This window comes from Halosimplex rubrum (assembly GCF_013415885.1).
Taxonomy (GTDB): Archaea; Halobacteriota; Halobacteria; order Halobacteriales; family Haloarculaceae; genus Halosimplex; species Halosimplex rubrum.
The window spans coordinates 2,120,643-2,566,022 of the sequence record NZ_CP058910.1; the positions used below are offsets into that span (position 1 = coordinate 2,120,643).

Below are 445,380 nucleotides of genomic sequence, written 5' to 3' on the forward strand. Positions count from 1 at the left end.
CCCCGTGATCGGCGTCCCCGTCCAGGAGAAGTCCGTCGACTCCGTCATCGGGATGCCCCAGGGCGCGCCCATCACCGCCGTCGACGCCGGCAAGTCGTTCAACGCCGCGCTCACGGCGGCCCAGATCCTCTCCCGGCAGCACCCCGAGATCCGCGAGCGCCTCGTGGAGTATCATCAGGGACTGCAGGAGGACGTGGGCGAGGTGTCCCGCGACCTCCACGAGATGGGGACGCCGGGGTTCAAAGACGAGTACTGGGACGCGGAGTAGCTCGAATCGCCGGCCCTACGCCGGCTTCCGCCCCGATATTACCCGCACTTCGTCGCCCTGTTCGAAGGGACCACCCAGCTCGGCGAGTCGCTCGCGCAACTCCGCCTCGAAGGCCGCTTTCTCGTCGCCGAACGTCGCCGGCGAGCAAAAGGAGAGCGAGAAGACGTAGCCGACGATCCCGTCGACGGACCACTCGCGGGTTCGCTCGAAGGTCGCCGTCTCCACGTCGGCAAATCCGTGGTCTGCGAGCAGTTCGTCGTAGGGGTTCTCGTAGGGTTCGGTGCGCGGGCCAGTGCGTTCGGGAAGGTCGTCGAGATACGACGCCGCGGCCGCGTACACCTCGTCCTGCCACGCGCGCTCGCCGCTCGTCAGCCACTCCGTGTCGCCGAAGATGGCGACGCCGCCGCCCGGAGCGGTCAGCTCGAAGATGCGGTCGAGCGTCGGGCCGCGGTCCATCCAGTGGAACGCTCGCCCCATCGTCGTCACGTCGACCGGCCCGAGGTCGCCACCGAGGTCCGCGTCGGAACCGACGACCCACTCGACGTTCTCGATCCTCCGGTCGCGCGCGCGACGCCGGGCCTGTTCGAGCATCGCCTTGTTGGGGTCCATCCCGACGGCGGTGCCGACGCGCGCGGCCAGGGGGAGGGTGATCTGGCCCGCGCCGCAGCCGAGGTCGAGCGCGCGCGAGGTCTCGACGTCGAGGGCGAACCGCTCGGTCAGGGACTCGAAGGGCGCTTCCCCGTACCCGGGGCGGTGGTCTGCGTAGTACGATTCGGCGCTCTCGAAGGGGTCTCCGGGGCCGTCTTCGGACATGGGGAGATCGCTCGGGTGTCGGAGGTGGACGGTCGGACGGTTCAACGTGTCGATGGACGCGACCAACAGCCGGAGCCCTCGGGCGCCCGTCGTTCGGTCGGGTCCAGTCGCCGTACCCGGATTTGACCCCTCTAGACGGCACGGAGACGGGCGCTCCGGGACGGTCTGGTGGGGGGATCGAAGGCACCGGCCTCGGGGACGCTACGGGACGCGAACGGGAGACCTGGCCGGCTCAGGCGCCGACGACAACAATCAACCCTTATATGGCCCCACACCAAACCGTCGAACGATAGAGAGTCATGAGTAACCCATGGATAGCCATCGGGGCGCTCGCCGTCGTCGCGCTCGCCATCCCCATCAGCATGATGGTGGTGTCGTCGCTGCTTCGGCCGAGCGTGCCGGAACAGGGGAAACGCGCCGTCTACGAGAGCGGCGAGATCCCGACGGGCGACACGCGCATCAAGTTCAACATTCAGTACTACATGGTCGCGCTGTTGTTCGTCGTCTTCGACATCGAGACCGTCCTCATCTTCCCGTGGACGGTCATCTACCGCGACGCGGTCGCCAACGTCGGACTCGCCGAGGCGCTGGTCCCGATGCTCGTCTTCATCGGTATCCTCGTCATCGGCCTCGGCTGGGCGTGGCGTAACGGCGCCGTCAAGTGGATCCGCAGCCCGCGCGCGCAAGCACAGCGGGTCGAACAGTAACCATGAGCAGCGACCACACACCAACGGCCGACGGCACAGAGACGCAATCGACCCAGGAGGCGCGGCTGGGTGAGGGAGCGGACGACCGGTTCAACTCGACGTTGCGGGAGGCGTTCGGCTCGACCCCGTTCATCCTCACGAAGTTCGACAAGTTCATGAACTGGGTGCGGGGCTCGTCGATGTTCATGCTGCAGTTCGGGATCGCCTGCTGCAGCATCGAGATGATGCACACCTACGCGGTCAAACACGACCTCGACCGCTTCGGCGCCGGCGTCCCGCGCGCCTCGCCGCGGCAGGCCGACGTGATCATCGTCCCGGGGACCATCGTCTCGAAGTTCGCCCCGCGGATGAAGCGCGTCTACGACCAGATGCCCGAGCCGAAGTTCGTCGTGTCGATGGGGTCGTGTACCATCTCCGGCGGCCCGTTCCAGGAGGGCTACAACGTCATCAAGGGCGCCGAGGAGGTCATCCCGGTCGACATCCACGTCCCGGGCTGTCCCCCGCGTCCCGAGGCGCTCGTCTACGGCGTCGCCAAGCTCCAGGAGCGCATCGCCAACGGCGAGTCCGCCCCGGTGACGGTCAAGCCCTACGAGCTGGAGCAGTTCGGCGACCTCGAACAGGACGAGCTCGTCGACAAGCTCGCCGACGACATCGACGAGGAGGACCTGGTCATGCGCTACAACTGGAGTGACTCGCCATGATTTCCGATAGACGGTCTCGGTCGCTTCGCTGCGCGAGCTGCGACTATCGACCTCACGCTCGACACCGGAGGTGTCTCGCATGAGCCTGGAGGAGCCCGAGAGCGACATCCTCGCCACGGAGGAGCAGGTCGGCGTCTCCGAGGGCGAGGTCGACTACGACGAGCTCGCCGCGCTGCTCGGCGACACGGTGATCGACCGCGAGCGCCACGTCAACGCCGAAGGCTTCGTCGTCCGCCCGGACGAGGTGCAGGACGCCCTCTTCGCGCTGCGCAACGAGGCCGGCTTCGACCACTGTTCCTGTGTCACGGCTCAGGAGTACGACGACCGCTACGAGTCGATCTACCACCTGAAGAAGTACGACGACCCCACCCAGGAGGTGTCGGTCGTCGTCCCCACGTCGAAAGACGACCCGGTCAGCCAGAGCGCCGAGCCGGTCTACCGGACGGCCGACTGGCACGAGCGTGAGGCGTACGACCTCGTCGGCATCGACTACGAGGGCCACCCGGACATGCGGCGGATCCTCCTGCCCGAGACCTGGCAGGGCCATCCGCTCTCCCAGGACTTCAGCGGCGAGGAGCCCCAGGTCGTCACGCTGCGCGAGCACGCGAACCCGCTTCAGGAGGACCACCGCGGCCAGGACGACACGGACACGATGTTCCTCAACATCGGTCCCCACCACCCGGCGACACACGGCGTCCTCCACATCGAGACGGTGCTCGACGGCGAGCAGGTCGCCGACCTCGACCCGGACATCGGCTACCTCCACCGCTGCGAGGAGCAGATGTGCCAGCAGGGCACCTACCGCCACCAGATCATGCCCTACCCCGACCGGTGGGACTACATCTCGGCCGGTATCCTCAACGAGTGGGCGTACGCCCGCGCGGCCGAGGACCTGGCCGACATCGAGGTGCCCGAGTACGCGCAGGTCGTCCGGACGATGTCGGCGGAGCTGTGCCGGATTGCGAGTCACATGCTCGCGGTGTCGACGTTCGCGCTGGACATCTACGGGGACTTCACGGCCCTGTTCATGTACGGCATCCGCGACCGCGAGGCGGTCCAGAACATCCTCGAGGACCTGACCGGTCAGCGGCTGATGTTCAACTACCTGCGGCTGGGCGGCGTGGCGTGGGACCTGCCCGAGCCCCGCGAGGAGTTCTTCGAGAAGATCCGCGACTTCGTCGACGAGCTCCCCGAGCGGCTCGCGGAGTACCACGACATGATGACCTCCAACGAGATCCTCCAGATGCGGACGGTCGACACGGGCGTCCTGCCCCCGGAGGAGGCCAAGTCCTACGGCGCGACCGGCCCGGTCGCCCGCGGGTCGGGCATCGACTACGACCTGCGGCGGGACGACCCCTACGGCTACTACGACCAGCTCGACTGGGACGTCGTCACCGAGGACGGCTGTGACAACTTCGCGCGCCTGCTCGTCCGCCTGCGCGAGGTCGAGGAGTCGGCCCGCATCATCGAGCAGTGCGTCGACCTGCTGGAGGACTGGCCGGAGGACGAGCGGGAGATCCAGTCGAACGTCCCGCGGACGCTGCGCCCGGACCCCGACACGGAGATCTACCGCGCGGTCGAGGGCGCCAAGGGCGAACTCGGTATCTACATGCGCTCGGACGGCACGGACAAGCCGGCGCGGTTCAAGATCCGGAGTCCGTGCTTCTCGAACCTCCAGACGCTGCCGGTCATGTCCGAGGGTGAGTACATCCCCGACATGATCGCCTCGCTCGGCAGCCTCGACATCGTCCTCGGGGAGGTCGACCGGTAATGGCGCCGCTGCAGTCCGCGACGCCGTTCCCGAAGATCATCGCCGACCTGCTCGGGCTCGACACCAACGAGACGTGGGTGATCGTCGTGACGAGCATCGCCGCCGCGGGCGTCATCGCGACGGTCCTGCTGTCGATGACGGCCGTGCTCGGCATCTGGGGCAAGCGGAAGATCACGGCGGCCTTTACCGACCGCATCGCCGTCAACCGTCACGGCCCCTACGGGCTGCTGATCATCCCCGCGGACGCCGTGCGCCTGCTCTCGAAGGAACTCATCGTTCCCGAGGGCGTCGACCGCCCCGCCTGGGACCTGGCACCGCTGATCATCGCCAGCTCCGCGCTGCTCGGCTTCGCGGTCATCCCGTTCGGCAACAACCTGCAGCTGGCCGACCCCGAGACGGGGCTGGCCTTCGTGTTCGCGGTCGCGTCGATCGCGTCGGCGGGCCTGCTGATGGCCGGCTACGCGTCGAACAACAAGTTCTCGTTCCTCGGCGGGCTGCGCGCGGTCGCGCAGAACCTCGCCTACGAGATCCCGCTGGTACTGACGGGCGCGTCGGTGGTCATCTTCGCCGGCTCGCTGCAGATGTCGACCATCGTCGAGATGCAGCGCCAGACGCTCGTCACCCTCGGCGGGATCCCGATCCCGTCGTGGTACGCCTTCGTCAACCCCTTCGCGTTCGTCCTCTTCCTGATCGCGAACCTGGCGGAGGTCGGGCGCAACCCGTTCGACATCCCGGAGGCGCCGACGGAGATCGTCGCCGGCTACCAGACGGAGTACTCGTCGGTGTACTTCGTGCTCATCTACCTCGGCGAGTTCATCCACATCTTCCTCGGCGGCGCGATCATCGCGACGATCTTCCTCGGCGGCGCCTCGGGGCCGGTGCTCCCGGGCGTCGTCTGGTTCTTCGTCAAGATGGTCTCCGTCTACCTGTTCACGCAGTGGGCGCGCTCTGCGGTCCCCCGGCTGCGTATCGACCAGCTGATCCAGGTCGGCTGGAAGGGCATGCTCGTCCTTTCCTTTGCCAACCTGGTCCTGACCGCCGTCATCGTCGGGGTGGTCAACGCGTGACCCCGACACCGACGGCGCGCGGAGGTGACTCCCAATGATAGGCATCCTCAAGTCGATGGCAACGACGATGAAACACGCGCTCGACGGCGAGACGTTCACCGTCGAGTATCCCGAGACCCCGCCGGAAGTGAGTCCGCGCTTCCGCGGCGTCCACAAGTTCAGCCAGGAGCGCTGCATCTGGTGTCGCCAGTGCGAGAACGTCTGCCCGAACGACACCATCCAGATCGTCACCGACGACCAGCGCAACGGCGAGCAGTACAACCTCCACATCGGCCAGTGCATCTACTGCCGCCTGTGCGAGGAGGTCTGCCCCGTCGACGCCATCCTGCTCACGCAGAACTTCGAGTGGACCGCCGACACCAAAGACGAGTTCGTCCTCGACAAGGAACAGCTCAAGAACGTTCCCTGGTACAAGGACATCGACCCGCTCGAATCCCGTGAGCCTGACCGGGGCGGCTGGATCGGCGAAGGCGACGGCGAAGTGGACTATCAGTAAGCGGCTGTCCGTTTCTACTGTCCGCGCGAACGGAGCGAGCGCGGTTCCCCGGACGCGAGCGAGCGAAGCGAGCGAGTCGTCCGGATTTTTCGCCCACGTTTTTCGAGTCGAGCGGGACCGGAGGTCCCGCTGACCGTGCGAGTGGGCGCCGAGCGCCCACGAGCAGAGAGCGGTTCCCGCAGGGAGCGTAGCGACCGAGGAAACCCGACGAGAAAAAGGTGGTGGCCGTCGACCCGCTCGAATCCCGTGAGCCGGACCGGGGCGGCTGGATCGGCGAAGGCGACGGCGAAGTCGACTACCAGTAGCCCGCCACTCGTTTTCTGTCCGCGCGAACGGAGCGAGCGCGGCGGTTTCTGCCCGCGAGCGCAAATGCGGCGTCGACCCAAATAGCGATAGGGCCTCGGCCCGAACACGACAGTAGATGAGTGCAGATTCGCTCGACCTGTACGAGACCCAGCGGCGGACGCTGACAGTGCTGGTGAACGAGTACCAACAGCGCGATTCGCCGGTGAACTCGACCGTCCTCGCCGAGCGGATGGACCGAACGCCGGGGACGATCAGGAACAAGATGCCCCAGCTGGAGTCGCTGGGTCTGGTCGAAGGCGTCGCGGGGCCCACCGGCGGATACGAACCGACGGAGAAGGCGTTTCAGGTCCTGAATCGGGATCCGGACACCGAGCGCGAGCCGGTGACGGTCGCCCACGACTTCGAGCGCGTCGACGCGACCGTCGAGAGCGTCTCGTTCACGAACGTGAACCACCCGACGGACTGCCGGGCCTGGGTGGAGTTCCAGACGGCCATGCCGTCGCTCGAAGTCGGCGACCCCGTCGCCATCGGTCCGACCGCTCGGGCGGGCCTCGTCGTGGCCGGCGAAGTTCACACCACCAACGACACCGGCAACCGGATCTCGCTGACGATCAGTCGGATGGAGGCGCCGGTCACCGACGAGTGAGACCGCGATCGCTCACCGGTGGCCGTCAAAAAACATGAACTTTTATTATGGATCGGTGCTTCGGAGGAGATAGACCGATGTCACGGACGCCGCTCGTCGTAGCTGTACGCTGATTCTCTCCCCAGACGGCGCCGTCCAGTTCGCCGACCGCCCTTCGACATCACACCGCAGATGAGCACACACGCGACCCCCGAGACCCGAGACGGATCGACAGCAGAGAGCACGTTCGGCGAGCCCGAGCCCAAGATCGAGGCCGACGCCGAGAGCGATTCGAGCGTCGACGAGCCGGCGCCGATGGACCCGTTCGACGCGCACGACGCGGCGGCGACGTTCGGGTCTTCGACCGAGCGGCTGCCCAACACGGTCGACGCGGAGAACGCGTATCTGGGCCAGTAGGAGAGGTATCGGTCCGGTCGGGGACCGAGAGCACCGTTCAGTTCGCGTTGTAAGCCCGATTTTCCGGCGGAGAGTCGCTCGCGGACCTCGCGTCACTGCATCGTGACGTAGGTGAGAAAGAGCAGCGCGAGGAACTGCAGGGCGCGGAGGACGACGACGGCCTGCTGGGCGACGGGGTCGGCGGCGTAGAGCATCTGCATGCTGAAGAAGTAGTAGATCGCGACGAGGTTCTCCAGCAGCATGACGCCGGCGAAGGCGAGCAGGCCGAGGATGAGGTTGGTGCCGAACGTTCGGTAGTTACGCAGCCAGACGACGCCGAGCGCCACCAGTAACAGGGCGTTCAGCCCCGCGAGGGCGGTCGCAACGGTGAGCCAGGTTCCCATCGCCATGATATCACTCGATTTGGTCGGTTATGGTCTCGAACTCCTCGCGGTGGCGGTCGAACCGGTCCGTGAGGAAGTACATCGCGCCGTAGTCGTCGCCGCCGCGCTCGACCACGTCGTGGTCCAACAGGACGTCGAGGTGGTGTCGCACGGTGTTGTAGTCCACGTCGAGTTCCTCGGCGAGCTGGTTGGCGTTGCGCGGCCGGTCGTCGATCAACCGGATGATCCGCGCCCGGTTCTCGCCGCCGCGCGTGCCGGCGAGCAGATACCAGAGTGCCTTCTCCATCGACGCTCGTACCGTCCTGTCCTCCGCCTGCGATTTAGGCGTGCTGGTTCCTCCCACGAGCCCCGCGCGGCCGTCCGCCACCTCACCCCACGCTCCCCGGGTCGACCGTCCGACTCACCCAGCCGGTCGCCCCGCTGGGGTAGGCGTCCCGCTCCGTCTCGGGCTGGACCGTCCCGGTGCCGTCCGTGGCGCGGACGACCACCTCGTGGCTGCCATCGGGCGGGTCGTAGGCGTAGCGCCACTGGCGCCAGGCGTCCGCGGCGTGTTCGGGCGGGTCGTCGACCGCGCCCGTCGGGCCGGGTAGCCGTTCGGTGAGCTCCGCGTCCGTCCAGGTGTCGCCGCCGTCGGTCGACACCTCGACGCGCTCGATGCCCCGGGTGCCCGCGTAGGCGTGGCCGCCGACCGCGAGTCGGCCGTCTTCGGTCCGGGCGGTCGCGTGGAGCTTGGCGACGGTCTCGACGGGACCGGTGCCGTGCCACCCCTTCCGTTCCCAGTAGCCGTCGGCCTCGCGTTCGAGGAACGCGATCTCGGTGATCCACTTGACGCTGATCTCCCCCCAGTGACCGGGGACGAGCAGGCGGACGGGCGCGCCGTGGCTCCGCGGGAGCGGCTCGCCGTTCATCCCCAGGGCGAGGAAGCCGGTCTCCAGCGCTTCGAGGGGGAACTCCTCGTAGTAGTCGTCCGCGGCCCGGACCATGACGCAGTCGCAGTCGGAATTCGGCTTCGCCTCCTCGATCAGCGGGGCGAGGGGGACGCCGCTCCAGACGGCGGTGTCCAGCTTCTTCCCGTTGAGCGACTCGCCGACGCAGCGGAGCGCGACGAACCGGTGCTGGAACTCACGCTCGGCCAGATCGTCGTAGTCGTACGACGGCTCTTCCTCGACCTCGCCGGTGACCGACAGCGACCAGTCGGCGGCGTCGGGCGTCGGCGAGACCGAGCTGTAGGAGACGTTGAAGAAGCGCTCGCTGACGAGCGGCTCCAGCCCGTCGAACTCGAAGGTCCGCTCCGCCGCGGCGGCGAGCTGGTCGTCCGCGTCGAACGTCGGGACCTCGACGTCCCCGTAGATCGCGGGGTCGCTGCGCCGGCGGTCGCCGTCGCCGGTGTCGCCGCCGTTCGGGTCGCCACCGGCCGCTGCGGTCCCGTCGCGGCCGACGACGTACCCCAGGGCGCTCGCCCCGACTGCGGCACCGACGGCGGTTAGCACGCGTCGGCGTCCGCCGGACGGAGTCCGGGCCGCGGGTCCGCGGGACGCGGAGACGTCGGTCACGGCGAGGACGACGCCGGCGCCGACCGCCGCGCCGAGCGAGAGGACGGGTCGGCCCGTCAGCGCGGCCGTCACCCCCCAGACGAGCGCCGGGCCGCCCAGCAGCGGGACGACGCGCTCGTCGAGCCGCCGGCCAGCCGTGACCGCGACGACGACCGCCTGCGCGTACAGTACCACGACGACCGCCCCCGCCATGGCGAGGTTGAGCTGCTGCCCGAGGTCGCCCAGCACCGTGATCGCGAAGGCGATCAGGAACCCGGGCATCACCCGCGAGAGCGTGCTCTCGACCGGTGCGACGACGAACCCCGGTGCGAAGCCGACCGCGGCGAACGAGCCGAGCAACGCGGCCGTGCCCGCGGCGACGGCGATGGCGACCGTGCCGGCTCCCGGCGGATACCGGTCGGCCAGCGGCGTGTCTCCTGTCATGGTTCCCACTGGCGACTACCCACGGATAGGCGTTGTTCGAAAACCGCTCGGACTCTCTCTAGAATTCGTTCGGGTTGACCGGGCCCGCGGTCGGGACCGGCGAGGCGGACCGCCGGAGAACAAGGCTCAAGCGCCGCCGGTCCGAGGCGAGGATATGAGCGACGCCGGCGGCCGACCCTGTCCGATCTGCGAGCGGCCGATGACTCACCGTCACTGCAAGTACGTCTGTCCGGAACACGGCGTCGTCTACGACTGCGCGGACACCTTCTACTGAGCGCCGGCCTCGGTCGCCTCCTACCGGACGTCGACGCCGAGGTCGTAGCGCTCGCGGACGACCCGGTAGGTCGGTCCGGCCAGCAGGAGCCCCGAGACGGCCGTCGCGGCGGCGACCAGGGCGATCCCCTGGTCGAGCCCCTCGACCGAGAGCGTGTGCATCGACGCGCCGGCGACGACGGCGCCGACGATCCAGGGCGTCTCGCCGACGAGCGTCCCAGCGAGGTACGTCCGCGGAGATATCCCGGAGAGCCCGGCCGCCGAGGAGATCACGTCCGACGGGATCGGGGCGAGTCGCGCGGCCACGAGCCCGCGGAAGCCGCCGGTCGCCGCGACCACGCGGTCGCCGACACCGGCCGTCCGTCCGAGGATCCCCTCGTCGGTCCGGAACCGGCGGGCGACCAGGAACGGCGTCGCCGTGGAGACGGCGAGCCCCGCGGCGGCGACCGGGACTCCGATCGCCACGCCGTAGACGTACCCGACCGTCAGCGAGAGCAGACTGACCGGCCACAGGACGAGCGGTCGGGCGACGTAGAGGACGGCGAGCACGGCGAGGAAGCGCCAGGGGTCGGCCGAGAGCGCGACGAGCGACTCGAGTACCGCGGCCGGCGAGAAGACCACCGCTCCGGCCGCGAGCGCCACGGCGACGGCCGCGAGGCCACCCACCTGCCGGCGCGTCGCTCGACTGACTGCCATCGTTTCCGGTCCAGTCCCCGCCGGCACAAGTCTTGTGGTCGCCGCCACGCTTCGGGGGGATCGCGGCCGGACCCGGAAACGCTTACTTCGCGGGCGACCCCACCGACGCACGTGGACGACCGCGTCGAACTCGGCGTCGAGCTGCTCGCCCACCTCGAACACGCCGAGCTGTCGCTGGCTGAGGCCGTCGACCGCATCGAGACCGTGACCAGCGACCCCGCGGTCACCCGCGAGATCTTAGAGACCGCCGAGCGTCGCGGGGTCATCGACCGCGAGGGCGACACCGTCGTCCCGACGACCGGCGACTACGTCAGTTTCGACGGTGGCGACGTGGTCAGCGAGGAGGGTGAGTTCACCTGCCAGCGCTGCGGCGCCGGCATCACGACGGGCTACTTCATCGAACTCGACGCCGGCGACCACGGGCCGTTCGGCTCCTCGTGTATCAGGAAAGTCACCGGTCGCGACGAGGACTGACCGCCGCTCCGGACCCGCCCCGTACCGACCGCTACTCCGAGTCGCGCCGCTGGACCAGTTGCTTGAGCGCGCGGTGTTGCCGTTTGAGCAGTTCGTTCTGGCGGTCGACCGCGTCGGTCAGCTCGTCCAGCCGCTCGGCCATCGCCTCGAACTCCTCGCGCGTGACCGGCGCGGGCTCCGTCCCGTCGGCCGCCGTCGCCGTCGAATCCGCCGCCGAGCGCGGTGTCGATGCGTCGTCGGACCCCTCGGCGGCGTCCGCGGTCGCGGTGCGGTCGGCCGAGGCGTCGCCAGCCCGACCCCGGGTCGAGCCACCCGCCTGGCCCGCCGCGTCGGCCCGCTGGGTGCTTGCCTGCCCGGAGTCCCCCCGCTGAGAGGGGGGACCCCCGCCCGCTTGCCGGGAGCCCGCCTGCTGGGCGTCGGGAGGCGAGGTGTCGGTCGCCGCGCTGTCGGCCTCGCTCCGCCGGGCGTCCGCACCCGCGTTCGACTCGGCGGTGTCGACCGGCTCCGGCTCGGGCGCCGATTCCGCGTTCGCCGGTTCGGCGCTCGAATCGGCTCGGTCGGGGGAGTCACCTCCCGCCGCTCTCCCGGCGCTCCCGTTCGGTCCCTGGCCGTCGTTCGGATCTGGGGACTCCGACGCGGTTCCTGCGTTCGCGTCCGACCCGCGAGTCGCCGGCTCGCTGGTCCCACCGGCGTCGGCATCGGCGGTCCGGCCGCCCGCTGTGTCGGGCGACCGACCGGCGGTCGGGTCGGAGGACTGCCCGCTCGGCCGCTCGTCCGGCTCCCGGGGCGACCGTTCGGCCGAGCGGTCGTCGTCGACGAGTCGCTCGTCGGCGTCGACGGACTCGGTCAGCTCGGCCTCGTCGCTGACGAGCGGGTCGAAGTCGTCGCCGAACGAGAAGTCGTCGCCGCCGGCTTCGGTCGCGGAGTCGACGCCGCCCGCGTCCGCGTCGTCGGCGCCGACGACGCGGTTGAGCTCGTCGATGTTGGCCACGTCGTAGTAGTTAAAGAGCGCCCCTTCGAGCGTCTGCCGGACGACCGGCGCCTTGTCGTTGGGCACCTTGATCCGCTGGGGGCGACCGCCGACCGAGAGAGCGATGCTGGTGGCGACGCTGGCGCGTTCGAACTCCAGCCCCGTCACGTCGTCGTAGGCGTAGACCTCGTAGTCCTCGGACCAGACCTGGCTGCCGATGTGTTTGATCAGCCGCCCCTCGGCGATGATGAGCGTGAGTTCGCTGAACCGATAGACGCCGGCGAGCGACTCGCGGGCCTCGATGACGCCGTCGAGCTTGAGGACGCCCTCGAGGAACAGTTCGAGCACCTTCTCGCCGCGGTTCGCGGGGACGGTGAACGACTGCGTGCCGTCGATGTACTGCATGGTGAACTTCGTCTTGCGGCGGCCCTCCGAGACCGCGAGCTGTTCGATGTCGTGGGAGTACTCCTCGACCGCCTCGTCGCTGAGCAGGCCTTCGCCGCGGTAGACGAGCGTTCGCGTCGGTGTGAGACAGACCGCGTCCTCGTCGCCGAGCGAGACGCCGGCCTGGATCTCCTCGCCGTCGAGTGCCCCCTTGACGAGGTCCGGGATGTCCATGCGTGAGGTGTACCCGTCCGAGTGCATAAATCCGGGGGTGGGAACCCGACGGCCGGCCCGCGAGCGGACGCGCCCCGCCCCGAACCGATCACCGAAACGACGGGACGGCGGGGCCGCGACGGCGGATCGTCGGCTGAGATGAGAAGGTTAAAGACCGACACCGCAGTATCCACGAGTGCGCCCGGGTGGCTTAGCTGGACATAGCGCCGCACTCATAGGGTTTCCTTGCGCGGCAGGCCGGCATGCCCCCACGAGGCCCGTCAGCCTCGGACCTGGGACATGCGGAGATCGAGGGTTCGGAGCCCTCCCCGGGCATTCTCTACCGTCGCGAACCTCGTGTGAGCGGCAGCTACGCAAAATGCCCGGGCGGACGAAGAACCCACAGGTTCTGCGCGAACGCGAGTGAGCGCAGAGCAGGAAAATCGAAGATTTTCCGTGGTTCGGAGCCCTCCCCGGGCATACTTTCCGTCGCTCGTATCCGAGAGTGACGACTACACGGCGAGGCGGTACGGAGAGTGGTAAAGCGATGCGGACGGGCGGCGCGCGGAACGCGGAGAAGTGTCGGATCGGGAGCGCGACCGTCGCTCAGGCGTCGCCGGGGAACTCCTGGAAGAGCGTCTCGAAGTCCTCGCTCTCGCTGAGGTCCGAGACCGTCCGGTCGGCCTCTTCCCGGAGGTCTTCGACCTCGGATTCGAGCCGTTCGTACTCCGCGCTGTCTTGGAGCTCCACGAAGTCCTTCTCGGCCTCGAGAGTCGCCTTCTTCGAGGCGAGCGAGAAGAACTCCTGCATGCGCTCGTCGTAACTCTCCCGGTCGAGCATCCGCTCGGCCGCGCCGTGGAGGTCGTCGAGCATCACCGGCTTGGTGAGGTAGTCGTCGAACGGCATCTCGACGATGTCGAAGTCGGGGTCGACGGCGGTCACCATCACGACCCGGCACTCGAGTCGGCGCTCGCGCAGCGTCTCGAGGACCTCGTCGCCGTTCATCTCCGGCATCTGCCGGTCGAGAAAGACGATGTCGACCGCCTCGTCGGCCTGGTCGAGCGCCTCGTGGGGCCCGTACGCTGTCCTGACCTCGTACTCCTCTGCCAGCCAGGTCGAGTACAGGTCGGCGATGTCGCGCTCGTCGTCCACGACGAGCACGGTTTCGTCTCCGGAGTTGCGGTTCGGCGTTGTCATCGTGAGTCCCGTGATTTGGACGGACGGATTATCGACTATCGGACGAACCAGTGCATAAAACCACCCCATCGATTATCGTGTGTGAAAACCGGATCGAGGGACCGGGCGCTTCGACCGGGTCGATCCGTCCCATCGACGGCGTTATGTCGGCGAACGCCTTGGTGTCCATCGATGGACGGAGCGTCGGACGACCCGCGGCGGATCCGGACGCTGGCGGTGACCGCCGAAGACGTGGTCGCCGCGCTGGAGGCCCGGGCTCAGCGCGACCGACCGGTCGTGTTGCGGGCGACGCCGCCGTTCAGCGGTCGGATGCGCGCTCGCTTGCACGTCGCGACGGGCGAGTACGACGGGTCGCCGGCGCCGCTTCACGTCGACCCCGAATCGTTGCTCGACGACGCGGCGCCGACTTACCCGCGGCCGGCCGACACCGAGGACGAACTCCGAGCGGAGCCCGACACCGAGTACACCGTCGAACGCCACCACGACCGCCACGCGGACGCCGTCGCGACCTGGCGGGAGACCGTCATCGACCACGTCCGCGACACCGCCACCGTCGAGACACCGTACGGCCCCCACGAGGTCGGGGTGTCGCTCCTCGGCTGAACCGACCGCACGAACGCGTACGTTCGCCAACCGATCACACAGTACTCGTCAACCGATCGACGAGATTGGATCTACTCGTTCGATAAAACGTCTCGCCGTTTCTCCGTCGGCGATGAAACGAAATACGGGGTTAGTAAAACGTCCATACGCGCCCGTCGTTCGTGTGAAACGTTGTGAAATAACCGGAAGACTCGGACGGTTATAAGGTAATACCGCGCTATCGTGGAAGTACGAGGTTCCCCCGCATGTCAAGTCGCTCGTCCGACCTCACGTCGTCGCTCGACCAGGCCGATGTCGGCGTCTCAGACGCCGGCAGAAGCATCGTCGCGCCGATCACCGGCGCCGCCTTCTGGGCGGCCGTCGCCCTTCCTTTCCTCCATCTGCCGCTGTTGCTGGCGACGGGCCTGTCCGCCGAGCCGTACACCGACGCGTTCGTCGCGCTGCTGGCGCTGAACGTCGTCGCACTGCTCGTCGGCCATCCGCACTACCGCGACTGACCCGCCGAGCGACCGCCCGGCCACCTCCAGCCGGACGGTCGCGCCCTCGGGACCGCCCTCCGGCGGAGCGACCCTCCTTCCCTGACCGCTACTCATCGGAGCCGGCGATCGCCGCTCGCAACCGCGGGATCTCCCGTCCGAGCGCCCGACGCTCGATCAGGACGAAGCCGCCGAAGAGACAGCAAAAGCCCGCCGCAGTCCAGCCGTCGACGACCTCCTCCAGGAACTGGAAGCCGGTGACGGCGGCGATCAGCGGGACCGCGCCGACGGCGACGGTCGCCCACTCGTCGCGGCCCCGCGGACACCAGCGGTCTGCCCGCAGGGCCGCGTACCCCAGCGTCACGACGCCGGCCACGTCGTAGCGCAGCGCCGCGAACAGGACCGGCGGGAACGCCGACAGCCCCGGCTTGATCGCCACGAACGCCGAGCCCCACAGCGCCGACAGCGCCAGGAACAGCCCGAGGTTGCGGTACGTGGACACGCGCCGCAGTTCGGGTGATCGGGCCTACCCTTTCGGCTTCGACTCTCCGACCGGTCGAAACCGGACGACTGGAACGGGACGGACCCCCCGAATGGCAGTGTTCAGATAAGCCGATTCCATGCGAACGCGAAAGAGCTAAGCCAGTCATCGGCGGTTGCTGGATCGACATGACTGAAACAGTTTGAGAACGAATTAGTTCGGCGTTTTACCTCGCGAAAGACACGTTCGACGCTGTTGCGATTTCCATGGCGTTCGTATCTGAAATCGAGGCCGTGTCGGTCGCAGGCTTCTTTCAGCGGAGTGGCGCCGTCGACGAGAAACACGGCATCGTCGACATCGTGTTTCTCGCGGAGTTCACCGAAGAACATCTCGGCGAGAGCGTTCGTTCTCGTCGGTTCAAGCTTCGTGTGGAGTAATTCGTTCGAATCGGGATCGACGGCGGCGTACAGCCAGTACTGCTCGCCGTCGATCCGGATCACGGTTTCGTCAACCGCAACGTGATCCGGTGACCGACCAGCCTCCGGCTGTAGATCGGCCTTGTGAACCCAGTTGTGAACGGTCGAACGAGCACGATTGACACCGAATACCTCTAGAAACGAAACAGTATTCGAAAGCGAAAGTCCAGCAAGATGCAGCTGAATACTGAGCTTCATCAGCAGCTTCGGTGTCGCCTCGCGTTCAACAAACGCTAAGTCAATCTCGTCCAAACATCCACCGAGGCGGTCGTTTTCGGGCATAGATCACTTTGAAAACGTACCGCCTCACTCTTCATCCTTATCTGAACACCGCCCCCTGTACGGGCGAAACTTGCTTGACAAGCTGATATCCAATCCGGACTGTTTTGAAAATTTGGTTCAAACACGATCGTCATGAATCGACTGAGGCCCTTGGGTAGATCCACGAAACCGCGCTAATCGAGTATTTCGAGTGCCTATACAGCACTCAACCCCACCACGGAGTTGTGCTGTTCGTCACGCTATCAACGACCAATTAATTGTACTGCCATGGATTAATGGCGGCCCTGTGCCGCTCTCGTTTCTCTATTTTTGATTCAGAATCGGGGATCGCCGTATTTCTGTATGACCTGCGGTCACACTCTAATATCGACGTTGCTTGCATCTAATGGGTGAGGACGGCACGTGTATCCACGGTTTCGGGACGCAAGAGAAGTTCGTCTTTCCGGGTGAGATGGTATGGACCCCGACGCCACACTTACACATATAGAACACCGAGAACAGATATGACCGCACAAAGAGTTCCAACGAGCGTCCCAGGATTAGACGATGTTCTCAGTGGCGGGTTGCGCGAAAATCATAATGCACTGATTCGGGGGCCACCAGGTGCGGGCAAAACCATCTTCGGCTTACATTTTCTCTCTGACGGCGTGGACAACGGGGAAACAGCGTTATATATCAATCTGGGTGAACCAGGCGATTACGTCAAAGAGACCGTCGAACATTTTGATCTCAACCCGGACGGAATCCATTTCCTCGACCTCTCTCCATCTCACGAGGATTTCGACGAGGGCGAAAACTATTCCGTGTTCTCCTCAGCTGAAGTCGAACAGCCCTCGTTTATCGAAGAACTCCGCAGCACCGTCGAGGACCTCAATCCGGATCGAGTACTGCTCGACCCGATTACCGAATTCCGCTACCTGACGACAGATGAACGCCAGTTCCGAAAACAGATTTTGAGTTTTCTTGATTTCCTCAGGGACAACGGCGCGACGGTGATATTCACGTCGCAGGCCTCCGACTCGCTGTCTGACGATGATCTCCAGTTCCTCACTGATGCGGTCATCAACCTGGAAACCGATATCGAGGGATCGACACTCCACATCTCGAAATTCCGTGGCTCCTCCTACCAACGGGGAAAGCACTCCTACGAAATCACGGATGACGGAGTCACCGTCTTCCCGAAACTCCAGCCGGGGAAGTGGGACCCCGAACAAATGGCTGAGACATCGGACAAACTCTCTTCGGGGATTCCCGAAGTGGACGAACTCCTCAAGGGCGGAATTGATGCCGGGACCGTGACGTTCGTCAGTGGCCCCACCGGGGCAGGCAAAACCACCACCGCGTTACAGTTCATCAAAGAGGCCGCCGGCCGCGGCGAGCGAAGTGTGATGTATTCGTTCGAAGAGTCACCAGAAACTATCCAAAAACGCTCCCGGTCGATCAATCTCCCCATCGAAGCGATGCTCGAACAGGGAACGCTCTCCATCGAAGAGATCGCCCCGAACGAGTACACGCCAAACGAGTTCACATCACAACTCAAGACCGCCGTCGAAGACGACGAGGTGCGTATCGTCCTGATCGATGGCCTCCAGGGGTTCAAACAGAACCTTCGTGGGTACACGACGGAGCCGGAAGACGTGCTGCTCCGAATCGTGCGGTATCTTCGGGCCGCCGGCGTCTCGACCATTATTACGAACGAGGTCAGCAACATCACTGGCGAGTTCCGCGTCACCGAAGAATCAGTGAGCAACCTCGCGGACAACATTCTCTACATCCGATACGTGGAAATGGAAAGCGAACTCGGCAAGGTCATCGGCGTGTTGAAGATGCGAACGGGAGATTTCGAGCGCAGTCTCCGGGAGTTCGAAATCACGGAGTATGGGATCCGCGTCGGCGACCCGCTCGAACACATGCAGGGCATTCTCACTGGAACGCCCAGTTTCCAAGAAGACCAAAACGACGAACGGTCCCGCGATGGAGACTGAATTCCCCCTCACCGAGGATATTCGCTCAAATCGGGATAGTAGAATTTCAACCGTTTTGGTTCGAACTGCAGACGAGGGAAATCGTCGCCAACTAACCAGATGGCTCACCGAGCAGGAATCGTATGATAGAGTGGAGACGGATATTCGGACCGGCGAATTCGATTGCTGTATTCTGGATTGGGCGACACTCCTCGACAATCAGGGTGCCATTCGAACTCGAAAACAAGCGGAGCGAATTCCGCTTCCGTTCGTGTTGCTCGTCCCGGAGCAACGGGCAGACGAGATAACCAAAGCGCTTCAGGACGATGCCCGTGACTTACATTCGCTAGTTGACGAACTACTTCGAATGCCGGTCTCGGAGCTTGAATTAGAACAACGACTCGAATCGGTTCTCAGAGCGCGTCATCAAGCGGTTGTCCTCGATGAAGAACACGAACAACTTCACGCGATCCGGGACAACCACCGCGGGCATGGAGTCATCCTCACGAACACGGATGGCATCATCGAGTACGTGAACCGTGGCTTCGAACAACAGTCGGGATATTCGAACGAGGAAGTGCTCGGAAAGACGCCGAACGTTCTCAACTCGGGCGAACACGACGAGTCCTTTTTCGCAGACCTCTGGGAAACGATCACCTCGGGAGAGAAGTGGCACGGGGAAGTGATCAACGACCGCAAAGATGGGGAGCAATATGTTGTCGATCAAGTAATAGTGCCGCTCACGGGGCCGGAGGGTGAAATCGAGCAGTTTGTGGCGGTGAATCACGAAATCACGGAATTGCGGGAGTTAGCGAACTCGCTGAACGAGCAGCGCGACCAACTCGAACTCCTCAATCGCGTGTTACGGCACGACATTCGTAACGATATGAGCGTAATACTGGGATGGATGGAAATACTGGATGCCCACGTGGATAGCGACGGCGAAGAGATGCTCGACCGGGTACTCACGTCAGGACGGCACGTCGTCGAACTCACGGACGTTGCCAAGACTATCGTCGAGGCGATCTTCGAAGAAGAAGATGTTTCGCTCGAATCGGTAGAGTTGGGATCGCTTCTCGAAACTGTCATCGAGACCCGAAAAGAGACGTTCGATCAAGCGACGATACGGATGGACGGCCGACCACCGGCCGTTACTGTTGAGGCCAACGAGATGCTGTCGGCCGTCTTCCGGAACCTGATCAACAACGCCGTTCAACACAACGACGCGGACGAACCGAAGGTCACGATTTCCTCGCAAGTAGACGATGGCTCGGTTCGTATCCGAGTTGCAGATAACGGGCCCGGAATCCCTGACGACCAACGAGACCAAATCTTCGATAGCGACGAGAAGGGACTGGACAGCACGGGGACGGGAATGGGGCTGTATCTCGTCACTAATCTGGTCGATATGTACGATGGCTCGGTCTGGATTGAGGACAACGACCCGCATGGGGCGGTGTTCGTCGTGGATCTCCCCACGAGTGACTCATCCAGTGGTGATGCCAGTGAGTGAGAATACAGCAGATCTGTTCGGAAACTCTAGCAGACGGTCTACACAAGTGCTACCGAACCTCTATGTCTTCGAAGAAAGAGGTGACGGGGACTAATGGAGCAACGCACGGACTCTGCGAATGAGATCGACTCTTGTGACCGGATTCTTCCGCTCCTGTCCGAGTCGGGGGACCGACGATTGGTCACCGAGTGGATCGAAGAGCATCCCTCCTACGAGCCGGCGGACCTGACAGGCAGTATTGAGGATACTGCCTTCGACGTGTGCATCATGGATACGGGGGCCTTTCAGGAACATCTCCCAGCCCTGCGCGCGAAGAAATCGGCTGCATCACCCGTGGTGCTCCCATATCTTCTGTTACTCAACGAATCCGATCCCAACATTACCGAGATTGATGGCGGTGACCTTGCGGAAAACGTGGTGACGGAATCGATTGATGAAATCGTCACGATGCCGATCCAGCAGGCCGAACTGCACTGGCGACTGGCAGCGTTGCTCCGCCTCCGAGAGCAGTCACTCACATTACGCCAGCGCGAGCGCGACCTCGAACGACAGGTAGATTTCCTTGAAAAAGCGCAGGACATCGCAGACGTGGGGGCCTGGGAGTACGACGTTCGTACAAACGAGAACACCCTGACCGAGGAAGTGTACCACATACACGACCTCCCGGAAGACCGTGAACTGACGCCTGAAGAGAGCATCGAGCACTACCACCCGGATGACCAGAATACGGTTCGAGAGGCCTTCTGGGGAGCTGTTGAGGAGGGCGAGTCCTATGATATCGAGGTACGGCTGATCACCGCCGAGGGCGACCAGCGGTGGGTCCGCACGCGCGGCGAGCCACAGCAGGAAAACGGCGAAGTCGTCCGCATCCGCGGGACGATCCAGGACATCACCGACCGCAAGGAGCGCGAGCGTGAACTCCGGCGTGTCAACCAGGCGGTTGAAGCTTCAGAGCACGCGATTTTCATCACTGATCCTGACGGGACGATCACGTACGCCAACCCGGCCTTTGAAGAGCTGACGGGGTTCACTCGGGAGGAAGCTATTGGTGAAACACCGGCCATCCTGGACTCCGGGGAAATGCCCGAGGGGTATTTCGAGGAGTTCTGGGAAACAATCCGCTCGGGCGAAACGTGGGAGGAAGAGGTGGTCAACCGTCGCAAGACTGGGGGGACGTACACTGCCCATCAGACCGTCGCTCCGGTCGCCGACGACGGCGACATTGAGGCATTCGTGGCGGTCCAGACCGATATCACGGAGCGCAAACAGCGAGAACAACGCCTCCAGCGACAATCACGAGCGATCGCGGACGCCCCAGTCGGCATTACCATCTCCGACCCGGAACAGGAGGACAACCCGCTGATCTACGTGAACGACGCCTTCGTGGAGATGACAGGGTATCCGCGTGAGGAGACCTTCGGGGAGAACTGTCGGTTCCTTCAGGGTGAGAACACGGATTCCGAGCGGGTGGCGCGGATTCGGGAAGCGATTGATAATGAGGAGCCGATTGCCATCGAGCTCCGTAATTACCGGAAGGATGGCACCGAGTTCTGGAATCACCTCGAAATCGCTCCCGTCAGGAACGACGAGGGAGAGGTGGTCAACTACGTCGGATTCCAACAGGACGTGACCGAGCGACGGCAACATCACCAGCAGTTAGAGACTCTCGACCGGGTCTTGCGTCACAATCTCCGTAATGAAATGAATGTGATTCGGGGGCGTGCTGAACTGATCCACTCCAAGACATCGGGCGAGGTTGCACAGTCTGCTGTAAATATTATAGATACGAGTGATGGACTGCTGGAGACAGCCGAGAAGGAACGAGCGATAACGGAAGTACTCCTGGAAGACCCGGTGGAAAAAGAACTCACTCTCAAGTCGGTACTCCAGGATATTGTTTCGACTGTTGAGTCCGTGTATCCTGAAGCGAGAGTTCAGGTCGAGTGCCCCGAAGGCGTGACTGTGAGAGCGACGGAGCGGTTTGAGGATGCACTCATTGAACTTGTTGAAAATGGGATCATTCACGACGACTCTGACTCTCCAGAAGTTACAATCACTGTTACCCGTAGTGACGGAATAATGCATATTGACATAGCCGATACTGGACCGCAGATACCCGAGGTCGAACAGAACATCGTAAAAGAGAATGCGGAGCGCACACCGGTGTATCACGAGAGCGGTCTTGGGTTGTGGCTCGTCAAATTGATCCTAACCCGTTCGGGGGGAACCATCACGGTGAACGAGAATACTCCAACCGGAAATATCGTCAGGATCACGTTCCAACAGTGAGACCAGTACCGCTCTACAGCAGTCCGTCACTGTGTACTGAGTTGTTGCCTTGTGGCGTCTTCTGGGCACTTACCAGATCGCTCCTCTTGTGAGCGTCTAGAACAGCAGTGGTACACGACGAATGCTGTGCTGACCGGTTCAGAATAACCTAACTTCGACGAACTCTATGCCAGTATGCACTCTCCATCTCGCTGGGAACTCTGAACAGCATCTGAAACGGATAGGAATGTCAGCGGTTAATTCGCGTATTCCATCTTGCACGGTTTTCGGAAGACATGCGAGATCTGTCAGAATTAATCAATCAATACGCAGTTCTCCCTGAGAGAGTGTTTCAAACTATAAAATGGATGAAAAATGAGGGTTTCAACAGAGCCGATGAGAATTAATTGACGAGATCGTCCCGCTACTGGACATCGCAGTAGTACTGCCTGTTAGAGGTTATTCAGGTAATCCCGTCGTTGCTCCATCTTTTCGCGCTTTGTCCGTCGGTCGTAGTGCTGTTCTAATACGACTTTCGAGACATTCGCTCCGTCTGAAACGGTGTTTTCGGGTATCTGGCTGTTGAGCGAGTGCGTGATGCTCCCACGACGAATCGCGTGCGGGCTCACACTCGACGGACAGCTGAACGCGGCGTCCCGATCAGTCGCTTCACAGTCTTCTGAATCGCGGTCGTGTGGACACTCGGCACCGTATTCGCATGGTCGAGTCGCCCGATAACAATACCCGCGTAGCGTCGTCCGGTGTGCTCGACCCTGGTGCGACGCGAGTAGCGGCTTTCGTCTCTGGTCATCCGTTACGTCCGGACGCTTGTCGACGATCCAGTCATTCAGGAGTTCACAGAGCTGATCAGACAGCGCCACGAGTCGCTCTCCGTCCTCCTTGTTCTTGATCGCTGTTCCCTGGTCTGGACGATGACGGACATCGAGGTACTGCTCGTCTGGGTCGTAGTCGTCGACGTCCAACGCGTGCGCGGCTCCGACACGCATCATCGTGTGCCACAGTACGGCGATTGTGACGTGCCCCAACGTCGCGTACTGGTACTTTTCGAGGTGAGCCAGTACGTTCGTAGCCTGATCCGAATCAAGCATGACGTCCCGAGTGTTCTGCTCCGGCGTCAGTGACGGGGATCGGACCTTGGTGCTCAAGTCCTGGTCAACTCCATCCACCTGCTCTAACCATCTGACGAAGACTCGCAGGGTGTCCATCTGCGTCTTCTCCGAGGCGAGTGAGAGGTCGCCTTCGTCGCGTCGCCACAGTCGGTAGCGGTGAAGTTGGCGACCGGTGAACTCGTCGAGATTCCCGATACTCTGTTCGTCGCACCAGCGAACGAAGTTCAGCGCCCATCCGAACCGCTTCGGCGTGTCGTTCATCGCCGGGGTGCTGGCGCTCACCGGCTGTAGCCTCGCACTGCTCTGGGTGTACGCCTCGCGCAAGCGCCTGCTCCAGACGGGGCTGGCCTCGCGCGCCGTGAGGTTTCAGGCGGCCCGGTTTCTCGTCGCGCCGCTGGTGTTCGGTCTCTCGATCGGTGTCGCCGCGCTGAACGCGAGGGCGGCGATGCTCACCTGGCTGTTGCTCGTCCCGATAAACGTCACCCTGCACTCGCGGCTGGCCGAGAGCGTCGAATCGGAGGCCCCGGAGAGCGGGTGACCCGCGGCCGGAACCACCCGATGTTTAACCCCGTTCGGACGAAGTATCGACCGATGAGTACGGGCAAGCAGTCGGCGCGGGTCCTCCTCGTCAACGACTCGTCGTCGGCGGCGGAGATCGGTGGTCGACTGGCCGAACGGGTCGAGACCGTCGAGACGGTAGCGACAGTGGACGAGGTGCAGGACTCGCTGACCGACGAGCGGTTCGACTGTGTGGTCTCGGAGTGGGAACTATTCGGACGAAACGGGATCGACCTGTTGACCGCCGTCAGGGAGACCCAGCCCGCAGTGCCGGTGGTCCTGTACGCACGAGCGGGGAGCGAGGCGACGGCGAGCGAGGTGGTCGCCGTCGGCGCGACCGGCTCCGCCCCGGAGGCGGACGGGACCGACCCCCGCGAGGGGCTCGCGGCTCGGATCGAGGGCGCGATCGACGCGTCCCGTTCGGGGCGTTCGGCGGCGGCCCGCGACGAGTTACACCTCTACGAACAGATCCTCGTGGGGATGCAGGAGGGGGCGTGTCTGTACGACCGGGACGGCCGGTTCAGGGTCGTCAACGACTACCTGGCCGAGCTCTACGGGACGACCCAGGAGGAGCTGAAGGGGCGACAGAGCGAACTGATCGAAGCGGTCCGTGAGGGAGGGTCAGGCGACCGGTATCGTGAGCTCCTCGACGGTGAGCGCGACGTGGTTCGGGGCGAGACGGAGATCGAGATGCCCGGAGCGGGTTGGATAGTCGTGGACTACCAGCTCAGTCCGTTGCGAGTCGAGGGACGGATCGAAGGGGTCGTCGGCGTCGCGGAGGATATCACGGGCCAGCGGGCGCGCGAGCGGCAACTGGAGCGCGCTCGCGAGGAACACCAGGAGCTGATCGACGGGATGAACGACACCGCGTGGGTCATCAGCATCGACGGGGAGTTCCTGGCGGTGAACGACACGGCCGTCGAGACGCTGGGATACTCGCGGGCGGAGCTGCTCGATATGCGGCCCCACGATATCGACGCGCACCTCGACGACGAGGAGATAACGGCGCTGATCGACGATATGCCCGACGACGAGCGACAGGTGTTCGAGACGGTCCACCGGACGAGAGACGGCGACGAAATCCCCGTCGAGATCAGCTCAAGCCTGATACCGTATCACGGCGACCCGGCGGTACTGAGCGTCGCGCGCGACATCACCGAACGCAAGCGCTACGAGCGGGAGCTACGCGAGCAGAACGACCTCCTCGAACAGCAGCGCGACGAGCTGGACGTGCTGAACCAGGTGCTCCGCCACGACTTCAGGAACGACCTGCAACTCGTGACCGCCTACACGGAGCTGCTGGCCGAGCGCGTCGAGGGGGAAGAGGCGGAGTACGTCGAGACGATCCGCGAACGGGCGAACAACGCGGTCGAGCTAACGCGGACGGCGCGGGACACGGCCGAGATGATGCAAACCCGTGAGGTCGACGACAAACGGGTCGCGCTTCGGCCCGTCCTCGAAGGCGAGATCGCCGACCTGCAGGAGATGTATCCCGGGGCGATCATCACCGTGGAATCCCCACCGCCCGCCGTCTCGGTCCGGGCCAACGAGATGCTCGGATCCGTGTTCAGGAACCTCCTGACGAACGCGATCCAGCACAACGACGCGGCCGTGCCCGAGGTGACCGTCTCCGCGACGGGCCGCGAGGGGTACGTGGCCGTCCGGGTGGCCGACAACGGGCCCGGCGTGGCCGACGAGCAGAAGTCGCAGATCTTCGGGAAGGGTGAGAAGGGACTCGACAGTCCCGGAACCGGGCTCGGGCTCCACCTCGTTCGGACGCTCGTCGAGAGCTACGGCGGACGCGTTCGCGTGGCGGACAACGACCCCGAGGGCGCCGTCTTCACCGTCGAACTCCCGAAGGCCGAGTAGTCGGCCGTGTCGGGAACCGCTCACGCCTCACGTCGCTCCCGGACCAGTTCGTCGGCCGTCCGGATGGCGTCGGCCACGCGCCGGGGTGAGGCGTCGACGGGCTCTAGGTCCATCCCGTGCTCGCAGGCGCGGTCACCGACGGCCCCGATATCGCCGTCTTCGACGCCCAGTTCGTCCAGTGTCACGTCGAGGCCGATGGCGAACAGACAGTCGAGGACCTCCGAGACGGTCGCGGGGTCGGCGTCGCGGGCGAGCAGCTCCGCGACGGTGCCGAAGCCGACGAGGAGGCCGTGGGGCTCGCGAACGCCGACGTTGGTGAGGCCGATCTGGACGGCGTGGGCGCCGGCGGTGCCGCCGCTCTCGAAGCCCAGTCCGGAGAGGAGGGTGTTGGCCTCGACGACGCGCTCGACGGCGGGGGTCACGGCGTCGCGGCGGACGGCGGCCAGCGCGTCGGGACCGTACTCGCGGACGCGGCGGTACGCCTCCTCGGCGAGCGCCCGGGCGGCGAAACTCGATTCCCCGTCTGCGTCGGTGAGACCGCCGGTGGCGGCGACGGCCTCGGCCTCGAATCGTGTGGCGACGGCGTCGCCCATGCCGTAGGCGAGGAAGCGAGCGGGCGCCGCGGCGACGACGGCGGTGTCGACGAGGACGAGTTCGGGGTTGCGGTCGCGGTAGCGGACCTCGCGGAAGTTTCCGGCGTCGTCGTAGACGACGGCGACGGTGCTCGTGGGCGCGTCGGTGCTGGCGATGGTGGGGACGACCGCCATGGTCGCGTCGATGCGGTCGGCGACGGCGGTCGCGACATCCATCGCGACGCCCCCGCCGACGCCGACGACCAGGTCCGCGCCGGCCGCCGCGGCGTCGTCGACGTGGTCGTCGAGGGCGGGATCGGTACAGCGATCGACGCCCGGGGCGGTGTGGACCACGTCGATCCCGGCGTCGGCGAGCCCCGTCGAGACGGCGTCGCCGGCGGTCGCGAGCGCGGTGTCGCCGCCGAGGACGAACGCGCGTTCGGCGTCGAGGCGGTCGAACTCGGCGCCCGCGTCGTCGAGGGCGCCGGCGCCCTGGACGTAGGCGCGGGGAGAGACGAAGCGTCGGTGCATGGGCGGCGGTGGGACGGGGAGGGGCTAAAGCGTTCGGTCGGGCCGTCGCGACCGGAACGAGTCGGGCGCGACGAGCCGGCGAGTTCCTCGGTCGCGCGAACGCTTATCGGGGTCACGGCCGACACGCAACCATGACCGAATCGGACCGGATCGTCGTGTTGAACCAGCCCGCACACGGGGTCCCGGCGAGCGAGTACGCCGCGGAGCTCCGGTCGCGGCTCCCGAGTTACCACGTCAAGCTCCCGCGGACGGAGGGTGAAACCCGCGAGACGATCGGCACGGCCCGGGTCGTCACCGGGATGCACATGGACGAGGAGCTGCTCGCGCGCGCCGACGACCTCGCACTGTTCGCCGGCGGCTCGGCGGGGGTCGGCCACCTGCCGCTCGACGCCTTCCGCGAGCGCGGCGTCGCCGTCACGAACGCCTCGGGCGTCCACGGCCCGAACATCGCAGAGCAGGTGATCGGGTGGCTGCTCGGCTTCGCCAGACGGCTCGACGAGGGGTGGCGCCGCGAACGGGAGCACACCTGGCAGCACTTCCGCGGCGGCGAGTTCCAGGGGTCGACGGTGACGGTCGTCGGCATGGGCGCCATCGGCGAGGCGGTCGTCGAGCGGTTGGCGGGGTTCAGCGTCGAGACGATCGGCGCCCGCTACAGCCCGGAGAAGGGCGGCCCGACCGACGAGGTCGTCGGGTTCACCGACCGGGAGGCGTTTCAGGGGGCGCTGTCGCGCTCGGAGTACGTCGTCGTCGCGGCGCCGCTGACCGACGAGACGCGGGGGCTCGTCGGCGACGGCGAGCTGTCGGCGATGCCGACCGAGGCCGTCCTCGTCAACGTCGGTCGGGGGCCGATCGTCGACACCGAGGCGCTGGTCGACGCGATCCGCGGGAACAAGCTGGGCGGCGCGGCGCTGGACGTGACCGACCCGGAGCCGCTGCCCGCGGACCATCCGCTCTGGGAGTTCGACAACGTCCGGATCACGCCGCACAACGCCGGCTCGACGCCGAAGTACTGGGAGCGCCTGGCGGACATCCTGACCGAGAACGTCGAGCGGATCGACGACGGACAGTCCGACGACCTCCGGAACCAGGTCGTCGTGCCGGGCGGGGAGTGACGGGGTGGTGGGCGCGATTCGCGTTCGCACGAGTCGCGCATACCACCAGCAGCATTTTTCCCGTACGGTCCCTGGCACGGGTATGACTGACGGCGACGAGTCGCGGCTGCATCCGAACCGCGAGCGGCGGGACGGCGGGGCCGGGGACGGTCGAGCCCCGGACCGGGAGCCGGGCGACGACCGGGCGAACGTCTCCCGCCGGGGGCTGCTCGCGGGCTCGGCGACCGCCGGCGCGGCGCTGGCGGGGTGTTCGAGCGGTCCCGGCGACGGAACCGACACCGGAACGGCAACCGGGAGCGAGCGCGCCGGCGGCGACACCGTCGTCGTCTTCAACACGGGCGACGCGACGGTGAGCCTGGTCGACCCCACGACCGACGAGGTGGTCGACACCCAGCACGTCGGGCTCTCCTCGTCGTTCCCGTCGAACCAGTACGCGCCCGACCTGACCACCGCTGCCGAGGACCCGCTGTGGCTCAACGTCGGGCGGGGCGTCCGCGCGGTCGCGGCGGGGTCGCTGTCAGAGGTGGCCCGCATCGAGACCGGCTCGGGGTCGAACTGGCAGGAGCTGACGCCCGACGGGGCGGGCGTCGTCGTCAGCGCCCGCGAACCCGCCCACCGGAACCTTCTGGTCGACGCCGACCGCGACTCGGGGACCTTCGGCGAGGTGGTCGCCGAGATCGACCGGACCGACGAGGGCGGTCGCGGCGACCGGGAGGGACCGGGGCCCTGCGACGTGACCGTTCACCCCGACGGTGCGTTCGCCTACGTTCCCGATCTCTTCGGGGACACCCTGACCGTCCTCCGGCTGGACCCGTTCGCGATCGAACGGCAGGTGGACGTGCCGGCTGCGACGGACGACGACGCCTCGGCGCCGTGGATGGGGACGGTCGCACCGAACGGCGACCGCCTGATCGTCGAGCATCGGACGGGTACCGAGAGCGTCTGGGACACAAGCGACCCGGCGAGCCCCGAACTGCTGGCGCAGTTGACGCCCGACGCCGACGGACTCGGGGAGGGCGCACTCACCAGCGAGGTCGGGCCGGAATCGCGTTACGGCTACGTGTTCACGCCGGGGACGGACGACGTGTCCGTCGTCGACATCGAGGGTCGGGAGGTGTCCGGCCGCATCGACCTCGGCGGGTCGGCGTTCGCGGGGACGTGGGATCCCGCTCGCGAGAAGTTGTACGTCCCGGTCCAGACGAACGACGAGGTGGCGGTGATCGACGCCGACTCGCGCGAACTGGTCGAGCGGATCCCCGTGGGCTCGTCGCCCTACGGCGCGACGGCGGCCCGCGTCCGCCCCGAACCCGACGGATCGGCGAGCCTGCTCGCGGCGATGGCCGCGGTCGGCCTGGACGTGGGCGAGGCAGACACCACCTACTGCATCGGCAACTGCGCCTGCGGCCACCGGCTCTGACCGCCGGGGGCCGAGCGGGTCGATCTCAGTGGACGGTGACCTCGCCGTCCTCGACGGTGATGTCGAGCAGGCTGGTCGCCTCGTAGTCGGTCCCGTCGAGGGCGCTCTCGCCGACCTTGTTGAGGACGACGACGATGTCGGCCACGTCGGCGCCGATGTCGTCGAGTGCTTCGGTGATCGCCGCGAGCGTGCCCCCGGTCGACAGCAGGTCGTCGACGATCAGGACCCGGTCGCCGTCCTCGATGTCGTTGATGTACATCTCCGAGGAGGAGTAGCCCGTCGACTTCTCCAGGGAGACCTCCTCGGGGAGCCCGTACTCGCGCTTTCTGATGACGACGAGCGGGATGTCGGTCTGCAGCGACAGCGCGGTGGCGACGTGGATCCCCATCGCCTCGGGCGCGACGATCTTGTCCACGTCCAGATCCGCGTTGCGGACGATGCCGACGACGACCTCGCGGAGGAGTGCGGGGTCTAACATCGGGACGCCGTTGCTGATGGGGTGGACGAGGTACTCGTAGCCGTCCTTGTCGATGATAGGTGCCTCGTGCAGCGACGCGCGGAGCCGTTCCATGCCTGGCGGTATCCGAGCGACGGGAAAAAGCTCCTCATTCGCCGGTCGCGGCCGTCGGTCGGTCGAGCCGCGAAACCGGGCGGGTCGAGCCGCGTTACTCCGGCACGGAGCCCTCGACGCCCTCGACGTAGCTGCCCATGTCCTGAAACAGCGTCGTGTCGTCGGCGTCGGCGAACTTGCTGTCGGCCCACACGTCCACGTCGCCGCTCTCGATGGCCGAGTGGGTCTCGTCGACGCTCGACTTCACGTCGTCGGGCACCTCCGGCCCCCACTCCGAGAGGCCGATGATGTCGGAATCGAGGCCCTCGAAGTAGAAGTCCGACTCCCACGACCCGTCGTGGACGGCTTCGAGGGTGGGGGCGTAGAACTCCTCCCAGTTCCAGATCGGGGAGGTGATGTAGTTATCGCCGCCCTGTTCGAGCATCGGCGCGTCGTAGCCGGTCGCCCAGATATCCGCGTCGGCGGCGGCCTGGACGGCCGCGGCGGAGTCCTGGTGCTGGGCCATCACGTCGACGCCCTGGTCGATGAGCGCGTTGGCCGCCTCCTGCTCCGTCGGCGGGTCGTACCACGTGTTCGTCCAGCGCACCTTCGTCGTCGCCTCGGGGTTGACCGAGCGCGCCCCGAGCGTGAAGGCGTTGATGCCGCGGACGACCTCGGAGATGGGCAGGGCCGCGACGTAGCCCAGCGAGTTCGCCTCGGTGAGCATCCCCGCGGCGATGCCGGCCAGATAACGCGCCTGGTACATCCGGCCGAAGTACCGGCCCATGTTCTCGCGGGTCTGGTACCCCGCGCAGTGCTCGAAGAGGGTGTCGGGGTTCTCCTCGGCGACCGACATCATCGTGTCCATGTAGCCGAAGGTGTTGCCGAAGACGATGTCGTAGCCGTCCTGGACGTACTGTTCGAAGACGGTCCGCGAGTCGGCCGGTGCGACGGCCTCGGTGTGGCCCGTCTCCAGCCAGTCGTACTGCTCGACGACGGCCTGACGGCCCTGGTCGTGCGCCCACGACCAGCCCTGGTCGCCCACTTCGGAGTTGTAGACGAACGCGGCGCGGACGGTGTCGCTCCCGTCCGTCCCGCTCCCGCCGTCACCGCTGGTGGCCGTGCCGTCGCCGCCCGACGAACAGCCCGCCAGTCCGGTCGCGCCCGCGAGTCCCAGTGCCTTGATCGCCCGTCGTCGTGTGATGTCTGTCGCCATTGTGTGTCCCGTGACTGTCGCCGCCGGCTCGCGACCCGCCGACCGAGCCCGGCCGACCGCTCCTGTCCGATACGGATCGGTCGGAATTGATAAGGTTGCCTATCGCGGACTGAGTACGCCTATTAGGACTACGGAGACCCTTTAGGGCCGGCCGCCTGCGAGTCCCTACCCCGCGAACTCCTCCCACGGCGGCCGCCGCGGAACGGTATATTCAAGGACGTTCGAAGCCGTCCGGTATCGTAATGGACGAGGACCCGTTCCTCCGGATGTCGGGCGTCCGAAAAGAGTTCCCGGGCGTCGTCGCCAACGACGACGTCGACTTCTCCGTCCGCCGCGGCGAGATCCACGGCCTCCTCGGCGAGAACGGCGCCGGCAAGAGCACCCTGATGAAGGTCCTCTACGGGCTGTACGACGCCGACGCCGGGAGCGTCCACCTCGGCGGCGAGCCCCTCGATCTCGACTCGCCCAAGGACGCGATCGACCGGGGCATCGGCATGGTCCACCAGCACTTCAAGCTCATTCCCCGGCTCTCTGTCGCCGAGAACGTCGTCCTCGGCGAGCGCGAGCCCGCCGGCCCCTTCCGCGAGCGGGGCGACACCCGGGACGCCGACGGCGACGGCGCTCCCGCCGACTCGAACGGTTGGCTCCCCGACGCGGTCCGCCGGAACCGAGTCGCCCGTGCCCTCGCCGAGCGGTTCACCATCGGCCTGGACGCCTCGGCGGCGGAGATCGAGGCGCTGGCCGACGACTACGGCTTCGACATCGACGTGCGTGCGCCGGTCGGCGAGCTCGACGTGGGCGAGCGCCAGCGCGTCGAGATCCTCAAGGCGCTGTATCGCGACGTGGACCTGCTCATCCTGGACGAGCCGACGGCCGTGCTGACGCCGGCCGAGGCCGAGCGGCTGTTCGAGACGCTGCGGACGCTGGCCGACAGCGGCATCTCGATCATCTTCATCACGCACAAGCTCGCCGAGGCGACGGCGATCACCGACCGGGTGACCGTCCTCCGCGAGGGCGAGACCGTGGGCACCGTCGAGACGGGGTCGGTCGACCAGTCCGAGCTCGCGCGGATGATGGTCGGCCGCGAGGTGCTGTTCTCGCTGGACAAAGAGTGCGTCGAGCCGGGCGAGCCGGTGCTCGACACCGCGGGGCTGCGCGCCGAGGACGACCGCGGGATCGAGGCGCTGTCGGGGATCGACCTGTCCGTTCGGGCGGGCGAGATCGTCGGCATCGCCGGCGTGAGCGGCAACGGCCAGCGCGAGTTGGCCGAGTCGCTCGCGGGCGTCCGCGACCCGACCGCCGGGACCATCGCGGTCGACGGCACCGACCTGACGGGCGAGCCGGCGCGGTCGTTCGTCGACGGCGGCGTCTCGTTCGTCCCCGAGGACCGCCACGAGTACGGCTGCGCCGAGGAGCTGTCGGTGATGCACAACGCGGCGCTGAAGGAGCTTCGCGACGACCGCTTCGACGACGGTCCGTTCCTCGACTACGACGAACTGGCCCGGTACGCCGAAGAGATCGTCGACGAGTTCGACGTGCGCGGCGTCCACGACGTGCGCGAGGTGCCCGCCGGCGACCTGTCGGGCGGCAACCTCCAGAAGCTCATCCTCGGCCGGGAACTCGTCCGGGACCCGGACCTGCTGGTCGCCCACCAGCCGACCCGCGGCGTCGACGTGGGCGCCATCGAGTTCCTCCGCGAGGCGATCCTCGACCAGCGCGCCGAGGGCACCGGCACCGTCCTCATCTCCGAGGACTTAGACGAGCTGTTCGACCTCTCGGACCGGCTGCTGGTCATCTACGAGGGCGAGATCGTCCACGAGACGACGCCCGAGGCGGCCGACCGCGAGCGCGTCGGCATGCGGATGACCGGCGGCGTCGCCGGCGACGGGACGGAGTCGGGCGCCGAAACGGGGACGGACGCCGCCGACCGCGCGATGACGGACGGCGGCGAGACCGGCGGTCGGACCGCCGGGGGCGATACCGGCCCGGACGAGTCCGACCGAGACGCGGCCACCCGGGGTGAGCGGCGGTGAACCTCTCGGTCGAGCTGGAGGCCCGCGAGGACGTGCCGGCGTGGCTGGTCTACGGGACGCCCGTGTTCACCGTGGTCGGCGCGCTCGCGCTGTCGGCGGTCGCGCTGGTCGCGCTGTCGGTCAACCCGGTCGCGGCCTACGGGACGATGTTCGTCGAGACGCTGACCAACCCCTTCGGACTGCGCCAGACCGCGACGCGGACCGTCCCGCTCGTGCTGACCGGCCTCGCCGTGTATCTCCCGCTGCGGGCGGGCCTGTGGAACGTCGGCGCGGAGGGACAGCTGTACATGGGCGCGGTCGTCGGCACGTGGATCGGCGTGAACGTCTCGCTCCCGATGGTCGCGCTCGTCCCGCTGGCGATCCTGGGTGCGGGGGTCGCCGGCGGCATCTGGGCCGGGATCCCCGGTTACCTGCGAGCGAAGTGGGACGTCAACGAGATCATCACGACGCTGCTGCTGACGTTCGTCGCCGTCCAGATCGCCAGCTACCTCGTCCGCGGGCCGATGCAGGGCGGCCTGGGCAACATCCCGGGGAGCGCGGAGCTGCTCGACGCGGCGAAGTACCCGACGATCCCCGTTCTGGAGGTCCACGCGGGCTTCCTGGTCGGCCTGCTGGCGGTCGCCGTCACGGCGGTGCTCGTCGCCCGGACACGGATGGGCTTCGAAGTGACCTTCGTGGGGTCGAACCCGCTCGCGGCCGCGCAGGCCGGGATGAGTACCGCCCGCGTCTACCTGTTCGTCTTCCTCGTCGGCGGCGCCTTCGCCGGGATCGGCGGCTTCAGCGAGATCTCGGGCGTCCAGGGGCGACTCCGGCCCGCGTTCTCGCCGGACTACGGGTTCACGGCGATCCCGATCGCCCTGCTCGGGCGGAACGGCGCCGTTCGCGTCCTGATCGCGGCGGTGTTCTTCGCTGTGCTGTTCGTCGGCGGGTCGCGCCTGGAGGTGTCCTACGGCGTCCCGGCGGCGCTCGTGGACGTGATCCAGGCGCTGGTCATCCTCTGTCTGATCACCGCGGAGTTCTTCAAGCGCTACAGCGTCGACGTGCAACTCGCCGAGGAACGGACGCCGACCGACGGCGAGCCCGGAGGTGCGGCCTGATGTCGTGCCGAGCGTCGCGGTCGGTCGACCGGCCGCCGCGACCGACGGGAGGTGGCGTCTGATGGTCGGGTTCGCCGCGGGACTGCTCGACGCCGCCGTCCGGGCGTCGACGGTCTTCATCTTCGCGGCGCTGGGTGAGATCATCAGCGAGCGCGGGGGCGTGCTCAACCTCGGCGTCGAGGGGATGATGCTCGTCGGCGCGCTCGGCGGGTTCGCGACGACGGTCGTCACCGGTAGCTACTGGCTCGGCTTCGCCGCCGGGATGGCGCTGGGCGCGGCGCTGGCGCTGATACACGCGTTCCTCTGTATCACGCTCAAGTCCAGCCAGGTCATCAGCGGCGTCATGTTGACGCTGCTCGGGACGGGGCTGACCACCTACTTCGGCACCGACTGGGTCAACGAATCGATCGACGGGTTCCCCCAGATGACGCTCCCGCTCGTCGGCGAGTACCTCGTCGGGATCCCGGTCATCGGCGAGGCGTTCTTCCGCTCGACGGCGCCCGACTTCATCGCGCTCGCGCTGGTCCCGACGGTGTGGTGGTTCCTCTTCCGGACGAACCTCGGGCTCGAAGTCATCTCGGTCGGGGAGGACCCAGAGACCGCCGACACCATGGGCGTCGACGTGTTCAAGATGCGCTACCTCTGTGTCCTCCTCGGTGGTGCGTTCGCCGGCGCGGCGGGCGCGCACCTCTCGCTGGCGTTCTCCCAGCTGTGGGCGACGGGGATGGTCGCCGGTCGCGGCTGGATCGCGGTCGCGCTGGTCATCTTCGCGCAGTGGCGGCCCGAGCGGGCGCTGGTCGGCGCGTACCTGTTCGGCCTGCTCGACGCGCTCCAGCTGCGCTCGCAGGGCATCGACCTGGCGCTCGATCCCGCAAGTCCGCTGGCGGGTGTCGTCAACCCCGCGCTGGAGCTGTTGATGCATCCGACGATCATGTCGACGTACCCCTACCTCGCCACCATCGTCGTGCTGGTCGTGACGGTCGTCCGCTTCGACGACTCGCGGCTCGGCGCGCCGTCGGCGTTGCTGGAACCGTACAGCCGCGAGACGGACTGAGCGGCCGGGCCGCCCCACCGGCGGTCTCAGGCGTTCTGGATCCGGTAGGGGTGGTCGACCTTGAACGCGCTGTAGGCCAGCACGCCGTGGGCGACGACCATGACGGCCAGGAAGCCGACGTTCCACAGCGGGTTGTTGTACCAGATCAGGTCGAGCCCCCACGAGCCGTCGACGAAGGGCCACAGCGGCTCGATCGGCGTCGAGATGTCCGGCGCCGAGAGCATGTCGGCGAAGACGTGGCTGAGATAGCCGACGAGGACGGCGCCGGTGGCGAACACGAACATGCTCGAGGCGTCGAACCGGTCGCCGTCGACCCACTCGTCGACGCGGTCGGTGAGTAGCCAGGCGGCCAGCGCGCCGATGACGAGCGCCGCCGCGACGGCGAAGACTATCGTGTGCGTGAGCCCGTGGTGGTGGAACGAGTCCGGGAACGCCATCGCGAGGTACTTGTCCGCGTCGGGTATCGGTGCCACGAAGACGGCGATGGCGACGAAGACGGCGCTGACGCGGTCGTGCCAGACGAACCACGCCGGGAGCGCCCACAACAGCGCCATCGCCAGATGTCCCATCACGTCGACCATTGCGCCCGCGTTTGGGGGTCGAACGGGATAGCCCGGCGGCCTGCAGGCGCAACTGGCCCGCCGGCCTCGACGGGGCGATTACTCGCGGGGGTCGCGCTCACGGAGCGCCGCCAGGTCCCCGCGCGTGTTGACGTTCGTCGTCGCCTCGGCCAGCGGCGCGTCGACGGCGTCGGCCGCGACCCGCTCGACGCTCAGTTCGTCGAGCAGTCCCATCAGCGCGTCGCCCGCCGCGAGGTCGCCCAGCGCGTCGTCGAGCGCGGCTCGGCGATAGAGCGCGTGCAGCGGCTGGTCGCAGCCGTCGACGACCGGCACGACGGCGTCGACCCGTTCGCCCCTCGTGTCCCCGGGCGCGGGCGCACCGCTCTCGGTGATCCGCGCTCGGAGCGCCTCGACGCTTTCGGGCGAGACCAGCGGCATATCGCAGGCGCAGGCGAACAGCCACGGCGCGCCGGTCGCCGCGACGGCGGCCGAAAGCCCCGCGAGCGGCCCCGACAGCGAGGGGTCGTCCCGGACCGGCTCGACGGGTCGATCACCGAGTACATCGCCCAGTCGCTCGGCCTGCGCGTCGGTCGCCACCGACAGCAGCGGCGGCCCCTCGGTCGCCGCGGCGACGGCGTCGACCGCGCGGACGACCAGCGGTCGCCCTTCGAAAGTCGCGAGCGCCTTGTCGGCGTCGCCGAAGCGGGTGCTCCGGCCGCCGGCGAGGACGACGCCGCGGACGCGCGGCCGGTCCCGATCGCTCATGCCCTCATCACGGACGGCCTCGGATTTGTGGCTGTTCATCGGGGACGGCCGTCCGACCGTCGTCCATCCTACCGGACGGGCAGTCCGCTCGGCGATAGCCGCCGACCGATCTCGGTGGCGCGCGCTGGAGCGCGCGTTCATGCGCGCGACGACACCGTGCGAGGGATGAGCGACGACAGGAGCGAATCGGCTGGGGAGGCTCGTGGCCGTCTGCGGTCGCTGTGCGGGGCGGTTGCCGGTGCAGTCGTGCTGTCGCGGTCCTGGCGGACTAAACGGGCGAGGCGCGCTCGCGTGCAGTTCAGTCGCCTGAGCGGGCCCTATCCGCGCGGGTGGTGCCGAGAGCGCGGATATCCCGGTCAGCGACCGCGAGCGCGGCGAGAGCTTTCATCGCTCACCGTCGACTGCGGTCGATCCGACAGCTTCGGCTGCGGTCGATCCGACGGCTAGCGAGCGGGTCGCAGTCACGCCCGACGAACGAGTCGAGGCTGTCGACACTCACGGGTGGCGACGAGCGACTCCCGAACCGGTGACGCGGAATTTACAAGCCGCCGGGCCGCCGAGTTCGGGTATGCAGGTCCTGGGGATCGTCGGGCCGTCGGACTCGGGCAAGACGGCGCTGGTCGAGCGCCTCGCGGCGCGCCTCGCCGACCGCGGGCGCGTCGCGACGGTCAAACACCTCAAAACGGAGCCGGCCGTCGACACCGAGGGGAAAGACACCGCCCGGCACCGCGCCGCCGGCGCCGCGGCGACCTACGGGATCACCGACGACGACGGCTGGTTCGCCACCGGCGCCGACCGGTCGCTCGAGGAGACGCTCGACGACCTGGCCGCCGACTTCGACTACTGCCTCGTCGAGGGCTACAGCTCGGTCGCGATGCCGACCGTCGCGCTCGGCGGGCGCGACCACGGCGGCGAGACCGTGGCGACGGCCGCCGAGGCCGACGCCGTCGACCTCGATTCGGTGCTCGCCGCCCTCGACGACCTCGAACCGTACGAGTCGCTGGCCTCGCTGGTCGCCGAGGTGAAGCGCTCGCCCGACGCCCGCTACGCCGGCGCCGTCGCGACGTTCACCGGTCGGGTGCGCACGCAGGAGAGTCCCGACGACGAGCCGACCGAACACCTGGAGTTCGAGAAGTACGACGGCGTCGCCGAGAAGCGGATGGCGACGATCCGCGCGGCGCTCGAATCGCGCGACGGCGTCCGCGAGGTCCGGATGCACCACCGCACCGGCGTCGTCGAGGCCGGCGAGGACATCGTCTTCGTCGTCGTCCTCGCGGGCCATCGCCGGGAGGCCTTCGAGACCGTCGAGGACGGCATCGACCGGCTGAAAGACGAGGTGCCGCTGTTCAAGAAGGAGGTCACCGTCGACGACGCCTTCTGGTCCCACGAGCGGCCCGAGTAGGCGGAAGCACCGAGTGAGGCTAGCTATTTAGGGTCGGAACCTTTGCCTGAGAGGGTGGTACGTCCGTTCGATGGAAAGCACTCGCTCGGCGACGGACGCGGATGCGTCGGTCTTCGAAGTGGAGTTCGACGTTCGGGACAGCAAGTATCCGTTCGTCGGCGCCTCCGAAGCGGAGGCGTGTACGTTCGACCTCGCGGAGATGGTACCGCGACAGGACGGGGAGTACGCGGAGTTTTTCAACGTGACCGGCACCGAGGTCGAGCGGGTCGCCGACCGGGCCGAGGAGTACGAGACGCTCGACGCGACCGTCCTGCGGGCGTGGGACGGCGGGGGCCTCGTCGAGTTCGCCGTCGCCGGCGACTGCCCCGCCATGTCGCTGGCCGAACACGGCGGGCTCCCGCGGCAGGTCCGGAGCGCCGACGGCGTCGGGCGGATCACCGCCGAGATACCGCCGCCGTACGAGGCATCGACGGTCATCGACTCGTTCCTCGACGACACGCCGGAAGCGGAACTCGCGTCGAAGCGCCGGGTCGACTCGGTGACGCCCCTCTTCTCGAACGTGGCCTTCGAGGAGGCGCTCCACATCTATCTCACCGACAGACAGCGCGAGGTCGTCGAGACGGCCTTCCGGGCGGGCTACTACGAGTGGCCCCGGGAAGCCACCGGCGAGGAGGTCGCCGCGGAACTCGGCATCACCTCGGCGACGTTCTCCGAACACGTCCACGCCGCCGAACGGCGCCTCTTCTCGGCGTTGCTGTCCGGACCGAACGCCGGGGGGTAGCCGGGGACTCGTGGACCGGGTGTGACTGCCGGGTCGCGGCCGTGTCAGGCCGTCCCGTCGGGGCGGAGCGACGCGGTCACGTCGCCGTCGGCCCGCACGGTCACGTCGCACGACTCGTATCGGAACCGGACCGGCGAGTCCGCGGCGGTCGACCCGACTTCTCGGCGGCGGTCGACGACGCGCGCGAGGGTGTCGGTGTCGAGAGCGTCGAAGACGGGTTCCATGTCGAGCGGGTCCAGATCCGTCTCCGCCGCGACGGCGCGGACCACGCACAGGAGGGCCTTCGATTCGTCCGTCGGCCCACGGTCGGTCGGCGTCTCGATATCGCGTTCTCTCCGGTCGGCGTCGGATAATCTATCGGTTCGAAACATTGTGGTAGGGGTTACCGTTGGTTCCACGAGCGGCTGTGTCCGCTAAACTTCGGTCCCTACAGTTCGAGGGTCGCCTCCGGGCCCGCCACAGACCGCCGCGCCGTCACCGGTCGATCTGGATGTCCTGCCGGAGGATCACCTCGTCGTCGGTGATCTCCTCGACGTACTCGTCGCGGAGCGGCCCCTCGCGGATGTCGGGGTCGTCGTCCCAGCCGACACGAGCCTCGATCCGGTCGGTCCAGCTCGGGTGAATGTCGACGTAGGCGGTGTTTCCCTCGAAGTCCTCGATCATCCCGACCTCGTCGCCGACCGGGTTGACGACGGTCTTTCCCACGCCGTCCTCGGTGTGCTCGAACATATCCGTGCTTCGCGCCGACGTAACTCCCCGGTCGGGCGCGCACTCGCAGGGGACGACCCGGCCGTCGGCGGCGCTCACCGCTCGGCGTCGTCTTCCCCTCAGCGTTCGACGAGCGGACGGGTCAACAGCCAGTGGGAGAGCGCGAACACGAGGAGTGCGGCGGCCGAGAGGGCGAGCGCCGGAACGGTGACCGTCCGGCCGGCGGCCGCGACCGGCACCGACCAGCCCAACAGCACGGGCATCAGCGCGGCCGTGAACCACACGGTCATGTTACAGAAGATACCCACCTGCCTTCGCATCACGCCGATATCCGAGGCGAAGGGATAGTCGTCGGGGGCGGCGCGGCCGCGCTCGGGCACGTACAACCACCACCCCGCGGCGGCGCTGAAGCCCAGGACCACGACGAGAGAGACGGCCGTCGCCACGGTGCCGAGCGCGAGCGATGCACGTACGCTCACCGCGAGCAGTGCGGCGAGCCCGGCGGCGGTCGCGACTTCGACGCTGGAGACGTCCCAGACGTCGTCCCACTCGGCGGCCGGGGAGTCGTCACCGGCCTCCACGTAGGTGTCGTCGTACGACGAGGTGTACACGTCGACGATCAGGGCGGCGACGGCCGCGAAGGCGGCCAGATACGTCCCGTAGAGCGCGACGAGTCCGACGAGGTCGGACGGGTCGAAGGCCGACCCGAGCGCGTATAGCACCACCACGAGTCCTGCCCCGACCATGAACACGAAGGTTCGGTCGCGGTCGTTCGCCCCGTCCGTTGCCATACCCCGCTCCAGCACGTCACCCCATCTAAATCGACCGATCGCTCGGTCACGGCAGCGCCGCCGGTCGTGTCAGTGGTGGCGCTCCCACCGCTGGACGGTGACCGACTCGCCGGCGGCGACGCCTTCGAGGCTCTCGGGGACGACGACCCAGCCGTCGGCGGCGGCGACCGAGGAGAGGGCGCCCGCGCCGCCTCGAACCGGTTCGACCGCTCCCTCGCTCGTCTCGCGTACCCGGACGAACGACCGGACGCCGACCTCGCTGGCGATCTTGCGGTCGAGCGTCGCCGCGAACTCGGGGAACGGCTCGGGCTCGAAGCCGCCGGCGGCGGCGACCGCGGGGCGCAACAGCTGGACGGCGGTCACGAGACAGGAGACGGGATACCCGGGCAGGGTCAGCACGGGCGTGTCGTCGACGACGCCGTAGCCGACGGGGTGGCCCGGTTTGAGCGCGACGCCGTGGCCGAGCACCTCGCCCAGGTCGGCCACCACGTCGGCGATCAGGTCGCGCTCGCCGACCGAGGACCCGCCGGTCGTGACGACGATATCGTGGTCCGTGTCGCGCTCGGTCGCCTCCCGCAAGGCGGCCTCGTCGTCGCCGACGATATCGCGGCCGGTGGCCGCCCCGCCCCAGCGCTCGACCAGCCGCGAGACGGTCAGGCCGTTGGTCTCGGTCGTCTCGCCGTAGCCGGGGTCGAAGTCGACCAGTTCCTCGCCGGTCGGGATCACGCTCACCGTCGGTCGCGAGCGGACGGCCACCGAGCGGTGGCCGCCGGCCTTCAGCAGTCCCAGGTCCGAGGGGCGCAGCCGACGGCCGGCCTCGAACAGCCGGTCGCCCGCCTCCACGTCCTCGCCGGCGGGCGCGACGTTCTCGCCGGGCGCGACGGCGGCGAACACCTCGACACGGTCCCCCCGTGTCTCCGTCTCCTCGACCTTCACGACGGCGTCGGCGCCGTCGGGCATCGGACTCCCGGTGTGGACGTAGCGCGCACGACCCGGCCCTACGTCCCCGTCCGTCCCGTCGAGGACGGCGGGCGAGCGGCCGCTCGCGTCGTGCGTGTCGGTCGCGCGGACGGCGTAGCCGTCCATCGCCGCGCGGTCGAACCCCGGTACGTCGCGGGTCGCGGCGACCGGTTCGGCGAGCGCCCGGCCGTCGGCCTCGGCGACGGGAACCGACTCGGTGCTCGCCGGCGGGTCGACGACCGACAGCAGTTCCTCGCGCGCGGCGGCCAGCCGCGTCACCTCCGTGAAGCCCTCGTGTCCCATCACCGGCGGTTCGGCGGCGGGGACCTAAAGGAGTCCGGGAGCGCGAGCCGGCGGTCGCCGCTCGACGCCGGTGTCGCGGCCGCCGAGTTCACCGCATCGACGCGGCGTCGACGACGAGGCTTCGGTCGACGGATATCCATGTCGACATGCGCTCGACCCCCGCCGCGTCGGGCGGGTGGACCGTACACCGGTCGGGCCGGTCGGCGTACTTGACGAGCGCGAGTTCCAGCGTCGGCGGGTCCGCCCGACCGGGCTGACCGGGGTCGATCGAGGGCGTTCGGGGCTCGGATGAGGAGTCGTCCGCTGACCGCGTGCGTCCCGACATCGTGTTACTCACTCGAAGGGTGGCCGCTGGCCCACAAGAGCGCTGCTATGAACTCACAATAGGCCAACGTAGCGGCCCGGAGCCGACGCGAACCGACCGGACGGTCCGTACCCGTCTCGCCGGCCGACTACGGTCGGACGGTCCGGAGCACCCAGGTCTCGGGATTCAGCCGTTCGACCTCGAAGGGGTCGAGGTCGCCGGGGTCGTCGGCTTCGGCCGACAGCGAGGCGATAAACGAGCGGACCGGCGCCGGGTCCCGATCGGAGACGAGGACGAACGCCTCGCCCCGCTCGGTCGCGTCGAACGCCTCGCGGACGCGGTCGTGGCGACCGTCGGCGTCGACGCCCCGCAGGTCGACCGCTTCGTCGGGCACGTCGACCGCCCACACGTCCTCGACGCGCTCGCGGGCATCCTCGCCCAGCCGCTGCATCTGTTCCGGGAGGTCGCCGGGTCGGGGCGTCGCCTGGACGCTCGGGTCGAAGTCCAGCTCGGCGAGAACCGGCGCGTCGAGCCCCTCGAGCGGCTCGCCGTGTTCGAACAGGTCGTGTTCGTCGCCGCAGGTGGGGCAGGTGAACCCGGCCATGTTGACGGCGACACCGAGGACGGGCACGTCGTTCTCCTCGAACAGGTCCAGCGAGCGAGCGGTGTCGGTCACGGCCGCGTGGAAGGGGGTGGTGACGAAGACGACGCCGTCGAGGTGGACCTCCTGGAGCGTGGTCAGCACCACGTCGCCGGTCCCCGGCGGGAGGTCGACGATCAGGGTGTCCAGATCGCCCCAGGCGGTGTCCTCGAACAGCTCCGAGAGGGCGTCGTGGGCCATCGCGCCCCGCCAGGCCAGCGGCGCGCCCGACTCCATGAGCCCGACGCTCATCACGTCCAACTCGCTGGCCTCGACGGGCAGGGGGTTGCCGTCGTCGTCGGAGTAGACCGGCCCGGAGACTTCCAGCACCTCCGGGACGTTCGGCCCGTGGATGTCGGCGTCGAACAGCCCCACGTCGCGGTCCGCGCCGGCCATCGCACAGGCGATATGCGTCGCAACCGTGGTCTTGCCGACGCCGCCCTTCGCGCTGGCGACGGCGATCACCCGGTCCACGTCGGCGAGGCCCGTCGAGCGGTCCTCGTCGCCGGCGTGGGCCGTTTCGCGCTCGATGTGGGCGTGGTCGACGCCCGCCACGTCGGAGACGGCCTGCAGCATCGCGCTCGTCACCTGCTCGCCCTCTTTGGGCCGGAAGTCGGTCAGGTCCGCGACGACCGTGACCGCGCCCTCGGAGACGGCGATATCGGAGACGAGACCGGCCTCGAACACGTCCTTGCCCGCGTCGGGGTCCCGGACCTGCCGGAGCGCGGCCTCTACGTCGTCCTGCAGCGTGTCGTCGTTCGATTCACGTTCGGTAGCATCCTCGTCGGCGGTCGCGTCTGGGTCGGTGTGTTCGGACATAGTGGGGGAGACAGCGAGTGTCGCGGTCAGAGGTCGGGCCGGCGGTTCAGGTGGTCCTCGCCGGGGAGCGTGGTGTCGCCGCGGTCGAGCGCCCCGGAGAACTGCCGGCGGAAGCGACCGGGGTCGGCCTCCAGCGCCCGCGCGGCCGTGCCGCGGACGATCCGCGGTTCCGACTCGTCGTCCGCCGTCTCGGCCAGGACCTCGCGGGCGCGGTCGTCGTCGACGCCCGCCAGCAGGTGGACGGCCCACTCGCGGACGCGCTCGCTCTCGTCGTCGGCGGCGTCCAGCAGCGGGTCGAGCGCGTCCTCGCCGCGGCGCTTGAACACCGAGACGAGGGCGTTGCGCCTGACCGCGTGGTGGTCGGCGTCCAGTGCTTGCTCGATGCGGTCGGCGTACGCCTCGCGGTCGATGCGGTCGAGCGCGACGACGGCCTCGGCGCGGACCCACGGGTCGTCGTCCTCGGCGATCTCGACGGCCGCGGGGCCGGCGCGTTCGCCGCCGAGCTTCGCGAGCGCCTCGACGGCGAACTGGCGCACGTCCGCGTCGTCGTCCCCCGTCCCGGCGGTGATCAGCGCCTCGACGATGGCGGGGTCGTGGTCCTCCTCGGCGAGGGCGAGCGCGGCCCGCTGGCGCTCGACGGCGTCGCCGGTCGCGAGCCGTTCGATCTTCTCCCGGGCGCTCTCGCTGGCGATGAGCGACGTGTCGGCCGCGGCGAGTTCCCGCGGGGTCGCCTCGCCGATCGTCACGTCCTCGCGGCTCACCTCGATGTCGTCCAGCCCGGCGTGGTCGACGTCGAACCCGGGGCTCTGCTCGGGGTGGACCCGAGGGTCCGTCGGCCCGTCGGTGGCCTCCTCGGGGTCACGCATCGGGACCACCTCCGGCGGTCGCGGCGCGGGCGCCGGCCGCGGGGTCGTCGCTCGTGGCCGCGACGACGGGCGTCCACTCGCGGACGAGCACGAGGAGCCCGAGCGCGAACGCGACGGCCCGGGGGAGCGTCCCCGGGACGCCGGCGACGAGTAGCAGCGCCGCGGCGATAGCCGGCCCGAACGACCGCCGGCGGGCGTCGGCGACGACCGTCGCGACCGCGCCGCCGATCCCGACCGCGAGCAGCGCGAGCGGGACCGCCCCCGCGCCGAACGCGACGAGGACGACCGCGCCGGCGACGAACGGCGCGCTCGCCGCGAGAACGACCACCGCGAACGCCGCGGCGGCCCACACCCCCAGATCGACGGCCCCGTCGAGTCGACGGGCCAGCGGGAGCGCGGCCAGCGTCGCGAAGGTGACGGCACCACCGGCCGGCCGGAGGGTCGTCGTCCCGAGACCGACGGAGGCCGCGAGCGACCACGCGAGCGCCAGCGCGCCAAGCGCCGCGACGGCGCCGGGGCGGGCGATCGGCGCCAGCGCGGCCCGGAGCGAGCCGGTGGCGCCGACGCGGGCGTGCGCTCGCTCGGCGAGTGCGACCGCGAGCGCGGCGACCGTCCCGACGAGGACGGCGGCGGCCGCCGGGAGCCACGCCGCGGCGTCGACCGCCCCGACGAGCCCGAAGACGCCAACGGCCGCGAGCGCGACCCGCTCGGCGCGGGCGTCGGTCTCTGCGGCAAGTCCCAGGGCCGCGAGCGCGGGGACGACCGCCGCGAACGCCGTCACGGTCGGGGCCGCGGCGCGCCCGGCCGGCGGTAGGCCACCGGGCGCGTTGCGGACGAGTCGCAGGGCCAGGACACCGGCGGTCGGGACGAGCGCGAGCGCGGCCAGGCCCGTCCCGAGCCACATCGGAAGTCCGCCAGCGAGGCGCTCGCGGGCGGCGGACCGAACGGTCCGGTCACCGGAGTCGGCGGCCGGGTTCCCGGCCCCGGCGGTCGAGTCGCCAGTGTTGGCGGCCGGTCGGCTCACGGGTCACTCCCCCTCCAGCCGGTCGGCCAGGTCGTCGGTGTCGGCGGCGACCAGATCGCGACAGAAGTCGGCGAGTTCGCCGTAGTAGCCCGTTCCCGGTTCGCCGTCGAGGGCGTCGGCGACCCCCTCCGAGAGGAGCGCCAGGTGGCGGTCGAGGAAGTCCAGCCGGGCGCGGGCGGCGTCGGCGTCGACGGCCGCCTCACGCCGACAGAGGTAGCCCGCGAACTCCAGTTCCAGCCGGTAGTGGTCGTGGTTCTCGCGGCGCTCGGTGTCGACCTCGACACCGAAGTAGTCGTACGCCCGCGCCAGGTCGAGGTTCACGTCGTTCCACGACGCCTCCGGCCGATATCCGGACTCGTACAGCGACACGCTCGGCCCCTCGGCGTCGATGGTGCCGTCGGTGCGGTCCTCGACGGTCGTGTGGCCGAGCACGAACAGGTCGTTGAACCGGGCACAGACCGTCTCGCGGTCGTCGTCGGTGGTCAGGTCCGGCGGCTCGACGTCGAGACTCGTCCGGTCGAGCAGGCGTCGGCACTCCCGGTCGAGCGCGCCAGAGGCCAGCGCCTCGTGGAGTTCGGAGTCCGGTTCGGTCGTCGCGCGGGCGGCCAGCGCGTACAGCCCGCCCCGGGCCGCGGCGTCGCGGTCGGCGTCCGTCGGCGGGTCGTCGGCCGGCGCCCGGCGGTCCGCGTCCCCGCCGGATCCCGGCTCGGCGTCGCTCACGCGGCCCCACCCCGCGTTCGGCGGACGCCCTCGATGGTCACGACGGCGACGAACAGGACCGCGAGCCCGGCGACCGTCCAGAGGATGGTCTCGTAGGGCGGCCCCTGCGGTCCGGGGCCCATGGCGAGGTACTGCCACTCGCTGACGGCCTTGCGGCCGGCCCGCTCGCCGTAGGAGCCGTTCCACAGCGCGACGGCCACGTCGACGTCCTGCTCGCCGGACAGATCGGTGCGGTTGCCGGCCATCGCGGCCTCCCGAACGAACGCGACGTGCCACTCGCCGTCCTCGTGGACCGCCTCGGCGTCGACGGCCGACCGGTCGAACGAGGTGGTCGTCCCGGCGCCGCCGGCGAGCAGCTCCTCGGTCGTCCCGCCGGCCCAGTACCAGACGTTCACCCGGTTGCTCGTGCCGCCCATCGCGATGGGCGGGCGGGCGCTCTCGTTTTCGGGCAACTGGACGGCGACGGCGTCGGCGAACGCCCGGAGGTCTGAGGCGTTGCGGTCGGCCGTCTCGTCGGGCCAGGAGACCCGGACGAACGCGTGGGAGCCGTTGGTCGCCGCGCGGACCTGCGCGTGCGTGGTCGAGACGTTGCTCGCCTCGGGTAGCCCGCTCGGCGCGCTCGCCAGCGCGAGTTCCACGCTCGGTACGGCGGTCCACGACTCGGCGGTCGGGTCCGTCGCGTTCGCGCCCACGTCGCCGACGGGCACCTCGTTGGCCGGCCGCGCGCTCGACAGCGTCGGCAACACGGCCGCGCCGACGACCGCGAGGACGACCAGCGCGGTCACGCCGAACCAGGAGGCGTCGGAGTCACACACCTCGCTCATTCGTCGAACACCTCCGGAGCGAGCTCCGGCGAACTCGACTTCGCTCCGTGCTGTCGCATCAGTCGAACACCCCCAGTCGGTACTGCTGTGCGGGGTTCTTGTCCTGGAGCATCTCCATCAGTTCGCTGTCCTCGCCGCGGCTCACCCGCTCGCGGTGGCGCTCGATCGTATCGAGGGCCTCGTTCACGCGGTCGCCGAACAGCTCCTCGAGGTAGTCGCGGGGGATGCGGTCGACGCCCTCGATGCTCTCGCCGTCCTCGGAGTGGCCGGGCGGCGCGTAGGGCGGGATGTAGTAGACGTTCGGCACCGTCTCGAACTCCGGGTGGAGCGGCAGCGCCACCTCGTACTCCTCGACGAGCTTGTAGATGGGGCCGTCCTCGTCGTCGAGGTAGCCCACCAGCCGCAGCTGGGGCGGACACTCCTCGGCGCAGGCGGTGGCGTGGATCTCGTCGTCCGGCCCCTCGCCCTCGATGCGCGGGTAGCAGAAGATGCACTTCTCCGATTTCTTCTTCGCCGCGTTGTAGTACACCTTCTTGTAGGGACAGCCCTCGACGCAGTAGCGGTAGCCGCGACAGCGCTCCTGGTCGACGAGGACGATGCCGTCCTCCTCGCGCTTGTACAGCGCCTGGCGCGGACAGGCCTCGACGCAGGAGGGGTGGGTGCAGTGGTTGCAGATCCGCGGGAGGTAGAAGTAGTAGCTGTTGGGGTACTCGCCGGCGCCCTGGTCCTCGTCCCAGTTGGGGCCCCACTCGGGATCGACGTTCTGCGGGCGCAGCGGTTCGTCGCTGCCGTCGTACATGATATCCGAGTGGTTGAACTCCCAGTCGCCGCCGTAGCGCTCCTTGGCGGGGATCTCGCCCGGCTGGCGCTCGCCGTGCTCGTCGGACTGCCAGCCGCCGCCCGAATCCTCCCAGCCCTTCGGGTAGCCCTCGCCGGGCTTGGTCTCGACGTTGTTCCAGTACATGTAGTCGCGGCCGCCGCCCTCCGTCCAGAGGGTCTTGCACGCGACCGTGCAGGTCTGACAGCCGATGCACTTGTTCAGGTCCATCACCATCGCGACCTGGTGGTCGACCCCGTCCGCGATGTCGATGTGCGTGTCCTCCTGCTGTGCGTCGTCGGTGCTCACGCGTCGTCACCCCCGTCGGCGGCGTCGATATCACTGCGGTCCGGCGGATCGCCGCCGTCGGACACGTCCGACGAGGGTCGCGCGCCGGAGGCGCGCTCCCCGCCGTCGGCCATTCGCAGGCTGGCCGCCTCGCCTTCGCTCTCGCTTTCGCCGTCGTCGGCCCCCTGGTCGGCCGGGCGCACGTCGACGCGCACGTCGGAGTTGACGCCGGTCGGTCCCCAGTAGTTGGGGAAGAAATAGAGGTGTTCGCCGGTGTCCTCGGGGTACTGGACGAGCTGGGTGGGCTTCATGTACATCGGGACGAGCGTGTTGAAGTTGTCCCGGCTCGGGTACTGGAACTTCTCCCAGGAGAAGAAGTGCCGGACCGTCCCGGGCTCGCTGGACGGGTAGATCTTCGCCTGCACCTCGACGCTGCCGAGGTCGTTGAACACCTCGACGGTGTCGCCGTCCTCGATGCCGCGCTCTTCGGCATCCTCGGGGTTGAGGAAGACCGTCGGTTCCCCCCGCTGGAGGTTGAGCATCGTCTCGTTGTCCCGCCAGGTCGAGTGGATCGACCAGCGGCTGTGGGGCGTGTTGTACGAGAGCGGGTAGCTCCCGCCGGTGTTCTGCGGTCCCTCCTTGTGCGTCGGCAGTTCCTCCCCCAGTTCGAGGAACCAGTCGTGGTCGACGTAGTACTGCTGGCGACCGGTGAAGGTGGGCCAGGGCTCCTTGTCCTGCACGTAGTTCTGCCAGGGTGCGTACGCCTCGCCGTCCTCGATATCGGAGGTCCAGTGGCTGCCCGCTTCGAGCAGCCGCTGGGGCTGGTCGATCGTGTCGTCGAGGGTGATCTGCTCGTCGGTCCCCTCCGGATTACTCTCCTCGGAGTTCTCGAGGATGTACTCGCAGGCCGCCCGGTCTTCGGCGAGCGCGCCCTCCTCGCCGCTCTCCCAGTCGCGCACGTAGTCGTCGTACACCGACTGCAGGTCGATCTCGCGGTCGAACGACCGGTCCTCGACGGGCTCGACGCCCCGTTCCGTGGCGACCGCCTGGATCTTCTCGGCCAGATCCCGGAAGATCTGCCAGTCGGTCTTCGCCTCGCCCAGCGGTTCGACCGCGGGCGTGAACGGGTGGACGTAGCTGTGCATGTCCGTCATCGAGAGGTCGTACTTCTCGTAGTGACTCGCCGCGGGGAGGACGATGTCCGAGTACAGCGCCGTCGAGTCCATCCGGAAGTTGATGTCGACGACCAGGTCGAGCTTGGGCCACAGCTCCTCCTCGACGGCGACGTTGCCCTTGGCCTGGTTGAAGTAGTTGCCCCGCCAGACGAACATCGTCGAGGGGTCCGGTCGGGAGCCGTCCTCGCGCTCGGCGGGATAGACCGGCATCCAGTCCCTCTCGATGGACTCGCGGATCTTCGCGGCGGTGTCCTCGTCGGTGTTGTCGAGGATGCCCGCGTGGAAGTACGTCCACAGCGTCGTCGGGACGCCCCGCACCGAGCCGGTCGGGAAGGATAGGGTCTGCCAGCCGTGGAACGTCCAGATCTTCTCCTGACCGACGTAGTGGTCCAGCCCGGTGCCCTGCTCGCCGAGGTTGCCCGTGAGGGTGACCAGCAACTGGATGGCGCGGTTCCCGAGGTCGTTGTGATACCAGTCGTTGACGCCCTTGCCGTGGATGATCTTCGCCTTGTCGGCCTCGGCGAACTCCCGGGCGACCCGCTGGTAGGTCTCCTCGCCGACGGTCGTCTCCTCGGTGACGAACTCCGGGGTGTACTCCGCGAGTTCGTCGCGGAGGTTGTCCCACACGGATCGGACGGCGACGCTGTCGCCGTCGGCCGACTCGGCCAACTCGACCGACCGCTCGACGGAGAGTTCGGGGTCGAAGTCGAGTTCGATCGACGACTCGGGGTCGTTCTGTCCGTCCCGGTCGCCCAGCGACCCCGGCGCCATCCGCAGGTTCCCGTCGGCGTCGACCATCACGAACGTCTTCTCCGGGCGGTCGACGCCGTCGCCGACCCCCGGCACCTCGCTGGCCCGCAGGAACTTCCCGGTGTCCTCCCGCACCAGCAGCGGCATATCGGTCTGCTCCTTGAGGTGGTCCTCGTCGTGCAGCCCCTCGTCGACGATGGTCCGGGCCATCCCGAGCGCGAGCGCGGTGTCGGTGCCGCCCTGCGGCGAGAGCCACTCGTCGGTGTGGATGGCCGTCTGTGAGTAGTCGGTGAACACGCCGACGCGTTTGGTGCCGTTGTACCCGGCGTCGAGGAAGAACTTCGCGTCGGGGATGCGCGTGACGTTGATGTTCGACCCCCACGCGATGATGTAGTCGGCGTTGTACCAGTCGGCGCTCTCGGCGTTGTCCGTCTGGGTGCCCCAGGTGATCGGCTGGCCCGGCGGCAGGTCCGAGTACCAGTCGTAGAAGCTGTGGGAGACACCCCCCAAGAGATTGATCAGCCGGCTTCCCGAGGCGAACGAGACGGGGCTCATCGCCGGGATCGGGGTGAACCCGGAGATGGCGTCGTAGCGGCCCGCCTGCACCTCGTCGACGACGTGTTCGGCGATCTCCGTCAGCGCCTCGTCCCAGGAGATGCGCTGCCACTTGCCCTCGCCGCGCTCGCCGGTGCGGCGCATCGGGTACTTGATGCGCTGGTCGGCGTTGACGTAGTCGGTGTAACAGGCCCCCTTCTGACAGCCCCGCGGGTTGGGGTCGGGGAGGCTCTCGTCGAAGTTCGGGTAGTCGCCGGCCTGCTCCTCGCGCCACACCTGGCCGTTCTTGACGTACACCTCCCACGAACAGGAGCCGGTGCAGTTGACCGAGTGCGTCGAGCGGTGTTTCGAGTCCCAGTCCCACTCCTCGCGGTAGAGGTCCTCCCACTCCCGGTAGGGGTAGTCACCGATCGGGTCGTTGACGACCTGCAGGCGAGTCATCTGGAGGAAGTCCTGGGCGAGACCGGTCCGGGAGGCCCCCGCGCCGGCGACGCCGGCCGCGCCGACGCCCTTCAGGAAGTCCCGGCGGGAGACGTCCACGTCGGCGCCGCCGTCCGTGGTCGCGGGGCCCTCCGCTGCGCCGTCGGCAGCGGCTCCCTCGGCGACCCCGTCGGTCCCTTCGCTGTCGGTGCTGTCGGTCGGCGGGTCGTCGGTTCGGTCGTGGTCGGTCGAGTAGTCGTCGGTCATTGTTTGGCAACGAAGATAGTCGCGAGTCCGCAGGCGACGCCGGTGGCCGCGAGGGCGATCCCCGCCGCGGTGTCGCCGCCGGTGTCGAGTCCGATCGCGATCAGCGCGACGCCAAGCAGCTTGCTCAGTCGGTCGATCCAGCGATAGGAGCGCTCGGTGACGGTCACGGCGCTCATTCCTCGCCCTCCGCGTCGGTCCGGTCGTCGGACGGTTCGTCGTCGGCCTGGTCGGTCGCTTCGGGTTCGTCGTCGCCGTTGCCGCGCAGCAGGCCGTAGGTGATAGCCGCACAGAGCGTCGGCCAGCCCAGCAGCGCCCACCAGAGCACGGCGTTGACGGCGCCGGTCCCGGTGTCGAGCGCGTCGGCGGCGATGTTGTTCATCCCCGCGATGGACGCGACCATGATGAACGTGACGCCGAAGACGCCGACGGCGGTCTGTTTCGGCCGGTCGAGCGGGTTCAGCGAGAAGTGTTCGGGGTCGCGGTAGTAGTCGACGAAGGGCCAGGCCGCGACGGCCCCGAACACGAGCCCCGGCATGAGGATGCCGCCGACGAACTCGGCGTTGACCTCGCCGACGAGGGGGACGTGGAACGCGAGCCACGACGGGAGCAGCTTCAGGAACCCGTAGACCCACATCAGGAACCAGTCGGGCATGATGAGCGCGGGCGTGCCCGCCGGGTCGTTGGGGCCGTACTCGGCGACGTTGTGGACCGGGAGGAACCCGGCCAGCAGCGACAGGGTCGCCAGCGTCAGGAAGAAGACGACGGCGCTCACCGCCGCCTGGTTCGGGAACGCGGGCAACCCGACGATGACGCTGTCGTCGTCGCGGTCGACCGCGCCGGCCACCTTCGCCCGGACCGTCCCGGCGACGCTACCGCCGTCGGTGGCGGCCCCGCTACCGGTGGCGGCCCCGTCGGTCGCGACGCCGTCACCGCCGTCGGCCGCTGCGGTTCCGCCGCTGGCGGCCCCGCCTTCGGCCGGCGGCGCTGGTCCGGGCACGTCGCCATCGCGCTCGGCCTCGGTGTGTTTCTGGCGCATCAGGATCAGCATGTGGACGCCGATCAGCCCCGCGATAGCCAGCGGTATCACGAGCACGTGCAGGAAGTAGAACCGCGGGATAGTGGCCGACGACGGGAACGACCCGCCGAAGACGAGCTTCGCGAACGCGTCGCCGACCAGCGGGATCGACTTCGCGAGGTTGTATCCGATCCCCGTCGCGGTGCTGGCGAACTCGTCGAACGGCAGCGCGTAGCCGGTGTAGGCGGCGCCCATCGAGAGGCCGGCCAGCCCCGTCCCGACGAGCCAGTTGGGCTCGCGGGGGTTGCGGTAGGCGCCGGTGAAGAAGACCCTGAGCATGTGCAGCGCCATCGAGGCGATGAACAGGTGGGCCGCCCAGTGGTGCATCCGGCGCAGGAGCATCCCGAACGGCACGTCGTAGGTGATGTTCAGGACGCTCGTGAACGCCTCGGGCACCTCCTCGCCCTGGAAGCGCTCGACGCTGCCCTCGTAGGTCACGTCGCTCGTGCTCGGTTCGAAGAAGAAGCCGAGGAACATCCCCGTCAACACGAGGACGAGGAAACAGAACAGGGCGACCTCGCCGAGCAGAAAGGAGTCCTCGGCGGGGAACGCCTTGCCGAGCACGTCCCTGTCCGAATCGAGGTCGAGACGGGCGTCGAGCCAGTCGTAAGCGCGGGCGAGGCGGCCGGTCCCGTCGCCGCCGTCGCTGGTCGCCATCACTCACCCCCCGGGCCGACGGGCCCTTCGAAGTCCCCGGTCGCGACGAGGTAGCCGTCGCTCGAGAGCGTCAGTGGGAGCTGTGGGAGCGCCCGCGGCGGCGGGCCGCCGACGACCGAAGCGCCGCTGGTGGGGTCGAACTTCCCGAAGTGACACGGGCAGACCAGCGTCTCGCCCTCGGTGTCCGAGACCATACAGCCCGCGTGCGTGCAGACCTTCGAGTAGGCGGCGTAGCCGCCGACCGTCGACTCCATGCTCGTCTCGCCGCCGTAGGCGTCCTCCGGGTAACGGACCAGCAGCGTCGGCGCGTCCGCGATGCCCGGCCTGGGTTCGGGGAAGACGGTCAGCTGCTCGCCCTCGGCGAGGGTGTCCTCGGTCACGCGGTCGCCCTCGCCGTCGACCAGCGCGACGCCGTCGGAGTACACCGGTCCGGAGTATCCCCGCTCGAAGACGCGGGTCAGGCCCATCAGCGGCGCCGCGAGGCTGCCGACGGCGGTCAGCCCGCCGACGGTCGCCAGCACCTTCGCGTAGTCCCGGCGCTCCATCTCGGCGCGGGCGTCGGTGTAGATGCTCGGCCGGGCCGGTTCCTCGTCGCCGCAACAGCCGTCGCAGGTGTCACAGTCGTCGCTCATCGGTGGCTCCCTCCGCGGACGGCGGTGATGTCGGTCGTGCGATACATCAGTGGTCCCTCCGTTCGGCGACTTCGATGTGGGGCATGAACCACGCGTAGTAGGCGACCGTCGAGCCGGCCAGCGAGAGGAACATCCCGGCGGCGTAGACGCCGAAGTACTGGGTACGCGCCAGCGTCAGGTACTCGCCGGTGAACAGCGCCGCGAAGACGATCGCGAGGACGGTCAGCCCGCCCATCACGACCAGCCCCTCGATGGCCTCGCTCGCGTCGTGGTACTCGACGACCCAGCGCTCCTCGGTCGAGAGCCACGGGAAACCGACGGTGCCGCCGTCGGACCGGGCGTCGGCCGGGCGCCCGTCGCTCCCGGTCGCGGCCCGCCCGCCGTCGGCGACGGGCGCCTCGTCGCTCGCGGCCCCGCGGGCGGCCGCCGGTTCGTCGGGCCTGACGGCGCGGTTCATGAACCGGTGGGCCGCCGAGAGGACGGCGACCAGCGCCAGCAGCGCCACCCAGACGATGACGCCCACCTGGCTCGGCGAGAGCTTGTTCGGCGTGTCGAGGAAGCCGTCGAGCGGCCGCAGCTCCGAGACGCTCTGGTCGATGGCGATCTCCTCGCTCGGCGGCTCGCCGTGCAGCCCGACGTACCACATCGGCAACAGCGTCATCACGACCAGCAGGGCGATCAGGTAGCCGGTGCGCCTCATCGGCGTCCCACCCCCTCCTGTCGCTCGGGACCCCGAGTTACCGCCTCGCGGACGCCCGAACCCCCCGGACGCCGCGGCCTCCGTCGGTCGGTCGGCAGACGGGACATCACACCGAATATGTACCGCCGTCGCGGATAGCAGTGTACCCCGAATATTTTGGCCGTACTTGTACTCCGGTCGAAAACCGCCCGACAGCGACGGAACCGACCGGTCGGTCTGCGAGCGCCCGGTCTGCGAGCGCCCGGTCTGCGAGCGCCCGGTCTGCGAGCGCCCGGTCGACGGGCGACCGACCGCCCGTCGTCGAGGGCCGTCACGCCGACCCCTCCAGCAGCGAGTCGAGCACCTTCGACTGGGCCGACGCGAGGTGTTCGGCGAACGTGGAGGGGGCGATGTCCAGCCGCTCGGCGACCTCGGTCGCGTTGGCCGAGCGGGGGCGCTCGAAGTAGCCCATCTCCATGGCCGTCTCCAGCACCTCCTGCTGGCGGTCGGTGAGCCGCCCCCGGTCGACGAGGACCATATCGTCGGCCTCGCCGTCGCCGGTGCGGGCCAGCCGGTCGATGCGGACCGACCCGAAGGCGGCGTCGAGGTCGTCGACGGCCGCCCGGACCGTCTCCACGTCCGTCGCGTGGAAGCTCAGCCGGAGCGTGCCTCGCGAGGCGCTCACGTCGGTGACGGGCGCGCCCAGGCGCTCGACGGCCTCGCAGATGCAGTCGCCGCCCTCGCGGGTGAACCGCACCCGTTCCGAGCGGTCGGTCTCGAAGACGACCGATGCCTCGTCGGGGAGGTCCGCCGCCTCGGCGTCGCCCACGAGGTCGAACTCCTCGACGACCTCACCCTCCCCGGCCGTGCTCCACGTGGCCGACCGGCCGATCGTGTCACCGCCGGTCGACGCCGCCACCGGGCAGGCCCCGGCCGCCTCGACCGCCAGCCTGACCTGGATGCCACCTGTCGATTCGACTCCCATGTGCGGCCGGTGGCACGCTCCCCAAAAGAACCCCGTTCGGCGCTCTCAGTGTCCGGGAACCCCCGACGAACACGTTCGTCTGGCTTATGTTGTCACTTCGAATCGAGAACCATCGAGAGGACCGTCCGCTGGGCGGTCGCGAGGTGCTCGCAGGCCGTCGACAGCGCCACGTCGAGTTCCTCGGCGACCTCGCCGGCGTTGGCGCGCTTGGGCGTCTCGAAGTAGCCCATCTCGAAGGCGGTCTCCAGCACCTCCCGCTGGCGGTCGGTCAGCTCGGCCCGGTCGACGGCCACCGGGTCGTGGTCGGCCAGGTCGCAGTCCCGTTCGAGGCCGACGACGGCGACGCCCCCGAACCGCGAGCGCAGCACCTCGACGACCGCCTCCAGCCGGTCGGCGTCGGGCGTGTAGAACGAGAGTCTGAGCCCGTCGTCCGTGGCGGATATATCGTCGAGCGGGTAGCCGTACTCCGAGAGGACGCCGCAGACGCAGGGCGACTCGTCGACGCCGCGCTCGCGGTAGCGGACGCCCTCGTCCCACTCGAAGACCACTTCGAGGTCGTCGTCCGGCGCCGCGCACTCGCGGACCTCCTCGGCGTCCCCCCTGAGGGTGAACTCCTGGACGAGCCGTCCGTCGTCGACGGTGCGCGAGACGGCGTCGACGCGCGCGCCAGCCGTCCGCGCCGCGCGAGCGGGCGTGCAGTGGCCGGGGTCGGTGACACGCATCTCCACCCGGAGCCCCTCGGTCGACATGGGCCCTCCTCCGAACGCCGACCACAAAAGCGTGTCTTCGGGGAAACATGTTCGGGCACCTTCCCCGGTCGGATAACGGCCACAGTGTCGGGAGCAGCGGGGCTGAACGCCCGTAGGCGCTGAAACGTGCGCTCGTGTCCGAACGATGTCGACCCCGAAGGACCGGATGCGGTCGGCTATCGGGCCCGGGACTCGGGGGTGAACGCTTTTACTGTCTGTTTCACTCCGAACCGAACGGAAACCACTGCTACAACTGGTACACGGACTGCTCGTCTCCATCGCGACCGGCACAGGGCATTTGCGGCTGGAGAGCGTACCTGACGGCGATGCCGACGAAAGTGAACTACGAGGACGTGGACGCCGTCGGTGGCGGGCTCCACTTCCTCCGCGACGAACTGGACTGCGAGAACCTCGGCGTCTCCGTGCTGGAGTGCGAGCCGGGCTGGACCGGCAAGCCCCACGACCACGCCGAAGACGGCCAGGAGGAGGTGTACGTCCTCGTCGAGGGCGGAGCCACCGTCACCGTCGGCGGCGAGGACGTGGCGATGGCGCCCGGCGACGCCCTCCGTATCGACCCCGACGAGCGCCGACGGATCGAGAACGGCGACGCCGAGAGCACGTTCGTCCTCGCCGGCGCCCCCTGAACACGTCCCGTCGCGGAACACCGACCCGGTTCGAGGATCGTACCGGATTTAGAGGATTAAAACGCGGAATACTGTAACCGAGCGACTGGTTCGGCAGAAAACCGCTTTCGGACCGAAAATTCCGAGTTGTTCCTCCTCTCGAACTCGAAATAAGATCTACGGAGTTGATCGCGGCTGAAACGCCTTCGAGGGCTTTTGAGGGCCTGACACGCGTCTTTGAACGAACTTTATTTTCTGTGAGAATTATATGTTCCCGTATGTGATATCGAACCCATCATATTTCAATGATTTCGGCGTCGTGCGTATCGGGGGGCGGAAACCGTCGCGGTAGGCGGGTGTTACCGACGCGGGGGTCGGGTGGAACGGTCGCAACGGTGGCGGGCCGGTGGCGGGACGGGGCTCCGGGTTTATTGTCGAAACTCGGTTAGAGGCAGGCGCCTCCCCCCTCGTTCACGGGTGGCGGAACGACACATGAGACGGAACTTTCAGGGCACCGACAGAGGGAAGCGAGTCGTGGCCGACGACGGGACGGCCGTCGGGACGATCGTGCGGACCGACGGCGACCGGGCGAGCGTCCTCCTGGACCCCGAGCGGTCCGAACCGGGCGACCCGACCGGCGAGACCGGGTCGCGGACGACGGTCGCGATCGACCGCAGGGGCGTCGCCGAGAGCACGAACGACCGCGTCCGGCTGGTCGAGGGTGCCGACCCGACCGACGCGCGGAGGCGCGCGTGACTGACGTGGAGACACACGCGACGGACGCGGAAGATGGTACGGGCGACGGCGACTCCGAGCCCGGATCCGGGGAGCGAGCGCCGCCTAGATTTCCGTGACGCGGTCGTGGGCCGTCCCGACGGCCGTCGCGTCGGCTTCGAGCAGTGCGACGACGAGGTACGTCGCGTAGTCGGCGAAGTAGTCGACCAGGTCGGCGATCCGCTCGGCGTCGATGGCCTCCAGCGAGTCCAGCAGGAGGAACGGGCACCGCTCGTGTACGTCGTGGACGAGGTAGCCGGCGAGCGCCAGGACGAGCCCGACGACCTCCCGCTCGCTCTCGCTGAGGTTCGCCGGGGAGTCCTCGAAGGCGCCCTCGTCGCCCTCGCGGACGACGCGGAGGTCGAACCGCCCCACGTCGGCGCCCGACCGGTCGGTGCCGGTGGTCCGCGTCAGGCGCACGCGGGCGACGTTGTCGTAGTCGAGGGCGTCGACCAGCGCGTCGGCGTGTTCGTTGAACGTCGCGACGGCCTCGGCCGCGGTCCGGTCGAGTCGCGTCCGGCACTCCACGAGGTCGGACTGCAGTTCCTCGCGGCGGGTCTCGAGTCGGTCCCGGTCGTCGAGGCGCTCGTCGAGGGCGTCCAGCTCCGACTCGACGGCGGCCAGGTCCGACCGCCGCTGTTCGAGCTCGACCTGGCGCTCGTTGGCCCGCCGGTGCAGGTCCAGGAGATCCGCGTAGTCCTCGGTCCGCAGGTCCTCGACCGTCGCCTCCAGGTTCTGCACGCGCTCGTTCAGCTCCCGACGCCGCCGTTCGAGGTCGCCGATGCGCTCCTCGCGGCGCGCGAGTTCGGACTCGACGCGGTCGCGCTCGGCCCGCAGGTCCGCCCGCCGCTCGCGCCGTCGCTCCAGCCGCTCGCGACGGGCGGCGAGCCTGTCGATCCGGGCGGTCAGGTCGCGACGCCGCCCGAGCGTCCGCTCCCTGAGGTCGCGCAACCGGTCGAGCGTCCCCTCGATCGCCGCGCGGTCGACGGTCGACCCGCACGTCCAGCAGGTGACCCGCTCGGTCCCCGACAGCCGGTCGGTCACGTGACCCTCCCCGTCGCTCGACGCGGATCCCGCGGCGCCGTCACCCGCGAAGCCGTCGTCACCGGCCAGATCCGCACCGTCCCGGCGGATCTCGCCGAGTTCGCCGAGGAGGCCCTCCTCGAGCTGGCTCTCGTTGAACCGGACGATCCCCTGGAGGGCGCTCACGTCGCCGTCGAGTCGACGCTTGCGTTCGCGTAGCGTCGCGATGTCGTCGGCCAGCGCGTCGAGTTCGGCCTCGTCGACGGGCGACACCGCCGTCAGGTCGCTCTCGATCTCGTCGCGCTCGCGCTCGACCGCCGCGATCGTGTCCCGCTCGGCGTCCAGGTCCTCGATCACCGATTCGAGGTCCGTCCGGGCGTCCCGAAGCTCGTCGAGCCGCTCCTCCAGGCGCTCGTCGCGCTCGATACCGTCGTCCAGCGAGGCGTCGGCCGCCTCGATCTCCGCCTCCAGGTCGGCGAGGTCCGATTCGAGCCCCTCGATCTCGCCCTCGAGACGGCGCCGCTCGGCGGACAGGTTCGCCCGCTCGTCGCCGACGCCCTCCAGGTCCGCCAGGTCGTCGTCGACCCGTCGCTTCTCGGCGGTCAGCCGCTCGATCTCCGCCTCGATCGCGTCGGTGTCGACCGGTCGCATGACCACGTTGGCGAGGTCGTCGCCCGCCCTGACCGCCCGTCGAACGTCGTTGTCCTCGAGCAACACGGCGTAGGTCTCGGCCGGGCCTGGGTCGGCGAGATACGGGTCACCCGTCGCGGCCACCCCGTCACCGGCCCGCTCGAACCGTCTGGTGTAGGTCTCTCCGTCGACGGTCAGCTCGACGCGGCCCGAGTCGGCGCCGCGCCGCAACGGCCTCGCCTCGCCGCCGAGTACCGCCCGGATCGCCCGCAGGAACGACGACCTGTTGGTCGCGTTGCGGCCGGCCAGCACCGTCACGCCCGGGCCGAGATCGACCGCCGTCGCCTCGATGCCACCGACGTTCCGGACCGAGAGCGACGCGGTTCCCGCTCCGGCGTCGGGCGCCGGCCGCGTCCGGTCGCCGTTCGACCCGTCCGGACCGGGATCGACGGCGTCGGCGGCGTCGGCGACCTCGGTGGTGTCGGCGATGTCGGAGGTATCGGCGGAATCGCGGTCCGCGCCGTCGGGGGTATCGGCGCTGTCGGGGCCGTCCGCCCCAGCGTCACCGTCCATGCCCGGTCCGGGGAGCGGCGCGCGTAAATGCGTTCATATCTCAGCGAGCGCCGTCGTCGTCGGGCTCGCACGCACAGCCGCCGTTGCGGAGCAGCGCGACGGCGTCGCGGTCGGCGCCGCAGTCGTGACAGAGGACCCGGACGTCGAGGAACACGTCGAACTCCCCGAGGGTCACCCGGTCGGCGTCGCGGTGTCGGGCGAGCGTCCCCTCGGCGACGGTGGCGGTCCGCCCGAGGAGCCGCTGGAGCGTCCCGATGTCGGTGTCGATCGGGTCCGTCGTCGACTCCGGTGGCGTGGCGTCCCTGACCTCCGTGAGGTAGGTGTGGACGGCCTGATGGGAGACGAAGTCCCCGACGAGCGCGTCCACATCGACGCCCGCGCGGGCGAGGTCGTTTCGCATCTCGGCCTTGCGCCCCTCGCTCACGTCGTCGCCGGTCAGCGTCTCGTAGGCGTCGGCGACCGCGTGTTCGGTCGGGTTGCGGTCGGCGCGGCGCATGGCCGACCGCAGGACGGCCCTGTTGAACTCGTCGGCCAGGTCCCTGAGACTCGTCCGCGACCCGTTCGAGCCCGTCCAGCTGTCGACGAGTCTGTCACCCATCTCCTCGAGCCCGTACGCCGCGACGAGCCGTTCGACCTTGCTCCGTCTGCCCGCTGGCGCGTCGTCCGACCCCATGGGCGGGGCTCTCGGGGCGCGACCGTATACCTATCGGTGGTCGTGAGAGTCGGTCGGCGAGAAACCGCGGTCGAACCGGACGCGGCGCCGGCCCGTCGGGTCACGGGCTGGGCGGACCGGCGCCGCGTCCGCGGACCGCTGGTAGACGCAGCCGTCTTCCCGCGTAGCGTCCCGGGCGGGGACGCCACACCGAAGGAGCGGCCGACCGGTGGGCTGGGAAGCCGACGGGAACGGGAGTCTCGTCGGCGATGCACAGGGGTTCGGGCGTGTCAGGTGGTGCCGGTCGATGGGTCGACGGCGATCGATGAGAGGGGGGTGAGACGGTTAAACGGAGTCAATCGTTCACGGGAGTACGCACCGCGTAAAGGGCCGAGAACGTCGGAGCGACGGGACCGTCGACCGCGTCGAACGGGTAGCGGTCGGCTTCCGACCGCCGACGCCCGACGACCGGTTCGTCCGCGCGGAGCGAACGGTACCCGCCCGGCACGTTCGACGCGGCCCGCGGGACCACGACCACGGTATCGAGCCCGAAACGGGTCGTACGCGGAGTATAACCAAGTGCGAGCCGTCGCTGGCCTCGGGCGGGGGGTCGGGGGAGGACCCACCGCCGTCCACACTGACGCCCGCCGCCGCCCGGGCACCGTCCCGGACGACGGCGGGCGCCGCCCTGATGCCCTGTTCCATTCTTTGGCGGTCGACCGACGACAGCGGTCGCGTTCGGCGTGACCGCGTTCGACGACCGCCCCGCCCGACACCGCGACCGCGCCGGCCGCTTAGTCGACCCATTACTATCCGTATCGGTCCACTGACGGACGGACGATGAGCGAACGGACCGAACGTCTGGTCGTCGAGGGCGGGACCGTGGTCACCCCCGAAGCCGCGTTCGACGGCGGCCGCGTCGTCGTCGAAGGCGACCGGATCGTCGCTGTCGAGTCGACCGAACGCACCGACGGGGACGACCGAGCGACGACCGACGGCGAGCGCGACGGCGGGCCGACCGTGCGACACCTCGACGCCACCGGCGAGGTCGTCCTCCCGGGGCTGGTCGACCTCCACGGCGACGAGGTGGAGCGCTACCGCTTCCCGCGGTCGGGCGAACGCGTCGACGCGGCGACCGCGCTGGCGACGGCCGACCGGCTGGCGCTGGCGGCCGGCGTCACCACCAAGTTCGACGCCATCGCCTTCGAGGACGCCCCGGAGAAAAACAGGTCGATCGAGGGCGCGACCGAGCTCCTGGAGGCCGTCGCGACGGGGGCGGATCTCGTGGCCGACCACCGCGTCCACGCCCGCTGTGAGGTCACCGACCCGGCCTCGGTCGCGGTCGTCGGCGACCTGGTCGAGCGGCCGGCCGTCGACATCGCGTCGCTGATGGCGCACGCGCCGGGCCGCGGCCAGTTCGAGGACGAGACGGCGTTCGCCAGCCGCTACGCCGACGGCCGCGGCGCCGCCGCCGACGAGGCCGCCCGGGCCGGTGCGGAGCGGCGCGCCGTCCCGGAGACGACCGTCAGAGAGCGGGTCGCCGACCTGGCCGAGGAGCTGTCGGCGGCGGACGTGCTGGTCGCCTCCCACGACGACGCCGACCCCGCGGCCGTCGAGCACGCGCTCGACCACGGCGTCGACCTGTGTGAGTACCCGGTGTCGCTCGCCGCCGCCGGCCGGGCGAGCGAGCGCGGCGCCGCGACCGCGATGGGCGCGCCGAACCTCGTCCGCGGCGGGAGCCTCTGGGGCAACCTCGACGCGCGCGCGGCGATCGACGCCGGCGTCGTCGATCTGCTGTGTTCCGACTACCGCCCCCAGGCGCTCCTGGCCTCGGTGTTCGTCGACACCGGCGAGCCCCTCGCCCGCCGCGCGGCCCGGGTCACGAGCGAACCCGCCCGCGTCGCCGGCCTCGACGACCGGGGCGAGCTCGCGCCGGGCGCGCGCGCCGACCTGGTCGCCGTCGACCCCGACCCGGTGCCGACCGTGACCCGCGCCGTCGTCGCCGGTCGGGAAGTGTATCGCTGCGGGCGATGACCGGCGGGCGGCGACCGCCGGAGGGCGGAGCCGTCATCGAACGTGACAGTTTCGACAGTTTTCCCAATTCAGCCGTTTTAACTGCCCTATACGCGAAATTATCGCGCTGTAGACGACCAATTACAATGAGTCGACGGCACCTCCGGTGAGGTATGTCGACGGACACGACGCGGCAGACCGGGGGCGAACGCGAGGCGCCGACGTGGGAGTTGCGAGCGGTCGTCGAACGCTACGACGACGCACCCGACGAGTGTACGATCTACCCCGCGGGGGTCGACGAGCACAAGCGGATGGCGACCTGGATCTCGGCGACGGAGCCGTCGTTCGTCGAACTCGGCGCGGTCCGCTGAGTCGCGACGCGGCCTCGGTCTTCTGACTCACGCTTCGACGGCCGACTGCCGAACCCGATAGCCGTCGCTGACCGACTGAGAAAGAACGGAGAGAAGACGGAGACGCTACTCGTCGTCGCGGTCGTCGAGGGTCTGGGCGGCGGAGACGCCGACGAGGCCGACGAGCACGACCGTCGCGACGACGGTCGGCGTCAGGCCGACGGCGGCGGCGCCGAGCTGGCTCGCGAGCAGTCCGAGGACGCCGGCGCCCGTGAGCGACCCGTAGTAGAGCGGCCACGGTCGGTCGACGCCGTCGGACTCCTCGAGATACTCGTAGAGCTGGACCGCGTTCGGGCCCAGCGAGATCCGCCCGCGGTTCTGGTTGAACTCGACGATGTCCATGTCGTCCATCTTCGGCAGGTGACACTGGTAGAGTCCGACGTAGACGCACTTGCGCTCGTTGGACGTCACCTGCGCGACGGTCGTTCCGTTCTCGACGGCGGCGACGTGCTCCGCGAGTTCCCCCAGCGAGACCGTTCCCCCGTGGTCCTGCAGGTAGTGGAGCACCGTGCGGCGCCGTTCGTTCTTGAGGATCTCGAAGACGTGGTCGAGCGGCAGGTCGGCGGCCTGCTCCGAGTCGGCCTCCTCCTCCGGGACGGATTCGGTCTCCGCGACCTCCTCCGGCTCGGACTCGTCGGCCTCCTCGGCGAGGATGTCGGTATCGCTCGCGCGCTGAGATGTCGACGACATCAGGCCGTCACCTCCCGATAGTTGCAGCTCCGATCTCCGGGCACGCTTCGGGCGAAACGCGCTCGCGAGCGGTCACTCATGAGTCGCCCGCCGGAACGTGTCCGTGACAGTTAGCGTTCGATTCGCGGTCGGTTCGTGGGATGTGTCGGCATTCATGTGTCCGTACCCCCGGCGCTGGAGACCCCTCCACAGAGTGTATCGCGCCGTCTGTCCGTGATGGCGCATTACCACTTAATCTTTCTTGATTGAACAATCAGCAACGGGAGCATAACGCGGAGGTTACCCTCCCCCATCTCCTGGGTTCGCGAGTAAGGACGTCGTTACCGACGAGCCGACTGCGGTATGGGCCCCGTTCGCATCGTAATGGAGAGGTTTCTCGCCGCGTCGGCCGGCGAGCCGTCCCAGGCGGATCCGCGCTTCGGATCGGCACGCGGGCCGCACCGTCGGTCCCGGCGGCGCCGGCCGCGGCGGTCGCGGTCCCGCAATCTCGCCTTACCGCCGACGGGCCCACCCCCTCCGCGATCGTATTCGATAACCGAGTTGTTTTCCGCCGGTGGGCGCGGGATCCGGTCGGGACGGTCGAAGTCGTGCGGCCGAACGCGCCGGTCGGCGGCCGGCGGCCGACACGTCGTGATCCCGAAGGTTCTTTGTGAGTGGGTCGGATGCGTGTGTTGTACTAGAATGGTGTCAGAGACGATCACTGGAGCACACTGGGTGGAGTGACGATGGCGGAACGAACGACGAACGGTGACGACCGCGCGACGGTTCGGGAGGGCGGACCGCGCGTGGTCCACTCGTCGGCGGCCGACCGGGAGGAGGGGGCGGACCTGAGCATCGCCGTGGTCGAAGCGATCGCCGAGGCGAAGGGGGTCGAACCGACGGAGATGGGGTCGACGCTGTACGACGCCGTCGACCCGGACGCGCTCGACCGGCTGTTCCCCGGTCAGGAGTCCGACGGCGTCACCGGGCGCGTCGTGTTCGAACTCGGCGCCCACGAGGTCACGGTGCAGTCCAACGGCGACGTACTGGTCCGACAGACCGACCCGCGCTAGTTCTCTCCCGACCCGTCACCGAGCCGAACCAGCGGATGTCCGACGGCGTCGCCGTCGAACTGGCGGCGCCCGTCGAGGACGACCACGTCGTCGAACGCTTTCCAGGGGATCGACTCGAACGCCTCGTGCGCCGTCGTGACCACGGCCAGGTCCAGCTCGCGGGCCTCGATGTCGTCCAGCGAGACGCGCTCGACACCCGCCGGCGGCGAGTCCGTGGTGACGGGGTCGACCGCGTACACCGTCTCGGCGCGGTCGGCGAGCAGTTCGGCGACGTCGACGCCGGGCGAGGCGCGCGTCTCGTCGACGCCGGGCCGGTAGGCGAGTCCGAACACCGCCGCGGTGACCTCGGCCAGGTCGCGACCCCGGTCGGCGAGCGCCTCGGTCGCCCGCTCGACCGTGTACTCGGGCATGTACTCGTTGACGTGGCGCGCCGTCTCCAGCAGCGGCGTCGCGCCCTCGAACTCCGAGATGACGAAGTAGGGGTAGTAGGGGATGCAGTGGCCCCCGACGCCCGGCCCGGGGTCGTGGATGTCGCAGAACGGCTGGGTGTTGGCCACTTCGATGGCCTCGGGCACGTCGACGCCGAACTCCCCGGCCAGCGTCGCCAGCTCGTTGGCCAGCGCGATGTTCACGTCGCGGTACAGCCCCTCGAACACCTTCACGCACTCGGCGGTCGTGGGGTCGCTGACCGCGTAGACCTCCGCGTCGGTGATCCCCCCGTAGATCAGCTCCGCGACCCGCGTGCTCTCGTCGTCGGCGCCGCCGACGACCTTCGGATGGGCACCGCGGATGTCCTCCAGCGCCCGCCCGCTCATCGTCCGTTCGGGACAGAAGGCGAGCCCGAACTCGCCGAGTCCGAGGCCGCTCTCGGCTTCGAGCCACGGGGCCACGCGGTCGCGACAGGTCCGCGGCGGGACCGTCGACTCGATTATCACGGTGTCGCCGGCGTCGAGTCCCTCGCCGACCGAGCGGACCGCGGCCTCGAGCGCCGACAGGTCCGGACGGTCGTCGGAGACGAGCGTCGGGACGATGACGACGTGGACGCTCGCCTCGCTCGCGGCGTCGACCGCGTCGGTCGTCGCCGACAGCGACCCGTCGGCGGCCAGCCGCTCGACCGCCTCGGGGAGGCCGGGCTCGCCCTCGACGGGGCACTCGCCGGCGTCGACGGCCTCGGCCACGTCGGGATCGATGTCGACGCCGGTGACCGCCCCGGACGCCTCGGCGTAGACGGCGGCCAGCGGCAGCCCCATCTTCCCGAGGCCGTACACCGCGACCGGGACGGCGCCGCCGGCGAACGCGCGTCGCTGGGCAGGTTCGTCGGCGTCGGCGCCGTAGAGCCCCGTCGGTTCCGAACGCTGGCTGCTCATGGGCGAGGTACCTCCGCGGGCGTCACGTCGGTGTCGCGCTCGGCCGCGGCCTCGATCCGCTCGGCGAGTTCGACCGCTCGGATGCCGTCCTCGCCGGTCGTCTCGGGTTCGACCCGCTCGCGGACCGACTCGGCGAACGACGAGAGCTCGTTTTTCAGCGGCTCGCCGGTCTCGACGGTCGGTCGCTCGATGACGCTCTCGTGGCGGTAGCGCACGTCGCCGTCGGTGGCGACGTACTCCGGCAGCGAGTGGCGGTGGATCTCGACGGACTGGTCCACGTAGTCGACCTCGACGTGGCAGTCCTCGGCGGTCACCGCGAGGTCGCGGACCCGCTCCTGGGTGACGCGGCTGGCGGTCAGCGACGCGACGCGACCGTCCGCGAACTCGAGCTGGGCGACGACGTGACCCCCGCTCGCCGCGCCGACGGCGGACACGTCCGTGACGGGCTCGTCGGTCAGCGAGCAGATGACGTCGATGTCGTGGATCATGAGGTCGAAGACGACGCTGTCGACGGTGTCGCGGTCGACCGGCGGACCCTGGCGGCGCGCGGCGAAGGCGATCGGGTCGGCGTCGACCATCACGTCCCCCAGAGCGCGGACCGCGGGGTTGTACCGCTCGATGTGGCCGACCTGGACGAGACAGTCCGCCCCGCGGGCGGCCGCGAGGAGGTCCCGCCCCACCGCTGGGTCGGCGACGAACGGTTTCTCGACGAGGATATCCGTCCCGGCGTCGATGGCCGCCCGCGCGACCGCCTCGTGGAACCGCGTCGGCACGACCACGGAGACGGCGTCCGCCCGGGCGAGGAGCTCGTCGCGGTCGCGGGCGGTCGTGTCGAACTCCGCGGCGACCTCGACTGCGCGGCCGGCGTCGGCGTCGGCGACGCCGACCAGGTCGACCTCGGGGAGTTCGCTGTAGACGCGAGCGTGGTGGCGACCCATGTTCCCGACGCCGACGACGCCGGTACTGACCTGGTCGCTCACGACTGTCCGCCTCCGGTGCCACCGCGGCGACGGCGCGCGCTGACCGACCTGACCCATCGTTCGACCCGTCCGAGTGCGCCGTTCGAGGCGTTCCGGGCGCAGTTCCGCAACGGGAACGTGACCGCCGGTGTCGACCGTCCGTGCTTCATGAATCACCCGGGGGTAGCGCCGAGCGTCGGCTTTGTTATGCGTTTCCTTTGACTGGTAGCCGGTCGATACGGCCCCTTCCGGCCAGCGCGGGGGTCCCGGCCTCAGTGGATAGGACGCCAGAGCGTCCATCTCGGACGATCCGTGGCACCCGGGCGATCGGGGTCAGGGTAACCGGTTCGTAACAAAGTGAGACCCACTAAACTCCCTGGTTGTGTCGAGATACGACAATGGGGTGGCTGCCAGTAGTGACAGTCCACCGACAGACCGACGCGAGGGCTGATAGGGGATGTCGACAGACGAGGAGACGCTCACGCAGGACGTCGTCTTCGACATCCTCAGTAGCGCCAGACGACGCTACGTGCTCTATCTGCTCCGCACCGAGGACGCGCCGGTCGAACTGACGGAGCTCGCCGAGGACGTGGCGGCCTGGGAGAACGACACGACTGTCGAAGATCTGACGAAACAACAGCGCAAACGCGTCTACGTCTCGCTGTATCAGACGCACGTCCCCAAACTCGAGGACGCCGGGCTGGTCCGGTACGACCAAGACACCGGCGAGGTCGAGCTGACGCAGGCGGCCAACGACGTTGACCAGTACCTGAACCCGGGCGAGCGGGAGGTGCCCTGGCAGTACCTGTATCTCCCGCTCGCGCTCCTCGGGGTCGCCCTGGTCGCCCTGTCGAACCTGAACGTGTGGATCTTCGCGGACATGACCGAGGTCACGCTCGGCGTCATCATCTTCTCCGGCTTCCTCCTCACGGTCGGCGCACACATCGTCGTGTGGACCATGAACCGCCGTCAGGTCCCCGACGACCTCCGCCGACACTCCTGACCGTCTCGTCCCGGGAGCCGCCTCGTCGAGGCGCTCTCGAACCGTCAGTACCCTCCTGAAGTCTTCCGAGACGAGCCGGCCGTTCGTCGCGACCGGCCCCGTCGGGTCGCGCCTCGATCGCTCTCGGTCGCGCGAGCGCACGCGCTCGCGACAGGGCGACGACGGCGCGTGTCAGCGGCGATGTCGGCCCGTGTGGACAGACGGCGCCGACCGGCGACGGCGCTGGTCGAACGGAGCGAGGCCGCCAGAACGCGGCGGCAGACCGAGAGTGACAGGAACCCGGGTCGGCGGTGCCGGCGGCTACTCCTCTTCGACGTCTTCCGGTAGCAGCTGCTCGGGTTCGCGCTCGTAGGCCGGCGTGTCGACGAACTGGGCGATCCGCTCCAGGTCGCTGTCGGAGATGTGTTCCGTCATCGGCTGTGATCCCGTCCCGTCGACCGATAGTAATCCGGCCCCTAAAGCCGCTTCGCGCCGCGAGACCGTCAGGTAGCGTCTCGGCACGCGACCCGCAGGTACTCGCTAGCCACCGGGTCGGAACGAGGAGACGCCGCGGAACCGAGCCGCAGCGTGGCCGCCCCCAACCCGCAGGGACTCGACACGCGGCGCGACGCGCCCGCGCTCGACGCCACCGATCCGCCGGTCGACCGCTCTCCCGAGAGCCGCGAACCGACGACGCGTCGGTGCGTGATGTCGGGAATAGCCGGCATTCCGGACCGGGGTGCCCGGTAATGCCGACCTTACTCGTCGGGTACCCATTACAAACCTATGTCTGTAAAGTTAGCCGCGGCTCGGTGGACGAGCGGACGCGAGAAACGACGGGTCGGCGCGGACGGCCGCGGAGTAAGGGAACCGTACTCGGTCGTCGAACGGGCGGACCCGGTCGTCACGGGGGGTTCGGGGAGGTCGGGTCGTGGCGGGGCGTGGCGGGGCGTCGACGACCGGCAGCTGCGCCGGGCGCCGCGAGCGGTCGAGGACGCCGCGGGGTCGCTCACACCATGTTCTCGGCTTCGATCTTGTCCCACACGTCCCGGCCCTGTTCCGTGAGGCCGTAGACGCGGCCTTTCTTGCGGTCGTCGGAGACGAGGAGGTCCACGAGCGACCGTTCCCGGAGGCGCTGGAGCGCCCGCGAGACGTGCGCGATGCCCACGTCCTCGTCGGAAGCGATCTGCGACGGCGTCGAGGGGCCGTCTGCGAGTCGCTTGAGAACTGCGACGCGATACCGCGAACTGATGACGAAGCTGACGTCGTCCCAATCTGTGCTCATTGTTGCGATGTAGTGTCGGACGGGTGCATCCTGCTACCGGTCGGTGACCGGGAATTCACGCGGACATTGTCGTCGGGACCCGCTTGCGTCCCACTTTCCGCTGTACTCACACCGAGTCGGCTACCACGTAAAGAGGTTTCGACGCTCCAGAAATTTCGCTCCGCGTACCGCGATTACGACGGTCTGAACCGCCGCCCCGAACCGGCCGCCGAGCGCGTAGCCTCGACATAACAATCCCCCTGGCTCGCGCGGAGCCGCGCATGGACGTAGCGGCCCTCCGCGACGGACTCGCCCCCCGCGACGGACTCGCCCCCCACGACGGACTCGCCGACCGTCGTCCGCCGGCGGACCGCACGGGACCCGACCGACGCCCGCCCGACGACCGCACTCGACCGACAGGCGGGCGGCCGTAGCATGTGGCCGTGGGAACACCTCGCCGTCGGCTACCTCGCCTACGCCGTCGTCGGCCGGCTCGTCTGGCGCGAACCGCCGACGGGGACGACCGCCGCCGCCGTCGCCGTGGGGACGCAGTTCCCCGACCTCGTCGACAAGCCGCTGGGCTGGTGGCTCGGCGTGCTCCCCGGCGGGACGACGCTGGCCCACTCGCTGCTGACCGCGGTCCCGCTGAGCCTCGCCGTCCTGGCCCTCGGCGCCGCGGCCGGTCGCGAGCGCCCCGCCCTCGCGTTCGTCGTCGGCTACCTGAGTCACCTCCCCGGGGACGTGCTCTACCCGGTCGTCCTCGGGGGCGACGCGAAGCTGTGGTTCCTCCTGTGGCCGCTCCGGGCCGCTCCCGGGGACGGCCCCGACCACACGATCACGCACGTGCTGGCGCTGGCCGAGCAGTTCCTCGGGTTTCTCGCCACCCCCCTCGGCGCCGCCTACCTGACGGCCGAACTGCTCCTGCTGGCGCTGGCCGGCTGGGTCTGGACGCTCGACGGCCGCCCGGGGCTCGCCTGGGTGCTCCCGCGGCCGGACCGCGCCGAGAACTTCTGATCGGGACGGGCGGTTCCGGGGCGCCCGGGACCGCCCGCGGCTCGTGAACACGAGGCGAGCATATATAACAGTCGAGTGAGAAGTGGGGGTATGGGGTCAGAGCAGCCACCGGAGAGCCGGTCGAGTGACGACGACCGGCGACGAGCCGGGGATCCGCACGGAGCCCGAGGGGAGAGCGACGCGTCCGCCGAGGACGCGACGAGCACGTCGACCACCGAACGGGGGAGTCGCGACGCCGCCAGCGAGCGGCCGGTGTCGGTCGACGACCTCTTCGAGTTGCTGGCTCGCCCCGGCAACAGGTTCACGCTGGCGTACCTGAGCCGGGCGGACGGGCCGGTCCCCTACGAGGACCTCGTCGAGAACGTCGTCGACGGGGCGGAGACCCCCGGCGACCTCTCGAGGGACGACTTCCGCGACCAGGTCGCGACCAGACTCGTCCACTCGAACCTCCCGAAGCTCGACGACGCCGGGCTCGTCGAGTACGACCGCGAGCGGCGGACCGTCCGGGCGACCGAGGCGACCGCGGTCGCGGTCCCGTACCTCGAACTCGCGATGGACCAGTTCCCCGCGGAGTGACGCCCTCGCGGCGGACCGGTCGCCCGCGGCGCGAGCGGCCGGCGACGCGCGTCGACCGGCGCCGTGTCGCGACGGCGGGGCCCGCAAGCGCTCCATAACAAAGGTCGACCCGTGCCGAGCGTCGACCGTCACATGAGCGAGCACGACCTCTCGACCGTCCGGACCGGCGACGGCTGCGACATCGCCGAGACGGCGGTCGTCGGCGAGCCCGGGGGCTCGGGCGACGCGTACACCCGAATCGGCGACGACGCCACCGTCCGCGGCGGCACCATCGTCTACACCGACGTCGAGATCGGCGACGGCTTCTCGACGGGGCACCACGCGCTGGTCCGGAGCGGTACCACCGTCGGCGACGACGTCCTCGTCGGGAGCCAGGCGGTCCTCGACGGCGACGTGACCCTCGGGTCGCGCGTCAGCTGCCAGACCGGCGTCTACCTCCCGCCGAAGACGACCGTCGGCGACGACGTGTTCCTCGGTCCCCACGCCGTCGTCACGAACGACCCGTACCCGGTGCGGGCGCGGAGCGAACTCGTCGGCGCCACCCTCGAATCGAACGTCTCCGTGGGCGCGAACGCGACGATCCTCCCCGACGTGACCGTCGGCGAGGGGTCGTTCGTCGCCGCGGGCTCGGTCGTCACCGAGGACGTGCCGCCCGGGACGCTGGCGATGGGCAACCCGGCGCGCCACGAACCGCTGCCCGACGAGCTCGACGGGGGGAACGAGCTGTGAGCCTCGAAGACCACCGACAGATCCCCGTCGCCGAGCCCGCCCTGGGCAGCGAGGAGCGCGAGCGCGTCCGGGAAGTGCTCGACAGCGGGATGATAGCCGACGGCGAGGAGGTCCGCGCCTTCGAGCGGGAGTTCGCCACCACCTGCCACGTCGACCGCGGCGTCGCCACCTCCAACGGGACGACGGCGCTGCACACCGCCCTGCGAGCCTGCGGGATCGGCGAGGGCGACACCGTCGTCACGACGCCGTTTTCCTTCGTCGCGACCGCCAACGCCGTCCGCTTCTGCGGCGCCGAACCCGTCTTCGCCGACATCGACCCCGACACCTACAACCTCGACCCGACCGCGGTCCGCGAGGCCATCGAGATCCGCGGCGGCGACGTGGACGCGGTCCTCCCGGTCCACCTCTACGGGCTGCCCGCGCCGATGGACGAGATCGCCGCGATCGCCGAGGAGTACGACGCCGCCGTCGTCGAGGACGCGGCCCAGGCCCACGGCGCCCGCTACCGCGACGAGCCGGTGGGGTCGCTGGGCGACGCCGCCGCCTTCTCCTTTTACCCGACGAAGAACATGACCACCGGCGAGGGCGGGATGGTCGTCACCGACGACGAGGCGGTCGCCGACCGCGCCGAGCGGTTCGTCAACCACGGCCGGAACGAGCGGTACGACCACGTCGAACTCGGGCACAACTTCCGGATGACGAACATCGCCGCCGCCATCGGTCGCGTCCAGCTCAAGCGGCTCTCGCGGTTCGTCCGCGCGCGCCGGGACAACGCCGCCGCGCTCACCGAGGCGCTCGCCGAGGCGCCCGTCGACCCGCCGACGGTCCCCGACGGCGTCGACCACGCCTTCCACCAGTACACCGTCCGGGCGCCCGACCGCGAGCGGCTGGTCGCCCACCTCGACGACCACGGGATCGACACCGGCGTCTACTACCCCACGCCGATCCACGAGCAGCCGGCCTACGAGGGCGTCGACGAGCGGTTCCCCGTCGCCGAGCGGGCCGCGGCGGAAGTCGTCTCGCTGCCGGTCCACCCCGGCGTCTCGGAGGGGGACCGCGGAGCGATCGCCGACGCGCTCGCGCTGTACCAGCCGCAGTAGGAAAGAGTCGCAGTCGGTTTCCTCTCAGACTTCGACCGCGGACCGCCCGCGAGCCGCGGCGCCGTCGTCCAGGTGTCGACGCGCCCAGAGCTCCAGCCCCGTCAGCGCCGCGACCGGCGCGAACGTCGACAGCTCGCCCTCGGCGAGGCGGTCCCGCAGTGCCGACACGGCGTCGGCGTCGAGGGGATCGCGCCGGGCGACGCCGTCGAGGAGGTCGTCGACGAACCGCCGGAAGCGGTCGTCGGTCGCGTACCGGCGGGCGTAGGCGTCGCCGCCCGCCGCTCCGCGCTCGCCGTCCGGCTCCTCGTCCCGAGACGCGGTCGGGTCGCCGGCCGGTCCCGTCGGGATCCCCGCCAGGTCGGAGCCGAGCCGGTCGGCAATCGCCCGGCGGATCGGTGGGGAACCCGCGCCGACCGGCGCCGAGATGGGCCGCGTCCCGGTCCGGTAGGCGGCGGGCATGCGGGCGGCGGTGTCTAGGAGCGGCCCGCTCGCGAGCGTCCTGGTACCGACCTGCCGGCGCTGGACCGCGCGACTCCGCAACTCGGTGGCGGCGCGCACCTGCCCGGCCGCGTCGACGGCCGTCCGCTCGGTCGGTCCGTCGACGCCGGCCGCGACGACCGCGTCGACCGAGTCCAGCGGGTCCGCGTCGACCGCGAGCAGGTCCCGGACCGACTCCGCGGGGAGGACGCGCTCGTGTTCGTAGAGCGCGCTCGCCGCCGAATCGTCCGCGCCGATGGCGCCCGCCCACGTCGCCGCGTCGAGGGCGGCGTCGCCGTGGACGAGCACGTCCGCGTCTTCGTGGAGCCCGTCGGTCACGTAGGGGAGCGCGTCGACGGCCGACCACGCCACCATCGCGTCGGTCGCCGCCACGGCGTCGGCGACGGCGTCGACGAGGTGGTGGTCCGGGTCTCCGTGGGCCTGCGTGTTCGGTCCCCCGAGGTGGGCGGCGACCCGCGCCGCCGTCTCCCTGTCACCGCCTCCCGGGCGTCCGCACGTGAGCGTCCGGACCGGGGGCGACTGGTCGGCGAGCACCGCCGCGGCGATCCGGCTGTCGGCGTCAGCCGGGAACCAGAGCGTCCAGTCGCCCGCCGTCGTCGCCACGTCCGCGAGCGCGCGCCGGTAGTCGGCGAGCCACCGGTCGGGGTACCCCGACGGCGCCAGCCCCTCGGCGGCCGGCTCCCAGTAGCGTTCGGTCGACACCTCGCCGTCGACGGTCAGTCGCGTCGCCGGCGGGAGGCTCCCGACCGCCTCGACGAGCGTCCGGTCGCCGACGACGCCACCGAACAGCAGCAGGTCACCCACCGCCCGGGCGTCGAGAGTCGGGTCGTCGCGCTCGGCGACCAGCGGACCGAGTTCCGACGCGAAGGCGACGTCGTCGATCCCGTCGTCTCCCGCCGCGCCGGCGTCGGCCGTCGCGTAGTAGAGCGGGCGACTCCCCGCCTTGTCGGTCACCAGGTGGACCGCGCCCGCGCGGGTGTCGACGCAGGCCAGCGCGAACGGCCCGTCGAGCCGCGCCAGCGTGTCCCGCGAGTCGTCGGCGACCCCCCGGAAGAGGTCGCCCCACGACAGCGCCAGCCGGTCGCGGTTCGAGACGACGCCGTAGACGACGCCGAGGAGGCCGTCGCCCCGCCAGACGACGTTCGCGTCCGGGTCGCGCGTCCCGTGTTCGAGCACGCCAACGGCGGCCGCCCCGTCGCTCGCGCTCTCCAGTTCGTACCAGTCCTCGTCGACCATCGCCCCGGCCATCTCGTCCAGCCGCCCGCCGCCCGCAGATCGTCCGATCAGTCCCGTCATGGCCCGGACGTGACTGCAGCCGGGTATTGTTATAGGGACCCTGCGGCGGCCCGTCCGCGATATCGATCCCGATACCGCCGCCTCGCTCCGCTCCACGCAGCCTCCCGGTTCGCCGTCCGCCGATATCTACTGCCGAAATCGAATAACAGTATCAAAACTATACATCCGAAACAGCAGTTATCGATCATATCTGGCCGATCGATACCTAAATCGCCTATCGAGCCACCCTTATCTGTCTAGAGCGACGTTCGATCGTACAGCAGTCGTCTGATTCGGTTACGGTGAACCACCCCGTCCATCAGACAGTCGCAGATCGATATCTCGATATCTCGTTTATGAGCGCGGATGCCCGGGATACTGTCACGGGAGAACTTCGTCTCCCACACCACCCTCTCGATTTTCATAAATATTCATAGATAACATTAGAAGTGGTAGTACTGTGCAGTCTATATTTCCCAAGTCGTCCGACCCCGGCTGTAGGCGCCGTGACGGCCGAGGAGGCGAGGACGGGTAGTCGCGCCATAACAATCCGTGCGTGCGGCCTGGACTACCCCATGACGAGGTATCGAGACGCGTGGGATCGGTAGTCCTCTCCGTCGACGCGGAGCTGGCCTGGGGGTTCGTCGATCACGGCGAGCCGCCGAGCGACCGGGTCGAAAGCGGTCGCGAGGGGTGGCGACGGCTCCGGCGGCTCTGCGAGGCGTACGACGTGCCGGCGACCTGGGCGGTCGTCGCCCATCTGCTACACGACGAGTGCGACGGTCGCCACGACGACCACCCGATCGGCCCCGGGTGGTTCGCGCGCGAGCGAGGGGAGTGGGCCGAGCGGCCCGACCTGACGCGGGGCCCCGAACTCGTCGAAGAGCTGCGAGCGTCGCCCGTCGCCCACGATATCGGCTGTCACACGTACAGCCACGTCGAGTTCGGCGCGCCGGGGACGACCCGGGCGATGGCGGCCGCCGAGCTGGAGCGCAGTCGGGCGCTCATGGACGAGTGGGGGATCGACGGCCGATCGTTCGTCTTCCCCCGCAACAACGTGGGGCACGTCGACCTGCTGGCCGACTACGGCTTCGAGGTGTACCGCGGGCGCCGCCCCGTCGAACGGCGGTCGCTCCCGGAGAAACTCCGGACCGTCGCAGTCGGTGACGGCCGTCCTCCGCTCGTCCGCCCGACGGTCGACGACGACGGCCTCGTGAACCTGCCGGCGTCGCTGTTCCTCTACAGCTACGAGGGGCTGCCGTTGCGGGCGACGAAGCCGTTCGTCGGCGACCCCGTCGTCGAACTCGTCGAGCGCGGGCTGGACGCAGCGGCCGAGGGCGAGGGCGTCCTCCACCTCTGGCTGCACCCGAACAACCTGGTCGACGACGCCGCGGTCGAACGGATCGAGGCGGTCCTCCGGGCCGTCGACGAGCGCCGCGACGCGGTCCCCGTCGAGACGATGGCGGAGGTCGCGGCCCGGCGGCGCCCCCAGCGGGTGCGGTCGGAGACTCGCGACTGAAGCGAGCGCGCCCTCGAACCCCCCGTTTCAACGATCGATTCTCGCAAAACCGGGAGCCGCGCGGCTCTCAGGCGACGTATAACTATCAGTACGGTGTCCCAACTCGGGGGCAATGCGTGTCGACCAGCGAACGGACGAATCGCGCGTCCCCGCCAGTGATCGCGGCGAGCGGCGCCGAACCGGCGTATCGACCGAGCGGACGGCTCCCGTGGGGGTGAGCCGTCGTGACGAGTGACCCGGCGAGCGGGCTCGACGGGGAGTCGGTCCTCGTGACCGGCGGGGCGGGCTTCGTCGGGAGCCACCTCGCGGCCGCGCTGGCCGACCGCTGCGAGGTCACCGTGCTGGACGACTGTTCGACGGGCGACCCCGCGAACGTCCCCGACGGTGCGACCCTGGTGAGGGGCGACGTGCGCGACCCGACCGACCTCGGGCCAGCGATGCGGGGGGTCGACGTCGTCTTCCACCAGGCGGCGCTGGCCGACGTGCGCGCCTCGATCCGGTCGCCGGTCGAGGGGCACCGTCGGACCGCGTCGGGGACGGTGAAGGTCCTCGACGCGGCCCGCCGGGAAGACGCCCGGGTCGTCACCGCCTCCAGCGCCGCGGTCTACGGCCAACCGGACACGCTCCCGATCCGCGAGTCCGACCGGAAGACGCCCCTCACTCCCTACGGGATCGACAAGCTCGCGGCCGACCAGTACACGCGGCGGTTCGCCGATCGCTACGGCATGGAGACGGTCGCGTTGCGGTACTTCAACGTGTACGGTCCGGGGGAGCGGAGCGACCGGACCGGCACCGACGACGTGGTCGGCGCCTTCCTCGACCGAGCGCGCTCCGACAGCGTGCTCCCGATCGACGGCGACGGGACCCAGACCCGCGATTTCGTCCACGTCGACGACGTGGTGCAGGCGAACCTCCGCGCGGCGACGACCGACGCGACCGGGCGGGCCTACAACGTCGGCAGCGGCACCGGCGTCTCCGTGCGGGAGGTCGCCGAGCGAGTCACTCGGCTGGTCGGTTCGGACAGCGAGGTCGTCCACGGGAACCCCCGCGAAGGGGACATCAAACACAGTCGGGCGGCGCTCGGACGCGCGCGCAGTCGGCTCGGGTACGAGCCGACCTACGACTTCGAGGAGGGGCTGGCGACGCTGGTCGACCGGGCGACCGTTCCGAGCTGAAGCGCCGTTCGGAACCGGCCTACACCGCCGTATGAGATCCATAACAAAACCCGCGCTTCGCCTAGGACCGACCGGCGACCACAACGCACATGTATCAGGACACGACAATCGGCGTCGTCGTGCCGGCGTACAACGAAGCGGGCTTCGTCGGCGACGTCATCGACTCGATCCCGGCGTTCGTCGACCGTATCTACCCCGTCGACGACGCCTCCACGGACGGCACCTGGGACGAGATCCGCGAGCACGCACAGCGACAGAACACGCCGACACCGGAACTCGTCGGCGACGGCGGGACCCAGCGGCGGGTCGTCCCGATCCAGCACAGCGAGAACAGGGGCGTCGGCGGCGCCATCAAGACCGGCTACCAGCGCGCGGTGGCCGACGGCGTCGAGGTCGTCACCGTCATGGGCGGCGACGGCCAGATGGACCCCGACATCATCGAGCGCATCATCGACCCGGTCGTCGACGGCCGGGCCGACTACGCCAAGGGCAACCGCCTCCTCCTGGGCGACCACTACGACTCGATGCCCCGCTTTCGCTACGTCGGTAACGTCACGCTCACCTACCTCACACGCATCGCGAGCGGCTACTGGGAGATCGGCGACCCCCAGAACGGCTACACCGCCATCTCCGCCGAGGCCATCGAGGCCGCGGACCTCGACGAGATGTACGAGTTCTACGGCTACTGCAACGATCTGCTCGTCCGACTGAACGTCGCCAACATGCGCGTCGTCGACGTGCCGACCCCCGCCGTCTACGGCGACGAGGAGAGCCACATCGACTACTCGACGTACATCCCCCGAGTCTCCGGCATGCTGCTCGGGAACTTCCTGTGGCGCCTCCGCGCCAAGTACGTCGCCGACCACCCCCACCCGGTCGCCCTGTGTTACCTGCTCGGCGCCGGCGGGTTCGCGACCGGGCTCGCCGGCGTCCTGCTCGCCCTCCTGAACGGGACGGCCGGCCCCGCCCTGGCCGCCGTCGGGTTCGGGCTGTGCTTTCTCCTCCTGGCAATGGTTCTGGACAAGCGATCGAACGACCACCTCACGACTGTCGCCTCGGCGACACCGACCTGAACTCGACCCGAGTTCCCGCCCGGGTAAGCGGTTCCTACGCCGCGTACAACGCGGTCTGAGCGCACCTGGCTCTCTCGATATCGGCAGCGACCGGTCGTTCGAACGGCCTGTGCTACCGGTTCCCACTGCAAGTACCCGGATAGTATCCCGATACCGTCCCGCAACCGTCTATCGGACAAGTCATTTCATACGGACAGTAGCGTTATACGAGTAGGTGGGCATTACCGGAAACGTGACCCCCGAGTCGTGGCGGGCCGCGGCCGCCACGCGGGACGAGCCACGGAGTAAGCATGACCGAAGACAACGAGAACGCCGACGTGTGGACGGATAGACAGACGAAGTCGCGGGGAGCGCAGGCCCTCCCGACGGACTGGCGCGACCAGCCCGTCGACCCCGACTTAGAAGAGAACCTCGGCTACGAGCTGATCGCGTGGGAGAAGATCAACGTCGTCGACGACCCGGACCAGGTCATCTTCCTGCCGGACTCCGAAGAGCAGCTGCGGGACGACGCCTTCATCGTCTCCTCCGAGAGCGCGGTGTGTGACCTGACGGACAAGCGATGAGCCGCCGGGCGAGGACGGCTCGCGGCTTCGGTCACGGACGCGACGAGTAGCGACGGGTCACTCCACCGTGACGCTCTTGGCCAGGTTGCGCGGTTTGTCGACGGGTCGGTCCAGCAACGTCGCGGTGTGATAGGACAGCAGCTGGAGCTGGACGTTCGCCAGGACGCCGACGAGCTCGGGATGGCTTTCTGGCACCCACAGCACGTCGTCGGCGACCTCGGCCACTTCTCTCTCCGAGCGCGGGGCGACCGCCACGACCGGCGCCCCCCGCGCGCTCACTTCCTCGATGCTCCCGACGAGCTTCTCGGTGTGCTGACCCGTGCAGATGGCGAACACCGGGGTCGAGGGGGTCACGAGCGCCAGCGGTCCGTGTTTGAGCTCGCCGGCGGGGAACCCCTCGGCGTGCTCGTAGGAGATCTCCTTGAGCTTCAGCGCCCCCTCCAGCGCGACGGGGTGACCCGTCCCGCGGCCGATGAAGAAGTACGCGTCGCTGTCGTCGTAGCGGGTCGCCAGCGCGCTCGCCGAGGAGTCGGCCAGGATGGTCTCGACGGCGTCGGGCACGTCGTCGAGCGCGGCCGGCAGTCCCTCGGTCGCCGAGCCCGTACCGCCCGCCTCGCGGGCGATCCGCTCGGCGAGCAGGCCGAGCGTCGCCACCTGCGAGGAGAACGTCTTCGTCGCGGCGACGCCGATCTCCGGCCCGGCCCGGATCAGGACGGTGTCGTCGCACTCGCGGGCGGCCGTCGATCCGACGACGTTCGTCACCGCCAGCGTCCGCAGCCCCTCGGAGGCGCCCCGTCGGAGCGCCGCGAGCGTGTCGGCGGTCTCGCCGCTCTGGGTGACCCCCACGAGGACGGTCCCGTCCTCCGTCGGCGGGGCCGTCACCGCGTACTCGCTGGCGAGGTACGCGCGGGCCGGGACGCCCCGTTCGCGCAGCAGTTGCGCCCCGTACAGCGCGGCGTGATAGGAGGTGCCACAGGCGACGAAGTGGACGCGGTCCGCGTCGGCGAAGGCGCCGGCCGACAGCGACTCGAAGGCGACCCCGTCGCCGTCGGCCCGACCGCGCACGGCCTGAGCGATCGCCGTCGGCTGTTCGTCGATCTCCTTGCGCATGTAGTGGTCGAAGGCCCCTTTCTCCACGTCCTCGGAGGTCCAGTCGACCGTCTCGACGCTCCGGTCGACGGGCGCGCCACCGGTGTCGGTGATGTCGTAGCCTCCGGGCGTGACCCGGACCACGTCGCCGTCTTCGAGGTAGACCACGTCGTCGGTGAACTCCAGGAACGCCGGCACGTCGCTGGCGAGGTAGTACGAGTCGTCGCTGACGCCGAAGACGAGCGGCGACCCCTGGCGGGCGGCGTAGACGACCTCCTCGTCCTCGTGGACCATGGCGATCGCGTAGCTGCCCGACAGGTCGTCGACCGCGCGCCGGAAGGCGGCCTCGACGCCCGCGCCCTCGTCGACGTAGGCCTCGACGAGATGCGGGACGACTTCGGTGTCCGTGTCGCTGGAGAAGGTGTGTCCCATCTCGGAGAGCCGCTCGCGGAGTTCGCCGTGGTTCTCGATGATCCCGTTGTGGACGACGGCCAGGTCACCGTAGCAGTCCGTGTGCGGGTGGGCGTTCGCGTTCGTCGGCGGGCCGTGCGTGCTCCAGCGGGTGTGACCGAGCCCGACGCGACCGGCCATCGAGCTCCGCGAGAGCAGGTCGGCGAGCTCGTCGACCTTCCCCTCGCGCTTGACGACCTCGACGCCGCTGCCGTCGACGACGGCGACCCCCGCCGAGTCGTAGCCGCGGTACTCGAGGTTCTGGAGTCCGGTCAGCAGCGTCGACACCGCGTCGTCGTCGCCGACCGCGGCGGTGATGCCGCACATCACCGCCACCTCCGGGCGGCCGGCGCTGCTCCGTCGGTTTCGGTCCGGTCGGTTCGGTCGACAGGCGACTCTGTCATGCTTCCGCGTAACCGAGAACGTGACATTGTTATGTATCGACTTGCCCGGACGAGCGCGGGGTAGGCGGTCGGTACGTTCGACGGCCGGTCGCGCCGAACCCGGCTACGGCTCGACGACGAGCCGCCGCTCGGCGCAGAAGTGCTCGAGCGCGTCCGCGAAGTCCGCGACCGCGTACTCGCGTCCGCCGATCCGGCAGGGGAACACGCCGGCGAGCGCGTCGTCGCAGTAGAGCGCGGCGGTCACGCGCGGCGGGACGAGCGCCCGGGCGGTCTCCTCGGCCATCGCGGAGTCGAGTTCCCGCCGCTCGAAGAACGGGCTCGCGGTGGCGTCGTGGTCCTCGCCCCACTCGTCGAGTTCGGCGATACGGTCGAGGAGCGACCGTTCGGCGTCGGTTCCAGCGCAGGTCTCGCACAGACAGAGCCGGTTCCCGGTGACCGTCACGGAGACGCCGTCGATCGACGACCCCGCCGCCAGCTCGTCGAGTCGCGCGATCAGCGCCTCCTGGCTCGACTTGGCGCCCAGCGGCGGCAGCATCGAGCGGACGAACACGTCGACGCGTCGTTCGTCGGCCGACTCGAAGCGGTCGGCGGTCGCGTCCATCCACGCCCGAAACCCGGGGTCGGCGGTCGGCTCCGAGTGCGAGATATCCGTCGAATCCGAGCGGTCTCGTGTCACGGTTGGGTCGGACAAGCTCCGGGACGCTCTTGAATCGCCCGACCGTTTACCGCGAGAGCGCCGAGTAGGGCGCTCGAACACAGCGGTAACGCGCTTCGGACGGTTGGTAACGCCCTCCGGAACTGCCGGCGGCCGCTCCGTTTCGGTCGTCCGGACCGTCCCGCGTCGGCCCGATCCCGTTCGGACCAACCGCGCCGATCCGGTCGGACGGACCGGCTCCCGCTCGGAACCCACCGATCCCCGGCCAGAACCCACCGTCCCCAGTTAGAACCCGTCGATCGCCACCGGTCTCGGCCGCGCATTCGCCGGTACCGATCACGTACTCGCCGGTAGCCGGGTCCTTCCGGTGGCCCCACCTTTTTGCTCGCCGCGGCCGACACGAACGCATGCCACTGACCAGCCGACTCAAGGAGAGTTTCGTGGCCGGGCTCATCCTCGTCGCGCCGCTGGCGATCACGCTCTATATCTTCCGGATACTGGTCTCGTTCTCGCTGCAGTTCATCAATCCGATGGTCGACAGGTTCGGTCTGGTCGAGACGGCCGCCAGCGGCGAACTCGCGGCGCAGGTGCTCGCGGTCGTCCTGATCGTCTCGGTGATAACCGTCCTCGGGCTGGTCGCCCAGTGGTCGATCGGGCGACACCTGTTTGGCAACCTCGGGCGGACGGTCAACATCGTCCCGCTCGTCAGCACGATCTACGGCGGCGTCCGGCAGGTGGCGACCTCGCTGGTCGACACCGGGTCGCAGTTCGAGCGGACGGTCCTGATCGAGTACCCCCGCGAGGACGTCTACTCGATCGGCTTCGTCACCGGCGAGGGGACGGCCAGCTTCGACGAGGCCACCGGCGACCGGGCCCACTCCGTGTTCCTCCCCAACAGCCCCAACCCGACCGCCGGCCGCCTCGTGATGGTGTCCGAGTCCGAGATCCACGAGACGGACATGAGCGTCCGCGAGGGGATGCGCATGATCGTCACCACCGGTATCGGCAGCGAGGCCGACGAGCTCGACGCCTACGACGACTACGCCGTGCCCGAGCCCGAACGAGCCGACTGACTCGGGCCAACCGGCCGTCCTGTCGCCCGCTACTCCGGTAGCACGTCCCCCAGCGACGCGCCGACGCCCATCACGACCGCGGTCACGAGACACTGCGCCGCGGCGACCTCCGGCTGGCTCCAGTCGACCCGCCGCCACAGCGTCATGAGCCCGACGGCCATCCCCCCGGAGACGGCGAGGATACCGATCAGCCGCCGCGGGACGACGCCGGCGAGCAGGTCCGCCTCGACCGCCTCGAACCGGGCGGCGTGGAGGATCCCGAGGACGAAGACCAGCCCGATCGCGCCGGTCAGCGCGACGGCCACCGGCGAACCCGCGATGGCCAGCCCGATCTCCGTGGTGCCGCCCTCGACCACCATCGGGATCCCGAAGAGGAAGGCGCCGACGGCCGCTTCGCCCGCGTCCCGCAGGTCGAAGGCGTCGCGGATGCGCCCGACGACCCGCCGTCTGTCGGCCCGCCGGGCCGTCTGCATCGCCTCGCGGACCCGCTCGCGTTCCTCGGGCCGGTCGACCAGCTCTTCCAGCGCCTCCAGGTCCTCGATCACGTCGTCGATGTCCGGCTCCGGTTCGGCGCCCGCGCGCCCGTCCCGCTCGGTCATGTCACCGCCATCGGCGGACCGCGGCAAAAACGTGTGGCCGCCGCTGGCGGTCGCGGCGACGACGAGAGGAACGACCCGTCCGCGGTTACGCGGCGGCTTCGAAGGCGTCGGTGAAGTCGTTGGACTTCTCGACGACCCGCTCTGCGCCGGCCTCCAGCGCGTCGAGCGCGTCGGTCCGCTCGTCGGTCTTGATCGTCAGCACGGGGTCGGTCTGGCCCCCGGACTGCTCGGGGTTCACGTCGTAGGTCGCCGCCGTGATCCCCTCCGTCTCCAGTAGCGCGCCCTTCAGCACGTTCATGAACGTGTGACTCTCGCCGGCGATCTCGATAGAGATCATCGTCGGCTCTTTCTCGATGACCCGCAGTTCCATACGGGTACACTACCCCTTCGCGCGCATGAAACTTACGTTCCGGGCGTCCGAGCGTCCCGTTCGCCCCGCCGTGGTCCGAGCGGTCAGACCACCGCGTACACCATCAGCAACCCGAAGTACAGCAGCACCAGCGCCGCCAACGCCTTCAGTCGGAACCGCTGTAACTGGCCGGACTCGGCCTCGTAGGTCTCCTCGTAGGCCGTCCGCTCGCCCTCGGTGATCGCCGAGCCGTGAGCGCGCCCGCGGTGGAGCGCGAGCAGCCCCGCCGACTCGAAGGGCCGCGCGCAGTACTCGCACTCGGAGACCGGCGCGTCGGGCGGCACGTCGTAGGCGGTGTCGTCGGCGACGGACGGGCCGTCACCGGCCGCGCTCGGCTCGGCGGGCGCCTCGCTCTCGTCGGACGGGTCGGTGGGTGGTGGCTCGGTCATTGGAGGTAGGGGAGGGGCACGTCCGGTCTGGTGACGATCCAGAGGCTCGCCATCGTGTAGAAGACCATGACGGCGATGAAGGGGTACTGGCTGCGGATGGCCTGCAGTCGTCCCGGGAACATGTCGAAGGCGGTGACGTGGGCGGCGAAGATGGCCAGGAGGTGCCCGCCGAGCACGCCGGCGATGGCGACGCCGCCGAACCAGCCCGGGACGACGATCAGCCCCGGGTTCACCGTCGCCAGCGGCGCGGTCACCGCCGCCACGAGCGCCGGGACGAGCGAGAGGAAGTAGCCCAGGAAGTGTGCGACGTGGTAGCCGGCCGCGATAGCCAGGAGCGGCGGGGCGAACCGCCGTGCGAGCGTCTCGCTCGCGACGTAGGTCGGCGCCGTCCGGCGGGCGAGCCGGGACGCCAGCAGGTAGACGCCGAGGAAGAGCGCGAAGCCGACGACCATCGCGCCGGGGTACAGCAGTGCGATCGGATACCCCAGGTTCACCAGCGAGCGGGCGAGCCACTGCCATGCCGGCGTCGCGACGAACCCGTCGAAGGTGGTCACCCAGAGGATCGCGACGACGAACGCCGCCTCGTCGACGCCGTCCAGGCGGTCGCTCGTGAGCGCCGCGCCCGGGAACCGCAGGGAGAGCGACCCGTCGTCGTCGCGGCCGACCGGCGCGACCGCGCCGTAGTAGCGGAACACCCGCGAGACGGGGTCGGCCTCGCGGAACCACGTCTCGGTGCCGTAGACGACCGCGCCGGCCAGCGTCACGACGGAGTAGGCGACGACCGTGACCGCGAGGACCCGCGGGTCGTCGGCCAGCGGACTGACCACCTCGATCCAGACGAGCGCGAGCAGGCCGGCGACGCTCGGCCAGGCGCCGAGCGTCCAGCGGTACTCCCGGCCGAGGTCCGGCAGCGCCTCGGCGATCGCCCGCCAGGGGTTGACGGCCGGCCACGAGTTCCCGACGAGGTACGTGCTCATCGCGAACCCGGCCCACCAGCCCGCCCAGACGATCACGACCGCGGGATTCGAGAGCGGGTCCGTCGGCCCGACGAACCCGGTGACGACGATGCCGACGAGCGCAGCCACGCCGAGAGCGCCCGCGGCCCACCGGAGCGCGGTCGGTGCCGGGGGCGCGAGCCGCCTCCGGGAGTCGACCAGCCAGTCCAGCGCCGACCGGTCGGTCGCGAACGTCGCCAGCAGGAACGAGGCGCCGACGACGGCGCCGCCGGTCGCCAGCATCAGCCACGTCGGCACGCTCAGCGACTCGCGGGCCGACCCGCCCAGCGACCCGCCGTGGGCGAGCACGGGCCGCGCGGCGACGGCGGCGGCGAGCGCGACTGCGGCCGCCGTCACCCCGCGGGCGGCCGCGACCGTCGGAGTCCGTCGTCGGTCCATCTGTCGGCGTTTGGACTCCCCCCCCGATCAAAGTATCGAAGCCCGACCGGACGGCGGCCCCCGTCTCCGACGGCCGGCGACCCCAGCCGCGACGGCCGGCGAACGCGTTCGGAGAACCGCGGGAGTGGTCGGCCGCCGACGCCCGGGCGCGGACGGTTTGGGAGGCTTTTTAGTGTTGCTGGCGCAAGTCCGGGGTATGAGTCTCGCGGACGATACGTCAGAGGACCACGGGGACCACGGTGGTCACCACCTGCCGGCGGTCGAGGACTGGCCGCGCGGGTTCGGCGAGGCCAGCTGGTGGCCGTTCATCACCGCCGTCGGCGCGGCGGGCATCTACGTCGCCGCCGCGCTGTTCGTGCTCGGCCGTGGTCAGGAACCGCTCGTCGACCCGATGTACGGCCCGGCCGCGACCGTCGCCAGCGTCGGCCTGTTCCTCGCCGGCCTCTACGGCTGGCTGTACCACGCGTTCGTCGTCAACTTCTGGGAAGGGGGCACGGACGAACACGGCAGCGGTACCCTCCGGCTGGCGATGATACTGTTCCTCGGCTCCGAGATCGCCACCTTCGGCGCCGGGTTCGTCTACTACTTCTTCATCCGCGCGGGTACCTGGCCCCCCGGCGAGCTCCCGCACCTGCTGAGCAGTCTCGTCCTCATCAACACCGGTATCCTGGTCGTCAGCAGTTTCACGCTGCACTTCGCACACACCGCACTCCGGAAGAACAACCGGACTCGATTTCTCCAGTTGCTCGGGTTCACGCTCCTGCTCGGGGTCGTCTTCATCGGCGGCCAGGTGTACGAGTACTACGTGTTCATCGTCGAGGAGGGGTTCACCCTCACCGGCGGCGCCTTCGCGTCGGGCTTCTACGGCCTGACCGGCCTCCACGGCCTCCACGTCAGCCTCGGCGCCGTGCTCCTCGGGATCGTGTTCGTCCGGGCCCTCAAAGGGCAGTACTCCGCCGAGAAACACACCTCCGTCAGCACGGCCTCGATGTACTGGCACTTCGTCGACGTCGTCTGGGTGTTCCTCGTCGTCGTCCTCTACGTCGGCGCCGAAGCGAACATCTGAGCGGGAGTTTCAAGACGACGTCTCCCCGTTCTGGGGGTATGCAACCGCTCGACGTCGAGGGCTCGTTCGACGTACACGAGTACCGCCACGGCCTGAAACTGATGAGTCAGGACCGGGCGACGATGCACCTCGAAAACAGGAACGACTTCGCCTGCCCGGCCTGCGGCGACGCGTTCGACGATCTGTTCGTCTCGGAGAAACGCGAGAACACCTTCGGGAACCCCGGCGGTCCCTTCTGCGTCGTCCGCACCGACGACCAAGTGCTCCTGCTCACCCACTGACGGCGGTCCGTCCGGCTTCTCGGTCACTCCGCGTTGCGCTTCCGTCACTCGGAGGTCCCACCCCAGACGCCCGCGAGCAGCAGCGCGAGCAAGACGAAGTACGTCGCCAGGCCCCAGCAGGCAGCCGCGACGACCCACGGACCGAGGGCCCACGTCGCGAGACCGGCGCCCGCGAGGAGCGCGGCCGCACTCCCGACCTGCACGCTCGGCCGCACCCACAGCTCCGCGACCGGGGTGTCCGCGACGAACAGCGCCTCGACGGCCAGCGCCGCGCCGACGCCCGCCACGGCGACCGCGGGCCGACCGAGCGGCGACAGCGACTCCGTGACCGCGAGAACCGCGAGCAGCGCACCGCCGCTCACGGTCGCGAGCAGCGCGTCGCGAGTCGTCGACTGCACGGGGAGATAGCGGAGGGCAGCGAAAATAGGGGTTCCGACGCTCAGGTCGTGAACCCGGACTCGGCCTCGTGTTCTTCGAGCACCCACTCCAGTTCCTCGATGGCCCGGAGGATCGCGACCTCCGCCTCGTCCTCCAGCTCCGAGGTCGGCGGGTCCGTTCTGTCGTACGCGTCCTCGAGTTCGGCGATCCGTTCCCGGATGTCGTCCTCTGACCGCATACGCGTACCGACCGTCCCTACCTGCTTGATGCTACCGGTCGCGAGGACAGAGACGCCGCTCACGGGTCGGGAGTCACAAAGAGAGCCGGTGAAGGGATTTGAACCCTTGGCCTAATCCTTACGAAGGATTCGCTCTACCAGTCTGAGCTACACCGGCGCGCCACGTCGCTCCGTTTCATCCTACCGCCGATAACCACAATAAGGATTGCGAATCGGACTTCGCCTGTGGCGGTTTGCCGTGGAACACGGCGGCTCCGCGCGGTCGGGCTCCATCACGCTATCGCAAGCCCGCCCCACAAGCGCGTCCCCTCCTAACTCGCGCTGTGAAACGACGCACGTATCTCGCCACCGTCGGATCGACAGTCGCTGCCCTCCCGGTCGCACTCGCCGGCTGTAGCGGGGCCCCCGGTGCCGGCGCGGACGACGAGACCCCGACCGACGAGGACGATGTCTCAGGAAAGACAACCGAGACAGACGACGGCGGAGCCACCGACGACGAAGACGGGGACTCCGAGAACGGCAGTGGGACGGTCACGGCCGGGCCCAGCGAGGTAGACATGGTGACCGATGGCGACCAGTACTACTTCGACCCCATCGGGCTGTTCGTCGAGCCCGGCACGACCGCCACGTGGGTCAACGTCTCGGGCGCACACTCGACCGTCGCCTACGCCGAGTCCAACGACCAGGCTGAGACCACCCGAATCCCCTCCGACGCCGAGCCGTGGAGCAGCGAGGTCCTGAGCGAAGCGGACGCGACCTTCGAGCACACGCTCGAGACGACAGGCACGTACGACTACTTCTGTGGCCCGCACAAGTCCCTCGGGATGATCGGGCGACTCGTCGTCGGCGAGCCCGGCGGGCCGGCCACCGAGGGCCAGCCCCCGGACGGCGAGCTCCCCGATAGCCAGACCATCGTCGACCAGGGCGCCGTCAGCTACGGCGACTTCGCCGGGTGATCACCCCGCCCGCGTCAGCCGCACGTCGAGACAGACGTTCAACTCGTGGGGCGCGTACGACCGCACGGTGTGGCGCCGCTCGACGGACACGTCGTACTCCGGTTCGGCCGCCGCGCGGATCGCCCGCTCGCCCGGACCGTAGGGGTCGTCCTCGTGCTGGATGTCGTAGTAGTGGACGACGCAGTCGTCGCCGGCCAGCGCGACGGCGGTGTCGAGGAACTCGTCGGCGCTGTGGGGGAGGTTCATCACGAGTCGGTCGGCCCACCCCTCGTACTCCGCGGCGACCTCGCGCACGTCGCCGGTGATCGCCGTCACGCGCTCCTCGACGCCGTTGCGGCGGGCGTTCTCCCGCAGGTACTCGATCGCGTCCTCGTTGATGTCGACGCCCACTGCGGTCGCACCGCGTTTCGCGAAGGGGACGACGAAGGGGCCGACGCCCGCGAACATGTCGAACGCGTGCTCGCCGGACGCGACCTGTTCGGCGACGCGGTGGCGCTCGGTGGCCAGCCGCGGCGAGAAGTACACCGTCGCCAGGTCGAGGGCGAACTCGCAGCCGTACTCGCGGTGGACCGCCTCCGTGCTCTCGCCGGCCAGGACCTCCCAGTCGCGCACTCGCTCGGTCCCCTTGACCTTCGACGCGCGGTTCACGACCGTCTTCACGGGCAGCGCGGACTCGACGATGGCGTCGGCCAGCGCCCGCGCGCGGTCGGGGTCGTCCTCGTCGACGATGACCACGTCGCCCAGTCGCTCGTACGACGGGTCGAACTCGACGAGGTCCGCCGGCATCGTCTGGGTCTCCCGCGCGTCAGCGTCCCGGACGACGACGTCGAACTCCTCGGGGACGGCCGACGGGTCCGTGACCGGCACGTAGAGGGAGCCGTCGGCGACCGCGATCTCGTAGTCCTCGTCGACCAGGTCGGCGTCGGCCAGCCGGCGACGCGTCGCCTCCCCGTCCTCGCGGGGCACCCGAACGCAGGAGACCTCCATAGCACCGATAGGTCGCCGTCGCGCGGTAAGCCTGACGCTTCGCTGGCGATCGCGCGGCCGCCGCTCCCCACTCGGCTCGCGGGCGCTTCGCGGGGCTTAATCCGTTCGGCGACGGAGTCGGCGTATGCTCACCTTCGTCGGACTCGGCCTCTACGACGAGCGCTCGGTCACCGTCGCGGGCCGCGACGCCATCCGCGCCGCCGACCGCGTCGTCGCCGAGTTCTACACGAGCAAGCTCGCCGGCGCGACGCTCGCCGACCTCGAATCGTACCACGACACCGAGATCGAAGTCCGCGACCGCGCCGGCGTCGAGCAGTCGCCCGACGACGTCCTCGACGACGCCGCCGACGCCGAGGTGGTCTTCTGCACGGCCGGCGACACGATGATCTCGACGACCCACACCGACCTGCGACTGCGCGCTCACGACCGGGGTATCGAGACCCGCGTCGTCCACGGGACGACCGCACAGGCCGCCGCGAGTTCGCTCACCGGCCTCCAGAACTACCGCTTCGGCAAGGCGACGACGCTGCCCTTCGAGCGTTCCCACGCTGGCGACACCCTCCCCGAGAGCGTCGTCGACACCGTCGACGCGAACCGGGAACGGGGTCTCCACACGCTCGTCTTCCTCGACATCGACGCCGAACACGACGACTACATGCGCGCCGACCGGGCGGCCGCGCGCCTCGCCGACGCCTACGAGGACGCGCTCGGCGTCGTCGTCGCCCGCGCGGGCAGCCCCGATCCGACCGTCCGCGCGGATCGACTCTCGGCGCTCGCCGAGGCGTCGTTCGGTGAACCGCTGCATCTGCTCGTTATCCCCGGCGACCTCCACCTCATGGAACGGGACGCGCTCGCCGCCCTCGGCGACGCCCCGACCGACCTCCTCGAGGAGCTAGTCGTCTGAGCGGGTGCTCGCGCCCTCGCTCGCCTCCGTCCCCACTTCCGGATCCCCGTCGACAGCCGCCGAAGGCACGTCCAGCGCGGCTCGCAGGTCGTACTCCGTCCCCGTCACGACGAACAGTAGGTCCTCGACGATGGTCAACACCTCCGGGAGTTCCCGGACGACGAGGTACGTGATCCCGACGAGCGCGACCACCGAGAGGCTCTGGGCGACGATCCGGTCGATGACGATGTAGGAGACCTGCCGCGGGTCCGACAGCCCGAACACCGACGTGATCAGCCCCGGGAACAGGTGGAAGCGCTGTTCGCCGAACCCGACGGCGATCATGACGTTCCGCCCCAGGTTCAGGGCGTAGATGACCGGGATCGACACCGCGAGCGCGCGGAGTTTCCGGCGGAGCGGCGCTTCGACGGCCGCGATAAGCCCGGCGAAGATTGCCATGCTCCCGATCCCCGTACAGGCGATGATGATCGTGTAGAAGATCGGGCTCTCCCCGTCCGCGAACACGAACGTGTTGTGGTAGAGGTGTTCCTTCTCGCCGACGATGTAGCCGTCGTATGCGACGACCGACTGTCCGTCGACGACCGCCTCGTACCCCGTGACGAGTTGGGGGTCCGAACCGACCAGGGAGATCAACAGCGCGGTCTGATCCGTCACCGTCTCGACCAGGAACTGCCGCAACGCGGGAACGGATTCGAACGGGAAGAACACGACGCCCATCAGGAGAACGGCCCGCGAGAGGACGAACAGCGAGTCTCGACCCGACCACAGCAGGTAGCCGACGTAGAACGAGGCGGGCACGGCGACCAGCGTCCCGGCGCCCTCGATGACGCTCTTCTGGACGAAGGCGAAGTGATAGATGAGGGTGAACCAGAAGACGCCGAACAGCCCCCACGCTGCGACGCCCGCCTTGCGGGCCCGTTCGCGTCGGTCGGTCAGCTCCAGCGCCGTCGTCGCGAGAAACGCCGCGAGGACGAGCCACGCGAGCGGGTCCGAGAACCGAGTGGCCCAGTCGAGCCCGGCGAGAACGGTGTCGAGCATCGGTACTGCCTCAACGTAACGGGATCGGGAGTATATGCTTTGTCGTTGCGTGCCTGGCGCGCGCACGAACGGCCGGAGTACGGAAACGACACACAGCAGCCGCTGTCCGGGTAGCGTCGAAAAAATGTCGAGCGGTTAGGGATCGGGCGTCAGCCCGATTCTGCTACCTTAGTCGCGACGGCGCGCCGTGAGGAGCGCAGCCGCGAGCAGGGCGATGAGGGAGACAGCGACACCGAAGCCAGGACCGTCGCCGGTCGTGGTCGGGGACGGCGTCGTGTCGCCACCGTCGTCACCGTCGGACGGTGCCTCGGTCGGCGTCGCGGTCGGCGTCGCGGTCGGCGTCGGCGTCGGCGACGGGGTTGCCGTCGCGGTCGGCGTCGGCGTCGCGGTCGGCGTCGCGGTCGGCGTCGGCGTCGGCGACGGGGTTGCCGTCGCGCTGTCCAGCGAGACGGACGCGCTGGCGGTCACTGCGCTACCGTCGGCAGTGTACGGCGCGTCAGCCTCGGGGAAGTCGTACAGGTTGTTGGAGTTGTCGTCGAGGTGCGGCATGGCGACCAGCGTGGTGGTCCCGTTGACCGGAGTGTCGAGGTCGACACGCACGTTCTGGTGCGTGCCAGCCCCGAGGAAGCGGCTGGTGCCGATGACGTCGCCGCTGGCACTACCCTCGTGGATGGCGACGAAGCCACCGTCGGAGAGCGTGGCGGAGTCGACGACGACTTCCTGGTTGCTCTCGGAGACTGCCTGGTCACTGAACGTGACAGTGGCAGTCGCCTCGGCCAGGATCTGGCCGTTGTAGGTACCGTCGCTGATACGCTCGCCACCGCGACGGACCGCAACGGTGAAGTTGATACCTGCACCGCGCTGGCTGAAGTCACCGGTCGCCGCGAACGTGCGGTCCTCGGTGACGTGGGTGTTCAGCGTGGTCAGGAACGGACTCGTGTCCGACTGACTGTTGATGCGGAGGCCGAGCTTCGTACCCGGAGCGACGTTGGTGTCGCCGCGGATAGTCTGGCCTTCCTGGTTGCGGATGATGACTTCGTCCTCCGAGTTCGTGTCCAGGGACGCGTCCGCGTCGTAGTAAGTCCACAGCGAGTTGATGGTGCCGCCACCGTCACCGCCGAGGACCGGGCCGATCGAATCGTACTCGGCGAACTGGAAGCTCGCGTTCCAGGTGTCGCCGTCGACCAGCTTGTCTTCGTCAACGCCGCCGAGCTTCACGGCCACGTAGTAGGTGTCATTCTCGTAGTCCGGAATGACAACCGTGTTCGTCGTGTCGAGGTCGAACTGTCGGGCGTCGCGGTTCGGCCCGACGTCTTCCTCGGTGAACGAGGCGTTGAACGCAGCGAAGTCGCTGCCGCCGAAGTCAGTGTCCTCCGCGAGGAACGCGGCCGTATCGTTGGCGCCCGCGTCCGTGCGGTTGCGGAGGATACCTTCGAGACCAGAGGCGGAGATCTGGTGAACGACGAGCTCACCGTTGGTCGCCTGGTCGGACTGCGTGAGGTTCCCGTCGATCGGGTCCTCGTTGTTGTCGGTGTTCTCGTCGATGAACTCGAAGTCGACGTCACCAGTCTTGTCGGACGGAACGACCCACACGTCGCTGCTCTCGGTCGAGCGCGAGTTGATGGAGACCGCACCGACGCCCTCTGCGTCGACACCGGTCAGGTTGAACTGGTAGTCAACGAGGTTGTCGTCCTCGTCGTTGGCGACAACTGCGAGGTCGTAGGAGGCCGGGTCGATCGTCGCGACCTCGGCGTAGTTGATGTTCTGGCTGGCGGAGAGGTTGGATGCAGTGTAGTAGGACTGATCTGCATCGTTGTCGTATCCGCCCTCATTCGGCTGGTAAAGGTCCCAGTTGTCGGTGTCGACATCGTTCGGGATCTCACCAACTTCCGCGAAGCCGTCGCCGTCTCCACCGTTGTCGGGGTTGTCGAACCGACCGAGGTAGCTCCGGCGGAGGTCGGTGACGAAGTCACCGGACTCGCCACCGAACGAGGAGATGTTGTCCGCACCCTGAGCCGTGAAGATACGGTCAGAGATGTTCGTACCGGACATGTACGTGTTCCACTCGAGGACGACCTCGCCGTCGCCGTCCTCGTCAGCGACCGTCACGTTCGTGACGTAGTTGGTCTCGCTGAGGCTACCGATGGAGACCGTCGCCAGAGCGCCCTCCGAGCTGTCGCTCAGCTCGATGGGGATCTCGACGACGTCACCGCGTTCCTCCTCGAAGACGCCGCCACCGAAGGAGGCGGAGTCAGCGGTCGGGAACCCGTCAACGGTGAACTCGCCGGCGGTGACGTCGATGCCGGTCTGAACGTCCGTGACCGTCACCGTGTAGTCGTCCGCGTTGAGTTCGCCGGGGTCGTAGGTGTAGTCGGCGTCGACGATTTCGCCGCCGTTGTCGAGGCTGGCGGACTCGTACTGCGTCGAGTTGCCGTCGACGGTGACGGCCAGTCGCGAGTTACCGCGGATGGCGTCACCGCTGATGTCGAGGTTGACCTCTTCGTTGTGCTCGAAGAGATCTCCGTCCTGGTCGAGCGAGGCCGAGAGCTCGAGCGAGTCGACCGTGATGTACGCGACCTCACGGGCGCCCGTCGTGGGGACGTTCTGTGCCTGGCTCGCCGGGTTGAAGACCAGACGGTAGGTCGTGCCGGAGGACAGGCGGTCCGTGTTGAACACGTACCGCGCGGAGTCCTCGCCGGTCGACCCTTCCAGGAGCGTCTGGTTGGTGTCGGCGTTCTGGAAGAGGAACGGCGTGTTGTCGGCGTAGTGCGACGCGTCGATCGAGATCGGCGTACCGGCGTAGACACGCTGCGCCGTGTCGATGTCGTCGTCCTGGCCGTCCGCCGCTACGACAGCAGCGGAGACGTCGACCGTGACGTTACCGGTGTTGTACTCGCCGTTCGGGTTGTTCTGACTGGTGAGGTTCTGGAAGCGGACCTTCACCTCGTCAGCCGGGCTGAGGTCGTTCCACGCGTTCGCGGCGCCGAGAGTGACTTCGGTGGTCGGGCCAGCGTCGTCGTACTGGACGTTGCCCAAGCCGAAGTCAGCGGACGCGTTCGTGCTGTAGTTGACGAACTCGCCGCTGTCTGCGGCGCGGACGAAGACCTCGATGTCTTCATCCCGAATGTCGTTGGCCTGTGCGACCGATTCAACTCCACTACGGTTGAATTCAACCGTTATGTCGTCATCGGACTCTGTGGCATCTGCGATGCCGGGGTCCGTGTTAGCCGCAGCAGCTGCACCCGAGAATGCGACGGTCCCTCCGAAGACGGAGACGACCATCAGCACCGTCAGGAACAAGCTACGCAGCTTGTCGTTGGTTCCTGTCATAGTTTGTTGGATCTTCTATCAGCGGCCACAGCAGCTTTCCGACCACGCGGACACGCGACCGTTAGACGGCCGCGCCGAACCGACAGTGGTGTACTCAATACTGCAGCCATGGGTAGGGGTACGGTACGATCCACCAGCGGATGTAATAAATGCTTTGTGGTCATACCCGAGGGATGAACGGCCACCTTCCGGCACAGATCGGCCCACAGAACCCGTTTGTGAGTGTTTCACGCACTCGCGATACGTGTCAGACACCTGTCCCACAGACCGCTGACGGGGGATGTATTAAATACCGGAGATCGCGAGTATGCGACGCCTACCACGGCGCAGAACGAACGTTCTCGACTGCGGCGTGGTACATCGACATCGCGGGCGGACAGCCGCCGTTTACGACGTGACGACTTCGACTTCGTGGCCGTCCGGGTCCTCCCCGACCACCTTTTTCCGCGTCGGGTATCCTCGGGCCTCCGGCCCTGCGGGTACCGCTCGCGCAAAAAGATGGGGCAAAAAGCGGCCGCTCGCTTCGCTCGCGTCCGAACACAAACCTCGATTACGACGTAACGACTTCGATTTCGTGACCGTCCGGATCCTTCGTGAACGCGTAGTTGTCGTCGCAGCTCTCGGGGTCGCGGTAGTCCTCGGCCTCGCGAGTCATCAACTGGTCCCAGCCCTCGTCGAGGTCGTCGACGCGGACGGCGAGGTGGCCCCAGGCGTCGCCCAGTTCGTAGCTGCGGCCGTCGTAGTTGTAGGTCAGCTCGACCGACATCGCCTCCTCGGCGGCGCCCTCGGGCTTGAGGAAGTAGTTGGCGAAGCCGTCGGCCTCCCAGCGACCGGTGTGTTCGTACTCGAACTTGCGGGTCCACCAGCCGAGGTGTTCGTCCGCGTCCTCGACGCGGACCATCGTGTGGTCGATGCTCCAGCGGGCGCCGTGGTCGCGTTCGACGATCTCGATCTCGTGGCCGTCCGGGTCCTTGACGAAGGCGTAGCCGGGGTTGTCCTCCGGACGGCGGTAGTCCTCGACGCCCTCGTCCATCAGCTCGTAGTAGGCGTCGTTCACGTCCTCGACGCGGACGGCGATGTGGCCCCAGCCGTCGCCCATCGTGTACGAGCGGCCGTCGTGGTTGTAGGTGAGTTCCAGCAGCGCGCCCTCGTCGTGAACGTCCTCCGGGCCGAGGAAGACGTTGGTGAAGGTGTCGGCCTCCCAGCGACCCTTCTCCTCGTAGTCGAGGTGTGTGGTGTACCAGTCGAGCGACTCGTCGAGGTCCTCGACGCGCATCATCACGTGATCGAGCGTGGCGTCCATACGCGATCGGAGGGTAGCCAGTTCGAAAAGGATACCGAACGCGGAACGTCAGGGACGGCTCGTCCACGCCGCGAGGGCGAGGAAGACGGCACCGAGCGGGTAGGCGATGGTGCCCGCTCGGAACGACGAGAATCCGAGGACGGCGTAGCACACGTCGAACGCCGCCAGCGCGAACAGTCCGGCGGTGACGCGGCGGTCCTCGCGGTCGACCCGCGAGAGCGCGGCGCTCGCGACCCCTGCGCCGTACAGCAGTGTCGCCGTCGGCCACGCCAGCAGCTCGGTCGGCAGCCCGCGCGTGTACACGAAGACGTAATCGTAGACCGAAGTGAGCGCGAGCGTCTCCGTGTTCGCGAGTGCCACCGAGAAGACCAGCCCGACGGCGTCCTCGTAGGGGATGACGAGCCACGGGACGAGCCCGGCGGCCAGGACCGCGAGGGCACGTCGACGGCGGGAGAACGCCCCAGTGGAGAGCGACCCGGCGGCCGTCTCGCGGTCGGTCATCGCGTCGTCAGGATGCGGAGCACGTCCTCGTCGGCGAGTTGGTGGTCCATGCCGACCTGCTGTTCGTCGTGTTTGGCGCTCGGACCGGAGACGCGGGCGAAGCGGAACCGCTCCTCGAACTCGCCGCCGAGCTTCTCGCAGGCGTCCTCGATGGTGTCGCCCTCCCGCAGGACCAGCGGCTCGTCGTAGTCGACGCCGCGGCCGGGTTTGTCCATGTAGACCCGGATGAGCCCGAGCTCCTCCCAGATGGCCTGCTTGAGGGCGTCGAGTCCTTTCTCCTCCACGGCGCTGATGAAGATGGTCTCGTCGGGGTCGATGTCGTGGTCGCGCAGCTGCTCGTGGACGGTGTCGAGGTAGTCGGGCTCGATGAGGTCGGCCTTGTTGACCGAGACCAGCGAGGGGAGGTACTCGCGGTTGTCCAGCACGCCGTCGAGGAGGCGGTCGATGTCGACCTGTTCGCCGATGTTCACGTTGGCGTTGACGTACCCGCGCTCGCGCAGGACGCTCTTGATGGTCTGCTCGTCGAGCTCCAGGTCGACGCTGGAGGTGACGCTGATGCCGTCTTTGTGTTTCTTCCGGATGGAGACGTTGGGGGGTTCGGTGTCGAGGCGAACCTTGTTGTTGTACAGTTCGTCGTAGAGGCGCCGGTACTGGTCGATCTCGAACACCGAGAGGACGAACACGACCAGATCGGCGGTCCGGACGACCGAGAGAACGGCCTGGCCGCCGCCGCGGCCCTCGGCGGCGCCCTCGATGAGCCCGGGCACGTCGAGGATCTGGATGTTGGCGTCGTTGTATTTGAGCATGCCGGGGTTCACGTCGAGCGTGGTGAACTCGTAGGACCCGACTTCGCTCTCGGCGTTAGTGAGGGCGTTCAGCAGCGTCGACTTGCCGACGCTGGGGAAGCCGACCAGGGCGACGGTGGCGTCGCCGGTCTTCTCGACGGCGTAGCCCCCGCCGCCGCCGGCCGAGGACTGGTTCTCCAGCTTCTCCTTCTTGTCCGCGAGTTTGGCCTTCAGCCGACCGATGTGCTCCTCGGTCGACTTGTTGTAGGGCGTCTCGGCGATCTCCTCTTCGATCTCGCGGATCTCCTCTTCGAGCCCCATTACGATGGAGTCGGCAACCGGTACCGAAAAAGGTGTTCCTCCGCCCCGGTCGCGACCGCGGCGGTGGACCCCTCGGTCGCCGCCCGACGCGATCGCGATCTATCGTGCCACGCGTAAATGTTCTCTCCTCGAAATGAATCGCGTTCCGACACACTAATACGACGAGCGCCGATGAGGATCGATCATGTCCGATCCGGCCCGCCTCCGTGACAGCACGGAGATCCTCCTGCCAGCGGACGCCATCGAGGGGCTGCGCGAGGACCTCGAACGGCGGTTCACGCTCACGATCCGCCGGGAGGACTGTCGGGTGCGGATCATCGGCAGTCCCGTCGAGATAAAGAGCGCGAGCGACTTCCTCGCGCGCAACGGCATCTCCGTCGCCTGATTCGGGGTCGGGGACCCCGGTCGATTCTCGAGCGTTACGCCGGCCCGTGAGCGGGGGATCCGGAGCGGATCGCCTCGGCGAGCAGCGGTCGCATCAACCCGACGAGCGGCGCGCGCTCGTCGTCGGTCCAGACGGCGCTGTGACGGTCGATCCCGGGCAGATCCGTCTCCAGGTCGGAACTGACGATCAGCTCGCGGCCGTCGGCCATGAGGATAGCGCTGATCTCGCCGGCCCGGATGGGGTGGGACTCCCACCACGTCCAGGTCTCGACGACCGACGCGGCGGGGACAGTCTCCGCGACGGCCTCGCGGATAGCGGGGCTCGGCGACGCGACGGTTATCTCGACGCCGCGTTCGTCGGCGGCCGCGAGCGCGTCGCGGACCTCGTCGGTCAGCAGGCTCTCGACGGCGAGGACGACGAGCAGTTCGTCGCCGGCGTCGTCGGCCAGCGCGGCCAGGCGGTCGCTGACGGCGTCGTCGCCCTCGACGACCCAGACGCCGGCCCGCTCCTCGCGGGGTTCGGGCGACTGGAGCCGGGGGAGCAGCCCCTCGAGCCGGTCGAGGCGCTCGCCGTACTCGCGGCGGACGGTCTCGACGGCGTCCCGGGGTTCGGGGGCGCGAAAGCGCCGGGGCTGTGCGTCCTGCACGTCGGCGAGTCCGCGGTCGGCGAGCGACTCGACGCTGTCGTAGACGCGCGGGCGGGGCACGTCGGCGACTTCCGCGATCTCGCGGGCGGTGCCGTGGCCGATGCGGGTCAGTGCGACGAAACACTTCGCCTCGTAGCTCGTCAGTCCGAAGGTCTCCAGCAGCGACGCGGTCTCGGCGACCAGATCGTCGTCGTCGGGACCGACGGCTGACTCGTCGTGTGACATGCGGGTTCTCTCAGAGGACATTGCACGGTCGGCGGTATAACGGTGGTCGTTCGCGACACCGGGAGCGAGCGGCGCGGTCGCGGGGTCTGCGACGGCGCCGGACGGCGTCGACGCGGGCGCCTGTCGGCACGCTCGTCACCTCAGGCGGCCCGGTCGTCGGCGTCGAGCAGTTCGGTGTAGCGGTCGCGGATAGTCACGGCGGACACGTCGGCGGCGTCGGCGACCTCGTGCTGGGTCACCTCGACGTTAGTGAGTCGACCGGCCGCGTAGATGGCCGCCGCGGCGAGCCCGACCGGGTTCTTCCCGGAGTGGACCGCCTCGCGCTTGCCCGCTTCCAGCAGCTCGACCGCCCGCTGTTTGGTCTCCTCGGGCAGGTCCAGGTCCGAGACCAGCCGCGGGACGTACTGGGCGGGGTCGGTGGGCTCCATCGCGAGTTCGAGTTCGCGGGCGATGTACCTGTACGCGCGCGCGAACTCCTTGCGGTCGACGCGGCTCACGGTTTCGAGTTCGTCGAGCGTGCGCGGGACGCCCGCCTGGCGGGCGCCGGCGTACAGCGACCCGGTGGCCATCGCCTCGATGGACCGGCCGGGGATGAGTTCCTCGTCGAGCGCGCGGCGGTAGATGACGCTGGCCGTCTCGCGGGCGTCCTTCGGGATACCCAGCGCGCTCGCCATGCGGTCGATCTCCCCCAGCGCCTGCTTGAGGTTTCTGTCCTGTGCGCTCTGGGAACGGAACCGCTCGTCCCAGGTGCGCAGCCGGGACATCTGTTCGCGCTTCTTCGCCGAGAGCGTCTGGCCGTTGGCGTCCTTGTTCTGCCAGTCGATGACCGACGACAGCCCCTTGTCGTGGAGCATCTCGGTCGTCGGCGACCCGACGCGGCTCTTCTGGGCCTTGTCGCGGGCGTCGAACGACCGCCACTCGGGACCGCGGTCGACCACGTCCTCCTCCAGCACGACGCCGCACTCCCGGCAGACCGTCTCGCCGCGCTTCTCGTCGGTGATCCCAGCCGCACCGCACTCCGGGCACTCGTCGCGCTCGCGCTCCGACTTGGACTCCCGGTCGGTCTCCTCGTCCGTGTGTTCGATGGGCTGGACGTGACGGCCCGTCACTCGCTGGTTCGTGCTTGTCATTGTGTGTCCGGCCCGGCGGCGTGTCGCCACCGGCCCGTTGTTCGCACTCGATAGTATGTCCTACTCACGTAAATAGTTACTGTAGAGTTGTTATGGTAGTAGTTACAGTACAATCAGCGCCGCTAACGGTCGATACGGAACGGGGCGGTCGACGGTCGCCGAGCGGTTCCGGCTGGTCACCGAATCGGTCTTGCGGGGCAGTGGTATTGATTGTCGTACCCAACATGTGTCCTTCTCCGGGCGTCGTCCGCGAAAAGCAATTCTTAAACCCGCCCCGCCGGTTTCGTCGTGTATGGCTGGAACTATCGAAGTGCTCGTCCCGGGCGGGCAGGCCAATCCGGGCCCGCCGCTTGGGCCGGAACTCGGTCCGACGCCCGTGGACGTGCAGGCAGTCGTCCAGGATATCAACGACCAGACCGAAGCGTTCGACGGCACCGAGGTCCCCGTCACCGTCGAGTACGACGACGACGGGAGCTTCGAGATCGAGGTCGGCGTCCCGCCGACGGCCGAACTCATCAAGGACGAGGCCGGCTTCGACACGGGCAGCGGCGAACCCCAGGAGACCTTCGTCGCCGACCTCTCGGTCGACCAGGTCACACAGATCGCCGAGCAGAAACAGACGGACCTGCTCGCCTACGACACGAAAAACGCCGCGAAAGAAGTCGTCGGGACCTGCACCTCGCTGGGCGTGACCATCGAGGGCAACGACCCCCGCGAGTTCAAAGAGCGCATCGACGACGGCGAGTACGACGACCACTTCGCCGACGAAGCGGCCGCGTAGACGGTTCCGACGGACCGTCGACGGATCCGCGCGTTTTCCGGGATTCCGACCCCGCAGCCCCGCGTGCGCGCCTCCGATCGGGTCGGAACTCCGCAGACGACCCGCCGGCCACAACGTTATACGCCCCACAGCCGTCTCTTCGGTCGGTGCTAACTCATGACACGAACGCCCGAGGAGGTCGCGGGGCGAATCCAGCACACGGAGGTGGGCCCCACGGCCGACCAGAACCGCATCGAGGAGCTGTGCGAGGAGTGTATCGAGTACGGCTTCGACGGGGCGATGGTGCAGGCGTGCTGGGCCCCGCTGGCGAGTGACAGACTCGCGGACACCGACGTGACGGTGTGCAGCGCCGTCGGCTTCCCGATGGGGGGCGACCGACCCGTCTCGAAGGCGGCGGCCATCCGGGACGCCGTCGCCGCCGGCGCCGAGGAGGTCGACGTGATGCCCAACGTCGGATTCGTCAAGTCCGGCCGCTTCGAGGACGTTCGCCGCGAGATGGAGCTGGTCGTCGACGCCAGCGGCGACGCGACGGTCAAGGCGATGCTCGAGCTGGGCGCGCTCGACGACGACGAGGCCGAGCGGATCGTCGACCTGGCCGTCGACGCGGGTTTCGATTACGTGAAAAACTCCAGCGGCTGGGGCGAGGGCGGGACGGCGACCGTCGAACGGGTCGAGTTCCTCCGCGAGCGCGCGCCCGAGGACGTGAAGGTGAAAGCCAGCGGCGGGATCAAGACCCTGGCGGGCGCCGACGAACTGCTCGACGCGGGCGCGGACCTGCTCGGGGCGTCCAGCGGCGTCGAGATCGTCACCGGGGCCGTCGGCGATGGCGAGTACTGACCCCGTCGTCGCCGTCGTCGGCAGCTACAACGTCGGCCTGACGATGCAGGTGCCGGCGTTCCCGACGCCCGGCGAGACGGTCGTCGGCCGCGGGTTCGCGGAGGGGCCCGGCGGCAAGGGGTCGAACCAGGCTATCGCCGCCGCCAGGCTCGGCGCCGAGTCGCGCTTCGTCGGCCGCGTCGGCGCGGACCGTTACGGCGACGACGCGGTCGCGCTCTGGGAGCGAGAGGGCGTCGACGCCGACGCGGTGACCCGGGACGGCGCGGCCCACACCGGCGTCGGCTTCGTCGTCGTCGACGAGGACGGCGAAAACGAGATAACCGTCGCGCCCGGGGCCAACGACCGCCTCTCGGCGGCCGCCGTGCGCGACGAGGCCCCGGCTATCGAGACCGCCGACACGCTGCTCGTCCAGCTGGAGATCGGCGACGAGCCGGTCCGGGCGGCGGTCGAGACGGCCGCCGAGGCCGACACGACGGTCGTCTGCAACCCCGCGCCCGCCCGTGAACTCCCGTCTGAGGTGCTGGAACGCGTCGACTACCTCACGCCGAACGAGCACGAAGCCCGGACGCTGGCCGGCGGCGGCGACGGTAGCGCGGGAGCGGGCGGTGAAGGTGGAGGCGGAGGCGAGGGCGAAAGCGAGATCACCGACGAAGCGGTCGCCCGCGAGCTGCTCGACCTCGGCGTCGGGACCGTCGTGCTGACGCGCGGCGACGCGGGCGCGCTGCTGGTCTCCGGGGACGGCGTCGAGCGCGTCGCAGCACCGTCCGTCGACGCGGTCGACACGACCGGCGCCGGCGACGCGTTCAACGGCGCGCTGGCCGTCGCGCTCGCGGAAGGGCTGGACGACCGAGCAGCCGTGCGGTTCGGCTGTGGGGCCGGCGCGCTCGCGGTGACCGCGTCGGAGGTGATCCCCGGTCTCCCCGAGCGGGGCGCCGTCGACGACCTGCTCGCCGAGCCGTGGTGAGCGGTGGAGTCGCGGGCGATCGGGCGGGCCGGCCGGGTCGTCGCCGTCTCAGGGCGACTCGCCGTACATCTCCTCGTAGCGCTCGCGGTAGGCCTCGGGCATCGTGACGTTCTCGCCGTCGAACCAGGGTTTCGGGTCGGTGCCGCACTGGATCACGACGTTGCCCCAGGGCAGGAACTCGCCCGTCCGGACGATCGCCTTCGCCTCCGTGCCCTGGTCGAGGACCGCCTCGTGGGGGACGGTCTCGAGTTCGGCGCCCGACCCGTCGTAGAGTTCCCGCAGGAACGCGTCGAAGTCGGGGTTCATCTCCGGCACGTCCTCGGCGTACAGTACTCGCTCGGGGATCAGTTCGTCGTGGACCGCTTCGAGAACCGTGGAAACCTCGGGGACGCCGCGGGTCAGGGCGAGGTCGATCCGCCGGGCGTCCGCGGGGATCGGGAACCCCGCGTCGACGACCATGAGGCGGTCGGTGTGGCCCGCGTCCGCGACGGCGCGGCTCAGTTCGGCGTTGAGGATGCTGTCGGGGTCGCGCTTCATGTTCACGAGTACCACACCCGGGAGCAAAAAGGGGCGGTCACGAGCGGGGAAGCGAACGAACGGCAGTCACCGGCGGATGACGATGTCGAGGAGGACGGCGACGATGATGACGACGCCGGTGAGGAACTCCTGTAGCTCGACGGGCATCCCGTTCAGCACGAGCAGGACGGGGATGACGCCGATGACCAGCGAGCCGAGGAACATGCCGAGCAGGGTCCCCTCGCCGCCGAAGAGGTTGGTCCCGCCGATGACGACCGCGGCGATGACGAGCAGTTCGAAGCCGATGCCGGCCGAGCCGAACATCGACCCGAAGTAGGAGATGGCGACGACGCCGGCAAAGGACGCCAGCACCGCCGTCAGCACGAAGTTGAGTATCTTGACGCGGTCGGTGTCGATACCGGCCATCTCGGCGGCGTCCTGGTCGTCGCCGGTGGCGTAGACGTGGTAGCCAAAGCGGGTCTTCTGGAGCAGGAACCCGAAGACGACCGTCAGCCCAATCGCCCAGAAGATCTGGTTCTGGATCTCCAGGCCGGCGACCGTGATGCTCCCGCCGAAGACGTCGATCAGCCCCAGGTCCGGCGTCTGTCTGGACCCGGCGGGCGTGAAGTAGTAGGCGATCCCGCGGAGGACGCTCATCATGCCGATGGTCGTGATCAGCGAGGGGACGCCGGCCTTCGTGACGATGACGCCGTTGGTCAGCCCGACGACGCCGCCGACCACGAGCACCGCGGCCAGCGCGGCGAGGACGGTGAGGTTGAAATCGTTCAGCAGCATCGCGAAGGTGATGCCGCCGACGGCGTACATCGACCCGACCGACAGGTCGAACTCCCCGCCGATGATGAGGTAGGTCATCCCGATGCCGATGATGATGTAGGGCGCGACCGACCGGAACAGCCGCGAGGTGATACCGGACATCGAGCCCCAGTTGAAGAAGATGTCCGGTCGCGTGACCCCTATCAACCCGAAGAGGACCAGAAACCCGAAGAACACGCCGACCTCGCGGCGAGATATCAGGCGTTGGAGCAGCGAGTCACCGGACCGGCTCACCGCTCGGGCGTCGCCGGTGTCGGCGGTCCCGCCGTCGGTGCGGAGCGGCGGGTCGTCCGCGTCGCTCATGCGGAGGTCTCCTCCGACTCGGCGGTCCGCGAGAGGTCGAACTCCTCGAACTCGGACTCGTCCTCGGCGCCCATCATCAGCGCGATGACCTCGTTCCGGGTGACCTCGTCGGCCTCGCGGACGCCCATCAGTCGACCCTGCGCCAGGACCGAGACCCGGTCGGCGATGCCGAGGACGTGGCGGATGTTGTGGCTGATGAGGACGATCGTCAGTCCCTGGTCGCGCAGGTCGTCGATCACCCGGAGGACGTTGCGCGCCCCCTCGATCGACAGCGCGCTCGTCGGCTCGTCCATGATGAGGATGTCGGGGTTCGACTGGAGCGCGCGGGCGATGGCGACGGCCTGCTGCTGGCCGCCGGAGGTGTTTTTGACCTTCGCTTCGGGGTCGACGGGGATCTTCACCCGGTCGAGGTTCGTCTTCGCCTCCTCGACCATCCGCTCCTCGTCGACGAGGTTGAGCAGGCTGCCGAGCCGTCCCATCCTGGTCGGCTCGTGGCCGAGGAAGACGTTCGCGGCGACGGTCTGGTTGGGCGCCAGCGCCAGCTCCTGGTAGACGGTCTCGATGCCCTTCGCGCGGGCGTCGTTGTAGTCGTCGAACGACACCTCCTCTCCCTGGACGAAGATGTTCCCGCTGGTCGGCTCGTGGACGCCACAGAGCATCTTGATGAGCGTGGACTTGCCGGCGCCGTTGTCGCCGACCAGCGCCATGACCTCGCCGTCCCGGACCTCGAAGTCCACGTCCTCGACGGCGTGGATGTTCCCGAACCGTTTCGTGAGCCGTTCCGTGTAGAGTATCGGATCCTGTTGGGACATAGCTGAAAAATGCCGTGTTCGGCCGGCAGCCGGCGGTCAGGCGCCGTGGTACTCGCGGAGCTGGCCCCAGCCGCCCGAGCGGGTCTGGGCGAACTCGATGTTCGACTGGTCGATGACCTCCGCGCCGGTCGGGTAGTCCTTGGGGGGCATCCCACGGTCCATGTAGGCGAACATCTGCATCGTCGGGAAGTACCCCTGGCTGTAGGGGTCCTGCCCGGTGGTGTACTTGAGGTTGCCGCTGTTGATGTGTTCGAGCGTCTCGCCGGTCAGGTCGAACCCGCCGCCGACGACGGAGTCGGCCATATCCTGGTTCGCGATGGCGTTGCCGATGAACCAGGTGAACGCGTCGGCGCCCATGATGCCGTCCAGGTCGGGGTTCGCGGTGAGGTGGTTCTCGATCCGCGAAACGCCCTCGTTGGAGTCGCCGGTGTAGTTGAGCCGGTCGGTCACCTCGATGTCGGAGTTCTGCCGGACGGCCATCTCCATCCCCTCCGCGCGAGCCGACAGCGCGCTGTGGCCGGGGTCCGAGAGGCCGGGCGTCACCGTCGACGCGTCGTCCGGGAGCTTCTCGAGCATGGACAGTCCGCAGACGTAGCCCGCGGCGACCTGGTCCTGGCCGGTGTAGGCCAGCGCCCGGCCGTACTTCTCGCGCATCTGCTCGCGGTCGAGCGCCAGCGTGTTGTAGGTCACCACCGGGATGTCGTTCTCCAGCGCCCGGTTGATCACGTCGTCGTAGGCCGCCGGGTCGGCGATCGTCGTCGCGATGACGTCCGGGCCGGAGTCGACGACGGAGTCGAGGATGTTGACCTGCTCCTGAACGCTGAACCCGCTGGAGGGGCCGGTGAACGTGGCCTCCCACCCGAGCTGGCTCGCCGCGTCGTGGAGTCCGCCGATCGTCGGGTCGAAGAAGGACGTGCTGGCGTCGTGAGTCACCATCGTGATCTGGCGCGCCCCGGGCTCCGACGAGAAGTCCAGCGACGTCGGCGGCGGATTCAGTTCGACGAGCTGGTAGTCGGGCGCACCGCCGGACCCCCCGCCGTCGCCCCCGTCGTCCGTTCCGGTGCTCCCACCACCCCCCGGCGTGTCCGTGGAATCGTCGCCCTGGGTACACCCGGCGAGCCCGCCGAGCCCGCCGACCGCAGCGACCGCACCGAGCTGCTTCATGACCTGGCGACGCGATACACCCTTGCCCACTCGGATCTCAGTGACATCCGTGTTATCACGGGGCATGAATCACGTTACCCCGCACCGATATTTAGACCTATCGATCGTTATATTTTCGGACAGTAGGTATCCGACAAACGTCTCGTTTCGATTTGATAACTATATCTTAATATAAAAGTTCGGACGATATTCGTCGGCGGGGTCGGCGCGAACGCGGTTCGGGCACGCCACCATGCAGACGAAGCAGGTCGACGGCCTCGACGCCGGCGCGGGCGAGTGGCAACGCGTGACGCTGCAGGGCGCGTTCGACGGCTTTAAGTGTCGCATCGGCGTTCGCCGAAACGAGACAGGCTTCGCCTGTTTCACTGACCCGTAGGAGCCGCTGGCGTACTACGGAGGTGAACAATGGCAGATCAGGAAATAGAGAACGCAGTTTCTCGCGCACTCGAGGACAGTCCGCCCCGGAACTTCCGGGAGACGGTCGACCTCGCGATCAACTTGCGCGACATCGATCTAGACGATCCGTCGAACCGCGTCGACCAGGACGTGGTCCTCCCGTCCGGTACCGGACAGGAGACCCAGATCGTCGTGTTCGCGGAGGGCGAGACCGCCCTGCGCGCCGAGGACGCAGCAGAGGAAGTCCTCAGTAGCGACGATCTCGCCGACCTGGGAGACAACGACAACGAGGCCAAGGACCTGGCCGACGACACCGACTTCTTCCTCGCCGAAGAGTCGCTGATGCAGGACATCGGTCGCTATCTCGGGACCGTCCTCGGTCCGCGAGGGAAGATGCCCGACCCCATCGCGCCGGACGACGACGTGGTGGAGATGGTCGAGCGACTGAAAAACTCCGTCACCATCCGGAGCGGCGACCGACGCACCTTCCACACCCGCGTCGGTGCCGAGGACATGGACGCCGAGGATATCGGCGACAACATCGACGTCATCCTCCGCCGCCTGCACGCAGACCTCGAGAAGGGGCCGCTCAACATCGACACCATCTACGTGAAGACGACGATGGGTCCGGCCGTGGAGGTCGCCTGATATGAGCGCCGAACGCAAGACCGAGACCATCCCGCAGTGGAAGCAGGAGGAGGTCGCCGACGTCGTCGAGATGATCGAATCGTACGACAGCGTCGGCATCGTCGACATCACCGGCATCCCCTCCCGACAGCTCCAGGACATGCGCCGGGACCTGTACGGGACCGCCGAACTCCGCGTCTCGCGCAACACGCTCATGGAGCGCGCGCTGGAGGAGGTCGACGACGGCCTCGAAGACCTGACCGGCTACGTGTCGGGACAGGTCGGCCTCATCGGCACCGACGAGAACCCCTTCGGGCTCTACCAGCAGCTGGAAGCCTCGAAGACGCCGGCCCCGATCAACGCCGGCGAGATCGCCCCCAACGACATCGTCATCCCGGAGGGCGACACGGGTATCGACCCCGGACCGTTCGTCGGCGACCTCCAGCAGGTCGGCGCGGACGCCCGCATCCAGGAAGGGTCGATCCAGGTGCTCTCGGACTCGACGGTGCTCGACACCGGCGAGGAGGTCTCGAACGACCTCGCGAACGTCCTGAACGAACTCGGCATCGAGCCCAAGGAAGTCGGGCTGGACCTGCGCGCCGTCTACGCGGACGGCGTGCTGTTCGAGCCCGCGGAACTCGAACTGGACGTCGAGGAGTACCGGGCGGACATCGAGGCGGCGGCCGCGCGCGGTCGCAACCTCTCCGTCAACGCCGTGTTCCCGACGGACCGCACCGCCGCGACGCTGCTGCAGAAGGCCCGCGGCGACGCCAAGAGCCTCGCCCTGCAGGGCGCCATCGAGAGTCCCGGGGTCATGGACGACCTCGTCTCGAAGGCCGACGGACAGGTGCGAGCGCTGGCGGCGCAGGTCGACGACCCCGAGGCCCTGCCGGAGGAGCTTCAGGACGTCGACGAGCCCGCCGCGACCGAATCGACTGACGACCAGACCGACGCCGACGACGGCGCCGACGAGTCCGACGACGACACCGAAGCCGAGGCCGAGGAGGCCGAGGACGACGATGACGACGACGAGGACGTCGGCGACGCCATGGGAGCCATGTTCTAACAACAATGGAATACGTTTACGCAGCACTCATCCTGAACGAGACGGGCGAAGAGATCAACGAATCCAACCTGACCGACGTGCTCGAGGCCGCGGGCGTCGACGTGGAGGAGTCCCGCGTCAAGGCGCTCGTCGCGGCGCTCGAAGACGTCGACATCGACGACGCCGTCGAGCAGGCCGCCGCAGTCCCCGCCGCGACCGGCGGGTCCGCGGGCGGCGCCGGCGGCGACGACGAGGCCGCCGACGAGGGCGGCGACGACGACGAGGCCGAGGAAGCCGAGGCCGACGAAGGCGGCGACGACGACGACGACGAGGACGACGAGGCCAGCGGCGAGGGCCTCGGCGAGCTGTTCGGCTAACTTCGGACTCCCGAACCGCCGACACACCTTCCTTCGATTTATTCCGCCGGCGAGCCGCGGTGCCCGTGTTCGTGTGAACGAGGGAAACCGGGAGGGCGTCGACGGGGACCGCTCAGGGCCGCCGGCGACCGAGGACCGCGACGGCCAGACAGCCGACCGCGAGCGCGGCGTAGGCGGCCGTCCGCGCGGGCGCGGCGGAGGTGGCGCCGACGAAGTCCAGCGGCGCGACGGCCTGAAGCGGGCCGAGGTACCACGCCAGCAGGTAGGCGGTGTCGAACGCGCGTGCGCTGCCGAGCCACGCCCCGGCGGCCAGGGCCAACGCGGGTGCGGCCGCGAGCCCGGCGAGGAGCGCACCGAGCGCAGCGGTCTCGCCGGCGATCCCGAGCCGGGCGACGTAGCCGGCGACGGCGAGGAGGCCGACGGCGACGCCGCCCAGCCAGACGGCGACGGTCTGGCCCGCCGGCCGTGGCGCGGTGAACACGAGCGCCTCGGTGCGGTGGCGTCGTTCGCGGACACCGAGCCCGGACCAGATGGCGAGCGGGAGCAGCAGGGCCAGCGGGGCGACCAGCCCGCGGACGGTACCCAACGGCGCGGCGATCTGGGCACCGAGAGCGGCGACGACGGCGACGTACCACAGTCTGCGGTGACCGCGGAGGCCGAGTCGGAGTTCCGCGAGGACGACCCGCGGGTCGAGGAGCCGTGGCGTCCCGGGGTCGAGTCGGTCGAGTCGGTCGACCGTCGTCGTGGCCGGGTCGTCGGCGCCGTCCGGTCGGTCGGTAGCGACGGCGTCGGTGGCTTCGGTCGGAGCGTCGTCGCGGTCGCGAGCGAGCGGGTTCGGGACTCGACTCACCGGTCCCGACAGCCCGGGGGCGGCGCCCAGGCGGTCGAACGCGAGCGTCGCGACGCCGAGCGAGAGCGCCGCCGCGGCGAGGATCGGGAGTCGCGACCCGAGTTCGACGACCCCCCAGTCGATGCCGTGGTAGGTGAACCGGGCGGCCTCCGTCGGGGGTGCGATCCGGAAGGTGAGTCGGTCCAGCCCGGACACGTCGACGGGGAGGTCGGCGAGCATGCTGTCGCGGACGACCGCGATCCCCAGGAGGTCGAAGACGGGGACCGGCGCGACCGAGACGAGCGAGACGACCAGCAGCGCGCCGAAGACGTAGACCGCGGTGCCGAGCGTCCGCGCGAGCGGCGCGACCGCCTCGAAGCAGACGGCGACGGCCGCCACGAGCGCCATCGTCGGCAGGGTGAGCAGCGCGAACGGGCCGACCAGGTCCCAGAGGGAGAGCGGCCCCGTCCCGTGGAGGGCGAATCCCGCGACGGTCGCGAGCGCCAGCGCGGCGGTGACGGCCGCGAGGACGGCAACGTAGCCGAGCCAGCGGCCGACGAGGTAGGTCGCGTCGCCGACGGGCGAGGTGGCGACGAGCGGTGCGATCCCCTCCGCGCGGTCGCGGGCGAGCGGCCCGCGGACGAGCGAGAAGCCGCCGAGGACCAGCAGCGTCGTCGCGACGACGGCCGCGAAGCCGCCGAACCACTCGGCGGTCGGGACGCCCGTGTAGTCGCCGGCGACGAACAGCTGCACGTCCCCCGCCGTGACGCTCTGGGCGAGGTAGGCCACGAGCAGCGCGACGGCGAGGTACTTCGGCGAGCGCGACCGCTGGCGCAGGTCCGACAGGGCGATGGCGACGACCGCGTCGAGTCGGGAGCCGTCGGCCGCGACCCGTGCGGTCGCGTCGGCGGTCGAACCGGCGCTCGAGCGCCGAGGGTCGGTTTCGGCGGGTCGCTCGCTCACGGGCGGCCACCGCCGTTCGGGTCGCGGCCGTCCAGGAGCGCGAGGTAGGCGTCTTCGAGCGTCGGATCGACGGGCGTTGCGTCGTCGGTCGGCGGGTCGCCGGCGACGACCCGAACGCGGCGACCGTCCCCGCGCCGGGCCGTGCTCGTGACGAGGTGGGCCGGATCGATCGCGCCGCGGTCGTCGACGACGCACTCCCAGACGCGGCCGTCGACGGACTCGACGAGCGTCTCGGGGTCGGTGTGGGTCCGGAGCCGACCGTCGACGAGGACGGCCACGTCGCTCGCGGTCGCCTCCACGTCGGAGACGATGTGCGTCGAGAGGACGACGACGCGGTCGCGCGCGAGGTCGGCGAGCACGTTCCGACAGCGCGCCCGCTCGGTCGGGTCGAGGCCCACGGTGGGCTCGTCGACGACGAGCACGTCGGGGTCGGCGAGCAGCGCCTGCGCGATGCCGACCCGCTGGGTCATCCCGCCGGAGAAGGTGTCGAGCCGCCGGTCGGCGGCGTCGGCGAGGTTCACGACCGAGAGCAGGTCGACCGCGCGCTCGCGGGCGGTCGCGCGGTCGAGCCCGCGGAGCGCGCCGAGGTACTCGAGGAACTCCCGGGCCGTGAGATCGGGGTAGACGCCGAACTCCTGGGGGAGATACCCCAGCCGCGAGCGGACGGCGGTCGGGTCTTCGCTCACGTCGACGCCGTCGACGGTGACGGTGCCCTCGGTGGGCGCCGTGAACGTCGTGAGTATGCCCATCAGCGTCGACTTGCCGGCGCCGTTGGGGCCGAGCAGTCCCACGACGCCCGCATCGAGGTCGAGAGTCACGTCCCGGAGCGCCCACTGGTCGCCGTATCGCTTGCCGACGCCGTCGATGCGGACGCGCGGGTCGTCGTCCGGTTCGGAACCTCGGTCGGCGGCGTCGGTCGCGGCCGAACGGCCGGCGCGCCCCAGATCGCTCCGGAAGATGGCGTCGCCGGCCCGGCGCCCCGTCGATCGGTCGTCGCCTGTCGAGCGGTCGTCGCCTGTCGAGCCGTCGGTCGTCGATTCGTCGGTCGCCGGTTCGTCGGTTGCCGGTTCGTCGGTTGCCGGTTCGTCCGCGGTCGATCCGTCTGTCGGTCCGTCGCGCGTGGAGGGGCTCATCGGTATCTCGACCGACGGCCCGCGCTCAAAAGGCCACCCGCCCAGGTGTGCCCGGCCGGAAACTCGCCGAAAGGCATTAGTATCGGTTCGACGACCGGCCGGAACCGACCGCCGGACGCTGCTCAACGGCGGCCCACAGCCGGGCGCTCGCCGAGGGTTTATGCGCCATCGCGGGACCACTCCGGCGCGATGGAACCACTGGGCCTCGGGCTGGCCGTCGACCCGTCGGCGACGCTGCTGTTCTGCGGGTTCGTCGCCGGCGGCGTCGCGCTCGGGACCGTCAGCGGGCTGACGCCGGGGATCCACGCCAACACGTTCGCGCTGCTGCTGGCCGGCGTCGCGCCCGCGATCCCGGGGCCGGTCCGGTACGTCGGCGCGGCGATGCTGGCCGCCGGGGTCGTCCACACCTTCCTCGACGTGGTGCCGGCGCTCGCGCTGGGCGTGCCCGACCCGGCGATGGCCAGCTCGGCGTTGCCCGGGCATCGACTGGTCCTGGCCGGCCGGGGGCGCGAGGCGCTTCGGCTGTCGGCGCTGGGGAGCGCCGGCGCCGTGGTGTTGGCGGTGCCGCTCGCGGTCCCGATGACCCGGGCGATGACGGCCGTCTATCCGACGTTGCGGGCGCATCTGCCGCTCCTGCTGGGCGGCGTCGTCGTCGTCCTCGTCGCCACGGAGTCGACGAACGCGGGGCGGGTTGGTGCCGTGCTGTCGGTCGCGGCCAGCGGCGGCCTGGGCGCGGTCGCGCTGGACCTCCCACCGGGCGGACTCGTCGACTCGGGGGGGATGCTCGCGCCCATCTTCACCGGGCTGTTCGGCGCGCCGGTCCTGCTGGACGCGCTGACCGGCGAGGGCGTGCCGCCGCAGGACGACGCGAGCGTGACGACCCCCCGGCGCACCGTCGCGGGGTTCGCGCTCGCGGGGACGCTCTCGGGCGCGGTCGTGGGGTACGTCCCCGGCGTGTCGAGCGCCATCGCCGCGACGGTCGCGTTGCTCGCCGTCCCGGGCGGCGGCGGAGCCGGCGCCGAACGCGAGCCCGACGGCGCCCGCGGATTCGTCGTCACGACCAGCGGCGTGAACACCGCCAACACGATCTTCGCCCTCCTGGCGTTGATCGCGCTCGGGACGCCTCGGACCGGCGTAATGGTCGCGATGGACGACGCCGGCGTGCCGCTCGACCTCCCGCTGTTGCTCGGGAGCGTCCTCGTCGCCGCGGCCTGCGGGTTCGTGCTCGTGGTGTCCCTCGGCGACGGCTACCTGCGGCTGGTGGGGCAGGCCGACTACACGCGGCTGTCCGTCGGCGTGCTGTGTCTCGTCGTCGTCGTGATCGCCGCGTTGACCGGCGCGCTGGGCGTCGGCGTGTTCGCTGTCTCGACCGTCGTCGGGCTCGTGCCCGTGACGTTCGGCGCTCGTCGAGCGTCGTTGATGGGCGTGTTGCTCGTTCCGCTGATCCTCGGTCTGTGACCGTCGTACGCGAGCGTGTCGGCGAAGGCGGGTCGCTCGATCCCGGGCTACCGTTCTCGCGGGGCCGCCTCGATCGGCTGCTGTGGCTGGAGGGTGATCTGCATCGAGAGGTCGAGCGGCGGTTCGGTGACCGGGTCGAACGCGAACCGCGCGGCCAGCGTCGCGAGCACGAGCTTCGCCTCCATGAGCGCGAAGCGCATGCCGATACAGTGGCGCGGGCCGCCCCCGAACGGGAAGTACGCGTAGTCGGGTAGCGACTCGCGGAACTCGTCGGTCCAGCGCTCCGGGCGGAAGGTGTCGGGGTCGTCGTACCACCGGTCGTCGCGGTGGACGACCCACTGGGGCATCGAGACGGTCGACCCCGCCGGGATCCGGTAGCCGCCGAGTTCCACGTCGCGCGTGGGCTCGCGGAAGACGGTGTAGGCGGGCGGGTATAGCCGCAGCGCCTCGTCGACGACCCTGTCCAGATAGTCGAGTTCGAACAGGTCGGTCGCGCCCGGTCGCTCGGCGTCGGCGGCACTGCCCTCGCTCCCGTCGCCCAGCACCGAATCGAGTTCGTCGTGGAGGCGAGCCTGTCGCTCGGGGTCGTTCGCGAGGAGCATCACGGCGTACGAGAGCGTGAGCGCCGTCGTTTCGTGGCCGGCGAACAGGAACGTAAAGAGGTGGTCGCGGATCTGCCGCTCGGAGAGCCCGCCGCCCTCGCCGGACTCGCCGGTCCCGTCGTCCGGTTCGATGGACAGCAGGATCGACAGCAGGTCGTCGAACGCCTCGTCGCTGGCGCGGCGCTCGGCGACGATGTCGGCGATGGCGTCGTCGAACTGCGCGACGGCGCGGCGACAGCGGCGATTGGCAGGAGTGGGGACCCACAGCGGGAGGAGCGCGGAGAGCGACCCGGCGTCGAACCGGTCGGAGATGACCGCGGCGGCGTCGCGGATGGCCGACTCCCGGCCGCGGATGTCCACGTCGAGCAGCGTCTTCGCCAGGATCTCCAGCGTGAGCGTGCGCATCTCCTCGCTGACGGCGAGCGGACCGGCGTCCGCGTCGCGGTCGGCCCACTCGGCGGCGCGCTCGTCGGCGAAGCGGGCCATCATGTCGGCGTAGGTCCCGACGCGGTCACGGTAGAAGGAGGGCTGGAGTGCCGTGCGGTGGGCGCTCCAGGCCTCGCCCTCCAGCAGGAACAGGCCGCCGTCGGCGATCTGGCCGAGGGCGTTGCGGATGATCGAGGCGCGGCGGTAGTCGGCGTCGTCGGTGACGAGTACCTGCTCGATATCCGCGGGGTGTGTGAGCATGACGCCGTCGCTGGTGGCGACGCGGTAGGTGACCACGTCGTCGTCGTAGGCGGCGCAACGGGCGTAGAAGGCGACGGGGTCCCGCACGAACTGGAGCGTGTTGCCGATCACCGGAACGCCGTCGGGACCGGGCGGCCGGTCGCCGGGCGTGGACTCCCGGCGCGCCTCGGCGCTCGCCCCCTCGCTCCCGTCGGCGGCGTCGTGTGTTGCCATCGAGTGGACCTACGGACTCCAGCGGTATCGTCCTTCGGCCGAGTACGCGCGACCGTTTACATGCGCGCCGCCGACCGGGCGCGACCACGGCCGACAACGCAGTCCTTATGCGGGCCGTTCCAGTACATCCGGCGATGACAGTCATCGGGATCGTCGGACTGCCCGGGAGCGGGAAGAGCGAGGCGGCCGCGGTCGCGCGGGAGGCGGGCGTCCCCGTCGTCACGATGGGCGACGTGATCCGCCAGGCCTGCCGCGACCGCGGGTTCGACCCCGCGACCCACCACGGCGAGATGGCGAAGACCCTCCGCGAGGAAGGGGGTCCCGACGCCATCGCTCGGGAGTCGCTCCCGCTCATCGAGGACCGCCTCGCCGACGCCGACACCGTCGTCGTCGACGGTATCCGCTCGGACGTGGAGGTCGAGCGGTTCGTCGAGGCCTTCGGCGACGACTTCGCGCTCGTCGAGGTCCACGCGCCCGACGAACTGCGCGCCGAACGGCTCGACCTGCGCGGCCGCGACGCCGGCGCCGAGGAGGGCGGCGAATCGATCGCCGAGCGCGACGAGCGCGAACTCGGCTTCGGCATGGGCGCGGCGATGGAGCGGGCCGACGTGACGATCGTCAACGACGCCAGTCTCGACGCGTTCCGGGCGGACATCGAGCGCCTGCTCGCCGACGGTCCCGACGCGGTCGCGGACGACACGGCGGAGGGCGACACCGACGAATGACCACACGGGAGACACAGCTATGAGCACCGTCTACAGCGTCGACGTACAGATCACCGCACCGGTCAACGACACCGAGGTCACCGACAGGGTCGCCGACGCCGTCACGAACCTCTTCCCCGGCGCCGAGGTCGAGCAGGGCCACGGCGAGATCGTCGCCACCGCCCACGAGATGGAGACGCTGTCGGAGTCGCTGCACCGTCAGGAGATCCTCGACACCGCCCGCGGGTCCTTCTTCGAGGACCTGCGCGGGGACACCTTCTCGTTCGACCTGAAGAAGCAGGCGGCCTTCCAGGGCGTCGTCAACTTCGCCGTCGGCGACCCGAGCGAACTCGGCGACATCCACGTCCGCGTGCGCGTCAACGACCCCGACGCCGAGTCCTACATCGACCACGTCTCCCCGCCCACGAGAGACGGCAGACCGATCGACCCCGACGAGTAGTGACCGATGGCGGCGGTATTCTTCGACGTGGACGGGACGATCGTCCGCTGGCGCGGCGACTACGCCGACGTGCTGGCCGACGCCTTCGATCGAGCGGCGGGCACCCACCGCGAGGCGTGGCTCGAACGCTACGACGAACGCTTCTTCGCCCACTTCGGCGCGTTCGCCGACGACCCCTACCGCCGAGCCTTCGCCGACGTGTGCGACGAACACGCAGTCGACGCCGACCCCGAGACCCTCGCCGAGACGCTCGTCGCCGCGGAGTTCGACGCGGTCGAACCGGTCCCCGGCGTCGAGGCGGCGGTCGACGCGCTCGCCGACCGCCACACGCTCGGAATCTTGACCAACGGCGTTCCGGACGTGCAGTTCGGCAAAGTCGCCGAGGTCGGCCTGCTCGACCGCTTCGACGCTCGCGTCGCCTCCCACGACCCCGCGGTCGAGGCGACCAAACCCGACGCGGACATCTACGAGGCGGCCAAATCGCGTGTCGACGCCGAGCGGTACGTGATGGTCGGCGACGACCGCGAGCCGGACATCGACGGCGCGCGCGAGCACGGCTTCGAGACGGTCCACGTCGACGCGACCGCCGCGGATCTCTCGGCGCCGGACTTCCGGACGCTCGCTGTGCTGTTGTAATCCGGCCGGTCGCGGTCAGCCGTCGAGGCCGCTGACGAAGACGGCGATCCACTCGCCGAGTCCGCGCCGGCGGGTCACCCGAACCGACTCCACCCACTTGACCCACTGGAAGCCGCGGCGGCCGGGCGCGACCAGTCGTATCGGCGCGCCGTGGCCGTGGCTGAGCCGCTCGCCGTCGACGTGAGTCGCCAGCAGCGCGTCGCCGGCCTCCTCGACCGGGAGGCTCCAGCGGTAGCCGGTCACAGAGCGGAACTGCACCCAGGCCGCCCCCTCGTCGGGGTCGGCGGCGTCGAGCAGGTCGCCGACGCGGACGCCCCGCCAGTCGTGCTCGGAGTACCAGCCGCTCGTGCAATCGAGGAGGGCGCGCTGGTCGGCGGGGGAGACTCCCGTGTCCGGGTCGCGCTCGGCCGCGCCACCATCGCCGCCGGTCACCTCGTCGTAGGACAGCGCCAGCGGCTCGCCCACCCGTCCGTCGACGGTCAGCGACCACGCCTCGCGGTCGACGGGGTCGGGGTCGTCGGCGACCCAGGAGGTGACCGGGAAGCCGTTGCCCGAGTCGCTGCCCCGCTCGCGCGAGCCGGTGAACCGGCGCTCGGCCCCGGCGGTGTCGAAGACGCGATTGGCGACCTCCTGAGCCTGCCACGCGACGGCGCCCGACCCGACCAGCGCCGCGTAGCGCAAGGCGTTGCGCCGGTCGGCGGTCGCCTCCCGGGTCGGCAGCGCGAACCGCTGACGCAGGTGGACGAGCAGGAGGACGGGAACGACGAGTCCGAGCCCGATGTGGAGGTTGAGCAGGCCCCACGGGCCGAGGTCGAGCTGCCCGCCGAGTACCCACCAGATGCCGGTCGCCAGCGCCGCGGTCGCGACGACGCCCAGCAGCGCCGACAGCAGCCGCGTCGCGTCGAGGGCGCCCGGCCGGAGTCGGTGGCGCACCCGCCGGAGCTTCCAGGCCAGCAGGACCACCGTCGCCAGCCCCGCGACCGCGTGTACGTCGAACACCCAGGCGCCCGCGGGGCGGCCGGAGACGAGGCTCACCGCGCCGGTCGCGAGCAGGAGAACCACCGCGCCCAGCAGCGACGCGTCGACGACGCGAGGCGGGGGCTCGATCCGCGGGAGCCGGTCCATCGGTCGCGGTTAGGACTCGACGGGCTTGACTGTCGGGGTCGACCCGGTCGAGTCGACGTGGACACGCGGCCCTCGCCCCGGGCCCGACGACCGACGGCGTCCTATTCCTCGAAGGCGGACTCGGCGCCGGGCGGCAGGTCCTCGGGGCGCATCACGACGTTGCCCCGGCCCACGTCGACCTTGACGATGGTGTCGTCGTCCTCCATCGCCGAGAGGACGCGGCTCACCTTCGATTTGGACCAGTCGGTCTCCTCGACGAGGGCGGCCTGGCGCATGCGGCCGTCGTGGTCGTCGAGCAGCGTGAACACGACCTCCTCGTCGGAGAGGAACTCGGTCGGCACCTCCTCGGTCGCGGCCGCCCCCTCGTCGGGGGCTCCGGCGCCGTCGCCGGTGACGCCGGCCGCGCTCGCCGCGCCGGGCGCGTCGGGGCCGTCACCGTCGTCGGGGTCGCCGGACGCGCCGGTCGCGAACGCGCCCCGGAGCCGTGCGAGCGGCGCGCGGCCGGACCACGCGAGCAACGCGAGCACCGCGACCGCGGCGACGCCGACGCCGACGAGGCCGGCCAGGGCGATCGACAGACGGTCGCCGACGGTGTCGACCTCTCTGGGGTCGGGGACGCCGTCGCCGTCGGTGTCGGGGTCGGTCGGATCCGTCTCGTAGCGGTTGACCTCCGGGCCGTCTTCGAGGCCGTCGCCGTCCGTGTCCGGGTTCGTCGGGTTGGTGTCGTAGGTGTGTACCTCGGCGCCGTCTTCGAGGCCGTCGTCGTCGGTGTCGGCCTCGGTCGGGTCCGTCTCGTAGCGCTCGACCTCGGCGCCGTCTTCGAGGCCGTCGCCGTCCGTGTCGACCTGGTTGGGGTCGGTCCCGTAGGTGTTGACTTCGAGGTTGTCGTCGAGGCCGTCCCCGTCCGTGTCGGCCTCCAGGGGGTTGGTCTCGTACTCGTTGATCTCGGCGCCGTCGTCGAGGCCGTCCCCGTCCGTGTCGGCCTCGGTCGGATCCGTGTCGTAGGTGTTGACTTCGAGCCCGTCGGGGACGCCGTCGCCGTCCGTGTCGGCCTTGTTCGGGTTCGTCCCGAGTTCGAGCTCGCGGGGGTCGGCGAGGCCGTCGCCGTCCGTGTCGACCATCGTCGGGTCGGTCTGGTAGCGCTCGATCTCCTCGTGGTCGTCGAGTCCGTCGTCGTCCGTGTCGGGGTTCTTCGGCGAGGTCTCGTAGGTGTTCACCTCGGCGCCGTCGGCGAGGCCGTCGCCGTCCGTGTCGTTCGACCGGAGCGAGGTGCCGAGCGACGCCTCGCGCTCGTTGGTGAGGCCGTCGCCGTCGAGGTCGCCGCCGCGCGTGAGGACCGTGACTGGGTACGTCTCGGTGTCCAGCGGCTCCGACGCGTTGGCCGCGGTCACCGAGGCGCGGAGCCGCTGCTCGCCGGTGAGGTTGGCCGGCCAGGAGCCGGCCCCGACGGTGACCGTCCGATTGGCGCCGGTCGGGACCGAGACGGGCTGACAGCCCAGCTCGCGGTCGACGCCGGCGATAGCGACGCAGGCCGAACCGTTGGCGAGGCCGGCGTCGCTGGCGACGGTGACGGCGAAACGGTGGGCGCCGGACCGCCAGAGCCCGAGGTCGTCGCCGAGGCCGTCGATAGCGGCGTCGCCCTGGTAGCTCGCGTCCGTGATCCGCGCGTCCTGTTGGGAGAGAGTCCCCGTGCCGTCGACGGCCGTCGGGACGGCGGGTGCGGCGGTACCGGCCAGTACGAGCACCGCGAAGATCCAGACGTGGACGTTCCGTACCATGGGGTCGTGGACTGCGTGCCGCCGCCGCCGCGGCCGGACGCTCCCGGCTGTGCCACCGCACGCGCGGGTGCGGGAGTGTCACCCTTGTTGGGTTGCAGGCGTTAGGAACCTTACGCCCCCGTCTGAAGGGTATGGTGACCTTTCCGCGGTCAATCTCCGCCTTCCGGACGGGCCGCCCGACGACCGCGGCGGTAAGCTGTCGTTAGGAGAGCCGCCCGGCTCCCGCCGCGGGGTCCGCGTCGCCGCCCGACGGCCCGTCGATCTCCCGGTCCTCCGCTCCGGGTCCGTCGGTGAGGCCCGCGAGGACCCGCGCCGCGGACTCGCCCCCGCCGTGGTCGGTCCACGGCTCGCTGACGGAGAGTTTCATCTCCTCGGAGAGGCGGACGGTCCCCGAGCGCGGGTCGTACGCGAGGACGCCGAAGTCGTCGAGCTTCGCCAGGTGCGCACAGCCGAGGCGCCGGCGAACGCTGTCGACGAGGTCGTCGCCGGCCGCAGCCGGTCGCTCGCGACCGCGCCACCACCCGACGAGGTGCGCCGCCACCGCCTCGACCGACGACCGGCCGCCGACCTCCTGCAGGTGATAGAGGATCGCCCGCCGCTCCCAGTCCGAGAAGATGTCGTGCATGGTCTGGATACCCGTCGAGTCGAGCCGTCTGCGGTCCCGTGGTGCGTCCGCGCATGAGTGCGTGTCTGACATGGTTCGTGACAGGGGCTCCGGGCCGGCGCCGCCGACGCCGGTCGCCCACCGCGCCCCGTGTCAGGTCGGACACTCGACAGTGCCAAAGAACCGCAAACACGTCCCGTCAGTTGCCGCGGTTCGGCCCCGTTCCGTCGCTCCGAATCGGCTGAAATCCCACTACAGGGGTCGTTTCGAGCGTGTCGCCGGGCGAGTCGAAACGGTCGCAACGGACGACCGAACGGCCGAAACGACCGAAACGGTCCGACTGCCGACCGTTTCGAGACGGGGGCCACACGCCGCGCGAGTCCGGCGGCTCGGCGGGCGGAGGGAGTGACCCGCTGCGCAGTGGCGCGGGCGGCCGTCACTCGACGAGCGCGGCGATCAGGTCGGCGGCCAGGTCCTTCTCGAGGGGGTCGTTGGCGTTGCCGCAGTGGGGCGACTGGACGCAGGCCGGACAGCCCGATTCGCAGGGGCAGTCCCGGAGCATCCCGAGCGTGCGGTCCAGCAGGTCAACGACCGTCTCGTAGGCCCGCTCGGTCAGCCCGACGCCGCCGGGGTAGCCGTCGTAGACGAAGATCGTCGCGCGGTCGGTGTGGGGATGCAGCGGCGTCGACAGCCCGCCCACGTCCCGGCGATCACAGAGGAAAGACAGGGGGAACAGCGAGATCATCCCGTGTTCGGCGGCGTGGATCGCCCCCGGGAACGCGTCGGGCCCGTCGCCGGCGACCCGGATGTCGGTCTCCACCGCCTCGGGGACCGTGAAGTAGAGCGCCTCCGTTTCGAGGGTCGTCTCGGGCAGGTCCAGCGCCTCCTGCCCGATCGGTTCCCCGCTCTGTCGGTCGTAACGCTCGAACCCGGTGATCTGCTTGCGCATGCTCACGTCGGCGAAGCGCACGGTCACGCCGTCGTGGGTCGGGAGGGGCTGCTCGCGCCGGTCCGCCTCGACGGTGATCGTCTTGTCGTGGAGCACCTGCGTGTAGTAGTCCGGTCGCACGGGCGCCAGCTCGGCCACGTCCGAACGCAGGTCGAGGTCGACGACCTCGTAGTCCTGTCCCTGGTGGTGGTAGACGGCGCCGGGGTGGGCATCGCGGAGCGCGTCGGCGAACGACAGGGTCGCGATCCGGTTCCCGTTCCGGCGGTCGCGCAGCTGGACCTCCCGGTCGCCGACGGTCCGCAGGCTCATCTCGTGCTGGGGGCTCCCCTCGCCGGCGTAGAGCCAGCGCAGCCCCGCGTCGGTGTTCCGGCGGTCGAGGTCGCCCGCGTCGGTCAGGTCGGCCACGATATCCGGGAACGGTTCGCCGAAGTGGCGGTCGTCGTCCGGTTGCAGCCACGTCTCCCGGGCGCCGGCGAGGACGTGGTCGGGCATGAGGTGTTCGTTCTCGGGGTCGGAGATGGCCTCCTCCGGTTCCTCGTCGAAGAAGTCGCGGGGGTGGGCCATCAGGTACTGGTCGAGCTGGTCCTCGCCGGCGACCATCGCCACGAGCGAGGGGTCGGTCCCCCGCCCGGCCCGGCCGCCCTGCTGGAAGGCGGCCATGCGCGTCCCGGGGTAGCCGTCGAGCAGGACCGCGTCGAGGCCACCGATGTCGACGCCGAGTTCGAGCGCGTTCGTCGACCAGACGCCGCGGGTCTCGCCGGAGTCGAGACCGTCCTCGATCTCGCCGCGGCGCTCGTCGGTGAGCGCGGCCTGGTAGGCCTCGACCGACCGGGCGATCTCGTGTTCGCCGCGGTCGCGCAGGTCGCTCGCGCTGTCGGTCGCGTAGCGCTCGGCGACCTGCCGCGACTGGGTGAAGACGACGGTCTGGTGACCCTTCGTCACCAGGTCGACGAACAGCCGCTTGGTCTCGACGTGGTTCGACCGGCGGCGACCGCTCCCGAACCCCTCGCCCGCCCCGTACTCCGGCGGGTTCCAGCAGATCCAGTGGGTCGGCCCCGTCGCGCTGGTGTCCTCGGTCACCAGATCGAACGACTCGGCCGGCTGGCCGGTCACCGTCGCCGCGTGGTCGACGGGGTTACCGGTCGTCGCCGAGCAACACACCCAGTCGGGGTCGGCGTCGAAGCGCTCGCAGAGCCGCTGGAGACGGCGGAAGACCAGCGAGACGTGACTGCCGAAGACGCCGCGGTACTCGTGGACCTCGTCGACCACCACCGTCTCCAGACGCTCGAAGAACCAGTCCCACAGCCGGTGGCCGTGGGGGGCAATCCCGTAGTGCAGCATGTCCGGCGTCGTCAGCAACACCGTCGGCTGGCGGTCGCGGATGGCCTCCTTCTCCTTCCTATCCTGCCGACCGGTGTACTGTGCCACGGAGACGCCGGAGGCGAAGCCCAGGCCGTGGGCCAGCTCCGAAAGCGTCTCCTCCTGGTCGTTGATCAGCGCGACCTGCGGTGCGATATAGAGGGTCGTCGCCCGGTCGTCCAGCGCCCGCTCGAAGGCGGGGACGGTGTATCCGATCGACTTCCCGCTGGCCGTCGGCGTCGCGAGGACGACGTTGTCGCCGTCCCGAACGGCCGAGACGGCTCGGGCCTGGTGGTCGTACAGTCGCTCGATCCCCGCCGATTCGAGCGCGCTCGCCAGTCGCGAATCGAGGTCCACGTCGGCGAAGGTGGCCTCGCGGCCGGGCGTCGTCCGCCGCTCGGTGATCTGGCCCTCGTAGTAGGGGCGGCCCTGCAGCCAGCGGATCGTCTCGTCCACGTTACCTCTCTCTCGGCGGCGGTGCGGCAAGTCGGTTGCGTCTCACACGTTCCCGGCGGCGATACGCGGTCCGGCGCGAGTGAAGATAGCGCGGGGGAGGGCTCCCGCTACCGCCCGGTCACTCCTCCGTTCGGAGCTTGTTGCTCGCGAGGACGACCATCGAGAAGCCCATCATCGCGAAGAAGGGGACGGGGAACAGCGGCGACCGGGACATCGTCTCCAGCGCGGTGGCGTCGCCGGCGGGCGCGTTGCCCGCGCCGCCGTCGCCGGGCGTCGCGGTCGGCGTGGGCGTCTCCACGTCGGCGTTGTCGGGGAACGCCTTGGCGGCGCCGTCGTCGAGTTCGCCGGCGGTGAACCGCAGTTCCGTCTGGCCCGCGGCGCAGGGCTCGCTCGCCGAGCGCTCGCCGGTCACTTCGCTCCCCTCACCGGCCTCGACCTCCCCGGGGCTCCCGGAGACCTCGTAGAGGCCGCCGCCGGCCTGGTGGACGACCGAGACCGGAGCGGGGCCGCTCCCGCCCTCGTCGTACTCGGCCGCGACCGGCTCACCGGCGTCGTTCTCGGTGATGTCCGAGAAGATGATCACCCGCCGCTCGGTCTGGTCCGAGTCGAAACAGAACGCGAGGAAGTCGATCGTCTCCTCGGCGGGCTCCGGCGTCTGGGTCGGCGTCGGAGTCGCCGTAGGCGTCGGCGTCTCGGTGTCGTTCGGCGCCTCAGTTCCCGGCGGCGTCTCGGTGTCGTTCGGCGCCTCAGTTCCCGGCGGCGTCTCGGTGTCGTTCGGCGCCTCAGTCTCGTTCGGCGCCTCGGTGTCGTCCGGTGCTTCGGTGTCGTTTGGCGCCTCAGTTCCCGGCGGCGACTCGGTGTCGTTCGGCGCTTCGGTGTCGTTCGGCGCCTCAGTTCCCGGCGGCACCTCGGTGCCGTTCGGCGCTTCGGTGTCGTCCGGCGCGTCCGTCGACGTTTCCGTCCCGGGCGGTGCTTCCGTGGGAGTGGCGGTCGGAGTCGTGGTTTCGTCGGCCGTCTCGGTGGCGGTCGTCGTGGCCGTCGCAGTCGGCGTCTCGGTGGGCGTGGCCGTTGCCGTCGGCGTCTCGGTCGGCTCGACGGCTTCGCAACCGCTGATGGCGACGTAGGCGGCGCCGGCGTCGGTGCGGTTCAGCGAGTCGTTCAGCGGCGCGCCGACCAGCACGTCGGCGAAGCCGTCGCCGTCGAAGTCGCCCGATCCGACTGCGTATCCGGCGTAGTCCCCCGCGGCCGCGCCGGCGAACGTCGCCGACGCCGCCGAGAGGTTCGCCTCGCTCGGGAGCGATTCGTTACCGGCGACCAGATACGCGGCGCCGGCGTTCGAGGCCGTCGAGTCGTTCAGCGGCGCGCCGACCAGCACGTCGGCGACGCCGTCGCAGGTCACGCCGTCGTCGCCGGTGTCGGCGACCGACCAGCCGGCCCGGTCGAAGGCCTCGGCGCCCGCCAGCCGCACGTCCGCGTCGGCGAGCGACGACTCGCCGTTGAGGCCGTCGCCCCCGTAGACGACGTAGGCGGCGCCCGCGTTCGTCCGGTTCAGCGAGTCGTTGTACGGCGCGCCGACGACCACGTCGGCGACGCCGTCGTCGTTCACGTCACCGGCGGCCGAGACGGCGTACCCCGCGCGGTCCCGCTCCGATTCGCCGACGAAGGTCGCGGTCGCGTCGGCGAGCGAGACCGTCCCCTCGCTGGAGCCGTTCGCGACGTACGCCGCGCCGGCGAAGGCGCGCCGCTCGTCGTCCTCGTCGGCGGCGCTGGCGTTGTACAGCGGCGCGCCGACGACAACCTCGGCGACGCCGTCGTCGTTCACGTCGCCGGCCGGTGCGACCGACCAGCCGGCGTTGCTGCCGGTGCGCTCGCCGACGAACGTCGCCGTCGCGTCCGAGAGGTTCACGTCGCCGTCGGCGACGGACTCGCCGTCGACGACGTGCGCCGCGCCGGTGTCGTTCCCGTCGTCGGTGTCGACCCCCGGCGCACCGACGAGCACGGCGCTCGCGTTCGCGGCGTCGCTGTCGTCGGCGGCGTCGCTGTCGTCGTCGTCGTCGCTCGTGTTCGTTCGTTCGAGCGCCGACACGTCGTAGCCGGCCAAGGCGTTGGCCTCGGCGCCGGTCAGCACCGCGTCGGCCTCGGAGAGGTTCATCGTCGCCGGCATCGACTCGTTGCCGTAGACGACGTAGGCGGCGCCCGCGTTGACCGCGGTGCTGTCGTTGTACGGCGCGCCGACGACCACGTCGGCGTACCCGTCGTCGTTCACGTCGCCGGCTGTCGACACGGACCACCCCGCCAGGTCGTTGTTGTCGGCACCGCGAAGTACCACGTCGGCCTGGCTGAGGTTCACCGACGACTTGTTGGCGGGGCCGTAGACGATGTAGGCCGCGCCCGTGTTCGGACCGGCCGAACCGTTGCGCGGCGCCCCGACGATCAGGTCGTCGACGCCGTCGCCGTTCACGTCGCCGGCCGACGCGACCGACCAGCCGGCCGTGTCGTTGGCCCCCTCGCCGCGGAGGGTCGCGTTCGCGGCAGAGAGGTTCTCCGTCGCCGCGAAGGCGTCGGTCGATTCCTGGGCCGCAACGGCGGCCGGGTCACCGTCCGACTGACCGGGAACGAGCGCCGCCGCGCCGACGGCGACGGTGCTCGCGAGCAACACCACGACGACGGCGACCACGAGGGGTCCCCCCCGTGTCGATTCGGAACCGAGTACTGAGTCGAGCATACCACCGGAGGCACGGACACGGTAGTCGTTGTTATTCAGGACCCATCGGGAGTAACCCCGTCCCGTCTTCCGCGCAACGCCGCGTTACCGCCGCCGCGAGCGAGCGCGACGACCGCGCTCGCGTCGACGGTCGTCGGAGACCGAGCCGGCGACCGGCGAGGGACGGGCGCGGTCGCCCGACGCGACGGTAGGCCGCCCCAGTGTTCGGAAAGCCGGTATTTGTCGGTGCCGTCCGGCGGTTTCGGAACCGGCGACCGCCGGTCGGCCGCCGTCGATCGCGTCCGACAACCTCGGCTTTGTCCCGGGCCGCGCGGAGACGTGTCAGCCCTATCGAGTGCGGTCACGGCCCGGACGGCCGGCGGGAGCGCGCCACGACTCGGTCGGCGACGGGGGACACTTACCTTCCGTCCGTCCGACGGGTCGGACGTGGGGTATCACGTCGTCGACCCCGACGAACTGGAACCGGAACCCGACCGGCCGTCCGAGATGCGGTACGTTAGCGAGGCCGCGGGGATGGAACGCCTGGGGCTGCGGACCTACACCGTCGAGCCGGGCGAGGAGATCCCACTCTCGGGCATGCACTACCACGACGAACAGGAGGAGGTTTTCTACGTGATATCGGGGATGCTCGCCGTCGAGACGCCCGAGGAGACCTATCGCGTCGAGACCGACCAGTTCTTCGTCGCCGAACCGGAGAGCCCGCATCGAGCCCACGTGGGCGACGACGCGGACGGCCCGGTTCGGGTGATCGGTGTCGGCGCCCCGCCGGTCAGCGACGGCCACAGCTACGAGGGGGAGTAGAGCGGGGCTTCGCGGACGGCAACGGAACCGTCTTGCCCGCCGGACACCGAGCCCGCCCATGCCCAGCGTCAGGCAGATCTGGACCGCGCCGGAGGGCGGTGCGCCGATGGAGACCAGAGAGACGGTCCGCGCCGTCGCCGACGGCGGACTGGCCGGCGACCGCTACTGTCACGGCCGCGGCTACTACTCGCCGTACGACGTGTGTCAGGTCACGCTCGTCGACGGCGGGGCGCTCGAGACGGTCCGCGAACGGTACGGTATCGACCTCTCGGACGGGCGCCACCGCCGGAATCTCGTGGTCGACTACGACGTGGTCGACCTGCTCGACACTCGATTCTCGATCGGCGACGCGGTCTTCGAGGGGACCCGGCGGCGCCCGCCCTGCGCGCACGTCGAGGAGGTCGCCGGCGAAGAGGACCTCGCGGCGGCGCTCTCCGAGGAACGCGGCGGGATCTGTGCCGACGTCGTCGAGGGCGGCGAGGTGGCCGTCGGCGACGAACTGCGGGTGGTCGAGCGGCTCGACGACCCGGATTCGATCGCCGACGCGATCCGCGAGCGACGCGAAGAGTGAGGCGAGCGACTCGCTACTCCGCCAGTTCGTCGGTCGCGTCGCGGAGCAGTCCGTCGAGGATCTCGGGCGTCGTCGGGTGGTAGGCCCGATCCGGCACCTCCCGCACGTCCAGCCCCATCTCGACGACGACCTGCATGGTCTTGGCCATCACGTCGGCGTGGTAGTGCAGCCCCTGCCAGCCCAGCACCGTCGCCGTCTCGCGGTCGACGACGAGCTTCGCGACGCCTTCGGGGGCGTCCTTGGCCTCGAACACGCCGTCGTCGCTGGCCCGCCGTTTCGCGACGGCGACGTCGTGGCCGGCGTCGCGGGCCTCGCGTTCGGTCACGCCGACGCGGGCGTAGGGGTAGACGCCGAGCCCCGAGAAGATGACGTGGTGGGTAACGTTCTCGTAGGCCTCCAGCGGCACGCCGCGCTCGCGCCGGAGGATGTTCTCGGCGGCGGTAAAGCCCTGCTCCTTGGCGACGTGGAGGATCGGCTCCTTGCCGTTGACGTCGCCGACGACGAACACCCGGTCGTCGTCGCGAGCCTGCATCGTGTCGAGCACCCAGTCCGGGCCGTGCTCCAGCGCCGAGTTTTTCAGCCCGAGTCGGCCCACGCACGGTCGCCGACCGGTGAACAGGTACAGCTCCTCGGCCTCGACCACCTCGTCGTCGCCGCCGACGTGTTCGAGATAGAGGCGGACGCCGCCGTTGTCGGTCGGCTCGACGCGCTTCTCGTAGCACTCCGTGGGGATCGTCACGTCGAAGGCCTCGCGGTAGAGGTCGAGGACCGCGTCGCCGAAGTCCGGGTCGGCCTCGTCGATGGGCCGCTCGTCGTGTTCGACGACGGTCACGTCGGTGCCGCCCACTTCGCTCAGGTAGGGAACCATCTCCAGACCGATGTAGCCCAACCCCATCACGACCGCCGAGTCCGGGAGGTCGGTGGCGTCGAGGAGGTCCGCGCTCGTCTGGTGGGGCACGTCCTCGATCCCGGGGAGGTCGGGGACGTTGACCGCCGAGCCAGTCGCGATCACCACGTAGTCGCCGGTGATCTCGCGGCCGCCCGCGACGACCGTGTGGTCGTCGACGAAGCGGGCGGTGTCGTGGACGAACTCCACGTCCGACCGCTCGGCGATCTCGTGGATCGACTCGCGGCGATGCTCGGCCCACCCCAGTGTGTGGTCGTCCTTGCGTTCGATGGTGCGGTCGAGGTCGACCTCGTGGGGGTCACCGACCAGCCGCTCGTCGTGGCGGGCGCGGAACCGGTGAGCGCCGGCCGACAGCACCTCTTTCGAGGGCATACAGCCCCGCAGGATGCAGAGCCCGCCGCCGGGGTCGCCGTCGTCGATCAGCGTCAGCTCGACGTTCGGCTCCTCGGCGAGCGAGTTCGCGACCGCCGCGCCGGCGCTGCCGTAGGCGCCGACGATGACCACGTGAACCATAGCCTCGATTTCGCGGACCAGCCCTAAAGCGTTCAGGGGGTGTGCGCGGGAGACGGGAGCGCGACGGCGACCGCCGACGCGGTCACTCCTCGACCCGTGTCTCCGGAGTGGGGTTGCTGCCGCGCCCGTAGAGCAACTTGGCCGCCCGCGAGCGATTGAAGACCCGGTCCCACAGCACCAGCGTCGACGGGAGGACGACGATGGATGCGATGTAGGCGTAGACGACCGACAGCGCGGTCAGCACGCCGAACGCGCCGATCGCGGGGTTGAGCGCGAAGACGAGCATGCCCATGCCGGCGACGGTGGTGAGCATGCTGCCGGTGAGCGCGCCGCCGGTCCCGCGGATGGCCCGGTCCAGCGCCGTCTCGAGGTCGGCGTTCTCGAACTCGTCGGCGAACCGGTGGACGACGTGGACCGAGTAGTCGATGCCGAGGCCGATCGTCAGCGAGAGGATCACCCCGTTGATCGCGTTGAAGTCGATGCCGAGATAGCGCATCGACGCGACGACGAACGTCACCGTCAGCGCGATGGGGACGACGTTGGCGACGCCCAGCGACGCGCGCCCCTCGAGGACGTGGTAGACGACGATCAGGAACGCGGAGGCGCCGACGAGCGTGATGAGCAGGCTGGTGAGCACCGTGCTGAGGATGAGTTCGGAGGCCTCCTCGAAGATGATCGCGTTGCCGGTCGGCGTGGCGTCCAGCGAGGTCTCGGCGGCGATCGTCTCGGCGTCGGCCGCGACCTCGCGGTTGGTCGCGTCGGGGTCCACCGAGTAGGTGACGAGCGTGCTCCGGCGGTCGTCGGCGAGGACGCCCCCGACACCGCTGGCCGGTGCCGACTCGAGCGAGTCGTACACCTCCCGGAGGTTCTGCTCGGGGATCCCGTCGTCGTCGGGGTCGTTGCGCGCCACCAGGTCGGCGAACTGCGGGTCCCGGTCGGCGTACGAGCGGACGACCGTGACGACCGACTGACTCTCGGCGTGGCGCCCCTCGCGGAGGACGGTCGGCGGCGGGTCGTTACCCGCCCGGTAGACCTGGTCGAGCGCCGCGTCGCGGTGCATCCGCGTCTCGACGAACAGCAGGACCGAGCTGCTCCCCGGGAAGTTGTCCTCGATGTAGTTGCTCTTCGAGATGGTGCTGTACTCCGGCGGGGCGAACGGCCCCGGAAGCTGCTTCTGCCACTCGGGGATCTCCTCGTACTCCGGCGGCAGGAAGTCGTCCTGGCTGAAGCCGGTGCCGACGCCGGTGGCGTAGACGCCCGCGGCGCCGCTCCCGACCAGGATCACGAGCATGAACAGCGCCGGCGCGCGCTGGGCGATAGCGACGCCGCCGCCGAGCGCGCGGCCGAGCAGCGACCCCTCGGACCCCAGCGGCCGCTCGCTCATCGTCGGGATCGGGTACTTCGCGCGCAGGCGGTCGGTCTTGACCTTCGCGGCCGGGAGGAAGATCCCGAAGATGAGGAAGGTGAAACAGATGCCGATGGCGGCGACGAGGCCGAAGTCGCGGATGGGCGCGAGCGCGCTCGGCAGGTTCGACAGGAAGCCGATGACGGTCGTCCCCATCACGATGAAGAAGGCGACGAGCAGCTGCGCGGTCGTGATGTCCATCGCCGTCCCGACGGGCTGGCCGCGCTCGCGCTCCTCGCGGTAGCGGTTGACCGCGTGGATCCCGAAGTCGATACCGACCGCGATCAACAGCGGCGGCACCGCGACCAGCAACGGGTTGAAGGCGATATCGGCCAGTCCGAGGAACCCGAACGTCCACAGCAGCGTCATCAGGATGGCGACGACGCCGAGCAACAGGTCGACCAGGTCGCGGTAGGCGACGATCAGGAAGCCGACGATGAGGATGAACGCCGCCGGGAGCACGAGCGCGAGCGACGACCCGATGGTGTTCGGGGCGCTCCCGACGATGTCGATGTCGCCGCCGACGGTCCCGACCACCCGCTCGACGCGCTCCTCGCGCGAATCCACGTCGCGGTCGTGCGTGACCGACGCCTGCGCCGCGCGTGCGGCCGCGCTCTCGGTGTCGAAGTCCTCGCTGACCTGCGAGGTGAAACCGGGCGTCTCCGCCGCCCGGCGGACCGCGCGGTCGATCTCGGTCGCCGTCGCCCGCTCGACGGCGTCGATCTGCGTCTCGACCGTCGCCGCCTCCGGGTCGAGCTGCTGGGCGACCGTCCGCGCCGGGCTGGAGACGCCGGTCACCCGCAACCCGCCGTGGTCTTGCAGCCGCTCCTGGGCTCGCAACATCCGCAGCATGCTCGTCCGCGAGAGGACGTTCCGCTCGCGCTGGAGCAGCTGCGTGCTCGTCGAGCCCCCGCCGAAGCCGGTGCTGAACTCCCGCTGGATGTCCTCGAACGCCTCGAACGATTCGAGGTCCTCGACGAACTGGTTGCTCCCGCCCTCGGTCTCGACGTTGCCGAGACCGGCGACGAAGACGGCGGTCAACAGGAGGAATGCGAGGCTGATCCGCCCCGGATAGGAGGCGATGGCGTCGCCGACCTCGTCGGTGAACCACTCGAAGACCATCTTACCTGCCGTACCGCAGGTAGCCGACGACGAGGAGGGCGAGGACGACGAGCGCCCCGACGATGACGGGTACCGGCAGGCCGCCGCCGCTGTCCTCGGGTTCGGTCACGTCGACGGCGAAGGTGTAGCCGCTGGAGAGGGTCGTATCGCCGTCGGCGTCGTCGTACTGGAAGTCCATCTCGACGGGGTAGGACTTCGTCAGTGCGCCCGAGCCGGTGCTGATATCGAAGGCGAGCGTCTCCGACTCGCCGGCCGGGATCTCGTCGGCGTAGGCCTCGCTGTCGTCGACGCTGATCGGGTCGTCGGCGTACATCGCCGCGGACACGTCGCTGACGGGTTCCTCGCCGACGTTCGTGACCGTCACTTCGAGGACGCGGCCGGCGCCGCGCTCGACGGTCCCGTTGACGACCGACACGTCGAAGGCGTCGCGCTGCTCGCGGACGCGCAGGCGGGTGTCGAAGCTCTCGGCCTCGCGCCGTTCGTCGTCGGCGTTCCGGTAGGTCGGCCGCAGCGTGAACTGCTTCGGGCCGGCCTCGCCGGCCTCGCTTACCTCCACGTCGAAGGCGAACTCCTTCGACTGGTTGACCCGGAGGTTGCCGACCGAGTACTCGCGTTCGAGCGGCGAGACGCTCTGGCTCTCGGATTCGAAGACGATCACGACGCTGTCGGCCCGCGCGTCGCCGACGTTGGTGATCGTGCCCGAGAGGGTCCCCTCCTCGCCGACCCGGAGCGTCGAACTCAGGTTGCTCGCGTCGAACTCGTACTCGACTTCGGGGTCGGGGCGGACGCCGAACTGGAGCGTCCCGGACTGGCCGACATCGCCCTCGGTGTCCTCGTAGTCGACCGAGGCCTGCAGGGAGTAGGTGCGGCTCTCGGTCTCGGGGGTCGCCGTGGCCTCGACGGCGATTTCGCGGGTCTCGTTTTCGGCCCAGGTGCCGACGTACTCGCTGGCGGTGGTCGACCCGCCGAAGGTGAGCGCGGGGCTCCCGGAGGTGACCGACACCGATGCGTCGCGCACGTCGACCGGCCCGTCGTTGCGGACGGTGATAGTCACGGGCCCGTCGTCGTCGACGGCCACGTCGCTCTCGCTGTCGACGATCGTGAACGTCTGTTCGCGCGCGGGCTCGACGCCCAGCGAGAGGCTGTTGGACTGCATCGGCGTGCTGTCCTCGTCCTCGTAGTCGACAGTGGCGCCGAAGGCGTACTGCTGTCGGCTCGCGGACTGAGCGGCGCTGACGCGATAGGAGACGGTCCGCGTCTCACCGGGCGCCCAGGCGCCGCCGACGTAGCGGGTCGACGAGGTCGACGCGCCGAAGGTCAGGTCGGCGTTCTGGGAGGTGAGCGCGACCGAGGCGTTGCGCGCGACCGCCGTCCCGGTGTTGCGCATCGTCACGTCGACCGTGCCGGTGGCGCCGATCCGGGCCGTCGACTCGACGTCCGTCACGCGGAACTGCGCGGCCTCCTCGATCGTCACGTCGACCGTGAAGTTCCGCGTCGTGCTCGTGCGGTTGTACTCGCTCGTCTGCGGGTCTATCGACTGGGTGTAGTTGTACGAGACGTTGATCGGGAGCCGGTAGGTGCCCGGCTGGGCCGAGCGGTCGACCTCCATCCGGAACTCGACGGGCGTCGATGAGCCGTCGGGCAGGCGCGCGACGGCGCGCTCGTTGGTGTTGACCGTCAGCGGCGCGTCGTGGTCGCCGATGCTGACCCGGAGCGCGCGGGCGGTGGTCACCTGCTGTTCGAGCTGCGGGTTCGACAGCGACCCGTTGGTGACGTTGCCGTCGTTCAGCACGACGAGCTGCAGCGCGGTCTGTGCGCCGGGGACGAAGTCGGTGTCCGGTACCGACACGTCGATCCCCGGATTGCCCGTGACGTTGTCCTGCTGTTGTTGCTGCTGGGCCGCCGCGGCCGACGCCTCCGCCGGACCGGGCGCGCCCGACGAGGCGCCCGTCTCGACGGGGTCGGTGACCGCGCCGGCGACCGGCGACGCGGCGAGCAGCAGTGCGACTGACGCGACTACGAAGAGCTGTGTCCGTTGCATACGTGGATTCTCGTTTGTCACCCACCGTGCCGCGGGGACCAACGACGGCCGCGCAGGTGTCGTTCCCCGATTTTCCGCCCGAGCCCCGTCAATCATTGTAAACAGGAAGGAACTTTCTGAGCGTTTATTCCGGCTCACCGCCGCGCCGTCACCGGTCGGGGGTCGGCACCCCCACCATGGTAACATTTAACAAGGCATAGGGCGTAGCTACCGATAGCGTCGAACCGACAGACAGCGACGGAACGTAGACCACAACAATGGCAACCAACGAAACTCGCTCCGAGACGAGCCGCTACGACGAACTCGAGATCGCGAACGGTGACATCGTCATCTACGATGTCGACAACCACCGCGCGTGGATCCAGTCGGACGAAACAGTAACCGGTGACGAGATAGCCTGACCGAACCTCGGAGCGACCTCGTCCCCGCGGGAGCGGCCGTAGCGCCCTCGCGTACGACCTCCCTCTCTTCAGCACCGACCGCTCGGTCGCGCCGTCGTCCCGCGACTCCGCCCGCCACCCGTCGCAGGGGGACCCTACCCGTCGTCGCGGTCGGGATCGGGGCGGTCGTCGCGGTCGGGATCGGGGCGGTCGTCGCGGTCGGGATCGGGGCGGTCGTCGCGGTCGGGATCGGGGCGGTCGTCGCGGTCGGGATCGGGGCGGTCGTCGCGGTCGGGATCGGGGCCGCCGTCGGTCGGATGGTCGGCGTCGTCGGGCGGGGTGTCGGTACCGTCGGAGTCGGTGAACTCGTCGGCGGTGGCCCCGCCGTCGTCGCCGACTTGCGCGTGGAGTCGGGCGATCTCCGTCTCCAGCTGCCGGATGCGTTCGTCGTGGTCGTCGTCCGACCGCAGCCACAGCGCGCCGAGGACGGCGACGAGGACCAGCGGGAGACCGAACATCAGCAGGCCCATCACGAGGACGACGAGCAGTTCGAGACCGCCGGGCATCCCCAACTGGAGGAGCATACCGACGGCTACGAACGGTCGCGCGAAAACCCTTCCGCCGAGACACGTCCCGCGACCGCGTCGGACGCCGCCCCGGCGGTGGCGCCTCGCGACCGCCCCGGGGAACCGGCGCTCAGAAGTCGGTGATCGAGGTCTGGAGGCCGGCGACGAGGTTGGACTTCCGGCGGAGCCGGCCCAGCGGGACCGGGACCTGCGGAAGCACCCCACGGAGCGCGCCGCGGAAGCTCTCGGCGACGCCGTGTTCGCCGTCGAAGGCGTGGCGGACGCCCTCGCGGACCTGCCAGACGCCCACCGGCGCCCAGTAGTCGTCGGTGACCTCCCGCAACACGAGCGCCTTGGCCTGCCGGTCGCGCTCCTGCAGGTGTTCGAGCACCGCCAGCCGGGAGGCGTAGTAGGCGCCGGCGGTCTCCTCGACGTACCCCGTCCGGCCCTCCCAGCCCTCGTGGGCGCTGGAGAGGTAGTAGTCGCCCGCTGCGGGGTTCCAGACGCTCTCGGGCGCCTTCATCTCGACGAGCTCGAACTCCCAGTTGCCGGGCGCGAGGATCACCCAGTAGCGGTTGCCCATGTACTCGTTTGTCCACACCGACACCTCGTCGACGGTGTCGCTGTGTTGGAGCCCGCCGCGCAGGAACTTGCCGACGGTGTCGTCGACGGCGGTGATCGACCACCGCGTCGGCACGAGCTTGCGGTTGTGACCCTGGCCCAGCGCGCCCGCCGAGAGGATCGTGTTGATGTCGTACACGTCGAACCCGCGCCGATACAGGTAGGTCATCGCCCCCTCGGCGGCCCAGTCGTCGTCCTCCAGGGTCTTCTCGACCGGGCGCGGCACGTGGGGGTTCTCCGCCAGGTCGGCGTTCGTCGCCCTGGCGCGCGGGCCGGTCGGCGTCGAGATGTCGTCGAGCGAGATGTCGATATCGGGCGTCCCGTCGAGGCCGACCTCCACGTCGACGGGGTGGTCGGCGATGGCGACCTCCCGCTGGGTGCCGACGAAGCCGTCCCACACGTCCGACACGTCGACCTTCGCCGACCGCGTCGAGTTGAGCATCCCCGTCCGCCGCTGGAGCACGTCGTCGATCTGGTATCCTTGCTGGTACCAGTCGCCGCTGGTCGCGAAGTCCGCGGCGTCGGCGTCGCCGCCCATCGGCGAGAGCACGCCCGTCGACACGTCCGGGTAGCCCGACCGGCCGACGAACACTTCCGGTGCCGTCGAGCCGAACATCGAGTCGCCCTGGACGGCCTGCTGGAACTCCCGCTCCACGTCGTCGAGGTACTCCGTGATCTCGTAGGACTTCTCCTCGGCCAGCCGGCGCTTCTCGGCGGCCTCGTCGCGCTGGAAGTCCTCGATGAAGTCGTCGAGGCGCATGCCCGCCATTCGACCGACCCTACCGGCCCCACGGGCTTCAATGAGTCGGTGCGGGAGCCCGCCGGCACTCGTCCGGAGAACCGCGGCCCGGGCCGCGGTCGCTCGGGCGACGGCCGCGTCCTCAGTCGTCCGCCGGCCGCTCCACCCCCGCGCCCTCGGCAACCTCGTCGGGGACGTGCCCGTACCGGGCCAGCCGCGACTCGATCGACGGGTGTTCGGCCGTCAACCGCTCCAGCCGCGTCCGGCGCGCACCGAAGGGGCTGCCGCCGGCGACGGCGTCGTCGGCGTCGCCGAGCGCGCCGACGGCGTAGAGCCCGGTGCAGAAGTCGGTCGCGCTCGTCGCGGCGACGGCCACGTCGTCGGCGTGACACTCCTCCAGCCGGCTCGCCCGGGCCGCCAGCGCCTGCACGAGGACCACGACGCCGGCGCTGGCGAGGACGTACAGCAGGAAGTTGATGTCGTTCGACCGGGCGACGCCGGCGACGAGGAAGACCCCGCCCGCGACGGCGGCGACCTGCGGCGGGAGGTGCCGAAGCGCGACGAGCCAGAACGCCGCCAGCCCGACCGTGTGGGTGACGGCCGCCCGGAGCGGAACCCGGTGGAGGTGGCCGAGCGAGCGGTGGGCGAGCTCGTGGGCGACGACCGCCCGGAGCGCGGCGTCGGCGAGGCGCTCGGCGAGCGGGGCGGCGGCGACGAGGACCGTGCGGTCGCCGTCGCCGAGGACGTTCATCCCGCCGGCGCTCTCGCGGTCGACGACCACCGAGGGCTCGGCGACGCCCAACTCGGCGGCCATCTCGGCCGCGATCCGCCGGAGCCGCGGCGGCGCCTCGTCGGCCAGTTCGAGCCCGCGGAGGAGGCCGTCGGTGACGACGCGGCTCACCCCGAACTCCAGCCCGAAGGCCGCCAGCGCGACCGCCGCCACGCCGGTCGGCGCCATGCCGGTGGCGTAGCAGACCGCCAGCGCGGCGACCAGCAGCCCCACGAGCGCCGCGTCGACCAGCCGGTAGGCCGCCGGCAGGCCGACAGCGCGGTCGAGTCGTCGGGTCAGCGACACGGCTACCGACCGGCCGTTCGGTCCGGTCGTGCAAAAGGGGCCGGTGCGAGGCCCGGGGTCGGCCGCCGGCGGTCCGGGCGGATCCGAACCCATATGACCGGCGGCGGGCGACGTGTGAACGATGCCGACAGTCGAGTGCGACGTAGCGGCGGCCCGCCAGCGGCTCGAAGAGGCGGGCGTCGAGGTCGAGTCGGGGAACACGGACCACGAGCGCTGGCGCGCCAGCCGCGGCGACGCGACCGCCGTCGCCTACGACGACAAGGTCGTGATCCAGGGCGCCAACCCGGCGGATCTGGAAGGACTGGTCCGCGAGGGCGGCGGCCGGGCGCACGTCTACTTCGACGGCGCCTGCCGCGGCAACCCCGGCCCGTCGTCGGTGGGCTGGGTGATCGTCGGCGGCGACGGGATCGTCGCCGAGGGCGGCCACACCATCGGCCGGGCGACGAACAACCAGGCCGAGTACGAGGCGCTCATCGAGGGCGTCAGCGTCGCCCGCGACTACGGCCTCGACGAGGTCGACGTGCGCGGCGACTCCGAACTCATCGTCAAGCAGGTCCGCGGCGAGTGGGACACGAACGACCCGGAGCTCCGGGAGTACCGCGTCACCGTTCGCGAGCTGCTGACCGACTTCGAGTCGTGGTCGCTCGAACACGTTCCGCGGGAGATAAACGACCGCGCGGACGAACTCGCCAACGAGGCGCTCGACCAGGCCTGACCGCAGCGAGACACACGACACACCATGCCCGACGAGACACCGGACCCCAGCGAAGCGCCCGACGTACTGACCGACGACGAGGGCGAGCCCGACGACCTCCCGCCCGAGACCGTCGTCGACGAGGCCGAGCGACTGACGAAACTGGCCAGGGAGGCGGTCGTCGACGAGGAGGCCGCCGCCTACCGCGTCGACCGCGACGAGCGACTCGCCGACCACGACTACACCGCCCGCGTCCGCGAGGACGACACTCGCGACGTGCTCGTGCTCCACCCCGAGGAGTGGGTCGAGGACGGCGAGATCAGGACCGAACGGATCGAGGCGGTCGACCGCGGGATCGAGATCCCGCTGTCGGGACCCGGCGAGGGCGACGACTGGCAGGAGATCGACGACTACAACCGCGACGTCGTCGCCGACGTGCGCGAGACCCACGGCGAGGACCACGCCGCGAACGTCGGGGCGCTCGCCGACTTCGTGGGCAACCACTACGCCAAACCCATCCACGACGCGACGGCCGATGAGCTCTCGGAGTTCCTGACGGAGTACTACCCGCGCAACGCCTGGCCGACGGCTGCCCAGCGCGATATCGTCGAAAAATCCGTTCGGGTCGCCTTTTCGGTCGCGGACGAGCGGTGTCCGCTGGGCGAGTGAGTTACTCCTGGGCGGCGTCGACGAGCTCGCGCAGGTCGTCGGCGCGGTCGCCGCTCGTGACGAGCTTCGAGAACTCCCAGGAGAGCTGGTCGAGCACCGTCTCGTAGCCCTCGTCGGTCAGGGCGTACTGGTTGGTGCGCTTGTCGAGTTCGCTCTTCTCGACCAGGCCCATCTCGACGAGGTCGTCGAGGTTGGGGTAGAGTCGGCCGTGGTTGACCTCGTCGTCGTAGTAGTCTTCGAGTTCACGTTTGATAGCGAGCCCGTATCGGGGCTCTTCGCCGAGGATGACGAGGATGTTCTGCTGGAACGCGGTTAGCTCGCGTGCGATTCCGGGAGTGTCAGTCACCGATTGTGCCTCTGACATGGTTAGTGGAATGTCATCTGGCTATTTAACACTTGTTAACTTTCTTCCGTTATCCGTGAGGATACCCCCCCTCTTCGGCCGCTTATCCGAGTGATATCACAGAATGATAATCCTACCGCTACCCGGTAGTTCCGCCGGTTGTGCGGCGGGGTGGCGGACGAAACGGAAAGGCCTTTGCCGGCGCCAGGCGGACTCGCGGGTGATGTCGAACCTCTGGGAAGACCTCGAGACGGGACCGAACCCGCCCGAGGAGATCTACGCAGTAGTCGAGTGCCTGAAAGGCGAGCGCAACAAGTACGAGTACGACAAGGACATCCCCGGCGTCGTCCTCGACCGCGTGCTCCACTCGAACGTCCACTACCCCTCCGACTACGGGTTCATCCCGCAGTCGTACTACGACGACGAGGACCCCTTCGACGTGCTCGTCCTCGTCGAGGACCAGACGTTCCCCGGCTGCGTCATCGAGGCCCGCCCGGTCGCCCTGATGAAGATGGACGACGACGGCGAGCAGGACGACAAGGTCATCGCCGTCCCCAGCGAGGACCCGCGCTACGACCACATCGAGGACCTCGACGACATCCCCCAGCAGCAACTCGACGAGATCGACGAGTTCTTCGCGACCTACAAGAACCTCGAAGAGGGCAAGGAAGTCGAGACCCTGGGCTGGGAGGACAAGCAGTCCGCCTACGACGCCATCGAACACGCCCAGGACCTCTACGAGGAAGCGTTCCAGTAGGGCCGCCCGCGCGATCGCTCCCGCCGCGATTTTTTCACGGCCGTCCCGCCCGACCAGCCCGACCGCCGATCCACGGAACCGACCGCCGATCCACGGAACCGACCGACCGCCGAGCGCGACCGATCCGCGAACCCGCGCGGACCGGCACGGGTAAACGGTTCACGCGAGTTTACGCGCCGGTTGAACGGTTAAATCGCCGGACTGGGGGCCGTCGTGAACGGTTCTGAAATCGCGCAAACTCACGTACGAGGTCGGCCCCCTATATCATCCGTCGGTCCCAAGTCGTACTCGTCCGAGGTGACCCCGATGCAGAACACCGACCCTCCCTCCGCCGAAGCACTGCGCGAACAAGTGTCCGCCGTCTCCGAACGGTACGTCGCCGTCGACTGCGACGACGAGACGGTCGTCTTCGACACCAGCGAACCCGACGGCTGGATCGTCTCCGACAGCGCCGTCGACCGCGAGTCGATGCGGTGAGTCGGCCCGCGACGTACCGTCGACGCGGCGAGTCCGTCCGCCCTCGCCGGCGGTCGACGCCGCCAACTACCCCGTCCCGTCGGTATGTCTCCCGCGCATCCGCGCCCGTCTCGCGGATGAATTATGAGCATGGGTAATTACTTGGGGCGCGCGTGCGTACGTCGACGCGTATGGCGACCAGAACACCGACGGCCGGGATGGCGCACCTGACGGTCGTGCCCGAGAACTTCGGTGAAGCGGCCGACGAGGACGAGCCCGGCGACGACGAGCCCGGCGACGCGGTGGTCGACGGGTCGGCCGGGATCGGTTCACGGGACTGACGGCGGTCAGCGGCGGCTGCACCGTCACCGACGCCCCCCGAGCCTGTCCGCGAAAAGAAGCTTCTTGTGCCCCACCGCGGTAATCCGGGGTATGGGACTGTTCGACCGTATCCGCGGCGGCGACGACGAGCCGCGGGTCGCTTTCTTCGGCATCGACGGCGTACCTTATAGCCTCATCGCCGACAACCGGGAGGAGTTCCCGAACCTCTCCCGGCTCGTCGACGAGGGGTCGGCCGGCGCCATCGACAGCATCGTGCCGCCCGAGTCCTCGGCCTGTTGGCCGGCGCTGACCTCCGGCAAGAACCCCGGCGAGACCGGCGTCTACGGCTTCCAGGACCGCGAGGTCGGCTCCTACGAGACGTACGTGCCGATGCGCCGGGACGTCCAGACCAAGCGCGTCTGGGACCGCGTCCAGGAGGCCGGCCGCGACGCCACGGTGATGAACGTCGTCACCACGTTCCCGCCCCAGCGCGACGTCCAGCGGATGGTGTCGGGCTTCCTCTCGCCCGGCGTCGAGAAGTCCGCCTACCCCGACGACTTTCGCGACTACCTCCAGTCGATCGACTACCGCATCGACACCAACGCAAGCCTCGGCCACACCGACAAGGGCGAGTTCATGGAGGACGCCCACGCGACGCTGGACGCCCGCCAGGAGTCGTTCAAACACTACATCGAAGAGGACGACTGGGACCTCTTTTTCGGCGTCTTCATGGCGACCGACCGCGTCAACCACTTCCTGTTCCGCGACTACGAGGAGGACGGCGAGTACAAAGAGGAGTTCGTGGAGTTCTACCGGACGCTCGACGAGTACCTCGGCGAGCTCCGCGAGCTACTGCCCGACGACGTGACCATGATGGTCGCCTCCGACCACGGGTTCACCTCGCTGGACTACGAGGTCAACTGCAACGCCTGGCTCCGCGAGAACGGCTGGCTCTCCTACGAACAGGGCGACGACTACACGTTCCAGCTGGGCGCCTGGCTGCGCGAGGGCGGCCACGTCGAGGTCGATCCCGACTACGCCGGCGACGTCGACGAACTCGTCGACATCTCGACGCTGGACGTGGACTTCGACGGCGAGGCGCTGGTGGCCGACTCCGAGGACGCCCGTGACGAGGCCGTCGCCGCCGTCGAGGAGACCGGCCCCGCGGTCGTCGAGGACGAGGGCGACTCGGTCGCGGTCGTCGACGCCGCCGACGTCGAGACCGCGTCGACCGGCGAGGCGTCGTTCCGCATCGAGGTCGACCTCGTCCGCGCGGAGGGCGAGGCCTACGTCGACGGCGACGCCGTCGTCGCGCTCACCGAGGCGGTCCGCGACCGTATCGTCGACGACCTGGCGGCGGTCACGCCCAAGTCGATGGGCGTCGACAAGGCCGACACCACCGAACTGGTCGACAGTGTCGACGTCGCGGACGACGAGGGCGGCTTCGAGATCGCGATCACGCCGGCCGACGGCGTCGCACTCGGCACCGATCTGAACGAGGACGCCGACGCCCTGGAGTACACCCACACCGAGCTCCCCGACATCGCCGACGAGGCCGACGCCTACTCGCTCATCCCCGGTCGCTTCTACCTCAACCTCGAGGGCCGCGAACCGCGCGGGAGCGTCCCCGAGGAGGAGTACGAGCAGGTGCGCTCGGAGCTGAAGGAGGAACTGGAGGCCATGGAGGGACCCGACGGCGAGCCCGTCGCCGACCGCGTCGTCACCAAGGAGGACGCCTTCCGCGGCGACCACGACGACATCGCGCCGGACCTGACTATCGTCCCGAACCACGGCTTCGACCTGAAGGCCGGCTTCAAGGGCCGCAAGAACCCCTTCGTCGAGTTCTCCGCCCGCAACGGCATGCACAGCTTCGACAACGCGACGCTGCTGATCGACGACGAGGAGGCCCGCGTCTCCGACGTGGATCTGTTCGACATCGCGCCGACCATCCTCGACCTGATGGACGTCGACTACGAGCGCGGCGAGTTCGACGGCACCTCGCTGGTGTAGGCGGCCGACCGCTCGCGTCTCGCGTTCGCGCGCTGCGCGCTCTCCGTTTCGCTCCACCCCAGAGCCGACAGCGACTGCTCCGCGCCACTCGTCGCGCTCGCAGTCCCCGTTCGATGGGCCCTTTATCAGTGACTCCCCGAAATCCCGACGCGATCTTGCGATTTTTACTTTCCGGGAACGCGCGCCTCTTTATATGCACACTCGCCCGCAAGCTGCACATGTGAGGTGACGACCATGGCAACCAACACGGCGAACCCACTGGCCGACGAGTTCGCGTTCGACATCGGCGGCCCGGTCGCGACGTACTGGGTCGCGCTGCTCCGCGTGATCACCGGGTGGTACTTCTTCCACGCCGGCGTGACGAAGATCATCGAGAGCGGGCTCAGCTACGGCGGCGCGACGGGCTACCTGCAGGGTATGACCGGCACGGCGCTGGGGCCGATCCCGGTGTGGATGGCCGAGAACCTGGCCTGGCTGGTCGAGCCCGGCGTTCCGCTGTTCGAGACGCTCATCGGCCTGGGGATCATGTTCGGCGCCCTGACGCGGCTGGCCGCGTTCGGCGGGGCCATCTTCATGACCCTGTTCTGGGTCGGCAACGGCGGCTTCGGGCACGGACTCGTGACGGGGGACTTCCAGACCCTGCTCATCTTCGTGACCCTCGCGGCGCTGGCCGCCGGCCGGTACTACGGCCTGGACGCCATCCTCGAGCAGACCAAGCTCGTCGAACGGCACCCGAAACTCAAATACCTGCTCGGCTGAGGCGGTGACCACCAATGAAAGACACCATCACGACCACGATCGACAGGGCGGCGATGGCGCTGGGCGGCGGCCTCATCCTGCTGGGGGTCGTCGGCCTGGGCATCGTCGAAGTGCTCGCGGGCCCGCCCTACGGCGCGGCCCCCACGACCAACGACGCCGGTGAAGTCGTCGCGACGCCGATGGTCGACGCCAACCTCAGGGTCCTCCTCGTCATCGCGGGCCTGGTCGTCCTGCTCGCCTGGCAGGGCTACCGCATGGCCGCGACGGCCGGCGGTGAGGACACCACCCAGCGCGTCGAGATGACCGCCGACTGACCGCGCAGTTCCTCCCGTTTCGTTTCGCTCCCCGCTTCGACACGCACCGACCAGCGGCCGCGCCGCGGCGTCGGACGCGCGTCTGACGGGTCGTTATGGTCTCTCACGGAGAAGGTCGCGTATGGCAAGCCTGACCCAAGTGTACGAGGGGCACCTGCGGACGGTGACGACCTCTCGTCGGTTCTACGCGGGGGCGGCGCTCTTCGGGGCGGGCGCGGCGATGGTCGTCGCGAGCATCGTCGTCTCGACGACGGATGTCGGGGCATCGCTCGGGTTCGACCGCATCGCGGCGCGGACGCTCGCCGGCACGCTGGCCGGCCTCGGCCTCCCGGCCACGTTCCTCGGGGTGTTCGCCGTCCTCCCGGCGGGGCGGACCACCCGCGCCGCCTCGGTCATCGGCGCCAGCGTCGCCGTCCTCGGCGTCGCGCTCTTCCGGGTCGCATACCCCGACCAGTGGTTCGGCGCCGGCGACCCGCTCGGGGCCGCGGCCGTCGTCGTCTACTTCTTCGGCGCGATGGTCACTCTGACCTGCCTGTTCGCCGGCCTCGCGACGTTCAAGACCCGCAACGACCCCGGCGGCACCGCTCGCATGGAGATCACCGAGGAGGGCAACCTCCGCCTCGTCGAGGACGCCGAGCCCGCCGGCGGCTTCGGCTCCGTCGGGCTGTTCGGCAAGGAGCCCCAGGGCGAGGTCCGAACGCAGACCAACCGCGACGAGCCGCCGAGTTCCGAGCCGACGAACCACGGCCGGGACGCCGAGATCCTGGCCGACGCCGCCGGTGGCCGGTCGAGTCCTCCCGATCCCTCCGGCGCCGCCGCGGACGGCGGCTCCGCGACGGTCGAGAACGGCGGCGGTGACGCCGGTCCGCAGAACGGCGAGTTCACCGACGCCGAGTTCGTCGAGGCCGCAAGCGAGCGCGGCCGTCCCGACGCCTACTGCGGCAACTGCGCCCACTTCGAGTACGTCAAGGTCGACGAGAAGATCACGCCCTACTGCGGGCTCCACGAGGAACTCATGGAGGACATGGACGCCTGCGACGAGTGGTCCGAGGCGAACTAGCGGCGTAGGGCCGGCACGCGGATCCCGCGACGAGTCGCCGATTCTCCGTCTCCCGTTCGTCCGACGACGACCCGGGAGCTACCCGGCCGCGACGACCGAGACGATGCCGACGGCGAGCGTCACGAGTCCGACCGCGACCGCGAGGACCGCGCCGCCCCGGTTGCCGAGGCGGTACGCCAGCGAGTGGTCGCGGTCGAGGTCCTCTCGGTCGAAGGCGTCGCCGAAGTCGAGGACGAAGACGAACGTCGCCCCTCGCGTCGGCCGCGCCGGACGGTCGACACCGCGAACCCGGACATTTTTCAACCGGTGGCCCGCTACGGCGGGTATGAAGTTCTGCGACGAATGCGGTTCGATGATGAAAACCGAGGGGGACGACTGGGTCTGTGGCAGTTGCGGCTACGAGGAGTCGCGTAACGAGGCCGAGGAGGCCAAGACCGCCGTCACGACACAGGGACAGGAAGAGACCGAGGTCATCGACACTTCCGACGTGAGCGCCGAGGACATGGGGCCGACGACCGAGGCCCGCTGCCCGGAGTGTGGCAACGACCAGGCGTTCTGGGAGATGAAACAGATCCGCGCGGCCGACGAGAGCGAGACGCGCTTTTTCACCTGCACCGAGTGCGAGCACAAGTGGCGCGAGGACGACCACTGAAGTAGTATCGGCCCCGAGTGGCCGACGTGCCGCGCGCTCCCGACGACGGCGATGTGCCCGCGCCGCCCGTTCCCGTCGACCGGCTCGACGGAGCCTGGGAGCGCGTCGAAGACGCGACGGAGACGCTGTTCGGCGTCGAGGGCGCCGACGTGCGCGGCCACACGGTCGTCTACGAGAACACCGCGCTCCGGGCGGCCGTCCGCGAGGCGACCGACGACGCAGTCGACCAGTCCCGGCGTTTCTTCTTCGCCACGAGGCTCGCCTTCCGCCCGCCGCTGGCCCCCGGTATCGGATCCGCGATGGTGCTCCCCTCGGTGAAAACCGAGGCGCTCCGGCGGTTCGCCGACGACCTGACCGAGCGCGGCGTCGACGCCGTCGAACGCGGTCGCCGCGAGCGGATCCGGACCGAGGACCGCTCGCGAATCACGCTGCGGCAGGTGACCGGCGAGGTGGCGCTCCCCGAGGGGGCCCCCGTCCCGGTCGAGGGGTGGGTCGGCGCCTGGGCCGACGGCGACATCCGCCTCGCCGGCGGCGCCTACCCCCGTTCGTCGCTGGCTGACCGGTTCCCGGACCTCGACGACCCGGCGCTCGACGGTTCGAGCGACGACTACCGCGAGGAGCTGTTCGACCTCGTGCGAGCAACGGGCTAACCGGTCCTCTCCCGGTCGAGAGACGAGCCGCCGGCTGACCGACGAGTCGAAACGGAAAACCGCCCCATCGAGGGGGTCGCTACACTCGGCGCGCGAAGGTGAGGTAGCCGGTGTGGCCGACGCCCGCCGTCGACGGCCGGGAGCCGCGGTCGTCGAAGTCCATCTCGCGCTGGATCGTCTCCAGCGTCTCGACCTCGGCGAGCCCGACCTCGTGAGCGGCGGCGACGGCGTCGCGCGTCCCCTCGACGAACGGCGAGTACACCGCGACGTAGCCGCCGTCGCGGAGCAGGTTGGGGGTCCGCTCGACCATCGTCGGCGCGTCCTCGGTGTCGAGCGTCACCACGTCGTACCGGTCCAGGTCGCCCAGTTGGTCGGTCACGTCGCCCGTGCGAACGTCCACGCGGTCGGCCACGCCGGCCAGTTCCATGTTCTCGCGCGCCACCTCGGCGAACTCGGGGTCGCGCTCGAAGGTCGTCACCGACGCGCCACAGCGGGCGAGGTACGCGGACAGCACGCCCGTCCCGGTGCCGGCGTCGAGGATCTCGTCCTCGCCCGAGACGCCGGTGTGGCCGACGATGAGACCGATGTCGCGGGGCATCATCGGCGCGCCGGTCCGCTCGAAGTGGTTGAACAGGTCCGGCCCGCGGAGCTTCCGCGCGGTGAACGGCTCGCCGATGTGACTCTCGACGATCTCGCCCGGTTCCACGTCCTCGGGCACCTCCAGCACGCCCAGGTCGCATTCGAGCGTCTCGCCCGGCGTCAGCAGGTACTCGCGGCTCTCGGCCTCGTGGACGAACAGCAGGCTCACTCTAACCGCTCGATGGCCGCCGCCAGGTCGCCGTTCGTCCCCTCCAGCGCCTCGCGCGCGTCGCCCTCGCTCGCGCCCGCTCGCGTCGCGACCAGCTCCACGTCCTCGTCGGGGATCTCGGCCGGACCGCCGTCGTCGTCGCTCTCCTCGATGACCGGGTCGTCGCTCCCGCTCGCGCCCTCACCGCGCTCGTGGGACTCGGGCTCGCCGACGATGGTGTAGGTCTGCTGGCCCTGGGCGTCCATCCGCTGGACGTCCGCGTCGGTGAAGACGAGCTCTTCGTCGGGCGTCCGGATGACGACTTCCTCGGCGTCGAGGTCGGTCATGTCGATGCCCATCTGCTTCATCATCTGCTGCATCTTGCGGTCGTTCATGCCGCCGCCTCCTGGGAACATACCCCCACGTCCGGCGCCCGGCGCAAAAAGCCTTAACAACCGCCCGTTTCCCGGAGTCGAGTGATCGGACCCGTCCCCTCCTCGCGTCAGTCTGCCCGACGGCTGCGTCGAAGCCCGACCACAGGTCCGCGAACGACCGCGCACTACCACGCTACGACCGCTCGTCGACGAACGCCAGGAACGCCTCGGCGGGCACGTCACAGCGGACGGCCGGCTTGAACCCGCCGAGGTGGGTCCCGCGGTCGGTCGCCGACGCCGGCGCCAGCGCGGCTGCGGCCGCCTCGCTCATGTAGTAGTTCGGCCCCCGTCGCCGGTCGCTCAGCCGTATCGCCCGGTCGAGGACGCCGCCGGGCGCCTCGCCGGGGACGATCACGACCGGTCGCGGTCGGTCGGTGAACGCCGGGTCGTGGTAGTACAGGTCGCCGTGGCGGGCGAAGCGCTTGGCGTGGGCGTTGTCGGGGTGCTCGGCCAGGGTGGCCTCCACATCCGCCCGGTCCGTCTCCGGGTCGAGCACCACCGGCGGCTCGGCGACCGTGAAGTAGCCGAACAGGTACCGGTGTTTGTACTCGCTGTCGGGGCCCGGGAAGCCGCCGTAGAACGCGACGACGTCGCCAGGGTCCAGTTCGCGTAGCTTCGCCACGTAGCCCGGCCGGTGTTCGCCGTAGGTGAGCGCCTCGAAATTGGGGTCGCGATGGACCGAACAGTCCCGGATCGCCGCCGGCTCGGTGACCCACTCGCCGTCGCTGCCCGGCCGGACCCCGTCGAGCAGGTCCGCGAGCGTCCCTTCCCCGTGACGACAGTCGAGCGAGCCGTACGTGGCCGTCTCGGCCGTCGCACCCTTCTCCGGGATTGGGACGTACTCGAAGCGGCCCTCGGCGTCGACGCCCGGAACCGGGCGGACGTTGCCGGTGTCGGCGCCGACTCCGCAGAGGACGACTGTCACGCGACTCGCTTGGCGCGCGCCGACCAAAACGTTCCCGTGTCGCCCGTCGTCAGCGGCGCCGCTCGCTTCGAGTGCTCGCCCTCCCCACACCGGTGACGCCCCCCACGAGTCGGCGGCGTGAGCCGGAGAATCGGAGCGCTGGCGGCCGTCCGGTCCACTCCGGGGAAACGGTGGGTGAGAAAGCCGTCGGCACCGGCCGACGGACTACGATGGGGGGAACGCGTGTGACAGCGTCCGTCGCGGTGCCGAGAGCCGACATGCGACTGCCGACCGACGGCCCCGAAGGGACCGGCTCCACAGCAGAAGGGCACGTCGACAGGGCGGTTGTCGGCACTCGAAGGTAGCGACCGGAGTGAAAAATCGCTACCGGAGGGTTCAATGCTCCCTTGAGTCACCCGTCGCTCGCGGCCGCGAGCCGCGCACCGACGGCGCGCGGACATCACTCCCGCAGCGCGTCCTCGCGTTCGGTCGCCTCTAAGGTCTCCTCCTCGACGCTCGTGGCGACGACGGCGGGTTTGTAGGCGCCGCCGTCGATGAGGTCGTGGTCCGACACGGAGGATTCGACGAACCGGGTAAAGGCGCGCCGTTCCGGCGGGAGTTCGCCGTAGAGAACCTCCTCCTCGACGAGGTCGTAGACGGGGATGCGCGGCGTGAGCAGGGTGTTCTCGCCGACGATAGAGTTCTCGCCGACGACGAACCCGGAGGTGACCCGACAGCCCGCGCCCAGCGAGACGCCGTCCTCGACGATGACCGGCGCGTCCTCGACCGGTTCGAGGACGCCGCCGATGAGCGTGTTCGCGCCCAGTTTGACGTTGTCGCCGATCTGCGCGCAGGAACCGACGGTGTCGCAGGAGTCGACGAGCGTGCCGTCGCCCACGTGGGCGCCGATGTTGACGAACGCCGGCGACATCAGGATGGCGTCGCTGCCGACGTAGGCGCCCCGGCGGATGACCGTGCCGTCGGGCGTGTTGCGCGTGCCGCGCTCGGCCAGGTCGGCGGTCTCCCGAAGCGGGAGCACGTCGTGATAGGCCACGTCGCCGTACTCTCGCGCTTCCGTCTCCCGGAGGCCGAAGTTGAGGAGGATACCCTGCTTGACCCACTCGTTGGCCTCCCACTCGTCGCCGGACTTCTCGGCGGCACAGACCTCGCCGGCTTCGAGCGCGGCGAGGAAGTCGTCGAGGGTCGCGAGGTGGTCGTCGGTCGCGTCGGCGGCGGTCAGCCCGTCCTGCTTTCTGGTCCAGAGGTCCTCGATGTCGGCTTGTAGACTCATTGGTCGGCCCTTTACGTGCCGGAATAATAGCGCTGTGGTCTCGGCCCGGGCGCGATCCTCACTCGGCGTCGATCACTTCGTCGAACTCGTGCCAACCGTCGCCGCGGTCGGCGAGCCAGACCGCGGCGTCGAGGGCGCCCGCCGCGAACACCCCGCGGTCCTCCGCGCGGTGGGAGAGGTTCAGCACCTCGTCGTTGCCGGCGAGGACGAGCTCGTGTTCGCCGCGGACATCGCCGGCGCGCCGCGCGAACACGCCGATCTCGTCGTCGTCGCGCGGGGCGTGCCCCTCACGACCGTAGACGGGTTCCACGTCGCGCTCCTCCTGGATCGTCTCGAGGATCGTGTTGGCGGTGCCCGAAGGGGCGTCGACCTTCTCGTTGTGATGGGTCTCCATCAGTTCCAGGTCGTAGCCGTCGAGCGCGCCGACGGCCTCCCGGACGGTGCGCAGCAGCACCTGGATGCCCCGCGAGAAGTTGGTGGCCTTGAGCAGTGGGATCTCGTCGCTGGCCGCTTCGAGCGCGTCGAAGCTGTCGCCGTCGAAGCCGGTGGTCCCGACGACCAGGGGGACTTCGGCCTCGACGCAGGCGTCGGCGACCGACAGGGCCGCCTCGGGGACGGAGAAGTCGACGACAGCGTCGACCTCGTACTCCGCCAGCGCATCGGCCGCTTCGCCACTGCCGACGACCGGGACGCCACCGATCTCGCCGGCGTCGGTCGCGTGGAAGCCGACGACGACCTCGACGCCGTCGCGCTCGGCGGCCGTCTCGATCACCGTTCGACCCATGCGTCCGGCGGCACCGTTGACCGCGATTGCCGTCGTCATCGCTCTATCTCGGCGTACTCGTCCTCGTAATCGAAGGTTTCGGATTCGAGGTCGTCGAGCACCGCCTGCAGGCCGTCGCGGTACTCTTCGGAGAGCCGCGTGAGCGGCGAGCGCATCCACGCCGAGCTGTATCCGCGGATCTGCATGGCCTCCTTGACGGGGATCGGGTTGGTCTCGACGAACAGTTCGCGGAACAGGGGGCCGAGGCGGTGGTGGATCTCCCGTGCGCGCTCGTAGTCACCGGCCAGCGCGGCGCCGACCATGGCACAGGTCCGCTCGGGTTCGACGTTGGCGGCCACGCTGATGGCGCCGCTCGCGCCGACCGAGAGCATCGGGAGCGTCATCCCGTCGTCGCCCGAGAGCACGTCGAGGTCGGTGTCGCGGGTCCGCTCGATTATCTCGCTGATCTGCCCCATATCGCCGCTTGCGGCCTTGTAGCCCTGGATATTCGGGTGGTCCGCGAGCTCCTCGACCGTCTCGGGTTCGATGTTCTGTCCGGTGCGCGAGGGGACGTTGTAGACGATCTGCGGCAGGTCGACCTCGTCGGCGATCCGCTCGTAGTGGTCGACGAAGCCGCGCTGTTCGGGCTTGTTGTAGTACGGCGAGATGAGGAGGAGGGCGTCGGCACCGGCGTCGGCGGCGCGCCGGGAGAGCGACAGCGCCTCGCGGGTGTTGTTCGAGCCGGAGCCGGCGATCACGGGCACGTCGTCGACGGCGTCGATGACCGCCTCGACGACCTCGATGTGTTCGTCGTGGGTGAGCGTCGCCGACTCGCCCGTGGAGCCGCAGGGGACGAGGCCGTCGACGCCCGCGCGTTCGAGTCGCTGGGCGTCGGTTCGGAGTGTCTCGAAGTCGATGCTGCCGTCGTCGTCGAACGGCGTACACATGGCGGGGTACACGCCGCGGAGCTGGAACGATGTCATTGGTCGGTGTTCGCGTGGGTGGGTGATAGGCTGCGTGGGTCGCGGGCGATGCGGACGGGAATGGCCCGCGACGAGTGCGCTACGCTCGCCGAGAGCCGCTCACGACCGTTTGCGTTTCGGAGAAGCGGCGGGGACACCCGGCTCGGCGGCGTCGACCGCGAGCGCTGGGTGAGTCATACCTGAGACAGGCGCGCGGAGCGACTTATCGGTTGCGGAGACGGTTCCGCCCTCGACGAGCGCGACCGGGGCGGTCCGGCTCAGCTCTCCATGAACGCCCGCAGCACGTCCAGTTCCTCGTCTTCGGTCACCCGGTCGGACTCCATGCAGGCGTGGACGACCTTGTGAGCGAGTTCGGGCGAGAGCGCGGGCGCTGCGTCGGCCTCGACTGCGTCGTCGACGTCGTCGGATCGGCCAGCGTCGCCGGATCCGTCGGCGTCGTCCGACTCGCCGACCCGAGACTCGACCGCGTCGAGCCGCGCAGCCAGATCCGTCAGCGCCCCTTCGAGCGCGGCGACTGCCTTCGGGTCGACCGACTCCCGACCGTCGTGCTGGCCTCCGTCGGTCGTCGGGTCGCCCGCGGCCACCTCGTCGTCCGCGTCGTCGGATTCGCCGCCGGCCGCCTCGTCGGATTCGCCGTCTGTCGCCTCGTCGAAGACCGACTCGGCGAACGCGCGGCGGTCGGTCCACTCGAAGCCCGGGATGGCGTTGAGGCGCCGGCTCACCGTCGCCCGGGTCACGTCCAAGTCCTCGGCCAGGTCGCCCTGGGAGGCGCCGGGGCGCTCGTACAGCGCCCGGAGCGTCCGCCGCTGTTTCTCGGACAGCTCGGCCGCCGTCGGCGTCTGGACGGCGGGTTCAGCGGCAGAATCGTCCGTCTCGGCCGACGGATCGTTCGGTTCGGTCGCTGACTCGTCCTGTTCGGTCTCGGGGTCCGTCTCCGGGGCAGAGGCGTTCGGGGCGTTCATGGATGTCTCGTCGTCCGGTTCGGGGTCGCGGCCGGGGTCGCCGTACTCGTCGAGGACGCGATCGACGAGGTCCGGCGACGCGCCACTGACTTCCTCGGCGATCGCCGTCATCGACGCGTCGGGGTTCGATTCGGCCACGTCGAGGATCCGCCGGTGGATCATCGCTCGCGGCTGGTCGGCTCCGCGGTCCGCTCGGCTCATTGGCAGATCCACAACCAGTGGACGAATATAGGCCTTCCGCTCCGAGCGATAACCGCGGGACTATACGGGTATTGCCACGCAGTTCGGCCGCAACTCACGCGCCAGCGCCCCCGCTCGGTCGCACGGTGTCGGTGAGGAGCGACGGTCGCTCGCGGTCGAAACGGCGCCGAGACGGCCGTCAGTCGTCGGCCTGGCCGTGACTGGCGGCGCCGGACTCGGATGCGGGCGCGGCGGGGTCGGGGAGCTCGGTGCGCACGTCGGCGCGCTCGCGCTCGGCGATGACCTCGGCGTAGGCGTCGGGCATCACCTTCGTGAAGTCGTCGAGCACGTCGTCCCAGTCGGCGAGCAGCTCCGCCGCTCGGTCGGAGTCGGTGTAGGCGGCGTGGTTCTCGACCAGCCGCGTGATCATCGCCCGGTCGAGTTCGTCCGGCGTCGGGTCGATCGAGACCATGCCCGTGTTGGCCTTCCGAGCGAACTCCCCGTCGGGGTCGTAGACGTAGGCGACGCCGCCGGACATGCCGGCCGCGAAGTTCTTGCCCGTCTCGCCCAGCACGACGATGGCGCCGCCGGTCATGTACTCGCAGCCGTGGTCGCCGACGCCCTCGACGACGCCTTTCACGCCGGAGTTGCGGACGGCGAACCGCTCGCCGGCGACGCCGTTGACGTAGGCCTCGCCCTGGGTCGCGCCGTACAGCGCGACGTTCCCGATGACGACGTTGTCGGCGGCCGCGTAGTTGGCGTTCTCGGGGGTTCTGACGACGAGTTTCCCGCCCGAGAGCCCCTTGCCGACGTAGTCGTTGGCGGTGCCGACGAGATCCATCGTGACTCCCCGCTGGAGGAAGGCGCCGAAGCTCTGGCCGGCGGTGCCTTCCAGCCGACACTCCACGGTGTCGTCGGGTAGCCCCTCGCCGCCGTACTCGCTGGAGATCTCGTTCGAGAGCGTCGCGCCGACGGCGCGGTTGGTGTTGTTCACGTCCGTCGAGATGGCGACGGGTTCGCCCGACTCGATGGCGGGCTCGGCCGCCTCGATGAGCTCCCAGTCGAGCGACTCGCTCACCTCGTGGGTCTGCTCGCGGGTCTTGTAGCGGTCGTCGTCACCGGCGGGCTCGGCGATGACGCCCTGGAGGTTCACCTTCTTGGCCTTCGGCTGGCTCACGTCGGTCCGCTGGGCGAGCACGCTCGGGCGCCCGACCATCTCGTCGACGGTCCGGAAGCCGAGTTCGGCCATGATCTCCCGGAACTCCTGGGCGACGAAGGTCATGTAGTTGATGACGTGCTGGGGTTCGCCCGGGAAGCGGTCGCGGAGCTTCTCGTTCTGGGTGGCGACGCCGACCGGACAGGTGTTCTCGTGGCACTGTCGGGCCATCACGCAGCCGGAGGTGACCATCGACGCGGTGCCGAAGGCGTACCCCTCGGCGCCCAGCAGGGTCGCGACGGCCACGTCGCGGCCGGTCTTCATCCCGCCGTCGCTCGTCACTTCGATGCGCGAGCGCAGTCCCGTCGCGCGGAGCATCTGGTTGGCCTCGGCGAGGCCGAGCTCCCACGGGAGGCCCGCGTTCTTGATGCTCGTCTTCGGCGAGGCACCGGTGCCGCCGTCGTGGCCGGAGATGTGGACCTTGTCGGCGTTGGCCTTGGCGACGCCGGCGGCGATGGTGCCGATGCCGTCCTCGGCGACGAGCTTGACGTTCACGTCGGCGTCGGGGTTGCTCGCCTTGAGGTCGTGGATGAGCTGTTTGAGGTCCTCGATGGAGTAGATGTCGTGCAGCGGCGGCGGCGAGATGAGCCCGACGCCGGGGGTCGCGTAGCGGATCTGGGCGATCATCTCGTTGACCTTCTTGCCGGGGAGGTGGCCGCCCTCGCCGGGCTTGGAGCCCTGGGCCATCTTGATCTGCAGTTCGTCGGCCGAGGCGAGGTAGTGGCTGGTGACGCCGAAGCGACCGGAAGCGACCTGCTTGGTCTTGCAGTTCTTCTCGGTGTCGAACCGTTCCGGAGGTTCGCCGCCCTCGCCGGTGTTGGCGTGGGCGCCCAGCCGGTTCATCGCGATGGCGTTGTTCTCGTGCATCTCCGGGGAGAGGCTCCCCAGGCTCATCGCCGCGGTCTCGAAGCGCTCGACGATCTCCGCGACCGGTTCGACCTCCTCGATCGGGACCGGGTCGCGGTCGGAGTCGAACTCCAGCAGGCCCCGAAGGGTCTGGAGCTGCTCGTTCTGGTCGTTGATCTCGGCGGCGAACTCCTTGTAGCGCTCGTAGTCGCCCGTGCGGACCGCCTGCTGGACCTTCCCGACGGTCGAGGGGTTCCACTGGTGGTGGATGCCGCCCGAGCGGTTCTCGAACTCGCCCTGCCGTTCGAGGTCGGGGTCGTCGCCCCAGGCGACCTCGTGGCGGTCGAGCAGGTCCTCCTCGATCTCCTCTAACCCGATGCCTTCCGTCCTGTTGGCGGTGCCCTCGAAGTACTCGGCGACGAAGTCCGAGGAGAGGCCCACGGCCTCGAAGATCTGGGCGCCCTGGTAGCTCTCGACGGTGGAGATGCCCATCTTGGCCATCGTCTTCAGGAGCCCGTCCTCCAGGGCGTTGACGTAGGCGTCGATGGCGATCGAGAGTTCCGCGCCGTCCGGGCCGGCGACGAGGTCCTCGATGGTCTGGTAGGCGAGGTACGGGTTGACCGCGCCCGCACCGTAACCGACGAGCGTCGCCATGTGGTGGACGGTTCGGGGATCGCCGGATTCGACGACGAGCCCGACGTGGTTGCGCAGGCCGTTGCGGACGAGGTGGTGGTGGACGCCGCCCACGGCCAGGAGGCTCGGGACGGCGACGCGGCCCTCGCCGGCCGCTCGGTCCGAGAGGACCAGCACGTCGTACTCGGTCGCGGCCTCGGTCGCCGCCTCGCGAGCGCCCTCGACGGCCTCGCGGAGGTCGGTCTCGTCGGGGTCGTAGGTGATGTCGACCACCTTCGAGGACATGCCGTTCTCGTCGAGCTCGCGGATCGCTTCGGTCTGCTGGTCGGTGAGGACCGGCGAGTCGAGGACGAGCTGGCGGGCGTGCGCGGACGATTCGTCCAGCAGGTTGCGCTGGTGGCCCAGCCGGGATTCGAGGGACGTGACGAGTTCCTCGCGGATGTAGTCCAGCGGCGGGTTGGTGACCTGCGCGAACAGCTGCTTGAAGTAGGTGAACAGGGGGCGGTTGAACTGCGACAGCACCGAGAGGGGGGTGTCGTCGCCCATCGAGCCGACGGGGTCCTTGCCCTTCTCTGCCATCGGTTCGAGGAGGTGGTCGACCTCGTCGTAGGTGTAGCCGTACTGGGCCTGGTAGGCCCGGAGCTGGTCGATCTCCCGCTGGGGGAGGTTGTCGGGCGCGTCGACCACGTCGTCGAGGCCGACCTGCTCGTCGGCGACCCACTCGCCGTACCGCTCGTCGGTGAGGTCGTCGAAGACCTCCTCGTCGGGGATGACCCGGCCCTCCTCGGGGTCGGCGAGGAACAGCTGGCCGGGCTGGAGCCGGCCGCGCTCCTCGATGTCGGCGGGGTCGGTGTCCAGGGCGCCCGCCTCGCTCGCCATGACCAGCGTGTTGTCGGTGGTCACGTCGTAGCGACAGGGCCGCAGCCCGTTGCGGTCGAGGACGGCGCCAACGCGCTCGCCGTCGGTGGCGGCCACCAGGGCGGGGCCGTCCCAGGGCTCGACCACGGAGGCGTGGTAGTCGTACCAGTCGCGGCGGGCGCCGCTCACGTCGTTGGCCTCGCCGCGCCACGCCTCGGGGATGAGCATCCGCAGGGCGTGGGGCAGGTCGCGACCTTCGAGCATGAGGAGTTCGAGCGCGTTGTCGACGCTCGCGGTGTCCGACTGCTCGGGGTCGTCGATGATCGGCTTCAGTTTGTCCACGTCGTCGAAGGCGTCCGAATCGAGGTCCGTCTCCCGCGCGCGCATCCAGTTGATGTTGCCCTGGATGGTGTTGAATTCGCCGTTGTGGATGATGCCGCGGTAGGGGTGAGCGAGGTGCCACGCGCCGAGCGTGTTCGTCGAGAAGCGGGCGTGGACCATCGCGAAGGTGGTGTCGACGCGCTCGTCGGTCAGGTCCGGGTAGTAGTCGGCGACCTGTTCGCCCTTCAGCAGGCCCTTGTAGACGACCCTGTCGGTGGCCAGCGAGACGACGTAGAAGCGTTCGTGGCCGGCCGGCTCGGCCTCCTCGACGTGCGTTTCGAGCGCGCGGCGGGCGGTGTACAGTCGCCGGTCGAAGTCGTCGCCCGTCAGCCCGTCGGCGGACTCGACGAACACCTGCGCCATCTCGGGTTCCGAGTCGAGCGCCGTCCGTCCCAGGTCGGCGTTGTCCGTCGGGACGGTTCGCCAGGCGACCACGTCCAGGCCCTCCGCGGCGAACCGGTCCTCGACGACGCCCTTCAGCTCCGCCCGGGCCTCGTCGTCGTCCTTCGGGAGGAACAGCGAGCCGACGGCGTACTCGCCGGGTGTCAGGTCGGCGTCGACTTCCTCGGCGAAGAAGTCGTGGGGCGTCTGGATCATGACGCCGGCGCCGTCACCGGTCGACTCCTCGGCGCCCGTGGTACCGCGGTGTTCGAGGTTTTCGAGCAGTTCCAATCCGTCCGCGAGGACCCAGTGCCCACCGTCGCCGTCGAGGTCCATCACGACCCCCACGCCGCAGTTGGACCGCGCGTCGGCCGGATCCGCCAGCCGGTGGTCCCCGTCGTCGCGAGAGAACGAACTCATGTGTCCAGAAGCTATCCGGTACCCCGGTAAAACGCTTTGCCTGATAGACTATATGACCGTTATATCCACACTTAGGAGTATAAGGACCTTTCCACTCGTACTATGTACGGATCGTTCGCAACAGACTGTTTCAGTGATCGAACGTACTTCTAGAGACGCGACTACAAGGTAAAAACCCACCGCAACTGCCGAATAGGTGACCGATCCGGAACGAGACTGTGCGAAAACGAAAAGATACCCACCGTGAGAGGCGAGTCGTGTGTCGGGGCCCGTCCGGAGTCGGCCGGGCGGGTCCGAGCCGACGCACGAGTGCCGTTCAGGGCCAGGTACCGGCCTGCTCGGCGGCGTCGAGGACGCGCTGGATCGCGACGACGTAGGCGGCGACGCGCATGCTCGGCAGGTCGCGTTCCTCGTAGGCGTCGACGAGCGTGTCGAACTGCTCGACGACGATGTCTTCGAGCTCCTCGTTGACGCGCTGTTCCGACCAGTAGAACCGCTGGCGGTTCTGCACCCACTCGAAATAGGAGACCGTGACGCCGCCGGCGTTGGCGAGGATGTCCGGGACGATGATGACGTCCTTGTCCTCGAGGACGTCGTCGCCCTTGGGCGTGATCGGGCCGTTGGCGGCCTCGGAGATCACGTCGGCCTGGACGCCCTCGGCGATCTCCTCGTCGATGGCGTTCTCCAGCGCCGCGGGGATCAGGAGGTCCACGTCGAGCTGGAGCAGCTCGTCGTTGGTGACCGATTCGTCGGCGCCGTGGAAGCCGGCGACGCTGCCGGTCTCGCGCTTGTGGTCCTTGGCGGCGACCGGGTCGATGCCGTCCGCGCTGTAGACGCCGCCGCTGGAGTCGGAGACGGCGACCACGTCGGCGCCCATCTCGTCGACGAGCTTCGCGGAGATCCAGCCGGCGTTCCCGTAGCCCTGGACGGCGACGGTCGCGTCGGCGACGTCCCCGCCGAGGTAGTCGAACGCCTCACGGGCGGCGATGACCGTCGAGCGACCGGTCGCCTCGACGCGTCCCTCGCTGCCGCCGCTGGAGATGTCCTTGCCGGTGATGACGCCCGGCTCGGTCGTGTTCTCCAGGGTCTCGTAGGTGTCCTTGATCCAGTTCATCTCGCGCTGGCCCGTGTTCACGTCGGGAGCGGGCACGTCGCGGTCCTCGCCGATGATCGGCGTGAGTTCCGTCGCGAAGGCGCGCGTGATGCGTTCGAGTTCGGCCTCGGAGTAGTCGTCGGGGTCGATGATGATCCCGCCTTTCCCGCCGCCGAGGGGGACGCCGACCGTCGCGGTCTTGTAGGCCATCCAGCCCGACAGCGCCTTGACCTCGGCGCGGGAGACCTCCGGGTGATAGCGGATGCCGCCCTTGTACGGGCCGCGGTCGCCGTTGAACTGCGAGCGGTAGGCGCGGAACACCTCGGTCGAGCCGTCGTCCATCTCGACGGCGAGGTTCGTCTCCAAGATCCGCTCGGGATTTTTCAGTCGCTCTAGTGTCCCCTCGTCCACGTCGAGGTACTGCGCTGCCTCGTCGATCTGTTCCTGCAGGCTCTCGAAGGGGTTTACGTCGGAACCCATGTGTGGACGGTCGTCGACTTCTGGTAAAAATAAATCGGAATCATCCAGTAACCTGGGCTACTGGAGTTAGATTATTATCCAGAAAGGGCATACAGATAATAATAGGTATATAACCACACAAAAGGGCGCCACTCCATCGGAAGCGAGCCGCCGGTCGCGCTCACTCGGACGGGGGCGATCACCGGGGCGGAGGGGCGCCGGCGGGTGCCGCGTCGAGGCGGTCCGATCGTTGCGCCTCACTGCGATTTCGCCCCGAAATCGGCCGGTGTCTGCCGGTCGTCAGCCCGAAGTCTGACGGCCCTTTATGCCCCGCGACGAGTCACCTGCACATGCCGGGGGCGCGGCACGGTCACACGCTCCCGTTCCCCGCCAACGGCGACGATCCCATCCCATCCTATCCTTCCGCGGTCCATCGCTCGCGAGATTCGCGACCGAAACCGGCGGGAGCGGTCACGCTGTTTGCGGTCGCTGTCGAGTTCGCCTGCGACAGAAGATGGCGGGTCGAGCGCGCCGCTTCGACCGACCGGACGGAAGACGCCGCCCTCAGGGAAGACGCCGCCCTCAGATCACACCGGTCACGTTCGCGGCCTCACGCGCGGCGGCTTCGCTCATACCGTCGCCGAGGATCGTGTAGCGGTCGCGGATCTCGTGGGCCGTGGTCAGCGCTTCGATGATGACTTCGTCGCCGATCCCCAGCTCGTCGGCGGTCGTCGGCGCGTCGATGCTGGCGAGCGCGTCGCGGATGTCCTGCCACTGGCCCTTCGGGCCCGAGTGGAGGTACTCGGTCATGATCGACGCGACGCCGACCTGGTGGCCGTGCAGCGCGGGGTCGGGGGCGATGCGGTCGAGCTGGTGAGAGATCAGGTGTTCGGCGCCCGACGCGGGCCGCGAGGAGCCGGCGATGGACATCGCGACGCCCGAGGAGACCAGCGCCTTCGTCACGATCCAGGCCGACTCCTCCAGTTCCGGGCGGATGGAGTCGGCGTTCTCGACGAGCATCTCGGCGGTCATCCGCGAGAGGGCGCCGGCGTACTCGTGGTACTCGACGTTCTTCAGCCGGTGAGCCAGCTCCCAGTCCCGGACCGCGGTGAAATTCGAGATGATGTCGGCACAGCCCGCGGTGGTCAGCTCCCAGGGCGCGTCGGCGAGGATCTCGGTGTCGGCGACGACCGCGAGGGGGGGTTCGGCGGCGACGCTGTGGCGGGTGTCGCCCTCGGGGATCGAGGCGCGACCGGAGACGATACCGTCGTGGCTGGCGGCCGTGGGGACCGAGACGAACCCCTTGCCGACGTCTTCGCCGGCCATCTTCGCCACGTCGATGACCTTGCCGCCGCCGACGCCGACGAGGTAGCCCACGTCGTCGCTGGCGGCGACGTCGATGACCGCCTCGACGGCGGCGAAGGTCGCCTCCTCGATGCGGACCACCCGGGGGTCGAACCCGGCGTCGGAAAACCCCTCGACGACCCGGTCGCCGGCCACTTCGGCGGGCGTCGGGCTGGTGACGACCAGCGGGTCGCCGTGGAGCCGGAGTTCCTCGACGGCCGCCGCGGCGTCGTCGAGCACGCCGTGACCGACCACGACGTTGCGCGGCAGCCGGATCCACGTCGACTTGTCGAACATGCCGAGGTATGCGCGGTCGGTCGGGAAAACGCTTGCCGTCGCTGTCACTCGCGCTCGCGGATCCCGGAGGGTGGCGACCGCCGGTCGATCCGGTGGGCCGACACATTTACTATCCACGTGCCCGCGGGTTCGTACCGGATGGACCTCGCACAGTTGCGCGCACCGTTCGACGGGCGACCGCTCGCACGCGAGACGACGGTCGCGGTGGTCGCGTTCGGTGCGTTCACCCTCTGGATTCAGGCGCTGTGGTGGGTCGCGTACCGCGCCACCTCGGCGCTTGGGCCGACCGCGTTCGTGTCGGGTGACCTGGCCGAGCTGGCGGCGACGGCCCTGTCCAACCGCGCCGTGCTTCTGGTCGGTATCGCCGCGTTCGCGCTCGTTCACGGCAGGCTCCGCGGACAGCCGGTCGGCGTGTCGCTCCCCGGCCGGTCGGACGTTCCGACGGTCGCGACCGCCGCGCTCGTCCCGGTCGCGGGGGTCGCCGCAATCACCGTTCTCGCGAGCACGCAAGGGACCACCCTCGCCGTACTGGAGGGGACGTACTACGCCCAGAACACCGGTCCGCTGTTGCCGGCGACGCTCACGCTGTTGACGGTGCTCGTCGGACTGCCGGCGTACGTGCTGGTCGCCCACGAGATCGTTCAGCGACCGCTCAGCGCCGCCGGACGCCCGTGGGCCGCGGTCGCGGTCACGACGCTGTTCGTCGGGACGATCGGGCCGCGAGAACTCGTCGGCACCGGACTCCCGATGCGGGCCGTCGTCGTGTTTCTGGTGCTCGCCGCGAGCGTCGCCCTCCCGGCCGTCGCCGCCCACACCTTCGAGTACGAGTGGCTCCCGCTGCTCTGTGGGATCCCGCTGGCGCTGTTCGTCGGCGGTGTCCTCGTCGGCTTCGCCGGACAGACCGACGGAGTCGCGGACGGCGCGCTCGCCCTCGTCGGACTCGCGGTCGTTGCGGTCGCCGCCTACGGGTACGAGCGAACCGGATCGGTGGTCGTGCCCGCCGTCGCCTACGTCGCCTTCGTCGTCAGCAGCGACGCGGTCGCGTTCGCCCTCGGTATCGGTGCGACGCCGTGACTTATCGGCGTCGTCGCCGCGAAGGGGCCGGCGGGTGCCCGGTCACATCGTCTCCAGCACGCCCAGCACCCGTTCCTCCGCTTCCCGGTCCGGTCCTTCCTGCGCATCGTCGGCATCGCGCTCGGGCGTCGCCTCGACCGTCTCTGCGACCGCTTCTGACGGCGCTTGGGGCTCCCACCCGAGCGACCGCAGTTTGTTCGTGTCGAGGACGTGGGGCGGGTCGCGATACAGCGGGAAGTCGCTCCGTTCCAGTCCGCCGGCGGCGAGTTCGCGCGATCCGGCGGTGACGACCTCCACGTCGGTGTCCAGCGCGTCGGCGACCGTCTCGACGGTCTCCCGGAGCGTCTGCAGCGTCCAGTCGCCGACGTTGTAGGCCTCGCCCGGGTCGCCGTCCTCGGCGACGACGCGGAGCGCGCGGGCGACGTTCTCGACGCTCACGCGGTGCCAGAGGTTGGTGCCGTCGCCGGGGACCAAGACCCGGTCGTGGTTCGCGACCCGCTGGACCCAGTAGTCGAACCGTCGGGTGTAGTCGTGAGGGCCGTAGACGACGCAGGGCCGGACGCTCATCGCGTTCACGCCCTCGTCGGCGGCGGCGAAGACCGCGCGGTCGCCCTCGGCTTTGCGCGCGCCGTAGGTCGCCCCGGAGTCGTCTGTGGCCTGCTCGTCGCTGCAGGGTTCGAGTTCGGTCTCGCCTTCCCGCTTGGGCACGGCCTCTTCGCCGTAGGCGGCGCCGCTGGAGACGTAGACGTACGCGTCGATGTCGTCGAAGACGCGGGTCGCGGTGCGGACCTCGCGGGGCTGGTACGCGACGAGGTCGACGACCACGTCGGGGTCGAGAGCGGCCGCATCGGCGAGGTCGCCGTCGTCGGTGCGGTCGCCACTGACGTGGTCGACCGCCTCGTCGTCGGCGAACGGGCTGTCGTGCTCGCCGCGGTGGAAGACGGTCACGTCGTAGCCGGCGTCGCGGAACTCGCGGACGGCGCGACGGCCGATGAAGCGGGTGCCGCCGACGAACAGCGCGTGTCTGGTCATATCCCGGGTTCGTCGCTGACCCGCTTAAACCCGGTGACCCGCGAGCGGTCCCCGTGTCCGTCTGCCGTCAGTCCCCGTCCCGTTCTTGTCGGATCGGGAGACCGCGATACTCCGCTATCGCGCTCGGGACCGGTCCCAGCGGGGCGGACATTTCGGCCGCGTCAGCGCTGTTAGACGGTGAATAACAACGGTGGTTCGAGTGCTATCGGTTCCCATGAAGTGTGCAAACTGTCGGGCGGAGGGGCAACCAGCGTACACGCTTCGGGCACACGTCGACGGCGACGACGGCGGCGGTGAGGACGACGCGGACGCCCGGACCGACGGAGGCGCGAGCGCGACCGTGGACCTGCCCTTCTGCTCGCTGGAGTGTCTCACGGCCTGGACCTGAACAGAGCCAAAGAGCTATCCGAGCGGGCGCGCCACCAACCGGCATGGAAAACGTCCATCCCGGACAGCGCGTCGCGGTGCTCGCGGACGCGCAGAACCTCTATCACAGCGCACGGAGTCTCTACACGCGCAACATCGACTACGCCGCTTTGCTGGACGCCGCCGTCGCCGACCGCCAGCTGACACGCGCCGTCGCCTACGTCATCCGCGCCGACGCCCCCGAGGAGGAGTCCTTCTTCGACGCCCTCGTCGACATCGGCTTCGAGACCCGCATCAAGGACATCAAGACCTTCGGCGACGGCTCGAAGAAGGCCGACTGGGACGTGGGCATGAGCTTGGACGCCGTCACGCTCGCCAACCACGTCGACACCGTCGTCCTCGCCACCGGCGACGGCGACTTCTCCCGGCTCTGCTCGCACCTGCGCCACGAGGGCGTCCGCACCGAAGTCGTGGCCTTCCAGGAGTCGACCGCGGAGGAGCTGGTCGACGCGGCCGACGACTTCACCGACATGAGCGAGGACGTCGAGCGGTTCCTCCTCTGAGCGCGCCGGCGCGGTCGCTCGAAGCCCGGCGCACCCCGAAAAGACCGACCGTGCGGCCTACTCCTCGTCGCCGTCCGCGTCGCCGTCGGCCGTGTCCGCGTCGTCGCCCGCGTCCAGATCGTCTAGCTCGGCGTTGGGCGCGTTGCGCTTGACGCTCCGGAGGCCGTCGATGGCGCCGGTCCGGGAGGCGTAGCCCTCGCCGCTGTCGCCGAGGATCTGGCCGTTCTGGTGGCGGAGCCGCCAGCGGTACTCCCCGGCGTTGTCTTCGAAGACTTCGAAGGCAGCGTCTCGATAGTCCAGCGCGCCGGCCTCGTCGGCGTACTCGCGGACCCGTCCGACCGAATCGCGGGCGCCGCGCTCGGAGGCGAAGCCCTGGCCGCCGTCGGCGAGGATCTCACCGTTGCGGTGGATGAGCCGCCAGCGCCACTCGTCGGCGGCGTCGCGGTACACCTCGAAGGCCGTCGGGTCGATGCGCAGGTAGTCGGCGGGACCGACGTACTCCCGGACGCGCTCGACGGCGTCGTCGACCGCGTCGCGGTCGTCGTAGCCCTCGCCGCCGTCGGCGACGATGTTGCCGTTGCGGTGGACGAGCCGCCAGCGGTACTCGCCGGCGGCGTCCTCGTACACCTCGAAGGTTCCCTGGCTCTCGCCCGGCGGGTACGGCGCGTCCGCGGGCTCCTCCTCGGGTTCGACCTCGATCTCCTCGCGGACCGCGGCCGCGCCGGGCGCGTTCGTGCGGACGCTCTCAAGTCCCTGTTCGGCCTTCTGGCGGGAACTGTAGCCCTGCGCGCTGTCGGCGATGATGTTGCCGTTGCGGTGGCGCAGCCGCCAGCGCCACTTGCCGCCCCGATCCGCGAAGACCTCGAAGCGCGCCTTGCTCTCGGGAGGCTCCGCGACCGGTTCGGCGTCCGGTTCCTCTGCCGTCGCGGCGGCGCCCTTCGGATCTTCCGCGGTCTCGACCGCCGGGTCGGACTCGGTGGGTTCAGCGACGGAGGCGTCGGCCTCGGGCGCTCGTCGGGACCCGCCGATGACGGGGATCAGCGCCGCGCCGACGGCGATCAGCACGAGACCGAACGCGAACAGCGAGATGACGGGGACGGCCAGCCCGGACGCGCGCCAGCCCGGGTAGGCGACCAGGAATCCGACCACGCCGAGCAGGGCGACGGCCCCCCCGGCGTAGGAGATCAGGTTGGCCGTCCGCTGGAGCGGCAAGCGGATCACCGGCCCGATCATCAGCAGTACGAGCGAGATCGCGGCCAGCGCGATCCCGGCCTTGCCGGGCGTCGTCGCCGTCGTCACGTCGCTCGTCAGGAACAACAGGATGCCCAGTATCCCAAGCAGGATACCGAACACGAACACCCAGTACCCGTACACCTCGTCGCTCGTCGTCGGTTCCGCGATCCGGTCTCGGTACCACTGGACCATCGCGTCCGGACTCGATCGCTCGCTGGACATGTTACAAATCAAATAATCGGTTCCTGAACGGATAAAGATGTACTACGTTTTAACTGCGTACGCACCGCTCCCGGACGGCGAAAACGGGGAAAAGACCGGCGGGGTCGGGTCAGCGCGCTGTCGTGAGCGTCGTTCAGACCGGGCGACCCGGGTCCGAAGTGCCGACGAGCAGCGCACCCGCGGCGAGGCCGAGCGACCCGGCGGCGATGGCGACGACCGGGACGGCGACGTCGAGCGCCCCCGGCCCGAAGATGAGAACCGTGCTGATCGCCAGCAGCACGACCCCGAACGCGACTTTCCGTGTATCGGTCTCTGTCATAGTGAGCGTAGTTTGGTAATCGATCCGTATAAATTCTCCTGAAACCGCGCCATTCAACCATGATCGATCGTGATCGAATCGAGGTACATCGGTGTATGGTAGCACTGATCGTGGGTCTCGATCCCATCCGGTTCGGGGGCGCGACGCGCGGGCTCGGGGAGTGAGACAGATACAAGACGCGGTGGGACGAACGGAGGGGCGATGGACGACGAGGATCGGTCGATGCTGACGCGGGTGGCGGACTACCAGTGGGGTCGCGGCGCCGGGCGCGCGCTGTTCGGCGGCGACCCGGAGGTGACCCACACCAGTTCCGGGCGGCCGCGGCAGGTGATCGCCGACGAGGGGCGACTGGTCACCTACGCGACCGACGGGCGGTTCACCCTCGGCGTAGCCGGCGGGCGGCGGCTGAACGACGGCCTCGCCGACGGGCGCTACCGCGTCGTCGTCGGCGACGAGAGCGAGCCGTTCGTCCGCGACGAGCGCAACGTCTTCGCCAAGTTCGTCGCCGCGGCCGACCCCGAGATCCGACCGGGCGACGAGCTGGTGGTGACCCACGAGCGCGGCGAGGTGCTCGCCGTCGGCCGCGCCGAGCTGAGCGGTGAAGGGATGGCCGACTTCGAGACCGGGATGGCCGTGTTCGTCCGCGACGGCGCCCAAGCGGACGGTGACGACTGAGTTTCCGTCTCGCCCAGTCTGGCGTGCGGGTTGATCACCGGTATCCGCGCCGAGCGGAGCGAGGCGCGGTTCACTGAACCCGAACGAAGTGAGGGTTCAGCCTTTTTCACCCATGTTTTTCGAGGAGCCCTCCCGCAGCGAGCGCAGCGAGCGAGGAAGGGCGACGATGAAAAAGATGGCTGTACTGAGCATCCGCGCCCCGCAGGCGCACGGTTCACGCGGACGAGGCCAGCGAGGCGCGAACGAAGTGAGTGCCTCGAAGCGAACGGCAAAGCCGTGAGCGAAGGCCGAGTCCGCGCCTTTTTCACCCATGTTTTTGGTGGAGGGGTGCCCGGAGCGCCCGAAGGGCGCGAGGACACCCCTCCGCGAAAAAGATAGTTCGCAACGCTTGTATCGCGGCGGCCGCTGTGTATCGCCAATGAGCCGTTTCTCGCCCCTCGTCCGCCGCGTCGCGGACTGGGACTACGACCAGTTGTCCTCGCTGGCGGCCGAACACGGGACGCCGCTGTACGTCGTCGACCTCGACCGCGTGGCCGAGAACTACGAGCGGTTCTCGTCGGCGTTCCCGGACGCCCACGTCATGTACGCCGCGAAGGCCCACACCGGTCGCGCGGTGCTGTCGACGCTGCTGGACGCCGGCGCCGACATCGAGTGCGCGGCTCGCGGGGAACTCCAGCGGGCCATCCAGGCGGGTGCCGATCCCGACACGCTGCAGTACACGGCGGTCAACCCGCCCGAGGCCGACCTCGACTACGCCGCCGAGCTGGGCGCCGACCACCCCGGGCTGACGGTCACGGGCGGCGCACGCGACACGTTCGACCGACTGGAAGAACGGGGCTACGACGGCCGCGTCGCCATCCGCGTCAACCCCGGCATCGGCACCGGCCATCACGAGAAGGTCGCGACCGGCAAGGACGCCAAGTTCGGCATCCCCTACGACGAAGTTGTCGGGCTGGCCGACGAGTTGCGCGAGCGGTTCGACCTCGTCGGCCTGCACGCCCACGCGGGCTCAGGAGTGCTGCACGACGACCTCGACGACCACTGCCGAGCCATCGCGAAGGTGGCCGACCTGGTCCGCGAGGTGGGGGATTCGGACCTGGAGTTCGTCGACTTCGGCGGCGGCTTCGGCGTCCCCTACCGCGAGGACGAGGAGCCGCTGGACATGGACGTCGTCGGGGAGAAGGTTCGGGAGGCCGTCGGCGACCTGGACGCGCGGATCAAGCTCGAACCGGGCCGGTACGTCGTCGCCGACGGCGAGGTGATCCTGACCGAGGTCAACACGGTCAAGGAGACGCCGGAGGCGACCGTGGTGGGCGTCGACGCGTCGCTGGCGACGCTGATCCGCCCGGCGATGTTCGACTCCTATCACCCCATCGCGAACGTCTCGGCGCCCGAGCGAGCGGCCGAACCCGTCGCGGTCGGCGGGCCGTGTTGCACGAGCGCGGACGTGTTCTGTACGGACCGTCCCGTGGCGCGACCCGAGCGCGAGGACCTGCTCGCGATCGGCAACGCGGGCGCCTACGGCTACGAACTCGCCAACCAGTTCCACTCCCAGCCCCGACCCGCCGAGGTCGCCGTCGAGGGCGGCGAAGTCCGGGTCGTCCGCCGGCGGGAGACGATGGACGACGTGACCAGAGTCGAACGCGAGGCCGGCGAGACGGCCGCGACCGACGGCGTCTCCGGTGACCGATGATCTTCGACGTGCTCGAGTTCCACGAGCGGGCGGTCCGGACCGAGTCCCACGAGTCGGTCGAAGAGATGCGCGGACTCCTGGTCGAGACGCTCGAAGGCGCCGGTGCGGACCCCGTCGTCGACGACGCGGGCAACACGCTCGCGACGCGGACGGGCGACGGGTACGAGCCCGGTGACGAGGCGGAAAGCGGTTCCGACGCCGGCACCCACCTCGTCCTGAACACGCACATCGACACGGTGCCGCCCCACGTCCCCTTCGCCGAGCGCGAGGGCGGGGCCGTCGTCGAGGGGCGCGGGGCCTGCGACGCGAAGGGGCCCCTCGCCGCGCTCGTCGACGCGTTCCTCAGCGCCGGCGTCGGCGAGGGCAACCGGCTGACGCTGGCGATCACGCCCGACGAGGAGACGGTCCAGACCGGGGCCGCTCACCTCGCGGGCACCCTCGACGCCGACGGGTTCGTCGTCGGCGAGCCCACGGGACTCGACGTGTGCAACGCCGCCCGCGGGCAGTACGAGGGGACGATCACCCTCACGGGCGCCGCGGCCCACGCGGCCACGCCCGAGAGCGGGGCGAACGCGATCCGCGCCGTCGCGCCGCTGTTGCAGGCGATGGAGAGCTACGACGAGCGCGAGGCGCGAAGCGCCTCGGACGGAGCGAGCGGCGACGACGAGGAGCCGCGAGCGCGCGGGCCTGACGCCCACGAGTCGCTCGGTCGCCCGACGCTCACGCCGACCGTGATCGACGGGGGCGAGGCCTCGAACCAGGTGCCCGAGGAGTGCGTCATCACCTTCGACCGGCGGCCGGTCCCGCCCGAGACCCCCGAGGAGTTCGAGGCCGGGCTGGAGACCCACCTCTCGGAGTGGGTCCCCTCGGGGATAGACCTCGACGTGGCGCTCTCGCCGCGGGAGACGCCCTTTTTAGCCGCCTTCGCGACCGCTCCGGACGAGCCGCTCGTCGAGGCGCTGGCGGCCGCGAGCGGCGGCGAGGTGCGACCGTTCGGCGCGGCGACGGAGGCGTCGTACTTCGCCGAGCACGCCCCGACGGTCGTGTTCGGTCCCGGCGACCTCGCGGACGACGAGGGAGCCGTCGCCCACAGCGAACGCGAGTACGTCCGCCGCGAGGAGGTCCGGGCGGCCGCGCGAGCCGTTCGCGACGCCGTCGACGCGCTGCTGTAGAGCGGCGGGAGCGAGTTCGCCGGTCGGACTCACTCGACCAGCGGCGCGACGATCCCGAACAGAAGCGGCGAGAACAATCCGAGCGCGATACCCAGAACTTCCATGTCGAACAGTAGCGTCTGCTCCCAGCCCGGCAGTCCGCCGAAGACCACGGAGCCGACGATCTCGCCCAGCCCACCGACGGCGAACAGCGCGACCCCGAGGAAGAAACCGGTCTTCGCGAGCGTCGGGTAATCCGTACTTGCGGTGTGTGACATGCCACCCGATTCCCCACGGCGGAGCAAAAAGCCACTGTGAGTGTTCGTCACGGTGTCTCACGGAAACCATATGGTCCGGTGTCGCATACGCCGTGCCAATGCGCGAACTCCTGCTCGGACCGGTCGCCGAAGCGCTCGGCGTGGTCCTGTACGTCGCGATCGCCGGCACGCTGGCGGTCGTCGGAACGCTCGCCGAACGGGCCGGACTGGGCGACCTCTCCGCCGGACAGACGACGCTGGGGCTCTGGGAGGCCGCCGTCGGCCTCGTCCTCATCTACGCGGCGCTGAACGTCGCCTACCACATCGTGCTGCCGCGGCTGCGCGGCGCCGAACCGACCGCCTGAGCGGGGCGAAGCGGACGGCCGACGCGCCGTTCACGCCAGGTACGACATCGCTTCTTCGTCGCTGACCTGGTCGAAGTTCCGGTAGTGAGCGCCGACCGCCCGGAAGTTCCGCGGGCGCTCCACGGCGACCACCTCGTCGGCCAGCTCGGCGAGTTCGTCGAGCGTGTCAGGCGGTCCGACGGGGACGGCGACGACCAGCGATGCCGGGTTCTCCTCGCGGACTAGCCTGAGACAGGCCCGCATCGTCGCGCCGGTCGCGACGCCGTCGTCGACGACCACGACCCGCTTTTCGGCGAGGGGCGGCCGACCGCCCTCCCGGTAGGCCGCGGCCTTCTCGGCGGCCACCTCGCGCTCGCGCTCCCGTTCGCTGGCGAGGTAGCTGTCGCTCACGGACAGCCGGTCGAGGGCGTCCTCGTTGAGCCACGCCGCGCCGTCCTCGGCGACCGCACCGATCGCGTACTCCTCGTTGCGCGGCGCGCCGATCTTCGAGGCGACCACCACGTCCAGCGGCGCGTCGAGACGGTCTGCGACCGCCCGTCCCAGCGGCAGGCCGCCGCGCGGGATCGCGAGGACGATATCGGCCGTCACACCCCGCTCTACCAGCGCGTCGGCGAGCCGCTCGCCCGCGGCCGTCCGGTCGCGGAACATGGTTGCGAATAGGTCACACACTGTCAAAGGTCTGTGGCCGTCGGTCGCCGGACCCCTACGCTGTTAGGTATCGAATCGATAGTCCCGTCACCCGTCTCTGGAGGTATGGCACAGGCGAACGCGGACTGGCGGCTGTACGTGGAGGAGAACGTGATCGTGGCGGACTTCCCGGCAGGGATGGAGACGACCGAATCGGTGTTCGCGGCGGTCAACGAGGAGTTCGAGCGACTGGCTTCGCAGGAATCGGTCGATACACACGTCTCGGTGATGGGCATGGACGCGCCGCTCAACAGCGACGTGTTCGAAAAGGCCCAGGCGGCCGCGGCCGCCGGGACGGAGTTCGGGATCACGACGTGGGTCCTCGTCTCCGACGGGATCAAAAATCGCGCGCTCCAGAGCAAGGTCGGTAACATCGAGGGCGTCGAGACCGAACTCGCGTCGTCGGTCGACGAGGCGATGGACCTGGCCGGTCGGTAACCGACTCCGCGACGGTCGCGTCCGATCCCGGAACGGACCCCGGTCTACTCCCGAACGTCGTCGACGAGGTCGCTCGCGACGCCGGTGTAGCCCGCCGGCGTCAGCGCGTGCAGTTCCGCGCGCACGTCCTCGCCCACGTCCAGGTCGTCGATCATCGCCTCGAAGTCGGCCATCGTCACGTCGCGGCCGCGGGTGGCCTCCTTGACGTGCTCGTAGGCGTCGTCGAAGCCCTCCCGGCGGAGGACCGTCTGGACGGCCTCGCCGACGACCTCGGGGGTCGCTTCGAGGTCGTCGACCATCACCTGTTCGTTCGGGACGACCTTCGCCAGGCCGTTTTCGAGCTTGGAGTACCCGATGAGACAGTGGGCCAGCGCGGCGCCGATGTTGCGCTTGACCGTCGAGTCCGACAGATCGCGCTGGAGGCGCGAGGTCGTGACGTAGTCGCCGAGGAAGACCAGGTCGGAGTTGGCCTTCGAGAGGTTGCCCTCGCTGTTCTCGAAGTCGATCGGGTTGACCTTGTGGGGCATCGTCGACGAGCCGGTCTCGCCCTCTGTGGCCTCCTGGCCGAGATAGCGGTCGGAGACGTAGAGCCACACGTCGAGGTCCAGATCGAGGAGGACGTTGTTCGCGCCGCGCAGCGCGTCGAAGACGGCGGCGAAGTCGTCGCAGGGGTTGACCTGGGTCGTCAACGGCTCGTGGTCGAGGCCCAGATCGCGGACGAACGATTCGGAGAAGGCCCGCCAGTCCACGTCGGGGTACGCCGCGTCGTGGGCGGCGTAGGTCCCCGACGCGCCGGCGAGCTTGCCCGAGACCTCGTCGGTCGCCCGCTCGATGCGGCCGAGCGCCCGCCCCAGCCGCGAGGCGTAGACGGCCAGTTCCTTGCCGTACGTGGTGGGTGTGGCGGGCTGGCCGTGGGTGCGGGCGAGCATCGGCAGGTCGCGGTACTCGCGGGCCTCCGCGACGAGGGCGTCGCGCACGTCGCGCAGTTGCGGGACGAGCACCTCCTCGACGGCCGGCTTGACGAGCAGTCGGTGGGCGAGGTTGTTCACGTCCTCGCTGGTGAGTCCGAAGTGGATCCAGTGGGCGGCGTCGAGGTCCTCGGGCAGGCCCTCGCGGACGAAGTACTCGATCGCCTTCACGTCGTGGTTGGTCGCCGCGTACTCGCCGTATCCCTCCGTCTCGATGCGCTTGACGAGTGCGGCGTCGTCGTCGTCGAACGCCTCGTAGAGCCCGCGGAGCTGTCCGCGCTGTTCGGCGTCGATCTCTAGCGGCGTCTCGGACAGGTCCGCCAGCGCGATCAGGTACTCGACCTCGACGCGGGTGCGCGCCCGCATGAGCGCCGCCTCGCTGGCGTAGTCGACGAGCGGTTCCGTGTACCGCGCGTAGCGTCCGTCGAGCGGCGAGACGGCCCGGAGCGGCGATCGGTCGGTCATGGTCGCTCGTGCGGTGAGTCGGCCAAAGAGCGTGTCGGTCGGCGGTCGCCGTCGCCCGCGGCAGACCGGTCCGTCGGCCCGAGGGCCGAGCGACCGTGTCGAAAGTGTCGACTATGTCCCCGCCGATTCGCAACTACTTTGCGCGGCCGCGGCGGCCCTTCGGACATGAAACTCGCAGGGATGGCGAGCAACCGCGGGCGGAACCTGTTGAACATCGCGGACCGCGCCCCCGGGGGCGCCGAATTTTCGGTTATCCTCACGAACGACGCCGACGCGCCCGTCCTCGACGCGGCGGCCGAGCGCGGGATCCCGACGGAGGTCGTCGAGCGCGACGAGGGCGAGGACCGCCGCGACCACGAGGCGCGCGTCCTCGACGCCCTCTCGGGCTACGACTTCGAGTTGGTGACCCTGGACGGCTACATGCGCCTGCTGTCCGAGCGGTTCCTCGACGAGGCGCCGACGACGCTGAACGTCCACCCCTCGCTGCTCCCCGCGTTCCCCGGCATGGACGCCTGGGGCGACGCGCTGGACTACGGCGCGGACGTGGTCGGCTGTACCGTCCACGTCGTCACCGACGCCATCGACGACGACGGCGAGATCGTCGAGGAAGAAGTCGACGGCGGCCCCGTCGTCACGCAGGAGCCGATCCCCGTCTACGAGGGCGACGACGAGGACGACCTCAAGGACCGCGTCCTCTACGAGGGCGAGTTCAAGGCCTACCCGCGCGCCGTGAAGTACTTCGCCGAGGACCGCGTGAGCGTCGACTTCGACGCGAACCGGGCGTCGGTCGAGGGGACGAGCGGCGGCGACCTCCCCGCGCGGCTGTTCAGCTCCGAGGACCGCGCCGCGGACCTGCGCTACGGGGAGAACCCCCATCAGGACGCCGCGGTCTACGCCGACAGCACGGTCGAGGAGGCCAGCGTCGTCGGCGCCGACCAGCGCAACGAGGGCGCGAAAGCGCTGTCGTACAACAACTACAACGACGCCGACGGCGCGCTGAATCTCATCAAGGAGTTCGACGAGCCCGCCGCCGCCGTCATCAAGCACACCAACCCCGCTGGCTGTGCGACCGCCGACACGCTGGCCGACGCCTACGCCGACGCGCTCGCGACCGACCCCAAGAGCGCCTTCGGCGGCATCGTCGCGCTCAACCGCGAGTGCGACGAGGCGACCGCCGCACAGATCATCGACTCGTTCAAGGAGGTCGTCATCGCGCCCGGCTACACCGACGCCGCTCTGGAGACGCTGTTCGAGAAGGACAACCTCCGCGTGCTGGACGTGAGCGACGAGATCGGCCGGACCGGCTCGTCCGGCCGCCCTGACTCCTACGACGTGACCGAGACGCTCACCGAGAAGAAGCTCGTCGGCGGCCGGCTCGTCCAGGAGCGCGACACCCAGTCGCTCACCGCCGACGACCTCGAAGTGGTCACCGAGCGCGAGCCGACCGACGAGCAGGTCGAGGCGATGCTGTTCGCCTGGCAGACCATCAAACACGTCAAGTCGAACGCCATCGTCTTCGCGAAGGGGACCGAGACCGTCGGTGTGGGGGCCGGCCAGGTCTCCCGCGTCGACGCGGTGGAGATTGCCGATATGAAGGCCGAGAAGGACGCCGAGGGCAAGGACGCCGAGGGCGCCGTCATGGCCTCGGACGCCTTCTTCCCGTTCCCGGACGGCATCGAGAAGGCCGCCGAGGCCGGCATCGAGGCGGTCATCCAGCCCGGCGGCTCGAAGAACGACGATATCGTCACCGAGGCCGCCGACGAACACGACATCGCGATGGTCATGACCGGCCAGCGCGCTTTCAGGCACGATTGAGCGCCAGCGAGTGAGGGCCTAAAGCTCGTCAGAGCTTGCTCTGACGGTGCTTCCGCCACGACTGATCCCCCTCGTCGCGGCCGTCGCTCTCTGGGAACGTCCGAACCGGTTCGCCGGCGTCTAGCGAGCGTGAAACGACGCGATGGTTTGAACTGTCGGGAGTCCAGTGAGTCCGACGTGTACAGTCGACGGGCGCGTCGTGGCCTCTCGCCGGTGATCGGGACGGTGTTGCTGGTCGCGATAGTCGTCCTGCTGTCGTCGGTCGCCGCCTACGTCGCCTTCGGTGCGACCGAGGAGCGCGAGCCGGCGCCCGAGGTGACGCTGGAACTCGAACCGGTCGAGCGGCCGGGCGCCTACGACCTCGAACTCACCAACGGCGAGCGGCTGAACGGCGAGCAGGTTCGCCTCCGTGGCGCCGCGGACGAGCGGGCGCTGGCGAACCGGGACCTGCTGGCCGGCGACTCGGTGACGGTCTTCCCGACCGACGAGCGGCTTCAGCTGGTCTGGTTCGGCGAACACGACGCGAGTTACGTCCTCCGGGAGTTCGAGGTGGAGTCGGAGCTCCCCGAGGCCGACGAAGGCTGTGCGTGGCTGGAAGGGGAGAGAGCGGCGGGCGTGTCGACAGTCGTGATCGACTTCGTACTCGAATGCGACGTGGTCGCGCAGGTGGACATCACGCTCGAAACCGGTGGGGTCGTGATCGGCTCCATCGACAGCCGGAACGGGAACGTCGACATCGACAACGGACAGTTGACCGTCTACGGGCCGGTCGCGGCCGACCAGTCCGTCGATATCGACGACGCGAACGTCGTCGGGTCGGTCAGCGCGGACGACGATATCGCCGTCGACGGCGCGGAGATCTGGGGCGACGTACGCGGCCCCGACGTGGACGTCGACACGGCGACTATCCACGGGTCGGTCGAGAGCGCCAATCAGGTCGATCTCGACGGGGTGACGGTCACCGGCCACGTCTACGCACCGAGCGTCTCGTGTTCCGACAGCCCGACGATCGACGGCGAGCCCTGTTCGAGTTACTCTCCGAAGGACCCGAGCGACTACTGAGACGTCGGGAGGGCGACGCGGTCGGAATCGGAAGCGGTCGCGACTGACCCGGCCGGACTCTCCCCGACCGGGCGATTTACGGTCCGACGGGGCGGCCGATACGCCATGACCTACCGAGCCATACAGGTCGGGACCGGCGGCCAGGGCGGCCGCTGGTGCGACACGTTCCTACCGCCGAACGTCGAGAAGGGGCTGGTCGACGTCGTCGCCGCCGTCGACGTGAACGAGGCGGCCCACGAGAACGCCGTCGAACACCTCGGCGTCGACCCCGCCGACTGTTACACCGACGCCGAGACCGCGTTCGCCGAGCACGACGCCGACTTCTGTACGGTCGTCACGCCCCCGTGGACCCACGAGGAGGTCGTCGACGCCGCCGTCGACCACGACCTCGATATCCTCTCGGAGAAGCCCATCGCCGACACCCTGGAGGCGTCCGTGCGCATCGCCGAGAAGGTCGAGCGAGCGGGCCTGAAGATGGGCGTGACCATGAGCCACCGCTTCGACCGGGACAAGACGACGATGCGCCGGCGCCTGCGCTCGGGCGAGCCCGGCCCGCTGGACTACCTCGTCGGCCGATTCACCTGCAACGCCCGCACCTACGGCGCCTGGGGCGCGTTCCGCCACGACATGGAGCACCCGCTGCTCGTCGAGGGCGCGGTCCACCAGCTCGACTTCCTCGCGGACATGGCCGGCGCGAACTGCGAGCGGCTCTACGCCGACACCTGGTTGCCCGAGTGGGCCGAGTACGAGGACGACGTGCAGGCCACCGTCCAGATGCGCTTCGAGAACGGCGTGCGGGCGACCTGGGAGGGCGCGAAGGCCAACGCGACGACGCTCAACGGCTGGGGGAGCGACGCCCTCCGCGCCGAGTGTCGCGACGAGACGCTCGTCCTCGACGACCGCGAGATCGTCCGGTATCCCTACGAGCAGGAGCGCGAGACGGTCGTCGGGGTCGACGACGCCGACCCCGAACCGGTCCCGCTGGACGAACAGGACGCCTGGGGAAACACCTGGCTGGTCGAGCAGTTCGTCGAGTGGCTCGACGGTGGCGAGCCGATGGCGACCGACGTGGAGTCGAACCTCCAGTCGGTCGCGCTGGTCGAGGCGGCCATCGAGAGCAGCGAGCGCGACGAGGCCGTCGACCCGCAGGCGTTGCTCGCCGAGACACGCGAGTCCGTCGAGCTGTAAGCGGGCGCGGCCCCGCGTTTCGGTCGACCCGGACGACGACCGTCGGACGACGCACTCGCCGTGAGCCTTAGGTGTGCCCGCGACCTGCACGGGGTATGGGACTGACGCAACTGGCCCGCAACCACGTCCCGGCCGCGGCGGTGCTGGCGCTCGCGTTCGCCGCGCTGTCGACCGTCTCGGTCGCCGGCGCGACCGGGTGGCTGGTCCTCGCCGCGCTGGAGGTCGGCGCGGCGTCGACGCTCGCGACTCTCCTCCCGCTGTTCGCGCTCGGAACCGTCCTCGGCGTCCCGCTGACCGTCGCCGCCGCGGTCGTCGCGGCGGTCGGTACGGCCGCGCGCGTCTCGGCCGCCGCGGCGGCGAAGCGCCGCGCCGCGAGCACGCGACTCGGACTGGCCGCCTCCCGAGTCGAGCGCCATCCACTCGCGCGACTGCTGGGGATCGCCACCCTCGTCGAAGATCTGGACAGCCGCTCGCCCGAACGCCGCGCCGACGACCGCATCGAGCGCCTGAAAGCGCGCTACGTCGACGGCGCGTTCTCGGAGTGGGAACTCGAAGAGCGGACGCGGATCGTCCTCGACGAGGAGGGCGTCCCGCGCGAGCGCGCCTCCACGATCGACGACGAACTCCGCGCGGCCGAACGGAACTGACTCCGGTGGGGGTGACCCGCGTCGGCAGCGCGTCGGGCCCGCGTCGTGAGTCGACCGCCTCGAACTAGCTTCGACCGCTCGCGGAGTCACCCGACACGGGTCTCCGCAGGCACCTGCGGGACCCGCGGGAGATCGACCGACCGCGGTTCGAATCGATACGTGAACCCGTATCTCCGCTCGTTCCCGTCGACCCGAGAGACGACGCGCTCCGTGGCCGAGCGGATCAGTCCGTCGGTCGTGATCCGAACGGTCGCGTCGTACGACGCGACGTTCTCGGCGTCGTACAGCTGCCCGCCCGCGTACCGGTCGGCCCGCAGCGTCACGACCGTGGCGTCGTCCCGTTCGTCGACATCGGCGACGGAGAAGTTGCCCCGACGGAGCGTCCCCCGGAGCGGGTTCGCGGCCGTCGAGAGGCCGCGGAGCGCCCGGTCGAACAGCTCGGTCCGGTTCCGCGTGTTGTCGAGCGAGACGTTCCCACCGGCGACGGTGTACTGCCTGACGGCGGTCCCGTTGGCGGCGATGACCGACGTTCTGTTCCGCCGCTCGCCGTCGACGACACGGTGCGAGCGGGACACGTACCGAACCCGCGTGAGATTCGGCTCGGCCGCCGCTCGCACCGTCGCGACGAGCGCGCCGTCGCGGAGTGTCGAGTTCGTCGTATGAGTCACGACACCCGCCGTCTCGATCACGTTCGCCTGATGCGTGTGGACCAGCCGCGTGACGTTACGGACGCCGCTGTCGGCCAACCCTGCCGGAAGCCGGTCGGGCGAAGGCGACGCGGTCGGTGTCGGAGTTGTCGTCGACATCGGTGAGGGCGACGCGGTCGGTGCCGGTGTCGGAGTCGAGGTCGCCGTCGGCGAGGGTGAAGGGGACGCTGTCGGCGTCGCCGTCGGCGAGGGTGACGCGGTCGGAGTCTGTGTCGCTGGCTGCGTCGGGACCGGGGATTCGGTCACCGAGGGGGTCGGCGATCCGGTCCCGGATAGATTCCCGCAACCGGACAGCGCGACGAGCAGGAGCAGTCCAACCGCTACGACCGTTCGTTGCAGCCGTCTGGTGGAGGGCATGCGGCGTGTGATATCGAGGTCGGAAACAAAAACCCCGCGGTCCGGCGTTTTCGACGGCGCGGACGGTGTCCCGGGCGTCCGGTGGCGCCGGTATCCGTTCGTCGAACTCCCCGGTGCCCGGAGGCGGCCCCGAGCAGGGAGATGGCTCAGTTATTTCCGGGGGCTGGCCCAACGGGAAGGTATGGGACGAACGCTGCTGGGGATCGACCTCGACGAGTCGCCCGTCGGTGGGCTCATCGAGGGGCTCCTCTCCGACGAGGACCTGGAGAAGCTCACCGACGGCGGCCGGGACGTGGACGACGAGCGAGCGGCCGACGGCGGCGACGAACCGCCTCGCGAGGCCGACGACGACGATCCGGCCGGTGACGCGACCGACGACGCGACGGCGGTCGGCACCGACCTGGTCGACGACGCGGTGGGCGCCGAGGACACCGACGAGTCCGACGCCGGCGAGTCCGCCGCCTCGTCGGACGCCGAGTCGATCCCCGTGGGGACGAGCGCGACCGGCGAGAGCGACGGGTGGGACACGCCGAACCCCGACGGGCCGGCCCCGGTCCCCTCGCCCGGCGAGGAGAACGTCGACGACGAGGACGGGGGCTGGAAGGCCAAGCTCCGCCCGATCCTGCTGAAGGCGACCGCGGCGCTGCTCGTCCTCGCGGTGGTCGGGTTCCTCGCCTATCGCTACCTCGGGAAGGCCACGTCCGTCGCGAGCGACACACTCGGGAGCGACGAGGACGAGCCCGACTCGCCGCCGACGACCGACGCGGCCGACGGCGACGCCCCCGAGGCGCGCCGCCGGGCGAAGGCCCCGGAGCGCGACGACCGCGAGGAGTTCGCCGACCGCCCCGTCGACGAGACGGTCGGCCACGCCGAGCGCGCGGAGGCGGCAGGCGAGTCCGGAGCGGCCGACGACGACGGAACGGACGGAACGGACGGCGAGGCCGACGACGGCGATGCGGCGCCCGAGACCGTCGGGCGTCCGACGGCCGATTCGGACGTGGGCGCGCTGGTCGGGCTGGCCGCGCTCGCGCTGGTCGCCGCGGTCGTCCGGAAGTTCGGCGAGGACCGCGAGTACGACCCGCTCGTGGACGGGCCGACCGGCGACGGCGACGATGAGTGAGGGCGGCGAGAGCGACCGCGGTTCGGACGACGACGGCGGCCGGGACGACGGCGACCGGGACGACGGCGCGGAGGGCGGCGACGCCCTCGCCGGCCTGGCCGACCGCGAGGGCTGGCGCGTCGAGGGGACGGCCGCCCGCGTCCACTACGAGGGCGAGGGCGACCGCTACAGCGTCGAATACTACGCCCCGAGCGACTGCGTGGTCTACTGGAAGGTCCCCCCGGAGTCGGGCGGCGAGACGGCGGTTCCGGTGGGCCGCGAGACGGTGCCGACGCCGCTGCGCGAGCGCATCCGGATGGACCTCGACGCCGCGGGGGTCGACCCCGAGGTCGAGCGGCGATCGCTGTAGCGGGCCGACCCGCGGCGGTCGGAGCCCGGCCGGTCGGCGTTCCGTGACGACCGTGTCGTCGGTCGCGACCCAGTGGTTGGGGACTCCGACAGGCCTAAGCGCGCCCATCCGGAATCGCACGTGCATGGAGTTTCACGAGGCGGCGGACTTTCTCTTCGATCTGCGACGGTTCGCGCCGCGGCCGGGGCTGGACCCGACGCGGGAGTTGCTCGACCACGTCGGCGACCCCCACGAGCGACTCGCCTGCGTCCAGGTCGCGGGGTCGAACGGCAAGGGCAGCACTGCCCGCATGGTCGAGCGGGCGCTGCGCGAGGCCGGCCTCTCGGTCGGACTGTACACCTCGCCCCATCTCGACGACGTGCGCGAGCGGGTCCGCGTCGACGGCCGGCCGATGACCGAGTCGGCGGTGACCGACTTCGTCGGATCGTTCCGCGAGTACGCGACCGAGCGGGCGACCGACGGCGACTCGCCGACCTTCTTCGAGACGCTGACGGCGATGGCGCTGTGGGAGTTCGATCGGCAGGACGTGGACGTGGCCGTCCTCGAAGTCGGCATCGGCGGGACGCTGGACGCCACGAGCGTCGTCGACCCGATCGCCAGCGCCGTCACCGCGGTCACGCTCGAACACACGGACCTGCTCGGCGACACCGTCGGGGAGATCGCTCGCGACAAATCGGGCGTCGCGCCCGACGACGCGCCGCTCGTGACCGCGACGACCGGCGACGCGCTCGCGGCCATCCGCGAGGAGGTCGACGACGTGCTCACGGTCGCCGACGCCGACTGGAGCGAGCCCGAGGACCCGGACGTGACCGTCGCGTACGGCGGTCGCGAGGGACTGGAGGGGGCCGTCTCGGTCGAGGGGACCGGCTCGCTCGACGGCGGGGACGAGGAGGGCGGCGACGGCGGGTGGGCCGTCGACACGCGCCTCCCGCTGCTGGGCGCTCACCAGGCGCGCAACGCGGGCGTCGCGGCGGCGCTCGTCGGGCAGGTGGCCGGCCGCCTGGGTGTCGACGCGGCGACGGCGGCCGTCGAGCGCGGCTTCCGCAACGCCCACTGGCCGGGGCGGTTCGAGGTGATGGACCGCGAGCCGCTGGTCGTCCTCGACGGCGCGCACAACCCCGGCGGCTGCGAGACGACCGCCGAGGTGCTTTCCACCTTCGACTACGGCGAGGCCCACCTCGTCGTCGGCGCGATGACCGACAAGGACCACCGCGGGGTCGCAGCGGCGTTCGCCGACGCGGATCTGGGCCGCGTCGTCGCCTGCCGCCCCGACCACGACCGCGCCGAGTCCGCCGAGGTGGTCGCCCGCGCGTTCGCGACCGAGACCGACGCCGACGTGTCGACACACGAGCCGGTCGCCGGCGCACTCGCCCGGGCGCTCGACGCCGCCGGACCCGACGACGCCGTCGTCGTCTCGGGCTCGCTGTACGCCGTCGCCGAGGCGCGCACCCGCTGGTCGCGGCCCACCGTCCCGCTCGACGTGGACTCGGTGACCGACGCCGAGGCGGCGCTGGACCGGGCGCACGTCGGCGAGGCGAACGCGGCGGCAGCAGCCGGCGACGCCGTCCACCGCGTCTTGCGGATGCGGCTCCGTCCGCGCCGCGCTCGCCGCCTGCAGTCCGAGTTGCGAGCGCTGGGCGGGGAGGTCGCCCTCTCGGCGCTGGCCGACCAGGACGAGGAGCGCGTCGACGCCGTAGCGATGGCGACCCGGGCGCAGTTCGACCGCCTCGCCGACGCGCTCGCCGACCGCGAGGACGACCTCGCGCCGCTGGCCGACGAGATCCGGGCCGGCCTCGGCGCGTCGCCGACCCCGAACGCGGCGACGCCGACGCCCGACGCCGAGCGGAGCGCGACCGATCGGGACTACCCGTGGGCCGACGGCACGGCGGTGATGGGCATCCTCAACATCACGCCCGACAGCTTCCACGACGGCGGCGAGTACAACACCGTCGCCGACGCCCGCGAGCGCGCCGAGCGGATGGTCGACGCCGGCGTCGAGATCCTCGACATCGGCGGCGAATCGACCCGGCCCGGCGGCGAGGTCGTCCCCGCCGAGGAGGAGAGAGCGCGCGTCGTCCCCGTGATCGAGGAAATTTCGGACCTCGACGCGATGATTTCGATCGACACGCGCAAGGCCGAAGTAGCCCGCGCCGCCCTGGACGCCGGGGCGGACCTGTTAAACGACGTGTCCGGGCTGGAAGACCCGGAGATGCGGCTCGTCGCCGCCGAGTACGACGTGCCTGTGGTCGTCATGCACAGTATCGAGGCACCGGTCGACCCGACCACGAGCGTCGAGTACGACGACGTGGTCGACGACGTGATCGACTACCTCGCCGAGCGCGTCCTCCTCGCCGAGAAGGCCGGGCTCGACCGCTCGCAGATCCTCGTCGACCCCGGGCTCGGGTTCGGCAAATCGGCCGCCGAGAGCTTCGAACTCCTGGGTCGGCTGGACGAACTCGCGGCGCTGGGCTGCCCGGTTCTGGTCGGCCACTCCCGCAAGTCCATGTTCGAACTCACCGAGGGCGGCCGCGAGGGCGCGCTGGACGAGACGGTCGCGGGCACGGCGCTGGCGGCCGAGCGCGGCGCCGACGTGATCAGAGTCCACGACGCCGACGAGAACGTCGCCGCCGTCCGCGTCGCCCGGGCCGCGGCCGACCCCGACCGCTTCGACGAGGAGTGAACGCGGCGGTCGCCGATCCGCGACTCGCGAGACGGCGCGACCCTCGGTCAGTTCAGCGTCGACCGGTCGACGACCCGGAATCGGTGGCCGCAACGCGGACACGCGACGCGGTGCTCCCCGTTGGTGTCGACCGTCTCGAACGAGCGAGCGAGGCCGGTCTTCCCGCAGTCGGGACAGCGCCGGAGGAACGGGGGGATCATCGGCGGTCGCCGATCGGTAGGCGCCCGAGTGGCAAGGGTTCGTCCCCGCGCGACGCGACTCACAGCAGCCCGTGGTCGGCCTGCAAGTCCCGATACGTCTGCAGATAGCGTTCGAGGACGGCGTCGTGGTCGTAGTCCGCGTAGTCCTCGTCGACGGTCAACCGCTCGAACTCGCCGGCGTCGACGATGGCGTCGGCGATCTGCTGGGGGTCGGTCGCGCGGAAGCTGCGCTCTTCCTCCTCGATGAGCTCGTGGGCGCTGGACTCGGCCTGGTACTCGACGATGCCGACGCAGCCGCAGGCCAGCGCCCACAGCAGTTCGCTCGCGAAGTACTCCCGGTGGGCCGTCTGGACGAACGCGTGAGCGCCCTTGTAGTAGGCCACCCGCTCGGCTCGGTCGCAGGCGCCGGCGAAGGTGACCCGATCCTCGATCCGGAGGTCCCGGACCTGCCGTTCGTAGCCCTCGCGTTCGGGGCCGTCGCCGACGATCGTCGCCGACCAGTCGCGGTCGCGCAGCTCGGCGAGGCCCAGCAGGAAGCTCTCCAGGTTGGCGCTCTCGTCGAGCGGGTGGGCGTAAACGACATCGATCGCCTCGGCGGGCTCGGTCTCCCTGACCGTCTCCATGTCGACGCTCTCGGGGACGACCTGGGTGGTGTCGGCGGTCGCGCCGCGCTCGCGGACGCGCGTGCGAACCATCTCGGAGGGCGTGTCGACCATGTCGGGGAGCGTGGCGGCGCGGTCGGCGAACCGCGAGTCGTCGACCGACTCGTCGCCGAACCACTCGATCACCAGCGGCGCGCGGGCGACCGTTCCGCCGAGGCTGGCGGCGACGACGCCGACGGGCGGGTCGGGCCGGGCGTGGACGATATCGGGGTCGAACAGGGCGAGCAGCGCGGGGAGGCGGACGGAAAAGGAGGTGAGGGCGGGGGAGATGGTGACCCCGCGGTAGGTGACGCCGTCGCGCTCGACGGTCTCGTCGGTCCCCTCCCAGAACTGGGTGCAGAAGACGGTCACGTCGTGGCCGCGGGCGGCGAGGTGGCGTGCGACGCGTTCGAACCGGCGGGCGCCTTCGGTGTCGCGATAGTGAGTCGTCTCCATCGAGACGAACGCGACGCGCATACGCCGGAGGACGGGGTGGGATGTCAAAAATCCCCGCCATCCCGGCGGCGGCCGGTAAGGCGACCGTACCGCGGTGGTCCGGCGGAGTCGTCGCCGAAGTAAGTCGCACCTACCACGCAGGAACGTTTATTACCGGCTACAGGGATCGGGGCGGTAGTGAATCGACGGGCGTTCCTCGGGGGCGCCGGTGTGGCGCTGTCGCTGGGAGTCGCCGGGCGCCGCGCCGCGAGCCCGCCGGACCCGGTCGTCGTCCGCGTCTGGTTCAGCGAGTCCGCGGCCACGCACGACGCGCTCGCCGGCAGGGTCGAAGGCTACCTCGGCGCGGCCCTCGGCGAGGCGGTCGGCGCCGTCGAGGTCGAGTTCGCGCCGTCGTCGGTCCCGCTGGCCCACGAGGGCGGGAAGACGTCGCTCGGGTTCGACTGGCCGACGACGGTCGTCGAGGGGCTGGTCGGGCTCGACGAGATCGACCCCGTCGGGGACGTGAACCTGCTCGTCACCGACGGCGACCCGCGGCGCCAGCCCGCCGGGTACGCTCGTCCGCGGATCGCCGCCACCACCGGCGGGGCCTACATCGCCAGGATGGCGCCCGCCGAGAGGACGCCGCCGGTCGTCCCCTACTCGCTCCCGGCCGCGGCGACGCAGCTGCTGCTCCACGAGGTCGGCCACGCGCTCGGAGCTACCCACGGGCACGGGGCGGCGCGCCGCGAGGGCGACGCCCTCGTCGCGAGTCCGATGGTCGGGAGCTACCTCTGGGCGTCCGAGCGCGTCCGCGAGCGACACCTCGACGACGCGAGCGCCTGCGGCGGCGCGTACCCGAACGCCGACGACGCGACGGAGCGGCGGCTCGGACTACGGTACACCGACTGCGCCGCTCGCGCGCTGCGGTGACGGCGAAAAATGTCCGAACGGTCGTCGACCGGAAGCGTCAGCTCGCGGCGTCCGTCTCGGTGTCCGTCTCGGTATCACCGATGACACCGCCCTCGTCCGTCTCGGTCTCGGTACCCATGCCGTCATCGGTGGCCGTCTCCGTCTCGGTACCCATCGTATCGTCTCCCTCTGTCTCCGTCGTGTCGTCCCCTTCGGTTTCGGTCGCGGGTTCCATCACGTCGTCCCCTTCGGTTTCGGTCGCGGGTTCCATCACGTCGTCACCTTCCGTCTCGGTTTCGTCGCCGACGGCGGGCGAGGTGTCTTCCCCGTCTTCGCCGATGGCTGCTGTGTCGGTTCCGGCGCCCGGGCCGGGACCGCCGCAGCCGGCGAGGGCGACCAGAGCGACGATACAGACTGTCGCGAGTGCGCGGTACATGCGTTTCCCCACAGGAGCGTCAGCGGTTTCGTTATTGGCGGGCATTCGGGGGAGGGACGCAACGTTTTCCCCGTTGTGCCCGTCCCACCGGCGTCAAACGTCCACTTACTGCCGAAGTCTGTCACGCCTACCGCCGCGGCCGTCCGTCACGCTCGTCGGGGGGTCGCGAGTCCGCCCGGCTCGCACGCCCGGAAGGACTTTCTCCGCCCCGCCGCTTGCCCGGAGTATGTACGACCTCGACCGATATCTCAACGTGCGGAGCGCCTACGGCGCTTCGTTCGGTCCCGACGGAACGCTGTCCCTTCTGCTCGACGCCACGGGCACCCCTCAGCTCTGGACGCTCGACGAACCCCGAACGTGGCCCGTCCAGCGCACCTTCTTCGAGGACCGGGTCACCTTCGCCTCGTGGTCGCCCGAGCGACGGGAACTCGCCTTCGGCATGGACGAGGGCGGCAACGAGCGCGCCCAGCTCTACCGCCTCGACGCCGACGACGGGACGATCGCGAACCTCACCGCGCGTCCCGACGCCAAACACCGCTGGGGCGGGTGGTCACACGACGGCGACCGCTTCGCGTTCGCCTCCAACCGCCGCGACGAGTCCGTCTTCGACGTGTACGTCCAGGGACGAGCGGAGACCGGCGAGGACGCGACGCTCGTCCACGAGGGCGACGGCTGGCTCTCCGTCGGCGGCTGGGCGCCCGCCGACGACCGCCTGCTCGTCTCGCAGGCTCACTGGAACTTCGACCAGGATCTCTTCGTCCTCGACGCCGAGTCGGGCGAACGGCGCCACCTCACGCCCCACGACGGCGACGTGCGCTTCACGAGCGCCCAGTGGAGCCCCGACGGCGACGCCCTCTACCTGACCACCGACTACGAGTCCGACACGAAGTTCCTCGCCCGGCTCGATCTGACGGCGATCGGCGACGACCCCGACGAGGCCGACCTCGCGGCGGCGCTCGACACCGTGGCCGACGGGGGCGAGTGGAACGTGGGGGGCGTGGCCGTCGACGACGAGACCGGCCGGCTCGTCTACTCCCGGAACGTCGACGGCTACACCGACCTGACCGTCGGCGAACTCGCCGGCCCAACCGAGATCGACGAGTTCCCAGCGCCGGACCTGCCGGGCGGGATCGCCGGCGGCGTCGCCTTCGACGAGCGCGCCGAGCGGTTCGCACTCTCGGCGACCGGCCGGACCGAGAACACGAACGTCTACGTCGTCGACGTGGAGTCGGGCGAGTTCGAGCGCTGGACCGACGCCTCCACGGCGGGGATCCCGAAGTCCTCGTTCGTCGAGCCCGAACTCGTCCGCTACCCGACCTTCGACGACCGGTCGATCCCGGGCTACTTCTCGCTGCCCGACGACCCGGAAGCGGGCGAGACGCCCGTGATCGTCGACATCCACGGCGGGCCCGAGAGCCAGCGCCGGCCCTCCTTCGCGGGACTCACCCAGTACTTCCTGTCGCGGGGGTACGCCGTCTTCGAACCCAACGTCCGCGGGTCGACCGGCTACGGCCGCGAGTACACCCACCTCGACGACGTGGAGAAGCGGATGGACTCGGTGGCCGATATCGAGGCCGCGGTCGAGTGGCTGACCGACCGCGAGGCGGTCGACCCCGACCGCGTGGTGGCGATGGGCGGCTCCTACGGCGGGTTCATGGTGCTGGCGGCGCTGACGGAGTACCCCGACCTGTGGGCCGCCGGCGTCGATATCGTGGGGATCGCCAACTTCGTCACGTTTCTGGAGAACACCGGCTCGTGGCGCCGCGAGCTGCGCGAGGCCGAGTACGGTTCGCTGGACGACGACCGCGAGTTCCTCGAATCGGTCTCGCCGATCAACAACGTCGAGTCGATCGCGGCGCCGCTGTTCGTCCTCCACGGCGCCAACGACCCCCGCGTCCCGCTCGGCGAGGCCGAGCAGATCGCCGAGCGGGCGGCCGAGCAGGGCGTCCCCGTCGAGAAGCTCGTCTTCGACGACGAGGGCCACGGGATCACCAAGCGCGAGAACCGGATCGAGGCCTACACGGCCGTCGTCGACTTCCTCGACGAGCACGTCTGACCGATGGTCGACGACGACCTCGCGACCCGCTCACGCGAGCGCGTCGCCGACTGGCTGGCCGACCTGCGCCGGCGGTACGACGACTTCGAGCGCGTCGAGAAGCGGTGGGAACTGTCGCCCGAGGCCTACGAGCGCGACCGCGAGCGGATCGCGGCCGGTGCGAACGGCGGCGCGGGCGTCTGGATCACCGACGACGCGGGCCGAGTCCTGCTCGTCCGCAACGAGGGCGACGACGGCTGGGCCGACCCCGGCGGCAAGCGCGAGGCCGACGAGTCCTTCGAGGCGGCCGCGCGCCGCGAGGTCCGTGAGGAGGCGGCCGTCGAGGCGACGATCACGGGCCTCCGTGAGGCGCACGTCCTCGAACTCGTCGACGAGAGCGACCCCGACCGGCCCGCGCTGGCCAGCCTCATCGCGGTCTTCGACGGCGAGTACGCGAGCGGCGACCTGCGTCCGCGGGAGGGGGAGATCGCCGCGGCGGAGTGGTTCGCGTCGCGACCGGCGACCGTACTGTACCCCGAAGTTGCCGACCGACCGTATCCGGCCAGCGAGTGACCGCGAGCGGTCGGCGACCCGCTCGCAAGTGCGAACGTCCGGGGTCCGACCCCGGGGCGAGCGGTCCGTCCGTGGCCTGAACGAAGGGACGGGTTTATGCCGATCCCGACGCAGATGCGGACGATGTCCGTGGCCGAGGTCTCCCGCGACAGGGTGGAGGAGCGGCTGGTCGCGCTGGAGGACGAGTACAGCGGGTTCCCGATCAACCAGACGACGCTCACCGTGCCCAGCGACGCCTACGAGCGGGCCGGGGGGCGCTGCGAGCGCGGTATCGTCGACGCGTACGTCCAGCTGTACAACGACAGCGAGGACGTGCTGCTGGTCGAACGCGACGGCGAGTGGGTCGTCCCCCACGGCGAACCGGCGACCGACGAGCGCGTCGTCCCCGGGACCGAGGCCGCGATCCGGGAGACCACCGGCGTCGACTGCTCGCTGACCGACCTCATCCGCGTGACGATCCTCGGCGTCCGCGACGAGGACGACCCCGACCGCCCGCCGGTCTACCGGCTGATCGCCGTCTTCGTCGCCGAGACCGACGGGTCGGACGCGACCGTCGCCGCGCCGGTGTCCGGTGGCGGCCGGGCGGCCGACGCGGCGGGCGACGGCGACGCGGCCGAAGCGACCGACGACGGCGACGCGACGGGCGACACCGACGACCAGACACCGGCGGGCGTGCGCTGGCACCCGACGCTCCCGGAGTCGGCGGTGCCCTCGCACTGACGCCGTCCGCTCGGGACGAGACCCCTGATCCACCGGAACACTTACCGCGGCGCTGTCCCCTACACCCGGCAGTGGCAGCCATCGAGACCGACGGGCTCACGAAGCGCTACGGGTCGGTCGCCGCCGTCGAGGGGCTGGACCTGACCGTCGAGAGCGGGACCATCTACGGCTTTCTCGGCCCCAACGGCGCCGGCAAGACGACCACCATGCGGCTGCTGACCGGACTCACCCGTCCCAGCGACGGGTCGGCGACCGTCGCCGGCGTCGACGTGCGCGACCGCGACCGGCTGGGCGAGCGGATCGGCTACGTCCCCGACACGCCGCCGCTGTACGAGAAGCTCACCGCCCGCGAGCAGCTGTCGGCGGTCGCCGACGTGCGCGGGCTCGACCCGGAGCGCGCCCGCGAGCGGGTCGGTGCCCTGCTCGACCGGTTCGGCCTGGCGGCCGCCGACGACCGCATCGAGAGCTACTCGAAGGGCATGAAACAGAAGACCAGCGTGATCCAGGCCATCGTCCACGAGCCCGCGGTGCTGTTCCTCGACGAACCGACCAGCGGGCTCGACCCTAACGCCGCGCGGACGCTCAAGGAGGTCCTCACGGAGCTGCGCGACGCGGGCACCGCCGTCTTCCTCTCGACGCACGTGCTCTCGGTGGTCGACGAGCTGGCCGACACCGTCGGGCTGCTCTCGGACGGGCGACTGCTGGCCGAGGACGACCCCGAGCGGCTGGTCGCCGACCGCGACGGCGACACGCTGGAGGACGCCTTCGTCGAGCTGACGAGCGACACCGACCTCTCGGCGCGGCTGCGCGAGTCGCCATGACGAGCCCGGCCGTCGTCGTCACGCGGACCGCCCTCCGCCAGACCTACCGGCGAGTCCGCGAGTCCAAGCGGATGACCGCCTTCTTCCTGTTGATACCCGGCTTCTTCGCGCTGCAGGTCTCCGGCCTGGTCGGACCGGGCGCCTACGACCTGGGCCGGCGATTCGCCGCCGGCGAGGTCGCGCCGGTCGTCGCCCGCGTCCGCGGGACGGTGCTGTCGGGCGTCGTCCTGCTCGCCCTGATGGGGACGCTCGGCGCCGCGGGGGGCAACAGCGAGTTCAAGGACCGCTACGTGACCTTCCTGACGGCGACGAGCACCCGCGCGGTCGCCGTCGGGAGCGTCGCCCGCCAGACGGCCGTCTGGACGGCGCTGTTCTGGCCGGTCGCGCTCGCCGGCGCGGTCGCGTTCGCCGTCGGCGCCGAGGCGCCGGTCGCCGCGGTCTCGCTGGTCGCGGGCAGCCTCTGGCTGTTCGTCGTCGCCGGCGTCGCGACGGCCCCGATCGGCTTCGGCGCCCGCTGGCTGCTCGACGGCTACGGGCTCTCGAAGAACGCCCGGTTCGGCCTCGGGGTCGGGATGCTCGGGCTGTTCTACCTCGTCCTGTTCACCCGCCGGACCGTCGGCGCCGCGCTGGGCGCGACGCCGCTGTCGTGGGCCGGCGACCTGCTGTTGTTGACCGTCCGGGACGCCGGCGCTTCGCCCGCCCGCGCGGGCGGGTTCCTCCTCGCCACGGTCGGGCTCGTGCTCGGCTCGCTCGCCGCGTCGGTCCGGCTCGCCGAGGCCGTCTGGTACGACGACCGCGCGCTCGGCGACGACGACGAGGAGGCCGGCGACGACCCGGCGACGGCGACGCCCGTCAGGGACGTGCTCGCGTCGGTCGTCCCGCGGCCGACCGCCGCGCTCGTCGAGACGACCTGGCGCCGCACCAAGCGCACGCCGAAGACGCTGTGGTACGTCTACCCCGCCGTCTTCGTCGGCCTCGTCATGGCCGAACAGCTCGTCTACAGCGGCCCGTTCGACGCGGCGATGTACGCGCCGGTCGTCGCCTTCACCGGCGCGCTGGCCGCCGGGAGCGGCTTCACGCTCAATCCGCTGGGCACCGAGGGCGACGCGCTGCCCGCCCTGCTCACCGCCGGCGTCTCGAGCGAGACGTTCGTCCGCGCGAAGGCCTACGCCGTCGTCCTCCCGGTGATGCCGCTGCTGGTCGGCGCCGCGCTGGGCACCGCTATCGGCGTCGGCGTCTCCTCGCCGCTGGTCGTCGCCGCCATCGGCGTCTTCGCGGTCGCCCTCGCGGTGGTCGCGCCGCTGTGTTCGCTGGCGCTCGGCGTCCACTACCCGCCCGGCGACGAGGGGCTGCTCGGCGAGGACGTGCAGATCCCGAACAAGTCCGCCTCCGCGGCCTACACCCTCGGCATGGTCACCGTCGGCGCACCGGGGCTCGGGGCGCTCGGCGCCTACGCCCGGCCGAGTCCGGTCGACCCGGCGACCGTCGCGGTCGGCGTCGGCGCGACGGCCATCCTCGCCGCCCTCGTCGCCTGGGGAGGCTACCGCCACGCGGTCGCGAAGCTGGACGCGTACTCCGTCGAGTGACGGGCGACCGCTGGACGCGAATCGAAACCGACTCCCGTCGAGCACGGGCTCTTGGAACCATGACGGACAACGCAGACGGAATCAGCGTCGAGGGACAGACCGCGGTCGTCATCGGCGGCACGAGCGGCATCGGGCTGGAGATCGCCCGGGCGTTCGCCCGCGACGGCGCCGACGTGGTCGCGACCAGCCGCTCGGAGGACTCCGTCGCCGAGGCCGCCGCGGAACTGCGCGATCTCGGCGCCGAGACGGTCGAGGTCACCTGCAACGTTCGCGACCCCGACTCCGTCCGGAACCTCCGGGAGACCACCGAGGCGGCCCTGGGCACCGTCGACACGCTCGTCACCTCCCAGGGCTCGGTCGCGACGACGCCGGTCACGGAGATGACCGAGGAGGAGTGGGGCCAGGACATCGACGTGCTGCTGACCGGCGCCTTCCGCGCGATCAAGGAGTTCGGCGCCGCCATGGACGAGGGGTCCATTATCAACGTCTCCTCGATGTCCGCCGAGCAGTCCCGCGAGGCGCGCCCGAGCTACGTCTCGGCGAAGGCCGGCCTCAACGGTCTCACCCGCGCGACCGCGGCGGATCTGGGGCCCGAGGTCCGGGTCAACGCCGTCGCGCCCGGCTTCGTCAAGACCGAGCTCGCCGGTCCGAAACTGGAGGACGGCTCGGAGTTCCGCGAAGGCGTCGACGAGCGCACGCCGATGGAGCGGGTCGCCACGCCCGACGAGATCAGCGGCGCCGCGCTGTACCTCGCCAGCGACGCCGCCTCCTTCACCACCGGCGAGATCATCACCATCGACGGCGGCTACGACCGAAGTTCGGTCTGATTCGCCGTCCGGCCCGAATCGACGGTCGGTCCGAGCCGGCTCCCGACGCTCCGATCCGAGCGGTCGGAGCCCGCGACCCGCCGCGCGTATTCAGGCACCGCCGTCAAGCCCGTCGTTCCCCTCCCGGTAGACGATGCTTCTCCCGCCCAGCGGCGAACTCCGAGAACGCGGCGACCACGAGGGCCACGTCGCCGAACGGAGCCTCTACACCCGCGCCGCGACGAGCGGGGCCCGCGGAAAGGCGCTCGTCGCACTCGGTGTCGCCGCCCTCGGCTACGGTGTCTATCGGGCGATGCGCGGGAACGGGGCGGACGTGGAGGCCGTCTCCAGCGCGGAACTCGACGGCGCCGACCGCTCGCTTCTCGCCGGAACCGTGCGTGGTGCGTATCAGGTGCGTTCGACGCTATCTGTTTAGGCGTAGCCCCTATACTCGGACGTGGCCGAGGGGGTGGTATGAGTCCCATGGACGGGAAGGCACGGTACGGCAACAGATCGCTCGTGTACGACGCGCTGGCCGACGAACGACGGCGACACGCCGTCCGGCTGCTGGACGACGCCGACGCGGCGCTGACCATCGAGAAACTCGCCGAACGGATGGTCGAGAGCGACGGCGGGAGGACGGACGGCTCCGCGGACGAGGCGGCGATCACCCGCCTCCGCACGTCGCTGTATCACGTCCACGTTCCGAAACTCTCCGACGCCGGCATCGTCAGGTTCTCCCCCGAGCGACGGCGCGTCCGACTCACCGACTCCGTCTCGCTCGACGCCCTCGACGCCATCGGGTCGTAGGCGGGCTCCGAGCGGTTCGGCGCACTGGGGACCGGAAAACAGGGCCTCAGTAGCTCTTCGCCCAGTAAGCGGTCACCCGGGCGTCCTCGCCGCAGATGGCGCAGTCGTCGTGGACGGGGTCCTCGTCGCGGTCGAGGGGGACCATCACGATCTCGGCTGCGAGGGCGTCCTTGATCGGCTCCTCGCAATCCTCGTCGCCGCACCAGCCGGTCTTGACGTAGCCGCCGTGCTGGCCGATCGTGCCGAGGATCTCCTCGCGGGAGTCGGCCTCGCGGATCTCCCCCTCCAGCGTCTCTTCGGCGCTGGCGTACAGTTTGGCGTAGACCGTGTCGAGGTGGTCCTCGACGGTGTCGCCGATGTCGGCGCGGTCTTCGACGCTGTTCTCACCGTCGGGGCGGTGGACGAGCGTGAGCTCGTCGTCGTCGACCTCGTTGGGGCCGACCTCGATGCGGAGGGGGACCCCTTTCAGCTCCCACTCGTTGTACTTGAACCCGGGGTTGCGGTTGTCGCGGTCGTCGAGGTTCACGCGGATACCGGCCTCGTCGAGTTCCGCTGCGGCGTCGGCGGCGTACTCGACGACTTCCTCCTTGTTGTCCTCCTGCCAGATCGGGACGATGACGACCTGGGTAGGGGCGAGCGTGGGCGGGAGCACGAGCCCCTGGTCGTCCGAATGGAGCATGATGAGCGCGCCCATCGAGCGCCACGAGAGCCCCCACGAGGTAGTGTGGGCGGTCTGGTCCTCCTCGTCCTCGTCGGCGTAGGTGATGTCGAACGCCTCGGCGAAAGAGGTGCCCAGATAGTGGGAGGTGGCGGCCTGGACGGACTTGCCGTCGGGCATCAGCGTCTCGATGGTCGTCGTCGTGTGGGCGCCGGGGAACTTGTCGTGTTCGGGCTTGCGGCCCTTCAGCGCGGGCATGGCCATCACGTCCTCGTAGAGGCGCTCGTACTGGTCGAGGCGGGTCATCGTCTCGTCCCAGGCGCCGTCCTCGTCGCGGTGGGCGGTGTGGCCCTCCTGCCAGAGGAACTCCTTGGTGCGGAAGAACGGCTTGGTCTCGGTGGCCTCCCAGCGCACGACGGAACACCACTGGTTGAGCCGCATGGGCAGGTCGCGATGGCTGCGCACCCAGTCGGCGATGAAGGGGGTGATGATCGACTCGCTGGTCGGGCGGACGGCGAGGCGCTCCTCGAGTTCGTCGTAGCCGCCGTGGGTCACCCACGCGACCTCGGGGTCGAAGCCCTCGACGACGTCCTTCTCCCGTTCGAGGTAGCTCTCGGGGATGAACATCGGGAAGTAGGCGTTGTCGACGCCGGTCTCTTTGAACCAGCCGTCGAGGTGGTCCTGGATGCGCTCCCAGATCGCGTAGCCGCGGGGGCGGGTGACGATGAACCCGCCCATCGGCGCGTAGTCGGCCAGTTCGGCCTTCTGGACGACTTCCGCGTACCACTCGCCCGTCGAATGCTCCTTGCTCTCGGTGATGCCGAGTTCCTGCTCGCCACTCATTACAGGAGCGTCGCCGAGCGCGTTCTTGAACCTGACGAAGCCCCGGTTCTCACTCGCACGCCACCGACGCGGCCGACCGGTCCCGACGACGAGCGATCGGATCCGTCGCTCCACGTGCGGATCCGCCGATACCCGGCCGCTACCGGCGCCACCCGATCGGACCTGTCGACTCGGGGGCCGGCCGAAGACGGTCGAGTATCCGGACGTTCGTACGGTATGGTGCGATATACCACACAATGATTAAGTATAAATCGCACCTTCCTCCACGTATGTCCTCCGCCAGCCCGGTGCGGACGGCGTCCCTTTCGCTGGGTGATCGACGCGACGCGGTAGCCCGACGCATCCCGACACCGCTGGCGGAGCCTTTCGCGACAGGCTAGTTCGATCCGACGGCGTCCCCAGCGGCGTCGTCGCCGGTCACCGCCGCACAACTTCGACAGCACGCACTGCGGACGACTGCGGCCCACACACCCATGAGCACGATACGAGGCACGGATCTGGTACGGACGAACGACTACGCCGACGACAGCGGGGAGGTACGGGTCCTCGACCCCGAGGGCCGGCTCCTCCCGGGCGCGACCGAGCCCGACCTGTCGGACGAGGCGCTGGTGACGATGTACGAGGCGATGGTGACGGCCCGCCGGTTCGACGAGCGGGCGGTCAGCTGGCAGCGCCAGGGCCGGCTGGCCACCTACGCGCCGATGAGCGGGCAGGAGGCCGGCCAGGTCGCGAGCACGCTCGCGCTCGCCGACGACGACTGGGTGTTCCCGACCTACCGCGAGCACGCCGTCCGACTCGTGGCGGGGTTCGATCTCCCGGCGATCCTCCGCGGGCTGATGGGCGCGGAGCTGCCCGTCGGTTCGGCGGGCGGGCCGACGGTCGCGCCCGAAGCGATCCCCATCGCGACCCAGCTCCCCCACGCGACGGGCGCGGCGATGGCCGCCCGCCACCGCGGCGACGAGTCGGTCGCGCTGACCCACTTCGGCGACGGCGCCACCAGCGAGGGGGACTTCCACGAGGCGCTGAACTTCGCCGGCGTCTTCGACGCGCCGGCCGTCTACCTCTGTCACAACAACCAGTGGGCCATCTCCGTGCCGCGCCACCGTCAGACCGCCAGCGCCACGCTGGCGCAGAAGGCCGACGCCTACGGGTTCGAGGGGATCCGCGTCGACGGGATGGACCCGCTGGCGGTGTATTCGGTCGTCCGCTACGCCCGCGAGAAGGCGCTGGACCCGGACGCCGCGGACCTACGGCCGACGCTGATCGAGTCCGTCGAGTACCGGTACGGCGCCCACACCACCGCCGACGACCCCGACGTGTATCGCGACGGCGAGGAGGTGGAGTACTGGCGCGACCGCGACCCCATCGACCGCCTGGAGACGTTCCTCGTCGAGACCGGGCGACTCGACGAGGCCGAAGTCGAGACCGTCGAGTCCCGGGTCGACGAGCGCGTCGGGGCGGCCATCGAGGCGGCGGAATCGCGGGCCGCGCCCGACCCCGAAGACCTGTTCGAGGACGTGTACGACGAGGTTCCGGACCACCTCGCCCGCCAGCGCGGGGACCTCCGACGATTGCGCGAGCGCCACGGCGACGCGCTCCTGCGGGACTGAGCCGGAGCCGATCACCCGGAGTCACCGGTCCCGACCGCGAACGGGCTCTCCCTCTCGCGCCACTCCCACCCCGGGAGACGAGTCTGGAAGCCGGCCGCGAGCGCCGCGTCGAGGTCGTCGAGGCCGGCGGGGTCGTCGCCGCCGACACCGGCGGACCCCTCCGCGTCCTCGATCGCCACGTCCGCGTAGTGGAAGGTGGCTTCGCCGAGCAGTCGCAGGGGCTGGTCTCCTGCGACCGTCCCCGCGAGCTCGCGGCCGAGGAGTTCGTCGACGACGAAGCCCGGGTAGTCGCCCTGCACGTCGAGGTCGCGGAGGATCCGGACCAGCGCGGCGACGTTGACGGCGCGGTCGCCGTCGGCGAACACCGCGTCGACCGCGCGGCGATACTGTTCGGCGGTCACCTCGTCGACGCGCTCGTCGAACCGCTCGCTCAGGTCGGCGCGCGTCTCGTTTATCAGCGCGACGACGACGGGCGCCCGCTCGCGGACCCACTCGCGCTCCTCGGCGACGACCGCTGGCGTGACTCGCATACCGGCCACTCACGTCGGACCGCCTACTGTTTTGCGAAGGCTTTTATAACGCCGGGAGGTTAGGAGCAAGTAAGCCGGTTTTCCGGACACTTCCGTCTAGGGTCCGGAGTGGATTCCGCCAGTAGGAAAACCGACCTATGAATATTGCTTCCAGACTCCGGCAGGCACGCCGCGACGTGCGGGACGGCGAGCGGACAGACGCTCCCGACATCCGGCGACCGGCCGGCCCGACCCTGTTTTCGCAGCTATGAGTCAAGTAGACAAGCAACTCGACGATATCAGAGCAGAGATCGAACAGGAAGTTCCGAACGAGATCTCCATCACGGAGGTCGCCTACGAGGGGCCCGAACTGGTCGTGTACACCCGCGACCCGAAGACATTCGCGAGCAACGGCGACCTGATCCGCAAGCTCGCCTCGAAGCTCCGCAAGCGCATCACCGTCCGGCCCGACCCCTCGGAGCTCTCCGAACCCAGCGACGCGAGGGCGACCATCGAGAGCATCATCCCCGAGGACGCCGGCGTCACCGACCTCGACTTCCACCACGACACCGGCGAGGTCGTCGTCGAGGCGCAGAAACCCGGGATGGTCATCGGCCGCCACGGCTCGACGCTCCGGGAGATCACCCAGGAGGTCGGCTGGACCCCCGAGGTCGTCCGCACGCCGCCCATCGAGTCCTCGACGGTCAAGAACGTCCGCAACTTCCTCAAGCAGGAACGCGACGACCGCCGGGACATCCTCGAACGGATCGGCCGCCAGATCCACCGCGAGGAGATGTCCGACGACGAGTGGGTCCGCATCACCACGCTGGGCTGTTGCCGCGAGGTCGGGCGGGCGGCTTTCATCCTCTCGACGCCGGAGACCCGCGTCCTGATCGACTGCGGCGACAAGCCCGGTGCCGAGGACGAGGTCCCCTATCTGCAGGTGCCCGAGGCGCTCGGGTCGGGTCCGAGTTCGCTCGACGCCGTCGTGCTCACCCACGCCCACCTCGACCACTCGGCGCTCATCCCCCTCCTCTTCAAGTACGGCTACGACGGCCCCATCTACTGCACGGAGCCGACGCGGGACCTGATGGGCCTGCTCACGCTGGACTACCTCGACGTGGCCTCGAAGGAGGGGCGGACGCCGCCCTACGAGTCCGAGATGGTCCGCGAGGCGATCAAACACACCATCCCCCTCGAATACGGCGACGTGACCGACATCGCGCCGGACATCAAGCTCACGCTGCACAACTCCGGGCACATCCTCGGGTCGGCCATCTCTCACTTCCACATCGGCGACGGTCTCTACAACGTCGCCTTCTCGGGTGACATCCACTACGACGACACGCGCCTGTTCAACGGCGCCGTCAACGAGTTCCCCCGCGTGGAGACCCTGGTACTGGAGTCGACCTACGGCGGGCGCAACGACTACCAGACCGACCAGGCCGACTCCGAGCGCAAGCTCAAGGAGGTCATCCGGAACACCATCGAGCGCGACGGCAAGGTGCTCATCCCCGCCTTCGCCGTCGGGCGCTCTCAGGAGATCATGCTCGTCCTCGAGGAGGCGATGCGGGAGGGCGACATCCCCGAGGTGCCGGTCCACCTCGACGGGATGATCTGGGAGGCGACGGCCATCCACACGACCTATCCCGAGTACCTCCGGGACGACCTGCGCGACCGGATCTTCCACGAGGACCAGAACCCCTTCCTCGCCGACCAGTTCAACCACATCGACGGCGGCGAGGAGGAACGCCAGGAGGTGGCCGACGGCGGCCCCTGCATCGTCCTCTCGACCTCCGGGATGGTCGAGGGCGGCCCCATCATGTCCTGGCTGCGCCACGTCGGCGGCCAGGACGACGGCACGATGATCTTCGTCGGCTACCAGGCCCAGGGGACGCTCGGCCGCCGCATTCAGAACGGCTGGGACGAGATCCCGATCAACGACGGCGGCGGCCGCGCCGACACCCTCTCGCTGAACATGGACGTCGAGACCGTCGACGGCTTCTCCGGCCACGCCGACCGGCAGGGCCTGGAGAACTTCGTCCGCACGATGAACCCTCGCCCCGAGAAGGTCCTCTGCGTCCACGGCGACGAGTCCTCCACTCAGGACCTCTCGTCGGCGCTGTACCACGAGTTCAACATGCGCACCTTCGCGCCGAAGAACCTCGAGACGTTCCGCTTCGTCTGAGACCGCCGCCTCGGCGACCGACGCCGCCGCACCCGCCGAACCGAACCGCATTTTGCGCTGCCACGCACACCCGTCCACCGTGAGCGCACGCCTCGACCGTCTCGACGCCAGGTTCCCGCTCGCCGCCGGCGCCCTCGTCGCCCTCGTCGCGACCGCGGGGAGCCTCTACTTCTCCGAGGGGATGGGACTGGTCCCCTGCGAGCTGTGCTGGGTCCAGCGGGTTCTGATGTACCCGCTGGTCGTCGTCTTCGGCGTCGCGCTGGTCGAGCGCCGTCCCGGCGTCTACCGCACCGTCCTCCCGCTGTCGACGCTCGGGGCGACCGCGGCGGCGTACCACTCCTGGCTGCAGATCTCGGCGGGCGGCCGCTGCGCGTTCGGCGGCTGTGCGGCGGTGCAACTGCGCGTGGCCGGGTTGACGATCCCGAACCTCTCGCTGGTCGCGTTCGTTCTGATCACGACGACGGCCGCCGCGCTTTTCGTCGGCAACCGGTGACGGTCAACCGGGACCCCCGGGGGGTCAGCTCGGGTCCTCGTAACCGAGTTGCTCGTCGAACTCCGATTCGAGCTCGTCGAGTTCGGCCTCCAGTTCGTCGATCCGGTTCTGGAGGCGGCGGAACTCGACGCTGTCTTCGAGCGCCGAGGGGTGTTTCTCGACCTCGAGGACGTTGCGTTTGACCCGGAGCGTGCTGAGTTCGCGCCGGGCCTCGTCGTACTCGTCGAGCAGTTCGAGGCGCTCGACGGTCTCGACCAGGTCGTCGCGGTCGACCGGCTTGACGAGGTAGTCGTCGCAGTCGATCGTGACGATGTCGAAGTCGGGGTCGACCGCCGTGACCAGGGCGATCTGACAGTCGACGTTTCGGCCGCGGATCTCCTCCAGCACTTCGTCGCCGGAGCGGTCGGGCATCCGACGGTCCAGCAGGACGACGTCGACATCGTCGTCGACGGCCGCCAGCGCGGCCTCGCCGCTGCCGACCGTCCGGACCGCGTAGCCGAGCGGTTCGAGGTACAGCGCGAACGACTCGCGGACCACCTCCTCGTCGTCGACGACGAGGATCGTGGTTCGGTCGCCGTCCGAGGACCCGTCGACTGACTCCGTCTCCCCACCGTTCGCCATTGGCCGTCGGTACGCCGCTGTGATAGAAAAATGTATTCGTCTCGGGATCCCGTCCCGGCGTCGCCCCGGGGGCGTCGAGACACCCTCGTCTCCGGGCGCGTCCGCCGGAAGCCGCTTCCGGTACCCGACTCGTTAACCGGTGACCGTCCGTTCGGACGCACATGGAGTACGTCCGACTCGGCTCGACGGGACTGCAAGTATCGCCCATCTGCCTCGGAACCTGGCGGTTCGGCCTGGAACACGAGGACAGCGGCGTGATGGAGACCGACCGCGAGGAGGCACACGAACTGCTCGACGCGCTCGAGGAGCGCGGCGGCAACTTCATCGACACCGCCAACGGCTACGGCGGGGGCCGCTCCGAGAAGTGGATCGGCGAGTGGCTCGACGACCGCGACCGCGAGGACTACGTCGTCGCCTCGAAGTGCTACTGGTCCGACCGCTCGCGCTTTCAGGAGAACCTCTCGAAGAAGAACGTCAAAGCGGAGGTCGAGGGCTCGCTGGAGAAGCTCGGCACGGACTACCTCGACCTGCTCTACCTCCACCGCTTCGACGACGACACGCCCATCGAGCGCACGCTCCGGGCGGTCGACGACCTCGTTTCGGAGGGCAAGGTCCACTACGTCGGCATCTCGACCTGTGACGCCTGGAAGCTCACGAAGGGACTCTGGAAAGCCGACGTGAACAACTACGAGGCCTTCAGCGTCACCCAGCCACAGTACTCGGCGACGTACCGCGATCCGGTCTCGGAGTATCTGGATGTCTGTGCCGACCAGGACATCGCGGTGTGTCCGTACTCGCCGCTGCACGGGGGCTTCCTCACCGGCAAGTACGAACGGGTCGGCGACGACGAGGTGGAGACGCCGGACGGCTCGCGGGGGGACCTCGACGAGCACTTCACCGACTGGTACCTCGACGACCAGGCCTGGGCGGTGTTAGACGAGATCCGCGCGGTCGCCGACGAGGTCGACGCCACGCCCGCGCAGGTGTCGCTGCGCTGGCTCATGGACCACGAGCGGTTCACCTGCGTCCCGATCGTCGGCGCCCGAACCGTCGACCAGCTCGACGAGAACCTCGACGCCATCGAAGTCTCACTCTCGGACGACCAGTGGGCGCGCATCGACGACGCGACCGAGGCCTGAGGCGGGCGCTCCGTGGCAAGGGCGGACGACAGCGGTCGGCACTCGGCGCGGTCCGGGCCCGCCGTTCGGCGGCGTTAAGCACCCATTTCTCGCCGTCCGGCGGTGAATACTAACGGGACGGTGCGGCCAACGGACTGGCAGATGAGCATCGACCCAGCCGACGAGCCCGCCGCGGTCGTCGTCCCGGCGATCGACGCACCGAGCAGCACCGCCTGCGTCCGTTCGCTCGGGAAGCGCGGGATCCACACCGTCGTCGTCTCCGAAGACGAGGACGCCGCCGCCTTCCGGTCGCGCTACGCCGGCGAGACGGTCGTCGTCCCCGACCCTCACGAGGATCTGGTCGCCTACAAGGACGCCCTCCTGTCGCTCGCGATGCGGCCGGACGTACTGACGATACTGCCCGTCCGCGAGGAGGACGTGTACGTCCTCGCGCAGTACCGCGAGGCGTTCGAGCCCCACGTCGAGACGCTCTGGCCGACCGCCGAGGGCCTGCGTCGGGCCCAGGACCGCGTCGAGCTGTTCGACGCGGCCGAACGGGCCGGCGTCGCCGTGCCCGACACCAACCTGCTCGACGAGGTCGCCGACTGGGACCGCGAGTGGATCGTCAAGGGTCGGTACACCCTGCTCGCCGACGCCTACGTCGACGACCTGTCGCCCGAGCAGTCCCGCGACCCGCCCTCGACGCAGTACCTCAACGGCGACAGGCCCGACGTGGAGACGATCCGCAGCCGGAACGGCCACACGCCGATCGTCCAGGAGTTCCTCCCCTCCACCGACGAGTACGCCTTCTTCGCCCTGTACGACGAGGGCGAGGCCGTCAGGACCTTCCAGCACCGGCAAGTCCGCGCGTACAACTACGCCGGCGGACCCAGCTCCTTCCGCGAGTCCGTCTCGATCCCCCAACTGGACGAGGCCGGCCGGGCGCTGCTGGACGAACTGGAGTGGCACGGGGTGGCGATGGTGGAGTTCCTGCGCGACGACGAGACCGGCGAGTTCGAGCTGATGGAGATCAACCCGCGGCTGTGGTCGTCGCTCCCCTTCTCGGTCCGCGCGGGCGCGGACTTCCCTCACGACTACTGGCTGCTCGCCCGCGGCGAGCGCGACCGGGTTGTCGACGACTACGAGGTCGGCACCGCCGGCCACCTCATCCGCGGCGAGATCTCCTATCTCCACAGCGTCCTGTTCGACGCGGAGGAGCTGGTCGAGCGGCCGGTCCGTCGGGAGGCGTTCTCGGCGGTCGCCGAGTCGCTCCGGGAGTACCCCCGCTTCGACTACCTTCGTCTGGACGACCCGCGACCGTTCGTCCGCGACGCGCTGAACGCGCTTCGGTGAGGAACGTCTACGCCGGTCGGCCGACCGGCGCGGTCAGTTGCGCCGTCTCTCCGGGCGGTCGGTCGCGGGCTTCGTCGGCTCGGCGGTGGCTTCGTACGTGCTCCGCACGTCGTCGACGGTGGCGCAGTCGTGCTCGGCGGCGAAGACGAGGAGGTCGACGAACGACGCGTCGTACTCCGCGGCGAGCGCTCGCAGCTGGTCGGAGAACGACGAGTGGAAATCGGCGAGGCCGTAGAGCACGTCGTCGACGGCGACGCCCGAGGCGTCGGGGTAGACGTCCTCCAGAAGCCCCTCGATCTCCCGGAGTCGCCGCCAGTCGGCACGGGACACGTCCGAGAGATAGCGGCCGGCGAGCAGTTCGGTCTGGGTGTTGCCGGCGCTGCGACCGAGCCCCTGGAGCGACACGTCGACGTAGCTGGCCCCGCAGTCGATGGCGCGCTGGGCGTTGGCGAGGCCGAAGCCGATGTTGTCGTGGCCGTGATAGCCGACGGCGGCGTCCACGTCGGCCATCGCGCCCACGTAGGACTCCACGTCAGCGGGGGTGAACCCGCCGGCGGAGTCGACAACGTAGACGGTATCGGCCCCGTGTTCGATCCCGACGCGGGCGGCGTCGGCCGCCTCCGTCGGGGAGACGAGATACGTCTTCAGCAGGTTGAGGCTCACCCGCACGTCCAGGTCGGCCAGCTCGCGGAGCAGCGGGCGCGCGGCGAGGGGGTCGTCAGCGTCGACGCCGACCCGAACGAGGTCGAACGACGACTCGTAGGCGGCGACGAGGTCGACCTCCCCGGGACCGGCGACACCGGGGAGCATCAGCGTCGTCAGCCCGGTGTCCGAGACGGCCTTCGAGACGATACGGAGATGCTCGCCGTCGGGGGGGTGGGGGTCCGGGTTCGTCGTCCCGAACCCCGTGCCCGGTCCGACGTCGAGGAGGTCGACGAACGACAGGTCGTCGATCCGGTCGACCAGCGCGGCCAGTTTCGGGGGGTCGAACTGGAAATCGCTGACGTAGGACCCGTCACGGACGACCTCCTCGACGACGGTGGCGCCGGCGAGCGTCATCGTCCCTCCGTCGGTCGTTCGGTGGGACGCGGGGCCGCGGTCCCGCAAGGCGACGGGGCGGAATGGTTCGCGAGCGACAGCCCGTGAGGGCAACACAGTCGGTTACGAGTTGGGACACTCATTGTAGTGAGGACGCCGCCCGCGACGGGCGGCAGTTCGACAACGTCTACCACGGACAGCCCGATTGTTATGGCCCGCTTTTACGCCGGTACAGACTATCTACGGACCGATCTTCTGGAGTCGAGAATTCGGCTCATCGGCCGTCAACGCAGCCGTTCCCGAACGGAGCCGTACAGCGGGGACACGCGCTCGTAGACCGGGTAGGGCGTGTGTCGGGCCGCCGTCCGGAGCAGTCGGTCGCGGGCGGGGCGCCCGGCCATGGACTCGAAGTCGGCCTGGCGGAGCCACGCGAGAAAATCGTCGGCCCCATCCATCGGCAGGGCGGCGTCGTCGGGGATCCGCTTCTGGAAGGTCTGCCAGTGGTAGGGGGCGTGCTGGTCGTTCAGCCACGCGCCGGCCTCGAAGCGCTCGACGGCGTGTTCGAAGGACGCGCGGTCGACGTGGAAGCCGTGGTCGCTGGGGTCGAGCCCCGCGAGCGCCAGCCCCAGCGCCGTTCGGACGCACTTCTCGCAGCGGTTGCAGTTGTCGGCGACTTCCGAGGCCGAACAGGAGTACACCGGTAGGTCCGCGTCGTGGGTCTCGACGTAGTCGACGAGGGTCTCGATGCGCTCCTGGCGCTCGAGTTCGAACAGGTCGTGGACGCCCTGGGTCCCGGCCCAGGCGACCCGGTCGTCGATGTCGGGATGGGACCCCCACGGCATCGCGCGGCCGTCCCAGTCGTCCACGACCGGCGGCGTCTCCATGCCCTGCCAGACGGAGGCGGCGACGTATATCTCGCCCATCCCGTCGGCGACGGCCAGCGGCGCGCAGAGTCCGAGCAAGCCGAGCCCGCAGCCGACCGCGCTGTACCACGCGCCGTCGTGGTCGGTCTGGTAGCGGGCGTCGAGCATCGCCGTGTCGAGGAACTCCAGCGCGTTCGACCGGACGAACCGCGCGTCGACGCCGAAGCGGTCGGCGAACGACTCCGTGCGGGCGCGCAACCGCCGCCACCGCTCTGGCTCGTCGACGCTCACGACCCAGCCCTGGATCGTGATCAGCGTCGGCGTCTCCTCGCGGTGACGGACGTACGTCGCCAGCGAGTCCACGCCGCCCGTGAACAACAGTCCGGTCCCGTCGGCCGTCCCGGTGCCGTACGGCGGCGCCACGTCGTCCCACTCGGGGGCTCGCTCGACGACGACCCGACCGCCCTGGATGAACGGGTACATCTCGTAGAGCGCGCTCCCGACGGTCTCGAGCGCGTCGAGGAAGCGGCGGTCGACGGCCGGCGCTCGCACGTCGGCGCCGACGGCCCAGGCCACCGGACAGACCTGTGCGAGGACCGGGATCGTCAGGATCGATTCGGGGAGGGCGGACACGTCGACGTCGTACTCGGCGTAGAACGGCGAGTCGTCGAAGAACCGGCGCAGGTCGTCGCTGTAGGAGACCGTCGACTCGACGCGGCGGCCGTCGGCGCTGACCGACTCGACGGTGACGACTGGCGAACCGCCGTCGGGACCGCCGCCCGCCGTTTCGCCGGCCTCGCCCACCGCGGCGAGGATACGGGATGCAGCAGTTCGGAACACGCACCCGACCAGTGGCGCAGCGATGTAAAGTATACGTCCGTTACGGCCGTTCTCGGTGGGTAAGCGACCGTTCCCGGGGTCGGGCTCGGCGCGTCGCGGTCTCGGTCGGCGGGACCGACCGCGTCAGGGTCGGGGCGCGCGTTCGCGCACGGCGTCGTAGGCCGGCGACAGGCGGGCGTACACCGAGGCGGGCACCGAGCGAGCGGCGGCTCGGACGACGCGGTGTGAGACCGGCGGACCGGACCTGGCCGCTACCGCGCGGAGGTCGGCCGTCCGGAGCCAGTCGGCGAACGCGTCGACGCCCGCGACCGGGTACGACGCGTCGGGGTCGACCGACGCCTGCAGGTCGAGCCAGTAGGCGAGGATGTGGAAGTCGACCAGCCAGTTGCCGGCCTCGATCTCCCGGCGGGCGCGCTCGAAGGTCGCCGCGCTCACGTCGAAGCCGTGGTCGTTCGGGTCGCGACCGGCGAGCGCGAGTCCCAGCGCCGTCCGCGCGCACTTCTCGCAGCGGTCGCAGTTGCTCCCGGTCGCCGAGGCCTCGCAGGCCCGGATCGGCAGGTCGATCGGCCGCTCGCGGAGGAACTCGGCGATGGTCTCGACGCGCTCCTGGCGGGTGATCTCGAAGGCGTCGTGGGCGACTTCCGTCCCGGCCCAGGCGATCTCGTCGTCGATGGCCGGGTCGGACCCCCAGGGGATCGCCCCGCCGTCCCAGCTCTCGAACCGGTCCGCCGTCGGGAACCCCGCCCAGTGGGTCGCCGCGAGGTACAGGCGGTCCATCCCCTCCGCGACGGCCAGCGGCGCGCAGAGCCCGGTCAGCCCGAGACCGCAGCCGACTGCGCTGTACCACGCCCCGTCGTGGCGGGGCTTGTAGTGGGCGTCGAGCATCGCGGTGTCGAGGAACTCCAGCATGTTCGACTCGACGAACTGCGCGTCGGTACCGAAGCGGTCGGCGTAGTCGGCGATCCGTCTCCTGGTGTGGGCCCACCGCTCGTCGTCGTCGACACCCACGAGCCACCCCCTGACGTTGATCAGCGTCGGCTCGGCCTCGTGGTGGCGGACGTACGTCGCCAGCGAGTCCACCCCGCCCGTGAACAGCATCACGGTGTCGCCGGTGCCGCCCGCGCCAGCGGGGTCGCCCACCGCGACGGAGTCGTCCGCACCGTCGGTCCCGGACTGCCCCGGTTCGTTCCACTCGGGCGCGCGTTCGACGAGGACGCGCCCGCCCTCGACGAAGGGATACATCGCGCAGAGGGTGTTGCCGACGGTCTCGAGGGAGTCGAGGAAGCGGCGGTCGGCGACGGGGACGCGGACGTCGGCGCCGGCGGCCCACGCGACCGGGCAGACGTGGGCCAGTACCGGGATCGTCAGGATCGACTCGGGGAGGTCGGACACGTCGACGCCGTACTCGACGTAGAAGGGCGATTCGTCGAAGAACGGTCGCAGGGCGTCGCTGTAGGAGACGGTCGCCTCGACGCGACAGCCGTCGACGGTGACGCTGTCGACCGAGACAACCGGGGACCGACCGCCGTCGGACCCGCTCGCGCTTCGACCGACCACAGACAGGAAGGGATTGCCACTCGGTATCACGGACGAACCCACTCGCACTACCCGATAAAGTATTTATGTGATATCAGATATACCGGTCGACCTACGCTCGGGTGCCGAACGATAACCTGGACTACCAGACGAGTTGGGGTGACTTACGCCGGGACCGGCGCCGAGCGCGGGCGCCGAACGGTCCGGTCGAACAGCACCGTCTCGTGTTCGGCGACGACCGCGTCCCAGTCGTGGGCCTCCGCGGTGGTGCGGGCCGCTCGTCCGAGTACACGGGCGTCGGCCTCGCCGTCGATCACGCCGTCGAGCGTGTCGACGAGTCCCTCGGCGGTCCCGTCGTACAACAGGCCGTTCTCACCGTCGTCGATCAGCCGGCGGTGCGCGGGGATGTCGGTGGCGACCACCGGGGTCCCGGAGGCCATGTACTCCAGGAGCTTCGCGGGGAAGCTGATCCGGTAGGACTCGATGTCGGCCAGCGAGGAGACGGCGACGTCGGAGTCGGCGAGCACGTCCGGGATCTCCTCGTGGGGGACGATCCCGAGCCAGGTGACCCGGTCGTCGATCCCGAGCTCGCGGGCCCGCTCGCGCAGGGAGGCCATGTAGTCGTCGTCGCCGCCGCCGGCGACGCGGAACTCGACGTCGCGGTCGGTCGCCGCGACGGCGTCGAGGACGTGTTCGAGCCCCCGCGGCGGCCCGATCGAGCCGACGTAGGTGACCACCCACGTGTCGTCGGGGCCGCGGGCGGGCTCGCGGGTCGAGTCGACCGCGAAGCGGTCGGTGTCGACGCCCATCCCGATGACGGCGGCCTCCGAGAGGTCGACGCCGTACTCCAGTTCCGTCGTCTCGCGGATCCCGTCGGTCAGGCAGACCACCTCCGTCGTCCGGTCGAGCAGCCGGCCCACCGCCCAGGCGTAGTTGGCCTTGACCGCGATCCGGGCCCGCTTGCGGATCGACAGCCGCTCGTGGGCGGCGTTCGAGAGGTCCCGTTTCTGCCGGACGGGGACCGACTGGAGGCCGACGACGAACCGCGAGCCGCCGGCGCGGGCCGCCAGCCACCCCTGGATGATCGTCTGCTGGAAGGCGTAGACGGCGTCGAAGCGGTAGCGGGCGCCCAGCGCGACGGCGTACAGCGTCGACGCGACGAGGAAGAGCAGCCCCGAGATGATGGGCACCTCGCCGGTCGAGAGCTCGTGGTGGGCCACGTCGTCGGGGAACTCCCCGTCCTCGTCGCGGTCCGAGAAGCGCCGGCTGAGGACGTGGACGGTGTGGGACGCCGAGAGCTTCCGCGAGAGGTAGTGGGGAACGGTCGCGCTGTAGGGGGAGGAGATCTCGCGGTGGTGGACGAGCAACACGGAGTCGCGGTCGCCGCCCCCTCCTGACCGGCTCATGGCCGCGCCCCGGGCGGTTCGCGGTACGGTCGAGGCGGTTCGCGATACGGTCGACTGACTGTCCGGCGGGCACCGCCGGCGGCCGCCGCGAGCGACGGGCCGGCCGCGGACGACCGCCCGGCGGCGACGCGAGTCGCGATACCTGTCATCGAGCGACTCGACCGACCGACGCCCAATAAGTAAGAGCCGGATAACCGCCGTCGTCGCCCGCCACTCGCCCGCGACCACCGACCGGAGCGACCGGAAATCGGCCGCCCAGGCCGCGACTGCGCCGCGAGCGGCTCCGCCTGCGGTTCGTTCGCACGCGGAGCCAGCCCGCCGAGCGCGGCCGCGACGCTAGAGGCGCTATACCGCTCCGCTCCGATCAGTCGACGCCGCGTAATCGTCCGTAAGCTGATAATAACATTCCCGACCGGTCCGGTGGGGTGGCGTATGAGCATCGGCATCTACGGCGTCGGATTCGTCGGCAAGGAGGTCGCGGAACTGGCCGTCGAACGCGGGCGCTCGGTCGCCTGCGTCGACGTGGACCCCGAGGTCGTCGAGCGGATCGAGGCCGAGGAGTACCTGGCGGTCGACGACCACGACCGCGTCTCGGCGACCACGGACGGCGCGGCGGTCGCGGCCGCGGCCGACACCTGTCTGGTCACGGTCCCGACACCGGTCGACGGGGCCGAACGGGTCGACCTCGGGCCGCTCCGGGCGGCCAGCGAGACCATCGGCGAGGGCCTGCGGAGCCGCGACGCCGCCGAGCCCTGTCTCGTCGTCGTCGAGTCGACCATCCCGCCGGGGACCGCCCGCCGGGAGATCGCCGAGGTCTTCGACACCTACGGCCTGGAGCTGGGCACCGACTACTACCTCGCGGCCGTGCCCGAGCGGGTCGACCCCGGCAACGAGGCGTGGCCGCTCGAAGCCATCCCCCGGGTCGTCGGCGCCCTCTCGGACGACGGGCTGGAGCGGGCGACCGCCTTCTACGACCGCCTGCTTGACGCCGAGGCCCACCCGGTCGACAGCGTCGAGATCGCCGAGGTCTCGAAGATCGTCGAGAACGCCTTCCGCGACATCAACATCGCCTTCGCCAACGAGATCGCCGTCTCGCTGGACTCGCTGGACGTGGACGCCCGCTCGGCCATCGAGGCCGCGGGGACCAAACCGTTCGGATTCATGGGGTTCGAGCCGGGCGCCGGCGTTGGCGGCCACTGCATCCCGGTCGACCCGCACCTGCTCATCGGCGAGGCCGAGGACGCCGGGTTCACCCACGAGCTGCTGAGCGTCGCCCGCACGATCAACAATCAGATGCCCGAGTACGTGGCCGACATGACCGTCGACGCGCTCACGCGCGAGCGGGTCCTCCCGCAGGACGCCACGGCGCTGTTGCTCGGCCGCGCGTTCAAACCCGACCTCGCGGACGACCGCAACAGCCCGTACTTCGAAGTTCGGGAGGGGCTGACCGAGTACGACGTGACCGTCGAGACCTACGACCCCGTCCTCGCCGCGGAGTCGTCGGTCGACTCGCCGTACCAGCCGGTCGACGCGGTCGTCGTCGTCACCGACCACGAGGCGTTCGCGGACCTGGACCCCGAACGGTTCGCCGACCTGGGCGTCTCGACGGTCGTCGACGGCCGCGACGTCTTCGACGCCGAGGCCGTCGAGGCCGCTGGACTCCGCTACGACGCAGTCGGGGAGGTCTGAGCCGATGCGGGTCTTCGTGACCATCCAGCACCCGGCCCACGTCCACTTCTTCCGCGAGGCCATCGCGGAGCTGGAGGCCGCGGGCCACGAGGTCTCCGTGTTCATGCGCGACGTGGAGATCGCCGCCGACCTGCTGGAGAGCTACGGCATCGACTACGAGGTGCTCGCGCCGACCAGCGACTCGCTGCCCTCGCTGGCGCGCTCGCAGGCGCGCTACGAGCTCGCCCTGCTCCGGCGGGCCCGCCGGGAGGAGCCGGACGTGCTCACCGCGATCGCCGAGCCGGCGGTCGCGCACCTCTCGACGCTGCTTTCCTGCCGGTCGGTCGTGTTCACCGACACCGAGCACGCGACCCTGGGGAACGCCCTCACCTTCCCGTTCGCCGACCGGGTCTGTACCCCCGAGGCGTACATGGACGACCTGGGCGACAAGCAGGTCACCTACCCCGGGTTCCACGAGCTCGCCTACCTCCACCCCGACCGGTTCGAACCGGACCCCTCGGTCGTCGCCGAGGCCGGTGTCGACCCCGACGAGCGGCTCGTCGTCCTGCGGCTGATCGCCTGGGAGGCGCTGCACGACGTGGGCGGCGGCGGCTTCGCCGACGCGCGCGAGGTCGTCGACGAACTCGAGCGCCACGGCGCGCGAGTGGTGATCACCGCCGAGGCCGACCTCCCGCCGGATCTCGCCGACCGGCGGGCGACCGTCGCGCCGGAGGACATGCACCACCTGCTGGCCCACGCGGATCTCTTCGTCGGCGAGAGCGCGACGATGGCCGCCGAGTCGGCGGTGTTGGGCACGCCCGCAGTGTACGCCTCGACGCTCGAACTCGGGTATCTGGAGGCGCTGGAGTCGGAGTACGGCCTCGTGGTCAACACGACCGGCGAGGACCGCCAGGCCGAGGCGCTCCACCGCGCCAGCTCGATCCTCGCGAGCCACGAGGAGACCGACTGGGCGGGTCGGCGCGAGCGGTTGCTCGCCGACTGCGTCGACACGACCGACGTGATCCTGTCGCAGGTGGCCGACGGCCTCGCTCGACGGCCGACCGCCGAGATCGACGCCCCCCGGCCGGTCGCCGAGCGGCGATGACGGCGAGGTACCGCTTCCGACGGTCGGCGCCGATGTCGGCGAGTAAAGGGCTCCTACGGAAATTATAGCCGACATAACAAATGCGTCGAAGTGCAACCAACAAGCAAATGGCGCCCGATCGGTTGTCACGACGGAGATTCCTCAAAGGGACAGTAGCGGCCGCGCTGGGGGTCGGCGCGGCGGGGTGCGGGTCGAACGAGAGCGACCCGACCGACCGGGAGGACGCGGGGACGCTGGTCGACCCGACCACGCCCACCGGCACGCCGACCGCGACGGCCGAGCCGACGCCGACCGGCACGCCCACCGGCACGCCGATCCCGGAGGTCGTCGCCGAGTACGGCGACCAGTTCGACTCGATCGTCAACGTGGTCGACGCCGGCGCCGACCCCGAGGGGTCCGAGCCGATCAACGACGTGCTCACCGACGCGATCGCCGAGGACACGCTCGTGTACTTCCCCGCCGGCCGCTACGCGCTCGACTACATGGAGATCGAGGACGTCTCCGGCTTCGGGCTCGTCTCGATCCCCCACGAGCGGACGCTCCTCGTCCCGAACGGGACGGTCGAGGAGGTCGGCAACCACTTCATCGACTTCAGGCGCGTGGGGGACATCCTCCTCGACGGCCTGGAGTTCGACTTCACCGAGTCCGGCGTCGGCGGCGCCGTCAGGACAATCTCCGAGGGGAACGTCGTCGCCCGGAACCTCCGGACCCACGGGAAGCTACCCGACCGGAACAAGGAGCGCAAACACGTCGCCTACCGGTTCGAGGTGCAAGACCCCGAGGGCAAAGGGCTCGTCGAGCGGGTCGTCGCCCGCGGCGGCGGCCACGAGGGCGGCAACGGCGTCGGCATCTACGTCGGCAAGGACCACGCGGGTTCGCTGACGTTCCGCGACTGCGAGATTGCGAACTTCCCGAACAACGGCCTGTACGCCTCGGCGCCGGGCCAGACCCTCGACGGCTACACCGGGAACAACGGCGACATCCACGTCCGGGGCGGCCGCTACGAGAACAACAACATCGCCAACGTCCGGATCGGCTCGACCGGCTCGACCGTCAAGGACGTGACGGTCGTCGTGGACAAGGTCCCGCCGAGCCCCTCGCGGAGCCACCTGAACGTCCGCGGGATCAGACTCCGGGCCCGCAGCGACCAGCTGGTCGAGAACTGCGAGGTCCGGATCGGCGCGGACGCGGGCCGCGGGTTCGGCGCCATCTCCTACCACCCCGAACACGAGAGTTCGACGGTCCGGAACACGACGGTCAAGGTCGACCGCGACGACTTCAGCGCGATCGACGCGACCGACTCCAGCAACGGGGGGTCCGAGGCGCCGCTGACCTTCGAGAACGTGACCGTCACCGGGAACGCCGGCGGCGGGGCGGCCGTCGACATCGCCGACCGCCCCGAGACGACGCTACGGAACTGCCGGATCGAACAGTCCGGCGCCGACCGACGGGGGATCGTGTTCACCGACTCCGAGAACTGCGCCGTCATCGACTCGACGATCCGGGTGACCGGCCTCCCGATCGAGACCGAGAACGCCTCGGTCGACCGTCGGAACCTCTCCATCGAGAACCTGCGACCCGGACAGGCCACCGTGACACCCGTCGCCGACGACGGGTGACGGCACGCCGACGACCGACGCCGCGCCGGTGGCCGCCGGATCGTCGGTAGCCGGTCGGTAACGACCGCTTACTCCGTCGGCGACGCCTCGAAACAGCACCTTACCGCTCATCACCGCCCCGTCGAGTCGGGGGGCACGAGCGCGTCGCGGTTCGTTCCTGAGCCGCGTTCGGAGGTACGTATGCCTCGCGATCCGGTACGTACCTCGCAATCGATCGGTACGGAACCGAACGCAACGGTCGAAGATCCGGCCGTATCGGGTAGTTTACCCGCAGGTACCCTTTTCTCGGTAGATAGGGCTTAACCGCGATATGGTGAACGGTAACCAGAACGAACCGGATAGTACGAGTGAGCAAACTCGTCGCAATCGGCTACCACCGGGCGACGAGTTCGGACGGCGCTCCTTCCTGAAGCTCGGCGCCGGGGCCGCGGCCGCCGGCGCGCTGTTCGCCGGCGAGGCCGCCGCCGCGCCGACGACGCGCCACCTCGAGATCGTCTCGACGGGCGAGACGACCGAGACGGGCGACCTCGCGGTCGACTACGAGTTCACGGCCACCGGCGAGATCGCTCCCGACACCGACAACGGCCGCAACTCCGCGGAGGGCAACGACTCGATCGTCCAGAACGACGACGGCACCTGGACCGCTACGGGCACGACCGGCAACGGCTTCGGCGACGCCTACGCCGTCACGGGCCGCGTCGTCGCGTTCTCCGCGACGGGCGCGTACGACCTCTACCTCGACGGCGAGGCCGTCACCGTCGACGACCTCGTCGCCGAGTACGAGCACACGATCGAGGTGTTGACGACCGAGGACCCCTCGGAACTGGACTACACCTTCACGACCACCGGCGAGATCGAACCGAACTACGACAACGGCGACAACTCCGCCAGCGGCAACGACTCCGTGACGGAGAACGACGACGGCACGTGGACCGCCGACGGCTACACCGGCAACGGCTACGGCGACGCCTACTACTTCGACGGCGACCTCACCGGTTTCGGCCCCGTCGAGGAGTTCGTCGAGGTCCGGGTCGACGGCAGCGCCGTCGACCTGAGCCGGTTCGAGTCCGAATCCGAGGCCGAGTCCGAGCGACACACGATCGAGGTGCTGACGACCGAGGACCCCTCGGAGCTGGACTACGCCTTCACGACCACCGGCGAGATCCAGAAGGTCACCGACGTCGCGGAGAACGCCGCCAGCGGCAACGACTCCGTGACGGAGAACGACGACGGCACGTGGACCGCCGACGGCTACACCGGCAACGGCTACGGCGACACCTACACCTTCGAAGGGGAGCTGACGGACTTCGGCCCCGTCGAGGAGTTCGTCGAGGTCCGGGTCGACGGCACCGCCGTCGATCTGGCCCGGTTCCGCCCGAAAGAACACACGATCGAGGTACTGACGACCGAGGACCCCTCGGAGCTGGACTACGCCTTCACGACCACCGGCGAAATCCAGAAGGTCACCGACGTCGCGGAGAACGCCGCCAGCGGCAACGACTCCGTGACGGAGACCGACGACGGCATCTGGCGCGCCGACGGCTACACCGGCAACGGCTACGGCGACACCTACACGTTCCGCGGCGAGCTGCTGACGTTCGGACCGGACGTCGACCACGCCGAGGTGCGGATCGACGGGACCGCCGTCGACCTGAGCGGGTACGAGGCCCCCCCGGACCCGGCCGTGGTCGTGGGCGGCGGCGACGGCTACTCGGGTACCGTGCCCGAATCCGAGGCCGACGTGGTCGTCTCCACCCGCGGCGAGCTCGAGCAGGCGCTGAACGGCGCGTCGAGCGGCGACGTGGTGTACGTCGACCCCGACGCGAGCATCAACGTCCCGGACCGCGAGCTGACGATCCCCTCGGGCGTGACGCTCGCCTCGAACCGCGGCATCGACGGCTCCGACGGCGGGGAGATCCGCGCCGACGAGGTCTACGGCGAGGGGCCGCTCCAGACCGGCGACGACGTGCGCGTCACGGGCCTGCGTATCACCGGCTCGATCGACGAGTACGTCGACTTCAACCGTCCGGTCCACAGCGGTGTGGCCGTCAAGGGAACCGGCTGCGAGATCGACAACGTCGAGATCTCCGGGTTCAGCTACGGCGGCGTCAAGCTCCAGGAGCCCGCCTACGTCCACCACTCGTACATCCACACCAACGCGATGGACGGTCTGGGCTACGGGATCGTCTGCAACCAGGAGGGCGGTGACACCCTGATCGAGTACAACGAGTTCAACCTCAACCGCCACTCCGTCGCCAGCCGCGGCTACGCGGGCTACGAGGTCCGCTACAACCACTTCGGCGAGGACGCGATCGCCTACCAGGTCGGGACCCACCGGCCGGGCGGTACGACGCTCGAGGTCCACCACAACACGTTCGTCCCCACCCTGCACCTCAACTCCGGGGAGGACCCCGAGTCGCACGTCAGCATCCGCGGCGTCCCGGACGACGTCGCGGACATCCACCACAACTGGTTCCACAACCCGAGACAGCCCGCCCCCGGGCGGGGAAGGGAATCGATCATCCAGCCCCACGTCGAGGAGTTCACGAACCTCGACTACCGGAACAACCACTACGGGGCCGACGAGCCGACCGACGACGACATCGGCTGTCCCTGACCGCCGGACTCTTCTCGGCTTTTTCGTCTCGCGCGCACGCGAGAGCGGCCCGTCTCGCGGGGGTAATCGCACGTTTCTCCCGACGCATCGCGAGCCCGAGCGAGCCGGCCGGAGGTGCGCGCTCCCCGCTCGCCGGCCGTCTCGGGTAAGCCGCTCCTACGCAAAGACTCGGGAAGCCGCAACCAACCACACGGATCCGGTACGGAAGCGGCGCGCAAGCGCGGGTGCCTCGCACCGCTACTGCAGGTAGCCTTATCCCAGAAGCGGTGACTTACCGCGATATGGTGTTCGGAAACCAGAGCGAAACGATGGGCGACGAAACACGAGACGATCGTAACGCGGGCTTACCGGGCGGTTCGGGCGGGTTCGGGCGACGGTCGTTTCTGACGGCGGCGGCCGCGGCGGCGGCCGCTCCGCTGGTCACGGGGGGCGGACGGGCCGCGCAGGGGTCGGGCGGTCGGCGACGGATCGAGATCGACAGCACCGGTTCGAAGGCGGTGAACTACGAGTTCACGGCGACGGGCGCGGTCGAACCCGTCCGCGGCGACGCCGAGGGCAACGACTCCGTCACGGAGAACGGCGACGGCACCCGGACCGCGACCGGGTCGGTCGGCTCGTGGGGCCGCGATACCTACACGTTCGAGGGACGCATCACCGCCTTCTCGCCGACGAAGGGCGACTTCGAGCTCCGCGTCGACGGGACGCGCGTCGACCCCTCGGCGGTCGCGAACGAGAAGACGCTGAACTCGCTGCCGGCGGCCAGCGGCGTGCTCGGCGGCGGGAAGGGCTACCCGGACGCGGTCCCGAAGTCGGCGGCCACCACGGTCGTCTCGACGATCGACGGGCTCGAGCAGGCGCTGAACGGGGCCTCCAGCGGCGACGTGGTCTACGTCGACGGCTCGGCGACGATCCAGGCCGGTAAGCGCGAGCTGACCGTCCCCTCGGGCGTGACGCTCGCCTCGAACCGCGGCATCGACGGCGCGAAGGGCGGGGAGATCCACGCCGGCGAGGTCCACGGCGAGGGCCCCATCCACACCGAGAACCAGGTCCGGATCACGGGCGTGCGGATCACCGCGCCGAACGACGAGTACATGGAGTACACCCGCCCGGTCCACAGCGGCGTGGTCGTCGGGGGCAGGGGCTGTGAGATCGACAACGTCGAGATCGCCGGGTTCACCTACTCGGGCGTGAAGCTGCTGCGCTCGGCGCGGATCCACCACTCGCACATCCACTCCAACCCGATGGACGGCCTCGGCTACGGGATCGTCTGCATCGGCGGCGGCAGCACCCTGATCGAGTACAACCGCTTCAACTACAACCGCCACTCCGTCGCGAACCAGGGCACCGCCGGCTACGAGGTCCGCTACAACCACTTCGGCGACAAGGCCGTCGCCTATCAGGTCGGGACCCACCGGCCGGGCGCGACCACGCTGAAGATCCACCACAACACGTTCGTCCCGACCAAACACATCAACTCCGGGGAGGACCCCGAGTCGCACGTCAGCATCCGCGGCGTCCCGGACGACGTCGCGGACATCCACCACAACTGGTTCCACAACCCGAAGCAGCCGGCGCCGGGCCGCGGCACGGAGTCGATCATCCAGCCCCACTCGAACCAGTTCCGGAACGTGAACTTCGACGCCAACCACTACGGCGCGAAGAAGCCGTCCGACCCGACGATCGGCTGCCCGCGGTAACCGCCCGGAACGCCCGGGTCACGCTGTCGGAGACGCCACCGCTGGGCTCGTCTCGGCCCTCCGCGGATCCATCCCCCTTCGTCGAGGATCCTGCTCCCCGCCACCGGGACGCACCGGTTCGACGCGACCCGACCGGACGACCGCGGCGCCGCCCGCTACAGGTATCCCAGGTCTTCGAGTCGGCTGGTCATCCGCTGTTCGGCGCCCTCGGAGACCGAGGCCGTCTCGAGCTGGCGCTCGCGGGCGACGTGTTCGTCGACGATCCCGCGGAGCCGTTCGACCACCGCCGGGTTGTCGTCGGCGACGTTCTCCAGCTCCTTCGGGTCAGATTCGAGGTCGAACAGCTGGCACAGCTCCCGGTCGCGGCCCTGGACGTACTTCCAGCCCTCGTAGCGGACGCCGTCGAGCCACCGCTCGCGCTCGCCGGAGGCGCCCACGGCGCGGACGTGGGCCGGTCGGTGGTCGATCGCGCCCGAGAGGACGTCCTGACCGGACACCTCGTCGGGCCGGTCGACCCCGGCCGCGTCGAGCAGCGTCGGGAAGACGTCGACCGACCGGACCTGGTCGGTCACGCGGCCGCCGCTCGGGACGCCCGGACCGGCGACGGCGAACGGGACTCTGGTGAGGAAGTCGTAGACGTGGTAGCCGTGGCCGATGCGGTGGAAGGCGTTGGGGAACTCGGTGGCGCTGGCCCGCCGCAGGGAGTTGTACCACTCCTCGGTCTCGATGCCCCGCGGCCGGAGGTACTGGTCGTACACGTCGCTGCGGACGTTGCGCGTGCGCTTGTCGGTGAACGGGATGGGGACCTGGTTGAACCCGATGATCGACGCGCGGTGGCGCCAGGTGCCGTCGCGGAACGCCTCGCCGTGGTCGCCCGTGACCGCGACGATCGTCTCCGAGAGGTCGACGACCTCCAGGAGGCGCTGGAGCTTCTCGAAGACGCCGCGGACGGCGGCGTCGTAGTCGATCTCCTCGTCGTCGGCGTCCGGCGGGAGGTCCTTGTGGACGTGGGCCTCCCAGAGGTGGAGGTAGTTGAACCACGGCCCCTCGGCCTCGTCGAGTTCCGCCCGGTATTCGTCGAACCAGTCGGTGTAGACGGTGGTGTCGCGCTCGCGGTAGTCGTAGCGGTCGAAGCCGGCGTCGAGGTCGGTGTCCTCGGTGATCGGCCCGGTGACCGACGCCGAGGTGTCGTAGCCGGCGGCGCCGAACGCCTCGGCGAGCGTCGTCGCGTCGTCGGCGAGCGAGAAGTCCCGCAGCGAGAGGACGCCGTGGTCGGGCGGGTAGGTACCGGTCATGTAGCTGGCGACGCAGGGCGTCGTCGACGACGCCGCGGCGACCATCGTGTCGAAGGCCGTGCCCTCGCGTTCGAGGAACTCGAAGAGGGGTTTGTCCGCCCCGTAGTCCCCGAACGCGAAGTCACTCCGCAGCGCGTCGACACAGACGAACAGCACGTTGGGGCGCGCTCGATCCATACGCGGTCCGACCGGGCTCTCGCCATTAGCTATGATGGCCGTAACGCCCCGATACGGAGCGCTTACTCGCGGGTAACGACCGTTTAACAAGGGGGAGCGCTCGCGGACGGGCGAGACGAATGACCTGCATCCGCGCGAGTCGGCCGGCGCCCTCCCGTCGGCTCGGTCCCGTCGGTCGGCCGTCCGGTGAGGACGGTCGACGCGCACGCGAGTTCGGTCGGAGAGCGTCGAGCGGACCCCCCGCCCGTCGGACGGCGCCGAGGGACGGCCACCGAGTGTACGGAACGGGCCGACGGCCCGGCGCGGCGGCCGGATCGTAGCCCATGGACCTGCGAGACTCCATCCTGAAGCTGTTCTCCGGCAGTATCGTCCTCGCGCTGGTCGAGTTCGCCGCGATCGCCTGGTTCACCCAGACGCTCGGCACCGGCCCCATGGGGTCGTTTTTCGTCTTCCAGGCGGTCGTCGGGATGCTCGGTATCCCGATCGACCTGGGCATCTCCAAGGCCGCGGAGAAGCAGCTCTCCTCGACGGGGGCGACCGGCGAGATCCTCACGACCGGCGCCCTCACGAAAGGCGTGCTGATGCTGCCGTGGATCGGCGCGCTCGTGCTGTTGACGCCCCGCGTCGAGTCGTACGTCGGCGTGGCCGGCGTCGTGCCGCTGGTGGTCCTCGGACTGGTGGCGGCCCAGAGCCGCGGGCTGACCCTGCGGCTGCTCGCCGGGCAGATGCGCGTCGACAAGAACGCCGCGCTGAAGGTCGTCGGCAAGCTCACGTGGGTGGCCGTCGGCGTCGCGCTGGTCGAGTACGGGTGGGGCGCGAAGGCGCTCATCGTCGCCTACATCGCCGGGCGGTTCGCGACGGCGCTGGGCGCGCTCGTCCGGATGGACCTCTCGGTCGGGCTGCCGAGCCTCTCGCGGGCGCGGAGCCTCGTCGACTTCGGCCGGTACGTGTTCATCGGGAACGTCGGCGGGTTCGTCTACCAGTGGATGGACGTGGCGATCCTCCGGCTGTTCGTCGGGGTCGACCTCGTCGGCGCCTACGAGATCGCCTGGCGCGTCGCCAGCGTCGCGATGATGCTCACCGAGGCGATCCGCACGTCCCTGTTCCCGCAGATCTCCCAGTGGCACGCCGAGGACCGCATCGACCGGATCGAGTCGGCCTTCGAGCAGTGGCTGCAGATCCCGCTGTACCTGACGATCCCGGCGTTCGCCGGCGCGGTCGTCCTCGGCCGGGAGGTGCTGGGAACGCTGTTCGGCGCCGAGACCGTCGTCGCCTATCCGGTCCTGATCGTCTTCATGACCGAGAAGATCCTGCGGTCGGTCCAGCTGGTGTTGGGCCCGTCGCTGTTCGCGATGGACAAGCCCAGCCTGGGCTACCGGGGGAGCATGGCGGCCATCGTGACGAACCTCGTCCTCAACCTCGCGCTGGTGCCCCAGTTCGGCATCCTCGGTGCGGCCGTCGCGACGACGTGCTCGGCGGCGACCGCCGCGGTCGTCTCGGTCACCTACGTCACCCGCTTCGTCGACGTGGTCGTCCCGTGGGGGCGGATCGCCTGGAGTGTCGCGGCGGCGGCGATCATGGGGCTGTCCGTCTACGCGCTCCGACCGTATCTCCCGACCGGCTGGCAGCGCGTCGCCCTCGGCGTCGCGGCGGGCGTCGCCGTCTACGCGCTCCTGTTGCTCGCCCACGAGGGGATCCGCCTGGAGATGCGCACCGCGATCGAAGACGTGACCGGCTCGTGGTCCTGACCGCGTCGTCGCCCGTCGCTCCGCGAGGTCGCCGGTGAAGTCGGCGTTATACGCTCTATTCGACGCCGTCGGGAACGCCTGCGAGCGCACGCGTACGGTGTTAGTCCCGACGATCGGGGGCGTAGTCTCATCATTACAATGGACGAACCGTAGAACGATAGGGGTGTGAACGGGCTCGACAGCACAGTACAGCCGAGGGGTTCGAACCAGCCGGCCGACCGGGACGACGCCGTCCGGTCGCCGGCCGCATCGGCATCCGCGTCGCGAGGGTCGCGACGGACGGTGGTCCGATAGATGGTCCGAACGCTTCAGCTGGTCACGTCGCGCAGACCGTTTTTCGAACAGCAGGTCGAGGTACTGGAGCGAAACGGCGTCACCTGTACCGTCGTCCCGGTCCCCGGCGGGTCCCGCGAGCGGTCGCTGGCGGAGTACGCTCGCTTCTACGCCCGCGTGCTCGGGGCCGCCCGCGGCTCGGACATCGACCTGGTCCACGCCAACTACGGCCTGACCGCACCGGCGGCGCTGGCCCAGCCGGTGCGGCCGGTCGTCCTCTCGCTGTGGGGGTCGGACCTGCTCGGCCGCTACGGGACCGTCAGCGAGCAGTGCGCCCGCTTCGCCGACGAAGTGGTCGTCATGTCCGCGGAGATGGCGGCCGCGTTAGACCGCGACTCGACGGTCGTCCCCCACGGGATCGACACCGACCGGTTCGCCCCCGAACCCCACGAGGCGGCCCTCGACGCCGTCGGCTGGGACGGCGACGCCACGCACGTCCTCTTTCCGTACGACACCGGGCGAGCCGAGAAGAACTACCCCCGCGCCGAGCGGGTCGTCGAGCGAGCGCGGGACGCGGTCGAGGGGGCGCTCGAACTCCACGCGGTCTCGGGCGTCCCCCACGAGGAGGTGCCGACGTACATGAACGCGGCGGACGCCATGCTGTTGACCTCCGACCGCGAGGGGTCGCCCAACGCCGTCAAGGAGGCCCTGTCGTGTAACCTGCCGGTCGTCGCGACGCCGGTCGGCGACGTGCCCGACCTGCTCGACGGCGTCGACTGCTCGGCCGTCGCCGACACCGACGCGGCGCTGGCCGAGGCGCTGGCCGCGGCGCTCGCGCCGACGACCGAGCCGAACGGTCGCCAGCGAGCCCGCGAGTTCGGCCTCGAACGCATGGGCGAGGGCCTGCTCGGCGTCTACGAGCGGGCCCTCGACGGGGAGGTGAGCGCCGCGTGAACCGACATCCGACGACCTGGCTGCCGGACACCCGCTTCGACGTCGCGGTCGCCGCCGTCGGCCTCGTCCTCGCGTTGGGCCTGCTCCCGCTGGCCGTGCTGACCTCGTCGCTGTACGTCCGGACGGTGCCGGTCGTCATCGGCGCGGCCTGCGGTCTCTATCTGTTCTCGGTGCGGCGGGAAGGCTCCGCCGAGCGGCGACAGCCGACGCTCGACGCCAGCGGCGTCGCGGCGGCCGAACTGACCGGGATCGCGCTGATCGGGATCGCGACCTGGGCCGCGCTGGCCGGGACGCGAACGCTCGGTATCCTGGTCGCGAGCGGCGCCGTCGGCGCGTTCGTCCTGCTGCAGACCGTCTTCCTGGCGGACGACGCGCTCGACCGGCGACTCGTGCTCGCGCAGGTGCTGGCCCACGCGTTCGTCGTCAGGTTCACCGGCCTGTTCACGACGCCGGGCTTCGTCGGCGTCGACAGCTGGGAACACGTCACCCAGTACGCCGCGGCCGTCCAGGCCGCCGACTCGCTCGGCCCGCTGGCCGGTGCGAAGTACCTCTTCGCCCCGTTCCACCACCTGATCACGGTCGTCGGGTCGGATCTGCTGGGCGTCTCGCTGCGGCTCTCGCTGTATCTCGTCGTCGGGAGCACGGTCGCCCTCTCGGTGTTGCTCGTCTACGGGACCGCCCGTTACTTCGTGGACGCCCGCTGGGCGCTGTTCGCGACCGGCGCGTTCGCGATGACCGACCAGGCGATCCGCTGGGGGATGCACATCATCCCGACGAGCCTCGGGCTCGTCTTCTTCCTCGGCGTCGTCTTCGCGGTCGCGCGCCTGCTCCACGCCGAGACCGGCGCAGCCGACTGGGCGCTCCTGGCCGGGTCGATCGTCGCGGTCACGCTCACCCACCAGGTGTCGGCGTTCGTCTCGCTGGTGTTCGTCGGGTCGGCCGTGGTCGCCCAGATCGTCGTCGGCCACGTCGGCTGGGCGACCCCCGCCGGCGGGCTCACGGGCTCGGTGAGCCTCGGCGCCGAGTCGGGCGACCCGATCACCGACGGCGCCTCGCGGACCTCGCCGGGGGTCGTCGGCCTCCACTGGGCGTTCGCCTTCCACCTCCTGTTCACGGGGGCGGTCTGGGCGATCACGCCCTGGGGCGGCGAACCGTTCCTCACGCGGATGGTCGGACTGCTCGCGCTGACGCTGCGGACCTCCGCCGGGTTCCTGAACCTCGCCGGGAGCGGGGGCGGCGACGCCGCCGCCACGGCAGCGACCGCCGGCAGCGCGACGGCCTCGCCGCTGATGACTCGTCTGGCGACCTACGTCGACGCCGTCGGCTTCCTCGTGTTGCTGTTCGCGGCGGTGCTGGGCGGGCTCGTGTTGGTCCGACGCCACCGCTCGCCGCAGGCTTCGCACACGCTCGTCGTGGCCATCGGCGCGATGCTCTTTTTCTCGCTGGGCCTGCCGCTGTTCGGGATCCGCACCTTCCTCCCCGGCCGGTGGTTCGCGTTCGCCTACGTGCTGATGGCCGTCGTCGGCGCCGCCGGCCTGCGTTACCTCGGGACGCAGTTCTCGGCCCGCGCGGCGGCCGCCGCCCTGGTCGTGCTCCTGCTGGTCTTCCCGTTCGCGATGGTCGCCGGCGAGAAGGCGACGCTCGACGACCCGACCTTCGACGAGCAGTGGTCCCAGTACGCCTACTCCGAGTCGGAGATCGCCGCCATGGGGACCATCGGCGAGACGACGCCCGCCAGCGTCGACGCGGTCTTCACCGACCACCCCTGGCGGACCGCGTTCAAGAGCAGCGGCGCGCACTTCAGCGACACGATCAACCTCACCCGCGTCGACGGGACCGACCCACCCTACGACAGGGTGGTGTACCGCGACTACCAGTCGACGGGCGCACCGATGTTCACCGCCGCCGGCGGCGCCGTGGTGACCCGTCAGGTCGACCACGACCAGATCTGCCCCGCCGGGAGCAACCGGGTCTACGAGAACCAGGACGCGGAGCTGTGTACCCGACCGGGGGCCTGACACCATGAGCTACGAGTCATCACCACGTCTCGGCGGGTTCGCCGACCTCGCGCTGGTCGTCGTCCTCGTCGCCGTCTTCGACGCCGTCGTCGCGCTGTCGATCGATATCGCCGCCCTGCGCGTCGCGCTGGGGCTCCCCGTCGTCCTGCTGGCGCCGGGGTACGCGGTCGTCACCGCGCTGTACCCCCGCGGCGAGGGCCGGACAGATCCCCAGCGCCCGCGGGCGACCGCCTCGCCCGCGGGCGACACGTCCGTCGACGCGATCAGTCCCTTCGTCCGCGCCGGTCTGACGGTCGCCGCGAGCGTCGCCGTCGTCGCGACCGTCGCGCTGGCCGTCAACGCGGGCCCGTGGGCCATCCGACCGCTTCCGACCCTCGCGGCGCTCACCGTCGCGACGCTGGCCGCCGTCGCCGCCGCGGCCTCCCGGCGGAGTCGGGTTCCCGCGCACCTGCGCTACGCCCCGTCGACGGGGCTGGGGTCGGCCGCTCGGGTCTTCCGCCCGCGCCTCTCGGCTACCTTTGTGCTCGCGCTCCTGCTGGTCGCCAGCGCCGTCGGCGCGACGGCCGTCCTCGCGACGACCGACACGAACGCCGCCGGCACCGACGAGCAGTTCACCGAGTTCGCCGCGCTGACCCAGAACGCAACCGGCGAGTACGTCACCGCCAACTACACCGGCGCCGTCGCCGCCGACCGCCCGATCTACGTCGAGGTCATCAACGGCGAGGGCGAACGCACCGACTACACCGTCGTCCTCGTCCGCGAGACGGTCGACCGCGAGAACAACGTGACCGTCGTCCGCTCGGCCACCGAGCGGGTCCGCGAGGACCTCTCACTGCGCGACGGCGGGATCCGCTACCTGGAGTTCGACCCCGAACCGACCGCCGGCGACGCGCCGAATCGCCTGCGCGCGTACCTCTACCGCGGCGACGCGCCCGACGTGCCCTCCCGCGCGTCGGCCTACCGCTCGCTGCAGGTCTGGTACACCGACGACCCGATCGCCGAAGCGACCGCCGCCGCCAACGCCACCGCGGCGGGTAACGCCACCGCCGGCAACGCGACCGCTGGCAACGCAACCGCCGCACTCGCCGCCGGCGGCTGACCCGCCGTTCGCCCCAGTCACACACCCGCCCTCGGACCCCGCTGACTGGTTCCGTTCTGTTTCCGACGACCGATCCCGTTCCTCAGTCCCCGGCGGCTTCGGCCGGGTCGACCACCTCGCCCGTCGCCGGCGAGACGCCCACCTGGTCGCACAGGTCCGCGAGCGGGCAGGCCTCGGGGTCGTCGAGACACGCCGGCTTGCGGGCCGAGCAGTACTCGCGGCCGAACTGGATCGTCGCGGTATGGCCGAAGCCGCACTTCTCGTCGGAGACCGCGGCCTCCAGCGCCTCGCGGACGCCCTCGTGGTCGGCGCCGGCGGGCGCGAGCCCCATCCGCCGGGCGATCCGGTGGACGTGCGTGTCCACGGGAAAGACGCCGCCGCGACCGCCGGAGAACAGCAGGACGCAGTCGGCGGTCTTCGGGCCGACGCCGTTCATGTCCAGCAGCGTCTCGCGGACGTCGCTCGGGTCGCCCGTCTCGACGAACTCGTCGAAGCCGTCGCTCCCGCCGTACTCCTCGCACACCCGCTCGGCGAGCGCGATTATCCGCTCGGACTTCTGGTTGTAGAGCCCCGCCGAAGAGATGGTCTTGGCCAGTCGCTGCTGGTCGGCCGCGGCGAGCGACTCGGCGAGGTCGGCGCCGCCGGCTTCACCGTCCCTGCCATATCGATCCATCAAGGCGTCGTGGGCCGGTTGACTCGCCACGTCGGAGGTGTTCTGACTCAGGACCGTGCGGACGAGACACTCGAAGCCGTCGCGGCCGCCGTAGGCCTTCTGCCAGTAGATATCGCCGAGGCGGTCGACGACGGCCTCGGCGCGGGTGTCGGCGTCGCCGGGCTCGAAGGCCGCGGCCTCGCCCCCGCCGGCCGCGCCGCCGCTGATGTTCTCCGCGGGTTCCGGGTCGCGGTCCGTCCCGTCCGCGTCCGCCGCTCCGTCGCTCATGGGGGTATCTCGGGACTCGACCCCCATAACCGCCCCGCGTCCCGCGTTCGGTCGAACCGGTCAGGCCGGCTCGACTTCGAGGGTGAGCGTCGCGTCGGCGCCGTCGGCCAGCGCGGCGACCAGTTCGCGGTCCACGTCGGCCGCGGCGCCAGAGGCGCCGACTATCACCGTGCGGTCGTCGACGTAGTCGCTCGTCCGGATCACGTGGCTGCGCTCGTTCTCGAAGGAGAAGTCGGGGTGGCCCCGACCCGTCACCTCGTGGGTGTGGCCCGCCGCTTCGATCGTCGCCGTGATCGTCGCGCCGTGGGCCCGGCAGGCGTCGACGAACGCGTCGTCGAAGTCGGCGGGGACGCGGTCGGCCTCGATCGCGAGGATGCAGTCACCGGCGGGGGTGAGGAAGTCGTCGCTGGTGAACTCCAGCGTGCTGACGTGTTCGGCGGAGACGTTCTCGTGCCCGCGGGCGCGGACGACCTCGACGAGTTCCGCGCCGTCGGTGGATCCCTCGGTCGTGGGCGCGTCGGTCGCGGCGTCGTCGCTCATGTGGGTGGGTTCGGACGCCGCTACTTCAGGGAGTCGAAGTCGCTCCGCTCGGGAGACGGCTCACTCGCTGAGCGCGGCGACCGTGACCGTGACGTGGCCGCACGCGCACTCGTAGGCGCGGCGCTCGCCGCCCTCGGTCCGGAAGACGAGCATGCAGTCGCCGTCGGTGAGCTTCCGCGAGCAGTTCGCCGCCTCGCACCGGCAGGCTATCTCGCTCAACATATCCCGAGGTAGGACCCGGGGACATATCAACCCGAGCCGTACCCTGAGTGAAAGTGTAATCGACAGACTGCGGAGGGGTACCCCGTCCCGTACGGCGGTCGTGAGAGCGAAAGTGAAGCGGGCCGGCGCGGCGGCGGCGGGGGCGTCGCAGGCGCGACCGCGGCGACGGCTCGTCCGTCCGACGTAACTGATATACCACCGGGGGACGCGGACGTTGGTATGCCGAGCAAGTGGAGCGGTGCGGCGGTCGACCCCGGCGGCGGCAAGCCGACGCCCGGGGCGTGGCAGTCGGTCGAGGTCCCCGGCCGCCCGGCCGCGTTCGCCGGCGAGGACCGGGTCGCCTACCGGACCGTCTTCGACGACCCGCGCGACCCCGACGACGACCTGGGGCTGCTGGAGCTACGCGGGTGCTACGCCGCCGCCGAGGTGTGGCTCAACGACGAGCTGGTCGCCGAGTCCGACGCCGTCTTCGAGCCCGTCCGCGTGCCTTTCGAGCCCGACGCCGAGAACGAACTCGTCGTCGAGTGCCGGGCGCCCGAGGGTCGGTTCGGCGGGATCCACGACACCGACCGGGTCCCCGCCGAGCGGTCCGTGCCGGGGATCTGGTGGGGCGTCGACGTGACCGGGCAACCCGACCCGTTCGTCGTTGACGTGGACCTGCAGCCGCGGCGGACCGACGATGGAGCGGCCATCGACGCCGCCGTCGAGGTGTACGCCGGCGAACCGCTGGACGACCGGCTGACGCTCACTACGAAGCCCGCCGGCGACCGTCGCGGGCGCGGGATGATGGACCGCGCGAGCGTCTCGGCGGCGGCCGGCGAGCGCGCTGTCGTCGAGAAGTCGATCGATGTCCGGGACCCGTCGCTGTGGTGGCCCCGCGGGATGGGGCGCCAGCACCGCTACGAGGTTCGCGCGAAGCTCGACGACGCCGCCCGGACGAGTGCGACCGGCATCGCGACCGTCGAGGGGACCGACGAGGGCGGGCTGCGCGTCAACGGCGAGGACGTGCCCGTCCGCGGCGTCGCGCTGGCGGACGCGGCGGTCGCGGACGCCGAACGGGCGGTCGAGGTGAACGCGAACCTCGTCCGGGCGCACGCCCACGCGTTGCCCGAGGCGGTCTACGACGCCTGCGACGAGGCGGGCCTGCTCGTCTGGCAGGACCTGCCGCTGACCGGCCCCGGCGTGTTCGACATCGCGCGCGGCAAAGAGGTGGCGGGGCGGCTCGTCGACACGTACGCCCACCACCCGAGCCTCGCGGCGGTGGGCGTCCACGACGAGCCCACCGACACGTTCGCCGAGCGCGTCGGCTCCGGGCTGGTCGACCGGCTGCGCTTCCGCTATCGCGTCTGGCGGAGCGACTACGACCGCGGCGCCGCCGAGGAAGTCGCCGAGGCCGTCCCCGACGGCGTCGCGGTGTATCCGGTGGTCGGCGAGCCCGGTACCGGCCCCGACGCGGCGGCACTCTATCCGGGGTGGGACTACGGCGGCGTCGACGACCTCGACTGGGTGCGCGAGCGCTACGACCTCGGCGGCGCGGTCGGTGAGTTCGGCGCGGGGTCGCTCCCCGAGGGCGTCGACCCGGCCGAGGCGGACGACGACGGCGGTCCCGACCTCGCGGGCTTCGACCGGGCGAAACACGACGCCGTCGTCGGCAGCGACGACCCAGCGGCCTCGCAGGCCTACCAGGCCGAACTGGTCCGGGGGATCGCCGAGCGGCTACGGACCGACGGTGCGCCGGTCGTCGTCGCGAACGCGCTCCGGGACGCCGGCGACGCCGGGATGGGCGTCTACGCCCGCGACGGGACGCCGAAGGAAGCGGTCGACAGCCTCGCGGCGGCGTTCGAGCCGGTCCGGGCGTTCCTCGTGGGCGCCTCGGCCGGCGAGTGCGACGTGGTCGTCGCCAACGACGCCCCAGAGGCCATCTCGGGGACGGTCCGCTGGACGGCCGGCGAGGAGACCGGCGAGGTCGAAGCCACCGTCGACGCGGGCGCACGGTCCGTCGTCGAGACCGTCTCCGTCCCGAAGTCCGCCTCGTCGGTCGACCTCGCGCTCCGGGTCGGCGACGCCAGCGTCGAAAACATCTATCGTTTCTGAGGCCCTCCTCGATCTTTATAAGTCCCGGCTACCGCGTGGTAAGCCCTGACGTGGAGATATCGGGGCCGTGGGAGTGTGAAACAGGAACACGGCCCACCGGAATATTTAAATCAGGGGAGACGCAACAACAAAGTACCAGAACGTCTCCGGCGTTCCGGCTGTATCGCACTTCGACCAGCATGACAGGACACCCTTGTTGTCGGCGTCAGCCACTTCGTAGCGGTGGCCCTGTCTCTCGCCGGAGCGGGTATGGCATAGAGGTACAATTATGGCAGACTCGATAGACGAATCCAAGAACGTATCGGTGACAGACGACGACCTCGAGAACAAATCCAAGGGCGAGCTCATCAAGCTCGCCGGGCAGCTTCGGGATCGACGCAACGATCTCAACCAGATGGCCTCCGAGCGCGCCTCCGACCGCGACGACCTGAACGCGAAGACTCGCGAGAAGGTCGACGAGGCTCAGGAGCACCGCGAGCAGCGCGACGAGCTCAACCAGCAGGTCCAAGAGCACAAGGAGAAGCGCAACGAGCTCAACGCCGAGGCCAACGAGCTGTTCGACGAGGTCGAGGACCAGCGCGACGAGCTCGAGCTCGACGAGGGCAAGGACATCGAGCAGCTCGAAGACGAGATCGAGGACCTCGAGTTCAAACAGCAGACGGAGGTCCTCTCGGCCGAGGACGAGCGCGAACTCATCGAGAAGATCGAGGAGAAGCGCGAGAAGCTCGCCGAGAAGAAGGAGAAGCTCAACCAGGGGGGCGACCTCGAGGAGATCAAGGAGGAAGCCGAGGAGATCCGCTCTGAGGCCTCCAAGCACCACCAGAAGGTGACCGAGCTGGCCGACGAGGCTCAGGAGCACCACAACCAGATGATCGAGGCCTACCGCGAGGCCGACGACATCCGCGACGAGGCCGACGAGATGCACGAGAAGTTCGTGGAGGCCCAGGAAGCGGCCGACCAGCACCACGAGGACTTCGTGCGCGTCCAGAAGCGCCTACGCGAGCTCGACAAGAAAGAAGAGGAAGAGGAGCGCGAGGCCCGCCAGGAGAAAGAGGAGGCCGCCCGCGAGGAGGCCGAGGAGATCTACCAGAAGTTCAAGGAAGGCGAGACTCTCGACACCGAGGACCTGATGAAGCTCCAGAAGACGGGGCTGCTCTAACGCCGCGACGCGATCTTTCTGCGGTTTTCGCCGCCGCGTAGCCGCCGCTCCGCACGGGGACGGTCGGCGTCGCGCCGGTGCGGCGCGCCCGGCGGCGGCCGAGCCCGTACTGCGCCCCGCGACTTTTTCCCCGCGGCCCGCGAGAACGTCCACATGGTTCGGGGTGCGGACGACGACGGGGGCGGTCCCGAGCGGTCGCGCCGGCGAGTGCTCCGACAGGGGCTCGCGGTCGGTGCGGGCGCGCTGAGCGGCTGTTCCCTCTTCGGAGACGCGCCCGACGACGGGGCGAGCGTCACGCCCGCTCCGGCCGACGACGCGGCGACCGACGCTCCCGTCGAGACGACAACGGGGCGAAGCGGTCCGCGGGACGCGACCGAGCGGACACCGACGGGGGCGACGCCGACGGAGACGCGAACGGTGACGCCCGCGCCGGCGGGCGGGTGGCCGGTGGTCCAGGCCGACGACGCACACACGGGATGGCTGCCCGACGGGGCAGGCACCGACTTCGGAGTGGGAACGCCGGTCGAGCCCGCGTGGTCGGCCGATCTCGACGGCGCGGTCCGGGGGTCGGTCACGGTGGTCGGGGCGAGCGTGTACGTCGGGAGCGAAGCGGGGACGGTGACCGCGCTGTCCGTATCGGGGCCCGGATCGTCGGGGGGCGGCGACCCGCGCTCACCGGCCGAGGGGACCGCGGTGCGCTGGACCCACGAGGCCGGGGCCGCGGTGCGCGCGACCCCGACGGTCGCCGACGGCGTCGTCTACTGCGGCGACGAGAGCGGGGCGCTGACGGCGCTGGAGGCGAGCGACGGGCGCGAGCGGTGGTCGTTCGCGGTCGCGGGCGACCGCGCCGGCCCCTCGGCGGTGCGGAGCGGGCCGGTCGTCGCGGACGGGGTCGCCTACGTCGGCGCGACGGACGGCCGGGTCTACGCCGTCGACGCCGCCGACGGGAGCGAGCGCTGGCGGTACGACGCGGGCGGCTTCCTCGGCGTCGTCGCGCCGGTCGCGCTGGCGGACGGACGGGTGTTCGCCGGGAGTTACGCCGGGCGTCTCCACGCCGTGGACGCCGACACCGGGCGGGAGGCGTGGCACTACGTCGGACCGGAGGGGATCCGGACGTGGTCCGGGCCGACCGTCGCCCGCGGCGTCGTCTACGCGGGGGCCAGCCCGGGCGGTATCGCCGCCGTCGACGCGTTCGACGGAACCGAGCGCTGGTACCGGGAGACCGACGGCCCCGTCTTCTCCTCGCCCGCCGTCGCGGACGGCCGCGTCTACGTCGGGTCCGACGGTGGATCGGTGCTGGCGCTCGACACCGCCGACGGGAGCGAGCGCTGGCGTCACGAAGCCGACGGCCCCGTGAAGTCCTCGCCGGTGGTCGTCGACGGCCGCGTCCACGTCGGGTCCGACGGTGGATCGGTGCTGGCACTCGACGCGGACGACGGGAGCGAGCGCTGGCGAGTCGCCCTCGACGGTCGCGTGACGTGCTCGCCGGCGGTCGTCGACGGCCGCGTCTTCGTCGGCGACGCGGCGGGGACCGTCTACGCCCTCGGCGCGGCCGAGCGCTGAGGTGTCCCGAGCACGACCGACCAGCGAGGTGTCCCGAGCACGACCGGCTAACCGGGTCGGAACCGTTCCAGCACCGGAATCTCGTTGACCCGGTCGTCGTCGAGCGCCGTCCAGTCGATGCCGTCCGGCCGCTCGAACGGCGAATCGGTCCGGATCGTCCGCTCGGGGGTGACGACGACGTCGACGGGCACGTCGTGGGCGTCGGGGTCGATCCCCTCGCGGACCTGCGACTCGTGGACGGTCGTGACGACGGTGGTCTCGGCGTCGACGAGGCCCAGTTCGGAGAGGACGGCGAACTCGAGGTCGCTGTAGCCCTCCCCCTTGCCGACGCGGGCGCCCGACGGCGAGACGGCGACGCTCCCGACGAGGACGAGGTCGATCCGTCCGACTGCGTCGGGCCCGACCTGCTGGGCGTGGTCGGCGACGCCGGAGACGGTGGCGGCGGCGTCCGGCTCGGCGAGTTCGGCGGGGTCGAGGCGATAGAAACAGCGTTCGTCGCGCAGGCGCGGGACCGCCATGAAGACGGTCTTGCCGGCGGCGAGGGCGGCCCGGCGGGCCGGCAGCTGGGGAGCGTCGGGGTTGGCCTTGAGCCGCGCGGCCTCGGTCCACTCGGGCAGGCCGGCCAGTCGTTCGGCGGCCCGGTCGGCGCCGGCGAAGTTGGGGATGCGGCCGTGGGGCGGGAAGGGGAAGCGGGCTTCGCCGCTGTCTTCGAGGTGGTCCCAGACGGTCCGGCGGAGCGACTCCTTGTCGGGGCTCATGCTTCTCGGTCAGAGCACGTCGGACGCGGCGGTGTCGGTGTCGACATCGGTGGACACGTCGATGCGCTGGATCAGCCGGACCAGGTCGGCCAGCTGCGGGAACGTGTAGACGGTGACCTCCACGTCGGCGTCGCTGGCGACGATGTGCGAATCGACGACGAAGGCGATCTCCTCGTCGGGCCAGCCGCCCATCTCGTCGACGATGTCGCTGGCGGGACCGAAGATGAAGGAGGGCGTCGACATGTCGATGGTCGTGTCGAGGACGTTCGCCCAGCCGTCGATGAACCCGCTCGTCATGATGTTGCCGATCTCCTGCATCGCCGACCGTTCGAGGTCGGTGAACAGGCCGTCGGTGGCCTCGCCGCCGCCCATGTCGCCGACCATCCCCTGGGCGAGGCGCTTGCTTCCCTCGGGTTCGAGCATGAACAGGATGTAGCCGTAGGGCGCTTCGGTGAGTTCGACGTAGATCCCGACCTGCTCGCGTTCGCCGAGATGAGTGCGCACGTCGGCCATGTCGAGGAAGTTGATCTTCGAGACCTCGATCTCGGTGTGGAGGCCCGAAAGCTGGTTGAGGTGCTCGGAGACGGTCGTGGCTCCCTCCTTGGCCATATCGTTGAAAAGCTCCAGTTTCCGCACGTCGACCTCGTAATCCATACGCCCCGGTTGGACTGGACCACCGTAAACGTGCTGGCGGCCGGACCGCCCGACGAGCGGCGTTCGGGGGTTTCCGTCGGGATTCGGAGGCTACCGGTGGGGTTCCGGGCGAACCCTGCCGGGGTTGGGACGGGGCAGGTGCTTCGGGGCCCGACGGACCGCTTCGGCGGCGGTTTCGATACGGTAGTTCCTCGGTACCGGGAGACGGGGCGCATAAGCGACGTATACTCTTGGGCGTGTCGGCCGCGGTAGCAAACGGCGGGTGGGAGGTTCGATCCGCCCCCGGTGACCGACCAACCCGTCGCAACTCCACACATGCCGCTCGTCACGACCGATCCGACCGCCATCGACTCGTCGGCCCTCGACGAGTACCTCGGCACCGTCCCGGGTTCCGTGTCCGACCTGGAACTGCTGCTGTGGGTACTCGTCTGCTGGGCGCTGGTGCTCGATATCGTCCTCACCGCGTACGGCCTCTCGATCGGTCTCGTCGAGCGCAACCCGCTCATGCGACAGGCGCTCGAGACGTTCGGCCTGGCGGCGCTCGGTTTCGCGAAGGCCGGCGCCGTCGCCGTCGCGCTCGTCTTCCGCTTTCTCTGGCCCGAATACGCCATCGTCGCGCCGCTGGGCCTCGCCGTTCCCTGGGTGCTCGCCGTGCTCGCCAACGCCGCGCTCCTGGCGTCGCTGTGACGCCGTCACGACCGCGCCGGTGCCGTCACCGCGGCCGCCGGCGCTGTCGCGACCGTCATCGCCGATACGAGTGTCGTCCGAAACGATCCTTTTTTGACAGCCTGCGACGACGTGGCGAACGCACGATCCACCCCTCTGGGTGGGGGGTGGCGTGCGGTGGGTACGATGCGCGGCACACCACTGACGAGTGTAGACAGATCGCGGGGGATCGGCGACCGGCTCGGCCTCGCGGCCGACGACCGGGTCGTCGAGGGAGCGCTGTGGGCAGTCGTCGTCGCGTCGGTGACACTCGACGTGTACACCACGTGGCTTGGGCTGTCGATCGGGCTCTCCGAGGGCAACCCGGTGATGCGCTGGGCCATCGGCGGCCTGGGGATCGCCGCGCTCGGCGCGGCGAAGCTCCTGGTCGTCTGCGGCGCCGGCGCGCTCCGGACGCTCCGCCCCCGATACGGGACGACCATCGCACTGGGGCTCGCGCTCCCGTGGACGGTGACCGTCCTCGTCAACGCGGTCGCACTCGCGACCGTCTGACCGCCGGCGAGCGTGTCCGAACGCCCGGGACGGCCGTGGGATCCGTCCCGGCGGCTCCCCCAACTCTCCACAGAGGGGCACGCTCCTCGTACGGTCGTCGTGTCACTCCCCGGGTCGCTTCTCCGCCAGCACCGTCCGGTCGAACGCACAGACCAGCGTGTCCGCGCCGTCCTCGACGCGGTAGGCCTCGACGTGCATCGTCACGACGCCGCGCTCGCCGTCGCTCGTCTCGCGCTTGTCGGTCACCGTCGATTCGGCCCGGATCGTGTCCCCGTGGAACACCGGCGCCGGGTGCTCCACGTCGTCGTACGAGAGGTTCGCGACGACGGTCCCGTCGGTCGTCTCCGGGATCGACAGCCCGACCGCGAGGCTCATCGTGTAGAGGCCGTTGACGACGCGCTCGCCGAACTGCGTGTCCGCGGCGAACGCGGCGTCTAGGTGCAGCGGCTGCTGGTTCATCGTCAGGTCGCAAAAGCGCTGGTTGTCCGCCTCCGATATCGTGCGGCGCTTGTCGTGGCCGATCGTCTCGCCCACGTCGAACGCCTCGTAGTAGCGCCCGGGCATGCCTCGACGGTCGGTTCGGCCGCGGTTAACGGTTGGGTGCGCGGCGGCCGCGCCGTCCGGCCGTGGTTTCAAGCGTCCGCCGCCCGGAGCCGGAGTATGGCACGCCGGAGCGTCCTGTTCGCACCGGGCGACCGCCCCGAGCTGCTACGCAAGGCACCGACGACCGGCGCCGACACCGCCGTCTTCGACCTCGAAGACGCGGTCGCGCCGGAACGGAAGACGGAGGCCGGCGCGGCCGTGAGGGAGGCCCTCGCGGACCTCGACGCCGACTGCGAGGTGTGCGTTCGCGTCCGACCCCCGGGGCGGGGCGCGGCCGCCGACCTCGATGCGGTACTCGACAGCGGGGGACGGAGTCCCCCGAGCAGTGCGGCGAAGCCGCACGACGGGGACGCGCGGACCGGGCTCGACGGGCTCGTCCTCCCGAAGGCCGAGTCGGCCGACGACGTGACCGATCTGGCCGACCTGGCGGCCGAGCGCGACGCCGACCTGCCGGTCCTGGCGCTGGTCGAGACGGCCGCCGGAGTCCTGCACGCCGAGGCGATCGCTGCGGCCGAGCCGACGGCCGCGCTGATATTCGGCGCCGAGGACCTGGCGGCCGACATCGGGGCGACCCGGACCGAGGAGGGGACGGAAGTCCTTCACGCGCGCGAGCACGTCGTCCTCGCGGCGGCCGCCGCGGGCGTCGACGCCGTCGACACGCTCTACACCGACTTCGAGGACGAGGCCGGCCTGCGCGCGGACACCGAGTTCGCGCTCGAACTCGGCTACGACGGGAAGCTGGCGATCCACCCCTCGCAGGTCGGGCCGATCAACGAGACGTTCACGCCGGACCCCGACCGGGTCGAGTGGGCCGAGCGGGTACTGGCGGCCCGCGACGAGGGCGGCGCGGAGGGGCGGGGCGTGTTCGCCGTCGACGGCGAGATGGTCGACGCGCCGCTGGTCGCGCAGGCCGAACGGGTGATGGAACGGGCGCGAGCGGCCGGGAGCGCCGAGGACGCGGTCGATCGGGACGGGTGACCGTCGGCCGAATCCTTATCCCCGCGCTGACCTATATCCGACACATGTCAGAGGATATCAATCCCTTCGAGAGCCTTCGGGAGCAGGTCGACGACGCGGCCGCACACCTCGACGTCGACGCCGGCACGCTCGAACGGATCAAGCGCCCCGAGCGGGTCCTGGAGACGAACCTCGCCGTCGAGCTGGGCGACGGCTCGACCGAGGTGTTCCGCGCCTACCGCTCGCAGTTCAACGGCGCCCGCGGTCCCTACAAGGGCGGCATCCGCTATCACCCGGAAGTCTCCCGCGCCGAGGTCAAGGCGCTGTCGGGCTGGATGGCCTACAAGTGCGCCGTCGTCGACATCCCCTACGGCGGCGGCAAGGGCGGGATCGTCGTCGACCCCGACGACTACTCCGAGGCCGAACTCGAACGGCTCACGCGTGCGTTCGCTACCGAACTGCGCCCGATCGTCGGCGAGGACAGGGACATCCCCGCACCGGACGTGAACACGGGCCAGCGCGAGATGAACTGGATCAAGGACACCTACGAGACCCTGGAGAACACGACCGAGCCGGGCGTCGTCACCGGCAAGGCTCCCGACAGCGGTGGGTCGGCGGGCCGCGTCGAGGCGACCGGCCGGTCGGTGATGCTCACGGCGCGGGAGGCGTTCGACTACCTCGACAGAGATGTCGATGGCGCGACCGTCGCCGTCCAGGGCTACGGCAACGCGGGGTCGGTGGCGGCGAAACTGCTGGCTGATCTGGGCGCGAGCGTCGTCGCCGTCTCGGACTCCTCCGGTGCGGCGTACGACCCCGACGGCCTCGACACGCGGGCGGTCAAAGAGCGCAAGGACGAGACCGGCGACATGGTCGACTACGACGCCCCCGAGATCATCACCAACGAGGAGCTGCTGACGCTGGACGTGGACCTGCTCGTGCCGGCGGCCCTGGAGAACGCCGTCGACGGCGACCTGGCCGCGGACGTGCAGGCCGACGTGATCGTCGAGGCCGCCAACGGGCCGCTGACGCCCGACGCCGACGACGTGCTGACCGAGCGTGACGTACACGTCTTCCCCGACATCCTCGCCAACGCCGGCGGCGTCACGGTCTCGTATTTCGAGTGGGTGCAGAACCGCCAGCGGTTCTACTGGTCGGAACAGCGCGTCAACGACGAACTGGAGACGGTGATCGTCGACGCCTTCGACCGGCTCGCGTCGACCTACGAGGACCGCGAACTGCCGAACTTCCGCACGGCCGCCTACGTCGTCGCCATCGAGCGCGTGCTGCGCGCCAGCGAACAGGGCGGTATCTGGCCCTGAATCCGCGGTCGGCCCCTCGGTCGCCCGGCGGACCACACTCGTTGGACACGCCGGTTTTACGGCCCGAGACCCAACCGGAGTGTATGCCGGTCTACGAGCGCGAAGTCGTCGTCGACGCGCCGTTCGACGAGGTATGGGAGTTTCACTCGGGGGCGTCGGGACTCGAAGCGTTGACCCCCGACTGGATGAACCTCCGGATCGAGTCGTCGGTCGGTCCCGACGGCGAGCCCGACCCGGACGTGCTGGAAGCGGGGTCGAGAGTCGAGTCGACGGTCGCCCCGTTCGGCGTCGCGCCGCGCCAGCGGTGGGTCTCGGCCATCGTCGCCCGCGCGGAGGGCGACGGGGAGGCATTCTTCCGCGACGAGATGCGACAGGGACCGTTCCCGGAGTGGGTCCACACCCACTCCTTCGAGGCGGTCGACGGCGGTCCCGAGAGCGAAACGAGCGGGACCTCGTCGGAGCGGCGCTCCGACGGCGGCACCCGCGTCCACGACCACGTCGAGTACGAACTCCCCGTCGTCCGCGGGCTGTTCGGCCCGCTCGGGTGGGTCGGCTTCGAGCCGATGTTCCGGTATCGCCACCGGAAGACGAAGGAACTGCTCGAATAGCCGCCGGCCTCACCGCGAGCGGGACTCCCGGAAATCGATCCGGGGGAGGCCAACGACTTTCACGCTGCCCGTACAGTGTTCACGCATGACAGATGTAGCTGTCGTCGGCGGCGGTCCCGCCGGCCTGAGCGCCGCACTGTTCACCGCGAAGAACGGCCTCGACACCGTCGTCTTCGACACGGACAAGACGTGGATGCACAAGGCCCACCTGTTCAACTACCTCGGTATCGAGAGCGAGGACGGGACGGCGTTCCTCGAAGACGCCCGCGATCAGGTCGATAGCTTCGGCGTCGACCGCCGGCAGGGCGAGGAGGTCGAAACCGTCGAGCAGGACGGCGACGGCTTCCGCGTCGTCACCGGCGAGGACGACCTGACCGCCGACTACCTCGTCCTCGCCACGGGCGCGAACCGCGGCCTGGCCGAGGGTCTGGGCTGCGAGTTCACCGACGAGGACGTCGTCGACGTGGGCGTCGCGATGGAGACGTCGATCGAGGACGCCTACGCTACCGGCGCGATGGTCCGCGCCGAGGAGTGGCAGGCCGTCATCTCGGCCGGCGACGGCGCCGCCGCAGCGCTGAACATCCTCAGCAAGGAGAAAGGCGAACACTTCCACGACTTCGACGTGCCCGCCGACGCGGAGTAGTTCCGCTGTCGAGGCAGCCCGCGGCGACGGTGCCGTCGGTCAGTGAGACGGTTCGGTCGTCGGTCGGCCGAGCCGAGCCCTGAGCGCGACCGCGACGGACAGGAGCGTGACCGCGACCGTGGTGAGCGCGAGCACCGGCGCTACGGTGGGATCCGGGCTGGGAGTGACGTGAGACAGCGCCCAGAGAGTGAGCGCTCCCGCCGCCGCGCCGACCAGCAGACACCAGTACATCGCGAACTCCGCGATCGATCGCCGCGTGCCCATATCGTCGGCGAGTGCGCACTGCCACGAGTGTCTTTTCGGTGACTTCTATCGCAGTCGGTGGCGAAGTCGCGGCGGCGCATGGTCACCGCAACAGGAAAGGGGTCGCTGCCGAAAGAGTCGCCAATGGCCGGCGAGACGCTGTCGCGGCGGCTCGAAGCGCGCGTCCCGCCGGCGGCGGCGCTGGCCGTCGCCATCCTCGCGGTGTCGACCAGCGCCATCCTGATCCGCTGGAGTTCGGCGCCGTCGACGGTGGCCGCGTTCTACCGGGTGCTCTTTACCGCCGGGTTGCTGGCGCCGCTGGCCGCCTCCCGCCACGGCGAGACCCTGCGGTCGCTGGGGCGAGGGGACGCGCTGGCGGCGGGGGCGACGGGCGTCGCGCTGGCGGTCCACTTCGCGGCGTGGTTCCAGTCGGTCGAGTGGACCAGCGTCGCCGCGTCGGTGACGCTCGTGCAGGCCCAGCCGCTGTTCGTCGCCGTCGGCGCCGCCCTCCTGCTCGACGAGCGGCTGACGCTCCCGAAGGTCGCGGGGATGGCGGTCGCGGTCGCCGGCGCGGCGGTCATGTCGGTCGGGGAGTTCCTCGCGGGGACCGCGGTCGGCCCGCACCCGCTGGCGGGCAACGCGCTGGCCCTCGTCGGCGCGGTGATGATGGCCGTCTACGTCCTCGCGGGCCGGTCGTTGCGCGCGCGGGTCGCACTCGTCCCGTACGTCACCGTCGTCTACGCCGTCTGCGCGGCTGTCCTCGGCGCCATCGTCGTCGCGCAGGGCGACCCGCTGGCGGGCTACGCCGCGGAGGAGTGGCTGCTGTTCCTCGCGATGGCCGTCGGGCCCGGTATCTTCGGCCACACGGTGATCAACTGGGCGCTCGAACACGTCGAGTCGTCGGTGGTGAGCGTCTCGCTGCTGGGCGAGCCGGTCGGGAGCACCGTGCTCGCGATGCTCCTGTTGACCGAGATCCCCGGGTCGTGGACGGTCGCCGGCGGCCTGGTGGTGCTCGCCGGCATCTCCGTGACGGCGCGAGCACGGGAGGAGTGAGCGCTCACGCGGCGTGTTTCTCGATCTCGCCTTTGACGGCGGCCCCGTCGAAGTCGTGCTCGGGGCGGATGTTGACGAAGTCGAGGAACTCGCGGGCGGCCATCAGTTCGCCCGGGTCGTGGACCTCCAGCGCGGCGGCGACGGCGTCGCGGCCGCCGATCAGCGGTTCGAGCGCGCCGAGCGCGCAGGCGGTGTCGTAGGCGCGGGCGTCCTCGATGGCCTCTTCGTCGACCTTCGTCGCGTCGATGAAGTACAGCTCGCCGCCGGAGACGAGGACGTTCTCCCGCTGGAGGTCGCCGTGGGCGAGGTTGTTGTCGTGCATCCGCTCTAGGTTCCTGAACAGGTCGACGGCGTGGCTCCGCACCTCTTCGGGCGGCAACTCGTCGAGCGCCCGGAAGTCGGGAAGGTATTCGAGGACCATCACCGCCACGTCGTCGTACTCGAAGGCCTCCTTGGGTTCGGGCGCGTTGACCCCGATCTCGCGCATCCGCTCGTTGGCCTCCAGTTCGTGCTCGGCCATCTCGATGGGCGCGTCGAAGCGCTCGAAAAAGCCCTCCGTCCCCGACGAGAAGGCGCCGAGGTTGCGCCCCGCCGTCAGCAGCGCGTGGACCAGCGAGTTCTGCTCGGTGACGACCTTGACGAACAGCTCGTCGTTGACGACGCAGGGCGTCGACAGCCAGTTGTCCGCGTCGAGGAAGACGACTCTGGCCGTCTCCAGGTCGTAGCGGTCCATCACCTCCCGGACCGCTCCTTCGAGCGTCGGCCAGGGGACCGTCCCCCTGAGAAATCGCCGGAACGCCATCTGTTCGCCGAGTCGCGTCCCACGGGTTTATTGGTTCGGTCCCGTTCCCGAACCGCGGTCGGTCGATGTGGAATCGAGGGCCCGCGCGATTCCGTCGCGCCGCCGCAACCGCCCGCCGACCCCCGCGCCCGTTCCTCTCGACGCCCACCTTTTTCAGCGAGCGGATCGTGACCTCGCGTATGGGACTCGTCACGGGGCTGATCACGTTCGTCGTCGGTGTACTGGTCGGCGGAATCGGCATCTACGTCGGCGCCGAACTGGTCGGCGGCGGCAGCAGCTACGAGAAGGCCGTCACGACGGCGATCTTCGGCTCGCTCGTCTGGGCGCTCGTGGGGACGTTCTTCGGATGGGTCCCGCTGCTGGGGCCGATTCTGACGTTCGTCGCCTACCTTGGCGTCCTGAACGTGATGTACGACGGCGGCTGGGTCGAGGCCGCGGCCATCGCGGTGGTCGCCTGGCTGACGCTCGTCGTCGTGTTCACGGTGCTCGGGCCGCTCGGACTCGGGGTCTTCTCCGGCGTCGGCGTCCCCGGCGTGTAGCTGTCGGCGTCCCCGGCCCGTCGGGGCCTCCGAGGAAGTTTCGGCTCGCTATCACGACCGAGGACGGACGGGAACGCTCTTTAGCGGCTGGACGAATCGTCGGCCGTGTTCGGGCTCGAACCGGGACTGGCCTACGCGGTCGCGGCCTCGCTGATCCTCGGCGTCTACCTGTTCTGCATCAAACGCTACTTCGACGACTACCCCTCGACGGTGTACGTCACGGTCACGTTCGCCGCGTCGCTGCTGTGGTACCTGCCGATCGCGGCGGTCGCGAGCGACGGCAGCCTCCTCCCCGCGGGCTTCGGTGCCCCGGGCGTCGGGATGTTCGTCCTCACGGTCGGCGGGTCGATACTCGCGTTCCTGGCGTCGTTCCGGGCGATCGCTGTCGGCGACGTGTCCTACGTCGCGCCGATCAGCAAGATCGTCGCGGTGTTCGTCCTCCCCATCGAACTCGTCTTCCTGAACGAGCGGCTGTCGGCGGTTCAGGCCGCCGGCGTCGTCGTCGCGACGGCGGCCGTGTACGTCGCCAACTACGAACCCGGAAAACTGCTGGACCCGTTCGTCCGGGCGGTCCACTCTCGGCCGGCCCAGTTGGCGCTGGCCAGTGCGGCGATATTCGGCGTCGTCGACGTGGGCAAGCGCGTGTTGACCCAGGAGCTCCGAGTGCCCCCGGAGACGTACAACCTCGTCATGTTCGCGGCGGTGCCGCTGGCGCTGGCGCCGCTGGCGGCGCGGCGCTGGCCCGCGTGGGAAGACGGCGGGGTGCGCTCGGACCTGCCCCGCTTCGCCGCAGTCGGACTGTTGCTGGCCGTCGCGGAACACTTCGTGATGCTGGCGTTCTCGACGCTGTCGGCGAGCCTGGCGTCGCCGGTGGTCAACACGCAGGCCGTCGTCGCGGTGCTGCTCGGCGGGGTCGTCCTCGGCGAGGAGAACTTCCGCGTCCGGCTGGTCGCCGCGGCGTTCGCTATCGGCGGCGTGACGATGATCACCGTCGGGTGAGAAGGGGTCGGCCGGCTGCGAAGGGAGTTACTCGGCCGGTCCGGTGGCGCGCACGTCCTCGAAGTCGATCGCGTAGCTGGCCTGGATCCAGGCGTTGGCGTTCTCCCGGTCGTAGAGCACCAGGTCGCCGTCGATGGTCTCGAAGGTCCCGCACTGTTCCGCCCCGCGCTCGGTTGGCCGCTGCGTCTCGGACATCGCTCGCTTCGATAGCAGTCGTTCGGGGAGTTAAACCTTGCCGTGGGTATGGTATCCATCCTCAATATAGTATAAGGGAACCTAGTATCGGCCGAAGCCGCGCCACCGATCGGTCCCCGGCGGGTCGTGGCCGGACTCGCCGGTTGACGAGGGGTTACGGGCCCCGCGGTCCTGTCGAGCCGCATGGAGCTGCACACGACGCAGGGGGCGCTGACCCGCGAGGAGGTCGGATTGATACTCCCGCACGAGCACGTCTTCGTCGACCTCGGGCCGATGGCGGCGGGCAACTGGCGCGACGCCGACCCCGACGACGTGGTCGCGGTGATGGCGCCGGAGATCGAGCGCGCCCGCGAGTCGGGCGTCACGGCGCTCGTCGAGGCCACGCCGGAGGGCGTCGGCCGTCGCGTCGACATCGATCTGGCGGTCTCCGAGGCGACCGACTTTCCGATCGTCGTCCCGACCGGGATCTACCAGGAGCCGTCGATCCCAGAGTGGGCCCGCGAGGCGAGCGAGGACGAACTGACCGAGTGGCTCGTCGAGGACCTCACCGAAGGCGTCGACGACACGGGCGTCCGCGCGGCGTGGATCAAGGTCAGCACCGACGACGACGACCCGACCGGCCTCTCGGCCGACGAGGCGAAGATTCTGCGAGCCGCGGCCCGCGCCGGCGAGCGCACCGGTGCGGCCATCGGCAGCCACACTCTCCACGGTGACGTGGTCCACGAACAGCTCGACGTGATCGAGGACTGCGGCTACACCGCGGATCGGTTCATCTGGATCCACGCCCAGGCCGACGACGAGCGCTACCACCGTGAAGTAGCCGAGCGCGGCGCGTACGTCGAGTTCGACTGGATCGGCGGTGACGACCAGGCCGACGCCGAGTACGTCGACCGGGTCCGGGCGCTGGTCGAAGCCGGCTACACCGACCGGGTCCTCCTGAGTCAGGACCGGGGCTGGTACGACCCCTCCGAGCCCGACGGGGGCGAGCAGAAGCCGTACACGTATCTCACGGAGACGTTTCTGCCGAAACTCCGCGAGGCGGGCGTCGACGAGGCGACGGTCCGACGGATCGCCCGCGACAACCCCTTCGAAGCGTACGCTCGCTGAGGCCCGTTCGACGACTGCGGGGCGACGCGAACGCGGATCCCCGCCGGTCGCGTCAGTCGCCCTCGCCCTCGGACTGGTAGGGTTCGCCGACGGCCTCGCGCGGCAGGTCGTTCTGGACGGCGGTGTAGGCGTCGTCGGCCGACTCGAAGCGGTCCGCGCTCGCGTCGGCCAGCAGCCCCCCGAGGTTCCGGTCGCCCTCCGCCAGTTCGACCTCGACGTCCTCGCAGGCGGACGCCAACTCCTCGCGGTCGACGGGGTAGTCGAACTGCTCGAGGTACTCCCCCAGTTCGGCCAGGTCCAGTTCCATGGTCGAGTCCACGACCGGCGGGCGTTAGTGTGTAGTTGCCAGGCGCCTGCGGGGAGCGTTCGCCGTCGCGACCCGACGGACGCCACTCGACGGCCGCGGCCCGACCGTCACCGCTCACCGGCGTCGTCTCTCGTCAGCCATTTGGTGTCGGCAGGGTAACACCCGGACATGACACGACGGGAAGCGCCGGTCTCGCCGCCGGTCGTCCTGGCCATCGCGGGCAGCGACTCCGGCGGCGGCGCCGGTATCCAGGCCGACCTGAAGACGATCGAGGCCGGCGGCGCCTTCGGGACGACCGCGATCACCAGCGTCACCGCCCAGAACACGACGGGCGTCGAGCGCACCCACGTCCTCCCGACCGGAGAGATCGACGCCCAGTGCGAGGCCGTCCGCTCGGATTTCGACGTGGCCGCGGTCAAGACCGGAATGCTCGCCACCGCAGACGTGGTCGAACTCGTCACCGACCGCCTCCGGGAGACCGCGGCGCCCGCGGTCGTCGACCCGGTGATGGTCGCCGCCTCGGGCGACCGCCTGCTCGCCAGCGAGGCCGAGAGCGCCTACGAGGACCTGATCGCCGAGGCGACGCTCGTGACGCCCAACGCCGACGAGGCGGCCGTCCTCACCGGGGTCGATCCCGAGAGCGAGGCCGAGGCGCGCGAGGCCGGTGAGCGGCTGATCGAGACGGGCGCCGACGCCGCGCTCGTCAAAGGGGGCCACATCTCCGGGGACGACTCGACGGACGTGGTCGACGTGCTCGTCACGGGCGACAGGGTCGAGCGGTTCCGACACCCCCGAGTCGACACCGACGCCACCCACGGCTCCGGTTGCACGCTCTCGTCGGCGATCGCCACCCGGTTGGCCCACGGCGACGACCTCGCCGACGCCGTCGCGTCGGGTATCGACCTGCTCGCCCGTGCCGTCCGGTACAACCTCGACGTGGGCGAGGGTCCGGGTTCGGTCCACCACGCGGTCGAACTGCGCGACCGCGCGGCCCGCGACGACACCGCCGAGGCCGTCGAGGGGGTCGTCCGCGCGTTCGTCGACAGGGATATCGGCCCGCTGGTCCCCGAGGTCGGGACGAACGTCGCCGGCGCGACCCCCTACGCCGAACGGCCGGGCGAGACGGCCGCCGTCGAGGGGCGGATCACCCGGACGCGCTCGGGGGTCGAACCGACGCGGGGCGTCCGGTTCGGCGCGTCGACCCACGTCGCGCGACTCCTGCTGGCCGCCCGCGAGCACGACCCCGACCTCCGGTACGCGGTGAACCTCCGTCACGACGACGCGGTCGCCGACGCCCTCGCGGCCCTCGACGGCCCCGTCGCCGAGTTCGACCCGGCCGACGACCGTGCCGACTCCGTCGAGTGGGGCGTCGAGACGGCCTTCGACGCCGTCGACGGGACGCCCGTCGCCGTCGTCGACCGCGGGAGCTACGGCAACGAGCCGATCGCCTTCGTCCTCGCGCGGACGCCCGACGCGCTCGTCGACCGGACGCTGGCGACGCTCGACGCCGTCGAGGCCGCCGACGAATAGGGAAGCGCCGGGCGCCGCGCTGGCCCGGTCACCCGCGCCGGCCCGGTCACCCGCGCCGGCCCGGTCACCCGCGCCGACGGCCGAGCAGCGCCAGCGCCGCGAGGAGTCCGGCGAGTCCCGTTACCGGGCCGAAGCCGGGACCGAACCCGGAGGTTCCGCCGTCGTCCCCGTTCCCGCCTCCGCCGCCGTCGCCGTCGCCCACGTCGCCGACGGTCACGACCAGCGGGTCGGCGCTCCCGAGCGTGAACTCGTACTCGCCGCGGTCGAGGCGGGCGACGCCGCTCAGGCTCCGGTTCTCGCCGGCGCCGAGCGCGACCCGGCGGTCGATGATCGGGCCGTCGGGGCCGCGGAGGGAGACGTTCCCGCGCGCCGGCACGCCGTGCGTGTTGGAGACCGTCGCGGTGAACGCCACCGCGCCCGGCCCGGACAACTCCGTCCGGTTGGCCGTGAGGTGGGTCACGGTCGCCCGAGGGGGTTCGTACACCTCGACGGTCACGCGGTCGCCGCCGACGGCGAGGGTGTAGTCGCCGGCCTCGTCGAACGTCCGCTCGAACCGGTAGGTCACTCGCTCGCCGGGAGCGACGGTCCCGCTCTCGGACGCTTCGACCGCGCCGTCGACGACGAACCGCGCCTCGTACCCGCCGGCCGAGCCCCCGGCGTTGGTCACCGCCCCGGTCATCGTCAGCGTCTCGCCGGTGTAGAGGGTCAACTCCGACCCCGAGCGGGTCACGTTGCGGTAGGGGCCGCTCACCGCGAGGGCGCCCGGTTCGGTCGCGACCGCGACCTCGACGAGCGCGGGCGTCGACGCGAACGCCTCGGCGTGGGTGCGGGCCGACCACAGATCCGGCGTCCGCTCGGTGCCCGCGTAGGTGACCGCGGCCCGGCGGACCTCCGGCCCGGCGACCGTCCCCACGGACTCGAAGACGGCACGCGCGTCGACGGGACCCGAGTGGGCGTTCATCGCCGAGAAGACCGTCTGGAGCGAGCGCGTCCCGTCGGTCGCCAGCCGGATCCGCAGGTCGGTGTCGCCGGCGACGAGGCTCCCCTTCAGGTAGTTGGCGGCGTTGACCCACGAGCGCGGTTCGGTCATGACCGCGTCGGACTGCGGGCGGACGGTCCCCGGTCGCAGCGCCTCGCGGAACGCCGCGAAGTCGACGCGGCCCTGTTCGAGCGCGAGCAGGGCGGCGTAGTAGGTGGCGAAGGCCTCGTTCGTCCACTTCGCGGAGGACGCCGCCTCGTAGCCCTGGCGGGTGTGGACGTACTCGTGGAGCCAGGTGTTCTCGGCTGTCGAAAGCGGCTCGGCGTCGCGGACCCACATGTCGCGGTCGCCGTACTGCAGGCCGCGCACGCCCCACCGGACGGTCGTCGTCGGCGCGGCGAAGACGTTCACCACGGGGTCGCGGTCGCCGACGCGCATGCGGTCGCCGGCCGCCGCGAGCGAGTCGAGGACGGCGTCGGGCGACTCGGTCAGCGACGCCCGCTCGGGGATCACCAGTTCGAACCGCTGACCGTGGGCCGTTCGCTCGCGCGTCGCGACCTCGCCGAGGTAGGCCATCCACTCGCCGACGTACCCCTCGCCCGCGGTCCGCGTCTCGCGCGTGATGCCGACCGGCGCCGCGCCGCTCCAGGACCAGCTCGTCGGCACCGACGGGTGGCGGACGAGCGCCCACTCGCCGGCGTCGACGAAGAGATACCGCCCCTGGGCCCCCTCCGGCCCCGAGAGGTCGACCGTCTCGTTGACCGCCATCGCGAACGTGATCGACGGGCTCGACGCGTTGCCGTCCCACTCGTAGGCGGTCCCGTTGGCGCGCGAGAAGCCCGTCGTCGCGGTGACGGTCACGTTCTCGGGCAGTTGGGGCTTCAGCGAGGACACCCGGTCGGGTACTCGGTACCGCTGGACGACGGTGATCTCACCGGGCTCGTCCGGCGTCAGCCGCAGCTCCTGGACCGCCGTGACGTTCGCCGGCGCGCTCGCGAACACCGCGTCCGTGCCCGCGGCCGACGCCGACCCGCCCGACGCGGTGACGGACTTCGTCACCCGCTCGGCGGGCTCGCCGGAAGCGCCACGTTCCCCGGAGAGAGCGGTATCGGCGGCGAATTGTCGTGGTTCGGACGCGGTCGCGTTCCCGGTCGAGTCGGCGACCGTCTCCGCGGTCGGGGAGGCGGCCGCGAGGCCGCCCCCGGCGACCGCGCTCGTGAGAAGCAACACCGCGACCGTCGCGGCGACGACTCGACGACCGCCAGCCCGTGACATACCCTCGGTTGGGAAACGCCCGACTTAATGGTTCGCCGTCGGTCGGATCGCGGGCCCGCCCGGCGGCGGTCCGCGGTCGCCCGGCCCCGGCGCTCGCCTACAGTTCGGCGAGGAACTCGGCGCCGGTGTCGATGGAGGCGGCCGGGTCCGCCGGCTCGTCGTGTTCGTAGACGAGCCACTCGGCGTCGACCTCGCGTGCGGCGTCTGCACAGGCCTGCATGTCGACGTCGCCGTCGCCGATCTCGCAGAACTCGCCGTCGGCCATGTCCTTCATGTGGACGATCTCGACGCTGTCGCCGTAGCGTTCGACGATCTCGACGGGGTCGTGGCCCGCCGTCTCGATCCAGCCCACGTCGGGCTCCAGCAGGGCGTCGGTGCGGTCGGCGAACACCTCGAAGCCCGTCGTGTCGTCGAAGTCGACGAACTCGTGGTCGTGGTTGTGGTAGTGCAGGTCGAAGCCGCGGTCGAGGAGGTCCGCGGCGATGGCGTCGACGCGGTCGGCCGTCTCCAGCGTCGCCTCGCGGGACTCGAAGTGCTCGGGACCGAGCCACGGGACGACCGCGCCGTCGGCGCCGACGGTCTCGTGGAACTCGACCACTTCGGCGGGGTCCGACTCCATCTCGCCCACGTCGACGTGGGCCGCCGTCACGTCCAGACCCAGGTCGTCGAGGTGGTCGGCGAGTTCGTCGGCGGAGAGGCCGCCGAAGCCGCCGGAGAACTGCACGCCGTCGTAGCCGGCCGCCGCGCAGCGGTCGAGGATCTCGGCCATCGGCAGGTCCAGGTCGCGAACCGAGTAGAGGTTGATCGCGGTGCGTACCATGGTGGCCGATCGTCCGGGCGGGCTTTCAGTCCACGGGTCGGGGCGCGACTCTCCGGCTGCGAGCCGTCGACCCCGTCTCTTGCCGGGGCGTCGGCGAGAGCCCACCGGCGAAAGAGACGGTTCTCAGTCGTCGCCGTGGACCTGGTCGCGGATATCCTCGGGGACGGAGGGGTCGCGCAGCGTGGTGGTGTTCCCGAGTTCGTCGCCGTTGGAGATGTTCTCCAGCAGGCGGCGCATGATCTTGCCCGAGCGGGTCTTCGGGAGGTCCTCGACGAAGACGACGCGGTCGGGGCGGGCGAACTTACCGATCTCGTCCTCGACCGCCTCGATGATGCGGTCGCGGACCTCCTCGTTGCTGGCGGAGACGCCCTCGCGGACGACGACGTACACGTCGGGCACCTCGCCCTTCTCGTCGTGGTCGCGGGCGGCGACCGCGGCCTCGGCCACGTCCTGAACCTCGGAGACCGCGGATTCGAGTTCCATCGTCCCGAGGCGGTGCCCGGCGACGTTCATCACGTCGTCGAGGCGGCCCAGCACGCGGAAGTAGCCGTCGTCCTCGTGGACGGCGCCGTCGCCGGCCTTGTACACCCAGTCCTCGGGGTCGTCGCTGTCGGTGTCGGAGAAGTCCTGCCAGTACTCCTCGATGAACCGCTCGTCGTTGCCGTAGACGGTCTGGAGCATCCCCGGCCAGGGCTTCTCGATGACGAGGTTCCCCGCCTTGCCGGTGGCGGGTTCCATGGGTTCGCCGCCGTCGTCGTACAGAGCCGGCTGGATCCCCGGCGCCGGCAGACCGGCCGACCCGGGCTTCATGTCCTTGAGCGCGGGGAGGTTCGTGATGAGGTGGCCGCCGGTCTCGGTCTGCCACCACGTGTCGACGATGACGGCGTCCTCGTCGCCGATGTGCTTGTAGTACCACAGCCACGCCTCGGGCTGGATTGGTTCCCCGACGGTGGTCATGTGGCGGAAGTCGAAGTCGTACTCGTCGACGTGCTCGGCGCCCCACTTCATGAACATGCGGACGGCGGTCGGGGAGGTGTGGAAGATGTCCACGTCGTAGCGCTCGGCGATCTCCCAGATGCGGCCCTTGTGTGGGTGGTCGGGCGTGTCCTCGTACATCACCGACGTGGTCCCGAGCGCGAGCGGGCCGTAGACGATGTAGGAGTGGCCGGTGATCCACCCGATGTCGGCGGCACACCAGTAGGTGTCCTCGGGCTCGATGTCGAGGACGTACTTGCTGGTGGCGGTGACGTAGGACATGTAGCCGCCGGTGCGGTGCTGGCAGCCCTTGGGCTGGCCGGTCGTCCCGGAGGTGTACATGAGGAACAGGGGGTCCTCGGCGTCGCGGGAGACGGGGTCGACGCGGGCGCGCTCGTTGTCGGCCAGCAGGTCGTCCGCGAGGACGTAGGGGTCGTCGCCGTCGATCTCGACGTCCTCGTGGAGTTCGTCGTGGCGGGTCCAGAGGACGACGCTGTCCACGTCGGACTCGGCGAGTTCGAGCGCCTCGTCGCATTTTTCCTTGTGGTTGAGGAACTCGCCGCGGCGGTAGTAGCCGTCGCAGGTGACGACCACGTCGGAGTCGGCGTCGTCGATGCGGTCGGCCAGCGCCTGGGCGGAGAAGCCGGCGAACACCTCCGAGTGGGGCGCGCCGATGCGGGCGCAGGCCAGCATCGTGACCGGCAGCGCCGGCAGCATCGGGAGGTGACAGGTGACGACATCGTCCTCCTCGACGCCCACGTCGCGCAGCGACGCGGCGGCCGCGTTGACGCGGTTGTACAGGTCCTGGTAGGTGATCGTCTCGCGTTCCTCGCTGTCGGTGCCTTCCCAGATGAACGCCGCCTGATTCTTGCGCTCGTCGAGGTGGCGGTCGATGCAGTTGTACGAGGCGTTGAGTTGGCCGCCGGAGAACCACTCGTAGAACGGTGGGTTCGAGTCGTCGAGCACCTCGTCCCAGTGTTCGTCCCAGTCGAGGAGTTCGGCGTACTCCTCGAAGGCCTCGGGGTAGTTCTCGTCGAAGCGGTCGTAGATGTCGGGGTCGCTGACGTTGGCCTGGCCGACGAACTCCGTCGGCGGCCGGAAGTACTCCTGTTCGGTCAGCCGCGATTCGAGGGGGGAACCCTCCTCGGACATGGTTATCGACCCCTCCGTGTGACCCGTCGCGACCGGTGGCAGTCACGCTGTGACATGGTTCACTTTCGATATCACCCAGGAGACTCTTAAGCCAACCGTCTAACTGTCTATGACGACCCGTGACACGGGGCCAGCGGACCGCCCGACGGGTCGGTGACGTTCGCGGCCCGTGTCGTCCGGCCGACCTGTCACTCGTCGTCGAAGAAGGCGGTGAGCAGTTTCTGCTGGGCCTTCCGGAGGTGGTTGTGGAGCGTCGGCGAGGAGACGCCGATGGAGTCGGCGAGTTCCTCGGCGGTCGACCCGCGGGGCCACTCGAAATAGCCCGCCAGATACGCGGCCCGCAGGACCGACTGCTGTTTGTCGGTCAGGTCGTCCTCCAGCGAGCGGCGGAAGCCGTCGGTCGTCTGGACGGGCCGCTCGACCTCGTGTTTCGAGAACAGCGTCGACTCGGAGAAGGCCGACTGGAAGCCGTTGAAGACGGTCCGAACGTCCGTCTCGGTGGTGAACTCGGCGGTGACGCGCTGGGCGCCGTCCTCGACAGTGAACTCGGTGACGTGACCGCCCAGTTCCGTCAGCGTCGTCGCGGGCTCCTCGCCGGCGACGACGAACTCGACGAGGTAGCGCTCGCCGTAGTCGCGGATCAGCCGGGCGTTCTCGATGCCGTCGGCGTCGGCCGCGAAGTCGACGACCGCCTCGGGAGAGGCGCCACGCATCGTCACGAAGTACAGCAGGCTCCCGCCCTCGCCGGGGACGAGCCCCTGGAGCTCGAACGCCGCGTCGAGGGCCCGGCTGGCCCCGACGAAGAAGGCGCGGTCGCTCTCGACGCGGAACTCCAGCTCGGTGACGCTGTCGGCCAGCAGGAGGTTCCGCCGCTTGATGTCGGTGATCGCCTGGCCGACCTGCCAGCCGACGCTGCCCAGCAGCTCGCGCTCGTCGCTCCCGAAGGCGTCCTCGTCGGTCGCGCCCAGCGCGAGCAGCCCGTGGGTCGTGTCGCCGTAGGTGATCGGGACGACGGCGACGGCGTCGACGCTCGGCCCGTCGCCGTCCGTCTCGATCGGGCGAAGCGGCGCCTCGCGTTCGCCGGTCGGGAGCGTGCGGACTTCGCCCGGCTGGTCGGCGGCGACGCCGTGGACGTCCACGTCGTCGGTCGCGGTCTCGGCCAGCGTCTCCGCGGTCGCCTCGTCGATCCCGGTCCAGGCCGTCGAGACGACGCCCCGGTCGCCGGTCGCCGAGCCGACCCACGCGAACTCGTAGCTGTCGGTCGCGGCCAGCCGGTCGCAGACCCGCGAGGCGACCTCCGTCCGCTTCGAGGCCGCCGCGAGCACCGCCGCGACCGCTCCGAGCGCCCCGATCGTGTCCGCCACGCGGGCGGGGACCGACCCACCGGCCGGTGTCGTCCCGGTCCCGTCGGCGCCCGCGGGAGCGGACCCGTCCGCACCGTCGTCCACGGCGAGGTCGCCGCGCCCGTTCGAACCCGCCGACGCGTTCGGACCGTCGGAGGTCGGGCGCCGGCCGTTCGCGTCCGCGCGTTCGGCCGGTTCACCGACGCGCTCGGCGCTCGCCTCGCGCTCGACGAAGACGGCGATGCGGCGGCCTCGCCGCGCCGAGTCGCCGTTCAGCGGCGCCGCGACCCGGACGACCGGTACCGGGTCGCCGTCCGGACCGGCCAACCGAACTCGCGTCGGACCGCTCGACCCCGCCGGGGGGTGAGCGTCGCCGTGATAGAGCGCGGTGGCGGGGCCGCCGACCAGGTCGTCGCCCGACCGCTCGGTCAGCGCCGCGAGGCCGTCGTTGGCGAACGCGACGGCGCCGTCGGCGTCGGTGACGACGACGGGGAGGTCGGCGCTCGCGAGCGCGCGTCCGAGGTCCGCCGGCGCCCACTCGGCGGTCGGGCCACCCAGCCCCGCCCGTTCGAACGCGTCCAGGACGGTCTCGATCCCGACCGGGTCGAGGTGCCGGCAGAGCGCGTCCAGCCCGTCCCAGGGACCGATCGCGAGGACGACCCGCGGGTCGAGGCCCGCCTCGTGGACGAGCCGGCGGGCGTAGTACCCCCGGAGGTCGGTCGAGGAGACGGTCCGCAGCCGGTCGTCGCCGCTCCGCTCGGCCGCCCGCTCGCCGACCTCCCCGACGACCATCTGGATCCGCCGCGGCGTCACGGCGACGACCCGCTCGTCGCCGCCGATCCCCCGCTCGTTCACGTACCGCTCGACGGCCGAGCGCACGTCCGCCGGGACGTAGGCGTCCCTGACGGCGTCGCCCTCGTCGTCCACGACCGTCAGGAGGTGGTGGGTCCCCGCGCGCGTCGACACCGCCCGGAAGTCGTCGGGGCGGACCCGCGCCACTTCCGTCGGGCTGAGGCCGACCTCGCCGCAGAGACGGACCACGACCGACTCCCGGTAGGTCGTCGCCGCCCGCCGCAGCCGCTCGTAGGCCGCGGTCGGCAGCGGTTCGGCGGCGGCGTCGGTTTCCCTGGCACGCTGTCCCATGATGTGCGTTTCGCGGAAACGGCCGCTTGCGAAATAAAAGTTCGCCAGTGTGGCGGTTCAGTATCGGATTCGATAGCAAACAGTCGCCAGTCAGCGCCTTCGGAGCGTTGAGCGGTTTCGCGGACGATACGTGCGGCGAAACAGACGGGGATCGGCGGGGCGCTCACTCGCGGTCGAGCGCGGAGCGGATCTCGCCGACGATCTCGGGGTTGCGGAGCGCGCTGGTGTCGCCGAGTTCGTCGTCGTCGGCGATGTCCTTGAGCAGGCGGCGCATCAGCTTGCCCGAGCGGGTCTTCGGGAGTTCGGGGGTAAACACGAACGTCTCGGGGACTGCGAAGGCCCCGATCGAGCGCTCGACGTTGTCGGTGATGCGCTCGCGCAGGTCCCGTTCGGCCTCGTGGCTGTCGTCGGTGCTGACGAACGCGAAGATGGAGCTGTCGCTGCCGTCGCGCACGTCGACGATTGCCGCCTCGGCGACGCCGGGCACGTCGGCGATGGCGCGTTCGAGTTCGGTCGTCCCGAGGCGGTGGTTGCCGACGGTGACGGTGTCGTCGATGCGGCCGAGGACGGTGACGTAGCCGTCGTCGTCGATGCGAGCGATGTCCTCGGTGGCGTAGCGCCACTCGTCGGCCCGGTCGTCGCCGTCCAGGCTCAGGGGCATGCCGGGCCAGGGCTTCGTGACGGCGAGGCGTCCGCCCTCCGCCGCCGTCGTCTCCTCGCCGTTCGGGCCGACCACCGCCACGTCGATGCCCGGCAGCGGCGGTCCGGTCGAACCCGGCTTCATCCGGTCGACCCCGGGAAGCGTCGACAGCAGGATGGCCCCGGTCTCGGTCTGCCACCACGTGTCGACGATGGGGCACTCCCCGCCGCCGACGTGTTCGTAGTACCACCACCAGGCGCTGGGGTTGAGCGGTTCGCCGACCGACCCGAGCAGGCGCAGGCTCGACAGGTCGTGCGAGTCGGGGTGCTCGGCGCCCCACTTCATGAACGCGCGGATGGCCGTCGGCGCCGTGTAGAACACGTCGACGGCGTTGCGCTCGATGAGCTCCCACACGCGGTCCTTCTCGGGGTGGTCGGGCGTCCCCTCGTAGAGCATCGTCGTCGTCCCCAGCGAGAGGGGGCCGTACACGAGATAGGTGTGGCCGGTGATCCACCCGATGTCGGCCGAACACCAGTAGGTGTCCGCGGGTTCGAGGTCGAGCACGGCGTGGCTCGTCCACGTCGCGTGGGCGAGATAGCCGCCCGTCGTGTGGCGCACCTCCGTCGGCTCGCCGGTCGTCCCCGAGGTGTAGATGAGAAAGAGCGGGTCGTTGGCGGCCCGGGGGACGGGCTCGACCTCGGCGCCGCGGTGGGCGGCCAGCAGGTCGTCGTAGGCGCGGTCCGCCTCGCCCAGCTGGACGCTCTCGTCGTCCAGTCGCTCGACGACGACGGTCTCGGTCACCTCGTGGGGGACCGACAGGCAGGCGTTGTCGGCCTTGTTCTTCTGGTGGATGGCGTTGCCCCGCCGGTAGTAGCCGTCGCAGGTGACCAGATACTCGGAGTCGGCCCGCTCCATGCGCTCGGCCAGCGCCGCCGCGGAGAAGCCGGCGAACACGACGTTGTGCGGCGCGCCGATGCGGGCGCAGGCCAGCATCGCGATCGGCAACTCGGGGATCGCCGGCATGTACAGCGTCACCACGTCGCCCTCGCCGATACCCAGCGACCGGAGGGCGGCGGCGAACTCGTTGACCTCGTGATAGAGGTCGAGGTAGGTGTAGGTCCGTCGCTCGCCGCGCTTGCCGATCCACTTGATCGCCGCCTGGGTCTTGCGGTCGTCGAGGTGGCGGTCGACGCAGTCGACCGAGGCGTTCAGCTCCCCGCCCGGGAACCACCGGCGGTCGCCGCCCGCCGCCTCGAACGTCGTCTCCGGCGGCTCGCTCCAGTCGAGCATCTCGCCGGCCCGCGCCCAGCAGTCGGGCCATTCGCCCTCCAACGCCGCCGCGTCCGCCGCCGAGACGTTGGCCTGCTCGGCGAACGCCGCCGACGGGTCGACCCCGTCCCGGTCGCGCGGGTTGGTCTCGACGACCGACTCGTCGTCCATCCCGTGTGACTGGCGCGGGCAACGACATAAATGATCCGTGCGCTCTCGCCGGACCGCCCGTTCTCGGCCTCGCCGCCGTCGCTCGACCGGTGCGAGCCGCCGGCCCGGTCGCACCTCTACGGTCCGCGTTCGTCCCGGCTCGTCCGCCGCGAGTCGCGGGGGTCCCACGCCTGGCTCCCGCCGTCCACCGGGTTTTCGCGGCCGGAACAAAGACCCGATCTTCCCGTTCAGATGGCCGAGAGAGGGGGATTCCGTTATTCGAATCGATAATTCATGCCGTATATTTATGTAGGAAATCGTCGTTGGCACGGACAGATGACCGAGCGCTCACAGGAGTCGATACTCCGTCGCCTCCGGGACCGGGTCGGCGGCGGGAGCGACGAGCCGCGGGCCGAGCCGGACGGCGGAGCGACGCTCGAGGGCGACGGAGACGGGTCGCTCGGACGGCGATACGACCCCGACCTCGACGCCCTCGACGAGGTGTACGGCGGGACCGGACCGACCGCGGTCGGCCACCGTCACGTCCGCGACCTCTTCGAGGTGGATGGCGACGCCGTCGACGAACTCGTCGGCGAGTACCGGACCGCCGGTATCGACGCGCGGTCGTTCGGGGAGAGCCAGCGCGTCGTGACGGACGCGCTCGTCGACGCCGTCTTCGACCGGCTCCGGGCGGACCTCGACGGGGACGCGGCGGCCGCCGTCGACGACGCCCGCGAGGAACTGCGGGACGGCCTCGACCGGGCGACGGACGTGTTCGCCGCCGGTGCCGGGGCCTACGAGCGGCGGGCGGCGGAGGGAGCCGACGCGACCGAGTCGGGGTCGGATCCGGGCCCCGCGCCCGACGGGGCGCCCGGCGCGGACTCGCTGGACTACCACGACGTGCTCCACCACGTCGGGACGCCGCTCTTTGTCCTCGACGCCGAGGGGGAGATCCTGACGTGGAACGCCCAGCTCGAACGGTTGACCGGCGTGCCCGAGGCCGAGGCCCAGTCGATGGAGATGGCGAGCGTGGCCTTCTACCCGGACGGTCGACGGGGGAAGACGCTGGCCGACAAGGTGATCGACGCGCCCGAGCGGACCGACGAGGTCTACGACGTGCCGAGGGTCGACGAGGCCTCCTTTACCCTCTACCGGGACACGAGCGTGATGCAGGACCAGCACGGCGAGGAGGTCCACATCTCCTTCTCGGCGGCGCCGATCTACGAGGACGGCGAGCTGATCGCGGTCGTGGAGATGGTCCAGGACCGCACCGCCGACGTGCTCCGCCACGAGCGCACCTCCGATCTGGTGGGCGAGCTGGAGGAGACGATGCGGGCCATCCAGGACGGGAACCTGGACGCCCGCGCGTCGTTCGACAACGCCGAGGGTCACGTCGACGCGTCGCTGCTGAACGTCGTCGACGAGCTCAACGAGATGGCGAGCGCGCTCGCGGACCTGATCGAGCGGGTCGACGGCAACGCCGGGGACCTGGCGGCGGCCACCGACGAGTCCGCCGCCGCGGCCGACGAGATCGAGTCGGCCGTCACCGAGCAGAACCGGATCCTCGCCGAGGCGGCCGAGGACGTGCAGGACGTCAGCGCGACGATGGAGGAGATCGCGGCCACCTCCAACCAGGTGTCGGCGGCCGCCGACCGCGCCCGCGACTCCGTCGAGGCGGGCGAGCGGGCCGGCGAGACGGCCAGGGCCGTCACGGACGACCTCACCGACAGCAGCGACGATCTGGTCGACAGCGTCACCGAGCTCGAACAGCGCATGGACGAGGTCAACGAGGTCATCGAGATCATCGCCGACGTGGCCGAACAGACGAACATGCTCGCCCTGAACGCCAACATCGAGGCGGCTCGGGCCGGCGAGTCCGGCGAGGGCTTCGCCGTCGTCGCCGACGAGGTGAAGACGCTCGCCGCCGAGACGGGCGAGTACGCCGACGAGATCTCCCGCACCGTCGCGGAGATCCAGTCCCAGGCGACCGAGACCGTCGAGAGCGTCCGGGCGTCGAACGCCCAGATCCGGGAAGCCGAACGGGGGATCGCCGAGGCGCTCGACGCGCTCGACGAGATCGCCGACGCCGTCGACGAGACCGCCGACGGCATCGAGGAGGTCGCCGACGCCAACGACAGCCAGGCCGACGCCATCGAGGGCGTCACGACCACCATCGAGGAGGCCCGCAGCCACGCCGAGGACGCCGAGGCCGCGGCCCGCCGCATCGTCGAGACGACCGACTCCCAGACCCGGTCGGTCCGGGAACTCGTCGACAGCGTCGACCGGCTCCACAGCGCCGACGACCGCCGCTGAGGCGCCCGCTCGACCCGATTCTCCGGCGACTCTCCGGTCACGTCGGCAAAAAGTGATGTTCAGTCCGTGCTGTGACGACCGCTCAGTCTCCGCCGTACAGCGCCGCGGCGCGCTCGCCGAGCGGTCCCGGTCGCTGTCGTCCGGTCACGGCGTCCAGCAGTTCGCCGTCGGCGAAGAAGGCGACCGCGGGCGCGGCGTTGACCTCGTTCTCGCGGCAGAACTCCGGACAGGCCTCGCCGTCGAGTCCGGCGACGGCGGCGTCGTCGGGCAGCGCCGCGAGTATCCCGTCGAGCTCCGACTTCGTCGCCTCGCAGGGCTCGCAGCGGCGCTTCCAGACGGTCACGACCGCGCGGTCGTGCTCGGCGACGAACTCGCGCCAGGTGTCGTCGTCGAGTTCGTCGAGCGCCTCCGGTACCGGCGACTCCGGCCCGACTTCGACGACGATCCCGGCCATCTCGGTGCGCTCGGCGACGCCGTAGCCGTCGAGGTGGGCCGACAGCGCGAGGTAGGTCGCGAACTCCTCGCGACTGATCCCGAGGTCGTCGACGCGGTCGGCGGCCGCCTCGGCCGAGGGGAGGTCGAACGCGTCGGCGACCGACTCGTGGAACTCCGCCTCGCTCAGGTCCAGGTACGTGTCGAGGTAGACGTGCCGGCGGTGCTCGAAGTCCTCCGTGGTGGTTATCCCGTCGGTCGATTCGTCGTGGTCGAGGACGCCCTCGGCGACGAGTCGGTCGATGTGGGCGTCGACGGTCGACTCGTCCATCGCGGGCGCGTCGGTCGACTCGTCGGGTGCTCCTGCCATCGTTAGACCCCCAGGTACCGCTCGCGCGTCTCGTCGTCCTCGCGCAGTTCGTCGGCGGTGCCCTCGAAGACGACGCCGCCCTGGTCGACGACGTAACACCGGTCGGCGATCTTCATCGCCGCGACGGCGTTCTGCTCGACCAGCAGGACGGTCGTCCCCTCCTCGCGGATCCGCTCGATGGCGCCCTCGACGGTCTCGATGATCTGCGGGGCCAACCCCTCGTAGGGCTCGTCGAGCATCAGCAGGTCGGTGCTCTGCTTGAGCGCCCGCGCGATGGCGAGCATCTGCTGTTCGCCGCCCGAGAGGGTGCCGGCGAGCTGGTTCTGGCGCTCGGCCAGCCGGGGGAAGTCCTCCAGGATCTGCTCGATAGACTGGCCCTCGTGTTCGAACTGCAGGTCGCGGCCGACCGTGTTCGAGCGGTTCTGGACCACGTCGGCCAGATGGAGGTTCTCCTCGACGGTGAGGTTGCCGAACACCCGCCGCTCCTCGGGAACGTGCGAGATACCGAGCACGGAGATGTCTTCGGTCTCCATGTCGGTGATATCTCGACCCTTGTACGTGACCGTCCCCTCGCGGACTTCCGGGGGGCGGGCGCCGGCGATGCTGCGGAGCGTCGTCGTCTTGCCGGCGCCGTTGCGGCCCAGCAGCGCGCAGATCTCGCCCTCCTCGACGCGCATGGACACGTCGCGGAGGATGTGAGACTGGCCGTAGTAGCTCTCGACGCCGTCGATTTCGAGCAGGCTCACAGCTCGACACCTCCCAGATACGCCTCCTGGACGCTCGGGTCGCCCTGCACCTCGTCGGGTGTCCCCTCGGCGATGATCGACCCGCGATTCAGCACGGCGATGCGGTCGGAGACGCTGAAGACGATCTCCATGTCGTGTTCGACCAGCAGGATGGTCAGGTCGAGCTCCTCCTGGAGGTCCTCTATCAGTTCGACGGTCGCCTGGGTCTCCTCGGGGGACATCCCCGCCGTGGGTTCGTCCATCAGGAGTAGGGAGGGCTCGCTCGCCAGGGCGATGCCGATCTCCAGGCGCCGCTTGTCCCCGTAGGGCAGGTCCGCCGCGCGGGTGTCGCGCTGGTCGCGCAGGCCGACGGCTTCGAGGGTGTCGAGGGTCCGTTGCTCGACCTCCGGGTAGCTGTTCCGGTGGACGAGGAAGTTCAAGCGGAACGAGCCGTGTTCGGCGCCCAACGAAGCGATGTTGGCGTTCTCCTCGACGGAGAGTTCGGGGAAGATAGAGGCCGTCTGGAAGGACTTGCCGATCCCCCGCTGGACGACCTCGTGGGGTTCCAGGTCGACGATGGACTCGCCCTCGAAGCGGATGTCCCCCTCGGTCTCCTCGAGCATCCGGGTGATGAGGTTGATCAGCGTCGACTTGCCGGCGCCGTTGGGGCCGATGAGCGAGACCAGTTCGCCGCGCTCGATGGAGAGGTTCACGTCGTCGGTGGCCGTGAGGCCGCCGAACTCCTTGACGAGCCCGTCGGTCTCGAGGATAGCGCTCATCGGTCGTCACCCCCCAGCGCATCGGCGACGCGCTCGCGGATCCACCCGAGCCCGCCCCAGATGCCGTCGGGCAATACGACGACGACGGCGACGAACACGAGCCCGAGGATCATGTGCCAGAAGTCGCCGATCCCCGGCATCCCGCTGACGATGTTCGCGACGTACATGTAGACGCCGGCGCCGAGCAGCGGGCCGAACAGCGAGCCGACGCCGCCCAGCACCGTCATGATGACGACCTCGCCGCTGATCGTCCAGTTGAGCGTGTTCTCGATCGGGACGAACGACCGCTGGACGACGTAGAGGCTGCCGGCGACGCCGGCGAACGCCCCCGAGATGACGAAGGCCATCAGCTTGTAGCGCCAGACGTTCAGGCCGACGAACTCCGCGCGCTGTTCGTTCTCGCGGATCGCCCGCAGGACGACGCCGTACGGGGAGTTGAGGATGCGGTTGGCGACGACGACCGCCAGGACCGTGGCGAGGCCGACGAAGACGTACATCCAGGTCCCGACCAGCGCGTCGGGGACGACCGCGACCTCCGCACCGAGGGGCAGAAAGCCCAGCAGCGGGTCGACCGCGACCTCGTTGAACCCGTTCTCGCCGCCGGTGAGCCACCCGAGCGGCGACAGGAAGACGTAGTAGATCATCTGTCCGAACGCCAGCGTGAGGATGGCGAAGTAGATGCCGCCCCTGCGCAGGGAGATCCAGCCGATGACCCACGCGAACAGGACCGCCGTGGTCGTCCCCACGAGGATCATCGCGATGGGACTGCCGGTCACGTTCGCGCTGAGGATGCCCGCCGCGTAGGCGGCCGTCCCCCAGAAGATCGCGTGGCCGAACGACAGCAGGCCCGTAAAGCCCAGCAGGAGGTCGTAGCCGACCGCGAAGATCCCCCAGATGAGCGCCAGCGTGACCAGGCTCCGGTACCAGATGTACTGGGTCGGTACCCCGAGCATCTCGGGGACGACGACCAGGGCCAGCGGCGCGAGGAAGACGGCGAGGAACGTGATGACGGCCGTCGTCACCTCGCGCTCGCGGACGGCGTTCCAGCGGTCGTACAGCGAGGGCGAGCGGTCGACGTCGGCCGGTTCGCCCGCCTCGGCGGAGTTGACCTCGTCGCTCATGCCGACACCTCCTCGGATCCGAGCAGCCCCTGGGGCCGCGTGAGCAGGACGACGACCGCGAGCGCGTAGATACCCACCTGCGCCCAGGGGGTGAAGTTGACCTGGAACCCGCCGACCCCGAGCGTCCCGAGCGAGATGAGCGTCACCTGTACCATGCCGATGAGCGTCCCGCCCAGCACGGCGCCGCGGATCGAGCCGACGCCGCCGATGACGACGGTGAGAAAGGCGGGGACGAGGATCGTCATCCCGATCTCCGGGTTGATGTTCTGCAGCGGGCCGCCGACGACGCCGGCGATGCCGGCCAGCGCCGCGCCGATGCCGAACATCACGAGGTACGGGCGCGTGATCTTGATACCGAGCAGGCGGACCATCTCGGGGTCGCGCGTCCCGGCCTTGACGACGAGGCCGAAGTCGGTGTACTCGACGATGGCGTAGACGGCGATCACCAGTGCCGCCGTGATGGCGATGACCCAGAGCCGCCAGACGTTGATCGTCACGTCCGACAGCGGGACGCCGATCGGCCCCGTCATCGGCAGGAGGCCGAACGCGGAGGTCGGCACCTCGTAGCCGTAGGTCCGGGGGCCGATCAGCGCGTGGATGACCTCCTGGACGACGATGGCCAGCCCGAAGGTGACGAGGATCTGGTCGGTGTCGGGCCGGTCGTAGAACGGTCGCGCGACGAACCGCTCCATGGCGAGGCCGACGACGAAGACGAACACGGGGACGATGACGAGCGCGGCGAAAAAGCCCCACTCCAGTCCCAGCGTGGGATACCCCCACTCGGCGAGCTTCCCGTTCGATATCGAGATCTCCTGTGTGATGAGCAAGCCGGCGTAGGCGCCGACGACGAACAGGGCGCCGTGGGCGAAGTTGACGAACTTGAGCGTCCCGAGGATGATCGACAGCCCGATCGCCAGCAGGACGTAGATGGCGCCGGTCTGGAGGCCGTTGACGAGCAAGACGATCAGGTCGCCGACGACGCTCACTCGCCGGTCACCTCGGTTGGGACCGGCCGTTCGGGGCGCCGTTGGTCTCCGCTCGGCGCCCGACGGCGGTGGCGGTCGGTGTTTTGGGTGTGATTGTCACTCATTCTGTGTAGAGGGTCCGGGAATCACGTACATAACTGTAGGGCCTAGTCGCGCGGGGGCTCACTCCTCGTCGCCGTAGTCGCCGAGTTCGCACTCCGCGGCGGGGCCCTCGTCGCAGCCGTAGCCCACGTCCTCGCGCGGGGTGATGTCGACGATCTCGAAGAACTGGCCGTCGCCCTGTTCGGACTCGGGGAGTCCGCGGACGACCGGGATCGCCCGCTGGGCCTGGTGGTCGCAGGCGCGCATCGTCTCCTCGTTCATGCCGATGTTGTCGTACTCGTACCCTTCGAGCTCGCGGATGACCTCCGGCGGGTAGAACGTGCCCGCCCGTTCGACGGCGGCGGCGTACTGGAGCGTCCCGGAGTAGGCGAGCTGTGCCGGTCCCGAGGGGACCCGGCCGTCGTACTCCTCGCCGAAGAACTCCGTGAAGGTGTTCGAGGGCTCGTTGTCGATCTGGGAGTCCCACGCGATGGTCCCGAAGATCCCGCCGATCGCGTTGCTCGCGGCCTCGGCCATCGGCCGGTTGTACAGCGGCATCACGATCTCCATGTCCTCGTCGATACCGGCGTCGATGGCGTCGGTCAGCGAGTTCGCCCCGTCGAGGCCGTAGTGGTCGAGGAACAGCACGTCCGCCCCGGAACTCTGGGCCTCCGAGAGGTACGACGAGAAGTCGCTGGTGTCCAGCGGCGTCGCGACGCTGTCGACCTCCTCCCAGCCGGCGTCCTCGAGGAACATCCGCATCGACGACTGGACCGTCTGGCCCCACGAGTAGTCCGCGTACAGCTGGTAGAACGTCAGGTCGTCGCCGTACTCGTCGGTGAGGACCGGCGTCAGCGCCTGGCCGGTCATGTAGGCGTTGAACATCTCCCGGAAGCTGTAGCGGACGCAGTCCCCGCCGGTCGTGTCGTCCGAGTGGGTGAGACAGCAGGTGAACATCACCTTCTCGCGCTGGGCGAGCCCCTGCTGGGCGATGGCGACCGCCGAGGAGGAGCCGCCCGCGAACATGATAACGCCGTCGCGGTCGATCATCCGGGAGGCCGACTGCTCGGCGGTCGAGGCGTCGGTCGCGGTGTCGCCCTCGACGTAGTCGATCTCGTAGCCGAGGACGCCGTCGCCCGACAGGTCGTCCCACTCGTCGACCCAGCCGCCGCCGTTGTTGAGGTGGTCGACCGCGAGCTCGTAGGCGCGCAGTTCGTCCTCCCCTTCCGAGGAGTACGGTCCCGACGTGGGGACGTTGAACCCGAACGTCGCGGTGTCGCCCTCGATCGGGAAGTTCCCGAGCGAGGGGTAGTCGGTACCGTCACCGCCACCGCCGTCGCCGCCGTCGCCGCCTTCGGTACACCCCGCCAGCCCGGTGAGACCGACGGCACCCGCCGCGCCCGCTCGTTTCATCAACCCACGCCGCGACACTGTACTGTCATCGTGTGACATGCTCTATCAGGGGATGACCTCCCTCATAATAGTTGTGCATAATTATAAAAAGTGACAGGCGAACGGCGTTCGGTTCGCCGTGTTCGGACCGATCGATACCTTCGTGGGAAAGTGTACCGACGGCGCCGCTGGCCGGTGTCTCGAACCGGATCCGTCGCCGCCGAGGAAGGCGTCCCGGGGTCGTCCCGCCCGGTCCGTCGCGGGTGCAGACGGCGAGCCGGGCGGTACGTTTATCAGTCGCCCGCCGGAGCCACCGGTAGGACGCGGTTCCCGCCGTCCACCCTCCACGCATGTCCGCCATCGAGATATCGAACCTGACCAAGCGATTCGGTGACGTGACCGCCCTCGACGACCTGTCCTTCTCGGTCCCGGAGGGCGAGATATTCGGCTTTCTCGGCCCGAACGGCGCCGGCAAGTCGACGACGATCAACATCCTGCTCGGGTTCACCCAGCCCTCCGCCGGGTCGACCCGCGTGTTCGGCCACGACGCCCGGGCCGAGAGCAAGGCGATCCGCCAGCGCACCGGCGCCCTGCTGGAGGGCTACGGCGTCTACGAGCGGATCACCGCCCGCGAACACGTCGAGCGGGCCATCCGCGCGAAGGGCGCCGACGACGACCCCGACGCGGTCCTCGAACGCGTCGGCATCCCCGAGGCCGCCGACCGGAAGGCCGGCGGCTTCTCGAAGGGGATGCGCCAGCGGATGGCCATCGGCATGGCGCTGGTCGGCGACCCCGACCTGCTCGTGCTCGACGAGCCGTCGACGGGACTGGACCCCAACGGCACCCGCGAGCTGCGCGACGTGATCCGCGAGGAGAACAGACGGGGCGCGACCGTCTTCTTCTCCAGCCACCTCATCGACCAGGTCGAGGCCGTCTGCGACCGCGTCGGCATCCTCAAGGACGGGAAGATGGTCACCGAGGGCAGCGTCGCCGACCTCCGAGCGCAACTGGACGCCGCGACCGTCACCGTCACCGTCGAGCGGGCGGCCCCCGAGTCGCTGCTCTCCGAGATCCGCGGGATCGACGGCGTCGAGGAGGTCGAGGCGACCGACAACCAGGTCCTCGTCTCGGCCCGGGGCGGCGACGCGAAGCTCCGGGCGCTCAACGCGGTAGAGCGGGCCGGCGTCGGCTTCGCGGACTTCACCACCGACGACCCCTCGCTGGAGGAGATATTCGAGGTGGCGACGCTCGGCCCGCGGGAGGGCCGGGGGGACGGAAACCGGGACAGGGCCGAGGCGCCCGCGGAGGGAGAGGCATGACCTGGCGAACCGTCATGAACGACGACCTGCTGGGCGTCCGCCGGTCGCGGTTGGGCCAGGGCGTCGCGGCGACGATGTTCGCGTTCACCGCCGGTATCGCCATCCTCGTCGCGCTGGCGCACGTCTCGTCGCCGGGCGGCCAGGCGCCGACGTTCGACACCATCATGCTACTCGTCGGCAGCATCCTCTCGGTGATCCTCCCGTTCATCGCGATGCTCGGCAGCTACGGGGCGATCATCCAGGAACGCGAGAGCGGGTCGGTCCGCTTTCTCCTCGGCCTGCCGAACTCCCGGTTCGACGCCTACCTGGGGAAGTACCTGAGTCGGTCGGTGCTGCTCTCGGCCGCGACGGCGCTCGGCCTCCTCGTCGTCGGCGCCGTCGGCTTCGGGGTCCTCCGCGAACCCGACGCCGTCGCCTTCCTCCTGTTCGTCGTCGCGACGCTGGCCTTTGGACTGCTGTTCGTCGGCGTCGGCCTCGCGCTCTCGGCGGTGCTGGACTCCGAGACGCAGGTCACGACCGGGATCATCAGCACCTACGTCCTCTTCCGCGGCCTGTGGCCCGTCATGCAGTGGGGCGGTCTCTACCTCACCCGCCCCGACGGCGAGCTGGGCCTTCGGCCGTACCCCGAGTGGTACTTCTACCTCGGCCGGCTCGACCCGCTGAACGCCTACGTGAAGGTCGTGAACGTGCTGTTCAACGAGAACCTGTTCCACCCGCTGATCACCAACCCGCAGGGCGCCGAGGTCGACTACCTCGCCGTCTCGGAGTGGTACGCCGTCGCCGCGCTGGCCGTCTGGCTGGTCGTCGTCCCCGTCGTCGGCTATCTGCTGTTCGTGAACAAGGACGTGCTGTAGGGGACCCGACCACCCGATCGCCGCCCGAGCGGTCCGGTCAGGCGACGCCGATCGACTCCCGGTAGCTCCCGTGGTGGCGCTCGAAGCGATCCATGATCTCGCCCATCGTCGCGTAGACCTCGACCGCGTCGACGAGAGCGGGCATGACGTTCTCGTCGCTCTCGATGGCGTCGTCCAGCGCCGCGAGCGCGTCCTCGACCGCTTCGTCGTCGCGCTCGGCTTTCACTTCGGCGAGCCGCTCGCGCTGTCGCTCCTGGACTTCCTCGTCGACCCTGAGGGTCTCCGGTTCGGTGTCCTCCGCGACCGTGTAGGCGTTGACGCCGACGACGACCTCCGCCTCGGTCTCGACGCGCTCCTGGTACTCGTAGGCCGCGTCCCCGATCTCCCGGTGGAAGTACCCCTCGTCGATACCCGTCAGGACGCCCTCCCGCATCGACCCGTCGCCCATCTCCCTGATCGCCTCGATGTACTCCATGGCCTCGGCCTCGACCTCGTCGGTCAGCGCCTCGACGGCGAAGCTGCCGCCCAGCGGGTCGACGATGTCGGCGGCGCCCGACTCCTCGGCGATGATCTGCTGGGTGCGCAGGGCGACCCGCACCGCGTCCTCGCTGGGCAGCGCCAGCGCCTCGTCGAAGCTGTTGGTGTGGAGGCTCTGGGTCCCGCCCAGCACGCCCGCCAGCGCCTGGATCGTCACCCGGACGACGTTGTTCAGCGGCTGCTGGGCGGTCAGCGACTGCCCCGCCGTCTGGGTGTGGAACTTCATCGCCTTGCTGGCGTCGGCCTCGGCGCCGTACCACTCCGCCAGCAGGTTCGCCCAGATCCGTCGGCCGGCGCGGAACTTCGCGACCTCCTCGAAGATGGAGTTGTGGGAGTTGAAGAAAAAGGAGAGCTGGGGGGCGAACTCGTCGACGGCCAGCCCGCGCTCGCGGCAGGCCTCGACGTAGGCCAGCCCGTCGGCCAGCGTGAAGGCCAGTTCCTGAATCGCCGTCGATCCGGCCTCGCGGATGTGATAGCCCGAGACCGAGATCGGTTTGAACTTCGGCGTCTCCTCGACGGCGAACTCGACGGTGTCGACGACGATATCCAGCGAGGGACGGGGCGGGACGACCCACTCCTTCTGGGCGATGAACTCCTTGAGCATGTCGTTCTGGAGGGTGCCGCGGATCTCCTCGCGGGGGACGCCCTGCTGGTCGGCGATGGCGACGTACATCGCGTAGATCACCGGTGCGCTGGGGTTGATCGTGAACGAGGTGGAGACCTCCCCCACGTCGATGCCGTCGAAGATGATCTCCATGTCCCGCAGCGTGTCGACGGCGACGCCCTCCCGGCCGACCTCGCCGTCGCTCATCGGGTCGTCCGAGTCGAGCCCCATCAGCGACGGCATGTCGAAGGCCGTCGACAGGCCGGTCTGGCCCTCCTCGATGAGATAGTGAAACCGCTCGTTGGTCTCGCTCGGCGTCCCGAAGCCGGCGAACTGCCGCATCGTCCACGTGCGCCCGCGGTACATCGTCGGGTAGACGCCGCGAGTGTAGGGCGGCTCGCCCGGGAACCCCAGGTCCGCCTCGTAGTCCAGGTCCGCCACGTCCTCGGGGGTGTAGAGGCGGTCGACCTCGTGGTTCGACACCGTCGCGAACCGCTCGGCGCGCTCGCCGTAGCCGTCGAGGGCGGGTTCGAGTCGCTCGGCTTCCCACTCCTCGCGGGACTCTCGGATCGCGGCGAGGTCCTCGTCGTCGAACATGCTCGCAAATATTGCCGGAGTGCGCATAAGGGTTCGGGCGACGGCGACCCCGCGGTCGTGCGCTCGAATCGTCGGCGGCGCTCAGTAGTGACCCATCAGCCCCTGCTGGCGGGCGCGCGGCGGAGTGACGACGGCGCGAAAACGGCGCCGACCCGCTCAGTCCTGCAGTCGCTTGGTCTTCTGGACGAGCGGGTGGTGGGCGTAGTCGACGACCTCGATGTCGTCGATCGAGTACAGATCCTCTTTCTCGGCGGTCTTGGCCATCCCCAGGTCCACCGGTTCGGAGAGGACGATGACGTAGGCGTCCATCTCCTCGATGCCGAGGCGCGCGGCGGCCTTGACGCGGTGGTGGCCGTCGGCCAGCAGCAGGTCGCCGTCGTTGTCGATGACGACGAGCGGTTCGGCCAGTCCGCGGTCGAGTTCGTACCGCCGCCCCTCCAGTTCGTCGGCGTACACCTTCGATTGGGTCGGCGTCAACTCGGCGAGCGCCACGTCACGACGTTCCTGGGAGACGGCGACGCCGTGGATGTTCTCCAGGGTCTGCATCAGGTTGTCGACCTTCCCCGGGGTCGCCCGCTCGATCTGCGAGCGGATCACGTCGGCGTTGGAGATGATGCCGACGAGGTTGCCCGCGTCGTCGACGACGGGGAGCTTCTGGATGCCCGACCGGAGGATGACGCGGGCGGCGTCGTCGATGTCCATCTCGGGGTGAGCCACCAGCAGGTCGTCGCTCATCACCTTGAAGATGGGCTCGTGGTCCGGCTGTTGCAGCAGGTCCCGGGCGCTGACGAACCCCTCGACGTGGCGACCGTCGGTGACCGGGAACCCGCTGTGTTCCGTGCTCCCGGCGATGCGCGCGGCCACGTCGCCGACCGTATCGTCCGGCGACACGGTTTCGACTTCGCGAGTCATGTAGTCTTTCACCGTCAGTGCTCCCTCCTCGACCATTGCACGGGAATCGGCGTCCGTCGCTCAAAAACACACCGGCTCCGGCCCGGTGTCGGCGCCGCCAGCCGTCGGCGCTCGACCCGCCCTCAGCGCCGGCCGTCGTCGCCGGTCGTACCCTCGTCGGTCGCGTCCCCGTCGTCCGGGCCGCCGTCCTCGGGGTCTCCGACCCGGTCGTCCCGGGCCGCGGCGCCGGCGATGCGGTCGAGCGACAGCGGCTCGTCCGGACTGGTGCCGTGGTAGTCGTCGGGGTAGACGCCCGTCAGGACCCGGTGACTCCGCGAGCCCATGGCGTCGAGGAAGCGGTCGGTGACGATCGCCGAGAGGATCTCCGACAGCGACTCGTCGTCGGCGTCGATAGCGTCCAGCAACCCCAGCGAGATCTGCGCGCCAGCCATGTCGGCGTGGCCGCCGGCGCTGCCGATCTGCCCGAAGGCGTCCCGGAGCGTCTCGCCCAGGTCGAGGTCGGTCCCTCGCGCCCGCGCCGAGACGTAGATGGTGCCGTCCATGATCCCGTAGACGAGCGTCGTCGTCACGTCCTCGAGGTCGAGCAGGCGGTCGGCCGCCTGCGCGAGCGCGTCGCGGTCCGTCAGCTCCCCGACGCCCGACAGCAGCGCCGGCCCGTGGCGTTCCCGGTCGCGGATCGCCCGTGCGATGGTGTCCAGCGTGTCCGCGCTCATGCTCGGCGACTCGATGCGGTCGAGCGTCCCCGCGTCGGCGTGAGGGACCAGATACGCCGTCGCCTCGAAGTCCGCGACGCTCACCTCGCGCGTGTACTCGTCGGTGTCGACCCGGATCCCGAACAGCAGCCCCGTCGCCACCTCTCGGCTGGGCGTGATGTCGAGTTTGCGGAGGTAGTCGACCAGCAGCGTGCTCGTCGCACCCACCTCGCTGCGCAGGTCGACGAACCGCGCCTCGACGGGGTATCGGGGCGGGTGGTGGTCGATCACGACATCGACCGGCGTGTCCTCGGCCAGCCCGTCGTTGACGCCCGGCCGCGAGTGGTCGACCAGCGCGACGCCGCCGTACTCCGACAGCTCCGCGCCCGGTTCGAGTCGCCGCAGGTCGAACTCCAGCAGGTTGACGAACGCGCGGTTCTCCTGGTGGGTGATACTCCCGAAGTAACACACGTCGGCTTCGACGCCGGTCGCCGCCGCGACCCGCGCCAGCGCGACCGCGCTGGCGATGGCGTCCGGGTCGGGGTTGTCGTGCGTGACGATCGCGAGCCGTCCCTCGACATCACGGAGCGTCGCCGTCAGCTTCCGCGTCCGGAGGCCGTCGTCGCCGATCCGTTCGTCCAGCCAGTCGGTCGCGGCGGCCCGCGCGTCGACCAGTTCGTCGGCGGCCGCCGCCAGCGCCGCCCGCTGGTCGTCGGTCGACTCGGCGGGCGCGTACGCCAGCACGAACGCCCCGGGGTAGACCGACGCCACCGCCTCCGCGGCCGCCAGGTTCGTCGCGGCGTCGGCCGTCGCCACGGCGACCGTGTCCGGCCTCTCGCGTTCTCGAAGCGTGGCCTCGTCGGTCGGGTCGCCCACCTCGGCGACGACGCCCTCCTCGCGCAGCGTCCGGACCGCGTTCTCGTCGTCGGCCAGCACCGCCAGCCGGCCGCACCGCTCGCGCAGCTCCGTGACGAGCGACCCCGCCAGCGATCCGGTCCCCAGCACCAGGCGGGCGGTCATACCGTCTCCTCGGGGAACGGCGCGTAAAAATCCACCCCTACTGTCCGTTCGTTCGCCGGTCACCTCGTGGCCCCGCGACGCGCGGGCACTACCGGACGGCCGAACCGATCGGAACGGTCGCGATCAGTCCTGTGCCCACTCGATCGCCGTCTCGAGGTCGCTGAATGCGTCGACTTCCGCACCGGGCACGTCCACGTTCGCCGTCACCGCCATGGCCGTGGTGCCCCCGGAGACGAACCCGATCCGGTCGACGCCGGTGTACTCGCCGTTGGTCGACCACTCCCGACCCATGTACTCCTGTGTATCTCCTGCGAGGTTCGTCTCGTCGCCGAAGACCGCGATCGTCGCGTCGATGTCCGCGCGCGCGCCGCGTTCGCGGTAGTGTGTGCTTGCGGCTTCGAGGTCCTCGTCCGCGAATCCGCGCCAGCCGTCCATGAACCAGATTCCGACGCTGTCGACCTGTTCGAACTCCCACTCGTAGTCGGTCGGGTCCGGAACCGAATCAGTTGTGTTCGACATATCTCACCCGACGGACGGTGTAAAAATAGCAGGTGTCCCTAACTGCGTAGGTGTCGGTCGCGACTGGCCAGCCACCGACTTACTTCAGACGTTCCTGGAGAAAGGAGGGATGGGCGGCGGTGACGCCCTCGATGTCCTTGATCGTCGACTCGATCACGTCGCCGACGGCGTCGCCGTCCGGGGCGCGCACCTCGGCCATCAGCATGTGGTCGCCGCTGGAGGTGTACAGCTTCTCGATCTCCGGGATCCCCTTCAACTCGCGGACGGCCTCGACGTAGCGACCGCTGTCGACGTCCATGCCGACGAGAGCGATCGACTGGCCGGGCAGCTTCTTCGGGTCCACGTCGGCGGAGTAACCGACGATGACCTCCTCGTCCTCGAGGCGCTGGATGTACTTGCGGACGGTCGGCTTGGACACCTCGACCCGGTCCGCGATCTCGGCGTAGGAGGCCTGGGCGTCCTCCTCCAGCACGGAGAGGATGCGTTCCTCCGTCGATTCGGCGCTCATACTCCGTAATTTGCTACCGCGCGAAAAATATCTTCCGAAACCACAAACGCGTCGCGAACGGGTCGGAACGGCCGCCGCGCGCCCCTAGAGACCGGCTACCGGCGCGGTGAGCCGGTACTTACGTGTGTTTGTCGATGAGCTGCTCGGCGCAGCGCTCCCACTCGGCGTCCTCGTCGTAGTAGCGCTCGGCGAGCGGTTCCTCGGGCATCTCGCCGGTCGAGCGCTTCTCCTGGCCGTAGGAGGGACGGTCGTCCTTGTAGAAGCGACCGGTCAGCACCTCGCCCTCGTAGAGCTTCGACTCGACCTCGTACATCATCTCCCCGGCCTCCTGGCGGTTCGTCACGTCGAAGTCGTAGTCGTCGGAGTCCTGCACGTCCGTGTAGGGGACGTACTGGCGCGCGTCCTTGTTCCAGGTCGGACACTGCGTGAGGAAGTCGATGTGGGCGAACCCGTCGTGTTCGACCGCCTCGGCGATAATTTCGGCGGCCTGATTGGGGTTGACCGCCGCCGTGCGGGCGACGTAGGACGCGCCCGACGCCAGCGACAGCGAGAGCGGCCGGACGGGGTCCTTGGCCGACCCGCTGGGCTGGGTCTTGGACTTGTGACCTTTCGGGCTCGTCGGCGAGGTCTGGCCCTTCGTGAGGCCGAAGATCTCGTTGTTGAACACGATGTAGGTCATGTCGTGGTTCTCGCGGGCGGTGTGCATGAAGTGGTTCCCGCCGATCCCGTAGCCGTCGCCGTCGCCGCCCGCCGCGACGACCTCGACGCCCGGGTTGGCGAGCTTGGCCGCCCGCGCCACGGGCAGCGAGCGCCCGTGGATGGTGTGGAAGCCGTAGCTCTCGAAGTAGCTGTTCAGCTTGCCCGAACAGCCGATGCCGGTACACAGCAGGACCTCGTCGGGGTTCTTCCCGAGGTTGGCCATCGCCTTCTTGAGGGCGTTGTTCACCGCGAAGTCGCCACAGCCCGGACACCACGTCGGCTGGGGCTCGATCCCGGGTGTGAACTCGTCTTCCTCCGCTTCTTCCGGATCGCCGATCGCGCTGAATGCACTCATTGGTTAGTCACCTGCCGCTGGGACGTACTTCATGTTGTTCACGGCCAGCTCCTCGCCGTCGATGCTGGACTCGAAGCCCTCGACGATCTCGGCCGGTTCGAACGGGTTCCCGTTGTACTTCAGCAGGCTGGAGAGCTTCGGCCCGAAGCGACCGAGTTCCTTCTGGGTGAGCCCGCGGAACTGCGCGGTCGCGTTCATCTCGACGACGAGACACTCCTCGACGGATTCGAGGAACTCGCTGACCTCGGCCTCGGGGTAGGGCATCAGGTCGCTGACGCCGATGGCCTTGACCGAGCGGCCCGCGTCGTTGAGCCGGTCGACGGCCTCGAAGACCGTCCCCTGGTGGCTCCCCCAGCACATGATCCCGTACTCGGCCTCGTCGGGACCGTGGTGGGTCTGGTTGCCCTTCGCGTCCAGTTCCTCGCGGATGCTCTCGAGCTTGCCGAGCCGCCGGTCCATCTGCAGGACGCGATTCGTGGGGTCCTCGCTGATGTGGCCGGCCTCGTTGTGCTCGTTGCCGGTCGCGAGGAAACGGCCGCCCTTCTGGCCGGGCACCGAGCGGGGGCTGACGCCCTCCTTGCCGTCGTCGGCGTCGTACTGGAAGCGCTTGAACTTGCCCGCGTGGTGTTCGGCGGCCTCGGCGATCTCCTCCTCGGAGACGACCGAGCCGGGGTCGCCGTCGGCCTCGCGGTCGAAGAAGCTCGCGTCGACGTTCCGGAGCTCGCCCTGGAGCTTCTGGTCGTAGACGAGGATCGCCGGGATCTGGTAGTCGTAGGCCAGCTCGAAGGCGGTCCGGATCTGCTCGTAACACTCCTGCTGGTCGCCCGGCGCGAAGACGACGCGACTGGAGTCGCCCTGGCTCGTGTAGAGGACGTGTTCGAGGTCGGCCTGCTCGGGCTTGGTCGGCATCCCGGTCGAGGGGCCGGCGCGCATCGCCTCGACGAGCACGACCGGCGTCTCGGACATCTCCGCGAGCCCGAGCGGTTCGCTCATCAGGGCGAAGCCGCCGCCCGACGACCCGGACATCGACTTGACGCCAGCGTGACTGGCGCCGAGCGCCAGCGACGCGGCTGCGATCTCGTCCTCGACCTGCTCGGAGATCCCGCCGAACTTCGGCAGGTTCTGGGACATGATCGTGAACACGTCCGTCCACGGGGTCATCGGGTAGCCGGCGATGAACCGACAGCCGGCGTCGAGCGCCCCGTAGGCGATGGCGTCGCTACCCGAGACCAGCGCCTGGGCCTCCTCGGGCTCGCCGTGGTCGGGCATCTCCAGGTCGTGGGTCTGGTCGAACTCCTGGGCCCGCTCGAAGCCGTCCTGGATGACCGCGAGGTTGGCTTCGAGGATGTCGTCGTTCCACATCTCGTCCATGATCCCCTCGTACTCGGAGGTGTCCATGTCGAGCAGCGCGGCGGTGACGCCGATCCCGGCGTTGTTGCGCATGATCTCGCGGCCGTGTTCCTTCGCGATGCCGCGCAGATCGACCGGGTAGACGTGCCAGCCGTTCTCCTCGGCGCGCTCCTCCAGATTGATCTCCGCGACCTGCTCGTCGTCGATGAGCCCCGAGTCGTAGACGATGATGCCGCCCTCGCGGAGGTCGTCCAGGTTCTCCGAGAGCGGTTTCAGTTCCTCGTTGCCGTAGTAGGCCTCTTCCGAGGGGTTCCGCGCGAAACTGTCGCCGAGCGCGAGGAGGAAGTTGTACCCGTCCCCGCGCGAGGCCGCCCCGTCGGGCGCCGCTCGTACCTCCACGTACGTGTGGCCGCCCCGAATCCGGGACGGGTAGTGTCGGTGTGTGAATACGTCGAGCCCCGATCGCATGAGGGCCTTGGCGAAGTACCGACTGTTGCTGTCGATACCGTCGCCGGAACCACCCGCGATCCGCCATATTAGTTCCTGATCTGTCATGGATACATCGATCGGCCCCGATTCGGGTGCCGTGAACGAAACGAGGACTGGACCCGACTAAAGCGTTTTCACTCCGTCACCGCTTAATAATCGTGAAGGTTGGATACGGGCCGTCTCGCGCCTGAACTCGGCCGGGGGTGACAACGGCATGCATAGCGCGTCTCCCTCGTATGTCTGCCTCCGAACCGATTTGAGGAGAACTCCGTTCTCTATATCCGAACCGGCGGCATATGTCGACACCTCGTCATTCGGTGGCGCTTTCAGCGTCGATTCTCGGGCGACCAGACTTTTGTAACGGTCGACCAACCGACGTGTATGATTCGACGAACGCTCGCGGTCGGAAGCGTCGCGCTGACCGGTGTGGCGCTGGTCGTCGGGGCGGTGTCGAACGCCGCCGGGGCGGAGGGAAACGGCGTCGCGCTCGCGCTGGTGGCGCTCGGGGCGGTGCTGGGCGTCGCCATCCTCGCCGGCGCGGCGTACCTCTACCGCAGCGACGTGGCCACCGCGCACACGGCGCGGATCGCCGGGTGGAACCTCCTCGGAGTCGCGCTGCTGGGCGTGATCCTCGCGCTCGCCCGCGCGGCGCCCGGGGTCTCGATCCCGGCCTACGTCGTCGTCGACGTGCTCGGCGTGAGTTCTGTCGCGCACCTGCTCATCGGGTACAACGACGTGCGCCGCATCCGGGCGGAGGAACTCGCCCGCCAGCGCCGTACGCTCGCGGTCGTCAACCGGCTCACGCGCCACAACCTCCGCAACCGGACCCAGATCCTCACCGGCCACGCCGTGGCGCTCGCCGAGGAACTGGACGACCCCGCCCACCGGCGAGCCGCCGAGACCATCCGCGACACCGCCCGCGACCTCGCGGAGATGGACGGGGAACTGGAGACCATCCAGACCGCGCTCAACGGCGACTCGCCGGACCGATCGGTCGGCCTCTCCGCCATCGTCGAGGACGTGCTCGGCCCCTACCGCGAGTCCCACCCCGACGGCACTTTCCAGGCCGACGTGCCCGACGGGTTTACCGTCTACGGCGACGAGCAGCTGCGGACCGCGGTCGAACACCTCGTCGAGAACGCGGTCGAACACGGCGGGTCGGACCGGCCGTACGTCCGCGTCGCCGCCGAGACCGACGGCGACAGCGCCGAGATCCGCGTCTCGGACCGCGGTCCCGGGGTCCCCGACGACGAGGTCGCCGTCCTCGACGGCGACCGCGAGATCTCCCAGCTCGAACACGGGTCCGGGCTGGGCCTGTGGGTCGCGAAAACGGTCGCCGAACGCCACGGTGGCGACCTCACCATCGAGAACGGCGACCGCGGCGCGACCGTCTCGCTCAGCGTCCGGGCCGCGTGACTGGGCGTCCGGGTGTCGCGCCCCACCGTTCGTGCGGGCGGCAGAAACGTTCGGTATCGGGAAAGGCGCTACTTCGGCGCCTGGTTGTACACGAGGTTGCGCTGGATGTCGTTGGCTCCCTCGTAGATGACCGGCACGCGCACGTCGCGGTAGACTCGCGCCACCCGGCGTTCGGTGAGCACGGACCGACCGCCGTGGAGCTGCATCGCCTTCTGGGCGCAGTCGTTGGCCGTCTCCGTCGCCTTGAGCTTCGCCATCGCCGCCCAGAAGCCGGCGTCGTCGCTCCCGGCCACCTGGTCGGCGGCCCGCCAGGTCAGCGCCCGAGCGGCCTCGAACTCCGTCCGCATGTCCGCGAGCTTGTGCTGGACGGCCTGGAACTCGTCGACCGAGCGGCCGAACGCCTCGCGGTCGTGGACGAACTCCCACGCCTCCTCGATGGCCGCCGCCGCCATGCCGATACCGTGGCCGCCGACGATCACGCGACCGTGGTTGAAGAACTCCGCGAGCATGTAGAAGCCCGCGCCCTCGACGCCGATCAGGTACTCCTCGGGGACCCGACAGTCCTCCAGCGTGAGATGGGCCTGCTTCGACGCCCGGAAGGCCATCTTCTCGGGGATGTGCTCGGCGTTGTATCCGTCGGTGTCGGTCGGGACGACGAACAGCGAGTAGTTGCCGTACCGGTTGTCCTCGTCGTCACCGGTCTTCGCGTAGACGGTCACCCAGTCGGCCTCGACGCCGTTGCCGATCCAGTACTTCTCGCCGTTCAAGACGTACTCGTCGCCGTCTCTCTCGGCGGTCGTCGCCATCCCGGCGAGGTCGCTGCCCGTCTCGGGCTCGGAGACGGCGAGACCGGTGATCTCCTCGTTCTCGGCGACGGGCCGGAGGAACTCCTCCTTGAGGTCGTCGTCGCCGTGCTCCTCGAGGATCTCGGCGCCGAAACTCGCCAGCTGGAGCGTCAGCGCGATGCCGGCGTCGGCGCGGTAGAACTCTTCGGCGATGGCCAGCACCTGCTCCAGCGAGAAGCCCTTCCCGCCGTACTCCTCGCCGATGTCCTGGGCGACCAGCCCGGCGTCCATCCCCGCCTCCAGTACCTCCGTCGGGTACTCGCCGGACTCGAAGTACGCCTGGGCGTTCGGTGCGATGTGCTCGGCCGCGAACTCCCGGGCCTGCCGTTTCACGTCGTGCGCTTCCTCGGGGACCGGCCGTTCGTCAAGCAGTTCCATACCCGCGTCACGGACCGCGAACGCATATACCCAGTGGCACGACGATAAACGAGTTGAGAGTTTCTCCCCCGGTCGGACCGCGGACCCGCGTCCACGGGGACTTTTGCCGAGGGACCACAACGGGCGGGCGTGACTCCGTCGCTCGGTCCCGTCGTCGGTAGTCGTCGGGCGATACGGCCGGTCGAAGTCGTGGTGGTGGGGCAGTCGCGAGGCGTCGGCGACTGGTTCGCGACGATGTTCAGCCAGCCCCTGGAGGTCCACGCATTCGTGCTCGGGGCGTTCGTCGGCGGCATCCTCGCGACGGTGTCGACCAGCGGGCGCCCGCGGACGGCGCTGGTGGCGACGCTGGGGGTGTTGCTGTTCACCTTCGGCGCCTTCGAGACGGTGTTGTGCCGGGGGACGTTCGCCGCCTGTCGCCACGTCCGGTTCAAGCCGTGGTACTTCCTGGCCGGCGTCTTCCTCGCGCAGTCCGTGGGGCTCGGCGTCCTGCGACGAGCGGTCGCGGAGCGACCCGACCTGCGGACCGAGCGGGGCGCGACGACGCTCGCGGGCGCGATCGTCGCCGTCTTGCTCGTGCTCGCGACCACCTCGCTCGCGGCCGGCCGACCCGCCCACCCGGTCACCGGGCTCGCGACGGTCGGCGGGTTCGCGGGGTCGGTCCTCGGGTTCAGCGCCTACCAGTGGAGCCGCCCGGGGGGCGGGACGGGCGGCTACGTCGCGGCGGTCCGGCGAGTGGTCGGTCGCGACGTCGAGGCGTCGGCACTGTTCGTCGCCGCGGGGACCGTCTTCGGGTTCGGCTACCCTCGGCTGTTCTGGGAGGTCGGCCGGGCGTTCGGCCCCGGCGGCTTCCCGCTCGGCCCGGTCACCTGGGTCCGGTCCGGCGTGGCCTCGGTCGCGCTGTACGTCCTCCCCGCGCTCGCGGCGACGGTCGCCGCCGCCTGGCTCCGCGACCGCCGCGACGAGCGGCTCGACGGCGGGCTGGTCGCGGCCGTCGTCTTCGGCTACGCGACCTACGCGGCGTGTCTCGCCCTCGCGACCGGGCTGGCGGCGACCGTCTGGTTCCGGGTCGTCCCGGTCTGGTAAGCGCCCGCGAGCGCCGCGAGGGAGGGCAGCCGCTCGACCGGCCGAACCGGTCGGACGACCGGGCGGGTCAGACCTCGATCTGCTGCATCAACTCGACGAGTTCGTCGAGTTCGGGGAAGGTGTACACCTTCACGTCGACGTTGGAGTCGGGCGCCTGGACGTGCGAGTCGAACATCAGGGCCATGTCGCTCTCGCGGTCGCCGACGAGGTCGTCGACCATCCCGGACCCGGGACCGAAGATGAACGAGGGCGGACCGATGTCGATAGTGGTGTCGAGGACGTTCGCCCAGCCGTCGATGAAGCCGCTGGTCATGATGTTGCCGATCTCCTGGATCGCCGACCGCTCCATGTCGGTGAACCCGCTCGCGTTCGGGTCCGTCTCGCCCATGTCGCCGATCATCCCGTGGGAGAGTTCCTTCGCGCTCCCGGCTTCGAGCAGAAAGAGGATGTGGCCGTGGGGCGGTTCGACCATCTCGATGCTGATGCCGATCTGCTCGGCGTGGCCCACGTGGGTCTTGATGTCCGGGATGTCGATGAAGTTGATCTTGGTGATCTCCATCTCCGTCTCCATCCCCGTCATCTGGCTGAGGTGGTCCGCGACCGTGTTCCCGCCCTCCTTGGCCATCTTGTTGAACAACCCGAGTTTCCGGATATCTATCTTCAGACTCATTGGCGACCCTGCGAGGTGGGCAGGCGTTTCGACCCGACCCACATAAGCGGTCCCCCCCGATTTTCGCGAGCGAGACTCGGCGGCCGTCGCCGATGGACGAACGGCCGATACGGCGTCCCGGCCGCGTCGGTTCAGTGCTCGCGCTGGCTGACCGCGACGCCCTCGCCGAGCGGCAACAGCGTCGTCTCGAAGGCGTCGTCGTCGGCGACCGTATCGAGGTAGTCCGCGATCCCCTCCGTCATGCCGTCCATCGCCGACCGGTCCGCCCCATCCGCGGCCCCGCCGTCCTCGAAGTACGCTCGCAGGTCGCCGGCGTCGATCGAGCCGCCGGCGACGGCGTTGTCGGCGGCGACGATCCCGCCCGGCGCCACCTTCTCGCGGACGGCCTCGAACGCCTCGGCGTAGCGCTCCTTCTGGCAGTCGATCAGCACCACGTCGAACGGGCCGTCGTACGCATCGACCGTCTCGATGGCGTCGCCGTGTTCGAAGGCCGCGCGGTCGGCGAGGCCACCGCGGTCGAGGTACTCCCGGGCTTGGTCGAGCTCGTCTTCGTCGATCTCGGTGAGGACGACCTCGCCGTCGGCGGGCAGTTCGCGCGCGAACCAGTACGCCGAGTAGCCGAAGCCCGAGCCGAACTCGAAGACCCGCTCGGCGTCGGCGAAGCGGGCCAGCATCGCCAGCCAGCCGCCGACGGCCGGCCCGACGTAGGGGAACCCCTCGTCGCGGGCCTGCGCGCCCATCTCGTCGAGTGTCTCGTCGGACTCCGGACCCAGCGCGGTCGCGTACGATTCGAGGAACTCCGATATCACGTAATCGGCCATAGTTCGGCTTCGACCGCCGCTCGGATAAAGCGCCGCCGCCGCGGCCAGACGTTCCGGGATCGCCCGTCGGGCGCCTCGCCTCCGCCGCGGGACCGGCACGGTCCCTCGGTCGTCGAGAGATTCATACCGATCCGACCGTAACCTCGGACATGTCAGACACTCCGCCGGGACCCAAGGGCGAGCCGCTGTTCGGGAGCAGTCGGCGCTACGCCCGGGACCCGTTCTCGTTCATCTCCGCGCTCGAGGAGACCTACGACGACGTGGTCAACTTCGATATGGGGCCGATGGAGACGTACATGGTCACCGACCCCACAGACGTCGAGCGGATCCTCGTCTCCGAGGCCGATTCCTACCGCAAGCCGGACTTCCAGAACGACGCGCTGGGCGACCTGCTCGGCGACGGACTCCTCCTGAGCGAGGGCGAGACCTGGGAACGCCAGCGCGAACTCGCGAATCCGGCGTTCCGGATGTCACGACTGATGGGGATGGCCGACCGCGTCACGAACCACGCCGAGTCGATGGTCGACGCGTGGGAGCCGGGCGACACCGTCGACGCCGAGACGGAGATGGCCCGCGTGACCCTGAACGTCATCCTCGATCTGATGATGGGCGTCGAGCTCTCCGCGTCGCGGGTCGACACCGTCCAGAACCAGCTCGACCCGCTCGGGCGGCGCTTCGAGCCCGACCCGCTCAGATTCGCGATGCCCGACTGGGTGCCGATGCCCGGCGACGAGGAGTTCGAGACGGCGGTCGCCGAACTCGATTCGGTGCTCGACGACATCGTCGCGGCGCGGCGGGGCGACGGCGGGGTCCGCGGCGTCTCGACGGTGGTCGACTCGCCAGCGGCGGACGACGGCCCGCCGATGGACTTCCTGTCGGTCCTCCTGCGCGCGCAGGACCGCGGCGAGCAGTCCGCCGAGCTGCTCCGCGACGAGATGATGACGATGCTGCTCGCGGGCCACGACACCACCGCGCTGACGCTCACCTACACGTGGTTCCTGCTCTCGGAACACCCCGAGGCCGAACGCCGCGTCCAGGCGGAAGTCGACGAGGTCCTCGACGGGGACCGTCCGAGCATGGACCACGTCCGGGAGTTCGAGTACCTTGACTGGGTGATCAACGAGGCGATGCGGCTGTACCCGCCCGTGTTTACGATCTTCCGTGAGCCCACCGAGCCCGTGGAACTCGGCGGCTACCGCGTCGACGCGGGGTCGACGCTCATGCTCCCCCAGTGGGGCGTCCACCGTTCGGGCCGGTACTGGGACGACCCGGAGGCGTTCGACCCCGGGCGGTTCAGTCCCGAGCGCCGCGACGATCGGCCGCGGTTCGCCTTCTTCCCGTTCGGCGGCGGCCCGCGCCACTGCATCGGCAAGCACCTCTCGCTGCTGGAGGCCAAACTCATCGTCGCCACCGTCGTCTCCGAGTACGAACTCGACTTTCAGGGGGAGACGCCGCTGGAACTGATGCCGTCGCTGACGATGCATCCCCGGCAGACGATGGAGATGGAACTCGTCGAGCGCTGACGCGGTCCGCCGAGCCGCACCGGGCGCCTACTCCGTGCGGTCGAGCGCAGGTCGCCTACTCCGTGCGGTCGAGCGCCGCCCGCCCCTCCTCGACCCACCACTCCGGACGCTTGTACGACTCCGGCCAACTGGTCAGCAACCGGTCGTCGGCCGCCGCGAGTTCGGCGGGCGTCCAGAAGCGGGCTTCGGCCACCTCGTCGTCCGCCTCGGGGGTCCCGGACACGTCTCCGTCGTCGACGGCGTAGCAGAGATACGTCTTCTGCACGTCGCCGAACTTCGCGAACGTCCGCGCGTCGAACAGCACGAGGTCCCCGGGGTCGACAGTCAGCGTCGTCTCCTCCGCCAGTTCGCGAGCCCCAGCCACGTCGGGGTCTTCGCCCGCTTCGACCATCCCGCCGGGCGTTCCCCACAGGTCCCGGTCGGCCGCGTCGACCTTCACGAGGAGGAGGCTCGCGCGTTCCCCCTCGCTCGCGCCGTCGAGGACCGCGACCCGCGCGGTCGGGATCGGGTTGTAGAACTCGTACTCGCCGCAGTCGCCGCAGTGCTGGACCGCCGGCGGGTCGACCGGCTCCAGTCGCCCGCCGCAGTTCGGGCAGTAGTCGGGCGGCGTGTTCGGCACAGGGGGATCTCCGGCGGCCGTCCACCTAACGCTACGGGGTCGGGCGCGCGGGCGGCGACCGCCCCGGTTCACCGGTTGCGGCTCACCGGGAACTTCACGCGGTCGGGATGCTCGTTGAACTCGGCGAGGATCCGCTCGTAGAGCTCGTTTTTCGTCCGCTGGCCCCGCCGCGGGTGGACGATGTACCGCAGGCGGAGTTTCACCCACGACCCCTCCTGGGAGACGTTGACCGTCGGCTGGGACTGGACTTCGAGTTCCACGGGCGTCTCGGCCAGTCGCTCGCGGTAGCGTTCGACGCTGCGGGCCATCCCCTCGCCGACCACGTCCTCGGCGACCGCGACCATCCGCTCGCGGGCAAAGGCGAGGTCGGTCTCGTAGGCCACCTCGACGGCCACCTCGTTCCAGACGAACGGGAACTCCTCGCGGGTGAAGTTCGTCACGTGCGCCGAGAGGACGACGGAGTTCGGGACGGTGATCGTCCGGCCCGACGGCTGGTTCGAGGAGACCAGATCGCCGTTTATCTCCCACAGCGTCGTCACGAGGAAGTTCACCTCGACCACGTCGCCCTTCGAGTCCTCGATGGCGACCCGGTCGCCGACCTGGTAGGGGCGGTTGACCATGATGTACACCCAGCCGATCAGCGAGAAGAGCGGCTGCTGGAGCGCGAAGGTGACCGCGAACCCGACGACGCCCAGCGAGAAGAGGACGCCGACCCACTGTTCGGTGACGACGCCGGCCAGTCCGACGGTCCCGATCAGCCCGAAGGCCAACCGGAGGACGTTGCGCAGGTCGTGGCGGCGGCGTTTGCTCTCCGCCCGATCGGTGAGCCAGCCGCCGACCACGCGGTAGGCGCCGTAGGTCGCGAGGACGACCGCGGCCGCCAGCAACCCGGTGACCGCCGCCCGCTCGACCGAGACGCCCCAGACGCTGCCGAACTCGACCGTCGCGGCCGCCACGAACCGACTCGCCACCCCTGCGACCGCCGCAGCGGCCAGCGAGGCCTGCCCGACCCGTCGCATCTGCCAGTCCGCTCGCGGCCCCGTCACTAAGTTCCCAGGGGTCGGCCGCGTCGCCGCGCGCTCGCGGCAGTGCCCGGCTCGCTCCGTCGCGCCGTCGTCGGTAACCCGTTCGGTACGCCTTTTATTCCGCCGGCGTTCCAACCGTCGAGCGATGGTTTCCACTGGCGAATCCGCACCCACGTTCACCGCGACGCTCGGCACGAGCGACCACGAGGACTTCGATCTCGCCGACCACCTCGGCGACGGCCCGGTCGTCCTCGCCTTCTTCCCCGGCGCGTTCACGCCGCCGTGTACCAACGAGATGGTCGCCTTCCAGGAGCGACTCGACGACTTCCGGGGCGCCGGCGCGAAGCTCTTCGGCGTCAGCGCCGACTCGCCGTTCTCCTAGGGCGCGTTCCGCGAGGAGCACGGCATCGAGTTCGACCTCGTCAGCGACATGGACGGCGACACCATCGAGGCCTACGGCCTGACGATGGACATCCCCGACCTGGGCCTGTACGGCAACGCCAACCGCGCCGTCTTCGTGATCGACGACGGGGGGACCGTCGTCTACGACTGGGTCGCCGACGACCCGACCGACGAGCCCGACTACGACGCCGTCCTCGACGCCGTCGAATCGGCCTGAGAACCGCCAAACCCTTTCTCGTCGCCGCCCCGATCGCCGGTCACACCCGCTCGCGCGCCGCCGGCCCGACCACCGGGAACTCGAACGCCGTCCCGTTGTACGCCGTCAGCATCGCCACCACCCAGACGACCGGCACCACGTCGAAGTACAGGAACGGGACGAACAGCGCTGTCGGGAACAGCGCGACAAGCGCGATTCCCAGATAGATGCTCTGGAGCGTGTGGAACGGATCGCGCTCGGCCGGGTCGGTGACGTATCGGATCACGAGCCCGCTCACCGGCATCGCGAGATACGACAGCGCCGCCAGCGTGCGCCTGCTCCGCGCCCGCTGGTCGGCCGCCTCACTCATCGGTCGTCACCTCGGCGCTGGCCAGTTCTGTCACTGGAGAGATCGTTTCGTCCGAAATCGGAAAATTGCTCGGGTTCGGCGGTCGGCGAACGGCGGAGAAGTCGATTGGGAGCCGTCGACCGACGCGCGCGGCGGTCAGCCGAACAGGACGCTCGCGGCGTCGAAGGCGCTCGGCGAGAGGAGGCCGAACGCGGGCAGCAGCGCGAACGTGACGAACGCGGCGATGACGACGGCGGCGTACAGCGAACTCGGGTAGCCGCCCAGGTCGAACTCGCCGTCGGGCTCCTCGATCCACATCGCCTTGACGACCCGGCTGTAGTAGTACAGCGACAGGGCGCTGTTGACGATGAGCGAGGCGGCCAGCAGCCAGGCGCCGCCGTTGACCGTTCCCAGCAGCAGGTAGAGCTTCGAGATGAAGCCGCCGCCGACCGGCAGGCCGGCGAGGCTGAACAGGAAGATGGTCATCGCGGCGCAGGCCAGCGGCGCCTGCTTCGAGAGGCCGTTGAAGTCCTGGAAGGTGCGGCCGACGCCCCAGTACTCGGTGAGCGCGAGGAACAGGAACGCGCCGGTGTTCATGAACCCGTAGACGAGCAGGTGCATCATGCTCGCGCCGAGGACGAGTCCGTTGTCGACGCCCGGCGTGAGCGCGGCCAGTCCGATGAGGACGTAGCCGGCGTGGCCGATCGAGGAGTAGGCGAGCATCCGCTTGACCTTCTCCTGGGTGGCGGCGGCGAAGTTCCCGACGGTCATCGTGACGACCGCGAGGACGGTGACGGCGGTGACCCAGTCGACCATGGGGTCGCCGCCCGCCAGCCCGCCGACCTCGGGGAACGCGGTGAGGAACACGCGGAAGGCGACGACGAACCCGGCGGCCTTCGAGGCCGACGAGAGGAACGCCGACACCGGCGCCGGCGCGCCCTCGTACGCCTCGGGCGCCCAGAAGTGGAACGGCACGCTCGCGGTCTTGTAGGCGAACCCGAGCAGCATCATGATGACGCCGACGCCGAGGATGCCGGTCGGAATCGACGAGCCCGCGGCCAGTGCCTCTGCGACGGCGTCGAGCTGGAGGCTCCCCGTCGCGGCGTAGACGAGGCTGATCCCGTAGGCGAGCACCGACGACGACAGCGCGCCGACGAGGAAGTACTTCAGGCCGCCCTCGACGCTGCCGCGGTCCGTCTTGAGGAACGCGACCAGCGCGAACGACGGCAGGCTGGCGAGTTCGAGGCTGACGAACACCGTCGCGAGGCTGTTGGCCGAGGCCATCAGCGACATGCCCGTCGCGGCCATGATGACCAGCCCGTAGTACTCGGCCTGGTACTCCTGGCCGTCGAGGTAGTCGTAGCTTGCCAGCGTCACCAGCGCGGTCACGCTGCCGACGATGACGACGAAGAACAGGCTCATCCCGTCGACGATCAGCGCGCCGCCGTACAGGTCGATCGCGCCCGAGCCCCGCGGTTGACCGACGCCGAGCACGAGGAAGTACCCGGCGACGAGGAACGACGCGAGCGCGCCGACCGTCGACACGCCCGCGAGGACGGCGTTGGAACTCGTCCCCGGCTGGGGATCGATGCTGTCCACGATGAACAGCAGCATGGCGGTCGCGCCGAAGAGGATCGCCGGCGTCAGCGCGACCCAGTCGGCCACCTGAAAGCCCGCGATGTCGACTACCATAGCCCGACACCTCCCTGGAACAGCGCGCCCGCAGCGTCACCGACCGCCCCGTACGGGACCGCGATGGTAGCCGCTCCGGGCGGGAGGATCGGGTTGACGGCGTCCTGGATCATCTGGTACACCAGCCCGGGGTCCACGCCCAGGGCGATGACCAGCGCCAGGAGCACGACGAGCGGCGCCACGTCGTGGACCGGCGCCCGCGACACGTCGTAGTCCGTGGCGAGGCTGTACTCGCCGAACAGCGTCCGCTGCATCGCCCACAGCAGGTAGCCCGCCACGATGACGATGCCGAACATGCCGGCGGCTGTCACCAGCGGCGCCGCGGGGATGTACGGCGAGGCGAACGCGCCCTGGAAGATGAGGTACTCGGCGGCGAAGCCGGCCATCAGCGGCAGGCCCATGTAGCCGAACGCGGCGGCGACGAGGATGCCGACCGTCCAGGGCATCCGGTCGGCGATCCCGGAGATGTCGCCCACCATCCGGGTGTGGGTCTCGTTGTAGATGACGCCGACCGTCATGAACATCAGCCCCGAGATGAGGCCGTGGGCGACCATCTGGAAGGTCGCGCCGCCGAAGCCGTGCGGCGTGAACGCGACCAGACCCAGGATGACGTAGCCCATCGACGAGATAGAGGAGTAGGCGACGATGCGCTTGAGGTCCTGTTGGGCCAGCGCGAGCATCGCGCCGTAGACGATGCTGAGAACGCCGAAGGCGACGATGATCGCCGCGTACTCGCGCGCGATGTCCTGGAGCATCGTGAAGTTGAACCGCAGCAGGGCGTAGGTCCCCATCTTCAGGAGGACGCCCGCCAGCATGACCGACACCGGCGTCGGCGCCTCGACGTGGGCGTCGGGCAGCCACGTGTGGACGGGGAAGACGGGCACCTTCACCGCGAACCCGGCGAACATCAGCGCGAACGCGACCACCCGGAGCGTCCCGGGCGCGATGCCGGCGACGCTCCCGAGGGCGCCGTCGGTGCGGAGCGCCTGCGCGATGGCGGGCATGTCGAACGTCGAGATGGAGTCGCCCAGCCCGAACACGAGCGCCATGAAGCCGACGAACATGACCAGCGTCGCCACGTTCGTGTAGACGAAGAACTTGATGGCGGCGTACTTCCGGCGCGGGCCGCCCCAGACGCCGATGAGGAAGTACATCGGGACGAGCACGGCCTCCCAGAACACCAGCCACAGCAGGAAGTCCAGCGCGGTGAACACGCCGATGAGACTGGCCTCCATCAGCAGCATCAGCCCGTAGAACTGCGACTGGCGCTCGTCGATGGGCGTCCACGAGCTGACGAGCGCGAGCGTCGTCAGCACGGTCGCCAGCACGAGCAGCGGCAGACTGATGCCGTCCAGGCCGACGTGCCATGCGAGGTCGTAGCGGCCGAGACTCAGCCAGCCGATCGTCGACTCGAAGGCGATATCGCCGTCGGCCATCAGCGCGTTGCCGACGCCGTCGAAGGCCGTGTACATCCACAGCGAGATGCCGACGGGGACGAGGCTCACCGCGGCGGCGAGCTTGCCCGCCCACTCGTCGGGCGAGAGGAAGACCACCAGTGCGCCCAGCAGCGTGGCGCCCAGCAGAGCCTCGACAGGTCCGGCGATGGGCATCAGACACCACCTCCGAGCACGACGAAGACGACCAGCAACAGTGCGAGCGACAGCGTCATCAGCGCCGCGTAGTTCGAGACGACGCCCGACTGGATGCGGCGGAAGCGCGAGCCGGTGAAGAGGCTCACGCTACTGACGCCGTTGACGACGCCGTCGACGACGCCCTGGTCGAACTTGTCCGCGGCCCGCGCGATCGGGACCGTCACGCCCTGTGCCAGCCACACCTGATACTCGTCCTGGTAGTAGTTGTGCATGAGCAGCGTCTTCGCGCCTCCCAGCTTGTCCGTGTGCTCGACCGGCTCGTCGACGCCGTAGAGGCTGCGCGCGAAGAGCACGCCGGCCAGTGCCAGCCCCAGCGAGACAGCCGCCGAAGCGAGCAACGTCGTCGTCTCGCCCAGCGGGTAGCCCGCGGTGACGTGGGCCACGTCGTGCAGCAGTCCCTCGTAGTGGTGCAGCCCCGTCGACAGCGCTTCCGGCCAGCCGCCCTCCTCCGGCCCGTTGACCCACTTGTGGAGGAAGTCGATGTGCAGTCCGGTCAGCTCCGCGACCGGCTTCATGTTGATGAACCCGACCGTCGCGGCGCCGATACCGAGCACGGCCAGCGGCGCCTTGACGTTCCAGCGCACCGGCTCGGGGTCCCGAGCCGTCTCGGAGCGGGCGTCCCCGTGGAAGGTCAGGTAGACCATCCGGAACGTGTAGAAGCCCGTGAAGAACACGGCGAGCAGCCCCATCGCGTACGCGAGGAGATACATCGTCCCGAGCATCCCCTGGCTCCCGAAGCCGTGGATGAGCGCCTCGTAGAGCACCTCGTCTTTGGACCAGAAGCCCGCGAACGGGACGATCCCGGCCAGCGCGAGCGAGCCCGAGAGGAACGTCCAGTAGGTGACGGGCATCTTGTCCTTGAGCCCGCCCATGTCCCACATGTTCTCGTTGTGGTGCATCGCGATGATGACCGACCCGGCGCCGAGGAACAGCAGCGCCTTGAAGATCGCGTGGGTGGTCAGGTGGAAGACCGCCGCGACGTACCCGCCGGAGCCCAGCGCGAGCATCATGTAGCCGTACTGGGAGATGGTCGAGTACGCGAGCACCTGCTTGAGTTCCTGCTTGACGACGCCCATCGTCGCCGCGAACAGCGCGGTGAACCCGCCGATGAGCGCGATGATCGCGAGTGCGGTCGGCGAGAGCAGGTAGAAGCCGTACATGCGTGCGACGAGGTAGACGCCGGCCGCGACCATCGTCGCCGCGTGGATGAGCGCCGAAACCGGCGTCGGGCCCTCCATCGCGTCGGGCAGCCACGTGTGCAGCGGGAACTGGGCGGACTTGCCCACCACGCCGCCGAGCACGAGCAGTCCGAGGATCGTCATCCAGGTCTGGGCGCCGTAGCCGGCGGTGAAGATGTCGGCCTCGCCGTTGAGCGCCATCTCGGCGATCTGCGGGAAGCTCTGCATCGTGCCCGAGGCGGTCTCGACGGGGGCGAACAGGCCCGTGCCGAACGTGGCGAAGATGCCGACCACGCCGACGAGGAAGAAGTAGTCACCGAAGCGGGTGACCAGGAACGCCTTCTTCGCGGCCGACGGCGGGCCGTCCTCGCGGAACCAGAAGCCGATCAGGAGATACGAACAGAGCCCGACCAGCTCGAAGAACATGAACGCCATCAGGATGTTGTTCGAGAAGACAAAGGCGAGCATGCTCGCCGTGAACAGGCCGAGCCCGGCGTAGTAGCGGGGCAGGCCGGTCTCGCCCTCGTCGTTCATGTAGCCCAGCGAGAAGACGTGGACCAGCAGGGCGATGAGCGAGACGATGACGAGCATGAGCGCCGTCAGCGGGTCGACCAGGATACCGAACCGCAGCGTGAGCGCGCCGTCGGCGACGCCGGCGACCCACGTGTAGAGGTTCTCGTTGTAGTACGTCGCCGTGCCGGTGATCCCGGCGACGGTCAGCGCCGTCCAGATCGAGAGGACGAGCGAGCCGGCGGTCGCGAGGATACCGGCCTCGGCGCCGCGCTTCGGCATGTACTGCCCGGCGAACAACGAGACGACGAACGCCAGGAACGGGAGCGCTGCGATCGCGGGAACGAAGTCGAATGCACCTGCCATCTTACCACCTCATCGTAGCCGCTTTGGTCACGTCGACGCCCTCGAAGTTGCGATACAGCACGAGGATGATACCGATACCGACCGCCACTTCGGCGGCCGCCAGCGCCATCACGAACAGCGAGAACACCTGCCCCGTGAGGTTCCCGTAGTGGAACGAGAACGCGACGAGGTTGATGTTCGCCGCGTTGAGCATCAGCTCGACGGACATCAGGAATATCAGGGCGTTGCGCCGCGTCAGGATGCCGTAGACGCCGATGCAGAACACCGCCGCCGACAGCAGGAGGTAGTACTGGGTCGCGATCGCCATCAGTCGTCACCTCCGTCGGTCGTCGCCCGGTCGTCGCCGGTCGCCTCGTCGGTCCGGTCGTCGCCCGTCCGACCGGGGATCCGACGCCCGCCGTCCGTGAGCGCGGTGACGACGCTCTCGTCGTCCTCGCGGCGGGCGAGCATCACGGCCCCGTCCAGCGCCGCGTCGAGCACCAGGGCGATGAGGATAAAGGCGACCAGGAAGCTCTCCGCCGGGATCGCGGCCTGGTCGACCATGTTGAACATCGCGTAGCCGATGCTCGCGACGATGCTACCGTCGGCGAACCCTTCCGGCCGGCCCAGCTCCGCCATGAAGAACACGTAGGCCATGACGGCGAACAGGGCCAGCGCGGCCAGCCCGTTGACGTAGTTCACGTCGGTCGCCAGCCGCGGACGGGAGGTCATGTCGCCACCTCGTCGGGCTGGGTGTCTTTGTCCGTGAGCATGATGGCGAACGTGATGAGGATGAGTACCCCACCGACGTACACCAGTATCTGCATCGCGGCGATGAACTCGGCGCGGAGCATGACGTAGTACACTGCCACCGACAGCAGCGAGACGCCGAGCATCAGCGCCGAGTGCCAGACGTCGCGCACTAACACGACGCCCAGGCTGCTCCCCAGTGTGACTATGGCGAACAGCGCAAACGCGATTGACTCGAGCAATGCCATCGTTGTCTCGAATCTCCTACCGGACGCCCTTTGAAGATTTCTGTATCGTCCCGCGCGTGGCCGCTCACGCGCCCGAAATCGTTAACGATTCGACGCAAACCCCCGGACGACCCCTGTCGAGCCCCCTATCGACGCCCGACGTGTTCGGGTCGCGCCGCTCTCGGCCCCGTTCGGTCGTCCGAGTCGCGCGCCGCGTCGCTCGCGCGCGCTCGAACCCCGTCCGGAGCCGCGTTCGGTCGGCCTGGGTACGCGGCCCGCGCCGGCCTACTCGATCCGGCTCTCGTCGTACCGGGAGACGTACTGGACCGCCAGCAGTAGCACGCCCAGCCCGACGCCGACGGTGGCGACGCCGAACGTCGCCATCCCGAGCGGCGACGCCGGCAGGTCGACGACGAAGAACAGGGTCGGGTCCATGCCCTCGGGGTTGACGTAGCCCAGCAGGGCGCCCATCGTGCCCGCCACGCCCAGCACGGCCAGATACACCGCCAAGACGACGCGCGAGCCCGCGACCCGCCCGCCGAGCGCCAGTCGATCGGTGTTGGCTGTCACGACCGGCGGTTGGGACCGCGGGTGGTTAGCCTTTTCACATCGCGGCCGCTAGGTCGGGTATGAGCGATTTCGACGACGACTCCGGCTTCTCGGAGAAGGAACTCCTCCTGTTCGTCCTCACCGCCATCGCGCTGCTGATGGGCGCCTCGACGTTCGTCCTCGTCATGGGCGGGTAGACGACTCCCCGGCGTCCCCGCCTCCCGGTTCGCGGCGCCCGCGCTCGGTAGTGACCGTGTACTTTTCGTCCGAGTGACCCTATCTGGGCCGATGAAACCCGAGAGAACGCTGGTGACGCTCGGCGTCGACGATATCGACGAATCGATCCGGTTCTATCGGGACGGACTCGGGTTCCCGATTCGGGACCGGGAGGCGGACGGCGACGCGGCTTTCTTCGAACTCGACGGCGCGTGGCTCTCGCTGTACCCGCGGGACGCGCTCGCGGGAGACGCCGCCGTCCCCGACGACGGAAGCGGCTTCTCCGGGGTCACGCTCGCCCACAACGTCCCGAACGAAGCCGAGGTCGACGGGGTCCTCACGGAGGCGGACGCCGCGGGTGGCCGGGTCGTCAAGCCGGCTGGAGAGACGTTCTGGGGCGGATACTCGGGGGACTTCGAGATCCCGACGGCCACCTGTGGGAGGTCGCGTCCCCGGAGCTCACCGACGAGTAAGGGGCTCGGTCGCGTTCGAAACGCTCCGGAAAACGGTCGTTCGGTCGCGGTCGCGCTCAGTTCTCGGCGCCGGTGGAGCCGTCCTCGTCGACGACCTCGCCGCCGCCGGAGCGAGGCTCCGACGAGGTGTCGTTCGCGTCACTCACGACGCCGCCGTCGGTGACGGCTTCCTCCGCCTCACCGCCGTCGGCCAGCGCAGTCGTGATGCGCCGTTCGTGCCACTGGAACTCGCGGCCGTGCTGGTCGGTCTCCTTGAGGTCCCACGGGTCGGGGTCCTCGAGCTTGGGGCCTTCCAGCCAGGACTGCAGCAGGTTCCAGACGAAGATGATCTGGCCGAGCAGCAGGATGATGGCGCCGACGGAGGCGGCCTGGTGCATCAGCGTCACCATGTCCAGCGGCGCGATGGCGTTGTTGAAGTCGTAGGTCGCGTACCGGCGGGGCATGCCGAGGTAGCCGAGGAACAGCATCGCGAAGAACGTGATGTTGGTCCCGATCATCGACAGCCAGAAGTGGGCCTTGCCGAGCGTGCGCTGGTACATCCGGCCCGTGAAGATGGGGAACCAGTAGTAGATGCCGGCGAACCCGGCAAACGCGATGGCGCCCATCACGACGTAGTGGAAGTGACCGACCACGTAGTAGGTGTCGTGGAGGATCTGGTCGACGGGGACCGAGGCGAGGAAGACGCCGGTCACGCCGCCGATGATGAAGTTCGCGACGAAGCCGATACAGAACAGCATCGGCGTCGTCAGTCGGATGCGGCCGTTCCACATCGTCGTGATCCAGTTGAACGTCTTGACCGCGGAGGGTATCGCGATCGCGAGCGAGACGGCCATGAACGAGGCCCGGAGACGCGGGTCGATCCCCGTCGTGAACATGTGGTGGGCCCAGACGCCGAAGGAGAGGACCCCGATGGCCAGCGTCGAGTAGACGACGAACTTGAACCCGAACAGCTTCCGACCGGAGAACTTCGGGATGACGTAGCTGACGATCCCCATCGGCGGGAGGACGAGGATGTACACCTCGGGGTGGCCGAAGAACCAGAAGAGATGTTGCCAGAGGATGGGGCCGCCGCCCTCGCCGACCGCGTAGAACGTCGTCGCGAGGTTGCGGTCGAGCAGCAGCATGACGATGGCGCTCCCCAGCAGCGGGAACGCGAAGAGGATGAGCGCCGACTGGGTGAGGATGGTCCACGAGAAGATGTCGAGGTTCGCCCAGTTGACGTCGTCGTCGCGCTCGGTGAAGATGGTCGCGATGAAGTTGATGGCGCCCATCGTCGCCGAGACCCCCGTCAGATGCAGCCCGAGCAGCATGAGGTCGACGCCGGGGTTGGCCTGTTCGACCGACAGCGGCGTGTACATCGTCCAGGCGGTCTGGGCGCCGGTCATTCCGGGGAGGAAGAAGCCGGCCCAGATGAGGAGGGCGCCCGGCGGGAGCAGCCAGAAGGCGATGGCGTTGATCCGCGGGAACGCCATGTCGTCGGCGCCGATCAGCAGCGGGATGAAGTAGTTCGAGAACGCCGCGATGATGGGCGTCCCGAACAGGAACAGCATCGTGATCCCGTGACTCGTCAGGATAGCGTTGTAGAACCCGTTCTCGAAGACCGCGCCGGTCGGCGCGATGAGCTGCATCCGGATGCCGAACGCCATCAGGCCGCCGACGGCGAACGCGATGACGGCGTAGGTGCCGTAGAGGATGCCGATGTCCTTGTGGTCGACCGTCGTCAGCCAGCGAGTGATACCGGCCGGCTTCTCGCGGTGGACGGTGGCACCGGCGTCGCCGTAGCCGCCGCCACCACCGCTCACCAGCGGCGTATACGAGCGCCAGTCCTCGACCCGTGAGAGAAACGCCGCGACGCCGACGAGGAAAACCCCCATCAACACCGTCAGCGTGAGCTGCGCTGATACCATGCAGGGAACTCGGGACTGGTGCCATATGAATGGTTAGGAAACCCTTCCGCCGAACCTGTTCGCGTGTCCGGATATCGCGTGGAGAATCGTGACGTTCCGTTCGACCGGGTCGGGCGGATTCGCCCGGATGAACGCGGTGGTTCGGGAGCGTACCGAGCGCGAGAACGGACCGTACTCGACGGGAAGGGACCGTACTCGACGGGAAGCGGAGAGCGGTCGGACGACGGTCGGGCGGGGCCGATGCAGCGCGGCCGACGCCGGCTTCACTCGTGGTCGACGTCCATCTCGTTCTCGGCGGTGGAGATGGCCTTGCCGGCGTAGTAGGTGAGGATCACGAGCAGGATCGCCGTGACGCCGACGATGGCGAACTGCAGTCCGGTGACGAGCGGGTCGACGCCCCAGGTCGGGAACAGAACGAACGCGCCGATGAAGAACACGAGGATGCCGAGCGGGATGAAGTTGACCGTCAGGTCCAAGAGCGTCTCGCGGTCGAAGACCTTCTCTGTCATACCACGGGGTTCGGTCAGGCGGCTAAATATACTGTCGGTTCGCGCCGGCGAGCGCGCGATTGTACGGCGAATCCGTTCGGCCCGGTCGGCGACGGCGAACTGGGCCCGGTGGCCGTCCGTTCAGACGCCCTGCTGGGTCCGTCCGACGGCCTGGCTGACGACGCCCGCGGCGACGAGCATCACGCCGGCGACGGCGATCGCGAGGCCGCGGCCGACGACGCCGTTGGGGTCGGTGACGACTTCGAGGAGGCTCACGGACGAGCCGGGGACCTGCGTCGCGACGAGGACGCCGCCGAGCGCCGCGAACCCGACCCCGAGCAGCGCGAGCGTCCGCCAGGGGCGGCGGGCGTAGCCCGACTCGCCGAGGATGCCCGCGACGCTGCCGCCGAGCAGGAGGACCCCGCCGACCGCGAGCGGGAAGATGCCGAGGAAGACGCCCACCTCCGCGAGGGCGAACCCCACCGCCACGAGGAGCGGCCACGGACTGGCCGTCCGATACTGGTCCGACAGTCCCGGTTGCTCTTCCATACCCGCGCTTTGGCCCCGGTCCGTCATAGGTACACCGAACTCCCGCGCACCCGTGCCCGAATATGGTCGGCCGCCCCTCCAGAGGATGCAGTCGGTCGCCGTCCGGAGGGGCGCAATCGGTCGCCGTCCGGAGAGGTGCAATCGGTCGCGCCGGGGGGTCGACGCGCCGGCCGTGGGCGCAAAGTATTTGGTCCGCATGGGGCTTGTCAAACACAATGACCACGCGCGCTGTGGAGCAGTTCGACGAGTGGGAGTCGTCGCCGTTCCGCGACGGCTATCGCGGCCTGCACGACCTGGCCGATTCGGATTTCTCCGGCATCGTGGAGGTCGGCGGCGCCAAGCTCTGTATGCTCAACGGGACGGCGGTCGGCATCCTCGGGGGCGACATCGACGACTTCGAGGGGGCGTCGGGGACCGCCTACGAGGCGCCCTCGCCCGCGCTCCCCCTGCTCGCGCTCATGCAGGAGCGCTCCGAGGAGGTCCGGGGGAAGTACTACTCGGAGGACACGCCGCTCTCCGAGGTCGACGACACGCTCTCCGACGGGGGGTTCACCGGCTTCGTCGAACTCTCGGAGAACGTCCTCAGCGGCGACTACTACGTCGTCTACCACCGCGGCCGCTCGATGGCCGTCGCCTGGGTCGGCAACAGCGGCCAGCTGCTCACCGACGACGAGGCCTTCGAGCGCGCCGACGACGAGGTCGGCATCTTCGCGGTCCACCCCGCGGAGATCGACCCCGTCGAGATCCCCGCGGTCGACGACGGCGACGACGCCGCGGTCGACGACGGTGACACCGCGGCCGCCGCGGGGGGCACTGCCGCAGGAGGCGCGGCCGCGGCCGACGAACCCGAACCCGAAGCCGGCGACGCCGCCGCCTCCGAGGAGCCAGCGACCGGAGCGGAGCCGGGCGGATCGGCGCCGACCACGGGGACAGAACCCGCCGAGACCGACCCCGTCGACACGGATCCGACCCCGGAACCCGGTTCGACCGGCTCCGAACCCGCCTCGGACGGGACGACGGCGGACGCCCCGGACGCGGGGGACGAACGCGCCCGAGACACGGACGGCGTGACGGACGACGAGTCCGGCGGGGGCGCCGCGAACCCGACCGGCGCCGACGGGGACGCGGGCGTCGACGCCGCGGCGACCGACACGGGGGGCGAACCCGCCGAGGGGTCGACGGATCGACGCGAGGCGACCGACCGACGGGACCGGACCGGACGGTCCGACGATCGGGATCGCGCGGGAGAGTCGGCCGGCTCCGACCGCCCACGCGAGAGTGGGCGGTCGGGAGCGACCGACGCGGACCGCGCGGGCGGGACCGACGGGCACGCGACCGACCGGGAGGAGGAGGGTCGTACCTCGTCCGACCGGGAGGCCGACCGACGAGAGCGGACCGGCCGATCCGAGGAACGGCGGGACCGGACCGACCGGACGAGGGACCGAAACGGCGCCGGCGACGGCCGGGCCTCCGAACGTGACTCCTCCGCGCGCAGCGCCGACGCGCGGACGGACCGCGAACCGGACCGCGAGTCGGGCGGCCGCGCGACCCGTGAACCGGACGCCGCGGCGGACCGCGAGGCCGAGGCGAGTTCCGGCCGCGAGGAGTCACCGGACCGCCGGCAACGCGACTCGACGGAGGCGCGGACGGGCGACGCGCGGTCGGGCGCGACCGGTCGGGACCGTGTTCGCGACCGGTCCGGCGGCGCGGCCGATTCGGGCGGTCGGCCGGAGGAGTCGCGCGCGGTCGGCCGGAGCGCCGATTCCGGCGGCTCGGCGGGGGCCGCCGGTAGCCCCGACCAGCTGGAGACCCACTCGATCCCGTCGCTCGACCCCTCGCGGACGACGACGCGCGAGTCCGACGACGGGGGCGCCGCGGCGGCGTCGCCATCGGACGGCTCGCCGGAGACCGCCGCGGCGTCGGCGGTTGAGGACCGCGCGGACGGGTCCGCTTCGCCCGGTCGCGAGCCCGACGACCGGGGGAGCGGTCGAGCCGAGAGCCGGAACCAGGGGGCTTCGACGGGCTCGCCGGAGACCCGCTCGGAGTCCGCGCCGGCCGAACCGCGGACGACGGAGGCGGCGCCGACCGAGTCGCGAGCGAGCGAGCCCGATCCCGGCCGGACCGACGAGCGGGTGGCCGACCTCGAAGACGAGCTCGCCGAACGCGAGAGCGAGATCGACCGCCTGGAGGCGGACCTGGCCGCGGCCGAGTCAGAGCGCGACGACCTGCGCTCGCAGCTGGAGGAGGTGCGCGCCGAGCGCGACGACCTGCAGTCGCGCATCGAGCGCGTCGAGTCCGAGCGCGACGAGCTGGAACGCGAGCGCGACGGGCTGGAGTCGGAGGTCGCGGACCTGCAGTCCGAGGTCGAGCGGCTGGAGACCCAGCTCGCCGACATCGAGGAGGAGTTCGGGGCCGCGGTCGACGCCGAACAGCGGCTCAGCCCGGGCGAGGCGCTCGACCAGACCAACCTCTTCGTCCGCTACGAGTCCAAGGGCAAGCCGACCCTGGAGACGGCCCACGCCGGCGAGGCGAGCCGCCAGGAGGTCGGCGAGAACCTCGGCCTGGAGTACCACACCCAGTTCGACAGCGCGACGGCCTCGGTCGGCGGCCGACCGTTCGACGAGTTCCTCCGCGACACGATGCAGTTCCGCTTCGTCACCTGGGTGATCAACGACCTGCTCTACGAGATCCGCGACACCGGCAAGGTGTCGGCGCTGCAGGATCTGTACGACGCGATCCCGAAGATCGACCGCGCCGAACTCAACGGCTCGGTCAGCACCGAGTACACCGAGGACGGTCAGGAGCGCCGGAGTCAGGAGTCGTTCGACGTGGTGATGCGCGACCGGATGGGCAACGCTCTGCTGGCCGCGAACATGAACGACTCCCGGCAGGCCGCCAGCGAGAGCATGATGTCCGCGCTCGTGACGGCCTCCTCGCACGTCGGCGAGTCCACGGAATCGCTCGGCGCTTCCTTCCTCGTCACGTCGAGTTTCTTCGAGCCGGAGGCGCTGGAGACGGCCGCCGAGGCGACCAGCGGCGGGCTGCTCAGCCGCGACAAACGCGAGAGCTTCGTGAAACTGACCCGCAAACAGGGGTATCACCTCTGTCTCGTCGAGGCGCGAGAGGAGAAGTTCCACCTGGCCGTTCCCGAACTCTAGAACGGCGGATCCGAAAGAATCAGTTCTCGACTTCGGCCGCTTCCTCGATTTTCATCCCTTCGAGCTTCTCGATGATGTGGTCGATCTTGCCGTCCAGGTCCTCGACGAACTCACCTGTCTGTTCGGTCGTGATGGCGCCCTGGCTCGACGGCTCGATGAGGTTCTCCTCCTCGAGGACGCGCAGCGAGTAGCGGACCTTGTGGTGGGGGTAGCCCGTCTCGTTGGACATCTTGACGATCCCGATCGGTTCGTTCTGGATCACCATCCGCAGAACCTGCAGATGACGCTCCAGCATGTCTACTTCCTTCTCAAGTCTGTCTATCATGGCAATTGTTAACTTGTGTTTGAGGGTTTTAAAGGTTGCTGTCGGACCGGGAATCGAAGGAGGGCGGACCGGCTTCGGGTGCCGCGGTATCGTCGAGCGGCCGCGCGACGAGCCACCAGTTTCGAGCTTTACCGTGGTAGCAGTTAACGATTCCGGTCACCGGGGCGGTCGGTCACCGGCGCGAGGTCGGGCGTGCGTCGCAACGACGTACGCGTTCGGTGTCGTCGCCCCCTGCGGCCGGGGCGAGCGCCGGACCGTAATCTGTTTACACCGGCCCACGGAATCTCGGGTGTATGACCGTCACCATCGTCGGTTCGCAGCTCGGCGACGAGGGGAAGGGTGGCATCGTCGACGTGTACGGCGCCGAGGCCGACGTCGTCGTTCGCTACCAGGGCGGCGACAACGCCGGCCACACCGTCGTCCACGAGGGCGAGGAGTACAAGCTCTCGCTCGTGCCGAGCGGCGCGATCCGCGGCAAGGTCAACGTGCTCGGCAACGGCTGCGTCGTCAACCCCCGCACGCTGTTCGACGAACTCGACGCCCTCCGCGAGCGCGGTCTCGACCCCGACGTGCGCGTCGCGGAACGCGCCCACGTCATCCTGCCGTACCACCGCCTGCTCGACGGCATCGAGGAGGAAGTCAAGAGCGAGGACGACGACGAGATCGGGACCACCGGCCGCGGCATCGGCCCGACCTACGAGGACAAGGCCGGCCGCCGCGGCGTCCGCGTCGGCGACCTGCTCGACCCCGAGGTGCTCCGCGACCGCCTGGAGTACGCCGTCCCGCAGAAGCGGGCCTTAGTCGAGGACGTGTACGGCCTCGACGTCGAGGACATCGAGGACCCCGAGGCGCTAAATCTGGAGGCGCTGTACGATGAGTTCGCCGGCCACGGCGAGCGCCTCGCCGAGGAGGACATGACCGTCAACGCCGGCGACTTCCTCGCCGACCGGCGGGCCGACGGCGACAACATCATGTTCGAGGGCGCGCAGGGCACCGTCCTCGACATCGACCACGGTAACTACCCGTTCGTCACCTCCTCGAACCCGACCGCGGGCGGCGCCGCCGTCGGCTCCGGCGTCGCCCCGAGCGTCGTCGGCGACGGCGAGGTCGTCGGCATCGTCAAGGCCTACCTCTCGCGGGTCGGCAGCGGCCCGATGCCGACCGAACTCGGCGGCGTCCCCGGGGACACCCCCGGCTACGACGGCGACCCCGACGACCCCGAGACCGAGCGCGAGGAACTGGCGACCTACATCCGCGAGGCCGGCGGCGAGTACGGTACCGTCACCGGCCGTCCGCGCCGCGTGGGCTGGCTCGACGTGCCGATGCTGCGCCACGCCGCCCGCGTCAACGGCTTCACCGGTCTGGCCGTCAACCACGTCGACACCCTCGCCGGACTCGACGAGGTGAAGGTCGGCCACACCTACCGACTCGACGGCGAGGAGCTCGACACGATGCCTCCGACCACGGAGCGGTGGGCCGACTGCGAGGCCGAGTTCCGCACGTTCGACGGCTGGGAAGAGTGCGACTGGACCGCCGTGGCCGACGAGGGCTACGGCGCGCTGCCCGAGAACGCGAAGACCTACCTGGAGTACCTCGAAGCCGAACTCGACGCCGACGTGTACGCCGTCGGTGTCGGCCCCGGTCGCGAGGAGACCGTCGTCCGCGAACACCCCTTCTGAGTCGGTTCGGCTCCGGACTCCTCGGTCGGTCGGGGCCGGGCTGGACCCGTGCAATATTTTCCGCTCCGCGAAAGCTACTTGTTCCGTCGCGCCGGCGTGCGTATGTGTAGCAAAGGCACACGGAGTCCCGCCGGAGTACCGGACGCCAGAGCACCGACCGGTCGGGCAGTGGTGGGCCGCGACCGGAGTCACGCGAGGATACAGTGTCAGCACACGACTCACCGATACGGCGGAGCGTCGAGGTCGAGTACTGGGTGATAGACGAGGCGGGCCGGCTGACGACGCCGGGGTCGCTCGTCGAGGCGACACCGGGTGCCGAACGCGAGTTCGTCGAGCCGCTGCTGGAGATCAAGACGACGCCCTGCGAGACGACGGCGGCGCTGCGCGACGAGCTCCGCGAGCGCGTGACCGCGGTCCTCGACCGCGCCGACGAGGTCGGGAAGGGGCTCGTCCCGCTCGCGACGCCGGTCCACGCCGAGGAGATCGCGGAGATCCCGTCCGACCGCACGCGCGTCCAGAACCGGGTCGTCGGCTCGGACTTCGAGTACGTCCGCCACTGCGCCGGCACGCACGTCCACGTCGAGCAGCAGCCGGGACTCGCGGTCGACCAGCACAACGCCTTCGTCGCGCTCGACCCCGCGCTGGCGCTGGTCAACTCCTCGCCGTACTTCCGGGGCCAGCGCCTCGCCGCGGGCGCCCGGTCGAAGCTCTACCGCTGGATGGCCTACGACGACCTGCCCCACCAGGGGCGGCTGTGGCCGTACGTCGACGACCGCGAGGAGTACACCCGCCGGCTGGAGCGGCGCTACGAGGACTTCGAGACGGCGGCCATCGACGCGGGCGTCGAACGCCGCGCGGTCGCCCGGCACTTCGACCCCGAGAGCGCCGTCTGGACGCCCGTCCAGTTCCGCGAGGCGTTCTCGACCGTCGAGTGGCGCTCGCCCGACGCCGCGCTCCCCAGCGACGTGGTCCGCCTGGCCGACAGGCTCGCCGCGCTCGTCGGCCGCCTCGACGAGGTCGACGTGCGGATCGAGGGCGACCGCGGCCGGGTCGGTCACGACGAGATCGTCCTGCCGGAGTTCGACGCCGTCATCGGCTACGTCAACGACGCGATCCGGGACGGGATGGCCTCGGAGTCGGTCCGGGCGTACCTCGCCCGGATGGGCTTCGACGTCTCCGCCTACGACCCGGTGGCCCACGAGATAGACGGCCGGGCGACGGTCTCGCGGGACGCGACCCGTGATATCAGGCTCGAACACGCCGACCGACTCGCGGCCGACGTTCGCCGGGTCGGACCGCTCGTCGGCGACTGACCGGGCTGCCGCGGACGACCGACCGCACTGCCGCGGGCGACTGACCGCACTGCCGCGGGCGACTGACCGCACTGCCGCGGACGACCGCGCCGTTCGACCGGCGGACGCCCGCCTACGCGTGGTGGTGGACCCAGTCGGTGAACTCGACGAACGACGAGCCGCCGCAGCCGCCGCAGGACGCCGGCGGCTCGAAGCTGTGGTCGCCGCCGGACTCGTGGATCGGGGTTCCGGCGTGGACGACCTGACACCGCTCGCAGACGTATCGTCTCGGTTCCTCGGGGACGTGTACCATACGAGACCTACCGACGTGAGTGCGATAGCGTTGTTGCCGGCACCTCCCGGTCGGTCGAACGCGACGGGTTCGGGGCCGCTCGCCGTCCGTCCGGCACGCTTTTTTGCTCCCGTTCCGGAGAGACGTGCATGAAAGGGGACCTGCTGGACATCGTCTGCTGCCCGCTGGACAAACACGACCTCGAACTCGACGCGACCGAGCGCGAGGACGGCGAGATCGTCACGGGGACGCTCACCTGCACCGAGTGCGGCGAGGTCTACCCGATCGAGGACGGCATCCCGAACCTGCTGCCGCCGGACATGCGCGACGAGGCGCCGGCCTGAGCGCGCGACGGCCCTGAACCTTTTTCTACCGGCCGCGCCGACTGACGGACGTGCCAGGGGATACGCTGCCCGTCCACGTCAACCGGGACTCGCTCCACGCGGTTGAGGTGCCCGACGCCTTCGAGACGGACGGGTCGTTCGACATCGGCGTGGTCAACCACGGCGGGTCGGTCCACGTCCACCTCCACCTCGACGACGACCTCTCCGAGATCGCGTCGGTCGAGGCCAGTAACCACTTCGTCGACAGCGAGAGCCAGCGGACGGTCCACGTCAGCGTTCGGGGCGCGGGCGAAGCGACCGGAACCCTGAAGATCGCCTCCGCCTACGGCGCCGAGACCCGCTACGTCACCGTCCGGATCACCGAACCCGACGAGGAGGAGTCCACCGTCGAGGTCGACGAGTCCCTCTCACAGCCCCAGCCCCGCGAGCCCGACTCCGGCGGCGACGGCGCCGCGGGCGCCGCGCTCGCCGCCAGCCCGCAGCTGGTCGTCCTCGCGCTCGGCGTCGTCGCGCTGGGCGTCGCCGCGGCCGTGGCCCTGCTCGTGGACGAGATCGTCGTCGTCGCCGGCGCGCTCGCGGTGCTGGTCGGCGTCGTCGTCGCCGTCTACATCGCGCTCGCCGGCGACTAACTACCGGAGTCGGCCGAGCGCGCGGCTATCCGCTCGCTTCCTCGTCCGCTTCGTCCTCGTCGGCCGACCGCTCCTCGGCCCCGCCGGCGTCCGCACTCCCGGCGTCGTCGTCCGGCTCGGTCGGGACGCCCGAGAGGTTCCCCTCGTCGTCGAAGCGCTTGGCGCGCAGGAATCGCGCGCGGTAGCGGTTGGCGTCGTCTTTCACGTCGGCCTCGCGGATATCGTCGCTCCGCCCGTCGGCGACGGCGCCGACGATCTCCTCGATCTGTTCCTTCTCGCTCGGCGTGAGTTCGAACTCGTACGTCCGGGACTCCTCGCCCTCCAGTTTCGTCCAGCGGCGGGCCGCGGAGATGACGACCGAACAGGGCTCGCGGCAGGGGAACTCGCCGTCGCCGCCGTCGACGTCGAGGTCGGTCTCCTCGTCGTACTGCCACTCCCGACGCTTGAGACACTGGGAGTCGTCACAGCAGGCCTCGGCGACCCAGTCGACGTGTTCGTGGCCCTCGCCGCGGTCCCAGGTCCTGACGACGCCGTAGATGCCGCTCTGCCGGTCGACGGTGTCGCGCCAGTGGGAGACATCGAGCGCGCCTTCCCGCTCGCGGTGCCAGTTGGCGACCGTCGCCGGGTAGACGTACTCGACGGCGGTGACCAGATCGGCCGGCCCCAGACCGGAGAAACGCCACCCGGTCTGCAGGGTCGGCGCGGTCTTGAGCGGGCGGTAGCGGCCCCGGTCGTCGTGTTTGGTGATCTCCCGGGCGTCCAGCGGGTCGTCGTGGTCGTCGAGGTCGGCAGGGTCGGCGTCCGCGTCGTCGACGTGTCGGAGGTCGTAGCGGCGACTCCCGGTGTCGTCGGCGGTCGCGGTGATCCGCAGCTGGCCCCACTCGCGGGTGACGCCCGCCGCCAGCGCGTCGTAGCGGTCGGGGACGCGCTCGTCGTCGGCGCGTTCGAGCCAGCGGAGAAAGGCCCACCGCTCGGCCGCCTGGGGCGCCTCGGCGTGCCAGAAGTACCAGTTGGTGACGTGGGCGGCGTAGTCGGCGGCGGCGTCGTCGATGTCGTCGCCGTGGACGACCCGCTTCGACCCCTCGTCGGTGGCGAGGACGTACCCCTCGCCCTCCGTCTCGGCCGCGAACCCGTCGAACTCGATGCCGTCCGCGGCGGCCTCGGCGACCGCCGACACCTGTGCCGGGTCCACCTGCGCGTTCATACGCGAAGCGAGGGACCGGCTCGGAATAAAGCCCTCCGTCTGCGACGATCGGTGCCGGGTCCGATCGCGGGCTTCGGTGCGGTCGGCGCGCGGTCGGAGTCGGGTGCGGTCGGGACCGGTCACCGACGCGGCACCCACAGCCCGTAGAGGATACAACAGAGGCCGACGATCGTCGCCAGATCGGCGGCCAGCGCCAGCGCGGTCCGGACGGTCGACCGCAGGCCGGGCGCGAACGTCGCGACCGCGTCGAGGGCGGCGAAGCCGCCGAACAGGACGCCCGGCGTCCAGAACGCGACGAGGAAGCCCGCGGCGACGAACAGCATCGGAAGGCTCTCGTTGCGGCGATATCCGCGGTAGGCGACGTAGCCGACGGCGAACCCGAGGACGGCGATGACGGCGGTCGTGACTCCCGGAACCAGCCCGTCCGCGGTCGCCGCGAAGTGTAGTGGTGCGGTCATCTCAGGTCCTCCACGAACTCGGTGAAGCGGTCGGCCATCCGCCCGCGGCGGGTGAGCCGTATCTCGAAGCCCTCGTCGGTGAGGTCGACGACGGCGCGGTCGAGCGTCGCGGTGTACACCTTGTAGTGGTGGCCCTCGGCGTCGGCGCGGGTCTGCTCGGCGACCAGGTCGGCCTCGCGCAGCGTCTCCAGCCGGCGGTAGACCGTCGGGCCGGACACCGAACAGCGCTCGGCGAGGTCCTCCGCCGAGAGCGCCTCGGCGGCCGTGGCTTCGAGGATCGTCCGCGCGCAGTCGTCGCCGAGCAGCGACGCCACGGTGTCGACGTCGGTGTCCTCATCCACACGTATCCACCGTCCCCTCGGAGTGTCAAGCCAGTGGCTCGACTTCACTCGATGAAGCCGCGGCTACCCCCTTAACTGGTTCGGCCCGGTAGGTGAGAGCGCAATGGTCGCAATCGACGAAACCACCCTCGGCCTCGCGTTCGCCGTCCTCGGCGTCGTGTTCTCGATCGCGTGGCTCGCGCTCGGGCTGTACGGCATCAACTCCCTCCGGGAGATCCGGTCGGCGCTCGCCGACGACGACGCGGACGGTAACGGCTCGTAGTCCGTCCGCTCAGTCGTCCGCGGGCTCCGCGCTCCCGGTCTCGTTCCGCACGCGCTCGACGGCGTCGGCCACGTCGGCGCCGGCGTCGGCGGCCCGTTCGAGCACCACGTCGGCCATCAGCGGTTCGGTCCCCACGGCCCCGGAGTACCAGATCCGGTGGCCGTCGACCTCGGCCGGAGTCGACCAGCCCTCGCGGTAGTCGTCGGTCAGCCCCATGTCCTCGGGGATGTCCTCCTGGGTGTGGTAGCCGTCGGCGATGAAGAGCGGAACGACGACCACGTCCTCGCTCTCGAAGAAATCGGTCACGTCGTCGACCTCCGGGTCTTCATCCATGAACAGCGCCTTCACCTCGTCGAACCGGTCCATCTCGCGGATGCGGTCGGCGTGGTACTCGATTGCCTTCGCGGAGTTCTCGTTGCGCTCGGTGCCGTGGCCGACGACGGCCAGGCCGAACCCGTCGCCCACGCCGGGGTCGCCGGTCACCGACTCCGCGCGGCGGACGATCACGTCGCTCATCGCCTCGTGCGTGCCGACCGGGCCGCAGTAGTGGACCGTCTTGTCCACGTCGGTCGGCCGGAGCGTCGCGTGGGTGGCGCTGGTGCCGTCGGAGTCCCACGCCTCGGGGTCCCACTCGTCGAGGCGCAGCTCCCGGGGGATGACCTCCTCGGTGAAGTAGCCCTCCGAGACGAACAGGGGGACGACGTACACCTCGTCGCTCTCGACGGTCCGGAGGACTTCGCGGAAGGAGGGCTCCTCCTTCCAGAACCCTTCCCGTACCTCGTCGAAGGCGGCGGTCGCGCGGATGGTGTCTGCGTGGTCGAACGTCGGCGCGCTCGACCCCGCGTTGAGGTGCGAGCCGTGTGCGACGATGACGAGCGCTTCCATACCCGCGCGTACGGACGAATCCCCCAAAGGGGTGTCGTTGGCTCGCTCCGAGAGGCAGCCCCGGACGCCGCTCGCCCGGGGGATTTTTCGCGGCCGGCGTCCATCCGGCGGGTATGACACTCGCCGCGGACACCCGCGAGGCCGTCCGGCGCCACCCGTTCCTCTACGACGCGCTCCGTGCGCGCGTGGTCAACTACACCGCCGTCGCCCGCTTTCTCGATGTCGAGGGCGAGACCGACGCGGTCGTCGCCGCGCTCCGCCGGTTCGCCGAGGACCTGCCCGACTACGAGCGGCCCGGCGACTCCCCGCCGGTGAGCATGCGGAGCGGCCTCGGCGAGGGCGACCCCGCCGACGCCGTCCTCGCGGTGGGCGACCTCGCGCTCGTCCCCGACGGGGGGTCGCTCACGGCGATCACCGCCGGCGGCGAGGCCGACGCCGCGGGGCTCCGGCAGGTGCTCGGCCGGCTGGAGACCGCCGAGGTGTCCGTCGAAGCGGCCGCGGCGGGCGGCGGGTCGCTCGTGGTCGTGGTCGGTCGACGGGACGGTGCCGACGCGGTGCGCGCGGTGGAGGACGCGCTCGCGGCGTAGGCCGCCGCTCGAACGCCATCCGTAGATTTAACACGGATATTCGGTATTGTGAGTGACGTGTCGACGACGACGATCAGGGGCACGGTGGGCGGCCTCGGACGACGGGCGAACCCCGCGTTCGCGGTCGCGGTCGTCTTCCTGCCGCTCGCCGCCCTCGGGTACGCGCTCACGGTCGCATCGGTCCAGAACCACACCTACGTCCACGTCATGGCGGGCGTGCTGTGGACAGGTACCGATATCTTCATCGGCGCCGTCCTCGGCCCGGTCGTCGGCGGCCTCGACGACGAGCAGAGCGCCGCCGTCTTCCGGCGGCTGACCCCCAAGACCGCCTTCTTCCTCCCGTCGCTCGCCACCGTCACCATCGCCTCCGGGCTGGCGCTCGCCCAGCGGATCGGCGTGTTCACCCACGCCGAGCCCTGGCTCGCGCTCTTTACCGCCGCGAACCTGATCCCGACGCTGCTGTTGATCGGCACGCGACTCGACTGCTACCGCGACCGCCGCTGGCAGGCCGTCTTCGCCGTCGCGACCGTCGGGTCGCTGGCCTGGGTCGCGACCACCATCGGCGAGTTTCAGATGACTCGGCCCACCGTCGTGATCGCGCTGGTCATCGTCACGATCCTGACCGTTCAGGGCTTTGGCTTCCTGATGCCCGGCGAAGTCCGGATGTACATGGAGATGATCTCCGCAGACCCCGACGCCTCGGTCATCGCTTCGATCGGCAAGCAGAACGCCATGCTCGGCGCCGTTCAGGGCGCCTTCCAGTTGCTGCTCATCCTCGACATGGTGTACATGACACAGGGCACCATCCCCTGGGTCCCGTTCCTCGGGTGAGCGGGCGTCGGGAGCCGACGACCCACCGCGCGAGGCCGCTTCACGGCGCTTCGCGCCGGCTCCCGGTTCGCATCGAGGTCCCGCCGGCCGCGCCTCGCACCGCCCGACAGCGCGCGCCGCACTGCGACGACCCCGCCGGGAGACGAACCACCGCTCACCGCCGACACAGCCTTTATTCTCGCCGCCGGCAATATTTGCGTATGGACTTCACCCTCCCCGAGGAACACCGGATGATCCGCGAGACGGTGCGGGAGTTTTGCGACGCGGAGATCGAGCCGATCGCCCAGGAGATCGAGGACGAACACCGCTTCCCCGCGGAGGTGTTCGACGAACTCGCGAAGCTGGACGTGATGGGCGTCCCGGTGTCCGAGGAGCACGGCGGTCTCGGCGGCGACCAGCTGATGTACGCGCTCGTGACGGAGGAACTGGGCCGGGTGTCCGGGTCGATCGGGCTCTCCTACGCCGCACACGTCTCGCTGGCGAGCAAGCCCATCGAACTGTTCGGCACGGCGGCCCAGAAGGAGCGGTGGCTCGAACCGCTCGCGACCGGCGAGCGGCTGGGGTCGTGGGCGCTCACGGAGCCGGGGTCGGGCTCGGACGCCTCGGACATGGACACGACTGCCGAACGGGACGGCGACGAGTGGGTGATCGACGGGACGAAGCAGTTCATCACGAACGCGAACGTCGCGGGCTCGGTGCTCGTGAAGGCCGTGACCGAGCCCGAGGCGGGCTACGACGGGATCTCGACCTTTATCGTCGACCCCGAGGACGACGGCTTCGAGGTGACGACGGTGTGGGACAAGATGGGCCTGAACGCCTCGCCGACCTGCGAGATCCGGCTCTCGAACGTGCGACTCCCCGAGGACCGCCTGCTCGGCGAGCCCGGGGAGGGGTGGGACCAGACGAAGCAGACGCTCGACGGCGGTCGGATCTCGATCGCCGCGCTGTCGGTCGGGCTCGCTCAGGGCGCCTTCGAGGCCGCGCTCGAATACGCCAAGGAACGCGAGCAGTTCGGCCAGCCCATCGGCGAGTTCGACGCGGTGCGGGACATGCTCGTCGCGATGGACCGGAAGATCGAGCGGGCGCGCCTGCTGACTCACAAGGCCGCCGTGGCCTACGACAACGGGGAGGACGTGACGCGGCTGTCCGCGATGGCGAAACTCGACGCCTCGGAGGTCTCGCGGGAGGTCGCCGAGGACGCCGTGCAGGTGCTGGGCGGCTACGGCTACACGACCGACTTCGCGCCCCAGCGCTTCTTCCGCGACGCGAAGCTCATGGAGATCGGCGAGGGGACCAGCGAGATCCAGCGGCTCGTCCTCGGCCGGGAACTCGGGCTGTAGCGGCGAGCGGCGGTCGTCTCGGCGACTACCACTCGCTCGCGAGGACGCCGTACCGCTCCAGGTCGACGCGCTCGCCGCGGGCGAACCCCTGGCCGGGCAGCGTGGCCTCGTGGTCGAAGCCGGCCTTCTCCAGCACGCGCGCCGAAGCGTCGTTGAACGCGAACACGCGGGCCCAGACCTTGCCGAGGCGGCGCTCCTCGAAGCCGTACGCGACCATCCGCCGGACGGCCTCGGTGGCGTACCCCTCTCCCCAGTGGTCGGGGTGGAAGAAGTACGCGAGTTCGGTCGTCCCCCACTCCTCGCTGAACTGCCGGAAGCTGACGGTCCCGACGCGCTCGCCGTCGACTCGCAGGCAGAACTGGACGCCGTCCTCGCCGAGGGACTCGAACCACTCGCGCTCGTCGGCCATGTTGACCGGCTCGGTCGCCGCCAGCCCCTCGCGCACCTCGGGGTGGTTGATCAGGTCGCGGAAGAACTCCAGATCGTCCTCCTCGATCGGGTGAAAGGTCACCCGCTCGGCCTCCATGAACACCGGTCCGCTCATGCTCGCCGCGACGCCGGCGAAGGCCTTCAGCGTTCCTCCGCCGTGGTATCCTGTCGCACCAGCGGAGCGACGGACTCCTACGGTAACTCGCGCACGCGGGCGAGCATCTCGTCTAAGTCGGTCGGACAGGCCGCCAGCGAGTAGCCGTCGATGCGGGCGAGTTCGCCGGCGTGTTGCCAGACGCTCTCGTCGTCCAGTCCCTGGAGGACGACGGCGTTGGGCGTCGGGTTCAGCACGCGCAGGGCGACCATCGCGCCCTCGCCGCTGGTGACGTTGGTGAACACGAGGGCGCGGTTGGTCGACTGGCCGTACAGGCGGTAGAACTCCTCGGACGACAGCCTGGAGATGGCCTGGATGCTGTCGATGACGGTGTGGCCGGCGACGGTCTCCTGGGCGCCGGAGACGATCTCGGTGGCGCCGATGGCGTCGTAGAAGTCGCCGACCGGGACGGCCGTGGGGTACTCGCGGAGGTCGTGGACGATGTCGGCGTCGAACCCCGCCGAGAGGACGCGGGCGTGCTGGCGGATGTGGCTGCCCCCGCGGCGCTCGTCGATGGTCAACAGCGCCTCGACGGTGCGTTTGACGACGCCGATGCCCGGGCTCTCGCGGCGGCCGCTCTCGTAGTCCGAGACGACCGAGGGCGAGACGCCGAGCTGGTCGGCCAGCTCCGTCTGGGCGACTTCGAAGTCGGTGCGCCACTTCCGGAGGGTCCCGCCGGGGTCGTCGCTCAGGGCGATCTCGCCCGCGATCTTCTCGGCCAACTCGCGGCGCTCTCCCATTTGCCCGAGCATCGACGACTGACGATAAAAGCGTGTCGAACCGCCGAGAGCGGCCCGTCTCCCCCGACTCCGCCGCTTTAGTCCGCCGAGAGGTGGCCGCCCGCCAGCCCGCCGACCGCGCCGAACACCAGCGGATACGCGAGCCCCGCCAGCAGGACGGCGGTCACGAGCGCGGGACCGGCCGAGGGGCCGTCGCCGCTCCCGATCGCGAACACGACGGCGCCCGCCAGCGACAGCGGGAGATACCCCAGCGCGACGGCGGCGCCGTTGCGGGCGGCCGTCGCCGGCTCGCCGGCGGTGTTCCAGGCCGCGACCGCGCCCGCGAGGACCAGCAGGACCGGCGGGAGGGCGAACAGCGCGGTCAGCGCCGCCTCCTCGGCGCCGGCGACGAGGTTCACCGACCGCTGGCCGAGCAGCGATATCTGGACGGCGACGTTGTGCGCGTTGTAGAACAGCCACCCGACGAGCTTCCAGGCGACCGGATCGCCGGTGAACACCTCCAGCACGCCCGAGCCGAACGAGTTCTGGATCGAGCTCCCGTGCAAGAGATACACGACGAGATAGCCGAGTATCCACGCGGCGATTCCCCCTGCCAGCCCGCGACCGGCCGCTCGTTTCGCATCCGTGTCTACCATACACCCCACCGTGCGAGGCCTGCGGAAAATGCTTTCTGGCGTGGCGACGCCGACTCGCTCGCCGGTCGGTCGCCCGCGCTGGCCGCGCTCCGGCCGGTCGAACCGCGGTACGCGGTGGCTACCTTTGGGCGTGGCGCCCGGGTCGCCGCCATGGTCGCGCCCGCCGCGCCCGTTCCGCTCCAGACCGAGACGGGGACGCCGGGGAACGGGACAGCCACGCCCGGCGTCGGCCCGGCGGAACTGGTCGAGTTCGCACCGGTGGTCGTCCGCGGCGCGTGGTTCCTCCTGACGGCGACCGTCGTCCTCGTCGTCGGCCTGTTCGTCGTCGAGCCGCTGATCGCCCGCGTGGTCCGGAGACGGAACCGCGGCAACCCCACGATACAGGACGCCATCACCCGCTACGTCCGCCTGCTCGTCTTCGCCGTCGCGGCCGTCGTCGGCGCGGGCGTGGCCGGTCTCGCGAACGTCCTCACGAGTTCGGCGCTGGTCGTCGCCGCGGCGACGCTCGCGGTCGGCGTCGCCGCGCAAACCGTCGTCGGCTCGCTCGTCGGCGGGCTCGTCCTCGTGTTCGACCCGGAGTTCAGCGTCGGCGACTACATCGAGTGGGACGACGGCGAGGGCACCGTCGAGGCGATCACCCTCCGGGTCACCCGCGTCGAGAGCCCCGACGGCGCGCTGGTGACCGTCCCTAACACCGTCCTGACGAGCCAGGCGATCACCCGCCCGTTCGGCCGCGGCCGCTGCCGCGTCGTCGAGCGGGTCGACATCGACTACGCCGACGACCCCGACCGCGCGACCGAGATCCTCGAATCCGTCGCTCGCGGGCTCGACGGCGCCGCCGACCGGCCGGAACCGGTGGCGTTCGTCGACGAACTCGGCGACGGGGTGGTCCGCCTCCGAACCCACTTCTGGCTCGAAGACGCCCGCCAGCCGGCGGTGTTCGAAGCCAGGTCCGCGTTCGCCCAGGGAGTCAGACGACGGTTCGACGAGGCCGGCATCACCGTCAGCCCCGCGTCGGAACACGAACTCCGCGGGCGGATAGCCGTCGACGACGAACGGTGAGCGCCGGGACGACACCGCACCACCGCACCACCGCACCACCGCACCACCGCGACACCGCAGCGCCGGCTCGACGGCGACCGCGGCTCAGTCGTCGGCCCCGTCCGGGCGACCGCCGGGCCGGTCGTCGCCGGCCCCGGTGCCGCTCGGCGCGCTCCAGCTCAGCTCGACCGTCCACCGGCGCTCGTCACCGTCGCCCGCCGCGTACTCAACGAGGTCGACGTCGCCGGCCGGTTTCGGCCGCCCCTCGCGGTCGGGGTCGGCCCTCGCGGCTTCGTAGCGGGCGGTGAGCTGTTCGTCCAGTCCACGGAGGTACGCGTCGAGTTCCGCGAGGACTCGCTTTCCCCACCGGAACCCGCGAAGTGACGATGGCCGTCCTGACGGACGAACACGTCCCGAGTGTGTTTATCACGACGCTCCGGTCGAACGGCCACGAGGTCGTCCACGCGGGACTCGTGGTGTACACCGACGCGAACTATCTCCGAGATGATCCGGAGGACGCCGTTCGAACGCTCGAACGCGTCTTCGCTCACTATCCGCCCGAGGAACTGCACGGCGGGCTCGTCTGGCTGGACCAGTGGCGGTAGCTCCGAAACCACTAACCCCCTCACACGCTTCTCTCCCGCCAATGGACTGGACGGAGAAATACCGGCCGTCGTCGCTCGACGAGATCCGCGGGAACGACAAGGCCCGCGACGCCCTCCAGGAGTGGGCGGACACCTGGGACGACCACCGGGAAGCGGTCGTGCTCCACGGCTCGCCGGGGATCGGCAAGACCTCCGCGGCGCACGCGCTGGCCGGCGACGAGGGGTGGGCGACCATCGAACTCAACGCCTCGGACTCGCGGACGAAGGACGTGATCGAGCGGGTCGCCGGCGAGGCCGCCAAATCGGGGACGCTCACCGCCGGCGAGGCCGGCCGCCGCGTCGTCATCCTCGACGAGGCCGACAACCTCCACGGCAACGTCGACCGCGGCGGGTCGGCGGCGATCACCTCGCTGGTCAAGGAGGCCAGCCAGCCGATGATCCTCATCGCCAACGACTTCTACGAGATGTCTTCGGGCCTCCGCAACGCCTGCCGGGAGATCGAGTTCCGCGACGTGTCCAAGCGGTCGATCGTGCCCGTCCTCCGGGACCTCTGCCGGAAGGAGGGCGTCGAGTACGACGACGCCGCGCTCGACCAGATCGCCGAGATGAACAGCGGCGACCTGCGGGGTGCGATCAAGGACCTCCAAGCGATGGCCGAGGGTCGCGACCGCATCGGCGCCGACGACGTGGTGACGGGCGAGCGCGACAAGACACAGGGGGTGTTCGACTACCTCGACACGGTGATCAAGGAGGCCGGCGCGGAGGAGGCGCTGAAGGCCTCCTACGACGTGGACGAGACGCCCGACGACCTGATCAACTGGATCGAGGACAACATGCCCAAGGACTACGAGGGCGAGGAGCTGGCGGTCGCCTACGACTTCCTCTCGAACGCGGACCGCTGGCTCGGTCGCGTGCGCGCGACGCAGAACTACACGTTCTGGCGCTACGCCGGCGACAACATGACCGCCGGCGTGGCCGCCGCGCGCCGCGAACCCAAGGGCGGGTGGACCCGCTACGGCCCCCCCAGTTACTGGTCGAAGCTCGGCCGCTCGCGGGGGACCCGGAACAAACGGGACTACGTCGCACGGCGGATCGCCGAGGCCGGCGGCGTCAGCATGTCGACGGCTCGTCGGGAGATCCTGCCCCATCTGTCGGTGATGACCCACCACTGCAAGAACCGCGAGCTGACCGTCGCGATGGCGGCGAAGTACGAACTGGAAGCCAAGCACGTCTCCTTTATCACCGGCAGCGGCGAGGACACTAACAAGGTCCAGTCGATCGTCGAGGACGCCGAGCGCCTGCGCGAGGAGCGAGCCGTCGAGAACGCCGGCGGCGCCTTCGAGAACGCCCGATCGGGCGAGACCGACGAGGGCGATGGCAGCGACGCCGAAGCGGCCGACGAGGGGGACGCCGAGGGCCAGCCCCCCCAGGCGTCGCTCGACGGGTCGGGGAGTGCGAGCGAGACGGCAGCGGAGGAGGTCGGCGACGAGCCCGACGAGCCGGCCGACGAGGACGACTCTCAGTCGGGGCTCTCAGATTTCATGTAGGCGTCACCCTGGGCGGACCCGTCGAACTGCCGACGCAGGGTCACTGGCGTGGTCCGTCGAGGACCCCGGGCGTGATAAGCAGGTTGTCGAAGGCCGCCCACCCGGAGTAGTGGTAGCCGACCAGCCGGAAGGTGAAGCCCGACAGCTCGGTATCGGTGATAATCGCCTGTTCCCCGGTGGAGTCGACGGTCGCGGTGATCCGCCCGTCGGCGTCCCAGGTCACGCGCAGGGGCTGCCACGACCCCCGCTCGAAGGCACCGTCGCTGTTGCGCTGGACGACAGGCTTGCTCGAGTCGGCGGACGAGAACTTGTCGTGATGTCGGCTGACTTCGACGAACTCGCCCTTGAAGTTGCTCCTGGCCTTGATCTCGTACCCGCGGTCGGTCTCCGGGTCGTACTGGAGGAAGACGTCGAGCCCGGACATCCCGGAGACGTACAGGTCGACCGTGAGCGTCAGCGGCGGTTCGAGCGAGACCGCCTGGACGGGCTCGAGATACCGCGATTCCGTCCGGTGTTTGACGGCGTACTCGCCGCGGCTCGGGTCCGAGACGACGTGGTACGACTCCGTGTCGTCGTCCCCGCTGGGAAACTGTGTCACCGAGAAGTCGTCGAGCGTCCCGTCCTCGAAGTCGCTCTCCCAGAGCGGGGCCGACGCCGTGGCAGTCGCGGGTTCGGACGGTGCCGGTGCCGGTGTCGGCGTGGGCGTCCCGGTCGTGGACGGTGTCGAGGTCGCGGTCGGCGTCGATGTCGGCGGCACGAACGTCTCCAGCGTCGTCACCGACTCCTCGCTTGGGACGTACAGCACGCGGATCGTCACCGCCGGTCCGACCGACCGCTCCCAGTTGACGGTCGCCGGCCCAACCTCGGCGGCGCTCCCCTCCTCGACCGACTGGTCGGCCGTTTCGCTCGTGGAACCCAGTTCGCTCCACGTGGCGCGCGTCCCGTCGACCGTCTCGATCACCAGATCGCTCGCGGGGATCCCGTCTCCGCCGGCGTGCGTCGCGGTGAGAGACCCGTTCGCGGAGTCGTACTCGAACTCGAACCTGGCCGAACGAGCCGTCTCGGGCCCTCCGAACAGGTCGGCACATCCGCCCAGTCCCGTCGCGAAACCTACGATCCCCGTCCCCACGAATCGCCGTCGACCGAATCCGTCAGCCGTCATTCCGCGTACCTGTGTCGTATCCGCTAATAATGTTTTCCGTTCGTAACGTCGGCGTGTGGTCCGTCGGTCGGTCACCGGCGGGGTCGAACCAGTGAACCGTCAGGGTTCGCCCGGCGCAGCGCGGTCCGCGCTCCCGGGCTCGTACCGCCAGCCGCGGTACATGAAGTAGAGCCCGACGACGAGCGAGAGAAGCGAGAGCGCGTCGAGGCCGTAGTTCAGCGCCGTGCCGGTCGGGAGCGGTCCGTCCTGCGTGACCTGCAGGAGTCCGTAGGCGAGCCAGGTGAGACACGCACCGACGTAGATCCGCAGTTTCCGGCCGGATAGCTCGCCGCGCCGGTACCGGACCGCGATCAGGCCGAGCAGGAGGAGATACGCGGCGACCAGCCCGTAGTCGACGATGTCGGGGACCATGTGGGGGCGTTGCGCGGCAGTCGGTAAGTGTCTGTGGGATGACCGAACGGGGTCGGCGGCGCGTCAGTCGGCGCGTTGGGCGCCGAAGCCGCCGGTGTCGACGATCACGCGGTTGGTGAGGACCGCGAGCCCGGCGACGGCGGCAGCGAGCAGTACCGTCGTGGCGTCGCCGTAGAGGTCGGGGAGGCCCCACTTCTGACGGCTCAACACCATGGCGACGTACAACAGCGCCGCTGCGACGGCGGTGACCGCGCGGAAACGCAGCAGGTTCGCGGGTTCGACGGCGTCCTCACTCCAGACGAGCAGCGCGACGAACGCGGCCAGGAGGGTGAACGAGACGGCGTAGTAGACGACCTGGTTGGTCGGCGGGTGGTCGAAGACGGCGAGGAACTCGAAGACGGCGACTAGCGCGACGAGGCCGCCGCCGAGGCCGACGACGGTCCGAACGACGTGGGTTCCCGGGGTATCGAACATCCGGACGGTCGCGTAGACGAGCAGCGCGAAGATCAGCGTCGCGGTCGTGAAGTGGGCGATCATGATGGCGGGATTGAACCCGCGAGGGAACATGCCGCCGGCGGTCGTCGTGATTCCGCCGAGGACGATCTGGACGGGGAGGATCGCGATGGCGGCGGTGACGGCGTAGCGGATCCGGCGGTCGTCCTGCCAGCGCCAGACGCCGTAGAGCCACCCCAGCAGCAGGAAGCCGACGACCATCGCGACGAAGCGGTGGAACCACTCGAAGAAGCTCGCCCAGTTGGCCGGGAACAGCCCCATCCAGCCGTTGCACAGCGGCCACCGCGTCCCGCAGGAGAGTCCGCCACCGGTCGATCCGGTGTGCAGCCCCAGCAGGATGAGGACGAAGGTGAGCGCCGTCGTGACGCCCGCGAGAGTCCGGAAGCGGCGGGTCATGTGCGGCGGTTGGACGCCCACGGACTTTACTCCCCTCATTTCGTCGCCGCTCGTCCGGCGAGCGGACGCCGTCCACCGAGAGCCGGAAGCGTGCGACCGATCCGCACCGATGAACGCCGTCCCGACACCGTTCCCGGCCGCGGAACGCGTTCCCGAGCGGACAGGCCGCTTTCACGGTCGCTCGACGGTAGCGATCACCGTCTCACGACTTCGACGAACGACGTTCTTCCGGTCGTCATTTGGCCCAACGCGAAAGTTTTTGCCGGTCCCGTCCGCGGATCGGATATGGGACTCGACGAGGACGCACTGGAGTATCATCGCACAGAGCCGCCCGGGAAACTGGAGATCGCGACGACCAAGCCGACGAACACCCAGCGGGACCTGCAGCTGGCGTACTCGCCGGGTGTCGCCGCGCCGTGTCTGGCGATCGACGAGAACTCGGCCGACGCCTACGAGTACACGGCGAAGGGCAACATGGTCGGGGTCGTCTCCAACGGGACGGCCGTCCTGGGACTGGGCGACATCGGCGCACAGGCATCCAAGCCCGTCATGGAGGGCAAGGGCGTGCTGTTCAAACGGTTCGCCGACATCGACGTGTTCGACGTGGAGATGGACGAACACGACACGCAGGCGTTCATCGACGCCGTCGCGGCGATGGAGCCGACCTTCGGCGGGATCAACTTAGAGGACATCAGCGCCCCGGAGTGTTTCGTCATGGAGGAGCAGCTCCGCGAGCGGATGGACATCCCCGTCTTCCACGACGACCAGCACGGCACTGCCATCATTTCCGGCGCCGCGCTGATCAACGCCGCCGAGATATCGGGCAAGAGCCTCGAAGACATGCGGATCGTCTTCTCGGGCGCCGGCGCCAGCGCCATCGCGACCGCCCGCTTCTACGTCTCGCTGGGCGCGAAGAAGGAGAACATCCTGATGTGTGACTCCTCGGGCATCATCACCGAGGAGCGCGCCGAGGCCGGCGACCTCAACGAGTACAAACGGCAGTTCGCCCGCGACGTGCCCGAGGGCGACCTGGCCGACGCGATGGACGACGCCGACGTGTTCGTCGGCCTGTCGATCGGCGGCATCGTCTCCCAGGAGATGGTCCGGTCGATGAACGAGAACCCGGTCATCTTCGCGATGGCCAACCCCGACCCCGAGATCACCTACGAGGACGCCAAGGACGCCCGCGACGACACCGTCATCATGGGCACCGGCCGCTCCGATTACCCCAACCAGGTCAACAACGTGCTCGGGTTCCCCTTCATCTTCCGCGGCGCGCTCGACGTGCGCGCGACGGACATCAACGAGGACATGAAGCGGGCCGCCGCCGAGGCGCTGGCGGAACTCGCTCGCAAGGACGTGCCCGACGAGGTCGTCAAGGCCTACGGCGACCAGCCGCTGCAGTTCGGCCCGGAGTACATCATCCCCAAGCCCGTCGACCCGCGGGTGCTGTTCGAGGTCGCGCCCGCCGTCGCCGAGGCCGCGATGGAGAGCGGCGCCGCCCGGACCGAGCTCGACACCGACGAGTACGTCGAACGGCTCGAAGCGCGGCTGGGCAAGTCCCGCGAGATGATGCGGGTCGTCCTCAACAAGGCCCAGAGCGACCCCAAGCGGCTCGCGCTGGCCGAGGGCGCCAACGAGAAGATGATCCGCGCCGCGTTCCAGCTGCAGGAACAGGGCATCGCCGAGCCCGTCCTCATCGGCGAGCGCGACGAGATCGAGGCCACCCGTGACGACCTCGGCCTGGAGTTCGAACCGGAGGTCGTCGACCCCGAGAACGGCGACTACGAGGAGTACGCCGAACGGCTCCACGAGCTCCGCCAGCGCAAGGGGATCACCCGCAGCGAGGCCTCCGAACTCGTCGAGAACGACACCAACTACCTCGCCAGCGTGATGGTCGAACAGGACGACGCCGACGCGATGCTGACAGGCCTGACCCACCACTACCCCTCGGCGCTGCGCCCGCCCCTGGAGGTCATCGGCACCGCACCGGACGCCGACTACGCGGCCGGCGTCTACATGCTGACGTTCAAGAATCAGGTCGTCTTCTGCGCGGACACGACGGTCAATCTGGACCCCGACTCCGACGTGCTCTCGGAGGTCACGAAACACACCGCGAGCCTCGCCCGGGACTTCAACATCGAGCCCCGCGCCGCCCTGCTGTCCTATTCGAACTTCGGCAGCGTCGAGAACGAGGGCACCGCGAAGCTCCGCGGCGCCGTGAGCGACCTCCACGACGACCCCGAGGTCGACTTCCCGGTCGACGGCGAGATGCAGGCCGACACCGCCGTCGTCGAGGACATCCTCAACGGCACCTACGACTTCGCCGACCTGGAGGACCCGGCGAACGTCCTCGTGTTCCCGAACCTCGAAGCCGGCAACATCGGCTACAAGCTGCTCCAGCGTCTGGGCGGCGCCGACGCCATCGGCCCGATGCTGGTCGGCATGGACAAACCCGTCCACGTCCTCCAGCGCGGCGACGAGGTCAAAGACATCGTGAATCTGGGCGCCGCTGCCGTCGTCGACGCCCAACAGCAGGAAGACGAGGAGTAGCGTAGCGTCCGGCGAGCGGAGAGCCGGGCCGCGATTCGTTCACGTCACAAGACATTTACTGCGCGTCCGCGTCTGTTCGGACAGGAGATGGAGAAGACCGTCGACGTTTCGGGCTGGCCGATGCGCGCGCTCCGGTACGCGCTGACCGGGTGCTACGCGTTCGGGACGCTGTTCGTCCTGTCGTTTTTCCTCTCGAGCGGCCTCACCGCGCTCGACGTGGCGATCCCGTACCGCGACGGACCGGTCTGGCCAGCGGCGTTCGCCGTGTTCTGGGCCGTCCTGACGGTCGAATGTGTCCGGCTCTTCGAGCGGGCGGACGGCGACTGGTGGGGCCCGATCCCCCGCGAGCAGTACCTCGGACGGTTCGCCGAAGCCGGCGGGCTCGCTCGGTACAGCTGGGAGAAAGCGATCGACGAGCTGCCCGAGGGTGAGGGAACCGACGGTGAGGACACGGGCCGCGAGCGGTGATCAGTCGCTCGCGCTGCCGCGGTCGGCCCGAGAGGGCGGCGGGTAGCGGTCGTCGCCGGCGGTCGCGGGTTCGTCGGGCAGCAGACAGCGGTCGGGTTCGCCGTTGACGTGGGCGTACTCGTCGGGGGCGTTGGCGAGCGGATGGGCCGGGTTGTACCCGCTGTCGATGCGGGCGGCGCGGATCTCCGCGAAGTCGCGCAGACGGGAGCTGATGCCCCGCCAGTGGAGGCCGATGGCGGGCGGGTGGGTCACCGAGTGTGTCGGCTCCAGTTCGGGGTCGCGGTCGGTCAGCACCGCGGCGTTGACGTTCTCGGCGAGGACGTCGTGGTCGATGAGGACGCCGACGCTCGCGTCCGCGGGCGAGCGGGCGGCGAGCACGTCGAGGCCGAGGTGCAGCGCCCGGTACTCGGCGACGTTGTTGTCGGGGGCGCGGTTGGGGACGGACAGCCGCGCGACGCGCTCGCCGTCGCGGGTCTCGATGACGACGCCCAGTCCGCCGGTGAACTCGCGGGCGTCCCCGCCGGGCGCGGTGCCGCCGTGCTCCCGGTAGGAGCCGTCGGTGGCGAGGTAGAAGTCCCGGTGGTGCGTACGAGGCGGGTGGGCGATGTGCGGCGTCGGTGCCTCGTCGAACAGGTCGCGAAGGGTCGGCCGGCCGTATGCGGCCATACGACCCTTTGGTGACACGGTAATTTAAACGTACGGGGGATTCGGGGGGCGGTGTTCAGATAAGGATGAAGAGTGAGGCGGTACGTTTTCAAAGTGATCTATGCCCGAAAACGACCGCCTCGGTGGATGTTTGGACGAGATTGACTTAGCGTTTGTTGAACGCGAGGCGACACCGAAGCTGCTGATGAAGCTCAGTATTCAGCTGCATCTTGCTGGACTTTCGCTTTCGAATACTGTTTCGTTTCTAGAGGTATTCGGTGTCAATCGTGCTCGTTCGACCGTTCACAACTGGGTTCACAAGGCCGATCTACAGCCGGAGGCTGGTCGGTCACCGGATCACGTTGCGGTTGACGAAACCGTGATCCGGATCGACGGCGAGCAGTACTGGCTGTACGCCGCCGTCGATCCCGATTCGAACGAATTACTCCACACGAAGCTTGAACCGACGAGAACGAACGCTCTCGCCGAGATGTTCTTCGGTGAACTCCGCGAGAAACACGATGTCGACGATGCCGTGTTTCTCGTCGACGGCGCCACTCCGCTGAAAGAAGCCTGCGACCGACACGGCCTCGATTTCAGATACGAACGCCATGGAAATCGCAACAGCGTCGAACGTGTCTTTCGCGAGGTAAAACGCCGAACTAATTCGTTCTCAAACTGTTTCAGTCATGTCGATCCAGCAACCGCCGATGACTGGCTTAGCTCTTTCGCGTTCGCATGGAATCGGCTTATCTGAACACTGCCGTACAGGGTGCCGAGTTATACACTGGCCAGTCTGTATGCGGTCGCTGGGTGATCCATCGAAAGACGGCTCGACGAGGTACTGGTGTCGAAATTCTACCACAAATTGAACCCAGCACTGCCAAGAGCCCCAATTCATTCGGTATACAGCAAGCAAATTTCGGCCGCCCAGTGTGGTACTTGTCCTGGCCTCGCGTGAATCGATTTGATGACCCCTATTGGTATTTTGGGACTCTTTTTGTATGTACTGGTCATATTAGGATCAATGGAAGACGGTACGACCCCCGGAGAGGATGATACACACGGGGCTGACTGGTATCGAACGCTCGTTGAAGAAGTGAACGATCTTGCAACAGTCGTCGATACCGACGGGACGATAACCTACGTCAGTCCAGCCGTCACACGTATTCTTGGCTACGAACCTGACGAGTTGATTGGCCACGAGGGATACGAATTCGTCCATCCCGACGACCAAGAGCGAAACGCCGCGGCGGTCGAGACCGTTCTATCGAACCCGTCTGAACCTCAGACTGTCGAAGTCCGGTTCCAGCATGCTGACGGATCGTGGCGCTGGATCGAAGCCACGCTGCGGAATCGACTTGACGACGGCCTCATCAATGGGATTCTCCTTAGCAGTCGAGACATCACTCAGCGAAAAGAGTACGAGATCGAAGTTCGGGAACTCGCCGAAGAGTACGAAGCCCTTTTGAACAACGTGGAGGACGCGATCTTTCTCGTCGATGTCATAGAGACCGGTGATGATGTGAGATTCGAATTCGAACGGCTCAGCCCGTCCTACGAGCGACAAACCAGTCTCACGACCGAAGAAGTGCAGGGCCGGACGCCACGAGACGTATTCGGAGACGAATCGGGGGCCGACCTCGAAGCAAACTACCACCGCTGTGTCAACGCTGGTGAGCCAATTTCGTACGAAGAGAAGCTACGGGTCAACGAGGAGGCGGTTTTCTGGCAGACTAAGCTTGCGCCGGTCGTCACCGATAATGAGATAACCCGCCTCATCGGGGTCACTCGGAATGTGACCGATCGTGTCGAACGGGAGCGACAGTTACGTCAGAAGAACGAGCGGCTCGACGAGTTTGCAAGTGTTATTTCGCACGACCTACGTAACCCGCTCAACGTCGCACAGGGTCGTGCGGCGCTCCTTGCCGAGCAAGCAGAAAGTGAACATATCGACCCAATCTTGCGATCGCTCGATCGGATGGAAGCAATCGTTGAGGACACGTTGACGCTCGCTCGCCAAGGCGAGGCGATTGACGAGACGGAGTCAATTGAGTTGACTGATCTCGTCGGGAAGTGCTGGGCGACAGTAGACACGGAAAACGCGAACATCGAAATCGTTGACGAGATGACTTTCCAAGGCGACCCCGACCGGTTACAGCACGTGTTCGAGAACCTGTTCCGGAACGCTGTCGAACACGGTGGGTCTGAGGTGACCGTTCGTGTCGGATGTTACGGCGAACAGGGGATCTACGTCGAAGATGATGGGCCAGGAATTCCAGCAGACAAGCGGCAAGAAGTTCTCGAACCGGGCCATTCGTCGGCTAGTGGTGGCACTGGTTTCGGATTGACCATCGTAAAACGAATTGTGGAAGCTCACGGCTGGGAACTGTCCGTGGCCGAGGGAACAGATGGTGGAGCACGGTTCGAGTTCGAGATAGCGGAATAGGGTGAACTAGGGCGTGTTTAGACGCTAGTAAGAGCGGATAAATGTCTAACTTACTAGGAAGTGAAGCGGCAAGACGGGTTTGTGTCCACCAAACTCGCCCGCTTCACTGATCGGGTTGTCTCGCTTGCTCAAAAAGCCGTCGTCGGCGAGCCAGATCCAGCGTTCCAAGAAGAAGATGGCTACGCAGACTGAGTGATCGTGGCGATCCACGGTCTCCGCGAGTACTTAGATCACACGTATCGGCGGCTGCTGGACGTTCTTCACGAGATGCACGGGATTGTCGCGGAACTCGACCTAACAGTGGCTGATTTGCCCGATTTTACGACCGTGTGTACGCGCAAGCAGGATCTCGAAATGCGAATCTGGCGCGTCCTGCTGCGACTGTCGTCGGAGTTGCACGATTTCGGCGATGTTCAGACGATCGACGCAACCGGCATGGATCGGATAGCTGCCAGCCAACACTACGCAAAACGGACGAACTACACGTTCGAAGCGGTGAAAACGACGCTTCTCAGTGATTGCAAGACTGGTGCGATCCTCGACATACATTGCTCGATGAAACAACCGCACGATTCCAAGATCGGCTGGCAGATGGTCAAACGCAATCTCGACAAACTGAACATTCTTACTGCTGACAAAGGATACGACTGGTGGTTACTTCGCCAAAGACTGCGTACAGAAGGCGTTAAACAAGTGATCAAGTACCGCGAATTTGGCTGGCACGGCATCGCCAACAATGTATTTCAAGATGATACGATCTATCATCAACGCTCGAACGCCGAATCCACATTTTTCGCGCTCCGACGCAAATACGGCGAGATTGTTCGTGCGCGAACCTGGCTTGGTCAGTTCCGCGAACTCGTTCTGAAATGCGCCGTCAGAAACATCGGACTCAGCGTCAGCCACTCACGACCGTGAATTTTCGCGTCTAAACAAGCCCCTCTCCTAGATAGTTTCTAATTCGTCTCCTCTAGAAGGAGAACCGGTCTCTGGCTGACTGGAACGCGAGCCGGCCGAGCAACTGAGCAGGCCCTCGCTTGGGCAGGTCGCGCGCGATATCTATTGAGCTCGGTGGCTCACTCCCCCCGATGCCGAGTTCCCACTCCGTCTCGGTCTCGAAGTGCTCGACAGCGGACTCGACGCGTTCCTGAATCGCGTCGGTGTTCATCGTCTTCACGTCACCGTCCGCCATCAGCACGTCGCCGTCGACGATGACCGTCTCCACATCAGCGGACGTCGCGTTGTTGGCGATTTGTGCCGGAATGTTGGTCAGGGGCGTGAACTTCGGCTTGTCCACGTTGAGCAGGATAATGTCGGCGCGCTTGCCGGATTCGAGACTGCCGATCTCGTCGCCGACGCCGAGTGCCTTCGCCCCCTCGATAGTGAGCATCCGCACGAGTTCCATCGAGTGGTACTGCCCGGCCGACCGCTTGAGGTTGGCCGCGAGCCGCGCCTGTCGGGCCTCGCCGAACATGTTGTAGGAGTCGTGCCAGTAGTGGTCGTCGATACCGAGACCGACGTCAACACCGGCTGCACGGAGTTCCGGTACCGGCGTCCACTGTACGTCGCTGCCCGTGTTCCAGTACGAGAAGATCGACGGGCAATGCGCGACGGACGCGTCCGCATCAGCCGTGCGCCGAATGTCTTCGTCGTCCGCTAGGCGGAAGTGCGCGGCTACTAGCCGATCATCGAGGAGGCCGACGTCGTCGAGCAGGTCGAGTGAGTCTTTCGCACCGTTCGAGCGCGCCATCGTGTTGCTCTCTTCGAGTTCGAGCAGATGCGTATGAACGAGCAAGTCGGGGTGATCCGCGGCGAGGTCAGCGGTGCGCTCCCAGAGTTCGCGCGTACACGACCAGTCGTCGTGGGGGTTGATCGTCGCGCGGATGCGACCGTCGTAGGCATCGTGGTACTCGTCGATGAACTCGTGGGCGCGGGTGAACTGCTCGTCGACGGAGACATCCCAGAAGAGGTCGGAGAGTGCCGGGCCGAAGAACCCACGGAGGCCTGCCTCGCCGAAGGTCTTGGCACCGGCGCTCGGACGGACGTCTTGCGAGTTGACGGTGGTGACGCCGCCCGCAAGGAAATTGAGTGCAGCGAGTTCGTACCCCGCCTCGGTTAGGTAGTCGAACTCGCCGTCCGCAATCTGCCCGTAGATAGCGGTCATACTCCCCATCATCTCAAGCAGGTCGACGTCGCTGAACGCGCCGAGCAACGGCGTCAGTTCGAGGTGAGTGTGCGCGTTGACCAGCCCCGGCATCACGAGTTTTCCTTCGCCGTCGATGACGCGGTCAGCCGCGATGTCCGCATCGGCGTCCTGCGACGACCGTACCTCCGTGATGCGGCCATCCTCGACGAGCACCGTGCCCCTCTCGTAGAGCCGATTCCTGTCGTCGACTGTGAGAACGAAGGCATCGTGGATCGCGATGTCGGCAGCCATCTGTTTCGATTTCTGACTGATTGCTCTTCAGGATTAGTGTTGTCGTCTCCATCGGGACAGTACGAGGGGGCAACCTAATCGGGTCGAACGTCATTAATCGCAGGAATGAGGTGGGGGTAACCCGTTACGGGTTGAAATCCACTCTCGGTTTACTGATACTATTTATAAATGGCCCTACGCAGTACTGTGATTCTGAATCAACCCGAAGAAGGATGGGCGCTGCAGGATTTTCCCACCTACAGCCCCGATACGGCCAGAATTCAGCCAGATAGGGCTACCTGTTCGACCATGACACTAGCTGTTATACCATCTCCTGATTCCAGGCAGGCTAACCATGGAATCACTACAGCCAGAGAAAGCGGTCGAAATGTACCTTCAGGAGCGTAGTAACGAAGTATCGGAGTGGACGTACTATTCACACCAGAGTAGACTCGGCCACTTTCTGGATTGGTGTGAGCAGAAAGGAGTAGACAACCTGAACGAACTAACAGGGCGGGACATGCATGAATACAAGCTGTGGCGTCGTGAAAGCGGTATCTCGAAGGTTACGGAAAAGACGCAGATGGACACCCTTCGAGTGTTTATTCGCTACTGTGAAAGAATCGAGGCGGTCCAAGAGAACTTGAGTGAAGCTGTCCAGAGTCCAGACCTCGATAAAGATGAGAACGTACGAGACGAGATCTTGGAGGGAGAGCGAGCAATCCAGATATTGGAGCATCTGGAGAAATACGAGTATGCCAGCTTTCGCCACACTCTCCTTTTGCTCATGTTCAAGTGCGGGATGAGGTTGGGTGGACTCCATTCTCTAGACCTTTCTGACTACGACGAATCGAATATGAGTCTCCACATTGAACATCGACCTGAAACCGAGACTCCGCTGAAGAATAAAGAAGATGGAAGTCGGCTTATCGCACTCTCAAGCTCTCAATGTAGGGTTTTATCTGACTATATCGATGAAAACCGGCACGATGTAGAGGATGACTTCGGAAGGAAACCTTTGCTAACTCGTTCTTCAGGACGACCTCACAAGAATACCATCAGGAACTACGTCTATCAAATAACACGCCCGTGCATGATTGGCGACTGCCCGCACGGACGAGATCCCGACGAATGTGATGATAATAGTTGGTCCGGTGCGAGCAGCTGTCCGGCAACTGTATCTCCACACTCGGTGCGACGTGGCTCAATCACGTATCACCTGTTAGAGGATGTTCCCGATGGAGTGGTGAGTGACCGCATGAACGTGGGGCAAGATACTCTCGACAAGCACTACGATAAGCGAAGTCTGGAAGAAAAGATGGAACAGAGGCGAGACCACTTGCAAGGAATTTAGTCGTCCAAGCTTTCTACAACGGTTCACATATCCGTTCTTCGCTCTCATGACTCGATTGGTATTGGCGAATCACGTTGAATCACTAATTGCCTATCAAGAGCGCTGTGAAAGATTAAGAAGATGGGTGTAGCAACCGTACCAATTCAGGTCACCCATTGAATTTTCACGCAGCATCCTCTGGATCGCCCTGGTGGAGTAGATTCTGAGGTGAGCCAGCGAAACAGTATTACTGACGGGCTTTGAAGATATGACAATGCCAGGGTCCTCTCCCAAACCAGACTGTGACGGCTCTGAGAATAACGGAGGGAGATTTTCTCTTGAGGAATTCTTTGTTGCCCCTTGGGGATTAGCAAACGAAGAACGCCCATTCCATTTGCTTTGGGATGGTGATATTGATAGATTGGAGTTACGGATAGCTGACCCAGTAGAATTAGTTGATGGGTACAATATTCAAGGCGATATTTCAGATTTTGTTAAGGAGTTGCCAGACGATGAAGAGGGATATTGTCTACTGCGGATTTCTGAATCTGATCTCTTAGTCCCGGGATATTTCAATGCGAAATTCAGGATACCCGAGATTTTTGAGAACGCTATGACTGGGCAACCAATACAAGCACAGTTCTCGTTAGAAAATGATGAGGTGAGACGATATAATTCTCAAACATTCACAATTCGCCCGCAGTTGAAATTGCTAGATAGCCCAAAAGAGATCGAGCTAACAGAGGGTGACGAGTCGGTTACGCTTCCAGTTCATATGCAGTATATCGGGTTTGGAATGGCAGAAGTCGAGATGGATGTGGAAGGGGAGGGAGACTTGATTTCGAAGGGCGAGAGCATTCACCACGATATCCTTCGAGCTATGGCAGAGTCTGGTATTCCCACTAAGGAAAGTGAAGAGTTGGGACCAATTCCTGAGGAATGGAAACAGGAACATGGGGTGGAGATCCCCGATGAGGAGATCAAGGAAATTGGCGATGAAGTTCGAGAGTTAGCCCGTGAAGATAAACTAAGGGAGGAATTTGACGAGACCACGCTGGAAAGAATCGTAGATGCGTTAGAGGAAGGAGAAGAACATGAAGCAGAAATCTACGACCATATTGAAGTTATGCTTCTAAACTCAATTCTAAATGCGGTGGACAGGCACCCTGCAGAGAACATCAGAATGGCGAACCCAAACGCACACTTAGAGATAGAAAGTAGGGTACGAGAGTTTGTGTTAAATTACGATCTAAAAGATAAAATCGGGAATGAATATAAATCAATAGAAGTGCCAATAAAGATTGATGATAAACGTCCTGATGGAGGAATACTTGAAGTAGAAGTGGAAACAGAGTGGGACAACCACGAGTTAGATCCAGATGAAATCCTTGACCAACTGGAGGAAGAAATATGACTGAACCCACTACCAATGCCACGGCAGGGGTCTCTGGAGTAATTGAGGCAATAGACCGTCTGAAAGGCTACCTGACCGGTTATAAACCAGACACACGTTCTGTCACCTACGATTATCGGAGCGGAACCAGTGAGATGACAATGAAAATCACGGTTCCTGATAACCGTGGGAGAAAAGTCGGTAAGATCAAAATCCCACGAGAAGAAGGGTACGAAATTCGTGAGATGTTCTCATCTGGAGATTTCACACCAGTTGGTGCTAAATGGAATCAGAATTCGGACTATTGGATTCTAGATCCAGCCAATCTTCCTGCAGGTGAGAATTTCATGCTGCGGTTGAATAATGAGAACGTGAATGAAGCTGTGTTTGAGGAGATAATTGATCTCAATGTTCCTGAGGACCCGATGAGTAAGAGTGGTGTAGATCAGTACTGGGTACAATCATCCATCCGTGATCCGAAGACACTGCAAGATATTTACAAAGACTTCAAAGTCAACAATGTTGACCTAAATATTCGTGTTGGGGTTCAGCCCTGCTTCTCTACCGGTATTCCAGATGATGTTATCGATCGTATTGAGCGAACTCGTGAACTCATAGAAGCTAGTAATGAAGGAGATCGGAATGCTGTCAATACGGCTCATATTCGCCGTCGTGAAGCTAGGAAGCAAGGGAGTGTGACGGAGCAAAGGATTGCGAGCATGATACGAAGCTTAGCTAACCCAAGTAAGTTTGGGGAATTTATTTCGATAGAGTCACCCTTCCGTCAGGAGAATATTGAATCAGACACGTTATCTAATGAAGTCTTCCCGGAGGAGATCAGTGTGGAAGTAGCTACAAATCTGGATTTAGAACAGCAGGCTGCCAAAGGAACTCTCAAGTTCGAAAAAGAGAACTACACAGAACACATCGAAGAAGAGACCGCAGACTTACTCTGAACCGCTTAGCACCTGTTCGCTCTTGTGAGGCACATTGTTGATGGAGAGCTGTCCTGCTATACTAAAAGCCAGAAGTCTCTGAGCCACATCTTGATACAATACCCGCTCCAGTGACTCCAAAGCTGAGTTCTCTGAGAGAATATTCGATTACTTCTGGCATCCAGTATAGGGTGACATAGAGCGGTTCACAAGGAGGTTGATTTCAGAACTACGGAAGATGAATCCTCTGCTCAGTGGGTATGCGTATTGGTCAGGTGTCCTCTCTGAGAACACAAGAGAGACTGGATGAGATACGCTAGGGCCACGGCACTTCTGATGAAAGGGGTCCGGAGGTACGGACGAGGGAGAATAGAACGTGCGTGGTCCTCACGCAAGCCCACTCCCCTCTATCAGAGTTTAGTTACCAAGCCAATTGTAATGTTGCAGCTATCCTCTGTAAGAGTACCGTATTGTGACCCTCTATGACGCTATTCTCGGTCCAGCGGGTGATACGCAAATGCTACTAAGGAAATTCGATACCCGGTCTTCTCGTGCACTGATTTCAAACTTGATTGAATCGGAGGCTTTGTCGGGACGCTGTACTGAACATTTCGAAGATTGGGTCTACCAGTTTTTCTATGACCCCCTGGTTCAGGCAGGGTGTCATAGAACAGTTGCTATGCCTACCCACTGTTCAGTACAGGGGAAGTAGGTACCACAGCAAAGGTGGGTCGTTGGTACCGACGAGTGACTCCCGTTATCGATTCACCGATTGCTCATGGCTATCAGTGCGTGTCTCGGTGAGGCATGGTTCGATGGCGCTACAAAGGACCAGAATCGCTTCGTGGTGGTTCTGTTTCGGTTTATGAATGCTTGATGGACCCGTTCCAAGGGCGTCGTATTCAGAAAGCCTCTCGACCGACATAGCTTCGTCCTCGATTAACTGTCGTTTGACTTCTGCGAGCAGAGCGTGGACGTAGATGTGTTCTTTTTTGCGCATGATTGTATCTCAGTCGAGAGAGGCGTTTGGACATCTATGGTGATACATTCGAATTATGCCTCGTTTGTGATTGAAATAAGAACGAATCGGGAGACGATGGATGTGGGGTGTGGAGTGGTGGGTGGTGGGGGTAAACAACAGAACACTGTCGTCGCCTCCCGTGTCAACCATGGACATGGAAGGGGATTAATCCACACAGTATTCCAGTTAATCAATAGTGAATGGTTCAGTGAAAGAACGCATTTAACAGGCACCAATAAGAATTGTAATGGAGATAATTTCTTTGAGTGTTCATAGACAAGTTACGAGCATGGCAGAATCACAGCATTTCTCCTACAAAGCAGATGCGAATGAACCATTGAGTACAGAAGTTGTAGCAGCGATTGCAAAGGCTCACGACGAGGACGTACTCGACCAGATGTGGCGCATTAGTGACGACATCAACACAGACGCACTCGATGGCCTCTTCCAAGACCACAATCTCGACACAACTCTGCAGTTCGACGCAGATACAACGACGGTTACTATCATAGCGGACAAAAACGGGGACCCCATCATCGAAATCGAATCACATCGATAAGTACGCAGATACACTGAGCAGGCGATCCAGTACCGGCAGTCTTGAAATCAACCCACGTTGCGAACTGTTCTATGGTACCCTAATCTAAGGCCTCTTGCAAACACTCCGGAATCGGCAACGTTTCAAGAGAATCACTCTGTCTCAGGTTATGATTTAATTGGTATTGGACTATCTCAGCAGCATGCTCTGCATGTTCGCAACGACAACTAGGCTCTTCCATTACAGTCCGATTTGGATATTCAAACGTGTCACAGTTGCAGCGTACGTCTGCTACCACATCTTCCTGAGTATCTACATAGACCTGTACAAAGAATATTGAGTCAGCAGCAAACCCTCTCACGTCATCATAGAAGACCTGAGAATTCCAAAATTCAAAGTCGTCAGAATCTGGTTTAGAATTCCCCCCCAGCATCAGTTTATCCTCCTAACCTCGTTCTCAATTTGGTCCGAAAATTCCGAGTAGATAGTTACGACCGCCTCAGCAGAGTGACGACAGAACTGGTCTCGTTCCATTCCTTTACTGTAGATATCTTCGATGAATTCTGTCTCGGAGGAGTCGCAGTCGCATTCGACCTCGGTCACATACCCAGATTCTGTTTTCACAATCACTGTGAAAATATCCACTTCAAAAATGTGCGTTTGAGTCATGCTCGACCCGCTCCCGGGAAGTCCCACCTGCCGCATGAAGGACACTTGACCCAATTCTGGACATTTTCTGGACGTTGATTTCTACAAGAAAGACAGAGTGTTGTATGGCAGTGATAGCACGATGCAACAGTAGCCGTACTCCGACACTTATCACACATTCATTGAAAAATACGGACTGAATTCTTGATTAACCTAGTATCATTCTAGAAACACTTTTGGACCGAAATATATATTATTCATGTATGCGAGAGAAAACCACTGAAGAATGGATAGAATGCCCGGTTTGCGGAGAGTCGATCTACAATAGTGAAGAGAACAAGATGGATGCCTATCGTCACGACCAGCGTTGTTCTTACTCATTGCTTGAAGAAGTGGCTGAAGAGATGTGATAAGAAGTGGTGTCAGAAAAACTCAGTCACCAACTCCCCCGTTTATGTATTATTTATACTGCTTTATATATTTTACCTCAAACCGGACAAGTCAGAACGGCGGTAATTATATAAACCACCATTTAAAATAATGGTATAGAGTCTAACATGGCTCAGGCAAACAACTCCCCCACCCTAGGAGATGGTGGCACAATACGAGATGAACAGACAGACAACTATCTTGACAAGCTGAAGGACAGAGAGACATGGATATGCTGGAGAGTTGAAAAACGAGACGGAGAAGAAACCAAAGCTCCGATCTCTCCTGTTGAATCCGGATACGCTTCTACAACAGATTCAGAAACATGGAGCAGCTTCGAGGAAGCTGTAGAATACCACGAATCACATGACACCGACGGGATTGGTTTCGTCTTCGACACAGACGATATCATTGTGGGAATTGACCTAGATGACTGTCGAGACCGTGAAACTGGAGAACTTACTGAATGGGCCGATAAAATCATTGAAGACGTAGACACGTATTGGGAAGTTAGCCCTTCAGGAACAGGATTACACGCCTACTGTGTGGGCTTCAAACCAGGGGACAAAACCCGTTCAGATATCCCAGAGTCTGAAGGTCATATCGAGATGTATGACGAGAAGCGGTTTTTCACCGTGTCCTTCAACCATTTAGAGGACTCCCGAGAAGACGTTTTCCGTACGAATTCAGCAGTTTCAGAAGTATACGAGGAGTACATTGCAGACAACGAAGAAGATGAGAATGACGATTCAAATACTCCAGAACGTTCTAAAGACCTTTCACTCACAAATGAACAGCTCATCAATAAAGCGAAGAATGCTGAAAATGGAGAGGACTTCGCTGCACTCTGGGATGGTCACACAGTTGGGTACGAAAGTCAGTCAGAAGCAGACCTAGCCCTATGCTCACACCTTGCTTTTTGGACTCAATGTGACCAGAATCAGATGGATTCCTTATTCAGAAAGTCGGGTCTGATGCGAAAGAAGTGGGACGAAGACCGTGGTGACCAGACGTATGGAGAAATCACACTGTTGAAAGCAATTGACGGATGTGACGAAGTATATGACCCTGCATCAGATTCCCCGACTGAATCAGACCTACCTGAATCAGTAGAATTGATTGAAAGAAAGGGAGGATATTACTCAATCGAAAACACTGCTGATGGGAAGCGATTCGTACAAATCACTAATTTCCAAATCGAGGTTAAATCTTATCTAGAAGATGAACATGAAGATGAAGACCGCATTGTCATCGACGTAGTTCCAGCTACTCCTGAGGAAACATACGAGGTAGTAGCTCAGCCATCTGATTTTGCAGATACTCGCAAGTTCCGTAACAATGTCTGCACTGGCCGCACTACCATATTCAGTGGTGGTCAGAACGAACTCAATGACCTGAAGATTATCGCTGGGATGCAGGACGCTCCCTCTCGTGAGAGAGTTACTACGATTGGGATCCATGATGCCGAAGTAGTTACTCCTCGTGGAGTCTACGACGAAGGTGGAGAAGTCGAAGAGCCAAGTCACGAGTACGAACGAGTGGGGAATTCAGTTGAACAAGATTGGACTGTGGAGAGCATCGGAGAATTCGATAATGACGAAGTAGCGAAGATATTGAAATTACTTCCACAGATAAGAAACAAGGAACGATGGTTACCTGTTATAGGATACTACTACGCATCTGTTCACTCCGCCGAGATAAGAGATATAGAGGGTGAATTCCCTCTACTCAACATTACTGGTGAAACCGGTTCTGGGAAGACCACAAGTACAGAGACTTGTTCACAATGCTTCGGACTAAGGAGTGTTCATAAAATCGATTCGACAGATTACGTTCTGATGCGAGAAATGAGTGCTACTAACTGCGTCCCCATCCCGTTTGACGAATACAAACCATCTGATTACAGCGACGGAGATATGAGCCAGTTCCATCGACGTTTGCGGAATGTAACTCGTGGAGCAATCGAAGCTCGTGGGAATGCAAGCGGCTCTGACGATGTTTACCAACACAGTTCGCCTGTTACCGTTATCGGAGAGAGCGAAATCCAAGGAAATGCTGAGAGACGAAGGTCTATCAGAACTACGTTTAAGAAAGACGTGAGGGAGGACCCTGAGGTTCAAGAGAGCTTCACAAAAATTCAGCAGTACGATTTAGAGGAACATGCACGAGCGGTATACGCTTATGCAGTACGAGATGGCGTGATAGATGAAATTGAACAGTCTTGGCGTGTATGCGACAACCGGATAGCCCAACTAGTGGATACTGCAGAAATTGATGGTCTTGAATTTACTGCCCTCCAAGCTACTTGGTATGGTCTCGGTCTTTACGAAATGCTCTGTGATGAATTCGGGATCCAACCATCAATTACTCAGAGCGAGAAGGAAGAAGCAATTCAGTACATTGCTGGGAAAATGGGTGATGAGGAAAGAACCAGTCACGTTGACCAGTGGTTCAGTATTGCATCCACACTGGCACGTCGGGGGATGTTAGACCACGAGAAGGATTACATCTTCCAAGATGACAAGAATGAATTACGTATTAAATTAACTGAAGTCCATCACAAGATACGGAAGTACGTCAGAGACCACGACTTGGACTACGATGTGTTATCGTCCGAGAAGGACTATCAGAAGCGAATTAAGGAAATGTCCGAAAGTAATGAATCATACATCAAGGAATACAGTTACCCTGACGGCCGTATCAATCGCTGCATTGTACTGGACTATGAGCAAGCACAGGCGGAGATAGATGGGTTCGACCATAGGGACTTTGACCTGGCGTAAGAATTTACATCATACATACAACTTTTCCACAGACAGATCGCAACACCAGGGCTGTTTTGCGAATTTTACGCAAAATCTGGCCTGTATGCTTCTCCTTCTGGAATAAATAGCCCTTCTATAACACAGAAGGAGGTAGATATAAGCGTAAAATTCGTAAAACAAGATTCAATTCTTATATATTATCGAGATAGACGAACTGAAACCAGATTTATCAGAAACCTCAGAAAGTGTAAAATTGGCGTAGAATCTCAACGATTTTTACGCTCGGTTATTTTCTTTGCAGAGTTATTTATATATGGATCGATAACGATAATATTTCATTAGCTACAAATGTGTAATCATATGGCTGCTAAAACGAGCACAATCCCAGAACGCTATTAACCGATATCAAGGTAGGCTACGGAAAATTGAAAGAGAAAAAATTTGAGAAGAGTATGGAAAACGAGTGGAGGTTAGTCGGTGTATCCGATGTGGGTTCCAGCTACGAGTACTCGTTACAGAAGACAATGTGAGTCTGGAAGAGTGGTCTGAGACACACGACGAGAGAGACAGAGAGTTAAATTAAGATAGTGCGGCTGTACGTGATGCGTACGTGGATGCGTCTGCTTGGTAGTTTTTCAATATTTCTATTATAATTTTAATCATCATAAGAATATGCGATTAGAGTTAAAAGGATCTTTCTAAAACTTCCTGTTGCTGATGAAGTACGAAATTCAACTAACAGACGAGATCCGGAATAGAGCAGTTGAACGAGCAGCCGGTCGAGACCTCGGAGAATATGGTGGGGAGGACATTGGAAGAACTGAACAGGAACAGACAAAAGATACTGTTGTTGGGTATGTTGGTGAGGAACTTGTGTTTAAACTTCTCTCTGAATTCCCTAAGATTCGTAGAATTGAGATAGTTGATGAAAAAGAAGACACAGAATCAGATATTCGAGTGTTTCTTGAGGAAGTTGACGAACCTTTCCTCATTGATGTGAAAGCGAGAAAGATGTGGGAGCTGAAAACACCGTCAGACCCTGATATTTTGCATAGAGTCAAGGAATCGAAACCATACCTCGGCTCAGATATTTTCGTACAGGTCCAGCTGTTTGAAGACGAAAACGGGAATGTGAACCGTGGTATCGTGATTGGGTTCGTTACTGCTTCAGACTTCAAGAATGCGGATGAATTCTTCTTTGGTTCTGGTTTTAAACTCCTTCGTGAATTCTCTGATTTACGACCAATGAGAGACATTCTGAAAGCAGGGTACAAGGAGATGAAATATAGAGACGAAATTGGAAATCGCTGCATGATGGGAGAAATGATTACGTCTGAATTTTCTGGACTGAGCATCCGTGAGCTTGACTCCAATCATGACCCTTCTCAGTGTGATTGTAATTTAACTGAAGAAGGCTACAAGAATAACTGAACTTCAGTCTTCGTACCGTTCTTTCTTGTATTTTTTCAGTGTTTGTGGTAGGTCATCCCCTTGTAGTGCTTCGTCTGCTACTTGCTCTATCATAGAATATATACTATATTTTCCTTCGAGTATGGTTTTGAATGTCCGGATCCAAAGCTGGATGACTCCAACTGTTATTAAAAGATAATTTTGGTTCTGCTGAAAATCTCGAATCTGCTCTCTCTGAGCTTGAGTCTTGTTCTCCAGTTTCTCGATCCTCTCAACTACGTTTTCAAATTCTGCTCTGGAAAGGGTGATATCGACGCCCCCCGTGTCTTCTTCTCTCAGAAGTTCTCTACCGAAGTCACCTTTCTGAATTGCTGTCCTTCCTTTGTCAGTAAGAGTGGCTACTCGGCGGTCTCGCTCATCATACTCTTTTTCGATTAGTCCATCATCCACAACTCGTGGAAACCAGTAGTCTATCTGATTCCTTGAAAAACCGGTTTCAGACCGGATTTGAGTAACGTTTGCTTTGTTTCCGTTCTGTACAACTGCTTGCAAGAATTCTTTCTTCCGCTTTTTATTCACACTCATACATTAGTGTGAGAAAGGTTATACTAAAGGGCTTACCCCCACTTCCTCCCGCTTGAAATGGGGCGTAAATTCAGTGGGTAGTAAGTGGGTTCCAGTGGGGTTTAGGACCGCTACCGACAATCTTCTTTGGAAGTACCCGTTCTATTGTGTTTCAGCAGAGCCACAAGTCTACATGTGAGTGTTCTTCGTTTGGGCTCAGAACATGATCTACAGTAGAGTGCAAAATTTCGATTTCCCGAAACTGCCTACAAGTATTAGAGATTCCCAACATTCACTCTGACTTTAGCTACATCTCCGATATTATTTCACTTTCACCTTGGCAAATTCCGAGGGTTTAATGCAAGTGACTTTTAAATATTATATCGTAGTTGACTGGTCGGCGCCTTGATGAAGCGGATCAAGGCTGAGAGGCTGGATGGCGACAAAATCGATAGAAACTGTGAAAATGAGCAGAAACATCTACAGGACTGGAATGTCCATCGAAGAGGGTACCGCAAATCAGATAATCAATGAGCTTAACGAGGAGCGAGTAACGACAATCGAGTTCCTTGGCGCCATGTCAAAAGAAGATAAGGCAATAACAAGGATTGGCGCACTCGGTGATGATTACGTCGTATTGCTCTCAACTGTTGAAGAACCTGAAGTCGGTTTAGAACCAGTTTCTATGATTGTTCCTCTGGAAATTGGTTTCGAGGCCGTTGCTACCTCGTTAATTGAAACCGGAAAGATTGCAAAGTTGCATAACGATGTGATAACTGTCAAAATTCAGGATGGACCACTCGCTAATAATCTCCGACGTGCTTTAAACCACGCCCAGTCGGTCAACGTAGAGGAGTAGCACATTAGTGTAACAAATTCACGGACGCACCTGCCTGCCCGCTATTTAGGTGAGTTGTAGAGGGTCGGCAGGTTAGCAGATTTGATGGAATTGGAATTGGTACTGTCGTGTCTCAGATAACTTGTTTGGGACAAACTTCCAACGCAACTGTGACTGTCTCAATATCTCCTTCGGGCATGATTCAGGGGATCGTAAAAGCTCACCTCTGTCAAGGCTCTATTATCGGGTTCTCTCACTAACCACAGCTTTATGCATTAGGCCTTGAAGAGCTGTTTTATAATCTATATGGCCCGTCACGACACTGATCTTCCATTTGGGGATGCGTTCTCTCCAGCGCAACTCCACACGGATGATGACCGGCCAGAGCTTGCTGCCGTTCTGGAGATGGCGAAAGAGTACGAAGGTCGAGAAGACGCATTCGACGAAGCCATTCGAGAGGCCTTCTTCCCCGACGATGATGATACGACTCGTGCGAAAAACGTCCGACTAGGAATGAAGGACAGAGGGTACAAAATCACGGATGACGAGTTCTACTTCACCGAACTGGGTGACGAACTCTATGATCTCCGTGACGACCCAGATGCCCTCTATGACCGATTTGCTCAGTACATCCTACGTGACCTCCATGGGCTGAAGGGAATTGAGGTCGTTGAGGACCTGGAGGCAGAAGGGAGAAAGACGGTCAACGATAATATCAAAGAGGAATTCAAGAAGCAGTATGACTTCCACATCGATGAAACGAGCAATCACTGGAGTCAGATGCGGGCGTGGATGTCCGAAGCGGGCGTTGTAAATAAAGGAACGCACCGCTACGATATTGACCGTACTCGGATTGAGGAGCTGATTGGCGTCGATTCAGAGGATATTGTAGAGCTTGATGGACTCAACGAGCAACAACAAGCATTCCTCCGTTCATTAGCCTTGATCGACCCACCGGGAGAGGTCAAGAGCCGGACAGTCAAACGAATCGCTGAACATGCCTATGGAGTTAACATCAGCCAATCTAATATCAGTCGGAGAACGCTTGACCCGTTGGAAGAAGCAGGGTATATCCAATGGGAACATGTCTCTGGGAAGCCAAACCTAATCGAGACAACCGACAAGTTCGACGCAGAGGTACTGAAGCCCGTTCTTGATGATCTCTCAGAGCGTGTTGGTGTTCCTCGCCATGTCCTCAGGCTTTCGTTCGAAGAAATAATGGAGGAATTGGATTCGGATTCGACCCATGAGAAAGGTATTGCACTTGAAACGCTCACCGTGAAAACAGGGAGGTTACTGGGACTCGACTTCGTTGGTTGGAGAGTTCGGGGTAGAAAGACAGGTGGCTCCGAAGTGGACATAGTGATGGACGAGATCGATACCACGTTCAATCGCTGGCAAATCCAGTGTAAAAACACTAAGAGCCAGTTGGGGGCGAAACAAGTCTCACGTGAGGTCGGAATCTCCCGAATCATACAGACAAATACCATCCTCATGATCGCCCGAGGAGGCGTCTCGCAGGATGCAAGGCAGTACGCTAATCAAGTAATGCGACACGAGAATCTGGCCATCATGTTTCTCGAAGGCGACGATATTGAGGAGCTTGACGAGAACACCGACCATCTACTCACCGTCCTGAGGGGCGAAGCCCGTAGGATTCACAACATCAAGCGACTCGATAGGCGAGAGGTAGAACAGGAAGATGGAATGGATCTCATCGACCGAGAAGACGAAGCACTGGAAGAATTCGAAGACGAACTGGATTTCGAGCAAGAACAGCCGTCTCTAAACGATTTCACTCCTGATGAAGACGAAAGCTCAAAGAATTAGTCGTCTCCAATCTCAGCGAAATCCCCGAAATCAGACTGGTCTTCATCTAATCGCTTTTTGATCTCGTCTTCGGTGAGGAAACGAAACTGAGAAGTCTCCAGGTATTTTTCCTCCTGTTCGAACGCCATCCAGTAGCGTCCTTTCTGCTGAGCAATGCTACCCGTCAGATTGCTACCTCCGAAGATATCTAACACAACAGGTCTGTCGAGACGACCCTCATCCCATTCATCATAAGGAGGATTCGGCGTCAAGTAATCAATGAAGAATTCAGGGATCTGGCGAGGGAAGCGAGCGGGGTGAGAATCGAATCCGAACTCTCGGCACATCGAGAGATAGTGCGTATTGCTCGCTGTGTTCGATGCCTCAATCACGTTGTCTGCCGTTCGACCACCCATACCAAGCCTTCGGAGCAGATCGCCAGCAGAAGCATCCTCAAGTTCTTCCGACCCCATGACCCACTTCAAGAATTCCTCAGCAGAAACTTCGTCAAGTCTATTGAGAATGGCTTCAGCTTCGGCTCCTTCGAGGAAATTGTCAGGTATCGACCCCTCGTTTTCATTTGCAAAGGATTCAGAGTCGATGTTCCATCCTGAGGAACGCTTGCCGTCGTTATACTCCCCAGTCTCCATCAACTCCTTCTGGGAGTCACTATACTCCTGTAGGACACGCTGGTTGTTCGCCTCAGGATGTGGATGTTCTCCTTCCTCAACGGCGGAATCCTTGTTTATTTCCGGAGTCAGCCACCAGATGTGAGTCACTGCGTCCGTTACCCTAATTTTTCGGACGTTAACCCATTCAATCGGATTCGGAAGTTTAGCGGGATTGTACCAGTAAAAGTCCTGAGCGAGGTGCATCTGACCCTCGTCTTCATCGACAAGACGATTCAGTAGCTCAAACTGATACGGAGATCTTTCAGGCCATCCACGTTTGAATGCGCCTCCAATCTCTACGACGAATGAACCGTGAGGCTGGAGTACACGACGAACTTCGGGAATGAACTCCATGAACCAGTCGTTGTACCCTTCTTGGTCCTCGTTCCCGTACTCCTTCTGGTGCTGTAGGGCGAAAGGAGGCGACGTAACGATCAGGTCTATGCTGTTGTCAGGCAGTTCTTCTAGCAGTTCTCGGCTATCGCCGTGAAATGCCGACCCTCCTTCAGCACTGTAATAGGGAGACTTATCCATCAGTTCGGTAACGGCAGAATCCTCAGTCATTCTATCACGTGCAGGTGCGCTCGTTGTGAGTTTCATTGGTGGGGGTGTTGATTACTCTGTTGCTCTCTCGGCCCCGGGCTGCTAATCGGATGACCGTTTCCATCCTACACAACGTAGTATGGATACTAAATATTTGCCATCTGAGCTGTTTTTATCGGTCTCGGTCGTGGATTATATTGTATCTGAGAGTGAAAACAGAACTAGTGCCTCGAAGACGGAACGATGAATCAGGACGATATCAGGAAGTCTACTCAGCCGAGGAGATTCTATCTCTGCTGGAGGATACTCGCCTATCTACGAGTGAGGTTGCTGAGCAGTTGGATTGTCACCGGACAACTGCCCATAATCGTCTAAGCAAACTTGAAGATGTAGGAAAGGTCACGTCAAAACAGGTAGGTAACACGCTGATTTGGGAAATAGAGATGGCGCTTGATTGACCGGAGTTCCTGGTTGCCACAATTCACCCATAAAAACAAGTGGCGGTGAGGCACACAAGGCAGTATGTCGGATGAACTGGTCAGTTCTGTCTCAGAATCGAACATCAGCGGCGTACTGGATCAAAAAGTACTGTTTTCAGTTCCGGACTACCAGCGGTTGTACTCATGGGGAGAAGATCAGTGGGATGAATTCTGGAGAGACCTTACTGGACTGGAGGAAGAGGAAAGTCATTTTCTCGGGTCAATTGTTGTCATAGAGCGAACCGGGGGATTCGGAAAGTTAGATGAATACGAGTTGGTAGACGGTCAACAGCGATTAACTACGATTTCTCTACTCCTAAAGGCCATACAGACCCATTTCAAAGAGAGTGATGACCCAAATAATATCAGTAATATGATTCGTACTGATTATCTATATGAATCTGATCCAGATAATATTGAGCATGTAAAATTGAGTCTGAGTCAGTTTGAGGACGGAGACTACCAAAATATAATCGAAGAGAATATTTCTAGCGTCAACGAAGACAGTCAGCTCCTCAAGGCCTACAGGCACTTCCAAGAACTGTTAGAGGACCTTGACAGTGATGAAATCAACAATAGACGGAAACGGTTAGTCCTCTCTATGAATATGGTTGTGATCCAATGTAGCGGAACTGCGTCTGCATTCCGTCTATTTGAGACTCTGAATGACCGAGGGTTAGAACTCTCCGCCGTTGACCTAATGAAAAACTCTCTGCTGCAAGTCGCATCAACAAAATTTGGAACTCAACAGTATGAGTCAATTCGAAGTAAGTGGGAAACAGTCCTTGAAAAAGTCGTTTACGAGATCGACAACCCGGATCGCTTCTTCAGACACTATATTATGTCCCGCCCCGAACCAGACATTTCAGGAAGTGTTACATCTCGGCGTCTATATGAGGAATTCAACGATATAATCAAAAATAAACTCCCGTCGAATGGCGTAGACCTCATTGACTACGTAGATGGGATGGTCCAAGAAGCGGATCTATACGTGGGACTCACACAGGCGAAAGTTGACGAATTCCAAGGTAGACAACAACAGAAAATCAATAATCGCCTACAGAATTTAAATGATATCGGGTCGTCCCACTCTCGAACACTACTGTTGCGAGCCTTCGACGAATTCGATGAATACGATGATATCTCTCAGACCCTAAAGTATGTAGAAGTTTTCATGATACGCTGGAAGCTGGCAAACTATCAGAGCGGAACAGGACTCGACAAAATCTTCTCCGAGCTTTGTTCTAATGCGTTCAGTAGTGACGAGCCATTACCTCAGGACCCGCTCGAAGCAATCAAAGAAAAGCTAAGCGAAGAAGCTCCGAGCGATGAGGAAGTCTACGCTGGTTTGGCAAACGATGACTTCAGTCGCACTGCTCAGACGAAATATATTCTGGATATGATTGAAAGACATCACTATATGCCCGCTGAAGGGAGTGGTGCAAAATCTTACAACAGAGCAACCGTCGATATTGAACATATAGCTCCCAGAGCGACCTTCTCGGCCAAGAAGTACAGTCCATGGAGAGATGTTCTGGGCGTCGATGAAGACGGATTCAGCCAATATAAAAATCGTCTGGGTAACCTGACACTCCTCGAAGATCGTCTGAATGAGGCTGCATCAGATAACCCGTTCCAGCAGAAAAAAGACCAGTATAAGCTCTCAGACTTTGAGATGACCCAAGAAATCCGAGAGAAGTACGATATCTGGACCCATAATGAGATACAAAAACGGTCTGAGGACTTAGCAGAAATCGGGGTAGAAATCTGGAACTTCAACACGTTCTAATACTTTAAAATCGTTCGTACTCAGGTTCAGCAGGTGATTTTATCAAATCTCGATTCAAAATAGAGCCTGATAGTCATCTATAGGTATTCGAAGAATGGTAGACAAGCAACTCGTTATGATCGCTGGTTCTGTGGCAGGAGCATTAGCAGTTAGTGTGACTCTCATTGGTAGGGTCTATGGAATATTTCTCGACAGTATCGGTGCAACTGGTGCAATAGTCGTCTCTATTATGGCATTATCTCTCTTCGCACTACTCGTCCTCTCTATCGACAACCGGATCAAAATCAATCAAATGAACGGGGGTGACGACGAATGAACCCTGATGACGTGGTGGAGGCGTTCGTTTCAACCATCATCATAGTCGTAATGTTGGTCGTCGCAATTACGATTTGGAATCAGGACATTGGTATGGTCTTAGTCAATCTATTACCGAATTTCGTAGAGATATTAGTCTGGTTGTTTGTCGGTGCGATCATAGCGGCACTACTGGTTCAGCTCGTAGAAGAGTTCTAAAACAGACAAGCTCGGTGATGCAATCAATGAAATAACCACAGGTCTCGAAGACCTTGAAAGAGAATCACAGAGGAAGCTGGTGATACAAATGAATCTTGACCGAGACTGCCATATCCGATGTGACTGCGGCATGGTTGTGACGGTAGCCATCAACAATATAGCCGATTGTCCTGATTGTCCTCGTCCTCATTTAGTACCTGCCGAACATTGGGTTACTGAACATCGAGAGGGGTGAATGAAGGTTTACTCACTAATTCATCTTCGATAATACTTCCGGGACCTCGATTCTCAATGGTATTTCCTTCACGAGAAGGAAGCGACCACATCACGACCGAGACCGTGAGGAACGTAGTTGAAGACTTAGCAGTGGAAGCAGATGTTTGTCCTCGAAGGACTGACGGAGAGTCAGCAGAACCGGAAGAATTGCACCCGCACGCACTACGTCACAGCCTAGCTTCCTACATGCTCAAGGACGAAACCACCCGACTGATAGACGTTAGAAACAGGCTCCGACACCGCTCAATTCAAACGAGCGAACGGGTTTATGAGCACTTCCAGCGTCGATAGTCATTTCAAACTACTTCTCCTTCGATCTGCCATGACTCTCGCCGGACAGATTTGGGGCTGGCTAGGAGCTATAGTCTCAGTTCTCTTGTTCGTAATGATTCTGGGAGCAATCTTCGGTCAGTTTCCGGCCGTTGCTACATACTTCAGACAATCCATCTTGAGGACCTTGTTCGGATTATTAATCCCAACAGGCATTGGAGTGGTTCTGTACGCTCTCTGGACTGACTACTACTAACGGATTTTGTAGTTTGTATTTTCGGTATTAAATACCCAGTCTAAAAATAGTTAGACAGAAGCTTTTATTTTTGAAAATTCTGGGAGAAAGTATATTAAACAACCTCACTTTTTCACGGATGCGTATGACGAATGAAGACAAATTCACGGAAGAATACGACGTACAGATACCCGACCACTTCGATGACGGTATCGGACAAATCATCAAACTAGCACTGAACGAAGCTCAAGATGCCAAAATTGTTGAGCAGAACGAAGTCCGGACTATTGTCTACGTCATAATAAACACTAATCCTGGTGGAAATATACCAGCAGTATTCGTCCGAAACGAGGACGGGATTTACGAAATACGAACTGGTGAAGTCACACCAGATATGCGGTTCATAGTGACTATTGATAATCTAGCAATCCACGAAAACCCAGAGAAGGCTGTGGATGACGTTCGTAATAGAATCAACTAATCAATTTCCAATCAAGGAGTTTAGCTATGCACGAATCTGTTGAAAAGGTAGGTCGCATCATCATTTCAGAAGGAGATAGAGTAAAGAACAACCGGATTCCCTGGAACGAAGGACAAGAATTCAACGGCTGGGTTGTACAAGCCCGTGAGTTCGGTGTGCTGTCGATGATAAAAATAGACGGTGAACAACTCTATCTAATCTTGGTCTTTGACCAAGGTGAGACTTACAAGATATTCGGTACGGTCTCAATTGACGAGACAAAGGTAATACACGAAGATGATTACTTAGCCGCTAGAGGATTGAGAAAACCATTACTAAACGTAATGGAAGAGATCACCGGAGACGGGTAGACAGAAATGATATAAGTTATTTACAACATTATAATACATTAAATAATGTGAGAGAAGTAGAGTTCATGCAATGGTATAAAATGTATAGCTTGTCAAGAAGATTTCCGACGGTCACCGGGAGAGAGATGCCCAGAGTGTGGTGGTCCAGTTGAGTACCGCTCAGAACATCTCTTCTGAGACCACTTGTAACTAGAATAATACTAGTGTTAAACTCCGCCCGCACTTTGGATTTAACGAATCAGGAGATGGCGAACGAGTCAGTAGTAAACACGCAGGTAGCATGTTGGGATGCACTTGCCCACAGCCACGATGATGGTCTAATACCCATGACTGGTGGGTTCTACCGGCAGATTCCCTTAGCTACGGGTCAACACCAAAGGAAGTGGGCGCTGCAGGATTTGAACCCGCGACAGCTTGGTCCGAAGCCAAGCACTCTGTCCAAACTGAGCTAAGCGCCCTCACAAACTTCTACACGAGCATCGGTGTTTAAACGTCCCGATCCGTGATGGGGGAGCGACGATAACGACCCGGCCCGAGGGCCGGCGGTGAATCGGTTCGGTCGTGCGAGCGGTCCCGGGCGTCGGGGCCATAATAAAGATTTTAACGACCGCCGAGACTAATCGACATGTATCGAGCGGACCGGTCGCGGTTCGTGACGGAACGGTGGTGACTCCCGTAGGAATGTACGACCTCGGATCGACGTTCGGGAACGCGACGGTTGCCCCGGGTACGAACCTGCTGGTCTCCGGGCCGCCGCTGTCGGGCAAGCGTCGCATGGCGCTCGACGTGCTGGCCCACGGTTCCGAACACGGCGAGGGGGTCATCGTCGTCACCACCCGCGACAGCGCGAGTCGGGTCCTCAACGACTACGAGGCGCTGGTCTCGGACCCGGGCTCGGTCAACATCGGCATCGTCGACTGCGTGACGAAACATCAGGGACGGAGCGCCCGCGACACGGACATCGTCAAGTACGCCTCCTCGCCGGAGGACATGACGGGCATTGGGATCAAGTTCTCCGAGTTCGTCGAGGAGTTCCGCCAGGAGCGCGGCGTCGAGAACGTCCGCGTGCTGGTCGACTCGCTGTCGACGCTGTTGATGTACTCGGACGTGCAGACCGTCTTCCGGTTCATGCACGTGTTCACGAGCCGCATCGAGAACGCCGACGCGATGGGCGTTCACATCATCGAGTCGACGGCCCACGACGGCGAGACGCTGAACACGCTCCAGCAGCTGTTCGACCACGCCGTCACCGTCGATGCGGATGGCTCGGTGTCGACGACGATTCCCGAGGCGACGCCGGATCCTCTGGAGCGGTAGCCGGCAGTCTTTTGCGCGTCTCGGCCCACTGTTCGGGTATGCCAGTCGACTCCGACGACACGCTCAGAGAGATCCTCGAAGGGGACACGATCGCCGTCGTCGGCCTATCGAGCACGCCGGGGAAGGCCGCCCACGACATCCCGGCGTACATGCGCGAACAGGGCTACGAGGTGATCCCGATCAACCCCTACGCGGACGAGATCTTCGGGCGGGAGCCGTACGACTCGCTGGCCGAGGTCGACGAGGAAATCGACATCGTGGACGTGTTCCGGCCGACCGACGAGGTGCCGGAGATCGTCGACGGGGCGCTGGACCGCGACGACGCCGGGACGGTCTGGCTCCAGTTGGGTATCACTCACGACGAGGCCGGCGAGCGCGTCGAAGCCGTCGGCCGGAACTTCGTGCAGGACCGCTGTCTCAAAGTCGAACACGAGCGGCTGTTCGAGTAGTCGCCCAGCGGCGAGAACGACACCGCGCGGCGGGTTTCGGTCAGTCGTTCGTCGCGGCGGAGTCGGTCGAATCGGAGGCGTCGGCGCTGTTCGCGGCGTCCGCCGCGGTCGAGCCGGCGCTCGATCCCGTCTCGTCGTCGCTCTCGTCGCCGCTCCCGTCGGCGTCGGTCCCGTCCGACTCGCCCTCGCCCTCGGCGTCGGGGTCGGGGAGCCGTTCGGCGACGACGGCGTCGGGGTCGACGCCCTGCTGTTCGGCGAGCGCCTCGACGATGGCGCGCTGTTCGGCCAGTTCTCGGTCCATCGAGTCGAGCTGGTCGCTGGTGGACTCCACCCGCTCTTTGAGGTCCTGCACCTGCTCGACCACCTGGTTGAGCCGCTCGTAGAGCTTCTCCGCGATGTCGGTCACGCGCTGGATCTTCTTCGCGGTGTCACCGAATCCCATACCCGGCGGTTCGGCCTCCCCTGTTGTCCGTGTTTCGGCTCGGCGACCGGGCGCTGGGCCGTCTCGGAGCGGCCGAGCCGATGCCCTCGGCGCGAGACCGGGGTCGTTAAAACCGGAGCGTGCGGAGTCGGGGACATGAAGCAGACGCGGCTCGCGCCGCTGGTCGGCGTCGTCGGGTGCCTGCTCGTGCTCGTGTCGCTGGGTCTCCCCTACGTGCTGGTCAGGACCGCGGTCGGCTCGGCCGTGGGGACCTACTACGGCGAGGGCGCGTTGAACCCGCTGGTCGGCGGGATCTTCGCGCTCGTGGCCGCGATCGTGCTCGCCGCGGGCCGCGACGAGCGCACCGACCCGCCGCTGGCGGCCGGCGTCGGCATCGCGCTGGGCTTTTTCATCGTCGTCGTCCTCGCCGTCTGGGCGGCGACCGTCCCCGTCGAGGTCGTGGTCGGGATGGACGCGCCGACGGTGATGAGTTCCCACCGGTGGGCGACGATAGCGGCCGCCGCGCTGGTCCCGGTCGCCAGTCTCTGGTGGTCGCGGACCCTCGGCCTGCTCTGAGCGCCGTCGCGGTCGGCCGATCTCGGGACCGTATCGTCGGAGTGACCCGAAAGGTCCTTATGATGGACGGGGGTACGTTGAGGTGGACTAGGCCGGGCAGCTAGGCCCTGCTCGTCACCTGCGGTATGGCCTTTAGCAGGGGCCGAACACCGGGGGCGTCCGGTCCGACGGGCGTGGGCCCCGCAAGCCAACATAGAAGCCTCGTCCTACGGGGACGGCGGTCCGCGGCTTCGCGTCTGCAGGGACGCGCGGCCGCGGTTGATCGAGGGCACTCCGTCAGGCGCGGAAGCGAGCAGCGGACCCTCGGACACCCGTCGCTCGCAGGGTCGCGGGGTGGAGGAGGCAAGCGGGATTCCCCGCGCTCGAACGACCGGGCAACCCCGGGAGTCCGTCCATTCATAACCACTTTTTGTGCCGGAGAGCTCCTCGCGCGCCTTCGGCGCGCTGCGGGCGCGTGGCGGCGGAGCCGCCACGGTTTGCGGTCGCGGGCCAACGGCCCGCGACCCATCCTCCGCCACAAAAACGTGGGGAAAAAGCCGGACGACTCAGTCGCTTCGCTCCCTCGCGTCCGGTGAACCGGCGCTCCGCGCCGGATACTCGGTGCAGCCCAGCCTGTCCCCGGGTCGGCCGACGGGACGGCCTCCCGGCCACCGCCCCGCATAGCAACGCTCTCGCTCTGCACAGCACCGCTACCCCCGGCGCAGTACCACTCCGCCCCCACGCCGCTGACGACCTTATCCCCGCCGAGCGCGTACTGACTCCCATGCCCACCGTCAGCACGAACGACATCGAAACGTACTACGAGCGCCGCGGCGAGAGGCCGCCGGTCGTGTTCGTCCACGGCGCCGTCGTCGACCACTCCCAGTGGGACCCGCAACTGACGGCGTTGAGCGACGAGTACACCACCGTCGGCTACGACGTGCGCGGCCACGGCCGCACCGGCGGGTCCCGGCGCGGCCGCTACTCCGTCGACCTGTTCGCCGACGACCTCGACGCCCTGCTCGACGCGCTCGAGATCGACCGAGCGGTGCTCTGCGGGCTCTCGACCGGCGGCTGTATCGCCCAGGTGTACGCCGCGCGCCACCCCGACCGGGTGGCCGGGCTGGTACTGGCCGACACCTTCGCGCCGGAGATCCTCTCCGTCGGCGAGCGGATCCAGCGGTCGCTGCTGCTCCGCGCGACCGTCCCGCCCGTGCGACTGGTCGGCTACGAGCGCGTCGAGAAGGCGATGGTCTGGCTGCAGGAGAAGATCTCCGGCGAGGGGGTCAGCGGCGACTACGAGCAGATCGAGCGGATCCGCGAGACCGGCCCGAAGATGGCCACCGACGAGTTCGCCAAGGTCATCGGCGCGGTGGCGGGGTTCCACCACACCGAGCTTCGGTTCCCCGCGATCTCCGCGCCGACGCTCGTCCTCTACGGCGAGCACGAGGCGCCGTTCATGCGTCGGCAGGCCCGCCACCTGGCCACCGAGATCGGCGGTGCGACACTCCGCGCCGTCCCCGGCGGCGGCCACGCCTCGAACCTGGACAACCCCGAGTTCGTCACCGACGCCGTCCGCGAACTGCTGGCGGAGGTGTACCCGGCAGAGACGACGGAGGTAGCGGAAACGAGCGGAGCGTAGCGGCGGTCTGGAGCGGTAGCGGGACGGTCGCGGTAGCAGGGCGGTAGCGGGGCGGTCGCGGTGGCCGGGAGGCCGTCTCGTCGGCCGACCCGGGGAAAGGCTGGCCTGCACCGAGCATCCGGCGCCGCAGGCGCCGGTTCACCGGACGCGAGCGAACGGTGCGAGGTGCGACCAACGGGAGCACCTCGTTGTGAACGGGGAGCGGAGCGACCCGTGAACGCAGTGAGCGAGTCGTCCGGTCCTTTTTCCCCAAGTTTTTGCGGGCGGGGGTTCCCGCAGGTCGCCGAAGGCGACCGAGGAAACCCCCGCCCGCAAAAAGTGGGTGCCGGTTGCTAGTCGTCGCCCGTCGTCGGTTCGACGATCCCCTCGACGTTCGAGAGTTCGATGCCGCCGCCGATGGTGCGGTTGGGGTAGGGGATGTTGATCCCCTCCTCGTCGAACCGTTCCTTGACGGCGGTGACGTACTCGCCGCGGGTCTTGACGAAGTCCGCGCGACTCGGGTTCGCGATCCAGATCCGCGATTGGAGACCGACCGAGGAGTCGCCCAGTTCCGTCAGCCGCACGGACGGCGCCGGGTCGTCGAGGATGTCCGGGTGGTCGTCGGCCTCCTCGACGATGATCTCGGTCGCTTTGTCGATGTCGTCCTCGTAGCCGATGCCGAACAGGAACTTCAGGCGCAGCTCCTCTTTGGCGACGGGGTTCTTGATGACGCCGTCGGTGAGCTGGGAGTTGGGAACGGTGAGCAGTTCGTTGTCGAAGGTACGCACGCGGGAGACGCGCAGGCTGATGTCCTCGACGACGCCGGCGTAGCCGTCCCACTCGATCCAGTCGCCGATGCGGAACGGCTTGTCCGTGTAGATGAAGATACCGGCGACGAAGTTCTTCAGCACGTCCTGGAGCGCGAAGCCGATGGCGAGCGTGGCCGCGGCGGCGACGGTCGCGATGGAGGTGAGGATGTTGCCGTAGCCGGCGAAGGCGAAGGCGACGCCGAGCGCGCCGAACGCGATGAAGAAGTTGGTGAGCTTCCGGAGCGGCTTGCGCGCGTGTTCGTCGAGCTCGCGGGCGGAGAGGAAGCGACCGACGACGGGGCTGATGACGACCCGTCCGAGGATGTACAGCGCGACGAAGGCGACGAAGAAGGTGACCGCCGAGCCGACGGCGTTGGCGAGCGGGGCCTCGAGCCCGAACGAGTCGGCGAGGAAGCTCGCGACGGCGCCGTCCGGTTCGACTGCGGTCTCCGCCTGGAGCGGCCCGAGGCCGCCGCCTATCATCGCTCGAACACCGCTGTGTGCCCGCGAGTCCGGACCACCTCCGCGTTGACCCGGTCGGCGAGGTCGTCGGCGAGCTCCTCCGTGGTAGTCCCCCCTCTGGCCGCCCGATGGAACTTCGTCTTGACGAACTCCCTGTCCTGTAGCTGGTCGTTGAGTTCGTCCTCGACGGGGTCGAGGCCGTTCTTGCCGACCCAGACCGTCACGTCGAGCTCGTGGATCCGCTGTGCCCGTGTGGAATCACTCATGTCTCTACCAGTAGGAGTGAAGCCGTTCAAAGGTTACGGGTGGTGACGGGCCGGAAATTCGCGGTCGAGAGCGTTCGCAGGCGGTCGCGAGCGGTCAGTCGTAGGGGTAGCGGGCCTGTGCGCCGCAGTCGCAGGTGACGACGACGTGGCCGTCCCCCAGGCGGACGCGGGCGTTCGCGCCGGGGCGGAGGTAGGCGTCGCAGCGGTCGCAGGTGAAGCGGGTGAACTCGCGGGGGAGCGCGAGACGGTTGCGCTCGGCGATGCGGCGGGCGCGGCGGACGTAGCGGCGGGCGCGCTCGGCGTCGCCGTCGACGGTCGCCTCCCTGGCGAACTCGCGCAGGCGGTCGATGCGCTCGCGAGCGATGGCCTCGGTGTCCACGTTCCGAGATGTCGCCGAGCGGCAGGTATACTTTGCGTTCGGTCGGCGCCGGTCTCGGCGGGGCAGTCCGGAACGCGACGAGGACGCGCGGAGATGGCAACGCATTAAGTCCCGCTCGGCATACGGTGGTCCCATGGACCTGCCGAGGGTGGCCGCGTTCACCGATTCCTACCTGCCGACTCACAACGGCGTCACCTACACGATCCAGACCTGGCGCGACCGCTGGCACCGCCGCGGCGGTCGCATGGACGTGGTCTACCCCGGCAGCGACCACGACCCGGTAGAGGGGGAGTATCCGGTCAGCAGTCTCCCGTTCCCCTTCTACGAGGGCTTTCGCGTCGGCGTCCCCGGCGTCCCCGAAGCCGTCGACAGCGCCGAGGTCGTCCACGCTCACTCACCCTTCAGCCTCGGCCTCGCCGGGCTGCGCCTCGCCCGGAAACACGACCTGCCGATGGTGGCCTCCTACCACACGCCGACCAGCGAGTACGCGGAGTATCTGGCCTTCACCCGGCCGATCGAGCGGGCGGTCGAGCGCAGCGCCGAGGAGTACGAACGGCGCTTTCTCGACCGGACGGACGTGGTCGTCGCGCCAAGCGAGCGGACCGCCGACCACGTCCGCGACACCCTGGGCACGACGACGACGGTCGAGGTCGTCTCCAACGGCGTCGACGTGGACTTCTTCCGCCCAGTCGAGACCGAGCGATTCCGCGACCGCCACGGCCTCCCCGAGGGGCCGCTCGTCGGCTACACCGGCCGCCACGGCTACGAGAAGAACCTGCCGGCGATCGTCGAGGCGGCCGGCGGCCTCGACGTGACCCTGGTGTTCAGCGGCGACGGGCCCGCCCGCGAGGACATCGAGCGGGCCGCGGCCGAGGCGGACGCCGAGGCGCACTTCCTGGGGTGGCTCGACCGCGAGGAGCTGCCCTCCTTCTACACCGCGCTGGACGTGTTCGCGTTCCCGAGCCCGGTCGAGACCCAGGGAATCGCGGCGCTGGAGGCCAACGCCTGCGGGACGCCCGTCGCCGGCGTCGCCAGCGCCGCCCTCGCGGACACCATCGACCAGGGCGAGACCGGCTACAAGGCGCCGCCCGACGACGTGGCCGCATTCCGCGACGTGATCGCGCGGACGCTCGCCGAGCGCGACCGGTTGAGCGAGGAGTGTCTCGCCCGCCGCGACGCCATCAGCGTCGAACACTCCGTCGACCGGCTCGCCGACGTCTACGAGGGGCTGCGCTGAGTCACGACTCGCCGAGGTCGGACCCCTCGAACGCGGCGCCGATGGCGACGCCGACGCCGATTCCGATGGCGATGCCGAGCGCGAGGTCGTCCATCGCCGTCCCCAGCGCCACACCGATCCCCGAGCCGATCGCGATCCCTACTCCCATCCCAGCCCCGTCGGTCTCGTCGCTGTCGACTCCGTCGACCTCGCTTTCGTCCCGTCCGGTCCCGTCGCCGCCGTTCGCGTCGTCGGCCATGGAGACACGACGACCACTATCGAGATAACTGTCGCTGTCGGACGGAGCACCGACCGGGAGAACCAGCGAGGCGATCAGGTCCTGTCGGCTTCGGGATTGTTCGCGCGGCGGTAGGCGCCGACCATCTTCCAGAGCGCCGTGTCGATGTCGCCGTCCGCCGATTCGGTCTCGATCTGGCGGTACAGGTCTTCGGAAACCTCGATCTGGGGCATCACCCCATCCTACACGGTAGATGCTGAAAAACCTCTTGTGAGTCGCGAACGAGTAAACGTTTCCGCGGGACCGCGCGGTCCCGGTCGAAGTCTATCGGAGGACGGCCGGGGTCAGTTCTCGGGGCGGGGGAAGGCGGTGACGACCTTCGAGACCACGTCGAAGGGATCGTAGACGGACTGGTGGCACTGGCAGTAGACGGCGTTCTCGGCGCCGTCGACGGTGGCCGACTGCTTGAACCCGGAGGGGACACAGCAGAGGTGCGTACACTTGTTGAGCCAGGCGATGAAGCCCTGCTCGGTGCTCGCGGCGAGCCACTCGTCGTCCTCGGCGAGGCGTTCGATCTCGGGGCTGCGGATGACCTGTACCGGGAGCGTCGAGTCGGTCTCGACCGAGCGCCAGGTCGCCGCGGCGGGCTTGCCGAGCCCGGCGTCGCCGACGCCGTTGCCCCACTCCTCGTAGTCGTCGAACATCTCGACGGCGAGTTTCGTCCCCGGCTCCATCTCGGCCTCCCAGTCGTAGCGGCCGCCCGGGTCCGCGCGGATGAAGTTGTCCGCCTCGCTGTCGGGGACGAGTTTCGGGTGGGTCTGGATGCCGCAGTACTGGAACCACTTGCTGGAGTAGGTCGTCCCGCCCAGTGTCGTCTTGGCAGCGCCGTCGGCGACCTCGCCACCGTCCGTCGCCGTCGGCCAGACGCCTTTGAGATAGCCGTCCTCGACGGTCACCGGTATCTGGGACATCCCGCGCGGCGCCGGCCCGTCCGTGTTCCTGATGACTTTCGCCTCGACGTTCCCGCCGCCGACCCCGGTCCGGTTGGTCGGTACCGTCGTCAGTCCGGACCCCGCGACGCCGAGCGACCCCAGCGCCGCGCTGCCGACCATCCCCTTGACGAACCGACGGCGACTCGACGGCGCGGGATACTTGTCCTCGTCCATGTCACCGGGTGGCGCGGCCAGAAGTATAAATTATATTAAATTTCGTGTGGAATCGCGGACGGTCGCTGGACGGTTCCACGAGTCGTGTAACGTACTACGGCGTGTGAAGGCTCGAGCAGTGGGAAATCGGGGGCCACCCGACCATCTGTCCGTGAACGAACCGCATCCATTAAAACCGACCCACCCTCAGTTTTGTGGGTATGAACGGTGATTCCCTGGTCACCTACGTGGCGCGTTCGGAGCTGCGCTCGGCCCTGCTCCGCGCGGTCGAGCGCGACCCCCGCGCGACGGCCGCCCTCCACGCCGACCTGGACGTGAGTCAGTCGGGCGTCTACAAGACGCTGGACGAACTCGCCGACCGCGGTCTCGTCCGCGAGTCCGCCCGGTGGGAGCTGACCGCTCGCGGGCGGTTGGTCGCGGACGAACTGGACCGGCAGGACGCGGTCGAGGACCTGCTCGACGACGAGTTCTGGGACGACCACGACGTGTCGGCGCTCCCGCGGCGGTTCAGGCAGCGCCTGGCCGGCGCGGGCGAGTGGGAGCTGTACCGCAACCCCGCCCGGAACCCCCAGTACCTCGAACGCTGGGCGATCGAGCTGTTCCGCGAGGCCGACTGGCTGCGCGTCGGCGCGCAGGTGTACTACCCCCGCTTCGCCCGGATGGTCGACGAACTCGCCGACCGCGGCGTCCTCGACGCCGAAGTCGTCGTCGACGACCGCCTGGTCGACGAGGCCATCGAGCGCTACGCCGACGGTGCGCCCGCCTGCATCGACGAGCGCGTCGCCGACCTGCCCTTCTCCTTTACCGTCACGGCCGACCTGGTCGCGCTCTCGCTGCCGACACGCGACGGCGTCTCCGATCTCGACGCCGTCCTCGTCGGCTCCGGCGAGGGCGCCGTCGAACTCGGCCGCGACGTACACGCCCACTTCTGGGGCCGCGCGGTCCCCGTCGAGGACTACCTCGCGACGGTCTGAGACGGCGGCCGCTCACTCGACCCGCTCGTGGTCGACGACCGTCAGGTCCCCGTCGACGAGAAGTTCCATTCGGGCGTCGTCGACGCCGATCGACACCTCGATCCGGAGCGGGTCCTCGCCGGTTACCCGCACGTCGCGGTCGAGCCGGGTGAACACGCCCCACACGGGGAACTCGCGGGCGTCGATCCCCGCCTCGTACAGCATCGCGACGACGGCCGGGTGGTCGAGGACGCCCGCGGCCACGCTCCACCGGAAGGTCCGGTCGCAGGCCCGACAGGACAGTTCGACCACCGGGTCCGAGTCGTCGTCGGCGTCGACGAGGGGTTCGACGACCGAGTCGAGCGGGCCGTCGCAGTAGACGCAGAAGCCGCGGTTCATCCGCTGGAAGGCCGCCGTCGCGTGGCGGACCAGCGCGTCCACGACTTCCCCGTCGTCGCACTCGGCGACCAGCACCGGCGGCGTCGACATGTCGAACACGCCCCGCCCGCAGTCGCCGCACTCGACGAGGACGTACCCGTCCTCGTACCGGAGTTCGAGTTCGCCGCCGCAACCGGGACACTCCCCCACCGGTTCGGGCCCGACGGTCACGTCGCGGTCCGTGTAGACGCCGGAGACGGCCGCGCCGACGACCCGTCGGCCCGCCTCCGTCAGCCGGTACCCCTCGTCGACCTCGCGGACGAACTCCGGCGTGAGCCTGTCGAGGTGGTAGTTGAACTGCCCCGAGTCACGGACGCCCGCCTCCGAGCGGACCGCCCCGAACGACGCCGCCCGCTCGCGCCGCTCCGACAGGTCCCACAGCGCCCGCAGGATCGAAAACCGCGTCTCGTTGGCGACCAGCCCGAACGCCTCGCTCGGGTCGGTCGCCCGGTCGTCCTCGTCGCTCATGCCCGGTTGTCGTCCCACAGCGGCTTGAAAATTCGTGTCCCGCGGCGTCGATCCCCACCGTTCGCCCGGGCTCAGGCCAGCGCGCTGCCGGCGCGAATAATCGCCTTCTCGCCGAACGCCGGCCCGACCAGCTGGAGCCCGACGGGCAGCCCGCCGTCGGTCTCGCCGGCGGGCACGGAGATTGCCGGCACGTTCGCCAGGTTGACCGGCGTCGTGTTCGCGTCGGCGAGATACATCGTCAGCGGGTCGTCGAGGCTCTCGCCCATCTCCATCGGCGGGACGGGCATGGTCGGCGAGGCGAGCACGTCCGCGCCCTCCAGCGCGTCGTTGATGTCCCGCTTGATCCAGGCGCGGGCGTCCTGCGCCTTCTTGTAGTACTTGTCGTGATACCCCGCCGAGAGGGCGTACGTGCCCAGCAGGACCCGCGATTTGACTTCCTCGCCGAAGCCCTCCTCGCGAGCGCGGGCGAACGTCTCGTTCCAGTTGCCGTCGTAGCCGCCGGACTGCCCGTAGCGGACGCCGTCGAAGCGGGCGAGGTTGGAGGAGGCCTCGCTCATCGCGATGACGTAGTAGGCCTCGACCGCGCGGCGCAGGCTCTCCAGGTCGACCTCGTGGTAGCTGGCGCCCCGCGATTCGAGCTCGTCGATGGCGTCCCAGAACACCGCGGTGACGCGCTCGTCGGCGCCGTCGAGGAGTTCGGTGGGGACGCCGATGTCTAGCCCGTCCACGTCGCCGTCGGCGGCGGCCGCGTAGTCGTAGGCGCCCTCGCCGTTCTCTTCGGTGGCGTCCCGAGTAGTCGCGTCGCGCTCGTCGGGACCGGCGATCACTTCCAGCAGTTCCGCGGCCTCCTCGACGGTCGGCGCGATGGGGCCCACCTGCTCCAGGGAGTTGGCGTAGGCGACAATCCCGTACCGCGAGACCAGGCCGTAGGTGGGCTTGATGCCGACGACGCCGCAGAAGGCGGCGGGCGCGCGGACCGACCCGCCGGTGTCGGTACCCAGCGCCACGTCCGCGTCCCCGGCGGCGACGACCGCGGCCGACCCGCCCGAGGAGCCGCCCGGGACGTGGCCCTCGGCGACGGGGTTCTCCGTCGGGCCGAACGCCGAAGTCTCGGTGGTCGTGCCCATCCCGAACTCGTCCATGTTGGTCTTGCCGGGGATGGTGGCGCCCGCGTCCTTCAGGCGCTCGACGACCGTCGCGTCGAAGGGGGGGACGTAGTCGTCGAGCATCGCCGACCCGCAGGTCGTGCGGACGCCCTCGGTGGAGATGTTGTCCTTGACGGCGACGGTCTTCCCGGCGAGGGGACCGTCCGATGCGCCGTCGATTCGCTCCGTCGTGATGTAGCCGTTGTACTCCGTGCTCATGTGTAACTATCGCTGGCGGTCGGTCCTCACGAGACGTTCGGGCCCTTGAAGTAGCCGTCCTCGGACTCGGGGGCGTTGTCGAGCGCTTCCTCCTGGGGGAGCGAGTCGCGCACCTCGTCGGGGCGCATGACGTTGGCCAACTCCTCCTCCTCGTCGACCTCGGGCACCTCGTCGAGCGTCTCGAAGTACCCCAGGATGTCGGCGAACTTGTCGGTGAAGCGGTCGACCTCCTCGTCGTCGAGGTCGATGCGCGCCAGTTGCGCGACGTGGCGCACCTCCTCGGGCTCGACCGCGTTCTCCGTGTCGCTCATGGCCGACGCGAGGCGTGGCCCGGCGGTAAGGGTTTCGATGCCCGCCCTCGGCCGGCCGCGGCCGGGCCGGACCGCCCGCTCGCGACCCCCGGTCGACCTCCGCTGCACGGCCGTCTCCGCCGCGCGCGCCAGCGTCGAAATCCCGGCTTTCGCCCCGAATCGCGCCTCTCGACCGACGCATCCCTCTCGTCGACGGTCGAATCCGGCCGCTGACGGCCGAACGTGCTCGGTCCGAGTATCCCACCCTCGGCGACGCTATCGACCGATATCGGCGCGCTCGTTCGCTCGAATCTGTCGGGGAGGAACGATCGGATCGATAGATTAAGTATGGTCGAGCGTAGAGGTGTGATCTTGGGCTGATTTTGGGAAAGATTTAAGTCGCCTGGTCCACAACACATAATCCGGTGAGGCGGTTTTGGCGGGGTCATCCCCGCACAGTTTGCAACCAATGACCGACACCACTATCAGACGCCACACGAGCGAGCGCGAAGAGGCCCGCGAGCGAGACGAGGGGGAGTCCGAGACGCTCGTCTGTCCGGAATGTGGGGGCAACCTCGCGTCGGACGCGGAGCACGGCGAGACGGTCTGCGAGGAGTGCGGCCTCGTCGTCGAGGAGGACGAGATCGACCCCGGTCCGGAGTGGCGCGCCTTCGACGCCAACGAGAAAGACGAGAAATCGCGCGTCGGCGCGCCGACGACGAACATGATGCACGACAAGGGTCTCTCGACCAACATCGGCTGGCAGGACAAGGACGCCTACGGTAACTCCCTGTCCTCGCGCCAGCGCGAGAAGATGCAGCGGCTGCGCACATGGAACGAGCGGTTCCGCACACGCGACTCCAAGGAGCGCAACCTCAAGCAGGCGCTGGGCGAGATCGACCGCATGGCTTCGGCCCTGGGGCTGCCCGAGAACGTCCGCGAGACCGCCTCCGTGATCTACCGCCGCGCGCTCGACGAGGACCTGCTCCCAGGTCGCTCCATCGAGGGCGTGGCCACGTCGGCGCTGTACGCCGCCGCCCGCCAGGCCGGCACCCCGCGCAGCCTCGACGAGATCGCGGCGGTCTCCCGGGTCGACAAGGACGAGATCGCACGCACCTACCGCTACGTGGTTCGCGAGCTGTCGCTGGAGATCCAGCCCGCCGACCCCGAGAGCTACGTGCCCCGGTTCGTCTCCGACCTGGACCTGCCCGACGAGGTCGAGCGCCGGGCGCGCCAGCTACTGAACACGGCCAAAGAGCAGGGGGTCCACTCCGGGAAGTCCCCGGTCGGCCTCGCCGCCGCCGCGGTGTACGCCGCCTCCCTGCTCGCCAACGAGAAGGTCACCCAGAGCGAGGTCAGCGAAGTCGCCAACATCTCCGAAGTGACCATCCGAAACCGCTACCACGAGCTCCTCGAAGCCGAAGAGGAGTTCACCGCTCCCTGAGGACGTTTCTCGCGCCGGATACGTTTCCCAACACCGAAGCCCCGCGTAGCCCTCGGGCCGCTATGGAGACGACCCGACACGACACCGCGACCGTCTACGTCGTCGGCGACGGCGCCGTCGCGCTCCACGAACACGAGGGGCTCGGCAAGTGGCTCCCGCCCGGCGGTCACGTCGACCGCGACGAACTCCCCCACGAGGCGGGCCTGCGCGAGGTCCGCGAGGAGACCGGCCTCGACGCCGAACTCGTGGCCGAACGCGACGACATCGGCTCGGCGACCGTCGAGGCGCTCCCCAAACCCCGGCACGTCCAACTGGCCGACGTGAACGTCCACGACGGCTTCGTCGGCCACCAGCACGTCGACCTCGTCTACTACGCCCGCGCCGACTCCCGGGAGATCGACCCCGCAGCGGGCGAACAGCCCGCCGACGCCTGGCGCTGGTTCACCGCCGAAGACCTCGAAGCGACCGACGCGCTCGACCCCGACGTGGCCGAGATCGGGCGGCGAGCGATCGAGACGGTCCCCGAGTAACCTCCCGCGTCGCTCACTCCACGACGTCGATCCGCTCCCTGGCGAGTCGCGTCTCCGACTCGGTGTGGCGGAGCGTGACCGTCACGGTCTGGCCGGGTTCGAGGTCGACGCGCCGCTGTTCGATCTGAAAGGCGACCTCGTCGCTGGCCTCCAGTTGCGCGTCGTTGCCGTCGGCGGCCGCGATGGCGCCGTCGATGCCGGCCCGGCCCCGCGTGAAGACGTGGTTGCCGCTGTAGTCGTCCTGCGTGAGCCGCTCGGTGGGGAGGGCGTGCAACCGCGCGCGCTTGTCGTGGTCGGGCAGGCTCACGACGATGTCCACGTCCGCCACGTCGACGGTGTCACCGCTCTCGTGGGCGATGCGGACCCAGCCGCTGTCCGGCCCGGTCGCGTGGACCGGGTCGGAGCTGGTCGAGAGGATCGGTCCGCCGTCGGACAGCGAGTCGCCGGACTGCATCAACAGCCCGCCGGCGACGGCGATCATCAACACCGTGAGGCCGAACCCGAGCGCGGCCATCCCTTCCTGGGAGACGGCGCGGTCGGCGGCCCCGAGTACGCGTCCTGTCATCGCCGATTCGTCGTCCTGTCGCTACCGCGTCGACCGCCTTAGCTCCTGTCGTTACTCGGCCGACAGGTCACTCCCCGTTTCGCTCCGTCGGCCGACACAGCGAATCGACGTACCGCCCGACGTGGTCGTCCATCCGGCGTTTGAACCCGGCCTGGCGGGCCAGCCGGTCGAGTTCCCGCGAGACGAGGCTGCCGTACTGGACGGCCTTCTTCTCGCGGAAGGCCACCGGGTCGGGCACCCACTCGCGGACGGCGAGCCGGAGCGCCCACTTGCGCTCGCCGCGCTCGGTCACGAGCAGGTCGCCGGGCAGGTCGAGCGCGGCGGCGACGACTCGGTCGTCGAGCAGCGGCGCGACCGGCTCGACGCCGGCCGCCCGGAGCGCCAGCACGTCCCGTTCGAGCTGGTCGGGGAGCGTCCCGACGACCTCGCGGCGCGCGCCGCGGACCGTCTCGGCCGCGACGCGCTCGTCTTCGGGCGCGCGAGCGACCTTCGCGTAGCCGCCGAACAGCTCGTCGGCGCCCTGGCCGACCGCGAGGCGGTCGTAGCCGTCGACCGCTGCCCGCTCGGCGACGAGATACAGCGGGAGCGCGATGCTCACGTCCATCGCGTTGGTCAGGCCCGTCGCCGCGGCGACTTCGGGGACCGCCCGTTCGATATCCCCGTGGGCGATCTCGACCACTTCGAGCGGGCGGTCGAGCTTCGCGGCGGCGCTCCGGGCCGCTTCCACGTCGTGACTGTCCGGGAAGCCGGCGACGTACAGCGGCGCCGACAGCCGCGCGGCCAGCGCCGCCGAGTCGACGCCGCCGGAGAAGGCGACGGCCAGCCCCTCGGTCGCGGTGTCGTCGACCGCTCCCCGGACCGCCGACCGGACCGCCCGGACGGCCGCCCGGTCGTCGCTCACCGGCTCGGGGTCCGGGAGCGACCAGACCCGTTCGTCGTCGGTCCGCTCGTCACTGCCACGTTCGTCCTCGCCCGGACCGCGAGCGTGACCTGCCGGGACCGGGTCGGGGTCCGAGAGAGCCGCGGGGTCGAAGCTCCAGGCGGTCGGGTCCTCGGCCTCGGTGAACACGGGTTGGCGACCGAGTACGTCGCGGACGACCCGGCCGTCGACGCTCCCCGCGAACCCGGCGGTCCCGGGCAGCGGGTCGCCGTCGGCTAGCGCGCGGCGGACGCGCCCGGGCGAAGCGCCGCGGAGGCGGTCGCCGTCGGCGTCGAACGCGCGGGCGTCGCTCACGAGAACAGCCCGTCGAGCGCGAGGCGGATGCGCCGCCGCGTGTTGCCGTACGCCTGCCGCGCGCTGACGAGCCACGGCGTCCGCCGGGTCTTGAGCGTCGTCCGGCCGTCGACGACCGCCTCGCAGATCGACTCGGCGGTCGGCTCCTCGGCGTCGACGAGCGTCACCGCGCGGCCGACCATGTCGCTGACGTGGGCGTCGCTGCCGGCGGTGATCGGCAGGTCGTAGCGCTCGGCGAACCGGCGGGCCTGTCGGTTCGAGTAGCCGGTGACCAGCCGCGAGTTGTACACCTCGACGGCGTCGGCGTCGCGGAGCTCCGACTTCCCGATGTTCGCGAGGACGCCGCTGCGCATCTCTTGGAAGGGGTGGGGGACGACGGCGATGCCCCCCTGGTCGCGGACCCGGTCGAGCGTCTCCGAGAAGGGCAGCCCCGGCTCGACGGCCTCACGGACGTTCAGCCCGAGGACGTGGCCGGCGGCGCTGGAGATCTCGATGCCCGGGATGCCGACGAGGCCGTACTCCGGAGCGCGCTCGACCAGCGTGTCGTTCGCCGACACCTCGTCGTGGTCGGTGACCGCGAGCGCGTCGAGGCCGACCGCGGCCGCGCGCTCCAGCAGCATGTCGACGGAGTCGCGCCCGTCGTAGGAGGCCGCCGAGTGCGCGTGGAGTTCGACCGAAAGCACGAGCGACGATTGCGCCGGTGTCGGCAAAAGCGACTCGGTCCCGGCCACGCTGGCCGATCGGGCCCGGCGTGTCGACGCCGGGCTCCGGCCCGCTCAGTCGCTCGCGGACGCGACGCCGTCGACCAGGTCCAGCGGGTCGCCGAAGACGACGCCGCGCTCGTCGAGCAGTTTCAGGTAGTGCTCGAACTGCTCGGGGTCGTTGCCGCCGTCGTGAAAGAGGAGGATGTCCCGCGAGTCCGATCCGAGTCGGTCGGCGGCGTCGGCGACGTTCTCGGCCAGCCCCGCCTTCGTGTCGACGTCGTAGTCCGCCACGTCGACGGTCCAGAACCAGTCGCGGTCGCCCGCGTGGTCGGCCCAGAAGTCGTAGCCGATCAGGTCGGCGTTCGGCGGACGGAACCCCCGATCGGCGAGGACGGTTTGAAACTCGCCGGCGCGGTCGCCGCCCTTGTCGCCGAAGGGGAAGCGGAAGAGCGTCGCCGGCCGCTCGATGCCGGCCGCCTCGTACACCTCGTCGATGGCCGCCTCGGTGCGGTCGACCTCCTCGGCGAAGTCCTCGACGGCGATGTCGGAGGCGTGGTTGTGGTCGAAGGCGTGGTTGCCCAGCAGGTGTCCGGCTTCGACGGCCCGCCGGGCGTGGTCGGCGTGCTCGGCGAGCCGCCGGCCCTCGCAGAAGAAGAGGGCCGTCACGCCGTAGTCCTCGAGCGCGGCGAGCTTCTCCGGGAGCGTCGCCGACGGGGCGTCGTCGACGGTGAGGTAGGCTGTCGCCATCGACCTACCGTCGCCCGAGCAGCCACGAAAAACTATCGGGCGATCCGGCGACGCCCCCTCGACTCGCCGGGCGAGCGCGCCCCCGTGGCTTCCGTCGGAGCGCCCCGTGGCGCCCGCCGGTGCGTGCCCCCGTCTCTTTTGGGGGTTCACTCCGTCCCTGGGACCGATGCGAGATTTTACTGTCGGGTCCGTCTGGGGGATCCCCATCCGGATCAACGTCTCTCTGGTCGTCTTCCTCCCCATCCTCGCGTGGATCATCGGGAGCGGAACCCAGATCGACGTGTACGCCGGAATCGTCAATACCTTCTCGCCGACGCAGTTCGACGCGGCGACGCTCACCGCGGGGTCGACGCCGTGGGTGATCGGCGCCGGCGCCGCGGTCGGCCTGTTCGCCAGCGTCGGCGTCCACGAACTCGGTCACGCCTGGGCCGCCCGCCGCTACGGTATCGGCACGCAGTCGATCACGCTCTGGCTGCTCGGCGGCATCGCCGCCCTCGATGAGATGCCCCGCGAGTGGAACCGCGAGTTCTGGATCGCCATCGCCGGACCGATCACGAGCGTCCTCACCGGCGTGGCCTGCTACGTCGTCCTGCTCGCCGTCCCCGCCTCGGCCCCGGTCGTCGGCTTCGTCTTCGGCTGGCTCGTCGTCACGAACGTCCTGCTGGCCGTGTTCAACCTCCTGCCCGCCTTCCCGATGGACGGCGGGCGGGTCCTCCGCGCGCTGCTGGCCCGCTCGCGACCGTACGAGTCGGCGACGGCGGCGGCCGCCCGCTTCGGCACCGGCTTCGCCGTGCTGTTCGCCGTCGTCGGCGTCCTCAACTCCGCGCCCATGCTGATCCTGCTCGCCCTGTTCATCTACGGCGCGGCCTCGACGGAGTCGCGAACGGTGATGCTCCAGGGCCTGCTCACGGGGCTGACCCTGCGCGACGTGGCCCGGCTCGACGCCGAGTCGATCGACGCCGACGAGTCGGTCTCGGCGTTCACCGACCGGATGATCCGCGACCGACGGACCGTCTACCCCGTCGTCGACGCCGGCGAGACCGTCGGCGTCGTCACCCTCGACGCCGTCCGCCGCACGGACGCGGCCGACCACGACACCACGCGAGTCCGGGAGATCATGGTCGACGACCTGCCGCGCGTCCCGATCGAGTCCGACGCCTTCGAGGCGTTCGTCGAACTGAGCGCCCACCCTTCGGGATACGCGTTCGTCGCGGACGGCGGCGCGGTCGTCGGGCTCGTCTCTCCCGAGGACTTCGCGCACGTGTTGCAGTTCCGCCGCGACGGCGTCGAGGTCGGACCGCGAGAGGCGTTCTGACCGGTCGCCGCCCGCCGCCGGCTCACTCGTCGAGCAGATTCTCCTCGATCCCCCGGTCGCCGCCGACGAGCGCCGTCAGTCGTCGGGTGCTCGCGTCGAAGAGAACGACCACCGGCCCGAGCGCGCGCTCGACCAGGGCGAGCGGGCGAGCGACGCGGCGGCTCCACGTCCGGGCGTGGCCGAGCCCGTACGACTTCGGGACGATCTCGCCGAAGACGAGGATGAGCGCGCTCGCGCCGGCCGTCGCGACGACGACCGCTGCTCCGGGCGAGAAGACCTCCGACACCAGCAGCGTGACGATGCTGGAGATTGCCATGTTGACCACGTTGTTCCCGACGAGGATGGTCACGAGCAGCCGATGGGGGTCCGACCGGAGTTCGCCCAGCGTGGCGCCATCGGCCGACCCGTCGGCGGCCGCCTCGCGGACCCACTCCTCGGGCAGCGAGAAGATCGCCGACTCGCTGCTGGAGAAGAAGGCGCTCAGCGCGACGAGACCGACGACGGCGACGACCGACGTGACGAGAAGCGAGAGGGTGACCATGGCCCGATCTCACCTACCGCGCACATGAATCCCCGGCCGTCGGTCGGACCGCTCGACCGCCGCCGGCGCTACTCCCGGGCGCCCGACTCGGTCGCGGCCTCGGCGCCGGTGGGCAGCGTCGCCGCGAGCCGCTCGGCGACCGTCGGGCTGACCAGCCCGGCCAGCTCCATCGCCTCCGTCTCGTACTCGTCGAGGTCGAGGACGCCCCGGAAGAACCACGAGACGGTCACGTACGTCTCGTGCAACTGCGCGGCGCGCTCGCGTCCGGAATCCGTCAGCGTCACGCCTTCGTAGGCCTCGTAGGACACGAGCCCGTCCTCGGCGAGCCGCTGGCACATCTCCGTCGCCGCCGCCGGCGACCTGTCGAGCATCTCCGCGACGACCCCCGGCGGGACCGGCGGACTGCGCCGGTGTTCCGCGATGTAGACCGCCAGGAGGTACTGTGGCACCCCGCTCATCGGTGCGCCGAGCGTTCCCGGTCTCCCCCGTCGCTCGATACGGTCGACTCCTGCGCCATGCATTTAGGCTAGCCTAAACTACATAAATGCGTTCCGAATTTTAGGCCGGCCGAAACGGTGCGGCGGGGTCGGGGGCGGGAGCGGCGGCTCTCCGCGGGCTATCGCCGGCGCGTGCCGGATTCGATATCGCGGATAACGGTGTATGGAGACGGGGCCGGCGCCGACCGTCGGTGGGCAGGAGTCAGTCCGCAGCGTCCGGAACGGCCGGCTCGCCGTCGATCCCGCGCTCTTCGGGGGTGAGATAACACTGCGGGTCCGGGCCGAAGGGGTCGTCGCCGGTCGAGAGCGCCCGCAGGCGGGAGCCGCCGCGGCAGATATCCTGATACCGGCACTCGGCGCAGCGGCCGGTGAGGCGAGCCTCCCGGTCGCGCAGCGCACCGAGCAGCGGGTTGGACTCGTCGGTCCAGATGTCGCCGAACGGGCGGTCGCGGACGTTGCCCAGCGAGTAGCCCTGCCAGAACTGCGTGAGGTGGACGTTGCCCTGGTAGTCCACGTCCGCGATGCGCTCGCCGGTCGGGTCGCCGCCGTTGGTGAGGAGATACCCCCGGATCCGGTCGGCCATCGCCTCGCCCAGCTCCCGGCGGGCGTACTCAACGAGGTAGGCGGCGTCGGCGTAGTTGCCCACCAGCAGCGTCTCGATCTCGTGGCCCGCGTCGTGGTACTCGCGGGTCAGCTCGCAGACTCTCCGGACCGCCTCCCGGCGCTCGTCGGGGGTCAGATCCACATCCTGGATCTCCGCGCCGCGGCCGCCGTAGTCGAGGTGGTAGAAACAGAAGCGGTCGACGCCGCGGTCGGCCAGAAGCTCGACCACGTCCTCCAGGTCGTCGGCGTTGTGTCGGGTGATCGTGTAGCGGAGCCCGGTCTTCAGCCCCGCGGCCTGGGAGGCCTCGATCCCTTCCAGTGCGCGCTCGAAGGCGCCCTCCTGACCGCGGAAGGCGTCGTTGCGCTCGGGCATCCCGTCGACGGAGACGCCGACGTACTGCAGCCCCGCCTCGCGGAGCCGTTCGGCCCGCTCCTCGGTCAGCAACGTGCCGTTGGTCGAGAGGACGGGGCGCAGTCCGGCGTCGCTGGCGTGGGCGACCAGCTCGACCAGGTCCTCGCGGGCCAGCGGCTCGCCCCCGGAGAACAGGACGACCGGCGCCCCGAACTCCGAGAGCTCGTCGAGGAACCGCTTGCCCTCGGCGGTCGTCATCTCGCCGGGGGCGGGCTCGGTCTCGGCGGCCGCGTAGCAGTGGTCGCAGTAGAGGTTGCACTGCTTCGTGCAGTTCCAGACGACGACCGGTCGGCGCTGCTTGCGCTCGCGGATCTGGGCCTTCTCGGACTCGTCGGCGGCGTCGTAGCGGAGCCCGTCGCCCTCCGCGTCCAGGTCACAGAGGAGTTTGCTGACCGATATCACGCGTCCTCACCTCCAGCGGCGGTCGCCTCGGCCGTTTCGTCGGTCCCTCGGTCGCCCGCGCGGTCGGAGAGGGCGACGCCGTCGGCGGCGAACCGCCGCGTCTCGTCGGCGGGACAGAGCCACATCGTCTCGGCGCTCCAGGCGAACAGCTGCGCGGCCTGTTCCCGTGCGATCTCCGCCGAAGGGGCGCTGACGCTGCCGGCGTGGGTCAGGGGGTCACCGGTCGCCTCGCGGACGAACAGCTCCCACTCCCGGGTCACGTCGCCGCGGGGCGCGTCGACGGTCGCGTCGAGGGGCGCCTCACCCGGCTCGGGGTCGCCGGACTCGCGGTCGTCGGGGTCGGACATATCGGACGAGACGGCTTCGCCCTTCATACTCACCGCCCCGGATTTTCATTCCCTGGGAACGCGGCGGCCCGCTTAGATGGAGCGGGCCGAACTCCACGGCGATGACCGAGACCCGAACGAGTCCGACGGGAGCCGCCGACGGGTTGCCGAACTCGGACCGCGAACGCCCGAGCGCTCGCCGGCGGAGGTGGCGCTGATGCGGCCGCCCGTCGACACCGCCGAGCGGCCGCTCGTGCTCATCTGGGAGGTGACCCAGGCCTGCGAGCTGACCTGCGACCACTGCCGGGCCGACGCACAGCCGGCCCGTCATCCCGACGAGCTCTCGACGGCCGAAGGGAAGGAACTGCTCGACCAGGCGGCCGACTTCGGCGACCGCCAGCTGGTCGTCCTCTCGGGCGGCGACCCGATGAAGCGGCCGGATCTCGTCGATCTGGTCGACTACGGGACCGACAGGGGGCTCACGGTCTCGCTGACTCCGAGCGGGACGGACGAACTCGACGCCGGCTCGATCGGGGCGCTGGCCGACGCGGGGCTCAAGCGGATGGCGCTCTCGCTCGACGGGGCGACCCCCGAGCGCCACGACGCCTTCCGCGGCGAAGCGGGGAGCTTCGAGGCGACGATGCGGGCCGCGAGACAGGCTCAGGAGGCCGGGATCCCGCTGCAGATAAACACCACCGTCTGCGCCGACACCGTCGAGGACCTGCCGGCGATCCGCGACGCCGTGGCGGACCTCGGCGCGGTGCTGTGGAGCGTGTTCTTCCTCGTCCCGGTCGGTTGCGGGCGAGTGCTCGACCCCGTCCCGCCCGAGCGCGCCGAGCGCGTCATGGAGTGGCTGGCCGAGGTGGCCGACGAGGCGCCGTTCGGCCTGAAGACGACGGAGGCGCCCCACTACCGGCGGGTCCGCCGACAGGCGGCCGCCGAATCTGCGGGGTCGGGGTCGGGGGAGGCGGGCGACGCCCCCACCAGCGACGAGAACCGGCGAGCGAGCGTCCTCGCGGGCGACGGGTTCGCGTTCGTGAGCCACACCGGCGAGGTGTACCCCTCCGGGTTCCTGCCGCGGTCGGCGGGCACGGTACCGAACGACCACGTCGCCGAGGTGTACCGCGAGTCGGAGCTGTTCACGGCGCTGCGGGACCGCGACGAACTGCGCGGGAAGTGCGGTGCCTGCCCGTTCAGGGGGGTCTGTGGCGGGAGCCGGTCGCGAGCCTACGCCCACACGGGTGACCCCCTGGCGAGCGACCCGCTCTGTGGGTTCGTCCCGCCGAACTACGACGGGGCGCTCCCGTGGGACGACGCGGGCGAGGCGGTCCGGGCCGACGGGCGCCCCTGACTCGCGAGACGGCCCTCCGCGCGGCCGCGGCAAACATGTTCGATTCGTGTGACGTGTCCGAGGCGTCGGGTGCGGTCGCTCTCGGCGGGTCGCGGCCGATCGCGCCGGCCGTGTGTCGGTGCGATTATAACCGTCGTCCGGTAAGTGGCCGCTAGAATGGTCCGTGACCCGTTCGCGGACGACGAGGCGCCCGACCTCCAGGAGGTGCTCGACGCGCTGGACGACCCGGACTGTCGGGCGATCGTCAGCGCGCTGGAGGAACCGATGACCGCCAGCGAAATCTCCGAGGAGAGCGACATCCCCCTGTCGACGACCTATCGCAAGCTCGACCGACTGGAGGAGGCCCAGCTGCTGTTCGAGGGCACCGAGATCCGCGCGGACGGCCAGCACGCGAGCATCTACGAGGTCGACTTCGAGGAAGTCGTCATCGCTTTGACCGAGGAGCGCGAGTTCGAAACCGAGATCGCTCGCCAGCCCCGGACGCCGGACCAGCGCCTCGAATCGCTCTGGTCGGAGGTGCGCAAGGAAACATGAGCCCACACGCTACACCCGGTACCATCGTACTCGTCGCGTTGAAGACGATCACGCTCATCCTCGGCGGGATGATCACCTACTTCTCCTACAAGGCCTACCGCCGGAGCGGTGCGCAACCGCTGTGGTATCTCGCGGTCGGGTTCGGGGTCGTCACAGCGGGCACCTTCCTCGCGGGCGCCATCGACCAGGCGATACGCTTCTCGCTGTTCGGCGTGAACGTCCCTCTCTTCGGCGGGAACGTCGACAACCAGACGGTCGCCGACTTCGCGCTCGCTATCGAAAGCGCGCTGACTGCCACCGGCTTCGCCGTCATCGTCTACTCGCTGTACTCGGAGTAGGTCCGTCCCGACCCTTCGGTCCTCGTTCTCACGTCGTCTGCCGTTTCACCAGACACGAACCGCGCGGTCCGACACTGTCGGCTAGAAGACGACGAACGCACTCGAGACAGTCTCTCAACAGTGATACGGCCGACCGCCCGATCCGTGAGCGCGCCCCCTCGCGGGTCGTCCCGACGTGTCTGCCGTCGAGCCGCCGCCCGAACGAGATAAATCGTAGAGCGCTATATCGAAACCGGTCGGGCTCCGGGGCCGTCAGCCGGTCTGGTCGTCGATGAGACCGGCGAGGATCGTCGCGAAGCCGGTCCCTTCGCTCCAGAGCGCCGCTTCCGTCTCGACGTGGGGGAGTCCTGCCGTCGGCAGGACGCTCAGCGCAATCGTGTCGTCGTCGGCGACGAGGACTCGGCCGACGTCGATCGCGGGCGCCGACTCGTCGACGACCCGGGTGACGTCGAGGCCGGTCTCGGCGGCGGCTTCGAGCGTCGCCGCGTCGGCGCTGGCGACCGTCACGGAGACCCCGTCGGCGTCGGCCTCTTTCAGGGCCGTCGCGACGGGTCCCTCGACGAACCGGCGCTGGCCGGTGACGAACAGGACCCGGTCGTCGGCGCGGGAGACGAGGTCGGTTATCCGGGCGGTGATGTTCGTCCGGCCCTCGGTCGTCCAGATGGCCTCCTGGGTGTCGTCGCGGTGTTCGCACTCGCCGCGAACCGCTTCGAGGTGGTCGGCGGCGTCGTCGGCGGTCGAGCGCAGTCGCTCGTACAGCAGGTCGCGCGCGGCGTCGACCGAGACCGGCCGGTAGCGTCGGGGCGAGCCCTGCTGGGTGTCGACGAGACCGATCGCCTCGAGTTCGTCCGTGGCGCCGTAGACCTGCGAGCGCGGGACTTCGGTCACGTCGGCGACCTCGCTCGCGGTCGCGACCCCCAGCTTCTGGAGGCCGACGAACGTCCGCGCGGCGTACGTCGAGAGGCCCAGCTCGCCGAGTGCGGCGGCGGCCGCCTCGTCGTCGACGTCAGTCATCCGCCGGGCGTTCGACCGTCACCTCGCCGTCCCTGAGCCAGGCGCGGTTGACCCGTTCGAGCTGCGACCGGGAGAGGGCCCCGGCTTCGAACCGGTCGTAGGCGGCGCGCAGGTCGCTCTGCGAGACCGACCCCGACGCGGTGATGCGCTCGAACACGTTGGTGACGACTTCGACGGCCGCGTCGCCCTCGACCGGGGAGGACTCGCCCGCCAGCAGCGCCTCGCCCTCGAGCCCGAGGCGTTCGCCGTCGCGGGCGTCCGCCGGAACGGCGACCTCGTAGGTGATCGCGGGTTCGCCGCCGTCCCACGCGACGTAGACGGATCCGCCGTTGACGCTCACGTCGACTGGGTCGGGCGACCGCTCGACGACGGTCGCGTCACCGCCGGTCTCCTCCCGGAGGACGACGCGGTCGTCGACGCCGCGCAACCGGACCGTTGCGGTCACGGTCTCACCGGGACCGGCGACCGTCCGACTGAGTTCGCGGGTGGCTACGGGGGCGTCGGTCACCGACGCGGTGGGCGCCGTCGCGCCGTCGGACGGGTCGTCCCCGTCGGACAGCCCGATACCGTCCGGTTCGACGAACCGGGTCCAGACGACCAGCAGGCTCGGGAGGACGAGCACGCTCGCAAGGAACGCGTAGACGATCGTGAGACCGGTGATCGTCCCGAACTGCTGGAGCGGCGGGAGGATGGCGAACACGAGCGTCCCGAACCCGCCGACGGTCGTCGCCGCCGACCCCAGCAGCGCGCCGCCGGTGCCGGTGACGGCGCGGTCCATCGCGGTCCACACGTCCCGCGTGCGGGTGAGTTCCTGGTTGTAGCGCTCGGAGAGGTGGATGCTGTAGGCGACGCCCAGCCCGACCGTCAGGCTCGTGATCATCCCCGTCAGGACGTTGAACGGGATGTCGAGCAGGTACATCGTCCCGAGGATCCACATCACGCTGAACGCGACCGGCAACAGCGTGACGACGCCCAGCGTCGCGCTCCCCTCCGTGATCCGGTAGGTGATCATCAGGAAGACGAACGTCGCCACGAGCGTGATGACCAGGCTCTGGACGACGGTGTTGAGCAGTTCGTCCTGGACGATTTTGTTGAGGATCGCGCTCCCGGTGGCGGTCGCTTCCAGACCGGACCCGTCGACCTGCGCCGCCACGTCGCGCATCTGGGTCGTGATCGCGTCGCCGTCGGCGCCGCCCTCGATGGCGACGACCAGGCGCGCGGCCTCGTACCGTCCGTCGGTCTGAGAGAGGACGCCGGCCGCCTCGTCCGGGGCGGTCTCGTAGAGCGCGTCGTAGACGGCCGCCACGTCCCGGTCGGGGACGCCGTCACCGTCGGTGTCGGCCGCGGCCAGGGTCGCGTTGAACGACTCGTTGCTCGCGGCGACCGACCGCATCACCGTCAGCGGGCTCGTGATCCTCGCGTCGCCGTTGGAGAGGGTCTGGGTCACCCCCTTCTCGGCGGCCAGCGCCTGCGCGTCGGCGAGCGCGTCGAGCGTCTCAGCCCGCGCTATCTCGCCTTCCACGAGCACCTGTGCCTGGGAGTCCTGCCGGACGAAGTTGTCGTTGACGTACTGGAGGTTCTGCTTCGCGGAGTAGTCGCTGGGCGCGAACGGCTCGGGGAGCTCGTCCATCCAGCCGGGCGGGTCCTCCGCGAGGAAGTCCTCCTGGCTGAACGCGGTGTCGACCTGCGTCGCGCCGTATGCACCGCCGGCGCTGACCAGCACGGCCAGGAGGATGACGAGATACGGGGCCTTCCGGGCGCCGGTCGCGCCGACCGACAGCACGGAGGAGAACGCGCCGCCGCCGGTCCCGAAGGCGCGTTTGGTCCGGTCGATCCCGCGGGATTCCAGCAGCTCGTCGAGTTCGACCTTGATCGCCGGGATCAGAAGGCCGAAGACGGCCAGCGCCGCGACGATGCCGACGGAGCTGACGACGCCGAAGTCGCGGATCGGCGGGACCGGGCTCGTCAGGTTCGAGAGGAAGCCGATGACTGTGGTCGCGGTGACGTACACCAGCGCGATCCCGACCCCGGTCAGGGCCGTCCGCATCGACCCGCGGGGGGCGAGCGCGTCGTCGTCACCGTCACCGTTCGTGCGCTCCTCCCTGTGGCGCATGAAGATGTGGATCGCGTAGTCGATAGAGAGCCCGATCAGCAGGACCGGTACGGCGATGAATATCTGGTTGAACGCGATGTCCGCCCACCCCATGAAGCCGAACGTCCACAGGAGGACGGCGCCGATCCCGACCAGCCCGAGGACGATGTCGAGCAGGTCGCGGTAGGCGACCGCGAGGGCGACGAGGACGAACAGCAGCGCCAGCGGCCCGACGATGAGCAGGCTGTCGGTCATCGAGTTGGTTATCTCCTCGGCGATGACGCCCGAACCGAAGACGAGATACGAGCTGCCGCCCGCGTCGCCGGCGAGCGCCTGCATCGCGAGTTGCGCGTCGGTCACGGCGTCGGAGGCCGACCCGGTGTTGACCGCCGACCCGTGGCTGGACTGCGTGACGATCAGCATCGTGGCCTCGGCTGTCGTCGACCCCGGCTCGTAGTCGGTCGGCATGAGCGCGAAGACGCCGGCACCGCTACCGCCGCCACCGCCGCTGCTACCGGCGCCGAGCACCGTGGCGACGATCGCGTCGACCTCCGAGGCGTTCATCGACTCCAGCTGCGCGCGCTGCTCCGCCAGCGTCGCGTTGCTGGCGTTCGCCAGCTCCGCGCGCTCGGTCGACAGCTCCTCGGCGAGCGCCTCCAGACGCTCGCCCTGGGACTGGAGCCGTTCGGAGCGCTCCTGGAGCGCCTGGTACTCCGCGGCGAGGACGCCCTCGGTCCCGAGTCGGTAGGCCTCCTCGGCGGCCGACTCCGAGGTCGCGTCGCGGAGCCGCTGGGCGGCCGTCCGGAACGTCGCGGCGTCGGACTCGTTCAGGTCGACGGACGTGTTCGCGCGCACGTCGGCGAACGCCGCCGAGACACTCGCGTTCGGGTTCTGTCGGAGGACCGTCAGCTGTCGTTCGAGCGACCCCGCCGTCGCCGAGAGCGTCCGGTTGCGCGCTTCGATCGCGCGGCGCTCCTCGGTGACGGTCCGGTTGAGCGCCCGTAGCTCGGCGGCGACGGACTGCACGTCGCGACCCGCCTCCTGCTGGATGGCCGCCGTCGCGAGTGCGTTCGCGATGCTCGCCGTCGACGAACCCTCCGCGAGGGTCCCGTTGACCGTCTCGTTGGCGCGCAGGGTTTGCTGATACTCGATCAGGCCCACGAGCGACTCGCGGTCGAGGACGTTGTCGTCCCGAACGATGACCTGCGCCGTGGTCGTGTTCTCCGACCCGGTCGAGAAGTTCTCACCGATGTAATCGAGCGTCTCGGCCTCCGGCGAGTCCGTCTGGAACTGGTCGAGCGACGAGCTCTGCTCGACCATCGACGCCCCGGTCCCCACGACGAGCGTGAGCACGAGCATGACGACGATGACCGCCCGGCTGTGGTCGATCAACCCGTCGACGGCGCGTTCGATCCCTCTCATCCGTTCGATTCCTCGGTCGAGTTCGGTCGATCGCTGTCCATTCGGTGTCTGTACTTCGATACTGACAAGGTCGACATAAGCCTTCTGAAGTCTACCGAACGTTCGGTCAGTTCAGGTCATTCGGACGATGTTTCGGAACGCGTATGGCCTGAATCGCAACTTTAGACTAGATCGGGCGGCAGGAGTCTGAACGATCGGTATGTTGGCGTGAGGCGCGAGACTCGTACTGCGGTCGATGGAGCCATCCGACGGGTCACTGTCGGACGATCGGGCGACGATCTCGTCGACACCCCGCAGTCGTAGTTCGGTCCGTAGCCGATCGGGCCGAATCGCGGCGGTATCGGGCCGATACGTTTATAATTGACCGAACGTTCAGTCGGAACATGACGGACGGGTGCGACGGCGAGGTGACGGACGACGCGACGGACGACGCGAAGGCCGACGGAGGCTGGACCGACGCCGAAGAGGAGATCATGCTGGCGACGTATCGGGCGCTTCTCGAACACGGGTACGCCGGGCTGTCGATCTCCCGGATCGCCGACGAACTCGACAAGTCGAAGGCCTCGATCTACTACCACTACGACTCGAAGGACGACCTGCTCGGCGCGTTCCTGGCGTACGCGGCCGACCGGTTCCAGTCGTCGATACTGACCGAGAGCGGTGACGACCCCCGGGAGGACCTCGAACGCGTGATCGAGAAACTGCTCCCGCTCCGGCCCGACGAGGAGGAGCGCCAGATCCAGGCGGTCTTCCTCGGACTGCGCGGCCAGGCCGTGACCAACGCCACGTTCCGCGAGCAGTTCACCGAGCTCGACGAGCAGCTCGCCGCGACGATCCGGGAGGTCGTCGAACGGGGGATCGACGAGGGTGCGTTCCGCGACGTCGACGCCGACCGCGTCGCCGAGCACGTCCTCGCGACGATCAACGGCGCGATGTACGGCCGCGCCACGAGCGACCGCGAGACGGCCGTCGCCGCGGTTCGCGTCTCGCTGTCCTCGTATCTCGACGCCGAACTGCGCCGGTCCTGAGCGGCCGCGGCGACGGGGTCCGAAGGGCCCTCGGGGCCCCCATCGGTGCGGTCAGAGCTCGTAGACGACGGCCTCGAACGGGCGGACGGTCGCACCGACGGGGTCGGCCGGGGCGTCGTCGCAGTTGCTCACGATGATCTCGGCGCCGTCCGCGGTGAAGCCCTCGGGGTCGAAGGTCGCCGGCTCGTCGGACCAGTTGCAGACGACGAGTCGGCGCTCGCCGTCGAGCTGGCGGGTGAACGCGTAGAACTGGTCGTCGTCGGGGAGGAGGGGGTCGTAGTCGCCGTAGACGAAGACGGGGTCGTCGTCGCGCAACTCGATCAGCCGGCGGTAGTGGTGGAAGACCGACCCCTCGTCGGCGCGGGCGGCCGCGGCGTTGACCTCGGTGTAGTTGTCGTTGAGTGCCAGCCACGGGTCGCCGTCGGTGAAGCCGGCGCCGTCGTCGTCGCTCCAGTGCATCGGCGTGCGGGCGTGGTCGCGGCTGCGGTAGTTGACCGCCTCGCGCACGTCGTCGAACGAGTCGACGGTGCCGGCCGAGAGCATGTCCTCGACGAGCCCGACCGTCATCGCGTCGTCGATCTCCGACAGGCTCTCGAACTCGCTGTTGGTCATCCCGAGTTCCTGACCCTGGTAGAGGTAGGGCGTGCCCCGCATCGTCAGCAGGAAGGTGGCGATGCACGTCGCCGAGCGCCGACGGTACGAGTCGTCGCCGAACCGCGAGACGATCCGCGGATGGTCGTGGTTACCGAGGAAGAGCGCTTCCCAGGCCGGCTCGGCGACCGCCCGCTGGTTGCGGGTCATCAGCTCCTTGAACTCGGGGAGGCTCCACTCGCCCCAGTTGTCGTCGGTCCAGTCGTCGGCCTGGTCCACGTCGAGGTGGTCGAAGTGGAACACCATGTCCAGGCAGTCGCCCCGCCGGACGAACTCGCGGGCGTCGTCGGCGTCGGCGCCGCCCATCTCCCCGGCCGACATCGCCTCCTCCGGGACGACCGCACCGAGTTCGTCGAGGTACTCGCCCAGCCGCGGGCCGAAGGTGTAGTGCTCCGAGCCCAGCGGTCCGGGTTCCTCGGGGTCGCCGTCGGGGTACCCTTCCGTCTTCGAGAGGTGGCTGATGGCGTCCATGCGGAAGCCGTCGATACCCCGGTCGACCCACCAGGTGACGATCTCTTTGACCGCCTCGCGCACGTCGGGATTGCGCCAGTTCAGGTCGGGCTGGTTCTCGTTGAAGACGTGGAGGTACCACGCCTCGCGCTCGTCGTCGTAGGACCACGCCGAGCCGCCGAACAGCGACTGCCAGTTGTTCGGGGGGTCGTCGGGTTCGCCCTCGACCCAGTGGTAGTAGTCGGCGTACTCGCCCTCCCCGCGCCGGGAGCGCCGGAACCACTCGTGCTCGTTGGAGGTGTGGTTGACGACCAGGTCCATGATGAGCTTCATGTCCCGGTCGTGGAGCGCGTCGCGTAGCCGCTCCCAGTCGGCCATGTCGCCGAACTCCTCGTTGATGGCCCGGTAGTCGCGGATGTCGTAGCCGTTGTCGTGGTTCGGCGAGTCGTAGACGGGCGAGAGCCACACCACGTCGACGCCCAGCTCGTCGAGGTAGTCGACGCGCTCGGTGATACCGGGGATGTCGCCGATCCCGTCGCCGTCGCTGTCGTTGAAGCTCCGCGGGTAGACCTGATAGACGACGGCCTCTTTCCACCACTCGCGGTCGATACGACTGTCCTGTGTCTGTCGTGGCTGTGTCATCGTTCGGTGTCGAGAGCCTGCTGTTCGGGGGCGGGCGTCAGGTAGACCCGCGCCTCCCACGGGCCGAGGTCGAGGGTCCGGCCGGGGACCGCGGGAGCGTCGTCGTTGGCGAGCGCCAGTTCGAGGCCGTCGACGGTCACGTCGGCGGGCACCTCGAAGGTCGTCGGCTCGTCGTCGACGTTCAGGACGACCAGCGCGCGCTCGGTGGGTTCGTCGTCTGCACCCGCGAGCGAGCGGGTGTAGGCGAACAGGGAGGGGTGGTCGGGCGCGAGCAGCTCGAAGTCGCCGTAGACGAGCAGGTCGCGCTCGCGGAGGGCGACCAGGTCGCGGTAGTAGTGAAAGACCGAGTCGGGGTCGGCGCGGGCGCGGGAGACGTTGACCTCGGCGTAGTTGGGGTTGGCGTCGATCCACGGGTCGCCGTCGGTGAAGCCGGCGGCCTCGCCGTCGTCCCACTGCATCGGGGTGCGGGCGTTGTCGCGGCTCATCGCCTCGACGGCCTCGCGCACGTCTTCGTAGCTGTCGGCGTGGCCGTCCTCGTCGTCGACGGCCGACTCGACGTAGTTACGGACTTCCACGTCCCGCAGGGCCTCGCGGCTCCCGAACTCGCTGTTGGTCATCCCGATCTCCTCGCCTTGGTAGACGAACGGCGTGCCGCCCAGCGTGTGCGTGAGCGTCCCGAGGAGTTTGGCGGACTTGCGGCGGTACTCGTCGTCGTCGCCGAACCGCGAGACCATCCGTGGCTGGTCGTGGTTGTTGAGGTACAGCGAGTTCCAGCCGTCGTCGGCCAGCCCCTCCTGCCACTTGGCGAGGATCTCCTTGAACTCGACCAGGTCGGGCTCGTCGGCGTCGAACTTGTGCTCGCCGTGGTCGAAGGTGACGTGCTCGAACTGGAACAGCATCGAGAGCCCGTCGCCGTCTTCGCCGACGTACTCGCGGGCGTCGTCGACGGAGACGCCGGGGGTCTCGCCGACGGCCAGGACCTCCTCGTCGTCGAGGACCTCCTCGACCATCTCGCCGACGTACTCGTGGACGCGCGGGCCGTTCATGAAGTGCTCCGCGCCGCCCGAATCGCCGCCGTCGGGGTACCCTTCGGCCTTCGAGACGAGGTTGATAACGTCCATCCGGAAGCCGTCGATGCCCTTTCCGAGCCACCACTCCATCATGTCGTAGACCGCCTCGCGCACGTCCGGATCGGCCCAGTTCAGGTCGGGCTGTTTCTCGTCGAACAGATGGAGGTACCACGCCTCGCGCTCGTCGTCGTAGGTCCACGCGGGGCCGCCGAACACCGACTCCCAGTCGTTGGGCGGTTCGTCGGGTTCGCCCTCGACCCAGTGGTAGTAGTCGGCGTACCCGCCCTCTTCACGCCGGGAGCGCCGGAACCACTCGTGTTCGTCGGAGGTGTGGTTGACGACGAGATCCATGATCAGACGAATCCCTCGTTCGTGGAGTTCGTCGCGCAACCGCTCCCAGTCGCTCATGTCGCCGTAGGCGTCGTCGATCGCCCGGTAGTCGGCGATGTCGTAGCCGTTGTCGGCCTGGGGCGACTCGTAGACGGGGTTGAGCCAGACGGCGTCGACGCCCAGCTCGTCGAGGTAGTCGACGCGGCCGACCAGCCCCGACAGGTCGCCGACGCCGTCGCCGTCGCTGTCGTCGAAACTCTTCGGGTAGACCTGGTAGACGACCGCCTCCTTCCACCAGGCGCGCTCGTCGTCGGTGACGCCGCTCATCGCCGGTCACCGCCCGCCTCCGGCCTCGTCGACGCGACCGACGACCGGGAGTAGCCGATGGTCTCGTCCCGCTCGGGACCGGCGATTCGCGCGTCGCTTGGGGTGGCTCGCTCGCGTTTCATAGGTGGTGTCCGGAAGTCCGCGGCGGACTTCGCTCGTCAAATACTGACTGGAACGACCCACTTAATTCTGGCGAGGATGTTGAAGAACGGATTCAACCAAAGTTTTATTGGGTAGTCTGTCATGGTCTTGAACGAGCGATGTCTGACAACCAGAACCACGGGTCGAACGGGACGCCCATGTCGCGCCGCCGGGTGATGCAGCTGCTCGGTGCGACGGGCGTCGCCGGCGGCCTCGCGGGCTGCGGTGGACAGTCGGCAGTGGAAACGGATACACAGGGCGACGGTGGCTCCGACGGGAGCGACGGCTCGGACGGCGGCGACGGCGGCTCCGACACTCCCGAGTCGACCGCCACGCCGGAAGGGTTCGAGAGCACGTCGATGGCGTCGATCCAGGAGCTCGCCTACGTCACCAACCAGACGCTGCCGGTGTTGCCGATCATGGAGAAGCTGGCACAGTCGTTCCAGGCGACCGACGACTGGTCGGTTCCGTCGGCCGACAGCGAGAAGATGCAGGTGTACTGGCCGACCAGTTGGCTCCCGCGGACCGGCGACTGGACGCTGAAGGAGGGCGCCGACGACGAGCGACTGACCCTCGCCCAGTGGGCCGTCCCCGCCGACTCGCAGTACAACGTCTGGAACGGCACGAACGACGGGGAGGCCCGGCGGATGATCTTCGACCGGTTCATGCGGTACAACGTGGCCACCCGCGAGTACCACCCCTACGTGATCAGCGACTGGTCGGTCGAGGAGTCGACGCTGACGCTGTCGGTCCGCGAGGGCCAGACGTGGCACGACGGCGAGCCCGTCACCGGGACGGACGTGGCCAACCACATCAAACTCGACCTGTACAACAGCGCTGGCGGCGGCGGGATCGGCCCGTACGTCCTGCCGGAGGGCGACATGAACGCGGTGCCCGACCGCGTGCAGGCGACCGGCGAGAAGACCGTCGAGATAACGCTCGAACAACCGGTCAACGAGGACATCCTCCTCTCGTTGCTGGCGCCGACGCGGCTGCGCGCGTACGACGAGGTGTACGGCGAGTACGTGACGGCGCTCGACGAGGCCGAGAGCGAGGAGGAGCGCTCGACCGCGCTGGGCGAGCTGACGGAGTTCACCGACGCCGAGCCGGTCGGCAACGGTCCCTTCCAGTGGGAGGACGCCGACAGCCAGCGGACGCTCGTCACGAAGTACGAGGACCACCCCGACGCGGACAACATCAACTTCTCCGAGGCGGAGTACCTGTACAAACCGCAGAACTCCGGCCGGTGGAGCTCGCTCATCAACGGCGAGACCGACGGGTCGGCGACGCTGTTCATGCCCCAGAACCAGACCCGGCGGCTCCCCGACCACATGCAGACCGCGCTGGTCTCCCGCCACTGGGGGATGGGGATCGTCTTCAACCACGACCGCGAGCCGGTGGACGACGTGCGCGTCCGGAAGGCGATCGCTAACGTCATCAACCGCGAGGCCGCCGCGGGCAACTCCGCGGCCGGCACGGGGTCGAAGGTCGCCGTCACCTACCCGAGCGGCCTGACCGGCGAGTTCAACGACCAGATCGAGGGTCACTGGCTCGACGGCGTCGCCGACGAGTTCGACACGTACGGCCGCGCCGAGCGCCGCACCGAGGAGGCCGCGGAACTGCTCCGCGACGCCGGCTACGAGAAACAGAACGGCACCTGGCAGAAGGACGGCGAGCCCCTCGAACTCCCGATCAAGGGGCCCGCGGGCTTCTCCGACTGGGTGTCGGGCGTCCAGACCATCGTCTCGCACCTCCAGGACTTCGGCATCGAGTCCGAGCCGATCATGCAGGACTCGGCGACCTACTGGGGCGGCGACTACGTGGAGGGCGACTTCAAGCTCGCGCTCCAGGGGTGGGCGTCGTACGACCACACCCACCCGTACTTCCACTTCGACTGGATCTACCGGAGCGGGGACGCCACGGACTACTGGAACGTCCCGACGGAGTACGAGGCACCGATCCTGCACGAGGAGCTGCGCGACTCGGAGACCATCGCCCCGGACGGCTACATCTCCGACCTGGCGACGCCGCAGGAATGACCCCCGCTCGACCGACGGCCACACCGGTCACGCAGCGGTGGAGCTAACGGGCGGCACCGCACACGCTTTCACACATGAAATACTTCGTCAAACGCCTCGGACAGTCGGTGTTCACCGTCTTCGCGGTGGTGTCGTTCAGCTTCGCCCTCATCAGACTCCTGCCGGGAGGACCGATGGACTACCTCCGGGCGCAGATCATGGAGCAGGGGGGCAGTAGCCTCTCGCCCGAGGCCATCAACAGGCGCATCGAGGCCCAGTCGGGGATCAACCCGGACGAGCCCGTTTACCTCCAGTACGTCGACTACATGGTCGGTCTCGCGCAGGGCGAGTTCGGCCAGTCGGTCTGGTACGGCGACCCCGTCGCGAGCATCATCGGCCCGGCGATCCCGTGGACGGTCTTTCTGACCGCCTCGGCGCTGTTCATCGCCTTCACGGTCGGCGTCTCGCTGGGCGCGGTCATGGCCTACAAGGAGGGGTCGCGGTTCGACGTCGGGGCCACCGGCGTCGGCCTCGTGCTCAACTCGACGCCGGGCTACGTCGTCGCGCTGTTGCTCGTCGCGTACATGGGGTATCGCTACCAGATCTTCCCGACCGGCGGGCGCTACAACTCCGCGCTGGACCCCGCGCTCACCAACCCCGAGTTCCTGCTGAGCGTCCTCTATCACGGGGCGATGCCGATCGCCTCGATGGCCGTCGTCGGCTTCGGCGGCTGGGCGCTGTCGATGCGGGGCAACGCCATCCGCGTCCTCGGCGAGGACTACCTCCGCGTGGCGCGGCTGCGCGGGCTCTCGACCCGGCGGATCGCCCTGCGGTACGTCGCGCGCAACGCCATCCTGCCGATGTACACCGGCCTGATGATCGCCATCGGGACCGTCTTCGGCGGCGCGGTCATCATCGAGAACATCTTCGCGTACCCGGGCGTGGGGTTCTACCTCATCCAGGCCATCAGCGCCCGCGACTACCCGCTGATGATGGGCGGGTTCATCCTCATCACCGTCGCGATGGTCATCGGCATCACGATCGCCGACCTGACCTACGGCTGGCTCGACCCGCGCGCCCGAGGAGGTGCCTCTCGTGAGTCCTACTGATAGCGAGCCGCGAAGCGGCTCGGAGACGCGAGCGGAGAGCGGAGCGAGCCGCGAGCGGGGCGACGACCCGCGGTCGGACGATTCCGACGCCGACCCCGCCTTCGACGCGATCGCGGGCAACGACGACGCCATCGATCCGGAGACGGTCACCGGGACCGACGACGACCCCGGGCCGTCGCGGCCGGCCATCTCCGGGCACGCCTGGAAGGGCCGGCTCCCTGCTACCGGCGACCCGGACGATTCGTCGGCCGAACTCCGCGCCGACGGCGGTGAGGCCGGCGGCGCCGGTCGCCCCTCCGCCGGTCGGGGACCCGGCGGCGTCTCCGAGTTCGAGCAGATGGCGGACGTGACGCTCAGCGAGAGCGAGCGCCGCCGGCAGTGGTTCGACGAGAAGATACTCGCGCCGGCCCGGATCGTCTGGGACGACTGGCGGGCCCGCTTCGGCGTCGTCGTCGTCACGCTGTACCTGTTCATGGGAATCGTCGGGCCGCACATCGTCGCCGAGCCCTCGCCCAACCAGGGCGGGCGACTGATCGGGGCGTTCCGGACGCTGGAGCATCCCTTCGGGACGACCGACATGGGTATCGACATCCTCTCGCAAACCGTCTACGCGACGCCCGCGATGCTGTTGATGATCACCGCTGGCGCGGTGTTCACGGTCGTCCTCGGGACGGCTATCGGCACGCTCGCCGGCTACAAGGGCGGGCGCGTCGACAGCGTCCTGATGACGATCACCGACGTGATGATGACCATCCCGGGCCTGCCGCTGACGATCGTCCTCGCGGCGGTGCTGCAGATCGAGGGCCACCCGATCGTCATCGGCGTCCTCATCACTATCAACGCCTGGGCGGGGCTCGCACGCGCGATCCGCTCGCAGGTGCTGACGCTGCGGGACGCCGAGTACGTCGAGGCCTCGCGGATCATGGGCATCGGGACGCCGAAGATCATCGGCAGCGACATCGTCCCGAACCTGATGCCGTACATCTCGATGAACTTCGTCCGGCAGGCCCGCGCGGTCATCTTCGGGGCGGTCGGGCTGTACTTCCTCGGCGTCCTGCCGTACAACAGCAACAACTGGGGCGTCATGATGAACGCGGCCGTCAACCGCGCGGGAGCGACATCCTCGGCGGCGGCGTTCCACTGGCTGCTCGTGCCGATGGTGACGATCATCGTCCTCGCGCTCGGCTTGACCCTGCTCGCGCAGGGGGCCGACCGCGTGTTCAACCCGCGAGTGCGGGCTCGCCACGCCAAGACCGTCGAAGACGGCGGCGAGGAGGACGACGACGGCGACGCCGGCGGCCCCGGCGGCGCCACCAGCGCGGCCACGGGAGGTATCTGATATGGCCAGCACACGCGACGACACGACCGGTACCGACACCGACGGCCCCTCGCGGGGCCGCGACGAGACCGCCGCGGCGACCGACGACCCCATCGTCGAGGTGCGCAACGTCAGCGTCACCTACGACCTGCAGGCCCGCGACGCGATGGTGTTAGACGACGTGAGCCTCGACCTGCGCCGCGGGGAGATCCTCGGCTGCGTCGGCGAGTCGGGGTCGGGCAAGTCCATGCTCGCCAACGCGATGATGGACGCCGTCGAGGAGCCGGGGATCACCACCGGCGACGTGCGCTACTACCCCTCGGCGAACGCCGACCCGGTCCACGTCCTCGACCTGGAGGGCGACGACCTCAAGCAGTTCCGCTGGGAGGAGATCTCGATGGTCTTCCAGGGCGCCCTCTCCTCGTTCAACCCCACGATGACCATCGGCGGGCACTTCGAGGAGACGCTGAAGGCCCACGACTACGACGTCGACGAGGGCATGGAGCGGGCCCATCAGCTGCTGTCGGACCTGTATCTCGACCCCGAGCGGGTCCTGAACGCCTACGCTCACGAGCTGTCGGGCGGGATGAGCCAGCGGGCGCTGATCGCCCTGTCGCTCATCCTCGAACCGGACGTGCTGCTGATGGACGAGCCGACCGCGGCGCTCGACCTGCTGATGCAGCGGTCGATCCTCTCGCTGCTCGACGACATCAAGGACAAATACGAGCTGTCGATCCTCTTCATCACGCACGACCTGCCGCTGGTCGCGGGGCTGGCCGACCGGCTGGCCATCCTCTACGCGTTCGAACTCGCGGAGGTCGGCCCGAGCGAGCGGATCGTCCGCGATTCGAGCCACCCCTACACCAGGGCGCTGCTGAAGGCGGTGCCGAACCTCGACGCGCCGCTGGACACGATGCAACCCATCGAGGGGACGGCGCCGAACCCCGCGCACGTTCCGAACGGCTGTCACTACGCGCCGCGCTGTCCGCTGGCCGACCAGCGCTGTCACGAGGAGAAACCCGAGTGGTACGACGCCGGCCCGGACCAGCGCTCGGCCTGCTTCCACCACGAGCGGGCCGAGGAGGCCGTCCCGTTCGACGCCGAGGAGATCGCGGGCGCGATCGACGAGACGGCCGAGGAGGCCGCGACCGAGGCCGACGCCGAAGGGTTCGGCTCGGAGACCGCGACCGGCGCCGGCGACGCGCTCGCCGCGCCCGACGAGGAGACGGTCGTCTCGCTGGACGACGTGTCGATCCACTTCGAGGAGGAGCAGGGGCTGCTCGACTCGCTGACCGGCGAGCCCGAGACGGTCCACGCCGTCGACGACGTGAGCATCGACATCCCGGAGAACGACGTGCTGGCGCTGGTCGGCGAGTCGGGCTGCGGGAAGACGACGCTGGGCAAGGCGATCATCGGCGTCCAGCGGCCCACCGAGGGCACCGTCGCCTACCGCGGCCAGGACGTCTGGGACGCCAAGGACCGCGTCGGCGACCCGGATATCGAGTTCGGCGACATCCGCCAGGCGCTGCAGATCATCCACCAGGACCCCGGCGCGTCGCTCAACCCCAACCAGAAGGTCGTCACCTCGCTGGAGGCGCCGCTGAAGCGCTGGGACCCGGATCTGTCGACGGAAGACCGGCGGGCGCGCATCTACGCGCTGCTCGACCGGGTCGGGATGCAGCCGCCGGAGGACTACGCCAACCGCTTCCCCCACCAGCTCTCCGGCGGAGAGCAACAGCGGGTGGCGCTCGTGCGGGCGCTGCTGATGAACCCGGACGTGATCCTCGCCGACGAGGCCGTCTCGGCGCTTGACGTGTCCCTGCGCGTGGAGACGATGGACCTGCTGCTGGAGTTGCAGGAGCAGTTCAACACCTCCTTCGTGTTCATCTCGCACACGCTGTCGAACGCCCGCTACCTCGCGGAGAAGGCCGACGGCCGCATCGGGATCATGTACCTCGGCGAACTCGTCGAGGTCGGCCCGCCCGACGAGGTGCTGAACGACCCCCAGCACCCCTACACGAAGGTGCTGCGCTGGGCGACGGCGAACCTGGACCCGAGCGACCAGGAGATGACCGACCCGCCGGTCCGGTCGATCGACATCCCGGACCCGGTCGACCCGCCGACGGGCTGTCGGTTCCACACCCGCTGTCCCGAGGCCCGCGAGGCCTGCGTGAGCGAGGCGCCGGAACTGGGCGAGACCGAGTCGACGCCCGGCACCCGGGCCGTCGCGTGCCACCGGGCGGACTCGAACCACGAGTACTGGTCGAGTCAGCCGCTCGAGGGCGTCGACACGGCGGAGTCGCCGAGCGCCGGGGACTGACGATGACGGTCCCGCCCGCTCGACGCCGGTTCACACCGACGTGCGGCAGTCCGGTCGGTCGACGCCGCGGCGGGACCATGAAGTTCCCCCCCGTCGATCACCGTGTACGGAGGACGAGGGTGTGACGACAGTCTGGCGCGCGTTCCTGACCGCGAGCGCCGTGTTGCTGGGATTTCTGATCCTGGCGATCCCGTTCGTCGAGCGGGGGACCGCGACGTTCGCGGTCACGGTCGTGAGCTTCGCGATGCTGGCGATCATCTTCGTCGCGTCGGCGGCGTTCATCCGCGCCGATTGGGACCCCTTCGAGGAGCTGTGGTGAGCGACCGAGGCGCGACGGGACCGGGCCGAGCGAACATGCAAGAGGAACTACCATACGTGATAGCGTTCAACGGACCGATATCATGACCGACGAGCAGATAGACGACGGGACGCTCAGGGACGAGCTGAACGTGTTCGGCTTCTCGGACACGGAGATCGACACCTACCTGGCGATCCTCGAACAGGGCGAGACGACCGTCCGGACGGTCGCGGAAGCGGCCGACGTGACCCAGCGCGCAGTCTACAACATCGCCGAGCGCCTGGAAGACCGGGACCTCGTCCGGGTCAACGACCACGCCTCGCCGACGACCATCCGTGCGCTGGCGCCCGAGGAGGCCATCGACGCGCTGTCGAATCGGCTGGAGTCGATCACGCCGACGCTGGAGCGCCGGTTCAACGAGACCGAACCGAAGACGCCGGAGATCCAGATCATCAAGGCTCGTGAGACGGCGCTCAAGCGACTCCGAAAGGGCATCACCGAGGCCGAAAACGAAGCGCTCGTGGCGGTTCCCGGCCACTCTTACGAGGACATCGAGCCGGAGCTGCGGGACGCCGTCGACCGCGGCGTGCTCGTCTTCCTGCTGATCGGCGGGATGGCGGACCTGGAAGTCGACGAGTCCCGGCTGGAGGAGACGGCCGCGGTCGTCCGGTCGTGGTCCGAGCGGCTGCCGTTCATGTACGCCGCCGACGACGAGGCGGCGATGATCGGCCACTCGGGCATCCTCTCGGGCACCCACGTCGACGAGGAGGCCGTCGCCGTGACGGAGGACAACCTGGCCGGCTCGATCGTCGGCCTGTACTTCGGCGCGTACTGGCCGACGGCGTCGGAGATGCACGTCCGCGAGCCGGGGGAGCTCCCGCGGACCTTCGACTGGTTCCGAAACTCGGTGCTGGAGGCCGTCCTCCACCGCCGCGAGGGCACGGACCTGGAGGCCGTCGTCCGGACCGACGAGGGCCCCGAGGTCACCGGCCGGGTCAGCCAGGTCCGCCAGGCGTTCGTCGAGCCGTCGACCAACGACTACACGCTGGAGACCAGCCTCTACCTGGAGACCGACGGCGGCGAGGTCAGTATCGGCGGCCCCGGGTCGTTCATCGAGGAGTACGAGGGCGACGTCGTGACGCTGCGCCCGATCGAGGAGTAGTCGGCGTCGCGTCTCTGCCTCGTTTCCCCGCCGCCCGCACCGATCTCCGACTCCCCGTCCCGAACACGTTCGGCGCAACCCCTGGGAGCGTCGGCGTCGTAGCTTCGCCCATGTCCACCGGAGTGAACGCCGAGGCCGTCGTCGCCGAGACCGACGCCCCGTCGGAGGCCCCCAGGGAGACGCTGGACGTGCGCGAGCTGGGGCCGCCGAAACCGCTGGCGAACACGCTCGAACGGCTGGTCGAACTGGACGACGAGGCGGTACTCGTCCAGCTGAACGACCGCGCACCCCAGCATCTCTACCCCAAACTCGACGACCGCGGCTACGACTACGCGACCGTCGAGCGCGGCGATATCACCGTCACGACGATCTGGCGGCCATGACCGGCGTGTCGTCCGCGCCGACGGTCGACCACGGGGAACCGGGTCCGGACGACGACACCGCCGCAGAGGACCCCGACCGCGCCGCCGACGGTACCGCCGCCGAGGCGCCCGACCCGGAGACGGCGCTCACGTCGATCCGCGAGCGCGGCGCGGCGGTCCGCGACCGGGAGGTCGAGACGGCGCTCGCGAAACTCGACGCCCGCGGATCCCTCTCGGCGGCCGACCGCGAGGCCGTCGAGGTGCTGGCCGACCGGGTCGTCGCCCGCCTGCTGTCGGCGCCCGAGCGAAGCCTCCGGACGGCGGCCGACGGCGGCGACGGCGAACACGACCCCGAGACCGTCGAGACGGCGCTGGCGCTGTTCGGGGAGTAGCTTTCCTCGCGTCCGCGGGTGAGAAAACCGCCGACCGCTCCTCAGCCCTCGGCGAGGACGAGCAGCGCGACGCTGTCCTCGCGGGCCCGCGGCGAGATGTCCTGGTCGCCGGAGAACCGCGCGGCGTCGCCGGCGGACAGGTCGACCGTCTCGTCGCCGAGGGTCATCTCGATGGCGCCCTCGAGGACGTGGCAGACGATCTCTTTGTCGGGGTGCTGGTGGGGCGGGACGCGGTCGCCCTCGTCGAGGGCGAGTCGGACCGTCTTCGGCGCGCCCTCGAAGAGGACGCCCCGGCCGTCGCCCTCGCGGTCGGGGAGGTGGACGACCTCGCTCATGCCTTCGGGAGGTCGGCGACGAACTCGTCGGTGTCCCGCCGTTCGACCGCGTAGTTCTCGGCGTCGAAGTCCTCGACTTCGGCCTGGAACTCGTAGAACAGCGGCTTGGGTTCGTGGTCATTGACGATCCGTAGCGTCTCGCCGCTGGCCAGACCCTCGAAGGCCTCGTGGATCATCGGGTGGCGCTCCGGCGGCGGCACGTCGCGGATGTCGAGCGTGGTCGCTGGCATGCGTCCGGACCTTCGACGCCGCGGTCCCTGCCGATTTGGGCGAACATGTTCGGCCACGTGGTCGCCCGCACGGGCGGCCGACTGCGGGACGGTGCGGACAGCCGAGCGCGTTCGCCACCAGATTGAGGGGTCGAGCGGACGAGTTCGGGGGTATGTCGGCGACGCTCTCGCGGTGGTCGCGGGCGCTGGTGGCCAGCGGCGTCTGCTGGCTGGTCGCCTGGCAAGCGGCCGCCGTGACGGGACTCCCCCGACGCGCGACCGTGACTCTCGGCCTGTACGGCTTCGTCCTGAGCGTCGTCTTCGGGAAGGCCTACGCGCTGGTTCCCTCGTACTTCGACCGGTCGCTGGCGTGGCCGGCGGCGCCGGCGGTCCACCTGCCGCTGGCCGTCGCCGGGACCGCCGGACTGGCGCTCGCGCCGCTGGAGTCGGTGCCGGCCGCGGTCGGGGCCGTCGGTGCGACGGCCTGGACGGCCGGCGTCGCGGTCTTCCTCGCGACGCTGGGGTGGACGCTCCGGGACAACCCCACCGGCGCCGAGACGGGCACCGGCGACCACGCCGCCGACCGCAGACCCGTCGACCGCGCCGCCAACCTGTTCGTCCCGGTCGTCTTCGCCTACCTCGCCGTCGGGTCGTGGGCGACGCTGGCCGGTCGCGTCGCCGCCGTGCCCGCGCTCCTCGACGGCTACCCGCCGCGGGCGACGCACCTGCTGGCCGCCGGCGGCGCCGCACTGCTGCTGTTCGCCGTCGGTTTCCGCCTCCTGCCCCGGTTTCTGGTCGTCGACCTCCCGCCGTGGGTGCCGTGGGTCGTCCTCCCGCCGGGGGCGCTCGGTCCCGCCCTCCTGGCGACCGGGTTGCCCGCCGGCCCGGTCTTTCGAGCGGGGGCCGTCCTCGAAGCCGTCGCCGTGGTCGGGTTCGCCGCCGTCTACGCGCGCCTCTTCCGCGCCACCGACCGCGACCGCGTGGGGTTCGACGGACCGTTGCTCGGGGTCGGGTTCGGTGTCCTCGCCGTCGCGCTCGGGCTCTCGTTCGCGTTCGGGAGCGTCGACCCGGCGCTGGTCGCCGTCCACCACCGGCTGAACCTGCTCGGCTTCCTCGGGCTGTCGATCGTCGGCGTGACGTTCCAGTTCTACCCGCCGACGGTCGGGCGGTTCCCCGGCGCCGGCGACCGCCTCGCGCGCGTCGCGATGGGACTGATCGCCGGCGGGCTGGGCCTCGAACTCGCCGGGGCGGTCGTCCCGGTCGCGCTCGCACGGACGACGGGGCGCGCGCTCGCGCTGGCCGGTTCGCTCGCCTACGCCTCCCTCGTCCTCGGCGTGTTCGTCCAGCGGGCGCGGGGATAACCGTACGTAAACGGTCCGAACACGTTCCCGGGAACACCCAGGGGCCGAGGGGGCGAACACCCCCGGCACATGGCCGATATCGCGACACTGACGCTGTCGGGGCTGACGGCAGCGTTTCTGCTGGGCGTGTTCGTCTGGGTCGTTCGACTGGAGGACTGGCGCTCGTACACGCCGGTCGTCGGCGGCGGTGGCGCCGCCGGTGGCTACGGCGCGGGCGAGGAGCGCGCCCACAAACCGAGCGGGATCGTTCGCTGGTTGACGACGGTCGACCACAAGGACATCGGGCTGATGTACGGCGTCTTCGCCGTCCTCGCGTTCGCCTGGGGCGGGGTCGCCGTCATGCTGATGCGGCTGGAGCTGGTCACGCCGACCACGAACTTCGTCGACAGCACGCTCTACAACGGGCTGTTGACCAGCCACGGGATCACGATGCTATTCCTGTTCGGGACGCCGATGCTGGCGGCGTTCTCGAACTACTTCGTCCCCCTGCTGATCGGCGCCGACGACATGGCGTTCCCGCGGATCAACGCCATCGCCTTCTGGCTGCTCCCGCCCGGGGCCGTCCTCATCTGGTCGGGCTTTTTCCTGCCGAGCCTCGCGCCCGCCCAGACCGCGTGGACGATGTACACCCCGCTGTCGGTCGAGCAACCGAACCCCGCCGTGGACCTGATGCTGCTCGGGCTGCATCTGACGGGGGTCTCGGCGACGATGGGCGCGATCAACTTCGTCGCGACCATCGTCACCGAGCGCGGCGAGGCGGTCAACTGGGCGAACCTCGACATCTTCTCGTGGACGGTGCTCACCCAGTCCGGACAGATCATCTTCGCGTTCCCGCTGCTGGGGTCGGCGATCGTCATGCTGCTGCTCGACCGCAACCTCGGGACGACGTTCTACGCGCTGGGGGAGGGCGGCGGGCCGCTGCTGTGGCAACACCTGTTCTGGTTCTTCGGCCACCCCGAGGTGTACATCCTCGTCCTCCCGCCGATGGGGCTGGTCAGCTACATCCTGCCGAAGTTCACCGGTCGGAAACTGTTCGGGTTCAAGTTCGTCGTCTACTCCACGCTGGCGCTCGGGGTGCTCTCGTTCGGCGTCTGGGCCCACCACATGTTCGCGACCGGGATCGACCCGCGCCTGCGGGCGGGTTTCATGGCCGTGACCATCTCCATCGCGATCCCGAGCGCCGTCAAGACGTTCAACTGGATCGCGACGATGTGGAACGGGCGCCTGCGCCTGACCGCTCCGTTCCTCTTCTGCGTCGGGTTCATCGCGAACTTCATCGTCGGCGGCGTCACCGGAGTCTTCGAGGCCTCCATCCCCGTCGACCTCCTGTTGCACGACACCTACCACGTCGTCGCGCACTTCCACTACGTCATCATGGGCGGCATCGCCTTCGCCGTCTTCGCGGGGATCTACTACTGGTTCCCCATCTACACGGGGCGGATGTACCAGCAGACCCTGGCGAAGTGGCACTTCTGGCTGACGATGGTCGGCACGAACCTCACCTTCTTCCCGATGATCGTCCTCGGTTACGCCGGGATGCCCCGCCGATACGCCACTTACGACCTCTCGGTCGGCCCGGAACTGTTCTTCGCCGCCCTGCACCGCTCGGCGACGCTCGGGGCGCTCCTGCTGGCGTTCGGCCAGATAATCTTCGTCTGGAACCTCGTCCAGTCCTGGCTGGAAGGCCCCGAGGTCACCGACGGCGACCCCTGGGACCTCAAGGAGACCGACCAGCACGGCCGCGAGTGGGCCTGGTTCGAACGCCAGCGCGAGACCGCGCTCGCCATCGACGGCGGCGTCGCGAGTGACGCGAGCGACACCTCGTCGGAGCCCCGCTCCGACGGCGGGGAGGCGACGGACGGCGACGGGAGCGCCGCCGAGCGCGACGACGACTGACCGGCTCCGTCTCGCCCGTCTCGCTTCGAGCGGTGTGTTCGGGAGTCGGGGATCGACCGGAAACGAGAGTCGACTCCCACGCGAACCGGACGGAGAGGCGACGCTCCGGCGCGTCGACTACCGCGGTTCGCCGCTCACGAGCCCCTCGTCGGTGATCGTGAACTGCGCCTTCTCGCCGGCGGCCTTCGCGCGGTGTTTCTCCAGGGTGGCTCGGCGGTTGCCGCCCCGGAACCGGTCGACGCGGAGGATGGTCGCCGACCAGTGGTTGAGGGTGTGGCCGCCGAGCGCGCGGGCCTGCTCGGAGTCGATGTCGGTGTACACCTGGTTGGTGAAGGCGACGGCGATGTCGTGTTTGCGGGCCAGCGAGAGCAGGTGCGCCAGCTGCCGACCGACGGCGCGCAGCGCCTCGCCCTCCTCCTGTTCGGTGCGCTGGAGGCGGTAGAACCCGGTGGCGCTGTCGACGGCGATGAAGTCGACGACGTCGACGAACTCCTCGGTGTCGCGGACCGCCTCCTCCTGCTCCTCGAAGGTGTAGGCCTCGGTGACGACGAGCCGGGAGGCCACGTCGTCGGCGTCGCGCCCGCCGGCGCCGGCGAGTTGCTCCATCCGGTCGACCGAGAGGCCCTCGGTGTCGACGACGAGCGCCGAGTCGCCGACGGCGGCGAGCTCGACGGCCGCCGAGAGGACGATGTTCGTCTTGCCGGCGGCGGGCGGGCCGTAGACCTGCGTGACCGCGCCGCGCTCGAACCCGCCGCCCAGCAGGTCGTCGATGGCCTCGCAGCCGGTCGGGATGCGCTCGCTCACGACCGGAGGTTGGCCGCCACCCGACAAAAACGCTCGTACTCGGTCGCGCCGAAGGGTGCCCGGCGGCCCCAGCGGCGACGGGGCCGGCCGCGGTCGGTCCCGTGGCTTTATCCGGACACCCGGCGAGCACCCGCGATATGAACCCGTTCGCGGACAATCCGCTGCGGAGCCGCTCGGAGTTCGGGACCGCCGTCGTCGACCTGTACGAACCGCTGAAACCCCACTTCAGCCCCGGTCGAGCGCGGGTAGACCCGGACCCGCGCGGCGCCGCCCACTCCGAGACCGAGGCGGGGATGGAAGGGTTCGCCCGACCGCTGTGGGGGCTGGCGGCGCTGGAAGCGGGCGGCGGCCACTTCGACGACTGGGAACGCTACCGGAGCGGTCTCGTCAACGGGACCGACCCCGACCACCCGGAGTACTGGGGCCCCGCCGGCGACTACTCCCAGAAACACGTCGAACTCGCTCCGATCGGCGTCGCGCTCGCGCTCGCGGGCGACCGGCTGTGGGACCCGCTCGACGACGAGGCGCGGGCGAACGTGACTCGCTATCTCCAGCAGGTCGAGGAGGCGGCGCTGCACGACTGCAACTGGCTGTACTGGCGAGTTCTGGTCGCGCTCGGGCTCCGGGCGGTCGGCGCGGACCACGACTGGGACGGCGCCGAAGCGGCGATGGACCGCCTGGAGTCGTTCTACCTGGGCGACGGCTGGTACGCCGACGGTCCGGAGGGGCCGCGCGACCACTACGTCGCGTGGGAGATGCACGCCGACGGACTGATCTACGCGGAACTGGCCGGCGACGCCGACCCCGAGCGCGCCGACCGCCTGCGCGAGCGGGCCCGCGAGTTCGCGTCGGAATATCGCCACTGGTTCGCCGACGGCGGGCAGGGGCTCCCGTTCGGGCGCAGCCTCACCTACCGGTTCGCGCAGGCGTCGTTCTGGGGTGCGCTCGCGTTCGCCGGCGTCGAGGCACTCCCGTGGGGCCAGATCCGCGGCCTCTGGGCGCGAAACATCCGCTGGTGGGCCGACCAACCGATCTTCTCGGGTGACGGCGTGCTCTCGGTCGGCTACCGCTACCCGACGCTCAAGCCGAGCGAGCCGTACAACTCCCCGGGGTCGCCCTACTGGGCGACGAAGGCGTTCCTGCCGCTGGCGCTGCCCGAGGACCACCCCTTCTGGGCGGCCGAGGAGGAGCCGTTCGGCGAGGCGCCGGCCGAGACGGTCCAGCCGCGCGCGAACGCGGTGGTCTGTCGCGACCGCGGCGCGGGCCACCACTACGCGCTGACGGCCGGCCAGGACAGCCACTACGCCGAGAAGTACGGGAAGTTCGCCTACTCGACGGACTTCGGGTTCTCCGTGCGGAGCCGCGCCGCGGGGCCGGCCGGCGCCGGCGTCGACAGCGCGCTCGCGCTGACCGAGGACGGCCGCTCGTACCGCGTCCGCTCGGACATCTCCCGGACGGCGGTCGACGGTGACACACTCTACAGTCGGTCCCACCCCTGGGACGACGTGACCGTCGACACCTGGGTCGCACCGGCGACGCCGTGGCACGTCCGCGTCCACCGGATCGACACCGAGCGCCCCCTCGAAAGCGTCGAAGGTGGCTTCCCGATGGACCGCAGCGGCGAGGGAGCCGACGGTGCCGTCGAGCACGAGACCGACGAGGGGAGCGCGGTCGTCCGCTACCCCGGGGGCGCCAGCGGCGTCCGCGGGTTCGGGGACCAGCGGACCGGCGACGTGGTTCACCAGGACCCGAACACGAACCTCGTCGCCGCCCGGACGGTCGTTCCGACGCTGACGGCCGACCACGAACCGGGGACCCACTGGTTGGCGACGGCCGCCACCGCGGCGACCGCCGACGGCGACGCCGCGTGGGACCGCCCACCGGCACTCGAATCGGACGGGGAGAGCCCGGTGTTCACGGACGCGGACGGCGGCGCCGTCCTCCGGTGCGACGACGACGCGCCGGGACCGCTCGACGAGGTCCCGTTCTGAGACGCGGCGGATGCCCCGCGAGCCGCGGCAGATGAACCGTTCCGAGGTGCGGCCGGTGCCCCGCGAGCCGCGGCCGGCGTCGCGACCGAGGTCGGACCCGACACTCGAACACTTAGGTGGGAGGGTCGCCAACTCGGTGTGTGATAGTCGTCGCGACGGCGGATTTCGAGGTCTACCACGGCGTGGTCAACGAGCTACGCGACCGCGGGGTGACGTTCACGACGATCGAACTCGACGACGAGTTGCCCGAGCGGACGACGGTCGTCGTCAGCGCCGCCAGCGAGGAGCCGCCGAACCCCGACGACGTGCCGGTCGTCCGCGCCGACCCCGACGACCCGCGCAAGGCCGTCGACGAAGTGCTCGCTATCCTCCGCGGCGGCAGCGGTCGCACCGTCGTCGGCGTCGACCCGGGAGAGCGACCGGGCGTCGCCGTGCTCTCCGGCGACATGGTCGTCGCGACGTTCCACGTCCCGCTGGCCGACGCCGCCGACGTCGTCCGCGAGGAGGTCGACGACGCCGTCGACCCGCTGGTTCGAGTCGGCGACGGCGCGCGCCTCCAGGGGGCGAAGATCATCGACGACCTGGAGGGGGCCCCGGTCGAACTCGTCGACGAAACCGGGACGACCCCGTATCTCGGCACCGGCGCCCGCGGCATGGGCGACGTGCTCGCCGCCGTCAACATCGCCCGCCTGTCCGGCGACCGCGTCGAGTCGCGCACGATCGAACCGACCGCCGGCGAACTCCAGCGGATCAAGGAACGCTCGCGCGAGGCGGGCGACGCCAACCGCGCGATCGACGAGGACCTGGCTCGACGGGTCGCGCTCGGCGAGTTATCGATGGACGAAGCGCTGGCCGAACACCGCGACGACGGGGAGTGAACCGGTCCGTTCCGGACCGCTGTCCCCCGCCTTCCGCCCACCTCACTTCGACTCGCCTGCGTCGACCTGCGAGCGGAGCCCCTCGCCGACCGCCGACGGTTCGGAGCCGACGAGCGAGTCGAACCGCTCGGAGGCCAGCGACGTGTCGGGGGCCACGTCCATGTCCTCGGGGATCGAGTCCCGTTCGATCGGTTCGGGGCCGTACCCGAGCGCGGCCATCGCCTCGCAGTGGAAGTCGTAGACGCTGACCCGCGGCGTCGGGACGTGGACGACGCCGGTCGCGTCCCCGTCGACCAGCGTCGCGACCGTCTCGGCCGCGTCGGTCACGAGCACCGGACTCTTGTACATGTCCGCGAAGTAGGCGACCGACTCGCCGCGGTCGAGGTGGTCCCGCGTCCGCGCCAGTCGTCGGTCGAGTCGGCCGGTCGAGAAGCCGAACAGGTAGCTCGTCCGCACCGTCGCCGCGTCGTCGCAGCGGGCGTCGATAGCGTCCTCGAACGCGACGAGCCGTCGACCGTAGTCGTCCCGCGGTGAACGGGGGTCGCTCTCGACGTACCGCGACCCGGTCCCGTCGAACACCGACGCGCTGGAGACGTACACGACGCGGGCGCCCGAACACCCGGCTGCGAACCGCTCGGCGCGCTCGACGAACGTCGAATCGACCCCCGACTCGCCGGTGTCCGCGTCGCCGCCGTACTCGACCGCCGCCGCGAACACCACGGTGTCGACGCCGTGCGCGTCGACCAGTTCGCCCGCGTCGTCGGTCCAGAAGTCGAACGCCACCTCGGCGGTCGGTCCCGGCTCCGAGCAGTACGTCCCGAGAACGCGACGGTCGGGCCGGCCGGGCCGGTCGGCGGCTTCCCGGAGTCGCCAGACGACCGACCGGCCGAGGTAGCCGCTGGCGCCGACGACGAGGACCGTCTCGGTCATTCTCGCGCGGCCGCCTCCGCGCGGCGGGCGACCTCGCGAACGGGGAGTCCGGTCTCCTCGGCGACCGCCGCCGCGTCGTCGTACTCGGCGCTCACGTCGAACACCGCCCCCCCGTCGTCGCTCCCGACCTTGACCGCCACCTCGTGTGTTCCGCCGTCGATCGCGACTTCGACGGTTCGGACCTCGCGGTCGGCGATCCAGCGGTGACCGGCCCCGTGTTCGCGGACGCCCAGCGTCCCGGTCTCTTCGGCCAGCCGTCGCGCGACCCGCTGGGCGTCCTCCGGCTTGGTGACGACCTTGACGAGGTGGCCCGGCCGTGATTTCTTCATCGTCGCCGGAAGGATGGACACGTCCCGCGCGCCCGCGTCGGCGAGCGACGCCTGGAGCCCGCCCAGCACCTCGGGCGTCGCGTCGTCGAGGTTCGTCTCCAGCACCGTGATGGCGTCCCGGGAGAGGCCGCCCCGGGACTCGCCGACGATGGCCCGGAGGACGTTGGGGTACTCGGCGAGGTCGTAGCCGCCGGCGCCGTAGCCCGACGCCGACACGTCCAGATCCGGGAGCGCGTCCACGCCGTCGGCGTAGTGGGCCAGCAGCGCCGCACCCGTGGGCGTCAGGAGTTCCCGTTCGACCGGACCGCCTTTCAGCGACCAGTCGGCGCGCTCGGCGAGTTCGACGACCGCCGGGGCCGGGACCGGGTAGGTGCCGTGGCTCATCGACACCTCGCCGCTCCCGGCCGCCAGCGGCGTCGTCACCAGGCGCTCGACATCGAGGTCGTCGACGAGGAGCGCGACGCCGACCACGTCCGCGATGGCGTCGTCGGCGCCGACCTCGTGGAAGTGCGTCTCGTCGATATCGGTGCCGTGGACGCTCGCCTCCGCCTCGCCGAGTAGTTCGAAGACTGCGAGCGCGTCCCGTTCGACGCCGTCGGGGAGCCCCATCGACTCGACGAGGTCGACCACCTCGGCGTACGTCCGGTTCGGCCCCGCGCCCTCGGCGTGACCGTGTTCGTGGCCGTCGCCTCCGTGGTCGTGGCCGTGGTCATCGCCCCCCTCGTGGTCGTGGCTGTGGCCGTCGCCTCCGTGGTCGTGGCCGTGGTCATCGCCCCCCTCGTGGTCGTGGCCGTGGTCATCGCCCCCCTCGTGGTCGTGGCTATCGTCGTCGCGCTCGTCGCCCGCTTCGGCGTGGCGCACGTCGAGGGCGGTGGCGGCGATACCGTTCTTCGTGACCGCCCGGACCTCGTAGCGGACGGGCAGGGCCTCTTCGACGGGGTCCAGCACCGCCGGGTCGGCGCCGGCCGCCACGAGCGCGCCGAGGAGCATGTCGCCGCTGGCACCCATCCGACCGTCGAACGCGAGGGTTCGCATACATCGTTACGAGCGCGCGGCGGCGGGAAAAACGGTCCGGTCACTCCGACGGGGTTCCGACTCCCGTCGCCGGGCCACGTGACCGCCGCGGACCTCCGAGCGACGCTCGGATCGGAGGCCCTCTGATCGCCCGATCGCGGGCCGACCGTTCGACGGGGGCCGACCGCCGAGTCAGTGTCGTTCGACCGAGGGAACCGCCGGAGGCAAAAAGCATATCCGCGGGGGTACCCGAGTGAGACACACTCCCACTCCACTATGAACGAAGTGCAACTAGAAGTGGCGAAAGCGTACCCGAACGACTCGGGGCGCGGCATCGCCCGGCTGGATCCCGACACGCTCCTCCACCTCAAGCTCTCTCCCGGCGACATCATCGAGATCGAGGGCAGCGAGGTGACCGCCGCGAAGGTCTGGCGCGCGGACCGCCAGGACTGGAACACCGACACCGTCCGCATCGACGGCTTCACGCGACAGAACGCCGATGTCGGCATCGGCGAGCGCGTCGAGATCCGCAAGGCCGACGCCGAGAAGGCCGACAAGCTCGTCCTCGCGCCGCCCGAGGAAGCGAGCGTGCAGTTCGGCTCCGACGCCGCCGGCATGGTCAAGCGGCAGATCCTCAAGCGGCCGGTCGTCGAGCGCGACATCGTCCCGGTGATGTCCTCGACGAACCACCCGTTCATGCGCTCGCCCGGCCAGGCGATCCCGCTGATCGCCGTCGAGACCGAACCGGAGGGCGTCTGTCTCATCACCGAGGACACCGAGGTCGAGCTCCGCGAGGAACCCATCTCCGGCTTCGAGAAGACCGGCGGCGGGATCACCTACGAGGACATCGGCGGTCTCCAGTCGGAGATCCAGCGCGTCCGGGAGATGGTCGAACTCCCGATGAAACACCCCCAGATATTCAAGAAACTCGGGATCGAGCCGCCCCAGGGGGTCCTGCTGCACGGCCCGCCCGGCACCGGGAAGACGCTGCTGGCCAAGGCCGTCGCCAACGAGACCTCCGCGAGTTTCTTCTCTATCGCCGGTCCGGAGATCATCTCCAAGTACTACGGGGAATCGGAACAGCAGTTACGTGAGATCTTCGAGGACGCCAGCGAGGAATCCCCCTCTATCATCTTCATCGACGAGCTGGACTCCATCGCCCCCAAGCGCGAGGACGTGACCGGTGAGGTCGAACGCCGCGTCGTCGCCCAGCTGCTGACGATGATGGACGGCCTCGAGTCCCGGGGCCAGGTCATCGTCATCGCCGCCACGAACCGCGTCGATTCGGTCGACCCCGCGCTCCGTCGCCCGGGTCGGTTCGACCGCGAGATCGAGATCGGCGTCCCCGACGAGGTCGGTCGCGAGGAGATCCTCCAGATCCACACCCGCGGCATGCCGCTGTCGGACGACGTGACGCTCGGTCGGCTGGCCGACGAGACCCACGGCTTCGTCGGCGCCGACATCGAGAGCCTCACGAAGGAGGCCGCGATGAAGGCCCTGCGCCGGTACCTCCCCGAGATCGATCTGGACGAGGAGGACATCCCGCCGAGTCTCATCGACCGGATGATCATCAAGCGCGAGGACTTCCGCGGCGCCCTGAACGAGGTGAGTCCGAGCGCGATGCGGGAGGTCCTCGTCGAGTTGCCGAAGGTCTCCTGGGACGACGTCGGCGGCCTCGAAGAGGCCAAGGGCAAGGTCCAGGAGTCCGTCGAGTGGCCGCTGAACAAGCCCGAGAAGTTCCAGCGGATGGGCATCGACCCGCCGTCGGGCGTCCTGCTGTACGGCCCGCCCGGCACCGGGAAGACGCTGATGGCCAAGGCCGTCGCCAACGAGACCGACGCCAACTTCATCAGCGTGCGCGGCCCGCAACTGCTGTCGAAGTGGGTCGGCGAATCGGAGAAGGCCATCCGCCAGACGTTCCGCAAGGCGAAGCAGGTCGCCCCGACGGTGATCTTCTTCGACGAGCTGGACTCGCTGGCGCCCGGCCGCGGCGGCGACGTGGGCAGTAACGTCTCCGAACGGGTCGTCAACCAGCTGTTGACCGAACTCGACGGGCTGGAGGACATGGAGGACGTGATGGTCATCGGCGCGACCAACCGCCCGGACATGATCGACCCCGCGCTCATCCGCTCCGGTCGGTTCGACCGCCTCGTGATGATCGGCGAGCCCGACGTCGAAGGTCGCGAGCAGATCCTCCGCATCCACACGGAGGACCAGCCGCTCAGCGCCGACGTGAGCCTCCGCGAGATGGCCGAGATAACCGAGGGGTTCGTCGGGTCCGACCTCGAATCCATCGGCCGGGAGGCCGCCATCGAGGCCCTGCGGGAGGACGACGACGCCGAAATCGTCGACATGCGTCACTTCCGCCAGGCCATGGAGAACGTTCGCCCCACGATCACCGACGACATCCGCGACTACTACGAGCAGATGGAAGAGGAGTTCAAGAGCGGCGGCCAGAGCCGACAGGGCCCCCGTTCGGGCGGTCGCATCGGCTTCCAGTAAGGGCGTACAGACCCACTTCTTTCGCAGTTCTTTCGCTCGTTTCGCTCGGCGTCTGCTAGCGACTGGTGACACAGTGAGCGGTTGCGGTGCGGTGGCGCGCGCTGTCGAGCGGTGCGAGGCGCGACTTCGGAGCGCCTCGATGCGAACAGTGTGGGAGCGTCGCTCCCTCGCTGTCTCCGCGAGCGTGATACGCTGTCGGAAATCGTGACACGCTGTCCCAAACGCACCCAATGGATAAGCGACCCCGCGCCGTATCGTTCACGCGAAATGACCGATGTCGTGATGGTGAAACAGCGCGTGAAGGGAGACGAAGTCGACCGGCTGAAAGCGTGGATGGCCGAGGTTCGCGACCGGAGCGACGAGGCCGAGGAGACCCTCCGCGACGAAGGGATGCTGACCGAATCGGCGTTCCTCGAACACACGGACGACGGCCCGCATCTGGTCTACTACATGGAGGCGGAGGACATCGACCGCGTCTGGGACCAGTACGCGGACTCCGACCACGACATCGATGAAGAGCACAAAGCGGTCATGCAGGAAGTGCTCGAAGACGGTCGGGACGTGGGCGAGTTCGAGTCGCTGTATCACCTCACGAGTCCCGAGCGCTGACGGCGCCGGTTCTTTAAGTGGTTCTCGTCACAACGGTCTATAGTAAGCGGAGTTCTGCGGAGACTCGCGACCGCTCAGCTGATGCTCTGTCCCAGTCGGGCTTTCTGCAGCGGGCGTCTCCGGTCGCGAAGTCTTTTAAGTCATTCTCGTCACAACGGTCTATAGTAAGCGGAGCTCTGCGGGACCGTCGACCGGCCAGCGACCACGCCGTCTCCGAACGTTCGGGCCGTACTTACTCTCGCACCGCTCCCACTGGCAATCAGTTCTTTAAGTGGTTCTCGTCACAAGGGTCTATAGTAAGCGGAAGCGGTCGGTTCTTTTCGTTCTCTACGACCGCTCAGCCGGAGGTTTCTATAGTCGCGAGGGCGAAGGCCGACGAGATGAACGGGGGACGCGACAGGGCCGACCACGGACTTCGGACCAGTAGCGAGCCGGTCGACCCGCGCGCGGAACGGGACGTGAGCACGCGACCGGGCGACGGGTCGCTCGGGCGAGTCGAGGCGGTCAAAGACGAGGCCTTTCGGCGCTGGGACGTGACGACGCCGAGCGCGACGCTCATCGGCCGGGCCGAGAACCCCGACGAGGACGTGAGCGAGAACCTCCGGCGGCTCCACGACGAGCAACACCCGGCGATGGCCGGCCACGCCGAGCGGATGCACCGCCTAGAGAAGGCCCGTATCACCCACGCCTTCTGCAACCGGCTGGCGCTGACGCCGTGGGAGCGCGACCGGGCGCTGGGCATCATGACGGATCTGGACCTGACGGTGTTCGGCAGCCAGCGCGCGATCCAGAAGGTCGCGCTGGTCGTGATCCAGCACGTCGTCGACGACGAGCGCCAGCGCATCCTCGGGCTGCAGGACCAGGAGTGGATCGCCGAGCAACCGCCCGAATCGCTGGCGGATCTCCACGAGCGGTTCGACTCGATCAAGGAGGACCCCCGGTACCGGACGCTGATGGACCTGGTCGGGCTGGACGTGACGAGCGTCAACCGGTTGCACCGGACGCTACAGGACCAGCTGGACGAGCAGGACCTGCGCGGGGCGGTCTTCGGGCGCAACCCGCACCGGGACCCGAGTCTGCCGCAGATCCGCGACCGCGACCCCACCGACGTGCCGCGGTCCGACGGCGACCCGACGGCGGAGTGAGTCGGGTCGGCCCTCCGGCGACCCCGGCGGTCCCTGCGGCTCCCCCCATCAGGTTCTTTTCCTTCGCTGCCCAACCGGAAGTCACGGTTTCACATGACCACCACAATCGAGATCGACGACGACCTCGCCGAGCGGATGGAGGGGCACCTCGAGGAGGACGAATCGCTCGCCGAACTGGTCGAGGAGCTGGTCAACGTGTACGAGGCGGAGGGCGCGTTCCTCCAGGAAGGCTACTCGGAGTAGCGTCGTCGGTCGACGCGGAAGCGGGGGCGGGGCGTTCACAGCGAGGAGGGCGGACCGGCCGTCGCGTCGGCCCGCCGTCGCGGTCGACGTTCGCGCAGTCCTTACAGTTCGCCGAGCTTGCGGAGCAGCTGGCCGCGGTACTCCTCGTCGGCCTGGACGTCCTTGAGTTCGAGGACGTTGCGTTCGAGCTTGTCGAGGGCGACGCCGAACGCGGAGTCGGCGCCGTAGCCCTCGCCGGAGCCGGCGGCCTGGCCCTTGTTGGTGCGCAGGCGGATCTGCGAGCGGATCAGGGGCGTCCCGCGGAGCTTCTCCTTGTGCTCGTGGAAGCGGACGTGGCAGTGCTGGACCTGCATGTCCCCGTACTTGTCGGCGACGCGCTCGATGCGCTGGCGGATGTCCTCGCGACTGATCGTATCGAGGAGCTTGATGTTCGTGATCTGGACATCCATGTGCTGCTCCTCGGTGAACGTCAGCGCGCGGAGCACGTCGGTCTTGGTGAGGATGCCCTCGACGACGCTGTCGTCGCCCTCGGGCGTGACCACGAGCCCGGCGTAGTCGTTGTCGAGCATGCGCTCGACGGCGTCGCGGACGGACTCGTCGAGGGTCGTCGTGGCGACCGGGCTGGACATCTCGTCGTAGACGGGCAGGTCGAGCACGCGCTCGATGTCGCCGGCGCGCTCGCCGCGGGTGGCCTTGTCCATGTCGCGGACGACGATGTCGACGATGTCGTGGCGGGTGACCATCCCCGAGAGGTTGCCGTCCTCGTCGAGCACGGGGAGCCGGGAGATCCCGTGTTCGCGGAGGAGGTTGATCGCCTGGCCGACGTTGGTGTCCTCGGTGACGGTGACGACGTCGTCCGTGTAGATGTCGACGACCGAGAGGGCGTCGAGGTTCTCGAGGACCGCCTCGAGGATCGCGTCCTCGGTGACGATCCCCCAGAGGCGGTCGGCCTCGAAGACGGGGGCGACCTTGGTCCCGCCCTCGACGAGGACGCGGGCGACCTCGCGCACGTCGTCGGTGCGCTCGACCTTGGGCGCCGGCTGCATCATCGCGCTGGCCTTCGTGTTGTCTTCGATGTGAGACTGCACCAACTGTTTCTGCGTGACGATCCCAGCGTACTCGCCGTCGTCGGTGACGATCAGGCCCTTGGGGTTCTCTCGCTCGAACTTCGACCGGACTTTGCCCAAGCGCTCGTCCACGTCGACCGTGACGTACTCGCTGGTGGCAATATCAGCAATATCCATCTGAATCTCCCATTCCGGAAGTTCGACGCCGACACTATTCAAACTTGGCGAACACTCCCACGAGCCGACAAGGCGAACCCCGGGCCGCCGTGACCGGGTCCACCACCGACACGCCCCCGCATCCGGACCGCGACCCCGCGGTTCACAGAGTCCCTTCCGCGCGGTACGTCGCCGCTACTCCCGCGACTGTCCCCGCTCCCGCGACGGACCGCTGTCTCCGTCCGTCTCCCCGCCGGATACCACCGTCGGTCCACCCGAAGGATTTCGACGATAGTCGAATAATACTACGACTTTAATCGAATCCATCCGTTCGCCGGAATATCGAAAGGAGATCGGAACGGAAATTAACGTTCGTTCAGGGAAAGGGGTGTATTACCGGCCTGACAAACACAAACATGGGTATATCGGGAAAAACAGCAGAAGTTTTTTCATCTCCCCGCTCGCTGGATAGGGTACGATGACGGGGACACAGCCGCGGATCGAACTCTACGTCCGGTCGCTGCTGCCGGACGGCGCGCACAACCGACAGGAGGCGGTCATCGACCGGCTCGACCGCCTCGACGCCGAGGACGAGATCGAGGGGTACTCGGTCATCGTCTGGGGCAAACAGATCGCCCGCGACTCGGCGGGCGCCCGCACCGAGGAGGGCGAGTACATCCTCAATCGCGTCGCGGAGTTCAAGCAGTGGGCGCTGTCGAACAACGTCTCGCTGGAGTCGTTCTACCAGAAACACGACGTGGCGAACGACGCGACCGACGAGCCGCGCTCCGCCATCGTCCTCCCCGTGATGGGCCTGGCCGAGTACGAGGGCGAGGAACTGCGCCACGTCGCCCCCTGCACCGCGGGCGACGAGGTCCACACCATCATGGACCGCCTCGACCGCCTCGAACGCGGCGAACCGGCCGCCGTCGAGAGCTCCGCCGACGTATCTATCCTCTCGGACTGAACCCGCTCCCCCGTCACTCTCGCTTTCGTTCCCGTAGCGACCGCACTGTCCGGCCGCGCTCCGGCGGCTCGTACACCCCTGCGAGCGCAGGGACGCGGTACTTGCGTCGCACGCGCCTCTAGCCGAGAGCAATGGCAAATCTCGACGCGGGTCCGCTGAACAAGATCGGTATCGTCTCGACGCTCGTCGACGCCGCGCTGGCGTTCGCGCGCGGCCGTCCCAAGAGCGGCGCCCTGCTGGTCGCCGCGGCGGCGCTGTCCTCGAAGGTCCCCGCCCTCGGGACGCTCACCTCGATCGCACTTCGGATCGCCCGCCGGCTCCGATAGCGCCTCGCGCGCCGGACTCGTTACTTCCCGCCGCTCGGCCGCTCAACAGACCAACACGGTCGCGTAGACGCTCCCGTCCGGACCGGCGTGTACGTCGACGCCAACCAGGTTCTCCTCGGGTTCGGCGAACTCGCCGGTCTCGGCGGCGTAGCCGTCGACCAGCGCGGCGGCCAGGGCGTCGGGCGAACCGAGCGCGGGTTCGCCCTCGTCGAACGACCGGGAGAGCGGCGTGATCCGTTCGACCCGCTCGCCGCAGGTCCCGTCGAGAGCCCGGCCCAGCCGCTCGCCGCTCGGTATCGAGCCCGTCCCCGCGACCTCGCTCACCCACCCCTGGTTGTAGAGGCGGGCCGCGTCCGCCACGTTCTCGTCGCTCTCGTACTCGCCCAGTCCCGCCTCGGTCCGCCGGTCGTTCAGTCCGGCGACGAACGCCGTCTCCGTTTCGTCGAGGTCGACGCCGCGGTACTCCCCGGCGCTGCCCGGAACGCTGTCCATCCCCGGGAGCGTGACGACGCCCAGCAGCGCGAGCACGAGGACGGTCCCGGCGACTAGCGCGAACGCCAGCCCGACGACGTACCGGGCGTTCAGCAGGTCGAGATAGGAGGTCCCCGCCAGTTCCTCGTCGTAGTCGGACTCGTCGGGGACCCGCCGCTCGAGCGAGGGGTTGCCACAGCGGCTACACGGCGGCGAGTTCTTCTGGTGGACCCGGCCACACTCCGGGCAGACCCACACGGGTTCGCGCTCGTGGTCGGGGTCCTCGGGCGCGACCGGGACGACGGCCTTCTCGAACTTGTGGTGGCCGCAGTTGTCGCAGGGCGGGTCGTTGCGGTCGTGGGGCTTGTCGCACCACGCGCAGCGCCACTTGGCCGAGCCGCCGCCCCCGGACCCGCCGGTGGCCTCGCCGTCCGGACTGTCGCCCCCGCTCATCTCACAGTCGGACGGGCACGTCGCGGTCGTCCAGGTAGCGCTTGACCTCGTCGATCGAGAACTCGTCGAAGTGGAAGATCGACGCCGCCAGCGCCGCGTCCGCGCCGGCGTCGGTGAACACCTCGTAGGCGTCTTCGGGACCGCCACAGCCCGACGACGCGATGACGGGCGTCGAGACGGCGTCGCAGACCGCCCTCGTCAGCGGGATGTCGTAGCCGTCTTTCGTCCCGTCGGCGTCGATGGAGTTGACGAACAGCTCGCCCGCCCCGCGCTCTTCCGCTTCCTCGGCCCACGATACCACGTCCGTGCCGGTGCCCTCGCGGCCGCCTTTGACCGTACACTCGAACCAGCAGGACTCGCCGTCGACCTCGACGTAGTGCTCGCCCGCCTCGTCGAAGCGGCGGCGCGCGTCGACGCTGATGACGATACACTGGTTGCCGAACGCGCGGGCGCCCTCGGTGATGAGTTCCGGCCGCTCCAGCGCGCCGGTGTTGATCGACACCTTGTCCGCGCCCGCCCGCAGCGTCTCCTTGACGTCTTCGCGGGTGCGGATCCCGCCACCGACGGTGAGGGGGATGAACACCTCGTCGGCGACCTGCGAGACGGTGTCGAGCATCGTCTCCCGGCCCTCGGCGCTGGCCGTGATGTCGAGGAAGACGAACTCGTCGGCGCCCGCCTCGTTGTACTTCTTGGCCATCTCCACGGGGTCGCCCGTGTAGGCCAGGTCCTCGAAGTTCACCCCGGTGTAGACCGCCGCGTTCCCCTCGTCGTCGAGGTCGACGTCGATACAGGGGATGATCCGCTTCGTCAGTCCCATTGATACCTACGTCTCCGTGAGCGAGTGGCAAAAGGTATCCGCTCTCCGGGGCCCAGCCGCGTCCGGCGACTCCGGAGACGCCGGTCCGCCCTTCCGGGGACGGTAGGTTTTACTGCTGGCGGTGACCACCGCGACTATGCGAAAACGTTCACTCGCTGGCGAGTGGCAGTTTCGACGGCGAGACGGCGACGAGTGGCGCACCGGCGCGGTGCCCGGCGGCGTCTACACGGACCTCCTGAACGCCGGCGCGATCCCCGATCCCCTCGTCGAGGACAACGAACTCGACGTGCAGTGGGTCGGAAAATCCGACTGGACCTACCGGCGCACGTTCTCGGTCGACGAGCGTCTGCTCGACCACGACCGGCTCCTCCTGCAGTGCGACGGCCTCGACACCGTCGCTACGGTCTCGATCAACGGGCGGGAAGTCGGTAGCTCCGTCAACATGCACGTCGGCCACGAGTTCGACGTGAGCGACGCTCTCGAACCGGGCGAGAACGAAATCGCCGTCGCCTTCCGCTCGCCGGTCGAATACGGTCAGGAGCGCGCCGCCGAATACCCCTACGAGGTGCCCTGCATCCGCTACCCCGTCGACCAGCCCGGCCGTCCCTTCGTCCGGAAGGCCCAGTGTCACTACGGCTGGGACTGGGGCCCCTGCCTCCCGACGATGGGCATCTACCGCGACATCTCGATCGTCGCCTACTCCGAACCGCGCGTGCGCTACACCAAGACCGAACAGGACCACGCCGGCGAGGGGATCGACCTGACCGTCCGCGCCGGTATCGACGCCCCGAGCGCCGGCACCTACGAGCTTCGCGTCGACGTGGCCGACGCCGCCGTCACGGAATCGGTCGACCTCGACGCGGGCCAACAGGAGATCGAGACTACGGTCGCGGTCGACGAGGGCTCGGTCGATCTGTGGTGGCCCAACGGCTACGGCGACCAGCCGCTGTACGACCTCTCGGTGCGGGTCGGCGACGGCCGCGACGCCCACGAGGTCACCGACCGCGTCGGCTTCCGCGAGGTCGATCTCGTCGTCGAACCGGACGACGTCGGGACGTCGTTCTCCTTCGAGGTCAACGGCGAACCGGTGTACGCCAAGGGGGCCAACACCATCCCGACCGCGCCGCTGTACGGCGACGTGACCGAGGAGCGCTACGAACACCTGATCCGCAGCGCCGCTGACGCCAACATGAACATGCTCCGGGTCTGGGGCGGCGGCTACTACGAGAAGGAGGCTTTCTACGACCTGTGCGACGAGTACGGCCTGCTCGTCTGGCAGGACTTCATGTTCTCCTGCTCGCTCCACCCCGCGGACGACGACTTTCTCGACACCGTCGAAGACGAGGTCCGCTACCAGGTGCGCCGCCTCGCCAACCACCCCTCTCTCGCCCTCTGGTGCGCTAACAACGAGAACGAGGAGGCCGCCCAGAACTGGTTCGTCGAGCACGACCACCACGAGGACCACCTCGACGACTACCGGAGACTCTACGAGGAGACGGTCGCGCCGGCCTGCCGCGAGGAGGACCCCTCGCGCACGTACTGGCCCGGGTCCCCCTCCAGCGGCCCGGACGAACTCGAACCGTACGTCTTCGAGACGGGCGACATCCACTACTGGGACGTGTGGCACAAGGGCCAGCCCTTCGAGGATTATCTCACCACGAACCCGCGGTTCGTCTCCGAGTTCGGCTACCAGTCGTTCCCCTCGACAGACTCGCTGCGAACCGTCCTCGACGAGGCCGACTTCAACCCCACCTCGCCGATGATGGAGCACCACCAGCGCAACCCCGGCGGCAACACGACCATCCTCCGCCGGATGGCCGACTACTTCCGCTTCCCCTTCGACTTCGACGACTTCGTCTACCTCTCACAGTTGCTGCAGGCCGAGGCGATGTCGACGGCCATCGAGCACTGGCGCCGCCGTAAGCCGACGACCATGGGCGCGCTGTACTGGCAGCTCAACGACCTGTGGCCGGTCGCGTCGTGGGCCTCGGTCGAGTACGACGGCAAGTGGAAGGCCCAGCAGTACGCCGCCCGCCGACAGTTCGCGCCGGTCCTGCTGTCCTTTCATCCCTCCTTCGAGGGCCGCGACGGCGTCGACAACGCCCAGGCCGAGGACCCCGAGGATGTCGACTGGGGCGACGTGACCGCCCAGACGCTGTGGGTCACCAACGACGAGACCGAGCCGCTGTCGGGCGAGGTCGGTCTGGCGGTCCACACCTTCGACGGCGAGGTCGTCCACGAGGAGACGGTCGCCGTCGACGTCGACGCCCACGAGAGCGCCGAACTGGCGACCGTCGACCGGGCGGACCTGCCCGAGAGCGTCGACCCCAGCGAAGTCATGGTCCGCGCGGCGTTCGAGGAAGACGGGGACGGCGAAACCGTTCCCGGCTCGTATCCGGCGACCGCCTTTTTCGCGGACTACAAGCGCCTCGCACTCCCGGAGACGGACCTCGACGTCGAGGTCGACGGCGCGGCGGTGACGGTCGCGGCCGAGACGGCGGCGCTGTTCGTCGAGCTCGACCCGGGGACGATGCCCGGCGCGTTCTCGGACGACTTCTTCCACCTGGCGCCCGGCGAGGAGCGGACGCTCGCCTTCGACGCTTACGACGGCCGCCGCGACGCGCTCGTCGAGGCGGAACTGGAAGACGAGCTGACCGTGCGCCACCTCCGGGAGACGTACTGACCGGGCTCGGGGACCCGGGTCGACACGGCCGCCGCGCGAGCGACGACGGGGCGACTCGTCGAGCCGGTCCGTTCCGACACGCTAAGGTGGCCCCCGGAAGAATCCCCGCCCATGGTCGACGAACACGAGGACGCGGCGCACGGACACGAGGACCGCCCGGACTACGACCCCGCGAACAAGGACCTCCCGGCGGGGGAGCCGCCGCTACGCTCGACGGCGCCCCAGAGCGACTACACCGGCCGCGACGTGGGCGTCGGTATCGCCGTCGCCCTCGTCGGCATCGCCCTCACGTTCGTCCTCCCGCTCGCGCTGGTCTAAGTCGGGCTGCGACGCGGACCGGCGCCCGATATCAGCGGTCCGACGCGGTTTCCGCACTCGGACCGGACGACGGGCGGGTGTAGCCGACGGAGAACCGACGGCTCGCGAGGACGGCGTTGCCGATCGCCTCGCTCGCGGTGTCGTGGGTCGTTCCGCCCTCGACGGACGGTCGTTCCGAGAGCGCGTACACCTGAAAGCGGTAGGTGAACGGTTCCCCCCTCGGCGGGCAGGGCGGGATGTAGCCCGCCTCGCCGCCCTCGGGCCGGCCCTGTCGCGCTCCGCCGAGCGACTCGACGACCGGCTCGCTCGGGAGGGCGGCGGGGATCCGGTCGCGGTCGGTCGGCACGTTCCACAGCGTCCAGAAGGTCCGGTCGGTGATCGGCCCCTGGTTGAACGACGCCGTCACCGCGAACCCCGCGGTCGGTTCCGGGGCGCTCTCGACGACGAACGGCGGCGAGACGCCCTCGCCGGTGCAGGTGAACCGCGCCGGTAACTGTTCGTCTGGGTCTATCGCCGGGCTCGAGACGCGGAACGCCCGCGGCGTCTCCGCCTCCGACCCGGCACAGCCGGCGACACCGACGGCGGTGGCGCCGGCGACCGTCGCGAGTACGTCCCGGCGTCGCATACCCGAACTCCGTTCGACACGGTAATCCGAGCTTCGATCGACGACGCGCTCGCCGAGATCGGCGGGACGGCGTAGGCGTTCCTCGGGGGTGCGGGGCGACGAACACCGCCGGAGCGTCGGCCCCAAGTTTATGACGGACGGTTGACTACTCGCGACCATGCGCAGGTCCCTCCAGCGGTCGCCCTCGGCCGACGGTCCGACGGCCGCCGGGTTCGCCACACTCGTCGCGCTACTGGCCGGCCTCGTCCTCGCCAGGTTCGGCGTCGGCTACGTCGCCGGGACGCTCCCGTCGGAGACGGGTCTCCTCAGGGTGCCGGCGGTGGTGACACTCTCGTACAGCGCCGTCGCACTCGCCGGGATCGGTGCCGTTTACGCCGCGTTCGCGGCCGGACGCGAGGAGCGACTCGGCAGGGACGAACTGGCCCAGGCGGGCCTGGCCGCGACCCCGCTGGTCGTCGTCGCCGTCTACGTCGCGTTCGACCGCCTGGACCTCGGCGTCTCGGCCCTGCCGGTCGTCAGGTCGACCGGATATCTGGCCGCCGTCGGCCTCCTCGCGGTCGGGTACGCGCGCGTCGCCGACCTCGACATCCCGACGATTCCCCCGACCCGTGACGGGTGGGCCGTGACGGGGCTCGCAGTGGCTGCCGTCGCTGCGAGCGCCGCGCTCGCGACCGTCGGCGCGTCGCTCCTCGGGTGGCCGGACGGGGCGTTCGCCGCGTTCCGGTACGGATCGGCGCCCGCCGTCCCGTCGTTCCTCCTGACGACCGTCGTCCCCGTGACGATCACGGCCGTCGGGACGGCGCTCCTGTTCAACGGCGCCGTCCAGACCGCGCTCCGTCGCAACCGGTCGGCGGCCGCCGCGGCCGGTGCCGTCACGCTGCTGGCTGTCGGGGTCGACTGGGCGATCGCCGCCGGCCCGGTCGCGCTCTCGACGGTCCTCGGCCCGGTCCCGGCTCCCGTCCGCTGGCTCGTCGTCCTCGCAGCGATGGTACTCGGCGTCGCGGTCGCACTGGCGGCCTCCCTCGCGTACGGACGTTTCTGGGACGAACGGGACGCGCTCTCGGGGCGCCGTCGGTCGACGCTCGCGGCCGCCGGCGCGGCCGCGGCGCTGGGCGCCGTCGCCGCGGTCGCCGGATTCGCGCTTCTCGGCACCGAGCCGGGACCCCTCGCCGTCAGCTACACCGTCGCCGTCGGCATCGCCGCGGTCGCCTTCGAGCGCGCGCGGACGGTCTGGGCACCGACGGTCGTCTACGCGGTCCATGGCGTCGCCATACGGCTCGCCCCCTACTACGTCCTCCCGGACGGCACGGGAGACGTAGCGGTGACCGTCCTCGCGGGGCTGGCCTGACTCGTCCGACTGACTGCGTTCGTCGCGACGGCCGATCTGGTCCGTCTCCGTGGCGATCTGTCGCGGTCGTCTCGCACGCACACGCTTCGAACCCGTAACGAGACACTCCCTGACACACACTCCGACACGTAACTGCACGAACACCTATTCCCGTCGCCGACCGACGTTTCGGTGAGGAATACCGATGCCACTACTGAAACGAATCACCCGACTGTTCGGCGACGGAGGGGATAGCGCGGACGGATCGGCGACGGGTCGGGAGGCAGTTGGCCGGAAGTCGGTGGGACCGAGTCACGTCTGCCAGAGCTGCGGGAAGGAGTACTTCGAGAACCCGTCGATGAACATCCGCACTTGCGGGAACTGCGGCGGCGTCAAGGTCGAGCGGGTCTGACCCGCCCGCCGAACCCGGCCTTCGAGCGACTATCGCCCCGTCGTCAGTCCAGTTCCCGGTCGATCACGTCGCGCAGGCCCGCGATCTCGGCGGCGTCGTAGGACAGGTCGCCGTCGGCCAGCGCCACGTCGAGCGTTCCGGAGTCGTCGGCGCTCCCGAGGTCGTAGACGGGTGCGACGCCGTCGAATGCCTCGCGGACCGCGCTCGCGTCGGTCGTCTCGATCACGACGCGTCCGGCCTGTTCGCCGAACAGCAGCGCCGCGGGCGACCCCTTCGTCGGGGCGTCGAGGTCGACGCTGGCACCGGCTTCCTCCGAGATCATCTCGGCGAGCGTCACCGCGAGACCGCCGTGACTCGCGTCGTGAGTCGCGAGCGTCGCGTCGTCGTTCGCCACGTCGACGAGCGTGTCGACGAACGCGTCGGGCTCGTCGAGCGACGCCGGGAAGCGGTCGGTGCCGCCGAACTGCGCGAGGTACTCCGACCCGCCCAGGCGGGCCTCGGCGTCGCCCTCCAGCGAGCGCGCGCCGACCAGCAGGAGGTCGCCCTCGCCGGCCAGCGCCGCCGGCGGCGCGTCGTAGCCGTCCTTGACGCCGACGAGCGCGAGCGTCGGCGTCGGCGGGATCGGGCCGGCGACCGAATCGTTGTACAGCGAGACGTTCCCGCCGAGGACGGGCACGTCGAGCGTCCGGCACATCTCGGCGAGTCCGTCGACGATCCCCTTGAACCCGCCGTACACGTCCGGTTTCTCGGGGTTGCCGCCGTTGAGACAGTCGACTGCGGCGTGGGGGGTCGCGCCCTTCGCGGCGACGTTGGTCGCGTTCTCCAGCGCGACCGCGCGGGCGCCCTCGTAGGGCGCGGCCGTCGTCCAGTTGGGGTCGGCGCCCGAGGAGAACGCCAGCCCCGTCCCGGCCTCGCGGACCGCCATCACCGCGGCGTCGTCGCCCGGCGGCGTCGCCGTGCGGACCTGCACCTCGTGGTCGTACTGCCGATACACCCACTCCTTCGAGGCGGTGTTCGGGCTCCCGACGACGGCCTCGAACGCCTCGTCGAGGTCGACGCCCTCGGGGAGGTCCCGGGGCTGTTCCGTCGGTTCCTCGGCGGGCAGGTCGTTGTACGGCGCGCCGTCGCCGAGGAACTCGGCGGGCGCGTCGACGACCGTCTCACCCTCGAAGGTGCAGACGTAGTTGCCCTCGGTGACCTCGCCGATGACGGACGCCCCGAGGTCGTAGCGGTCGGCGATCTCCCGCACCCGGTCGACGTTCTCCGGGCGGACCTCGTAGCACATCCGCTCCTGGCTCTCGGCGAGCAGGTACTCCATCGCGTTCATGTTGGGCTCGCGCTCGTGGACGTTCGTCAGCTCGATGTTCGCACCGAGGCCGCCCTTGGCGACCATCTCGGAGGACGCGCCGCCCAGCCCCGCCGCGCCCAGATCGCGGGCCGACTCGATCAGGTCCTCGTCGATCAGCGCCTCGTTGGCCTCGATCAGGAGCTTCTCCGTGTAGGGGTCGCCGACCTGGACCGCGGGGCGGTCCTCGGTCTCGGCGTCCTCGGCGAGGTCCTCGCTCGCGAACGACGCCCCGCCCAGGCCGTCACGACCGGTCGAGTTGCCGACGAGGACGAGCTTGTTCCCCGGGTGCTGGGCCTCGGCGGTGACGAGCCGGTCGGGGTCGTCGATGAGCCCGACGCAGGCGACGTTGACGAGGGGGTTGCCCTCGTAGTCGTCGTGGAACGCGGTCGAGCCCGTCACCGTCGGGACGCCGATGCAGTTGCCGTAGTGGGAGATGCCCTCGACGACGCCCTCGAAGAGATAGCGGGAGTGCTCGCGGTCGAAGTCGCCGAAATAGAGGGAGTCCGCGAGCGCGATGGGGTAGGCGCCCATCGAGAGCGTGTCGCGGACGATGCCGCCGACACCCGTCGCCGCGCCGTCGAACGGGTCGACGTAGGAGGGGTGGTTGTGGCTCTCGATACCCATCGTGATGTAGGTCTCCTCGCCGTCCGAGGGGATGGAGACGACACCGGCGTCGTCGCCGGGGCCGACGACGACCTGGTCGCCCTCGCTGTCGAAGGCGGAGAGGAGCGGCCACGAGGAGCGATACGCGCAGTGCTCGCTCCAGAGGTTCTCGAAGAGCGCGGCCTCGGCGCGGGTCGGCTCCCGCCCCAGTTCCTCGACCACCAGGTCGTGGTCGCTGTCGGAGAGACTCATTACCGGTGGGTCGCTCCCGGCCGGCTAAATCGCTTTCCATGCGCGGCCAAACACCGGGTCTCTCCGCGGTCGCGAGCGCCCGGTCGGCGGCCCACCGATTCACGCCTCGGACGCACGCACGGACAGCACCGGCACCGAGACGGAGCGCATCAGGTTCTCGGTGACGCTCCCGAGGATGCGCTTGTCGAGGCCCGTCCGGCCGTGCGTGCCGACCACGAGCAGGTCGACCCCGTGTTCGTCGACGTACTCGTTCAGCGTCTCGACCACATCGCCCTCCTCGACCGCGGTCTCGACGGCGACGCCGCGGTCGGCGGCCCGCTCTCTGACCGGGGCGAACAGTTCCTCGTCGCGCTGCTCGCGAGCTTCCTCGATCTGCGACGAGCCCAGGTCGATGCCCAGCACGTTCGATTCGAGGACCGAGACCAGGTGGAGGGTCGCGCCGGTCGCTTCGGCGATCCCCAGCCCCTCGTCGACGGCCGCTCCGGAGCCGTCGCTGCCGTCGCTGCCGACGAGCACCGACTCGGGCGGGTACTCGCGGTCGCTCTCGGGCGGGTACTCGCGGTCGCTCTCGGGCGGGACGACCAACACCGGGGCGCTGCCGTTGCGGACGACTCGCTCGGTGACGCTCCCGAGGATGATCCGCTCGATGTCGCGGCTCCCCCGGGTGCCCATCACCACCAGGTCGATCCCCCGGTCGTCGACGTAGTCGCAGATGGTCCGCGACGGGCCGCCCTGAACCACTTCCTCGACCGTCTCGACGCCCGCGTTGCGGGCGCGGGCGCCCGCTTCCTCGACGATGTCGCGGCCCTCGCCCTCCAGCACGTCCGTGACCTGCCCCTGGACGTTCGACAGGCTCGGCTGGTTCGTGTCGGCGACGTACAGCACGTGCAGCGTCGCGTCGTGAGCCGCGGCCGCGGCGACGGCCGTGTCGAGGGCCGTCTCCGCCGCGTCGCTGCCGTCCGTCGGCAAGAGGATCGCGTCGTACATGCCACTACCTCCACGGGCCAGCCTCAAAAACGCTGTCTGCGACCGTCCGGTCGTCCACCCGAACCGCGCGCGCTCGACCGGCGGCCGACCGAGGCGAACACGTTCGTCCGCGACGGGGGGTCGGCGAACCGGTTCGGGCGACCGTATACCCCATCGACCCCCGATGCTGGGGGCAGTTTTCAGACCGTGGGAATCCCCTTGCCGGCCTTTATGGTACCACTGCCAACTCCGAAGTGAGTATGACCGACAACATCGGTGCGCCCGGAACGGACATGTCGCGTCGCGAGTTCGCCAAAGCCGCCGCCGGCACGACCGGCTTCATGGCCCTCTCGGGCTGTCAGGCCGCCCCCGCGGAAGAGAGCGGCGTCACCGTCTCCGAGGTGGAGTCACAGGGCGGGGCCACGGCCGCCCAGACGACCAACCCCGCGGACCTCCCGAAGACCTCCCCGCCGCAGGTCGTCAACGTCGACGAGCAAGGGAATCAGGTCACGCTCTCCAGCGTCCCCTCCTACCACGAGGTCCACCCGCTGGAGAACATGGGCGGCCCCGTCGACCTGCCGGCCACCTGGGCGTTCCAGGCCGACGACCGCGAGCCCTCCGTTCCGGGCCCGATCCTCCGGACGACCGAGGGCGAGGACATGGAAGTGACGCTGGACAACACGGACGGCAAGCGCCCCCACACCGTCCACTTCCACGGCCAGCGCAAGACTTGGGAGAACGACGGCGTCCCGACGACGACCGGTATCACCGTCCCGCCGGGCGAGAAACACACCTACGAGATCCCCGCGAACGTCCCCGGCACGCACCTCTATCACTGCCACTACCAGACTCACCGCCACATCGACATGGGGATGTACGGCTTCCTGCGCGTCGACCCGAAGGGCTACGAGGAGGCCGACCAGGAGCTGTTCATGACCATGAAGGAGTGGGACAACGACCTCAACAAGCAGATGGCCGGGATGGACGTGTCCTACTCGCCGCGTCAGCGCGACCCCAACGTCTTCACCATCAACGGCAAGTCCGCGCCCCGGACGCTCCACCCCGAGGACGGCTCGCCCGTCATCGTCGAGCAGGGCGACACCGTCCGCATCCACTTCGCCAACAACGGGTACATGATGCACCCGATGCACACGCACAACCACCGCTTCGAGGTCGTCGAGAAGGACGGCTCGGTGGTCCCCGAGGCGGCCCGGTACAAGCAGGACGTGCTCAACATCGCGCCCGCCGAGCGGAAGACGATCGAGTTCGAGGCCGACGCCGACCCCGGCATCTACCTCATGCACTGCCACAAGGTGTTCCACGCCATGAACGGCAACTCCTACCCCGGCGGCATGGTCGGCGCCATCGTCTACCGCGACGCCATGGATTCGGACATCTTCTCCCAGCTCATGGAGTACGCCGGCTACGAGGGCTGACCGCCTCTCGGCGCCGACACCCCGACCCCGACCCGGATCCGCACCACACCCCTGTCAGACGTCGCGAACGGGCGCCGGCGGTCTCGCCGCCCCGTCCCCGCTCTGCTCCCCGTCACTCGACGACGTACGACTGCATCTCGCCGCGCGAGCGCACGTCGACGAACCGGTAACGACGCCCGTCGGTCAGGTCGCCGGCGAAGTCGCCGTCGTCCGCCCCCTCCATCCCGTAGACCTCGTCGGCCTCCCGCAGGTCGCGGTCGTGCAGCGTCTCGCGAACCGCGTCGGGGAGCCGTCCGTCCGGCGGGACTTCGACGACGAACAGGCGGTCGGTGAAGCTCTTGGCCGTCCAGGCGTCGGCGACGCCGTCGCGGGCGGCCACCCGGTCCGCGAGCGCCGACAGGGCCGCGGCTCTGTCGCTCATACCCCGAGTTCGTCCGGCTGTCGGAAACGACCGGCCCCGAACTGGTTCGCCGGTGCGGAGCGGTCGGCGACCGCGCACCCGCCGTTTCTCACCCCTCGCTCATCGCCTCGTCGTGCCACGGCGGCCGGTCGACGGTCGTCGTCCCGACGCGTTCGAACCGGACGCTCCGCCTGACGCGGACGCGTTCCCCGTCGTCGAGGGTCGCGTCGTAGACGACGTGGTACGACCGGACGAACCCCGACCCGGCGACGAACGCGTGCAGCGTCGCGTTCTCGACGCTTTCGACCTCGGCCGGGTCGTCGACGAACTCGTCGGACCGGGCGGCCGTCCCGACGAGGTGGACGCGCTCGCCCGCGGGCGAGCGGTCGGCGACTCGCGTCTCGAACCCTCCGAGGGTCGACCGCAGGTCGGTCTCCGGGCCGAGGTCGAGCGCGACCGTCCCGAGCCAGAAGCTCCAGGTGCCGACGTAGGCGTCGGTGTCGTCGTAGCGGCTGAAGACCGTCCGGTCGTCGACGGTCTGGCGGCGGAGATACACCTCGTCGTTCGCCCAGTACTCCGCCCGCGTCGGCGGCTCGCCGATCACGAGCGGCGCGGCCGGGCCGTCGACCGACACCCTCGCGTGGTAGTCCCGGGTGGGACCGCTCGACAGCGCGAGCCGGACGGTCAGCGCCGACCTGAGCGACCCGTTCGCGGTCCGGACCGTCCGGTTCGTGACGAGCGTGTAGCTGCTGTTCCCGAGCGCGGCCCCGTGAGCGGCGGCGAGCGCCGACGCGTCGGTGACGCCGCTCGGCTCGACGCCCGGCGGGAGCGGCGAGTCGGTCGGCACCGGCGCCGGCGTCACCGTCGGCCGGTCCGTTCCGGGCGCGAACGCGCTACAGCCGGCGAGAACGACGAGCAGCGCGACGAGCGCCCGGCGCATACGACGCGTTCGGGCCGCGCGGCCAAAAGGGGAGTGGCGGGCCACCGAGGGCCGAAGCCGGTGGGAAACGTTGCGATGCTGTCGGCGCGTGCTGGAGCGCGCTTTCATGCGCGCGACCGTAGCCGCGCGAGGTCTTCTCGAACTCGTGAGAGAAGGCTCGTCGGAGCTTGCTCCGACGGTGGATGAGCGAGTGAGCGCAGCGAGCGAGCGAATCGGCTGGGGAGGGTCGTGGCCGTCTGCAGTCGGTGTGCGGGGCGGTTGCTGTCTCCTGTGGTGGTAGCAATTCAGAGCGAGCGGGGCGCGGGCTTTCAGCGCGTGCCGTCGAGTGCGGTCGTCGTCTGTCGTCTCCGTCGACTGCCAGTGGTGGTCTATCGGTCGCTAGCTCGCACCGCCGTCGGACGCGTCGTCGGCGTCGTCCGCGACCGTAGATCCACCACCGTAGGCGTGCTCGATGGAGCGGAACACCGACAGCGCGACCTTCTCGCGACTTACCGCGTCGCGCTGACCGTAGCGGACCTCCTCGAACAACCTGGTGAGTTCGGCCACGTCGTCCTCGCCCATGCCGGCGGCGACGGCGGCGTCGGCGAACTCGCCGGGGGTCGCGCTGTCGGGGTTGGGCACGTCGAGCATGCTCGTCATCTCCCACCACGCGCGGTAGACCTCGTTGTCCACGTCGGCGTTGTGCTCTTCGAGCCGATCGGCCGCGCGACCGGCCGCCGCCGCCAGGTCCCGCGGGGTGAACTGGTCGGCGTCGTCGGCCTCGGCGTCGCGCTCCTCGATCTCGGAGATGGTGTCGCCGCCCGACGCGCGGTACAGCGCCGCCGCGGTGCCGACGAGGACGACGCCGAAGACGCCCAGCACCGCCTCCGCGGGGAGGTTCGTGACGAGCGGGTCGTTGCCGCCCCCCGGGAAGGTGTCACCGGTGATGTTCCCCGGCCCGACCCCCCGTCCGCCGACGGTCGGGCAGTCCGTCGAGAGGAAGTACGACAGCAACACGGGCGGCGCGAGCGCGTACACCCCGAGCAGCGAGGCGCCGAAGGTGTAGCGGCGCTTGATCAGGCCGACCGCCGCCGCGAACACGCCGAAGTAGGCGAGCCCGCCCCACCACGTCGTGAGCGGCTGGACGCACCGGCTCAGATCTCTTTGTTCACCCGGCGGTCCGGGCGTCCCGACCGGCGTCCCCTCCTCGGGTGGCCCCTGGGTCGGGTCCGACGGCTCGGACGGGTCCGGCTGGGTATCGGGCTCCCCGATCCCGTTGTCGCCGCCAGGATCGACCGGAGCCGCGCCGGTGTCGACCACCGACGCCACGGTCGCCGCCCCGACGGCGATCGCCGCCATCGCCACCACACCGACCACAACCACCCGCACCGACTTCCTGTCGAAGTAGTCGTCCATGGGTGTGCCAATGGCTACCTATTGTAAATGTTTTTCGTACATATACACTGCCTAACACGACAGTCAGGGCGGCGCTACGCCGTGGATTCGCCGGACTCGGATCGGCGACGGGAGGCTACGCGGACGACTCGACGCGCTCGACGGTCATCGTCTCGGCCCAGTAGTCGCCCACGGCGTAGCTCATCCGGTAGGTCTCGCCGTCGTAGCGGACGTAGGTGGTGTCCCCGAGCTCCGTCGGCAGCGAGTCCCACTTCCCCGTCGGGACGCCGTGCGAGCCGTTCTCGACGGCCCAGCGGACTTCGTCGCGGACCTCGGCGGAGAGGTTCGCGTACGCGGTCACCGAGGCGTTCTCGCCGGGCGAGGCGCGGTCGGCGTAGATGGCGTAGGAGGCGTACAGTCGGCCGTCCATCGCGATGTCGATCCGGTAGTGCTGCCCGCCCTTCCGGACGAACGCGTGGTCGCGAAACGGGCCGGCCGCCTCGACGGTGTGAGTCCCTTCGACGTACGGCGAGTCGGGGACGAACGAGATCCGCCCGTCGAGCGCGTCGTCGAACGCCGCCTGCGAGTCCGAGGCCAGGTCCGAGTAGTCGACCGTGTTCCCCTCGGTCGGTTCGCTCGGCGTCGGCGACACGCTCGGTGGGGCTTCCGTCGGCGTGTCCGTCGTCGGGGTCGAACCAGGCGTCCCCGTCGTCGGCGAGTCGGTCGGCGCATCGGTGGGTGTGCCGGTCGCGGGCGTGTCGCTCGGATCCGTCGAGTCGCTGGGCGTCGCGCCGTCGCCGGGACCGGGCGCGGCGAGACAGCCCCCGAACGCCACGAGAGCGACGAGCGCGGCGAGCAGTCGCGTCCGTTCCATACCCGGAACGCCGTCCCAGACGGGAAAGGGTCTTGTCGTGGGTCAAACGGGTCTTTGACGGGGCGGCGGAGCGACCTCGGGCGCCCCCTCACTCGGGGGCCATCCCCTTCTCGGCGAGTTCCGCGCGGGCCGACTCGGTCTTGTCCAGGTCCAGATCCATCCCGTCGAGGACGGCCTCGGCCTTCGTGAACTGTACCGCGTCGTACTGCACGACCTGGATCCGGTTACCCCACGGGTCGCGGAAGTCGAGGCCGGCCGTGGCGATCCGTTCGACCCCCTCGGCTTCGAGGCGCCGTTCGACGAGGTCGGCGTCGTCGACGACGAGCCCGAAGTGCCGGTGGTCGTCGGTCGTCCGCCGGGCGTCCGCGTCTTCGGTGAGCGCGAGGAACTGGTCGCCCATGTCGAGGAACACCGCCGAGTCGGTCCGGCCGCGGACCTCGAAGTCGAACACCGAACCGTAGAACTCGCGGGCTTTCTCGGCGTCACCGACCGACAGGGCGACGTGGTTGATCCCCACCATCCGGGCGCGGTCGCTATCGTCCGTCATGTTCCGGGTCTTGGGCCGCCCGCCCAATCAACCCAGGGGCCCGGACGGTGTTCGGATCGTCGTGCAACCCCTCTTCCGACCGAGGAGTCCCGCGACGTCCGTGGCCCGCGAGGACCACTCCGCTCGAAAAGTGGCTTCTAGTAGATCAGGTCGTCGTCGTTCTCGACCATGTAGAGGGTGCGGGCGGCGATGTTGACGGCGTGGTCGCCGACGCGTTCGAGGTCGCGGACGGTGAGTAGCAGGCGCGACACGTCGGCCATGAGCTGCTCGATCTCCTCCTCGCCGGTCTCGTCGTCGACCTCGCGCTCGATGAGGTCGCGGACGATGGTGCCGGAGGCGGCCTCGCAGCGCTCGTCGATGGTGTCGTCCTGCTCGGAGATGGCGACACAGGCGTCGGGGTCCTCCTCGTCGTAGGCGTCCATCGCGGCCTCGACCATCTCGATGACGAGCGTCCCGATCTCCTGGATGTCCACGTCGGGGTACAGGTCGCGCTCGGCTTCGAGGGTGTAGTCGCCGAAGTTCGTCGCGAGGTCGGCGATGCGTTCGAGGTCGGTGATGATCTTGAACGAGGCGGCGATGAATCGGAGATCGGAGGCGACGGGCTGCTGGAGCGCCAGCAGGTCGATGCAGTCCTGTTCGAGTTCGAGATACAGCTGGTTGACCTCGTCGTCGCCCTCGATGACCTCCCAGGCGATGTCCTCGTCTTTGGTCTCCAGGGCGTCCAGGCCCATCCGGAGGCGTTCGAGGACGACCTCGCTCATGTAGAGGACGTCCTCCCGCAGGGCTTCGAGCTTCTCCTGATATCCTTCGCGTGGCATACCGCATAGGACCACCGGGCGAGCAATGTAAGTTGTGTCATCCGCGCGAATTGCCGGCCCGCCGGCGGAATCCGGCGGTGCCACCGCGGCTCCGTCAGTCGGCGAGGGTCTCGGCCAGCCCGGTCAGCGTCTCGACCTCGTAGGTGGGCTCGCGGTCGAGGACGGTGCCGGCCCGGTGGCTCCGGCGGAGGAAGGCGCTGTCGACGCCAGCGCGGTGGGCGACCGCCACGTCCTTCGGCGAGTCGCCGACGTAGAGCGCCTCTCGGGTGCCCAGCTCGTCGAGCGCGGCGTCGAGGTAGTGCGTCTCGGGCTTGCGGCGGCGGGCGCCGTCGAGCGTGGGGTCGCGGCCGACGACGTGTTCGAAGTGGTCGCCCAGGTCGTAGTGGTCGACGACGAACCGGACGGTCTCGTGTTGGTTGTTGCTGACGACGGCCTTCCGATGGGGGAGGTCGGCCAGCGCGGTCACGTCGTCGTACAGCGGCTTGGCGCCCGACTCGACGGCGTCGCACTGGTGGGCCACCGCGTGTTCCTCGCGGCTGGCCCAGTACTCGGCCAGCGGGAGGTCGAGGTCGTCCTCGATCCGCGCCAGCTCGTCGAGGTTCTCGTGGGTCGCGTGCTCGACGAACGCCTCGGGCGGGTCGGCGACGCCGTGATCGTCGAACGCCGCGCGGGCGGCCCTGCGCAGGAGGTCCATCTCTGTGAGCTCGACGAGGACGCCGTCGTGGTCGAAGACGACCGCTTCGTACGTCGTCACTGTGCGAGAGGTTCGTGGGGCGAGGGTCCTATCAGTACCGGTCGGCGAAAAACGAGGTCGGCTACCCGAAAGCGAGGTCGGCTATCCGAACTTCCCGGTGATGTAGTCCTCGACCCGCTGGCTCTCGGGGTTCTCGAAGATCTTGTCGGTGTCGTCGTACTCGACGAGTTCGCCGCCGGTGAGGAAGACGGCCGTCTGGTCGGAGATGCGCGCCGCCTGCTGCATGCTGTGGGTGACGACGACGACCGTGTAGTCGTCCGCGAGTTCCTCGATGAGGTCCTCGATCTTCGAGGTGGCGACCGGGTCGAGCGCCGACGCCGGCTCGTCCATGAGGATCACGTCGGGGCCGACGGCGAGACAGCGGGCGATACACAGCCGCTGTTGCTGGCCGCCCGACAGGCCGAGGGCGTTGTCGTCGAGGCGGTCCTCGACCTCGTCCCACAGCGCCGCCTGCCGGAGCGACTGCTCGACGAGGTCGCGCTCCTCGTCGGTGTCGTCGCGGCCGAGCAGGCGGGCGACCAGTCCGGTGGCCAGATCGCCGTGCTTGCGCGGGCCGTAGGAGATGTTGTCGCGGATGGACTTCGGGAACGGATTGGGCGCCTGGAACACCATGCCGACGCGCTTGCGCAGTTCCACGAGGTCGACGCCGTCCTGGTAGATCTCCTCGCCGTCGAGTTCGACGGAGCCGTCGATGCGCGCGGCCTTGATACGGTCGTTCATCCGATTCAGGCAGCGGAGGAACGTCGACTTGCCGCAGCCGGAGGGGCCGATGAGCGCGGTGACGCTCTCCTCGGGGATGTCCATCGAGACGCCCTGCAGCGCGTGGTCGTCGCCGTAGTACACGTCGAGGTCTTCGACGGCGAGTTTCGCGTCGCCCTCGAAGGAGTAGTCGCGCCACTCTTCCCGAACGCGCTCGTCGGTCTCGCCGGCCGTGGTCTCGCTCTCGGCGGCCGCGTCGGTTCCGGGTGTCGGTTCGTCGGTGTCGGTCTGGGTGAAGTCCGTTTCGCTCATTGGTCGAGTTTCCTCCTGAAGTAGATCCGCGAGCCGATACCGACCGCGTAGAAGCTCATGACGACGAGCAACAGCACCAGCGCCGTGCCCCACGCGAAGTCGAGGTTCTCCCCGAGCCCGGCGCCGATGACCGCGAACAGCTGGTAGGGCAGCGCGCTCGACGCCTGCACGAGGTTCAGGTCGGGCACCGCGACGAACGGGAACGCCGAGGTGAACCGGAAGCCGCCCTCGATGACGCCGGCGACCTCCGAGGGGAACGGGGAGCTGGTCGTGACGAGCAGGATGGGCGCGGTCTCGCCGGCGATGCGGCCGATGCCGAGGATGACGCCGGTGATGACGCCCGGCAGCGACGCCGGGAGGACGACGCTCTTGATGGTCTCCCACTTGGAGACGCCCAGCGCGGCGCTGGCGTCGCGGTACTCGTCGGGGACGCTCTTGAGCGACTCCCGGCTGGTGATGACGACCAGCGGCAGCAGCATGAACCCGAGGACGAGCTGCCCGGCGAGGATCGAGTTGGTGTTGCCGAGTCGCGGGACGAAAAACGCCAGGCCGAACAGGCCGTAGACGATGCTCGGCGTGGACCAGAGACTGTTCGTCGAGACTTCGACCAGCGCCGTGAACCGGCCCTGTTCGGCGTACTCGGTGAGGAAGACGGCCGCGCCGACGCCCAGCGGCACCGCGAGTGCGACCGCGCCGACGACCAGCCAGACGGTCCCGACGATGGCCGGGAGCACCCCGTCGATGCCGCCGCCGAGCGAGCTGTACCCCTCCATGACGAACGGCCAGTAGAACCAGACGATCGGTCCCTCGACGACCACCCACGAGTCCAGCAGGGGCGGATTGAACCACGTCCAGGGTCCCCAGAAGAGGCCGTACTCGACCCCCTCGGTCATCGGGCCGAACCCGCGAACGGCGATGAACCCGACGATGGAGCCGAGCAGGGCGATCATCGCCGCGGCGTTCGTGGTCACGAGGACGTACGCGCCGGTCTGTCGCCCCTGCGGGCCGAAGCCGCCGTAGACGCGAGCGGCCGTCCACGCGCCGACGAGGCCGGCGAACAGGGCGACGACCGGGACGCCGACCGCGCCGGTCACGACGATCGAGAAGCCCGTCGGGTCCCAGGACCAGCCGGGACCGACGAGGCCCGTCACGACGACGAGGCCGGCGAGGAGCACGAACAGCCCGGCCGAGAGCGTGACGCCGATGTCCTCCCGGGCGAACAGGGCGACGCCGGCGCCGAGGCCGCCGGCGGCCAGCGCGACGACCGGCCAGACCGTCGAGAGCCCGAGCGTCTGGGCGCCGACGAGGCCGCCGACGCCGAACCACAGGAGGCCGAGGAACGCGGCGGAGGCGACCCCGCCCGTGTGGCCGGGCTCGGTCTCGAAGACCCCGCCGTAGGAGGCCGCGCCGAGGGCGACGACGCCGACACCCACGAGGGTCAGCGACCCGCCGATCGCGGTGGCGACGGTGACGCCGCCGAGGGTCGCGTCGACGGGAACGTACTGGAAGAGCGCGAGCAGGCCCGCGACGAAGGCGGCGAACGACAGCGCGGACAGGCCGCCCCCGACCAGTTCGCGGGCCGAGGAGTCCCCCGCGACCAGCGCGTCGGCGGTATCGCTCGGAGTCCCGAGGCTCATGCGTCACCTCCCAGGGTCCGACGCATCCGGCGCTCGATGAGCTGCGATCCGATGGAAAAGCCCATGACGGTGACGAACAGGACGACGCCGGCGGCGAACAGCGCGGAGAACTGGAGGCCGCTGGCGGCGCCGTACTGGCTGGCGATGAGGCTCGTCAGCGTGATCGTGTTGCCGAACACGTCCATGAGCGGGTCCGGCAGGTTCGTGACGTTCCCGAGGATGACCGTCGCGGCCATGGTCTCCCCGACGGCGCGGCCGACGCCGAGCAGGACGGCCGCGGAGATGCCGGAGAAGGCGGCCGGGAGCGTCACGCTGGTCGTCGTCTGCCAGTCCGTCGCGCCCAGCGCCTGCGCGCCGTCGCGCATCGGGTCGGGGACGCTCGCGATGGCGTCCTCGGCGACGGAGACGACCGTCGGCAGGGCCATCACCCCGATGACGAGCCCGGTGACGAAGAGGCTCCCGAACGTCGGCAGGGAAAGCTCCTGTTGCATGAACTCGTTGATGAGCGTGAAGCCGATGAACCCGTAGACGATCGAGGGGATGCCCGCCAGCATCTCGACGGCGGGTTTGACGATCTCGCGCGCCCACGAGGGGGCGATCTCGCTGATGAAGACGGCGCCGGCGACGCCCAGCGGCGCCGCGACGAGCGTCGCGATGACCGTCGTCACCAGCGTCCCCCACATCATCGGGACGAGCGAGTAGACGTTCGACCCGGTCGACCAGAACGGGTCCGAGCCGACGAGCAGGTACAGGCCCATCTCTCGGATCACCGGGAGCGCGTTGATGACCAGATAGACGGTGATAAATCCGAGGATCAGCACCGTCGAGGTGGTCGTCAGAAAGAGGAGAAAGCGGGCGGTACTCCCCTCGGCGACGAGGTAGCTCACGACGACGAAGGCGGCGAAGACGACCGCGATGGGCCCCGTCAGCGCGGGCGCGACCAGAAACGAGAGGATCGCGGCCGCGACGAGGGCGGTCCCGACACCGCCGATCACGCTCGTCTCGGTGTCCAGGCCGCCGAGTCGCGTCGCGACGCTCATGCTTCGGGCTCCGGCAGCTTCTCGAACTCCGCCTGCTGGCGCTCTGCCGTGAGCTTCGAGTACCCCTCGACCTCGACGAAGTTCTGTTGTCCGAAGTCGCTGAGGATCATCCGGAGGAACGCGGCCTCCTTCTCCGAGGTCCCCTCCCAGGTGTAACAGTGGAGGTCGCGGGCGAGCGGGTAGGAGGGGTCGGAGAGGTTCTCGCCCGGCGTGTACGTGGTCCCGTCGAACTCCAGCTCGATGGCGGGCACCGAGTCGTCGGTGAACGCCAGCGCCATGTACGCGATGGCGTTGTTGGAGTTCGAGACGGTGGTCTTGACCTGCTGGTTCTGTCCCTTCCGCGCGTCGACACCGCCCATCGAGGCGTTGGGGTCGCCGAGCATGTTCGTCCGGAACGCGGTGTCGGTACCCGACCCCTCGGCCCGGCCGACGGCCTGGATCTCTTTCTCGGGGCCGTCGTAGTTCGGAATCTCCGACCACCGGGTGATCTCGCCGGTGTAGATCCCGCGGACCTGCTCGGCCGTGAGTTTCGTCACGCCCGCGTCGTAGACTTCCGTGCTCACGACGATGGGCTGGGCGTCGACGGCGATGACGTGTTCCGTGAAGCTCGACAGTTCCTCCTCGGAGGCGTCGGGGAACTCGGCGCTGGCCGAGGCGCTCGCGTTCCCGATGTCGATCTGCCCGTCGCGGAGCTTCTCCAGGCCGGTCCCGGAGTGGCTGAGACCGACGTTCACCTCGAAGGGCGGCGTCACGTCGCCGTCGGTCTCGAAGCCGTACTTGCTGCCCCAGTAGTCGGCCAGCCGCAGGTCGGTCTCGATGTCGTACTGTCCGGGGCCCCAGTACTCGCGGTCGGTCGGCGGGTAGTTCGACGCCCAGTACGACGCCGCCCGTTGCACCATCGGGAACAGCGTCGACGAGCCGCCCGCCTTGAGCAGTTCGAGCCCCGAACTCCCGCCGCCCTCGGCCCCACCCGCGGCCTGTCCCGGCGGTGTAGGACTCGTACTGATACAGCCACCCAGCGACGCGGCGACGCCCGCCGCGCCCGCCAGCACTTCACGGCGGGTCACAGGTCTATCCCGCATTACCTGATCAGTGCCCCCAGATTAACTAAATACGCTACTATTACGACTATATAGATATACATACGCATGCGTACCGATCCGAGTCGAGCTGGCGCCGGTAGGGCGAGCGTATCCCGGACGAGGGCGCCGAACGCTACCGTTCGGCATCCCCTACGTCGGCGGTCGCGCGAAAACGGGTCGCGTCCTCGTTGGCGCCGGCACCTGGGAGGACTCGGACGGACGCGTCACGACCCGGGGACCGGCGCCCTTCCGACGACCTCGACCGAGCGGCCGGATACGTCCGCCATACCGGCCACTGATGGATATATAGCCGACCGTAGGAACGCGCGCGTATCAGAGTTCGTCGTGGATATTCGCCGGAGGCGAGCCGATTCGGGCCGATACGTTCCGCAATATACTGGTATGTAGCTGTAAATATATAGAAAGGGATTGATTTATTGGTCAGTGCGGACGACCCCTCCCTATGGAGACGCGCAAGGTCCAGGTCACGGGCGGGTCGACGTACACGGTGTCTCTGCCGAAGGATTGGGCGACGGAGAACGACGTGAGCGCGGGCAGCGTCGTTGAGTTCCACTCCGAGGAGGACATCCTCCTGCTCTCGCCCAAAAGCGAGGAGGAGCGCGAGAAGGGGTCGATAGAGATCGACGGGCTAGAGGGCGACCAGCTCACGCGCGCGGTCATGACGATGTACGTCAGCGGGTTCGATGTCATCAACTTCGAGGCCCCCCGCGTCACCGCGGGCCAGCGCCGCACCATCCGCGAGGCCACGCAGGGACTGGTCGGCCTGGAGGTCATCGAGGAGACCGGCGAGCGGGTCGTCCTGCAGGACCTGCTCGACTCCTCGGAGCTGTCGGTCCACAACGCCATCACCCGGATGCGGCTGGTCTCGCTGACGATGCTCTCGGACGCGGTGACGGCGCTGCTGGAGGACGACGACGAACTCGCCCACGACGTGATCGAGCGCGACGACGACGTCGACCGCCTGTGGTACATGGTCTCGCGCGTGTTCCGGACGGTGCTGCGCAACCCGGCCGCAGCCACCGAGATCGGGTTCCCCCGCGAGACCGTCTTCGACTACCAGTCCAGCGCCCGCCAGCTGGAGCGGATCGCCGACCACGCGACCAAGATCGCCAGCATCGCCCTGGAGATCGGCCCGGTCAACGAGTCGGTCGCCGAGGTGCTGAGCGACCTCCAGACCGCGGCCGTCACCGTGCCGGAGACCGCGATGGACGCGCTGCTCGAAGACGACCCCGACGAGGCCGTCGCGCTCGCGACCGACGCCCGCGCCGACCTACCCGACATCGACGAGCGCGCCCGCGACGTCGACGACGTGATCCGCGACCTCGACGACCCCGAACTCGCCCAGTCGCTCGGGCTCGTCGTCGACTCCCTGTCCCGGACCGCCGACTACGGCGGCAACATCGCCGAGAGCGCCCTCCAGAAAGCGGCGCCGTCGCCCTGAGATCCGACCGCCGCGCTCCCCGCTCGAACGGGTTCGCACGCTCCCGGTACGACTCTACCTGTCGCTCTCGGACTCTCTCGCGACCGTCGCGAGCGGCGGCTACCGGGAACGCGAAAACGGGGACGGGTGCCCCGGACGAGGTGGCAGTCGCGAGTGGGACGTGCGACGCGCGCGTCGAACGGGGTGGCAGTGCTCGGTGGCGCGCTCGGTGACGAGCGCCGCACGCCATCGCGTTCTGGCGGACCGGCGGGTATAAGGCTCGCTAAGAGTGGTACGGGCCACTCCCGACCGGTACGTGGGTGACCGAAACGCTATATATCCGCGATCGGGGCTCGACCCGCGGCTGGCGGGGTCGACTGCGACGAAATCGGCGAGAAGACTGCCGTTATTCGACGAGAACGGCGTTGATCTGGCCGTCCTGGCCGGGGCGGGAGGTGACGCGGGCGCGGCCCTCGCTGGTGGCGACGATGGCGCCCTTGGTGATGATGTTCCGCCGCACGTAGTTGGGGTTCGAGGGGTTCTCCTCGACGTCTTCGATCTCGGCGGCGACGACCTCGCCGTCGGTCGCGACGCTGGCGGTGTCGGCGGTGACCGCGCGGACCTTCTCGGTGTTGCCGCGGGCGTCGACCGTCTTCAGGCTCGTCTCGCCGACGCGGGTCTCGGTCGGCTGGTCGCCCAGTTCGTGCTTTTTCTTCTTCCGGAAGTTCCGGCGTCGACCGCCGGTGCGCTTGCGCGGGGAGCGTCCCTGGAACTTCATACCCGTGCAGTCGCCCAGCGTCTACTTGAACCTCTCGACTCCCGGTCGCCGTCCGCTCCGAGCGCGACGGCCGCGTGTCGTCGGGTGGGGGCTCCCGGACGGCGACCGGCAACGTTACGTTTCGGGACGCGCCCATCGACGGACGATGAGTCTGCGCCGCGCCGTCGCCGTCCCGTTCCGGGCGAAGGGCCGCGACTCGCTCTCGGAGAGCGAGTTCGTCGTCGCGCTCTCGCTCGACCGCGAGTGGTTCTCCCCCGAGCAGGCCAAGCGGCTCGTCGACGTGGCCGCCACCGAGGGGCTGCTCGCCCGCGAGGACGACGACCTCCGACCGACGTTCGAGCCGCGGGAGGTGACGGTGCCCGACGGGTTCGCCCCCGGCGACGACGTGTTGCGCCAGCGGTCGAACTTCGAGCGCGCGCTCGACGCCGTCGTCCAGACCGGCGTCGAGAAACAGGACGCCGTCGCCGCGGTCAACCGCCTGCAGTCGGAACTCGGCGTCACCGTCGAGGCCGCGGCGGTCGTCTACGCCCGCCGCGAGGGCGTCGAACTCGGCGACCTCGCCGACCGCGCCGCCGACGAACTGGGGGGCGACTGATGGTCGAAGACCGCGTCACCGACGGCAAGCGGATCGCACAGCTGCTCTCCTCGGAACTCTCCGGTCGCGACCGGGGCACTCTCGGAGACGTGTCCGTCGTCGACGCCGACCCCGACGCCGATCCGTCCCCCGAAGGAACCGTCGCCTACGGCGTCGCCTACCGCGACGAACGGGTCGGCGCCGTCCGGCTCTACCCCGACGCGGCAGTACTGTCGATCGGGGGGGCGGGCCCGGCGGACGCCGAGCGAGTTCGCGGCTCGGTCGACGGGCCGGGGCTGACGGCGACCGACGACGGAGCGCTCCGGATCGAGTCGGGCGCGGCCGTCAAGCGGGCCGTCGACGCGCTGCTCGCTGGACTCCCGGACGGGGGGTGAACTCGGCCGCGCGGGCACCGCGGACGGCGGACTGCGATTCGCCGACGCCGAACTGCATTTCGCCGACACCGGACCGACCGGTTTTTGGCCGCCGGGCCGCTACTATCGCGCAATGACGGGGCCAGTGGCGGCCGTTCTCTTCGACCTGGACGACACCATCTGTACGTACGAGCGCAGCGCCGACGACATCCTGGCGATCGCCTTCGACCGCGTCGGCGTCGACCCCTTCTTCGACGGCGCCGAGTACGTCGACCGACTGGGCGAGTTCTCCGACGCCGGCGACGACATCCGCGACACCCGTCGCGCGGCGTTCGGCACCTTCGCCGCCGAGGCGGGCCACGGCGAGGCCGTCGGCGAGGAGATCGCCGACATCTACACCGACGAGCGCGACCAGGCCAACGTCCGCTTCCTCGACGGCGCCGAGCGCGCGCTGGACGCGATGACCGACGCCTACCGGGTCGGCATGGTCACCAACGGCGACCCGTGGATGCAGTCCCAGAAGCTCGCCGGCCTCGGCATCGAGGACCGCTTCGAGGTGGTCGTCCACGGCGGCCACGACGCGCCGTACAAGCCCGACCCGGAACCGTTCCACCTCGCGCTCGACGAACTCGGGGTCGCCGCCGACCGTACCGTCCACGTCGGCAACTCCCACGCCTCGGACGTGACCGGTGCCCACGCCGCGGGCCTGCGCTCCGTCTGGCTCGCCGACGGCGACCCGCCGTTCGACCACAACCCCGAACCGCACCACGTCGTCGAGTCGCTCCACGACCTCGTTGAGGAGCCCTGGGACTGAGCGGGCGGTCCGCGACCGACGGTCAGTCGGCGGTCGCTCCCGCTCGTTCGACCCCGGACTCGGCCGAGCCGCCGTATCGCTCCGCAAGCCACGCCTCCCAGGTCACGGTCCCGACGGCGCGGTCGGAACGGGTCGCTCTTCCGTCGCGGAACCCCTTCGCGACGGCCCCGGGGACGGGGAGTCGGACGATAGCTCGCCGGAGTCCTCGGGTCTCGCGGTACGCGGTCGCCAGTTCCCCGAGCGTGCGGACTGCCGGCCCGCCGACGGGCTCGGCGCGGCCCCTCGGCTCGCCGGCGAGGCAGTCGACGAGTTCGCCGGCCACCTCCCGGTGGTCGACCGGCTGGACCCGCAGCTCCGTCGGCAGCGGCCAGACGGGGAGATTCGCGACCGTCCCCAGGAGCTCGTCGACGAACGCGTGGAACTGCGTCGCCCGCACGATCGTCGACGGGGCGGCACTGGCTCCGACCGCCCGCTCGGCCTCGCGCTTGCGCTCGTAGTACGAGAACGGGATCGCGCCGACGCCGACGATGGACGGATAGACGACGTGCTCGACGCCCGCGGACTCGGCGGCGTCGAGCAGGCGCTCGGTCCCACGAACGTCGACGGCGGCCGCGTCGCCCCGTGGCGCCGTCGCCGCGTGGACGACCGCGTCGGCGTCGGCGACTGCGGCGTCGATCCCGGTCCCGTCGACGAGGTCGAGTTCGACCCACTCGACTCCGCCGTCCGCGCCGGCGTCGCTCGACCTCGCGGCCGCCGAAGCTCCGGGCGGCGTTCGGCTCGCCGCCAGCACTCTCCACCCGTCGTCGGCGAGCCGCTCGACCAGCGCCCCGCCGAGGGTCCCGGTCGCGCCGGTCACCAGTACGTCGTTCACACTCGGGATCACGCGGGCGACGACCGTGTCTGTACTGCCGCATTAATCCGGCTGATTTATTTCAGAAGCGGGTGGACCGTCGACCGTGAAGCGCCTCAGAGTGTCGATCACCGCCCACGGCAGGGAGGCGGAGGTCCACCCGATGTACGGCGTCATGACGAACGCGCCGTTCGTCGAGCGGGCGACGGCGCTGCAGTGGAACTTCACCGGCGACGCGCTGGGGATCCTCCACTACGTCGAGGGCGACGCCGACGCCTTCGCCGCGGCGGCCGACGACATCGGGGAGGTCGTCGGCTACGACATCGAACCCGTCGGCGACGACGCCTTCTACGCCTACGTCCGCGACGCGACGACCGCGGCGCTCGCGGCGCTGTTCGACCCGGTCAGCCGGGGCGGAATCGTCGTCGTCCCGCCGGTCGTCTACGGCGCCGACGGGACGGTGACGCTGACGATATTCGGCCCGGACGAGGAGCTCCAGGCGGCGATGGGCGAGATCCCGGAGCCCATCGAGGTGACCGTCGAGGCGGTCGGGTCGCTGGCGACCTCCCGCGTCGCGCCGACGGCCCGGCTCACCGACCGCCAGCGCGAGGCCGTCGAGGCCGGTCTCGACCTGGGGTACTACGACGTGCCGCGGACCGCGGACCACGAGGCGGTCGCCGACGCCCTCGACTGCGCGCCCAGCACCGCCGCCGAGCACCTGCGAAAGGCCGAGTCGAAGCTCCTCCGGGCAGTCCTGCGCGGCGAGTAGCGACCGGGTTCCCGTCCGGACCGGTCCTTTCCAATGCCGGCAGACGACTCTCCGGCGGGGCGGCGCTACCGCTCGGTATGGCGAGTTCCCGATCGATCCAGGGCGTCGAACAGTCGGAGAACTACTACCACGTCCGGTACCGCGACCCCGACGACTTCGACGAGATCCGGACGCCGGACTGGGCGGCGAACGTCGCCGGTTCGGTCGTCTCGGGCGCCGAAGTCCGCACCGGCGACGAGCACGGCAACGACGACTGGACCGCCCAGAGCGTCCTCGTTCCGGTCGACGGCGTCGCCGACGAGAGCGAGGCGCGCGACGCCGCCGGCGAGATCGTCGCGAAGATGGAGTCCTGACACCGGTATCGCCCTCCTCCGCGAACGTGACCCTCCGCCAGCGGCGGAGGGCCACAGCCGACGCTACGGGGACGGGACCCGAAAAATAGCCGGTATCGCGGTGTCGACCGCTGGCGGGCGGTGGCTGTCCCAGGCGCCTACTGCCAGTTCTCCTGCTGGGTTCCGATCTCGGGCTGCTGGGTCTGCTCCGAGCGCTGGGCGTATATCTGACCGCCCGACTGACCCTGCCGACGCTGCTGTCCCTGCTGGCCCCCCTGGTTCTCGGAGCGGAACTGGCCTGTCTGAGGGTCTCGCGGCTGGTTCTCTGCCTTCTCGTGCATCCGCTGGCGGAACTGCTGGGAGCGGCGTCGGTCCTGAGTGCCCTGGTCGGCGCCGCGGCTCTGCTGGCCGGGGAAGCCGGCCTGCTGCCCGCTGGGCTGCTGGGCGGTCGAGACGGGGTTCTGCTGGGCCTGCCCTAGCTGCTGGGGCTGGGGCTGTTGGCCCGTCTGCTGTGTCTGCGGACGCTGGCTGAGCTGTTGCTGAGCCTCGTGCTGCTGTCCGATCTGCTGGCTCTGCGGTTGCTGACTGAACTGCTGGGACTGGGGCTGTGTGCCGAGTTGCTGCGTTTGTGGTCGCTGTCCGATCTGCTGGCTCTGCGGCTGTTGACCGAACTGCTGGGTCTGTGGCTGCTGACTCAGCTGTTGCTGGTTCGCCTGCTGGGGCTGCTGATGCTGCTGGGCCTGGGGTTGCTGGTACTGTTGCATCTGCGGGTGCTGGCCGAGCTGCTGTGTCTGGGGCTGCTGATTCATCTGTTGAGCCTGCGGTTGCTGATTCATCTGCTGAGCCTGCGGCTGCTGGCTCGTCTGTTGTCGCTCGATTCCCCGTCGTCCGGGCTGATTCTCGAAACTCATTGGTGATCTCCCGCGCGGAACCCACGCTCGTCGCGTCGTCCCGCACGCGTGTGGTCCCCTGGATGCCACCGGTCAAAGTTACCGACCGGCTGTCCGAGCGGTAGCGTACCGGTAGAAATCGAGGGACGGCGGTTGGGCGGCGTTTCTCGCGGTATCCGCGTCTTAGCGGAGCGTAACCGGTCGCTGGAAACGGACATCCGTGGCTACCGCGCTCGTAACCGACGCCTGTCGGAGAACGTGGCCGTCCGCACGCGCCGGCGACTGCTCGCACGCGCCGACGCCGCTACTCGTCGGGGCGGACGTCGGTGACCTTGCCGACGCCCTTGGACTGGCCTTCGCGGAAGACGAACCGCTGGCCCTCCTCGACCAGGTACGATCGGAACTTGAAGCGGACGCGGGTCGTCCCCGAGTCGCCGGGGAGCAGGCGCCCGTCCTCGGGGGAGAAGACGGCGGCCTCGCTGACCGTTTCGAGGTGGACGACCGGCTCGTACCCCTCGCCGATGCGGGTCGGGTGGTTCAGCACCATCACCTCGGCCTCGAACTCCCGGACGGGATCGGGGTCGGCGTCGCGGGGCAGGAGGACCATCCCGCGCTCCACGTCGGCCTCGCGGACGCCCTTCAGCGCGATGCCGACGATGCGGCCGGCCTTGGCGCGGTCGACGCGGTGGTAGTGCATCTCGATGGACCGCACCTCGACCTCGCGGAAGCCGCCGTCCTGCATCGGCCCGAGCAGGAGGTCGTCGCCGGCCTCCACACGTCCGGAACGGATGGTGCCGGAGGCGACGGCGCCGACGCCCGTGACCTTGTACGAGCGGTCGACGTACATCGCGAACTCGTCGTCGGTCGGGCCGGCGGTCTTGGGCAACCGCTCCAGCAGTTCGTCGAGGGTGTCCATGCCGTCCATCGTGACGGCGCTGGTCGCCAGCACCGGGACGACGGTGTCGTCGATCTCCTCGACGGCCGCGCCGACGCCGTGGCGCGCCACCGACAGCGGCGTCTTGCCCACGTCGCGGAGCTGGCGCTCGACCTCCCGCTCGACCTCGTCGAGGCGCTCGTCGCTCACGACGTCGGCCTTGGTGACGACGACCATCGTCGGCAGGTCCGTCGCGAGCAGGATCCCGAGGTGTTCGCGGGTGGTCTTCGTGGGGCCGTCGTCGGCGGCGACGGTCAGGAGGCCGTAGTCGAGCTTCTGCCCGACCAGGCCGCGGATGGTGGTGCGCAGCCAGGGCTCGTGGCCGACGGTGTCGACGAAGCTCACGAGTCGGTCGGCCTCCTCGACGACCCGAGCGCGGTCGGACTTGCGGTCGGGGTTGTCCATGCGGACCGGGCCGTCGTCGTCGAAGCCGTAGACGCCGTAGGAGAGATCGGCCGAGAGGCCGCGCTCGACCTCGTGGGGCTGCACGTCGAGATACGAGCGGGTGCCCCCTTCGCCGTCGTCGGACTGGCCGGTGACGAGCGTGCCGACGAGCGTGGACTTGCCGTGGTCGACGTGGCCGGCGGTGCCGACGACGATGTGTTCGTCGTCCTCCAGCACCGCGCCCTCCCGCACGGTCGCGACGCCGACGATGCCCTCGGCGGGCGCGTCGGCGGGGCCGGCGGAGTCGACGGAGCGAGCGTCGCCTTTCGGCTTGGCGCGGCCGTCGGCGTCGACGCCCCAGGTCTCGACGTTCTCGATGTGGGCGTCGGCCTCCTCGGCCAGCAGGCTCAGCACGTCCATCGACTCGGTGAACGCCTCGGGGGCGATGCCGGCGAGGGTCCCCTCGTCGGTGACGCCGACGACGTAGGTGGCCTCGCCGTCGCCGGAGAGGACGCGGTGACGCAGTTGGGCGGCCAGCGACTCACGGCGGCCGTCCGCCAGGTGGATCTCTTTCGTGAGCCGCTCTTTGAACTCGACGCTGCCGCCCTCGCGCTCACCGCGCTCGATGGCGCGTTCGAGGGCGGCCCGGTCGGGGCTCATGCGAGTCGGTAACGGTGGCCGGTACAAAAGCCTTCTCCGGGTTTGCGCCCAGTTCACGTCGGGAGCGCTCCCGAGCGCTCCGTATCGGTTCCCAGCGCTCGTAAACGGGTCCGCCGACCACGAGCGACTTCGGCGGGCCGAGCGACCCCCGACGTTACCGCACCCGCTCGACCGCTTCGAGGAACCCCTCGCCGTAGGCGGCGTCGAGCACCTCGTCGGCGGCCGCCCGGGCCGGTTCGTCGGCGTTGGCGACGGCGAACGACCGCCCCGCGACCTCGAACGTCGACACGTCGTTGATCGAGTCGCCGACGGCGACGAACTCCTCGGGGTCGCGGTCGAGGCGGTCGGCGACCTCCCGGAGCGCAGCGCCCTTGCTCACGTCGGGCGATTTGACGTGGTAGGCGAAGCCGGTGTCGACGACCTCCAGCCCGTGGTCGGCGGCGATCCGCTGGAGCGGTTCGAGGGGCGCGTCGCGGCTGACGGCCACCTCCGTCTTGCGCCAGCGGTTGATCAGGTCGTGGGACCCCCAGCCGAGGTCGTGGCCCGTCTCGACGTACTCGTCGACGACGTTCTGGGCGGCCTGGCGGTCCCCGAGGAAGAGCAGGTCGTCGGTCGCGTGGACGAACGCGACGCCGCCGTTCTCGGCGACGACCGTCCGCTCGACGCCCGCGAACTCGCAGAGGGCGACCGGGTAGGGTACGGCCTTCCCGGTCGCGAGGACGACCGGCGCGTCCCACTCGCGCAGGACGGGTAGGACGGGCGGGTAGAGAGCGCGTTCCTCGTCGGTCAGCGTTCCGTCGATGTCGACGGCGAGCGGTGGGGTCACTGGTGGAGTCTGAGCCGCGGAGGTGCAAACAGTATTCGGTCCCGGCAGTCAGTCGCCCGTCAGCCGTTCGTAGGCCGACTGGACTTCCTTGAACGCCTCCTCGTCGCCGTCGGGCGAGTCGGGGTGGACCTCCTTGACCTTCTCGCGATAGGCGGCCTTGACGGCGTCCTCGTCGGCGTCGCGGTTCAGATCGAGCGTGTCGTAGGCCTCGGCGGCCGTCGGACCGCTCGGCTGGGCGGCGGCGGCCGCGCGCCGGCGGCGACGCTGGCCCTGTGCGCGCGCCTGTCGGCGCTGTCGGCCGCCACCGCGAGCCTGCCCGCCGCGAGCGGTCCGCGCGCGCTGGCGGCCGCTCGCGTCCTCGTCCCGGGGCGGTTCCCACTCCTCGCGCGGGCCGGCGCCGAAGCCGCCGCGGCCACCGCGGCCGCTGCCCCCGGGCGCGGCCCGCTCCTCGACGCCGCGGTAGAGCCGCTGGGCGAACCGGCCCGAGGCGTGGTACCACATGAAGTACGCGACCGCGCCGAACAGCGCGGCGACGGCGAAGAAGCCGACGTTCGCGGCGAACCCGAAGATAGCGAAGAGGACGGCTATGGCCGCGAACACGGCGGCGACCGCCGAGACGAGTCGGGACCCGTACACGCTCGCCCCTTGGCGTCGGTGCCCCCTAAACGTCTCGGACGCGGCGGGCGCCGCTCGGCGATCCCCCTGCCGTGGGCCCACTGTCGACCCGATATGAAACCCCTCCAACGTCCCGCCCAACCCCTTTACGGGCTCGCGTGCTACGGTGTCGCATGAGCGTGTCCGGGCTCTGCGAGATCTGCCAGCGCCCCGAGGTCGACCACACCTGCGACCGCTGCGGGAATCTGGTCTGTGACCGCCACTTCGACGCCCAACGGGAGATCTGCAGCGAGTGCGTGGCTGAGGTCGAGGGCGGCGACCCCGCCGACCCGACCGGGACCGGCGACGACATGCCGGACGGCGTCGACACCTACGAGTTCTGAGCGGGGACCGCCCGTGACCGACCGGTCGCACCTCTGGCGACCGCGCTCACTCCGCTCGCTCGCTCCCCAGCATCAGTTTCGTGTACTCGTCGAGCGCACGTGTCGCGAGGTTGCAGGCGTGCAGCGAGAGGAGGGCGACGAGGACGCCGGCGCCCGAGCACGCGAGCGCGACGGGAAACGACTCGACCGTCAGCACGCCGAAGTTGTAGTGGAATCCGGGCACGTCGTACAGGACGGGAGCGAACGTCAACGCGACTGAGAGCGCCGCGGCCGTCGTCAGCGCCGTGAACGCGGCCGTCCCGATCGCGAACTTCGAGAGCAGGTACCCCAGGGCGCTGTAGCTGCGGATGTCGGTCGTGACCCGTTTCACGTACTCGACGAGGCTCTCTTCGGCCGGCCGGGGCCTCTCGTAGATCACGTCGCTGTCGAGGAGCCCGCGCGCGAGGCGCGTCTCCAGATCAGCGAGGTGCGTTGCCACCGCCAGAACCCCGACGAGCACCGGTAGACCCAGCAGGAACAGCGGCAGGAGGGCGACTCCCGCCACGCCGCCGCCCCACAGGACCGTAAAGTACAGCAGCCCGAGCGGAAAGGTCAACAGCAGGTAGCTCACGTTCCTGTACGTCTGCGGGTCGGTCGCGACGCCGACGAAGCGTCGAAGCGCCGTACCGGCTGTCGTCGTCATGTCTACACCGTCGTCCCCCGGATCCGTATAAAGGCGGAGTCGGTTTCCGTGACGGAACCTCTCCCGAAAATTTAAGTACGGTTCCGGTGGCTACCGATACCGGTTCAGCCGCTTTTTCAGGCGTTTTGCGGCCTGTCCGGCGGCGTCGTCGAAGTTCTCGCCCTGGTCCTCGCCGGCGAAGATGATGCCCCGCGAGGAGTTGACGAGCCCGACGCCGTCGGCGAGGCCGTACTCGACGGCCGCCTCGGCGTCGCCGCCCTGCGCCCCGACGCCGGGGACGAGGAACGGGATGTCGGGGACAATCTCCCGGACCTCCTCCAGTTCCTCCGGCGCGGTCGCGCCGACGACGAGCCCGACGTTGTCGTTGCCGTTCCACAGGTCGGCCATGGCGGCGACCCGTTCGTACAGCGGCTCGCCGGATTCGAGTTCGAGGTCCTGCAGGTCCGCGCCGCCGGGGTTGGAGGTGCGACAGAGGACGATCACGCCCTTGTCTGCCCGCGAGAGGAACGGTTCGAGCGAGTCCCGACCGAGGTAGGGGTTGACGGTGATGGCGTCGACGCCCATGCCGTCGTCGTCGAGCAACTCGGCGTACTGGCGGGCGGTGTTGCCGATGTCGGCGCGTTTGGCGTCCAGCAGGACGGGCACGTCCTTGCCGTGGGCGTAGGCGACGGTCTCGCGGAGGGCCGTCCAGCCGTCGGGGTCCTCGTAGAAGGCGGCGTTGGGCTTGAACGCCGCGGCGTGTTCGTGCGTGGCATCGATGATCCGGCGGTTGAACGCCCAGCGGGGCAGGTCGCGGTCGGCGAGGTGGTCGGGGATCCGCGCGGGGTCGGGGTCGAGTCCGACCGAGACGACGCTGTCGACGGTCGCGATCCGGTCGGCCAGCCGGTCGAAGAAGTTCATACGTCCCCTCTCACCGAGTCCGCTAAACAAGGTTCCGACTCCCTACCGTCGCTCGCAGACCACCGCGTTCCGGACTCTCCGGCGAATCGTTAACTCGCTGTAGCCGAAACGTCGGGCGTGTCCTGCCCGTTCCTCACGTACCGCGAATCGGCTGACGGCGCGAACTTCGACGAGGCGCGCGCCTACTGCGAGGCCGAAGGGCGGTTCGTCCAGCCGATGCGCGCCGACGTCTGCAACGACCGGTTCGACCTCGACCACGCCGCGGACTGCGAGATCTATCTCGACCACGCGAGCGACGGGGACGGGGCGAAAGCCCCCGAGGGGGACGAGCCGTGAGCTACGAGCGCTTTCTCGCCGACGAGCCGGTCGTCGTCACGGCGGCGCTGACCGGCGGGATCCACCGCAAGGAGGCGAACCCGAACCTGCCGGAGACGCCCGAGGAGATCGGGAAAGCGGCCGGGGAAGTCGAGGCGGCGGGCGCGTCGGTCGTCCACGTCCACGCCCGGACCGACAACGGCGAACGGGCGTTCTCGACCGAGCGCTTCCAGGCGATCGACGAGGCGATCCGCCGCTACACCGACGACGTGATAATTCAGCACACGACCGGCGCGACGCAGGCGCCGACTGAGAAACGGCACCTGTCGCTGCGGACCGACCCGCCGCCGGAGATGGCGTCGCTGGACATGGGGCCGCTGAACCGCTACGAGCGGCTGACGAGCGAGAACACGCTCGCGACGATCGACGCGCTCTACGACGAGATGGCCGACCGCGGGATCAAGCCCGAACTCGAGGTCTTCAACGACGGCCACCGCAACGAGGTCCACGGCCTGCTGGACCGCCGCGAGTTGGCCGACCCCGTCTACGCGACGCTCATCTTCGGGCCGGGGACGCTGACGCGGCCGCGACCCCGGAACTTCCTCAACGCCGTCGACAACCTCCCCGAGGGCGCGCTGTTCAACACGCTCGGGTTCGGCCGCCACCAGTTGCCCTTCGCGACGATGGGGGTCCTGTTCGGCGGCAACGTCCGCGTCGGGCTGGAGGACAACGTCTACTACCGGCGGGGCGAACTCGCCGAGAGCAACGCGCAACTGGTCCAACGCGTGGTTCGGATCGCCGAGGAACTCGGCCGCGAGGTCGCGGACACCTCACAGGCCCGGGAGATCCTGGGGCTCTGAGCCGGTCGACGCCGGCGACCGCCGACGCGGGGGTCGTCGGTAACGCCGATGTCATCGGGTGACGCCGATGTCGGCGAGCGCCTTTGTAGGGCGACGCCGTAGGGACGTCCGTGACTGTCCAGCGACGCACGCCCGGCGCCGAACCGACCAACGAACGCACGGCGGACCGCGGGGACGAGGAGGTGGCCTGAATGGACGGCCCCCACCAGGGCCAGGGACTCGCCACGGGCGGGACGCCGCTGGACGAGGCCGAGGCGGCGATGATCCTCGTCCACGGCCGCGGCGCGACCGCACAGAGCATCCTGGGGATGGGGCGACAGCTCCACGCCGAGGGCGTCGCCCTGCTCGCCCCGCAGGCCGCGCGCAACACCTGGTACCCCAACTCCTTCCTCGAACCCGTCGAGTCCAACGAGCCCGGTCGCTCGTCGGGGCTGCAGGCGATCGAGGACGCTCTCGGCGAGGCGAGGGATGCCGGGATCCCCACCGAGAAAGTGCTCGTCCTCGGGTTCTCCCAGGGCGCCTGCCTCGGGACGGAGTTCGTGGCGCGCAACCCCGAGCGCTACGGCGGTCACGTCGCGTTCTCCGGGGGGCTGATCGGCGAGACGATCGACCCCGCGGAGTTCGAGGGGTCCCTGGACGGCACGCCGTCGTTCGTCGGCTGCAGCGACGTCGACCCGCACATCCCCGAGGAACGCGTCCACGTGACGACGGAGGTACTGGAGAAGTTGGAGGCGGACGTGGAAGAACGCATCTACCCCGGCATGGGCCACGGGGTCAACGACGACGAGATCGAGTACGTGAGCGGGATGGTCGCGGACCTAGTCGAGAACTGAGCAGCCGAGCGGCGCCCCGAGACGGTCGAACTCGCGACTCCCTCACAGCGTCTCCGAGGCGAAGCGACCGACGATCTTCTCCTCGGCGCGCTGGAGCCGATACTGCACCGTCGAGTGTGGCGTGTCGAGCCGCTCGGCCAGGTCCGCGACGGTGGCGTCCCGCGGCGTGCCGTAGTAGCCCGCTTCGACCGCGCTGGCGACGGTCTCGCGTTCCTCGGGGGTCAGGAGGCCGGCGGTGCCGAAGCCGCCGTTCCAGTTCTGCGGGTCGGAGACGTGGCCGAGTTCCAGCGAGATGCCGTCGCGCAGCTGGTCGTCGATCCGGTCGTACAGTTCGCCCACGGCGCAGTCGTCGGGGACGAGCAGCCGCCAGACGTACTCGTCGTCGCGACGCTCGGCCTCGATCAGGAGCCCGTCGCCGACGTGGTCGACGGCGAGATAGGGGATCGAGTGACAGTGCTGGATCTCCTCGCGGCGCGTGAAGTAGACGCGGTGCTCGGGGTCGGAACTGACGACCTGATACTCGCGGCTGGAGTCACAGCCCGCCACGTCCAGACACTCGTTGCACGTCGTCTCGTCGAGGAAGTGCGTCTCGACGGCGTCGAGCGCCTCCGGCGGCCCCAGCACGTGGTCGACCCGCCACATCGACCGGTCGTTGGCGAAACAGGCCGCCGTCTGCGCACGCAGTCCCGGACGCTCGACGAACACGTCCATCAAGTCGTCGGCACCCGCTCGATAGGTGAGGACGAACTCGAACTCGCGCATACTCGGTCGGTCGGTTGGACATAGCTAATCGGTTTCGATCCCGTTCGCCGAGCGGTGACATCTAGTTTCGAAGTTTGATAATATCGGCAGTCTATTTATTTACCTCAGATAGTGAAGCGATCGTATGGCCGCTAAAACGATCGATGACGGCGAAAACTACACTATCGAATGGGACGACGAGATCGGCGCAGTTGTTTTCACGTGGGATACTTACGTCTCGGGGGCGGCGTTCAGGGAGGGCTGTGAGGCGCTGCTGGACGCGATCGAGCGGCGGGACGCCGCGAAGGTCCTGACCGACACGCGCGGGGTCAGCGCTCACGACGCGGAGGACCAGCAGTGGATGCAGACCGACTGGATGCCGCGAGCCCACGAGACGGGGCTGGAGTACTCGGCGACGGTCCACTCCGACAGCGTCATCTCCGAGATGGACGTGGAGAACATGCTGGACGGCATGGAGGGCGGCACCGCAGAACCGTTCCTGACGTCGGATATGGCCGAAGCGCGCGAGTGGCTCGCCGCCAGGTGACTCGGTCGGGCCGAAGTTCTCACGCGCGCTCGGTCGATCGGTACCAGTCGCCGTCCCGCGTCGCGAGCTCGAACGTCACGCACCAGCCGAGCAACCGCTCCGTTCGCTCGCGCCACTCGGCCTCCCAGTCGGTGCGGCGGTCGCGCTCCCACCGGGGGACGTGTTCGCGCAGTTCGTCGAACGCGTCCGCGACGGTCAGCGACTCGGCCGCGCGGAGCGCGTCGAGCAACTCGCTCGCGCCGAAGACGCGGCGCTCGAAGGCGTCTCCGAGGTCGGCTTCCGCCGCGTCGACGCGCCGCCGCTCGAACCCGCGCGACGTCTCCGTGACGAGTTCGAGCGCTTCGAGGAAGGTGAGATACTCCCGCGCGGCGTCCCGCGAGGGCGCCGCCGTCTCGTCGACGATCCGGAGACAGCAGTCCTCGACCGTCCCCGGGACCAGGGGGACGGCCCGCTGGGCGGCGTCGAGGAAGGCCCGGTCCCGGACCGGGGGCACGATCTTGTAGCGCACGCTAGAGGCCGAAGCTCTCCGCGAGGCGCTCGTCGTTCACGTCGCCGAGGACGTGCGTGTCGCCGCCGACCACGTCGATCGTCACCTGCGCGGGCGCGAAGACGGACTCGGGCACCTCGACGAAGTCCCAGTCGGCGTCGGCGAAGATCTCGGCGAACGGCGTGTCGTACTCGTCGGTCGCGGACGAGGGCACCTCGTCGAAGCGGTCGAACGGCTCGTCGACGACGAGATGCGCCTGGCCGCCGTAGGCCAGCGCGTCGTTCGTCCGCGCGATGGCCGTCTCCTCGTCGTCGGCGACCGGTGCCACGGGCGCCGACCCCGTCACCGAGAGGATGTCGAGGGGGTCGTACCCCAGCTCCGAGAGCCGGAAGGCGGCCAGCTCCGCCGCGCGGGCGGCCATCGCGACGCTGCCGGTGAGGCTGGCCGTCGAGAACGCCTGGACGAACACGCCGCTCTCGGCGACGCCCGCCCGTTCGGCGACGTGCTCGATCACGGCCTCCTCGGGAACCGTCTCCGTCTCGATCGCGAGGACGGCGAACTCGAAGTCGTCGCGGTAGCCGACGCGCTGGAACTCGTCCTCCTCGGCGACGAGCGCACGGGCGGGGCCGCTGCCCAGCCCCTCGAAGCCGTCGACGCTGAGCTCCCAGCCCGCCTTCTGCGAGCAGAGCAACGCCATCGCCGGGTGGTCGGTCGACAGTTCGACGTGAGTCAGCGGCGCGCCCGCGACCTCCTCCAGGGTGCTCTGGACGGTCGCCAGCCCCGCGGTCTGGATCTCCGCGAGCATCATCCCGGCCTCGACGCCCCCCGGCACGTCGACCCCGAAGTCGACGACCAAGGCCTCGCTGTCCAGCTGGTGGGCCGCGACGTTCAGCTCGTCGGCGAAGTCCAACGCTTCGTCGACCAGGTCCGTCGCGGTCCGGTTGAGACTCTCCATACACCGCCATCCACGCCGCCGGGCCTTCGGTCTTCGGTTCGCCGTCGCGGTCGCCCGGGCCGTCCGGCGGTCCGGCCGTCCGGACCGCATCGTCGACCGCCCCGCCTCGGCTCAGTCCGAGCGCTCCCGCCTGGCCTCCCGCCCCAGGTGTGCCTCGACGGCGTCGACCTTCTCGCTCGCGGCCTGGTCGACCGTGCGCTTGTCGTCGACTTTGAGGAACGTGCTCACGCGGTCGGCGTCGACCGCCTCGTGGGCCGCTCCGGCCGCCGCGAACAGCTCCGCCGAGTCGTCGGCCTCGACGACCGTCCCCATCGGCGTCGTCTCGTAGCCCACGTCGAACTCCTCTAGGGCCGCGACGGCCTTCGCGACCTCCTCGGACATGCTCCCCTCGACGACCGGTGCGACGCTCAGAAAGCCGATGACTGTCATGGCCGACCCTACGGCAGCGCGAGCCAAAGGTTCTCCGCCCGTGTGGGCCGCTGGATTCGGCACGCTCGGGACCACCGGGACGGAGTGTCTGCCCACTGGTTGCGAGGTTCTCAAAGGAGAGATTCGGACCGAAAGGTTAAGTACCGAACTCGGGAGTCCGTAGAGTATGACGGGCTTACCGGACTCGCCCTCCTACGAGGACGACGAGACGCTCGCGAAACTGCAGCAGGCGCTGGACGAGGCGACCGGCGTCGACCTGCGAGCCGCACTCGAAGGGGCCATCGAGGACCGAAAAGCGGAGATCCGGCGGGACGCGCGTACGACCCAGCCCGCGGACTGAGTCAGTCCTCGACCACCCGGCGCTCTGCACGCCGGAAAGCGACGATTAATCACGACCGTTTCGCGTCGCGGAGCCGGCACTTTCTGGAGGCCCACTGGAAAGCGGGTCCGCGTCGGGGAGGAGAGACGAGGGCGGCGCGTCCCCGCCCGGATGCGAGCGACACGCGACGCGGTCGCTCACGGAGTACCGTTCGAGAGGAGTGCGACGGGCGAGATTTGAACTACGCCCGGACGTGCTCGCTCACGGTGTTCGCTGCGCGCGACCGGTCTACTTCAAATCTCGGGGACCACACATCCGCTCCGGTGGCGAGCGTACGAGGCGCTCACCGGTTCGTTCGCGGAAGAAGTGCGACGGGCGAGATTTGAACTCGCGTTAGGACCGTGGCAGGGTCCTGTGATACCACTACACCACCGTCGCTCACTTCGTTCGCGACGAGACTCGCGGACTACGTCCGCTCACCACCGTCGCACGCACGTTCGGCGTCCACCGGGCGACCCGGCGCGCCTCACATCATAATCGACTGGCGGAGAGGGATAAAAGACTTCCGAAACGACCGAGGCGGCGGGCGGTATCGGCGCGCCCCCTGCCGATCCGTGACGGGAGGCGGCGTCGGTCGACGGGGCGACCGGCACCACGCTTTTCCGGCCAGCGACGCGTGGCTATAGGCGTTATGCCGGGCGATCCAGTTCAGTGTCCAGTCTGCGGGTGGACAGGCCAGCCGAACGACCTCGACGCCGGGCAGGGGCGCGGTAGCTGCCCGGTCTGCGACGAGACGATACCGAGCCACGACTGATCGACCGGGCGCGCGACGCCGGCGCGACGCGTGCGCTCGGGTGCCGGTCGCGGCGAATACTACATCGACGACAAGCGGCGACCGTCGGAGGAGTATCGGAGGGCTCCGACCGGCCTCTGTGTGAACAGTAGCCATGTGAACCCCTCTCATCCGCGCGCGTGAAGCGCGCTTTTTTTAAGGGTGGGCTGGGGATGTATCGCTACAGTCTAGTGGCGTGGCGCGGAAGCGTCACGGCATGACCACCAGCGTGCTCGTGCCGGCATCCCTCACCCGGGAAGCCGAAGACAAACGCGAGGCGACTCGCAAAGTCGGATACGTGGCCCGCGCGGCCACTGTCTTCCGGGTGGACCGCCTGACGGTCTATCCCGACCCCGACGGGGTCGAGAAGCGAGGTGCCGGGTTCGTCGAAACGGTGCTGCGGTACGCCGCCACACCCCCCTACCTCCGAAAGGAGGTATGGGACAGGCGGGGCGAATTAGAGTACGCGGGGGTCCTGCCGGCGCTTCGCACCCGCTCATGGACCGGCTCCGGTTCGGACGAATCGGGGTCGTTAAGACAGGGAATCGTGACCGAGGTCGGTGCTGATGGACGCGTACGGGTCAATTGCGGCCTGCAACACCCAGTCTCGCTCCCCGTGCCCTCCGGAATGGAGGTCGGGGAGAGGGAGCGCGTCTCCGTCAGGGTCTCTTCGCGACGACCGGTTCGGGCGAAGCTCGTCGACGAGCCCGCGGCAGGGTTCGTCGTCGACTCGACCGATATCGACGACGCACTCGCGCGTCCGGACGCCGGGCTGACCATCGCGGCCTCTCGCTACGGCGAGGAGCTGACCGTCACGAAGCTCGACCAGCTGGTCGCACGGCTTCGTGACGGCGATGGCGCCCGCGGGACGGGCGGATCCGACGAATCTGACGCATCCGGCGACGAGGCGGCGCCCCTGGGTGACCTGACGGTCGCCTTCGGTGCGCCGGAACGGGGGCTGCCCCCCATCCTCGGCGAGGACCCGGACACCGTCGCGGCGGAGACAGGCGACGACAGGTTCGACCTCTGGCTCAATACGGTTCCGAACCAGGGAAGCGAGGTCGTGCGAACGGAGGAAGCGGTGTTCGCGACGCTCGCGCCCCTCAGGCTGACGAGGTAAGACAAATGCCAGGAACGAACAGACCACGCAAAGGCTCGCTGGGCTTCGGCCCGCGTACGCGAGCGGCGAGTGAGACCCCGCGGTTCAACAGCTGGCCCGACGACGACGGCCAGCCGGGTCTCCAGGGCTTCGCCGGCTACAAGGCCGGCATGACACACGTCGTGCTGATCAACGACGAGCCCGACTCCCCCCGCGAGGGGATGGAGGAGACCGTCCCCGTGACGGTTATCGAGACGCCGCCGATGCGCGCGGTCGCGCTCCGAGCCTACGAAGACACGCCGTACGGCCAGCGTCCCCTCACGGAAGTGTGGGCCGACGAGTTCCACGGTGAGCTCGACCGGACCATCGACGTGCCGGAGGACCACGACGCTGACGCCGCAGAGGAAGAGATCCGACAAGCACACGAGGCCGGCGACCTGGGCGACGTGCGCGTCATCACGCACACCGTCCCCACCGGGATCGCCGGCGTCCCGCGCAAGAAGCCCGAGGTCATGGAGACCCGAGTCGGCGGCGGCTCGCTCTCCGACCGTCTCGACTTCGGTCTCGATCTCGTCGCCGACGGCGGCGAGCACTCGATGACCGACGTGTTCCGCGCCGGCGAGTACGCCGACGTGGCCGCGGTCACCAAGGGCAAAGGGACCCAGGGTCCCGTCAAGCGCTGGGGCGTCCAGAAGCGGAAGGGCAAACACGCCCGCCAGGGCTGGCGCCGACGCATCGGCAACCTCGGCCCGTGGAACCCCTCGCGCGTGCGCTCGACGGTCCCCCAGCAGGGCCAGACCGGCTACCACCAGCGCACCGAGCTGAACAAGCGCCTCATCGACATCGGCGAGGGCACCGACGCCACCGTCGAGGGCGGCTTCGTCAACTACGGCGAGGTCGACGGGCCGTACACGCTCGTCAAGGGCTCGGTCCCCGGTCCGGACCAGCGCGTCGTGCGCTTCCGGCCGGCGGTCCGCCCGAACGACCAGCCGCGCCTCGACCCCGAGGTCCGGTACGTCTCGACCCAGTCCAACCAGGGCGGGCGCGGGACCGCCGCGACCACACAGGAGGACTAACAGATGGAAACGACAGTACGCGACCTGAACGGCGACGACGACGGGAGCGTCGAGCTCCCCGGCGTCTTCGAGACGGACCTCCGGCCGGACCTGATCCGGCAGGCCGTCCACGCCGCGCAGGCCAACCGGAAGCAGGACTACGGAGCCGACGACTACGCCGGGATGCGCACGCCCGCCGAGTCCCAGGGGAGCGGCCGCGGTATGGCCCACGTCCCCCGGGAGAACGGTCAGGGGGCACGCGTTCCCCAGACCGTCGGCGGTCGCCGTGCGCACCCGCCGAAAGCGGAGAAAGACCGCGGGCTCGACATCAACACGAAAGAGAAGAAGCTCGCCGTCCGCTCGGCCGTCGCGGCCACGACGGACGCGGAAGTCGTCGCCGAGCGCGGCCACGACTTCGACGACGACGCGGAGCTCCCGCTCGTCGTCTCCGACGACTTCGAGGACCTCGTGAAGACCCGGGAGGTCGTCGACCTCCTGGAAGCGCTCGGCGTCGACGCCGACATCGAGCGCGCCGACGAGGCGACCGTGCGGGCCGGCCGCGGGACGACCCGCGGGCGCAAGTACAACCGCGCGAAGTCGATCCTCTTCGTGACGAGCGAGGAGCCCTCGACGGCCGCTCGCAACCTCGCGGGCGCGGACGTGACGACCGCACGCGAGGTCAACGCCGAAGACCTGGCGCCCGGCGGCGACGCCGGCCGCCTGACGGTCTGGACCGAATCCGCCGTCGCGGAGGTGGCCGAGCGATGAACACCGTCGCACGCGGAGCGCGCGACGAGCTCATCGTTCTCACCGGAGGTGAGAGCCGATGAACTCGGTCATCAAGTACCCGAACATGACGGAGAAGGCGATGGACGACCTGGACTTCCAGAACAAGCTCCAGTTCGTCGTCGCCGGCGACGCGACCAAGCCGGAGATCGCCGAGGCGGTCTCCGAGCAGTTCGACGTCACCGTCGTGAACGTGACGACGCAGGTCCAGCCCGACGGCGAGAAGAAGGCGTACGTCGAGCTCTCGGAAGACGACGAGGCCGAGGACGTGGCCTCACGGATCGGGGTGTTCTAACAATGGGACGACGAATCCAGGGGCAGCGACGCGGGCGCGGGACCTCCACGTTCCGGGCGCCGTCGCACCGCTACAAGGCCGAACTGTCGCACCGGACGGTCGAGGACGGCGACGTGGTCGACGGGACGGTCGTGGACATCGAACACGACCCGGCCCGCTCGGCGCCCGTCGCGGCCATCGAGTTCGAGGACGGCGACCAGCGCCTCGTCCTCGCCCCCGAGGGCGTGGGCGTCGGCGACCGCATCCAGGTCGGCGTCAGCGCGGAGATCGCCCCCGGGAACACGCTCCCGCTCGCGGAGATCCCGGAAGGGATCCAGGTGTGCAACGTCGAGGCCAACCCCGGCGACGGCGGGAAGTTCGCCCGCGCGTCGGGCGTCAACGCCCAGCTGCTCACCCACGACCGCAACGTCGCGGTCGTCACGCTCCCGTCGGGGGAGACCAAGCGGCTCGACCCCGACTGCCGCGCGACGATCGGCGTGGTGGCCGGCGGTGGCCGCACGGAGAAGCCGTTCGTCAAGGCAGGCAACAAGCACCACAAGATGAAATCGCGAGGGTCCAAGTACCCGACAGTTCGTGGTGTCGCGATGAACGCGGTCGACCACCCCTTCGGTGGGGGCGGTCGACAGCACCCCGGCAAGCCCAAGTCCGTCTCGCGGGACGCCCCGCCGGGTCGGAAGGTGGGCGACATCTCCTCGCGCCGCACCGGCCGAGGTGGTAACTGATGAGTTCCGTCACACGCTTCGCGCGTGACGACCTCATTAGTCTCACCAGAGGTGAGAACGAATGAGTTCGGAATACCAGATCGGCCACGAAGGTGAGTTCACCTACCGTGGTCACACGCTCGACGAGCTGCAGGACATGAGCCTGGAGGACGTCGCGGAACTGCTGCCCGCTCGACAGCGGCGAAGTATCACGCGCGGCCTCTCCGTGGAGAAGGAGAAGCTGCTCGACGAGGCCCGCGAGGCCGGCGAAGAGGAGACCGCCAACGACCCCATCCGCACGCACCTGCGCGACATGCCGATCGTGCCGGAGATGGTCGGGATCACCTTCGCCGTCTACACCGGGCAGAGCTTCGAGCGAGTGAAGGTCGAGCCGGAGATGCTCGGTCACTACCTCGGCGAGTTCCAGCTGACACGGACCTCCGTCGAGCACGGCCAGGCCGGCATCGGGGCCACGCGCTCCTCGAAGTTCGTACCGCTCAAATAACATGGGAATCAGCTACTCAGTCGACGCCGACCCGGAGACCACGGCGAAAGCGATGCTTCGGGAGCGTCAGATGAGCCACAAGCACAGCAAGGCCATCGCCCGCGAGATCAAGGGCAAGACGGCCGGCGACGCCGTCGAGTACCTGCAGGCGGTCATCGACGAGGAGCAGTCGGTGCCGTTCCGCCAGCACAACTCGGGCGTCGGTCACCGAAACGACATCGACGGCTGGGACGCCGGCCGCTACCCCGAGAAGGCCAGCGAGGGCTTCCTCGACCTGCTCGAGAACGCCGTCGGCAACGCCGACGAGCAGGGCTTCGACGGCGAGAACATGGAGATCATGCACGTCGCCGCCCACAAGGTCGGCGAGTCTCAGGGCCGCAAGCCCCGCGCGATGGGTCGCGCTTCGCCCTGGAACTCCCCGCAGGTCGACGTCGAACTGATCCTCGAAGAGCCGGAGGGTGAGAACTGATGGCCGACGAACAGCAGTTCATCGAGGACGGCCTCCAGCGCACCCAGATCGACGAGTTCTTCGGCGACGAACTGGGTCGCGCGGGCTACGGCGGCATGGAAGTCGCCAAGACCCCGATGGGCACCCAGATCGTCCTGAAAGCCGAGAAGCCCGGGATGGTCATCGGCAAGGGCGGGAAGAACATCCGCAAGATCACGACGGAGCTCGAGGAGCGGTTCGACCTCGAGGACCCGCAGGTCGACGTCCAGGAAGTCGACGAGCCGGACCTCAACGCCCGGATCGTCGCCGACCGCCTGGCCAACGCCCTCGAACGCGGCTGGTACTTCCGCAAGGCCGGTCACACCACGATCGACCGGATCATGGAGTCCGGCGCGAAGGGCGCCGAGATCGTCCTCTCCGGGAAGGTCACGGGCGCCCGCTCGCGCGTGGAGAAGTTCAACCGCGGGTACATCAAGCACAACGGCGAGCCCGCCGAGGAGATCGTCGACCACGGTATCGGCACCGCGGTCATGAAGCTCGGCACCATCGGCGTGCAGGTGAAGATCATCCCGCCCGAGGCCGAGCTCCCCGACGACTTCGAGGTCTACGAGGACATGGAAGTCGAGGACTACGTCGAGGACGTCGACGACGAGTCCGTCGAGGAGCTCCTCGAGGGCGAGCCCGACGAGGACGACGCCGAACCGGTGACCGAGTCCGAGGCCGACGACGAGCCGGCCGAGCCCGACGTCGACGAGGAGGTCATCGAAGAGGCCGCCGAGGAGACCGAGGAGTTCGACGACGTGGACGTGCCCGACGACGAGGACATCGAGGACGAACTCGAAGGCCTCGACGAGGCCGTCGACGAGGAGCTCGACGAGGAGACCGAGGCGGAAGCCGAGGAGCTCGTCGAGGAGATGGAAGACGCCGACGAGGCCGAGGACGAAGACGACGAGTCCGCGGCCGACGCCGACGAGGAGGGTGACGACGAATGACCGTCCTCTACACCGAGGAGATCCGCGACATGACGCCCGCCGAGCGAGAGGCGGAGCTGGAGGAGCTGGAGACGGAACTCCTGAACGACCGCGCCGTCAAGGCCGCGGGCGGCGCCCCGGAGAACCCGGGTCGCATCAAGGAGCTCCGCAAGGCCATCGCGCGGATCAAGACGATTCAGAACGAAGAAGGCGACTTCGAGGAGTCCGAGTAACGATGCTGGCACCCGAGACGCTCACGAGACACGAACTGGTCGGGCTGACCGCTCGCGTCCGCGCGGGCGACAACCCCGACCTGCTCGACATCGAGGGCCGCGTCGTCGCGGAGACGACGAACACCCTCGGCATCGAGCGCGAGGGCGACGAGTCCTCGGACGGCCGGACGGCCGGCGAGCGAGCGGATCGGGTGGCGACGGTCCCCAAGGCGGGGACCACCTTCGAGTTCACGCTCCCCGGGGCGGACGGCGCCGCGGAACTCGTGACCGTCGAGGGGCGCAGGCTGGTCGCACGGCCTGCACGACGAACGGAGAAATCTGGTGATAGCAAATGGCGCTAGGATTGAACGTACAAGAACCCGACGCGGCCTGTGACGACGATAACTGCCCGTTCCACGGCACGCTGAGTGTCCGCGGGCAGACGATCGAGGGCACAGTCGCGTCGACCGACATGGACAAGACCGTCGTCGTCGAGCGAGAGTACGACGTGCCGGTGCCGAAATACGACCGCCTGATGAAACGGCGGAGCCGTGTTCCGGCCCACGCACCGGAGTGCCTCGACATCGACGAGGGCGAGACAGTGACGATAGCGGAGTGTCGACCGCTCTCGAAGACGAAGAGCCACGTGGTCGTTTCCCGCGAGGGAGGTGACGACTGATGGAGGCGATGAAGGCAGACGTGACCCAGGGCCTGGAGAAGGGCTCGCTGATCAACTGCGCTGACAACACCGGCGCACGCGAACTCAAGGTCATCTCCACCGCCGGCTACTCGGGAGCGAAGAACCGCCATCCGAAGGCGGGTATCGGTGACAAGGTCACCGTCTCGGTCACGAAAGGGACCCCGGAGATGCGGCGGCAGGTGCTGGAGGCGGTCGTCGTCCGCCAGCGCAAGCCGATCCGCCGCCCGGACGGCACCCGCGTGAAGTTCGAGGACAACGCGGCGGTCGTCGTCGACGACAACGAGGACCCCCGCGGCACGGAACTGAAAGGACCGATCGCCCGCGAGGTCGCGGAGCGATTCGGGTCGGTCGCCTCGACGGCGACGATGATAGTATGAGCAAGCAACCACGCAAACAGCGGAACGACGACGCTGCGGCGCCGCTGCACGAGCGCCACGAGAAGGTCCGGGCCACGCTGGCCGACGACCTCCGTGACGAGTACGGGCAGCGAAACGTGCGCGTCAACGAGGGCGACACGGTCGAGGTGCTGCGCGGCGACTTCGCCGGCGAGACCGGCGAGGTGGTCGACGTGGACCTCTCGGAGACCGCGGTCAGGGTCGAAGACGTGACGGTCGAGGCGGCGGACGGCGAGGAGGTTCCCCGTCCGGTCGACGCCTCGAACCTGCGGGTCACGGACCTGACACTCGAGGACGACCGGCGCCAGGAGCGTCTCGAATCGGAGGAGGACAGCGCATGACGAAACATCAGAAGCGACTCTCGGTGCCGAACAGCTGGCCGATCGAGCGCAAGACCGAGACGTTCACCGTCAAGGCCGACTCCGGTCCCCACGGCGAGGCGGGGGTTCCCCTGCTCATCGTCCTGCGGGACGTGCTCGGCTACGCGGACACCCGCAAGGAGACGCGCTACGCCCTCGACCAGGACAGCGTCCTGATCAACGGCAAGGCGGTCTCCGACGAGGAGCGTCC

Annotated in this window: 443 protein-coding genes, 4 tRNA genes, 1 other RNA gene and 7 pseudogenes (2 of these 455 running past the window's edge); 228 read left to right on the plus strand and 227 right to left on the minus strand. The window is 68.6% G+C overall.

Features of this window, described 5'->3' with window-relative positions; genetic code table 11:
* A protein-coding gene (purE, locus tag HZS55_RS10535; RefSeq protein WP_179911632.1) for a 5-(carboxyamino)imidazole ribonucleotide mutase crosses the window boundary here: on the plus strand, window positions 1-268 show its final stretch. The gene continues 386 nt to the left of window position 1, outside the view; 268 of the gene's 654 nt are visible here — the last part of the coding sequence; its start codon lies off the left edge, out of view; its stop codon occupies window positions 266-268.
* A 15-nt stretch (window positions 269-283) separates the two neighbouring features.
* On the opposite strand, the gene HZS55_RS10540 is transcribed toward purE, so the two are convergent.
* Entirely contained in the window at window positions 284-1,081 is a 798-nt protein-coding gene (locus HZS55_RS10540; protein WP_179911633.1) for a class I SAM-dependent methyltransferase, read from the minus strand.
* Between the two features lie 299 nt (window positions 1,082-1,380).
* Here HZS55_RS10540 and HZS55_RS10545 point away from each other — a divergent pair, with 299 nt between their 5' ends.
* From HZS55_RS10545 to HZS55_RS10580, 8 genes and pseudogenes are all read left to right on the plus strand, one after another.
* Window positions 1,381-1,788 carry an NADH-quinone oxidoreductase subunit A gene (locus tag HZS55_RS10545; RefSeq protein ID WP_179911634.1) on the plus strand — a complete coding sequence of 136 codons (408 nt, stop codon included), beginning with the start codon at window positions 1,381-1,383 and terminating at the stop codon, window positions 1,786-1,788.
* 2 nt (window positions 1,789-1,790) lie between these two features.
* Window positions 1,791-2,489 carry an NADH-quinone oxidoreductase subunit B gene (locus tag HZS55_RS10550; RefSeq protein WP_179911635.1) on the plus strand — a complete coding sequence of 233 codons (699 nt, stop codon included), beginning with the start codon at window positions 1,791-1,793 and terminating at the stop codon, window positions 2,487-2,489.
* A gap of 79 nt (window positions 2,490-2,568) precedes the next feature.
* Complete coding sequence (locus tag HZS55_RS10555) at window positions 2,569-4,260, plus strand: NADH-quinone oxidoreductase subunit D (protein ID WP_179911636.1); 1,692 nt, start codon at window positions 2,569-2,571, stop codon at window positions 4,258-4,260.
* Window positions 4,261-4,268: 8 nt separating this feature from the next.
* Window positions 4,269-5,327 (plus strand): complex I subunit 1/NuoH family protein, encoded by a 1,059-nt coding sequence (locus HZS55_RS10560; RefSeq protein WP_179911845.1) that lies wholly within the window; start codon window positions 4,269-4,271, stop codon window positions 5,325-5,327.
* 34 nt (window positions 5,328-5,361) lie between these two features.
* Window positions 5,362-5,823 (plus strand): NuoI/complex I 23 kDa subunit family protein, encoded by a 462-nt coding sequence (locus HZS55_RS10565; protein ID WP_006885363.1) that lies wholly within the window; start codon window positions 5,362-5,364, stop codon window positions 5,821-5,823.
* A gap of 227 nt (window positions 5,824-6,050) precedes the next feature.
* Window positions 6,051-6,128 (plus strand): annotated as a pseudogene (locus tag HZS55_RS10570) (NuoI/complex I 23 kDa subunit family protein); the annotation flags it as partial.
* 116 nt (window positions 6,129-6,244) lie between these two features.
* The gene (locus HZS55_RS10575; RefSeq protein ID WP_179911637.1) at window positions 6,245-6,775 is read left to right on the plus strand and encodes an HTH domain-containing protein; all 531 of its coding nucleotides are present in this window, start codon (window positions 6,245-6,247) and stop codon (window positions 6,773-6,775) included.
* 171 nt (window positions 6,776-6,946) lie between these two features.
* Window positions 6,947-7,171 carry a hypothetical protein gene (locus tag HZS55_RS10580; protein ID WP_179911638.1) on the plus strand — a complete coding sequence of 75 codons (225 nt, stop codon included), beginning with the start codon at window positions 6,947-6,949 and terminating at the stop codon, window positions 7,169-7,171.
* A gap of 92 nt (window positions 7,172-7,263) precedes the next feature.
* On the opposite strand, the gene HZS55_RS10585 is transcribed toward HZS55_RS10580, so the two are convergent.
* The 3 genes from HZS55_RS10585 to HZS55_RS10595 all read right to left on the minus strand — a co-directional run bounded on the left by HZS55_RS10585 (window position 7,264) and on the right by HZS55_RS10595 (window position 9,530).
* On the minus strand, window positions 7,264-7,560 hold the full coding sequence (locus HZS55_RS10585) for a hypothetical protein (RefSeq protein WP_179911639.1): 297 nt from the start codon (window positions 7,558-7,560) through the stop codon (window positions 7,264-7,266).
* Window positions 7,561-7,564: 4 nt separating this feature from the next.
* Window positions 7,565-7,840 carry a winged helix-turn-helix domain-containing protein gene (locus HZS55_RS10590; protein ID WP_179911640.1) on the minus strand — a complete coding sequence of 92 codons (276 nt, stop codon included), beginning with the start codon at window positions 7,838-7,840 and terminating at the stop codon, window positions 7,565-7,567.
* Window positions 7,841-7,922: 82 nt separating this feature from the next.
* A complete protein-coding gene (locus tag HZS55_RS10595; protein ID WP_179911641.1) occupies window positions 7,923-9,530 on the minus strand; it encodes a molybdopterin-dependent oxidoreductase in 1,608 nt (535 codons plus the stop codon).
* Window positions 9,531-9,684: 154 nt separating this feature from the next.
* Between HZS55_RS10595 and HZS55_RS22935 the strand changes: the two genes are divergently transcribed.
* The gene (locus tag HZS55_RS22935; RefSeq protein WP_006885078.1) at window positions 9,685-9,804 is read left to right on the plus strand and encodes an HVO_2523 family zinc finger protein; all 120 of its coding nucleotides are present in this window, start codon (window positions 9,685-9,687) and stop codon (window positions 9,802-9,804) included.
* A gap of 20 nt (window positions 9,805-9,824) precedes the next feature.
* On the opposite strand, the gene HZS55_RS10600 is transcribed toward HZS55_RS22935, so the two are convergent.
* Window positions 9,825-10,499 carry a TVP38/TMEM64 family protein gene (locus HZS55_RS10600; protein ID WP_179911642.1) on the minus strand — a complete coding sequence of 225 codons (675 nt, stop codon included), beginning with the start codon at window positions 10,497-10,499 and terminating at the stop codon, window positions 9,825-9,827.
* Between the two features lie 111 nt (window positions 10,500-10,610).
* Here HZS55_RS10600 and HZS55_RS10605 point away from each other — a divergent pair, with 111 nt between their 5' ends.
* The gene (locus HZS55_RS10605) at window positions 10,611-10,973 is read left to right on the plus strand and encodes a DUF5830 family protein (RefSeq protein WP_179911643.1); all 363 of its coding nucleotides are present in this window, start codon (window positions 10,611-10,613) and stop codon (window positions 10,971-10,973) included.
* Between the two features lie 31 nt (window positions 10,974-11,004).
* Here the strand turns inward: HZS55_RS10605 and HZS55_RS10610 are convergent, their stop codons facing one another.
* Window positions 11,005-12,561: a DUF7115 domain-containing protein gene (locus tag HZS55_RS10610; RefSeq protein WP_179911644.1), complete on the minus strand. Its 1,557-nt coding sequence runs from the start codon at window positions 12,559-12,561 to the stop codon at window positions 11,005-11,007.
* A gap of 179 nt (window positions 12,562-12,740) precedes the next feature.
* Here HZS55_RS10610 and HZS55_RS10615 point away from each other — a divergent pair.
* Window positions 12,741-12,876, plus strand: a tRNA-Met gene (locus HZS55_RS10615).
* Window positions 12,877-13,146: 270 nt separating this feature from the next.
* On the opposite strand, the gene HZS55_RS10620 is transcribed toward HZS55_RS10615, so the two are convergent.
* Window positions 13,147-13,737, minus strand: a complete 591-nt coding sequence (locus HZS55_RS10620) for a response regulator transcription factor (protein WP_179911645.1) — start codon at window positions 13,735-13,737, stop codon at window positions 13,147-13,149.
* Between the two features lie 171 nt (window positions 13,738-13,908).
* Between HZS55_RS10620 and HZS55_RS10625 the strand changes: the two genes are divergently transcribed.
* Window positions 13,909-14,340, plus strand: a complete 432-nt coding sequence (locus HZS55_RS10625; RefSeq protein WP_179911646.1) for a hypothetical protein — start codon at window positions 13,909-13,911, stop codon at window positions 14,338-14,340.
* Between the two features lie 245 nt (window positions 14,341-14,585).
* The gene (locus HZS55_RS10630; protein ID WP_179911647.1) at window positions 14,586-14,837 is read left to right on the plus strand and encodes a hypothetical protein; all 252 of its coding nucleotides are present in this window, start codon (window positions 14,586-14,588) and stop codon (window positions 14,835-14,837) included.
* 220 nt (window positions 14,838-15,057) lie between these two features.
* On the opposite strand, the pseudogene HZS55_RS10635 reads toward HZS55_RS10630, so the two are convergent.
* A pseudogene (locus HZS55_RS10635) lies at window positions 15,058-15,318 on the minus strand (DMT family transporter); the annotation flags it as partial.
* Between the two features lie 101 nt (window positions 15,319-15,419).
* Window positions 15,420-16,055, minus strand: a complete 636-nt coding sequence (locus tag HZS55_RS10640; protein WP_179907913.1) for an IS6 family transposase — start codon at window positions 16,053-16,055, stop codon at window positions 15,420-15,422.
* 503 nt (window positions 16,056-16,558) lie between these two features.
* Here HZS55_RS10640 and HZS55_RS10645 point away from each other — a divergent pair.
* The 3 genes from HZS55_RS10645 (at window position 16,559) to HZS55_RS10655 (ending at window position 21,821) form a co-directional block, all read left to right on the plus strand.
* Window positions 16,559-18,040 carry an ATPase domain-containing protein gene (locus tag HZS55_RS10645; protein WP_179911649.1) on the plus strand — a complete coding sequence of 494 codons (1,482 nt, stop codon included), beginning with the start codon at window positions 16,559-16,561 and terminating at the stop codon, window positions 18,038-18,040.
* On the plus strand, window positions 18,030-19,532 hold the full coding sequence (locus tag HZS55_RS10650) for an ATP-binding protein (protein WP_179911650.1): 1,503 nt from the start codon (window positions 18,030-18,032) through the stop codon (window positions 19,530-19,532). The genes HZS55_RS10645 and HZS55_RS10650 overlap by 11 nt, the downstream gene beginning before the upstream one ends.
* A gap of 93 nt (window positions 19,533-19,625) precedes the next feature.
* On the plus strand, window positions 19,626-21,821 hold the full coding sequence (locus tag HZS55_RS10655) for a PAS domain S-box protein (protein WP_179911651.1): 2,196 nt from the start codon (window positions 19,626-19,628) through the stop codon (window positions 21,819-21,821).
* A gap of 431 nt (window positions 21,822-22,252) precedes the next feature.
* Here HZS55_RS10655 and HZS55_RS10660 read toward each other — a convergent pair whose 3' ends face one another.
* On the minus strand, window positions 22,253-23,191 hold the full coding sequence (locus tag HZS55_RS10660; protein ID WP_218927296.1) for a tyrosine-type recombinase/integrase: 939 nt from the start codon (window positions 23,189-23,191) through the stop codon (window positions 22,253-22,255).
* On the opposite strand from HZS55_RS10660, the gene HZS55_RS10665 reads away from it, so the two are divergent.
* Together HZS55_RS10665 and HZS55_RS10670 are read left to right on the plus strand one after the other, a co-directional pair.
* Window positions 23,181-23,468: a hypothetical protein gene (locus tag HZS55_RS10665; RefSeq protein ID WP_179911652.1), complete on the plus strand. Its 288-nt coding sequence runs from the start codon at window positions 23,181-23,183 to the stop codon at window positions 23,466-23,468. The two genes, HZS55_RS10660 and HZS55_RS10665, sit on opposite strands and share 11 nt — an antisense overlap.
* 53 nt (window positions 23,469-23,521) lie before the next feature.
* Window positions 23,522-25,357 carry a hybrid sensor histidine kinase/response regulator gene (locus tag HZS55_RS10670; RefSeq protein WP_179911653.1) on the plus strand — a complete coding sequence of 612 codons (1,836 nt, stop codon included), beginning with the start codon at window positions 23,522-23,524 and terminating at the stop codon, window positions 25,355-25,357.
* A gap of 20 nt (window positions 25,358-25,377) precedes the next feature.
* Here HZS55_RS10670 and HZS55_RS10675 read toward each other — a convergent pair whose 3' ends face one another.
* Window positions 25,378-26,460 carry an iron-containing alcohol dehydrogenase gene (locus HZS55_RS10675; protein ID WP_179911654.1) on the minus strand — a complete coding sequence of 361 codons (1,083 nt, stop codon included), beginning with the start codon at window positions 26,458-26,460 and terminating at the stop codon, window positions 25,378-25,380.
* 131 nt (window positions 26,461-26,591) lie between these two features.
* Between HZS55_RS10675 and HZS55_RS10680 the strand changes: the two genes are divergently transcribed.
* Entirely contained in the window at window positions 26,592-27,572 is a 981-nt protein-coding gene (locus HZS55_RS10680; RefSeq protein ID WP_179911655.1) for a D-2-hydroxyacid dehydrogenase, read from the plus strand.
* Between the two features lie 82 nt (window positions 27,573-27,654).
* Window positions 27,655-28,989 carry a hypothetical protein gene (locus tag HZS55_RS10685; RefSeq protein WP_179911656.1) on the plus strand — a complete coding sequence of 445 codons (1,335 nt, stop codon included), beginning with the start codon at window positions 27,655-27,657 and terminating at the stop codon, window positions 28,987-28,989.
* 25 nt (window positions 28,990-29,014) lie between these two features.
* Here HZS55_RS10685 and hpt read toward each other — a convergent pair whose 3' ends face one another.
* Window positions 29,015-29,560 (minus strand): hypoxanthine/guanine phosphoribosyltransferase, encoded by a 546-nt coding sequence (gene hpt / locus HZS55_RS10690; protein ID WP_179911657.1) that lies wholly within the window; start codon window positions 29,558-29,560, stop codon window positions 29,015-29,017.
* A 94-nt stretch (window positions 29,561-29,654) separates the two neighbouring features.
* Window positions 29,655-30,755: a BMP family ABC transporter substrate-binding protein gene (locus tag HZS55_RS10695; protein ID WP_179911658.1), complete on the minus strand. Its 1,101-nt coding sequence runs from the start codon at window positions 30,753-30,755 to the stop codon at window positions 29,655-29,657.
* Between the two features lie 242 nt (window positions 30,756-30,997).
* Between HZS55_RS10695 and HZS55_RS10700 the strand changes: the two genes are divergently transcribed.
* The 3 genes from HZS55_RS10700 (at window position 30,998) to HZS55_RS10710 (ending at window position 34,939) form a co-directional block, all read left to right on the plus strand.
* Window positions 30,998-32,788: an ABC transporter ATP-binding protein gene (locus HZS55_RS10700; RefSeq protein ID WP_179911659.1), complete on the plus strand. Its 1,791-nt coding sequence runs from the start codon at window positions 30,998-31,000 to the stop codon at window positions 32,786-32,788.
* A complete protein-coding gene (locus HZS55_RS10705; RefSeq protein ID WP_179911660.1) occupies window positions 32,785-33,885 on the plus strand; it encodes an ABC transporter permease in 1,101 nt (366 codons plus the stop codon). The genes HZS55_RS10700 and HZS55_RS10705 overlap by 4 nt, the downstream gene beginning before the upstream one ends.
* Window positions 33,886-33,946: 61 nt before the next feature.
* Entirely contained in the window at window positions 33,947-34,939 is a 993-nt protein-coding gene (locus HZS55_RS10710; protein WP_179911661.1) for an ABC transporter permease, read from the plus strand.
* A 26-nt stretch (window positions 34,940-34,965) separates the two neighbouring features.
* On the opposite strand, the gene HZS55_RS10715 is transcribed toward HZS55_RS10710, so the two are convergent.
* Together HZS55_RS10715 and mobA are read right to left on the minus strand one after the other, a co-directional pair.
* Entirely contained in the window at window positions 34,966-35,520 is a 555-nt protein-coding gene (locus HZS55_RS10715; RefSeq protein WP_179911662.1) for a metal-dependent hydrolase, read from the minus strand.
* Between the two features lie 78 nt (window positions 35,521-35,598).
* Entirely contained in the window at window positions 35,599-36,303 is a 705-nt protein-coding gene (mobA, locus tag HZS55_RS10720; RefSeq protein WP_179911663.1) for a molybdenum cofactor guanylyltransferase, read from the minus strand.
* A gap of 529 nt (window positions 36,304-36,832) precedes the next feature.
* Between mobA and HZS55_RS10725 the strand changes: the two genes are divergently transcribed.
* Both HZS55_RS10725 and HZS55_RS10730 read left to right on the plus strand, forming a co-directional pair.
* A complete protein-coding gene (locus tag HZS55_RS10725) occupies window positions 36,833-37,666 on the plus strand; it encodes a molybdopterin synthase (RefSeq protein ID WP_179911664.1) in 834 nt (277 codons plus the stop codon).
* A gap of 70 nt (window positions 37,667-37,736) precedes the next feature.
* Window positions 37,737-38,447, plus strand: coding sequence for a helix-turn-helix domain-containing protein (locus HZS55_RS10730; protein ID WP_179911665.1), 711 nt, complete (start codon window positions 37,737-37,739; stop codon window positions 38,445-38,447).
* Window positions 38,448-38,491: 44 nt separating this feature from the next.
* Here the strand turns inward: HZS55_RS10730 and HZS55_RS10735 are convergent, their stop codons facing one another.
* From HZS55_RS10735 to HZS55_RS10820, 18 genes are all read right to left on the minus strand, one after another.
* Window positions 38,492-38,818, minus strand: a complete 327-nt coding sequence (locus tag HZS55_RS10735) for a HalOD1 output domain-containing protein (protein ID WP_179911666.1) — start codon at window positions 38,816-38,818, stop codon at window positions 38,492-38,494.
* Window positions 38,819-38,921: 103 nt separating this feature from the next.
* Complete coding sequence (locus HZS55_RS10740) at window positions 38,922-39,254, minus strand: hypothetical protein (protein WP_179911667.1); 333 nt, start codon at window positions 39,252-39,254, stop codon at window positions 38,922-38,924.
* Window positions 39,255-39,274: 20 nt separating this feature from the next.
* On the minus strand, window positions 39,275-39,946 hold the full coding sequence (locus HZS55_RS10745; RefSeq protein ID WP_179911668.1) for a hypothetical protein: 672 nt from the start codon (window positions 39,944-39,946) through the stop codon (window positions 39,275-39,277).
* 69 nt (window positions 39,947-40,015) lie between these two features.
* Complete coding sequence (locus HZS55_RS10750; RefSeq protein WP_179911669.1) at window positions 40,016-41,209, minus strand: molybdopterin molybdotransferase MoeA; 1,194 nt, start codon at window positions 41,207-41,209, stop codon at window positions 40,016-40,018.
* Between the two features lie 88 nt (window positions 41,210-41,297).
* Window positions 41,298-41,534, minus strand: coding sequence for a DUF7511 domain-containing protein (locus HZS55_RS10755; protein WP_179911670.1), 237 nt, complete (start codon window positions 41,532-41,534; stop codon window positions 41,298-41,300).
* 127 nt (window positions 41,535-41,661) lie between these two features.
* Complete coding sequence (locus HZS55_RS10760) at window positions 41,662-42,972, minus strand: P-loop NTPase (RefSeq protein WP_179911671.1); 1,311 nt, start codon at window positions 42,970-42,972, stop codon at window positions 41,662-41,664.
* A gap of 26 nt (window positions 42,973-42,998) precedes the next feature.
* The gene (locus HZS55_RS10765; protein WP_179911672.1) at window positions 42,999-43,838 is read right to left on the minus strand and encodes a HEAT repeat domain-containing protein; all 840 of its coding nucleotides are present in this window, start codon (window positions 43,836-43,838) and stop codon (window positions 42,999-43,001) included.
* Complete coding sequence (locus HZS55_RS10770; RefSeq protein ID WP_179911673.1) at window positions 43,831-44,862, minus strand: hypothetical protein; 1,032 nt, start codon at window positions 44,860-44,862, stop codon at window positions 43,831-43,833. The genes HZS55_RS10765 and HZS55_RS10770 overlap by 8 nt, the downstream gene beginning before the upstream one ends.
* Before the next feature lie 3 nt (window positions 44,863-44,865).
* Entirely contained in the window at window positions 44,866-45,582 is a 717-nt protein-coding gene (locus HZS55_RS10775) for a molecular chaperone TorD family protein (RefSeq protein ID WP_179911674.1), read from the minus strand.
* Window positions 45,579-46,406 carry an ethylbenzene dehydrogenase-related protein gene (locus tag HZS55_RS10780; protein ID WP_179911675.1) on the minus strand — a complete coding sequence of 276 codons (828 nt, stop codon included), beginning with the start codon at window positions 46,404-46,406 and terminating at the stop codon, window positions 45,579-45,581. Before HZS55_RS10780 ends, HZS55_RS10775 begins: the two co-directional genes overlap by 4 nt.
* 58 nt (window positions 46,407-46,464) lie before the next feature.
* A complete protein-coding gene (narH, locus tag HZS55_RS10785) occupies window positions 46,465-47,532 on the minus strand; it encodes a nitrate reductase subunit beta (RefSeq protein WP_179911676.1) in 1,068 nt (355 codons plus the stop codon).
* The gene (locus HZS55_RS10790; protein WP_179911677.1) at window positions 47,529-50,678 is read right to left on the minus strand and encodes a nitrate reductase subunit alpha; all 3,150 of its coding nucleotides are present in this window, start codon (window positions 50,676-50,678) and stop codon (window positions 47,529-47,531) included. The genes narH and HZS55_RS10790 overlap by 4 nt, the downstream gene beginning before the upstream one ends.
* Window positions 50,675-50,854: a hypothetical protein gene (locus HZS55_RS10795; protein ID WP_179911678.1), complete on the minus strand. Its 180-nt coding sequence runs from the start codon at window positions 50,852-50,854 to the stop codon at window positions 50,675-50,677. The genes HZS55_RS10790 and HZS55_RS10795 overlap by 4 nt, the downstream gene beginning before the upstream one ends.
* Window positions 50,851-52,410, minus strand: a complete 1,560-nt coding sequence (locus HZS55_RS10800) for a cytochrome b (RefSeq protein ID WP_179911679.1) — start codon at window positions 52,408-52,410, stop codon at window positions 50,851-50,853. Before HZS55_RS10800 ends, HZS55_RS10795 begins: the two co-directional genes overlap by 4 nt.
* Window positions 52,410-53,042 (minus strand): QcrA and Rieske domain-containing protein, encoded by a 633-nt coding sequence (locus tag HZS55_RS10805; protein WP_179911680.1) that lies wholly within the window; start codon window positions 53,040-53,042, stop codon window positions 52,410-52,412. The genes HZS55_RS10800 and HZS55_RS10805 overlap by 1 nt, the downstream gene beginning before the upstream one ends.
* A 46-nt stretch (window positions 53,043-53,088) precedes the next feature.
* Window positions 53,089-53,742 carry a hypothetical protein gene (locus HZS55_RS10810; RefSeq protein WP_179911681.1) on the minus strand — a complete coding sequence of 218 codons (654 nt, stop codon included), beginning with the start codon at window positions 53,740-53,742 and terminating at the stop codon, window positions 53,089-53,091.
* 310 nt (window positions 53,743-54,052) lie between these two features.
* On the minus strand, window positions 54,053-54,706 hold the full coding sequence (locus HZS55_RS10815) for a helix-turn-helix domain-containing protein (RefSeq protein WP_179911682.1): 654 nt from the start codon (window positions 54,704-54,706) through the stop codon (window positions 54,053-54,055).
* A gap of 92 nt (window positions 54,707-54,798) precedes the next feature.
* The gene (locus HZS55_RS10820) at window positions 54,799-55,455 is read right to left on the minus strand and encodes a helix-turn-helix domain-containing protein (protein ID WP_179911683.1); all 657 of its coding nucleotides are present in this window, start codon (window positions 55,453-55,455) and stop codon (window positions 54,799-54,801) included.
* Between the two features lie 326 nt (window positions 55,456-55,781).
* Between HZS55_RS10820 and HZS55_RS10825 the strand changes: the two genes are divergently transcribed.
* Window positions 55,782-56,099 (plus strand): cupin domain-containing protein, encoded by a 318-nt coding sequence (locus HZS55_RS10825; protein WP_179911684.1) that lies wholly within the window; start codon window positions 55,782-55,784, stop codon window positions 56,097-56,099.
* A 471-nt stretch (window positions 56,100-56,570) separates the two neighbouring features.
* Complete coding sequence (locus tag HZS55_RS10830; RefSeq protein WP_179911685.1) at window positions 56,571-56,834, plus strand: hypothetical protein; 264 nt, start codon at window positions 56,571-56,573, stop codon at window positions 56,832-56,834.
* Between the two features lie 84 nt (window positions 56,835-56,918).
* On the opposite strand, the gene HZS55_RS10835 is transcribed toward HZS55_RS10830, so the two are convergent.
* Both HZS55_RS10835 and rdfA read right to left on the minus strand, forming a co-directional pair.
* A complete protein-coding gene (locus HZS55_RS10835; RefSeq protein ID WP_179911686.1) occupies window positions 56,919-59,078 on the minus strand; it encodes an archaea-specific SMC-related protein in 2,160 nt (719 codons plus the stop codon).
* Window positions 59,079-59,118: 40 nt separating this feature from the next.
* Window positions 59,119-59,751: a rod-determining factor RdfA gene (rdfA, locus tag HZS55_RS10840; protein WP_179911687.1), complete on the minus strand. Its 633-nt coding sequence runs from the start codon at window positions 59,749-59,751 to the stop codon at window positions 59,119-59,121.
* A gap of 819 nt (window positions 59,752-60,570) precedes the next feature.
* Between rdfA and HZS55_RS10845 the strand changes: the two genes are divergently transcribed.
* Together HZS55_RS10845 and HZS55_RS10850 are read left to right on the plus strand one after the other, a co-directional pair.
* Entirely contained in the window at window positions 60,571-61,764 is a 1,194-nt protein-coding gene (locus HZS55_RS10845; protein WP_179911688.1) for an alpha-D-ribose 1-methylphosphonate 5-triphosphate diphosphatase, read from the plus strand.
* A 152-nt stretch (window positions 61,765-61,916) separates the two neighbouring features.
* Window positions 61,917-62,114, plus strand: coding sequence for a DUF7511 domain-containing protein (locus HZS55_RS10850; RefSeq protein WP_179911689.1), 198 nt, complete (start codon window positions 61,917-61,919; stop codon window positions 62,112-62,114).
* Window positions 62,115-62,219: 105 nt separating this feature from the next.
* On the opposite strand, the gene HZS55_RS10855 is transcribed toward HZS55_RS10850, so the two are convergent.
* Window positions 62,220-62,843 carry a DUF7344 domain-containing protein gene (locus tag HZS55_RS10855; RefSeq protein WP_179911690.1) on the minus strand — a complete coding sequence of 208 codons (624 nt, stop codon included), beginning with the start codon at window positions 62,841-62,843 and terminating at the stop codon, window positions 62,220-62,222.
* Between the two features lie 725 nt (window positions 62,844-63,568).
* On the opposite strand from HZS55_RS10855, the gene HZS55_RS10860 reads away from it, so the two are divergent.
* A complete protein-coding gene (locus HZS55_RS10860; protein ID WP_179911691.1) occupies window positions 63,569-63,895 on the plus strand; it encodes a HalOD1 output domain-containing protein in 327 nt (108 codons plus the stop codon).
* Here HZS55_RS10860 and HZS55_RS10865 read toward each other — a convergent pair.
* A complete protein-coding gene (locus HZS55_RS10865; protein WP_179911692.1) occupies window positions 63,892-65,262 on the minus strand; it encodes a nucleotide sugar dehydrogenase in 1,371 nt (456 codons plus the stop codon). The genes HZS55_RS10860 and HZS55_RS10865 overlap by 4 nt on opposite strands.
* Window positions 65,259-66,299 (minus strand): Gfo/Idh/MocA family protein, encoded by a 1,041-nt coding sequence (locus HZS55_RS10870; RefSeq protein WP_179911693.1) that lies wholly within the window; start codon window positions 66,297-66,299, stop codon window positions 65,259-65,261. The genes HZS55_RS10865 and HZS55_RS10870 overlap by 4 nt, the downstream gene beginning before the upstream one ends.
* Before the next feature lie 379 nt (window positions 66,300-66,678).
* Between HZS55_RS10870 and HZS55_RS10875 the strand changes: the two genes are divergently transcribed.
* Window positions 66,679-67,224: a DUF7344 domain-containing protein gene (locus HZS55_RS10875; protein WP_179911694.1), complete on the plus strand. Its 546-nt coding sequence runs from the start codon at window positions 66,679-66,681 to the stop codon at window positions 67,222-67,224.
* 988 nt (window positions 67,225-68,212) lie between these two features.
* Here HZS55_RS10875 and HZS55_RS10880 read toward each other — a convergent pair.
* A complete protein-coding gene (locus HZS55_RS10880) occupies window positions 68,213-68,488 on the minus strand; it encodes a winged helix-turn-helix domain-containing protein (RefSeq protein ID WP_135364034.1) in 276 nt (91 codons plus the stop codon).
* Between the two features lie 414 nt (window positions 68,489-68,902).
* Between HZS55_RS10880 and HZS55_RS10885 the strand changes: the two genes are divergently transcribed.
* From HZS55_RS10885 to HZS55_RS10900, 4 genes are all read left to right on the plus strand, one after another.
* Window positions 68,903-69,481 carry a metal-dependent hydrolase gene (locus HZS55_RS10885; protein WP_179911695.1) on the plus strand — a complete coding sequence of 193 codons (579 nt, stop codon included), beginning with the start codon at window positions 68,903-68,905 and terminating at the stop codon, window positions 69,479-69,481.
* 90 nt (window positions 69,482-69,571) lie between these two features.
* Complete coding sequence (locus HZS55_RS10890) at window positions 69,572-70,057, plus strand: DUF7344 domain-containing protein (RefSeq protein WP_179911696.1); 486 nt, start codon at window positions 69,572-69,574, stop codon at window positions 70,055-70,057.
* Window positions 70,058-70,189: 132 nt separating this feature from the next.
* On the plus strand, window positions 70,190-70,786 hold the full coding sequence (locus HZS55_RS10895; protein WP_246308410.1) for an acyltransferase: 597 nt from the start codon (window positions 70,190-70,192) through the stop codon (window positions 70,784-70,786).
* Window positions 70,783-71,886: a DegT/DnrJ/EryC1/StrS family aminotransferase gene (locus HZS55_RS10900; protein WP_179911698.1), complete on the plus strand. Its 1,104-nt coding sequence runs from the start codon at window positions 70,783-70,785 to the stop codon at window positions 71,884-71,886. The genes HZS55_RS10895 and HZS55_RS10900 overlap by 4 nt, the downstream gene beginning before the upstream one ends.
* Window positions 71,887-71,910: 24 nt before the next feature.
* On the opposite strand, the gene HZS55_RS10905 is transcribed toward HZS55_RS10900, so the two are convergent.
* Entirely contained in the window at window positions 71,911-73,680 is a 1,770-nt protein-coding gene (locus HZS55_RS10905) for an asparagine synthase-related protein (RefSeq protein WP_179911699.1), read from the minus strand.
* Between the two features lie 574 nt (window positions 73,681-74,254).
* Here HZS55_RS10905 and HZS55_RS10910 point away from each other — a divergent pair.
* From HZS55_RS10910 to HZS55_RS10925, 4 genes are all read left to right on the plus strand, one after another.
* Entirely contained in the window at window positions 74,255-75,178 is a 924-nt protein-coding gene (locus tag HZS55_RS10910) for a polysaccharide deacetylase family protein (protein ID WP_179911700.1), read from the plus strand.
* A 224-nt stretch (window positions 75,179-75,402) separates the two neighbouring features.
* Window positions 75,403-76,353 carry an NAD-dependent epimerase/dehydratase family protein gene (locus HZS55_RS10915; protein WP_179911701.1) on the plus strand — a complete coding sequence of 317 codons (951 nt, stop codon included), beginning with the start codon at window positions 75,403-75,405 and terminating at the stop codon, window positions 76,351-76,353.
* A gap of 89 nt (window positions 76,354-76,442) precedes the next feature.
* The gene (locus HZS55_RS10920; RefSeq protein WP_179911702.1) at window positions 76,443-77,426 is read left to right on the plus strand and encodes a glycosyltransferase family 2 protein; all 984 of its coding nucleotides are present in this window, start codon (window positions 76,443-76,445) and stop codon (window positions 77,424-77,426) included.
* A 290-nt stretch (window positions 77,427-77,716) separates the two neighbouring features.
* Window positions 77,717-77,989 (plus strand): hypothetical protein, encoded by a 273-nt coding sequence (locus tag HZS55_RS10925; protein WP_246308411.1) that lies wholly within the window; start codon window positions 77,717-77,719, stop codon window positions 77,987-77,989.
* Window positions 77,990-78,046: 57 nt separating this feature from the next.
* Here the strand turns inward: HZS55_RS10925 and glmS are convergent, their stop codons facing one another.
* Both glmS and HZS55_RS10935 read right to left on the minus strand, forming a co-directional pair.
* A complete protein-coding gene (glmS, locus tag HZS55_RS10930) occupies window positions 78,047-79,855 on the minus strand; it encodes a glutamine--fructose-6-phosphate transaminase (isomerizing) (RefSeq protein ID WP_179911703.1) in 1,809 nt (602 codons plus the stop codon).
* 180 nt (window positions 79,856-80,035) lie between these two features.
* Entirely contained in the window at window positions 80,036-80,608 is a 573-nt protein-coding gene (locus tag HZS55_RS10935) for an HTH domain-containing protein (protein WP_179911704.1), read from the minus strand.
* A 386-nt stretch (window positions 80,609-80,994) separates the two neighbouring features.
* Between HZS55_RS10935 and HZS55_RS10940 the strand changes: the two genes are divergently transcribed.
* The gene (locus HZS55_RS10940) at window positions 80,995-81,660 is read left to right on the plus strand and encodes a DUF502 domain-containing protein (protein WP_179911705.1); all 666 of its coding nucleotides are present in this window, start codon (window positions 80,995-80,997) and stop codon (window positions 81,658-81,660) included.
* 29 nt (window positions 81,661-81,689) lie between these two features.
* Here the strand turns inward: HZS55_RS10940 and HZS55_RS10945 are convergent, their stop codons facing one another.
* The 4 genes from HZS55_RS10945 to HZS55_RS10960 all read right to left on the minus strand — a co-directional run bounded on the left by HZS55_RS10945 (window position 81,690) and on the right by HZS55_RS10960 (window position 84,451).
* Window positions 81,690-82,259: a hypothetical protein gene (locus tag HZS55_RS10945; protein ID WP_179911706.1), complete on the minus strand. Its 570-nt coding sequence runs from the start codon at window positions 82,257-82,259 to the stop codon at window positions 81,690-81,692.
* Window positions 82,260-82,344: 85 nt separating this feature from the next.
* The gene (locus tag HZS55_RS10950; RefSeq protein ID WP_179911707.1) at window positions 82,345-82,629 is read right to left on the minus strand and encodes a DNA-directed RNA polymerase subunit L; all 285 of its coding nucleotides are present in this window, start codon (window positions 82,627-82,629) and stop codon (window positions 82,345-82,347) included.
* 83 nt (window positions 82,630-82,712) lie between these two features.
* The gene (locus HZS55_RS10955; protein ID WP_246308412.1) at window positions 82,713-83,057 is read right to left on the minus strand and encodes a C2H2-type zinc finger protein; all 345 of its coding nucleotides are present in this window, start codon (window positions 83,055-83,057) and stop codon (window positions 82,713-82,715) included.
* The gene (locus HZS55_RS10960; protein ID WP_246308413.1) at window positions 83,054-84,451 is read right to left on the minus strand and encodes a hypothetical protein; all 1,398 of its coding nucleotides are present in this window, start codon (window positions 84,449-84,451) and stop codon (window positions 83,054-83,056) included. The genes HZS55_RS10955 and HZS55_RS10960 overlap by 4 nt, the downstream gene beginning before the upstream one ends.
* 196 nt (window positions 84,452-84,647) lie before the next feature.
* Here HZS55_RS10960 and HZS55_RS10965 point away from each other — a divergent pair, with 196 nt between their 5' ends.
* Complete coding sequence (locus HZS55_RS10965; RefSeq protein WP_179911708.1) at window positions 84,648-85,517, plus strand: cytochrome c oxidase subunit 3; 870 nt, start codon at window positions 84,648-84,650, stop codon at window positions 85,515-85,517.
* Window positions 85,518-85,555: 38 nt separating this feature from the next.
* A complete protein-coding gene (locus HZS55_RS10970; protein ID WP_179911709.1) occupies window positions 85,556-85,798 on the plus strand; it encodes a DUF7385 family protein in 243 nt (80 codons plus the stop codon).
* Between the two features lie 44 nt (window positions 85,799-85,842).
* Here the strand turns inward: HZS55_RS10970 and HZS55_RS10975 are convergent, their stop codons facing one another.
* The 3 genes from HZS55_RS10975 to HZS55_RS10985 all read right to left on the minus strand — a co-directional run bounded on the left by HZS55_RS10975 (window position 85,843) and on the right by HZS55_RS10985 (window position 86,571).
* Complete coding sequence (locus HZS55_RS10975) at window positions 85,843-86,196, minus strand: hypothetical protein (protein ID WP_179911710.1); 354 nt, start codon at window positions 86,194-86,196, stop codon at window positions 85,843-85,845.
* A 41-nt stretch (window positions 86,197-86,237) separates the two neighbouring features.
* A complete protein-coding gene (locus HZS55_RS10980) occupies window positions 86,238-86,414 on the minus strand; it encodes a hypothetical protein (protein ID WP_179911711.1) in 177 nt (58 codons plus the stop codon).
* A gap of 83 nt (window positions 86,415-86,497) precedes the next feature.
* Window positions 86,498-86,571 (minus strand) — tRNA-Thr (locus HZS55_RS10985).
* Between the two features lie 166 nt (window positions 86,572-86,737).
* Between HZS55_RS10985 and HZS55_RS22620 the strand changes: the two genes are divergently transcribed.
* Window positions 86,738-87,370, plus strand: a complete 633-nt coding sequence (locus HZS55_RS22620; protein WP_246308414.1) for a plastocyanin/azurin family copper-binding protein — start codon at window positions 86,738-86,740, stop codon at window positions 87,368-87,370.
* Here HZS55_RS22620 and HZS55_RS10995 read toward each other — a convergent pair whose 3' ends face one another.
* A complete protein-coding gene (locus tag HZS55_RS10995; RefSeq protein ID WP_179911712.1) occupies window positions 87,371-88,357 on the minus strand; it encodes a class I SAM-dependent methyltransferase in 987 nt (328 codons plus the stop codon).
* A gap of 124 nt (window positions 88,358-88,481) precedes the next feature.
* Between HZS55_RS10995 and dph5 the strand changes: the two genes are divergently transcribed.
* Window positions 88,482-89,261 (plus strand): diphthine synthase, encoded by a 780-nt coding sequence (gene dph5 / locus HZS55_RS11000; RefSeq protein ID WP_179911713.1) that lies wholly within the window; start codon window positions 88,482-88,484, stop codon window positions 89,259-89,261.
* Here the strand turns inward: dph5 and artA are convergent.
* The 5 genes from artA to HZS55_RS11025 all read right to left on the minus strand — a co-directional run bounded on the left by artA (window position 89,250) and on the right by HZS55_RS11025 (window position 96,539).
* Window positions 89,250-90,299, minus strand: coding sequence for an archaeosortase A (artA, locus tag HZS55_RS11005; protein WP_179911714.1), 1,050 nt, complete (start codon window positions 90,297-90,299; stop codon window positions 89,250-89,252). The genes dph5 and artA overlap by 12 nt on opposite strands.
* Before the next feature lie 168 nt (window positions 90,300-90,467).
* Window positions 90,468-93,629 carry a DUF7282 domain-containing protein gene (locus HZS55_RS22625; RefSeq protein ID WP_179911850.1) on the minus strand — a complete coding sequence of 1,054 codons (3,162 nt, stop codon included), beginning with the start codon at window positions 93,627-93,629 and terminating at the stop codon, window positions 90,468-90,470.
* 550 nt (window positions 93,630-94,179) lie between these two features.
* Window positions 94,180-94,932 carry a VOC family protein gene (locus tag HZS55_RS11015; protein ID WP_179911715.1) on the minus strand — a complete coding sequence of 251 codons (753 nt, stop codon included), beginning with the start codon at window positions 94,930-94,932 and terminating at the stop codon, window positions 94,180-94,182.
* A gap of 48 nt (window positions 94,933-94,980) precedes the next feature.
* Window positions 94,981-95,433 carry a TIGR04206 family protein gene (locus HZS55_RS11020; protein ID WP_179911716.1) on the minus strand — a complete coding sequence of 151 codons (453 nt, stop codon included), beginning with the start codon at window positions 95,431-95,433 and terminating at the stop codon, window positions 94,981-94,983.
* Complete coding sequence (locus tag HZS55_RS11025; protein WP_179911717.1) at window positions 95,430-96,539, minus strand: OBG GTPase family GTP-binding protein; 1,110 nt, start codon at window positions 96,537-96,539, stop codon at window positions 95,430-95,432. The genes HZS55_RS11020 and HZS55_RS11025 overlap by 4 nt, the downstream gene beginning before the upstream one ends.
* A gap of 184 nt (window positions 96,540-96,723) precedes the next feature.
* On the opposite strand from HZS55_RS11025, the gene HZS55_RS11030 reads away from it, so the two are divergent.
* Window positions 96,724-96,924: a VNG_1110C family protein gene (locus HZS55_RS11030; RefSeq protein WP_179911718.1), complete on the plus strand. Its 201-nt coding sequence runs from the start codon at window positions 96,724-96,726 to the stop codon at window positions 96,922-96,924.
* Between the two features lie 34 nt (window positions 96,925-96,958).
* Here the strand turns inward: HZS55_RS11030 and HZS55_RS11035 are convergent, their stop codons facing one another.
* Window positions 96,959-97,795, minus strand: coding sequence for a TrmB family transcriptional regulator (locus tag HZS55_RS11035; RefSeq protein ID WP_179911719.1), 837 nt, complete (start codon window positions 97,793-97,795; stop codon window positions 96,959-96,961).
* 140 nt (window positions 97,796-97,935) lie between these two features.
* The gene (locus HZS55_RS11040) at window positions 97,936-98,925 is read right to left on the minus strand and encodes a transcription initiation factor IIB (protein WP_179911720.1); all 990 of its coding nucleotides are present in this window, start codon (window positions 98,923-98,925) and stop codon (window positions 97,936-97,938) included.
* A gap of 292 nt (window positions 98,926-99,217) precedes the next feature.
* Between HZS55_RS11040 and HZS55_RS11045 the strand changes: the two genes are divergently transcribed.
* The 3 genes from HZS55_RS11045 to HZS55_RS11055 all read left to right on the plus strand — a co-directional run bounded on the left by HZS55_RS11045 (window position 99,218) and on the right by HZS55_RS11055 (window position 101,507).
* Complete coding sequence (locus HZS55_RS11045; protein WP_179911721.1) at window positions 99,218-99,706, plus strand: 50S ribosomal protein L11; 489 nt, start codon at window positions 99,218-99,220, stop codon at window positions 99,704-99,706.
* A 156-nt stretch (window positions 99,707-99,862) separates the two neighbouring features.
* A complete protein-coding gene (gene deoC, locus HZS55_RS11050) occupies window positions 99,863-100,543 on the plus strand; it encodes a deoxyribose-phosphate aldolase (protein WP_179911722.1) in 681 nt (226 codons plus the stop codon).
* Complete coding sequence (locus HZS55_RS11055; protein ID WP_179911723.1) at window positions 100,530-101,507, plus strand: ribokinase; 978 nt, start codon at window positions 100,530-100,532, stop codon at window positions 101,505-101,507. The genes deoC and HZS55_RS11055 overlap by 14 nt, the downstream gene beginning before the upstream one ends.
* Before the next feature lie 48 nt (window positions 101,508-101,555).
* Here HZS55_RS11055 and rbsD read toward each other — a convergent pair whose 3' ends face one another.
* The 4 genes from rbsD to HZS55_RS11075 all read right to left on the minus strand — a co-directional run bounded on the left by rbsD (window position 101,556) and on the right by HZS55_RS11075 (window position 105,202).
* Window positions 101,556-102,044 (minus strand): D-ribose pyranase, encoded by a 489-nt coding sequence (gene rbsD / locus HZS55_RS11060; RefSeq protein WP_179911724.1) that lies wholly within the window; start codon window positions 102,042-102,044, stop codon window positions 101,556-101,558.
* 66 nt (window positions 102,045-102,110) lie between these two features.
* Entirely contained in the window at window positions 102,111-103,160 is a 1,050-nt protein-coding gene (locus HZS55_RS11065; protein ID WP_246308415.1) for an ABC transporter permease, read from the minus strand.
* Window positions 103,157-103,972 (minus strand): ATP-binding cassette domain-containing protein, encoded by an 816-nt coding sequence (locus HZS55_RS11070; RefSeq protein ID WP_179911725.1) that lies wholly within the window; start codon window positions 103,970-103,972, stop codon window positions 103,157-103,159. Before HZS55_RS11070 ends, HZS55_RS11065 begins: the two co-directional genes overlap by 4 nt.
* A 36-nt stretch (window positions 103,973-104,008) precedes the next feature.
* Complete coding sequence (locus HZS55_RS11075) at window positions 104,009-105,202, minus strand: sugar ABC transporter substrate-binding protein (RefSeq protein ID WP_246308416.1); 1,194 nt, start codon at window positions 105,200-105,202, stop codon at window positions 104,009-104,011.
* Between the two features lie 166 nt (window positions 105,203-105,368).
* On the opposite strand from HZS55_RS11075, the gene HZS55_RS11080 reads away from it, so the two are divergent.
* From HZS55_RS11080 to rpl12p, 4 genes are read left to right on the plus strand one after another with little or no spacing between them, the layout of a single operon-like run.
* Window positions 105,369-105,512 (plus strand): hypothetical protein, encoded by a 144-nt coding sequence (locus HZS55_RS11080; RefSeq protein ID WP_179911726.1) that lies wholly within the window; start codon window positions 105,369-105,371, stop codon window positions 105,510-105,512.
* Between the two features lie 29 nt (window positions 105,513-105,541).
* Window positions 105,542-106,180 (plus strand): 50S ribosomal protein L1, encoded by a 639-nt coding sequence (locus HZS55_RS11085; protein ID WP_179911727.1) that lies wholly within the window; start codon window positions 105,542-105,544, stop codon window positions 106,178-106,180.
* A gap of 1 nt (window position 106,181) precedes the next feature.
* On the plus strand, window positions 106,182-107,225 hold the full coding sequence (locus tag HZS55_RS11090) for a 50S ribosomal protein L10 (RefSeq protein WP_179911728.1): 1,044 nt from the start codon (window positions 106,182-106,184) through the stop codon (window positions 107,223-107,225).
* A 5-nt stretch (window positions 107,226-107,230) separates the two neighbouring features.
* Window positions 107,231-107,581, plus strand: coding sequence for a 50S ribosomal protein P1 (gene rpl12p, locus HZS55_RS11095; protein ID WP_179911729.1), 351 nt, complete (start codon window positions 107,231-107,233; stop codon window positions 107,579-107,581).
* 112 nt (window positions 107,582-107,693) lie between these two features.
* Here the strand turns inward: rpl12p and HZS55_RS11100 are convergent, their stop codons facing one another.
* Together HZS55_RS11100 and HZS55_RS11105 are read right to left on the minus strand one after the other, a co-directional pair.
* Window positions 107,694-109,373, minus strand: coding sequence for a hypothetical protein (locus tag HZS55_RS11100; protein ID WP_179911730.1), 1,680 nt, complete (start codon window positions 109,371-109,373; stop codon window positions 107,694-107,696).
* Window positions 109,370-110,239, minus strand: coding sequence for an ABC transporter ATP-binding protein (locus tag HZS55_RS11105; protein WP_394353565.1), 870 nt, complete (start codon window positions 110,237-110,239; stop codon window positions 109,370-109,372). Before HZS55_RS11105 ends, HZS55_RS11100 begins: the two co-directional genes overlap by 4 nt.
* Window positions 110,240-110,695: 456 nt before the next feature.
* Here HZS55_RS11105 and HZS55_RS11110 point away from each other — a divergent pair, with 456 nt between their 5' ends.
* The gene (locus HZS55_RS11110; RefSeq protein WP_179911732.1) at window positions 110,696-111,964 is read left to right on the plus strand and encodes a tripartite tricarboxylate transporter permease; all 1,269 of its coding nucleotides are present in this window, start codon (window positions 110,696-110,698) and stop codon (window positions 111,962-111,964) included.
* Between the two features lie 47 nt (window positions 111,965-112,011).
* Here the strand turns inward: HZS55_RS11110 and HZS55_RS11115 are convergent, their stop codons facing one another.
* Window positions 112,012-113,466: a cytochrome P450 gene (locus HZS55_RS11115; RefSeq protein WP_179911733.1), complete on the minus strand. Its 1,455-nt coding sequence runs from the start codon at window positions 113,464-113,466 to the stop codon at window positions 112,012-112,014.
* A 134-nt stretch (window positions 113,467-113,600) separates the two neighbouring features.
* Between HZS55_RS11115 and HZS55_RS11120 the strand changes: the two genes are divergently transcribed.
* The 3 genes from HZS55_RS11120 to HZS55_RS11130 are packed head-to-tail and all read left to right on the plus strand — an operon-like array spanning window position 113,601 to window position 115,266.
* Window positions 113,601-114,191 carry an AAA family ATPase gene (locus HZS55_RS11120; protein WP_179911734.1) on the plus strand — a complete coding sequence of 197 codons (591 nt, stop codon included), beginning with the start codon at window positions 113,601-113,603 and terminating at the stop codon, window positions 114,189-114,191.
* Window positions 114,192-114,210: 19 nt separating this feature from the next.
* Entirely contained in the window at window positions 114,211-114,630 is a 420-nt protein-coding gene (locus HZS55_RS11125) for an RNA-binding domain-containing protein (protein ID WP_179911735.1), read from the plus strand.
* Window positions 114,631-114,636: 6 nt separating this feature from the next.
* Window positions 114,637-115,266 carry an HAD family hydrolase gene (locus HZS55_RS11130; protein WP_179911736.1) on the plus strand — a complete coding sequence of 210 codons (630 nt, stop codon included), beginning with the start codon at window positions 114,637-114,639 and terminating at the stop codon, window positions 115,264-115,266.
* Window positions 115,267-115,281: 15 nt separating this feature from the next.
* Here HZS55_RS11130 and HZS55_RS11135 read toward each other — a convergent pair whose 3' ends face one another.
* From HZS55_RS11135 to HZS55_RS11155, 5 genes are all read right to left on the minus strand, one after another.
* Window positions 115,282-116,391 (minus strand): molybdopterin-dependent oxidoreductase, encoded by a 1,110-nt coding sequence (locus HZS55_RS11135; protein WP_179911737.1) that lies wholly within the window; start codon window positions 116,389-116,391, stop codon window positions 115,282-115,284.
* 101 nt (window positions 116,392-116,492) lie between these two features.
* Window positions 116,493-118,169: a helix-turn-helix transcriptional regulator gene (locus tag HZS55_RS11140; protein ID WP_179911738.1), complete on the minus strand. Its 1,677-nt coding sequence runs from the start codon at window positions 118,167-118,169 to the stop codon at window positions 116,493-116,495.
* A 202-nt stretch (window positions 118,170-118,371) separates the two neighbouring features.
* A complete protein-coding gene (locus HZS55_RS11145; RefSeq protein ID WP_218927297.1) occupies window positions 118,372-118,866 on the minus strand; it encodes a DUF7344 domain-containing protein in 495 nt (164 codons plus the stop codon).
* 343 nt (window positions 118,867-119,209) lie between these two features.
* Window positions 119,210-121,537: a DEAD/DEAH box helicase gene (locus tag HZS55_RS11150; RefSeq protein ID WP_179911740.1), complete on the minus strand. Its 2,328-nt coding sequence runs from the start codon at window positions 121,535-121,537 to the stop codon at window positions 119,210-119,212.
* 118 nt (window positions 121,538-121,655) lie between these two features.
* Window positions 121,656-124,262, minus strand: coding sequence for an integrin alpha (locus HZS55_RS11155; protein WP_179907712.1), 2,607 nt, complete (start codon window positions 124,260-124,262; stop codon window positions 121,656-121,658).
* 426 nt (window positions 124,263-124,688) lie between these two features.
* Between HZS55_RS11155 and HZS55_RS11160 the strand changes: the two genes are divergently transcribed.
* Window positions 124,689-125,063, plus strand: coding sequence for a cupin domain-containing protein (locus HZS55_RS11160; RefSeq protein ID WP_179907713.1), 375 nt, complete (start codon window positions 124,689-124,691; stop codon window positions 125,061-125,063).
* Window positions 125,064-125,121: 58 nt separating this feature from the next.
* Window positions 125,122-125,634, plus strand: coding sequence for an MOSC domain-containing protein (locus tag HZS55_RS11165; RefSeq protein ID WP_179907715.1), 513 nt, complete (start codon window positions 125,122-125,124; stop codon window positions 125,632-125,634).
* 13 nt (window positions 125,635-125,647) lie between these two features.
* On the opposite strand, the gene HZS55_RS11170 is transcribed toward HZS55_RS11165, so the two are convergent.
* From HZS55_RS11170 to HZS55_RS11180, 3 genes are all read right to left on the minus strand, one after another.
* Window positions 125,648-127,054 (minus strand): dihydrolipoyl dehydrogenase family protein, encoded by a 1,407-nt coding sequence (locus HZS55_RS11170; protein WP_179907717.1) that lies wholly within the window; start codon window positions 127,052-127,054, stop codon window positions 125,648-125,650.
* An 82-nt stretch (window positions 127,055-127,136) separates the two neighbouring features.
* On the minus strand, window positions 127,137-129,581 hold the full coding sequence (locus HZS55_RS11175; RefSeq protein ID WP_179907719.1) for an efflux RND transporter permease subunit: 2,445 nt from the start codon (window positions 129,579-129,581) through the stop codon (window positions 127,137-127,139).
* 1 nt (window position 129,582) lies between these two features.
* Window positions 129,583-131,622, minus strand: coding sequence for a COG1361 S-layer family protein (locus HZS55_RS11180; protein ID WP_179907720.1), 2,040 nt, complete (start codon window positions 131,620-131,622; stop codon window positions 129,583-129,585).
* A gap of 257 nt (window positions 131,623-131,879) precedes the next feature.
* On the opposite strand from HZS55_RS11180, the gene HZS55_RS11185 reads away from it, so the two are divergent.
* Window positions 131,880-132,023, plus strand: a complete 144-nt coding sequence (locus HZS55_RS11185) for a DUF7331 family protein (protein WP_167837346.1) — start codon at window positions 131,880-131,882, stop codon at window positions 132,021-132,023.
* Window positions 132,024-132,157: 134 nt separating this feature from the next.
* Here the strand turns inward: HZS55_RS11185 and HZS55_RS11190 are convergent, their stop codons facing one another.
* The 3 genes from HZS55_RS11190 to HZS55_RS11200 all read right to left on the minus strand — a co-directional run bounded on the left by HZS55_RS11190 (window position 132,158) and on the right by HZS55_RS11200 (window position 135,003).
* Window positions 132,158-132,586 (minus strand): hypothetical protein, encoded by a 429-nt coding sequence (locus HZS55_RS11190; RefSeq protein ID WP_179907722.1) that lies wholly within the window; start codon window positions 132,584-132,586, stop codon window positions 132,158-132,160.
* Between the two features lie 112 nt (window positions 132,587-132,698).
* Entirely contained in the window at window positions 132,699-133,949 is a 1,251-nt protein-coding gene (gene nreA, locus HZS55_RS11195) for a DNA repair protein NreA (protein WP_179911853.1), read from the minus strand.
* A 121-nt stretch (window positions 133,950-134,070) separates the two neighbouring features.
* Window positions 134,071-135,003: a M48 family metalloprotease gene (locus tag HZS55_RS11200; protein WP_179907724.1), complete on the minus strand. Its 933-nt coding sequence runs from the start codon at window positions 135,001-135,003 to the stop codon at window positions 134,071-134,073.
* Window positions 135,004-135,124: 121 nt separating this feature from the next.
* On the opposite strand from HZS55_RS11200, the gene rnhA reads away from it, so the two are divergent.
* A complete protein-coding gene (gene rnhA / locus HZS55_RS11205) occupies window positions 135,125-135,718 on the plus strand; it encodes a ribonuclease HI (RefSeq protein WP_179907726.1) in 594 nt (197 codons plus the stop codon).
* 24 nt (window positions 135,719-135,742) lie between these two features.
* A complete protein-coding gene (locus HZS55_RS11210; protein ID WP_246308239.1) occupies window positions 135,743-136,366 on the plus strand; it encodes a DUF7108 family protein in 624 nt (207 codons plus the stop codon).
* Window position 136,367: 1 nt separating this feature from the next.
* Here HZS55_RS11210 and HZS55_RS11215 read toward each other — a convergent pair whose 3' ends face one another.
* Window positions 136,368-136,730 (minus strand): PadR family transcriptional regulator, encoded by a 363-nt coding sequence (locus HZS55_RS11215; protein WP_179907728.1) that lies wholly within the window; start codon window positions 136,728-136,730, stop codon window positions 136,368-136,370.
* A 202-nt stretch (window positions 136,731-136,932) separates the two neighbouring features.
* Here HZS55_RS11215 and HZS55_RS11220 point away from each other — a divergent pair, with 202 nt between their 5' ends.
* The 8 genes and pseudogenes from HZS55_RS11220 to HZS55_RS11255 all read left to right on the plus strand — a co-directional run bounded on the left by HZS55_RS11220 (window position 136,933) and on the right by HZS55_RS11255 (window position 142,386).
* The gene (locus tag HZS55_RS11220) at window positions 136,933-137,466 is read left to right on the plus strand and encodes an inorganic diphosphatase (RefSeq protein ID WP_179907730.1); all 534 of its coding nucleotides are present in this window, start codon (window positions 136,933-136,935) and stop codon (window positions 137,464-137,466) included.
* Window positions 137,467-137,772: 306 nt separating this feature from the next.
* Window positions 137,773-137,943: a hypothetical protein gene (locus tag HZS55_RS11225; RefSeq protein WP_161625207.1), complete on the plus strand. Its 171-nt coding sequence runs from the start codon at window positions 137,773-137,775 to the stop codon at window positions 137,941-137,943.
* 170 nt (window positions 137,944-138,113) lie between these two features.
* A complete protein-coding gene (locus tag HZS55_RS11230) occupies window positions 138,114-138,263 on the plus strand; it encodes a hypothetical protein (protein WP_179907732.1) in 150 nt (49 codons plus the stop codon).
* A gap of 91 nt (window positions 138,264-138,354) precedes the next feature.
* A pseudogene (locus HZS55_RS11235) lies at window positions 138,355-139,308 on the plus strand (alkaline phosphatase family protein); the annotation flags it as partial.
* A 459-nt stretch (window positions 139,309-139,767) separates the two neighbouring features.
* Window positions 139,768-140,253: pseudogene (locus tag HZS55_RS11240) on the plus strand (alkaline phosphatase family protein); the annotation flags it as partial.
* A gap of 234 nt (window positions 140,254-140,487) precedes the next feature.
* A complete protein-coding gene (locus HZS55_RS11245; protein ID WP_179907734.1) occupies window positions 140,488-141,012 on the plus strand; it encodes a DoxX family protein in 525 nt (174 codons plus the stop codon).
* A 14-nt stretch (window positions 141,013-141,026) separates the two neighbouring features.
* On the plus strand, window positions 141,027-141,326 hold the full coding sequence (locus tag HZS55_RS11250) for a hypothetical protein (protein WP_179907736.1): 300 nt from the start codon (window positions 141,027-141,029) through the stop codon (window positions 141,324-141,326).
* 121 nt (window positions 141,327-141,447) lie between these two features.
* Complete coding sequence (locus HZS55_RS11255; protein WP_179907738.1) at window positions 141,448-142,386, plus strand: DUF7139 domain-containing protein; 939 nt, start codon at window positions 141,448-141,450, stop codon at window positions 142,384-142,386.
* A gap of 78 nt (window positions 142,387-142,464) precedes the next feature.
* Here HZS55_RS11255 and HZS55_RS11260 read toward each other — a convergent pair whose 3' ends face one another.
* Window positions 142,465-142,689 carry a hypothetical protein gene (locus HZS55_RS11260; RefSeq protein ID WP_179907739.1) on the minus strand — a complete coding sequence of 75 codons (225 nt, stop codon included), beginning with the start codon at window positions 142,687-142,689 and terminating at the stop codon, window positions 142,465-142,467.
* A gap of 22 nt (window positions 142,690-142,711) precedes the next feature.
* On the opposite strand from HZS55_RS11260, the gene HZS55_RS11265 reads away from it, so the two are divergent.
* Both HZS55_RS11265 and HZS55_RS11270 read left to right on the plus strand, forming a co-directional pair.
* A complete protein-coding gene (locus HZS55_RS11265; protein WP_179907741.1) occupies window positions 142,712-143,038 on the plus strand; it encodes a transcription factor S in 327 nt (108 codons plus the stop codon).
* 26 nt (window positions 143,039-143,064) lie between these two features.
* The gene (locus HZS55_RS11270; protein WP_246308240.1) at window positions 143,065-143,688 is read left to right on the plus strand and encodes a hypothetical protein; all 624 of its coding nucleotides are present in this window, start codon (window positions 143,065-143,067) and stop codon (window positions 143,686-143,688) included.
* Window positions 143,689-143,767: 79 nt separating this feature from the next.
* On the opposite strand, the gene HZS55_RS11275 is transcribed toward HZS55_RS11270, so the two are convergent.
* The 10 genes from HZS55_RS11275 to HZS55_RS11320 form a co-directional block, all read right to left on the minus strand.
* Window positions 143,768-144,496: a methyltransferase domain-containing protein gene (locus HZS55_RS11275; protein WP_179907743.1), complete on the minus strand. Its 729-nt coding sequence runs from the start codon at window positions 144,494-144,496 to the stop codon at window positions 143,768-143,770.
* Window positions 144,493-144,891 carry a nascent polypeptide-associated complex protein gene (locus tag HZS55_RS11280; protein WP_179907745.1) on the minus strand — a complete coding sequence of 133 codons (399 nt, stop codon included), beginning with the start codon at window positions 144,889-144,891 and terminating at the stop codon, window positions 144,493-144,495. The genes HZS55_RS11275 and HZS55_RS11280 overlap by 4 nt, the downstream gene beginning before the upstream one ends.
* 151 nt (window positions 144,892-145,042) lie before the next feature.
* Window positions 145,043-145,834 (minus strand): Nmad3 family putative nucleotide modification protein, encoded by a 792-nt coding sequence (locus HZS55_RS11285; RefSeq protein ID WP_179907747.1) that lies wholly within the window; start codon window positions 145,832-145,834, stop codon window positions 145,043-145,045.
* A gap of 439 nt (window positions 145,835-146,273) precedes the next feature.
* Window positions 146,274-147,104, minus strand: a complete 831-nt coding sequence (locus HZS55_RS11290) for a 2,3,4,5-tetrahydropyridine-2,6-dicarboxylate N-succinyltransferase (RefSeq protein WP_179907749.1) — start codon at window positions 147,102-147,104, stop codon at window positions 146,274-146,276.
* A gap of 58 nt (window positions 147,105-147,162) precedes the next feature.
* Window positions 147,163-147,927: a 4-hydroxy-tetrahydrodipicolinate reductase gene (gene dapB / locus HZS55_RS11295; RefSeq protein ID WP_179907751.1), complete on the minus strand. Its 765-nt coding sequence runs from the start codon at window positions 147,925-147,927 to the stop codon at window positions 147,163-147,165.
* Complete coding sequence (dapA, locus tag HZS55_RS11300; RefSeq protein ID WP_179907753.1) at window positions 147,924-148,850, minus strand: 4-hydroxy-tetrahydrodipicolinate synthase; 927 nt, start codon at window positions 148,848-148,850, stop codon at window positions 147,924-147,926. Before dapA ends, dapB begins: the two co-directional genes overlap by 4 nt.
* 257 nt (window positions 148,851-149,107) lie before the next feature.
* Window positions 149,108-150,013 carry a winged helix-turn-helix domain-containing protein gene (locus HZS55_RS11305; RefSeq protein ID WP_179907755.1) on the minus strand — a complete coding sequence of 302 codons (906 nt, stop codon included), beginning with the start codon at window positions 150,011-150,013 and terminating at the stop codon, window positions 149,108-149,110.
* A 178-nt stretch (window positions 150,014-150,191) separates the two neighbouring features.
* A complete protein-coding gene (gene gltB, locus HZS55_RS11310; protein WP_179907757.1) occupies window positions 150,192-154,727 on the minus strand; it encodes a glutamate synthase large subunit in 4,536 nt (1,511 codons plus the stop codon).
* Window positions 154,728-155,043: 316 nt separating this feature from the next.
* Window positions 155,044-156,300 carry a Glu/Leu/Phe/Val family dehydrogenase gene (locus tag HZS55_RS11315; RefSeq protein WP_179907759.1) on the minus strand — a complete coding sequence of 419 codons (1,257 nt, stop codon included), beginning with the start codon at window positions 156,298-156,300 and terminating at the stop codon, window positions 155,044-155,046.
* A 561-nt stretch (window positions 156,301-156,861) separates the two neighbouring features.
* Window positions 156,862-157,920 carry an NAD(P)-dependent glycerol-1-phosphate dehydrogenase gene (locus HZS55_RS11320; RefSeq protein ID WP_179907761.1) on the minus strand — a complete coding sequence of 353 codons (1,059 nt, stop codon included), beginning with the start codon at window positions 157,918-157,920 and terminating at the stop codon, window positions 156,862-156,864.
* 138 nt (window positions 157,921-158,058) lie between these two features.
* On the opposite strand from HZS55_RS11320, the gene HZS55_RS11325 reads away from it, so the two are divergent.
* A complete protein-coding gene (locus HZS55_RS11325) occupies window positions 158,059-158,994 on the plus strand; it encodes a hypothetical protein (RefSeq protein WP_179907763.1) in 936 nt (311 codons plus the stop codon).
* 42 nt (window positions 158,995-159,036) lie between these two features.
* Here the strand turns inward: HZS55_RS11325 and HZS55_RS11330 are convergent, their stop codons facing one another.
* The gene (locus tag HZS55_RS11330) at window positions 159,037-160,026 is read right to left on the minus strand and encodes an NAD-dependent epimerase/dehydratase family protein (RefSeq protein WP_179907765.1); all 990 of its coding nucleotides are present in this window, start codon (window positions 160,024-160,026) and stop codon (window positions 159,037-159,039) included.
* Between the two features lie 214 nt (window positions 160,027-160,240).
* On the opposite strand from HZS55_RS11330, the gene HZS55_RS11335 reads away from it, so the two are divergent.
* A complete protein-coding gene (locus HZS55_RS11335) occupies window positions 160,241-160,414 on the plus strand; it encodes a hypothetical protein (protein ID WP_179907767.1) in 174 nt (57 codons plus the stop codon).
* Window positions 160,415-160,457: 43 nt separating this feature from the next.
* The gene (locus HZS55_RS11340; protein WP_179907769.1) at window positions 160,458-160,955 is read left to right on the plus strand and encodes a LabA-like NYN domain-containing protein; all 498 of its coding nucleotides are present in this window, start codon (window positions 160,458-160,460) and stop codon (window positions 160,953-160,955) included.
* Window positions 160,956-161,012: 57 nt separating this feature from the next.
* Here HZS55_RS11340 and HZS55_RS11345 read toward each other — a convergent pair whose 3' ends face one another.
* Complete coding sequence (locus tag HZS55_RS11345; RefSeq protein WP_246308241.1) at window positions 161,013-162,410, minus strand: HVO_2922 family protein; 1,398 nt, start codon at window positions 162,408-162,410, stop codon at window positions 161,013-161,015.
* Window positions 162,411-162,543: 133 nt separating this feature from the next.
* A complete protein-coding gene (locus tag HZS55_RS11350) occupies window positions 162,544-162,729 on the minus strand; it encodes a hypothetical protein (RefSeq protein ID WP_179907771.1) in 186 nt (61 codons plus the stop codon).
* 201 nt (window positions 162,730-162,930) lie between these two features.
* Here HZS55_RS11350 and HZS55_RS11355 point away from each other — a divergent pair, with 201 nt between their 5' ends.
* The 3 genes from HZS55_RS11355 to HZS55_RS11365 all read left to right on the plus strand — a co-directional run bounded on the left by HZS55_RS11355 (window position 162,931) and on the right by HZS55_RS11365 (window position 166,269).
* Window positions 162,931-163,404 (plus strand): PUA domain-containing protein, encoded by a 474-nt coding sequence (locus tag HZS55_RS11355; protein ID WP_179907773.1) that lies wholly within the window; start codon window positions 162,931-162,933, stop codon window positions 163,402-163,404.
* Window positions 163,405-163,822: 418 nt separating this feature from the next.
* Complete coding sequence (gene lysA, locus HZS55_RS11360; protein WP_179907775.1) at window positions 163,823-165,097, plus strand: diaminopimelate decarboxylase; 1,275 nt, start codon at window positions 163,823-163,825, stop codon at window positions 165,095-165,097.
* Complete coding sequence (locus HZS55_RS11365) at window positions 165,094-166,269, plus strand: M20 family metallopeptidase (RefSeq protein WP_179907777.1); 1,176 nt, start codon at window positions 165,094-165,096, stop codon at window positions 166,267-166,269. The genes lysA and HZS55_RS11365 overlap by 4 nt, the downstream gene beginning before the upstream one ends.
* 29 nt (window positions 166,270-166,298) lie before the next feature.
* Here the strand turns inward: HZS55_RS11365 and HZS55_RS11370 are convergent, their stop codons facing one another.
* Entirely contained in the window at window positions 166,299-166,526 is a 228-nt protein-coding gene (locus HZS55_RS11370; RefSeq protein WP_179907779.1) for a DUF7860 family protein, read from the minus strand.
* A gap of 98 nt (window positions 166,527-166,624) precedes the next feature.
* Here HZS55_RS11370 and HZS55_RS11375 point away from each other — a divergent pair, with 98 nt between their 5' ends.
* Window positions 166,625-166,870: a hypothetical protein gene (locus HZS55_RS11375; RefSeq protein WP_179907781.1), complete on the plus strand. Its 246-nt coding sequence runs from the start codon at window positions 166,625-166,627 to the stop codon at window positions 166,868-166,870.
* A 30-nt stretch (window positions 166,871-166,900) separates the two neighbouring features.
* Here the strand turns inward: HZS55_RS11375 and HZS55_RS11380 are convergent, their stop codons facing one another.
* On the minus strand, window positions 166,901-167,518 hold the full coding sequence (locus tag HZS55_RS11380; protein ID WP_179907783.1) for a phosphoribosyltransferase: 618 nt from the start codon (window positions 167,516-167,518) through the stop codon (window positions 166,901-166,903).
* 105 nt (window positions 167,519-167,623) lie between these two features.
* On the opposite strand from HZS55_RS11380, the gene HZS55_RS11385 reads away from it, so the two are divergent.
* On the plus strand, window positions 167,624-167,995 hold the full coding sequence (locus HZS55_RS11385; protein WP_179907785.1) for a hypothetical protein: 372 nt from the start codon (window positions 167,624-167,626) through the stop codon (window positions 167,993-167,995).
* Window positions 167,996-168,039: 44 nt separating this feature from the next.
* Here the strand turns inward: HZS55_RS11385 and purB are convergent, their stop codons facing one another.
* Window positions 168,040-169,428: an adenylosuccinate lyase gene (gene purB, locus HZS55_RS11390; protein ID WP_179907787.1), complete on the minus strand. Its 1,389-nt coding sequence runs from the start codon at window positions 169,426-169,428 to the stop codon at window positions 168,040-168,042.
* 165 nt (window positions 169,429-169,593) lie between these two features.
* Between purB and HZS55_RS11395 the strand changes: the two genes are divergently transcribed.
* From HZS55_RS11395 to HZS55_RS11410, 4 genes are all read left to right on the plus strand, one after another.
* The gene (locus tag HZS55_RS11395; protein ID WP_179907789.1) at window positions 169,594-171,243 is read left to right on the plus strand and encodes a formyltransferase family protein; all 1,650 of its coding nucleotides are present in this window, start codon (window positions 169,594-169,596) and stop codon (window positions 171,241-171,243) included.
* 177 nt (window positions 171,244-171,420) lie between these two features.
* Window positions 171,421-172,305: a type IV pilin gene (locus HZS55_RS11400; protein WP_179907790.1), complete on the plus strand. Its 885-nt coding sequence runs from the start codon at window positions 171,421-171,423 to the stop codon at window positions 172,303-172,305.
* Between the two features lie 105 nt (window positions 172,306-172,410).
* Window positions 172,411-173,493 (plus strand): Gfo/Idh/MocA family protein, encoded by a 1,083-nt coding sequence (locus HZS55_RS11405; RefSeq protein ID WP_179907791.1) that lies wholly within the window; start codon window positions 172,411-172,413, stop codon window positions 173,491-173,493.
* Window positions 173,494-173,588: 95 nt separating this feature from the next.
* Entirely contained in the window at window positions 173,589-174,140 is a 552-nt protein-coding gene (locus HZS55_RS11410; RefSeq protein WP_179907792.1) for an SHOCT domain-containing protein, read from the plus strand.
* Window positions 174,141-174,226: 86 nt separating this feature from the next.
* Here the strand turns inward: HZS55_RS11410 and HZS55_RS11415 are convergent, their stop codons facing one another.
* Complete coding sequence (locus tag HZS55_RS11415; RefSeq protein ID WP_179907793.1) at window positions 174,227-174,886, minus strand: hypothetical protein; 660 nt, start codon at window positions 174,884-174,886, stop codon at window positions 174,227-174,229.
* The gene (locus HZS55_RS11420; RefSeq protein ID WP_179907794.1) at window positions 174,864-175,133 is read right to left on the minus strand and encodes a hypothetical protein; all 270 of its coding nucleotides are present in this window, start codon (window positions 175,131-175,133) and stop codon (window positions 174,864-174,866) included. Before HZS55_RS11420 ends, HZS55_RS11415 begins: the two co-directional genes overlap by 23 nt.
* A gap of 252 nt (window positions 175,134-175,385) precedes the next feature.
* Between HZS55_RS11420 and HZS55_RS11425 the strand changes: the two genes are divergently transcribed.
* The 3 genes from HZS55_RS11425 (at window position 175,386) to folP (ending at window position 179,353) form a co-directional block, all read left to right on the plus strand.
* On the plus strand, window positions 175,386-176,324 hold the full coding sequence (locus tag HZS55_RS11425; RefSeq protein ID WP_179907795.1) for a hypothetical protein: 939 nt from the start codon (window positions 175,386-175,388) through the stop codon (window positions 176,322-176,324).
* A gap of 94 nt (window positions 176,325-176,418) precedes the next feature.
* A complete protein-coding gene (locus HZS55_RS11430) occupies window positions 176,419-176,673 on the plus strand; it encodes a DUF7538 family protein (RefSeq protein ID WP_179911858.1) in 255 nt (84 codons plus the stop codon).
* Between the two features lie 124 nt (window positions 176,674-176,797).
* Window positions 176,798-179,353 (plus strand): dihydropteroate synthase, encoded by a 2,556-nt coding sequence (gene folP / locus HZS55_RS11435; protein WP_179907796.1) that lies wholly within the window; start codon window positions 176,798-176,800, stop codon window positions 179,351-179,353.
* Between the two features lie 47 nt (window positions 179,354-179,400).
* Here folP and HZS55_RS11440 read toward each other — a convergent pair whose 3' ends face one another.
* Together HZS55_RS11440 and HZS55_RS11445 are read right to left on the minus strand one after the other, a co-directional pair.
* Window positions 179,401-179,553 carry a CpXC domain-containing protein gene (locus tag HZS55_RS11440; protein ID WP_179907797.1) on the minus strand — a complete coding sequence of 51 codons (153 nt, stop codon included), beginning with the start codon at window positions 179,551-179,553 and terminating at the stop codon, window positions 179,401-179,403.
* Between the two features lie 59 nt (window positions 179,554-179,612).
* Window positions 179,613-180,671 carry a glycosyltransferase gene (locus tag HZS55_RS11445; RefSeq protein ID WP_179907798.1) on the minus strand — a complete coding sequence of 353 codons (1,059 nt, stop codon included), beginning with the start codon at window positions 180,669-180,671 and terminating at the stop codon, window positions 179,613-179,615.
* A 156-nt stretch (window positions 180,672-180,827) separates the two neighbouring features.
* Here HZS55_RS11445 and HZS55_RS11450 point away from each other — a divergent pair, with 156 nt between their 5' ends.
* Entirely contained in the window at window positions 180,828-181,559 is a 732-nt protein-coding gene (locus HZS55_RS11450; protein WP_179907799.1) for a zinc metalloprotease, read from the plus strand.
* Window positions 181,560-181,596: 37 nt separating this feature from the next.
* On the opposite strand, the gene HZS55_RS11455 is transcribed toward HZS55_RS11450, so the two are convergent.
* On the minus strand, window positions 181,597-181,974 hold the full coding sequence (locus HZS55_RS11455; protein ID WP_179907800.1) for a hypothetical protein: 378 nt from the start codon (window positions 181,972-181,974) through the stop codon (window positions 181,597-181,599).
* 226 nt (window positions 181,975-182,200) lie between these two features.
* Here HZS55_RS11455 and HZS55_RS11460 point away from each other — a divergent pair, with 226 nt between their 5' ends.
* The 8 genes from HZS55_RS11460 to HZS55_RS11495 all read left to right on the plus strand — a co-directional run bounded on the left by HZS55_RS11460 (window position 182,201) and on the right by HZS55_RS11495 (window position 189,325).
* Window positions 182,201-184,030 (plus strand): S9 family peptidase, encoded by a 1,830-nt coding sequence (locus HZS55_RS11460; RefSeq protein WP_179907801.1) that lies wholly within the window; start codon window positions 182,201-182,203, stop codon window positions 184,028-184,030.
* Between the two features lie 3 nt (window positions 184,031-184,033).
* Window positions 184,034-184,582: an NUDIX hydrolase gene (locus HZS55_RS11465; protein WP_179907802.1), complete on the plus strand. Its 549-nt coding sequence runs from the start codon at window positions 184,034-184,036 to the stop codon at window positions 184,580-184,582.
* Between the two features lie 123 nt (window positions 184,583-184,705).
* Window positions 184,706-185,302 (plus strand): NUDIX hydrolase, encoded by a 597-nt coding sequence (locus HZS55_RS11470; protein WP_179907803.1) that lies wholly within the window; start codon window positions 184,706-184,708, stop codon window positions 185,300-185,302.
* A 71-nt stretch (window positions 185,303-185,373) separates the two neighbouring features.
* Entirely contained in the window at window positions 185,374-186,123 is a 750-nt protein-coding gene (locus HZS55_RS11475; protein WP_179907804.1) for an ABC transporter ATP-binding protein, read from the plus strand.
* Window positions 186,120-187,709, plus strand: a complete 1,590-nt coding sequence (locus HZS55_RS11480; RefSeq protein ID WP_179907805.1) for a hypothetical protein — start codon at window positions 186,120-186,122, stop codon at window positions 187,707-187,709. Before HZS55_RS11475 ends, HZS55_RS11480 begins: the two co-directional genes overlap by 4 nt.
* Before the next feature lie 59 nt (window positions 187,710-187,768).
* Entirely contained in the window at window positions 187,769-188,536 is a 768-nt protein-coding gene (locus HZS55_RS11485) for an SDR family NAD(P)-dependent oxidoreductase (protein WP_179907806.1), read from the plus strand.
* 133 nt (window positions 188,537-188,669) lie between these two features.
* The gene (locus tag HZS55_RS11490; RefSeq protein ID WP_179907807.1) at window positions 188,670-188,951 is read left to right on the plus strand and encodes a hypothetical protein; all 282 of its coding nucleotides are present in this window, start codon (window positions 188,670-188,672) and stop codon (window positions 188,949-188,951) included.
* Window positions 188,952-188,989: 38 nt separating this feature from the next.
* Window positions 188,990-189,325 (plus strand): DUF7344 domain-containing protein, encoded by a 336-nt coding sequence (locus tag HZS55_RS11495; RefSeq protein ID WP_179907808.1) that lies wholly within the window; start codon window positions 188,990-188,992, stop codon window positions 189,323-189,325.
* Between the two features lie 46 nt (window positions 189,326-189,371).
* Here the strand turns inward: HZS55_RS11495 and proS are convergent, their stop codons facing one another.
* On the minus strand, window positions 189,372-190,826 hold the full coding sequence (gene proS / locus HZS55_RS11500; protein ID WP_179907809.1) for a proline--tRNA ligase: 1,455 nt from the start codon (window positions 190,824-190,826) through the stop codon (window positions 189,372-189,374).
* A gap of 473 nt (window positions 190,827-191,299) precedes the next feature.
* On the opposite strand from proS, the gene pdhA reads away from it, so the two are divergent.
* The gene (gene pdhA / locus HZS55_RS11505; protein ID WP_246308243.1) at window positions 191,300-192,436 is read left to right on the plus strand and encodes a pyruvate dehydrogenase (acetyl-transferring) E1 component subunit alpha; all 1,137 of its coding nucleotides are present in this window, start codon (window positions 191,300-191,302) and stop codon (window positions 192,434-192,436) included.
* An 11-nt stretch (window positions 192,437-192,447) separates the two neighbouring features.
* Here pdhA and HZS55_RS11510 read toward each other — a convergent pair whose 3' ends face one another.
* Window positions 192,448-192,966 carry a hypothetical protein gene (locus tag HZS55_RS11510; protein ID WP_179907810.1) on the minus strand — a complete coding sequence of 173 codons (519 nt, stop codon included), beginning with the start codon at window positions 192,964-192,966 and terminating at the stop codon, window positions 192,448-192,450.
* A 247-nt stretch (window positions 192,967-193,213) separates the two neighbouring features.
* On the opposite strand from HZS55_RS11510, the gene HZS55_RS11515 reads away from it, so the two are divergent.
* Window positions 193,214-195,133: a beta-CASP ribonuclease aCPSF1 gene (locus HZS55_RS11515; RefSeq protein WP_179907811.1), complete on the plus strand. Its 1,920-nt coding sequence runs from the start codon at window positions 193,214-193,216 to the stop codon at window positions 195,131-195,133.
* Window positions 195,134-195,212: 79 nt separating this feature from the next.
* Window positions 195,213-195,626 (plus strand): disulfide bond formation protein B, encoded by a 414-nt coding sequence (locus tag HZS55_RS11520; protein ID WP_179907812.1) that lies wholly within the window; start codon window positions 195,213-195,215, stop codon window positions 195,624-195,626.
* Between the two features lie 24 nt (window positions 195,627-195,650).
* Here HZS55_RS11520 and HZS55_RS11525 read toward each other — a convergent pair whose 3' ends face one another.
* Window positions 195,651-196,247 (minus strand): response regulator, encoded by a 597-nt coding sequence (locus tag HZS55_RS11525; protein ID WP_179907813.1) that lies wholly within the window; start codon window positions 196,245-196,247, stop codon window positions 195,651-195,653.
* 161 nt (window positions 196,248-196,408) lie between these two features.
* Here HZS55_RS11525 and HZS55_RS11530 point away from each other — a divergent pair, with 161 nt between their 5' ends.
* Window positions 196,409-197,386 (plus strand): aldo/keto reductase, encoded by a 978-nt coding sequence (locus tag HZS55_RS11530; RefSeq protein ID WP_179907814.1) that lies wholly within the window; start codon window positions 196,409-196,411, stop codon window positions 197,384-197,386.
* A gap of 141 nt (window positions 197,387-197,527) precedes the next feature.
* Entirely contained in the window at window positions 197,528-198,718 is a 1,191-nt protein-coding gene (locus tag HZS55_RS11535; RefSeq protein WP_179907815.1) for a carboxylate--amine ligase, read from the plus strand.
* A gap of 33 nt (window positions 198,719-198,751) precedes the next feature.
* Here the strand turns inward: HZS55_RS11535 and HZS55_RS11540 are convergent, their stop codons facing one another.
* From HZS55_RS11540 to HZS55_RS11555, 4 genes are all read right to left on the minus strand, one after another.
* Window positions 198,752-199,777: a beta/alpha barrel domain-containing protein gene (locus HZS55_RS11540; protein WP_179907816.1), complete on the minus strand. Its 1,026-nt coding sequence runs from the start codon at window positions 199,775-199,777 to the stop codon at window positions 198,752-198,754.
* Window positions 199,778-200,040: 263 nt separating this feature from the next.
* Window positions 200,041-201,459 carry a hypothetical protein gene (locus HZS55_RS11545; protein ID WP_179907817.1) on the minus strand — a complete coding sequence of 473 codons (1,419 nt, stop codon included), beginning with the start codon at window positions 201,457-201,459 and terminating at the stop codon, window positions 200,041-200,043.
* A 123-nt stretch (window positions 201,460-201,582) separates the two neighbouring features.
* Window positions 201,583-203,046 carry a hypothetical protein gene (locus HZS55_RS11550; protein WP_246308244.1) on the minus strand — a complete coding sequence of 488 codons (1,464 nt, stop codon included), beginning with the start codon at window positions 203,044-203,046 and terminating at the stop codon, window positions 201,583-201,585.
* A 113-nt stretch (window positions 203,047-203,159) separates the two neighbouring features.
* Window positions 203,160-204,401 (minus strand): glycosyltransferase family 4 protein, encoded by a 1,242-nt coding sequence (locus tag HZS55_RS11555; protein WP_179907818.1) that lies wholly within the window; start codon window positions 204,399-204,401, stop codon window positions 203,160-203,162.
* Between the two features lie 432 nt (window positions 204,402-204,833).
* On the opposite strand from HZS55_RS11555, the gene HZS55_RS11560 reads away from it, so the two are divergent.
* The 5 genes from HZS55_RS11560 to HZS55_RS11580 all read left to right on the plus strand — a co-directional run bounded on the left by HZS55_RS11560 (window position 204,834) and on the right by HZS55_RS11580 (window position 213,107).
* Entirely contained in the window at window positions 204,834-206,090 is a 1,257-nt protein-coding gene (locus tag HZS55_RS11560; RefSeq protein WP_179907819.1) for a nucleotide sugar dehydrogenase, read from the plus strand.
* Between the two features lie 4 nt (window positions 206,091-206,094).
* Window positions 206,095-207,174: a DUF354 domain-containing protein gene (locus HZS55_RS11565; RefSeq protein WP_179907820.1), complete on the plus strand. Its 1,080-nt coding sequence runs from the start codon at window positions 206,095-206,097 to the stop codon at window positions 207,172-207,174.
* A 107-nt stretch (window positions 207,175-207,281) separates the two neighbouring features.
* The gene (locus HZS55_RS11570; RefSeq protein ID WP_179907821.1) at window positions 207,282-208,793 is read left to right on the plus strand and encodes a right-handed parallel beta-helix repeat-containing protein; all 1,512 of its coding nucleotides are present in this window, start codon (window positions 207,282-207,284) and stop codon (window positions 208,791-208,793) included.
* Between the two features lie 310 nt (window positions 208,794-209,103).
* The gene (locus tag HZS55_RS22630; RefSeq protein WP_246308245.1) at window positions 209,104-211,410 is read left to right on the plus strand and encodes a right-handed parallel beta-helix repeat-containing protein; all 2,307 of its coding nucleotides are present in this window, start codon (window positions 209,104-209,106) and stop codon (window positions 211,408-211,410) included.
* Between the two features lie 281 nt (window positions 211,411-211,691).
* Complete coding sequence (locus HZS55_RS11580) at window positions 211,692-213,107, plus strand: right-handed parallel beta-helix repeat-containing protein (RefSeq protein ID WP_179907822.1); 1,416 nt, start codon at window positions 211,692-211,694, stop codon at window positions 213,105-213,107.
* Window positions 213,108-213,262: 155 nt separating this feature from the next.
* Here the strand turns inward: HZS55_RS11580 and HZS55_RS11585 are convergent, their stop codons facing one another.
* Window positions 213,263-214,579 (minus strand): sulfatase family protein, encoded by a 1,317-nt coding sequence (locus tag HZS55_RS11585; RefSeq protein WP_179907823.1) that lies wholly within the window; start codon window positions 214,577-214,579, stop codon window positions 213,263-213,265.
* A 323-nt stretch (window positions 214,580-214,902) separates the two neighbouring features.
* On the opposite strand from HZS55_RS11585, the gene HZS55_RS11590 reads away from it, so the two are divergent.
* The 4 genes from HZS55_RS11590 (at window position 214,903) to HZS55_RS11605 (ending at window position 220,671) form a co-directional block, all read left to right on the plus strand.
* Window positions 214,903-216,327, plus strand: a complete 1,425-nt coding sequence (locus tag HZS55_RS11590) for an oligosaccharide flippase family protein (protein ID WP_179907824.1) — start codon at window positions 214,903-214,905, stop codon at window positions 216,325-216,327.
* 294 nt (window positions 216,328-216,621) lie between these two features.
* A complete protein-coding gene (locus HZS55_RS11595; RefSeq protein ID WP_179907825.1) occupies window positions 216,622-217,554 on the plus strand; it encodes a glycosyltransferase in 933 nt (310 codons plus the stop codon).
* Window positions 217,551-219,572 carry a hypothetical protein gene (locus HZS55_RS11600; protein ID WP_179907826.1) on the plus strand — a complete coding sequence of 674 codons (2,022 nt, stop codon included), beginning with the start codon at window positions 217,551-217,553 and terminating at the stop codon, window positions 219,570-219,572. The genes HZS55_RS11595 and HZS55_RS11600 overlap by 4 nt, the downstream gene beginning before the upstream one ends.
* Window positions 219,573-219,576: 4 nt before the next feature.
* Window positions 219,577-220,671 carry a DUF1616 domain-containing protein gene (locus tag HZS55_RS11605; RefSeq protein ID WP_179907827.1) on the plus strand — a complete coding sequence of 365 codons (1,095 nt, stop codon included), beginning with the start codon at window positions 219,577-219,579 and terminating at the stop codon, window positions 220,669-220,671.
* 82 nt (window positions 220,672-220,753) lie between these two features.
* Here HZS55_RS11605 and HZS55_RS11610 read toward each other — a convergent pair whose 3' ends face one another.
* The 3 genes from HZS55_RS11610 to HZS55_RS11620 are packed head-to-tail and all read right to left on the minus strand — an operon-like array spanning window position 220,754 to window position 222,373.
* Window positions 220,754-221,611 carry an endonuclease III domain-containing protein gene (locus tag HZS55_RS11610; protein ID WP_179907828.1) on the minus strand — a complete coding sequence of 286 codons (858 nt, stop codon included), beginning with the start codon at window positions 221,609-221,611 and terminating at the stop codon, window positions 220,754-220,756.
* 60 nt (window positions 221,612-221,671) lie between these two features.
* The gene (locus HZS55_RS11615) at window positions 221,672-222,151 is read right to left on the minus strand and encodes a DUF371 domain-containing protein (RefSeq protein ID WP_179907829.1); all 480 of its coding nucleotides are present in this window, start codon (window positions 222,149-222,151) and stop codon (window positions 221,672-221,674) included.
* 60 nt (window positions 222,152-222,211) lie between these two features.
* Complete coding sequence (locus HZS55_RS11620) at window positions 222,212-222,373, minus strand: hypothetical protein (protein ID WP_179907830.1); 162 nt, start codon at window positions 222,371-222,373, stop codon at window positions 222,212-222,214.
* A 219-nt stretch (window positions 222,374-222,592) separates the two neighbouring features.
* On the opposite strand from HZS55_RS11620, the gene HZS55_RS11625 reads away from it, so the two are divergent.
* From HZS55_RS11625 to HZS55_RS11635, 3 genes are all read left to right on the plus strand, one after another.
* Window positions 222,593-224,467, plus strand: a complete 1,875-nt coding sequence (locus tag HZS55_RS11625) for a glycoside hydrolase family 2 protein (protein WP_246308246.1) — start codon at window positions 222,593-222,595, stop codon at window positions 224,465-224,467.
* Window positions 224,468-224,735: 268 nt separating this feature from the next.
* A complete protein-coding gene (locus HZS55_RS11630; protein WP_179907831.1) occupies window positions 224,736-225,626 on the plus strand; it encodes a coiled-coil protein in 891 nt (296 codons plus the stop codon).
* A gap of 153 nt (window positions 225,627-225,779) precedes the next feature.
* A complete protein-coding gene (locus tag HZS55_RS11635) occupies window positions 225,780-227,189 on the plus strand; it encodes an outer membrane protein assembly factor BamB family protein (protein WP_179907832.1) in 1,410 nt (469 codons plus the stop codon).
* Window positions 227,190-227,236: 47 nt separating this feature from the next.
* Here HZS55_RS11635 and HZS55_RS11640 read toward each other — a convergent pair whose 3' ends face one another.
* Together HZS55_RS11640 and HZS55_RS11645 are read right to left on the minus strand one after the other, a co-directional pair.
* Entirely contained in the window at window positions 227,237-227,947 is a 711-nt protein-coding gene (locus HZS55_RS11640; RefSeq protein WP_179907833.1) for a 5-formyltetrahydrofolate cyclo-ligase, read from the minus strand.
* 9 nt (window positions 227,948-227,956) lie between these two features.
* Complete coding sequence (locus tag HZS55_RS11645) at window positions 227,957-228,601, minus strand: chemotaxis protein CheC (protein WP_179907834.1); 645 nt, start codon at window positions 228,599-228,601, stop codon at window positions 227,957-227,959.
* A gap of 315 nt (window positions 228,602-228,916) precedes the next feature.
* On the opposite strand from HZS55_RS11645, the gene HZS55_RS11650 reads away from it, so the two are divergent.
* A complete protein-coding gene (locus tag HZS55_RS11650; RefSeq protein WP_246308247.1) occupies window positions 228,917-229,288 on the plus strand; it encodes a DUF5658 family protein in 372 nt (123 codons plus the stop codon).
* A 165-nt stretch (window positions 229,289-229,453) separates the two neighbouring features.
* On the plus strand, window positions 229,454-229,819 hold the full coding sequence (locus tag HZS55_RS11655; RefSeq protein ID WP_179907835.1) for a DUF5658 family protein: 366 nt from the start codon (window positions 229,454-229,456) through the stop codon (window positions 229,817-229,819).
* Window positions 229,820-229,921: 102 nt separating this feature from the next.
* Here HZS55_RS11655 and HZS55_RS11660 read toward each other — a convergent pair whose 3' ends face one another.
* Window positions 229,922-230,383, minus strand: a complete 462-nt coding sequence (locus HZS55_RS11660; RefSeq protein WP_179907836.1) for a MaoC family dehydratase — start codon at window positions 230,381-230,383, stop codon at window positions 229,922-229,924.
* 96 nt (window positions 230,384-230,479) lie between these two features.
* Here HZS55_RS11660 and HZS55_RS11665 point away from each other — a divergent pair, with 96 nt between their 5' ends.
* From HZS55_RS11665 to HZS55_RS11680, 4 genes are all read left to right on the plus strand, one after another.
* Window positions 230,480-231,400, plus strand: a complete 921-nt coding sequence (locus HZS55_RS11665; protein ID WP_179907837.1) for an HpcH/HpaI aldolase/citrate lyase family protein — start codon at window positions 230,480-230,482, stop codon at window positions 231,398-231,400.
* 44 nt (window positions 231,401-231,444) lie between these two features.
* Window positions 231,445-232,698, plus strand: coding sequence for a Glu/Leu/Phe/Val family dehydrogenase (locus HZS55_RS11670; protein ID WP_179907838.1), 1,254 nt, complete (start codon window positions 231,445-231,447; stop codon window positions 232,696-232,698).
* An 83-nt stretch (window positions 232,699-232,781) separates the two neighbouring features.
* Window positions 232,782-233,306, plus strand: coding sequence for an SRPBCC family protein (locus tag HZS55_RS11675; protein WP_179907839.1), 525 nt, complete (start codon window positions 232,782-232,784; stop codon window positions 233,304-233,306).
* Between the two features lie 85 nt (window positions 233,307-233,391).
* Window positions 233,392-233,949 (plus strand): NAD(P)/FAD-dependent oxidoreductase, encoded by a 558-nt coding sequence (locus HZS55_RS11680; RefSeq protein ID WP_179907840.1) that lies wholly within the window; start codon window positions 233,392-233,394, stop codon window positions 233,947-233,949.
* A gap of 39 nt (window positions 233,950-233,988) precedes the next feature.
* On the opposite strand, the gene HZS55_RS11685 is transcribed toward HZS55_RS11680, so the two are convergent.
* Window positions 233,989-234,213 (minus strand): hypothetical protein, encoded by a 225-nt coding sequence (locus tag HZS55_RS11685; RefSeq protein ID WP_179907841.1) that lies wholly within the window; start codon window positions 234,211-234,213, stop codon window positions 233,989-233,991.
* Between the two features lie 123 nt (window positions 234,214-234,336).
* Between HZS55_RS11685 and HZS55_RS11690 the strand changes: the two genes are divergently transcribed.
* Window positions 234,337-235,245 carry a DMT family transporter gene (locus HZS55_RS11690; RefSeq protein WP_179911864.1) on the plus strand — a complete coding sequence of 303 codons (909 nt, stop codon included), beginning with the start codon at window positions 234,337-234,339 and terminating at the stop codon, window positions 235,243-235,245.
* Window positions 235,246-235,249: 4 nt separating this feature from the next.
* Here HZS55_RS11690 and HZS55_RS11695 read toward each other — a convergent pair whose 3' ends face one another.
* A complete protein-coding gene (locus tag HZS55_RS11695) occupies window positions 235,250-236,047 on the minus strand; it encodes an RIO1 family regulatory kinase/ATPase domain-containing protein (RefSeq protein WP_179907842.1) in 798 nt (265 codons plus the stop codon).
* Between the two features lie 179 nt (window positions 236,048-236,226).
* Here HZS55_RS11695 and HZS55_RS11700 point away from each other — a divergent pair, with 179 nt between their 5' ends.
* Window positions 236,227-236,586: a hypothetical protein gene (locus HZS55_RS11700; protein WP_179907843.1), complete on the plus strand. Its 360-nt coding sequence runs from the start codon at window positions 236,227-236,229 to the stop codon at window positions 236,584-236,586.
* Window positions 236,587-236,691: 105 nt separating this feature from the next.
* Window positions 236,692-237,585, plus strand: coding sequence for an EamA family transporter (locus HZS55_RS11705; RefSeq protein ID WP_179907844.1), 894 nt, complete (start codon window positions 236,692-236,694; stop codon window positions 237,583-237,585).
* Window positions 237,586-237,612: 27 nt separating this feature from the next.
* On the opposite strand, the gene HZS55_RS11710 is transcribed toward HZS55_RS11705, so the two are convergent.
* Entirely contained in the window at window positions 237,613-237,780 is a 168-nt protein-coding gene (locus HZS55_RS11710) for a DUF7331 family protein (RefSeq protein ID WP_179907845.1), read from the minus strand.
* Window positions 237,781-237,963: 183 nt separating this feature from the next.
* Between HZS55_RS11710 and HZS55_RS11715 the strand changes: the two genes are divergently transcribed.
* Entirely contained in the window at window positions 237,964-238,887 is a 924-nt protein-coding gene (locus HZS55_RS11715) for a phosphotriesterase family protein (RefSeq protein ID WP_179907846.1), read from the plus strand.
* A 52-nt stretch (window positions 238,888-238,939) separates the two neighbouring features.
* On the opposite strand, the gene HZS55_RS11720 is transcribed toward HZS55_RS11715, so the two are convergent.
* Window positions 238,940-239,194: a DUF5789 family protein gene (locus HZS55_RS11720; protein ID WP_179907847.1), complete on the minus strand. Its 255-nt coding sequence runs from the start codon at window positions 239,192-239,194 to the stop codon at window positions 238,940-238,942.
* A gap of 168 nt (window positions 239,195-239,362) precedes the next feature.
* On the opposite strand from HZS55_RS11720, the gene thiD reads away from it, so the two are divergent.
* A complete protein-coding gene (gene thiD, locus HZS55_RS11725; RefSeq protein ID WP_179907848.1) occupies window positions 239,363-240,724 on the plus strand; it encodes a bifunctional hydroxymethylpyrimidine kinase/phosphomethylpyrimidine kinase in 1,362 nt (453 codons plus the stop codon).
* Window positions 240,725-240,788: 64 nt separating this feature from the next.
* Here thiD and HZS55_RS22635 read toward each other — a convergent pair whose 3' ends face one another.
* From HZS55_RS22635 to HZS55_RS11750, 5 genes are all read right to left on the minus strand, one after another.
* Window positions 240,789-242,978, minus strand: a complete 2,190-nt coding sequence (locus HZS55_RS22635; protein ID WP_179907849.1) for a PGF-CTERM sorting domain-containing protein — start codon at window positions 242,976-242,978, stop codon at window positions 240,789-240,791.
* 97 nt (window positions 242,979-243,075) lie between these two features.
* Window positions 243,076-243,798: a sugar phosphate isomerase/epimerase family protein gene (locus HZS55_RS11735; protein ID WP_179907850.1), complete on the minus strand. Its 723-nt coding sequence runs from the start codon at window positions 243,796-243,798 to the stop codon at window positions 243,076-243,078.
* A 123-nt stretch (window positions 243,799-243,921) separates the two neighbouring features.
* Window positions 243,922-245,925 (minus strand): acetate--CoA ligase, encoded by a 2,004-nt coding sequence (gene acs / locus HZS55_RS11740; protein WP_179907851.1) that lies wholly within the window; start codon window positions 245,923-245,925, stop codon window positions 243,922-243,924.
* 188 nt (window positions 245,926-246,113) lie between these two features.
* Complete coding sequence (locus HZS55_RS11745; protein ID WP_179907852.1) at window positions 246,114-248,411, minus strand: bacterio-opsin activator domain-containing protein; 2,298 nt, start codon at window positions 248,409-248,411, stop codon at window positions 246,114-246,116.
* A 163-nt stretch (window positions 248,412-248,574) separates the two neighbouring features.
* Window positions 248,575-250,491 (minus strand): acetate--CoA ligase, encoded by a 1,917-nt coding sequence (locus HZS55_RS11750; protein WP_179907853.1) that lies wholly within the window; start codon window positions 250,489-250,491, stop codon window positions 248,575-248,577.
* Window positions 250,492-250,806: 315 nt separating this feature from the next.
* On the opposite strand from HZS55_RS11750, the gene HZS55_RS11755 reads away from it, so the two are divergent.
* Complete coding sequence (locus tag HZS55_RS11755; protein WP_179907854.1) at window positions 250,807-252,783, plus strand: methyl-accepting chemotaxis protein; 1,977 nt, start codon at window positions 250,807-250,809, stop codon at window positions 252,781-252,783.
* An 82-nt stretch (window positions 252,784-252,865) separates the two neighbouring features.
* On the opposite strand, the gene HZS55_RS11760 is transcribed toward HZS55_RS11755, so the two are convergent.
* The 6 genes from HZS55_RS11760 to HZS55_RS11785 all read right to left on the minus strand — a co-directional run bounded on the left by HZS55_RS11760 (window position 252,866) and on the right by HZS55_RS11785 (window position 258,690).
* A complete protein-coding gene (locus tag HZS55_RS11760; protein ID WP_246308248.1) occupies window positions 252,866-253,585 on the minus strand; it encodes a thioredoxin family protein in 720 nt (239 codons plus the stop codon).
* A gap of 2 nt (window positions 253,586-253,587) precedes the next feature.
* Complete coding sequence (locus HZS55_RS11765; RefSeq protein WP_179907855.1) at window positions 253,588-254,331, minus strand: ABC transporter ATP-binding protein; 744 nt, start codon at window positions 254,329-254,331, stop codon at window positions 253,588-253,590.
* On the minus strand, window positions 254,328-255,089 hold the full coding sequence (locus tag HZS55_RS11770; protein ID WP_179907856.1) for an ABC transporter ATP-binding protein: 762 nt from the start codon (window positions 255,087-255,089) through the stop codon (window positions 254,328-254,330). The genes HZS55_RS11765 and HZS55_RS11770 overlap by 4 nt, the downstream gene beginning before the upstream one ends.
* Complete coding sequence (locus HZS55_RS11775; RefSeq protein ID WP_179907857.1) at window positions 255,086-256,210, minus strand: branched-chain amino acid ABC transporter permease; 1,125 nt, start codon at window positions 256,208-256,210, stop codon at window positions 255,086-255,088. Before HZS55_RS11775 ends, HZS55_RS11770 begins: the two co-directional genes overlap by 4 nt.
* Window positions 256,207-257,196, minus strand: coding sequence for a branched-chain amino acid ABC transporter permease (locus HZS55_RS11780; protein ID WP_179907858.1), 990 nt, complete (start codon window positions 257,194-257,196; stop codon window positions 256,207-256,209). Before HZS55_RS11780 ends, HZS55_RS11775 begins: the two co-directional genes overlap by 4 nt.
* A gap of 162 nt (window positions 257,197-257,358) precedes the next feature.
* The gene (locus HZS55_RS11785; protein WP_394353566.1) at window positions 257,359-258,690 is read right to left on the minus strand and encodes a substrate-binding protein; all 1,332 of its coding nucleotides are present in this window, start codon (window positions 258,688-258,690) and stop codon (window positions 257,359-257,361) included.
* A gap of 329 nt (window positions 258,691-259,019) precedes the next feature.
* Between HZS55_RS11785 and HZS55_RS11790 the strand changes: the two genes are divergently transcribed.
* Both HZS55_RS11790 and HZS55_RS11795 read left to right on the plus strand, forming a co-directional pair.
* A complete protein-coding gene (locus HZS55_RS11790; RefSeq protein WP_179907860.1) occupies window positions 259,020-259,988 on the plus strand; it encodes an ABC transporter ATP-binding protein in 969 nt (322 codons plus the stop codon).
* A complete protein-coding gene (locus tag HZS55_RS11795) occupies window positions 259,985-260,842 on the plus strand; it encodes an ABC transporter permease (protein WP_179907861.1) in 858 nt (285 codons plus the stop codon). The genes HZS55_RS11790 and HZS55_RS11795 overlap by 4 nt, the downstream gene beginning before the upstream one ends.
* 37 nt (window positions 260,843-260,879) lie before the next feature.
* On the opposite strand, the gene HZS55_RS11800 is transcribed toward HZS55_RS11795, so the two are convergent.
* The 7 genes from HZS55_RS11800 to HZS55_RS11830 all read right to left on the minus strand — a co-directional run bounded on the left by HZS55_RS11800 (window position 260,880) and on the right by HZS55_RS11830 (window position 269,190).
* Entirely contained in the window at window positions 260,880-262,580 is a 1,701-nt protein-coding gene (locus tag HZS55_RS11800) for an acyl-CoA mutase large subunit family protein (RefSeq protein ID WP_179907862.1), read from the minus strand.
* A gap of 156 nt (window positions 262,581-262,736) precedes the next feature.
* Complete coding sequence (locus HZS55_RS11805) at window positions 262,737-263,528, minus strand: CBS pair associated ParBc domain-containing protein (protein WP_179907863.1); 792 nt, start codon at window positions 263,526-263,528, stop codon at window positions 262,737-262,739.
* Window positions 263,529-263,614: 86 nt separating this feature from the next.
* Window positions 263,615-265,204 (minus strand): DHH family phosphoesterase, encoded by a 1,590-nt coding sequence (locus HZS55_RS11810; RefSeq protein ID WP_179907864.1) that lies wholly within the window; start codon window positions 265,202-265,204, stop codon window positions 263,615-263,617.
* A gap of 123 nt (window positions 265,205-265,327) precedes the next feature.
* Window positions 265,328-265,723: a hypothetical protein gene (locus HZS55_RS11815; RefSeq protein WP_179907865.1), complete on the minus strand. Its 396-nt coding sequence runs from the start codon at window positions 265,721-265,723 to the stop codon at window positions 265,328-265,330.
* A gap of 79 nt (window positions 265,724-265,802) precedes the next feature.
* Window positions 265,803-266,231 carry an HTH-type transcriptional regulator LrpA1 gene (gene lrpA1, locus HZS55_RS11820; protein WP_179907866.1) on the minus strand — a complete coding sequence of 143 codons (429 nt, stop codon included), beginning with the start codon at window positions 266,229-266,231 and terminating at the stop codon, window positions 265,803-265,805.
* A gap of 118 nt (window positions 266,232-266,349) precedes the next feature.
* Window positions 266,350-267,285, minus strand: coding sequence for a thiamine pyrophosphate-dependent enzyme (locus HZS55_RS11825; protein WP_179907867.1), 936 nt, complete (start codon window positions 267,283-267,285; stop codon window positions 266,350-266,352).
* A gap of 3 nt (window positions 267,286-267,288) precedes the next feature.
* Complete coding sequence (locus tag HZS55_RS11830; RefSeq protein ID WP_179907868.1) at window positions 267,289-269,190, minus strand: 2-oxoacid:acceptor oxidoreductase subunit alpha; 1,902 nt, start codon at window positions 269,188-269,190, stop codon at window positions 267,289-267,291.
* A gap of 315 nt (window positions 269,191-269,505) precedes the next feature.
* Here HZS55_RS11830 and HZS55_RS11835 point away from each other — a divergent pair, with 315 nt between their 5' ends.
* A complete protein-coding gene (locus tag HZS55_RS11835; protein ID WP_179907869.1) occupies window positions 269,506-270,540 on the plus strand; it encodes a sensor histidine kinase in 1,035 nt (344 codons plus the stop codon).
* 68 nt (window positions 270,541-270,608) lie between these two features.
* Here the strand turns inward: HZS55_RS11835 and HZS55_RS11840 are convergent, their stop codons facing one another.
* Window positions 270,609-271,763 (minus strand): acyl-CoA dehydrogenase family protein, encoded by a 1,155-nt coding sequence (locus tag HZS55_RS11840; protein WP_179907870.1) that lies wholly within the window; start codon window positions 271,761-271,763, stop codon window positions 270,609-270,611.
* 195 nt (window positions 271,764-271,958) lie between these two features.
* On the opposite strand from HZS55_RS11840, the gene HZS55_RS11845 reads away from it, so the two are divergent.
* A complete protein-coding gene (locus HZS55_RS11845; RefSeq protein ID WP_179907871.1) occupies window positions 271,959-272,846 on the plus strand; it encodes a hypothetical protein in 888 nt (295 codons plus the stop codon).
* 67 nt (window positions 272,847-272,913) lie between these two features.
* On the opposite strand, the gene HZS55_RS11850 is transcribed toward HZS55_RS11845, so the two are convergent.
* Both HZS55_RS11850 and HZS55_RS11855 read right to left on the minus strand, forming a co-directional pair.
* Window positions 272,914-273,516 carry a chemotaxis protein CheC gene (locus HZS55_RS11850; RefSeq protein ID WP_179907872.1) on the minus strand — a complete coding sequence of 201 codons (603 nt, stop codon included), beginning with the start codon at window positions 273,514-273,516 and terminating at the stop codon, window positions 272,914-272,916.
* Window positions 273,517-273,647: 131 nt separating this feature from the next.
* Window positions 273,648-274,337: an O-methyltransferase gene (locus HZS55_RS11855; RefSeq protein ID WP_179907873.1), complete on the minus strand. Its 690-nt coding sequence runs from the start codon at window positions 274,335-274,337 to the stop codon at window positions 273,648-273,650.
* Between the two features lie 149 nt (window positions 274,338-274,486).
* Between HZS55_RS11855 and HZS55_RS11860 the strand changes: the two genes are divergently transcribed.
* On the plus strand, window positions 274,487-275,860 hold the full coding sequence (locus HZS55_RS11860) for a cytochrome P450 (RefSeq protein ID WP_179907874.1): 1,374 nt from the start codon (window positions 274,487-274,489) through the stop codon (window positions 275,858-275,860).
* Window positions 275,861-275,915: 55 nt separating this feature from the next.
* Here HZS55_RS11860 and HZS55_RS11865 read toward each other — a convergent pair whose 3' ends face one another.
* Window positions 275,916-276,479, minus strand: coding sequence for an NUDIX hydrolase (locus HZS55_RS11865; protein WP_179907875.1), 564 nt, complete (start codon window positions 276,477-276,479; stop codon window positions 275,916-275,918).
* Between the two features lie 68 nt (window positions 276,480-276,547).
* Entirely contained in the window at window positions 276,548-277,498 is a 951-nt protein-coding gene (locus HZS55_RS11870; protein WP_179907876.1) for a mechanosensitive ion channel family protein, read from the minus strand.
* Window positions 277,499-277,649: 151 nt separating this feature from the next.
* On the opposite strand from HZS55_RS11870, the pseudogene HZS55_RS11875 reads away from it, so the two are divergent.
* Window positions 277,650-278,123 (plus strand): annotated as a pseudogene (locus HZS55_RS11875) (redoxin domain-containing protein).
* Window positions 278,124-278,163: 40 nt separating this feature from the next.
* Here the strand turns inward: HZS55_RS11875 and HZS55_RS11880 are convergent.
* The 8 genes from HZS55_RS11880 to HZS55_RS11915 all read right to left on the minus strand — a co-directional run bounded on the left by HZS55_RS11880 (window position 278,164) and on the right by HZS55_RS11915 (window position 285,375).
* Window positions 278,164-278,472 (minus strand): hypothetical protein, encoded by a 309-nt coding sequence (locus tag HZS55_RS11880; protein ID WP_179907877.1) that lies wholly within the window; start codon window positions 278,470-278,472, stop codon window positions 278,164-278,166.
* 135 nt (window positions 278,473-278,607) lie between these two features.
* Window positions 278,608-280,143: an NADH-quinone oxidoreductase subunit N gene (locus HZS55_RS11885; protein WP_179907878.1), complete on the minus strand. Its 1,536-nt coding sequence runs from the start codon at window positions 280,141-280,143 to the stop codon at window positions 278,608-278,610.
* On the minus strand, window positions 280,137-281,753 hold the full coding sequence (locus HZS55_RS11890; RefSeq protein ID WP_179907879.1) for a complex I subunit 4 family protein: 1,617 nt from the start codon (window positions 281,751-281,753) through the stop codon (window positions 280,137-280,139). Before HZS55_RS11890 ends, HZS55_RS11885 begins: the two co-directional genes overlap by 7 nt.
* Window positions 281,753-283,849 carry an NADH-quinone oxidoreductase subunit L gene (gene nuoL / locus HZS55_RS11895; protein ID WP_179907880.1) on the minus strand — a complete coding sequence of 699 codons (2,097 nt, stop codon included), beginning with the start codon at window positions 283,847-283,849 and terminating at the stop codon, window positions 281,753-281,755. Before nuoL ends, HZS55_RS11890 begins: the two co-directional genes overlap by 1 nt.
* A gap of 1 nt (window position 283,850) precedes the next feature.
* A complete protein-coding gene (gene nuoK, locus HZS55_RS11900; RefSeq protein ID WP_179907881.1) occupies window positions 283,851-284,156 on the minus strand; it encodes an NADH-quinone oxidoreductase subunit NuoK in 306 nt (101 codons plus the stop codon).
* Window positions 284,156-284,560 carry a hypothetical protein gene (locus HZS55_RS11905; RefSeq protein WP_179907882.1) on the minus strand — a complete coding sequence of 135 codons (405 nt, stop codon included), beginning with the start codon at window positions 284,558-284,560 and terminating at the stop codon, window positions 284,156-284,158. The genes nuoK and HZS55_RS11905 overlap by 1 nt, the downstream gene beginning before the upstream one ends.
* The gene (locus HZS55_RS11910) at window positions 284,557-284,826 is read right to left on the minus strand and encodes an NADH-quinone oxidoreductase subunit J (protein ID WP_179907883.1); all 270 of its coding nucleotides are present in this window, start codon (window positions 284,824-284,826) and stop codon (window positions 284,557-284,559) included. Before HZS55_RS11910 ends, HZS55_RS11905 begins: the two co-directional genes overlap by 4 nt.
* Window positions 284,827-285,090: 264 nt before the next feature.
* Window positions 285,091-285,375 (minus strand): DUF7520 family protein, encoded by a 285-nt coding sequence (locus HZS55_RS11915; protein WP_179907884.1) that lies wholly within the window; start codon window positions 285,373-285,375, stop codon window positions 285,091-285,093.
* Window positions 285,376-285,642: 267 nt separating this feature from the next.
* Between HZS55_RS11915 and HZS55_RS11920 the strand changes: the two are divergent.
* A pseudogene (locus tag HZS55_RS11920) lies at window positions 285,643-286,043 on the plus strand (VOC family protein).
* Window positions 286,044-286,099: 56 nt separating this feature from the next.
* Here HZS55_RS11920 and ctaD read toward each other — a convergent pair.
* From ctaD to HZS55_RS11935, 3 genes are all read right to left on the minus strand, one after another.
* A complete protein-coding gene (gene ctaD, locus HZS55_RS11925; protein WP_179907885.1) occupies window positions 286,100-287,950 on the minus strand; it encodes a cytochrome c oxidase subunit I in 1,851 nt (616 codons plus the stop codon).
* A 263-nt stretch (window positions 287,951-288,213) separates the two neighbouring features.
* The gene (locus HZS55_RS11930) at window positions 288,214-288,459 is read right to left on the minus strand and encodes a DUF6684 family protein (protein ID WP_179907886.1); all 246 of its coding nucleotides are present in this window, start codon (window positions 288,457-288,459) and stop codon (window positions 288,214-288,216) included.
* 120 nt (window positions 288,460-288,579) lie between these two features.
* On the minus strand, window positions 288,580-288,987 hold the full coding sequence (locus tag HZS55_RS11935; RefSeq protein ID WP_179907887.1) for a DUF7541 family protein: 408 nt from the start codon (window positions 288,985-288,987) through the stop codon (window positions 288,580-288,582).
* Between the two features lie 215 nt (window positions 288,988-289,202).
* On the opposite strand from HZS55_RS11935, the gene HZS55_RS11940 reads away from it, so the two are divergent.
* Entirely contained in the window at window positions 289,203-292,145 is a 2,943-nt protein-coding gene (locus HZS55_RS11940) for a DUF7527 domain-containing protein (protein ID WP_179907888.1), read from the plus strand.
* A gap of 19 nt (window positions 292,146-292,164) precedes the next feature.
* On the opposite strand, the gene HZS55_RS11945 is transcribed toward HZS55_RS11940, so the two are convergent.
* Complete coding sequence (locus tag HZS55_RS11945) at window positions 292,165-292,470, minus strand: hypothetical protein (RefSeq protein ID WP_123533187.1); 306 nt, start codon at window positions 292,468-292,470, stop codon at window positions 292,165-292,167.
* A gap of 293 nt (window positions 292,471-292,763) precedes the next feature.
* Between HZS55_RS11945 and HZS55_RS11950 the strand changes: the two genes are divergently transcribed.
* Window positions 292,764-294,149, plus strand: coding sequence for an adenylosuccinate synthase (locus HZS55_RS11950; RefSeq protein ID WP_179907889.1), 1,386 nt, complete (start codon window positions 292,764-292,766; stop codon window positions 294,147-294,149).
* A gap of 203 nt (window positions 294,150-294,352) precedes the next feature.
* The gene (locus HZS55_RS11955; protein ID WP_179907890.1) at window positions 294,353-295,462 is read left to right on the plus strand and encodes a glutamate-cysteine ligase family protein; all 1,110 of its coding nucleotides are present in this window, start codon (window positions 294,353-294,355) and stop codon (window positions 295,460-295,462) included.
* A gap of 112 nt (window positions 295,463-295,574) precedes the next feature.
* Here the strand turns inward: HZS55_RS11955 and HZS55_RS11960 are convergent, their stop codons facing one another.
* Window positions 295,575-295,754 (minus strand): hypothetical protein, encoded by a 180-nt coding sequence (locus HZS55_RS11960; protein ID WP_179907891.1) that lies wholly within the window; start codon window positions 295,752-295,754, stop codon window positions 295,575-295,577.
* Window positions 295,755-295,882: 128 nt separating this feature from the next.
* On the opposite strand from HZS55_RS11960, the gene HZS55_RS11965 reads away from it, so the two are divergent.
* Both HZS55_RS11965 and HZS55_RS11970 read left to right on the plus strand, forming a co-directional pair.
* The gene (locus HZS55_RS11965; RefSeq protein ID WP_179907892.1) at window positions 295,883-296,077 is read left to right on the plus strand and encodes a methytransferase partner Trm112; all 195 of its coding nucleotides are present in this window, start codon (window positions 295,883-295,885) and stop codon (window positions 296,075-296,077) included.
* Window positions 296,078-296,127: 50 nt separating this feature from the next.
* Window positions 296,128-296,706, plus strand: coding sequence for a DUF7524 family protein (locus HZS55_RS11970; protein WP_179907893.1), 579 nt, complete (start codon window positions 296,128-296,130; stop codon window positions 296,704-296,706).
* 25 nt (window positions 296,707-296,731) lie between these two features.
* Here HZS55_RS11970 and HZS55_RS11975 read toward each other — a convergent pair whose 3' ends face one another.
* From HZS55_RS11975 to HZS55_RS11985, 3 genes are all read right to left on the minus strand, one after another.
* Window positions 296,732-297,910 carry a DR2241 family protein gene (locus tag HZS55_RS11975; RefSeq protein ID WP_179907894.1) on the minus strand — a complete coding sequence of 393 codons (1,179 nt, stop codon included), beginning with the start codon at window positions 297,908-297,910 and terminating at the stop codon, window positions 296,732-296,734.
* 119 nt (window positions 297,911-298,029) lie between these two features.
* Window positions 298,030-298,368, minus strand: coding sequence for a DUF7521 family protein (locus HZS55_RS11980; protein WP_179907895.1), 339 nt, complete (start codon window positions 298,366-298,368; stop codon window positions 298,030-298,032).
* A complete protein-coding gene (locus HZS55_RS11985; RefSeq protein WP_179907896.1) occupies window positions 298,365-298,709 on the minus strand; it encodes a winged helix-turn-helix domain-containing protein in 345 nt (114 codons plus the stop codon). The genes HZS55_RS11980 and HZS55_RS11985 overlap by 4 nt, the downstream gene beginning before the upstream one ends.
* 103 nt (window positions 298,710-298,812) lie before the next feature.
* On the opposite strand from HZS55_RS11985, the gene HZS55_RS11990 reads away from it, so the two are divergent.
* Window positions 298,813-298,971, plus strand: coding sequence for a hypothetical protein (locus HZS55_RS11990; protein WP_006885679.1), 159 nt, complete (start codon window positions 298,813-298,815; stop codon window positions 298,969-298,971).
* A gap of 9 nt (window positions 298,972-298,980) precedes the next feature.
* On the opposite strand, the gene HZS55_RS11995 is transcribed toward HZS55_RS11990, so the two are convergent.
* Window positions 298,981-299,856, minus strand: coding sequence for a CbiX/SirB N-terminal domain-containing protein (locus HZS55_RS11995; RefSeq protein ID WP_179907897.1), 876 nt, complete (start codon window positions 299,854-299,856; stop codon window positions 298,981-298,983).
* 113 nt (window positions 299,857-299,969) lie between these two features.
* Between HZS55_RS11995 and HZS55_RS12000 the strand changes: the two genes are divergently transcribed.
* The 3 genes from HZS55_RS12000 to HZS55_RS12010 all read left to right on the plus strand — a co-directional run bounded on the left by HZS55_RS12000 (window position 299,970) and on the right by HZS55_RS12010 (window position 302,614).
* Window positions 299,970-300,443 carry a DUF7523 family protein gene (locus tag HZS55_RS12000; protein ID WP_179907898.1) on the plus strand — a complete coding sequence of 158 codons (474 nt, stop codon included), beginning with the start codon at window positions 299,970-299,972 and terminating at the stop codon, window positions 300,441-300,443.
* 57 nt (window positions 300,444-300,500) lie between these two features.
* Window positions 300,501-301,274 carry a hypothetical protein gene (locus HZS55_RS12005; RefSeq protein ID WP_179907899.1) on the plus strand — a complete coding sequence of 258 codons (774 nt, stop codon included), beginning with the start codon at window positions 300,501-300,503 and terminating at the stop codon, window positions 301,272-301,274.
* A 200-nt stretch (window positions 301,275-301,474) separates the two neighbouring features.
* Entirely contained in the window at window positions 301,475-302,614 is a 1,140-nt protein-coding gene (locus tag HZS55_RS12010; protein WP_179907900.1) for an acyl-CoA dehydrogenase family protein, read from the plus strand.
* Between the two features lie 25 nt (window positions 302,615-302,639).
* Here HZS55_RS12010 and HZS55_RS12015 read toward each other — a convergent pair whose 3' ends face one another.
* From HZS55_RS12015 to HZS55_RS12025, 3 genes are all read right to left on the minus strand, one after another.
* The gene (locus HZS55_RS12015) at window positions 302,640-303,158 is read right to left on the minus strand and encodes a GNAT family N-acetyltransferase (protein WP_179907901.1); all 519 of its coding nucleotides are present in this window, start codon (window positions 303,156-303,158) and stop codon (window positions 302,640-302,642) included.
* A 77-nt stretch (window positions 303,159-303,235) separates the two neighbouring features.
* Window positions 303,236-303,937, minus strand: coding sequence for a helix-turn-helix domain-containing protein (locus HZS55_RS12020; protein WP_179907902.1), 702 nt, complete (start codon window positions 303,935-303,937; stop codon window positions 303,236-303,238).
* Between the two features lie 77 nt (window positions 303,938-304,014).
* On the minus strand, window positions 304,015-304,572 hold the full coding sequence (locus tag HZS55_RS12025; protein ID WP_179907903.1) for a transporter: 558 nt from the start codon (window positions 304,570-304,572) through the stop codon (window positions 304,015-304,017).
* Window positions 304,573-304,722: 150 nt separating this feature from the next.
* Between HZS55_RS12025 and HZS55_RS12030 the strand changes: the two genes are divergently transcribed.
* The 3 genes from HZS55_RS12030 to HZS55_RS12040 all read left to right on the plus strand — a co-directional run bounded on the left by HZS55_RS12030 (window position 304,723) and on the right by HZS55_RS12040 (window position 307,765).
* A complete protein-coding gene (locus HZS55_RS12030; RefSeq protein ID WP_179907904.1) occupies window positions 304,723-305,634 on the plus strand; it encodes a mechanosensitive ion channel family protein in 912 nt (303 codons plus the stop codon).
* 365 nt (window positions 305,635-305,999) lie between these two features.
* Complete coding sequence (locus HZS55_RS12035; protein ID WP_179907905.1) at window positions 306,000-306,218, plus strand: hypothetical protein; 219 nt, start codon at window positions 306,000-306,002, stop codon at window positions 306,216-306,218.
* A 41-nt stretch (window positions 306,219-306,259) separates the two neighbouring features.
* The gene (locus HZS55_RS12040) at window positions 306,260-307,765 is read left to right on the plus strand and encodes a replication factor C large subunit (RefSeq protein ID WP_179907906.1); all 1,506 of its coding nucleotides are present in this window, start codon (window positions 306,260-306,262) and stop codon (window positions 307,763-307,765) included.
* A 40-nt stretch (window positions 307,766-307,805) separates the two neighbouring features.
* Here the strand turns inward: HZS55_RS12040 and HZS55_RS12045 are convergent, their stop codons facing one another.
* The 3 genes from HZS55_RS12045 to HZS55_RS22640 form a co-directional block, all read right to left on the minus strand.
* A complete protein-coding gene (locus HZS55_RS12045) occupies window positions 307,806-308,927 on the minus strand; it encodes a type IV pilin N-terminal domain-containing protein (protein WP_179907907.1) in 1,122 nt (373 codons plus the stop codon).
* A 99-nt stretch (window positions 308,928-309,026) separates the two neighbouring features.
* Window positions 309,027-309,338: a hypothetical protein gene (locus HZS55_RS12050; RefSeq protein ID WP_179907908.1), complete on the minus strand. Its 312-nt coding sequence runs from the start codon at window positions 309,336-309,338 to the stop codon at window positions 309,027-309,029.
* Between the two features lie 63 nt (window positions 309,339-309,401).
* A complete protein-coding gene (locus HZS55_RS22640; RefSeq protein ID WP_179907909.1) occupies window positions 309,402-310,247 on the minus strand; it encodes a COX15/CtaA family protein in 846 nt (281 codons plus the stop codon).
* 285 nt (window positions 310,248-310,532) lie between these two features.
* Between HZS55_RS22640 and HZS55_RS12060 the strand changes: the two genes are divergently transcribed.
* Window positions 310,533-312,800 (plus strand): NADP-dependent malic enzyme, encoded by a 2,268-nt coding sequence (locus HZS55_RS12060; protein ID WP_179907910.1) that lies wholly within the window; start codon window positions 310,533-310,535, stop codon window positions 312,798-312,800.
* Window positions 312,801-312,887: 87 nt separating this feature from the next.
* Window positions 312,888-313,268 (plus strand): hypothetical protein, encoded by a 381-nt coding sequence (locus HZS55_RS12065; RefSeq protein WP_179907911.1) that lies wholly within the window; start codon window positions 312,888-312,890, stop codon window positions 313,266-313,268.
* Here the strand turns inward: HZS55_RS12065 and HZS55_RS12070 are convergent, their stop codons facing one another.
* Window positions 313,269-313,934 carry a ribonuclease H family protein gene (locus HZS55_RS12070; RefSeq protein WP_179907912.1) on the minus strand — a complete coding sequence of 222 codons (666 nt, stop codon included), beginning with the start codon at window positions 313,932-313,934 and terminating at the stop codon, window positions 313,269-313,271.
* Between the two features lie 100 nt (window positions 313,935-314,034).
* Between HZS55_RS12070 and HZS55_RS12075 the strand changes: the two genes are divergently transcribed.
* The 3 genes and pseudogenes from HZS55_RS12075 (at window position 314,035) to HZS55_RS12085 (ending at window position 317,280) form a co-directional block, all read left to right on the plus strand.
* Complete coding sequence (locus HZS55_RS12075; protein ID WP_179907913.1) at window positions 314,035-314,670, plus strand: IS6 family transposase; 636 nt, start codon at window positions 314,035-314,037, stop codon at window positions 314,668-314,670.
* 270 nt (window positions 314,671-314,940) lie between these two features.
* Window positions 314,941-316,362, plus strand: coding sequence for a PAS domain S-box protein (locus tag HZS55_RS12080; protein ID WP_179907914.1), 1,422 nt, complete (start codon window positions 314,941-314,943; stop codon window positions 316,360-316,362).
* Window positions 316,363-316,422: 60 nt separating this feature from the next.
* Window positions 316,423-317,280: pseudogene (locus tag HZS55_RS12085) on the plus strand (IS5 family transposase).
* Window positions 317,281-317,332: 52 nt separating this feature from the next.
* Here HZS55_RS12085 and HZS55_RS12090 read toward each other — a convergent pair.
* On the minus strand, window positions 317,333-318,799 hold the full coding sequence (locus HZS55_RS12090) for an amidohydrolase family protein (RefSeq protein ID WP_179907915.1): 1,467 nt from the start codon (window positions 318,797-318,799) through the stop codon (window positions 317,333-317,335).
* A gap of 334 nt (window positions 318,800-319,133) precedes the next feature.
* On the opposite strand from HZS55_RS12090, the gene HZS55_RS12095 reads away from it, so the two are divergent.
* The 3 genes from HZS55_RS12095 (at window position 319,134) to HZS55_RS12105 (ending at window position 322,460) form a co-directional block, all read left to right on the plus strand.
* A complete protein-coding gene (locus tag HZS55_RS12095; RefSeq protein ID WP_179907916.1) occupies window positions 319,134-320,132 on the plus strand; it encodes a tyrosine-type recombinase/integrase in 999 nt (332 codons plus the stop codon).
* A gap of 253 nt (window positions 320,133-320,385) precedes the next feature.
* Window positions 320,386-321,525, plus strand: a complete 1,140-nt coding sequence (locus HZS55_RS12100) for a hypothetical protein (protein ID WP_179907917.1) — start codon at window positions 320,386-320,388, stop codon at window positions 321,523-321,525.
* Window positions 321,522-322,460, plus strand: a complete 939-nt coding sequence (locus HZS55_RS12105) for a hypothetical protein (RefSeq protein WP_179907918.1) — start codon at window positions 321,522-321,524, stop codon at window positions 322,458-322,460. Before HZS55_RS12100 ends, HZS55_RS12105 begins: the two co-directional genes overlap by 4 nt.
* Before the next feature lie 736 nt (window positions 322,461-323,196).
* Here HZS55_RS12105 and HZS55_RS12110 read toward each other — a convergent pair.
* Window positions 323,197-323,439, minus strand: coding sequence for a UPF0058 family protein (locus HZS55_RS12110; protein WP_179907919.1), 243 nt, complete (start codon window positions 323,437-323,439; stop codon window positions 323,197-323,199).
* A 310-nt stretch (window positions 323,440-323,749) separates the two neighbouring features.
* Between HZS55_RS12110 and HZS55_RS12115 the strand changes: the two genes are divergently transcribed.
* Entirely contained in the window at window positions 323,750-324,019 is a 270-nt protein-coding gene (locus HZS55_RS12115) for a HalOD1 output domain-containing protein (RefSeq protein ID WP_179907920.1), read from the plus strand.
* 79 nt (window positions 324,020-324,098) lie between these two features.
* Here the strand turns inward: HZS55_RS12115 and HZS55_RS22415 are convergent, their stop codons facing one another.
* Window positions 324,099-324,431, minus strand: a complete 333-nt coding sequence (locus tag HZS55_RS22415; protein WP_218927217.1) for a hypothetical protein — start codon at window positions 324,429-324,431, stop codon at window positions 324,099-324,101.
* Window positions 324,431-324,622, minus strand: a complete 192-nt coding sequence (locus HZS55_RS12120; protein WP_179907921.1) for a hypothetical protein — start codon at window positions 324,620-324,622, stop codon at window positions 324,431-324,433. The genes HZS55_RS22415 and HZS55_RS12120 overlap by 1 nt, the downstream gene beginning before the upstream one ends.
* Before the next feature lie 287 nt (window positions 324,623-324,909).
* Between HZS55_RS12120 and HZS55_RS12125 the strand changes: the two genes are divergently transcribed.
* From HZS55_RS12125 to HZS55_RS12135, 3 genes are all read left to right on the plus strand, one after another.
* Entirely contained in the window at window positions 324,910-325,056 is a 147-nt protein-coding gene (locus tag HZS55_RS12125; RefSeq protein WP_179907922.1) for a hypothetical protein, read from the plus strand.
* A 147-nt stretch (window positions 325,057-325,203) separates the two neighbouring features.
* Window positions 325,204-327,858 (plus strand): phage NrS-1 polymerase family protein, encoded by a 2,655-nt coding sequence (locus HZS55_RS12130; RefSeq protein WP_179907923.1) that lies wholly within the window; start codon window positions 325,204-325,206, stop codon window positions 327,856-327,858.
* A 699-nt stretch (window positions 327,859-328,557) separates the two neighbouring features.
* Window positions 328,558-329,271: a hypothetical protein gene (locus HZS55_RS12135; RefSeq protein WP_179907924.1), complete on the plus strand. Its 714-nt coding sequence runs from the start codon at window positions 328,558-328,560 to the stop codon at window positions 329,269-329,271.
* A gap of 3 nt (window positions 329,272-329,274) precedes the next feature.
* Here the strand turns inward: HZS55_RS12135 and HZS55_RS12140 are convergent, their stop codons facing one another.
* The gene (locus HZS55_RS12140) at window positions 329,275-329,835 is read right to left on the minus strand and encodes a hypothetical protein (RefSeq protein WP_179907925.1); all 561 of its coding nucleotides are present in this window, start codon (window positions 329,833-329,835) and stop codon (window positions 329,275-329,277) included.
* A 415-nt stretch (window positions 329,836-330,250) separates the two neighbouring features.
* Here HZS55_RS12140 and HZS55_RS12145 point away from each other — a divergent pair, with 415 nt between their 5' ends.
* Window positions 330,251-330,673, plus strand: a complete 423-nt coding sequence (locus HZS55_RS12145) for a hypothetical protein (protein WP_179907926.1) — start codon at window positions 330,251-330,253, stop codon at window positions 330,671-330,673.
* 285 nt (window positions 330,674-330,958) lie between these two features.
* On the plus strand, window positions 330,959-332,482 hold the full coding sequence (locus HZS55_RS12150; RefSeq protein WP_179907927.1) for a restriction endonuclease: 1,524 nt from the start codon (window positions 330,959-330,961) through the stop codon (window positions 332,480-332,482).
* Here HZS55_RS12150 and HZS55_RS12155 read toward each other — a convergent pair.
* On the minus strand, window positions 332,479-333,696 hold the full coding sequence (locus HZS55_RS12155; protein ID WP_179907928.1) for a DNA-methyltransferase: 1,218 nt from the start codon (window positions 333,694-333,696) through the stop codon (window positions 332,479-332,481). The two genes, HZS55_RS12150 and HZS55_RS12155, sit on opposite strands and share 4 nt — an antisense overlap.
* 89 nt (window positions 333,697-333,785) lie before the next feature.
* Here HZS55_RS12155 and HZS55_RS23005 point away from each other — a divergent pair, with 89 nt between their 5' ends.
* The 6 genes from HZS55_RS23005 (at window position 333,786) to HZS55_RS12185 (ending at window position 338,068) form a co-directional block, all read left to right on the plus strand.
* A complete protein-coding gene (locus HZS55_RS23005) occupies window positions 333,786-334,133 on the plus strand; it encodes a helix-turn-helix domain-containing protein (protein WP_394353527.1) in 348 nt (115 codons plus the stop codon).
* Window positions 334,134-334,197: 64 nt separating this feature from the next.
* Entirely contained in the window at window positions 334,198-335,943 is a 1,746-nt protein-coding gene (locus tag HZS55_RS12165; RefSeq protein ID WP_179907930.1) for a DUF262 domain-containing protein, read from the plus strand.
* Window positions 335,944-336,037: 94 nt separating this feature from the next.
* The gene (locus HZS55_RS12170) at window positions 336,038-336,259 is read left to right on the plus strand and encodes a hypothetical protein (RefSeq protein WP_179907931.1); all 222 of its coding nucleotides are present in this window, start codon (window positions 336,038-336,040) and stop codon (window positions 336,257-336,259) included.
* A 488-nt stretch (window positions 336,260-336,747) separates the two neighbouring features.
* On the plus strand, window positions 336,748-337,023 hold the full coding sequence (locus HZS55_RS23010) for a tyrosine-type recombinase/integrase (RefSeq protein WP_179907932.1): 276 nt from the start codon (window positions 336,748-336,750) through the stop codon (window positions 337,021-337,023).
* 359 nt (window positions 337,024-337,382) lie between these two features.
* Entirely contained in the window at window positions 337,383-337,718 is a 336-nt protein-coding gene (locus tag HZS55_RS12180; protein ID WP_179907933.1) for a hypothetical protein, read from the plus strand.
* Between the two features lie 26 nt (window positions 337,719-337,744).
* Window positions 337,745-338,068 (plus strand): hypothetical protein, encoded by a 324-nt coding sequence (locus HZS55_RS12185; RefSeq protein ID WP_179907934.1) that lies wholly within the window; start codon window positions 337,745-337,747, stop codon window positions 338,066-338,068.
* A 383-nt stretch (window positions 338,069-338,451) separates the two neighbouring features.
* Here the strand turns inward: HZS55_RS12185 and HZS55_RS12190 are convergent.
* Window positions 338,452-338,526: transfer RNA gene (locus tag HZS55_RS12190), tRNA-Arg, on the minus strand.
* A 223-nt stretch (window positions 338,527-338,749) separates the two neighbouring features.
* Here HZS55_RS12190 and HZS55_RS12195 point away from each other — a divergent pair.
* On the plus strand, window positions 338,750-339,385 hold the full coding sequence (locus tag HZS55_RS12195; protein WP_179911866.1) for an RAD55 family ATPase: 636 nt from the start codon (window positions 338,750-338,752) through the stop codon (window positions 339,383-339,385).
* 38 nt (window positions 339,386-339,423) lie between these two features.
* Window positions 339,424-339,834: a CoA-binding protein gene (locus HZS55_RS12200; RefSeq protein ID WP_179907935.1), complete on the plus strand. Its 411-nt coding sequence runs from the start codon at window positions 339,424-339,426 to the stop codon at window positions 339,832-339,834.
* Between the two features lie 40 nt (window positions 339,835-339,874).
* Here the strand turns inward: HZS55_RS12200 and HZS55_RS12205 are convergent, their stop codons facing one another.
* Window positions 339,875-340,276 (minus strand): DUF5798 family protein, encoded by a 402-nt coding sequence (locus tag HZS55_RS12205; RefSeq protein ID WP_179907936.1) that lies wholly within the window; start codon window positions 340,274-340,276, stop codon window positions 339,875-339,877.
* A gap of 135 nt (window positions 340,277-340,411) precedes the next feature.
* Between HZS55_RS12205 and HZS55_RS12210 the strand changes: the two genes are divergently transcribed.
* The 3 genes from HZS55_RS12210 (at window position 340,412) to HZS55_RS12220 (ending at window position 342,452) form a co-directional block, all read left to right on the plus strand.
* Window positions 340,412-340,831 (plus strand): DUF7548 family protein, encoded by a 420-nt coding sequence (locus HZS55_RS12210; RefSeq protein WP_179907937.1) that lies wholly within the window; start codon window positions 340,412-340,414, stop codon window positions 340,829-340,831.
* A gap of 80 nt (window positions 340,832-340,911) precedes the next feature.
* Window positions 340,912-341,225, plus strand: an RNA gene (ffs, locus tag HZS55_RS12215) — signal recognition particle sRNA.
* Between the two features lie 369 nt (window positions 341,226-341,594).
* Entirely contained in the window at window positions 341,595-342,452 is an 858-nt protein-coding gene (locus HZS55_RS12220) for an alpha/beta fold hydrolase (RefSeq protein WP_179907938.1), read from the plus strand.
* A gap of 332 nt (window positions 342,453-342,784) precedes the next feature.
* On the opposite strand, the gene HZS55_RS12225 is transcribed toward HZS55_RS12220, so the two are convergent.
* The 3 genes from HZS55_RS12225 to HZS55_RS12235 form a co-directional block, all read right to left on the minus strand.
* Complete coding sequence (locus HZS55_RS12225) at window positions 342,785-343,723, minus strand: mechanosensitive ion channel family protein (RefSeq protein WP_179907939.1); 939 nt, start codon at window positions 343,721-343,723, stop codon at window positions 342,785-342,787.
* Window positions 343,720-343,968 carry a YhbY family RNA-binding protein gene (locus tag HZS55_RS12230; protein ID WP_179907940.1) on the minus strand — a complete coding sequence of 83 codons (249 nt, stop codon included), beginning with the start codon at window positions 343,966-343,968 and terminating at the stop codon, window positions 343,720-343,722. The genes HZS55_RS12225 and HZS55_RS12230 overlap by 4 nt, the downstream gene beginning before the upstream one ends.
* 94 nt (window positions 343,969-344,062) lie before the next feature.
* The gene (locus HZS55_RS12235) at window positions 344,063-344,347 is read right to left on the minus strand and encodes a ribonuclease P protein component 4 (protein WP_179907941.1); all 285 of its coding nucleotides are present in this window, start codon (window positions 344,345-344,347) and stop codon (window positions 344,063-344,065) included.
* Window positions 344,348-344,480: 133 nt separating this feature from the next.
* On the opposite strand from HZS55_RS12235, the gene HZS55_RS12240 reads away from it, so the two are divergent.
* Window positions 344,481-345,584 carry a glycosyltransferase gene (locus tag HZS55_RS12240; protein ID WP_179907942.1) on the plus strand — a complete coding sequence of 368 codons (1,104 nt, stop codon included), beginning with the start codon at window positions 344,481-344,483 and terminating at the stop codon, window positions 345,582-345,584.
* A 1-nt stretch (window position 345,585) separates the two neighbouring features.
* Here the strand turns inward: HZS55_RS12240 and HZS55_RS12245 are convergent, their stop codons facing one another.
* From HZS55_RS12245 to HZS55_RS12255, 3 genes are all read right to left on the minus strand, one after another.
* A complete protein-coding gene (locus HZS55_RS12245; RefSeq protein WP_179907684.1) occupies window positions 345,586-345,822 on the minus strand; it encodes a hypothetical protein in 237 nt (78 codons plus the stop codon).
* A gap of 74 nt (window positions 345,823-345,896) precedes the next feature.
* Window positions 345,897-346,034, minus strand: coding sequence for a hypothetical protein (locus HZS55_RS12250; RefSeq protein ID WP_179907943.1), 138 nt, complete (start codon window positions 346,032-346,034; stop codon window positions 345,897-345,899).
* A gap of 111 nt (window positions 346,035-346,145) precedes the next feature.
* Complete coding sequence (locus tag HZS55_RS12255) at window positions 346,146-346,967, minus strand: QcrA and Rieske domain-containing protein (RefSeq protein WP_179907944.1); 822 nt, start codon at window positions 346,965-346,967, stop codon at window positions 346,146-346,148.
* A gap of 200 nt (window positions 346,968-347,167) precedes the next feature.
* On the opposite strand from HZS55_RS12255, the gene HZS55_RS12260 reads away from it, so the two are divergent.
* Entirely contained in the window at window positions 347,168-347,941 is a 774-nt protein-coding gene (locus HZS55_RS12260) for a helix-turn-helix transcriptional regulator (RefSeq protein WP_179907945.1), read from the plus strand.
* Window positions 347,942-347,953: 12 nt separating this feature from the next.
* On the opposite strand, the gene HZS55_RS12265 is transcribed toward HZS55_RS12260, so the two are convergent.
* The 3 genes from HZS55_RS12265 to gatC form a co-directional block, all read right to left on the minus strand.
* Entirely contained in the window at window positions 347,954-348,826 is an 873-nt protein-coding gene (locus HZS55_RS12265; protein ID WP_179907946.1) for a helix-turn-helix transcriptional regulator, read from the minus strand.
* A gap of 71 nt (window positions 348,827-348,897) precedes the next feature.
* Window positions 348,898-350,190: an Asp-tRNA(Asn)/Glu-tRNA(Gln) amidotransferase subunit GatA gene (gatA, locus tag HZS55_RS12270; protein ID WP_179907947.1), complete on the minus strand. Its 1,293-nt coding sequence runs from the start codon at window positions 350,188-350,190 to the stop codon at window positions 348,898-348,900.
* Window positions 350,191-350,216: 26 nt separating this feature from the next.
* Window positions 350,217-350,501 (minus strand): Asp-tRNA(Asn)/Glu-tRNA(Gln) amidotransferase subunit GatC, encoded by a 285-nt coding sequence (gene gatC, locus HZS55_RS12275; RefSeq protein ID WP_179907948.1) that lies wholly within the window; start codon window positions 350,499-350,501, stop codon window positions 350,217-350,219.
* Window positions 350,502-350,949: 448 nt separating this feature from the next.
* On the opposite strand from gatC, the gene HZS55_RS12280 reads away from it, so the two are divergent.
* Together HZS55_RS12280 and HZS55_RS12285 are read left to right on the plus strand one after the other, a co-directional pair.
* The gene (locus HZS55_RS12280; protein ID WP_179907949.1) at window positions 350,950-351,924 is read left to right on the plus strand and encodes a transcription initiation factor IIB; all 975 of its coding nucleotides are present in this window, start codon (window positions 350,950-350,952) and stop codon (window positions 351,922-351,924) included.
* Between the two features lie 62 nt (window positions 351,925-351,986).
* Complete coding sequence (locus HZS55_RS12285) at window positions 351,987-352,454, plus strand: NUDIX hydrolase (RefSeq protein ID WP_179907950.1); 468 nt, start codon at window positions 351,987-351,989, stop codon at window positions 352,452-352,454.
* Between the two features lie 13 nt (window positions 352,455-352,467).
* Here the strand turns inward: HZS55_RS12285 and HZS55_RS12290 are convergent, their stop codons facing one another.
* The 4 genes from HZS55_RS12290 to HZS55_RS12305 all read right to left on the minus strand — a co-directional run bounded on the left by HZS55_RS12290 (window position 352,468) and on the right by HZS55_RS12305 (window position 355,704).
* Window positions 352,468-353,019, minus strand: coding sequence for a hypothetical protein (locus HZS55_RS12290; protein WP_179907951.1), 552 nt, complete (start codon window positions 353,017-353,019; stop codon window positions 352,468-352,470).
* Between the two features lie 67 nt (window positions 353,020-353,086).
* On the minus strand, window positions 353,087-354,253 hold the full coding sequence (locus HZS55_RS12295) for an asparagine synthase C-terminal domain-containing protein (protein ID WP_179907952.1): 1,167 nt from the start codon (window positions 354,251-354,253) through the stop codon (window positions 353,087-353,089).
* A complete protein-coding gene (locus HZS55_RS12300; RefSeq protein WP_179907953.1) occupies window positions 354,250-354,936 on the minus strand; it encodes a CehA/McbA family metallohydrolase in 687 nt (228 codons plus the stop codon). The genes HZS55_RS12295 and HZS55_RS12300 overlap by 4 nt, the downstream gene beginning before the upstream one ends.
* A 93-nt stretch (window positions 354,937-355,029) precedes the next feature.
* The gene (locus HZS55_RS12305) at window positions 355,030-355,704 is read right to left on the minus strand and encodes a polysaccharide deacetylase family protein (protein WP_179907954.1); all 675 of its coding nucleotides are present in this window, start codon (window positions 355,702-355,704) and stop codon (window positions 355,030-355,032) included.
* Window positions 355,705-355,870: 166 nt separating this feature from the next.
* On the opposite strand from HZS55_RS12305, the gene HZS55_RS12310 reads away from it, so the two are divergent.
* Entirely contained in the window at window positions 355,871-357,019 is a 1,149-nt protein-coding gene (locus HZS55_RS12310; RefSeq protein WP_179907955.1) for a site-2 protease family protein, read from the plus strand.
* Window positions 357,020-357,041: 22 nt separating this feature from the next.
* Here HZS55_RS12310 and HZS55_RS12315 read toward each other — a convergent pair whose 3' ends face one another.
* The 4 genes from HZS55_RS12315 to HZS55_RS12330 all read right to left on the minus strand — a co-directional run bounded on the left by HZS55_RS12315 (window position 357,042) and on the right by HZS55_RS12330 (window position 359,848).
* Window positions 357,042-357,560 (minus strand): CNNM domain-containing protein, encoded by a 519-nt coding sequence (locus HZS55_RS12315; RefSeq protein ID WP_179907956.1) that lies wholly within the window; start codon window positions 357,558-357,560, stop codon window positions 357,042-357,044.
* Window positions 357,561-357,628: 68 nt separating this feature from the next.
* A complete protein-coding gene (locus HZS55_RS12320; RefSeq protein ID WP_179907957.1) occupies window positions 357,629-358,018 on the minus strand; it encodes a metal-dependent transcriptional regulator in 390 nt (129 codons plus the stop codon).
* A gap of 241 nt (window positions 358,019-358,259) precedes the next feature.
* Window positions 358,260-359,474, minus strand: coding sequence for a TIGR04347 family pseudo-SAM/SPASM protein (locus HZS55_RS12325; RefSeq protein WP_179907958.1), 1,215 nt, complete (start codon window positions 359,472-359,474; stop codon window positions 358,260-358,262).
* On the minus strand, window positions 359,471-359,848 hold the full coding sequence (locus HZS55_RS12330) for an Htur_1727 family rSAM-partnered candidate RiPP (RefSeq protein ID WP_179907959.1): 378 nt from the start codon (window positions 359,846-359,848) through the stop codon (window positions 359,471-359,473). Before HZS55_RS12330 ends, HZS55_RS12325 begins: the two co-directional genes overlap by 4 nt.
* A 169-nt stretch (window positions 359,849-360,017) precedes the next feature.
* On the opposite strand from HZS55_RS12330, the gene HZS55_RS12335 reads away from it, so the two are divergent.
* The 3 genes from HZS55_RS12335 (at window position 360,018) to HZS55_RS12345 (ending at window position 362,023) form a co-directional block, all read left to right on the plus strand.
* Window positions 360,018-361,151: a TIGR04053 family radical SAM/SPASM domain-containing protein gene (locus HZS55_RS12335; RefSeq protein WP_179911867.1), complete on the plus strand. Its 1,134-nt coding sequence runs from the start codon at window positions 360,018-360,020 to the stop codon at window positions 361,149-361,151.
* A gap of 156 nt (window positions 361,152-361,307) precedes the next feature.
* Entirely contained in the window at window positions 361,308-361,685 is a 378-nt protein-coding gene (locus HZS55_RS12340) for a winged helix-turn-helix domain-containing protein (protein WP_179907960.1), read from the plus strand.
* On the plus strand, window positions 361,682-362,023 hold the full coding sequence (locus tag HZS55_RS12345; protein WP_179907961.1) for a DUF7521 family protein: 342 nt from the start codon (window positions 361,682-361,684) through the stop codon (window positions 362,021-362,023). The genes HZS55_RS12340 and HZS55_RS12345 overlap by 4 nt, the downstream gene beginning before the upstream one ends.
* A 252-nt stretch (window positions 362,024-362,275) precedes the next feature.
* Here the strand turns inward: HZS55_RS12345 and HZS55_RS12350 are convergent, their stop codons facing one another.
* Together HZS55_RS12350 and HZS55_RS12355 are read right to left on the minus strand one after the other, a co-directional pair.
* A complete protein-coding gene (locus HZS55_RS12350) occupies window positions 362,276-363,037 on the minus strand; it encodes a TrmB family transcriptional regulator (RefSeq protein ID WP_179907962.1) in 762 nt (253 codons plus the stop codon).
* Entirely contained in the window at window positions 363,030-366,551 is a 3,522-nt protein-coding gene (locus HZS55_RS12355; protein WP_179907963.1) for an MMPL family transporter, read from the minus strand. The genes HZS55_RS12350 and HZS55_RS12355 overlap by 8 nt, the downstream gene beginning before the upstream one ends.
* Before the next feature lie 473 nt (window positions 366,552-367,024).
* Between HZS55_RS12355 and HZS55_RS12360 the strand changes: the two genes are divergently transcribed.
* A complete protein-coding gene (locus HZS55_RS12360; protein WP_246308431.1) occupies window positions 367,025-367,579 on the plus strand; it encodes a TetR/AcrR family transcriptional regulator in 555 nt (184 codons plus the stop codon).
* Window positions 367,580-367,630: 51 nt separating this feature from the next.
* Here the strand turns inward: HZS55_RS12360 and HZS55_RS12365 are convergent, their stop codons facing one another.
* Both HZS55_RS12365 and HZS55_RS12370 read right to left on the minus strand, forming a co-directional pair.
* Window positions 367,631-369,322 carry a glycoside hydrolase family 13 protein gene (locus HZS55_RS12365; RefSeq protein WP_179907965.1) on the minus strand — a complete coding sequence of 564 codons (1,692 nt, stop codon included), beginning with the start codon at window positions 369,320-369,322 and terminating at the stop codon, window positions 367,631-367,633.
* A complete protein-coding gene (locus tag HZS55_RS12370) occupies window positions 369,319-371,049 on the minus strand; it encodes a glycoside hydrolase family 13 protein (RefSeq protein ID WP_179907966.1) in 1,731 nt (576 codons plus the stop codon). The genes HZS55_RS12365 and HZS55_RS12370 overlap by 4 nt, the downstream gene beginning before the upstream one ends.
* Before the next feature lie 260 nt (window positions 371,050-371,309).
* On the opposite strand from HZS55_RS12370, the gene HZS55_RS12375 reads away from it, so the two are divergent.
* The 8 genes from HZS55_RS12375 to HZS55_RS12410 all read left to right on the plus strand — a co-directional run bounded on the left by HZS55_RS12375 (window position 371,310) and on the right by HZS55_RS12410 (window position 380,169).
* A complete protein-coding gene (locus HZS55_RS12375) occupies window positions 371,310-373,229 on the plus strand; it encodes an ABC transporter substrate-binding protein (protein WP_179907967.1) in 1,920 nt (639 codons plus the stop codon).
* Window positions 373,230-373,303: 74 nt separating this feature from the next.
* A complete protein-coding gene (locus HZS55_RS12380; protein ID WP_179907968.1) occupies window positions 373,304-374,317 on the plus strand; it encodes an ABC transporter permease in 1,014 nt (337 codons plus the stop codon).
* A complete protein-coding gene (locus HZS55_RS12385; RefSeq protein WP_246308250.1) occupies window positions 374,304-375,656 on the plus strand; it encodes an ABC transporter permease in 1,353 nt (450 codons plus the stop codon). Before HZS55_RS12380 ends, HZS55_RS12385 begins: the two co-directional genes overlap by 14 nt.
* 1 nt (window position 375,657) lies before the next feature.
* Window positions 375,658-377,955 carry an ABC transporter ATP-binding protein gene (locus HZS55_RS12390; protein ID WP_179907970.1) on the plus strand — a complete coding sequence of 766 codons (2,298 nt, stop codon included), beginning with the start codon at window positions 375,658-375,660 and terminating at the stop codon, window positions 377,953-377,955.
* 121 nt (window positions 377,956-378,076) lie between these two features.
* Window positions 378,077-378,274, plus strand: a complete 198-nt coding sequence (locus HZS55_RS12395; protein WP_179907971.1) for a hypothetical protein — start codon at window positions 378,077-378,079, stop codon at window positions 378,272-378,274.
* Window positions 378,275-378,356: 82 nt separating this feature from the next.
* Window positions 378,357-379,415, plus strand: a complete 1,059-nt coding sequence (locus HZS55_RS12400) for a TrmB family transcriptional regulator (RefSeq protein WP_179907972.1) — start codon at window positions 378,357-378,359, stop codon at window positions 379,413-379,415.
* 110 nt (window positions 379,416-379,525) lie between these two features.
* Window positions 379,526-379,798: a DUF2249 domain-containing protein gene (locus tag HZS55_RS12405; protein WP_179907973.1), complete on the plus strand. Its 273-nt coding sequence runs from the start codon at window positions 379,526-379,528 to the stop codon at window positions 379,796-379,798.
* Window positions 379,795-380,169, plus strand: coding sequence for a hypothetical protein (locus HZS55_RS12410; protein ID WP_179907974.1), 375 nt, complete (start codon window positions 379,795-379,797; stop codon window positions 380,167-380,169). Before HZS55_RS12405 ends, HZS55_RS12410 begins: the two co-directional genes overlap by 4 nt.
* A 41-nt stretch (window positions 380,170-380,210) precedes the next feature.
* On the opposite strand, the gene HZS55_RS12415 is transcribed toward HZS55_RS12410, so the two are convergent.
* Together HZS55_RS12415 and HZS55_RS12420 are read right to left on the minus strand one after the other, a co-directional pair.
* Window positions 380,211-380,504, minus strand: a complete 294-nt coding sequence (locus tag HZS55_RS12415) for a cupin domain-containing protein (protein WP_179907975.1) — start codon at window positions 380,502-380,504, stop codon at window positions 380,211-380,213.
* On the minus strand, window positions 380,501-380,734 hold the full coding sequence (locus HZS55_RS12420) for a DUF2249 domain-containing protein (protein WP_179907976.1): 234 nt from the start codon (window positions 380,732-380,734) through the stop codon (window positions 380,501-380,503). The genes HZS55_RS12415 and HZS55_RS12420 overlap by 4 nt, the downstream gene beginning before the upstream one ends.
* Before the next feature lie 152 nt (window positions 380,735-380,886).
* Between HZS55_RS12420 and HZS55_RS12425 the strand changes: the two genes are divergently transcribed.
* On the plus strand, window positions 380,887-382,074 hold the full coding sequence (locus tag HZS55_RS12425; RefSeq protein ID WP_179907977.1) for a hypothetical protein: 1,188 nt from the start codon (window positions 380,887-380,889) through the stop codon (window positions 382,072-382,074).
* A 69-nt stretch (window positions 382,075-382,143) separates the two neighbouring features.
* Window positions 382,144-383,970 carry a cytochrome c oxidase subunit I gene (locus HZS55_RS12430; RefSeq protein WP_179907978.1) on the plus strand — a complete coding sequence of 609 codons (1,827 nt, stop codon included), beginning with the start codon at window positions 382,144-382,146 and terminating at the stop codon, window positions 383,968-383,970.
* A gap of 117 nt (window positions 383,971-384,087) precedes the next feature.
* Here the strand turns inward: HZS55_RS12430 and radB are convergent, their stop codons facing one another.
* Window positions 384,088-384,774, minus strand: coding sequence for a DNA repair and recombination protein RadB (gene radB, locus HZS55_RS12435; RefSeq protein WP_179907979.1), 687 nt, complete (start codon window positions 384,772-384,774; stop codon window positions 384,088-384,090).
* Between the two features lie 137 nt (window positions 384,775-384,911).
* On the opposite strand from radB, the gene HZS55_RS12440 reads away from it, so the two are divergent.
* Window positions 384,912-386,765 carry a DUF2264 domain-containing protein gene (locus tag HZS55_RS12440; RefSeq protein ID WP_179907980.1) on the plus strand — a complete coding sequence of 618 codons (1,854 nt, stop codon included), beginning with the start codon at window positions 384,912-384,914 and terminating at the stop codon, window positions 386,763-386,765.
* Between the two features lie 140 nt (window positions 386,766-386,905).
* Complete coding sequence (locus tag HZS55_RS12445) at window positions 386,906-387,643, plus strand: hypothetical protein (RefSeq protein WP_179907981.1); 738 nt, start codon at window positions 386,906-386,908, stop codon at window positions 387,641-387,643.
* A 42-nt stretch (window positions 387,644-387,685) separates the two neighbouring features.
* On the opposite strand, the gene HZS55_RS12450 is transcribed toward HZS55_RS12445, so the two are convergent.
* Entirely contained in the window at window positions 387,686-388,573 is an 888-nt protein-coding gene (locus HZS55_RS12450) for a sugar nucleotide-binding protein (RefSeq protein ID WP_179907982.1), read from the minus strand.
* On the minus strand, window positions 388,570-389,937 hold the full coding sequence (gene larC / locus HZS55_RS12455) for a nickel pincer cofactor biosynthesis protein LarC (RefSeq protein WP_179907983.1): 1,368 nt from the start codon (window positions 389,935-389,937) through the stop codon (window positions 388,570-388,572). The genes HZS55_RS12450 and larC overlap by 4 nt, the downstream gene beginning before the upstream one ends.
* Window positions 389,938-390,192: 255 nt before the next feature.
* Between larC and HZS55_RS12460 the strand changes: the two genes are divergently transcribed.
* From HZS55_RS12460 to HZS55_RS12475, 4 genes are all read left to right on the plus strand, one after another.
* Window positions 390,193-392,418 (plus strand): CDC48 family AAA ATPase, encoded by a 2,226-nt coding sequence (locus HZS55_RS12460; protein WP_179907984.1) that lies wholly within the window; start codon window positions 390,193-390,195, stop codon window positions 392,416-392,418.
* 267 nt (window positions 392,419-392,685) lie between these two features.
* Window positions 392,686-393,027: a DUF6176 family protein gene (locus tag HZS55_RS12465; RefSeq protein WP_179907985.1), complete on the plus strand. Its 342-nt coding sequence runs from the start codon at window positions 392,686-392,688 to the stop codon at window positions 393,025-393,027.
* Window positions 393,028-393,407: 380 nt separating this feature from the next.
* Window positions 393,408-394,172, plus strand: a complete 765-nt coding sequence (locus tag HZS55_RS12470) for a DNA-directed RNA polymerase subunit epsilon (protein ID WP_179907986.1) — start codon at window positions 393,408-393,410, stop codon at window positions 394,170-394,172.
* 93 nt (window positions 394,173-394,265) lie between these two features.
* On the plus strand, window positions 394,266-394,415 hold the full coding sequence (locus HZS55_RS12475) for a DUF7557 family protein (RefSeq protein WP_179907987.1): 150 nt from the start codon (window positions 394,266-394,268) through the stop codon (window positions 394,413-394,415).
* Between the two features lie 101 nt (window positions 394,416-394,516).
* Here HZS55_RS12475 and HZS55_RS12480 read toward each other — a convergent pair whose 3' ends face one another.
* Window positions 394,517-395,659, minus strand: coding sequence for a CBS domain-containing protein (locus HZS55_RS12480; protein WP_179907988.1), 1,143 nt, complete (start codon window positions 395,657-395,659; stop codon window positions 394,517-394,519).
* A gap of 457 nt (window positions 395,660-396,116) precedes the next feature.
* Here HZS55_RS12480 and HZS55_RS12485 point away from each other — a divergent pair, with 457 nt between their 5' ends.
* Together HZS55_RS12485 and HZS55_RS12490 are read left to right on the plus strand one after the other, a co-directional pair.
* Window positions 396,117-396,605 (plus strand): HTH domain-containing protein, encoded by a 489-nt coding sequence (locus HZS55_RS12485; protein WP_179907989.1) that lies wholly within the window; start codon window positions 396,117-396,119, stop codon window positions 396,603-396,605.
* Window positions 396,606-396,736: 131 nt separating this feature from the next.
* Window positions 396,737-396,931, plus strand: a complete 195-nt coding sequence (locus HZS55_RS12490) for a hypothetical protein (RefSeq protein ID WP_179907990.1) — start codon at window positions 396,737-396,739, stop codon at window positions 396,929-396,931.
* A gap of 42 nt (window positions 396,932-396,973) precedes the next feature.
* Here the strand turns inward: HZS55_RS12490 and HZS55_RS12495 are convergent, their stop codons facing one another.
* Both HZS55_RS12495 and hisF read right to left on the minus strand, forming a co-directional pair.
* Window positions 396,974-397,855 carry a hypothetical protein gene (locus HZS55_RS12495; RefSeq protein WP_179907991.1) on the minus strand — a complete coding sequence of 294 codons (882 nt, stop codon included), beginning with the start codon at window positions 397,853-397,855 and terminating at the stop codon, window positions 396,974-396,976.
* Between the two features lies 1 nt (window position 397,856).
* Window positions 397,857-398,672, minus strand: a complete 816-nt coding sequence (gene hisF / locus HZS55_RS12500) for an imidazole glycerol phosphate synthase subunit HisF (RefSeq protein WP_179907992.1) — start codon at window positions 398,670-398,672, stop codon at window positions 397,857-397,859.
* 136 nt (window positions 398,673-398,808) lie between these two features.
* On the opposite strand from hisF, the gene HZS55_RS12505 reads away from it, so the two are divergent.
* Both HZS55_RS12505 and HZS55_RS12510 read left to right on the plus strand, forming a co-directional pair.
* On the plus strand, window positions 398,809-401,355 hold the full coding sequence (locus HZS55_RS12505; RefSeq protein ID WP_179907993.1) for a beta-mannosidase: 2,547 nt from the start codon (window positions 398,809-398,811) through the stop codon (window positions 401,353-401,355).
* A 111-nt stretch (window positions 401,356-401,466) separates the two neighbouring features.
* On the plus strand, window positions 401,467-401,673 hold the full coding sequence (locus HZS55_RS12510) for a DUF7550 family protein (RefSeq protein ID WP_179907994.1): 207 nt from the start codon (window positions 401,467-401,469) through the stop codon (window positions 401,671-401,673).
* Window positions 401,674-401,704: 31 nt separating this feature from the next.
* Here the strand turns inward: HZS55_RS12510 and HZS55_RS12515 are convergent, their stop codons facing one another.
* On the minus strand, window positions 401,705-402,298 hold the full coding sequence (locus HZS55_RS12515; RefSeq protein ID WP_179907995.1) for a YbhB/YbcL family Raf kinase inhibitor-like protein: 594 nt from the start codon (window positions 402,296-402,298) through the stop codon (window positions 401,705-401,707).
* A gap of 157 nt (window positions 402,299-402,455) precedes the next feature.
* Here HZS55_RS12515 and HZS55_RS12520 point away from each other — a divergent pair, with 157 nt between their 5' ends.
* Together HZS55_RS12520 and HZS55_RS12525 are read left to right on the plus strand one after the other, a co-directional pair.
* The gene (locus HZS55_RS12520) at window positions 402,456-403,646 is read left to right on the plus strand and encodes a hypothetical protein (protein ID WP_179907996.1); all 1,191 of its coding nucleotides are present in this window, start codon (window positions 402,456-402,458) and stop codon (window positions 403,644-403,646) included.
* Between the two features lie 184 nt (window positions 403,647-403,830).
* The gene (locus tag HZS55_RS12525; RefSeq protein WP_179907997.1) at window positions 403,831-404,037 is read left to right on the plus strand and encodes a hypothetical protein; all 207 of its coding nucleotides are present in this window, start codon (window positions 403,831-403,833) and stop codon (window positions 404,035-404,037) included.
* A gap of 43 nt (window positions 404,038-404,080) precedes the next feature.
* Here HZS55_RS12525 and purL read toward each other — a convergent pair whose 3' ends face one another.
* Both purL and HZS55_RS12535 read right to left on the minus strand, forming a co-directional pair.
* Complete coding sequence (purL, locus tag HZS55_RS12530; protein WP_179907998.1) at window positions 404,081-406,240, minus strand: phosphoribosylformylglycinamidine synthase subunit PurL; 2,160 nt, start codon at window positions 406,238-406,240, stop codon at window positions 404,081-404,083.
* A gap of 99 nt (window positions 406,241-406,339) precedes the next feature.
* Window positions 406,340-407,227, minus strand: a complete 888-nt coding sequence (locus HZS55_RS12535) for a universal stress protein (protein ID WP_179907999.1) — start codon at window positions 407,225-407,227, stop codon at window positions 406,340-406,342.
* A gap of 239 nt (window positions 407,228-407,466) precedes the next feature.
* Here HZS55_RS12535 and HZS55_RS12540 point away from each other — a divergent pair, with 239 nt between their 5' ends.
* Entirely contained in the window at window positions 407,467-408,642 is a 1,176-nt protein-coding gene (locus HZS55_RS12540) for a multicopper oxidase domain-containing protein (protein ID WP_179908000.1), read from the plus strand.
* 112 nt (window positions 408,643-408,754) lie between these two features.
* Here HZS55_RS12540 and HZS55_RS12545 read toward each other — a convergent pair whose 3' ends face one another.
* The 11 genes from HZS55_RS12545 to HZS55_RS12595 all read right to left on the minus strand — a co-directional run bounded on the left by HZS55_RS12545 (window position 408,755) and on the right by HZS55_RS12595 (window position 419,119).
* Window positions 408,755-409,063, minus strand: a complete 309-nt coding sequence (locus tag HZS55_RS12545) for a hypothetical protein (protein ID WP_179908001.1) — start codon at window positions 409,061-409,063, stop codon at window positions 408,755-408,757.
* A gap of 88 nt (window positions 409,064-409,151) precedes the next feature.
* Window positions 409,152-409,982, minus strand: a complete 831-nt coding sequence (locus tag HZS55_RS12550) for a DUF7537 family lipoprotein (protein WP_179908002.1) — start codon at window positions 409,980-409,982, stop codon at window positions 409,152-409,154.
* 378 nt (window positions 409,983-410,360) lie between these two features.
* A complete protein-coding gene (locus HZS55_RS12555; RefSeq protein ID WP_179908003.1) occupies window positions 410,361-411,377 on the minus strand; it encodes a DUF4129 domain-containing protein in 1,017 nt (338 codons plus the stop codon).
* 115 nt (window positions 411,378-411,492) lie between these two features.
* Window positions 411,493-412,230 carry a hypothetical protein gene (locus HZS55_RS12560; RefSeq protein ID WP_179908004.1) on the minus strand — a complete coding sequence of 246 codons (738 nt, stop codon included), beginning with the start codon at window positions 412,228-412,230 and terminating at the stop codon, window positions 411,493-411,495.
* An 88-nt stretch (window positions 412,231-412,318) separates the two neighbouring features.
* Entirely contained in the window at window positions 412,319-412,777 is a 459-nt protein-coding gene (locus HZS55_RS12565; protein ID WP_179908005.1) for a VOC family protein, read from the minus strand.
* Between the two features lie 137 nt (window positions 412,778-412,914).
* The gene (gene phoU, locus HZS55_RS12570) at window positions 412,915-413,595 is read right to left on the minus strand and encodes a phosphate signaling complex protein PhoU (protein ID WP_179908006.1); all 681 of its coding nucleotides are present in this window, start codon (window positions 413,593-413,595) and stop codon (window positions 412,915-412,917) included.
* Window positions 413,596-413,689: 94 nt separating this feature from the next.
* Entirely contained in the window at window positions 413,690-414,349 is a 660-nt protein-coding gene (locus HZS55_RS12575; RefSeq protein WP_179908007.1) for an HAD family hydrolase, read from the minus strand.
* 81 nt (window positions 414,350-414,430) lie between these two features.
* Window positions 414,431-415,360 (minus strand): phosphate ABC transporter ATP-binding protein PstB, encoded by a 930-nt coding sequence (gene pstB / locus HZS55_RS12580; RefSeq protein ID WP_179908008.1) that lies wholly within the window; start codon window positions 415,358-415,360, stop codon window positions 414,431-414,433.
* Complete coding sequence (gene pstA / locus HZS55_RS12585) at window positions 415,357-416,997, minus strand: phosphate ABC transporter permease PstA (RefSeq protein WP_179908009.1); 1,641 nt, start codon at window positions 416,995-416,997, stop codon at window positions 415,357-415,359. Before pstA ends, pstB begins: the two co-directional genes overlap by 4 nt.
* Window positions 416,994-418,037 carry a phosphate ABC transporter permease subunit PstC gene (gene pstC, locus HZS55_RS12590; RefSeq protein WP_179908010.1) on the minus strand — a complete coding sequence of 348 codons (1,044 nt, stop codon included), beginning with the start codon at window positions 418,035-418,037 and terminating at the stop codon, window positions 416,994-416,996. The genes pstA and pstC overlap by 4 nt, the downstream gene beginning before the upstream one ends.
* Entirely contained in the window at window positions 418,034-419,119 is a 1,086-nt protein-coding gene (locus HZS55_RS12595) for a PstS family phosphate ABC transporter substrate-binding protein (RefSeq protein WP_179908011.1), read from the minus strand. The genes pstC and HZS55_RS12595 overlap by 4 nt, the downstream gene beginning before the upstream one ends.
* A gap of 463 nt (window positions 419,120-419,582) precedes the next feature.
* On the opposite strand from HZS55_RS12595, the gene HZS55_RS12600 reads away from it, so the two are divergent.
* The gene (locus tag HZS55_RS12600) at window positions 419,583-420,581 is read left to right on the plus strand and encodes a phosphate signaling complex PhoU family protein (RefSeq protein WP_179908012.1); all 999 of its coding nucleotides are present in this window, start codon (window positions 419,583-419,585) and stop codon (window positions 420,579-420,581) included.
* 385 nt (window positions 420,582-420,966) lie between these two features.
* Here HZS55_RS12600 and HZS55_RS12605 read toward each other — a convergent pair whose 3' ends face one another.
* Window positions 420,967-421,338, minus strand: coding sequence for a 30S ribosomal protein S8e (locus tag HZS55_RS12605; RefSeq protein WP_179908013.1), 372 nt, complete (start codon window positions 421,336-421,338; stop codon window positions 420,967-420,969).
* A gap of 145 nt (window positions 421,339-421,483) precedes the next feature.
* Between HZS55_RS12605 and HZS55_RS12610 the strand changes: the two genes are divergently transcribed.
* From HZS55_RS12610 to HZS55_RS12620, 3 genes are all read left to right on the plus strand, one after another.
* Window positions 421,484-421,933: a DUF2240 family protein gene (locus HZS55_RS12610; RefSeq protein ID WP_179908014.1), complete on the plus strand. Its 450-nt coding sequence runs from the start codon at window positions 421,484-421,486 to the stop codon at window positions 421,931-421,933.
* Entirely contained in the window at window positions 421,933-422,307 is a 375-nt protein-coding gene (locus HZS55_RS12615) for a hypothetical protein (RefSeq protein ID WP_179908015.1), read from the plus strand. The genes HZS55_RS12610 and HZS55_RS12615 overlap by 1 nt, the downstream gene beginning before the upstream one ends.
* A 112-nt stretch (window positions 422,308-422,419) precedes the next feature.
* On the plus strand, window positions 422,420-423,100 hold the full coding sequence (locus HZS55_RS12620) for an HAD family hydrolase (RefSeq protein ID WP_179908016.1): 681 nt from the start codon (window positions 422,420-422,422) through the stop codon (window positions 423,098-423,100).
* 22 nt (window positions 423,101-423,122) lie between these two features.
* Here HZS55_RS12620 and HZS55_RS12625 read toward each other — a convergent pair whose 3' ends face one another.
* The gene (locus HZS55_RS12625; RefSeq protein WP_179908017.1) at window positions 423,123-423,971 is read right to left on the minus strand and encodes an SDR family oxidoreductase; all 849 of its coding nucleotides are present in this window, start codon (window positions 423,969-423,971) and stop codon (window positions 423,123-423,125) included.
* An 85-nt stretch (window positions 423,972-424,056) separates the two neighbouring features.
* On the opposite strand from HZS55_RS12625, the gene HZS55_RS12630 reads away from it, so the two are divergent.
* Window positions 424,057-424,719 (plus strand): helix-turn-helix domain-containing protein, encoded by a 663-nt coding sequence (locus tag HZS55_RS12630; protein ID WP_179908018.1) that lies wholly within the window; start codon window positions 424,057-424,059, stop codon window positions 424,717-424,719.
* 77 nt (window positions 424,720-424,796) lie between these two features.
* The gene (locus tag HZS55_RS12635) at window positions 424,797-425,072 is read left to right on the plus strand and encodes a hypothetical protein (RefSeq protein ID WP_179908019.1); all 276 of its coding nucleotides are present in this window, start codon (window positions 424,797-424,799) and stop codon (window positions 425,070-425,072) included.
* 137 nt (window positions 425,073-425,209) lie between these two features.
* Here HZS55_RS12635 and HZS55_RS12640 read toward each other — a convergent pair whose 3' ends face one another.
* Window positions 425,210-425,392, minus strand: coding sequence for a hypothetical protein (locus HZS55_RS12640; protein ID WP_179908020.1), 183 nt, complete (start codon window positions 425,390-425,392; stop codon window positions 425,210-425,212).
* A 156-nt stretch (window positions 425,393-425,548) separates the two neighbouring features.
* Between HZS55_RS12640 and HZS55_RS12645 the strand changes: the two genes are divergently transcribed.
* On the plus strand, window positions 425,549-425,968 hold the full coding sequence (locus HZS55_RS12645) for a hypothetical protein (protein WP_179908021.1): 420 nt from the start codon (window positions 425,549-425,551) through the stop codon (window positions 425,966-425,968).
* 277 nt (window positions 425,969-426,245) lie between these two features.
* On the opposite strand, the gene HZS55_RS12650 is transcribed toward HZS55_RS12645, so the two are convergent.
* The 3 genes from HZS55_RS12650 to HZS55_RS12660 form a co-directional block, all read right to left on the minus strand.
* Window positions 426,246-427,919: a GTPBP1 family GTP-binding protein gene (locus HZS55_RS12650; protein ID WP_179908022.1), complete on the minus strand. Its 1,674-nt coding sequence runs from the start codon at window positions 427,917-427,919 to the stop codon at window positions 426,246-426,248.
* Between the two features lie 154 nt (window positions 427,920-428,073).
* The gene (locus tag HZS55_RS12655) at window positions 428,074-428,745 is read right to left on the minus strand and encodes a phosphoglycolate phosphatase (protein ID WP_179908023.1); all 672 of its coding nucleotides are present in this window, start codon (window positions 428,743-428,745) and stop codon (window positions 428,074-428,076) included.
* A 48-nt stretch (window positions 428,746-428,793) separates the two neighbouring features.
* Window positions 428,794-429,381, minus strand: a complete 588-nt coding sequence (locus HZS55_RS12660; protein WP_179908024.1) for a J domain-containing protein — start codon at window positions 429,379-429,381, stop codon at window positions 428,794-428,796.
* 152 nt (window positions 429,382-429,533) lie between these two features.
* Here HZS55_RS12660 and HZS55_RS12665 point away from each other — a divergent pair, with 152 nt between their 5' ends.
* The gene (locus HZS55_RS12665; protein ID WP_179908025.1) at window positions 429,534-429,743 is read left to right on the plus strand and encodes a hypothetical protein; all 210 of its coding nucleotides are present in this window, start codon (window positions 429,534-429,536) and stop codon (window positions 429,741-429,743) included.
* A gap of 46 nt (window positions 429,744-429,789) precedes the next feature.
* On the opposite strand, the gene HZS55_RS12670 is transcribed toward HZS55_RS12665, so the two are convergent.
* Complete coding sequence (locus HZS55_RS12670; RefSeq protein ID WP_179908026.1) at window positions 429,790-430,425, minus strand: sensor domain-containing protein; 636 nt, start codon at window positions 430,423-430,425, stop codon at window positions 429,790-429,792.
* Between the two features lie 90 nt (window positions 430,426-430,515).
* A complete protein-coding gene (pyrF, locus tag HZS55_RS12675; RefSeq protein WP_179908027.1) occupies window positions 430,516-431,325 on the minus strand; it encodes an orotidine-5'-phosphate decarboxylase in 810 nt (269 codons plus the stop codon).
* Between the two features lie 117 nt (window positions 431,326-431,442).
* Between pyrF and HZS55_RS12680 the strand changes: the two genes are divergently transcribed.
* The 3 genes from HZS55_RS12680 (at window position 431,443) to HZS55_RS12690 (ending at window position 433,333) form a co-directional block, all read left to right on the plus strand.
* On the plus strand, window positions 431,443-431,661 hold the full coding sequence (locus tag HZS55_RS12680; RefSeq protein ID WP_179908028.1) for a hypothetical protein: 219 nt from the start codon (window positions 431,443-431,445) through the stop codon (window positions 431,659-431,661).
* A complete protein-coding gene (locus HZS55_RS12685; protein ID WP_179908029.1) occupies window positions 431,658-432,500 on the plus strand; it encodes a BKACE family enzyme in 843 nt (280 codons plus the stop codon). Before HZS55_RS12680 ends, HZS55_RS12685 begins: the two co-directional genes overlap by 4 nt.
* Window positions 432,501-432,691: 191 nt before the next feature.
* Window positions 432,692-433,333, plus strand: coding sequence for an alpha/beta hydrolase (locus tag HZS55_RS12690; RefSeq protein ID WP_179908030.1), 642 nt, complete (start codon window positions 432,692-432,694; stop codon window positions 433,331-433,333).
* 42 nt (window positions 433,334-433,375) lie between these two features.
* On the opposite strand, the gene HZS55_RS12695 is transcribed toward HZS55_RS12690, so the two are convergent.
* Entirely contained in the window at window positions 433,376-434,095 is a 720-nt protein-coding gene (locus HZS55_RS12695; RefSeq protein ID WP_179908031.1) for a helix-turn-helix domain-containing protein, read from the minus strand.
* 124 nt (window positions 434,096-434,219) lie between these two features.
* On the opposite strand from HZS55_RS12695, the gene HZS55_RS12700 reads away from it, so the two are divergent.
* Window positions 434,220-434,621 carry an STAS/SEC14 domain-containing protein gene (locus HZS55_RS12700; RefSeq protein ID WP_179908032.1) on the plus strand — a complete coding sequence of 134 codons (402 nt, stop codon included), beginning with the start codon at window positions 434,220-434,222 and terminating at the stop codon, window positions 434,619-434,621.
* Between the two features lie 19 nt (window positions 434,622-434,640).
* Here HZS55_RS12700 and HZS55_RS12705 read toward each other — a convergent pair whose 3' ends face one another.
* The 3 genes from HZS55_RS12705 to HZS55_RS12715 form a co-directional block, all read right to left on the minus strand.
* A complete protein-coding gene (locus HZS55_RS12705; protein ID WP_343063111.1) occupies window positions 434,641-435,114 on the minus strand; it encodes a hypothetical protein in 474 nt (157 codons plus the stop codon).
* Window positions 435,115-435,130: 16 nt separating this feature from the next.
* Window positions 435,131-436,063, minus strand: coding sequence for a methenyltetrahydromethanopterin cyclohydrolase (gene mch, locus HZS55_RS12710; RefSeq protein ID WP_179908034.1), 933 nt, complete (start codon window positions 436,061-436,063; stop codon window positions 435,131-435,133).
* A 111-nt stretch (window positions 436,064-436,174) separates the two neighbouring features.
* Window positions 436,175-436,492, minus strand: coding sequence for an MTH1187 family thiamine-binding protein (locus HZS55_RS12715; RefSeq protein WP_179908035.1), 318 nt, complete (start codon window positions 436,490-436,492; stop codon window positions 436,175-436,177).
* Window positions 436,493-436,658: 166 nt separating this feature from the next.
* Between HZS55_RS12715 and HZS55_RS12720 the strand changes: the two genes are divergently transcribed.
* The gene (locus HZS55_RS12720) at window positions 436,659-436,832 is read left to right on the plus strand and encodes a hypothetical protein (RefSeq protein WP_179908036.1); all 174 of its coding nucleotides are present in this window, start codon (window positions 436,659-436,661) and stop codon (window positions 436,830-436,832) included.
* Between the two features lie 346 nt (window positions 436,833-437,178).
* On the opposite strand, the gene HZS55_RS12725 is transcribed toward HZS55_RS12720, so the two are convergent.
* A tRNA-Gly gene (locus HZS55_RS12725) sits at window positions 437,179-437,249 on the minus strand.
* 611 nt (window positions 437,250-437,860) lie between these two features.
* On the opposite strand from HZS55_RS12725, the gene HZS55_RS12730 reads away from it, so the two are divergent.
* From HZS55_RS12730 to HZS55_RS12795, 14 genes are all read left to right on the plus strand, one after another.
* Window positions 437,861-438,763, plus strand: coding sequence for a putative RNA uridine N3 methyltransferase (locus HZS55_RS12730; RefSeq protein WP_179908037.1), 903 nt, complete (start codon window positions 437,861-437,863; stop codon window positions 438,761-438,763).
* A 5-nt stretch (window positions 438,764-438,768) separates the two neighbouring features.
* On the plus strand, window positions 438,769-439,818 hold the full coding sequence (rpl3p, locus tag HZS55_RS12735) for a 50S ribosomal protein L3 (protein WP_179908038.1): 1,050 nt from the start codon (window positions 438,769-438,771) through the stop codon (window positions 439,816-439,818).
* A gap of 3 nt (window positions 439,819-439,821) precedes the next feature.
* Window positions 439,822-440,565 (plus strand): 50S ribosomal protein L4, encoded by a 744-nt coding sequence (gene rpl4p, locus HZS55_RS12740; RefSeq protein WP_179908039.1) that lies wholly within the window; start codon window positions 439,822-439,824, stop codon window positions 440,563-440,565.
* 58 nt (window positions 440,566-440,623) lie between these two features.
* Window positions 440,624-440,878 (plus strand): 50S ribosomal protein L23, encoded by a 255-nt coding sequence (locus tag HZS55_RS12745; RefSeq protein ID WP_179908040.1) that lies wholly within the window; start codon window positions 440,624-440,626, stop codon window positions 440,876-440,878.
* A 2-nt stretch (window positions 440,879-440,880) separates the two neighbouring features.
* On the plus strand, window positions 440,881-441,600 hold the full coding sequence (locus HZS55_RS12750; protein WP_179908041.1) for a 50S ribosomal protein L2: 720 nt from the start codon (window positions 440,881-440,883) through the stop codon (window positions 441,598-441,600).
* A gap of 61 nt (window positions 441,601-441,661) precedes the next feature.
* On the plus strand, window positions 441,662-442,084 hold the full coding sequence (locus HZS55_RS12755; protein ID WP_179908042.1) for a 30S ribosomal protein S19: 423 nt from the start codon (window positions 441,662-441,664) through the stop codon (window positions 442,082-442,084).
* A 1-nt stretch (window position 442,085) separates the two neighbouring features.
* On the plus strand, window positions 442,086-442,553 hold the full coding sequence (locus HZS55_RS12760) for a 50S ribosomal protein L22 (RefSeq protein ID WP_179908043.1): 468 nt from the start codon (window positions 442,086-442,088) through the stop codon (window positions 442,551-442,553).
* Window positions 442,553-443,524 (plus strand): 30S ribosomal protein S3, encoded by a 972-nt coding sequence (locus HZS55_RS12765; protein ID WP_179908044.1) that lies wholly within the window; start codon window positions 442,553-442,555, stop codon window positions 443,522-443,524. Before HZS55_RS12760 ends, HZS55_RS12765 begins: the two co-directional genes overlap by 1 nt.
* On the plus strand, window positions 443,521-443,736 hold the full coding sequence (gene rpmC / locus HZS55_RS12770; RefSeq protein WP_179908045.1) for a 50S ribosomal protein L29: 216 nt from the start codon (window positions 443,521-443,523) through the stop codon (window positions 443,734-443,736). Before HZS55_RS12765 ends, rpmC begins: the two co-directional genes overlap by 4 nt.
* Window positions 443,737-443,738: 2 nt before the next feature.
* Window positions 443,739-444,077, plus strand: coding sequence for a ribonuclease P protein component 1 (locus HZS55_RS12775; RefSeq protein ID WP_179908046.1), 339 nt, complete (start codon window positions 443,739-443,741; stop codon window positions 444,075-444,077).
* Window positions 444,068-444,394 carry a 30S ribosomal protein S17 gene (locus HZS55_RS12780; RefSeq protein ID WP_179908047.1) on the plus strand — a complete coding sequence of 109 codons (327 nt, stop codon included), beginning with the start codon at window positions 444,068-444,070 and terminating at the stop codon, window positions 444,392-444,394. The genes HZS55_RS12775 and HZS55_RS12780 overlap by 10 nt, the downstream gene beginning before the upstream one ends.
* A complete protein-coding gene (locus HZS55_RS12785) occupies window positions 444,394-444,792 on the plus strand; it encodes a 50S ribosomal protein L14 (protein WP_179908048.1) in 399 nt (132 codons plus the stop codon). The genes HZS55_RS12780 and HZS55_RS12785 overlap by 1 nt, the downstream gene beginning before the upstream one ends.
* Window positions 444,789-445,151 (plus strand): 50S ribosomal protein L24, encoded by a 363-nt coding sequence (rplX, locus tag HZS55_RS12790; RefSeq protein WP_179908049.1) that lies wholly within the window; start codon window positions 444,789-444,791, stop codon window positions 445,149-445,151. Before HZS55_RS12785 ends, rplX begins: the two co-directional genes overlap by 4 nt.
* On the plus strand, window positions 445,148-445,380 hold the 5' end (the start) of the coding sequence (locus HZS55_RS12795; protein WP_179908050.1) for a 30S ribosomal protein S4e. 535 nt of this gene lie beyond the right edge of the window; only the first 233 of its 768 coding nucleotides appear in the window; the start codon lies at window positions 445,148-445,150; its stop codon lies off the right edge, out of view. The genes rplX and HZS55_RS12795 overlap by 4 nt, the downstream gene beginning before the upstream one ends.

Bases quoted from the DNA above. Each gene is read 5' to 3' on its own strand.
- HZS55_RS10540 (WP_179911633.1), bottom strand. From the start codon at position 1,081: ATGTCCGAAGACGGCCCCGGAGACCCCTTCGAGAGCGCCGAATCGTAC.
- HZS55_RS10545 (WP_179911634.1), top strand. From the start codon at position 1,381: ATGAGTAACCCATGGATAGCCATCGGGGCGCTCGCCGTCGTCGCGCTC.
- HZS55_RS10550 (WP_179911635.1), top strand. From the start codon at position 1,791: ATGAGCAGCGACCACACACCAACGGCCGACGGCACAGAGACGCAATCG.
- HZS55_RS10555 (WP_179911636.1), top strand. From the start codon at position 2,569: ATGAGCCTGGAGGAGCCCGAGAGCGACATCCTCGCCACGGAGGAGCAG.
- HZS55_RS10565 (WP_006885363.1), top strand. From the start codon at position 5,362: ATGATAGGCATCCTCAAGTCGATGGCAACGACGATGAAACACGCGCTC.
- HZS55_RS10575 (WP_179911637.1), top strand. From the start codon at position 6,245: ATGAGTGCAGATTCGCTCGACCTGTACGAGACCCAGCGGCGGACGCTG.
- HZS55_RS10580 (WP_179911638.1), top strand. From the start codon at position 6,947: ATGAGCACACACGCGACCCCCGAGACCCGAGACGGATCGACAGCAGAG.
- HZS55_RS10585 (WP_179911639.1), bottom strand. From the start codon at position 7,560: ATGGCGATGGGAACCTGGCTCACCGTTGCGACCGCCCTCGCGGGGCTG.
- HZS55_RS10590 (WP_179911640.1), bottom strand. From the start codon at position 7,840: ATGGAGAAGGCACTCTGGTATCTGCTCGCCGGCACGCGCGGCGGCGAG.
- HZS55_RS10595 (WP_179911641.1), bottom strand. From the start codon at position 9,530: ATGACAGGAGACACGCCGCTGGCCGACCGGTATCCGCCGGGAGCCGGC.
- HZS55_RS22935 (WP_006885078.1), top strand. From the start codon at position 9,685: ATGAGCGACGCCGGCGGCCGACCCTGTCCGATCTGCGAGCGGCCGATG.
- HZS55_RS10600 (WP_179911642.1), bottom strand. From the start codon at position 10,499: ATGGCAGTCAGTCGAGCGACGCGCCGGCAGGTGGGTGGCCTCGCGGCC.
- HZS55_RS10610 (WP_179911644.1), bottom strand. From the start codon at position 12,561: ATGGACATCCCGGACCTCGTCAAGGGGGCACTCGACGGCGAGGAGATC.
- HZS55_RS10620 (WP_179911645.1), bottom strand. From the start codon at position 13,737: ATGACAACGCCGAACCGCAACTCCGGAGACGAAACCGTGCTCGTCGTG.
- HZS55_RS10625 (WP_179911646.1), top strand. From the start codon at position 13,909: ATGGACGGAGCGTCGGACGACCCGCGGCGGATCCGGACGCTGGCGGTG.
- HZS55_RS10630 (WP_179911647.1), top strand. From the start codon at position 14,586: ATGTCAAGTCGCTCGTCCGACCTCACGTCGTCGCTCGACCAGGCCGAT.
- HZS55_RS10640 (WP_179907913.1), bottom strand. From the start codon at position 16,055: ATGCCCGAAAACGACCGCCTCGGTGGATGTTTGGACGAGATTGACTTA.
- HZS55_RS10645 (WP_179911649.1), top strand. From the start codon at position 16,559: ATGACCGCACAAAGAGTTCCAACGAGCGTCCCAGGATTAGACGATGTT.
- HZS55_RS10650 (WP_179911650.1), top strand. From the start codon at position 18,030: ATGGAGACTGAATTCCCCCTCACCGAGGATATTCGCTCAAATCGGGAT.
- HZS55_RS10655 (WP_179911651.1), top strand. From the start codon at position 19,626: ATGGAGCAACGCACGGACTCTGCGAATGAGATCGACTCTTGTGACCGG.
- HZS55_RS10660 (WP_218927296.1), bottom strand. From the start codon at position 23,191: ATGAACGACACGCCGAAGCGGTTCGGATGGGCGCTGAACTTCGTTCGC.
- HZS55_RS10670 (WP_179911653.1), top strand. From the start codon at position 23,522: ATGAGTACGGGCAAGCAGTCGGCGCGGGTCCTCCTCGTCAACGACTCG.
- HZS55_RS10675 (WP_179911654.1), bottom strand. From the start codon at position 26,460: ATGCACCGACGCTTCGTCTCTCCCCGCGCCTACGTCCAGGGCGCCGGC.
- HZS55_RS10680 (WP_179911655.1), top strand. From the start codon at position 26,592: ATGACCGAATCGGACCGGATCGTCGTGTTGAACCAGCCCGCACACGGG.
- HZS55_RS10685 (WP_179911656.1), top strand. From the start codon at position 27,655: ATGACTGACGGCGACGAGTCGCGGCTGCATCCGAACCGCGAGCGGCGG.
- hpt (WP_179911657.1), bottom strand. From the start codon at position 29,560: ATGGAACGGCTCCGCGCGTCGCTGCACGAGGCACCTATCATCGACAAG.
- HZS55_RS10695 (WP_179911658.1), bottom strand. From the start codon at position 30,755: ATGGCGACAGACATCACACGACGACGGGCGATCAAGGCACTGGGACTC.
- HZS55_RS10700 (WP_179911659.1), top strand. From the start codon at position 30,998: ATGGACGAGGACCCGTTCCTCCGGATGTCGGGCGTCCGAAAAGAGTTC.
- HZS55_RS10710 (WP_179911661.1), top strand. From the start codon at position 33,947: ATGGTCGGGTTCGCCGCGGGACTGCTCGACGCCGCCGTCCGGGCGTCG.
- HZS55_RS10715 (WP_179911662.1), bottom strand. From the start codon at position 35,520: ATGGTCGACGTGATGGGACATCTGGCGATGGCGCTGTTGTGGGCGCTC.
- mobA (WP_179911663.1), bottom strand. From the start codon at position 36,303: ATGAACAGCCACAAATCCGAGGCCGTCCGTGATGAGGGCATGAGCGAT.
- HZS55_RS10725 (WP_179911664.1), top strand. From the start codon at position 36,833: ATGCAGGTCCTGGGGATCGTCGGGCCGTCGGACTCGGGCAAGACGGCG.
- HZS55_RS10730 (WP_179911665.1), top strand. From the start codon at position 37,737: ATGGAAAGCACTCGCTCGGCGACGGACGCGGATGCGTCGGTCTTCGAA.
- HZS55_RS10735 (WP_179911666.1), bottom strand. From the start codon at position 38,818: ATGTTTCGAACCGATAGATTATCCGACGCCGACCGGAGAGAACGCGAT.
- HZS55_RS10745 (WP_179911668.1), bottom strand. From the start codon at position 39,946: ATGGCAACGGACGGGGCGAACGACCGCGACCGAACCTTCGTGTTCATG.
- HZS55_RS10750 (WP_179911669.1), bottom strand. From the start codon at position 41,209: ATGGGACACGAGGGCTTCACGGAGGTGACGCGGCTGGCCGCCGCGCGC.
- HZS55_RS10755 (WP_179911670.1), bottom strand. From the start codon at position 41,534: ATGTCGGGACGCACGCGGTCAGCGGACGACTCCTCATCCGAGCCCCGA.
- HZS55_RS10760 (WP_179911671.1), bottom strand. From the start codon at position 42,972: ATGTCCGAACACACCGACCCAGACGCGACCGCCGACGAGGATGCTACC.
- HZS55_RS10765 (WP_179911672.1), bottom strand. From the start codon at position 43,838: ATGCGTGACCCCGAGGAGGCCACCGACGGGCCGACGGACCCTCGGGTC.
- HZS55_RS10780 (WP_179911675.1), bottom strand. From the start codon at position 46,406: ATGAGCGAGGTGTGTGACTCCGACGCCTCCTGGTTCGGCGTGACCGCG.
- HZS55_RS10790 (WP_179911677.1), bottom strand. From the start codon at position 50,678: ATGACCGACGACTACTCGACCGACCACGACCGAACCGACGACCCGCCG.
- HZS55_RS10795 (WP_179911678.1), bottom strand. From the start codon at position 50,854: ATGAGCGCCGTGACCGTCACCGAGCGCTCCTATCGCTGGATCGACCGA.
- HZS55_RS10800 (WP_179911679.1), bottom strand. From the start codon at position 52,410: ATGGCGACCAGCGACGGCGGCGACGGGACCGGCCGCCTCGCCCGCGCT.
- HZS55_RS10805 (WP_179911680.1), bottom strand. From the start codon at position 53,042: ATGAGCGACGACTGTGACACCTGCGACGGCTGTTGCGGCGACGAGGAA.
- HZS55_RS10810 (WP_179911681.1), bottom strand. From the start codon at position 53,742: ATGAGGCGCACCGGCTACCTGATCGCCCTGCTGGTCGTGATGACGCTG.
- HZS55_RS10815 (WP_179911682.1), bottom strand. From the start codon at position 54,706: ATGGGAGTCGAATCGACAGGTGGCATCCAGGTCAGGCTGGCGGTCGAG.
- HZS55_RS10820 (WP_179911683.1), bottom strand. From the start codon at position 55,455: ATGTCGACCGAGGGGCTCCGGGTGGAGATGCGTGTCACCGACCCCGGC.
- HZS55_RS10825 (WP_179911684.1), top strand. From the start codon at position 55,782: ATGCCGACGAAAGTGAACTACGAGGACGTGGACGCCGTCGGTGGCGGG.
- HZS55_RS10830 (WP_179911685.1), top strand. From the start codon at position 56,571: ATGAGACGGAACTTTCAGGGCACCGACAGAGGGAAGCGAGTCGTGGCC.
- HZS55_RS10835 (WP_179911686.1), bottom strand. From the start codon at position 59,078: ATGGACGGTGACGCTGGGGCGGACGGCCCCGACAGCGCCGATACCCCC.
- rdfA (WP_179911687.1), bottom strand. From the start codon at position 59,751: ATGGGGTCGGACGACGCGCCAGCGGGCAGACGGAGCAAGGTCGAACGG.
- HZS55_RS10845 (WP_179911688.1), top strand. From the start codon at position 60,571: ATGAGCGAACGGACCGAACGTCTGGTCGTCGAGGGCGGGACCGTGGTC.
- HZS55_RS10850 (WP_179911689.1), top strand. From the start codon at position 61,917: ATGTCGACGGACACGACGCGGCAGACCGGGGGCGAACGCGAGGCGCCG.
- HZS55_RS10855 (WP_179911690.1), bottom strand. From the start codon at position 62,843: ATGTCGTCGACATCTCAGCGCGCGAGCGATACCGACATCCTCGCCGAG.
- HZS55_RS10860 (WP_179911691.1), top strand. From the start codon at position 63,569: ATGGCGGAACGAACGACGAACGGTGACGACCGCGCGACGGTTCGGGAG.
- HZS55_RS10865 (WP_179911692.1), bottom strand. From the start codon at position 65,262: ATGAGCAGCCAGCGTTCGGAACCGACGGGGCTCTACGGCGCCGACGCC.
- HZS55_RS10870 (WP_179911693.1), bottom strand. From the start codon at position 66,299: ATGGGTCAGGTCGGTCAGCGCGCGCCGTCGCCGCGGTGGCACCGGAGG.
- HZS55_RS10875 (WP_179911694.1), top strand. From the start codon at position 66,679: ATGTCGACAGACGAGGAGACGCTCACGCAGGACGTCGTCTTCGACATC.
- HZS55_RS10880 (WP_135364034.1), bottom strand. From the start codon at position 68,488: ATGAGCACAGATTGGGACGACGTCAGCTTCGTCATCAGTTCGCGGTAT.
- HZS55_RS10885 (WP_179911695.1), top strand. From the start codon at position 68,903: ATGTGGCCGTGGGAACACCTCGCCGTCGGCTACCTCGCCTACGCCGTC.
- HZS55_RS10890 (WP_179911696.1), top strand. From the start codon at position 69,572: ATGGGGTCAGAGCAGCCACCGGAGAGCCGGTCGAGTGACGACGACCGG.
- HZS55_RS10895 (WP_246308410.1), top strand. From the start codon at position 70,190: ATGAGCGAGCACGACCTCTCGACCGTCCGGACCGGCGACGGCTGCGAC.
- HZS55_RS10905 (WP_179911699.1), bottom strand. From the start codon at position 73,680: ATGACGGGACTGATCGGACGATCTGCGGGCGGCGGGCGGCTGGACGAG.
- HZS55_RS10920 (WP_179911702.1), top strand. From the start codon at position 76,443: ATGTATCAGGACACGACAATCGGCGTCGTCGTGCCGGCGTACAACGAA.
- HZS55_RS10925 (WP_246308411.1), top strand. From the start codon at position 77,717: ATGACCGAAGACAACGAGAACGCCGACGTGTGGACGGATAGACAGACG.
- glmS (WP_179911703.1), bottom strand. From the start codon at position 79,855: ATGTGCGGCATCACCGCCGCGGTCGGCGACGACGACGCGGTGTCGACG.
- HZS55_RS10940 (WP_179911705.1), top strand. From the start codon at position 80,995: ATGCCACTGACCAGCCGACTCAAGGAGAGTTTCGTGGCCGGGCTCATC.
- HZS55_RS10945 (WP_179911706.1), bottom strand. From the start codon at position 82,259: ATGACCGAGCGGGACGGGCGCGCGGGCGCCGAACCGGAGCCGGACATC.
- HZS55_RS10950 (WP_179911707.1), bottom strand. From the start codon at position 82,629: ATGGAACTGCGGGTCATCGAGAAAGAGCCGACGATGATCTCTATCGAG.
- HZS55_RS10955 (WP_246308412.1), bottom strand. From the start codon at position 83,057: ATGACCGAGCCACCACCCACCGACCCGTCCGACGAGAGCGAGGCGCCC.
- HZS55_RS10960 (WP_246308413.1), bottom strand. From the start codon at position 84,451: ATGGACCGACGACGGACTCCGACGGTCGCGGCCGCCCGCGGGGTGACG.
- HZS55_RS10965 (WP_179911708.1), top strand. From the start codon at position 84,648: ATGAGTCTCGCGGACGATACGTCAGAGGACCACGGGGACCACGGTGGT.
- HZS55_RS10970 (WP_179911709.1), top strand. From the start codon at position 85,556: ATGCAACCGCTCGACGTCGAGGGCTCGTTCGACGTACACGAGTACCGC.
- HZS55_RS10980 (WP_179911711.1), bottom strand. From the start codon at position 86,414: ATGCGGTCAGAGGACGACATCCGGGAACGGATCGCCGAACTCGAGGAC.
- HZS55_RS10995 (WP_179911712.1), bottom strand. From the start codon at position 88,357: ATGGAGGTCTCCTGCGTTCGGGTGCCCCGCGAGGACGGGGAGGCGACG.
- dph5 (WP_179911713.1), top strand. From the start codon at position 88,482: ATGCTCACCTTCGTCGGACTCGGCCTCTACGACGAGCGCTCGGTCACC.
- artA (WP_179911714.1), bottom strand. From the start codon at position 90,299: ATGCTCGACACCGTTCTCGCCGGGCTCGACTGGGCCACTCGGTTCTCG.
- HZS55_RS22625 (WP_179911850.1), bottom strand. From the start codon at position 93,629: ATGACAGGAACCAACGACAAGCTGCGTAGCTTGTTCCTGACGGTGCTG.
- HZS55_RS11015 (WP_179911715.1), bottom strand. From the start codon at position 94,932: ATGGACGCCACGCTCGATCACGTGATGATGCGCGTCGAGGACCTCGAC.
- HZS55_RS11020 (WP_179911716.1), bottom strand. From the start codon at position 95,433: ATGACCGACCGCGAGACGGCCGCCGGGTCGCTCTCCACTGGGGCGTTC.
- HZS55_RS11025 (WP_179911717.1), bottom strand. From the start codon at position 96,539: ATGGGGCTCGAAGAGGAGATCCGCGAGATCGAAGAGGAGATCGCCGAG.
- HZS55_RS11030 (WP_179911718.1), top strand. From the start codon at position 96,724: ATGTCCGATCCGGCCCGCCTCCGTGACAGCACGGAGATCCTCCTGCCA.
- HZS55_RS11035 (WP_179911719.1), bottom strand. From the start codon at position 97,795: ATGTCACACGACGAGTCAGCCGTCGGTCCCGACGACGACGATCTGGTC.
- HZS55_RS11040 (WP_179911720.1), bottom strand. From the start codon at position 98,925: ATGACAAGCACGAACCAGCGAGTGACGGGCCGTCACGTCCAGCCCATC.
- HZS55_RS11045 (WP_179911721.1), top strand. From the start codon at position 99,218: ATGGCTGGAACTATCGAAGTGCTCGTCCCGGGCGGGCAGGCCAATCCG.
- deoC (WP_179911722.1), top strand. From the start codon at position 99,863: ATGACACGAACGCCCGAGGAGGTCGCGGGGCGAATCCAGCACACGGAG.
- HZS55_RS11055 (WP_179911723.1), top strand. From the start codon at position 100,530: ATGGCGAGTACTGACCCCGTCGTCGCCGTCGTCGGCAGCTACAACGTC.
- rbsD (WP_179911724.1), bottom strand. From the start codon at position 102,044: ATGAAGCGCGACCCCGACAGCATCCTCAACGCCGAACTGAGCCGCGCC.
- HZS55_RS11065 (WP_246308415.1), bottom strand. From the start codon at position 103,160: ATGAGCGACGCGGACGACCCGCCGCTCCGCACCGACGGCGGGACCGCC.
- HZS55_RS11070 (WP_179911725.1), bottom strand. From the start codon at position 103,972: ATGTCCCAACAGGATCCGATACTCTACACGGAACGGCTCACGAAACGG.
- HZS55_RS11075 (WP_246308416.1), bottom strand. From the start codon at position 105,202: ATGCCCCGTGATAACACGGATGTCACTGAGATCCGAGTGGGCAAGGGT.
- HZS55_RS11080 (WP_179911726.1), top strand. From the start codon at position 105,369: ATGCAGACGAAGCAGGTCGACGGCCTCGACGCCGGCGCGGGCGAGTGG.
- HZS55_RS11085 (WP_179911727.1), top strand. From the start codon at position 105,542: ATGGCAGATCAGGAAATAGAGAACGCAGTTTCTCGCGCACTCGAGGAC.
- HZS55_RS11090 (WP_179911728.1), top strand. From the start codon at position 106,182: ATGAGCGCCGAACGCAAGACCGAGACCATCCCGCAGTGGAAGCAGGAG.
- rpl12p (WP_179911729.1), top strand. From the start codon at position 107,231: ATGGAATACGTTTACGCAGCACTCATCCTGAACGAGACGGGCGAAGAG.
- HZS55_RS11110 (WP_179911732.1), top strand. From the start codon at position 110,696: ATGGAACCACTGGGCCTCGGGCTGGCCGTCGACCCGTCGGCGACGCTG.
- HZS55_RS11115 (WP_179911733.1), bottom strand. From the start codon at position 113,466: ATGGCAACACACGACGCCGCCGACGGGAGCGAGGGGGCGAGCGCCGAG.
- HZS55_RS11120 (WP_179911734.1), top strand. From the start codon at position 113,601: ATGACAGTCATCGGGATCGTCGGACTGCCCGGGAGCGGGAAGAGCGAG.
- HZS55_RS11125 (WP_179911735.1), top strand. From the start codon at position 114,211: ATGAGCACCGTCTACAGCGTCGACGTACAGATCACCGCACCGGTCAAC.
- HZS55_RS11130 (WP_179911736.1), top strand. From the start codon at position 114,637: ATGGCGGCGGTATTCTTCGACGTGGACGGGACGATCGTCCGCTGGCGC.
- HZS55_RS11135 (WP_179911737.1), bottom strand. From the start codon at position 116,391: ATGGACCGGCTCCCGCGGATCGAGCCCCCGCCTCGCGTCGTCGACGCG.
- HZS55_RS11140 (WP_179911738.1), bottom strand. From the start codon at position 118,169: ATGGTACGGAACGTCCACGTCTGGATCTTCGCGGTGCTCGTACTGGCC.
- HZS55_RS11145 (WP_218927297.1), bottom strand. From the start codon at position 118,866: ATGTCAGACACGCACTCATGCGCGGACGCACCACGGGACCGCAGACGG.
- HZS55_RS11155 (WP_179907712.1), bottom strand. From the start codon at position 124,262: ATGCTCGACTCAGTACTCGGTTCCGAATCGACACGGGGGGGACCCCTC.
- HZS55_RS11165 (WP_179907715.1), top strand. From the start codon at position 125,122: ATGCCCAGCGTCAGGCAGATCTGGACCGCGCCGGAGGGCGGTGCGCCG.
- HZS55_RS11170 (WP_179907717.1), bottom strand. From the start codon at position 127,054: ATGGTTCACGTGGTCATCGTCGGCGCCTACGGCAGCGCCGGCGCGGCG.
- HZS55_RS11175 (WP_179907719.1), bottom strand. From the start codon at position 129,581: ATGGTCTTCGAGTGGTTCACCGACGAGGTCGGCGACGCCATCGCCTCC.
- HZS55_RS11180 (WP_179907720.1), bottom strand. From the start codon at position 131,622: ATGCAACGGACACAGCTCTTCGTAGTCGCGTCAGTCGCACTGCTGCTC.
- HZS55_RS11185 (WP_167837346.1), top strand. From the start codon at position 131,880: ATGGCAACCAACGAAACTCGCTCCGAGACGAGCCGCTACGACGAACTC.
- HZS55_RS11190 (WP_179907722.1), bottom strand. From the start codon at position 132,586: ATGCTCCTCCAGTTGGGGATGCCCGGCGGTCTCGAACTGCTCGTCGTC.
- nreA (WP_179911853.1), bottom strand. From the start codon at position 133,949: ATGCGCCTCGACGACTTCATCGAGGACTTCCAGCGCGACGAGGCCGCC.
- rnhA (WP_179907726.1), top strand. From the start codon at position 135,125: ATGCCGACAGTCGAGTGCGACGTAGCGGCGGCCCGCCAGCGGCTCGAA.
- HZS55_RS11210 (WP_246308239.1), top strand. From the start codon at position 135,743: ATGCCCGACGAGACACCGGACCCCAGCGAAGCGCCCGACGTACTGACC.
- HZS55_RS11215 (WP_179907728.1), bottom strand. From the start codon at position 136,730: ATGTCAGAGGCACAATCGGTGACTGACACTCCCGGAATCGCACGCGAG.
- HZS55_RS11220 (WP_179907730.1), top strand. From the start codon at position 136,933: ATGTCGAACCTCTGGGAAGACCTCGAGACGGGACCGAACCCGCCCGAG.
- HZS55_RS11225 (WP_161625207.1), top strand. From the start codon at position 137,773: ATGCAGAACACCGACCCTCCCTCCGCCGAAGCACTGCGCGAACAAGTG.
- HZS55_RS11230 (WP_179907732.1), top strand. From the start codon at position 138,114: ATGGCGACCAGAACACCGACGGCCGGGATGGCGCACCTGACGGTCGTG.
- HZS55_RS11245 (WP_179907734.1), top strand. From the start codon at position 140,488: ATGGCAACCAACACGGCGAACCCACTGGCCGACGAGTTCGCGTTCGAC.
- HZS55_RS11250 (WP_179907736.1), top strand. From the start codon at position 141,027: ATGAAAGACACCATCACGACCACGATCGACAGGGCGGCGATGGCGCTG.
- HZS55_RS11255 (WP_179907738.1), top strand. From the start codon at position 141,448: ATGGCAAGCCTGACCCAAGTGTACGAGGGGCACCTGCGGACGGTGACG.
- HZS55_RS11265 (WP_179907741.1), top strand. From the start codon at position 142,712: ATGAAGTTCTGCGACGAATGCGGTTCGATGATGAAAACCGAGGGGGAC.
- HZS55_RS11280 (WP_179907745.1), bottom strand. From the start codon at position 144,891: ATGTTCCCAGGAGGCGGCGGCATGAACGACCGCAAGATGCAGCAGATG.
- HZS55_RS11290 (WP_179907749.1), bottom strand. From the start codon at position 147,104: ATGAGTCTACAAGCCGACATCGAGGACCTCTGGACCAGAAAGCAGGAC.
- dapB (WP_179907751.1), bottom strand. From the start codon at position 147,927: ATGACGACGGCAATCGCGGTCAACGGTGCCGCCGGACGCATGGGTCGA.
- dapA (WP_179907753.1), bottom strand. From the start codon at position 148,850: ATGACATCGTTCCAGCTCCGCGGCGTGTACCCCGCCATGTGTACGCCG.
- HZS55_RS11305 (WP_179907755.1), bottom strand. From the start codon at position 150,013: ATGAGCCGAGCGGACCGCGGAGCCGACCAGCCGCGAGCGATGATCCAC.
- gltB (WP_179907757.1), bottom strand. From the start codon at position 154,727: ATGAGTTCGTTCTCTCGCGACGACGGGGACCACCGGCTGGCGGATCCG.
- HZS55_RS11315 (WP_179907759.1), bottom strand. From the start codon at position 156,300: ATGGGTTCCGACGTAAACCCCTTCGAGAGCCTGCAGGAACAGATCGAC.
- HZS55_RS11320 (WP_179907761.1), bottom strand. From the start codon at position 157,920: ATGTTCGACAAGTCGACGTGGATCCGGCTGCCGCGCAACGTCGTGGTC.
- HZS55_RS11325 (WP_179907763.1), top strand. From the start codon at position 158,059: ATGGACCTCGCACAGTTGCGCGCACCGTTCGACGGGCGACCGCTCGCA.
- HZS55_RS11330 (WP_179907765.1), bottom strand. From the start codon at position 160,026: ATGACCAGACACGCGCTGTTCGTCGGCGGCACCCGCTTCATCGGCCGT.
- HZS55_RS11335 (WP_179907767.1), top strand. From the start codon at position 160,241: ATGAAGTGTGCAAACTGTCGGGCGGAGGGGCAACCAGCGTACACGCTT.
- HZS55_RS11340 (WP_179907769.1), top strand. From the start codon at position 160,458: ATGGAAAACGTCCATCCCGGACAGCGCGTCGCGGTGCTCGCGGACGCG.
- HZS55_RS11345 (WP_246308241.1), bottom strand. From the start codon at position 162,410: ATGTCCAGCGAGCGATCGAGTCCGGACGCGATGGTCCAGTGGTACCGA.
- HZS55_RS11350 (WP_179907771.1), bottom strand. From the start codon at position 162,729: ATGACAGAGACCGATACACGGAAAGTCGCGTTCGGGGTCGTGCTGCTG.
- HZS55_RS11355 (WP_179907773.1), top strand. From the start codon at position 162,931: ATGGACGACGAGGATCGGTCGATGCTGACGCGGGTGGCGGACTACCAG.
- lysA (WP_179907775.1), top strand. From the start codon at position 163,823: ATGAGCCGTTTCTCGCCCCTCGTCCGCCGCGTCGCGGACTGGGACTAC.
- HZS55_RS11365 (WP_179907777.1), top strand. From the start codon at position 165,094: ATGATCTTCGACGTGCTCGAGTTCCACGAGCGGGCGGTCCGGACCGAG.
- HZS55_RS11370 (WP_179907779.1), bottom strand. From the start codon at position 166,526: ATGTCACACACCGCAAGTACGGATTACCCGACGCTCGCGAAGACCGGT.
- HZS55_RS11375 (WP_179907781.1), top strand. From the start codon at position 166,625: ATGCGCGAACTCCTGCTCGGACCGGTCGCCGAAGCGCTCGGCGTGGTC.
- HZS55_RS11380 (WP_179907783.1), bottom strand. From the start codon at position 167,518: ATGTTCCGCGACCGGACGGCCGCGGGCGAGCGGCTCGCCGACGCGCTG.
- HZS55_RS11385 (WP_179907785.1), top strand. From the start codon at position 167,624: ATGGCACAGGCGAACGCGGACTGGCGGCTGTACGTGGAGGAGAACGTG.
- purB (WP_179907787.1), bottom strand. From the start codon at position 169,428: ATGACCGACCGATCGCCGCTCCGGGCCGTCTCGCCGCTCGACGGACGC.
- HZS55_RS11395 (WP_179907789.1), top strand. From the start codon at position 169,594: ATGAAACTCGCAGGGATGGCGAGCAACCGCGGGCGGAACCTGTTGAAC.
- HZS55_RS11405 (WP_179907791.1), top strand. From the start codon at position 172,411: ATGACCTACCGAGCCATACAGGTCGGGACCGGCGGCCAGGGCGGCCGC.
- HZS55_RS11410 (WP_179907792.1), top strand. From the start codon at position 173,589: ATGGGACTGACGCAACTGGCCCGCAACCACGTCCCGGCCGCGGCGGTG.
- HZS55_RS11425 (WP_179907795.1), top strand. From the start codon at position 175,386: ATGGGACGAACGCTGCTGGGGATCGACCTCGACGAGTCGCCCGTCGGT.
- folP (WP_179907796.1), top strand. From the start codon at position 176,798: ATGGAGTTTCACGAGGCGGCGGACTTTCTCTTCGATCTGCGACGGTTC.
- HZS55_RS11440 (WP_179907797.1), bottom strand. From the start codon at position 179,553: ATGATCCCCCCGTTCCTCCGGCGCTGTCCCGACTGCGGGAAGACCGGC.
- HZS55_RS11445 (WP_179907798.1), bottom strand. From the start codon at position 180,671: ATGCGCGTCGCGTTCGTCTCGATGGAGACGACTCACTATCGCGACACC.
- HZS55_RS11455 (WP_179907800.1), bottom strand. From the start codon at position 181,974: ATGTACCGCGCACTCGCGACAGTCTGTATCGTCGCTCTGGTCGCCCTC.
- HZS55_RS11460 (WP_179907801.1), top strand. From the start codon at position 182,201: ATGTACGACCTCGACCGATATCTCAACGTGCGGAGCGCCTACGGCGCT.
- HZS55_RS11465 (WP_179907802.1), top strand. From the start codon at position 184,034: ATGGTCGACGACGACCTCGCGACCCGCTCACGCGAGCGCGTCGCCGAC.
- HZS55_RS11470 (WP_179907803.1), top strand. From the start codon at position 184,706: ATGTCCGTGGCCGAGGTCTCCCGCGACAGGGTGGAGGAGCGGCTGGTC.
- HZS55_RS11480 (WP_179907805.1), top strand. From the start codon at position 186,120: ATGACGAGCCCGGCCGTCGTCGTCACGCGGACCGCCCTCCGCCAGACC.
- HZS55_RS11485 (WP_179907806.1), top strand. From the start codon at position 187,769: ATGACGGACAACGCAGACGGAATCAGCGTCGAGGGACAGACCGCGGTC.
- HZS55_RS11490 (WP_179907807.1), top strand. From the start codon at position 188,670: ATGCTTCTCCCGCCCAGCGGCGAACTCCGAGAACGCGGCGACCACGAG.
- HZS55_RS11495 (WP_179907808.1), top strand. From the start codon at position 188,990: ATGAGTCCCATGGACGGGAAGGCACGGTACGGCAACAGATCGCTCGTG.
- proS (WP_179907809.1), bottom strand. From the start codon at position 190,826: ATGAGTGGCGAGCAGGAACTCGGCATCACCGAGAGCAAGGAGCATTCG.
- pdhA (WP_246308243.1), top strand. From the start codon at position 191,300: ATGAGCACGATACGAGGCACGGATCTGGTACGGACGAACGACTACGCC.
- HZS55_RS11510 (WP_179907810.1), bottom strand. From the start codon at position 192,966: ATGCGAGTCACGCCAGCGGTCGTCGCCGAGGAGCGCGAGTGGGTCCGC.
- HZS55_RS11515 (WP_179907811.1), top strand. From the start codon at position 193,214: ATGAGTCAAGTAGACAAGCAACTCGACGATATCAGAGCAGAGATCGAA.
- HZS55_RS11525 (WP_179907813.1), bottom strand. From the start codon at position 196,247: ATGGCGAACGGTGGGGAGACGGAGTCAGTCGACGGGTCCTCGGACGGC.
- HZS55_RS11530 (WP_179907814.1), top strand. From the start codon at position 196,409: ATGGAGTACGTCCGACTCGGCTCGACGGGACTGCAAGTATCGCCCATC.
- HZS55_RS11535 (WP_179907815.1), top strand. From the start codon at position 197,528: ATGAGCATCGACCCAGCCGACGAGCCCGCCGCGGTCGTCGTCCCGGCG.
- HZS55_RS11540 (WP_179907816.1), bottom strand. From the start codon at position 199,777: ATGACGCTCGCCGGCGCCACCGTCGTCGAGGAGGTCGTCCGTGACGGG.
- HZS55_RS11555 (WP_179907818.1), bottom strand. From the start codon at position 204,401: ATGAGCCGGTCAGGAGGGGGCGGCGACCGCGACTCCGTGTTGCTCGTC.
- HZS55_RS11560 (WP_179907819.1), top strand. From the start codon at position 204,834: ATGAGCATCGGCATCTACGGCGTCGGATTCGTCGGCAAGGAGGTCGCG.
- HZS55_RS11565 (WP_179907820.1), top strand. From the start codon at position 206,095: ATGCGGGTCTTCGTGACCATCCAGCACCCGGCCCACGTCCACTTCTTC.
- HZS55_RS11570 (WP_179907821.1), top strand. From the start codon at position 207,282: ATGGCGCCCGATCGGTTGTCACGACGGAGATTCCTCAAAGGGACAGTA.
- HZS55_RS22630 (WP_246308245.1), top strand. From the start codon at position 209,104: ATGGTGAACGGTAACCAGAACGAACCGGATAGTACGAGTGAGCAAACT.
- HZS55_RS11580 (WP_179907822.1), top strand. From the start codon at position 211,692: ATGGTGTTCGGAAACCAGAGCGAAACGATGGGCGACGAAACACGAGAC.
- HZS55_RS11585 (WP_179907823.1), bottom strand. From the start codon at position 214,579: ATGGATCGAGCGCGCCCCAACGTGCTGTTCGTCTGTGTCGACGCGCTG.
- HZS55_RS11590 (WP_179907824.1), top strand. From the start codon at position 214,903: ATGGACCTGCGAGACTCCATCCTGAAGCTGTTCTCCGGCAGTATCGTC.
- HZS55_RS11595 (WP_179907825.1), top strand. From the start codon at position 216,622: ATGGTCCGAACGCTTCAGCTGGTCACGTCGCGCAGACCGTTTTTCGAA.
- HZS55_RS11605 (WP_179907827.1), top strand. From the start codon at position 219,577: ATGAGCTACGAGTCATCACCACGTCTCGGCGGGTTCGCCGACCTCGCG.
- HZS55_RS11610 (WP_179907828.1), bottom strand. From the start codon at position 221,611: ATGAGCGACGGAGCGGCGGACGCGGACGGGACGGACCGCGACCCGGAA.
- HZS55_RS11615 (WP_179907829.1), bottom strand. From the start codon at position 222,151: ATGAGCGACGACGCCGCGACCGACGCGCCCACGACCGAGGGATCCACC.
- HZS55_RS11620 (WP_179907830.1), bottom strand. From the start codon at position 222,373: ATGTTGAGCGAGATAGCCTGCCGGTGCGAGGCGGCGAACTGCTCGCGG.
- HZS55_RS11625 (WP_246308246.1), top strand. From the start codon at position 222,593: ATGCCGAGCAAGTGGAGCGGTGCGGCGGTCGACCCCGGCGGCGGCAAG.
- HZS55_RS11630 (WP_179907831.1), top strand. From the start codon at position 224,736: ATGGCAGACTCGATAGACGAATCCAAGAACGTATCGGTGACAGACGAC.
- HZS55_RS11635 (WP_179907832.1), top strand. From the start codon at position 225,780: ATGGTTCGGGGTGCGGACGACGACGGGGGCGGTCCCGAGCGGTCGCGC.
- HZS55_RS11640 (WP_179907833.1), bottom strand. From the start codon at position 227,947: ATGAGCCCCGACAAGGAGTCGCTCCGCCGGACCGTCTGGGACCACCTC.
- HZS55_RS11645 (WP_179907834.1), bottom strand. From the start codon at position 228,601: ATGGATTACGAGGTCGACGTGCGGAAACTGGAGCTTTTCAACGATATG.
- HZS55_RS11650 (WP_246308247.1), top strand. From the start codon at position 228,917: ATGCCGCTCGTCACGACCGATCCGACCGCCATCGACTCGTCGGCCCTC.
- HZS55_RS11655 (WP_179907835.1), top strand. From the start codon at position 229,454: ATGCGCGGCACACCACTGACGAGTGTAGACAGATCGCGGGGGATCGGC.
- HZS55_RS11660 (WP_179907836.1), bottom strand. From the start codon at position 230,383: ATGCCCGGGCGCTACTACGAGGCGTTCGACGTGGGCGAGACGATCGGC.
- HZS55_RS11665 (WP_179907837.1), top strand. From the start codon at position 230,480: ATGGCACGCCGGAGCGTCCTGTTCGCACCGGGCGACCGCCCCGAGCTG.
- HZS55_RS11670 (WP_179907838.1), top strand. From the start codon at position 231,445: ATGTCAGAGGATATCAATCCCTTCGAGAGCCTTCGGGAGCAGGTCGAC.
- HZS55_RS11675 (WP_179907839.1), top strand. From the start codon at position 232,782: ATGCCGGTCTACGAGCGCGAAGTCGTCGTCGACGCGCCGTTCGACGAG.
- HZS55_RS11680 (WP_179907840.1), top strand. From the start codon at position 233,392: ATGACAGATGTAGCTGTCGTCGGCGGCGGTCCCGCCGGCCTGAGCGCC.
- HZS55_RS11685 (WP_179907841.1), bottom strand. From the start codon at position 234,213: ATGGGCACGCGGCGATCGATCGCGGAGTTCGCGATGTACTGGTGTCTG.
- HZS55_RS11690 (WP_179911864.1), top strand. From the start codon at position 234,337: ATGGCCGGCGAGACGCTGTCGCGGCGGCTCGAAGCGCGCGTCCCGCCG.
- HZS55_RS11695 (WP_179907842.1), bottom strand. From the start codon at position 236,047: ATGGCGTTCCGGCGATTTCTCAGGGGGACGGTCCCCTGGCCGACGCTC.
- HZS55_RS11700 (WP_179907843.1), top strand. From the start codon at position 236,227: ATGGGACTCGTCACGGGGCTGATCACGTTCGTCGTCGGTGTACTGGTC.
- HZS55_RS11710 (WP_179907845.1), bottom strand. From the start codon at position 237,780: ATGTCCGAGACGCAGCGGCCAACCGAGCGCGGGGCGGAACAGTGCGGG.
- HZS55_RS11715 (WP_179907846.1), top strand. From the start codon at position 237,964: ATGGAGCTGCACACGACGCAGGGGGCGCTGACCCGCGAGGAGGTCGGA.
- HZS55_RS11720 (WP_179907847.1), bottom strand. From the start codon at position 239,194: ATGGAACTGGACCTGGCCGAACTGGGGGAGTACCTCGAGCAGTTCGAC.
- thiD (WP_179907848.1), top strand. From the start codon at position 239,363: ATGACACGACGGGAAGCGCCGGTCTCGCCGCCGGTCGTCCTGGCCATC.
- HZS55_RS22635 (WP_179907849.1), bottom strand. From the start codon at position 242,978: ATGTCACGGGCTGGCGGTCGTCGAGTCGTCGCCGCGACGGTCGCGGTG.
- HZS55_RS11735 (WP_179907850.1), bottom strand. From the start codon at position 243,798: ATGGTACGCACCGCGATCAACCTCTACTCGGTTCGCGACCTGGACCTG.
- acs (WP_179907851.1), bottom strand. From the start codon at position 245,925: ATGTCCGAGGAGGGTTCCCCCCTCGAATCGCGGCTGACCGAACAGGAG.
- HZS55_RS11745 (WP_179907852.1), bottom strand. From the start codon at position 248,411: ATGGGACAGCGTGCCAGGGAAACCGACGCCGCCGCCGAACCGCTGCCG.
- HZS55_RS11750 (WP_179907853.1), bottom strand. From the start codon at position 250,491: ATGGACGACGAGTCGGTCGTCGAGACCAACCCGCGCGACCGGGACGGG.
- HZS55_RS11755 (WP_179907854.1), top strand. From the start codon at position 250,807: ATGACCGAGCGCTCACAGGAGTCGATACTCCGTCGCCTCCGGGACCGG.
- HZS55_RS11760 (WP_246308248.1), bottom strand. From the start codon at position 253,585: ATGGCAGGAGCACCCGACGAGTCGACCGACGCGCCCGCGATGGACGAG.
- HZS55_RS11770 (WP_179907856.1), bottom strand. From the start codon at position 255,089: ATGAGCGCTATCCTCGAGACCGACGGGCTCGTCAAGGAGTTCGGCGGC.
- HZS55_RS11775 (WP_179907857.1), bottom strand. From the start codon at position 256,210: ATGAGCGACGAGGTCAACTCCGCCGAGGCGGGCGAACCGGCCGACGTC.
- HZS55_RS11785 (WP_394353566.1), bottom strand. From the start codon at position 258,690: ATGAAACGAGCGGGCGCGGCGGGTGCCGTCGGTCTCACCGGGCTGGCG.
- HZS55_RS11790 (WP_179907860.1), top strand. From the start codon at position 259,020: ATGTCCGCCATCGAGATATCGAACCTGACCAAGCGATTCGGTGACGTG.
- HZS55_RS11795 (WP_179907861.1), top strand. From the start codon at position 259,985: ATGACCTGGCGAACCGTCATGAACGACGACCTGCTGGGCGTCCGCCGG.
- HZS55_RS11800 (WP_179907862.1), bottom strand. From the start codon at position 262,580: ATGTTCGACGACGAGGACCTCGCCGCGATCCGAGAGTCCCGCGAGGAG.
- HZS55_RS11805 (WP_179907863.1), bottom strand. From the start codon at position 263,528: ATGGTCGAGGAGGGAGCACTGACGGTGAAAGACTACATGACTCGCGAA.
- HZS55_RS11810 (WP_179907864.1), bottom strand. From the start codon at position 265,204: ATGACCGCCCGCCTGGTGCTGGGGACCGGATCGCTGGCGGGGTCGCTC.
- HZS55_RS11815 (WP_179907865.1), bottom strand. From the start codon at position 265,723: ATGTCGAACACAACTGATTCGGTTCCGGACCCGACCGACTACGAGTGG.
- lrpA1 (WP_179907866.1), bottom strand. From the start codon at position 266,231: ATGAGCGCCGAATCGACGGAGGAACGCATCCTCTCCGTGCTGGAGGAG.
- HZS55_RS11825 (WP_179907867.1), bottom strand. From the start codon at position 267,285: ATGAGTGCATTCAGCGCGATCGGCGATCCGGAAGAAGCGGAGGAAGAC.
- HZS55_RS11830 (WP_179907868.1), bottom strand. From the start codon at position 269,190: ATGACAGATCAGGAACTAATATGGCGGATCGCGGGTGGTTCCGGCGAC.
- HZS55_RS11835 (WP_179907869.1), top strand. From the start codon at position 269,506: ATGATTCGACGAACGCTCGCGGTCGGAAGCGTCGCGCTGACCGGTGTG.
- HZS55_RS11840 (WP_179907870.1), bottom strand. From the start codon at position 271,763: ATGGAACTGCTTGACGAACGGCCGGTCCCCGAGGAAGCGCACGACGTG.
- HZS55_RS11850 (WP_179907872.1), bottom strand. From the start codon at position 273,516: ATGAGTCTGAAGATAGATATCCGGAAACTCGGGTTGTTCAACAAGATG.
- HZS55_RS11855 (WP_179907873.1), bottom strand. From the start codon at position 274,337: ATGGCCGATTACGTGATATCGGAGTTCCTCGAATCGTACGCGACCGCG.
- HZS55_RS11860 (WP_179907874.1), top strand. From the start codon at position 274,487: ATGTCAGACACTCCGCCGGGACCCAAGGGCGAGCCGCTGTTCGGGAGC.
- HZS55_RS11870 (WP_179907876.1), bottom strand. From the start codon at position 277,498: ATGCGACGGGTCGGGCAGGCCTCGCTGGCCGCTGCGGCGGTCGCAGGG.
- HZS55_RS11880 (WP_179907877.1), bottom strand. From the start codon at position 278,472: ATGAGTGAGGCGGCCGACCAGCGGGCGCGGAGCAGGCGCACGCTGGCG.
- HZS55_RS11885 (WP_179907878.1), bottom strand. From the start codon at position 280,143: ATGGTAGTCGACATCGCGGGCTTTCAGGTGGCCGACTGGGTCGCGCTG.
- HZS55_RS11890 (WP_179907879.1), bottom strand. From the start codon at position 281,753: ATGCCCATCGCCGGACCTGTCGAGGCTCTGCTGGGCGCCACGCTGCTG.
- nuoL (WP_179907880.1), bottom strand. From the start codon at position 283,849: ATGGCAGGTGCATTCGACTTCGTTCCCGCGATCGCAGCGCTCCCGTTC.
- nuoK (WP_179907881.1), bottom strand. From the start codon at position 284,156: ATGGCGATCGCGACCCAGTACTACCTCCTGCTGTCGGCGGCGGTGTTC.
- HZS55_RS11905 (WP_179907882.1), bottom strand. From the start codon at position 284,560: ATGACCTCCCGTCCGCGGCTGGCGACCGACGTGAACTACGTCAACGGG.
- HZS55_RS11910 (WP_179907883.1), bottom strand. From the start codon at position 284,826: ATGGCATTGCTCGAGTCAATCGCGTTTGCGCTGTTCGCCATAGTCACA.
- ctaD (WP_179907885.1), bottom strand. From the start codon at position 287,950: ATGGTATCAGCGCAGCTCACGCTGACGGTGTTGATGGGGGTTTTCCTC.
- HZS55_RS11930 (WP_179907886.1), bottom strand. From the start codon at position 288,459: ATGACAGAGAAGGTCTTCGACCGCGAGACGCTCTTGGACCTGACGGTC.
- HZS55_RS11935 (WP_179907887.1), bottom strand. From the start codon at position 288,987: ATGGAAGAGCAACCGGGACTGTCGGACCAGTATCGGACGGCCAGTCCG.
- HZS55_RS11940 (WP_179907888.1), top strand. From the start codon at position 289,203: ATGACCACGCGCGCTGTGGAGCAGTTCGACGAGTGGGAGTCGTCGCCG.
- HZS55_RS11945 (WP_123533187.1), bottom strand. From the start codon at position 292,470: ATGATAGACAGACTTGAGAAGGAAGTAGACATGCTGGAGCGTCATCTG.
- HZS55_RS11950 (WP_179907889.1), top strand. From the start codon at position 292,764: ATGACCGTCACCATCGTCGGTTCGCAGCTCGGCGACGAGGGGAAGGGT.
- HZS55_RS11960 (WP_179907891.1), bottom strand. From the start codon at position 295,754: ATGGTACACGTCCCCGAGGAACCGAGACGATACGTCTGCGAGCGGTGT.
- HZS55_RS11965 (WP_179907892.1), top strand. From the start codon at position 295,883: ATGAAAGGGGACCTGCTGGACATCGTCTGCTGCCCGCTGGACAAACAC.
- HZS55_RS11975 (WP_179907894.1), bottom strand. From the start codon at position 297,910: ATGAACGCGCAGGTGGACCCGGCACAGGTGTCGGCGGTCGCCGAGGCC.
- HZS55_RS11980 (WP_179907895.1), bottom strand. From the start codon at position 298,368: ATGACCGCACCACTACACTTCGCGGCGACCGCGGACGGGCTGGTTCCG.
- HZS55_RS11990 (WP_006885679.1), top strand. From the start codon at position 298,813: ATGGTCGCAATCGACGAAACCACCCTCGGCCTCGCGTTCGCCGTCCTC.
- HZS55_RS11995 (WP_179907897.1), bottom strand. From the start codon at position 299,856: ATGGAAGCGCTCGTCATCGTCGCACACGGCTCGCACCTCAACGCGGGG.
- HZS55_RS12000 (WP_179907898.1), top strand. From the start codon at position 299,970: ATGACACTCGCCGCGGACACCCGCGAGGCCGTCCGGCGCCACCCGTTC.
- HZS55_RS12010 (WP_179907900.1), top strand. From the start codon at position 301,475: ATGGACTTCACCCTCCCCGAGGAACACCGGATGATCCGCGAGACGGTG.
- HZS55_RS12015 (WP_179907901.1), bottom strand. From the start codon at position 303,158: ATGAGCGGACCGGTGTTCATGGAGGCCGAGCGGGTGACCTTTCACCCG.
- HZS55_RS12020 (WP_179907902.1), bottom strand. From the start codon at position 303,937: ATGGGAGAGCGCCGCGAGTTGGCCGAGAAGATCGCGGGCGAGATCGCC.
- HZS55_RS12025 (WP_179907903.1), bottom strand. From the start codon at position 304,572: ATGGTAGACACGGATGCGAAACGAGCGGCCGGTCGCGGGCTGGCAGGG.
- HZS55_RS12030 (WP_179907904.1), top strand. From the start codon at position 304,723: ATGGTCGCGCCCGCCGCGCCCGTTCCGCTCCAGACCGAGACGGGGACG.
- HZS55_RS12035 (WP_179907905.1), top strand. From the start codon at position 306,000: ATGGCCGTCCTGACGGACGAACACGTCCCGAGTGTGTTTATCACGACG.
- HZS55_RS12040 (WP_179907906.1), top strand. From the start codon at position 306,260: ATGGACTGGACGGAGAAATACCGGCCGTCGTCGCTCGACGAGATCCGC.
- HZS55_RS12045 (WP_179907907.1), bottom strand. From the start codon at position 308,927: ATGACGGCTGACGGATTCGGTCGACGGCGATTCGTGGGGACGGGGATC.
- HZS55_RS12050 (WP_179907908.1), bottom strand. From the start codon at position 309,338: ATGGTCCCCGACATCGTCGACTACGGGCTGGTCGCCGCGTATCTCCTC.
- HZS55_RS22640 (WP_179907909.1), bottom strand. From the start codon at position 310,247: ATGACCCGCCGCTTCCGGACTCTCGCGGGCGTCACGACGGCGCTCACC.
- HZS55_RS12060 (WP_179907910.1), top strand. From the start codon at position 310,533: ATGGGACTCGACGAGGACGCACTGGAGTATCATCGCACAGAGCCGCCC.
- HZS55_RS12065 (WP_179907911.1), top strand. From the start codon at position 312,888: ATGGAGAAGACCGTCGACGTTTCGGGCTGGCCGATGCGCGCGCTCCGG.
- HZS55_RS12070 (WP_179907912.1), bottom strand. From the start codon at position 313,934: ATGGCCGCATACGGCCGGCCGACCCTTCGCGACCTGTTCGACGAGGCA.
- HZS55_RS12075 (WP_179907913.1), top strand. From the start codon at position 314,035: ATGCCCGAAAACGACCGCCTCGGTGGATGTTTGGACGAGATTGACTTA.
- HZS55_RS12080 (WP_179907914.1), top strand. From the start codon at position 314,941: ATGGAAGACGGTACGACCCCCGGAGAGGATGATACACACGGGGCTGAC.
- HZS55_RS12090 (WP_179907915.1), bottom strand. From the start codon at position 318,799: ATGGCTGCCGACATCGCGATCCACGATGCCTTCGTTCTCACAGTCGAC.
- HZS55_RS12095 (WP_179907916.1), top strand. From the start codon at position 319,134: ATGGAATCACTACAGCCAGAGAAAGCGGTCGAAATGTACCTTCAGGAG.
- HZS55_RS12100 (WP_179907917.1), top strand. From the start codon at position 320,386: ATGCCAGGGTCCTCTCCCAAACCAGACTGTGACGGCTCTGAGAATAAC.
- HZS55_RS12105 (WP_179907918.1), top strand. From the start codon at position 321,522: ATGACTGAACCCACTACCAATGCCACGGCAGGGGTCTCTGGAGTAATT.
- HZS55_RS12110 (WP_179907919.1), bottom strand. From the start codon at position 323,439: ATGCGCAAAAAAGAACACATCTACGTCCACGCTCTGCTCGCAGAAGTC.
- HZS55_RS12115 (WP_179907920.1), top strand. From the start codon at position 323,750: ATGGCAGAATCACAGCATTTCTCCTACAAAGCAGATGCGAATGAACCA.
- HZS55_RS22415 (WP_218927217.1), bottom strand. From the start codon at position 324,431: ATGCTGGGGGGGAATTCTAAACCAGATTCTGACGACTTTGAATTTTGG.
- HZS55_RS12125 (WP_179907922.1), top strand. From the start codon at position 324,910: ATGCGAGAGAAAACCACTGAAGAATGGATAGAATGCCCGGTTTGCGGA.
- HZS55_RS12130 (WP_179907923.1), top strand. From the start codon at position 325,204: ATGGCTCAGGCAAACAACTCCCCCACCCTAGGAGATGGTGGCACAATA.
- HZS55_RS12135 (WP_179907924.1), top strand. From the start codon at position 328,558: ATGAAGTACGAAATTCAACTAACAGACGAGATCCGGAATAGAGCAGTT.
- HZS55_RS12140 (WP_179907925.1), bottom strand. From the start codon at position 329,835: ATGAGTGTGAATAAAAAGCGGAAGAAAGAATTCTTGCAAGCAGTTGTA.
- HZS55_RS12145 (WP_179907926.1), top strand. From the start codon at position 330,251: ATGGCGACAAAATCGATAGAAACTGTGAAAATGAGCAGAAACATCTAC.
- HZS55_RS12150 (WP_179907927.1), top strand. From the start codon at position 330,959: ATGGCCCGTCACGACACTGATCTTCCATTTGGGGATGCGTTCTCTCCA.
- HZS55_RS12155 (WP_179907928.1), bottom strand. From the start codon at position 333,696: ATGACTGAGGATTCTGCCGTTACCGAACTGATGGATAAGTCTCCCTAT.
- HZS55_RS23005 (WP_394353527.1), top strand. From the start codon at position 333,786: ATGACCGTTTCCATCCTACACAACGTAGTATGGATACTAAATATTTGC.
- HZS55_RS12165 (WP_179907930.1), top strand. From the start codon at position 334,198: ATGTCGGATGAACTGGTCAGTTCTGTCTCAGAATCGAACATCAGCGGC.
- HZS55_RS12170 (WP_179907931.1), top strand. From the start codon at position 336,038: ATGGTAGACAAGCAACTCGTTATGATCGCTGGTTCTGTGGCAGGAGCA.
- HZS55_RS23010 (WP_179907932.1), top strand. From the start codon at position 336,748: ATGGTATTTCCTTCACGAGAAGGAAGCGACCACATCACGACCGAGACC.
- HZS55_RS12180 (WP_179907933.1), top strand. From the start codon at position 337,383: ATGACGAATGAAGACAAATTCACGGAAGAATACGACGTACAGATACCC.
- HZS55_RS12185 (WP_179907934.1), top strand. From the start codon at position 337,745: ATGCACGAATCTGTTGAAAAGGTAGGTCGCATCATCATTTCAGAAGGA.
- HZS55_RS12195 (WP_179911866.1), top strand. From the start codon at position 338,750: ATGTACGACCTCGGATCGACGTTCGGGAACGCGACGGTTGCCCCGGGT.
- HZS55_RS12200 (WP_179907935.1), top strand. From the start codon at position 339,424: ATGCCAGTCGACTCCGACGACACGCTCAGAGAGATCCTCGAAGGGGAC.
- HZS55_RS12205 (WP_179907936.1), bottom strand. From the start codon at position 340,276: ATGGGATTCGGTGACACCGCGAAGAAGATCCAGCGCGTGACCGACATC.
- HZS55_RS12210 (WP_179907937.1), top strand. From the start codon at position 340,412: ATGAAGCAGACGCGGCTCGCGCCGCTGGTCGGCGTCGTCGGGTGCCTG.
- HZS55_RS12220 (WP_179907938.1), top strand. From the start codon at position 341,595: ATGCCCACCGTCAGCACGAACGACATCGAAACGTACTACGAGCGCCGC.
- HZS55_RS12225 (WP_179907939.1), bottom strand. From the start codon at position 343,723: ATGATAGGCGGCGGCCTCGGGCCGCTCCAGGCGGAGACCGCAGTCGAA.
- HZS55_RS12230 (WP_179907940.1), bottom strand. From the start codon at position 343,968: ATGAGTGATTCCACACGGGCACAGCGGATCCACGAGCTCGACGTGACG.
- HZS55_RS12240 (WP_179907942.1), top strand. From the start codon at position 344,481: ATGGACCTGCCGAGGGTGGCCGCGTTCACCGATTCCTACCTGCCGACT.
- HZS55_RS12245 (WP_179907684.1), bottom strand. From the start codon at position 345,822: ATGGCCGACGACGCGAACGGCGGCGACGGGACCGGACGGGACGAAAGC.
- HZS55_RS12250 (WP_179907943.1), bottom strand. From the start codon at position 346,034: ATGCCCCAGATCGAGGTTTCCGAAGACCTGTACCGCCAGATCGAGACC.
- HZS55_RS12255 (WP_179907944.1), bottom strand. From the start codon at position 346,967: ATGGACGAGGACAAGTATCCCGCGCCGTCGAGTCGCCGTCGGTTCGTC.
- HZS55_RS12260 (WP_179907945.1), top strand. From the start codon at position 347,168: ATGAACGGTGATTCCCTGGTCACCTACGTGGCGCGTTCGGAGCTGCGC.
- HZS55_RS12265 (WP_179907946.1), bottom strand. From the start codon at position 348,826: ATGAGCGACGAGGACGACCGGGCGACCGACCCGAGCGAGGCGTTCGGG.
- gatA (WP_179907947.1), bottom strand. From the start codon at position 350,190: ATGAGCACGGAGTACAACGGCTACATCACGACGGAGCGAATCGACGGC.
- gatC (WP_179907948.1), bottom strand. From the start codon at position 350,501: ATGAGCGACACGGAGAACGCGGTCGAGCCCGAGGAGGTGCGCCACGTC.
- HZS55_RS12280 (WP_179907949.1), top strand. From the start codon at position 350,950: ATGACCGACACCACTATCAGACGCCACACGAGCGAGCGCGAAGAGGCC.
- HZS55_RS12285 (WP_179907950.1), top strand. From the start codon at position 351,987: ATGGAGACGACCCGACACGACACCGCGACCGTCTACGTCGTCGGCGAC.
- HZS55_RS12290 (WP_179907951.1), bottom strand. From the start codon at position 353,019: ATGACAGGACGCGTACTCGGGGCCGCCGACCGCGCCGTCTCCCAGGAA.
- HZS55_RS12305 (WP_179907954.1), bottom strand. From the start codon at position 355,704: ATGGCGACAGCCTACCTCACCGTCGACGACGCCCCGTCGGCGACGCTC.
- HZS55_RS12310 (WP_179907955.1), top strand. From the start codon at position 355,871: ATGCGAGATTTTACTGTCGGGTCCGTCTGGGGGATCCCCATCCGGATC.
- HZS55_RS12315 (WP_179907956.1), bottom strand. From the start codon at position 357,560: ATGGTCACCCTCTCGCTTCTCGTCACGTCGGTCGTCGCCGTCGTCGGT.
- HZS55_RS12320 (WP_179907957.1), bottom strand. From the start codon at position 358,018: ATGAGCGGGGTGCCACAGTACCTCCTGGCGGTCTACATCGCGGAACAC.
- HZS55_RS12330 (WP_179907959.1), bottom strand. From the start codon at position 359,848: ATGAAGGGCGAAGCCGTCTCGTCCGATATGTCCGACCCCGACGACCGC.
- HZS55_RS12335 (WP_179911867.1), top strand. From the start codon at position 360,018: ATGCGGCCGCCCGTCGACACCGCCGAGCGGCCGCTCGTGCTCATCTGG.
- HZS55_RS12340 (WP_179907960.1), top strand. From the start codon at position 361,308: ATGGTCCGTGACCCGTTCGCGGACGACGAGGCGCCCGACCTCCAGGAG.
- HZS55_RS12345 (WP_179907961.1), top strand. From the start codon at position 361,682: ATGAGCCCACACGCTACACCCGGTACCATCGTACTCGTCGCGTTGAAG.
- HZS55_RS12350 (WP_179907962.1), bottom strand. From the start codon at position 363,037: ATGACTGACGTCGACGACGAGGCGGCCGCCGCCGCACTCGGCGAGCTG.
- HZS55_RS12355 (WP_179907963.1), bottom strand. From the start codon at position 366,551: ATGAGAGGGATCGAACGCGCCGTCGACGGGTTGATCGACCACAGCCGG.
- HZS55_RS12360 (WP_246308431.1), top strand. From the start codon at position 367,025: ATGCTGGCGACGTATCGGGCGCTTCTCGAACACGGGTACGCCGGGCTG.
- HZS55_RS12365 (WP_179907965.1), bottom strand. From the start codon at position 369,322: ATGACACAGCCACGACAGACACAGGACAGTCGTATCGACCGCGAGTGG.
- HZS55_RS12370 (WP_179907966.1), bottom strand. From the start codon at position 371,049: ATGAGCGGCGTCACCGACGACGAGCGCGCCTGGTGGAAGGAGGCGGTC.
- HZS55_RS12375 (WP_179907967.1), top strand. From the start codon at position 371,310: ATGTCTGACAACCAGAACCACGGGTCGAACGGGACGCCCATGTCGCGC.
- HZS55_RS12380 (WP_179907968.1), top strand. From the start codon at position 373,304: ATGAAATACTTCGTCAAACGCCTCGGACAGTCGGTGTTCACCGTCTTC.
- HZS55_RS12390 (WP_179907970.1), top strand. From the start codon at position 375,658: ATGGCCAGCACACGCGACGACACGACCGGTACCGACACCGACGGCCCC.
- HZS55_RS12400 (WP_179907972.1), top strand. From the start codon at position 378,357: ATGACCGACGAGCAGATAGACGACGGGACGCTCAGGGACGAGCTGAAC.
- HZS55_RS12405 (WP_179907973.1), top strand. From the start codon at position 379,526: ATGTCCACCGGAGTGAACGCCGAGGCCGTCGTCGCCGAGACCGACGCC.
- HZS55_RS12410 (WP_179907974.1), top strand. From the start codon at position 379,795: ATGACCGGCGTGTCGTCCGCGCCGACGGTCGACCACGGGGAACCGGGT.
- HZS55_RS12415 (WP_179907975.1), bottom strand. From the start codon at position 380,504: ATGAGCGAGGTCGTCCACCTCCCCGACCGCGAGGGCGACGGCCGGGGC.
- HZS55_RS12420 (WP_179907976.1), bottom strand. From the start codon at position 380,734: ATGCCAGCGACCACGCTCGACATCCGCGACGTGCCGCCGCCGGAGCGC.
- HZS55_RS12425 (WP_179907977.1), top strand. From the start codon at position 380,887: ATGTCGGCGACGCTCTCGCGGTGGTCGCGGGCGCTGGTGGCCAGCGGC.
- HZS55_RS12430 (WP_179907978.1), top strand. From the start codon at position 382,144: ATGGCCGATATCGCGACACTGACGCTGTCGGGGCTGACGGCAGCGTTT.
- HZS55_RS12440 (WP_179907980.1), top strand. From the start codon at position 384,912: ATGAACCCGTTCGCGGACAATCCGCTGCGGAGCCGCTCGGAGTTCGGG.
- HZS55_RS12450 (WP_179907982.1), bottom strand. From the start codon at position 388,573: ATGACCGAGACGGTCCTCGTCGTCGGCGCCAGCGGCTACCTCGGCCGG.
- larC (WP_179907983.1), bottom strand. From the start codon at position 389,937: ATGCGAACCCTCGCGTTCGACGGTCGGATGGGTGCCAGCGGCGACATG.
- HZS55_RS12460 (WP_179907984.1), top strand. From the start codon at position 390,193: ATGAACGAAGTGCAACTAGAAGTGGCGAAAGCGTACCCGAACGACTCG.
- HZS55_RS12465 (WP_179907985.1), top strand. From the start codon at position 392,686: ATGACCGATGTCGTGATGGTGAAACAGCGCGTGAAGGGAGACGAAGTC.
- HZS55_RS12470 (WP_179907986.1), top strand. From the start codon at position 393,408: ATGAACGGGGGACGCGACAGGGCCGACCACGGACTTCGGACCAGTAGC.
- HZS55_RS12475 (WP_179907987.1), top strand. From the start codon at position 394,266: ATGACCACCACAATCGAGATCGACGACGACCTCGCCGAGCGGATGGAG.
- HZS55_RS12480 (WP_179907988.1), bottom strand. From the start codon at position 395,659: ATGGATATTGCTGATATTGCCACCAGCGAGTACGTCACGGTCGACGTG.
- HZS55_RS12485 (WP_179907989.1), top strand. From the start codon at position 396,117: ATGACGGGGACACAGCCGCGGATCGAACTCTACGTCCGGTCGCTGCTG.
- HZS55_RS12490 (WP_179907990.1), top strand. From the start codon at position 396,737: ATGGCAAATCTCGACGCGGGTCCGCTGAACAAGATCGGTATCGTCTCG.
- HZS55_RS12495 (WP_179907991.1), bottom strand. From the start codon at position 397,855: ATGAGCGGGGGCGACAGTCCGGACGGCGAGGCCACCGGCGGGTCCGGG.
- hisF (WP_179907992.1), bottom strand. From the start codon at position 398,672: ATGGGACTGACGAAGCGGATCATCCCCTGTATCGACGTCGACCTCGAC.
- HZS55_RS12505 (WP_179907993.1), top strand. From the start codon at position 398,809: ATGCGAAAACGTTCACTCGCTGGCGAGTGGCAGTTTCGACGGCGAGAC.
- HZS55_RS12510 (WP_179907994.1), top strand. From the start codon at position 401,467: ATGGTCGACGAACACGAGGACGCGGCGCACGGACACGAGGACCGCCCG.
- HZS55_RS12515 (WP_179907995.1), bottom strand. From the start codon at position 402,298: ATGCGACGCCGGGACGTACTCGCGACGGTCGCCGGCGCCACCGCCGTC.
- HZS55_RS12520 (WP_179907996.1), top strand. From the start codon at position 402,456: ATGCGCAGGTCCCTCCAGCGGTCGCCCTCGGCCGACGGTCCGACGGCC.
- HZS55_RS12525 (WP_179907997.1), top strand. From the start codon at position 403,831: ATGCCACTACTGAAACGAATCACCCGACTGTTCGGCGACGGAGGGGAT.
- purL (WP_179907998.1), bottom strand. From the start codon at position 406,240: ATGAGTCTCTCCGACAGCGACCACGACCTGGTGGTCGAGGAACTGGGG.
- HZS55_RS12535 (WP_179907999.1), bottom strand. From the start codon at position 407,227: ATGTACGACGCGATCCTCTTGCCGACGGACGGCAGCGACGCGGCGGAG.
- HZS55_RS12540 (WP_179908000.1), top strand. From the start codon at position 407,467: ATGACCGACAACATCGGTGCGCCCGGAACGGACATGTCGCGTCGCGAG.
- HZS55_RS12545 (WP_179908001.1), bottom strand. From the start codon at position 409,063: ATGAGCGACAGAGCCGCGGCCCTGTCGGCGCTCGCGGACCGGGTGGCC.
- HZS55_RS12550 (WP_179908002.1), bottom strand. From the start codon at position 409,982: ATGCGCCGGGCGCTCGTCGCGCTGCTCGTCGTTCTCGCCGGCTGTAGC.
- HZS55_RS12555 (WP_179908003.1), bottom strand. From the start codon at position 411,377: ATGGACGACTACTTCGACAGGAAGTCGGTGCGGGTGGTTGTGGTCGGT.
- HZS55_RS12560 (WP_179908004.1), bottom strand. From the start codon at position 412,230: ATGGAACGGACGCGACTGCTCGCCGCGCTCGTCGCTCTCGTGGCGTTC.
- HZS55_RS12565 (WP_179908005.1), bottom strand. From the start codon at position 412,777: ATGACGGACGATAGCGACCGCGCCCGGATGGTGGGGATCAACCACGTC.
- phoU (WP_179908006.1), bottom strand. From the start codon at position 413,595: ATGCCACGCGAAGGATATCAGGAGAAGCTCGAAGCCCTGCGGGAGGAC.
- pstB (WP_179908008.1), bottom strand. From the start codon at position 415,360: ATGAGCGAAACGGACTTCACCCAGACCGACACCGACGAACCGACACCC.
- pstA (WP_179908009.1), bottom strand. From the start codon at position 416,997: ATGAGCCTCGGGACTCCGAGCGATACCGCCGACGCGCTGGTCGCGGGG.
- pstC (WP_179908010.1), bottom strand. From the start codon at position 418,037: ATGAGCGTCGCGACGCGACTCGGCGGCCTGGACACCGAGACGAGCGTG.
- HZS55_RS12595 (WP_179908011.1), bottom strand. From the start codon at position 419,119: ATGCGGGATAGACCTGTGACCCGCCGTGAAGTGCTGGCGGGCGCGGCG.
- HZS55_RS12600 (WP_179908012.1), top strand. From the start codon at position 419,583: ATGGAGACGCGCAAGGTCCAGGTCACGGGCGGGTCGACGTACACGGTG.
- HZS55_RS12605 (WP_179908013.1), bottom strand. From the start codon at position 421,338: ATGAAGTTCCAGGGACGCTCCCCGCGCAAGCGCACCGGCGGTCGACGC.
- HZS55_RS12610 (WP_179908014.1), top strand. From the start codon at position 421,484: ATGAGTCTGCGCCGCGCCGTCGCCGTCCCGTTCCGGGCGAAGGGCCGC.
- HZS55_RS12615 (WP_179908015.1), top strand. From the start codon at position 421,933: ATGGTCGAAGACCGCGTCACCGACGGCAAGCGGATCGCACAGCTGCTC.
- HZS55_RS12620 (WP_179908016.1), top strand. From the start codon at position 422,420: ATGACGGGGCCAGTGGCGGCCGTTCTCTTCGACCTGGACGACACCATC.
- HZS55_RS12635 (WP_179908019.1), top strand. From the start codon at position 424,797: ATGGCGAGTTCCCGATCGATCCAGGGCGTCGAACAGTCGGAGAACTAC.
- HZS55_RS12640 (WP_179908020.1), bottom strand. From the start codon at position 425,392: ATGCACGAGAAGGCAGAGAACCAGCCGCGAGACCCTCAGACAGGCCAG.
- HZS55_RS12650 (WP_179908022.1), bottom strand. From the start codon at position 427,919: ATGAGCCCCGACCGGGCCGCCCTCGAACGCGCCATCGAGCGCGGTGAG.
- HZS55_RS12665 (WP_179908025.1), top strand. From the start codon at position 429,534: ATGAGCGTGTCCGGGCTCTGCGAGATCTGCCAGCGCCCCGAGGTCGAC.
- HZS55_RS12670 (WP_179908026.1), bottom strand. From the start codon at position 430,425: ATGACGACGACAGCCGGTACGGCGCTTCGACGCTTCGTCGGCGTCGCG.
- pyrF (WP_179908027.1), bottom strand. From the start codon at position 431,325: ATGAACTTCTTCGACCGGCTGGCCGACCGGATCGCGACCGTCGACAGC.
- HZS55_RS12690 (WP_179908030.1), top strand. From the start codon at position 432,692: ATGGACGGCCCCCACCAGGGCCAGGGACTCGCCACGGGCGGGACGCCG.
- HZS55_RS12695 (WP_179908031.1), bottom strand. From the start codon at position 434,095: ATGCGCGAGTTCGAGTTCGTCCTCACCTATCGAGCGGGTGCCGACGAC.
- HZS55_RS12700 (WP_179908032.1), top strand. From the start codon at position 434,220: ATGGCCGCTAAAACGATCGATGACGGCGAAAACTACACTATCGAATGG.
- mch (WP_179908034.1), bottom strand. From the start codon at position 436,063: ATGGAGAGTCTCAACCGGACCGCGACGGACCTGGTCGACGAAGCGTTG.
- HZS55_RS12715 (WP_179908035.1), bottom strand. From the start codon at position 436,492: ATGACAGTCATCGGCTTTCTGAGCGTCGCACCGGTCGTCGAGGGGAGC.
- HZS55_RS12720 (WP_179908036.1), top strand. From the start codon at position 436,659: ATGACGGGCTTACCGGACTCGCCCTCCTACGAGGACGACGAGACGCTC.
- HZS55_RS12730 (WP_179908037.1), top strand. From the start codon at position 437,861: ATGACCACCAGCGTGCTCGTGCCGGCATCCCTCACCCGGGAAGCCGAA.
- rpl3p (WP_179908038.1), top strand. From the start codon at position 438,769: ATGCCAGGAACGAACAGACCACGCAAAGGCTCGCTGGGCTTCGGCCCG.
- rpl4p (WP_179908039.1), top strand. From the start codon at position 439,822: ATGGAAACGACAGTACGCGACCTGAACGGCGACGACGACGGGAGCGTC.
- HZS55_RS12745 (WP_179908040.1), top strand. From the start codon at position 440,624: ATGAACTCGGTCATCAAGTACCCGAACATGACGGAGAAGGCGATGGAC.
- HZS55_RS12750 (WP_179908041.1), top strand. From the start codon at position 440,881: ATGGGACGACGAATCCAGGGGCAGCGACGCGGGCGCGGGACCTCCACG.
- HZS55_RS12755 (WP_179908042.1), top strand. From the start codon at position 441,662: ATGAGTTCGGAATACCAGATCGGCCACGAAGGTGAGTTCACCTACCGT.
- HZS55_RS12760 (WP_179908043.1), top strand. From the start codon at position 442,086: ATGGGAATCAGCTACTCAGTCGACGCCGACCCGGAGACCACGGCGAAA.
- HZS55_RS12765 (WP_179908044.1), top strand. From the start codon at position 442,553: ATGGCCGACGAACAGCAGTTCATCGAGGACGGCCTCCAGCGCACCCAG.
- rpmC (WP_179908045.1), top strand. From the start codon at position 443,521: ATGACCGTCCTCTACACCGAGGAGATCCGCGACATGACGCCCGCCGAG.
- HZS55_RS12775 (WP_179908046.1), top strand. From the start codon at position 443,739: ATGCTGGCACCCGAGACGCTCACGAGACACGAACTGGTCGGGCTGACC.
- HZS55_RS12780 (WP_179908047.1), top strand. From the start codon at position 444,068: ATGGCGCTAGGATTGAACGTACAAGAACCCGACGCGGCCTGTGACGAC.
- HZS55_RS12785 (WP_179908048.1), top strand. From the start codon at position 444,394: ATGGAGGCGATGAAGGCAGACGTGACCCAGGGCCTGGAGAAGGGCTCG.
- rplX (WP_179908049.1), top strand. From the start codon at position 444,789: ATGAGCAAGCAACCACGCAAACAGCGGAACGACGACGCTGCGGCGCCG.